We start from the raw sequence: 450113 nt of genomic DNA on the forward strand, positions 1-450113 counted from the left end.
GGCGGCATCGAGCGTCAGCTGAAGCTCCTTGTCGCCGTGGGCAATGGAGGTAAAGCCGGCTTCGTACGCGCTAGGTGCGAGATACACGCCACCTTCGAGCATCAGATGGAAGAATCGCTTGAAGCGCTCGGCATCGCTGGCCATCACGTCTTCGAAGGTGACGATGTTTTCCGCGTCGCTGAAATACAGGCCAAACATGCCGCCGACCTGCGTGGTGACGAAAGGAATACCGGCTGCCGCCGCGCGCTCTTTCAAGCCCTGCAGCATGGAGGTGGTGTAGTAGGTGAGTTCCGCATGGAAACCGGGACGGCTGATCAGCTGCAGCGTGGTCAGGCCGGCAGCCATCGCCAATGGGTTGCCGGACAGGGTACCAGCTTGGTAGACCGGGCCCAGCGGGGCGATACGCTCCATGATTTCGCGCTTGCCGCCGAAGCAGCCAACCGGCATGCCGCCACCGATGATCTTGCCGAAAGTGGTGAGGTCCGGGGTGACGCCATAGTGGGACTGGGCGCCGCCGAGCGCGACGCGGAAGCCGGTCATCACTTCATCGAAAATCAACACCACGCCGTGCTTGTCGCACTGCTCGCGCAGCCCCTGCAGATAACCAGGTGCTGGCGGGACGCAGTTCATGTTGCCGGCGACCGGTTCGACGATGATGCACGCGACTTCTTTGCCAACCTCTGCGAGCATCTGCTCGACTGCGGCCAGATCGTTGAACGGCAGGGTCAGCGTGTGCTTGGCGAACGCCGCCGGCACGCCTGCGGAGCTGGGCACACCCTGAGTCAATGCGCCAGAGCCAGCTTTGACCAGCAGGCTGTCGGAATGGCCGTGGTAGCAGCCCTCGAACTTGATGATGCTGTCGCGGCCGGTATAACCACGGGCCAGGCGAATGGCACTCATGGTCGCCTCCGTCCCCGAGCTGACCATGCGCATCATTTCCATCGACGGGACCAGGCTGCAGACCCGTTCGGCCATTTCGGTTTCCATCGCGGTCGGCGCGCCGTATGACAACCCATGCTCCAGTTGACGGCGTACCGCGTCGAGCACCTCGGGATGGCTATGGCCGAGAATCATCGGTCCCCAAGAGCCGACATAATCCACATAGCGCTTGTCATCCTCGTCCGTCACGTAGGCGCCTTCGGCGTGCTTGAGGAATATCGGCGTGCCGCCAACGCTCCGGAACGCGCGCACGGGGGAGTTGACGCCACCCGGAATGTGATTCTGGGCGCTGGCAAAAAGGGTTTCGGAACGGGACATGCTGGGCCTCTCCAGGGAAACAAAAATACAGCTTGGACAGGAGCGACACCTCCTGCCATGACACTGGTCAGTCGGCGGCGAACAACTCGCTGAACGCATGTGCGCGACGCTCGACTTCGCTAGCTGACTCGGCCGCGAACAGCGCATGCACCACGGCGACCAGGCTGGCGCCACGGGCGATCAGGTCTGGAGCATTGTCCAGCGTCACGCCGCCTATCACGGTGATCGGCAGGGTGAAACGCTGACGTGCCAGCTCGAGCATCTCCAGGGTGGCGGCAGGAGCGCCGGGTTTGGTGTTGGAATCGAAGAATCGGCCGAAGGCGACATAGCTGGCTCCTTCGGCAATGGCCTGTTCAGCCAGATCCAGGCGTGCATGGCAGGTCGCACCGATGATGGCCTTACGGCCCAGAAGGGCACGCGCCACCGAGAGCGAGCCGTCTTGCTGGCCCAAGTGCAGCCCGACGCCGAGGCGCGCCGCCAGTTCCGCGTCGTCATTGATGATCAATCGTGCTGCATGACGCTCGCAGAGTTCGCGCAGAGCCTCGGCTTCGCGCAAGCGGCGCCGGTCATCGTCGGATTTATCGCGGTATTGCAGCAGCCTTGCCCCGCCCCTCAGCGCCGCTTCGGCGTAGGGCAGCAGGCGCCCGTCGGCCAGCAACTTGCTGTCAGTAATGGCGTAGAGGCCGCGCAGATGATTGTCTTTCATGTGCAGCGCTCCTGTCAGGCCAGATCGAGCGGCAGGCGACGGGGGATGTATTGTCCGCGGCCCGGCGCTTCGGCATCTCGCAGCGTGCGCCAGGTGTAATCGAGAGCGGACTTCACGGCACTGGCGAGCCCTTCGCCGAGCGCCAGGCGACCGGCCAGGGCGCTGGCCAGGGTGCAGCCTGAGCCATGGTAGCTGCCGGGCAGACGCTGGCAGCTGAAATCGTGCCGACCACCGTCGCGCGAATAGAGACGGTTGTGCACCTCGGTTTCGTCGCCATGCCCGCCGGTGATCAACAGGTGACGAATGTAGGGCAACAGCCTTTCGGCGCACTGGTCGGCGCTGCCCTCCGGCAGCTCGGCAAGTATCCGCGCTTCGGGCAGGTTCGGCGTGGCGAGGGTCGCTACCGGAAACAGGCGCTCGCGCATGGCGTAGCCGACTTCGTCCTTGCCCAATGCGCCACCACCCCCGGCGCGCAGCACCGGATCGCAAACCAGCGGCACGCCGGGCAGTTTCTGCATGATTTCCAGTACGGTCTCGACCATTTCTACCGAACCGAGCATGCCCAGCTTAACCGCGGCAATCGGCATGTCGGCGATGACGGCATGGGCCTGGGCCAGTACCCAATCGCGATCGAGCACACGGAAATCGCTAACGTCGACGGTATCCTGCACGGTCAGCGCAGTGACGGTCGGGGCGGCGTGGCAGCCCTGAGCGACCAGCGCCTCTATGTCGGCTTGCAGCCCGGCGCCGCCACTCGGGTCGTGGCCGGAAAGGCATAGAACGACAGGGCGAGAGCAAGGGCCGGTCATCGATGAGTTCCCCGAATGCGTGGCTGAATGGAGTGGCCGGGGCTAGTACAGCCCGATTTAAAGGCGTGCGAGCTTACCATCAATCGCCCCGAGCGGCTTGCGCAGAGGACGGTTGAGCGCATTGGTCGGGATATCGGACAGAAGCTGCCGTTTGGGTTGGCCGGAGCATGCTAAAGTGCCATCAATTTGTGGGTCGCGAATCTTCAGGGTTCCGAATTCTCTGACGCGACCCGGCAGGTCTTACTTCGCCATGCGCTATTTTTTCATCGTCATGCTCGGTCTGCTGCCATCGTTGGCCAGCGCCATAGAATTCGACCAGAACACCCGACGGCTACCGCTTGGGCATGCCATGGCGGTGCTGGACGACCCCGATCGGGACGTCACCATCGAGGAGGTCATCGCGCTCGATGCGGCCGGGCGCTTCGTCGATCATCAAGATGACGTACTCAACGCCGGCTATTCGCGCTCGGCCTTCTGGTTACGCGTCGACCTGCTGTACCGCGCCAACCACTCCGACGAGCACAGCCGTTGGTGGCTCGAACTGGCGTATCCACCTCTAGATCTGCTGGAGCTGTACCTGCCGGATGCGCAGGGTGGTTACCATTTGGCCCAGCGGAGCGGCGACGCGCTGCCGTTCAGTCAGCGGCAAATCAAGCAGCGCAATCATCTGTTCGAACTGCAACTGGCACCGAACCAGCCCAAGCGCATCTATCTGAGGCTGGAAAGCCAGGGGTCTATCCAGGTGCCGCTGACGTTATGGGAGCCGGTGGCCTATCTGGAGGAGCAGTCGGCCCATATCTACGTACTGGCGATCATCTACGGCGTGCTGTTGGTGATGCTGATTTACAACCTGTTCATCTACCTCAGCGTGCGTGATCGCAGCTACCTCTACTACATCCTCTATATCGGCTCGTTCGGTCTTTATCAGGTCTCGGTCAATGGTCTGGGGGTGCAATATCTCTGGCCCGAGTCACCGTGGTGGGCCAATGCCTCAACGCCGCTGCTGATCGGCGCGGCGGGTCTTTTTGGTTGTCAGTTCGCCCGCAGCTTCCTGCATACCCGCGAGCACAGTCCCTGGATCGACCGAACCTTGCTGGCCTTGATGGCGCTCGGGGTGGTCACCATGGTGCTGGCGTTCACCTCCAGCTACGCCTTGGCGCTGCGTCTGGCCACGTTCCTGGCGCTCTGGTTCATCCTGGTGGTTTTCATGGCCGGCAGCATCGCCTGGTACCGCGGGATGCGTGTGGCGCGTTATTTCATGATCGCCTGGACGACCTTTTTGATCGGTGCGCAGATCAACACGCTGATGGTTCTCGGCTACCTGCCGCATAACTTCTTCACCATGTACGCCGGGCAGATCGGGTCTGCCGTCGAGGTGGCCCTGTTGTCGCTGGCGCTGGCCGATCGCATCAACGCAATGCGGGAAGAGCGGGCCATGATGCTGCAGGAAACCGGCCGCAAATTGGAAAAGCTGAACCGCGAGCTGGCCGAGAGCAACCGTCTGAAGGACCAGTTCCTGGCCAACGTAACCCACGAATTGCGCACACCGATGCATGGCGTGTTGGGCAGTCTCGAGCTCATGCAGACTTTGGAGCTGAGCGGTGAGCTGGAGCAGTACCAGCGCATCGCGACCGGCTCGGCGCGCGAGATGATGCGCCTGGTCAACGACATTCTCGCGCTGACTGAACTGCAGGCGGGTAAGCTTCAGGTGCGCAGCAAGCCGTTCAGGCTGCGGACAATCATCGACGAGCTATACGTAATCTATGGCGCCCGGGCTGCGGTGCGTGGGTTGAGCTTCGAGCTCGAAGTCGCCAGTCATCTACCTGAGATGCTGGAGGGCGATGCCGACAAGCTCTCACAGAGTCTCGGTTATCTGCTCGACAACGCCATCAAATTCACCGTGCAGGGGCGGGTGGTTCTAGCGCTGAGCGGTCATGAGGAGGCTCAGTCCGGCTTCGTCCTGGAGGCGGACGTGATCGATACCGGTTCCGGCTTCGAGGCGCCTGTCGATGATTCGCTGTACCAACATTTTCGCCAGTTGGACGGCAGCATGACCCGGCAGCACGGCGGTCTGGGTATCGGCCTCTCGCTGTGTCGCCAGCTGATCAAGCTGCAAGGCGGGGATATCTCGCACCACTCCGACCCTGGTCGCGGTAGTCGCTTCTCCGTGCGCTTGCCGTTCCGTCTCCCCTGAGCTCCCGTTCGGCTCTGCGCTAGGCAGCGCCGGTTGGGGCGTCCCGTCCTGCCTCAGTGGCAAGCGGGACGCGCAGGTTTTGGCCGAAACCCCACTTTTTCAACGCATTCATGCGTGCTTCACTTTCTCTCGCGGTTCGTCGCGAGAGGCGGTCCGCGTCGCCCCGGCGAAGTTCAGACGGCGAGGGGAGCAATCCTGGAAGCACCGCAGCGCGTCTTCAGCCGGGTCGAATATCGCTTTCGCCTGCCGAGGAGACCGCCATGAGCTTGCATCAATACGCCGAAACCCATGAGGTGTTGAACCAGGTCCCGCCGCTGGACGGTGCGAACCTGTATCGCCTCGACCTGCCGCTGCAGGACTGGGTGCGGCGTTACAAAGGCGGCTGGGCCGACCCTCGGCTGGATGAATACGGTGCCTTGGCGGGCGGTCCGTTGATGGCGGCGGGCTTTCTCGCCAATGAAAACAAGCCGGTGTTCAAAAGCCACGACCGCTACGGGCATCGCATCGATCTGGTGGATTTCCACCCGGCCTATCACGAGTTGATGCGCACCGCGATCGCCCATGGCATACCGTCGCTGCCCTGGACCGACCCGCAGCCCGGCGCCCAGGTCGCCCGGGCGGCGTTGATGTACCTACACAACCAGGCCGAGTCCGGCACCAGTTGCCCGCTGACCATGACCTACGCCAGCGTTCCCGCCTTGCGCTTGCAGCCGGGCGTCAGCGATATCTGGCTGCCGAAGATCCTCAGCCTCGAATACGATCCACGTAACCTGCCCATGGAGCAGAAGAACGGCGTCACCATCGGCATGGCGATGACCGAGAAGCAGGGCGGCACCGATGTGCGTGCCAACACCACCCGCGCCTTTGCCGTCGGCGCGAGCGGTCCGGGCCAGCTGTACGAGCTGGTGGGGCACAAGTGGTTTTGTTCGGCCCCCATGTGCGACGCCTTCCTGACCTTGGCACAGACCGACAAGGGCCTGTCCTGCTTCCTGCTACCACGGCATCGGCCGGATGGCAGTCGCAACCAGTTCTACATCCAGCGGCTGAAGAACAAGCTGGGCAACTGGTCGAATGCCTCCAGCGAAGTCGAGTACCGCGGGGCCCTGGCCTGGATGATCGGCGAAGAAGGGCGTGGTGTACCAACCATTATCGAAATGGTCTCCTCGACCCGCTTCGACTGCATGATCGGCTCCAGTTCGCTGATGCGTCAGGCGCTGACCCAGGCCATGCACCACTGCACGCATCGACAGGTCGGCGGCCGCGTCCTGGCCGAGCAGCCGCTGATGCAGAACGTGCTGGCCGATCTGGCGCTGGAAAGCGAGGCCGCGCTGGCGTTGACTCTGCGCATGGGGCGCGCGCTCGATCGTCCCTTCGACGAGCGGGAAGAAAAATTCGCCCGGCTGGTCACCGCCGTCGGCAAATACTGGATCTGCAAGCGCGCGCCCGCGACGGTAGCCGAGGCCAGCGAATGCCTGGGCGGCGCCGGCTATGTCGAGGAAACCATCATGCCTCGGCTGTACCGCGAGGCGCCGGTCAACTCGATCTGGGAGGGCTCGGGCAACGTGCAGTGCCTCGACGTGCTGCGCGCTTTGTCGAAAGAGCCCGGCGTGATCGATGTACTGTTCGCCGAGCTCGGCGATGGCCACGGCGACGCCCGTCTGCAGGCACATATCGGTCGGTTGCAGACCGCCTTCACCGATACGGACGATATCCAATACCGCGCCCGTCAACTCACCGAGGATGTGGCCGTCGCGTTGCAGGCCAAACTGCTGCTCGAGGCGGGCAATAGCGCCGTGTCGGATGCCTTCATTGCCAGCCGTCTGGACGGGCACGGACGGGTCTTCGGTACCCTGCCGCGCGGGCTCGATATCAGCGCCCTGCTGGCCCGCAGCGCACCCTTCATCGAGTAGCCGGGGCGTCGCGCCGCTCAGGCGGCAGCGTCGGCTTGCTCGGCCAGGATGCCAGCCAGGACCTGCCGATCGATATTGCCGCCGCTGAGCACCACTGCGATGCGCTCTTCACGGTTGTGCTCGCGTTCCTGCATGGCGGCAGCCAGGGCGGCGGCGCCGGCGCCTTCTGCGAGGTTGTGGGTGTCTTCGTGGAAGGCGACGATGGCCTGGTGGATCTCGCGGTCGTCCACGCGCACGATTCGCGTCGCTCCTCGCCGGATGATCTCCAGTGCTTCGGGTGCCGGCATTCGGCAGGCCATGCCGTCCGCGAAGGTATTGGCCGTTTCGGTACAAACGATGCGACCCTGCTCGAAACTCTGGGCGTAGGCATCGGCAGCGCTGGAGACCACGCCGATGATTTCCGTATCCAGCCCCAGCAAGTCGCGGGTGCGGATCATGCCGCAGATACCCGAGCCGAGCCCGATGGGAACATACACGCGGCGCAGATCGAGCACCGCCTCGAGCAACTCCAGGGCGTAGGTGGCGACGCCGCGGATCAGGTCCGGATGCAGCGACGGGACGAAGTGCCAGCCGTTCACCTCGGCCAGTTCCGCGGCGCGCTGGCGGGCGGTATCGAAGTCGCGACCGTACGCGATGACCTCAGCGCCGCATGCGTGCATGGCGGCATTCTTCTCCGTGGAGTTGCCCTCGGGCACTAGGATCTGCAGGCGCAGGCCCGCCTTGTGTGCAGCCATCGCCAGGCTGATTCCGTGGTTACCGCGGGTCGCGGTGATGAGGCCCGGCATACGCGGTTCACGCTTGAGCAGCTCGTGCACGTAGAGTACGCCGCCACGAACTTTGAAGGCGCCGGCAGGGGTGTGATTTTCATGTTTGACCCATATCTCGCAGCCAAGCCGCTCGACGAGTAGTGGCCATGCGTATTGCGGCGTCGGCGGCACGCTCTGGTGTATCAGCTGGGCTGCCTGACGCAGTGCGTTTAAATCGAACATCGAAAGCTCCTCGGCGGGTTTGACGTCGATCCTAGGTGGCGGGCATTGTATGGGTAAATATTTATATTGCATGGCAAACAATGTGGTTACCCAAGCTCGAAACCAGTGATCAACCGCGTTATCTGGCGCTGGTCGATGCCATTGCGTCGGCCATCGCACGGGGCGAACTGAAGCCTGGCGATCGATTGCCGCCACAGCGGCGGCTGGCCTGGGCGCTCGGACTCAACCCGAGTACTGCGATGCAGGCTTATCGTGAAGCGGCGCGGCGCCATCTGGTGGGTGGCGAGGTAGGGCGCGGCACCTATGTGCTGGCCAGCAGCCGCGAAGCCAGCCTGTTCCGCCTGAAAATGCCGGAGGCGCACCCGGAACTTGTCGACCTTTCGACCAACCTGCCGGCGCTCGCCCCCGACGATGACGACATGCAGCGCAGCGTGGCCGCACTGTGCGCGACGGGGGAGTTGGCGAGCCTGCAAGGCTACCCCTCGGCGCGCAGCCTCCAGCGCGCCCAGCTCGCGGTGAGTAGCTGGTTGCGCGGTCGGGCGCTTGAAATTCCGCCGAGGCAGGTGCTGCTTTGTGCCGGGGCGCAGCAGGGCGTGTTCGCCGCGCTGATCGGACTCTGCGAGCCCGGCGAGCCGGTGCTGGTCGAGGCGCTGACCTCGCCAGGCATCAAGGCCGCCGGGCGCCAATTGCGCCTGCCGTTGCACGGAGTTGCGATGGACGATTGCGGCATCCTGCCGGACGATCTCGACCGCCTGGCTCGTGCCACCTCGGCGCGTGTGGTCGTATTGACGCCCTGCATACAGAACCCGACCGCCGTCAGCATGAATGCACAGCGGCGCGAGGCCATCGCCGCCGTGGCGCGACGGCGTGGCTTGCTGGTCATCGAAGACGACATCTACGGCGCGCTGGGCGACGAGCCGCCGCTGGCGGCGGTATTGCCTGAGCGGACGTTGCTGATCAGCAGCCTGTCGAAGACGGTCGCGCCTGGGTTGCGCCTGGGCTTCGTCGTCGGGCCGGACGCTTGGCTGTCGCGTATCGACCCGGAACGGCAGGCGACTAGCTGGGCCTTGTCGACGCTGTGTCTGCGAATCGGCTGCGAGTGGCTTGAAGACGGGACCGCGGCGCGTCGACTGGCCTGGCAGCGCGAACAGATGACGCTGCGCTGGCGGCTGGCGCAGAAACTGCTTGGCCCGACACGCCGCACGCCGTCGCCGCACCTGTGGCTCGAGTTTCCCAGGGACATGGATCTGCCCGCGTTGTGTCGCGTGGCGGGTATCGAAGCGGCCGCGGCGGAAATCTTCGCGGTCGGCCATGGCGCGCCCAATGCGCTGCGCCTGAGTCTGACCGCCGCCCCCAGCCTGGCGGTGCTGAAGGCAAGGCTGGAAGCACTGGCGCTGGCTGTTGGCTGATCGTGGCCACCTGGTGCTACCGCTGTCATCGATCAGCAGGCAAGATGTTTCCAACGACTGAACAAGGAAATCCAGCATGAATGAAGCAGGCGAGACCTTTCGCATTGCCACCAGCGCCGAAGCTGCCGTGGACTACCTTGCTGAACTCCACCAACGCGCCACCGTGGCGCTCAATCAAGCCCTCAAACGCTACGTTTCAAGCCGCACCGAGCCGGGTGCCGAGGAGCGCAGCCTGTTCCGCTATCCGCAACTGCGCCTGACGTACGAATGCCACGGCGAGGTGCCGGCGTCCACCCGCGCCTATGCCAAGGTGCAGGCGCCGGGCGTGTACAGCGTTACCGTGACCCATCCGGCGGCGTTCCGCAGCTATCTGCTCGACCAGTTGCGACCGCTGATGCTGGATTTCGGCGTCAAGGTCGAAGTCGGTATCAGCGAACGCAACATCCCTTACCCCTATGTGATCGAACAGGGCGACGAGCTGGCGGGCACCGGCGTGACCGCTGCCGAGCTGGCGCGCGTGTTCCCCAGCACCGACCTTTCCGCGGCCACTGACGACATCGCCGATGGCCTCTACGACTGGGAGCATGCTGACCCCTATCCGCTGGCGCTCTTCGACGGCGCGCGGGTGGATTTCTCCCTGCGCCGGCTGGTGCATTACACCGGTAGCGATTGGCGGCATGTGCAACCCTGGATCCTGCTGACCAACTATCACCGCTACGTCGACCAGTTCATCCGCCATGGTCTCGACATGCTGCGCGACGACACCCGCTTCGTGCGCATGGTGCTGCCTGGCAACATCATCATCGAGCGCGGCATGGACGAGGGCGAGGCGCAGGCGATCATCGGCGGCGTGCTCTGGCACCGCTACCAGATGCCGGCCTATCACCTGCAGGCCAAGGATGGCGACGGCGTCACCTTGGTGAACATCGGCGTCGGGCCGTCGAACGCCAAGAACATCACCGATCACCTGGCCGTGCTGCGCCCGCATTGCTGGCTGATGATCGGCCACTGCGGCGGCTTGCGGCAGTCGCAGTCGATCGGTGACTACGTGCTGGCCCACGCCTATATGCGTCGCGATGGGATTCTCGATCGGGTGCTGCCACCGCATATTCCGCTGCCAGCGCTGGCCGAGGTCCAGCAGGCACTGCAAGAAGCCGCGGCGCAGGTCACGGGCGACAAGGGCGAAGCGCTGAAGAAGCGGCTGCGCACCGGCACCGTGCTGACCTACGACGACCGCAACTGGGAATTGCGCTGGGCGCAGGAACGGCCGTTGATCAACCTGTCGCGGGCCGTGGCCGTGGACATGGAGAGCGGCACGATCGCCGCCCAGGGCTATCGTCTACGTGTGCCTTACGGGACGCTGCTATGCGTCTCGGACAAGCCGCTGCACAGCGAGATCAAGCTGCCGGGCTCAGCCAATGCGTTCTACGAACGGGCCGTCACACAACATCTGAAAATCGGTATTGCGGCGCTCGACCTGCTGCGCAGCCAGCTCAACTCGCTGCATTCGCGCAAGTTGCGCAGTTTCGACGAGCCACCGTTCCGCTAGCACGCGGCAAGCTAGCAGGTTCAGCCAAGCCCGAGCTGACTCGGGCTTTTGCGTTTTTACCTGCTAGTGCTCTTGTCGACTACTCACGCCGCCAAAAGCCAGGCTCCGCTCAGTGCCGAGGCGAGGCCGGCGAGGCGGACCAATGGCGCGGCGGCTCGGGGCAGGTTGCGCGCCACGGCGTAACCGGTGCCATGCAGCGCTGCGGTGGTGGCGACGAAACCTGCGGCGTAGCTCCAGGGGCTGGTTAACTCGGGCAACTCCAGACCATGGGCGACGCCGTGGCTGAGGGCAAATAGCGCGGTCAGCCCCATGGCTACCGGCAGTGCCGGGCGCACCGCCAGGGCAACCAGCAGTCCAAGCGCCAGTACCGAGCCGGCGATGCTGGTCTCCATCAACGGCAGATCAATGCCGGTAAAGCCGAACAGGCCACCGAAGAGCATCGTGATGACGAAGGTCAGCGGCAGCACCCAGCGGGCCTCGCCCTGCTGCTGGGCGGCCCAGAGCCCAACTGCGAGCATCGCCAGCAGGTGGTCGAGCCCGAACAGCGGATGGGCGAAGCCGGACAGCAGGCCTGAGTGATCGTGTCCGGGGTGAGCGAAGGCCAGCGCCGGGCTGAGCAGCAGGGCGGCGGCAAGCAACGATTTATGCAGATCCATGTGATGGCTCCTTTCTGGGGTTCGGTGGGTTCAGGCCGCGCTGAGCATTCCCTGTTTCTCGATAAAGGCGATGATCTCGTCGAGACCCTGGCCCACCTTCTGGTTGCTGAAGACGAATGGCTTGTCGCCGCGCATCTTGCGGGTGTCGCGGTCCATGACTTCGAGCGAGGCGCCGACCATCGGCGCCAGATCTATCTTGTTGATCACCAGTAGGTCGGACTTGCAGATGCCCGGCCCGCCCTTGCGCGGCAGCTTGTCGCCGGCCGATACGTCGATCACATAGATGGTCAGGTCGGACAGTTCCGGGCTGAAGGTCGCCGAGAGGTTGTCACCGCCGGATTCGACGATGATCAGGTCGAGCCTTGGAAAGCGGCGGTTGAGCTGCTCCACTGCCTCGAGGTTGATCGAGGCATCCTCGCGGATCGCTGTGTGCGGGCAGCCGCCGGTTTCGACGCCAATGATGCGCTCAGGCGCCAAGGCTTCGTTACGCACCAGAAACTGTGCGTCTTCCTGGGTGTAGATATCGTTGGTCACCACCGCCAGGTTGTAACGCTCACGCAGGGCCAGGCAGAGCGCTAAGGTCAGGGCCGTCTTGCCGGAACCGACCGGCCCGCCGATGCCGATGCGAAGGGGTTGGGTATTCATGGGTTTTTTCCTCTAAAAGGCAGCGTGCTGCCTCGGGGTTGATGCGAAAGGGGGCGTCTCTGCCGTTGGGCAGTGCTGATGAGATTCTTGGGGTTGGGCTTGTTTGCTCGTGCGCAGAAGTTCTGGGGTACCGGCGCTGGCATATGTAGCTTTGTAGGACGCCGCGCTTTCCTCGGCTGGAACCACAGGTTGCGCCTTGCACGGCGCGTCACTTTTTCTTGTGTGGCCAAGAAAAAGTAACCAAAAAGAAGGCCACCCCGGCATCCGGCCCTTCGCTACGCGAAGGGTCCCCTCGCTCCATCGCCATTCCAGGGGCACGCTGCGAAGGGCCATCCCTGGCCCATCGCAGCTCTCGCGGCATCCATGCCGCTCAACCCCGTCCACGGCGATTACGCTCGGCCTCCTGACGGGGATTTGGGACCGAATCGTTTGGAAGTTCTGAAGGGGCGGGCGCAAAGCGCTTTGCTTGTTTCTGTGCGAGCGGACCAACAGGAAACGCGAAACGTCCCTTTTAGTAGGCCGAATGAAGTTAGCAGGCCGAATGGGATCCGCGTGGTTCGGCAAGAGCTCTGCTGTAGCCAGTGGCGGAAAATGCTGCGCAGTTTTCCACCCTACATTGCGGAAGAGGGATCGAGTCCGAATTTTACGAATGTTCGCGAATAGCGAAACAAAAGCGCTTTGCTTGTTTACTGACGTACAAACTATCAGGCGACGCCGAGCGCCCCTTTCAGAAGGCCGAATGGAATCCGCGCGGAGGGGAGCGAGCGGCATGGATGCTGCGAGAGGACTGGGCGTCCCCGCGATAAAGGGCCATGGATGGCCCTTGTACGCCGGCCCCCGGAGCGTGGATGGAATGAGGGAAGTCGAGCGAAGCGAGACCCGGATGCAGGGGCAAGCGTTTTTGGTTACTTTTTCGGCGTTTGGAAAAAGTGACTCGCCCAGCAGGGCGAAACCAATGCATCGGCCAACTCGCTTACCCACCCGAGATTCCCAACCCAAAGCCAACAAAGCGTTGTCAGAGGGGCGACCCATATCAAGGGCGAACGAGGATGCGGCGGTCTGGGACCAACCGAACCCATCATCACATGCATCACGTGCGTGCGATCCATTCGCGAGCAAGCTCGCTCCTACAGACTCGCACGACAAAGCGAAACTCGCCCTGCTCATGACCTAAACAACCGACTGTACTGCCGCTCATGCCCCATGCTCATCAGCGCCAGCCCAAAGGCGGCGCTGCCCCAGCGCTCCGGCTCGATAACCGTTGCGTCGTACTGGGCCTGCTGCAGGCTAGGGAGCAGCTGCGAGGTCAACCGCTGCGCCGCCTGCTGCCCCAGCGGCAGAGTCTTCATCAAGACCGCCAGCTGGTTCTCCAGCCAGCCCCACAGCCATGCGGTCAGCGCATCTCCGGGCGAGATCTGCCAGGCGCGAGCCGCCAACGCCCAGCCAAGGGCGAGTCCGGGTTCGTCAATGCGTTGGAACAGGGCGCGGGCCGGAGCGTCGAGCTCCGGTAGATTGTCCAGCAGCTGCTTCAACGAATAGCCCATCTGCCGGCTTTCCAGTCGCAGCTCGCGGGTCTCGCGGCTAGCGCGATGGCGGTCGGCGAGTCGCTCGAGTTTCGTCCAGTCTTCGGCGGCTGCGGCCTCGCAGTGCGACAGAAGCAGTGGGGCTTCGAAGCGTGCCAGGTTGAGCAACAGCTGATCGCTCAGCCAACGCCGCGCGCTGTTTTCGTCGTGCACCTGCTCACGTTCGACGGCCATTTCCAGACCCTGCGAGTAGCTGTAGCCGCCAATCGGCAGTTGGGGGCTGGCCAGCCGCAACAAGGCAAAGGCGGCCGGATTCACGTGCGCACGCCGAACTGGTGCAGACGTGGTGCGTAGCTGAACTCGGCCTCGCCCGCGTGGGAGTGATGATGGCCGCCACCGTAGGCGCCGTGCTCCGGCTGGAAGGGCGCCTCAATGGCTTCGACGCGGGCGCCGAGCTGCAGCAGCATGTCCTTGAGCACATAGTCGTCGAGTAGACGCAGCCAGCCATCGCCGATCTGCAGCGCGACGTGGCGATTGCCCAAGTGATAGGCGGCGCGCGTCAGCTCGAAGGCGCTGGAGCAAGTCACGTGGAGCAGCTGTTCGGCACGGGCGCGGACGATGACGATGCGGCCGTCGTTGGCGCGCAGGCACTCACCGTCGTGCAGCGGCGGCTGGCCGCGTTCGAGAAACAGGCCGACTTCCTCGCCCTGGGTGGTGAAGCAGCGCAGCCGCGATTTGCTGCGGGCCTCGTAGGTCAGCGCCAGCTCGGCATCGGCCTGTGGCTGCGCAGGGGAGCGTTGATGAATGACCAACATGGGCAGGGCGGTTCCGGTTCGTGCGATAGGCACAAACAGAGCAAGCCGCTTGCCAACCCTGCGCAGCTGGCATGACGCGCCGGCTGCGAGCGCGGCGTGCCAGAAAATGGCGCGTCAGGGTGATCCGTTATGGTGCGCCGCGTTCCGCCAGGCACCATGGGTGTGCAGATCAGTGCAGTGCTCGAACCATGTAGACGGCTGGGATTTGATAGCTGGCCAGATTGTCGACCTGCGGCGGCTCCAGCTCGGAGTGCGCGGTATAGCCCAGGCGCGACCAGAAGTTCTCGGATTTCTGTACCGAAACCAGCGCGGAGTAGCGCAGTTTATGGGTACGGGCCTGCTCCAGATTCTTACGCACCAGTGCCGGGCCGATACCGCGGCCGCCGGCGCGAGCGGATACGGCGAGATCATGAAGGTACAGGCAGTCGGCTTCAGCGTGAGGCTGGAACTCGCCGTCCAGCGGGGTCACCGTGCCGACACGCGAATGGTAGGCGAAAAGGTAGGCGCAGACGCCGAGGACATCTTCGGCAACCCAGGCCAACTGAGGACAGGCGGCGAGGCGGGCGCGGATCACCGCTTCGTCTTCCAAGACTTCGGCGGCATAGGACTCTTGCTGAATCGACATCACGGCAGGAATATCGCGCTCCTGCATCGCTCTCAACTTGAACATCTGAACTACTCGGACGGGCTCGGGCCGGCTGGCGGCCCGCAACGGGCCGGCGATCATACGCGATCGGCGGAACAAGCGTGAGCGCGCCGACGGAGGGTCTGCAATGCCCTCGCGGTACGTCCTCGCTCGAATGGAGCGGCAACGATGCGGATGAGAGGGCCTGCTGACGGAGCGGGTCGCGCTCTTACGGACAACTGGCTTGACCCGGGCGCGCTTGCTCCCCGTACGATTGGTCGGCGAAGGATATATGACGACTGACGGCGGCGATTTTTGCGGGCATAATTCTTAGTTAGCTACCTATCGTCGCGGTTGACCTCCTTGAACAATTCACATCACCCATTACTTGGTGTTCTGCTCATCCTTTTTTCGTGCCTGATCCTGGCTTCGCACGATGGGCTTTCCAAACACCTGACGCAGCTTTATCCGGTCTTTCTAGTGATCTGGGCACGGTATCTGGCGCAGACGGTGTTGATGTTCACGCTGTTCACGCCACGCATGGGGCGGCGCGTGTTCCATACGTTGCGACCCTGGCTGCAACTGTGCCGTGGCGCGAGCCTGGTCTGCGTGAGCATGCTGTTCATCAGTGGCCTGGGTTATATCCCGCTGGCCGAGGCCACGGCAGTGATCTTTCTGACACCGCTGCTGGTGACCATCGCATCGGCGCTACTGGGCGAGCGGGTCAGCCATAGCCAGTGGATGGCGGTGGGCTGCGGTCTGCTTGGCGTGCTGATCATCGTGCGTCCGGGCGGTGCGCTGTTCACCCCAGCGATTCTGCTGCCCTTCGGCGCGGCGATCAGTTTCACGGTCTATCAGCTGATTACCCGTCGCCTCAGTACTACCGACCACCCGGTGACCAGCAATTTTCTCACCAGCCTGGTTGGCAGTCTGGTGATGAGTGTGCTGGTGATCTTCAACTGGCAGACACCGACCTTGCATGATGCGCTGATGATGGCCGCGCTCGGCGCGATGGCGATGAGCGGTCACCTACTGTTGACCAACGCGTTCCGCTTTGCCAGTGCCGCCACTCTGGCACCGTTCACCTATGCACAGATCATCTTTGCCGGGATGGTTGGCTTTTTCGCCTTCGGGCATGTGCCCGACGTCGGCGCAATTGTGGGCATGGCGATCATCATTGCCAGCGGCCTGTGCATGGTCTACGTACAGGGACGCCAACCGCGTCCCCGGCTTTGAAATATCGCGGGCGTGCCGTCGGGCCATCCGCTCAGCTTCCAACACTTGACCCAACAGGGGCGACTCGACCCTTGCGTGCGCTTTATCAGGAAAAACACATGCAACGAATTTCTCATCATTCTCTGCGTAACGAATTCCGCCGGCTGCTGGCATCGGATCGCTGTTATCACACCGCCTCGGTATTCGATCCGATGTCGGCGCGTATCGCCGCCGACCTCGAATTCGAAGTTGGCATTCTCGGTGGCTCGGTCGCCTCGCTGCAGGTGCTGGCCGCACCGGATTTCGCGCTGATTACGCTCAGCGAGTTCGTCGAACAGGCGACCCGCATCGGGCGCGTGTCGCGCCTGCCGATCATCGCTGACGCCGATCATGGCTATGGTAACGCGCTCAACGTGATGCGCACCGTAGTCGAGCTGGAGCGTGCCGGAATCGCCGCGCTGACCATCGAAGACACCTCGCTGCCAGCCAAATTCGGGCGCAAATCCACAGACCTGATCGGCATGTTCGAGGCGGTCGGCAAGATCCGCGCGGCGCTGGAGGCGCGCATCGATCCGGAGCTCGCCATCATTGCGCGCACCAACGCCGGTGTGATCGGCCTGGAAGAGGTCATCGCCCGCGTGCAGGCCTACGAAGCGGCGGGAGCCGATGCGATCTGCCTGGTGGGAATCGAGGACTTCGAGCAGCTCGAGCGCGTCGCCGAGAAGCTCAGCGTGCCCCTGATGCTGGTGACCTATGGCAACCCGCGCCTGCGCGACAACGCGCGCTTGGCGGCGCTCGGCGTCCGCATCGTGGTCAACGGCCATGCCGCTTATTTCGCGGCGATCAAGGCGACCTACGACTGTCTGCGCGAGCAGCGCCAGATCGACGCCTCGGACCTCAACGCCTCGCAGCTGTCGGTCAAGTATTCGACCGCCGACGAGTACATGGTCTGGGCTGAAGAATACATGCAGGTCAAGGAATAACCGCCACCTGCCGCGCCGTCGTCATCCGCGCTCTGGAGATCCGATGAGTCCACGCTTGCTGACCTTCATGGTGGCCTTTGCCGCATTCCTCGGGCCTTTTACCCAGACGGTCTATGCGCCGATCCTGCCCGAGTTGGGTGAGGCGCTGGCGACCACGCCGCTGCTGATCAACCTCAGCATCTCGATCTTCACCTTCGTGCTGGCGTTCATGCAGATCGTTTACGGCCCGCTGGTGGATCGCAGCGGTCGTCGACGCATTCTGCTGATGGGCCTGGTGATCTACGTCGGTGCGTCTCTGGGATGCTTTCTGGCCCGCAATATCGAGCTGCTGTTGGTGTTTCGTGCGCTGCAGGCGGTGGGTATCGCCGCTGGCGCAGTGGTCGCGGTCACGGTCATCGGCGATCGTTTCGAGGGCGCGGAGCGCGGCCGGGCGATGGGCTCGTTCCAGATGATGGTGGCGCTAGGGCCGGTGGTCGGTCCGGTGGTGGGCGGCTTCATCGGCGAGCATCTGGATTTCCACTACGTGTTTCTGCTGCTGGCGGCGGTGGGTGCCCTCGTCTTGCTGGCTAACGCACTCTGGTTGCAGGAGACGCGTCCTGCCGGAGGCATGCCGAGAGCCTTCCATCCGGTCGAATACGTGGATGTACTGCGCAATCGTCAGGGGTTGGCGATCATGCTGCTGAGCTTCGTGCAGTACTACGCCTTCTATAACTATCTGGTGTTCATGCCGCGCGTGCTGGACAGCACCTACGGGCTCAGTGCCAGCGAAAAGGGCCTGGTATTCCTGCCGCTGTCGATTGCGGTGGTGATCGGTAGCTTCGTCGGCGGTCGGTTACCGGGACGCTGGCGGCCACGGCCAACGCTGTTGGTGACGGCCGGGTTGAATGCGCTCAGCGTGTTGCTGTTCCTCGGTGTTGCGCAGTGGTCGCTCGCCTGGCTGGTCGTGGCTGCCAGCGCGTTCGGCCTGTTCCTCGGATTGTCGCTGCCGGTGCAGACCAGCTTGCTGATGGATCTCTACCCGCACAACCGTGCCACTGCCGTGGGCAGTTACAACTTTTTTCGCTTCATGGGGATGGCTACCGGGCCGGTGCTGGGATCCTGGCTGTATCGGGACGGGAATCTGGAGCTGCTCTACGGCTTCGCGACGGCGGCGTTCCTACTGGCCGTGCTGCACGCGCGGATGCGGTTTCGCTAGTGGCGTCAGTTCAGAACAAAAGACGCTGCGCCCTGAACATGAAGAAGCTCTCGCAATGGGCGTTCTGCCCGGAATAGACGCCGCACTCTCGCCCGCTCAGGTTGGAGTCGGTATAGGAGAGGTCCAGGTTCACGCCGAGCAGCGGGCGGGACAGATTCAGCGACCAGTCGTTGAATACCCGCACACTGCCGCCAGTGTAGTGCCGCGGGTTGTCCAGCGAGTGGCTCGCGTACTTCAGGCGCACCCCGAAATCCAATGGTCGAAACGAGTCAAATTCCAGGAACAGCGTACTGTCGGTACGCCCTGGAGCGCTGCGCAGGGCGCCACCTAGGCGGTTACCGGCCAGATTGATGCCGCCGTAGTACTCATGGCGGTCGCGGTTTTCCAGTTCGGGAAAGCTGTAGCGGATCACCCCCAGCTCGAAACCTAAGGCGTTGTCGAGCGGCTGCTGGGCGTAACCTATGTAGGTGTCCAACTCCAGGGGGTTGCCCTCAAGGATGCCCATGCTGGGTGCCCACTGCCCCACGTACATGCCATTGGCGTGGGTCAGATCCAAGCCTCCGCGGAAAGTGCTTCCGACGGTCGGGCTGACGAGCCCCTGGGCCATGCTGCGAGTGGGCGCCATGCCGAGCTTGAGATCGAATTGTCCGACTTCGCGTTCGACGACCTGCGGTTGACTGGCGCATCCGCTAAGCCCGAGCATCAAGGCCGTCGCGATGAATTTTTTGTTCATACACCGATTCACGGGTGGATTAGTCATACAAGCCGCCCGCTGGCGACCGCAAAGGGCAAGGCCTATACAGAGCGGCTGAAGACTGTTTAATGGCCACTCTTGCCTGATCAATCGTCGGGAAGAGTAGTCGATGCGGACGTAGTGCAATCCCCGTTCGTCGTTTTGACGCCAAGCGAACGACGGGCGGTGCCGATTCATTGGCGACCCATAATGGTGCCGGGGATTTGACTAGTTGAACGGCCGCGGCACTCGCCGTTCGAATGTTGAAATAGCCAATGACTGTTTTTCAGACAGGCGGGAGGTTTTTATGGCCACGGGGTGGGCAAACGAAGGCGCAGTGCAGGAACAGATCGACAGCACCATCGAGGACGCGGTGCAGCGAGCGCGCAGCCGATTGGGGCGAGGCGAAAGCCTGACGCACTGCGAGGAGTGCGACGCGGAGATTCCCGAGGCAAGGCGTCAGGCCGTTCCGGGCGTGCGCCTGTGCGTAAAGTGCCAGACCGAACAGGACAAGCAGGAAGCCAAATTCAGCGGCTACAACCGCAGGGGCAGCAAGGACAGCCAGCTACGCTGAGGCGATAAATCGCACGCCCGGATCGCACTCGACGCGCGCGCATGGGTCACACATCGCGTCCCCCCACCCTTCCATGGAAGAGGAATGCCCCATGATGATTTTCGAAGCGCTGCGCCTGAGCCATGACATCCAGCGCGACCTGTCCGAACGCCTGACGCAGACAAGTGGCGATTCCGCCGAACGCCAGGAGCTGTTCGCCCAGCTCAAGCATGAACTCTGGGTACATTCGGTGGCCGAAGAGCGTCACTTCTATATTCCGCTGATGCGCGATGACAGCGGCGTCGACCTGTCCCGTCATGCCATCGCCGAGCATCATGAAATGGACGAAATGGTCGAGGCCCTGGAGGAGACGGATCCCAGCAGCCCTAGCTGGCTCGCTCAGGCCCGCAAGCTGTCGGACAAGGTTCACCATCACCTGCAGGAAGAGGAGCACAAATTCTTCCAGATGGCCGGCAAGCTGCTCAGCGAACAGCAGAAGAACCAGCTGGCCGGTGCATACCTTGGCGCCTACGACATGATGAAGGCCGAGCACGCCTAAGACGTGAGCGTCCCGGTCGGCATGCTGAAAGTAAAGGTGGTGCCGGCCTCGGCGGTAGACGAGACCTGCATCCTGCCTCCGTGCTACACGGCAATCTCATTGGCGATATAGCCGCGCGCCGGACATGATCGACGAGAGGGGATTGCGCAGGTCGTGGCCGAGCAAGGCAATGAACTGCTCGCGCAGCTCGGTCGTCTGCTGTGCATCGAGCAGTGCTGCCTCGGTCGCCTCGAAACGTTCCTCGGCTTCGAGCTGAATGGCCAGCAGCTTGGCGAACGACTCCATCATGGCCAGGATCGACCCTTCCGACAGATTGGCGGGCAGCGGATCGAGCGCACAAACAGTGCCGAAGAAGCTGCCGTCGGTACGAAACACCGGGGCCGAGATGTAGCTTTCGAAACCATACATCTTTGGGGTGTGGTGATTGCAGTAGCGTTCGTCCTCGCTCACCTTGCTGATGATGATGGTTTGGTGGGACGCGTGAATTTCGTGGCAGAGGGTCGTCGTTACGTCCAGTTCGCCACCGACCTGCAGGCCGAAGTTGATCCGGTCGAGCACCGCACAGGCCGTCCAGGAGTCCGCGGTGACACGCGCTACGGCGGCGAAACGTAATCCGGTGGTCTCGGAGATGACCTGAAGAATGGCGGGTACTGCGCTGATGCGGCTGATAGCCGAAATATCGTCGCTAACCGATCGGTTCATGCGGGTGTCAAGGCTGCGCGTGGTGATGGCCCGGCACTCTATCACGGGCCGTTCGTCGCGCTGAATCGAGCCGACGGTCAGCCGGCCCGATCCAAGGGGGCATCAGGCTTGCGTCGTCAAAGGAGGCTGCGCATTTGCCGGAACGATCTGCTTGCGCATCAGCAGGTAATGCACCACGGCACCGAACAGCGCGCCGAGCAGCCAGGCGAAGCCCGACAGGCTTTCCAGCCCAGGCGTCCAGACGGAGGCGACCGAGAACACCGAGCTGATCCCGAACGCGATGATCGCCTTGCGGTTCCAGCCGGCGTTGAAATAGTAGGCTGAGCCCGGTGCTGCGGAGAACAGCTGTTGCACATCCAGCCGCTGCCGGCGGACCAGGTAGTAGTCGGCCACGATGATGCCGTACAGCGGTGCCAGCACGGCGCCCAGTGTGTCGACGAAGGCGGCGATGCCGACTGCGCTGATGAACGACACCCACAGCGCACCGATGAAGAAAGCGATGGCCGCGGTGATGTAGCCGCCGGTGCGTGCACTGATATGCGCTGGAGCCAGATTGGCGATGTCATAGGCCGGCGGGATGAAGTTGGCGACCAGATTGATGCCCACCGTGGCGGCGAAGAAGGTGATTGCAGCGATCAGGGTCAGGCCGACGTTGTCGATGCGCGAAACGATATCGGTGGGGTTGGTCAGGGTTTCGCCAAACACCACCACGGTGCCGGCGGTGATCACCAGGGCGATCAGCGAAAAGATCGCCAGGCTGACCGGCAGGCCGAGGAAGTTGCCGATGCGCATCTGCCGCTCATTTTTCACGAAACGGGCGAAATCGCCGTAGTTGATCACCACCGCGGCGAAGTAGGCGACCATGGTGCCGACCACGGCGGCAAACGCGGCGACGGGCCCGCCGGCATAGCTGCCGGTGCCGCTGAATATGCTGCCCAGCGCGCCGGCCAGGCTTGGCCCGGCCTGGTAACAGATGGCGATCATCATCGCGATCATCACCAGATAGACCAGCGGCCCGGCCCAGTTGAGGAAGCGCGTCACCCAGTCCACGCCACGCACGAACAACGCGACCTGAAAGACGCAAACGATCACATAAGCGACCCAGTCCACTGCGGTCAGGCCCAGCAGGGTAGTTTCCGAGCCGGGGCCCGCCAAGGTACGAATCAGCAAGGCGACCGCGGTCGAGGCGAAATAGGTCTGCACGCCGTACCAAAAGATCGCCACGATGCCGCGCACGACCGCTGGAAAATTCGCACCGCGCACGCCCATGCTGGCGCGAGCCATGACCGGGAATGGGATGCCGTATTTGACGCTGGGTTTACCTGTCAGCTGCACCAGGCCCATGACGATAAAGCCGGCCAGTACGATTCCGGCAAGCACCGCCCAGCCGTTCAGACCGTAACTGATGAACAGGGTGGCGGCCAGGGTGTAGCCGAACAAGCTCTGAATATCGTTAGACCAGACGTTGAAGACCTCGAACCAGCCCCACTTGCGTTTGGCTGGGGCGAGCGGGGCGAGGTCGGCGTTATACAGGCTGGGATCGATCTGCTTGATCTGAAAGTCGTCGTGGTTCATCTCTGGGCGCTCTGTGCAAGACTGTTAATGGTTTTTGTATGCAGTTCTTGTTCCGCGTATGGCAGAGTCCGCGAAGTCAGGCCTTGTGGCATTCGTCAGATACGCCGAGACCTGAGCAAAGCCTAGAAGATGAAATCCAAACTCGCTTCGACTTTGTATACATAAATAATCATTTTGTTATGCAGTTTCGCGAGAGGCCGTCTAGGACGATGCTTATAAAGGGCCCGCCTGCAATCAACCACCGCAAAAAAGTTTCCCGCCCGGATCATTTGTGGGCTTTTTTTGACCCGCACTTGCCTCAATCCCTTCAAGCGTCCGTTTATGCACTCTGGGCGTGCACACAGGCTGGTGCGCGCACAAAAAAGGGTGGCCAGGCCGCCCCTGTGAAAAACGCAATGGGATCTGAACGGCGATCGCTGTCAGAACAAGAAATAGCGCTGCGCCATCGGCAGCACCTCGGCGGGCTCGCACCAGAGCAACTGGCCGTCGGCCCTGACCTGATAGTTCTGCGGGTCGACCTGGATATCCGGTGTGTAGTCGTTATGGATCAGGTCCTTCTTCTGCACCGAGCGGCAGCCTTTCACCACCCCGATCTTCTTTTTCAGCCCCAGCTGCTCGGGCACACCGGCCTCGAACGCGGCCTGGCTGATGAAGGTGAAACTCGAGGCATGCAGCGAGCCGCCAAAGCTCGCGAACATCGGCCGGTAGTGCACCGGTTGCGGTGTCGGGATCGAGGCATTGGCGTCGCCCATCAGGCTGGCCGCGATGGCGCCGCCCTTGAGGATCAGCGTCGGCTTCACTCCGAAGAACGCCGGACGCCAGAGCACCAGATCCGCCCATTTGCCCACTTCGATCGAGCCCACCTCATGGCTGACGCCGTGGGTGATGGCCGGGTTGATAGTGTATTTGGCGATGTAGCGCTTGGCGCGGAAGTTGTCGTTGCCCGCGCCATCGCCGGGCAGGGCGCCGCGCTGCTTCTTCATCTTGTCGGCGGTCTGCCAGGTGCGGGTGATCACCTCGCCGACGCGGCCCATGGCCTGGCTGTCGGAGCTGATCATGGAGAAGGCACCGAGGTCATGCAGGATGTCCTCAGCGGCGATGGTTTCGCGACGAATACGGCTTTCGGCGAAGGCCACGTCCTCGGCGATGCTCGGGTCCAGGTGATGGCAGACCATGAGCATGTCCAGGTGCTCGTCGATGGTATTGCGCGTGAACGGCCGCGTCGGGTTGGTCGAGCTCGGCAGGACGTTGGGGAAGCTGCAGGCCTTGATGATGTCCGGGGCATGGCCACCACCGGCGCCCTCGGTGTGGTAGGTGTGGATGGTGCGGCCCTTGAAGGCCCCCAGGGTGGTCTCAACGAAGCCGGACTCATTGAGGGTGTCGGTGTGGATCGCCACCTGCACGTCGTACTGGTCCGCCACGTTCAGGCAGTTGTCGATGGCCGCAGGCGTGGTCCCCCAGTCTTCGTGCAGCTTGAGACCGATGGCGCCGGCCTTGACCTGCTCGATTAAGGGCTCGGCCAGCGAGGCGTTACCCTTGCCCGTGAAGCCGATGTTCATCGGGAAGGCGTCAGCCGCCTTGAGCATCATCGCCATGTGCCATGGGCCAGGTGTGACGGTGGTGGCGTTGGTGCCGGTGGCTGGCCCGGTGCCACCGCCGATCATTGTGGTGACGCCGCTCATCAACGCTTCTTCGATCTGCTGCGGGCAGATGAAATGAATGTGCGAGTCGATGCCGCCGGCAGTGAGGATCATGCCCTCGCCAGCGATGACTTCGGTAGCGGCGCCGATGGCGATGGTCACATCCGGCTGGATATCCGGATTGCCAGCCTTGCCGATGGCGGCGATGCGGCCGTCCTTGAGGCCCACATCTGCTTTGACGATGCCCCAGTGGTCCATGATCAGCGCATTGGTAATCAGCGTATCGACGACATCCTCGGTGCACAGCTGACTCTGGCCCATGCCATCGCGGATCACCTTGCCGCCGCCGAACTTCACTTCCTCGCCGTAGGTAGTGAAGTCCCTTTCGACCTCGATCCACAGGTCGGTGTCGGCCAGGCGCACCTTGTCGCCGACAGTGGGGCCGAACATGTCGGCATAGGCTTGGCGGGAAATCTTCATCGGTATCGTCTCGCGTAGGGTGGATGACCGAAGTCATCCACCGATCCTGGTCACGGTGGAAAAGCCTGCGGCGTTTTCCACCCTACGAAGCTTGCTTGTCGCTTGCGGCTGCGTTCTAGAGCGCGCCCATCACCCGCCCGGCAAAACCGAACACCCGACGGTCACCGGCCAGCTCGACCAGCTCCACCTCGCGGCTCTGTCCGGGCTCGAAGCGCACCGCGGTACCGGCCGGGATGTTCAGGCGCATGCCGCGCGCGGCGGCACGGTCGAAGGCCAGAGCATCGTTGGTTTCGAAGAAGTGATAGTGCGAGCCGACCTGGATCGGCCGGTCGCCGCTGTTGGCCACGTTCAGGGTCAGCGTGCGGCGGCCGGCGTTGAGCTCGATGTCGCCATCCTGGATTTGGTATTCGCCGGGAATCATGGGTTGGACGTCCTGTTGAGGGTCAGTTGCATCATGGTCAGGTCCAGCCAGCGGCCGAACTTGCAGCCCACCTGGCGCATCTGCCCGACATGAATGAAGCCGAGCTGCTGATGCATATGGATCGATGCACGGTTCTCGCTCTCGATGAAGGCGATCATCACGTGCTTCTCCAGCTGGCGAGCGCGTTGGATCAGCGCCTGCATCAGGCTGCGGCCGATGCCGCTGCCGCGATGGTCGGGGCTGACGTAGACCGAGTTCTCCACGGTATGGCGATAGCCGTCGTGAGGGCGCCAGGGGCCGAAGGAGGCATAGCCGGCTACCTGTCCCTGATCGTCTATCGCCACCAGAACGGGGTAATTTTGCGTGTGGCGTTCGGCCAGCCAGCCACGGCGGTTGTCGAGATCGACCGGCTGGTCGTTCCAGATCGCCGTGCTGTTCTGCACCGCGTCGTTGTAAATCTGCAGGATGCCGTCGAGGTCTGCATCCAGGGCGTCACGTATCTGCACGGTGAAATCCTTCAAGCGGTTCGGGGTCATCACGGCATGGCCGCAACAGACATTGACCTCTCTTTCAGGGGATTGGTTGATGCACGGTGACCAGCTTGGTGCCGTCGGGGAAAGTCGCTTCCACCTGAATCTCCGGGATCATTTCCGGCACGCCCTCCATGACCTGGCCGCGACTGAGCAGCGTCGTGCCGAAATGCATCAGCTCGGCCACCGTCTGGCCGTCGCGGGCGCCTTCGAGCAGCGCGGCCGAGATGTAGGCCATGGCTTCCGGGTAGTTGAGTTTCACCCCACGTGCCAGGCGCCGCTCGGCGACCAGGCCGGCGGTGAAAATCAGTAGCTTGTCTTTTTCTCTTGGCGACAAATCCATAATGGCTCCAGTCGTAGGGTGGATGTCGCTTTCACATCCACCGGCTCGTGGCGACAAACCACGCAGCGAATTTCGGGGCGGCCATGCACCTGCTGGCCGGCGTAGGGTGGGTAACGGCGGAGCCTTACCCACCGTTGTTCATGTACTCCAGATCCTCGGTGGCATTGCCTCGCGCCCCAGCAGTGCTGGACGCAACAGGCGCCACAGGTCAATCAGCCAGGCGCGGGCATGCAGGGCTTCGCTGGCCAGACAACGGCCAATGACCAGGCCCGGCAACTGTGTCAGGTCGCCCCGAACCCGGCTCGAAAGTTCTCGGCAGCGTTCCATCAGCTCGGCGTCGATCTCGCCGGTCACGATCAGGGTGGCGAAAACCGGGTTGCCATCGAGGCCGATCGGCGAGTCGAGCAGGCCGTCGTCACCGGTCACACGTTGGCGTTCGTGCCAGAGCCATTCGCCGTCGCGGGTGATATTCAGCTGTGCCTGGAAATGACCTGCGTCGAAACGCTCGCCGCTGGCCGGTCGGCCCAGCGCAATGATGTCCCAATAGAACAAGCGGGCGTTGCCTTCCAATTCGATGGTCGTGGTGAGCTCGGCCTGCGCCGCGGAATAAACGATGGTTTCCTGTGGCAACCATTCAAGCGTGGCGCCAGGTGCGACCCGCAGCTGCAGGTTTTGAAAAGCAGGGCCAGCGGCGCGATACCATTTGGCTGCGCCGGGGCTGGTCAACTGCGCCCAGGCACCGGGGCCCACCGTGGCGCTGATGTCCAGTCGGTCGCCACCCGCAATCCCGCCCGGCGGGTGCACGATGATGTGTTGGCAGACTTCTGGCCCTTCTGGATAGAGGTGCTTCTGCACCCTCAGCGGTCCGCTGTGCCGTCGAAGCACCGGGCGCGTCACGTGATCGAAACGGGCATAGCCCAGCTCGAGTTCGGCATTCCAGTGTGGCGTGAACAGAGGTGTCAGTGCGGTCATGGGCCGTGCGAAGTCAGGAGTCTTGCTCCAGTCGGAGCAATAGTCGTGCCTCTCGCGCCACAGCGGTGCGCTGCCTGGGCGCACGAGCCTGTGACGGTATAAATGAACCAGGCGATTGGTCTGGCCGTTGGCTTTCGATGCCCTTCAATGGTGCGCATGAAGGATTCGGAGGTGCGAATGATCCAGTTTGGTGCGTCCTGAGTAGGCTCGCTGCGGTGTGTTCGGTTTGATCCAACCACCGAACAGCCGAGGCCTAATCGGATCGACTGGCCGGTCACTGAAACAGATTGTTGCGAGCATCACGCTGCTTTATGGGGCTTCATCTCTTCCGGGCCGCTGGTTTGACGAGGGTGCAAGCGAGTGCCAATGTCAGTCAGGCGACGAGTTCCGATGTGCCGGCGGCTGGCGAAGTTCGACCGGCTTGTTTGCGATCAGCACTCGCTCGGTGGCACACATAACAACAAGATCCACGGAGGCGCTGCATTGAATCTATTGTTTCAGCAAGTGCTCAACGGCCTGACCCTGGGCAGCATCTATGGTCTGGTCGCTCTCGGCCTGACGCTCGTCTACGGCATCCTGCACATTCCCAACTTCGCCCATGGCGCGCTGTATATGGTCGGTGCGTTCGCTTCCTACTTCTTCATGACAGACATTGGCTTGCATTACTGGATCGCCATGGTGCTGTCCGGAGTCGTGGTGGCGGCGCTGGCGGTGCTGTCCGAGCGGCTGGTCTTCCACCCGCTGCGCAATGCGCCGCCGATCCATGACAAGATCGCGGCGATCGGCATCCTGCTGTTTCTCGAAGCGGTGGTGCAGATGCTCTGGGGCTCGGACTTCCGTCGCATGGCTTCGCCCTACGGTGGCATTCTCAACTTCGACGGGCTGATCATTCCCGAGCAGCGCCTCTTGATCATTGTCGGCGCCTTTACCCTGATGCTGGCGCTGCACCTGTTCTTGCGCAAGACAATGCTCGGCTCGACGATCATCGCCATGGCCCAGAGTCGTGAAGGCGCCTTCCTGGTCGGCATCGACGCCAACCGCGTGGCCATGCTGACCTTCGCTATCTCCGGCATGCTCGCCGCCTTCGCCGCCACCCTGTATGCGCCGATCAACCTGGTGTATCCAGCGATGGGGCATCTGGTGATCATGAAAGCCTTCGTGATCATCGTACTCGGCGGCATGGGCAGCATCCCGGGCGCCATTCTAGGCGCGATGATTCTCGGTTTCGCCGAAAGCTTTGGAGGCTTCTACCTGTCCTCGGACTACAAGGACATCATCGCCTTCTCGCTGCTGGTGGTGATCCTGTCGTTGCGCCCAACCGGGCTGTTCGCCAAGGGGGCTCACTGATGCATCGTTTCGCCTCTTTGCTGACCGGTCGCGGCTGCAAGCTGTTTCTGCTGGCCTTGGCCCTAACGTTCCCGCTGTTCGCCAAGAGCGAATACCAGGTCTACGTGATGGCCAGCGCCTTCATCTGGGCCATCGCGGTCTACGGCCTGAACATCATCACCGGTTACTGCGGCCAGCTGAACCTGGCCCACGGCGGCTTTTTTGCCATCGGCGCCTATACCTTGGCGATTCTTACTGCTGATCATGGCTGGAATTTCTGGCCGGCCTTCGTGGCGGCGGCGCTGGTTTCGGCGGCCATCGGTGCGCTGGTCGGCATTGTCTCGCTGCGTCTGAAGGAGCACTTCTTCGCCATCTTCACGCTCTGCGTCGGCTTCATCATCTATCTGTTGATCGATAAGTGGGAGGAGCTGACGCACGGCGCCATCGGCATTCGCGGCATCGCGGCGCCGGATGGATTCGGGCTAGTCGATTTCAGCCAGACGGTGCCGTTCTACTACCTGGCGCTGCTGTTCCTGGTTCTGGCGATCTGGTTCGCCGGGCGCTTGGCGTCCTCGCTGCTGGGGCGCACCTTCATGGCGATCCGCAACGGTGACGCGCTGGCCCAGTCGCTGGGCATCGACCTGATGCGCAACAAGCTGCTGGCATTCGTCCTGTCGACCACTTACGCCGGCATCGCCGGCGGGCTTTACGCCTCGATGATTCGCTTCATCGGCCCGGAGGAAGCCAACCCCAACCATACCTTCGACATGATCACCTACCTGCTGGTGGGCGGCTTCGGCACGCTGTTCGGGCCGCTGGCCGGCACTGTGGGGATCGTCTGGATCACCCAGTCGCTGCAGTTCCTCGAGGACTATCGGATGATCATCTTCGGCCCGCTGATCGTGGTGCTGGTGATCTTCATGCCGCGCGGGCTGATCGGCACCTTCCTTGGCTGGAAGCTGCGCAAAGACACCGAAGTGGCGCGGGCGCAGGATCCACGAGCCGGTAACAAAGTCACCCCAGGCAGCGAGGTGAACACAAATGCTTAAGGTCGAAAACCTGACCAAGATGTTCGGCGGCCTCGCGGCGGTACATGACGTCAGCGTCGAGTTCGAGGCGCGCAAGATCAACGCCATCATCGGCCCCAACGGCGCCGGCAAGAGCACCTTCTTCAACCTGATATCCGGTGTGCACAAGCCCAGTTCCGGCCGCATCCTCATCGACGGTCACGACGTGTCGCGGATGCGCTGCGATCGTGTGGCCCGGCTAGGCGTCGGGCGTACCTTCCAGACCACGCACCTATTCGAGCAGGCCACCGTGCTGGACAACCTGATTGTCGGCCACCGTTTACGTACCCGATCCGGCCTGTGGGACGTGCTGATCAATTCCAAACGTCTGCAGCAGGAGGAACGTGAGTGCCGCGAGAAGGCCCGCGCCGCGCTGGACTTCGTCGGGCTCGCACACTTGGAGAACCGCGTGGTGTTGGATATCTCCCAAGAGGAACGCAAGCGCGTGGCCTTTGCCCTGGCGTTGGCCACCGAACCGAAACTGGTGCTGCTCGACGAGCCGGCGGCGGGCGTCAATCCGGAGGAGACCGAAGGCCTGGCGCAGTTGATCCGCAAGATGCCCGAACACGGCCTGACCGTGTGCCTGATCGAGCACAAGATGGACATGATCATGGGGCTGGCGGACAAAATCATGGTGCTCAACTACGGCGAGAAGATCGCCGAGGGCACACCCGCCGAGATCAAGGCGAACCCGGCTGTGATCGAAGCCTACCTGGGGAGCGACTACGATGCTGCAGCTTGATCGGGTCGATGTCTGCTACGGCAGTTTCAAGGCGCTCACGCAGGTTTCCATGACGGTTGGCGCCGGCGAACTGGTGGTGCTGCTCGGGGCCAACGGTGCGGGCAAGACCACCTTGTTCAACTCCATCAGCGGGCTGCTCAAGCCAACAGCTGGCAGCATCACGCTGGAGGGCAAGCGCATCGACGGGCTCAAGCCTTCAGCATTGGTCGCCGCCGGTGTGGTGCACTGCCCTGAAGGGCGCAAGCTGTTCCCGCAGATGTCGGTCTCGCAGAACCTTGCGCTCGGTGCGTACCTGCATCGGCGTGATGGCGAGGGCAACAAGCGCAACCTGCAGGAGGTGCTCGAACTGTTTCCCATCCTGCACGACAAACGCAACCAGCCGGCCGGCTCGCTGAGCGGTGGCCAGCAACAGATGGTCGCCATTGGCCGGGCGCTGATGAGTCGACCCCGCCTGCTGATGCTCGACGAGCCCTCGCTCGGGCTTGCGCCGCTGGTGGTCAACCAGATGTTCGAGGTGATTTCGCGCATCAATAAATCCGGCACTAGCGTTTTGCTGGCCGAACAGAACGCCTTTGCGGCGTTGAAAATCGCCCACCGCGCCTATGTGATCGAGGGTGGCAGCCTGGTGATGGAAGGTGACCAGCAGGCCATGCTGGGTAACGAAGCCGTGCGCAAGGCCTATATCGGCGCCTGATCAGTCATGACCAAGGAGACAACAATGAAAACGCTCAAAGCGCTTGGGTTGGCGATTGCCACCCTGACCATGGCCCAGGCTGGCGGCGTGCATGCCGAACAGACTCTGACCATCGGTTTCACCGGCCCGCTCAGCGGCGGCGCTGCGCTCTACGGCGAGAACACACTGTCCGGCCTGCGCATGGCGGTCGATGATGCCAACGAGGCCGGCGGCCTGAAGATCGGCGACGAAACCTATAAGGTCAATCTCATCAGCCTGGATGACAAATACTCGCCGAGCCAGGCCGCCACCAACGCCAAGCGTTTGGTGAAGGAATCCAACGCCGCCGCTGTGTTCGTTCCGCATACCGGTGGGGTGTTCGCGCTGCAGGACTTCAACGTCGCCGACGATTTCCTGATCATGGCCTACACCAGCGTGCCTTCGGTCACCCAGCAGGGCAATCCGCTGACCGTGCGCGTTCCGCCGGAATTCACCGGCTATGTCGATGCGTTCTCCGACTACGCCCTCAAGCACTACGGCAAGAAACTCGGCATCGCGGGCGCTACCCACGAGTACGCCAAGATCTGGACTGACATGATGACCAAGGCCTGGGAGCAGAAGGGCGGCGAGATCGTTGCCAGCAACCCCATGGACTACAACAAGTCGACCGATTTCTACACCGGTATCAGCCGGGTAATCGCCTCGAACCCGGACGTGATGTTCGTCGGTGGCGCTTCCGAGCCCACCGGCCTAGTCATGCAACAGGCGCGTCAGCTGGGCTTCCAGGGCGGCTTTATCGTCATGGACCAGGCCAAGCTCGACGAGATCGCGATAGTGACCGGCGGCTTGGAACTGCTGGACGGCTCCGTGGGTGTCGTGCCGCTTTCCGAGTACGACAGCGAGGTGGCCAAGGTCTTCATCGATCGCTATCAGAAGGCGCACGGCAAAGTGCCGGGCTCGGAGGCTGCCTACAACTATCTGGCCTTCCATGCGCTGGCCAAGGCCATGGAACTGGCGGGTAGCACCGAGCCGCAACAGGTACGGGCAAAGATGGGCGAGGCGCTGACGACCATGGATCCGAAGTACAACCTCTACTCGGTTCAAGGCATGACCGAAAACGGCGGCTTCATCACGCCGACCACCATGGCCGTGGTGGAGGGCGGCAAGATCGTCCGCAAGGAGATCGGAGAGTGATGCCTCGCTAATGCGTTCCAGGCGTGGCCCTTCGCCTTGCCTGGGAAGGGCACTGATGCGGTCGGTTTTGCCGCCGCGTCTGGCACCAGGCTGCCGACACCGAGGTGCCTGCTTTCATTCGTGATGTGCGATTTGCCGAACAAGTCCGTTGCTGGATGAACCGCTGGTCGCATCCCAGGCTTTTCCGCTCAATGCAATTGGAAAGCGGCCGTAACGCTCCACTACGAAGTTCTGTTGTGGAGTTGTCGCATGTCCTTTCTTCCTACCCGGATCGCCTCGCGGATGACGTTGGGCGTTCTCGTCCTGTTGATGTTCACCGCGCTGGCGATCTTTGCGGTTATGACGCTGGGTGGCAAACCCCGGCTCGTTGCCACCGGCACTGCCGCCGCCGAACAATCGGCCAGCGCCCTGGCCCGACAGTTGGCCTTGCAGCTCAGCCGCATCGAAGGGACCACTGCGGCCATGGCGCACCTGGCTGAAACCATGCCCAATGACGAGTCACTGGCGATGTCGGTGCTACCCAACCTGATCGACAGCCAGGGCGATGTAGCCATCGCCGGCGGTGGGCTGTGGCCGGAGCCGAGCGCCTTCGCGCCGGGTGTCGAGCGACGCAGCTTCTTCTGGGCACGCAGCGGCAGCGGCGGGCTCGATTATTCGGGCGACTACAACGCGGCGCAGACGCCGGCCTACCACGGCGAGTCCTGGTACAGCGGTGCCCGCGCGGCGACGCCTGGGCGTTGTGTCTGGTCGGACGGCTACCTGGATGCGGTCAGCGGTGTGGCCATGACCACCTGCAGCGTGACCTATAAGCGCAGCGGCTCGTTCGCGGGCGTGGCCACCCTCGATCTCAAACTCGACGGTTTGGCCAGTTTCCTAGATGCCAACGGGGGCGTGACCGGCGGTTACGCCTTCGCGGTCGACCAGGCCGGCAACCTGCTGTTTTTCCCGGGCGCCAAGGCCAATGGTGGCTTACCCACGCTGACCGATCGGGTGCGCGAGCAACCTTGGCTCAAGCCCGTTGCCGACGCGGTCGCCGCTCAGGGTGGGGGTGATACGACGCTGCATCTCGAGCACGACGGCCGGGTGGGCGGCCCGGCGTATGTGACGCTGGAAACCATGGAGGGCACTGGCTGGCGTGTCGGGCTGGTGACCCCGGAGGCGAACGTCACCGGGCTCGCCAATGAGCTGACCACGCAAATTCTGCTGCTCCTGCTTCCGCTTCTGGCCGTGTTGCTCGGCCTCGCTTGGCTCGCGGGCAAGCGCCTGCTGGCGCAACTGGAAGAAACCACCGGGCAGATCGAGCGACTCGGGCAGGGCGGCGGGCGTGACGACGCGCAACTGGAGGTTCGTCGTGCCGACGAGATCGGCGCTCTGCGTGGCGCGGTCAACCGCTATGCCGGTTCGTTGCGCGACATGCTGCGGCGCATTGGCGACGAGTCGGCGAGTCTCGAGCGCCAGGCCGATGAACTGGCGCGGCTGTCCGTGGGCCTGGCCGATCGAGCTGAAGCTCAGCGCCAGGACAACACCCTGCTGGCGACGGCCATCACCGAAATGTCGGCCAGCGCGGCCGAGGTCGCTCACAACACTACAGATTGTTCTGATACGGCCCGTCAGTCGTTGTCTGCCGCCGAGCAGGGGCAGGGCCAGGTACAGCGCAACAGTGAAGTGATCGGCGGCCTGGCCGGGGACATCAACCATGCCGCTGCGGCGATTACACAACTGGGAGAGGATATCGAGCGGGTCGGTGGCGTACTGGATGTCATCAAATCGATCTCCGAGCAGACCAATCTGCTGGCGCTGAATGCTGCCATCGAGGCCGCGCGCGCAGGCGAGCAAGGACGGGGCTTCGCGGTGGTGGCCGACGAGGTGCGCACCCTGGCGGGGCGCACCCAGAGTTCGGCCAACGAAATCCAGCAGATGATCACCCAGCTACGCCTGGCCTCGACCCAGGCCGTGTCGACCATGCAGGCCGGTGCTCAGCGTACCCACGAGGCCGTGCAACAGGCCGATGGCGTGGCCGGCACACTCGGCAGTACGGTGGCCAGCTTCGACGACATCGTCCAGCGGGCGCAGCAGATCGCGGTGGCCGCACAAGAGCAAAGCCATGTGACCCAGGAGATCAACGAACTGGCGGTGCGTATTCACACCGCCAGCGAGGAGGGCGCGCGTGATGCGGCCACGCTGCGTGAGCTGGGCCAAGGCATGCAAGCCATCTCGCAACGGCTGGCCGGCATGAGCCGCTGATCGGACGCGGCACGCGTGTCATCTGATGACGCTACGAAACTTCTACAAGCCCCGCCGTGTGCGGGGGCTTTTTTATGTTTATGGCCGCGAGGGGGGGCAACCGGCGCCTTAAATCGCCACCAGCCCGCGTACCCCTTCGGCTTCCATGGTGTCGCCACGGCCTTGCTGGATGATTTCGCCGCGGCTCATCACCAGGTACTGGTCGGCCAGTTCGGCGGCGAAATCGTAGAACTGCTCCACCAGCAGGATCGCCATGTCGCCGCGGGCGGCGAGTTTCTTGATCACCACGCCGATTTCCTTGATCACCGAAGGCTGAATGCCTTCGGTGGGTTCGTCGAGGATCAGCAGGCGCGGTTTGCTTGCCAGCGCACGACCGATGGCCAGTTGCTGTTGCTGGCCGCCGGAGAGGTCACCGCCGCGGCGGTGCTTCATCTCTTTCAGCACCGGGAACAGCTCGTAGATGAATTCGGGCACTTCCTTGGCTTCCTTGGCGCTGAAGCGGGACAGGCCCATCAGTAGATTCTCTTCGACGGTGAGCCGACCGAAAATTTCGCGCCCCTGCGGCACGTAAGCGATGCCGGCGTGCACGCGCTGGTGCGGTTTGAAACCGGTGATCGGCTTGCCTTCCCAGTTCACCGCGCCTTCCTTGGCCGGGATCAGGCCCATCAGGCACTTGAGCAGGGTGGTCTTGCCGACACCGTTGCGGCCGAGCAGGCAAGTCACTTCGCCAATTTTGGCGTCAAATGAAAGGCCGCGCAGGATATGGCTGCCGCCGTAGTATTGGTGCAGTTGCTGGACTTGCAGCATGTGCGACTCCTTCACTTTGGTGGATAAGCCTCTGGCGTTATCCACCCTACGATTAGGTTTGCGTTGATGCGGGCGTGGACGTTCGGCGGCCGTAGGGTGGATGACGCTTCACCCATCCACCATGGATGTCCTGGGTGATGCGAAGGGCGCCATCCAACCTCCGAATCAATCACCGCCCCAGATACACCTCGATCACCCGCTCATCGTTCTGCACGGTTTCGAGCGAGCCTTCGGCCAGCACCTGGCCTTGATGCAGCACGGTGACGTGGTCAGCGATGGTGTCGACGAAACCCATGTCGTGCTCGACCACCATCAGCGAGTGCTTGCGCGCCAGGCTCTTGAACAGCTCGGCGGTGAACTCGGTTTCGGCATCGGTCATGCCGGCGACCGGCTCGTCGAGCAGCAGCAGTTGCGGGTCCTGCATCAGCAGCATGCCGATTTCGAGAAACTGCTTCTGGCCATGGGACAGCAGCCCGGCCGGGCGGTGGCGCGAGGTCTCCAGGCGGATGGTCGCCAGCACCTCGTCGATCCGGTCCTTCTGTTCGCCCTTGAGCTTGGCCTTCAAGCTGGCCCACACCGACTTATCGGTCTTCTGCGCCAGCTCGAGGTTCTCGAACACGTTGAGCGCCTCGAACACCGTGGGTTTCTGGAACTTGCGGCCAATGCCGGATTGGGCGATTTCCACCTCGCTCATGCGCGTCAGGTCGAGGGTGTCGCCGAAGTACGCCGTGCCGCTGTCCGGGCGGGTCTTGCCGGTGATGACATCCATCATGGTGGTCTTGCCGGCGCCGTTGGGGCCGATGATGCAGCGCAGCTCGCCGACGCCGATGTAGAGGCTGAGATTGGTCAGCGCCTTGAAGCCGTCGAAGCTGACGTTGATGTCTTCCAGGCTGAGGATGGTCCCGTGACGGGCATCGAGGCCGGCGCTCTTCACACGGCCGAGGCCAATGGCATCGCGGCCGCTACCGCCATCGGCAGCGGTGTCAACCGGTTCGATCAGTTCGGGTACGGGTGCGGTTTTCATGGTTCGCCCCTCCGGCGCAGTAATCCGATCACGCCTTTCGGCAGGTACAGGGTGACGACGATGAACAGCGCGCCCAGGGCGAACAGCCAATACTCGGGGAAGGCCACGGTGAACCAGCTCTTCATGCCGTTGACGATGCCGGCGCCCAGCAACGGCCCGATCAAGGTGCCGCGCCCGCCCAGGGCGACCCAGACGGCGGCTTCGATCGATTGCGTCGGCGCCATTTCGCTGGGATTGATGATGCCGACCTGGGGCACGTAGAGCGCACCGGCCAGGCCGCAGAGCACGGCGGACAGCGTCCAAATGAACAGCTTGTAGCCGCGCGGATCGTAGCCGCAGAACATCAGGCGGTTTTCTGCATCGCGCAGCGCGGTCAGCACACGGCCGAACTTGCTGCGCGCCAGCCGCCAGCCGAGGAATAGGCTGCCCGCGAGCAGGGCAACGGTGGCCAGGAACAGCGTGGCGCGGGTGGCCGGGGCCGAGATCGAGAAGCCGAGAATGGTCTTGAAGTCGGTGAAGCCGTTGTTGCCGCCGAAACCGGTTTCGTTGCGGAAGAATAAGAGCATGCCGGCGAAGGTCAGCGCCTGGGTCATGATCGAGAAGTACACACCCTTGATCCTCGAACGAAAGGCGAAGAAGCCGAAGACGAACGCCAGCAGCCCCGGCGCCAGCACCACCAGGCACATCGCCCAGAGAAAGCTCGACGTGCCGTACCAGTACCAGGGCAGCTCGGTCCAGGCGAGAAAGCTCATGAAGGCGGGCAGCCCGTCGCCTGCGCTTTCACGCATCAGGTACATGCCCATGGCGTAGCCGCCGAGCGCGAAGAACAGTCCGTGGCCGAGCGACAGCAGGCCTGCATAGCCCCAGACCAGATCCAACGCCAGGGCGACGATGGCATAGCAGAGGATCTTGCCGACCAGCGTCAGGGTGTAGGCCGAGACGTGAAAGGCGTTGTCCGCAGGCAGCAGGTGCAGCAACGGCATGGCCAGCAGGATGACGAGCACCACGCCCAGCGCGGCGGCGGTCAGCGTCGGGCCGGCTTTTTGCGCGGCGGTGATGGCGAGTGGCTGGTTCAATCGATGACCCTCCCCTTGAGGGCGAACAGCCCCTGCGGGCGCTTCTGGATGAACAGGATGATCAACGCGAGGATCAGGATCTTGCCCAGCACGGCGCCGATCTGTGGCTCGAGGATCTTGTTGGCGATGCCGAGACCAAAGGCGGCGAAGATGCTGCCGGCCAACTGGCCGACGCCGCCGAGAACGACGACGAGAAAGGAGTCGATGATGTAGCCCTGGCCGAGGTCCGGGCCGACGTTGCCGATCTGGCTCAGGGCCACGCCGCCGAGCCCGGCGATGCCGGAACCGAGACCAAAGGCCATCATGTCGATGCGGCCGATGGGCACGCCGCAGCAGGCGGCCATGTTGCGATTCTGGGTCACGGCGCGCACGTTCAGGCCCAGTCGAGTCTTGTTCAGCAGCAGCCAGGTCAGCAGCACCACAAACAGTGCGAAGCCGATGATCACCATGCGGTTGTAGGGCAGCACCAGGTTCGGCAGCACCTGCAGACCGCCTGACAGCCAGCCAGGGTTGGCGACCTCGACGTTCTGCGCGCCGAACAATACGCGCACCAGCTGGATAAGAATCAGGCTGATACCCCACGTCGCCAGCAGGGTTTCCAGTGGTCGGCCATAGAGGTGGCGAATCACCGTGCGTTCCAGTGCCATGCCGATGGCCGCGGTGACGAAGAAGGCCACGGGCAACGCCACCAGCGGGTAGAAGGCCAGGGCTTCCGGCATGAGCCGAGCCATCAACACTTGCACCATGTAGGTGGTGTAGGCGCCGAGCATCAGCATCTCGCCATGGGCCATGTTGATCACGCCCAATAGGCCGAAAGTAATGGCCAGACCCAGCGCGGCGAGCAGAAGAATCGAACCCAATGACAAGCCGCTGAATGCCTGGCCGAGCAGTTCGCCGATCAGCAGCTTGCGCTTGACCTGCGCCAGGCTGGTCTCCGCCGCCTTGCGCACGCTGGCGTCGGTTTCCGCCTCATCGACGAGCAGGTTTTCCAGCCGCACCCGGGCCAGTGGCGCACCGGTCTCACCGAGCAGACGCACGGCGGCCAGGCGCACGGCCGGGTCGCCCGCGGTCAGCTGCAGGTTGGCCAGGGTGAGCGTGAGCGCTTCGCGCACGGCCGGGTCGTCTTCGGCTTGCAGGCGCTGTTCGAGCAAGGGCAGCTGCTCGGGTTTGCCGCTGCGCTGCAGACGCTTGGCCGCCGTGAGGCGCTGCGCCGGATCGTCAGCGAACAGCTGATGGCTGGCCAGTGCCGTGTTGAGCAGGCCGCGCAAGCGGTTGTTCAAACGTAGCTTCTTAGGCGTCCCGACGGGTTGGGCGTCGCCTTCGAGGGCGCGGAAATCACCGTTCTCCTCGATAAAGGGCGTCTTGTTCCTATCGATCACCACGCGGCTGGCGCGTAGGGCTTCGATCAGCGGCAGCCGCTCCGGAGCGGGCGCGATGGCCCAGGCTTCAAGCAGCTTGGCCTGTTTGGCCGGGCTCGCCTTGGCGTAGTCGGCCGCGTCACCGGCGTGGGCTGCCCAGGGCAGGGCCAGCAGGAGCAGCAGAAAAATTCGGTACAGGGCAGTGTTCATTTAGGCATTCCCCAGGGACCCCGGTGCTCTCTTGGTGGAGCTGGCGGTGGTCGACAGGTGGATGAAAAAAGGCCCATCCACCCTACGAAAGCGAGCGAACGTAGGGTGGATCGGGACGCGGAGTCGGCGCTTCATCCATCCACCAAAACGTCCATCCTCAGTTCGACTTCACCGCATAGTCCGGCTTCTTGTCGTTGCCTGGGATGTAGGGGCTCCACGGCTGGGCGCGGACCGGGCTTTCGGTTTCCCAGACCACCGAGAACTGACCGTCATCCTGGACTTCACCGATCATCACCGGCTTGTGCAGGTGGTGGTTCTTTTCGTCCATGGTCAGGGTGTAGCCGCTCGGCGCTTCGAAGGTCTGGCCAGCAAGGGCATCGCGTACCTTGCCAACCTCGGTGGTGCCGGCTTTCTCGACCGCCTGCGCCCACATGTGAATGCCAACGTAGGTGGCTTCCATCGGGTCGTTGGTTACGGCCTTGTCAGCGCCCGGCAGGCCCTTTTCCTTGGCGTAGGCCTTCCACTTGCTGACAAACGCTTCGTTGACCGGGTTTTCTACCGACTGGAAGTAGTTCCAGGCCGCCAGGTGACCGACCAGCGGTTTGGTGTCGATGCCGCGCAGCTCTTCTTCGCCGACCGAGAAGGCGACGACCGGAACGTCAGTGGCGTCCAGGCCCTGGTTGGCCAGCTCCTTGTAGAACGGCACGTTGGAGTCGCCGTTGATGGTCGAGACCACCGCCGTCTTGCCGCCGGCGGAGAACTTCTTGATGTTGGCGACGATGGTCTGGTAATCGCTGTGGCCGAACGGGGTATACACCTCTTCGATGTTCGATTCCGGCACGCCTTTGCTGATCAGGAAGGCACGCAGGATCTTGTTGGTGGTGCGTGGGTAGACGTAATCGGTACCGAGCAGGAAGAAGCGCTCGGCGCTGCCGCCGTCTTCGCTCATCAGGTACTCGACGGCCGGGATGGCCTGCTGGTTCGGCGCCGCGCCGGTATAGAAGACGTTGGGTGACAGCTCTTCGCCTTCGTACTGGACGGGGTAGAACAGCAGGCCGTCGAGCTCTTCATAGACCGGCAGTACGGATTTGCGCGAAACCGAGGTCCAGCAACCGAAGGTCACCGCGACCTTGTCCTGAGTCAGCAGCTGACGGCCTTTCTCGGCGAACAGCGGCCAGTTGGAGGCCGGGTCGACCACCACTGGCTCGAGCTGCTTGCCGAGCACGCCGCCCTTGGCGTTGATCTCGTCGATGGTCATCAGTGCCATGTCTTTCAGAGATGTTTCCGAAATAGCCATGGTGCCGGACAGCGAATGCAGAATGCCGACCTTGATGGTCTCGGCTGCCTGCACGGTGAACGGGAACAGGCCGCTGAGCATCAGGGCACTGGCGGCGAGGGTGGACTTCAGTAGGGGACGGCGTTTCATTGTATGTGGCTCCTTGGCTGTCCATGCGCAACTGTGGGTTGGTTCTCTGGGACAGGGAGCGCTATCGCAGCATCCATGCCAATTTCTTCGAAGCGCTCTGGCACGAGGCCTCGCTGTCGTTCGCTCTGTAATACGTAAATGCGGACTGGGCTCTGTGGGTACGAAAATGGGGCGACCGACGCGATGTGGGGCAGCGTGTTGCACGCATGTGGTGCGAAATGGCTCCGAAGTTGCCGGTGGCTGAGCCGGCGAAGCCGAGCGCGGCTGCTTGCGGGGATCGCCCCGTCGCCCTAGCATGACCGGCCTGCACAGGAAGCCTTCATGTCGCGTCGTCCCCGCCCACCGCGCACCGCTGCAGCGCGTAGCCAGCCCCGTCGAGTCGCCAAGCCGCCGCCTGCCGAGTCGTGTCTGCTGCTGTTGAACAAGCCATTCGACGTGCTCACGCAGTTCAACGATGCCGATGGCCGTACCACCCTCAAGGACTTCGTGCCGGTGCCGGGCGTGTACCCGGCCGGGCGTCTGGACCGCGACAGTGAGGGGTTGCTGCTGCTGACCAACGATGGCCAGCTGCAGGCGCGCATCGCCGATCCCAAACACAAGCTGGCAAAGACTTACTGGGTGCAGGTGGAGGGCGAGGTGAGCGCCGAGCAGTTGCGCCGTCTGCGCGACGGTGTCGAACTCAACGACGGCATGACGCTGCCCGCGGAGGCTCGGGCATTGGAAGAGCCCGTGTTATGGCCACGAAATCCGCCGGTGCGCTTTCGCAAGAGCGTGCCGACCTCTTGGCTGGAGCTGGTAATCAGGGAGGGGCGTAACCGTCAGGTACGAAGGATGACGGCGGCGGTCGGGCTGCCAACGCTGCGGCTGGTGCGGGTCAGGATCGGACCCTGGTCGCTGGACGGCCTGCAACCAGGGGAATGGCGGGAAGTGCCGGCGCGCTTGTGAGGCGCCGGCCGCCTCACCGCATCAGTGCGGGATGCCCTGCGAAACCTCGATGATGTAGCCGATGATCGGCTTGGCGAGAAAAGCGAACAAGCAAAGGCCAAGGCCCAGGAACAGAATCGCCGTGCCGAGGCGTCCAGCTTTGGACTTCTTGGCCAGGTCCCAGATGATGAACGCCATGAAGGCCATCAGGCCGCCGACCAGGACGATCATCATCCACTTTTCGAATACTTCGGGTTCCATCGAGCGCTCCGCGTGGCTAGTAACGACAACGGCTATGACAACGGGCGGGCTATTGTTGGCTGAGCAGGGCTCGTTTTTATGACGCGCGGGGCATAGCAAGGCGGCGCCGAGTATACGCCAACCAGGCCGCCACGCGGCCTGTCAGCGGCATCCGGTCTCAGCTGCGCAGGTGCTCCAGCGGCAGCTCCGTGCTTGACGACACTTGCCTCAGGACGAAGCTCGACCGCACGCTCGACACACCCTCGATGCGGGTCAGGGTGCCGAGCAGGAAGGCCTGATAGTGCTCCATATCCGGCACCACGACCTTGAGCTGGTAGTCGGCGTCCATCCCTGTCACCAGGCTGCACTCCAACACTTCCGGGCACTTGCCGATGACTCCTTCGAAGTGCTCGAAGCGCTCCGGCGTGTGACGATCCATGCCGATGAGCACATAGGCGGTCAGGGTCAGGCCGAGTTTCTTGCGATCCAGCAATGCGACCTGGCGGGCGATGTAGCCGTCGTCCTCGAGTTGCTTCACCCGCCGCGAGCAGGGTGAGGGCGACAGGCCGATGCGCTCGGCCAGATCCTGGTTGGATATACGCGCATCGTGCTGCAGTTCGCCAAGAATCCGCAGGTCGTAGCGGTCGAGTTTGCTCATTTCGAAAAGCTCTCGTGGTCTTGTTGCGCTAAAATTTGTTTGGTTGCGTATGAATTGCGCAAGAGTGGCTTATATGAGCAATATTCGCAAACATCTATCGCCGCGCGGGGCGTAAGCTTTATCTAACTTCAGCCCCCGGCAGAAAGGCCACGGCACGCGATCCCCGCCGTGACCCCCGAACGCCTTACCCAGGCCGACGGTCCGGGCCCCCGACGCTCACGAGGCGCCGAGAGAAGAAGCCGTTACCATCGGCCCAACGAATCGAAAAGACCACGCCCAGGCGTGGTCTTTTTCGTTTTGGCGTTTTGTTTGGGGGCCAAGAGCTGAGGCGATTCCTAGCCGCTGTGTATGCGCTGTTGTGGGAGCGGCCTTGGCCGCGAAGTTGTTGGGCTTTGGGTTCACGTGGCTACGCCCGTTGGCCGGGTTGGCTGAGGCATTGGTTTCGCCCTGCTGGGCGAGTCACTTTTTCCAGACGCGGAAAAAGTAACCAAAAACGCTTGCCCCTGCATCCGGCCCCGGCTGCGCCGGGGTTCCCTCGCTCCGGTGACGTTCCAGGGGCCCGCCGCGAAGGGCCATCCCTGGCCCATCGCGGCTCTCGCGGCATCCATGCCGCTCAACCCCTTCCACGCCACCTGCGCTCGGCCCCCTGAAAGGGGCGATTCGGTGGCGTCTGATGGGCCGTGCAGCGAAGCGGTTGTGCGAGTTTCGGGCGATCGTAGGGTGGATAACGCGAAGCTTACCCACCGATTTTTGCCGGCATAGTTCGATACCGATTGCAGCGTCGATTGCGGTGGAAACTGCTTCGCAGTTTTCCACCCTACGGGCTTTTCACGGCCATGGGTTAAGTGGTCCTGGCTCGACACAGCTTCCTGCTTTCCATTGCACGACCTGTCAGACGACGCCGAATCGCCCCTTTCAGGAGGCCGAATGGAATCCGCGCGGAGGGGAGCGAGCGGCATGGATGCCGCGAGAGGCGTAAAGGGCCAGGGATGGCCCTTGTACGCCGGCCCCCGGAGCGCGGATGGAATGAGGGAAGTTTCGCGCAGCGAGACCCGGATGCAGGGGGCAAGCGTTTTTGGTTACTTTTTCGGCGTTTGGAAAAAGTGACTCGCCCAGCAGGGCGAAACCATCGCTAGCGGTGTCCGCGGTAACCGGTATAGCGCCTTTGCCAGACGCCGCACCCGCACGCTCACGCTGCGCTACCCCTTCGCCCTAACCACCTCAAGCGGATCAGCATGCACCAACACTTCGGCCCGCGGGTACTTGGCGTGAATCGCCGCCTCGACCCGATCGCACAGCCCATGCGCCTCGATCAACGGCAGCTGCCCCGGCAACTCCAGATGCATCTGCACGAACCAGCGAGTACCAGAGACACGGGTGCGCAGGTCGTGGCAACCGACCACACCGGGCACTGCGCAGGCCAACTGGTGCATATCCTCGCTGATCTCCGGCGGCAGCTCGGTATCCATCAACACCGCGCCGGCCTCGCGCACGATGCTCAGCGCGCTCCAGAAGATGTAGAGAGCTATGGCGATGCCGAAGACGGCGTCCAGGCGCTCCCAGCCGTAGCCGGCCAGCACCAGCGCGACGAGGATACTGGTATTGAGCAGCAAGTCCGAACGGTAGTGCAGGGCGTCGGCGCGGATCGCCGTGGATCCGGTTTCACGCACCACGTGGCGCTGATACATCAATAGCGCCACGGTCAGCGCCAGCGACAACAGCATCACCGCGATGCCCAGCGCCGGCGCGCCCAATGGTTCGGGGTGCAACATGCGGTCGACGCCTTGCACGCAGACGAGGATCGCACTGACCGAGATGAACGCGCCCTGGCCGAGCCCAGCAAGGGCCTCGGCCTTGCCGTGGCCGTAGCGATGATCCTCGTCGGCCGGGCGCAGCGAGTATTGCACGGCCAGCAGGTTGAGCAGCGAGGCGGCGCCGTCCAACAAGGAGTCGGTGAGGCCCGCCAGTAGGCTGACCGAACCGCTCAGCCACCACGCCAGCGCCTTGCTGGCCGCCAGCGTCAGCGCCACGGCCAACGCCAGCCGCGTGGCGCGGCGCATCAGCCTCGCGTGTTCGGCGCTGACGCCCTTGCGCTCGCGGGTGTGCTGCATCAGGCGGCGGGCCGCAATCCAAACGCCGCCAACTGCTCGACGCTGCCGTTGTGCTGGATCAGGCGCGGATCGTCCAGCGGCAGGCTGCGGCCGGTTTCCGCTTCGATGATGGCTTTGAGCTTAGCCTGGTCAATCACGCCGTCGGCACCGATGGCTTCTTGGAGTTTTTCCGGGGCCATGGAGTAGCTGTTGTCGGGCAGGTAGATGGCGCCAGTGGCGAAATCGATGCCGAATGCGATCAGGCCGGGAATTACGTAAAACAACAGGCCCACCGCATTGAGGACCGCGACGGCCGGGTCGATACGGCCGTCTATCTGACCGCGGCGATCCGGGTAGAACAGCGTGCCGCAGGCCGCCAGTTGGGTGAATAGGGAGACGGCCAGCACGCCGCCGATGACACGGGAACGAGTACGCATAAGACCTCCGAAAAAAGTGGCGCAACTATACAAGGGCCGCGCAAGGGCTGCGTGATGTTTTCTCGACATCAGACCGCCTTCTGCGCCTAGGTGTTCAGGGGCCCACGCAGAGCCAGCGCAGTGTAAACGCGCAAGGTTTACACCCGTTATGGGCTGACGAAACCTGCCGGGTGGGGAGTGGATCATCGGCGTCGTCGTTCTACGATGCCGTCGTTCAGCCGCCAGCGCTTTTATCGTCCCCTATAATGCCGCGCTCAAATCCGGAGTCCCCATGCTGCTCCTACCCATCGATGAAGCCCTGCCGGCGCTGCGCCAGGCCCTGCTAACCCGTGACGAGGCGGTGCTCGAGGCACCCCCCGGTGCCGGCAAGACCACTCGCGTGCCGCTGGCGCTGCTGGGCGAGCCCTGGCTGGAGGGGCTATCGATTCTGATGCTCGAACCACGGCGTCTGGCTGCCCGTGCAGCGGCCGAGCGGCTGGCCAGCGAGCTGGGCGAGAAGGTCGGCGAAACCGTCGGCTATCGCATCCGGCTCGAAAGCAAGGTCGGGCCGAATACCCGTATCGAAGTGGTCACCGAAGGCATTCTTGCGCGTCGCTTGCAGGACGACCCGGCGCTCGAGGGCGTCGGACTGGTGATCTTCGATGAATTTCACGAGCGCAGTCTGGACGCCGATCTGGCGTTGGCACTGACGCTTAATGCACGTGTGCTGTTGCGCGATGAACCGCTCAAGTTGTTGTTGATGTCCGCCACCCTCGAAGGTACGCGGCTGTCCAGCCTGCTGAATGAGGCGCCGGTGGTGCGCAGCGAAGGACGCATGTACCCGGTTGTGCAACGCTGGGGACGGGCGTTCCAGGCTGGCGAGCGTATCGAGCCGCGAGTGGTGCAGACGGTTTTGCAAGCGCTGGATGAGGAGTCCGGCAGTGTGCTGGTGTTCCTTCCCGGGCAGGCCGAAATCCGCCGAGTGAACGATACCTTGGCCGAGCAGTTGGCGGATCGAAGCGAGGTGATGCTCTGCCCCTTGCATGGTGAACTCGAGCTGGCCGCCCAGCGGGCCGCCATCGAGCCGGCACCTGCCGGCAAGCGCAAGGTTGTATTGGCGACCAACATCGCTGAGACCAGCCTGACCATCGAAGGCGTACGGGTGGTGGTCGATGCCGGATTGGCGCGGGTGCCGCGGTTCGATCCGGGTAGCGGTATGACGCGTCTGGAAACTCGCCGTATTTCGCGTGCGTCGGCGACGCAGCGCGCCGGTCGAGCGGGGCGTCTGGAGCCTGGTGCCTGCTACCGCCTATGGTCCGAAGACCAGCACGCACAGCTGGCCGCTTATGGCGACGCGGAGATTCTTCAGGCCGATCTGGCCGGCGTCGCGTTGCAACTGGCGCGCTGGGGCGTCGAGTCGGATGAGCTGGCCTGGCTGGATATGCCGCCGGCTGCTGCGTACGCCCAAGCGCAGGATCTGCTCCAGCGCCTCGGCGCGCTCAGTCGTAATGCCCGTGGCGGTTGGCAATTGACCGCTCACGGCCAGGCCATGGCCGAGCTGCCTGCGCATCCGCGGATCGCTCACCTACTGTTGCGCGGGCAGTCGCTGGGCCTCGCGTCGCTGGCGGCGGATCTCGCTGCCTTGCTGGTCGAGCGTGATATCCAGCGCGGCGGTGGCGTGGATATCGCTACGCGTCTCGGGCTGCTCGACGGCAGCGCGGGGCGGCATGCTGGTGCCCAGCGGGTGCGCCAGCTGGCTAGGCAGTTTCGCAGCCTGCTGCGTGGCCCGGTGGTGCCCGCGCCGGCGAATGCGTCGGATCATCGTTGGCACGGCGCGCTGCTGGCGTTCGCCTATCCCGACCGGATCGCCCGACAGCGTCGTGAGGGCGGCGGCGAGTACCGCTTGGCCAACGGTCGGGCGGCGGTATTCGGCGAGCCGGACGCCTTGATGAAGGAGCCTTGGCTGGTGATCGCCGAACTGGGCAGCCGTCAGGGCCAGCGCGAAGAGCGCATCTACCGCGCCGCCGCGCTGGATCCAACGTTGTTCGACGAGGTGCTGGCCGAGCAGGTCAGCGTGCGTGACGAGCTGGAATGGGACGAGCGCGAAGGCGTATTGCGGGCCGAGCGGCAGCGACGCGTTGGCGAGCTGATCCTGAGTCGTGAGCCATTGCCTGGGCTGGATGACGAGGCGCGCGGCCGTGCCCTGCTCGGGCTGGTCCGGCGCAAGGGTCTGGAGCTGCTGCCTTGGACGCCGGAACTGCGCCAGTGGCAGGCGCGCATCGCGTTGCTCAGGCGGATCGATCTGGATGCCGGCGTCGTCAGTGAATGGCCGACTGTCAGCGACGATGCGCTGCTCGAGCGGCTGGAGGACTGGTTGCTGCCGTACCTGGGCAAAGTCTCCCGTTTGGCGCATTTCGCCCAGCTGGACCTCAAGGCCATGCTCTCGACCCTGTTGCCTTGGCCATTGCCGCAGCGCCTTGACGAACTGGCGCCGATGGCCATCGTCGTGCCGTCGGGCTCGCGGGTGCGGCTCGACTACAGCGAGTCGCCACCGGTGCTAGCGGTGCGCCTGCAGGAGCTGTTCGGCCTGGCCGATACGCCACGCATCGCCGGAGGGCGCCAGGTCGTCAAGCTGCACCTGCTTTCCCCGGCACGGCGACCGGTGCAAGTGACCCAGGATCTGGCCAGCTTCTGGGCCAACACCTACGCCGAGGTGAAGAAAGACCTCAAGGGCCGCTATCCCAAGCATTACTGGCCGGATAACCCGCCGATCGCCGAACCCACCGCACGCGCCAAGCCACGAGGCACCTGAGGCGGTTTCGCGCGCCGCGCCTTATTCAGGCAGCCTCATGTCTTCACCGGCTGCCGCCAGCTCGGCATAGGAGCGATCCAGTGCATCGACGATGTTTCGGCTGTCATCGACATGGCGCGAAACGATGAAGCGAATCGGCATCTCGTGGATGGTCTCGTAGGGCAGCGCCGGCATGCCGAGGCGTTGCAGCGCTTGATGCACTGGAATTTCGTAATCGAGCAGATAGTCGGCGCGCCGGTGCTGCAGCATCTCCAGCGCCGAGGCGTGGTTGCTGGCGCGGTGTAGGCGAATGTTCAGCTGCGGGTTGTGCAGCATCTTATTCACCGCGGGCCAGTAGTTATAGCCACCGATCACGATGACACCGCGCCCAGCGAGACCTTCCGGGATCTGGGGTGGTGGTGTGTCGGCCCTGTAGTAGAGATTGAGACTGATCTGCGCGAGGGTTTCACGCCCTTCTAGCGTATCGGCCAGCAGCTCCGGTTTGCCTGGCGCGCCGGGCCAGATATCGATGGTGCCGTCCTTCAGGGCCGCATACAGGCGTGCGCTGGGCAGCCCGCGAAATCTAGGCTGATAGCCGGCGTGCTCGAGCACCTTGCGCGCCAGGCTCACCACTGGCCCCTGCGGCCGACCCTGCGCATCGGTGTAGATGGCCGGCGGAAAGTCGTAGTAGCCAACGGTCAGGGTTCGTGACGATTCAGGCCCGGACTCGGCGAAGCAAGGACCTGTCAGAGCTGCCGCAAAAGAGATCCAGAGTAAAGGCTTCAAGGTAATTCACTGCCCCTTGTGGTTGCACCGTCCAAGCATGGCGGCCAGTGGCTTCACTGTCCAGAATGGCACGGCGGCGCGAGTCGCCCGGTGTCGCTCATTCGCGCAGCCGCGGTTCGGCGACGGGCCGACTATGCTCAAAACATGAATGGCGCCATGGCCGACAGGTTCTGGTGCTCGATCAGGCTCAGGTGGAGTGGTTCATGTATCGCAAGGTTTTCGCCAGCAAGGTATTCGATCGCAAGGTGGTGCTGATCACCGGGGGCTGCGCGGGGATAGGTCGCGCTCTGACCGAACGGATGGCACAGGCCGGTGCGCGGGTGGTGATCTTCGATCTCGATCAGAATGCGATCGATGGTCTGGTTCAGCATCTGGTCGATCACCACAACGCCGATGCCCTTGGCCTGCGCTGTGATGTTTCGGATGCGAAGGCGGTGCAGCAGGCCGTTACGCTGGTTGTGGAACGCTTCGGCGGCATCGACGTGCTGATCAACAATGCGGGTATTACTCACCGCAGCCGCGTCGCCGAAACCAGCCTGGCGGTGTTCGAGCGGATCATGGCGGTCAATTTCTATGGTGCGCTGCATTGCACCCAGGCCGCGCTGCCGAGCCTGATCGCGCGCGATGGTCAGATCATCGTGCTCAGCTCGCTTTCGCAGTACGCGCCGGTACCCGATCGAGGCGCCTACAACGCCAGCAAGCACGCACTGCATGGGCTGTTCGAAACGCTGCGCAGTGAGTTGAGCGAGACCGGCGTCAACGTGATGCTGGTGTGCCCCGGTTACACCGCGACCGATCTGCGCAAGAACGTGCTGGTCGGCGACGGATCCACCGCACCGCAGCCGGTACTGACCGTGGGGCGCGTGGCATCGCCGCAGGATGTCGCCGAGTCAATCTATCAAGGAGCGCTGAGACGGCGCCGGCTGCTGGTGTTGTCCAATCTGGACTGGCGCGCGCGGCTGGTGGCGCGCTGCTTCCCGCGGTTGTTCGAGCACTTGCTGCTGCCGCGGCTGGCCGGTGCCCGGGCGTCAACCGGCACCGGCTAGGCGACCAAGGTGTTGCCGTGCAGTCACTGCATCAACGCCGTGTCCCAGAAGGCGGCCTCGACCTTGTGGCCGTCGAGGTCGCGCACGAAGCAGCCGTAGTAGGGCTCGCCATACTCTTCCCGTGGCCCCGGTGCGCCTTCGTCCGTTGCACCGGCGTCCAGGGCGGCGCGATGAAAGGCATCGACCGACGCCTTGCTTGCGGCGAAGAAGCCGATATGCGTGCCGTTGCCAACGGTGGCCGCTTGGCCGTTTATCGGCGTTTGCAGCCAGAACTCCGGATATTCGCGGCCCCAGGCGATCGCGCCTGGATGGGCCATGATGCGCTTGCAGCCCAGGGTCGCGAGGACCTGGTCATAGAAGTTTGCAGCTTGCTCGAATCGATTGCTGCCGAGGGAGACGTGGGACAGGATGCTGGGGTTTTGGTCGGCCATGGCGAAGCGCTCGGTATGGATGGAGCCACCAAGCCTAGCCCGGCGGATCGCCATGCGCCGCCCTGATGGTCAATTTCTTTCATCAAGGCCGATGGCCGGCTCGCTGCAGAGCATGAAACAGCGGAACAGCACCACGGTCGCCAGCAGTTGCACCAGCCCGACGGCGCTGTCGACCAGCACGGCCAGCAGGCTGGGTGACGTCTCGCTGGCCCAAAACTGTGCGGCGAGCCAGGCTTCCAGCAGCCACAGCGGCAGCAGCACGGCGAGGATGCAGCCGAGCACCAGGAAAAAGTGATCGCGGGTCTGCCGGAAGCTCTCCTTCAGTGCCGCGAGCGGGCTCAGGCCACGCAGCACCAGCAAGTATTCGGCAAAGGCGATCTTGACCATCACCCAGATCCCGGGCAGGACGAATAGCGACGCGCCGAGCATGATCAGCAGGGTGCCCAGCCCGGCCAGCACCGCCATCGGCGGCCATAACGGCAGCGCTCGCGCTACCACCTCGCGTAGCGGCGGGTGATGACCCCGGCTGCGGGCATCGAGAAACAGGATCAGCGCGCCGATATAAAGCGGGTAGAAAACCATGCCGACCAGCAATTCCTGCGCTGGAAGGACATTCTTGCCGAGCAGATGTTCGACGGTCAGGCGGGTGCAACTTTCCAGCACGATCAGCGGCAGGCAGAGCCGCGCGATGGACGCCAGGTTACGGGAGTAGAAGAACCAGGCATCACGGAGGATGGACAGGACATTCATCGCGGTCGGGATACTCTCGGAGAAACAGGCGCGCACTTTAGCCCAAGGAGGCGGGCGGCGACATGCGCGACATTGCCGTCCATACTGATCAACCCTTTCACCGTTCGGGTCGCCGCGTGAAGAAGATCGCCCTGTTTGCCGATGTACAGAACCTCTACTACACGGTGCGCCAGGCCCACGGCTGCCACTTCAACTACGCCGCGCTGTGGGCGGAGATCAGCGCCCGTGGCGAGATCGTCGAGGCCTACGCCTATGCCATCGATCGAGGCGATTCCAAGCAACAGCAGTTCCAGCAAATCCTGCGCAACCTGGGTTTCACAGTGAGGCTCAAACCCTATATCCAGCGCAGCGATGGCTCCGCCAAGGGCGACTGGGACGTCGGAATCACTATCGATGTGCTGGACACCGCCGGGCATGTCGACGAGGTGGTGCTGGCCTCCGGCGATGGTGACTTCGACCTGCTGCTCGATCGCGTGCGCGCCGGTGGCGCCGAGGCAACGGTCTATGGTGCGCCCGGTCTGACGGCCAACTCGCTGATTCGTGCCGCCAGCCGTTACGTGCCTATCGAAGGCAAGCTGCTGTTGCGTTAGAGGTGGCGGTTAGCGGTATGGAACCGAAAGCGACACTGTCTCCGGTGCTACATTCGCCGGTCTTACCCGAAGCGGCTCTCGGTCAGTCACGCTTTGCCGACCCGGCGAGCAGTGTTGCGGTGGATGTAGGAAGCGACATCCACCCTACGCTTGGCTTCCAGCTTCCAGCTTCCAGCTTCCATTCCGAGTAAACTGCGCACCTCGTTTCCGTACTCCCGGTTTTCGCCATGACCTTCGCCTCCCTGGGCCTGATCGATCCGCTGCTGCGCACTCTCGAATCCCTCGACTACACCCAGCCGACGCCGATTCAGGCCAAGGCCATTCCGGCCGTGCTCAAAGGCCGTGACCTGATGGCCGCGGCGCAGACCGGCACCGGCAAGACCGCCGGTTTCGCCCTGCCGCTGCTGCAACGGTTGCTGCATGAAGGACCGCAAGTGGCGAGCAACTCGATTCGCGCCTTGGTTCTGGTGCCCACCCGTGAGCTGGCTGAGCAGGTGCATGAGAGCTTCCGCGCCTACGGCCAGAACTTGCCGCTGCGCAGCTATGCGGTTTACGGCGGGGTCAGCCTCAACCCGCAGATGATGGCTCTGCGCAAAGGCATCGACGTGCTGGTGGCGACGCCGGGCCGGTTGCTCGACCTTTATCGCCAGAACGCGGTTAAGTTCGGCCAGGTGCAGACCCTGGTGCTGGACGAGGCCGACCGTATGCTCGACCTCGGCTTCTCGGAGGAATTGGACGCGCTGTTCAGCGCGCTGCCGAAGAAGCGCCAGACCTTGATGTTCTCCGCGACCTTCTCCGACGCGATTCGGCAGATGGCGCAGAAGCTGCTGCGCGACCCCCTGTCGATCGAGGTCAACCCACGCAACGCCGCCGCCAAGACAGTCAAGCAATGGCTGGTGCCGGTGGACAAGAAACGCAAGTCCGAGCTGTTCCTGCATCTGCTGGCGGACCGGCGATGGGGCCAGGCGCTGGTCTTCGTCAAGACGCGCAAAGGCGTCGATCAGCTGGTCGACGAACTTCAGGCCGCCGGCATATCCAGCGACGCGATTCACGGCGACAAGCCACAGGCCTCGCGACTGCGCGCACTGGAGCGCTTCAAGGCGGGCGAGGTGCAGGTGCTGGTAGCCACCGACGTGGCCGCGCGTGGACTGGATATCCATGACCTGCCGCAGGTGGTGAACTACGACCTGCCGATCATCGCCGAAGACTATGTGCACCGTATCGGCCGTACCGGACGCGCTGGTGCCACCGGCGAGGCGGTCTCGCTGGTGGCTGCGGATGAAGTCGACCAACTGGCAGCCATCGAGACGCTGATCGGCCAGGTACTGCCGCGCCATGACGAGCCGGGCTTCGTTCCCGATCACCGCGTGCCGACCACCCAACCCGGTGGCCAGATCATCAAGAAGCCGAAGAAACCGAAGAAGCCCAAGACCGCCACCGGCAAAGGCCGCATTCATCTGGGCAACTGGTTCGACGAAAGCGAGAAGCCCAACGTCAAGCCGATCCGCAAGGTGCCGACCCTGGGCGGGGCGAAGCCGGCAAAGAAGCGCTAGCCTTCGTGCGATTCACTGGCGGCATGCGCGGGCTTTGCTGCCGCGGCGTCTGCGATTCGGTCATTCGCTCGATGACGCGCTAGCGGGAAGCTCCAGTCATCGAGCCGCCTGCAATGCCGCAATGAAACGGACAAGAGAGGTGCGTTTTGACAAATACCGATGCAGAACTTCAAGAGCTCAGTCGTCATGACGTGTGGGCCGGGTTCAAGCAGCTGACGCCAATTTCACTGTTTGTCATCGTATTCGGGTTGGCCTTCGGTCTGGCTGCAACGCAGGCGGGGCTCGATGATTATTCCATCATCATCATGAGCAGCCTGGTGTTTGCCGGCGCTTCGCAGTTCGCGTCGCTGGAACTCTGGGGAACCCATGTTCCGATCGTCCCGCTGATGGTGACCGTCTTCGCCGTCAACGCTCGGCATCTGTTGATGGGAGCGACCCTGTACCCCTGGCTGCGCCATCTGCCGCCACTGAAGCGTTACGCCGTGATGTTCGTGGTTTCGGATGCCAACTGGGCCATGTCCATGCAAGCCTTCAGTCGAGGGAAGCCGGGCTTGGGTATTCTGTTCGGCGGCGGTCTTGCGCTCTGGACGTTCTGGGTACTGGGTACCTGGCTGGGACTGTATTTCGGCAGCGCCATCCACGATCCGGTCAGTTGGGGGCTGGACATGGTCATGGGGTGTTTTCTTCTGGCGATGGTCGTCGGCGGGAAGAAAAACCTGCGCATGACCGTTATCTGGATAGTGGCTGGATGCGCATCGATGTTGGCGTACTGGTACCTGCCCGCCAATAGCCACGTGGTTGCTGGCGCGCTGGCTGGCGGGATATTGGGCGCGCTGTGGATGGAAAAGAAATGATGATAGAGACGGCGGAGTCCGGCGCGTTGATCATCATCCTGATCATGGCCGCGGTGACCTTGGTGACTCGCTGGGGCGGTGTGTTTGTCATGTCGTTCGTGCCCATCAGCCACAGAACCGAACAATTCATCAGCGCCATGTCTGGCTCGGTGCTGGTGGCGTTGCTGACACCCATGGCCGTCAATGGGGACAACGGCGCGCGGCTGGCTTTTCTGGTCACAGCGGTGACGATGCTGTTGGTCAAGAAACCGTTGCCTGCGATCGCGGCCGGGGTGATCAGCGTGGCGCTGTTCAGGCATCTATGAATATCGGCTCGATCGCTGAACGTTGCGGCTTGCGGTTCTGTATCAGGCGGATGTCAGCCCTGTAGCCAGCGAAGCATGCCTGCTGCCGCCGCACGGCCGCTGGCAAAGCAGGCTGTCAGCAGATAACCCCCGGTCGGAGCCTCCCAGTCGACCATTTCGCCGGCGCAGAACACGCCGGGCAACTGGCGCAGCATCAGGCCATCGTCCAGCACTTCGAACGGAACGCCACCGGCGCTGCTGATGGCTTCGTCCAATGGTCGCGGCCGCAGCAGCGTGATCGGTAACGATTTTATCGCCGCGGCGAGCGCACGGGTGTCCTGAAAGGTCTCGGCGCGGGTCAGCTCACGCAGCAGGCCGGCCTTGACGCCATCGAGGCCCAGCTGACGTTTGAGATGCTTGGCCATGGATTGCGAGCCTCGGGGCTTGGCCAGCGCCTGAGCAATTCTTTCCAGCTGATGATCGGGCAGCAGGTCCAGCAATACGGTGGCCTGGCCATTCCGCTCGATGGCCTGACGGATCTCGGCAGACAGCGCATAGACCAGGCTGCCTTCGATACCCGTGGCGGTGAGAACGAACTCGCCCTTGCGCCGCACGCCATCGGGCAGGCCGAGGCTGACCGTCTTCAGCGGCGCGCCGGCGAATTTTTCCTGCAGGTGCTGGCTCCAGCCGGCCACCTCGAAACCGCAGTTGGCCGGACGCAGGGGCGCGACGTCGATACCACGATCGTGCAGCAGCGGCACCCAGGCACCATCGGAGCCCAGTCGCGCCCAACTGCCACCGCCCAGAGCCAGCAAGACCGCATCGGCGCTGACGCTCAGGTCACCCTCCGGGCCGTGCAGCCGGAGGCTGCCGTCGGCGTGCCAGCCCAGCCAGCGGTGACGTGTATGGATTCGCACGCCGGCGTCGCGTAGACGCCGCAGCCAGGCGCGCAGCAGCGGGGCGGCCTTCATGTCCGATGGAAATACGCGCCCCGAACTGCCGATGAAGGTGTCGATCCCCAGCCCGTGAATCCATTCGCGCAGCGCATCGGGGGGAAAGGCCTCAAGCAGGACGCGCAGCTCCGGCGCGCGTTCGCGGTAGCGAGCGACGAAAGGCTCTAAGGCTTCGGAATGGGTAATGTTCATCCCGCCGACGCCGGCTAGCAGAAACTTGCGGCCGACCGAGGGCATGGCGTCGTACAGGTCGACCGCGACGCCGGCCTGACTCAACACTTCGGCGGCCATCAGTCCGGCGGGACCGCCGCCGATGATGGCAACGCGAGGTTCAAGAGGCATGGTTGCAGCCGGCAGTTGCGGGGCGGGCATTGTAGCGGCTGACCTGGCCGCGGGCCATTTCTGTGCCGGATTCACGCCACGCTCTCAACTCAGTCCGTGACGCCGCCAGGCCTCGGCGGCGCTGAAATGCAGCTGCGCATGACGACGGGCTAACAGCGCCCGGTCCTTGTCGTAGCCGCCACCGATCACTCCAACCACCGGAATGTCCCGGCCCAGGCAATGCTCTATCACCGCGCTGTCTCGCATCGCCAGCCCTTCATCAGTGAGGTTGAGCAAGCCCAGCGCATCGTCGCGATGAACATCGACGCCGGCATCGTAGATCACCAGATCTGGCTGATACAGCGGTAACAGATAGTTGAGCGCGTCGTCGACCGCTTTGAGATATTGCGTGTCGCCAAGACCTGGCGGCAGCCCGATATCCCAGTCGCTGCGGGCCTTGCGTGTCGGAAAGTTCTTCTCGCAATGCAGCGATACTGTCACCGCGTCGGCGGTATGCTCGAGTATCCGCGCGGTGCCGTCGCCCTGGTGGACGTCGCAGTCGAAGATCAGCACGCGGCCGACGCGGCCGCGCTCCAGTAGCGAAAGGGCGATCACCGCCAGATCGTTGAATATGCAGAAGCCGGAGGCATGATCGTGATGGGCATGGTGGGTGCCGCCCGCCAGATGACAGGCCAGCCCGTGTTGCAAAGCCAGCTCTGCGGCAAGCAGCGATCCGCCGACCGCGCGAAGGGTACGCTGCGCCAACGGTGGGCTCCAGGGCAGGCCCAGGCGGCGCAATTCATCACGGCTCATGTCGCCGCTGCAGTAGCGCGCGACGTAAGCTCGATCGTGAGCCAGTGTGAGCAGATCGGTCGGGCAGAGTTCGGGACGCAATAGCGCCTCGTCTGTGGTTAGACCGCTGGCGACCAGGTGATCGCGCAGCAGTCGGAATTTCTCCATGGGGAAGCGATGCCCTGGTGGCAGCGGCGGGCTGTAATCCTCATGAAATATCAGCGGTAGGAACATCGATCGACGCTCGAATGGTCAGCCGAAAGTATGCCGATTCGGCAGCCGGCCCCTCAAGGAACAGCACGGAAGAAGCGATGACGCGTATTGAACTGGACTCCCCACGCCTGCGGCTGCGTCGCTGGCATGACGACGATCTCGAATCACTCGCGGCGATGTGCGCCGACCCGCTGGTGATGCGCTATTTCCCGGCGTTGCTTTCGCGTGATGACTGCGCCGCGGCGCTGGCGCGCTGGCGGATGCACTTCGCCCGGCACGGTTTCGGCGTCTGGGCGCTGGAACGCAAGGACGACGGATGCTTCATCGGCTTGACCGGGCTGGCCTGGAGCCGCCTAAAGCTGCCATTTTGCCCGGCCGTGGAAATAGCTTGGCGACTCGTCCCCGACCAATGGCGACAAGGGCTGGCCCGGGAGGCGGCGCAAGCGGCCCTGACCTGCGCCTTCGACCGCCTGCAACTGTCGGACGTGGTGGCATACACCGCCGCGATCAATGAACCGTCCAGGCAGTTGATGAGCGTACTGGGCATGCAGCACGAAGCGCAGCATGACTTCGAGCATCCAGACATCCCCGAAGGCCATCCGCTGCGTGATCACGTGTTGTATCGAATCACGCGGGAAAATTGGGCCGATGCCCGACGATAAGCCCAATTGCTGGAGCGAATCCGGTGAAATACGTAACATTGCGCGCTTGCCCCGTGCCCGCATATCCATAGGAACACCGCCATGACCGACACCCTAGACACGCTCGTCAGCCTGCTGTCGCTGGAACGAATCGAGGAAAACCTGTTCCGCGGCGCCAGTCAGGACCTGGGATTTCCGCAGTTGTTCGGCGGCCAGGTGGTCGGTCAGGCGTTGTCCGCAGCCAGCCAGACCGTGGCATCGGAGCGCCATGTGCATTCCATGCACGGCTACTTCCTACGCCCCGGTGATTCCCATCAGCCGGTGGTCTATGACGTCGATCGGGTGCGTGATGGCGGTAGCTTCAGCACCCGGCGCGTCAGTGCGATCCAGAAAGGCCAGACCATCTTCACCTGCAGCGCTTCGTTCCAGGCGGACGAGACCGGTTACGAACATCAACTGAAGATGCCCGATGTGGTCGGGCCGGAAAATCTCGCCAGCGAGTGGGAGCTGATGCACAAACTGACGCCGTTGGTTCCGGAGCGGGTCGCGGAGAAGTTGCGCCGACCCAAGCCGATCGAGATTCGCCCGGTGACCCTGCAGGACCCGATCAACCCACAGCCGATCGAACCGATCCGGCATATCTGGTTCCGTGCCGACGGTTCGCTACCGGATAACCCGGCGTTGCACAAATATCTGGTCGCCTATGCCTCGGACTTCAGCTTCATCGGCACCGCCCTGCAACCCCATGGTGTCAGCTCCTGGAGCAAATTCATCCAATTGGCGAGCCTGGATCACGCCATCTGGTTCCATCGCGAGGTACGCGCGGACGAATGGCTGCTGTACTCCATGGATAGCCCCTGGGCTGGAAATGCCCGCGGTTTCGCCCGCGGCAGCATCTTCAATCGCGCCGGCGAGCTGGTCGCTTCGGTGGCGCAGGAAGGGCTGGTGCGGGTGCGTGAGGACTGGAAGTGAGGCTGGCCGACGCACGCCACTGGGTATTCGACATGGACGGTACGCTGACGATCGCCGTGCATGACTTCCCGGCGATCAAGCGTGCGCTGGACATTCCGGAGGACGACGACATCCTTCACCACCTCGCCGCGCTGCCGGCCGACGAAGCCGCCAACAAGCGCGCCTGGCTGTTGGAGCACGAACGTGAGTTAGCCTACGCGGCCACGCCGGCGACGGGCGCTCGCGAGCTGTTGCGTGCACTCAGTAACAGGGGTTGCCGGCTCGGCGTGCTGACCCGCAATGCCCACGAACTGGCACTGGTGACCTTACAGGCGGTGGGACTGGGCGAGTATTTCGCCAGCGAAGATATCCTCGGCCGCGATGAAGCGCCGCCCAAGCCCGATCCCGGCGGCCTGCTGCACCTGGCGAACAAGTGGGGCGTCGACCCGCGGGAACTGGTGATGGTGGGCGACTATCGCTTCGACCTGGAATGCGCCAAGGCGGCTGGCGCGCATGGCGTGCTGGTCAATGTGCCGGTCAATCCATGGCCGGAACTGACCGATCTGTATGTGCGCGATTGTCTACGGTTGCACGAGATGCTGGCGAGCTGATGATGATGGTCCGGCGAGACGAAAAGTTGCTCCAAAAGGCCTCCGATCGGAGGCCTTTTTCGGCTCAGTACAGCGCTTGGTACAGCTTGCGCCGATAGGTGGTAACCAGCGGATGGTCGCTGCCCAGCAGGTCGAATACCTGCAGCAGCGTCTTGTGTGGCAGGCCTTCGGCGTAGCCGCGGTTGCGCACGAACAGCCTCAGCAGACCATCCAGTGCCGCGTCGTGTTGCTGCCGCGCCAGTTGTTGAATGGCCAATTGATAAGCCGCTTCATCGTCGTCGGCGTTTTGTGCCAGACGGCTCTTGAGATCGGCGACTTCTGGCAGGTCATTGGCCTGACGCAAGAAGGTCAGCTGCGCGCGGGCGCCAGCCAGCGCTTGCTTGTGGGAGTCACCTTTGACGGCGCCGAGCGCCGTTTCGGCCTCGGCCAGTTCGCCGCGTTCGGCCAGGCAGCGGGCATAAAGGATCAGGCCTGCGGCGTTCTCGTTGTCTTCGACCAGCAACTGCTTGAGCAGGTTTTCCGCCTCGCCAATGCGCCCTTCGGCGAACAGCGCCTGGGCGGTTTCCAGCAGGTCGGTCTCAGGAGCGGCGGGTGCGGGTACGTGCGGTTCGAGCATGGCGCGAATTGCCGATTCCGGTTGGGCTCCGGCGAAACCATCGACCGGCTGGCCGTCCTTGAACAGCACCACGGTAGGCAGGCTGCGCACGCCGAAACGGGCCACGACGTCCTGTTCGATGTCGCAGTTGACCTTCGCCAGCAACAGCTCTCCCTGGTATTCCTCGGTGATCTTCGCCAACAGCGGCATCAGCGCCTTGCATGGCGCGCACCACTCGGCCCAGAAGTCCACCAGCACCGGCTTGTGGAAGGAGTTTTCCAGCACCAGCTGCTCGAAGTTGGCGTTGCTGACGTCGAAGATGTAGGGAGTCTGGCTCATCGGAGTTCTCGAAATGGGCGCATGCGAAATGAGGCGTGCATGTTAAGTGGGGGCGCGCCGAAGCGGAAGCAAGTGGCGCACGCGTCACGGTTCAGCCGCTTGGCGCCTTCAACGGCCAGTTCTCCAGCTCGCGGTAGCGCACACCGTTCCCGGTGTTTTCCGACAGGAAGAGGCCGAAGCGCTCCACCTGCCATTTGAATGTGGGCGGTGCGCCGTCTGGCTGCGCCTGGGCTTCGCGCGACAGTGTCATGTGCGGCAGAAACGGCCGCGAGTCGAGAGCGAAGCCGTGGGTGGACAGGCCGGCATGCAACTGTTCGACCAGTTGGCTCAATGGTGGCGGGACCTGGCTGGGAATCAGGCAGGCGAAGCCGTGGCCGATCGTCTGCAGCTGATCCAGCCGCAGCGTGAAGGCGTCAGCGCGCAGGTGGTCTCCGAGCTGCTTCAGCCCCTCCAGCTTCGCCGTCGGCTGGCCACCCAGAAACGCCAGCGTGAGGTGCAGGTTGGCCTGCGCCACGGGGCGACCGCCTAGGTTCTGGCTGTCGCGCCAGCTACAGATGGCTTCCGCCAACGGAGGCGGGCAGGACAGGGCGAAAAACAGACGCAGGGGTTTCTCGGTGGACATGATGGCCTCCTCTGGGGCTCGGCTCATGCTGCAGCGACGCTACGCCAGCTATCTGCGATAGACCTCAGCCGGCACCCAGGGATTCAGCCTCGACGTGGCGACTGGCGTGGTAGAGACTGACCCGACGGAACTCCGCCGGCTCGGCCAGATCCGGCCAGGTGCAGGCATCCAGAATGGCCAGACGACCATACAACGCATGCTGAAAATCGCGCACCCGCGAATCGGCGACCAGCGCCTGGCGGCCACGGCTGAGGAATTGATCGAGCAGCGGCAGATTGGCGCGGTCGTAGAGCACATCGGCGACGATGATCAGGTCGTAGCGATCGGTCTCGGCGAAGAAGTCTTCCGAATAACCGAGCTGCACACCGTTGAGCTCCGCGTTGGCGCGGCAGGCGGTCAATGCGATCGGGTCGAGGTCGCAGGCCACCACTTCCAATGCGCCGGCTTTGGCCGCGGCGATCGCGGCGACGCCCGAACCCGAGCCGAAATCCAGTACCCGCTTTCCGCGCACCCATTCCGGATGCGTGGCGAGCCAGCGTGCCAACACCAAGCCGCTGGCCCAGCAGAAGCACCAATAGGGCGGTTCTTCGAGAATCCGTCGGGTTTCCTCCGGGCTGAAGGCACGGTCCATGTTTGCCGCATCGATCAGCCACAAGCGAATGTCGGTATCGGGCAGCGTCTCGATGCTCAGGCGAGCGTCGCCAAGCAGGTCGGCCAGCGCCGCCTGTAGTGCAGCTGGCGGTCTCAAGGCGCCGGAACCAATCGCAGCGGGCCCAGCGATTGGCTGGCCGGGCTGCTGATGCGCACCGCCGGAAGGCGCATGATCAGTTGCCCGGAGCGGGTCGCCCGGCCGCGCAGCTCGACTTGCTGATCCAGAGGAAACTTTTCGGCGTTGAATTTGAGGATGAACGGCAGTTCATTGCCACGGCCTTTGAGTTGCACGCTACTCAACAAACGATCGGGCTGGTCGCGACGGTTGACTTCCAACAGCGCCAGCTCGACTTCGCTGTCAGCTGGGACGCCGATCAGACTGCCATGCAGTTCGTGCAACGGTGTCACGGCCGCGGGCGGATCCTCGAAGGTGACGGGTGCCGAGGGGCGCTGGGATTGCTGGCTCGAACAACCCACCAACACCAGCAGTAAAACGGGCAGAACAAAAGGACGTAACGGCACGGACGGCTCCGAAGTCTGGCGATAAATGCGCGCCTGTATAGCAACAATCCGCTCGATTTGTCTTGCCGACGGGATGCGCTACCATGGCTCTCCCGACGTCTGACAGCTCTAAACCATGCATTGTCCCTTCTGTGGTGCACATGACACCAAAGTCATCGATTCGCGCCTTGTGGCCGAGGGCGATCAGGTGCGCCGCCGCCGCGAGTGCCTCGCCTGCGGCGAACGTTTCACCACCTTCGAAACCGCCGAGCTGGTCATGCCGCGGCTGATCAAGCAGGACGGCAGCCGCCAGCCGTTCGACGAGGAAAAGCTGCGTGCCGGCATGCAGCGCGCGCTGGAAAAGCGCCCGGTGAGTGTCGAACGCCTGGAAGAGGCCATCGCCCATATCAAGCATCGCCTGCGGGCCACTGGCGAGCGGGAAATCAAGTCGCGGGTGCTCGGTGAGCTGGTGATGGTCGAGCTGCAGAAGCTCGACGAGGTTGCCTATATCCGCTTCGCTTCGGTCTACCGCCGCTTCCAGGACCTCAACGAATTCCGCGAGGAAATCGAACGCCTGTCTCGCGAACCCGCGAAAGAATGACTGCCGCCGATCACGCCTGGATGGCCCGCGCCCTGCAGTTGGCGCGCAAAGGGTTGTATTCGACGCATCCCAATCCGCGTGTCGGCTGCGTAATCGTCAAGAACAATGAACTGATCGGCGAGGGCTGGCATGTGCGAGCCGGCGAGCCGCATGCCGAGGTGCATGCCTTGCGCCAGGCTGGCGAGCGCGCCCGCGGCGCCACCGCCTACGTTACGCTCGAACCCTGCAGCCATCACGGGCGGACGCCCCCTTGCGCCGAGGCCCTGGTCAAGGCCGGTGTCAGCCGTGTCGTGGCGGCGATGCAGGACCCTAATCCCCAGGTCGCCGGGCGTGGGCTCGAGCGTCTGCGCAGCGTCGGTATCGAGGTCACCAGCGGAGTGCTGGAGAGCGAGGCGCGGGCCCTCAACGTCGGCTTCATCAAGCGTATGGAAACCGGCCTGCCCTATCTGCGCGCGAAACTGGCGATGAGCCTGGATGGCCGCACGGCCATGGCCAGTGGCGAAAGCCAGTGGATCACCGGCCCTGCGGCCCGTGCCGAGGTGCAGCGGCTGCGTGGGCAGTCCAGCGTGGTACTGACCGGCGCCGATACCGTGCTGATGGACAATGCACGGCTGACGGTGCGTACCGCCGAGCTTGGGCTGGATGACGAACTGAGCGCGCTGGCCATGCAGCGCCCGCCGCTGCGGGTGCTGATCGATGGTCAGCTGCGGGTGCCGCTGGATGCGCCTTTCTTTCAGGCTGGGCCGGCATTGGTGGCTACGGCGGCGATCGGACGCGCCGTGCTGCACCGCGCCGCTGGCCATGAGGTAGTGGAACTGACGAATGGCGACGGGCGGGTCGATCTGCACGGCCTGTTGCGCGAACTCGCCAGCCGCGGCGCCAACGAAGTGTTGCTCGAAGCCGGTCCTCGGCTCGTCGGAGCCTTTGCCACGCGAAGCTTGATCGACGAATACCAGATCTTCGTTGCCGCCAAATTTCTCGGTTCCTCGGCCCGTCCGCTGCTGGAGCTGCCGTTGGATCGCATGAGCGAAGCGCGCGAACTCAGGATCATCGATATCCGCGCGATCGGCGATGACTGGCGGATCATTGCCCGTCCGTCTGGCTGATCCTGCATCGGGGCTAGGACCGGCCCTGGCGGCATGTTCCTTAACTCACCGGCTTCAAGCCATTGTGGTCCAGGCTTGCGCGGCGCTTGTTGGAGCCCAATAACCGCCGTGCGAGCCGGCTGTCGTGATGTGGATTGCCGAAGTGGAACAGCGCAGTGGCGCGCAGCATGGTGGGGTCGCATCGATCGTTGGCGTGCAGGCTGCGGTATCCCCAGAACAGGTAGAGGTTGCCCGGCACCAGCTTTAGTCGGATCGGCCGCAACCAACCGCGCCTGACCGCGAACGCCACCAGCTTCTTGCTGACCGAGTTATGCAGCAGCGCCTTTTCGATCACGTTGCGCAGGGCATTGAAGCGCACCGGCCGAAGGTTGGGAAAGATGATCAGATCGCCACAATGCTCGCCCTCGGTCGGGATGAACAGGGGGAGCAGGGCCGTAACCGCCGTGGCATCGAAATGGTAGAAATGCGACTGCTTGAGACCGCTGCGGCCTTGCAGGCAGCGGACCACCGGGAAGATCTGTTCCATTGCGGCTGGATCCCGGCCGGTCTGGAGTCGGTACAGGCCTGTCAGCATCTCCTTGAATGGCGCGGAAAGCGCCAGCGCCGCGACGATACTGCCGCCCAACGCTTCAATGCCATGGATGGCGAAGTATTCGCCACCATGGCTCGCCGCCTGTTGCTCAATGAAGTCGCGGCCTTGCTCGAGCAGTTCGGGCGAAAGGTAATTTTGCAGCACCGTGAAGCCGTTGGAATCGATCTCGGCCGCCCATTGCGCAGTCGACTCTTCCAAAGAGGTAAGCCCTGATATATCCATCTCTCGGCACCTGAATAAAGGGACCGGAGCGTGTTCCTTATCGCGACCTGATCTGCCGGGGCCGTCAAGTACGAACTGACCCTGGCTCGGCGTATCGGTACGCGTAATGCTGGAGCGACGTTCCATCCTGATCGTCTTTTCTGCCATCTCCTTGGACGGTGTTCTGCCGTAGAGGCGCAGCGATGCCTATGGACAAACAAGCGAAACGGGAGTTTCACCTTGCGGTTGAAAAGGTGTCAGGGCACGCCGCTGCGATGGCTCGCTCGGAGACTACTTTTCGTTGCGCCGCAGTCGTTTGCCGGCTGCAGAGCGGGCGCATCTGTGGTAAAAACTGCGCCGGGCCATAAAACGGCCCACGTTCTCAGGGCGGGGTGCGATTCCCCACCGGCGGTAATGTGATGCGGTTGGTTCGGCCAACGATCGCTAGCCCGCGAGCGCTTGTCTTTGGCAAGGTCAGCAGACCCGGTGCGATTCCGGGGCCGACGGTATAGTCCGGATGAAGAGAGAGCGGGATGCCTCGACGGGCGCCTTCCGTGCGTGCGTCTACTCCCTATCGATCTGCAGCCCTGTTTTTTCCAAAACAGGAGTTGGTCATATGCATCGTTTCAACAGCCTTCCGCGGGAGGCCGCATGTTCACTGGAATAATCGAATCCATCGGCACCATCCGCGCCATGACGCCAAAAGGCGGTGACGTTCGGGTGTTGGTCGAAACCGGCAAGTTGGACCTGTCGGACGTCAAGCTCGGCGACAGTATCGCGGTCAATGGCGTCTGCCTGACTGCCGTCGAGCTGCCGGGCTATGGCTTCTGGGCCGATGTCAGCCGCGAAACGTTGGCCCGCACGGCCTTCGTCGATCTCAAGGCCGGCAGCCGAGTCAATCTCGAGAAAGCACTGACACCGACCAGCCGTCTCGGCGGGCATCTGGTCAGCGGTCACGTCGACGGTGTCGGCGAGGTGGTGGCACGCGAGGAAAATGCTCGCGCTGTGCAGTTTCGCATCCGCGCGCCGCGTGAGCTGGCTAAGTACATCGCGCTCAAGGGCTCGATCACGGTCGACGGGACCAGCCTTACGGTCAATGCCGTGAGCGGCGCGGAATTCGAACTCACCATCGTCCCGCATACCCTGACTGAAACCATCATGGTCGACTATCGCCCCGGGCGGCAGGTGAACCTGGAAGTGGATCTGCTAGCCCGTTACCTGGAACGCTTGCTGCTGGGCGACAAGGCGGCCGAGCCCAATGCGTCGGGCCTGACGGAAAGCTTTCTGGCCGAACACGGCTACCTGCATAAATAAGGATCGGCCCCATGGCTCTGAATACCGCTGAAGAACTGATCGAAGACATCCGCGCCGGCAAGATGGTCATCCTTATGGATGACGAGGACCGCGAGAACGAGGGCGACATCATCGTCGCCTCCGAATGCGTGACCGCCGAGCACATCAACTTCATGGCCCGTTTCGCCCGCGGCCTGATTTGCATGCCGATGACCCGTGAGCGCTGCGAGACCCTGCAACTGCCGCTGATGGCGCCGCGCAATGGTTCAGGCTTCGGCACCAAATTCACCGTGTCGATCGAGGCGGCCGAGGGCGTCACCACCGGTATCTCCGCCGCCGACCGCGCGCGCACCGTACAGGCCGCTGTGGCGAAGAACGCAGTAGCCGAAGATATCGTCAGCCCCGGCCATATCTTCCCGTTGATGGCGCAACCGGGCGGTGTCCTGGCGCGCGCGGGACACACCGAAGCAGCCTGCGATCTGGCGCGCATGGCCGGTTTCGAGCCTTCGGGGGTGATTTGCGAAATCATGAATGACGACGGCACCATGGCGCGTCGTCCGGAACTGGAACTGTTCGCCGAGCAGCATGGCCTGAAGATCGGCACCATCGCCGACCTGATCCATTACCGGATGATCCACGAGCGCACCGTCGAGCGCGTCTCCGAACAGCCGCTGGAAACCGAGCTGGGCCAGTTCACCCTGGTGACCTACCGCGACGGTGTCGAAGACACCGTGCACATGGCGCTGACCCGTGGTGAGATATCGCCGGAAAACCCCACGCTGGTGCGCGTGCACAACATGGAGCCGCTGCGCGACCTACTACTGGTGACCGTGCCGGGGCGCTGGAGCCTGCGCGCCGCGATGAGCGAAGTGGCCAAGGCCGGTAGTGGGGTGGTGCTGCTGCTGGGCAACCCGCTGACCGGGCCGCATCTGCTGGCTCAGCTGAGCCGCCAGCAGTTGCCGACGCCGGCGACATACAGCACGGTCGGCGCGGGCTCGCAGATCCTTCGCGACCTGGGGGTGCGCAAGATGCGCCTGATGAGTTCGCCGATGAAATTCAATGCGATATCCGGGTTCGACCTGGAAGTTGTAGAATACCTGCCCGCTGAGTGAGGGCTGCCGCGCTACTGCGCTTGGACATACTGCGTTGAAAACAGGCTCGGCTTGCTCATTTACAACAGTGCTACAGAGATAAAAAGCATCGCCGCCTCGCCTGTTTTCGCCTTGTCTGCTCTGCGCTCGCTACGCGCTGCCCCGCCGGGCTGCCTGAAAGCCCACAAGCTCTTTAACGCTATATGAGATTGTTTCCATGACACTGAAGACCATCGAAGGTACCTTCATCGCCCCGCAGGGCAAGTTCGCCCTGGTCGTTGGCCGCTTCAACAGCTTCGTTGTCGAGAGCCTGGTGAGCGGCGCCGTCGATGCGCTGGTGCGCCACGGCATCGCAGAAGACGCCATCACCATCATCCGTGCACCGGGCGCCTTCGAGATTCCCCTGGTCGCGCAGAAAGTTGCCCAGCAGGGCGAGTACGACGCGATCATCGCCCTCGGCGCGGTCATTCGCGGCGGCACCCCACATTTCGAATACGTCGCTGGTGAGTGCACCAAAGGCCTGTCGCAGGTCTCCATGGAGTTCGGCGTGCCGGTCGCCTTCGGCGTACTGACCGTCGATTCTATCGAACAGGCTATCGAGCGCTCCGGCACCAAGGCTGGCAACAAGGGTGCCGAAGCCGCACTTTCCGCTCTGGAAATGGTGAGTCTGCTGGCGCAGCTGGAGGCCAAGTGAGCCTTAATCACGACGACAGCCAGGACGCCCCGCAGCCCAAGGCCAAGGGCAAGATCGCAACGCGCCGTGTGGCGCGCAGCCTGGCGATGCAGGCGCTTTATCAGTGGCACATGGCGGGTCAGAGCCTCAACGAAATCGAGGCGCAGTTTCGCGTCGACAACGATTTCTCCGGCGTCGACGGCAACTACTTCCATGAGCTGCTGACCGGCGTGGCGCGCGCCAAGACCGAAGTCGACGGCGCCATCGTGCCTCACCTCGATCGTCCGCTCGAAGAACTCGACCCGGTGGAACTGGCCGTTCTGCGCCTGTCCACCTACGAGCTGATGCATCGCATCGATGTGCCGTATCGGGTGGTGATCAACGAAGGCATCGAGCTGGCCAAGGTGTTCGGTGCCACCGACGGGCACAAGTTCGTCAACGGCGTGCTGGACAAGCTGGCACCCAGCCTGCGCAGTGCCGAGGTTGGCGCTCACAAGCGCTGAGTTTGCGTCTTGATGGGTGAGTTCGAGCTGATCCGCCATTACTTCGCCGCTGCCGCTTGTGCCAGGGCCGGCGGTGATGTCGTGTTGGGCATCGGCGATGACTGCGCCTTGCTAGCATTGCCGGCAGGCGAACAGTTAGCGGTATCCAGCGACACGCTGGTCGCCGGCATCCATTTCCCCGATCCTTGTGATCCTTACCTGCTCGGCCAGCGTGCACTGGCGGTTTCCACCAGTGATCTGGCGGGAATGGGTGCGACACCGATCGGTTTCACGCTGGCGCTGACCCTTCCCGATGCTGATTCCAACTGGCTAGCCGAATTCGCCCGTGGCCTCGACACGATGGCGGCGGGCTGCGCGATGCGTCTGATTGGTGGCGACACCACGCGCGGCCCGCTGAGCATGACGCTGACGGTGTTCGGTCGGGTGCCGGCGGGTCAGGGATTGCTGCGCAGTGGCGCGCAGCCGGGCGATCTGCTGTGCGTCGGCGGCGCGCTTGGCAATGCGGCCGGTGCGCTGCCTATCGTGCTGGGTGAGCGCGAGCAGGGGACGGCTGACGCGGCGGCGTTGCTTAGACATTACTGGTTGCCACAACCGCAGCTGGCGCTGGGACAGGCGCTACGCGGCAAGGCGAGCGCGGCGCTGGATATCTCCGATGGACTGCTGGCCGACTGTGGGCACATCGCCGCTGCGTCCGGCGTCCTGTTGTGCATCGAACAGATGAAGCTACCCTTGACGGACGCGCTGGTGCGCTTCGCAGGCTCTGACCAGGCCCTGCAATACGGCCTGAGCGGTGGCGACGATTACGTGCTGGCGTTTACCTTGCCAGCCGACGAGTTGGCGGCCTTGCAGGACGATGGCTGGCCGGTTCATGTGATCGGCCATGTGGCAGTCGGGGCGGGCGTGCGGTTGCTGAACGCCCGCGGCCAGGCGATCACGCTGGTCAGTCAGGGCTACAACCATTTCAGTGGCTGAGCGGGCTGGATAGCGCCGCCAGAATAAGAGAGGACAGCCGTTTGACCGATTCCCTGCAGCCTGCCGTCGAAGCGGTGCCCGTATCAGTATGGAGCAACCCTTGGCACAACCTGGCCTTCGGTTTCGGCTCCGGGACGTTGCCGAAAGCTCCCGGGACCTGGGGATCGCTCCTCGCGCTGGCGTTCGTGCCGCTGTGGCAGGCCCTGCCGGGCTGGGGCTACGGGCTGGTGATCGTCGCCAGCATGCTGTTCGGGATCTGGCTGTGCGGCAAGGTCGCCGAGGATCTGGGCGTACATGACCATGAAGGCATCGTCTGGGACGAGTTCGCCGGCATCTGGATCACCTTCTGGCTGGTGCCTGCGGGCTGGTACTGGCTGCTGCTCGGGTTCGTGGTGTTCCGGGTGCTCGACATCTTCAAACCATGGCCGATCAGTTGGGTGGACCGCCATGTGCACGGTGGGCTGGGGATCATGCTCGACGATATCCTTGCCGGCTTTGCCGCCTGCGCTCTGATGCACCTGGCGGTGCTGGGGCTGGGTTGAAGTCCGGGCTGTGCGGCTGATCGCTGTATCGACCCTGATACTCATGGAAGAATGTCGAGCTATCCCGTTTCAAGGAAGCCGCTACTGATGCGCTCCGTAATCCTGCTATTCGCGGCCTCTCTGTCGTTTGTATCCTTTGTCATCGCAGCGGCGCCGCTGGTGCAGGTGGTCGGTCTGTTTCCCGGTGCCGCGGTGGTGAATGTCGATGGCCAGCGCAAACTGGTGCGCGTCGGTCAGGTGGGGCCGGGCGGTGTCGAGGTGATTAGTGCTGATTCCAAAGGCGCGGTGCTGCGGGTCGATGGCATCGAGCGGCGCTATACGCTGAGTCGCGAACTGAGCGTCGGGTTCGCTGAGCCTGATCGCCGGCAACTGAGCATCGCACGGGGGCAGGGCGGTCACTACTGGGTGGCCGGTTCCATCAATGGCCAGTCGGTGCAGTTTCTCGTCGATACGGGGGCTACCTCGGTCGCGATAAACGAGATCCAGGCGCGACGTCTGGGAATCGATTATCGCGTCGACGGCAAGCCGATCGTGGTCAGCACCGCTGGCGGCACGGCCAAGGCTTGGCGAGTGCATCTCAACAGCGTCAAGGTGGGTGCCATCGATGTGCTCGGTGTAGAGGCCGTAGTGGTGGAGGGCGGGTCACCTTCGGATGCCCTGTTGGGCATGAGTTTTCTCAGCCGCGTCAGCTGGCGGGAAGATCAGGGTGTCCTGAAGCTCGAATCAAAAATCTGAGCCGGCGCCTTCTTCCCAAACCCAAGCCGTATCGGTCCGCGCCCGCGGCATCTTCCGATACAGCTTGTCGCAGGACTGCTGTTACAATATCCGCTTTTCTGCCTTCTGGAGTTTCTCCGGTGTCTGTCGTGTTCGTCGCCGCTTCCAAACTGCCGACGCCGTTCGGTGTGTTCACCATGCATGGTTTTCTCGATCAGGACACTGGCAAGGAACATGTCGTACTGACGCTGGGCGATGTTGCAGATGGCAGGCCCGTATTGGGTCGTCTGCATTCCGAATGCCTGACGGGCGATGCCCTTTTCAGTTTGCGCTGCGATTGTGGTTTCCAGCTGGAAGCCGCACTGCGCGCGATTTCCGAAGAGGGTCGCGGCGCGCTGCTCTACCTTCGTCAAGAAGGTCGCGGCATCGGGCTGCTGAACAAGATCCGCGCCTACGAACTGCAGGATGGCGGCGCCGATACCGTCGAGGCCAATGAGCGCCTCGGCTTTGCTCCCGACATGCGCGACTATGCGATCTGCCTGCCCATGCTCGAGCACTTGGGCATCGCCGAGATCAAGCTGATGACCAACAACCCGCGCAAGGTCAAAGCGCTACAGGGCTTCGGTATTCGCATCGCCGAACGCATGCCGCTGCAGATCGCGCACAATCCGCACAACCGCAAGTACCTCGCCACCAAGGCCGGTAAGCTTGGCCACATGCTCGGCGAAATTCACCAGGGCGAAGCCGAGCAGTCGTGAACCGCACGGCGACCCGCCGTCAGTTGGCGCTCGAAGGCTGGCGGTATCTGCTTTTCATGGTCGTACCCGTGCTCATCAGCAGCCAGCTTCCCCAACTGGCGGGCCGCTTCGGCGAGCCGCTGGCCCTGCCGTTGTTCCTCGTCGGCCTCGCCACGCTGTTTCTCAATCTGCCCCGTTTTACGGCCTACAAGCACGCCCTGATTGCTACTGAAAAAGATCTGGGTAGTGATGCCGAAGCATCCGCGTGGGCGGCGTTACGCGCCGTTCGGCTGCGGGCGTTGCGGACCGCCGCGCTACCGGCGTGGCTCGCCGCCATCGGTGCGCCGCTCGGCCTCGAGCCCGTCGCACAAGGGCTGCTGGTCTCGGGCAGTCTGGTGCTGCTGTTGCTCTACCGCATTCCGCGTCAGCTGCAATGATGCGTGCGCTACTGCTGGCCGTTGCGCTGTCGACCTCGCCTTTGCTTGCAGCAACGGAGCGGGTGGTCAGCCTGGCGCCTTCGCTGAGCGAAATCATGCTGGAGCTGAATGCGGACGATCTGCTGGTCGGTGTGCTCGACGGCGGCGAGCGGCCAGCTGCACTGGCCGGTTTGCCATCCGTGGGGCGGCTCGGTCAGTTGGAAATGGAAAGCCTGCTGGCGCTGCAACCGACACTGGTGCTGCTCAGGCCGGACAGCATCAGCCAGGCACAACGTGAGCAGCTGACGCAATTCGGCATCCCAGTGCTGGTTGCACAGCCGACCTCGCTGGCTGAGTTGTCCGAACAGTTCGCGCTGATTGGCGAGCGGATTGGTCGAGACGTGCAGGGTCGGGAGCTCGAGCGAGCGTTCAAGCAGGGCCTGGATCGATTACATCGACGTTACCATCGCGAGCGTCCGCTGACGGTGTTCTATCAGATCTGGAACCGCCCGCTGTACACCCTCGGTGGCCGACAGATCATCAGCGATGCCATTGAGGTCTGCGGCGGTCGCAACGTGTTCGCTGATCTGCAACTGCCTGCCCCTCAGGTCAGCATCGAGTCCGTGCTATCGCGCAATCCCGAGGTGATCCTCGCCGGCAGCGGCGCTCAGCTTTCCGAGTGGAAAGCCTGGCCCCGACTCATCGCGGTGCGCAAGGGCCAGCTGTGGGAAGTGCCGGACAAGGGTCTTGAGCGGCCGAGCTTCCAGATGCTGGGTGCGATCGGGAAGCTCTGTGAGGTGATGGCTGGAGCGGCGCGCTGAGCCGGAAGGTCTCCCGGTCCGGTTCCTTATAGAGAAGGTGACCAGGTGACGGCGAATAGGACGGTGCGGCCAGCTTCGCGATAACTGTAGTTTTGCACCGGGTCCGTCCAGGACGGGCCGGTGGGGCGGTCGTAGGTCGCCAGGGCGTAGTCGCGATCGAACAAGTTAGTAAGCTTTGCTTCCCAGCGCAGCTCGGCATGGCTTTGCCAGCCAGCCCGCACGTCGACAACGCCGTAGCCGGACAGCTGCCTGGAGTTGGCTGCGTCATCGTAACGGCTGCTCGAAACATGCCAGCTGGCGCCAGCCGAAAGCGTGTTGAACGTACGATCCAGATCGAGACTAAGGCTACGTTTCGCCCGGCGGGCCAGGGTACGGCCGCTAGCTTGGTCGCGTGGATCGATCAGACTGAGGGCCAGGCTGGCCTGCCAGCCAAACAGTTCGCGTGCCACGCTTGCCTCGAAGCCGTTGATACGCGCTTGGGCGATGTTCTCTGGGCGATTGATAGAGCCATCCCAGGCGATCATGTCTTCCACTTCAGTTCGATAGAGCGCGATTTCTAGCTGGGTCGGCGCGAAGTCACCGCGCCATTGTAATTCGTATGTTTTCGAGGTCTCGGGTGCCAGGTCGGGATTGCCTGATCCGGGATAGTAGAGATCTGAAAACGTCGGTGCACGGAAGCCTGCGCCGTAGCTGAGAATCCAGCGCTGCGACTCGCTGACTGGCAAGCTGAAAGCCGCATTCCAGCTGTTCTGGCTGCCGAACTGCTGGTTGTCGTCATGGCGCAAACCTAATTCAGTACCGAAACGATCACCTTGATAGCTGTGCTGGGCGAAAAAGGCCAAGTTGTCGCGGCTGTCTTCTTTGTAGGCAGTGGTTGCGTCGAGGCGGTCTTCGTACCAGTCGCTACCGAGGCTCAGTTGGTGGCTTTCGTTCAGTCGCAGGCGATTAATCCAGGCGGCGGAATGGCGCGTGGTTTCCAGTAGCCCGTCGTTGAAGGCTGAGCCCACTGCGCGGTTGCGGTCAAAACTGCGCCCCAGCTCCAGACGGCTGTTCCAGACCTCGCTCAACTGCCCGTCCAGGTAGCCGCTGTAGCTGCTGACGCGGAATTCGTCCTGAGGTGCGCCGGGGGCGAACTCGTAGGCGTCGTCGTATTCGTTCTCGCCGCGTTGGTCGTTGAGGCTCAGGCCGGCTTTCCAGTTGGCATCGATCTGATGGTCGAGCTTCAGGTGCAGGGCTTTGGTGCGCTGACCGTCATCATCGCGGTCGGCGCCACGCTCGTCCCGGGTGATATCGAAGTCCTCACGCTCATCGAGGCTGACCCCGAGATTGACGCGGGTCTGCTGGGTGCCGCCAGACAGATTCAGGCTGCGCTGGAACGTGTGGTCGCTTCCGGCCGCTAGCCGCACCTCTGGGTGCAGGCCTGGTCTTCCGCTTCGGGTGAATATCTGAATTACCCCGCCGACGGCGTCTGCGCCGTAGAGTGCCGAGCGCGGGCCGCGAACAACCTCTACACGGTCGATATTGTCTATCGCCAGATAATCGAGCCGGGCAATGCCGCTGGTTGAAGACGCGATGCGCTGCCCATCCAGCAGAACAAGGGTCTGAGCCGTTCCGGTGCCGCGCACGGATAGTGACGGCAGCCCGCCAGCGGTAGAAACGCTAACGCCAGGTACGCGCCGAAGGAGCTCTGGGACGCTTCTTGCCTGCAAGCGCTTGATGTCATCACGAGTGAATACCGTGTTGGCGGCGGTGGCCTGCGCGCGAGGTTCGGCTTGGCGCGCCGAGGTAACGAGCATGTTTGGCAACTGATAGCTGTCACTCACGTTCGTATCGGCAAATGCCTGGGAAGCCGGCAGCAGTGCCACAGCCAACGCAAGACGGGTCAGTTTCATCAGAATCATCCTCAAAAGATCAGCGCTTTTGAGGAGGGCAGGAACAAGCGCAAGGATAGACAGCCGCGCTTGACGGTGCTGCCCTCCGCAACACCAGTCGAATCCGCCAGGCCGGTCTCCGGGCTTTCGACACGCACCCGGCTCGCCTTCCCATGCGATGCACAGTGGCGGTTGAGCGGGCGGTGATCCAGCGGATCACGGTCGATTACCGTTGCGGGGGCAGCGCCGGCCTTGCACATGTGAGCGCACCGGCTTCCCGTTTAATGCGGACCTTGCGGTCACGCACACCTGGGCGGATTAGAAATCGCGGGAACCATAAGGGCTGTCCCCGAGAAATACAAGCAAAGCACTCGTAGCCGAGCGCGTCCTGTGCAACGAGAAGGCGGCTGCCGTGGTTCGATCAGGTATTTGCAGGGGCTGGGCAGGCGCGACGGCGAGTTCGTGCGCACCTCGCCATATTGCCGAGACGTCCTCTACGCCGCAGATGGCCTCAGGCGGCGTCTGATGACGAACTCAACGCCGCTTCAAGCAGCCTCAGAGCTGGGCCAGTCGCGCGCGGATAGCGGCTTCGATGCCGACGGCATCGAGGCCGCATTCCTTGAGCATCTCGGCGGGCTTGGCGTGCTCGACGTAGTAATCGGGCAGGCCCATATGGAGGATCGGTTTCTGCAGGTTTTCGGCGGCGAGGAATTCGCCGACGGCACTGCCAGCCCCGCCCATGATGGAGTTTTCCTCGATCGTCACCAGCAGGTCGTGGCTGTCGGCCATCTGCCGCACCAGCGCCTGGTCCAGTGGTTTGACGAAACGCATGTCGACGACGCTGGCGTCGAGCGCTTCCGCAACCTGCAGCGCTTCAGTCAGCTGTACACCGAAGACCAGCAAGGCGACCCGGCGACCTTCGCCGTTGCCACCTTGGCGACGCACCACACCCTTGCCGATTTCCAGCGGCTCGAGTCCGGGCTCGATCGCTGCATTCGGGCCCGTGCCGCGCGGGTAACGTACCGCCGCGGGACCTTCGAAGTGATAGCCGGTGGTAAGCATGCGGCGCATCTCGTTCTCGTCGCTGGGGGTCATTACCAACATGCCGGGGATGCAGCGCAGATAGGACAGATCGAAACTGCCCGCATGGGTCGGACCGTCTTCGCCGACCAGGCCGGCGCGGTCGATGGCGAACAGTACGTCGAGGTTCTGTACCGCGACGTCATGGATCAGTTGGTCGTAGGCGCGCTGGAGGAAGGTCGAGTAAATCGCCACCACCGGCTTGGCACCCTCGCAGGCCATGCCGGCGGCTAGGGTGACCGCGTGCTGCTCGGCGATGGCGACGTCAAAGTACCGATCCGGGTAGCGTTCACTGAACTCGATCAGATCGGAGCCTTCCTTCATCGCCGGGGTGATCCCGGTCAGACGCGGATCGGCGGCGGCCATGTCGCACAGCCATTGGCCGAAGACGTTGGAATACTTCGGGCCGCTGGGCTTCTTCGGGGCTGAAGGTGCGCCGACCGGTTCCAGTTTGCTGATCGCATGCCAGGTGATGGGGTCGACTTCCGCCGGGGCGAAGCCTTTGCCTTTCTTGGTCACCACATGCAGGAATTGGGGGCCGGCCAGGTCGCGCATATTGCGCAGGGTCGCGATCAAGGTCGGCAGGTCGTGGCCGTCAATGGGGCCGATGTAATTCCAGCCCAGCTCTTCGAACAGCGTCCCGGGAACCAGCATGCCCTTAGCGTATTCCTCGGTGCGGCGGGCGATTTCCCAGGCGCCCGGCAGGCGCGAGAGGACCTTCTTGCTGCCCTCGCGCATGCTCGAGTAGGTACGGCTGGAGAGGATCTTGGCCAGGTAGTTGGACAGGCCGCCGACGTTGCGCGAAATCGACATGTCGTTGTCGTTGAGCACCACCAGCATGTCGGCGCCGACTTCCGGCGCGTGGTTCAACGCTTCGAACGCCATGCCCGCGGTGAGCGCGCCGTCGCCGATTACCGCGATGGACTTGCGCTTCTTGCCCTGCAGGCGCGCGGCGATGGCCATGCCCAGGGCGGCGCTGATGGAGGTGCTGGAATGGCCGACGCCGAAGGTGTCGTATTCGCTCTCGCTACGGCGTGGGAAGGCGGCGAGGCCATCCTTTTGGCGCAGGCTGGCCATGCGCTCGCGGCGCCCGGTGAGAATCTTGTGCGGGTAGGCCTGATGGCCGACGTCCCACACCAGACGGTCGTCCGGCGTGTCGTAGACGTAGTGCAGCGCGATGGTCAGCTCGATTACACCGAGCCCGGCACCGAAGTGTCCGCCGGTCCGGCCCACGCTGTACAGCAGCTCCTGCCGCAGTTCGTTGGCGAGTTCTTCGAGTTCCGCTTCGCCCAGGCGGCGCAGCTGCTCGGGAGTGGCCGCGCGGTCAAGAACGGGCGTCGTAGGGCGAACCCGAGGAATCTCATGGAACGTCTTGGGCATCGGGCGAATCGTTTTGGCTGAAAAAAGAGCCGCAGTTTACCTGATGGTTACTACGAGAAGAATGATCCAGGCATCAACGGTCATCGCCGCTCGGGTAAGCAGCCTGGCCTGGCAGCTGCGGATTCAGCTTCGACGTTCAACAATGAAACGGGCCAACTGGCGCAAAGGCTCCGCGGCGGTGCCGAAGGCGACGACGGCCTCGAGCGCCATATCTCGCAGCTCCAACGCGTAGGCCTTGGCCTCATCCATCCCTAGCAGTGCCGGATAGGTGGGCTTGTCACGCGCGATATCGGCACCCTGATGCTTGCCGAGCGTGGCGGTGTCGCTTTCCACGTCGAGGATGTCGTCCTGCACCTGGAAGGCCAGGCCGATCGCCTGTGCATACCGTTGCAGAGCGGCCAGCCTTTCGGCATCTGCTCGCCCGCTGGCCAAGGCGCCGAGACGCACGCTGGCTTCGATCAGGGCGCCGGTCTTGTGCCGGTGCATCAGCTCCAACGCTTCGCGGTCGAGTTTGACGCCAACCGAGCCGAGGTCGATGGCCTGTCCGCCAACCATGCCGCCCGGGCCTGCGGCGCGCGCGAGATTGACGAGCATTTCCAGGCGAAGCGCCGGATCCGCAGGGTTGCGCGCTTCGGTGGCCAGTGCTTCGAAGGCCAGGCTTTGCAGGCCGTCGCCGGCGAGGATCGCGCAGGCTTCGTCGAAAGCCTTGTGCGTAGTCGGTTGGCCGCGACGCAGGTCATCATCGTCCATGGCCGGCAGGTCGTCGTGGACCAGCGAATAGGCATGGATCAGTTCGACGGCGCAGGCGGCGCCATCGGCTTGCGCGCTGTCCCCTTCGAGCGCCTCGCAGGCGGCATAGACCAGCAGCGGGCGCACGCGCTTACCGCCGTTCATGACGCTGTAGCGCATGGCCTGGTAGAGGCGTTCGAGTTCGTGGCGGGGCGGGGTGAAAAGCGTATCGAGGCAGCTGTCGACGCGCTTCTGGCAGCGTTGCTGATAGTCGCCGATCATGCGTCGGGATCCACCTCGAAGGGGGCTTCCTGCAGTTTGCCGTCACGCTCGAGCAGGATCTGTACCTTCTGCTCAGCTTGGCTTAGCGCCGCCTGGCAGTCACGGGTCAGGCCGATGCCTTGCTCGAAGCAGGTCAGCGAATCCTCCAGCGACAGCTCGCCGCTTTCCAGGCGCTCGACCAACTGCTGGAGCTCGGCGAGGGATTGTTCGAAATCGAGGGCGACTTTCTTGCGGGCCATGGCGGAACCTGTCTGTGCGGCTGCTCTGAAACGGGCGCGACACTAGCAGAGCTGGGCGGCATTAGCCATAAGCCGCCCGGGCTATGCGCCGCTCAACGCCAATATGTGGCCTGGAAATAATACAGCGTCATGGCACTGCCGACCCCAATGACGAAGGCGCGTAGCCAGGTGGCTGGCAGCTTCTTGCTCAGCGCACCGCCGGTATAGCCGCCAAGCGTGGTACCGATCAGCAGGATTGCCAGTTCGTAACCGCTCACCCGTCCAGCAATGATGAAGGTGGCCGTGGCGACGCTGTAGATGATCGCCGAGATCAGATTCTTCAGCGCGTTGGCGCGAACCAATTGGTGGCCTTCGATGGAAAAGGCCGCCAACTGCAGAATGCCCATGCCCGCGCCGAAATAGCCGCCGTAGATGGACACCAATCCATGTGCCGCCAATGATGCAGGCGCATGCGGCGGTATTGCACTGTCGTCCTTGCGGCGTGCCGCCAGCCAGCGGCTCAGCCAGGGACTAGCGGCGAAGAGGGCGGTAGCGACGAGCAATAACCAAGGGATCAGCAGGCTGAACACGTCGTCGCCGCTGGCGAGCAGCAACAGACCACCGAGTAAGCCGCCGATCAGTCCCGCCAGCAGCAGCGGGATCAGGTAACGACCCAGCGGTCGTAATGCCGAGCGTGCCGCCCAGGCACCGGCGAGACTGGCCGGCCACAGCGCCACGGCATTGGTCGCATTGGCTGTTACCGGCGGCAAGCCGGTGGCCAGTAGCGCCGGGAACGAGAAGAAGGTGCCGCCGCCGGCGAGGGCGTTCATTCCGCCGGCGGCGAAACCGGCGGCAATCAGCAGCAACAGGTCGAACAAGGGCATCGGGCGAGCTCGCGACAAAAGGGCGCAGGTTATCTCTGCCGCTTCGCCTCGCCAAGCGGATCCACGCAGGACCCACGACGGAGGGGACCCATGCGATATCGCGCCGGCGGCAAGGGCGAGTGATCGACGGCAGAGAGGGTTCTAGCGGTCGGACGGGTGTTGGCCTTCATCCATCCGGGCGCTGGCCAGCTCGTTGAGGATCCCGCAGTCGCCCGCCGGTTGATTACCGCTGCAGCAGCTGCGCAATTGCTGCAACTGGCGCTCCAGTCCGCGAAGGCTATCCAGACGCGCACGGACACGTTCGAGTTGTTCGTCGATCAGCAGGTTGATGTCGCCGCAGTCAGCCTCGGGGTGGTCGGAGAATGCAAGCAGTCGACGAATGTCGGCGAGGCCGATGTCCAGCGCTCGGCAATGGCGAATGAACACCAGCTGCGTCAGCTGTTTTGTCGTGTAGGCGCGATAGCCGTTGGCGCCCCGTTTCGGAGCGGGCATCACTCCGATTTTTTCGTAATAGCGGATCGTCTCGACATCCACCCCCGCGGCTGCGCTCAATTGGCCTATACGCATGATCGCTCCCGTATTCAGACTTGACCCTGGAGCTGCTCCAGGGTGTGCAATAGGTTTCGAATATAAACGAGGAGGGCAAACCATGTCGTCGAAATGCTGTGATTCCGGCTGCGGCACGAGCCCGGCGGTGAGCCCCGGTTTCCGCAAAGCACTATGGATAGCGCTGGCAATCAATCTGGCGATGTTCGTCGTGGAGATCGTCAGCGGTCTACGGGCGGGCTCGGTCTCGCTGCTGGCCGACGCCATCGACTTCGCCGGCGACGCCGCCAACTACGGCATCACCCTGGTGGTGTTGTCCATGGGGCTCGTCTGGCGCTCGCGTGCAGCCATGGTCAAAGGCCTGTCGATGCTGGCATTCGGTGTGTTCGTGTTGGGTCGCGCTGGCTGGTCCGCCTACGCCGGCGTGGTGCCGGAACCGCTGACCATGGGCGTCATCGGCGCGCTGGCGCTGGTTGCCAACGTTGTTGTGGCGCTAATGCTCTATGCGTTTCGCGAGGGCGATTCGAACATGCGCTCGGTCTGGCTGTGCAGCCGCAATGATGCGCTGGGCAACATCGCGGTGATGATCGCCGCGGCAGGCGTTTTCGGTACGGGTTCGGGTTGGCCCGACCTCGTCGTGGCGTTGATCATGGCTGGGTTGGCACTGTCGGCGGGCTTCTCGGTGGTACGCCAGGCGCGGCAGGAACTGGGCACGCCGCAGCATCAGGGCTGAAATGGGTCAACCGGCAATGGCCGCCACGACCGCGATGAAGATCATGCCCGTCACCGCCAGTCCGGCCGCGGCCAGCTTGCCGACCGTCTCGGAACTCAGGCCCAGAGCTTTGTGTTTGGCCTGAGCGCCGAAGCGGCCTTCGGTGCGGTGCAAGCCTTCCACCGGCTGGAATAGATTGTCCGGCTGCTCGTCGCTGGCCGGTTCGTCGGTCATCTGTCCGCTCCAGGCTTGCTTGGCCATCATCCGGTCGAGCAGGCCGGGCATGAACATGTTACCGATGATCGCCTGGAACGAGGCGCGGCCGAGCCATAGCTCGCGCGGCGCATCGGTTGCCGCGCGGACGATCGCGCGTGCGGCGACCTCTGGCGTATGGATCGGCGGGACCGGCTGTGGCCGCTTCTGCATCTTGTTGCGCGACCAGTCGAACTGCGGTGTGTTGTGTGCCGGCAACTGAACCATGGTCAACCGCACCCGGCTGTTGGTATGGATCAGTTCGCAACGCAGCGAATCGGTGAAACCGCGAATCGCGAATTTAGCGGCGCAATAGGCCGACTGCAATGGAATCGCCCGGTAGGACAATGCCGAGCCCACCTGAACGATGGTGCCGCGGTTGCGCGACTCCATGTAGCGCAGCGCCGCCAGCGTGCCGTGGACGAAGCCCAGGTAGGTCACCTCGGTCACACGCTTGAATTCCGCCGCGCTGATCTTGTTCACCGGGCCGAACACCGTCGCCATCGCCGCGTTGACCCAGATCTCGATCGGACCCAGCTCTTTTTCGATCCGCTCGGCCGCACGATCGATCGCTTCTGCGTCAGCCACATCCGCGGCGATCGCCAGAACCTTTGCGCCGGACGCTTCCAGCTCGCTGCGGGTATCGGCCAAGCCCTGCTCGCCGCGTGCGATCACGGCGACTCGGTAACCCGCCTGGGCCAGCGCGTGCGCCGTTGCCCGCCCCACGCCAGCGGTGCCGCCACAAATCACGGCGGTCTGTTCGCGGTCGGTCATCTCCGGACTCCTTTTCTAAGAGGCTGGCTGGCACTATCGCAACAGTGCGTTCCAGCCGGCATAGCGATGATTGATCGGGCCACGCGGCAGGCTCAGGCTGATCACCAGCGCGCCGGCGATCAGGCTGCCCAGGGTGGCGGCGAACCCGGCGCCGTCGAGCAAGGCGGGGGAGGCCAGTAGCCAGGCACCGATCGGCAGGTTGAGAAAGCGCAGCGGCCGCGCCACCTCGGCGAACGCCAGCACCGAGACGGTGATCAGCAGCGAGCCCATCAGGTGGTCGCTGTTGGCCATCGCCCCTTCGGTGCCGAAGATCAGGCGAGTGCACATCAGCCAGACACCGAGGACACAGAGCAGCGCCAGGCCCCATGGCAGATTCACGCCGCGGAGCCCCTTGAGCATCATGGCTGAAAGGGCGCCCTCGAATTCTGGCGTATTGTCTTCACGCGCGCCCTCCATGGCGTCGCCTTGGAAGAAGGTCTTCCAGAAAGGCTTGCCGCGGCGCCGCGCGTCTTTGAGGAACTGCCCCATGGCAACCAGTTCGTCCAGCGCGTAGGGCATCATCACCAACATGGCCAGCGCCTGGATCAGGCACAGGGTGCACCATGTATTGATGAAAATCGGCTGGGCAATGATGAAGAAGATGCTCACCGCGCCAAGCGGCACCACCACAATGCCGAATGCCGCGACCATCCAGGGCATGGTGCGCCAGCGACGAGCGTCGCCCATCACCGCCATCAGCAGCTCGATCATGTAGGCCATGACGCCGACTCCCGCGTCGGAGACAGGCCAGGCGCGGGACATGTCGGAGGTTATGATGGTTTCCGTGCCGTTGGGCTGAGTGCCAAAAAAGGGATCCCAGGCATTCGCCGTATGGCCGAGTTGGTAGGCCGCCAGATAGCGCGCCAACAGAATGCCGATGACCGCGAGGATCGCGATGGGCAACCGCTGCAGCCAGGTCGAGGGATTGTAATCCCAGCCCGGCGGGACCGCGGCCTTCTGCATCATTCCGGACATGCTCATTCCGGGCATCATCGGCACTAGCGTCGAGAAGGCAATCACCAGTCCTCCGACCAACAGGGCATTGCCGTAGCTGGCTGGCGACGGGGTCCAGAACAGCAGCGGCGCGAACATCAACCAGAGGCCCATTGCCGTGTTGGCCCATTGCGCCCAGGCGATTCGCTTGAGCGAAAGGACCGAGAACAGAATGATCAGGACGCCGCTGATCACATCATTCCAAGTCATCAACAGCGCGCGGGTCGCTACCTCGGGCACGTCGCGCTCGGCGGCCAGGCGGGCGAGATCCAGATCCGTGCTGGCAATGTTCGAATAGCCGAAGATGAAGGGCGCGCTGAGGATCCAGAAGCCCAGCAGGGCGTTAGCGAAGTGGCACCACAGCGTGGCGAGGCGGCGGCGCTCCATCATTTGCATGTGGTCTTCCATGCCCATGTCCGAAGGCATGGCCGATTGCCGCAAATATTCGCCTTGATGCTCCATGTACCTCTCCTCTTGTCGAAGCGATGGCTGCATGTCGCGTTCGGGCCGGCGCGGGTATTCACGGCCGGCTGTCGATCAACCGCTGGTCAGTGGACCGGAGGAGGCGGGGAGGAGTTGCAGAAAAATAAATGCTGACCGAGCTGTTAAACGGGCCATGCCACGGAGGTTGTCCTGCAGCTCCGTCGGCAGGCGCTACGTACGAAATCTTCGCGCCGCGGCTTTTATGCCGAGCAGTCCGGCTCGACAGTGAAAGTCTTGGACGAATCCACCAACCCGATGTCTTCCAGCGCGCGGCGGCCGATGAGTACCGGATAATTCATTTTGTCGCGATCGTTCAGCGAGAACTGTTCTTCGTAGGTCCGATTGCCCAGGCACACTTTCATCAGCACCACAGGCCGCTTTTCGGCGCCGCCAGCCCCGCGCACCTTGATGTCCCGTACCACCTCGCGCTCTATGCGTTTCTCGATTTTCTTGTCGGTATCGACGTCTTCAAGCTCAAGGGTGAAACGCACCCAGTCATCGCCGTCCTTTTTGAATCGATCGATGTTCTCGGCGTGCATCGAGGAGGTCAGCGCACCGCTGTCCAGCTTGAATTTCACGGCAATTTCTTCCGGAAGGATCAGACCTTTCTCGATCCAACCGAGCACCTGAGGTGAATCTGCCAGAGCCTGTGCGGTACAAGCGGATAGCAACCCGGCCAATGCGAGCGCTTTGGCCTGTCTGGGACGTTTCCAGCGGAGCATTTTTCACCTCGAAGTCAGTGGGGCAACGGAAACGATAGAGTCGATGGCCCTGGATACGTTCAACAAACAGGCAAGCACACCTTTGCGGGCGGACAGCATCGGCGGCGCATCGCTCCATTGACTCGCTGCATAGCCTTCATTGGAAAAAACAATCGGACGGCTGTCGCAGCTTGTACTCCACCCATAAGGTCGCCTGCGATCGCTGTTGCATTCGAATCGCGGTGATCCATTAACGGAGCGAAGGAGGCAGTCACTAGGAAAGTCCAAAATTAAGAGGTGAACCATGTTCGTCCACAACAAACGACTTCAGTACACCGTGCGAGTGGCCGGCCCGAATCCCGGGCTAGCCAACCTGATGCTTGAGCAGTTCGGCGGGCCGCAAGGCGAGCTCGCTGCCGCCATGCGCTATTTCACCCAAGGCGTATCCGAGGACGACCCAGGTCGCAAGGACATGCTGATGGATATCGCCACCGAGGAGTTGAGCCACCTCGAAGTGATCGGCTCCATCGTCGGCATGCTCAACAAGGGCGCCAAAGGTGAGCTCGCCGAAGGCGTCGAGAAAGAGGCGGATCTGTATCGCTCACTGACGGGCGGCGGCAACGATTCGCACATCACCTCGTTGCTGTACGGCGGCGGGCCGGCGCTGACCAACTCCGGTGGCATACCCTGGACGGCGGCTTACATCGATACCATCGGCGAGCCGACGGCGGACCTGCGCTCCAACATCGCGGCCGAGGCGCGAGCCAAGATCGTTTACGAGCGTTTGATCAACGTGACCGACGATCCTGGGATCAAGGATGCGCTGAAGTTCCTCATGACCCGGGAAATCGCGCACCAGAAATCGTTCGAGAAGGCGCTACACGCCATTCAACCCAACTTCCCTCAGGGCAAGCTGCCGGGCGAGCCACAATTTGCCAACGTCTACTACAACCTGTCTCAAGGCGAAGGCGACCTGCGCGGGCCTTGGAATCAGGGGCCGGAGTGGGAGTTCGTCGAGAGCCCGCAGCCGGCGGTGGACGGTGGTGATGGCAAGCCTTCGGTCGATCTGAGCAAGGCTCAGCAGAAGGTGGTGCAACAGATGGCGGTACGGACCCAGTCCGATGTTTCCGTCGACCCCATGACCGGAGCTGACCTGGGCTCGGGCCAAGCGGTAACGAAAGGCAAGGCCTGACGGCGCGGGCGGCCGGTGCGGCTGATATCAATCGCACCGGCTGCTTTTTCGCTGTCGTGTCTTGGGGGCATTGAGGCCGTGCTTCGACTTCTTTCGTCCCGCCGAGGCGGGCTCGGGCCTCGGGTCGGTTCTCGACCATGACGAAGAAATGTTCTAGATCGATGCATAGCCTTAGTCTGATTGGACGATCTGCAGCATTGTTTCGACGATGAGCAGCCGAAGCGGCAGCGCGTCGGTACATCCTGTCTCCACGGTCTGACACAGACCGATCACTAACCAAGGAGACAGCCATGACTCGCATTAACGCACTGACTATCGAACAAACCGCCGAATCCGTACGTCCCGCACTGGAGGGCATCGGCAAAGCACTGGGCTTCGTTCCCAACGCATTTCTCACCCTGGCCCACGCACCGGCTGCCTTGGGTGGTTACTTGGCGTTGTCGCAAGCGCTCGGGCGCGGCAGCTTGACCGCCCGGGAGCGTGAAACCGTCGCGCTGGCTACCTCGCAGGTGAACAGCTGCGATTACTGCCTCGCCGCGCACAGCCTGTTCGCCAGCAAGGCCGGGCTCGACGACAATGCCATCGGCCAGGCGCGAGAGGGTCGGCTCGATGCCGTGGCAGTCCTGGCCCGCGAGATCACCGAAAGCCGGGGCCTGGTGAGCGACGAACAGCTCGCCGCCGCCCGAGCAGCCGGGTTGGATGATCGCCGTATCGTCGAGGTCGTCGCCCATGTCAGCCTGCTGACGCTGACCAACTACCTCAACAACCTGGCCGACACCGAAGTGGACTTTCCGGCCGTCGCATCCTGAGTGGCTGCAGGCTTTGTGCCGCAGCCAGCTGGGTTTGCCGAACCTCGGCAGGCCCAGCTTCGGTGACGCTCGGTGTGCCGGGGTTGAATCGCCACGCTCGATCATGCTTCTTCGAGCGGTTGAGTGGGGCCCTGTTAGCCTACGCCGCAGACGTCTGAAACGGCGCTCCGAAAATGAAAAAAGCCGGCTTGTGGCCGGCTTTCCGTTAGCGGTATTGGCTTATTTTTGGTAAGCCGCCACAGCCTTGGTGATTGCTGCACGGGCGGCGTCGGCGCCTTCCCAGCCTTCGACCTTGACCCACTTGCCCTTCTCCAGATCCTTATAGTTCTCGAAGAAGTGCTTGATCTGCTCGATCAGTAGTGGCGGCAGGTCGGTGTATTCCTTCACGTCCACGTACAGCTGGCTCAGCTTGTCGTGCGGGACGGCGATCAGCTTGGCGTCGCCGCCGGCTTCGTCGGTCATGTTCAGCACGCCTACCGGACGGCAGCGGATGACCGAGCCTGGGGCAACCGGGTAGGGGGTCACGACCAGTACGTCGAGCGGGTCGCCGTCATCGGCGAGGGTGTGCGGGATGAAGCCGTAGTTCGCCGGGTAGAACATCGGCGTAGCCATGAAGCGGTCAACGAACAGGCAGTCGGTGTCGTGATCGATTTCGTATTTGATCGGCGCGTGGTTGGCCGGGATTTCGATGGCGACGTAGATGTCGTTTGGCAGGTCTTTGCCGGCCGGGACTTTGCTGTAGCTCATGAACATTGCTCCGTGGTCGGCCGAGGCGGCCTGGGGCGAAAAAAGTGGGCGCGATTATAGGCGCACTGTCGGGCGTTTTGCCATGCCGGTCGAGGTGGACCTTTGCAAGCACGGTGATGCGCGCATTCGACGATGCCAAGTCAATGAGGTTCCGCATACGCCGGGTGCCCATGCTGAAGCTTCTGCAGGCGCGTCAGTGGATCCTGGCGGTAGAACGCGGCGAGCTGTTGGTAGACCTCGGGAAAGGTCTCGTGCAGCACGTCTGGTGCGCTGAAGAAATACTCACTGGTGACGGCAAAAAACTCGGCCGGGTTCTCCGCGGCGTACGGATCGATTGCCGTGTGGGCATGAGGATCGGCGTCCAGCGTGGCGTTGAGCGAGTCGTAGGCGCTTTGCATCACTGCTGCCCAAGTGTCGATGCGCATGTTGCGGTGCAGCGGGGGGAGGCCATTGGCGTCGCCGTTGAGCATGTCGAGCTTGTGCGTCAGTTCGTGGATCACCAGGTTGTAGCCTTCCCAGCCGCCGCTTTGCTGCACGCCCGGCGAGGCCAGGATCACCGGACCCTGCAGCCAGGCTTCACCGCTGTGCTCGCCGTCCCACTCGTGCACGACACCGGCCGAATCGCGGTGTTTTTGTGGGCTGTGGAAGTCGTCGGGGTAGATGACGATTTCATGGAAGCCCTGATACCAGTCCAGATCGGCCAAATGCAGCAAAGGCAGCTCCGCTTGTGCGGCCAGGCGCAGGCGATCAACCAGCTGCAGTTCGACCCCGGGCAGCGCGGTCAGGCGCTTGGCATGCAGAAACAGCAGGCTGCGCTCACGCAGGCGCTCGGTTTCCTCGGCGCTGAGACCATCGAGAATCGGCAGGCTGTCGAGCACGCTTTGCCAGAGCGCCGGTTCGATGGCGAGACGGGCGAGGATGCGCTTGCGGCGCCAGTCGCGAAAAGACCACATGAGCAGGTTCCAGCCGGGAGGGCACAAACCTTAAGCCTGGCGAGGGCTGGCGGCAAGCCATCAAGCGGGAAGCTGCTGCGCTGGCTCGCGCGCCAGCCGCCCGAGCTTGTTGGGGTTGACCACGGAATAGATAGTCACGACCTGCTGGCCGTCGCTGACCAGCGTCATGGCGGCCTGGATCCGCTCGCCGCTGCGGATCACCACACCGGGTTCGCCATTGATGGTTTCGACGCTGGCACGCCACTGCCCGGCGGCGCGGCGCGCAATGCCGATGGCCAGACGATGCGCTGCCCGTATGCCGTGCACGACCTTCGAGGCCGCCGCGGCCTGACCGCCGCCGTCCGCCAACCAGCTGACCTCGTCGGCCAGCAGATTGACGAAAGCATCACCGCCCGGCGCCAGCAAGGCCTCGGCGAAACGCTCGACCAATTGCCGGTGTGCCTGCGGGTCCACGACGAAGCGCGGCTGGGCCTCACGTATCCGTTTGCGCGCACGGCTGACGATCTGCCGGCTGGCGGCCGCTTGTTTGCCCAGCACTTCTGCGATCTCGTCATAGCTGCAATCGAACACTTCGCGCAACAGCAGCGCCGCGCGCTCTTCGGGTGCCAGCCGCTCCAGCGCCACCATGAAGGCCATGGACAGGTCGGCTCGCAGATCGATGGCCTGCTCGGCTCGGTTGCCGGTAAACCCCAGCAGCGGTTCCGGCAGCCACGGACCGTAATAGTCCTCCTGACGAGCACGGCGCTGGCGCAACTGATCGATGCCCAGCCGCGTCACCACCGTGACCAGCCAGGCTTCGGCATCGCGAATCGTTGTGCAGTCGGCCTCGCTCCACTTGAACCAGGCGTCCTGCAGCAGGTCCTCGGCGTCCACGCGGCTGCCCAGTAGCCGATAGGCGAGACCGAAGAGCTTCGGCCGCAGCCCCTGATAGAAATCGATCTTGTCGTTCACGTTCGCTCCGCAGGCATTCCTCTCCAGCATGGACGAATGAGCCCGGTCGATTGTGACAGCGCCTCCGCTGGAGGCTGGGCTGTCACACATCGACAAAGGCATGCGTCCTGGCAGTGTCATTTTCGACACTGCCTATGGAGCGATCTTGCCATGACCCCACGACTGGATTTTCTGAAACATGTCGATGCGTTGCCGATGCAGGCACTGACTGCCGTCAGCGCCTATGTGCATGAGAGCGACATCGATCCGCAGCTGCGCATGCTCATCGATCTGCGCGCCTCGCAGCTCAACGGCTGCGCCTATTGTCTCGACATGCACACCAAGGACCTGCTGGCGATGGATACGCCGCTGCCACGCATCTACCTGCTGCCCGCCTGGCGCGAGACGGCTGTCTACAACCCTGCCGAGCGAGCGGCTCTGGCCTGGACCGAGGCTGTGACCGAACTGCCTGATGGCGCCTCGCTGGATCGCTGCTACCGCGACCTGGCCGAGCACTATTCGCCACGCGCCATTACCCAGCTGACCTTTGCCATCATTGCGATCAACGGCTGGAACCGCCTCAATGTAGCCTTCGGTCGCGAGCCCGACGACTATCGCACCGGCGATCTGCAGCCTCGCTTCACTCAGGCGTTGCAACGCTTCGAGGATCTACGGCCGGCGCCACGTACCTGAACCTGTATGGAGACGAACATGAGCGAACCCCGAAATACCCTGACGTTGCTCAATCCGCCCGGCCTGTACGACCCGGCACCGAATGGCTACTCGCATGTCGGCATCGTGCCGGCTGGCACGCGGTTGGCCTTCATCGCTGGCCAGGGCGGCGAAACCGCGGACGGTCGGCTGCCGAGCGATTTCCAGCAGCAGGTGCGGCAAGCCATGGACAATCTTTCGATCGCCATCGAGGCCGCCGGAGGGCGACCATCGCAGGTGGTCAAGCTGACGGTACTGATCGTCGATCACAACGAGCAGCGCCTGGGCATCCTCGGCGAGGAGTTGGCGCGGCTGTTTGGCGAGCAGCTGAAACCGACCTGTACGCTGATTCCGGTGCCGCGGCTGGCACTGGACGGGATGCTGTTCGAAATCGATGCGGTGGTGGCGTTGACGGAAACCTGATCGTTGACTTGGGGGCGACACTGGTCCGACGCTGTTGTGGGTGAGGCAGCTTTGCCGCCTCGCCCCACGTGCAGCCGCAGCTTCGGCGAATGCGTTTGGCTTAACCGAGCAGGAAGTTGCCCGCTTTCGGCGTGCCGTCATCCAAGCTGAGCACGTCCGCTTCGTCCTTGAGCGTCACGCCCGAGAGCTGGCGGCGGCAGGCTTCGCGCATCAGATGGATCAGCCTGTGGGCGGCGAGGTTGTAGCTCAGGCCTTCCAGGCGGATGTTGGAAATGCAGTTGCGGTCGGCATCGGTGCGGCCGACTTTCGGCGCGAAAGTGAAGTACAGGCCGAGGCTGTCCGGCGAGCTCAGGCCGGGGCGTTCGCCCACGAGCATCACCACCATTTTCGCCTTGAGCCGCTCGCCGACTTCGTCACCGAGCGCGACGCGGCCTTGTTGTACCAGGCAGATCGGCGCGAGGCTCCAGCCGTCCTTTTCGATCTGCTCCTCGATGCGCTGGAGCAAGGGCAGGGCGTGACGCTGCACGGCCAGCGCCGACAGGCCATCGGCGATGACGATGGCCAGGTCGTAGCCCGTCGCGTGTTGCTGCGCGTGATCGTTCACCCGCTCGGTCGAGTCGTCACTCAATCGCCGCCCCAGATCTGGCCGCTGCAGATAGGTGTCGCGGTCCGGTGCGGCGCTGTGCAGCTGTAGGACGCGATGGCCGCGCCGTTCCAGCTGCGTCGCCAGCTCTTCGGTGTCCAGGGCGAGGTGCACGGCGTCCCGCGCCTGGGCATGGGCGAACTGGAAATCCAGCTGGGCGTCGGTGGGCAGACTGACGCCCGCACGCCCCAGGGCGATCCGCGCGGGCGTGAGCTGACGCAGGTGAGCCCAGGGATTGGTGATGGCGGTGGGCGTTGGCGATTGCCGGCTCATGGGGCATTCCTTGGTTCAGGTCGACGGGCGGGGGCGGGGGCGGGGACGCGCCGCGTCGGGGGCTTCATGTCATGCGCTCCAGCGCCTGTCGGAAGGCCGGTGGAAGCTCGCTGCCCATCTGCAGGCGGCCGCCGTCCTGGCGCAGGATGTCCATTTTCGCCAGCCATTCTTCGAATTCTGGCGCCGGCCTGAGCCCTAGGCTCTGGCGCAGGTAGAGGGCATCGTGAAAGGAGGTGGTCTGGTAGTTGAGCATTACGTCGTCCGAGCCGGGGATGCCCATGATGAAGTTGATGCCGGCAGTGCCGAGCAGGGTCAGCAGCACGTCCATATCGTCCTGATCGGCTTCGGCGTGGTTGGTGTAGCAAATGTCGCAGCCCATGGGCACGCCGAGCAGCTTGGCGCAGAAGTGATCTTCCAGCCCGGCGCGGATGATCTGCTTGCCGTTATAGAGATATTCCGGGCCGATGAACCCGACCACGGTATTGACCAGCAGCGGCTTGAATTTGCGCGCCACGGCATAGGCACGCGCCTCGCACGTCTGCTGGTCGACGCCATGGTGCGCGTTGGCCGACAAGGCGCTGCCCTGGCCGGTTTCGAAGTACATCAGGTTGTCGCCCACAGTGCCGCGCTTCTGCGACAGGCCGGCCTCGTAGCCTTCCCGTAGTACCGCCAGATTGATGCCGAAACTGCTGTTAGCCGCCTCGGTGCCGGCGATGGACTGGAACACCAGATCCAGCGGCGCACCGCGGTTGATCGCTTCGATGGAGGTGGTGACGTGGGTGAGGATGCAGCCCTGAGTCGGGATTTCGTAGCGCTGGATGATGGCGTCGAGCATCTTCAACAGTTCGCAGATGCCGCTGGTGCTGTCGGTGGCGGGGTTGATGCCGATCACCGCGTCGCCGTTGCCGTAGAGCAGGCCGTCGACGATGCTCGCGGCGATGCCGGCGGCCTCGTCGGTCGGGTGGTTGGGCTGCAGGCGGGTAGACATGCGCCCGCGCAGGCCGATGGTGTTGCGGAATCGGCTGACGACCCGGACCTTCTGCGCCACCAGAATCAAGTCCTGCACGCGCATGATCTTCGACACCGCGGCGACCATTTCTGGCGTCAGCCCCGGCGACAGCGCCTTCAGCGAGGCTTCATCTGCGTCGTTACCCAGCAACCAGTTGCGGAAATCGCCCACGGTCAGGTGGCTGACCGGGGCGAAGGCGTTGGCGTCGTGACTGTCGATGATCAGGCGGGTGACTTCATCGGTTTCGTAAGGGATCAGCGCTTCGTCGAGGAAGCGCTTGAGCGGGATCTGCGCCAGGCACATCTGTGCGGCGACGCGCTCGGCGTCGCTGCCCGCCGCGACTTCGGCGAGGAAGTCGCCGGAGCGCGCCGGGCTGGCTTTGGCCATCACCTCGCGCAAGCTGTCGAAGCGCCAGTTGGTGCCGCCTACGCTATGCGCATATCCCGCCATGTCGCCCCCTTGTGTGTGCGATGCCTTATTTGTGCAGTGCCGCTTCGGCGTTCTCGATCGCTGCGAACTCTTCTTCCGGCGTGCCAGCCACCAGATGGTGCCGGCTGTAGAAGGCGAAGTAGGCGATGAAGATCCCGTAGATCACCACGGCGGCGATCACCACCCGCGGGTCGACCAGGAAGCCCGCCACCACCGCGATGCAGGCCAGCACCAGCGCGACGCCCGAGGTCAGCACACCGCCGGGCGTCTTGTACGGGCGATGCATATCCGGGCGACGCATGCGTAGGACGATATGCGAGGCCATCATCAGCACGTAGGAGATGGTCGCACCGAACACCGCGACGAGAATCAGCAGGTCGCCCTGGCCGGTCAGCGAGAGCAGGAAGCCGATGATGCCCGGAATAACCAGTGCCATGACCGGCGCCTTGTTCTTGTTGGTCAGCGACAGTTTGCGCGGCAGGTAGCCGGCCCGCGACAGCGCGAAGATCTGCCGCGAGTAGGCGTAGATGATCGAGAAGAAGCTGGCGATCAGCCCGGCCAGCCCGACCAGATTGACGAAGCCGCTCATCCAGGTGGACGAGCCATAGGCGGTGGTAAGCGCTTCGACCAGCGGGTTGCCGGACTCGACCAGTGTGCTGGAACCCGCACCACCGGGGCCGACCAGCAGGATCAGCCCGGCAAAGGCCACCAGAATCAGCATGGCGCCGATCAGCCCGCGCGGCATATCGCGCTGTGGATCCTTGGTTTCCTCGGCGGCCAGCGGCACGCCTTCGACCGCGAGGAAGAACCAGATCGCGTAGGGAATCGCCGCCCAGATACCCACGTAGCCATAGGGCAGGAAGTTACTGGCGCCAGCGGCGCTGGTCGGCGCGATGTCGAGCAGCTTGTCCACCGAGAAGTGCGGCACCATCGCGACGATGAACACGCCCAGTGCCAGCGCCGCGATCGCGGTAATGATGAACATCAGCTTCAACGCCTCGCCGACACCAAATATGTGGATGCCGATGAAGATAATGTAGAACGCGAGGTAAATCGCCCAGCCACCAATACCGAACAGTGACTCGCAGTAAGCGCCGATAAACACGGCGATGGCCGCCGGCGCGATGGCGTATTCGATGAGGATCGCCGTGCCAGTGAGAAACCCGCCTAATGGGCCGAAGGCGCTACGGGCGAAGCCATAGCCGCCGCCCGCAGTGGGGATCATCGAAGACAGCTCGGCCAGCGAAAAGCACATGCACAGGTACATGGTCGCCATCAGCAGCGTGGCGATGAACAGCCCGCCCCAGCCACCCTGGGCGAGCCCGAAGTTCCAGCCGGCATAGTCGCCGGAAATGACGTAAGCAACGCCCAGGCCCACCAGCAGCACCCAACCGGCGGCGCCTTTCTTCAGTTCGCGTTCCTTGAAATAGGTGCTGCCAACTGTTTCGAAATCGATGGCGTGATTTGGAGGTGTCGCACTGCTGTGTTCGAGAGCCATGGGAATCATCCTCTGATGGGGTCGGGTACGGCAGGATCGTTAAAGCAAGCGCTGTGCCTGCAGCATACTTTCGCTCTGCTGCGCCTTATCGCAGGCACCGCCGCACCAGCCCGGCGCGCATGGCGTCGGGCTGGCACCTTGTCGGAGCGTTACAGCGAACGGGCTAGAAGAACCCCAGAGGATTGATGTCGTAGCTGATCAGCAGATTCTTCGTTTGCTGGTAGCTGTCGAGGATCATCTTGTGCGTCTCGCGACCGACGCCGGACTTCTTGTAGCCACCGAAGGCCGCATGGGCCGGGTAAAGGTGGTAGCAGTTGGTCCAGACACGGCCGGCCTTGATCGCCCGGCCCATGCGGTAGGCGCGATTGATGTCGCGTGTCCATACGCCTGCACCCAGGCCGTACTCGGTGTCGTTGGCGATGGCCAGGGCTTCGGCTTCGTCCTTGAAGGTGGTCACGCCGATCACCGGGCCGAAGATTTCCTCTTGGAACACACGCATCTTGTTCGTGCCCTTGAGCAGCGTCGGCTGGATGTAATAACCGGTGGCGAGCGAGCCTTCGAGCTTCTCCACACCGCCGCCAGTGAGTACTTCGGCCCCTTCTTGCTTGGCGATTTCCAGGTAGGACATGATCTTGTCGAACTGCTGCTGGCTGGCCTGTGCGCCGACCATGGTGTCGGTGTCCAGCGGATCGCCGCGCTTGATCTGCGAAACCTTCTTCATCACCGCTTCCATGAACGGCCCGTAGATCGACTCCTGCACCAGCGCCCGCGACGGACAGGTGCAGACTTCGCCCTGGTTGAAGAAGCCCAGCACCAGGCCTTCGGCGGCCTTCTCGATAAAGGTCGGCTCGGCCTGCATGATGTCTTCGAAGTAGATGTTCGGGCTTTTGCCACCCAGCTCGACGGTGCTCGGGATGATGCTCTCGGCGGCGCGCTTCATGATGTGCGAGCCCACCGGGGTCGAGCCGGTGAAAGCGATCTTGGCGATGCGCTTGCTGCTGGCCAAGGCCTCGCCGGCTTCACGGCCGTAGCCTTGCACGACGTTGAGCACGCCCGGCGGTAGCAGGTCACCGATCACCTCCATCAAAACGGCGATCCCCAGCGGCGTCTGCTCAGCGGGTTTCAGCACCACGCAATTGCCCGCCGCCAGAGCCGGCGCAAGCTTCCAGGCGGCCATCAGGATCGGGAAGTTCCACGGGATGATCTGTCCGACTACGCCCAGTGGCTCGTGGAAATGATAGGACGCGGTGTTTTCATCGATCTCGGCGCTGGTGCCTTCCTGGGCGCGGATGCACCCGGCGAAGTAACGGAAGTGGTCGGCGGCCAGCGGGATGTCAGCGTTCAACGTCTCGCGCACGGCTTTGCCGTTGTCCCAGGTTTCGGTGATGGCGAGCATCTCGAGGTTCTGCTCGATGCGATCGGCAATCTGCAGCAGGACCAGCGAGCGCGCCTGCGCGCTGGTTTTGCCCCAGGCATCGGCAGCGGCATGGGCGGCGTCCAGGGCCTTTTCGATATCCGCCGCGTCGGAACGGGGGAATTCGGCGATGGGTTGACCGTTGACCGGGGAAAGGTTGGTGAAATACTGGCCGTTGACCGGCTCGACGAACTCGCCGCCGATGAAGTTGCCGTAGCGGGACTTGAAGGAAACGACAGCGCCTTCGCTGCCGGGATGGGCGTAACGCATGGTGAGTCTCCGGGACTTGTAATTTTGTGGGACTACTGTGATTCAGCGTAGAACAAAGCCCGTTCGTCGGTTGGCGAGGCGACGTGCGGTGCGGGGTTTCGCGGGCGGGTGCTGTGCTAATCTGCGCCGCAGTTTTCGGCGCCGATACAGCGCGGCTGTGCCGCCTGGCCCCATGGGTTTGGCGTAGCGCTTTTCAGAGGTCATTCATGCATATTCATATTCTCGGCATCTGCGGCACCTTCATGGGTTCGCTGGCGGTGCTGGCCAAGGAACTGGGCCACCGCGTCACTGGCTCCGACGCCAACGTCTATCCCCCGATGAGCACCCAGCTGGAAGCCCAGGGTATCGAGCTGACCCAAGGCTACGAGCCCAGCCAGCTCGAACCGGCACCGGATCTGGTAGTGATCGGCAATGCGTTGTCGCGTGGCAACCCAGCGGTGGAGTACGTGCTGAACAAGGGGCTGCCCTACGTGTCCGGTCCGCAGTGGTTGGCCGATCACGTGTTGCAGGGGCGTTGGGTATTGGCCGCTGCCGGCACCCATGGCAAGACCACCACCAGCAGCATGCTCGCCTGGGTGCTGGAGCATGCCGGCATGAGCCCGGGCTTTCTCATCGGCGGTGTGCCGCAGAACTTCGGTATCTCGGCGCGGCTGGGCGGCACCCCGTTCTTCGTGGTCGAGGCGGATGAATACGACAGTGCCTTCTTCGACAAGCGCAGCAAGTTCGTCCATTACCGTCCGCGCACGGCGATCCTCAACAATCTGGAATTCGACCACGCCGATATTTTCCCGGACCTCGCCGCGATCGAAAGGCAGTTCCACCATCTGGTGCGAACCGTGCCGGGCGAAGGGCTGGTCATTCATCCCGAGTCAGAAGCAGCGCTAAAACGGGTGGTCGGCATGGGGTGCTGGACGCCAGTGCAGACAACCGGCGAAGGTGGGCAATGGCAGGCCAAGCTGCTCAGCGCCGACGGCTCGCGTTTCGAGGTCATCTTCGACGGTGCCGTGCAGGGCGTGGTGGACTGGGAGCTGACCGGCCAGCACAACGTCAACAATGCCTTGGCCACACTTGCGGCAGCCCGGCATGTCGGCGTATTGCCCAAGCAGGGCGCCGAGGCGCTGAGCGAGTTCTTGAGCGTCAAGCGGCGCATGGAAAAGGTCGCCGAGGTCAATGGCGTCACCATCTACGATGACTTCGCCCATCACCCGACCGCTATCGCCACGACCCTCGATGGCCTGCGCAAGCGGGTGGGCGATACGCCGATCATTGCCGTGATCGAGCCGCGTTCCAACTCCATGAAGCTTGGTGCTCACCGCGAAGGCCTGGCCGATTCGGTGGTATTGGCCGATCGGGCGATCTGGTACGCGCCGCCGAACCTCGGCTGGGATCTGGCCGCTACCGTGGCCGGCTCGCCGGTCGAGACGACCGTCTGCGATTCGCTGGACGCGATCATCGCCAAGGTGAAAGCCGACGCCAAACCGGGTACGCAGGTGGTGGTGATGAGCAATGGCGGTTTTGGTGGGCTGCACGTCAAGCTGGCCGCCGCTTTGAGCTGATCGCTCAAGGTGGAAAACGCTTCGCGGTTTTCCACCCTACGGTGACCGTGGGTAGGGTGGAAATCGCCGAAGGCATTTCCACGCGCAGGACAGGTAGGGTGGGCTTCAGCCCACCGGAACACGACCAGGCGGCAAAGGGAACAGATATATGAACGGACCGGAACGCATCACACTGGCCATGACCGGCGCCTCCGGCGCGCAGTACGGCCTGCGCCTGCTCGACTGCCTGATTCAGGAAGACCGCGAGGTGCACTTCCTGATCTCCAAGGCCGCGCAGCTGGTGATGGCCACTGAGACCGATGTTGTGCTGCCGGCCAAGCCGCAGGCCATGCAGTCGTTCCTGTCCGAATACACCGGCGCGGCGGCGGGGCAGATCCGTGTGTTCGCCAAGGAAGACTGGATGGCACCCCCGGCTTCGGGCTCCGGCGCGCCGACCGCGATGGTGGTAGTGCCCTGTTCCACTGGCACCCTGTCGGCCATCGCCACCGGCGCCTGCAACAATCTGATCGAGCGCGCGGCAGACGTTGCGTTGAAAGAGCGTCGCCAACTGATCCTGGTCCCGCGTGAAGCGCCGTATTCGAGCATCCATCTGGAGAACATGCTCAAGCTGTCCAATCTCGGCGCAGTCATCCTGCCGGCCTCGCCGGGCTTCTATCATCAACCGCAAACCCTCGATGATCTGGTCGATTTCGTCGTCGCGCGTATCCTCAACCTGCTCAACATCCCGCAGGACATGTTGCCGCGCTGGGGCGAACACCATATCGTCAGCGACGACTGATCCTAGCCGCGCCTGCGTTCGACAATCACCGAGGAGGCGCACATGAAGGGATCGGCCATACGACTCGGCGCCACACTGGCGCTCGTCCTGCTGCTCTCCGGTTGCGCCACGGTGCGCACCCTCGACGCCGCCAAGCCCGGCGCGCCCATCGTCTATTCGGGCACTCGGCTGGACTGGTACAGCCTCAACGGCGGTTGCTGCCCGCTGGACCGCTTCGGGGCCAAAGCGCCGAAATATGCGGCCCTCGACCTGCCTGCCAGCGTTTTGCTGGACACCCTGCTACTGCCGCTCTCGCTCTCGCTCGCGGCCGCGCTTGGGCTGGGGATCAACGTACAAGGCGGTCTCTAACCCCTCGGTTCAATGCGCTTGCCCTCGTGACGAGGCTCGTTTGCCGATAAGTATTGGTTATCGCGCGATCAGCAGCTGTCACTAGGCAGCGCTCGCGGTGCTTCTTAGAGTGGCCGGCACCCAGAACAATAAAAGCGAGGAAAGACGATGAGGCGTTGCCTGATCGCGAATCCCGAGCGTGGCGCGCAGACGCCCGACATTCTCTATTCATATGATCAGAAGGCTGGCCTGCTGGGTCATCCGACGGTTGGCGGAATCAACAACCGCCGTTCGGCACGACAGGGTGCCTTTCCTGTAACCGCCCATGAAAGCTGTAGTCGCTTCGTCAGGTTGACTCCGTGGCGTGGCGCCGGCCGCTTGCCCGCTCAATCGTTCGGGCGATTTCGATGTGAGAGTTGCCAACTTCATTTGACAGCCAATCATATGATGATAGGGTTCAGTAGACCCAAGGGCAGTCGCACAGAGGCTCGCATGTCGAACAACTATCACAGCGCAACGGTGGAATGGCTGGGTTCCTGGATCGCGTCGGGTAAGGTTCAACCTGGCGAGACACTCAAGGTCGAAGCCGGTCTCTGCGAAGAGCTGGGCGTCAGCCGCACCGTGATCCGCGAGGCGATCAAGACGCTGGTGGCCAAGGGCATGCTCGACGTCGGGCCGAAGGTGGGCACACGAGTGACGCCGGTGCGTTCTTGGAATCTGTTCGACGTCCAGGTCGTAGGCTGGTTGGCTGAGAACGGCCTGCCGGAAAGTTTCGTGATGGACCTGATCGATCTGCGCCGAACCATCGAACCGACCGCCGTGCGCTGGGCATGTGAACGCGCGACGCCGAAGCAGATTGCTGAAATCCAGGCTGCCTATCAGGCGCTTGCCGCGTCCCTGGGCGACAAGGACGACTACAACCGCGCCGACAAGCTCTTCCACGAGGCGGTGCTTGCTGCCAGCCACAATCAATTCATCGAACGCATGGTGCCCGCGTTGGGCGCCTTGCTGGCGGTGTCCTTCGAAGTGTCATCGACGGTGCCTGACGAACTCGGCCTGACCCTGCCGCTGCACAAGGAAATTGCCGACGCCATCGCCAGCCGCGATGGCGCGCGCGGGGTCTGGGCGTGCATGACGCTGATCGAGCGTGCGGCCCTGACCATTTCACGTCATTACCCCGAGCTGGTCGTATTACGCGGCGAGCAGACTGCGCCATAAAAACAATGAAAGCGGAGTGCGACCATGCAATGGCTGCCCATCTCGCAACAACGTTACCTGCTGGCCGAGGGCCCTTTCTGGGATGTCCGGCAGCAGACGCTCTATTGGGTCGATATCATCGGCCGACTGGCCTGCCGGCTGGGCCCGGACGGCTACCGCCAGTGGCAGCTGGCCGAGCCGGTCTCGACGTTCATTCCCTGCCGGCGTGGCGACGCGCTGGTGACGCTGGCCAGCGGTGTCTACCGCCTCGACCTCCACGCCGCTGACGACGAGTCTGCGCTCAATCGCTTCTGCATCGCCGACGGTACGCCCGGCAACCGCGCCAACGAAGCGCGCTGCGATGCCCAGGGGCGGCTCTGGCTCGGCACCATGCAGAACAACATCGATGAGGATGGCGGCGACCTGCCTATCACCCGGCGTTCCGGTGGTCTGTTTCGAGTCGATCCGGATGGTTCGGTCACGCAGCTGCTCAGCGATCTGGGCATCGTCAATACGCTGCTGTGGAACGAGGTGGGTGATCGCGTCATCTGCGGCGACACGCTGGACGAATCGCTGTACAGCCACCGCGTCGCTGACGACGGGCAGCTGATCGACCGAGACACCTGGGCCGGCCCGCATCCGCGTGGAGTTCCCGACGGCTCGGCCATGGATGCCGAGGGCTACGTCTGGAATGCACGCTGGGGTGGTCATTGCCTGCTGCGTTTCGCGCCGGATGGCTGCCTGGATCGCATCGTCGAATTGCCCGTCAGTCACCCCACTAGCTGCGTATTCGGCGGGCCCGACCTGACCCATTTGTATGTCACCTCCGCCAGGACGGGCGAGGCGTCGACTGAACTGGACGGCGCCGTGCTGATGGCTGATGTCGGTATCACCGGCACGCCTTGTACACGTTTCGCCGGTTGATCTGTTTATCCGGCCGCACTGTGGCCACTTAACTGCTTAGGAGTTGTTCACATGGCCTCACCGCTTTCATTGCCACCGACACCCGAACCCCAACGCGGCGAGCGCCTGAAAGGCAAGGTCGTGGTCGTCACCGGCGGTGCCCAGGGCATCGGCGAGGCGATCGTGGCCTGCTTCCAGGCGCAGCAGGCCAAGGTCGTGATCGGTGATATCCAGGGTGAGAAGGCCGAGCGGGTCGCCGCCGGCTGGCGCGAGCGGGGCGGCGACGTGCGCGCCTTGAAAACCGACGTCACCCAGCCGGCGGAGCTGGAGGCGCTGGTTGGTCTGGCGCTCGAGCACTACGGCCAGGTCGATGTGCTGGTCAATTGCGCAGGCGTCAACGTATTTCGCGATCCGCTGGAAATGACCGAAGAGGACTGGCGGCGTTGCTTCGCCATCGATCTGGACGGCGTCTGGTTCGGTTGCAAGGCGGCGTTGCCACATATGGTGCAACGCGGCATCGGCAACATCATCAATATCGCCTCGGTTCACTCGACCAACATCATTCCCGGCTGCTTTCCATACCCCGTCGCCAAGCACGGCCTGCTCGGGCTGACTCGCGCACTGGGCATCGAATATGCGCCCAAGGGCATCCGCGTCAACGCCATCGCGCCGGGCTACATCGAGACGCAGCTCAACGTCGATTACTGGAACGATTTCGCTGACCCCCACGCCGAGCGCCAGCGCGCCTTCGACATGCATCCGCCGCGGCGCATCGGCCAGCCGATCGAGGTGGCGATGACCGCGCTGTTCCTCGCCACCGACGAGGCGCCTTTCATCAACGCCGCCTGCATCACCATCGATGGTGGACGCTCGGTGCTCTACCACGATTGACAAGGGTTCGTTTCAAAGGGGCCGGCAGTGCCCCCAGCGGCAAGCCGCCAGCAAGGCATCCGGTGGTGACGTGTCAGGGGGATGAGCTCTGACGAATCAACAAAAAGCTATTCAATAAGAACAATGGAGGTAGCTATGTTCCGGTCTTTCGGAATCCGTTCGCTTTGCTGTGCCGCGCTGACTGTTGGCGCGATGAGTTTCGCCGGTGCGACTCTGGCCGAAGACGAGGTCAAGATCGGCTTTCTGGTCAAGCAACCTGAAGAGCCCTGGTTTCAGACCGAGTGGGCCTTCGCCGAGAAGGCCGCCAAGGAGCATGGGTTCACCCTGCTGAAAATCGCCGTGCCGGATGGCGAGAAAACGCTGGCCGCCATCGACAGCCTGGCGGCCAATGGCGCTAAGGGCTTTGTCATCTGCACCCCCGACGTTGCGCTCGGCCCGGCCATCGTTGCCAAATCCAAGTTCAACGACCTCAAGGTCATGGCTGTCGACGATCGCTTCGTCGATGCCAAGGGCCAGCCCATGGAAGAGGTGCCGTATCTTGGTATGGCCGCTTTTGAAGTGGGCCAGAAGCAGGGCGCGGCCATGGCTGAAGAAGCCAAGAAGCGCGGCTGGGACTGGAACGACACTTATGCGGTGATCAACACCTACAACGAACTCGACACCGGCAAGAAGCGTACTGACGGTTCCGTCGATGCGTTGAAGAAGGCTGGCTTCCCCGAAGACCACATCTTCTACACCCCGCAGAAAACCCTCGACGTGCCGGGCAGCATGAACGCCACGACCTCGGCGCTGGTGAAGCTGCCGCGTGGTGCGAAGCACCTGATCATCGGTGGCATGAACGATAACACCGTGCTGGGCGGCGTAAGGGCTACCGAAAGCGCGGGGTTCAGCGCCGAGAACGTGATCGGCATCGGCATCAACGGCACCGACGCCATCGGTGAGCTGAAGAAGGACAACAGTGGCTTCTACGGCTCGATGCTGCCCAGCCCGCACATCGAAGGCTATGAAACCGCGCGGATGATGTACGAGTGGGTCACCACCGGCAAAGAACCACCCAAGTACACCGCGATGGACGAAGTCACCCTGATTACCCGCGAGAACTTCCAGGAAGAGCTGGAAAAGATCGGTCTCTGGAAATAAGCCGGTCCATTCGCGGGCGGCCTGATCTCAGGTCGATTTCAGTATCGAACTCGTCCAGTCGAACGGGCGAGGGTGGAGACGCTCCATGCTTCAACAAGTCAATTCGGGCGACAGCCTGCGTTTCAACGGCATCGGTAAGAACTTCCCCGGCGTGCGTGCGCTGTCGGAAATCAGCTTCGAAGCCCGGCCCGGCACCGTTCACGCCCTGATGGGTGAGAACGGCGCCGGGAAGTCGACGCTGCTGAAAATTCTCGGCGGCGCCTATCAGCCGAGCAGCGGTGATCTGCAGATCGGGGCGCGCACACTGGCATTTCGATCCGCCGGGGAAAGCATCGCCAGCGGTGTCGCGGTGATCCACCAGGAGCTGCATCTGGTGCCGGAAATGAGCGTGGCCGAAAACCTGATGCTCGGGCACATGCCTTCGCGCTTCGGGCTGGTGAATCGGAGGGCGATGCTGCGTCAGGCGCATGAACTGCTCAAGGGACTGGCCGACGAGATCGATCCGTCTGCACGCCTGGGCAGCCTGTCGCTGGGGCAGCGTCAGCTGGTGGAAATCGCCAAGGCGATGTCGCGCAACGCCCACGTGATCGCCTTCGACGAGCCAACCAGCAGCCTCTCGGCGCGGGAAATCGAGCGGCTGATGACGATCATCGGCCGGCTGCGGGACGAGGGGCGAGTGGTGCTTTACGTCTCGCACCGGATGGAAGAGATCTTCCGTATCTGCGACGCGGTCACGGTGTTCAAGGACGGCCGCTTCGTCTGCACCTTCGACGATATGAGCGAGCTGACCCATGACGCGCTGGTGACCTGCATGGTCGGGCGCGATATCCAGGACATCTACAACTACCGCCCGCGCGAGCAGCAAGGCGAGGCCTTGCGCGTCGAAGGGCTGCTCGGCCACGGTTTGCAGGAGCCGGTGAGTTTCTCGGTCAGCCGTGGCGAGGTACTCGGCTTCTTCGGTCTGGTCGGTGCCGGGCGTACCGAACTGCTGCGCCTTCTCGCCGGGTTAGCCCCGCACAAGGCCGGTACGGTGCAGCTCGATGGCCAGCCCTTGCAACTGAAGTCGGCACGCGACGCCATCGCTTCGGGGATTCTGCTCTGTCCCGAAGATCGCAAGAAGGAAGGCATCGTGCCGCTGGGCAGCGTGGCGGAGAACATCAACATCGGTGCGCGTGGCCGCAATGCCCGTCTCGGTTGCCTGGTGCAGGGCCGCTGGGAGCGCGAGAACGCCGACCGGCAGATCCGCGCCCTGAATATCAAGACCCCGTCGGCGGACCAGCAGATCGTTTTTCTCTCTGGCGGCAACCAGCAGAAGGTGATTCTCGGGCGCTGGCTGTCGATGCCAATGAAGGTGCTGCTGCTCGACGAGCCCACCCGCGGCATCGACATCGGCGCCAAAGCCGAGATCTACCAGATCATCCATGACCTCGCGGCGAGCGGTATCGCGGTGATCGTCGTCTCCAGCGACCTGATGGAAGTCATCGGCATATCCGATCGCATCCTGGTGATGAGCGAGGGCGCGATCACCGGTGAAGTCACCCGCGACCAGGCTGAAGAATCCCGCCTGCTGCAACTGGCACTTCCGCGCTCGCGCGGCTGAACAACCATGAAGAGGTGCTCTATGTCTGCTCAACAAAACGCTCTGGCCGCGCCGCGGCAGGGTCTCAACATGCGCCGCTTCCTCGACGACTGGGTCATGGTGTTGGCGGCGCTCGGCATCTTCGCGTTGTCGGCGATCTTCATCGATAACTTTCTCTCGCCGTTGAACATGCGCGGCCTGGGGCTGGCGATCTCGACCGTGGGCATCGCCGCCTGCACCATGCTGTTCTGCCTGGCGTCCGGGCACTTCGACCTCTCGGTCGGCTCGGTGATTGCCTGCGCCGGAGTTGTGGCGGCTGTGGTGATGCGCGATACCGAGAGTGTGTTCCTCGGTGTCTCGGCGGCGCTGGCGATGGGGTTGGCGGTCGGGCTGATCAACGGCATCGTGATCGCCAAGCTGCGCATCAATGCCTTGATCGCCACGCTGGCGACGATGCAGATCGTGCGCGGGCTGGCCTATATCTTCTCCAACGGCAAGGCCGTGGGGGTGATGCAGGAGGACTTTTTCCTGTTCGGCAATGGCAGTCTGTTCGGCGTACCGGTGCCCATCCTGATCACTGTCGTCTGCTTCGCCTTCTTCGGTTGGCTGCTCAACTACACCACCTATGGTCGCAACACCATGGCCATCGGCGGCAATCAGGAAGCGGCGCTGCTGGCTGGGGTCCATGTCGATCGTACCAAGATCATCATCTTTGCCGTGCATGGCCTGATCGGCGCGCTGGCCGGTGTGGTATTGGCGTCGCGGATGACCTCGGGGCAACCGATGATCGGCCAGGGCTTCGAGCTGACGGTGATTTCAGCCTGTGTACTCGGGGGCGTCTCGCTCAGCGGCGGCATCGGCATGATCCGCCACGTGATCGCCGGGGTGCTGATTCTGGCGATTATCGAGAACGCGATGAATCTGAAGAATATCGACACCTTCTACCAGTACGTCATCCGCGGCACGATTCTGTTGCTGGCGGTGATCATCGATCGGCTGAAGCAGCGCTGATCCCAATCGCGCCGCGTGTCGGCGCGCTGGAGAAATCCCGTGGATACACACCTGATCGCCCTGGATTGGGGCACCAGTTCGCTGCGCGCTTATCGGCTCGGTGCGGCCGGCGAAACGCTGGAAGTGCGCGGCTTGCCACTGGGTGTCATGCAGCTCGATGGCTGCGAGGCCGACTTCGAGCGCGCACTGGAGCAGGCGTGTGGTGACTGGCAGAGCGCCGCGCCCCAAGCCCCGATGATTGCCTGCGGCATGGTTGGCAGCGCCCAGGGCTGGCGTGAAGCCCGCTATATCGAAGCGCCGCTGCGTGCTGATGAACTGACATTGCTGCCCATCGAGCGCTCGCACGGAATGCCGCTATGGTTGGTGCCCGGCGTGATTCAGCGCGGCGGCGTGCCTAACGTGATGCGTGGCGAAGAAACCCAGGTGTTCGGCCTGCTCGATGGCGATGACAGTCAGCTTGCGCCATTGCTGATCGGCCTACCGGGTAGCCACAGCAAATGGGTCACGGTGGAAGGTGGGCAGCTCAGCCGATTCCAGACCTTCATGACCGGCGAGGTCTATCAGGCGTTGCTCGGCCATACGATTCTCGGGCGCACCGCGGTGACCAGCGACAGCTTCAATGCCGCGGCTTTCGAGCGTGGCCTTCGCGTCGCAAGGTCGAGCGAAGGGCAGGCCGGCCCGCTTTCGACGATTTTCAGCAGCCGCACGCTGGTGCTGACCGGCGAGCTCAGCGGCGCAGCCCAGGCCGATTACCTGTCCGGGCTGTTGATAGGGCACGAGCTGGCCGCCATGAGCGCGATGCTGCAGGTGCCGCCATCGCAGTCCATCGTCCTGATCGGCAATTCGACCCTGTGTGCTCGCTACCTTTGGGCGCTCGAGCATTGCGGCTTCGAGTCGTTGCGCTTCGCGCCCGAGGCCACGGCCGCCGGGCTCTGGAAGATTGCCGCAGGCGCCGGCCTGGTCGCCACCGATACTGCAGGAGAGTCAGATGTTCCACCGCACGCTTGCCATTAACGGGCTGGTCGCGATCCTCCGAGGCCTGCGCCCCGAGGAGGCCGAGTCGGTCGGCAGCGCGCTCTATGCCGTCGGTATAAGGATCATCGAGGTACCGCTCAATTCGCCGCAGCCGCTGCGCAGCATCGAAATCCTGCGCCGGACCTTGCCCGACGATTGCCTGGTTGGCGCCGGTACGGTGCTTTCAACGCAGCAGGTGCAAGCGGTGAAGGAAGCCGGCGGGCAGCTGATCGTCATGCCGCATTGCGACGCCCAGGTGCTGCATGCTGCTAAGACCGCGGGTCTTTATCTCGCACCTGGCGTCGCCACGCCCAGCGAAGCCTTCGCGGCACTGGCGGCGGGTGCCGACGCGCTCAAATTGTTCCCCGCCGAGCAGGTCGGTATCGGCGCGATGAGAGCCTGGCTGGCCGTGCTGCCGACCGGTACGGCGCTGCTGCCGGTGGGCGGCATCACGCCGGAGAACATGGCGCCTTACCTGCGGGCCGGGGCGGCCGGCTTCGGTCTTGGCTCGGCACTTTATTCGCCGGGATTGTCCGCCGACGAGGTGGGTCGCCGGGCGCACGCCTTCATTCTGGCCCGCCACGCGGCGATGGCCTGACCACTTTCTGCGAGAGAGCTGCGATGAAAATTACCCGCCTTACCACGCTGGTTGTGCCGCCACGCTGGCTGTTCCTCAAGATCGAAACCGATGAAGGCGTCACCGGCTGGGGCGAGCCTGTCGTCGAAGGCCGCGCGCACAGCGTCGCCGCGGCAGTGGATGAGCTGGCCGACTACCTGGTGGGGCGCGATCCGCGCAACGTCGAAGACCTCTGGACGGTGATGTACCGTGGCGGCTTCTACCGGGGCGGGCCCATTCTGATGAGCGCCATTGCCGGTATCGATCAGGCGCTGTGGGACATCAAGGGCAAGGCGTTGGGTGTCTCGGTCAGCGACTTGCTCGGTGGGCGGGTGCGCGAGCGTATCCGGGTGTACTCCTGGATTGGCGGGGATCGCCCGGCGGATACCGCCAACGCCGCCCGCGCTGCAGTGGCGCGTGGCTTCAGTGCAGTGAAGATGAACGCCAGCGAGGAGCTGCAGTTCGTCGACAGCCATGCCAAGGTCGATGCGGTGTTGGCGAACATGGCTGCCGTACGGGATGCGGTGGGCAGGAATATCGGTATTGGCGTGGATTTTCACGGCCGCGTGCACAAGCCCATGGCGAAGATCCTGATCAAGGAGCTCGAGGCGTATCGGCCGATGTTCATCGAGGAGCCGGTGCTCAGCGATAACTATGAGGCGCTCAAAGAGCTGGCGCCGCTGTCCTGTGCGCCCATCGCGCTGGGAGAACGGTTGTATTCGCGCTGGGATTTCAAACGCATCCTCGCCGACGGTTACGTCGACATCATTCAGCCGGACACCTCTCATGCCGGCGGCATCACCGAGACGCGCAAGATCGCCAGCATGGCCGAGGCCTACGACGTCGCGCTGGCGCTGCATTGCCCGCTCGGACCGATTGCGCTGGCGGCGTGCCTGCAGTTGGACGGCGTCTGCTACAACGCCTTCATTCAGGAGCAGAGCCTGGGCATCCATTACAACCAGGGCAACGACCTGCTCGACTACATCAGCAACCGGGAGGTGTTCGAGTACGAGGATGGCTTCGTCGCGATACCGAATGGGCCGGGGCTGGGCATCGAGATCAATGAGGATTACGTGCGGGAACAGGCGCGTATCGGCCATCGTTGGCGCAACCCGATCTGGCGTCACGCCGATGGCAGTGTGGCCGAGTGGTAGGGCGGCGACATGGTTGTAGTCAGGCGCACGGCAGGCCTCACGGCCCGTAGCTGCAGCAAGAGCCAAAAGCTTCGCCCCGAGGCGGGCCTCCCACAAAAGCGGCCAGCGCGCACCGAACCGCTGTAGGAGGCGCGCCCCGCGGCGAACGCTGGTTCGGATCCGCAGCGGTCTATGAAACCAACCGTGCTGCAAGCAAAGCGGCTGCTAAAAACGACCTCGCCAACGGCGAGGCTCGTTACAGCCTGAAGGCCCCTTGCGGGGCCTTCTGCATCAGGGCTTGGGAAATTTGTAGATCGTGGTCTGGGTGTAGGTCTCGCCCGGGTCGAGGCGAGTGCTCGGGAAGTCTGGTTGATTGGGCGAGTCCGGGTAGTGCTGCGTTTCCAGTGTGAAAGCGCTCCAGTGCGAGTAGGTCTTGCCGCCTTTGCCCTTGATGCTGCCGTCGAGGAAATTGCCGGTATAGAGCTGCACACCGGGCTCGGTGGTGTACATCAACAGCCGCCGTCCGGACTCGGGGTCGTGCACTTCGGTAGCCAGCTTGCTGAGGTCGCCATCGGTATCCAGCACCCAGTTGAAATCGAAGCCGCCGGCCTTGGCCTCGGCGAACTTCAATTGCTCGTGATCATCCTTTATGTGTTCGCCAAAGCGGGTCGGCTGGAGGAAATCCATCGGTGTGCCCTTCACCTCGGCCAGCTCGCCGGTGGGGATGAGTTTCTCGGTGACCGGTGTATAGCGCGAGGCGTGCAGCGTCGCGACCTGATCCAGCACGCTCGGGCTGCCAGCGCCGGCGAGGTTGAAGTAGCTGTGGTTGGTCAGGTTGAGCACGGTGGGTTTGTCGGTGGTGGCGCGGTACTGAATGCGCAGCTCGTTGTCTTCGTTGAGGCTGTAGGTCACATGGGTGGTCATGGTGCCTGGAAAGCCCATCTCGCCATCGGGCGACACGTAGCTCAGCTCGACACCGACCCAGCCGTCCTCGTCGGCGGGCCTGGCCTTCCAGACCCGTTTGTCGAAACCCTCCGGCCCGCCATGCAGGGCGTTGCTGCCGTCGTTCTGCGGGATCTGGTAGGTCTTGCCGTCGAGTTCGAAGCGGCCATCCGCGATGCGGTTGCCAAAGCGCCCGATAGTCGCGCCGAAGTAAACGTTGCCGTTCTTGATGTAGTCATCGACATCATCGAAGCCGAGCACGATGTCGTCGGTCTTGCCGTTCTTGTCCGGTATCAGCAATGACTGCAGCACGCCGCCGTAGGTGATCACCACCGCTTCCACCCCTTGGCTGTTTTTCAGGGTGTATTTTTCGATGGGCGTGCCGTCCGGCATCTTGCCGAAGCTGCCGTGCTGGTTGGACAGACCTGCCGCTTGGGCGCCGAATGTACTGATCATGAGTGACAGGGCAATTCCGTTGAGTAGCAATCTGGGTTGCATGGCTTCACCTGACATTGTTGTTGTTTTTTGCGTGAGCGCACGCCGCCAGGGCTGTTTGGATGTTGGGCGACGTTGCGTCGGCTAAAGCCTAGACAGTGGAGTTATTCCCTCCCAATACCAATTACGGTGTCTTCGATATGCAAACCGATATATCTTCAAGTTCTGAGACATGATCTGATCAGCTGTGCTGGCGGGCTCCGTGTTGCGCCAGTGCCCACTCGACGTGTTCGCGCACCAGTTCAGATGGGTCCTCGCGGCGAGCCTGCAGCGCTTCAAGCACGGGAATGCTCGAGGGTGCGTTGCCCAACCCGACGGCCAGATTGCGCAACCAGTTCTGGTAACCCGTCCGCCGCAGCGGCGAGCCTTCGGTACGGCTGAGAAATTCCGCTTCGGTCCAGCGAAACAGCGCCGCCAGTTCGGCATTGTCGAGGCTGTGGCGGGGCTGGAAGTCGGTCTGCTCAGTTGGTTTGGCGAAGCGATTCCAGGGGCAGACGATCTGGCAGTCGTCGCAGCCGAACACCCGGTTGCCGATCTTCGGCCGCAGCTCGACCGGTATGGGGCCTTTCAGCTCGATGGTGAGGTAGGAAATGCAGCGTCGCGCGTCCAGCATACGTTCACCGACGAAGGCCTCGGTCGGGCAAATGTCCAAGCAGGCGTGGCAGCTGCCGCAGTGGTCGCGCGCACTGGGCTCGTCAACCGGCAAATCGATGTCTACGAAGAGTTCGCCGAGGAAGAACCAGCTTCCAGCCTTGCGGTTGAGCACCAGGGTGTTCTTGCCGATCCAGCCGAGGCCGGCCTGCTGCGCCACGGCTTTTTCCAGCACTGGCGCGCTGTCGACGAAGGCGCGGAAGCCGAAGGGACCTATGACTTGCTGAATGCGCTCGGCCAGCTGCTGCAGGCGCTTGCGGATCAGCTTGTGGTAGTCGCGCCCCAATGCGTAACGCGAGACGTAGGCCTTCTCGGGATGCGCCAGTTGCGCGGCCATGCGCGTGTCGCCCGGCAGGTAATCCATGCGTAACGACACGACTCGCAGCGTGCCCGGCACCAGCTGCTCCGGGTGGGAACGTTTGCTGCCGTGGGCAGCCATATAATCCATCTCGCCGTGGTAGCCGGCTGCCAGCCAGCGCTCCAGGTGCGCTTCATGCTCGCCCAGGTCGACACCGGTGATGCCAACCTGCTGAAAGCCGAGCTCGCGTCCCCACTCCTTGATGGAGTCGGCAAGTGCGACGGGGTCGAGAGTGGTGCTGGACATGGCTTCGGTTGTCGGGCGTTACGGCGTGTGATGGGCAACTGATGTTCGTTTCGGTGCGGTGGCTGTTACAGCTGCCGCGCTGTGCGCCCTGAGGTGGTGACATCCATTGTTGTCCGCCGTCGACGCGCTGCGGGCGGCCAGGCAGGCGCATGCGTATAATTCTGCCAGATATTCGCTCGGGTGATTCATGTCCCAGACCACCGATACACTCCCCAACCGTCTTTACTCGGTCGCGCAGGTACGCGAACTCGACGCTCGGCTGATCGCCGCCGGGACGCCCGGTTTCGAACTGATGCAGCGCGCCGCCCACGCAGCCTGGCGTGCCTTGCGCCGGCGTTGGCCGGATAGCGCCGAAATCACCGTGCTGGCTGGGCGCGGCAATAACGCTGGAGACGGGTACCTGATCGCAGCGCTGGCGCAGCGCGCCGGTCGTGAGGTTCAGGTCATCGCAGTGGGTGATCCCCTCCAGCTGCAGGGCGATGCTGCCAGCGCCTTCAATGAAGCACAGGCAGCCGGCGTGCGGGTGACCCCCTGGTCGTCTGGCGCCGAGCTGCGCGGTGTGCTGGTCGATGCGCTGCTCGGCACAGGGATTACCGGCGAGGTGCGCGAACCGTACGCCAGCGCCATTCGCGCCATGAACGAAAGTGAGCTAGCGATCCTTGCAGTCGATTTGCCATCGGGGCTGTGTGCCGACACCGGGCGCCTGCTCGGCGAGGTGGTGCGTGCCGAGCTGACCGTGACATTCATCGGGCTCAAGCTCGGGCTGTTCACTGGAGAGGGGCCGGATCGGATCGGCGCGCTGGTCTTCGATGACCTACAAGGCGACGCGCAGGAGGTCGAGCAGAGTGCGTACGCCGCCGTGCGTTTGTCCGAAGCGGTCCTGCCCAAGCTCGCGCCCCGTTCCCCGACCGCTCATAAAGGGAGCTTCGGTCAGGTACTGGTCATTGGCGGTGACCTTGGCACGGGCGGTGCTGCCTTGCTGACAGCCGAAGCGGCACTGCGCTGCGGGGCCGGCATGGTGACCCTGGCAACGCGGCCGGAGCATGTCACCGCCTCGCTGGTGCGGCGCCCGGAGATCATGTGCAGTGGTGTCGAATCCACCTATGCGCTGACGGGGCTGACCGGACGCGCCGATGTGCTGGTCATCGGACCAGGCCTGGGGCAAGCGCCGTGGGGGCGCAGTTTGCTGTCGCTGGCTCCGCAGTGCCGCATGCCTCAAGTGTGGGACGCCGATGCGCTGAACCTGCTGGCGACCGGCGCGGTCGAGTTGCCGAGTGATTGCCTGCTGACGCCGCACCCAGGCGAGGCCGCACGGTTGTTGGGCATGACGGTCGCACAGGTCCAGGCCGATCGTCCCGCGGCAACCCAAGCACTGGCAAAGCGCTACAGTTGTAGCGTACTGCTCAAAGGCGCAGGTACGCTGATCGCAGGACCTGATGGACGTTTGGCGCTATGTGATCGCGGCCATCCGGCCATGGCCAGTGCGGGGCTGGGCGACGTTCTGGCGGGCGTCGCGGGCGCCCTACTGGCGCAAGGCCTTAGGCCGTTCGATGCAGCCTGTCTGGCCGTGTGGCTGCATGCCGTGGCCGGTGAGCGCGCCGGCGAGCAAGGCCGTGGATTGGCCGCCGTCGATATGATCCCAGCCATTCGCCAGCTGCTCGAGGAACAATCGCCATGCCGGATGTGACGCTATTTGCAGCCGACGAAGCGGAGATGCTGGCGCTGGGTGCGACCATCGCCCGGGCGACCGATGGTCGGGGCGTGATCTATCTGCATGGTGATCTCGGCGCAGGCAAGACGACGTTGTCGCGCGGGCTGATTCGCGGTTTCGGACATGAGGGCAAGGTCAAAAGCCCGACCTTTACCTTGGTCGAACCTTACGAAACGCCGGCCGCACGCGTCTTTCACTTCGACCTGTACCGGCTCGTCGATCCGGAAGAACTGGAGTTTCTGGGCATTCGCGACTATTTCGAAGGGGACGCATTGTGCCTGGTAGAGTGGCCAGAACGTGGCGCCGGCATTTTGCCAAAGGCCGACCTGGACATTACCATTACGCCCCAAGGCGCTGGCCGCTCGCTGCGTCTGACGCCGCGAGGCGAACGTGGAGTTGGCTGGTGTTCTGTCCTGACCATCGGTAATCAATGAATAACATGGGGTTGGGTATGCGCATGCGCGCGCTGGTAAGTGGTTTGGCATTGATGCTCGCGGCCGTGCAGGCCCTGGCTGCTTCCGACGTGCAGAGCGTGCGTTTGTGGCGGGCGCCGGATAATACGCGTCTGGTATTCGATCTCTCCGGTCCGGTAAAGCACAGCGTGTTCACCCTGACGGCGCCGGATCGCATTGTGATCGACGTCGATGGCGGTAATCTGCCCAAGCCGTTCGAGCAGTTGCCACTGGAAAAAACGCCCATCTCCGGGCTGCGTGCGGCCAAGTACGATGCCGATACGTTGCGGGTGGTTATCGACCTCTCTGCTCAGGTGACGCCCAAGAGTTTTACCCTGACCCCGAATCAGCAGTACGGTCATCGGCTCGTAGTCGATCTGTACGATGAGGGCGCCGACCCGTCCGCAACCGCAGACGTGCCGGCGACGACCACGCCGAGCACACCCGCCGCGCCCGTATCACCAACCTTGCCGTCGCTCAGTTTGCCGTCGCTGCCAAGCAGCAAGCGTGACATCGTGATCGCTATCGATGCCGGCCATGGCGGCGAGGATCCAGGGGCGATCGGCCCGGGTAAGATCTACGAGAAGAACGTGGTGCTGCAGATTTCCAAGGAGTTGCAACGCCAGATCAACGCCGAAAAGGGCTTCCGCGCCGAACTGGTACGCACGGGGGACTACTTCATTCCGCTGCGCAAACGCACCGAGATTGCCCGCAAGAAGGGCGCGGATCTGTTCGTCTCGATACACGCCGACGCGGCGCCTCGTTCGTCCGCCTATGGTGCCTCGGTGTTCGCCCTGTCGGATCGAGGCGCTACCTCGGAAACCGCACGTTGGCTAGCTGACAGCGAAAACCGTTCGGATCTGATTGGCGGCGCCGGCAATGTCAGCTTGGGAGACAAGGATCAGATGCTCGCTGGCGTGCTGCTGGATCTATCGATGACGGCCTCGCTCTCATCCAGCCTCAACATTGGGCAAAAGGTCTTGAGCAATATGGGACGTATCACGCCGTTGCACAAAAGCCGAGTGGAGCAGGCTGGATTCATGGTGCTGAAATCTCCGGACATTCCTTCAATCCTGGTGGAAACCGGCTTCATCTCCAACCCGTCCGAAGCGCGCAAACTGCAAACCTCCGCCCATCAACAATCGCTGGCACGCTCGATTCGCAGTGGTGTGCGGCAGTTCTTCCAGGAAAACCCGCCCCCCGGAACCTACATCGCCTGGATGCGGGACTCAGGCAAGATCGCCAGTGCGCCTCGCGAACACGTGGTTCGCTCCGGTGAAAGCCTGGCGCTGCTTGCCGAGCGCTATCAGATCAGCCTGTCGGCGCTGCGCAGTGCCAACAGCCTGAAGAGCGACGTGATCAAAATCGGTCAGACTCTGACGATTCCAGCCACCACCCTGGCGGCCCAGCCATGACCGAGGCGGCGCGTATCCAGCTGCTCAATCCACGGCTGGCGAATCAGATTGCGGCGGGGGAAGTGGTTGAGCGACCCGCTTCGGTTATCAAGGAGCTGCTGGAAAACAGCCTCGATTCGGGTGCCTCACGTATCGAGGTGGATGTCGAACAAGGCGGGGTGAAATTGCTTCGCGTGCGTGACGATGGCTGTGGGATTCCCGCCGACGACTTGCCGCTGGCGCTGGCCCGGCATGCGACCAGCAAGATTCGCGATCTTGAAGACTTGGAGCGGGTGATGAGCCTGGGCTTCCGGGGCGAGGCGCTGGCGTCGATCAGTTCGGTGTCGCGTTTGACGCTCACGTCTCGTACCGCTGACGCCGCCGAGGCCTGGCAGGTCGAAACCGAAGGTCGCGACATGGAAGCTCGTGTCCAGCCAGCGGCGCATCCGGTTGGTACGTCCGTCGAAGTGCGCGACCTGTTCTTCAATACGCCGGCCCGCCGCAAGTTCCTGCGCACCGAGAAGACCGAGTTCGACCATTTGCAGGAAGTGATCAAGCGACTGGCTTTGGCGCGCTTCGACGTGGCCTTCCATTTGCGCCACAACGGCAAGGTGGTGCTTGCGCTGCATCAGGCCTGCGATACCGCATCGCGGGCACGGCGTGTGGCGTCGGTGTGCGGTCCAGCCTTTCTCGAGCAGGCGCTGCCCGTGGAAATCGAGCGCAACGGCTTGCATCTTTGGGGCTGGGTCGGTTTGCCGACATTTTCGCGCAGCCAGGCGGATCTGCAGTATTTCTACGTCAACGGACGCATGGTCCGTGACAAGCTGGTCGCCCATGCCGTGCGGCAGGCGTACCGCGACGTGTTGTTCAATGGTCGTCATCCAACCTTCGTGCTGTTTCTCGATGTCGATCCGGCAGTGGTGGATGTCAATGTCCACCCGACTAAACACGAGGTGCGTTTCCGCGATAACCGCATGGTGCACGACTTCCTGTACGGCACTTTGCACCGCGCGCTCGGTGATGTGCGTCCGGAAGATCAGCTCGCTGCGCCGACCAGCGCTGCGCCGGTCGCCCAGGTCAGCGGTCTGGCCGCCGGGGAATTCGCCGGGCAGAACGAAATGAGTCTCGCCGCCAGCGTGCTCGAGCAGCCGCAGGGCGAACAGCCAGCTTGGCGAGGGGCCGGTGCCGGCTATCAGGCACCCCGGCCAATGCCGGTGGGGAATGTTGCCGAAGCTCAGGGCGCCTATCGGGAGTTCTTTTCGCCACTGGCCGAAGTCGGTCCGGCGGCGTTGCCGGAGAGTCAGCACGATATTCCGCCGTTGGGCTATGCGCTGGCCCAGCTCAAGGGCATCTACATTCTGGCAGAGAATGCGCAGGGGCTGGTGCTGGTGGATATGCACGCCGCTCACGAGCGGATCATGTATGAGCGGCTGAAAACCGCGATGGCCAGTGAGGGTTTGCGAGGGCAACCATTATTGGTGCCCGAGTCGATCGCAGTTGCCCAGCGAGAGGCTGACTGTGCCGAGGAGCACGCTCACTGGTTTAAGATGCTCGGTTTCGAGCTGCAGCGACTGGGGCCGGAAAGCCTGGCGATTCGCCAGATTCCTTCGTTGCTCAAGCAAGCCGAAGCGACGCGACTGGTTCAGGATGTGCTCGCTGATCTGCTGGAATACGGCACCAGTGACCGCATTCAGGCGCATCTCAACGAGTTGCTGGGCACCATGGCCTGCCACGGGGCGGTTCGAGCCAACCGGCGCCTTACCCTGCCGGAGATGAATGGTCTGTTGCGCGATATGGAGCAGACCGAGCGCAGCGGTCAGTGCAATCATGGTCGCCCGACTTGGACCCAGATGGGTATGAGTGAGCTGGACAAGCTGTTCCTCAGGGGGCGGTAAGTTCTATTCGCCAGCCTCGCGGTTACATCGGTTGCGCGTTGCGTAGCCAAATCACCTTCCTCTCGAGCTCTCGATGTCCCAACTGCCTCCCGCCATTTTCCTCATGGGTCCCACTGCCGCAGGCAAGACCGATCTCGCAATGGAGCTTGCTAGACAGTTGCCCTGTGATCTGATCAGTGTGGATTCGGCGCTGGTATATAGGGGCATGGATATCGGCACCGCCAAGCCCTCGACAGAGCTGCTGCAGGCGTTTCCCCACCGGTTGATCGACATTCGTGATCCGGCGCAGAGCTACTCGGCGGCCGATTTTGTCGGTGACGCACTGGCCGCGATGGCGGAAAGTACCGCGGCAGGGCGTATCCCGCTGCTGGTTGGCGGCACCATGCTGTATTTCAAGGCGTTGAGCGAAGGCCTCGCCGATATGCCCGCTGCCGACGCATCGGTGCGCGCCGAGCTGGAAGCGCAGGCGGAGGCCGAGGGGCTGGCGGCGCTTCATCGGCAGTTGGCAGAAGTCGACCCGGAGTCTGCGGCGCGGATTCATCCCAACGACCCTCAGCGTCTGATCAGGGCGCTTGAGGTCTACCGAGTCAGCGGTATCAACATGAGTGAGCACCGTGCCCGACAAAGGTTGCAAAAAGCTGGAGCAGGCACGCCAGACGGCTGCGTCTTGCCTTATACTGTCGCGCAGTTGTCCGTTGCGCCCGCGCAGCGACAGGTCTTGCACGAGCGTATCGAACAACGCTTCGTGGCGATGGTTGAACAGGGCTTTGTCGAGGAGGTCGAAACCCTTCGTAGGCGTGGCGATCTGCATCCCGAACTGCCTTCCATGCGCGCCGTAGGCTATCGTCAGGTCTGGAGTTATCTGGACGGTGCCTATTCGCGAGAGGAAATGGTTCAGCGCGGCGTCATCGCCACCCGGCAACTGGCTAAGCGTCAATTGACTTGGTTGCGGGGGTGGGAGGGGGTTCACTGGTTGGAAAGTTCGGCCTGCGACAATCTGCCGCGAGCATTGAAATACTTGAAGACGCTCACCATATTGAGCTGACACTGCAATTCGACCGGCTATTCTCAAATCACTGATCGGCCGTGTTTGATTCTAAAAATTAATGAAAAGATCCTTTAAGGAGTGCGGCACATGTCAAAAGGGCATTCGCTACAAGACCCTTACCTGAACACTTTGCGTAAGGAACGCGTTCCGGTTTCCATCTACCTGGTCAACGGCATCAAGCTCCAGGGTCAGATCGAGTCATTCGACCAATTCGTTATCCTCTTGAAGAACACCGTTAGTCAGATGGTCTACAAGCACGCTATCTCGACCGTCGTTCCTGGCCGTCCGGTGCGCCTGCCTGCAGCCGGCGATGCGGAGCAGTCAGAGTCGGGTAACGACTAAAGGGGGCCTTCATTGTTCTTCGAACGTCCCGATGGTGGTGAGCGGGCTATCCTGGTTCATCTGGATGGTCAGGATCCAGCGGCGCGTGAAGACCCTCAGGAGTTTCGGGAGCTGGCACGCTCAGCGGGCGCCGAAACTGTCGGTTTCGTCAATGTGGCCAGGCATCAACCTTCCGCCAAGTTTTTGATCGGTAGCGGCAAGGTCGAGGAGTTGCACGATCTCGTCAAGGATGGCGAGGTCGAGTTGGTCATCTTTAATCACATTCTGACACCCAGTCAGGAGCGCAATCTCGAACGTGCGCTCGAGTGCCGCGTGCTCGATCGAACCGGTTTGATTCTGGATATCTTTGCCCAGCGTGCACGGACGCACGAAGGTAAGCTGCAGGTCGAGTTGGCTCAGCTGGAACATATGAGCACGCGCCTGGTACGTGGCTGGACTCACCTTGAACGGCAGAAGGGTGGTATCGGTCTGCGTGGCCCGGGCGAGACCCAGTTGGAAACAGACCGTCGCCTGTTGCGCGTGCGTATCCGTCAGATCAAACAGCGCCTGGAAAAGGTACGTGGCCAGCGTGAGCAGGCTCGCCGGGGGCGCCGCCGTGCGGATATTCCGCTGATATCCCTGGTGGGCTATACCAACGCCGGCAAGTCTACGTTGTTCAATGCGTTGACCGAATCCGACGTCTACGCTGCCAACCAGTTGTTCGCCACGCTCGATCCGACCTTGCGTCGTCTGGAGCTGGGCGACCTGGGGCCGGTAGTGCTTGCCGATACGGTGGGCTTCATTCGCCACCTGCCGCACAAACTGGTCGAATCCTTCCGGGCCACACTCGAAGAGTCGAGCAATGCTGATCTGCTGCTGCATGTCATCGATGCGCATGAGCCCGAGCGCGATCAGCAGATCGAGCAGGTGCTGGCGGTGCTGACCGAGATCGGCGCAAATGAGCTGCCGATTTTGGAGGTCTACAACAAGGTGGATCTGCTGGAAGGTATCGAGCCGCAGATCCAACGCAACGCTGACGGTGTGCCGCAGCGGGTCTGGGTGTCGGCACAGAAGGGGCTGGGCCTCGATCTGCTGAAGCAAGCCGTCGCCGAATTGCTCGGCAATGATTTATTCGTGGGCACGCTTCGACTTCCGCAGCGCCTTGGGCGGCTGCGAGCGCAATTGTTCGACTTGGGAGCGGTGCAGTCCGAGTCCCATGACGACGAGGGTGGCAGCCTGCTTGACGTACGACTACAGCGAGTCGAGCTGCACCGCCTGATAAGCCGAGCAGGCCTCGAGGTGGAGCAGTTCTTCGAACAACACACTTTGCAATAAAGCTCGGGGGGCTTTTGAGCCGTTCGTTCCGGGCTTTCGGTAGCATTGGCGGGCGTGCCGTTTGGCGCGTCTTTAGCTTTATTTGAATGGAGAGCGCTATGGCTTGGAATGAGCCGGGTGGCAACTCGAACAACCAGGATCCCTGGGGTAGCGGTGGCGGTGGTCGTCGCGGCGGTGGCGATCAGAAAGGTCCGCCGGACCTGGATGAAGCTTTCCGTAAATTACAGGACAGCCTCAATGGCATGTTCGGTGGCAAGAAGCGTAGCGGCGGTTCCTCAGGTGGCGGTGCCGGGCGGCGTGGCGGGTTCGGGCTGGTCTGGGTCGGTCTGGTGCTGCTGCTCGCCGTCTGGCTGTTCAACGCGATCTATATCGTCGATGAGCAGGAGCAAGCTGTGGTATTGCGCTTCGGTAAGTATCACGAAACCGTAGGGCCGGGTTTGAACATCTATTTCCCGCCGTTCGATCGTAAGTTCCAGGCCAATGTCACCCGTGAGCGCTCCTACAGCAAGCAGGGGCAGATGCTCACCGAAGATGAGAACATCATCGAAGTGCCACTGACCGTGCAGTACAAGATCAGCGACCTGCAGGCCTTTGTGCTCAACGTTGAAGATCCGGAGGCCTCTTTGCAGCATGCGACCGACAGTGCCGTGCGCCACGTGGTGGGCTCGACGGCCATGGATCAGGTGCTGACCGAGGGTCGTGAGGCCATGGCGGGTGAGGTGAAGGAACGCCTGCAGCGCTTCCTCGATAACTACGGCACCGGCATCATCGTCACGCAGGTCAACCTCCAAAGCGCGGCGGCACCGCGTGAAGTGCAGGAAGCATTCGATGATGTGATCCGTGCGCGTGAAGACGAGCAGCGCGAGAAGAATCAGGCCGAGTCCTATGCCAACGGCGTCATCCCTGAAGCGCGCGGCCAGGCTCAGCGCATGCTGGAAGAGGCCAGTGGCTACCGCGATGCGGTGATCTCACGTGCTCAGGGTGAGGCGGATCGCTTCTCCAAACTGGTTGCCGAATACCGCAAGGCCCCGGACGTCACGCGTGAACGCCTCTACTTGGAAACCATGCAAGAGCTCATGAGCAATACCAGCAAGGTTCTCGTAACTGGTGAGGAGGGCCAGAACAATCTGCTCTATCTGCCGCTGGATAAGATGATCAACAGCCGTGGCGCTTCTTCCGAGCGTTCTGCTGCGACATCCTCTTCGGGCGCTTCGACTCAAACCACACGACTGCCTCCGGAGCTGGATCCGCGTGAAGTGCGTACAAGGGAGGTCCGCTAATGAGCAATAAATCCCTGACCGCCCTGATTGTGGGTGTGGTGCTGGCGATCGTGCTGTGGAACAGCTTTTACATCGTCTCCCAAACTGAGCGTGCGGTGATGTTGCGCTTCGGTCGTATCGTCGAGCCCGATGTTAAGCCAGGGCTGCACTTGAAGATCCCGTACGTGAACAGCGTGCGCAAGTTCGACGCGCGCCTGATGACGCTCGATACCAGTACGGCGCGCTTCCTGACGCTGGAAAAGAAAGCGTTGATGGTCGACTCCTACGCCAAGTGGCGTGTGGATGATGCCGAGCGCTTCTATACCGCAACGTCCGGTATGAAGCAGATCGCCGATGAGCGACTGGCGCGGCGACTAGAGGCTGCGTTGCGAGACCAGTTCGGTAAGCGAACCCTGCACGAGTCGGTGTCGGGGCAGCGCGATGAGCTGATGAGTCTGGTGACCAACAGCTTGAATCGTGCGGCTCAGCAAGAGCTTGGTATCGAAGTGGTGGATGTTCGCGTCAAGGGCATCGATCTTCCTCGCGAAGTGAATCGCAGCGTGTTCGAGCGCATGAGCTCCGAGCGTGAGCGTGAAGCGCGCGAGCATCGGGCCAAAGGTAAGGAGCTGGCTGAAGGCATTCGCGCTGATGCTGATCGTCAGCGTCGCGTTCTGCTGGCCGAGGCGTTCCGCGAGGCCGAGGAGCTGCGCGGTGATGGTGATGCGCAGGCGGCAGCCATTTATGCCGCGGCGTATGGCCAGGATCGGGAGTTCTACTCCTTCCATCGCAGTCTGCAGGCCTATCGCGAAAGCTTCGCCAACAAGGAAGACGTGCTGGTACTGGATCCACAGAGTGATTTTTTCCGCTACCTGGAATCCTCGACGGCCCAGTGATCCTGAGGCCCCCGGTAGGACGATATCGTCCACCGGGTGACCCGTTGGCGAAACATTGTTATGATCCGCGAGCCGGGGAGAACCCGGCTTTTTTGCGTCTGCGCCCCAGTGGAAAGCAGACGGACCCTTGCATGGTTAGCCATGCTAATCCCCTTGCGGGGCGTGGCGCTGTCGCCATGGTTCGAACACAATCGCACGCGACCGATGGGCGGCTCAGGCTGTAGCCCCGGTGTTCGTCTGCTTGACTAGGCTTGCCGTATCGAGAGGTGATTGGCGAAATGGCAACGGTAGACCGCTGGCTCCTGCCAGATGGCATCGAAGAGGTGCTGCCGCCCGAGGCGGCGCGTATCGAAACCGCGCGACGTCGCGTGCTGGATCTGTTCCAGCGCTGGGGCTACGAGTTGGTCATCACTCCACATGTGGAGTTTCTCGAGTCACTGCTTACCGGCGCGGGGCAGGATCTTGATCTCAAGACGTTCAAGGTCATCGATCCGTTGTCGGGCCGACAAATGGGTTTGCGCGCCGACATCACACCGCAGGTGGCGCGTGTGGATGCGCACACTTTGCGCCGCGAAGGTCCCAGCCGCCTGTGCTACGCCGGCAGCGTGCTGCATGCCAAGCCGCAAGCGCTCGCTACTTCCCGTAGCCCGATCCAGCTGGGCGCCGAGCTTTACGGTGACAGCAGCACCTCCAGTGATCTCGAGGTGATCAGCTTGATGCTGGAAACCCTTGGGCTCGCCGATGTGCCTGATGTGCATATGGACCTGGGGCACGTAGGCATCTATCGCGGGCTGGCGCGTGCGGCGGGCTTGTCTGGGGATGTCGAGCAGCGCCTGTTCGATGCGCTACAGCGCAAGGCGATGGACGAGATCGCGGCGCTGACGGCCGATGTAGAGCCGGCGCTCGCGAGCATGCTGCGCGCGCTTGCGCGACTCTGTGGCGGGCGTGAGACATTGGATGCTGCGCGTGCTGCTCTGGCTGGTGCGCCAGCCGTGGTGCGCGAAGCGCTCGAGGGTCTCGTTCAGATCGCCGACCAGCTTGCGTTGCGGTATCCGGCTCTCCCGCTGTATTTCGATCTGGGTGAGCTTCGGGGCTATCACTATCACACCGGAGTGGTGTTTGCGGTGTTCGTACCGGGTGTCGGACAGTCGATCGCTCAGGGCGGTCGTTATGATGATATTGGCGCGGACTTCGGGCGGGCACGTCCTGCGACTGGCTTTTCGACCGATTTGAAGACCTTGGTCAGTCTAGGTAACGCCGAGCTCATGACTCCCGTCGTGGGTATATGGGCACCCCGCAGCGCCGACCCTGCGTTATGGCAGACGATCTGCCGTCTGCGCGAGCAGGGTGAGCGCGTGGTGCAGGCCCTCGACGGTCAGCAGGGTGACGCGGCCATAAGCGTTGGTTGCGACCGGCAGCTACTGTTGCAAGAAGGTTCCTGGACGATAACGCCGCTGGCTCGCTGATGTGGGCTGCGCAAATGCGCCAGGCAGGTTTCCAGATTTTTTCGCCGGTCGTAACCGGCATGCTTCGCCAAGAGGACAAGGTTTATGGGTAAGAATGTCGTGGTCCTGGGCACCCAGTGGGGTGATGAGGGCAAGGGCAAGATCGTCGATCTGCTGACCGACCAGGCAGCAGCCGTGGTTCGTTTCCAGGGCGGCCACAATGCCGGTCATACCCTGGTCATCGATGGTGAAAAAACCGTTTTGCATCTTATTCCTTCGGGCATCTTGCGTGAAAACGTTCAATGTCTGATCGGCAACGGTGTGGTCGTCGCGCCGGATGCGTTGATGCGTGAGATTACCAAGCTGGAAGAAAAGGGCGTACCGGTGCGTGAGCGTCTGCGTATCAGTCCTGCCTGTACGCTGATCCTGCCGTATCACGTGGCGCTGGATCAGGCGCGCGAAGCCTCGCGTTCCGAAGGCAAGATCGGCACCACGGGCCGTGGCATCGGTCCTGCGTACGAGGACAAGGTGGCTCGTCGCGGGTTGCGTATCGGTGATCTATTCAACCCCGAGCGCTTTGCCGTGAAGCTGCGTGAGCTGCTCGAATATCACAACTTCATCCTGCAGAACTTCTACAAGGTCGAGCCCGTCGATTTCCAGAAGACGCTGGATGAGGCACTGGGCTACGCCGAAATACTCAAGCCGATGATGACCGACGTGTCGGCTCGTCTGCATGAGCTGCGCAAGCAGGGCGCGCGTATCATGTTCGAGGGCGCCCAGGGTTCGTTGCTCGACATCGACCACGGTACCTATCCGTACGTGACCAGCTCCAGCACCACGGCCGGTGGAACCTCGACAGGCTCTGGCTTCGGTCCGCTGTACCTGGACTACGTGCTCGGCATTACCAAGGCCTACACGACCCGTGTCGGCTCCGGTCCGTTTCCGACTGAGCTGTTCGATGACGTGGGAGCGCGTCTGGCGGAGCGTGGTCACGAGTTCGGCTCTACGACCGGGCGTGCACGGCGTTGCGGCTGGTTTGACGCGGTGATTCTGCGTCGTGCCATCGAGATCAACAGTGTGTCGGGCATCTGCTTGACCAAGCTAGATGTGCTCGATGGGTTGGAAACCATTCGGATCTGCGTCGCATACAAGGATCGCAACGGTGAACTGCTGGTGGATGCGCCGACTGATGCGGATAGCTACCAAGGCCTGCAGCCAGTCTATGAAGAGCTGCCGGGCTGGTCTGAATCCACGGTTGGCTTGAAGTCGCTGGAAGAGCTGCCGGCCAATGCTCGTGCTTATATCAAACGTATAGAAGAGCTGGTCGAGGCGCCGATCGATATCATTTCGACCGGTCCGGATCGTAACGAGACGATTGTGCTGCGCCACCCATACGCCTGATCGACTACAGCAGAGGAGGCCGCCTTCGGGCGGCCTTTTTCGTTAGGTTGGCGCCCGGCCTGAGGCTCGCTATGGAAGGTTGAGCGATTGACAGGCAGAAACGAAAAAACCGAGCCAGTGGCTCGGTTTTTCTGAAGAGTGGTGCCCAGGAGAAGACTCGAACTTCCACGATGTTGCCATCGCTAGGACCTGAACCTAGTGCGTCTACCAATTCCGCCACCTGGGCACATTGCGACAATTGCTCATCGACTTTGTTTGTCGGTTGCTGGTCGAGGTCGACAGCCTCGTGTCTATGAGATGCTTGCGAAACGCAAGAATTTCATCAAATAAATGGTGCCCAGGAGAAGACTCGAACTTCCACGGTGTTGCCACCGCTAGGACCTGAACCTAGTGCGTCTACCAATTCCGCCACCTGGGCACTGCAAACGATGATACTTCATCGTTTCCGTGTTACAACGTCTACCAGACATTGTGGGCGCGAACTATACGGGCGAGGTTATGCCTTGTAAAGCCCCGCACAGGAAAAATAATTCGCTCGAAACGTGCCGCCGGCATGCGTTTCGCGCTTCAATAGATATAGGGCGTTCTGCCTCTATAAATGAATGAAAGGTGACATCTCTTAATGTCCGATTGGCAATCCCTCGACCCCGAGGCCGCACGTGAAGCGGAAAAGTACGAAAACCCCATTCCAAGTCGCGAGCTGATTCTCCAGCATCTGAGTGAGCGCGGCTCGCCAGCGGCGCGTGAGGAACTGGTGGAAGAGTTCGGATTATCCTCCGAAGATGATATCGAGGCTCTACGCCGCCGTTTGCGTGCGATGGAGCGAGACGGTCAGCTGATCTATACCCGGCGTGGCACCTATGCCCCGGTGGATAAGCTGGACCTGGTTTGTGGCCGCGTCAGCGGTCATCGTGACGGCTTCGGTTTTTTGATTCCCGACGATGGCAGTGATGATCTGTTTCTGAGTCCAGCGCAGATGCGTCTGGTCTTCGATGGCGATCGCTGCCTGGCGCGAGTTGCCGGGCTCGATCGTCGTGGCCGCCGCGAAGGCGCCATCGTCGAGGTCATCAGCCGTGCTCACGAGACGATCGTAGGTCGTTATCAGGAAGAGAGCGGCATCGGCTTCGTCATGGCTGATAACCCCAAGATTCAGCAGGAAGTTCTGGTGACGCCTGGCCGCTCCATGGAAGCCAAGCCGGGTCAGTTCGTCGAAATCAAGATCACGCATTGGCCAACTCAGCGCTTCCAGCCGCAGGGCGATGTGGTCGAAGTGATCGGCAACTACATGGCGCCGGGCATGGAAATCGACGTCGCCTTGCGTAGCTTCGACATTCCGCATATCTGGCCGGACGCCGTAAAGCGCGAAGCGGCCAAACTCAAGCCGGAAGTCGAGGAAAAGGACAAGCAGAAACGCGTGGACCTGCGCCACCTGCCGTTCGTCACCATTGACGGCGAGGATGCGCGTGACTTCGACGACGCCGTCTACTGCGAAAAACTCAGCGGCTGGAAACTGTTTTCCGGTGGGTTCCGCCTGTATGTCGCCATCGCCGACGTGTCGCACTATGTGAAGGTGGGCTCCGCGCTCGATCAGGAAGCCGAAGTGCGTGGCACCTCTGTGTACTTCCCCGAGCGGGTGGTGCCGATGCTGCCCGAAGAGCTGTCCAACGGGCTCTGCTCGCTGAATCCTCACGTCGATCGGTTGGCCATGGTCTGCGAAATCACCCTGAGCAAATCGGGGAAGATGACCGACTATCAGTTTTACGAAGCGGTCATCCACTCCCACGCCCGACTGACCTACAACAAGGTCAGCAGCATGCTGGAACAGCCGACTTCGGCGGAGGGCAAGCGTCTGATCGGTGAGTACGGCGAAGTACTGCCGCACCTCAAGCAACTGTATGCGCTGTACAAGGTATTGCTCAAGGCGCGTCACACACGCGGTGCGATCGACTTCGAAACCCAGGAAACGCGGATCGTGTTCGGTGCCGAACGTAAGATTGCGGCGATCAAACCTACCGAACGCAACGATGCTCACAAGCTGATCGAGGAATGCATGCTATGCGCCAACGTGGCCACAGCACGCTTCCTTCAGGATCACGATATTCCAGGCTTATATCGCGTTCATGATGGCCCGCCACTGGAGCGCCAGGAGAAACTACGGGCCTTCCTAGGTGAACTGGGACTGAGCTTGCACAAGGGTAAGGAAGGGCCGACGCCCAAAGACTATCAGGCGTTGTTGGAGCGCATTCAGGGGCGTCCCGATTTCCATGTGATCCAGACGGTGATGCTGCGGTCGCTCAGCCAGGCTGTCTACAGTCCGGACAACAATGGTCATTTCGGTCTGAACTACGACGCCTATGCGCATTTCACTTCGCCGATCCGCCGCTATCCGGATCTGCTGATCCATCGCGCGATCCGCAGTGTGATTCGGTCACGCCGCGACACCTCACATGTGCGGCGCGAGGGGGCGACCAGCATGCCCAAGGCCCGCATCTATCCGTACGACGAGGCGGCGCTGGAACAGTTGGGTGAGCAGTGCTCGATGACCGAGCGCCGCGCCGACGAGGCAACTCGTGACGTGGTGAACTGGCTCAAGTGCGAGTTCATGAAGGATCGGGTTGGCGAAAGCTTTCCTGGTGTGATCACGGCGGTAACCGGGTTCGGCCTGTTCGTCGAGTTGACCGATATCTATGTCGAAGGCCTGGTGCACGTAACTGCCATGCCTGGCGATTACTATCACTTCGATCCGCTGCACCATCGTCTCTCCGGTGAGCGCAGTGGCCGAAGCTTCCGTCTCGGCGATAGCGTCGAGGTGCGGGTAATGCGCGTCGATCTAGACGAGCGCAAGATCGACTTCGAGTTGATCAGTGGTGGCAGCAAGACCGGGAGTCGCGAATCCGGCTCGGCGGATAACCGCGGCGCCCGTAAAGATACTCGCAGCAAAAAAAGCGCCGAAACTTCGAAAGGGCGTGAGCCGGTCAGTGCCGATGTACGCAAAAGTCGCGAAGTGAAGAAGGCATTATTGTTAGATGCCAAGAGTGGTACGGCGAAGAGCAAGCCCAAGCGCAGTTCAGCGAAGCCCAAGACGTCGGGCAAGCCCTCCTCCAAGCCGGATGGCGGCGCACCGCGCAAGCGTAAGGCCAAGTCATGAGCGATCTGGAAAAAATCTACGGCCTGCATGCCGTAGAGGCCTTGCTGCGTCATCATCCGAAGCGGGTCAAGCAGATCTGGCTGGCTGAGGGGCGTGACGATCCGCGAGTGCAGGCGTTAGTCCAATTGGCCGCACAGTTCAAGGTGCGTGTCGGTCAATGTGAGCGTCGCGAGATGGATGCCTGGGTCGAAGGTGTGCACCAGGGGGTGATCGCCGACGTCAGCCCCAGTCAGGTGTGGGGCGATGCGATGCTTGAAGAGTTGCTGGATCGGACGGAGCGCGCGCCGCTGCTGCTCGTGCTCGATGGTGTCACCGATCCCCACAATCTGGGGGCCTGCCTGCGGACGGCCGATGCGGCCGGTGCGCTGGCTGTAATCGTTCCCAAGGACAAGTCCGCCACCTTGAACGCCACGGTGCGCAAAGTTGCCTGCGGAGCGGCGGAGGTTATTCCACTGGTTGCAGTCACCAACCTCGCCCGAACGCTGGAGAAACTGCAGCAGCGCGGCTTGTGGGTCGTGGGTACGGCCGGCGAAGCCGAGCAGGAAGTCTACGATCAGGATCTCAGTGGCCCCATCGTTCTGGTGATGGGTGCCGAAGGAAAGGGCATGCGGCGCCTGACCCGTGAACACTGTGATTTCCTGGTCCGGCTGCCAATGGCTGGGAGCGTCAGTAGCCTCAATGTCTCTGTCGCCACTGGCGTCTGCTTGTTCGAAGCGCTGCGCCAGCGTCGTTCGGCGACTCGCTGAGGACCAGTGACGGCGCCCTTCCTGCGCCGATCCGCTCTTGAAAGCCGCTCCTCTCGAAACGGATTGTTCCTTGTGCGGTCAATTACCTGTTCTGAGGCTGACTGGCGGTCTCTGAGTTAATGTTTGGTTGGGGCCTGGGTCACGGGCACCAGCGTTTGATCGCGGCCGGCGACAGGCTCGCATCATGGAGGTTGTATGCCGCAACGCCCGCCTTTCGAGGCATTGTTCAGGTCTTCTCCGAACGCCTATCTGCTGCTTGATCGGGAGCTCGTCATCCTGGATGCCAACGAGGCATACCTGAGGCTTACGGCGCGGACGCTCGAAGACATCGTCGGGCGGCGCATACACGACGCGTTCGCCGCTGATCCGCAGGCGCCTGAAACCACTCACGTCGAACAACTACTGGACTCCTTTGCCCGGGTGCTGCGCAACAAGGCTCTGGATACGCTGCCGGTCATCCGCTACTCGATCGCGATGAGCTCCGATCGCGGGGCGTCCTACGAGGACCGTTACTGGAGCGCGACTCATACACCGCTGTTCGATGAACAGGGCGAAGTGAGCGCTATTCTGCAGCACACCGTGGATATCACTGAGTTGCAGTCGCTGAAGGCATCGCTGCGTTCGACTGAACTAAGAGGCCAGCCCTTGCAGCAGATCGAGGCCGCAATCATGTCGCGCGCCAAGTCGATACAGGCTGAAGGCACACAGCTGCGCCAGTTGTTCGCTCAGGCGCCGGGTTTCGTCTGTTTTCTGCGCGGTCCGGGGCACGTGTTCGAGTTGGTCAACGAGGCTTATCAACAGCTGACAGGTCACCGCGAGCTCATTGGGAAAAGGGTGGTCGATGCCTTGCCCGAGCTCCGAGGGCAGGCGTTCATCGATCTGCTGGATCAGGTTTATCGGTCCGGCGAGCCCTTCATCGGCAGAAGTATGCGGGCGCTGCTACAGCGCCAACCCGACACGGCACCTGAAGAGGTATTCGTCGATTTCGTCTTCCAGCCGATCATCGAGCGTGATGGGCAGGTCTCGGGCATTTTTGTCCAGGGCAGCGACGTGACCGAGCAGCAGCGCAGTCAGCGGGAACTGCAGGAGCATCGCGAACATCTCGAGGAGCTGGTTCGCGACCGGACGCGCGAGCTGATGCATAGCGAATCCGAGCGGCGAGTGGCGGAGGCTGCGCTGATCCAATCGCAGAAGCTCGAGGCGGTGGGTAAGCTGACCGGTGGCATTGCCCACGACTTCAATAACATGCTGCAGATCATTGGTGGCAACCTCCAATTGCTGCGCCGGAACCTAGGTGCCGACGAGACCGCGCAGCGACGTCTGGAGTCGGCGGTCGGTGGCGTGGAAAAAGGTGCACGACTGGCATCACAGTTGCTTGCGTTCGCCAGCCGGCAACCGCTTCAGCCGCAGTCGGTCGATCTGGGAGATCTGCTGGGGCAGATGAGCGAGTTGCTGGACGGCGCGCTGGGGCGGGCTGTCCGGGTGAATGTCGACGTCCAGCCGGATCTGTGGCCGGTTTTTGTCGACGTGGGCAACCTGCAGGCCGCGATTCTCAACCTTGCGGTCAATTCGCGCGACGCGATGGCAGATGGCGGTGCGTTGCATGTGCGTCTGTGCAACCGCTCGCTAAACACTGAGCAGTTGGCGGCGCAACCGGATGCCGCTGCGGGTCCCTACGTGGAGCTAAGCGTCATCGACGAGGGTGAAGGGATGCGTCCGGAGGTCCTGGAGCGGGCATTCGAGCCGTTTTTCACGACCCGCAAGGATGCCAATGGTTCTGGTCTCGGCTTGAGCATGGTTTATGGCTTTGTCAGACAGAGCGGTGGCTTCGTCGTGTTGGAGAGCGAAGAAGGCCGTGGCACGTCCGTCCGGGTTTATCTGCCGGCCACCGCTGCTGAGGGTGCACAAGAGACTCCCGGGCCGTCGATTGCCGGCAATCCGGAGCCAGCGATCGCGACAAGTGTCAGTGCGGTCGAGGTGACGCCGAAGGCGTCCGATGGCTTGAGTATTCTCTTCGTAGAAGACGATCCGACGTTGCGGATGTTGACCGGCGAAGTGATCGAGGAGCTCGGACACGAAGTCAGCCTCTGCGAGTCGGCGGAGGCTGCACTGGAGATGCTGGGGCAGCGTCGTTTCGATGTTCTCCTGACGGATGTCGGGCTGGCGGGTATGAGTGGCATTGAACTGGTGCGTCAGGCCAAGTCGCAGGATGCGGCGCTGAGCGTGGTCATCGCTTCCGGTTATGCCATCAATGCCCGAGACGAAGGTCTGGAAGATCTGCGCACCATGCTCAAGCCTTACGACATTCATCAGGTCAGGACCTTGCTCGAAAGCATTCGGGCCGAGCGGTCCGCCGCGGGGCACGGCTGAGGAGGGCTGGTTAAATAATCACCAAAGCGCCTTGCGTGGTGGGCCGGGCTTCTCTAGAATTGCGCCCCTTGCCCGGATGGCAGGTGTTTGCGCGCCTCTCTGGCAGGCAAGACAACATACTCATTCACTCCTTGCCTGACCCGTGTTGTGCGGCAGGCTGCAACCCGTAAGGAGCAACAATGCGTCATTACGAAATCATCTTTCTGGTCCACCCCGACCAGAGCGAGCAGGTTGGCGGCATGGTGGAGCGTTACACCAAGCTGATCGAAGAGGACGGTGGCAAGATCCATCGGCTGGAAGACTGGGGTCGTCGTCAGCTGGCTTACGCCATCAACAACGTGCACAAGGCTCATTACGTGATGCTGAACGTTGAGTGCAGCGGCAAAGCACTGGCTGAGCTGGAAGACAACTTCCGCTACAACGACGCCGTCATCCGTAACCTGGTCATTCGTCGCGATGAAGCCGAGACTGAACAGTCCGAGATGCTGAAGGCCGAGGAAAACCGTAGCGAGCGCCGTGAGCGTCGTGATCGCCCTGAATCTGACTCTGTCAACGATAACGACAGTGACAGCGACAGCAGCGACAACAACGCTGACGAGTAATCCACGGACCTATTGAGGAGCCTATTTCATGGCACGTTTTTTCCGTCGTCGTAAGTTCTGCCGTTTCACTGCAGAAAACGTGAAAGAGATCGACTACAAGGATCTCAACACGCTGAAGGCCTACATTTCCGAAACCGGCAAGATCGTTCCTAGCCGTATCACCGGAACCAAAGCACGCTATCAGCGCCAGCTGGCTACCGCTATCAAGCGCGCCCGCTTCCTGGCCCTGCTGCCCTACACCGACAGCCACGGCCGTTGATCGAACTGTTCGGCAGACGTAAAGGATAGATCGCATGCGCGCCCTGGCTGACTTCATCATGCGCGGCCGCATGCAGGCGATTGTTGTAGTGGCTGGCTCTGCGGCGCTGCCGATGTTGTTCTGGCTGTGTGCTGCTGCAGGAAGCCTGGTGTTGTTGCGCCGCGGGCTGAATGACGCGCTGGGCGTATTGGTCTGGGCTGTATTGCCCGCACTGGTCTGGTGGTACTTCGGCGATCCGCGCACGTTGCTGGTATTGCTGGGATCGTTCGGGTTAGCGCTGCTGTTGCGCAGCCAGCGCTCCTGGCCCCGTGTGATGCTGTGTAGCGTAGGGCTCGGGTTGTTGTATGCCTGGGCGCTTGGAGTGGTTTTTGGCGAGCCGATCGCGGCGCTCGCTGCCGAGTTGCAGAAAATGTTGCCCGACATGCTGTCGGACGCCTATCAGCAACTTTCGGTGGAAGAGCAGGCGCGTTTGGGGGCTTTGCTGACACCGGTTCTAACCGGCTTGTTGGCGGCGCTGCTGCAGATCACTACGCTGCTCAGTTTGATGCTGGGACGGTATTGGCAGGCGCTGCTGTACAACCCAGGTGGCTTCGGTCTCGAGTTTCGGACGCTGCGTTTTTCGCCAGCGCCGGCAATGGTGCTCCTCGCGGGCATGTTGCTTGGACCGAGTCTCGGTGTGCAGATGGCGATGCTGGCCCCGCTGTGCAGTGTTCCGCTGGTGTTTGCCGGTATTGCGCTGGTGCACGGGCTGGTGGCGAAGAGCCGGATGTCACGGTTCTGGCTGGTGGGGCTTTACGTCACGCTGGTGCTGTTCATGCAATTGATTTATCCGTTACTGGCCATCTTGGCCATTGTCGACAGCTTGTTTGATTTTCGCGGTCGGGCATCTCGTGATGACGATGCGGGACCTGCGAACGGTGAAGGTTAAGTTAAAGAGGTAAGACTCAAATGGAAGTCATCCTGCTGGAAAAAGTCGCAAACCTGGGCAACCTGGGCGACAAGGTAAACGTCAAGTCTGGTTACGGTCGCAACTACCTGCTGCCGCAGCGCAAGGCTACTGCCGCTACCGCGGCTAACATCGCCGAGTTCGAAGCTCGTCGTGCCGAGCTGGAAAAAGCGGCTGCCGAGCGTAAGGCCTCTGCCGAAACTCGCGCTGCTCAGCTGTCCGAGTTGGAAGTCACCATCACCGCTACCGCGGGCGATGAGGGCAAGCTGTTCGGGTCCATCGGTACTCACGACATCGCCGATGCGCTGACCGCTTCTGGCGTTGAAGTGGCCAAGAGCGAAATCCGCTTGCCAAACGGCACCATCCGTCAGGTTGGTGAGTACGACGTAGCCGTGCATCTGCACACCGACGTCGAAGCGACCGTGAAGCTGATCGTGGTTGCTGGCTGAGACCGGCCTGCGTCTGGCACCCCTGGTGCCTGACGCGTAACATCGGGCACGTTTCCACGCGAGTGGAACGTGCCCTTTGTCTTTTCTGAACATAAGAAGTCTGTTGCCGTTTCGTCGAGCCGCACTGAGACGATGACAGGCCCCGAGAATACCGAGTGCCATGAACGACATCAGCGTCCCCCAACAGTACGATCTGGAAACCGCCGCACTCAAGGTGCCGCCGCATTCCATCGAGGCCGAACAGGCCGTTCTTGGCGGCCTGATGCTGGACAATAATGCCTGGGAGCGTGTGCTCGACCAGGTCTCCGATGGCGATTTCTATCGCCATGACCATCGGCTCATCTTTCGCGCCATTTTCACCCTGGCCGAGCGCAACTCGCCATTCGATGTGGTAACGCTGTCCGAACAGCTGGACAAGGAAGGTCATCTGCCTCAGGTGGGCGGGCTCGCCTATCTCGGTGAGCTGGCGAAAAACACCCCGTCCGTGGCGAACATCAAGGCGTACGCGCAGATCATCCGCGAACGCGCAACGCTGCGCCAACTGATCGGCATCAGCAACGAGATCGCCGACAGCGCCTATGCGCCGCAGGGCCGTACCGGTGAAGAGATCCTCGACGAAGCCGAGCGACTGATCTTTCAGATCGCCGAAGCGCGCCCCAAGACGGGTGGGCCGATGGGCATCAACGACATCCTGGTCAAGGCGATCGACCGGATCGACTCGCTGTTCAATGCCGGTGAGGCGATTACCGGCCTATCGACCGGCTTCACCGACCTGGACGAGGCCACCAGTGGCTTGCAAGCAGCTGACCTGATCATCGTTGCTGGTCGCCCCTCGATGGGTAAGACGACCTTCGCGATGAACCTGGTGGAAAACGCCGTGCTGCGTTCCGATAAGGCGATTCTGGTGTTTTCGCTGGAAATGCCAGCCGATTCCATTGTGATTCGTATGCTGGCCTCGCTGGGCCGTATCGACCAGACCAAGGTGCGGACCGGCAAACTCAGCGACGACGACTGGCCGCGGTTGACCTCGGCGGTCAACCTGCTCAACGACCGCAAGTTGTTCATCGACGATACCGCCGGCATCAGCCCGTCGGAAATGCGCGCCCGAACGCGGCGTCTGGCACGCGAGCACGGGGAAATCGGCATGATCATGGTCGACTACCTGCAGCTGATGCAGATCCCTGGTTCCAGCGGCGATAACCGGACCAACGAGATTTCCGAGATTTCTCGCTCGCTGAAAGGTCTGGCGAAGGAGTTCAATTGCCCGGTGATCGCGCTGTCGCAGCTCAACCGCTCGCTTGAGCAGCGACCCAACAAGCGTCCGGTCAACTCCGACCTCCGTGAATCCGGAGCCATCGAGCAGGACGCCGACATCATCATGTTCGTCTATCGGGATGAGGTCTATCACCCGGAAACCGAATACAAGGGCGTCGCCGAAATCATCATCGGCAAACAGCGGAACGGTCCAATCGGCACGACACGCCTGGCATTCCTCGGCAAGTACTCGCGCTTCGAGAACCTGGCACCTGGCAGTTATCAGTTCGACGACGAATGATTCAGGATCTGTAGACCGGTGTCATGGCCTCGCCACACAGATACGGGGCGAGATAGTCCTCCAGTCGCTGCCCAGGGGCCGGATGGTAGGTCTCGTCGAGGTCGTCCAGGCTGTCCACCCGGTCTATGCGGAAGTTGCGAAAGTCATTGCGCAACTCGCACCAGCTACACAGCGTCCAGGTCTGCCCCCAGAAGAACAGGCCCAGCGGCCAGATACGCCGCAGGCTGGCTTGCCCGCTTTCGTCGCGGTAGCTCAGTTGCAGCTTGCGTCGTTGACGGATCGCCTGGCGCAGCTGACCGAGCCAATGCACCGGATAGACGTTCACCTCCGGGGCGAATAGGCGGTTGCCATTGAGCTCTTCACGCAGGGCAGCGGGCAGCACACCGTGGATTTTCGCCAGTGCCGACTCAGCGGCCCGCTGCAGGTCGGGGTCAGCCCAGGCGTTGACCATGCGCGCACCGACCACTAGCGCTTCGATCTCTTCACGTTCGAACATCAGCGGCGGCAGATCCATGGGCTGGCGCAGCACATAACCGACCCCAGCTTCGCCCTCCAGCGGCACTCCGGAGAGTGACAGATCCTGAATGTCGCGGTAGATGGTGCGCACCGAGACCTGCAGGCGCTCGGCCAGCCACTGCGCCGTGGTCAGGCGACGGCTGCGCAGGAACTGGACGATCTGGAACAGGCGGTCGGCGCGTCTCATGCTCTTCCTTGGCGGTCGCGATGATCGGGCGAGCGATTGCTCGCCCGGGTGGCGGGTCAGGACATGCTGTGCAGGCCTACTTCATTGCCTTCGCTGTCTTTTATCACAGCGATGTAACCATGGGGAGCGATGGACATCTTGCCCTGAATGATCACGCCCCCGGCCGCCGGTACCCGGTTCACCACGTCAGCCAGTTGCCCTTCGACATTCAGATAGATCCGAGTGCCGCCGATACCGCTTTGCTGTTCAGGCGCGTGGCTCAGGCATCCACCGACGCCGTTGTCCGGGCCGTGGGGAAACAGGGCCATGCGTCCGCCCATGCCCTCCATTGTCTCCAGCGAGGTTGCCAGGGCCTGCTCATAGAACCGACGGGCGCGCTCGAAGTCACTGACGAACAGTTCGAACCAGTTGATTGCATTCATCTCTCTCTCCTTGGAATGGCAATGTCAGCAGGCGAGTGCCGTGGATGGCGTGCTTTGGCCTGCGTAGACCACTCTAAGTCAGGGCTACTGACAGCTTACTGTCAGTAGCCTCAGCGGGCTTCGTCTGGCGGCTGGTGCGTGCTGGAAGGTTGGTGCGCTTAGGTCGGCTTAACAGCACACACTGCTGAGTGAGCAGTTTCGTGGCGCCCGGTAAGTGTTGTTGATCGCCAGACGTTTGCAGCTTGAGGGGCGAGAGTTAAGATGATTGGCTCCAGTACCCCCGCAGAGCCCGCTCCATGCGCCCCCTAGTTGCAACCATAGATCTGTTCGCGCTTCGTCACAATTATCTCTTGGCCAAACGTTGCGCTCCCGGTCGCCAGGCATTTGCGGTGGTCAAGGCCAACGCCTATGGGCATGGCGCGCGCGAGACGGTGACAGCGTTGCGTGAGATTGCCGACGGTTTTGCCGTGGCTTGCCTGGAAGAGGCCGAAGATATTCGCGCCAGCGCGCCGGGCGCGCGGATTCTGCTGCTCGAAGGCTGTTTCGAGCCCGCCGAGTATTTGCGAGCCGCCGAGTTGGGGCTGGATGTCGCCATACAGGACCAGCGCCAGGCCGAATGGTTGCTAGCCGCTGATCTGTCCCGTCCTCTGAACGTCTGGCTGAAGCTCGACTCGGGCATGCACAGGCTGGGCTTCACCCTGGAAGGCCTGCGCCTGTGCCATGCGCAGCTCAAAGGATTGGGACAGGTTGCCGAGCTGAATCTGATCAGCCACTTTGCCTGCGCCGACGAGCGCGGCCATCCGCTGACCGGGCTTCAGTTGGAGCGCTGTGGCGAGCTGCTGGAATTGGCGTTCGACAATTGTTCGCTGGCCAACTCAGCCGCTGTGCTGACGCTGCCCCAGGCGCACATGGCCTGGATTCGTCCCGGTATCATGCTGTACGGCGCCACGCCTTTCTCAGAGCTGAGCGCGCAGACGCTAGGGCTCAAGCCCGCGATGACGCTGACAGGCGCGCTGATCGCGATTCGTGAGCTGCAGCCTGGTGAAAGTGTGGGCTACGGTGCCGGTTGGGTGGCACAGCGCGCCTCGCGGATTGGCACCGTCAGCTGTGGGTACGCCGATGGCTATCCGCGCACCGCCCCTTCCGGCACCTCGGTGGTGATCCATGGCCAGCGCGTGCCGCTGACCGGTCGGGTGTCGATGGATATGCTGGCCGTCGATCTAACCGACGTGCCGCAGGCGCAGCTCGGTGATGCGGTGGAGTTGTGGGGTGCGCAAATGCCGATCGACGAACTGGCGCAGGCCTGCGGGACTATCGGCTACGAGCTGCTGACCAAAGTCACCGGCCGGGTGCCGCGCCGCTACGTTGGCTGATTCTCCGACGCTCGTTGCCCATCCTGCTGCATCCACTTCCCGCGGCCTTGATGCTTGGCGCGGTAGAGCGCCTGGTCCGCTGCCTTGTAGAGCTGAGCGAAGTCCTCCGCGTGATGGGGAAAGAACGCAGCGCCAACGCTGATCGTGACCGCCAGGCTAATCTCGCCATGGGGTACGGGTTGCGACAGCTCCTGCAGCAATCGCTCGGCGATGCGTCCGGCTACCTGCTCTACATTTGGACCAGTCAACAGCACGGCGAACTCATCGCCGCCGAGGCGGGCTGCCATGTCGTTGTCGCGAAGCTGGCTGGCAAGGCGCTGGCCTAACGTGCGCAGCAGCAGGTCGCCGGCATCGTGGCCGTGCTTGTCGTTGATAGGTTTGAAATGGTCCAGGTCGATCAGCAGCAGGGCGACGGATTCGTGGCGGCGTCGAGCGTCGCTCAACGCCATCTCGACACGCTCGATGAGATAGCGGCGGTTGGGCAGCTCGGTCAGCGGGTCGTGGAAGGCGACCTGCTTCAATTCGACCTCCCGTTCGCTGAGATGTCGGTTGGCTTCGGCGAGCTCGGCGGTGCGGGTTTCCACGGCGAGGCTGAGCTGCTCGGCGCTGGCTTGAACCTGTTTCAGTCGTGCGGTCTTTTCCTTATCGGCATGTTCCAGAGCTGCTGCCCGCTCCTGCTTGAGGATCTGGATGCGGTAGGCCAGCGCGAAGGAGAACAGGATGGATTCCGCGGTCACCGCCAGTGGGAAGAGGTAGGCGTTCCAGGCCGCGGGCTGAACCACACCGGTGGCACGTAGCAAAAGCAGATTGACGCTACCTAGGATCACGCCGAAACCGAGCAGATAAAGCAATGCTGGGAAGTAACCCTGACGCCAGCGACGGAACGACGCCCACAGCGAGGCAGGGATGGCGGTGAGCGCCAGCGCCACGAATACCCAGGCGCCGAACGCGCGCCAGCCAAAGGCATTGAGCAGCACGGCGGTGACATAAAGGGTCAAGGCAAAGGTCAGTAGGCGGTGCGCCCAGGGCACGAACTGGCGCGTCTGCAAAAGCGTCTGGGTGAAGCGGCAGGCACTGAAACCCCATAGCGCCGGGATGCTGATGCGGTCGAGCCAGAAGGGTACCGGGCCGTCCGGCCAGAGGTACTGAAAGCCATGGCCGGTCATCGCCAGGATCATCAGTAACGCGCCGCTGGTCGTTACCACATACCAGAAGTAGGCGTTGTCGTGCAGGCTGAGAAAGATGAACAGGTTGTACAACAGCATCGCCAGGATGACGCCATAAATCAGGCCGAGAAACAGGTTCTCGCCTACCGCCTGTTCCTGCAACGCGTCGAGCTGCCAGACCTTGAGTGGAAAGGAATTGCCGGCCGGGTCGTAGCTGCGCAGATAGAAGGTTGATGGCTGTTGGTCGCTGAGCTGCGGAAGGCGAACAGCATGCGCCGATAGGCATGGTCACGTCCTTCGTCAAAACTCACCAGCTCTCCGGATTGCCGCTCAATCCAGCCGCCGTTGCCGTCCGGCAAATAGATGCGGAGGTCCTTAAGGGTGACCGATCCGACCTCCAGCCACCACTGCGATGGCGCGTCGCTATTTCGTTGCAGGCTGACGCGGATCCACCAGGGGTGCGGGCTTTGCCCGACACTGGCTTTGCCCTCGGCTGGCTGAAAGCGCGCCTGAACCTCTGGGCGGTGCAGGTCGGCCACGCTCAGTTGCGCACCTGGGTCCGCCAGCAACGCAACCTGCTCGTTCAAGCTGCGACCACTGTCGCTGGCGTCGAGGACGGCGGTTTCGGCATGGGCTGAGCCCTGGTTGCAAAGGCTCAGAAGCAAGGCGAAAAGGACGGTGCGCACCGAATACTCCCGGGCTTGAGGCAATATTGTCGCGCGATTATAGCGGGCGAAAGTGACAAGGCGCGCGCCCGTCGCGAAGGCCGATAAGACCCCGCGTAGCAGTCGGATTTGGTCATTTTTTGTGCTATATTCCGCGCCCGTTTTCGTTGCCCCGGTTCCTCGCCATGCACGCAGCCAAGCCCCTTTTCGACTATCCCAAGTCGGGGAAAGGTCTTGACGTTTCGCTGAAACCCGCACAGTAAGCAGACCCCATTCCCACGGGGTGCCGACATTCTGTATCACCTTTCGGTGTATGTCAGCTCAGGCTTGGATAGAAGTGGTCATGCATCTGGACGTTCGGACCGGCCAATCGACTAGGTGTCTGCACCGTAGCTCCGATGTCGACGTGCTTAAGCTCGTATGTTTGCCCCCTGGGAAAGCACCAAACCATTGCTTTGGCGGACTGTGCCATGCATAGGCGTCCTCTTTCAGCGCGTCCGGGTATCTTCGATACCGGTCGAGCGTTCCGAGGACAAGCGCTTGCTGGTAGTTTTGGGTGACAAATGTTCAGCTGTACCTATAGTGTTTAGTCCATAGCCTGCCGAAAATCAAACGGCCCCGGTTGACAAGTTTGTCCGGTGGAGAGGCCCGCACCGACTGTATCTGAAAGACTTCGGAAGGTATCATCGCGACATTTCGGCGCTTTGTGATTCGTCGTGATTTGTCGGTGCTTTTTGAGAATTTCCGGTGTAATTTCGTTCGTAAATTTTCACCGTGAGATTTAGCAGTTTCGGGTTTTCAACGATTTACATAATGCAGAACCCGTCATGGAAGCTAATTAAATAGTCTGCCACTAATAAGGATAAGGCAGTGATTGAGATACCATACACTGCAAAAGCTCTTACAGAATGCATTGGCTTTCAGGATGTCATAAAGAATCCTCACCTTCAGGACCGTTCAAGACGTGCTGATGAAGCAACCGCAGCCCTGGCAGAATTAAGAGCTGGCTCGGTCTTTAATGGTTCACTTCGAGAGATTTCGCTTGGTAGCGCTAAGGGCTATGTTTTTACTACCCTAGCAGCAAAAATGGTATCTCGCTTGATATCAAGAAATATCAAGGCAAACTACCATATAAAGCAGTCAGACAGGCAAACGATAATTTCTAACGTGTTATCTTTTTTTAAAGAGGGCACGCCTTATGCAGTCTACCGATTCGACTTAGTGAGCTTTTACGAGTCCATTGACCGTAAAGTATTATTTGACCGGCTCATGGCTGATAGTAAATGCTCGTGGCGTACGTTAGTGCTGCTTGACCACCTATTTGCAGTGATTGATATTTGTGGGGTTGCTGGCCTGCCACGAGGGTTAGGGGTTAGTGCTACCCTCTCTGAATTTTATCTATCAAGTTTTGATCAGGCGATTAAAAGTGATGTTGACGTGTTCTACTATGCTCGGTTCGTTGATGACATCATCGTCATCACGTCTGGTCGAGAATCGAAGAATGATTTCGAGAAGAAACTTTTAGAGTTTTTGCCAGCCGGGCTAGACTTCCACAAAGTCGGAGACAAACGCAGTTATCACACTATCCCGAAGGCTAAAGAGCCTCATCTAGGCTTAGAGCAAAAAAAGTTCCAGATAAAGTATCTGGGATATCAAATGAAAATATTTGAGTGTTACTCGGAAGAGGCGGTTCTGGGTAGCCTTCGGCGTAAGGTGGTCTGCGATATATCGCAAGACAAAGTTCTTAGGATTAAGAAAAAGTTTATCGCTGCGATTTCAAGTTTTTTATCCAGCGCGCAGCTGCCGCCTGACTATTTGTTGTTGAAAAATAGAGTGCGTGCCTTAACCGGAAATTACAACATCAACGACCCGATGTCTGGTATAGAAATAAAAACCGGCATTTACTTTAACTATATCCAGAAAAATTATATCGGCCACTGCTCCCTTGATGAGCTCGATGTTTTTATGAGGGGAGTGTTGTTTTCATCTAAGCATCAATTATCTAGACGAATTGCTTCTGCGCTCACCTTGCAGCAACGCAAGCTTTTGGCCGGATATAGCTTCAAAACTGGCTTCAAGAAAATAAGATTTCATTCCTTTAAATACGAAACACTGCGTAAAATAAAAGAGTGTTGGCGAAAATGAAGTCAGGAAATCGCAGGGTTAAAAAAGAAGATTCCGCACGGGTGCTTCTAACCGAGACATGCCCGTATGAGGTGCCCATAATATTTAGCAACACTGGCTTCTATTGGCATGTTAAGAAGTACGAGTCTGGTACTAGTTTGTTCCCTCGCGTTATGGATTACCTATTTCATGGTAGCTTGACTGAAGAATATACCCTTCCGCTAACTTACAAGGTCCGCAAGGATGAGGACTCGTTTAGGGTCGTATCATTGTTGCATCCAAGAGTTCAGATAGGTTTCGTCGAGTTTTACAAAGAATTCAGCGATCAGATACTATTGGCTTGTTCAAAAAGCCAATTTAGTATCCGTCGGCCAAGCAAAATTGCGGGAAAGTATTTCGCTAAAAATCAGAGCGAAAACATAAGAAAATACCGGGCGGAATCATTGTCTCTTGCTTCAAGTGAAGTTAAATACAAGCATTTGACTTCTTACTTTTCTTACTCAGATTACACTCGGTTATATCGGTTTTTTGACTCGTCTGACTTCCTCAGCCTAGAAAGACAATATTCCTCATTCTGGTCGCTAGATATCTCAAAGTTTTTTGATAGTATTTATACACATTCCATTGACTGGGCGTTGAAAACTAAACCTTTCTCGAAGACAAATACCGGCACAAAGAATACATTCGGTGCTGTCTTCGATAGATTGATGCAGGTTTCGAATTATAATGAAACTGCTGGAATAATAATTGGTCCGGAAATTTGTCGAATATTTTCTGAAGTGATATTCCAACAAATTGATTTGAATGTCGAGACGGAGCTGGGAAGGGTAGGCTTTGAGTGTGGGCGTGATTATGTGATTCGTCGTTATGTCGATGATATATTTATTTTTGCTACGAATGATTCCGTTGCTTCGGTTGTAGCAAAGTGCGTTGAAGTTCACGCTAAAGAATATAAGCTAAACCTCAATAAATCAAAAACGACGAAGGCCAGCCGGCCATTTGTTACGAGTAAGACAAAATCGCTTCGCTTGATCAAAAATGCGCTGTCCAACTTTGAATTAAAGCTGGTGTCCAAAGGCGAGGACGGGGAAGGCGAGTTTGAGCCCCGCCGTGTTTTTAATCGCAAAAAGCTATGTATAGCGTTTCTTAATGAAGTGAAATCGGCTTGTATCGATGACGCTGCGGCTTACGGACTGGTTTGCGGCTATCTCATGTCCGCCCTCAAAAATCTACTAGTAAGAGTGGCTGAGAAAAATATAACCCGAACTTTCGAAGACAAGGCTGGGCTTAAAAAATACTCAGATTTCTTTCATGTTATTCTAGAGGTAATATTTCATTTATATACGGTTAGCCCTGGGCACAAAGGCTCCGTTAATTTGTTCGTGTCATCCACGGTGGCATGTTCCTTTTTTAGTAGACATCTGCCTGACGAAATAGACTCTATCAAAAGTAAAATCTACACGTCTTGTCGATCCTTTTTTGAAAGCAGCGAATACGCAAAGATGGCGGCCGAGAATGGTGATTATGCTTTGCTTGAAGCGTTAAATTTGCTTGTGTTGCTTAAAGAGATTGGTGAGGACTATCTGGTTCCTCGTCAATTGTTGGAGTCACTTGTAAAGATTTCAGAACGGCGAAGGTTTTCGTACTTCGAGATAGTTGTGCTCTTGTACTACATCGGTAACAATGCGAGCTATGCTTCTATAAAAAGAAGTATAATAAAAGATATAAAGTCGATTTTAGAGTCTGTTTCGGATTTGCGGTTTAGCTCTGAGAAGCTATACTTATTTTTGGATTCAATGACCTGCCCGTATCTGGATGAGGCGTTCAAGTCAAAGCTTGCTGCTAAGTTGCTCAAGCAAATTTATTCAGCCGAGGCTACACCTCAGGAAATATCTGAACTGACGCTAAAGCTCGGTAAGTATCCTTGGTTTGTTTCTTGGGCTAATGTGGACTTTGTGACAGCCTTAGAAAAGAAGGAGTTGCTGAGGGGCTATTAGAGTCGTATGATCCAATTGCAGGGTGTACCAGCCAGCTTTACGGCCTAGTGTCATAGGGCTGGCTAACCGAAACCTGATTGTCGTTTTGCTCAGGATGAATAATTCGACAGGAAGGGGAAGGGATCATTTGCTTCAAGGATGGCGGTCTACCGCACACACTATACTGGCTGGACATCCTGCACTGTTTATCGCTTGGGCGTAGAACTAATTACGTTCGCTCTTGATAGGTTTATTATGAGTTTTTCCGAAAACCTCTGATTTCCATATGCGCGTTCAGCGTTGACATAGATGTTGACGCTGGATCAAGGCGATGAGCGCCACGTGTTCTATGATCGCCAAACCGAGCGATTGCCTTGCTGCTTCGTACTGTTCCCCGGTGTATCAATTTCTCGGCATAACATTTCGTGGGCGACCGCCAAATATGAATACGGGCGTCGTACAGACGTGTTACGCCTCAGGCATACACGAAGGGACATGAAAAAACGTTGCCTCTAGAACGGTTCAGCGTTGCCCTTGGGGGCTGTGTGAGGGATTGGGGCAGCAGAAAACTGCCAAGTGAAACAGTGGCTATGCAGGTTAACTGCGAGTTACCTAGCTGGGTTCCATAGACGTTTGATTGTCGAGAGGCTAACCGATAGCTCCTTAGCGACTGCCGATTGGCTTAAGCCCTCAGCCTTCAATTTCTGCACATTAGATTCGTTTGTCGCAGCGGGGCGACCAAGTGCCCTGCCTTCCTTCTTGGCCCGCTCAAGGCCCGCCTGGGTACGTTCCCGAATTCGGTTGCGTTCGAACTCAGCGAAAGCAGAGAAAATCTGCAGCATTAGCTTACCTTCCGAGCTAGTCAGGTCGTGCTTGCCAAGGTCAAGACTCACCAGATTGATACCGCGATTAGTCAACATGGTGATGGTCTGTTGCACGTCGATATTGTCCCTACCCAGACGATCTAGTTTGAGTACGACAAGGGTGTCTCCGGCTTCTAGCTTGTGATCGACCAAAGCTTTGAAGGCAGGACGTTTCATTGCCTCGATGCTACCGCTGATTGTCTCGGAAATTACACGTTGAGGATTTGTCTCATATCCCGCCTGTTCAACTTTCAGCATTTGGTTTTCTGTCGTTTGTTCGACTGTTGAAACACGACAGTAAACGAAGGTTCGGGACATCGTGCAAGCCTCTAGTGTCAAAAACGTAGGGTCACAATACCTTATGGTGTCAGAAAAAGAAATGCTATTTTCTGACACCAGAAGACGAGCCGATGAGCATAGGTTCATAAACGGTCGTTTCTGACCCCAGATAGATACGTTCCATTAATGCGATGTTGATAGGTATAGATGGGATCGATTATTGGGAATTGTGGGAAACGGGTGTTTTACCATCCATGTATCTCGTTGAAAATCGTGGCATGGAGAGAACAATGCCCTCAGTGGCTAACCGAAGGGGAACACAACCACTATGACGATACCGACTTGGTTCATGCCACTCAGTGCTACGCTAAGTGCTGCACTAGCTCGCGGTGCCCCCCTTGATCCAGCTCGGATAACTCGTTACGAGGCGGCGGCAATTCTCTATGCGCTACAACTATCCAAAGCGCTCAACGTGGCAGTCCATCATCCGATCGAAATGGAACGGAAATTTGCGCGATTTCTAGACCTTCCAACAGATCAGCTCAAGTCAGCCTTAGCTGACGCATTCGATCAGAAAGCTTTTATCGCTGGCATTGCGCGAGCTAGCGACTTAGGTATTGGTTTGGTAGACAAAGACACGATCGTCAGTCACCCATTCATACGACCGGAGGGCACGTGGGACTTCGACTTCGCCAAACGTTACCAATCTGTTTATGGTGCCGCTAAGTACGAATATGTTCGCCCTGGCGGGGTGATCGTCAGGTTGAGTGATCACCAACTTCGCCTCATCCATAACATCAAGGCGAACCAAGAAGACTCGATTGAAGCACAGGCGCATGCCGGCACCGGCAAGACCTTTGTCCTAGACGAAATCATGTCTCTGATGCCTGATCGTCGATTCATTTTTTTAGCTGACGTTGACCCCAAGCTAAGAGCAGTTCGGGCGCGGTTCCACAAGGAGAAAGTACAAACCTCCACATTCAAACGTTTGGCCGAGTCACTTCTATCGAAGGGTAACAAATCCCTCGAGCAAAAATTAATCGCTGATTCTAAGCTGTCCCTGTCGTACTCCCAACTTGCAGAAAGAACCGGACTTGGCCCCGTAGGCAACCGAGGCGCCGCACAAGTCGCAGCGTTATGCTGGTCAATAATATTCAAGTTCTGTATGTCCAAGGATTTTTCTATTTCGTCTCGCCATATCCCTAATGATCAAGTCCGATGGCTTTCTACAACAGAGCAGGAGATTGTTTCATCCGCCGCTGCGAAGCTATGGCACCACATGACTCAGCTAGACGTGGATGCTCCCTCTTTGCCAGTTCGCGGATACCATCGAATCAAACAGATGTCGTTGGCGGGGCTTTACATCCCGGAACAAATTGACACCGTATTGATAGATGAGAGCCATGATCTCACGGCACCGATGATTGAGCTTCTCGATAGATCACCGCAAACCGTAATTTCTCTTGGCGACCAGTTCCAGAATCTAGAAGGCCAATATGTGCCACACAAGGCGATGATTCGACATCGGGAAATGGCTACTTCGCTACGGGCGGGGCTTGCTCTGGTTGGATACATCAATCCGCTTATAGAAATCTACCCTGGAAGATCAGCCCCTCCTTTTTCGGCCGATAGAGCCAAAGAGATGGTCGTTAGGGAATATGATGCCAACTCGTTCCCCCCAGAGCCGGCTGTAATTCTCGTGGCGGATGAATGGGGGGTTTTCGACTGGCTTGTACGAAGTCGTGAATTAGGAAAAGGGGCAGCGGTAATTGATTGGTTAAAAGAATTCGAGCTTTTTCTCGACGACTGCTTGAGCTTGTTTATAGATAACAAAAAACCAAGCCATGGAGCCATCGCGCGTTATCGGAACTGGGACCAGCTTCATGATGATATGAAATGGAGCCCAGCCTTTCTTAGAATTGAAAAGTGGCTTGGTACAGTTGGCGTTAAATTTGGCGTCTCCGGGCTCTATAAATGCGCCGACCTCAATGAATTGAAAAATATTACCCTGGCGCGGCCATTACTAGCGACTGTATTCACAGCAAAAAACTTTGAACTTCCGAGAATGGGTATTTCCGAAGACCTGTACTATGCCAGCGACTTGCAAAGCAAACGCCTTCTGTCCAAGAAAGTAGCTCAGCTTTATACAGCAATCACGCGAGCGTCAGGGATAATATACTTTCCCGACACCCATCGCGAATGGATGGATTATATTACCAACACTGCTAGAACTCTGAAATAAAAAGTATCTCTTGATTCTGGTTCTGGAGATACGAGTCGAAGTGTCACGGATGAATGTTCATTGCGCCTCTGATGGGTGTTCATCTCTGCCGATCTTGTTTTCCACATCCGAAATCAAAGACGACGGTGAGCAGCGTAGTGCAGCGGCGAGCTTGAAAAGCATTCCTACCGTGGGCTGGTTAATGCCTCGTTCAATCAGGCTGACGTAGTTGCGCTGAATTCCAGCTTCGCCTGCTAGCTGCTCCTGTGTAAGGCCTGCCTCCTGCCGTCTCAGCCGAAGCACCTTCCCAAACGTTAAACCGATATCCACCACAGCATCCCCCGATTTTGCATCAGGGGAACTGTCTTGGATGGCCACGTTGCGGTCTTCACAATATACTGTGAATTACGGTGTGCATGGCCGCCGTAAAGGTCTTACCAACAACATCCAAAGGAATCATCAATGAAGCTATACATTTCGCTGTTTTTGGCTGCTGCGAGCATGCCGCTGGGCTTTCTGGCCGGGGCCTTCGGTTTCCATCATCGAGTCGCCCGATCATTTCCAGACACTGTGATGTTAGGGGCCTTTATGACGGCCTTGGTTTTGATCATCGCGCTGGTGCTTTTCCTATGGTCGATACCATCCACAAAGAAACGCATCAAGGCCATAACGAACGCTGGCAACTGACAGAACAAGGGAAAGAGATGACCACAATAAAGGAAAAAATCTGCCACTAGGAATCTGCCTGAACCTACTTCTTCCCGGTTTGGGATACATATACATGGCGCGCTGGTTTTTGGGGGTGATTGCTGGGGCTCTAATACTCGCGATAATTTTCTCTGCCCCAGCGCAAAACGTGATGATGGTATGGCTGGTCATGAACCTGATCATGCTAATTGACATGATTTTGTTGCAGGGCAAAAACCGTAAAAAATTCCAGTCGGCAAAGATGACGCAATGCAGCTTTTGCGCGGAACTGATTCAAAAGCAAGCGAAAATCTGCAAGCACTGCAAGGAGGCAGTTGCACAATGAAGAAATCATTAACAAATCTATGCGCTATCTGTCTTGGCTTGCTTTTTTCCTCCCTTTCTCAAGCGGAATACCAGAATCCCACGGAAACGGATTTCTATAAGTACGCCACCGGACAAGATTCCGATTTTGAAACGCGTGAAGCTGAACGCCAAAAACAGCAATCGCTTGCAACATTTGCACGCGCGTTTCAAATCTTGAGTGAGAAAGCCGATAAAACAAAACCAATTGCCGTCAGCGATTATTCTGAGGAATGGAAACTCAATGAGGCTAGAGCAAAAATAAAATTCGATAAACCACATTATTTCATTGGCGAACTGGAACGAGTGAAAGTAGCCGGACGTGAAGTTCGAATGATATTTAAATCCAGCGATGGAAAAGGAGTGACCGTTTACCCATATTTCATACAGGCGGTATTTGCAGAGGTCAACGGAACGAAACAAATGGTTTCTACGATTAGAGACGTAGACTATGCCGCGAAATTTGATGCTGGTGAAAATTTCATGATGTTATGTGATCGAGCGTACCCCAAGAATATAGAAGGATGCTTAATGTTTACTGAAGAAGACATGCGATAAAAGAAAAAGGCCCTGCGGGGCCTTTTTTTTTTTGCTTGCGTGCGTGGGTACGCCTGTTCATAAATTTGAAGATAATTGGTTGGTATCGAATATCAACTGATGGATCAGCTATTACAAGCTCTAACCGTTAATGCCGCTGAACGCAGTGAAGCGTCAGCCCGAAGGGCAGACAACACGGTTCGTACTGAATATCAACTGATGGACCAGCTGTTACAAGCTCTAACCGTTAATGCCGCTGAACGCAGTGAAGCGTCAGCCCGAAGGGCAGACAACACGGTTCGTACCGAATATCAACTGATGGACCAGCTGTTACAAGCTCTAACCGTTAATGCCGCTGAGCGCAGTGAAGCGTCAGCCCGAAGGGCAGACAGTACGGTTTTGTATCGAGTACAAGCTTGACGCAGACCAACCCGATTTACTGTTTGAAACTGTTTACGAGTCGTATGGGCTCATCGAGATTTAGATGTTCGTTCGTCACGTTGTGACTCTCGAACGCGCCTTGCAAGGCGCTTTTATTTTTGGTATCAAGTTTTTCTAAAAAGTGATTTTTCGGTTTTATATTCTTTTTGTTTTTCCGAGAATCCTTATAGACCCTTTAAGGTTTATAGAATTTCAAGCAACAGCAGGCTCGGAATTTTCAGCCAGCAATCGGCAAATCAGATTGATTCTTTGATAGGCTGTTGACTGGGCCATGCCGAGCCTTTTCAGACCTTGAACAATGTCTTTTTTCTTGAGACTGTTTTTCAGGGAATTCTCAATAAACCAATCGAAATTAGATAGCTGCGGTGCACCGCTTTTCTTTATTGGCACTTCAAGCATCAAGGATTTGTCAATTCTGGCGTTCGCCATCCCGTTGGCAATTAGGTACTCGCATACCTCGATATCCTGCACATATAAGCGTATATTTTCTTTATTGTTTCTTCTTCTCACAGCGGTCCTGGTGACATCCTGTGCAGAGCGTTCCAGCTTATTCGACACGTGCCAAGCGTCTACAAGCTCACGCCCTGAAAGACCAAGCCTTTCCGCAAAGGCCTTCAGAGCAGGTACGTGGTTGGGGTTGGCTTTGCCGCTATAAACCAGTATGGCCGAGGTATATTCGCTATACTCATTCTTTCCGCGAGTATCTGCCGGGCATATGCATATCTCACTGTAGTCCGCTACAGCGTTTGAATTGAACCAATTGTTTTTAAATAACAGTATTCTCTGCTTTTTGTTGTGCTCATATGCTCGTGCAATTGCTTGGTCTATAAATTGCTTCTCTTTAATTCCCATATGGTCAGGGCAGTATTCACCGTCCTCTGTGCGTAATGCGCGACCTTTGGACCAAGTAAAGTCCATTAATGGAAGTAGCGTAATGTTACCCGTGTAACTGAAGTCGCTTGGCTCAAAATGGGACCTGGCAAATTTGAAGCCTTTAGCTAGCGAAATAACTTCAAAAATGCTGCCAGCGATATTTGCTGCCAATAAATGCACCTCTTTTGCTTTGCTGAGCTTCTGAAAGATGGGGCCTGCTTTAATCGTAGTTATTGAGTAAGCGTTTTTTAATGGGAGCGCTTTCCAACTCACAACTCCGTCCTCAATTAGAGCGTCGAAGATGGTGTGCTTGAATTCAGACGAGGTAGTGCCCGCTTGCCCATTTACAGCAGCCTGTTTATAAGCCTTAATTAAAGCTTTTACCGTCGCGATATGTTCCGGAAGGATGTTTAATTCGCCATTTTTGTTATCTAAATGAGACAGCAAAACGTCCATATCTTGTTGTGTCAAGGTTTTGGAATCCATTTCCAAGGCAGACGGAACTTCATCAATCACAACTGTATAACCTTCAATATACGTATCGTCTACCAGCTGCAGTGCTGAATGGGTCGTCAGGATAAGTGGTTCTTTCCGCTCCAGCACGCCTTGTAAGGATTTCACTCTCTTTTTGTCACTTTCTTTGTCATTTATTGATCTGCAAGGTAAATCTAGCGCTTGGCATCGATCTTGGATTTCTTTAATAAGGTCAAGCGTAGGTAGAGCCATTAAAAATAACTTTCCTCTGGAAATGTGTTGTTTTGCTTTTCGCAGAAACGCGTCTGTTTTTCCTGAACCAGGAATGCCCCGTGAATGATTGATTATTGTTGCCATTATTCGTCTCGTGTGTTGAATGATGCTTACAGTTCTAACACGAAATATTCCTGGTCTAAACAGAGAATGGCTTTTTTTAGCACTTAATTTCTATATCAAATGTCAAGTTTGATATAAATCGATAGCGCTTCCGAAAACAGGCATGGATGCTGCTGTCGGCTAACCTCGAATGAGGTTTTATACAATTCTATGCGTTTTTATAAAAATGATTGGTGCGTGGTGGTATAAGCAGTTCGCCCATACCAATGGTTCTTGATGCTCTCTTGATATTTTTTATATATGTGCTCTGAGCTGACTACCAATCGAGTCGATACTCTAAGACCGCAGCAGCGTGAACGCTATGAAGCCACTCACTTGCTGGATATTGCCTAGAAAACTGTTGTTTCTTCCGGGCGCTTCTTGGGGGCTGGGATTGGCGATGAGATCAATCCGGCGGCTTTGGCTATGCTCGGTATTTTCTTCATTTCTTCCGTCATTCTTGCAATTGGGTTTATTCCATAGCCGTCTCCAGTGCCCCCGATTGCATGGCCAGTGATCCAATCGCTGACATCCCTTGGAATACCATGCGCTCTAGCAAGCGTTTTGAACGAATGCCTGAATGCATGAAGTGGGTGACGTCCAAGCCGGTAAACCCCGCAGCGTTGGGTTAACAAACGCCAGTGCTTTGCCACGATTCCTGAGTACCTGCCCGATACCTTATCTAGTTGTGCAAACACTTTCGTGTCCGGTTCGTGCCCATGCACCAACTCCAAAAAGCCCAAGGCTAGAAGGTCTTCATGAATAGGAATGTCGCGGCGACTGCTGTGGGTTTTGACAGATTTGTCGGGCCGGTCATCAATGATCCGGATAAACCATTGGCCGCTTTCGTGCTGGCGGACATCACTCACGTAGAGCTGCGCTATTTCCTCACGTCTTGCACCTGTGTAGGCGGCTACAAGCGGCAGCCAGAACACAGCGTTACCTGGTCGGCCGGTGGCATATTGTTGGCTTTGAAAATCTGAGTGACTGAATAGTCTTACGAGCTCTTCCCATTTGTAGCCTTTGTCATCATCCAGATGCCGTTTCGGTTTAGCTGCATCCAATTTACGAAGCACGCGTGATGCGGTCACTGGATTGGATGAAATATGTCCGCTTTCCACGGCGAATGACATCAAGGACGACAGCCGTGCAACGGTTAACCGAACGGTTGCAGATGAGAGGGTAGGGGTATCCGGCTTGGCCAGCTTTTTCAGTTGTCCGATATCGACATTCTTGGTTCTGCCTCCCCTGATAACAGGAATCGTTGCTAGCTCAACAGCAAAGGTTTGGATGTGAGACGGCGTGATGCGGTTAATGGCAAGGTCGCCGATTAATTCTATGAATCGGTCAATCACTATGCGCAGCTGGGACTCATGATTGGCTCGTACGTGTTCCGGCCGATTGATTAGCGCCATCGACTCGATATGCCTGTCAAGGACCTGGGAGAGCTTTGGAAGCGAACTGGACTTTTGCCCTGGGAATGCGACCGCTGAAGGCGAATCACGCGCACATGCACTGCTAGGGGCTTTACCGTGGACGTTGCCGGGAAGAGCGTCGATGGTTTGTCTTGAAACCTCGCCGTGTAGCCGTGCTTCGTTGATCAGTCGTTCCGTTGCCGCGTAAGCGTCGGCAAAGAGAGCTTTGGCCTGCCGAAAATCTGTTGTCCCTAATGAGCGTCGAATTTCGACCCGGCCGATGATGGGGCGCAAAGCTTGTGGAACGAAGCGGCGTATGTAGTACACCCCGCTGACCGGGTGACGCCATGGTTGGGCGATAAGAGCCATGTTGCTGTACCTACCTTCTGTATCAGTTGGTAGGAAACGAGGTCTGCTTTAGGTTGGAAGCCAACGTACGGCTGGCATGGGAACAAAAGGCCGCACGGAAACCGCTGAAATCCGTTGATGCCTTAGAACGTCCCGAAACACAGCAAAACCGAGTAAAAGCCGACTAACATGGTCGGCCTTCCTGGTCATTTTTTGTGCTATATTCCGCGCCCGTTTTCGTTGCCCCGGTTTCTAGCCATGCACGCAGCCAAGCCCCTTTTCGACTATCCCAAGTACTGGGCCGAGTGTTTCGGCCCGGCACCGTTCCTGCCGATGAGCAGGGAGGAGATGGATCAGCTCGGCTGGGATTCGTGCGACATCATCGTCGTCACCGGGGACGCCTACGTCGACCATCCATCGTTTGGCATGGCCATTATCGGTCGTCTGCTGGAAGCGCAGGGATTTCGCGTTGGCATCATCAGTCAGCCCGACTGGCAGAGCAAAGATGACTTCATGAAGCTCGGCGAGCCGAATCTGTTCTTCGGGGTTGCTGCCGGCAACATGGATTCGATGATCAATCGCTACACTGCCGATCGCAAGGTGCGCTCTGACGACGCTTATACCGCGGGCGGCTTGGCAGGCAAGCGACCGGACCGCGCCAGCTTGGTCTACAGCCAACGCTGCAAGGAGGCCTACAAACATGTGCCTGTGATACTCGGCGGTATCGAGGCCTCGCTGCGCCGCATCGCCCATTACGATTACTGGTCGGACAAGGTACGTCGTTCGATCCTGATGGACGCCACGGCCGACATCCTGCTCTACGGCAACGCCGAGCGCGCCATCGTCGAAGTGGCGCAGCGCCTGGCCCGGGGTGAGTCGATCGAAGCCATCACCGACGTGCGCGGCACCGCGTTCATCCGCAAGGATTCGCCGGACGGCTGGTTCGAGATCGACTCGACCCGTATCGACCGGCCGGGCAAGATCGACAAGATCATCAACCCCTACGTCAATACCCAGGACCTTTCTGCCTGCGCCATCGAGAAGGACAAGGGCCCGCAGGACGATCCCAACGAGGCCAAGCCGGTCGAGCTGCTGCCGCACCCGAAACTCGAGCGTGACCGCACGGTGATCCGCCTGCCGTCGTTCGAGAAGGTGCGCAACGACCCGGCGCTATACGCCCACGCAAACCGTGTGCTGCACCTGGAGACCAACCCCGGCAACGCCCGCGCACTGGTGCAGCGTCACGATGATCACGAGCTGTGGCTCAACCCACCGCCGATTCCGCTGACCACCGAGGAGATGGACTACGTGTTCGCCGCGCCCTATGCGCGCGTTCCGCACCCGGCTTATAACGGGGCGAAGATCCCGGCCTACGAAATGATCCGTTTCTCGGTGAATATCATGCGTGGCTGCTTCGGTGGCTGCACCTTCTGCTCGATCACCGAGCACGAGGGCCGAATCATCCAGAGCCGTTCCCACGAGTCGATCCTGCATGAGATCGAGGAGATGAAGAACGTGCCGGGCTTTACGGGCGTGGTCTCCGACCTCGGCGGCCCGACCGCCAACATGTATCGTCTGGCCTGCAAGAGCCACGAAATCGAGAAGCACTGCCGCAAACCGTCCTGCGTATTCCCCGGTATCTGCGAGAATCTCGATACCGACCATAGTTCGCTGATCGAGCTGTACCGCAAGGCGCGGGCGCTGCCTGGCGTGAAGAAGATCCTGATCGCCTCCGGGCTGCGCTACGATCTCGCCGTCGAGTCGCCAGAGTACGTCAAGGAGCTGGTCACCCATCATGTTGGTGGCTATCTGAAGATCGCGCCGGAGCACACCGAGCGGGGCCCGCTGGACAAGATGATGAAGCCGGGGATCGGCAGCTACGACAAGTTCAAGCGGATGTTCGAGAAGTATTCGAAGGAGGCGGGCAAGGAGCAGTACCTGATCCCGTACTTCATCGCCGCGCACCCCGGCACCACCGACGAGGATATGATGAATCTCGCGCTGTGGCTGAAGGGTAACGGCTTCCGCGCTGACCAGGTGCAGGCGTTCTATCCGTCGCCGATGGCCTCGGCTACTGCGATGTACCACACCGGCAAGAATCCGCTGCGCAAGGTGACCTACAAGAGCGAAGGCGTCACCGTGGTCAAGAGCGAGGAGCAGCGCCGTCTGCACAAGGCATTTCTGCGTTATCACGATCCCAAAGGTTGGCCGATGCTGCGTGAGGCGCTGATCCGCATGGGCCGCGCCGACCTGATCGGCAATGGCAAGCATCAGCTGATCCCGGCGCACCAGCCAGCCACCGAGGGTTACCAGAGCGCGCGACGCAAGAACTCCACCCCGGTCGGTAGCAAGAAGGCCGGGCAGGGCGGCAAGATCCTCACCCAGCACAATGGCCTGCCACCGCGCAGCCATGATGGTAATGCTTGGGACAAGCGCGAGCAGGCCAAGGCCGCGGCCGAGGCCCGGCGCAAGGCAGCTGCCGGTGGCGGCAAGCCATCCGGCAAGGGGCGCAAGCCTTCCCAGCGTCCCGTCGCGCCACGTTGATAGCCGCTATCAGCGGCTCTGGCCACTTCACGACTGGGCAGGGCGCGCTTAGTCCTTGAAGGCAAGCGTCGCCTGGTTCAGTTCGCTGGCCAGGTGCATCATCCGTTCGCTCTGCTCGCGGCCGCGATTGATGTGCGCCAGATTGCTGTCACCGAGCTGATGGATGCGTTCGCTGTGATCGCGGATCTCGCTTACCGCCTCGCTCTGCTGTGCGGTGGCATCGGCAATCTGCACGGCCATATGTTCGATTGAGCCGATAGTGACGACGATCTGATTGAGTGCGGAGTCGGCGGTTTCGGCCAGCTGGGCGGTCGCTTCGGCATGATTGACCTGCGTTCGCATGGCCTCGACGGATTGGTGGGCGGCCAGCTGCAGGTTGCCGATCAACTGCTGAATTTCATCGGTGGCGCCACTGGTACGCTGCGCCAGTGTGCGCACCTCGTCGGCGACTACGGCGAAACCGCGACCTTGCTCGCCAGCTCTGGCGGCCTCGATCGCGGCATTCAACGCCAGCAGATTGGTCTGCTCGGCGATCGAGCGAATCACGGTCAGCACTTTGCCGATGGTGCCGGTTTCGTCGGCCAGATGCTCAATCGCGCGTGCGTTGTTTTGCACTTCGCTAACCAGACTATGCAACCCCGTCAGACTTTTGCTGATGACGGTCTGGCCGTGGTTGACCGCCTGGCTTGCGGCGCGACCGGCTTCGGCCGTCTGCCCGGCACCGTTGGCCACGGCCTGGATGGTTGCTTCCAGTTCCTCCAGAGAGTCTCGAATCTGAGCGGTATCGCTGTTCTGGCGGCTGGCGCTCTGATGCAGATCACCGCTCAGTTCCGCGAGGCTGCGGCTATTGCCGGTTACCGCCTGGGCATGCTGGCGCAGCGTGCCGACGAGGGTGAGTAAATAGCTGCGCAGCTGGTTGAGCGAGGCACCGATCTCGTTCATTTCCGGCGTTCGGAAACGAAGCCCGATGGGCTTCTCGAAATTACCTCCCGCCCAGGCTGAAAGGACGGGTACAAGCTGCCCCAGTGCGCGCGTCAGCTGGCGCTGCAAGCGATCGATCGCAAGGGCAATCAGCAATATCAGGGCGATGATCGTGCCCTGAATAATGCGTACTTCCGATTGGATCCGTCCATGCTCGGCGCGTATCACCGGCTCCAGCTCGGCAAGCGCACGTTGCAGGGCGGCGATTTTCTGTTCGCTGCTGGCCAACAGTTCGCTGCGCTGGAGGATCAGTTCGCGAGTCCGCTGAAGCTCGCCGGGATAGCGTTTGATCAGAGCGAGCAAGTCGCGCTTGAGCGAGATGCCCTGGTCTTCGCTGGTCGGCCCCTGTGGTTGGTCATCCAGATCAAGCAATGCGGCGAAAGCGCTGGCGCCGGAGCGTTGTTCGGTTGCGATGCCAAGCAGGGGCAGCGAATCAAGTTTGCTGGCTTCTTCGCCCAGCGCCTGCAGAGCCTGCTCCACTTCCGTCGCCAATTCGTCCCGCCCGCTGCTCACCAGCTTGCCGCGTGCATGGCTGAGGCGCAGCAGCTGGCGGACGGACTCGAACAGGGGCATCTGGTATCGGCTTGCAGTCGGCTGAGTGCTTTGCGTCGTGTAACGCTGCAACTGCGCCAGCGCGCCGGCCATCTCCCGTTCGGCCTGCAAGAGCAGACCCTGTGGATCTCCGGCGAGTTTGCCAGCAGCCAGAAGCTCAGTGGCAGTGAACTGATTGAGCTGCGCAAGGCTAGGCCGTAGACGGTCGGCGAACTGGCTCGGCAAGACCGCTACATCGTCTGCCAGACTGTCCAGCGCCTGCATCGCGGCGTTGTGGCGTACCGCGTTGCCGTCAGCTAGATAACCGTGGATGTTACTGGCAACTTCATGTTCGAAGCGTTGCGAAAGGCCCAGGTAGCGATCCATCAGCTGATAGGGACGCTGTAGCGCCCGCTCCGACCACCAGAGCGTGATGCCTAATGCGAGGCAGATTGCAACGAGCAGGCATGTGTTGAGGGTGGTGATCGACTTCAGACGCATCCTGACCTCCGGTCGTTGGGGAGGTCAGCAATGTATGGCTATTTGATGTCACTCGCGTGACAGGAGGAACCGCTCTACTCGGTTACGACCAGCGTTTTTCGCACGATAAAGCGCTTCATCTGCTTGTTGGGTCAGCGACTTGATGTCGGCGTCTGGCGTCAGTTCGGCGATACCACAACTGAAGGTGCAGCAGAGATCCGCCTGTTGCGCCGGATAGCGTATCTCGGCAAAACGCTGACGGATATCGTCGAGCACTTTCACCGCGTCTTCCGCCTGGGTATCTGGCAGCACCACAGCGAACTCCTCGCCGCCATAGCGACCGATATGGTCGGTCTTGCGCAGACGCTGCTTGAGGAACAGGGCCAGGCTCTTGATGACCCGGTCGCCCATGGGGTGTCCATAGGTGTCGTTGACCTTCTTGAAATGGTCGATATCGATCATGGCGAAGCACAGTGGCTGGCCGTCGCGGCGTGCGCGTGAGCTGGCATCCTCGAGCAATTGCAGGCTGTGTGTATGGTTGTAGAGCCCGGTGAGGCTATCACGAACGATTCTGGCCTTAAGGTTGCGTGCTCGCTCGGCACGGGTGCGCACTGTGGCGATCAGATGGCTGGGCTTGATCGGTTTGGTCAGGAAATCATCGCCCCCTTCATTCATCGCATCGAGCTGTTTTTCGAGGTCGTCTTCTGCCGACAGGTAGATGATCGGTACGCTCACGTAGCGTTCGTGCTGACGAATCACCTTGGCCAACTCGGTACCCATGCATTCAGGCATGTACATGTCGAGGATGATCAGGTCGGGTTGAAACTCGGCCAAATAATTGATGGCCTGAATCGGCTCGTTGAGCGTCTGGGTGATTATCCCGGCATTGTTCAGAACCCGCTCGGTGTGCGTCGCCTGTGCACGTGAATCATCGATGATGAGCACCCGGAAAGGCTCGTAGTGGGCGGTACGGGTGAAAATTTCGATCTTTTCCAGCAGGTTCGAAGCGTCAATGGTGCCGGTAAAGAATTCCAGCCCACCGGCACGTACGGCGGCCAGCCGCATCGGGGTATCCGTTTCCTGATGGCTGAAGAAGATCAATGGCAGCTTCTCCTCCAGACCTTGCTGCACGCGTTCGGCGAGCTTCAGGCCTTCACCGGAGCCGTTGAAGTCGACATCCATGACCAGCGCCGCGGGATGGCGCTCATGCATGGCGGCCAGAAATTCGCTGTCGCTGGTGAAAGCCCGAGCGGCCATGCTGAAGAATTCGAGTTGCCGGACCACATGCTTGGCGCGCTCATGGTCGTCCAGCGCGATGTAGACGGGCTTGCTCAACGGCGGAACGTAGCCCGATTGCCCACGCGGGTCGCCGTGACGAAGACCGGTACGCGCGAGGCGATAGACCAATTGACTGAGCGTGGCGATGGTGTCGCTCGATAAACGTCCGCGGTTGTCCTTGATATCAGCCAGGCAGCTATCGATGCCGAGTGCCAGTTGGCGATGCTCGGTCTGCTCGAAGCGCTCGGCAAATCGACGCAAGCGCTGATTTGCGTCAGCGAGCGCGGTCCGGTAGTTGTCGTTCCATTCGCCGCGCTGCAGCTGTTGCCAAACTTCGAGCACCTCGCGTGCCTGATGGATGACTCGTTGCGCGAAGTGCTGTTTTAGTTCTTCCTGGTCCGACATGTCCGGTTCCCTGGCCCGCTGCCGCAGTGCTTTCAGAGGTCGCTATGGTGGCGTGATGCTACCACTGTATGGGCGTTGCAAAGGCGCTGTATAAGCGGTCTGGTTCTCATTATGGGGCTTGCTGTGGATGAGCTGCGTTATAGTGGTTCACACGCCGTAACGCTCCCCGTTACCGGTGGTCGAATCTTGAACTCCGAAAGAAGGACAGACGCCCATGTTGGACTGGAAGAACCGCTTTGGCCGCCTCGGCTCATCGGGAAATACCGCCAGAGCGGAAGGGGCGACACGTAACCCGCTAGTGCTGGCTCTCGCCGTGGCGATCGGACTCTACTTGCTGGTTGCGCTGCTGGTGGGCTGGTACTGGAGCTCTGAGCCCGACCGTTTCCCAGTGCAACAGCATGTGCGGCAAGCAGCCGAAACGTCACAACGGCAGATCGTCAACGGCTACACCACGGTCGAAACGCTCAGGCAGGTTGCCAGCACCCTGCTGGACAAGCCGGGTGGCTACCTGACCAACGACATCGCGCCTCCCGGCCTGTGGCTGGATAACATGCCCAGCTGGGAATACGGCGTGCTGGTTCAGGTTCGTGACCTCAGCCGTGCGCTACGCAAGGATTTCGCGCGTTCCCAGTCCCAGTCTACTGAGGATGCCGACCTGTCCAAGGCCGAACCCTTGTTCAATTTCGACAATCGCAGCTGGGCGCTGCCGGCTAGCGAATCGGAATACCGTAACGGCATCCGCTTCCTGGATCGCTATTTGGCACGCCTGAGCGATCCCGCGCCCAAGGCGCAATTCTATTCGCGCGCCGACAATCTCAATAACTGGCTGGGGGATGTAGGGACCCGGCTGGGGTCGCTGTCGCAGCGACTGTCGGCCAGCGTCGGCCGGGTACGCCTGGATGCCCGCGTGGCACCTGAGTTGGAACGTGAAGGGGTACAGCAGGTGGTCGAGGAGCAACGCGTCGAGACGTCCTGGCTGCAGATCGACAACGTGTTTTACGAAGCGCGAGGGCAAGCTTGGGCCTTGTCGCATCTTCTGCGTGCCATCGAAGTGGACTTCGCTGACGTGTTGGCCAAGAAGAACGCGGCGATCAGCGTCAGGCAGATCATTCGTGAACTCGAGGCGGCACAGGAGCCGCTCTGGAGTCCGATGGTGCTCAACGGCAGCGGTTATGGTGTGCTGGCCAACCATTCGCTGGTGATGGCGAACTATATCTCGCGGGCCAATGCGGCGATCATCGATCTGCGCAATCTGCTGTCGCAGGGGTAAAGCTCAGGCGGCTCTTAGGGGCCGCCGCCGCTTGCGGTTCAATCCAGTCCGAGCTTCTTCAAACGGTAGCGCATGGAGCGGAACGACAGGCCCAGACGCTGGGCCGCCGCGGTGCGATTCCAGCGGGTTTCCTCCAGTGCCTGCATGATCAGCTTGCGCTCGATTTCCTCGAGGTGGTCTTCGAGATTGTCGATCTGCGCAAGGCTTGCCTCGCCGTTTTCGGCTATGCCCGGCGCGTCGGACAGGCGCAGATCGCTGGGTTTGATTTCCTCACCTTCACAGAGTGTGTAGGCGCGCTCCAGCATGTTTTCCAGCTCGCGTACGTTGCCCGGGAATCGATAGCTCTGCAGTTTCGCCAGCGCATCGGGATGCAGGCGGGCGGCCGTATCGCCACATTCCTGGGCGAGGCGACGGAGCATGACCTCGGCCAACTGGGCAATGTCTTCGCGGCGCTCGCGCAGCGGCGGCACACGTAGCTCGATGACATTCAGGCGATAGTACAAATCCTGGCGAAAACGCCCAGCGGTGACTTCGTTGGCCAGATCCTTATGCGTAGCGCAGAGAATCCGTACATCGACCACGACTTCCTTGGACCCGCCAACCGAACGCACGGCTTTTTCCTGAATGGCGCGCAGCAGCTTCACTTGCATTGGCAAGGGAAGGTCGGCCACCTCATCGAGAAACAGCGTGCCACCATTGGCTGCCTGGAACAGACCCGGTTTGTCTTCCATGGCACCGGTGAAACTGCCTTTCTTATGCCCGAAGAACTCGCTTTCCATCAATTCCGACGGGATCGCACCACAGTTGACCGGAACGAATGGACGTTCATGACGTGGGCCCTGCTCATGGATCAGCCGTGCCACCAGTTCCTTGCCGCTGCCCGACTCACCGCTGATATAGACCGGCGCCTGGCTGCGCGCCAGTTTGCCGATCTGCTTGCGCAGCACGTTCATAGGGGGCGAGGCGCCGAGCAAGCGACTATCGACCGTCAGCTCGTTGGGGTTCGGATTACGCAGCCGCAGCGCGGTGTTGACCAGTTCGCGTAGCCGCCCGAGATCCACCGGCTTGGTCAGAAAATCGAAAGCTCCGGCCTTGAGCGCGCCGATGGCGGTGTCGAGGCTGCCATAGGCAGTGATCATTGCCACGGGCAGGTGCGGATACTGCTGCTGAATGAACTGCACCAACTCCAGTCCGCAGCCGTCCGGCAGACGCATGTCAGTCAGGCATAAATCATAGTGCTCGCGCGCCAGGCACTCGCGAGCTTCCTTGAGATTGCGGGCGCTGCGGGTGTCCAGCTTCATGCGTCCAAGGGTGATCTCCAGGAGTTCCCGGATATCGGGTTCGTCATCGATGATCAGCGCTTTCTGGCGGGCGGTCATGGTCTCGGTCTTTTAGCTGACGGGTGGCGCGGGGCCGCAATGTTAACGCTACAGTGCGTGCTTTGTACCGCGACCGTGGCTGATTGTGACCTGTGCCTGCTTGGCACGCCTCAGCTCAGCTTACGCGGATGCGCGAAAACGATGCGAAAACAGCTGCCACCCTCATCTCGTTCACGATAGTCCAGGCGTGCTTGATTGCTTTCACAGAGTTCTCGTGAAATATAGAGCCCCAGGCCCGTGCCCTTGTTCTCTGTCGTGAAGAAGGGCTCGAAGATATTCTGCAGTTGCTCGGACGGCACACCGGGCCCGTCGTCGAGGACTTCGAGCACCGGCAAATCGCTGGTCTCATCGCGGAATACCTGCAGCCATACCTGCGCCTGGCCATTTTTCTGAGCGCTGTAGCGCAGGCCGTTCTGCACCAGGTTGGTCAGCACCTGGATCAGCTGGTTCGGATCCATGCGAGTCTGCAGCGAGCTGCCGCGGGTTTCCACGTGTATGCGCTGGTCAGGCGGCAGCGACTCGCGAAATTCGCTGGCGAACCGGTGTACCCAATACTTTAGGTCCAGCAACTGCGGTTCGGCTTGCCGGCGGCGTGACAGCTGAAGCACGTTCTCGATGACCAGATTCATGCGTCGAGAATGATCCTGAATGATTTGCGTCAGACGCAAATCGCCTGCATCCAGCGCGTCGGATTCCTGTAGCAGCTGCGCCGCATGACTGATTGCGCCGAGCGGATTGCGGATCTCGTGGGCGATGCTGGCGGTTAGTCGGCCGAGCGAGGCGAGCTTGAGCTGCTGGGCCTTCTGCGCGATTTGCGAGGTGTCTTCAAGAAAAATCAGGGTGTCCTGCTTTACCCCATGCTGCAGCGCGGCGAAGCTTGGTTGCAGCGTGGCGCCGTCCGGCGTTGCCTTGAAGTTGCGCGGGCGCAGGGTTGGATTGTCGCGCCATTGCTGAAGCGCTCTGATCAGCTCGGGGCAGCGAGGGGCCAGGCGCTCGCCGGTCAATGATTGCTGGCCGAGCAGCTCAAGTGCGCCTTGGTTGGCCAGCAGCACGCGCTCCTGCGGGTCGAGCACGATGATCCCTGTGCGCATACGCTGCAGGATCTGGGCATTCAGCGCTTCGAGATTGGCGACTTCCTCGGCACGTTGGCGGGCGAGTGTTTCGCTGACCTGCAGCCGTCGAGTCAGGCCTTGCACCAGCAGCGCGGCGGCAAAGCATAGCGTGCCCAGCGCCGCGGCCTGGACGTACTGACTGCTGGCCGCGGTGTCGCTGAGGCTGAGGTAGAAGGTCAGGTAGATGAGGCCGGTCGCGGCCACCGCGGCGATGAAAAAGCCGATGCGCCCGTGCAGCAGAATGTTGGCGATGGCGACTGCGACAATCAGCAGGTTGCCGATCCCGCTGGGTGTGCCGCCGGCGAAATAGAACAGTGCCGCGAGCAGGGTGACGTCCAGCAGCGCGAGCGCCAGCACCGGCAGCTCCCGCTTCGGGTTCTGCAGCAGCACGGCGATGAGGATGTTGAGAATCAGATAGAGCCAGGCGCCGTGGTAAAACGCCGCCGGGTTGATCATGCGCATCAGGTCGTTGTGCAGGTCGCTACTGATGAGCAGGACCAGCACGAGGCCGATCGCGACGCGATAAAGATGGTAGAGCCGAAGGATTCGCCGGCCCTGGAGGCCGAGAAACGTCAGGCGCTCAGTTCCCACCCGATTGACGGTCCTGTTCCAGATGGGCCTGACTGCAATACCAGCGCTCTTGGCTCTGCAGCGCCTGTTCACGCGGCAGGTGCACGCCGCACTGCGCGCAGCGAACCGTCATCACGGTGGTTTCTTGCGGTTTACGGGCCGTAGTGGGCTTGCTCGTCAGTCGACGCCAGAGCCAGAACGCTGCGGCAATCAGAACGATCCAGAACAACAGGCGAAACAGACCCATATTTCTACTTCCTGGCTAAGCCATGCGGGCCTGCCGATCTGGCAGGCTCCGTGCGTGGTGGTGCACTCTGGTCGATGTTGCCGGTATCGTGGGCGTCTCAGTCGAACAGGCCGAAGGTCAGATAGCTCCACCAAGAGCGGCCTTCGTCTTGTTGTTCATTTTCCGCTCCAGCATCCCTCAATACCGGACGCAGCTCATCCGGAAGATCCTGGGCGGCGTTCTCATACTGACGTACCACGTCGCGGTTGGATTGCGAACTGTCCGGGGCCTTATTTTCCGTTTCGATCAGGCCGAGGGTGGCGCGGGACAACCAGCTCCGATTGTCGGCTTCCTGCTGGCGAGGCACGAACTTGCCGTCTTCCAGGCTTGGATGTTCCGGGTAGTTGAGCTTGAGCGTTTCCAGGCTGGTGTTCGCGAGGTCGTCCAGCCCCAGGCGCTGGTAGGCTTCGGTCATGACCGCCAGGCCATCGCCAACGGCGGGGGTACCCTGGAAGTTTTCTACGATGTAACGCCCGCGATTGGCAGCGGCGACATAAGCCTGGCGGCGCAGATAATAGTCGGCGACATGGATCTCGTTTGCCGCCAGCAGGTTGCGCAGGTAGACCATCCGCGCCTTGGCGTCCGGCGCGTAGCGACTGTTCGGAAAACGTGTGGTCAGTTGAGCGAATTCATTGAACGAGTCGCGCGCGGCGCCCGGGTCACGCTTGGTCATGTCCAGCGGCAGAAAGCGTGCAAGCAGGCCGCGATCCTGGTCGAAGGAGGCCAACCCTTTGAGGTAATAGGCATAGTCGACACTAGGGTGCTGCGGGTGCAGGCGGATAAAACGGTCTGCGGAAGAGCGAGCGGCTTCTGGCTCTGTGTTGCGATAGTAGGCGTAGATCAGTTCCAGCTGCGCCTGTTCGGCGAAACGGCCGAAGGGGTAGCGGGATTCCAAAGCCTTCAGTTTGTTGATAGCGCTGGTGTAGCTCTTGCTGTCCAGGTCGGCCTGCGCCTGACGGTAGAGTTCCGCTTCGCCGAGGTTTTCGCTAATAGTTTCGTTGGACGAACAGGCAGCGGTAAGGGCGAAAATGGCGATCAGCAGCAGGTGTTTCACTCGCATGGCGGCTTGCGTCCCTGTGACGGCTGGCTGTCTCGCGCGGAGCCGTCCTGTTATGATGGGCGCCCCGGCTGGCCGGGACAAAGACGCCGTATTTAAACACAAGCGTGTTGTCGAAACCAAAGCCCCACCTGTGTCTCCGTCGAAGAGGTTCCTTGGCGGGTTGCCCAACCATGCGGCATGCCAGTCGACCCGAACATCGCGACCATTGTCGCGCGCAGTTGCCGATCGCCTGTCTCGTCGAACCGCATTATTGCCTCTCCCTATTTATGAAGCGCCCTTAATTATGTCCACGATCTCCACCCAGGCCATTCATCTCCGCGCCGAGGTGCCGTTCGCCCTCGGTGGACAGCGCCTCGATCAGGTCGCGGCTCAGCTGTTTTCTGAGCATTCCCGGTCACGCCTCGCCGCATGGATCAAGGATGGGCTACTTACGGTCGATGGCGCCGCGCTGCGCCCGCGTGACACGGTGCATGCCGGCGCGGTTCTGGAATTGTCTGCCGAACAGCAGGCACAGGGTGAATGGGTGGCCCAGGACATTCCGCTGGATATCGTCTTCGAGGACGAGCACATCCTCGTATTGAACAAGCCGTCTGGCTTGGTGGTGCATCCCGCCGCCGGTCATGCCGATGGCACCCTGCTCAATGCCCTGCTACATCATGTGCCGGACATTATCAATGTGCCGCGCGCCGGTATTGTGCATCGCCTGGACAAGGACACTACCGGGCTGATGGTCGTGGCCAAGACGCTGCAGGCGCAGACGCGTCTGGTCGAGCAGCTGCAGGCGCGCAGCGTCAGTCGCATCTACGAGGCCATCGTCATTGGCGTGATCATCACTGGTGGCACGGTCGATGCGCCGATCGGGCGCCACGGTCAGCAGCGTCAACGCATGGCTGTGGTCGAAGGCGGCAAGCCCGCCGTCAGCCATTACCGCGTGCTCGAACGCTTCCGTTCGCATACGCATGTCAGGGTCAAGCTGGAGACCGGCCGCACGCACCAGATCCGTGTGCACATGACGCATATCGGCTATCCGCTGGTGGGCGATCCGCTGTACAGCGGGCGCTTCCGCATTCCGCCGGCGGCAAATCCGACCATGGTGCAAACGCTGCGCGATTTCCCGCGCCAGGCCCTGCACGCGCGCTTCCTCGAACTCGATCACCCGGTCACGGGGAAACGGCTGAAATGGGAGTCGCCATTGCCGGACGATTTCGTCTGGTTACTCACCCTGCTGCAGCAGGACCGTGAGGCGTTCGTCGGGTGAGCGACTGGCCAGCGGACTGGATCCGTCCCGAGTGGCCGGCGCCTGCCCGCGTGCGGGCGTGCGTCACGACCCGTGGCGGTGGGATGAGCCCGGCGCCTTTCGATAGTTTCAATCTGGGCGACCATGTTGGCGACGCCGCGGATGCAGTGGCTGCCAATCGTCTGAATTTGCGCCGCGTGCTCGGTTGCGAGCCGGCCTGGATGAGTCAGGTTCATTCGAATATCGCAGTCGAAGCCGATCCGCGCGGCTGTCCTACCGCCGATGCCAGCTGGACGGGCGCGCCGGGCATCGCCTGCGCCGTATTGACCGCCGACTGTCTGCCGGTGCTGTTCTGTGACCTCGTCGGGACCCGGGTCGCGGCCGCGCATGCGGGTTGGCGCGGGCTGGCCGCGGGCATACTCGAGGCTACCGTTGCATCCATGAGCACTCCTGGCACACAGCTGATAGCCTGGCTCGGCCCAGCGATCGGACCCGAGGCCTTCGAGGTCGGTGCGGAGGTGCGCGAGGCGTTCGTGTCACAGCATGCCGTCACAGCCGAAGCCTTTTCCCTCAGCCGCAACGCCGGCCGCTACATGGCTGACATCTACCAGCTCGCCCGCATCCGTCTGGCCGCTTGCGGCGTCACGGCGGTGTTCGGTGGCGGCTTCTGTACGGTCAACGACCCGCGTTTTTATTCCTATCGCCGTTCTGCCCGCACCGGTCGCTTCGCCAGCCTGATCTGGCTCGACTGAGCGCCGGTTCTGTTTCGGTGCCTCCGCTGAGGCGGCCAGGTCGCGCGGTGCGTCGCCGAGATGACCTGCGTCAATGCCATTCGGCTTGAATCTCCAACAATCAACCTCATCTAAGTTCCATCTCGCAGGCTTTTGTCGAGGTGCGATTGAGTGCGCCGGCCTGCCAAACCAGAAAGGGTGATTACATGCGTATCGATCGATTGACCAGCAAGCTGCAGCTTGCGCTCTCCGATGCCCAATCCATCGCCGTCGGCCTCGACCATCCGTCTATCGAACCGTTGCACTTGATGCAGGCGCTGCTCGATCAGCAGGGTGGTTCGATCCGGCCGCTGTTGATGCAGGTGGGCTTCGATATCAACGGCTTGCGCCAGGCGCTGACTAAGGAGCTGGATCAGTTACCCAAGCTCCAGAACCCTACGGGCGACATGAACATGTCGCAGGATCTGGCGCGCCTGTTGAACCAGGCTGACCGACTGGCGCAGCAGAAGGGTGACCAGTACATCTCCAGCGAACTGGTGCTGCTCGCCGCGCTGGATAGCAATACCCGACTGGGCAAGCTCTTGCTGGCCCAGGGAGTGAGTAAGAAAGCACTGGAAAACGCCATCAGCAATCTGCGCGGTGGCGATGCGGTCAACGATCCCAACGCCGAGGAGTCGCGTCAGGCGCTGGACAAATACACCGTCGATATGACCAAGCGCGCCGAGGACGGCAAGCTCGATCCGGTGATCGGTCGCGATGATGAGATCCGCCGAACCATTCAGGTGCTGCAACGGCGTACCAAGAACAACCCCGTGCTCATTGGCGAGCCTGGCGTCGGCAAGACCGCGATCGTCGAAGGTCTGGCCCAGCGCATCGTCAACGGCGAGGTGCCGGACGGGCTCAAGGACAAGCGTCTGCTGGCACTGGACATGGGCTCTTTGATCGCTGGCGCCAAGTTCCGCGGTGAGTTTGAGGAGCGTCTGAAGGCGGTGCTCAACGAGCTGAGCAAGCAGGAAGGGCGGGTCATCCTGTTCATCGACGAGCTGCACACCATGGTCGGTGCCGGCAAGGCCGAGGGCGCCATGGATGCGGGCAACATGCTCAAGCCGGCGCTGGCCAGAGGCGAGCTGCATTGTGTTGGTGCGACCACGCTCGATGAGTATCGCCAGTACATCGAAAAGGATGCGGCGCTGGAGCGGCGTTTCCAGCGCGTGCAGGTCGATGAGCCGAGCGAGGAGGACACCATTGCCATTCTGCGAGGCCTGAAAGAGCGCTACGAAGTGCACCACGGCGTTTCCATCACCGACGGCGCGATCATCGCTGCGGCGAAACTGTCGCATCGCTACATCACCGACCGGCAGCTGCCTGACAAGGCCATCGATTTGATCGACGAGGCGGCCAGCCGCATTCGCATGGAAATCGACTCCAAACCGGAGGAGCTGGATCGCCTCGATCGCCGCTTGATCCAATTGAAGATCGAGCGTGAGGCGCTGAAGAACGAGGACGACGAAGCAACCAAGAAGCGTCTGGCCAAGCTCGATGATGAAATCGTCAAGCTGGAGCGTGAATACGCCGACCTGGAGGAAATCTGGAAGTCGGAAAAGGCTGAAGTGCAGGGCTCGGCTCAGATGCAGCAGAAGATCGAGCAGGCCAAGGCCGATCTGGAGGCTGCGCGGCGCAAGGGCGACCTGTCGCGTATGGCCGAACTGCAGTACGGCATCATTCCCGATCTGGAGCGCAGCCTGCAAATGGTCGACCAGCACGGTAAGACCGAGAATCAGTTGTTGCGCAACAAGGTCACCGACGAGGAAATCGCCGAAGTGGTTTCCAAGTGGACAGGCATTCCAGTGTCGAAGATGCTCGAAGGCGAGCGCGAGAAGTTGCTCAAGATGGAAGACCTGCTGCATCAGCGCGTAATCGGGCAGCACGAGGCAGTTGTCTCGGTCGCCAACGCGGTGCGTCGTTCGCGCGCCGGACTGGCAGATCCGAATCGTCCCAGCGGTTCCTTCCTATTCCTTGGCCCGACCGGCGTGGGCAAGACCGAGTTGTGCAAGGCGCTGGCCGAATTCCTCTTCGATACCGAGGAGGCGATGATCCGCATCGACATGTCGGAGTTCATGGAAAAGCATTCGGTCGCACGTCTGATCGGCGCGCCGCCGGGGTACGTCGGCTACGAGGAAGGCGGTTACCTGACCGAGGCAGTGCGCCGTAAGCCTTATTCGGTAGTGCTGCTCGATGAGGTCGAGAAGGCGCATCCCGATGTGTTCAATATCCTGCTGCAAGTGCTTGAGGACGGCCGCCTGACGGATAGCCATGGGCGTACGGTGGACTTCCGCAACACCGTGATCGTGATGACGTCGAATCTGGGATCGACCCAGATTCAGGAGTTGGTGGGTGATCCTGATGCTCAACGCGCAGCCGTGATGGATGCGGTAAGCAGTCACTTCCGCCCCGAGTTCATCAATCGTATCGACGAGGTGGTGGTGTTCGACCCGCTGGCCCGCGAGCAGATCGCAGGTATCGCGCAGATCCAGCTCGGTCGTCTGCGGCAACGCCTGGCAGAGCGCGAGCTCAGCCTGGAACTCAGCAACGAGGCCATGGACAAGCTGGTTGCCGTTGGCTACGACCCGGTCTATGGTGCGCGACCCCTGAAACGCGCCATCCAGCGCTGGATCGAGAACCCGCTCGCGCAGAACATACTGTCTGGCGCGTTCGAGCAGGGTTCTTCCATCGTCGGCAAAGTGGAGGGCGACGAGATCCGCTTCGCCAAAGCGTGAGCCTGGCAAAGAGCCGCCCATGCGGGCGGCGCTGAGGTCATTGCGACGGGCTCGTTGCCGTCGCTCGACGGGAGGGCTGAGGTAACTCGCAAAGCATTGTAGTAAATCGCATTTTTTCTGTTGACAGGCGCGTCGAGAACCGTAAAATGGCGCGCCTCTGAGGGGGGTTTGCAAGGCGGCACAGCAAATCATCCAACGAGCTGGAAGTGATAGTTCCGCGATAGCTCAGTCGGTAGAGCAAATGACTGTTAATCATTGGGTCCCAGGTTCGAGTCCTGGTCGCGGAGCCAATTTCCAATCGGGGTATAGCGCAGTCCGGTAGCGCGCCTGCTTTGGGAGCAGGATGTCGGGAGTTCGAATCCCCCTACCCCGACCAATTTTGGGTCGTTAGCTCAGTTGGTAGAGCAGTTGGCTTTTAACCAATTGGTCGTAGGTTCGAATCCTACACGACCCACCAAACTGCCTTGCAGAAAGGCATGAGAACCGGAAGATTCCGAGCGAATCTTCCGGTTTTTTATTGCCTGCCAATTATTTCGCGGTCACCCGGTCATGGTTGCGCCATGTTCTGCCGGCACCGTCCTCGTGTAGGGCGGTGCTGGCTCTGTGCGTTCGGTCAGTGCAGCTTGAGGCGGGGTACCGTGCTGGTCGTGAGCTTGTCACCGATCATCATCAGCCCCGTGCGCGCGACTCCGTACAGCGCGATCTGGTGCATTCGGTACAACGAAACATAGAACATCCGGGCCAGCCAGCCCTCGAGCATGACATTGCCGGTGAGGTTGCCCATCAAATTGCCGACGGCGGAAAAGCTCGACAGGGAAATCAGGGAGCCATAATCGCGGTAGCGATAACTGGGCAGGCTCTGCCCTTGGAGTCGTCGGGCGAGCGATTTAGCGAGCATGGAGGCCTGCTGATGTGCGGCCTGTGCACGCGGTGGTACGTTGCGGTCGCTGTCCGGTTGCGGGCAGGCCGCGCAGTCGCCGAAGGCGAATATGTTTTCGTCTCGCGTGGTCTGCAGGGTTGGCAGTACCTGCAATTGATTGATTCGATTGGTTTCCAGGCCATCTATTTCGCGCAGGAAGTGCGGCGCTCTGATGCCGGCCGCCCAGACCTTCAGCGTAGCTGGTACGAAGTCGCCATTCTTGGTGTGCAATCCTTCATCCGTCACTTCACTGACTGCGGCGTCGGTGAGCACGCTCACGCCCAGGTCGCGAAGAGTCTGGTGTACCGGTTGGCTGATGCGCTCCGGTAACGCTGGCAGAACCCGCGGGCCAGCTTCTATAAGCGTGATATGGACGTTTTCCGGCTTGATGCCGTCCAACCCGTAGGCGGCGAGTTCGCGCGCGGCGTGGTGCAGTTCCGCGGCCAGCTCGACACCGGTAGCGCCAGCACCGACGATGGCCATGTCGATGGTGCTGTGGTGACCTTCGCTGGCGTGGGCGCGCATGTAACGGCTGAGCAGTTGGCGGTGGAAGCGTTCGGCCTGCTCGCGGGTGTCGAGGAAAATGCAGTGCTCGGCCGCGCCCTTGGTGCCGAAGTCGTTGGTAGTACTGCCGACTGCGATCACCAGGGTGTCGTAGCTGAGCGTGCGAGCCGGCACCAGTTCGACGCCATGCTCGTCGAACGAGGCGGCGAGATGTACGCACTTGCGTTCCCGGTCCAGGCCACTCATACGGCCCATCTGAAACTCGAAGTGGTTCCACTTCGCCTGGGCGACGTAATTGAGCTCATCGGCGGATGAGTTCAGCGAGCCGGCGGCCACCTCATGCAGTAAAGGTTTCCAGATATGCGTCAGGTTGGCGTCGATCAGCGTGATGCGGGCCTTGCCGCGCTTGCCCAACGTTCTACCCAGGCGGGTGGCAAGCTCCAGGCCGCCGGCGCCGCCGCCGACGATTACGATGCGATGTGTCATGAAATGAACTCATAAGGCTTTGCGGAATTCGGTCGTCATCTGGGCGAGGAACGGCTTGCTCATAACACCAGATGGCTCAGGAAGCGGCTCAGCAGGCCTAGGCCGGCGACCACGACCAGTACCAGCACAAGAAGCAGCCAGGGCCGAAAGGGCCGGCGCTCGACTTGATGCTGCGGCGCGCTGAGGTACTGATCAACGCGTTTCTGGTCTTCGGGATTCAGGCGGCTGGGCATACGCACCTCGAAAGGGAATGCAGGCATTCTAGCGGTGCGACGGTAAAAGCCAAGCGCGATGGCAGAACGCCTGAGGCTTCGGTGGAATGGCGGGACGGTGTGGGGCGGTGCTGCGGTTTCAAAAATTGCACGGCATGCAGGCTTTTTCCTGCATGCCGTGTGGGGGCTATCGACCGTTGTTTTTCAGGTTTCGAAGGTTGCCGATCACGGATTCCAGTGCGCGGTCGAAGAGCAAGGCATCGTTGAGCAGGCGTATGGCGTTGCGACGGAACTCGATGGCGAGCCCCATCCGGGTCTTTTCCAGGACCTTCATGCCGGTGCGATTGACGAAAATGTATTTGCCCGTGGGTTTGATCACGGCGGCCAGCTTGCAACGAAGCTTGTGGTCCTCGTCTTCCTGAAATTCGACCCAGCTGCCGACGCGCAGATTGTCAACCTGGATCAGCGCTTCGTCATTATCAGCCAGGTTGATTTCGGGCTCCTGCTCACGACTTTCGCCGGGAGCCAGCAGGACGATCTCCTCGTTTACCTCGACCATTGCGGGAACAACGGTCTCATCGGCGTGATCTTCACGCGGAGGTAGCTCCAGCTTGTCTCCGGTGAGGATCTTGTCGCGAGCGAGCGGATTTGATTGAGCCTGCTGCGCCGGCGGGTTGAGTTGCTGCAGTGTCTGTACGTGCAGCGCTTCGAGTCGGGTGAAGAAGTCGCTGGTGGAGAAGGGGTCGAACGCCGCGCTGACCAGTCCTTCACGAAGGTTCTTTAGCAGGCTTGGAACCAGCTCAAGCAGCTGTTCCCGGGACTCGGGATCATCATGCGGTGTAACGCTCCAGATTAGATCGTCCATGGTGGCAAGAGCGGCCTGCCACTGCTCGGATTGGGTGCCATGTTTCAGGCAGGTCAGCAGCAACACTTTGCTCCAGGCTTCCTGCAGCAGGCGGACGACCACCTCGGGGAGGGTTTTGCCAAGCAAGCGCTGGTTGAGCGCTTGCTCCACTTCCTGACGGGCCATTTCGGCCTTGGCGCGTCCTTCCTCAGCGTCGCGTGTGCGCTGTTCGAGAAGCTCGCTGCGTCGGCGCTCGTCACCTGTGAAGGCAAGGAAATCGGCAAGCAGCTCGGAAAAGATGGCAGGGTCGTCGACGAAATCGTTCAGCAAGCGAGACACGACCTGCTCGATCTTCTGGTACAGGCTGTCGCGTTGGGCTGCGTCCTGATCGACCCAACCCATGGCGGCTGAGGCGATCTCGTTGAGCAGACGGCGTGCCGGATGACTGCCACGGCTGAAGAAGGTCTTGTCGAGAACGGCAACCTTCAGTACAGGGATCTGCAGGCGTCCGATCAGGGCCTTGAGTGAGTCGGGCAGGGTGCGGTCGTCGAGAATGAATTCGAACAGCATCGACACCAGATTTATGACGTCTTCGTCGACCTCGCCGACCACGCGTGATTTGCCGCTCTTGGCGCTGACACGATGCAGGAGCTGCTCGAGCTGGCTCTGCAGATCGTATTCATCGATCTGCTGAGGTGCGCGTGACTGAAGATGCGACAGCAGGCGCATCAGGTCATTGCTGGAAATCGGTACGGCGTCGCTGGGCATGTTGCGAGCTGGCAGCGCGCTTCCACGCAGCTCTGAAAGCAGCGCCTGCAGGGTGCCGAATGCTTCCTGGGCGCCTTCATCGGCGAATGCCGGGGCCTCGCTGAATCCTGTGCCTGAGCGCGGTGCGCTGCCGCTCGAGGCACCGGGGCGGCCATGCGAGCGGCGCGGCTGGGCGGATTGCAACTCTGGAAGGATGCCGGCTGCGACCAGTGTCTGGTTCGATTCAGCGTAGAGCTGGTCAAGGTCCGTCAGCACGTAGCGCTCGAACAACTTGAGAATGATCAGCTTGACCTTGATCTCAACGCCCAGGCTGCGGCAGGCCTCGAGGAAGTATTCACAGAGTTGCTGGGGGCCGAGCGGGTTGTTCTTGTCGTCCAGCTTTCTGCTGACCAGCACATTCATGCGAGTGGTGAGGTGGCTGAGTGACTGGCTGGCGCGGCTCATGACCTTGGCGACCATGGTGTCGATCGCGACCGACTCTTCCAGCTCGTCGTTCTGCACCAGTGCCAGGCTTTCAAAGGATGTTTCCGGCTGTGCCGGTTTGCCGATTTCGTACTGGTTGAGCTTGGCGAACGACTCGAAAACCTGCTGCAGGAAGCCGCGCTCGATACCGCGGCGCTTCATGCGCAGGTCGCGCATGGCCTCGAAGAACGCATTCTGTTCGGCATTGCTGGTGGCGCGATCGGCGATTTCAAAAAGTGAGTCGTCGGCGTTATCGAACAGGGTTTGCAAGGCCAGGCGCAGCTGCTGTGCCGCTTTGTCGCGCACGCTGATGAGCGCGACAGGTAGTCTACCTGCCGGCGAGGTCGGCTTTTGCTCAGGGGCGGCCTTGAGGTGCACCACTTTCGCATCGGTTCGCATCGAGACTCTCCGGTCGCCTGTGATTCAGGCGCTCAACACCGCGTAGCATGCCGCTGATCACGGGCAGGGGCAACGGCTTGTCAATTCGGCAAGGGTTCGCCATTTCCGTGGCGCCAATTTACGGGTCCATTATATGCACCTTGTTAATAAGCCTAGCGCGGATTTGTTATGGACATGATGCAGCTCACACATACTCGCCAAATTCCTGCAGGCGGTCGGAAAAGGCATGAGACGGTGGCATTGGCCTGACGTCATTCATCCCCGTCTCCAGTCCCATGCTGCATGATCGGCCGAAGCTTTATACTCTCGCCGAATTATATGGGAGCCCGTCGTGACCAATATCACCCTTGCGGACTTGTCCGCGGAAATCGAAACCAATGTACGCAAGGCGCTGGCCGAGGATGTCGGCAACGGCGATATCACCGCGCAGCTGATTCCGGCAGAGCGACTCGCTCATGCCTCGGTCATTACCCGTGAACCGGCCGTGATCAGCGGTACGGCCTGGGTCGACGCGGTGTTTCGGCAGTTGGACCCGCGGGTTGCGGTGCATTGGCAGGTGACGGATGGCGAGCAGGTGGCGGCCGACCGTGTGCTGTTTCACCTTGAGGGTCCTGCGCGTGCGTTGCTCAGTGGTGAGCGCGCGGCGCTGAATTTCCTGCAGATGCTGTCAGGCGTCGCAACCCGTTGTCGACACTATGCCGATCTCGTCGCAGGCACTGGTGTGCAGTTGCTCGACACCCGAAAAACCATTCCCGGCTTGCGTCTGGCGCAGAAGTACGCGGTTACCTGTGGGGGCTGTCATAACCATCGAATAGGTCTTTACGACGCCTTCCTGATCAAGGAAAACCATATCGCCGCCTGCGGCGGAATCGCCGAGGCCGTTGCGACGGCTCATCGTATCGCGCCCGGCAAGCCGGTCGAAGTCGAGGTGGAGAATCTTGATGAGCTGGAGCAGGCGCTCGGGGCCGGTGTCGATGTCGTGATGCTCGATGAGTTGAGTCTGGTCGACATGCGTGCCGCGGTTGGCATTGCGGCGGGGAGGGCGAAGCTGGAGGCGTCGGGGGGGATCGATGATGAATCGCTGCGCACGATTGCCGAAACCGGCGTGGATTACATTTCGATCGGTGCTCTGACCAAGCATGTCAGAGCAATCGACCTGTCCATGCGTCTGACCCAATAAGGAATGCACGAAAGCGGCACCAACGTGCCGCCGATTCGACTCAATGCTTGCTTTTCAGTCCGAAGTTCTCGTGTAGCGTGCCGGGAACATCGGTGTCCTTGGGCGCGTAATCCTTCGGTGGCTCGGTGAACGTCGGTGAGGTAAGACGCTCCCGGTGGCTGTGGCTTTCCTCGCTGTGCAATGCGGCGAGCAGGCGCTGCCGGGTCTGTTCGTCCAACGCGAGCTTATCGGCGCCCTCGGACAGATGATCCTGCATGTCCTGATAGCTGTTGGTCAGCTTGCGCAGCAGGCTTGCGGTCGTGTTGAAATGAGTCACCACTTCGCTTTGATAGGTGTCGAAGCGCTCCTGCAGCTCATCTACCTGACGCTGTGTGCTGGTCGGCGCGCTGTTGCGCGCGATCAAAAAACCAATAGCGATGCCGACAATCACGCCGACAATTGGGAGCAACCAGGTCGCGAGGGTCTGTTCCACGAGTACTTCCTCTATATAAACGGCTTGCCTTCAGGCCGCGAAAAACCGTGTGGCGGCGCTCAAATGGGGCGGCTATCAGGCCAGGACACAACTGATAGCCGGGTTCTGCAGCGCCTTGTGCAGTGGTTTTCCCACGGCCTGATACGTTAACGTCTCGTACCTGCCCTGTATACCGCGATGCGATGCGAGCGGCCACAGGCGACGTCTATGCAAGACGAGTCGACTTGCCCCAAGGTCACGGAGTTACTTTCTTGAAACGTGAAAACCCTATATCGATCGACGGTCCGGCCGGCGTGCTCGAAGGCTTGTATTTCGATCAGCCGGATGCACGTGGGCTGGCATTGATCTGTCACCCCAATCCCGTCAAGGGCGGGACCATGCTGAACAAAGTGGTGTCGACGCTGCAGCGCACGGCCCGCGATGCGGGCTATGTCACGCTTCGCTTCAACTTTCGCGGGGTCGGCGGCAGCGCGGGCAGCCATGACATGGACACGGGAGAAATCGACGATGCAGAAGCGGCGCTGCAGTGGTTGCGGGCGCAGCACCCCGAGTTGCCTCTGACATTGCTCGGGTTTTCATTCGGAGGGTTCGTTGCGGCGGCGCTGGCCGGGAGAGTCGAAGCGAGAGCCGAGCCGCTGGAAAAACTGTTCATGGTCGCGCCGGCGGTGTCGCGACTTGCAGATCAGCCGCTGGCCGAGCGCTGTGCGCTCACCATTATCCAGCCGGACGATGACGAAGTGATCGACCCGACCTCGGTGCATGCCTTCTCCGCCGAGCTTCAACGTCCCCACGAGCTGCTGAAAGTGGCAGAATGCGGCCACTTTTTCCACGGCAAGCTGGTGGACCTGAAAGAGCTGGTGGCACCGCGGATGGCGTAGCGCGCTGACGGTGTGCGGGCGATCTCGCCTAGCCCCGCGTGCACGCCCGCTCAACGGTCCACTGGCCGTTTGCGCTGACTGAATCGAGATGATCGTATGAAAACCCGAATCCTTACCGGTATCACCACCACCGGCACGCCCCACCTGGGCAACTACGCCGGTGCCATCCGACCGGCTATCGTGGCCAGCCGGGAGGCTGATGCCGACTCCTTCTATTTCCTCGCTGATTACCACGCATTGATCAAATGCGACGATCCGTTGCGTATCCAACAGTCGCGCCTGGAAATCGCCGCCACGTGGCTGGCCTGTGGATTGGATGCGGATCGGGTGACCTTCTATCGCCAATCCGACATTCCGGAGATTCCAGAGCTGACCTGGCTTCTGACCTGCGTTGCTGGCAAAGGGCTACTGAACCGCGCGCACGCCTACAAGGCCTCGGTGGACAAGAACCTCGAACTGGGCGAAGACCCGGATGCCGGGGTCACCATGGGATTGTTCAGCTACCCGGTATTGATGGCCGCGGACATTCTGATGTTCAACGCACACAAGGTGCCGGTCGGTCGCGACCAGATTCAGCACGTGGAAATGGCTCGTGACATCGGTCAGCGCTTCAATCACCTGTTCGGCAAAGGCAAGGAGCTGTTTACCCTGCCAGCCGCCGTGATCGAAGAGGGCGTGGCGACACTGCCGGGGCTCGACGGGCGCAAGATGTCCAAGAGCTACGACAACACCATCCCGCTGTTCTCCAGCGCCAAGGCACTCAAAGGCACTATCGCCCGCATCGTCACCGACTCGAAGTTGCCCGGGGAGCCGAAAGATCCGGACGATTCCCACCTGTTCACGATCTACCAAGCGTTCGCAACACCGGCGCAACTGACCGAGTTCCGCGCTGATCTGGTCGGCGGCTTGGCGTGGGGCGAGGCCAAGGAACGTCTTTTCCAGTTGCTCGACAATGAGCTGGGCGAGGCGCGCGAACGCTATCACGGGCTGATGCAGCGCCCCGGCGAGCTGGAAGACATCCTGCAAGCGGGCGCCGCCAAGGCGCGGAAGATCGCTAAGCCGTTCCTCGGCGAGTTGCGTGAGGCGGTCGGGTTGCGCAGTTTCCGTAGCGAAGTGACGAGCGCCGCGCCGGTCAAGAAGAAGGGCGGCAAGGCCGCTCGATTCGCCAGCTTCCGCGAGAGCGACGGCAGCTTTCGCTTTCGCTTTTTCGCCGCTGACGGTGAAGAGCTGTTGCTGTCGCTCCCATTCAGCGATCCCAAGGCGACAGGCGTGATCAGTCAGCGCCTGATTGCCCAGGGCGTGGACGCGTTGGAACTCCGTGCCGACGAAGACAATCAATTCACCGTGTGGCTGGATCACGAATGCATCGCGAAAAGCCCGGTCTACGGCGATGAACAGGCACTGGATGCCGCCATGCAGCGCCTGCGCCAGGCGTTGGCCACGCTTTCCGTGTAATCCCACACGGGTTTGCCGGTCGCGGCTTGGCCGGCGCATTTCTGCCGAAATCCTGTTACCACTCGAGGCTCGAGCGCTTGAACGACCTGCGTAAATTGCCAACCACCGAGGGCACGGCTAAAGTGTCGGCCCCGTTTCACTACCCAGACCCCGCCATGACCCCTCTTGAGCGCTATCAGGAAGACCTGAAACGTCCCGATTTCTTTCACGATGCCGCCCAGGAAACTGCTGTGCGACATCTGCAGCGTCTGTACGACGACCTGATTGCCGATGACCGCAACAAGTCCGGGCTGTTCGGCAAGCTATTCGGCAAGAAACAGCAGGAACCGGTCAAGGGCCTGTATTTCTGGGGCGGCGTCGGTCGCGGCAAAACCTATCTGGTCGATACGTTTTTCGACGCTCTGCCGTTCGAGCAGAAGACGCGCACCCACTTCCACCGCTTCATGAAGCGCGTGCACGAGGAAATGCGTACCCTCAAGGGCGAGAAGAATCCGCTGACCATCATCGGCAAGCGCTTCGCCGACGAATCGCGGGTGATCTGTTTCGATGAGTTCTTCGTATCCGACATCACCGACGCGATGATCCTCGCCACTCTGCTCGAAGAACTGTTCAAGAACGGTGTGAGTCTGGTGGCGACCTCCAACATCGTTCCGGATGGCCTGTACAAGGATGGACTGCAGCGCGCTCGCTTCCTGCCGGCGATCGAACTGCTGAAGAAGCACACAGAGATCGTCAACGTCGACAGCGGCATCGACTATCGTCTGCGCGCACTCGAACAAGCCGAGCTCTACCACTTCCCGTTGGATGCCGAGGCGGAGCAGAGTCTGGAAAAGAGCTTTCGTAGCCTGCTGTCGGAACAGTGCCGCGTTCAGGAGAACGAAGCGCTGATGATCGAGAACCGCGAAATCGTCGCGCGCAAGACGGCCGGCGGCGTCGCCTGGTTCGAGTTCCGCGAGCTCTGCGACGGTCCGCGCAGTCAGAACGACTATATCGAGCTGGGCAAGATCTTCGATGCGGTGCTGGTTTCCAATATCGAGCGGATGGACGTTTCCAAGGACGACATGGCGCGGCGCTTCATCAACATGGTCGACGAGTTCTACGACCGCAACGTGAAGCTGATCCTCTCCGCCGAGGTCGAACTCAAGGACCTATATGCTGGCGGCCGCTTGGAGTTCGAATTCCAGCGCACGCTGAGCCGCCTGCTGGAAATGCAATCGCACGAATATCTGGCGCGTCCACATAAGCCGTAGAGAACCAGCGGTAAGCCTGAAGCTATAGGCTTGAAGTAAGCGCGAAAAGGTTGACAGCGTTGCGGCTGCGACCTTCTTTCCAGCTCCCAGCTCTTAACTGCTCTTATACCGATACTGCTGCCGGTACTGATTCGGCGATAGCTCGGTATGCTGGCGGAACAGCCGTGCGAAGAAACTCGCATCGTCATAGCCGACTTCATAGCTGATGGTTTTGATGCTCTTGCGGGTGGTGGAGAGCAAGGTCTTGGCCGTCTCGATGCGCAGTCGCTGCAAGTAGTGCAGCGGCTTGTCGCCGGTCGCCGTCTGAAACCGCCGCATGAAGTTGCGAATGCTCATGCCATGATCGCGCGCGACGTCCTCGAAGCGGAACTTCTCCGCGAAATGCTCTTCGAGCCACTCCTGAATCTGCAGGACCCGGGTATCCAGGTGGAGCTTTTGACCACCAAAACCGATGCGGCCAGGACTGTAGTTGCGTCTTACCTCGAACAGGATGTCGCGCGCCATGCCCTGCGCAATATGCGCACCGCAGAAGCGCTCGACCAGATGCATGTAGAGATCGCACGCCGAGGTGGTGCCGCCTGCACAGTACAGATTGTCGCTGTCGGTCAGATGCTTTTCCTGCGTAAAGAGCACGCGCGGAAAGCGCTCGGCAAACTCGCGGGCGAAGCGCCAGTGTGTAGTGCCTTCGCGGTCGTCGAGCAGTCCTGCGGCAGCCATCCAGAATGCTCCCGAGGCTTCACCGCAGATGGCGCTGCCGGCCAGGTGCCGCGCCTGTAGCCAGGGTGCTACCTGCGGATATTGGCGGCTGAGTGCGTCGAAATCGCCCCAGAACGCTGGCAGGATCACCGCATCGGCGTCGTCCAGCATTCCGTCGACTTCGATGCGGGGGCCGCTGAAGGTACTGACAGGCAGCCCATCGGGGCTGACCAGCACCGTTTCGAAGGCGGGTGTGAGATCCAGGCCCAGTTGCTTGCCATATCGCAGGCTGGCCATGTGAAAGAAATCCTTGGCATGCAGCAGGGTCGATGCAAATACCCCGTCGGTGGCCAGAATACTGATACGTTTCAATGGTGGGGCTGTGTGCATGCCGTGTCTTCTGACTATTCGGATTATTTTTTTGTACGGGCAAAGCAGGGTGTAACTGCCGCAGTTCGGCGGGAGCGTCTTATTTTTTTGCGTGACTGTCCAGTCGCTCTTCAGTCTAAGTCGGGGAACCGCTCTGGGGTGCTGCTGATCTGACAGGCAGGAGGGCTTTTCATGACAGTCAACATACCGTTGGTTCGCCCCGATGCATTCGACGGCTGGGACGGCAGCCCTGCCGCCGCCCGGGAGATGCAGAAGCAGCTGGCCGGCAAGGTCGTATTGGAAGATGATTTTGGTTTGCTGCGGCTGATTGCGGGCGTCGACGTCGGCTTCGAGGAGGGTGGCAACATGACCCGCGCCGCGGTGGTTCTGCTCGATGCAGAGTCCCTCGCGCCGGTGGCGCAGGCATTGGAGCGAATTCCGACCCGCATGCCTTACATCCCTGGTTTGCTTTCCTTTCGCGAGCTGCCGGCGGTGCTGCAGGCACTCGAATCGCTCGGGCAGACGCCCGATCTGATCTTTTCCGATGGGCACGGCATTGCCCATCCTCGTGGCCTCGGCATTGCCGCCCATCTTGGCGTAATCACGGGTTTACCAACCATTGGCGTGGCGAAGAAGATTCTCACGGGCCACCATGCGCCGCTTGGCGAGCGGCGCGGCGATCAGGTCGATCTGCTGGACAAGGGCGGCAAGGCGATCGGCACCGTGTTGCGGAGCAAGGACAAAGTACGCCCGCTGATCATCTCGCCGGGCAACCGCGTCAGTCTCGCCACCGCGCCGGAACTGGTGATGCGCTATGTCACCCGCTATCGATTGCCGGAACCGACACGACTGGCCGACCGCTTGGCCTCGCGTCGCGATGAGAAGCGTGTCGGCCCTCAGCAGGCCATGGATATCGAATAGCCTAGGCCGCTTGCAGGCTGACACTCGCAGGCGCTAGCCTGCAGACCCGCAGGTTACCCAGGTCTCGCCACGATGCAGCTGGATCACGCGACAGGCTGGTGCCGAGGCATTCACCATTGCCCCTCGCCCAATTTCAACCAGCGCCCCGATGGTGAGATTTCGCTGCTAGTCATCCATAACATCAGCTTGCCACCGGGGTGCTTTGGTACCGGTAAGGTCCAGCAGTTCTTTCAGAACTGTCTGGCCCGCGACGAGCATCCCTTCTTCGAGGAGATCGCTAGCCTGCAGGTCTCGGCGCATTTTCTGATCGAACGTGATGGCGCGATCACCCAGTTCGTCTCCTGTCTGGATCGTGCCTGGCACGCTGGCGTGTCGCGCTTCGGCGGGCGTGAAAGCTGCAACGACTTCTCCCTCGGCATCGAACTGGAAGGCACTGATGAAGCGCCATTCAGCGAGGCCCAGTACGACAGCCTGATCCGCCTCTGCCAGTTGTTGCAGCAAGCGTACCCGGCCATCAGCCCGGAGCGAGTCTGCGGCCATAGCGACATCGCACCTGGGCGCAAGACCGACCCGGGCCCGGCATTCGACTGGCAGCGCCTGCGCGCGGCCTCGATCGTTGCCTGAGAAGGCCTTCATAGGATACGAACATGATTTTTCTGGTGCTGCTGCTGGTTCTGCTCATCGACAAACTCACCGATTGGCGGCGTGATGTGCAGCACGACGGCCCCTGGCTGAGCCTGCTGCGGCGAGTCGAAGGCCATTCGGAAGTGGCGTCCAGGCCATGGCTGGGCCTATCGCTGTCGGTGCTCCTGCCCGTGCTGTTATTGGGGCTGCTGCTGATGGCACTCAAGCCGCTGGCGTACGGTTGGCTCAGCCTGCCATTGCATCTGCTGGTGTTGCTCTACAGCTTGGGTCGTGGGCAAGGGAAGCTCGAGTTCGGGGCCTTTCGCGACGCCTGGCGTCGAGGCGATGACGAGGCCGCCGTGCTGGTGGCCGAGCGCGACCTGGGGCTTACTGCGTCGGATGCTCCGAGCCTGCTGCACGCCGTCGAAGCGCAACTGCTCTGGCGCAGTCACCAGGGCTTTTTTGCGGTGATCTTCTGGTACGTGCTGCTGGGTCCGATAGCTGCGCTGGCCTACCGGCTGCTTGCATTGACGATCGAGCACGCCAGCAGCGAGGCCATGCGCGAACGCGCCGGGCAAATCCGGCACGCCTTCGATTGGTTGCCGGTGCGCGTCCTGCTTGCCAGCTTCGGCCTGGTCGGAAACTTCGTCGCGGTCAATCGCGCCTTGCTGCACGACCTGCTGCACTGGGAGATTCCCGCTCAGCGGCTGCTGGCCGAGGTTGGCCCGGTTGCGGCCGACCTGGGCGAGCGCTGTGAAGGCGAGGCGGGCATCGCCCGGCTCGACAGTCTCGCCGCGCTGCTGGTGCGTGCCCGCATGCTCTGGTACGCCGCCATCGCGCTTTGGGTTCTTCTTCTATAGCCCTGTTCAGAGCCCCGCTGCAGAACGCATCTGGCTTCATCTGGCGCGGCTACCGGACGTCGGATAAGCCGGGTGGATATGCCGGAATCGGCGCGCTTTCTGCCAGTTGCTGGGCCATCATCCTGCCATTACCTTAAGTTACATAAACCGCGACCGATATCCCGTATAAGTTTCTCGCGCCACTTCTCTGACGAGCCCTGCTGCGGCCTCGATGCTGCCAGCAATACAACAATAATTGGGAGACGTCTTTTGAAACGTTTGTTGTATCCCGCGATCGCGTTCATGAATCGCTTGAGCTTCGGGATGAAGTTCAGCCTGATCAGTGTCCTCTTCTTCGTCCCCATGCTGTTAACCAATTTCTATCTGGTGCGCGACTCGTACCGGGAGTTCGTTGGTACCCGCACCGAATTGCAAAGCCTGGAACTGCTGGGGACGGCGTTGCAGATGCGTCGCGAGATGGAAAGCTGGAAAGACCTGGTGGAAATCGAAAGCATCATCGGTCAGGCCGGCGAAGTACAAGCGCTGGTGACCCGGCTGACCAATGCCGAAGGTGAGCTCTCGACGCTGATGCAGAGCCTGGCGCCAGTCAGCGAAAACCCTGAGCAGGTCGCCGAGTTCAGCACGCGCCGAGATGAGCTCGATGCGGCGTTGCGCGAGGCAAAGGCGCAGCAGTCGTTGCAGGCCAAGGTAGCGATGGCGCGCGCACTGCTGGGCAAGGCTCAAGTGATGATCAAGCTGATCGCCAGCCAATCGGGCCTGAGCCAGGACGGCCAGCGCGATGTGCGAATGCTCGCCGAATTGCTGACTTCGGTCACGCCCACCATTACTGCGGCGCTCGGCGAAGGCAGGGCCGTGGGCTCCTACACGTTCGGCCAGGGCTACCTGAACTCCGACGCGAGCAACAAGCTGGACAACCTGCTCCTTGAGCTTGAGAAGCAGCAGGCGCAGTACAATGCCCAATTGCAGGACGTGCTTGGCAGCAGCGCCGCGGCATTGCGCCAGCTCGAACGCTATACCGAAGCCAGCCGCGCCTCCCTGCAGAACAGCAGTGATATCTTTCAAGATCAGGTGATCATGGCCGAGGCCATGGATCGCCCCTGGGAGAGCTTTTACGACCAGATCAGCACCGAAATGGCGAAGACCTACGCGCTCAATGACGCCATTCTCGCTTTTCTCGATGATGAGCTCGAACAGCGACTGGAGCAAAAGCGTCGGCTGATGACCCTCCTGCTTGTCGCCCTGGCAATGGTGTTCCTCCTCGTGGTTTATCTCTACAGCGCTTTTTACATGTCCACTCGCGCGTCGCTGCGTAGCCTCGGCGCGACCATGGACCGTGTGGCTGCCGGGGACATGACCGCCCGCTTCAAGGTGCAGAGCCGCGACGAGCTGGGCGAGCTGGGTCAGGTATTCAACGAGACTGTGGCGCGGATCCGCGAACTGATCGAGCGTGTCGGTCAGACGGTGGGCGAGGTGGAGCGCCAGGCGTCGCGGGTCGAGACCGTTTCCGGCGAGAGCAACCAGACCGTTTCCGAACAGCGCGGGCAGATCGAGCAAGTCGCCACCGCGATGAACGAAATGTCGGCGACCGCGCAGGAGGTGGCGACCAGCGCCGAAGCCGCGGTTGGCAGTGCGCAAAGCGTCAATGACGAAACCGTCAGCGGTCGCGGTCTGGTGGCGGCCCAGGTCGATGGGATCGGGCGATTGGCCGCGGAGATCGATCAGTCGGTCAAGGTCATCAATCAGTTGGCCAGCGACAGCAAGGCCATCAGCCAGGTGCTGGACGTCATCAAGGGCGTGGCCGAACAGACCAACTTGCTGGCGCTCAACGCGGCCATCGAGGCGGCGCGTGCTGGTGAGCAAGGGCGCGGATTCGCTGTGGTAGCCGACGAGGTGCGCAGTCTGGCCAAGCGCACCCAGCAGTCCACCGAGGAAATCGAGCAGATGATCGGGCGGCTGCAAGGCGGCGTCGGCGCTGCGGTCAAGACGATGCATTCCAGCCATTCGATGGCCGAGGAAACCGTCAGTCAGTCGGCTCAGGTCCAGCAGGCTTTGGAGAACATTCTCGGTGCCGTCGGCGTGATCGTCGATCAGAACCAGCAGATCGCCGCGGCAGCTGAAGAACAAACCGCCGTCGCGCATGACATCGATCGCAACATCGTCGCCATCAACGAGGCGGGTCAACGCACTGCCGAAGGCGCAGGCCATACCGAACAGGCCAGCCGTGAACTCACCGAACTGGTTGGGCGCTTGCAACAGCTGATAGGGGCGTTCCGGGTCTAGGACCGCTTTAAGAAGGTCAGCGCCAGCCAAACAACTCGCAGCTGTTTCGGTAGCTCGCCTCGGCCAGTTGCTCAGGGCTGATGCGTTTGATGTCGGCCAGCTCGCGGCAGATGTCCGGCAGAAACTCCGGGCTGTTGCGCTGGCCGGCGTGGCTGTAGGGCGCGATGTCGGGCGCGTCGGTTTCCAGCACGATGCTGTCCAGCGGTAGCTGCTGAAGCACCCGGTGCATGCGATGCGCCTGCGGCCAGGTGCCCGCGCCACCCAGGCCGAGCTTGTATCCCAGCTTGATGTACTCCCGCGCCTCCTCCCAACTGCCGCTAAAGGCATGGGCGATACCGGCGCGCTTGAGCTTGCGCTGTTTCAGGGTGGCAATCATCTGCGCGTGGGCGCGGCGCACATGTAGTAAAACTGGTAGTTCGAACTCCTCAGCCAGTTCCAGCTGGGCTTCGAGCAATTGTTGCTGACGGGCTTTGTCGGGCGCCTCGATGTAGTAATCCAGACCGATCTCGCCGATGGCGCAGAGCTTGTCCTGTCCGCGAAGACGGCCCAGCCAATCGCGCAGATCATCGATGTGTTCCGCTTGATGGTCCTGGAGAAACACCGGATGCATGCCCAGTGCGGCGTAGACGGCTGGTTCGTCCATCGCCAACTGCCAGACGCGCGCCCAGTTCGCCTGGTGTACGCCGAGCACGAGTAGCCGTTCCACACCTGCCTCGCGGCAACGCGTGAGCACCTCACTGCGGTCTGCGTCGAACGGGTCGAAGTCGAGATGGGTGTGGGTGTCGATCAGGCGCACGGGTTCTCCTGGTCTGGTGCGGATACGGGCGGCGTTCAGCGATTCGGTTCTTCCTCGATCTGGATGTCGCTGACACCGAGTTCGGCCATACGGCTGTCCTCGCTGGGGCGCACCGGAATTTCCCAGGGGGCATCGATCGCCGCGCGTGGCTCACGGACATGATGCAGCAGAATCTCCAGTTCGGCTTGCTCCATGTCCGGTTCTTCAAAGGAGCTGAGCGTCAGCGACGACGGTTTGCCATTGATCAGGTAGTGGATGCGATAGCGTTTCAGTTCGGTCATGGCGGCTCTCGACTCCAGTGTGTGGAGTATCGGACCGCCAAATTGCCTTCAGGCTCCCGAATCCTCGCGCTCCGATTCGAGTAGCGCGGCCTTGCGTTCGAGTCCCCAGCGATAGCCGGTCAGCGATTGATTGGCGCCGACGACTCGATGACAGGGCACCAACAGCCCGACCGGATTGCTGGCGCAGGCCCTGGCGACGGCCCGGGCGTGGCTGCCAAGATGTTCGGCCAGCTCGCCGTAGCGCCGAGTCTGGCCCCTGGGGATGTCTTGCAGCGCTTGCCAGACCCGTTGCTGAAACGCGCTGCCACGCAGGTCGAGTGGCAGTCGGGCGGCGCGCGAGGGCTCTTCCAGCTGGGCCAGGATCGAGCGTAGCCACTCACCCAGTCCTTCCTGATCCCGGAGCAACTCGGCCGCGGCAAAGCGCGACTGCAATTCGTTCAGCAGCGCCTGTTCGTCGTCGCCAAACAGCAGCGCACAGATTCCTTGGCCGCTGGCGGCGATCAGTAACAGCCCCAACGGACAGGCGCTGACGGCATAGCGCAGCGACTCGCCGGCGCCTTTGCGGCGACGCTGCGCCGGGCTCAATGCCGTGACGTTCTGATAGGCGCCGCGCGTACTGCCATAGCCTGCATCCAGGGCGGCGCCCAGCACCGAGTCGGCTGCGGGCAGGCGCGTCTCCAGCCGTTCGCGGCGTCGGGCGGCGGCCCAGGCGCGTGGCGTGAGGCCGGTGCGGGTTTTGAACGCACGAGCTAGGTGCGACGAGGACAGACCGATACGCGCGGCCAGTTGCTCCAGTGTCATCGGCTCGGGGCTTTCATCCAGCAAGCGACAGGCGGCGATGACCAGCGCGTCCAGTTGCTCGGCCGGGCTCTGCCCCTGCGGGGAGCAGCGCCTGCATGCGCGGTAACCGGCGGCTTCGGCATCCGTGGCCGTGCTGAAGAAGCTGACGCCGTCACGCCGCGGACGACGTGCCGGACAGCTGGGGCGGCAGAAGATTCGGGTCGAGCGAACGGCGAACACGAAGCGATCGTCGTAACCGGCGTCGCGTTCGCAGAGTGCTTGCCAGCAGCGGTCGAAATCGAGCATTGCGGTGCTCCCTGAGTGGTTGATTGCGATTGTCCGTCCAGCTCGCCCTGGATGCCAATCCACAACGCGCTTTTAAACTTGCTAGCGAGCATGGAAGCCCGCTGACGATTACCGTAACCTGCAGACCTGCATAGTCGAAAAGGGTCTGTAAGCTGCTGATGAAAACGCCAAAACGACTCGAGCCGCTGGTCGAGGATGGGCTGATCGACGAAGTGCTGCGGCCGCTGATGAGCGGCAAGGAAGCAGCGGTCTATGTGGTGCGCTGCGGTGATGAGCTGCGTTGCGCGAAGGTATACAAGGAAGCCAATAACCGCAGTTTCCGTCAGGCCGTGAAGTATCAGGAAGGCCGCAAGGTCCGTAGCAGCCGAGATGCCAGGGCCATGGCCAAGGGCTCCAAGCACGGGCGTAAGGAAAAGGAAGAGAACTGGCAGAACGCCGAAGTGGCCGCCTTGTTCCGACTGGCGGACGCCGGTGTCCGCGTCCCCAAGCCTTACGACTTCCTCGACGGCGTGCTGCTGATGGAGATGATTTCAGGCGAGGACGGCGATGCCGCACCTCGTCTCAATGACGTCGACTTGCATCCTGACGATGCGCGCGAATTTCACGCGTTCATGATTGGCGAAGTGGTGAAGATGCTCTGTGCCGGTCTGGTGCACGGCGATCTGTCCGAATTCAATGTGCTGCTCGACGAACACGGTCCGGTCATCATCGACCTGCCGCAGGCGGTGGACGCGGCAGGCAACAACCATGCGTTCGAAATGCTTGAACGGGATGTTGGCAACATGTCGGCCTACTTCGGGCAGTTTGCGCCGGAGCTAAAATTCACCCGTTACGCCAAGGAGATGTGGGCGCTCTACGAAGACGGCAAGCTGACACCGGATTCCGAGCTGACCGGGGAATTCGCCGAGCCGGAAGACGCGGCGGATCTGGATGCCGTGATGCGGGAGATCAAGGCGACCCTGGCCGATCAGGCGCGCAAGGAAGCCCTGCGCAACGCAACGGACGAACCCAGCGACGAGCCGCCCACGCCGCCCTGGATGCGTAACTGACCCTGAACCCCGAAAGGGCTCGCTCGTTGTCGTGCCACGCTTGCGTATGGGACGGGCTGCTGCACGGGTAGGCTGTTTCGCTCGGCGAAATTTCGCGTTTCCGCTCTGGTCCGGGAGTTCGCCTATGCTCAAGTGAACGGCCACTGATCCGTCTGCGGCAATGCACAGCAGCTCGCCGGCCGCCGATGGGCGTATCATGGCCGGCGTTCCAATTTCGAGCGGGAGAGTCGTGATGCAAGGTAAGCCACAGGTCGTTGAATACCTGAAAGAACTGTTGCGTGGAGAGCTGGCCGCGCGCGATCAGTATTTCCTGCATTCTCGGATGTATGCCGACTGGGGCTTCAGCAAACTCTACGAGCGCATCAACCACGAGATGGAAGAAGAAACCCAGCACGCCGATGCGCTGCTCAAACGCATCCTGTTCCTCGAAGGAACGCCTGATATGACGCCGGAGACGATGCATCCAGGCCACACTGTGCCGGAGATGCTACGCGCCGATCTGGCATTGGAGTACAAAGTGCGCGAAGCGCTGGCCAAGGGCATCGAGCTGGCTGAACAGCACGGCGACTACCCTACGCGCGACATCCTCGCGGCGCAGCTGATGGATACCGAAGAAGATCATGCCTACTGGCTTGAGCAGCAGCTCGGGCTGATCGATCGGATCGGCCTGCAGAACTATTTGCAGTCGCAGGCTTAGAACGGCCGCTCACCGTTCAGCAGCATCCTCCCGATTCCAGATCCTCGAGGATCGGACAATCCGGGCGGTCGTCACCGTGGCAATGCTCGATCAGCTGTTGCAGCGTATCGCGCAGGCCCACCAGTTCGGCAATCTTCTGGTTCAGCGCGTCGATATGCGCGCCGGCCAAGGCCTTTACATCGGCACTGGCGCGCTGACGGTCCTGCCATAACGTCAACAGCTTGCCCACTTCCTCCAGGGAAAACCCAAGATCGCGCGAGCGCTTGATGAATGCGAGGCGGTGCAGGTCTTCATGACCGTAATAGCGATAGCCGTTGGCGCTCCGTCCCGCAGGACTGATCAGGTCGATGGATTCGTAATAGCGAATCATCTTCGCTGAGAGTCCGGTCTTCTTTGCGGCTTGGCCAATGTTCATGATGATATCCCCAGGCGTGTCAGGGTTGTGCTGGAAAGGCGTCGCTGCGCCGGAACGCATACTGCGGGCCTGCTGGTGAGCCAGTGGCCAAGCACAGCGTCATCGTTCTATTCTTCGGGCTTCCAACGCTTGAGCAGCAGCGCATTGCTGACCACGCTGACGCTGGACAACGCCATCGCAGCCCCGGCGACCACCGGGCTGAGAAAGCCCAAGGCCGCCAGCGGGATGCCCACCAGGTTGTAGATAAAGGCCCAGAAGAGGTTCTGCTGGATCTTGCGATAGGTGCGACGGCTGATCTCCAGCGCCGCCGGTACCAGCCGGGGATCACCGCGCATCAGGGTAATGCCCGCGGCGTGCATGGCCACATCGGTGCCGCCGCCCATAGCGATGCCCACATCGGCGGCTGCCAGTGCCGGCGCATCATTGATACCGTCACCAACCATGGCCACCACCGCGCCGCCTTGTTTCAGCTCGGAAACCGTAGCGGCTTTATCTGCCGGTAATACCTCGGCGTGCACACTGTCGATGTGCAATGCGTCGGCCACCACCCGCGCGCTGCCGCGGTTGTCCCCGGTGATCAGATGGCTGCGGATATGCCGCGCGTTGAGGCTGGCGATGGCCTCGGCTGCTCCCGCTTTGAGGCTGTCACCAAAGGCGAACAGACCGAGTATCTGCGGCTGCGGGGCCGTCTCGATCAGCCAGGACAGTGTACGTCCTTCGGCTTCCCAGGCCTCGGCCTGGGTAGCCAGCTCGCCTGGTTGCAGACCGCTGTCGTCCAGCAGCCGTCGGTTGCCCAACGCCAGTGATCGCCCGTCGAGCTTGCCAGCGATGCCACGACCGGTTAGCGACTGGCTCCTGTCCACGTCAGCGATGGTCAAACCCTGTTCCGCACAGCGGTCGAGCACCGCCTGTGCCAGCGGATGTTCGCTGCCGCGTTGCAGCGCACCCGCTTGTTGCAGCAGGGCGGCCTCGTTGCCATCTATTGCGTGCAGATGAACGATGCGCGGCTTGCCGGATGTCAGGGTGCCGGTCTTGTCGAAGGCCACGGCACTAACCGCATGTGCGACCTCTAATGCCTCGGCGTCCTTGATCAGAATGCCGTGGCGTGCCGCCACACCCGTGCCCGCCATGATCGCCGCCGGGGTGGCCAGGCCAAGGGCGCAGGGGCAGGCGATTACCAGGACGGCAACGGCATTGATCAGCGCGACCTCCGCCGGCGCGCCAGCGAGTATCCAGCCGATCAGCGTGAATAGGGCAATGACCAGCACCGCCGGGACGAACACCTGGCTGACCTTGTCCACCAGCTTCTGGATCGGCGCCTTTGCCGCCTGGGCATCCTCGACCAGGCGAATGATGCGCGCCAGCACCGTCTCGCCGCCTAATGCAGTGGTGCGGACCAGCAATCGGCCTTCGCCGTTGATCGCCCCGCCGGTAATGCGATCGCCGGGCACCTTGGCCACGGGCAGACTTTCGCCGCTGATCAGCGCCTCGTCGGCCTGGCTCTCGCCTTCTACCACCTCGCCATCGACAGGGAAGCGCTCCCCGGGCTTGACCAGCACCAGATCGTCCAGCCGCAGCGCGGCGATGGCGACGTCCTCCTCGCGGCCATCAACGACGCGCACCGCGCGATCCGGACGCAACGCTTCTAGAGCGCGGATGGCGGCGCTGGTCTGACGTTTGGCGCGGCTCTCCAGGTATTTGCCCAGCAAGACCAGGGCGATGACCACCGCCGAGGCCTCGAAATACAGGTGCGGCATCTGCCCGGCCGACGCCGCCCACCATTGATAGAGGCTCAGACCGTAGCCGGCGCTGGTGCCGATGGCGACCAGCAGATCCATGTTGCCGGCACCGGCGCGTACGGCCTTCCAGCCAGCGATATAAAAACGCGCACCGAGAATGAACTGCACCGGGGTGGCGAGCGCGAACTGCACCCAGGGTGGCAGCATCCAGTGCAGACCCAGCAGGTCGCCAAACATTGGAATTACCAGCGGTGCAGCCAGTGCCAAGGCAATGATTACGGCCCAGCGCTCTTGGCGTAGGCGGCTTTCGCTGCGGTCCGCACCGGGTGGGATATCGGCGCTCGCCTGTGCCTGATAGCCGGCCGCTTCGACGGCCTGGATCAGGACCGCGGCATCGACCGCGCCAAGTACCTCGACCCGTGCGCGTTCGTTCGCAAGGTTTACCGACGCACTGCGCACGCCTGGGACCTTAAGCAGGGCGCGTTCAACGCGGCCGACGCAGCTGGCGCAGGTCATGCCCTCGATGGTCAGTTCCAAGGTCTGCACCGGCACGCCATAGCCGGCCTTTTCCACCGCCTGCACCAGTCCGGCGAGATCGGCGTCCTTGGCTTCCACTCGCACCTGCTCGGCGGCGAGGTTCACTGCGGCGGTAGCAACGCCTGGCACTTTCAGTAGAGCGCGCTCGACCCGTCCGGCACAGCTGGCGCAGGTCATGCCTGCGATCGGCAAGGTGTAGGTTGCGCTGGTCATTTTTCGCTCCCGGGGGTGATCTGATGCATCGATGGTCAACCTTCACCTAATGGCAAGGTCAAGTCGAGGGTCGGGGTGTCGCAGGCAAGTGTTTGACCTTCCCGGTATGGCAAGGTTGAGCATGCTGATCTCGTCAATAAGCGAAAGGAGCATCCGATGCAGACGTTCAATGTGAGAGGCATGACCTGCGCACACTGCCAGCGCGCAGTGGCCCAGGCGATCCAGTCCCGTGATGCCGCTGCCAAGGTCGACGTCGATCTTGAGGCGGGCATCGTGCGAGTGGATGGAAAACTGGAGGAAGCCAGCATCCGTGAGGCAATCGAGGAAGAAGGCTATGAGGTTCAATGACGGACGGAGCGGGCGGCAGCAGGAGGCTGCCGCGTCTGTGTCAGTGAGCGGCGAAACTGTCCCAGTCCCTGACCAGGCCACGGAACACGGGGTCGATCAGGGCGGCGCAGTCCCTTTCCGGATCGAACAAGGTCGGGTCACGGGTCCAGTCGCTGAACAACCCGACGATCAGTGCATGCAGGGTACGAGCGGCCAGGCGTGGTGAGATGCCCGGGTACAGACTGTCGGCGGCGCGCTCGAGCAGCTTTTCACAAAGGTCGATGAACATATTGATGAACGCATGATGGCGCTCTTCGGCTTCGCGTAGCTCCTCGGTGAACTCGCAGCGGTGCAGCAGAATGGTCATTACGCGGCGCTTCTGTTCATCACGGCCCAGCGCGCTGATCCCTTCGATGCAGAGGTCGCGCAAGGTCCGCAAGGGCTGCTGCTGGGTGCAGCTGCAAAGTCGTTCGGTCATCTGCTCCGGCGGTAGCCGTACCTGATTGAGCATCTCGTGAAACAGGTGAGCCTTGTTTTGAAAGTGCCAATAGACGGCGCCGCGGGTCACCCCGGCATCACGGGCGATCTGATCGAGGCTGGTGTGCGCCACACCCTTGTCCAGAAACAACCGCTCGGCTGATGCGAGCAGAGCAATACGGGTCTTTTCGGCGTCTTCTTTGGTTCTTCGCATGTCTGAGCTACGGCAGCATCGGGCTGCGTTGGGGCCCTTGAAGGGCGGATGATGCGGAGTTGTCCTTCAGACTCTGCAACTTTGGCTGTTTACAATCGTCTTTGTATGTAACAGCATCTCACCATCTCTGTAAATGTTCGATATCAGCCACGACCCGGTCGTGCGCTGGCGAGACGCTTTTTCTTCCTGCGAGTTGCCAATGCCCCTTCCTATTCTGCTCATTCTGGGCGCGCTTAGCGCCTTTGGCCCGTTGGCCATCGATTTCTATCTGCCCGCATTCCCAGCGATGGCGCGGGCTTTCGCCACTGACGTGGAGCATGTTCAGCTGTCGCTGGCGGCGTACTTCATCGGCCTGGCCATTGGTCAGCTGATTTATGGACCTCTGGCGGATCGGTATGGCCGTCGCTGGCCACTGTTGGTTGGTGTCGCATTGTTCACCCTGGCCTCGCTCGCCTGTGCTTTCGCGCCCTCGTTGGACTGGCTGATAGCGGCCCGTTTCGTCCAGGCGCTGGGCGGCTGTGCGGGCATTGTGGTAACACGTGCCGTGGTGCGTGACAGCTGCGATCCGGTACAGAGCGCCAAGGTCTTTTCGCAGCTGATGCTGGTGATGGGGCTGGCGCCGATCCTTGCGCCGTTGGCAGGTGGGGTTTTGATGAATGCCTTTGGCTGGCAGGCGATCTTCGTTTCGCTGACGCTCTTCAGTGCACTCTGCGGTGTTGCGGTCGCGCTGCGGCTGCCGGAAACGCTGCCAGCCGATGCCCCGAAGCATCCGTTGCGCGGCACCTTCGGCCGTTATATCGCCCTGTTCGGCGACCGCGAGTTCATCGCTTTCGCGCTCGCCGGGGGCGTCGCGATGGCGGGTATGTTCGCCTATATCGCCGGTTCGCCGTTCGTCTTCATCGAACTGTACGGCGTTCCGGCTGAGCACTACGGCTGGCTGTTCGGCAGCAACGCCGCGGGTTTCATCCTCGTCTCACAGATCAACGCTCGGCTGTTGCGTCTGCGGGGGCCGGGCTTATGGCTGCGGCGTTTCGTCTGGTTCTACTTCGCTTGTGGGGTGGCACTGCTCGCCGTCGCATTGAGCAGACCGGATGTGCTCTGGCCGCTGCTGATTCCGTTATTCGCGGGCATGGCGAGCCTCGGCAGTATCCTGCCGAACGCCACGGCCTGCGCCATGGCGAAGCAGGGCCAGCAGGCCGGATTGGCGTCGGCGCTGATGGGTAGCCTGCAATTCTGCATCGCCGCCGTTTCGTCGGCTGCGGTCGGTTGGCTGCACAACGGCACGGCCGTACCGATGGCGCTGGTGATCACGGTGTGCGCACTACTGGCGGCGTGTCTGGCCTGGTACACAGGGCAAATCGCCGCTGCGTCGCGCAGTCAGGATGCCGCCTCGTCCTGAGGCGGCACTCGCTGAGTGGTCAGAATCCCTCGAGGACAATCTTCCCCTTGGCCTTGCCGCTTTCGATGAAGGCATGGGCGCGGCGCAGATTCTGTGCGTTGATCGTCCCGTAATGCTCGCCCAGAGTGGTTTTGAGCACGCCGCTGTCGATCAGCTCGGCGACGCGGTTGAGCAGTTCGTGTTGCGCGATCATGTCCGGCGTCTGGTACAGCGAACGGGTGTACATGAACTCCCAGTGCAGCGACAGGCTCTTGCGCTTGAGCAGGCTGATGTCGAGGCTCGCCGGATCGTCGATCAACGCCAGACGGCCCTGAGGCTGCAAGGCCTCGACGATTTGCGGCAGATGCAGGTCGGTGTGGGTCAGGCTGGCGACATGGGTGACGCCAGCGATGCCCAGGCGTTGCAGTTCGGCGGCGAGCGGCTGGCTGTGATCGATCACTTCTTGGGCGCCGAGCTCACGCACCCAGGCCTGGGTATCGCCGCGTGAGGCGCTGCCGATCACCTGGAGTCCGGTCAGCTGCCGTGCCAGTTGGGTGAGGATGGAGCCTACGCCACCGGCCGCGCCGACAATCAGCAGGCGCTGATCGCGATTTTCCTTCCCTTCGCTGATCTGCAGGCGTTCGAACAGCAATTCCCAGGCAGTGATCGAGGTCAGCGGCAGCGCCGCAGCGGCGGCGAAATCGAGACGGGCCGGCTTGCGGCCAACGATGCGTTCGTCCACCAGGTGCAGCTCGCTGTTCGCGCCGGGGCGGTCCAACGCGCCGGCGTAGAACACCTCGTCGCCGGGCTGGAACAGGCTGACATCGCTGCCAACCGCACGCACCACACCCGCCACGTCCCAGCCGAGTACCTGATGCTGGCCCTGGTCCGGCTGCACGCGCATACGGATTTTGGTATCGACCGGGTTCACCGAGATGGCGCGCACCTCGACCAGCAGGTCTCGGGGGCCGGGTGTCGGCTCGGGTAGGTCGATATCGAGCAGTGAGCGTGGGTCATCAATGGGCAGCGATTGCTGGTAGCCGATGGCTTTCATGGCAGTTCCTCAAGTTGGAAGGGGATACGTGCCATGTTCGGATTTCGCGCTGGGAAGAAAAACAGCATATTCCGCAGAGGCTCTTTCAACGGAATATTGAAAATGCTGCGCAGTAATGACTTGCAAGTGTTCGTATTGACCGCTGAGTTGGGGAGCCTTTCTGCTGCCGCTCGCCGGTTGGAATTGTCACCCGCCGTTGCAAGCGCGGCTCTCAAGCGGCTTGAGGCTGAGCTGGGTTGCCGTTTGCTGATGCGCTCGACTCGCAGCCTGAGGCTGACGGGCGAAGGCGAGCTGTATCTGCCTCATGCGCGCTCGGCCTTGCAGAGTCTGGTGGACGGTCAGCAACTGCTGGCCGGGGGAAAAGCGGTCATCAGCGGCACGCTGCAGTTATCGGCGCCGTCGGACTTCGGGCGCAATGTGCTTTTGCCCTGGATGGACGAATTCCAGTTGCGTCATCCGCTGCTGACGCTTCGATTGTTGTTGGCTGATCGCAATGCGGATCTGTTTCGACAGCCGGTCGATATCGCGCTGCGCTACGGCCAGCCGGAGGATTCCAGTCTAGTGGCGCTGCCCGTGGCGGCGGCTAATCGGCGAGTGCTCTGCGCCGCGCCGAGCTATCTCGCGAACCATGGATCGCCGCGCTCGCTGGCTGCACTCTCCGACCATAATTGCCTGCGCTTCATGCTGGCGGGGCGGGCGCATGAGCGCTGGTGCTTTTACGACGGTCGGCATGAGCTGGAGCAGGTCGTGAGCGGTGATCGAGTCAGTGACGACGCCGATGTGGTGCGACGCTGGGCGTTGGCGGGGCAGGGGCTGGTGTACAAGTCCTGGTTGGACGTTGCCCAGGATGTGCAGGCGGGGCGTTTGGTTGTGCTGTTGCCGGAATTGCTGGGCGAGCCGGCGCCGCTGAATCTGATCTGCGCCCACCGCGCGCATCTGGGCGAAATGGTGCGGTTGCTGCGTGAGCATCTGGTCGAACGGTGCCAGGTGCTGCTTGAGCACGCACCGTTCACCAGTTGATGCAGGTCGCGCCTGGCTACCCGCTGTTGACTACTTGGCCAGGCGGGCGTCCAGGCTGTTCTGCGCCAGGCGCCGCGCCTGGCTCTCGGTCATGCCCAGGCTATCGTGCAGGGCCATGAAATTCTCGGTGACGTAACCGCCGAAATAGGCCGGGTCGTCCGAATTCACCGTGACTTTCACGCCCTGTTCCAGGAGATTCAGGATGTTGTGCTGGCTCATGTCGTCGAACACGCAGAGCTTGGTGTTCGATAGCGGGCACACCGTGAGCGGAATCTGCTCGTCGATTAGCCGTGCAATCAGCTTCGGATCCTCGGCGGCACGCACGCCATGGTCGATGCGGCTGACCTTGAGCAGGTCCAGTGCCTGCCAGATATAGTCGGGTGGGCCTTCCTCGCCGGCGTGTGCAACCGCGAGAAAACCTTCGGCGCGCGCCTTGGCGAAGACCCGCTCGAATTTGCTGGGTGGATGCCCCATTTCCGAACTGTCGAGGCCGACCGCGAAGAAGGCATCGCGAAACGGCATCGCCTGTTCCAGCGTCTTGAAGGCCTCTTCCTCGGGCAGGTGACGCAGAAAACTCAGGATCAGACCGCTGCTGATGCCCAATATCTCGCGCCCATCGGCGAGGGCGCCGCTGATGCCGCTCATGGCGACTTCGAACGGAATGCCGCGATCGGTGTGCGTCTGCGGATCGAAGAAAGGCTCGGTGTGCACCACGTTCTGCTCTTCGCACTTCTGCAGGTAGGCCCAGGTCAGGTCGTAGAAATCCTGTTCGGTGCGCAACACGTCGGCGCCGGCATAGTAGAGGTCGAGGAACTCTTGCAGGTTGCCAAAGTTGTAAGCGCTGCGTAGCGCCTCGACGTCGTTCCAGGGGAGGGCGATCTTGTTGCGTTCGGCCAGGCGGAACAGCAGTTCAGGTTCCAGCGAGCCTTCCAGGTGAAGGTGCAATTCGGCTTTGGGCAAGGCATTGAGCCAGTCGTACATGGTCGGGTTCTCGTCATCTGGTTTGCGAGGCATTCTAGTCATGAGTGCCTGCAACCGATATGCCGGTGTGCGGCCTGCTTCGATAGTTGAGCAGGGCAAGATTGCCGGGGCATGGCGGCAAGATGAATAAGCGATGACATTGGCGGAATTTTGATCAGTATCGCCAAGCGCAGCAACCATCAGGGCTCGGCGGGTTACTACCAGGGTTATCCACAGAGTTCTCCACCTCTTTCGGGCATAACTATCGAACCGTTTTGCCATGATTGATAGCAAAACGATTGCGCGGTCGAAAAAGTCAAAAAAAGCTTGATATTCATGCGGTTGAGAGTTGCGGCTCAGGCGATAAGGCAGCTTTGTTCAATAAGTGAGCAAGTTTCCGTAAGCCGCGCCGTTTCGGTGATGCAGCCACTCATCAAAAGGTTATCCACAGCGCGCTCCACAAGAAATGTGGGCAATAAACGCGGCGTGTCAGCATTCAGCATCCGACAGACGGCTCCGTCCGCGGCTGATATCGGCGAGCAGTTGCTGCAGCCCATCGCGTTGTGCACTCGGTAGTGCGAGGACCAGCTCAGCGCCTTGGGCATCGAAGGTTTCGCTTTCGATCAGTGCCTCGTGATCGCCCAGGCGGGCTTTGAGCAGCGCCAGTTCAGCAAAGCGGCAATGGCAGCGGCAGCGAACCCTCACCACCAACGCCAATCGCTCGCCTGCTTGCAGGCATTTCGCCGCGGAGCCGCCATAGGCGCGTGCCAGCCCGCCGGTGCCGAGCTGAATCCCGCCGAACCAGCGCGTCACCACGACGACTACCTGATCGCAGCCCTGGCCTTCGATGGCCGTCAGCATGGGCCTGCCGGCCGTGCCGCCGGGTTCGCCATCGTCACTGAAACGGTACTGATTGCCGATTTTCCAGGCCCAGCAATTGTGCGTGGCGGTGCTGTCGCTGACTGTCTGGATGAACGCCTGCGCGTCCTCCGGTTGAGCGATCGGGGCAGCCCTGGCAAGGAAGCGACTCTTGCGAATCACTTCCTGGTAGTCGCAGGGCATGGCGAGGGTAAAAGGCATAGGCGCTAGGACAGCAGCAAAAGCGTGCATTGTAACGGGTCACCCGGCCCGGTGTGCCGCTCCCGATACCGCCCAGCCACTGACGTGAACTTCCGCGGATGATGCGACACACAACTGTATGCGTCTGACTGTCGGTTCGAGACCAGACGCGACGGATTTCGTGGCTCGGTAGCGTGCGTCAGGCCCATCCGCCCGGTCAAGTGGCCAACCTTCTATCAGCGGAGGCGGCCGCAGATGGTCGGCGTTGCGCATTCCTGCTAACGAAAAAAGATCGGATACCAGAGGCGATCAAGGCCTGCGTTATCTGCCACTTACGGGAGGATCATTTCATGCTCAATTCCACCTACCAATCCTGCATCCAGGCCTGCTCCAATTGCGCCGTTGCCTGCGAGATATGCGCCGCATCCTGTCTGCGCGAGGACGACGTGAAGATGATGGCGCGCTGCATCCAGCTGGACCGCGACTGTGCCGATCTCTGCGCGCTCGCCGCGGTGCTGATGACCCGTGACAGCGGCCTGGCCAAGGAAATGTGCCGCATCTGCGCACAAGCCTGTCGTGAGTGCGCCGAGGAGTGCGGCAAACATCAGATGGATCATTGCCAGGCCTGCGCCGAGGCGTGTCGCAAGTGCGCTGGTGAATGTGAAAAGATGGCCGCCTGATCGAAACCACGCTGTACCGTGGGGCCGTGCAGCTATGGCTGCCGGCCCTTTTATTTCAGGCTAGCCAGTCAAGTGTCAGGATCAGCCTGCGCTCCCCGGATCCAACCTGCGGTGAACGGTGAATGATTCCGGCGCCCTCGTTACCCTGCCATTTCTCGCCTTTGAACAATGCGACCTCACCCGCCTGCAGTCGCTCGATGTCCCCTATGTCGGCGGGCTCGGCGCTCGGTTCGCCCAAGCGCTGGCGGAGCATGGCCTCTTCGCGGAGCCACTCGCTGCCGATCCCCGCATAGGTCGTGATCAGACGTAGCGGTACGTGATCCACGTGAAAACGCGGACACATCGCCTTATCCAGCACGCGTAGGCGCAGCCCGACGCGGCGTGCATCTATCAGGCAGGCGAACGCGCTCGTCAGCCAGGCGACATCGGCGACAAACCCGGCGTGTCCGGCGATGTCCCGATAGGCCTCCGCCAGGGGAAGAGTCTGCAGGTTGTCTGCATCGGGTTCGAGCGTCAGTGATTCGGCCAGTGGCTGGCCCTGCGCCAACAGGGCCTGGGCGAAGTCGGCGATGGGCTGCGGCAACGGGCGCTGCCACACCGCCAGGTTGACGCCATCGCGCAACGCGTCGCCCAGCACCGCAGGCGTGCTGCCGAACACTTGCTGCGGGTACGGCCGGGCGAGAGAGGGCGCTAGCATCAGGCGACTTCCTGCTGCCACGGGCCGAACGGATCCGGCATGCGCATCCAGCGCTCCGGGCCGAGGTTCCATTCGAGTTCGCTTAGCAGGCACCCATCGAGCTCGGCGCGCAGCCGGTCGAAGTCGATGTTCTGGCCTATGAAGACCAGTTCCTGGCGGCAGTCCCCGCTGTCCTCGTCCCATTTCAGGCGAATGGCGGCGCGCGCATCATTGTCGGTGGGCCACTGCGCTTCTGGTGTGAAGCGCCACCAGCGTCCGGCATATTCGTAACGCATCAGCCCGCCAGCCTGAGACCAGGCACCGGCGTCCTGCGGACGACTGGCCAGCCAGAAGTAGCCCTTGGAGCGCAGCAGGCGGCCATTGGTCCATTCGCGATTGAGGAAGTCGTGAAACCGCTGCGGATGGAAGGGCCGCCGCGCGAGGTAGGCGGTCGACGCGATGCCGTACTCCTCGGTTTCCGGCACGTGCTCGCCGCGCATTTCCTTGAGCCAGCCGGGAGCAAGGGCGGCACGCTCGAAGTCGAAACGGCCGGTATCGAGGATGTGCGCCAGCGGTACGCGGCCCATGCTCATCGGCAGAATCTCGGCGTGGGTATTGAGACGACTGAGGATCGCCGTCAGCTCTGCGCGCTCGGCGCTGGATATCAGGTCGATCTTGCTGATGAGGATGACGTCGGCGAATTCGACCTGTTCGATCAGCAGGTCGGTAATCGAACGTTCGTCCTCTTCGCCGAGGGTTTCGCCACGGCTTGCCAGGCTCTCGGCTGCATGAAAGTCCTGTAGGAAATTCACGCCGTCGACTACCGTCACCATGGTGTCCAACCGCGCCAGATCCGCGAGACTCTGTCCCTCGTCGTCCCGGAAGGTGAAGGTTTCAGCCACCGGCAAGGGTTCGGATATGCCGGTGGACTCGATCAGCAGATAGTCGAAACGGCCTTCGCGAGCCAGCTTGCCGACTTCCTCGAGCAGGTCTTCGCGCAACGTGCAGCAGATGCAGCCGTTGCTCATCTCCACGAGTTTTTCCTCGGCGCGGTTGAGGCTGACGTCGCGCTGGACCTCGCTGCCGTCAATGTTGATTTCGCTCATGTCATTGACGATGACCGCCACCCGGCGGCCTTCGCGATTCTTCAGGATGTGGTTGAGCAGGGTGCTCTTGCCGGCACCCAGAAAACCGGATAGCACGGTGACAGGGAGGCGATTCATGGTGATTTCTCAGGCGGTTCGTTGGTGTTTTTCGCGCTGTTCCTGGCGCTCTTTCGCTTCAATGCAGAGCGTGGTGGTGGGGCGTAGCAACAGCCGTTTCAGCCCGATGGGCTCGCCGGTTTCGGCGCACCAGCCGTATTCGCCGCGGGCGAGGCTGTCGAGCGAGTCGTCGATCTTGTCGAGCAGCTTCTTCTCCCGTTCCAGCAAGCGCAGCTGCCATTGGCGCTGCTCTTCGGCGGTGCCGATATCGGACGGATCGCTGCTCGGCTCCTGCTCGCGTAGCGCCTGGAACTCCTCGGCGATACGCGCCTGCAGCTCGGCACGCTGGTGCAGCAGTAAGGAGCGGAAAAAGGCTTGCTGGGCCTCGTTCATATAGGCGTCGGCGGGTTGGGCGAGGAGTTCGGCTTCGGTCATGGGTGGCACGTGAATATCAAGATTTGATAAAAGTTATAACATAACATTTACGGCGTTAGCCAATACGATCATCGAATGGCCGATGAACAGCTTTCAACAGACGCTGTGCCTGACGAGGCGTAGGGAATCGAGGAGGGAGTTAGATGACGAGCAAAGAGCGGATCATCCAGCTTCTACAATGAATCGCGGCAGCGCCTGCGCTTACTGATAGCAAACAGGATTCAGCTGTGCCGAAGGCATACGCTGCGGATACGATCTACTGATTAGATGAAAGGAACGGTGATGTTCGAAGTAAAGGCAACCCAACATGTCCTAGCGGTCAATGATCTGGAGCGTACAGAGCAATATTTCCTCAACGAACTTGGCTTTTCACTTCGCTTTCGGGTGGAGGGCTGGTCGTTCATCAGCCTGGGTGGTTTTCACGTGATGTTGGGGCGCTGTGTTGATGAAATGCCAGCACGTGATACGCATGAGCATGCCTACTTCGCCTATGTGAATTGTGAAGGCATCGACGATCTTTACCGCGACTACCGGCAGCGCGACGTCATCGTTTTCCAACCCATATCCGACAAGCCGTGGGGGATGCGTGAGTTTGGCGTGGCCACACCAGAGGGGCACCGGATCGTGTTTGGCCAGGATATGCAAAGCGGTGGTTCTGCCCTGTAGACGAGACGCCATGAACGAGATGACTCGAATCCGCTTCTCCGAAATCGAACAGTTCGTGCCCGCGCGACCGGGTATCTATGAGATCCACAGCGTGGACGGGATACCTTTGAAAGTGGGTATTGGCGTCAATTTGCGAAAGCGGCTTATTCAGCATCAGAGGTCGCGGCAGAGCCGCCTGATTCTCAAGGCCGGCGGCGACTGGAGCAATCCGGCCGATGCTCGGAGCAGTCAGTCGATTCTGGCGAAGCATCTGTTTTCTGCCGGGAAGTAGATGGATTCGATCTCACCTGTGAGGCCGGCCGGCAGGCGTTCCTCGAGCAGCGCTGCTACATCCTTTTTTGTCCCACTACGACGCGTGAGGAGGCGCACGAATTAGAACGGTTGAAAGAGGTGAGCGGTGCTTTTCTGTTTACAGGACCGGTATACCCCAGCGATCTGGTGACGCTGCCCAACTGGGCTGCAGGCCTCCTTCAGGCCACCTGCCGCTTCCGATAAGCCTCGCCGATCTGCACCAGCACAACCAAGGTCACGATCGGCAGAAGCCCGACGTTAACAGCGGACCAGCCCGCTCCTGCGATAAGCGCGCCAGAGGCGAAGGACATCACGGCCGCCACGCTGCCGTTGCTCAACTCCATCAGGCCCTGCGCCCGGGCCCGCTCTTCCGGCCTGTGGCCCTGGCCCAGTTGGGTGGTACCGGCGACCAGCATGAGGTTCCAGCCGATACCGAGCAGGCAGCTGCTGATCATGAAGTGCCAGTGGCTGAGGCCGAGCAGGGCGACGACTGCACTGGATATCAGCAAACCGCCACCGACGCACGCCACCAGCCGACTGCCCAGTCTGTCTACCAGCGGACCGGCGATGAATGCGGGCAGGAACATCCCGAGCATGTGCCACTGGATTACCTGGCTGCTGGCCTGAAGATCCATGCCTTCAGCGTGCATCGCCAATGGGGTGGCGTTCATGACCAGGATCATCAGACCATGGCCGGCTGCGGTAGTCAGTACGGCAGCTCTGACGGTGGGCCGTGTGAGCAACTCGCGCCATGAGACGGCCGCCGAGGCGACGGGCGAAGCAGTCGTTCCGCTACCAGGCTTCAAGCCAGCCAGGATGACGAATCCAATTGCGGCCAATGCGGCGATCAGCAAGTAGGCGCCGACGAAGGGCGTCGTGACCAGCCCGCGTGCCGCAGTACCAAGTGTCGGCGCAATCAGGGCGGCAACCACGCCACCGCCGATTACGCAGGCGGTGGCCCGACCCTTGAACGCTTCCGCCACCGATTCCAGGGCGGCAAAGCGGTAATACATGGCCGAGGCCTGATAGGCCCCGATGGGCAGCGCACCGAGGCAGAGCAGGGTGAAGCTGTCGAGCCAGAGCGAAAGTGCGCTCAGCAGACCACCCAGTACGCCGGCCAGCGCGCCGAACAGGAAGCCGACCCTGCGACCACGGTGCTGCATGAGCCCGGCGATGGGTTGCAAGGCGAGCAGGCCGCCCAGCATCAGCAGGGCGAGTGGCAGAGTCGCCAGACCGGCAAAAGGGGCAAGTCGCAGGCCGACGATGGACGTGAGGATGATGCCAATCATCGAGCAGGACCAGTACAGCGCCTGGGCGACGAACAAGCGAAAAATCTGGGCGTTGCTGAATAAGAGGGGCACGGGGTTCGTCCTTTGTCTGGAGATAAGCGGGCACAGCCACGCCTGGCTTGGCGCCGCGTGCGTGAGCAAACATGTGTTCGAAGCGGGTGATGCTCGGCTGGGGTTGCCGATCAGCCGAAACGCTGGAAAATGTCTCGAGGGCTCACCGACAAATGTTTCTGGAAGGTGCGCCTGAGGTTTTCCGGATGGCCGAAGCCGGTCAGCCGCGACACCGTCGCGATCGATGTTTCCGCGCTCAGCAACAGGCTCCGCGCGGCCTCCAGCCGTACGCGCTCGATATATTGTCCTGGCCCCATGCCCACTTCCTGACTGAACAGGCGGCACAGGGTGCGCGGGCTCATGTGCGCCTGTTCGGCCAAGGCTTCGATGGAAAGATCGTCACCCAGGTGACCAGGAATCCATTCGAGCAGCGCGGCGAGCCGTGCCACGGCGCCGGTTGGCGTGGCCAGCATGGGGCTGAACTGCGTCTGCCCGCCTGGCCTTCGCAAAAACATCACCAGCCGCTGAGCGACCGAGAGGGCCAAGGCGCGCCCCAGATCGGCCTCGACCAGGGCCAGCGCGAGGTCGATACCCGCGGTGACCCCGGCCGAACTGAACAGGTGGGCGGTCGCCGGATCCTTCGGGTCATAGGTGTGCAGACGGTCGCCTTGTACGTCCACGGCTGAGTATTCGCCGAGCGCCTGCAAGTCGGCCAGTGGGTGGTCGCCTTGCGCCCATCGAAAAGCCCGGCTTCGGCCAGGACCAAGGCCCCGGAGCACACCGATCCCAGTCGTCGCACATGCGGTTCGGCGCGTCGCAGCCAGTCGAGCAATGGGCGATTGCGCAGCTGCGCTTTCACGCCATTGCCTCCCGGAATCAGCAGCGTGTCCAGCGTGGCCGGATCTATGCTGGACCAATCCATGTCGGCGACCAGCTTCAATCCTGCAGAGGTCGGGAAGGGGCCGGGCTGCTCGCCGATCAGCAGCAATTGGTAATGAGCCGGCAAGCCCTGGCGCTGGCGCTCGACATTGGCCGAGGCGAACACCTGCATCGGGCCGGTGACATCGAGGCTCATCACATCCGGGTAAACCAGGCAGGCAACGGTGCGAGTGGTGTCCATCGCGGCACCTCTACAGGGAAGGTGCTGGCAGTCTGCGATGGCGGCGTGTATGTCGCAATGACAAGGTTCACACGGATCTTGCCATTGCAATAATTTCAATGGCCTGGATTGTGAAGGCGAGCCGGCTCGGCATGCTCTATACGCGGCGCTATTACGTCTCGGTGGGCTGCGCGCGGAGACGGTACTGGCCGGGTGTCATGCCGACCACGGCTTTGAAATCGTGGATGAAGTGGGCCTGGTCGGCGTAGCCGCAGGCCAGTGCCGTCTCCAGTAGCGACTCACCGGCCCGAAGTTCGCGGCGGACCAGCGCCACGCGCTGGATGCGGCTGAACTGTTTCGGCGTCAGCCCGACCTGATGACGGAACAGGCGCTCCAGTTGTCGCTGGCCGAGCGGTACCGCCTGCATCAACTCGTTCAGGCGCGCGCGGCCCTGGCTGTCGGCGATCCGGGTGAGCAGCTGTTGTACCGGCGCTCGTGGGTCCTGCGCATCGTTCAGGCGCGCAAGCAGCTCGCGTTCGACCAATGCCTGCTGGGCGTCCAGATCCAGCTCGGCCAACGCATCGACCAGGCTGCTCAGCCGCAGATCGGGCCAGTCATCGCCATGAAAGCCGGAGAGTTCGTCTAGTCCCACGCCGAAGAAAGCGGTGCCCATCCCGGGACGAAAACGCACGCCCATCAGGTTTACCCGAGCGGCCAACTGCAATCGGCTGCTGGCCAGCTGCGGACCGGCGATCAATGCGGCAGGCAAGTGAGCGACGCCGTTGACGCTCAGCGGCTCGGCGAAGTTGAAGATCACGCCGCTGCCGCCATCCGGATGCAGCAACTGTGCGTCGTGAACGGTTGCGGCATTGTCCTTCAGCCACCAGAAACGCTGCACATACGCGGCCAACGCCGGGCTCGGCGGTCGGGTGATGAAGCCCTGGATGCGTGGCAGGCGCTCGTGCAGTGAGGACATGGCAATCCCGCATTCGAAGATGTCGAAATTCTACAATAGCGCGCCTCAGCGGCTGCGTAGGCTACGCCCATATTCAATCCGAGGAGAAACATCATGCGTATGAACTACCAAGCAGCCGCTCCCGAAGCCGTCAAGGCGATGATCGGGCTGGAAACCTACCTGGCACGCCAGAGCCGCAGCGAAGACGGCGTCGACAAACCATTGATGGAACTGGTGAAGATCCGCGTTTCGCAGATCAACCGCTGCGCCTTTTGCATCGATATGCATACCAAGGATGCCCGCGCCCACGGCGAAACCGAGCAGCGCATCTATGCACTGAGCGCCTGGCGCGAAACGCCCTTCTTCACTGATCGCGAGCGCGCCGCGCTGGCTTGGGCCGAGGCCAATACGCTGTTGCCAAACGGTGTCGAGCAATCCTTGTTCGATGAAGTGCGCCAACACTTCTCCGAAGCGCAGCTGACCAATCTCACACTGGCCATCGCGACCATCAACGCGTGGAATCGATTCGGAGTTTCCTTCGCGCCGGTGCCGGGCAGTTACCAGCCGGCGTAAGCGCGATTCGGTTGACCTCGTGCGACGCCCCTGGCTTGGCTCCCGGGGCGTTCGCCGCTCAAGACTTGAGGTCCTGATTGCTCATGGCGCATAAGCTCTGCGCCTGCCTGGCCAGGGAAAGCGCGCGCAGTTGTGCCATGCATTGGGCCTGGCTAGGGATTCGCGACACACTGAGCACTGCCTTGTCGTCGACGCTGATCAGGTACGCCCGGTTGTAGCGCGGGCCGTCCCCCCAACTGCTGAACCGTTGCTCGCTGAAGGCACAGCGGTACTGCATATGGCCGGAAAAACCTTTGAACCGGTCGCTCCGAAAGATGTGCCGGTATTTTTGCCAGTCGCGTGAGCGCTGGCCCTCACGGACCGCTTCGAGACAGCCTTCCAGCTCGGTAATGTCCGGCTCATGCAGGAATATGGTCTGAGCCAGGGTGGACCCATCCAGCTGCATCGTCGCCACTAGATAGATGCGTTGCTCGTCTGCCTGAGCCGATAACGCCATCAGTAGGCCAAGCGCCAACATCCCTGTTTTGATCATCTGTAGTACTCCGGAGTGAACCCTGCTGTCGAGGGCGGCACCCTAGCCGACGAGCGCGGCCGGAACAAGCGGGTAATGGATCAAACTCGGCCGTTCCAACCCGCGCAGCAAAATCGGTCAGCAGCACGAGCTGACGATGAAATCTTCAGGCCATCCGATCTGCAATCAGGAAATGAAATGTTGCATGCGCTTCCAGCCATGTGTGGGTCTTTGCGGTAATTTACGCTGCCTTTGGCAACGAAATTCCTCTACATGACCCTCCTGATAGCATTCGCTGTCTTATCCATCCTCGTTTCATTCATCTGTTCCATCCTTGAAGCCGCGCTGCTATCGCTTACGCCTAGAGCGAACCCGGGAGGACTAAGCTCGATTGCCCCTCGCCCGCCCAGGAAGGGTGGGCGAGGGGCTTGATCTACCTTAGCGTTCGACCATCCCCAACCGCATGAAACGCGTCTCGCCGCTGGCGTCCTCCACGCCGTCGTTGTCGGTTACCACGAACAACCGGCCCTGCTTATCGACCGCAGCGCCTTCGACCTTATCCAGCACCCAGCCGCCGGTGCTCTTCAGGTCGGGCAGAAGGTCACGTTCCAGACGTTTGTTCACCACCGGGAAACCCTGGCCTTCCGCGGCGGGCTGCATGCCGCTCAGATCGATGCGGTACAGCCGTTTGACTTCGGCGGCAGGGCCTTGCTGGTTGTCGCGTTCGATAACCAAAAACTGGCCATTGCCGATCGAGGTGAGCTCGGACAATCCGACCCAGCCGCCTTCGACAGCCGGGTCGAGCGGGTAGTGGTAGAAGCCCCATTCGCCGCTGTTCGGATTGAACACGCCGATGCGCACCTTGCCGGCTGGGTCGTTCTTCCATTCGCGCTGGAAGGCGACATACACGCGGGTGCTGGCGCCTTCCCCCACCACCGCAACGCCCTCGAAACCGTTGCTGGTCTGCTGAGCCGCCACGTTCGCCGGCAGCGCATTCTCCTCGAGTACTTCGCCCTTTGCGTTTGTGCGGATCAGCAGGTTCGGCTTGGCTTTGCCGTTGCCTTCGGAAGCCAGCCAGAAATCGCCATTGCTGGCCTGGGCGATGCCTTCCAGATCGTAGTCGACCGTTTTGCCAGCCTTGCGCAATTCGATCTGCCCGTCGATGACGGCGGGCGTCTTGCTCGTATCGATGCTGAAGATGCGCGAGGCCTTGTAGTAGCTGTCCGGGACGGCGTAGAGGCGGTCGTTCTGCGTGCGGTCGGCGGCCAGGCCGCTCAGTGCGCCCCAGGGGATCAACTGGCTCTCGGTCGAGCGGATCTCCGGATACGAGGCCGTTTTCGCGCCGTACTGGTAGATCGAGATCGTCGAACGATAGCCATCCTCGGCCGAATCCTCTTCGCTACTGACCACCAGCAGATTGCGCGACGGGATCGGCAGAATGCCTTCCGGTCCCATGCCTGCCGGTAGCAGTTGATGCATCACCGGCGCCCATGGGCGTGCGACGTCATACACGGCTACCGCATTGCCGCGCTCGCTGCCCACAAATAGAAGGTCATGCTTGCGGTAGCTCGCCGCGGCGATGCCTTCTGGCTCGATGCCCTTGTTCTCCGAGCGGCTTTCCGGGTAGTGACCGGCACGGATGAAGGCGTGCTCCATCGAGGTGCCGGCTTCGTGCCAGACGCGTCCGTTGTAATCAAACAGGGTGAAGCTTCGGCTGCCGCCTTCTTCGCCATTGGCGTTTTCGTAATCACCTTCGTTCGCCGTCGCTATCAGCGGGCCGACCCAGGCGATTGCATCCGGTTCGCGGCGCTTGCCTTTGAGCACGCCGACCGGCTCGATGCGGTCGTTCTCTTTAACGTCGACACCTTCCAGGTCGACCTGGCCCGCGCTGAAATGGCGCATGATGCGGCCGCGACGTAGATCGACCAGCACGATGTGATTGTTTTCCTGCAGCGTGACGGCTGCGACGTCCTGATCGTTGATGCTGACGTATTCGGGCTCCGGATCGCCCGGTGCGACGTCCGCCAGGCCGGTCAGATCGACGTCCCGTGTCCGCCAGCGCGAGGGCTGGCCCTTGAGGTCGACGATGCGCAGAAAGCCGGCCGGCAGTTGTGGAAGCAACCCGTCGTTCAGATCCTCATCCCGCTCGTTTTCGATCGCCACCGCGGCATAACGGCCCTTCGGGCTGATGGCGATGGAGTCCGGTTGACCGCCCATTGGCAGCGTGGCGACACGCTTGGGCTGGGCGGGATTGCGGATGTCGAACACCGCCAGCACACCGTCGGGCTGGGCGAAGCTGAGGGACGTATTGATGGCGACCAGAGCGAAGTGCTGATGCACGGCGACCGAGGTCGGCTCGCCTTCGAGCTGCACGAAGCCAGCAGGTTTCGGCAATTTCGGGTCGCCAATGTCCACCAGGCCAATCCGCTCGCCAGGACTGTCGGTGTAGATCAGCGTGCGGCCGTCGCGGCTCACAGCGGTGATCTCGGCGACGGTCTGGCGCGCGACGTCCTCATCCGAGCCGAGGTTGCGGTACACCGGAAAGGTCGCGATCCGCTCGAAGTATTCCGCGGCCCGCGAAACGGCGGCCTGCGAGGTCAGCGGCAGCAAGGCCGCTATGAGCGCGGTCGAAAGCGCAGTGCGGGTCAGGCAGGTCGGTCTGTTCATGCGGGCCTCGGCGTTCGGTGATTGGGGTTAGCCAAAACACGCTAGGCCGGGTTTGTTACCGGACGGTGACGAGGTTGTGCTTGTTTCGCCTCAATAGGTCAGGGCACACCGAGACGGCAGGAGCGTCCCGCAAAGCCCCGGCCAAAAGAGCCAGCGGTGCCATCGGCCGAAGTCGCCAGTCATTCAAACGCAGTACCTCAACCGCGAGGCTTTGGCGCGTCGGCTGCCGCCCCCGGTTGCGCCGCCGCTGCGCCGGCCTCTTCGAATATGCGGTTCAGTTCGGAGAAGGGGGCTGCGTCTGCAAGCCCGCTAAAGCTGCCTTCTTCAGCGATCGCCCGCGCCGCGCGGATGAAGCTGCCCCACGCCGTTCGCGCGAGGGCAGATCCGACACTGATGCGGCGGACGCCAAGCGCTGCCAGATCCGCTACCGTCATGCCCATATCACCCATCACGATCGCGTTTACCGGTTTCGGCGAAACGGCGTCCACGATCGCGCGAATCTCTTCCGATGTCTGTGGACCGGGAGCGAACAGAACGTCTGCACCCGCCTCCGCATAGGCGGTCAGCCGCCGCAGTACGTCGTCGAGTGGTTCGGGGCGGCCCACCAGATAGCTTTCGGCCCGCGCCGTCAGAAGCACCTGCACGCCCTTTGCATCGATAGCCTCGCGGGCGGCTCTGATGCGCTCGACCGCAAGCGGCAGTTCGTACAACTCGCCAGGCTCCCCGGTTGCATCTTCAATGGACAGGCCGGCAACGCCCGTATCGACGCATAGCGAGACATTGGTCGCGACACTATCGGGCTCATGAGCGTAGCCAGACTGAAAATCCGCGTTGATGGGCAGCTCCGTCGCCTCGACGAGGCCGGCGATGTGCTCCAGGACCGTCGTCAGGGGCAACCCCCATACCGTGTCCGGTTGACCCAGTGTGAACTGGAACCCCGCGCTGGTGGTCGCCAGCGCTCGAAAGCCGCAGTGCGCCAGAAAGCGCGCCGAGCCGACATCCCAGGGATTGGGGATGACAAAACAACCTGATTCGTGGAGTTGCGCAAATGTCGCGCGGCGGCTCGCGAACCTGTCCATAAAGAGCTCCTTGATATTTTCTTTAGGCGTATGGCTTTAAACGTATGGCACTGGCAGGCGCAGCGTTCGCCTGATCAATCGAGAAGACCCTTCGATGAAAAGCAGGCGCGCAAGCGGCGAATTCTCTCAGGTGTGAATGAGGCGACCGCCCCCGAACGACCAGTTTTCCCAGGTAGTTTCCTTGAAACAGACCATCACGTTTTCGGGGTTCAGCCCCTGCTCGGAGAGCCTGGGCATAAGGTCATCAAGGAGCTTCTTCTTGACCTTTACGCTGCGGCCGGCGGACCACAGAACTTCAATAAGAACGAAGTCAGCGGTCCTTTCCGAGGTGAGATCGGGGTAGCTGGCGTCGAAGCGGAAGTCTTCTTCGGACAGCTCCAATACGCGCTGGAATTTATCGGTCGGTGGCACCCCTGACGAGACCAGCGCAGCGTGGACTGCGTCGAGCACGCCGGATTTGAAGGCGCTGGACTTGGGCTTACGAACGGTGAGCGTGACGAGTGGCATGTGATCTCCCGGTGCGGCTGATCATGACAAGGGCTGCGGCTGACGTGAGCGAAGCGGGGTGAACAGCGCCCGCCCGATGGGAATGGCTAGGTGCTGCTGCTCACGCTGAGCCGCGTACGGACAAATGCACAAAGACGAGTCGTCCGTTCTCGGGGCTTTCGAACAGCTTGTCGCAAGGCGTTTTCTCGGTCAGGCAGCGAGCGACTCGCTTGAATATAGACGCCACTTGCGCGTTGGCTTGAGGAAATGACGAACAACTGTTGTGCAAGGTCGAAGTGCTCATACGCGACCACTGCGCAGTGCCGGTTCGGCAGAATCGCGGACCGATGTCGCTCTGATCAGCGCAAAGATCCATTTGAGCGCGCCGGCAGGCTCGGCACTGTTTCTCGTTCTGAGGTTTTTTCAGCCCGGAGCCGAGTGGCATGCGACGCACAGCTTGTTGCCTTCGGTGTCCCGAAGGTACGCCCCGTAGTAGTTGGCGTGATATTCGGGCCGCAGCCCCGGCGCGCCTTCGGATATGCCTCCGTTCGCCAGTGCGACGGTAAAGGCTTGATCGACGACGGCTCTGCTGCTGGCCAGAAAGGCAACCATCTGCCCGTTACCGACATCATGCGGCTGTTTGTCGTAGGGCTTGCCGATTACGAATAGCGGCCGGGGTTCCGGATGGGACTGCCAGCCAGCCCAGGGTTTGCCTTTGTCGCAGAAGCGCTCCTGGACGCCTAGCACTGGCATAAAGGCCCGGTAGAAGGCCAATGCGCGATCGAAATCCGAGACGCCAACGAAGATATGGGAGAACAAGCTGAGTACCTCGCGTGAAGCGTTGTAGCCGACGCCAGGGCGTAAGCGAAGAAGCCGGGCGGGCCAAGCCGTAGCCTTGGAGCGTTTTCTACCTTACTCAAACACCGGCCGGAAGAAGCTGCGCTCGTAACTAAGAATGCAGCGCGTTTCTTCGGCGTACCTGAAGGCTGCTTGGCACTCCGGATCGTGCAAGGACTTCTCTCGGTATTCCTCATAGCGCGCGAGACTCGGGAAGGTAAACAGAGCCAGAGCCACGTTATTGGCACCCTCCGATGGCATGAAATAGCCATGGTGGCTACCTCCGAATTTCTCCACCAGAGGAATCCACAGCCTCCCATAGTGCTCAAATTCCTTCGACTTGAACGGATCAATAACGTATCGGAGATAGCAGGTGATCATGTTCTGCCTCGGTCTTGTTTGCTGTCTAGGCTGGACTTAAGCCGCGCCGCGAAGCGGCGTCAGCTTAGACGCCCTGTACTGGTCCTGCATTTATTAGTGGGTGATTAGAACCAAAAGCAAGCCTATTGCGCCTGGCAGCGCCTGCACAAACAGAATTTTTCGGCTGGCTGTAACTGCGCCATAAATACCGGCCACCACGACGCATGCCAAGAAATACAACTTGAAGTCATAGCCAGCCGCTCCTTGTATCAGGCCTACCAGAAGACCCGCCGCAATAAAGCCGTTGTAGAGGCCTTGGTTGGCTGCCAATACCTTTGTATTAGCGGCTTTCTCCCTGGAATTACCGAAGACTTTAAGGCCTATCGGCTTTTCCCAAAGGAACATTTCCAAAACCATGAAATACCCATGGAGCAAGGCGACTAATAAAACTACTAAATCGGCGATCAGTGTCATCTCTATTGCCTGTTTTGCTAATCAAAGTTCGGTTTTTATTTTTTATGGTAGAAACTTTCGATATGTGTTAAGCCATGCTCATCCTTTTGATCTCAATCCATATGTTGTTAGCTCCCGCAATGACCTAACGCCTCGCTTTGACCGATCGCATGGAGTGGAAAAACGCCGGTGCTGGGCTGTCCGACCAAGCCAGCCAGTGAACGAGCCTCATAGCCGAGCGACCGCAAGCCTTACAAGCTTCAAAATGTTCTCTATGTCATCAGCATTGCTGTACCGCAATTCAATCCATGGTGAGCTAGGCGACCTGTTGGGGTGATGAACAGAGCCGGGCGGGTGTGACAAGCCAAGCGCCTGGATGACTTTCTTGGTAAGCCTCAGGTCCAGCTCATTCTCGTCATGGAAGTGCGCAAACTCCCTCCCGTGAAAAAAAATCGCTGAGCCGCCTGATACCGGGGATGGCCTGTCTTCGACGCCGTCTATATTTCGCAGTCCTGCAATTAGCGCTGCCTTCAATGCGACCATGGGGCTCTGGTTCCTTTGGGCCCAACGTGAACGGACTGACGCTCGGGTTGATCCTCAGCGCCTAGCGCTTGAATCTAGCTGCGACACGAAGCGACGTCGATATGAATGAACGGCCGGGCGGTAACTTGCTCCACAACCAGGCAAACGCAAGCCCGTACAGAAGCCACTGCAGCACCATTGCCGCCACTACCAGCGCTGCCGTTGGGGCCTGCCCGCCAAATGCACCGAGTGCAAAAAGCATGGTTGGCAAGTTCGCAGCCGATGCGAGATTCGTAGGCAGCGGGCGGCTGAGCACCCAATCGGCCGCTGGTGAATTTTCGCCAAGGACAAGCCAGCTAAGGAGCAAGCCAAGCGATGCTATCGCGACGCTGTGGACGATGAGTCTCGGCATCTATGCCTCGGAGCCTTGCGTTCGGTTGAGGGGAGGGCTTTAGCCCGGTCTCGGTGATATGCGTTTTATGCCGGACGACGTAAGTGCTTTTGCGCAGGACGTTTACGGTTTTGAACCTTTTCCATCGTGCTCGTTTTTCAACGACAGCACGGCTTGCGCGAACTCATGTGGAGCTTCTTGTGGGAGATTGTGGCCAACGCCGGGAATCGCCCGATGTTCGTAGTGACCGGTGAAGAAATGAAGGTGGCTGGCCGAGCCACCTAAAGGGGCAACGCCATCGTCGAGTCCATCCAAAGTGATGGATGGCACCGAGATTCTGGGTAGTGTCGTAAGGCGTCGCTCGGTTTCTTCGACTGTAGGATCGCCAGGTACCAGACCATAGCGATGTCGGTACGAATGAATGACCACGTCTGCAAAGTCGGGGTTTTCAAAGGAATCAGCCGTCTGGTTGAAATCCTCGTCGGTAAATGTCCAGGTCGGCGACCACTGCCGCCAAAGCAACCTGCAAAGCTCGCGGCGATTGTCGATGAGCCCTGCCCGGCCCCGTTCGGAGTGGAAATAGTACTGATACCAGTACCGGCACTCGTTCTCTGGAATCTGCGGTTTCACCGAGCCCGGAATGTCCTGAATGTTATAGCCACCTGCCGACACGAGGGCACGTACACGCTCAGGCCAGAGGGCAGCCACGATGCAAGCCGCACGGCCTCCCCAGTCATATCCGGCAAGCACAGCTGTGGAAATCTTCAGCGAGTCCAGGAAGGCAAGCAGATCATGCGCAAGCACTGCCTGCTGGCCGGAGCGTGGCGTGTCTGGATAGAGAAACTGCGTAGGTCCATACCCACGCAGATAGGGGACGAGTACTCGGCAGCCTTGCGAGACCAGGATAGGCGTCACCTGGTCATAAGCGTGCACATCGTAGGGGAAGCCGTGGAGGAGCAGTACGGGCGTGCCGTCCGACGGGCCGCTATCGAAATAGGCAACCCGCAAAACGCCTGCCTCGATCTGTCTCAACATGATCGGTGCTCCCCTTTGGCCACCAAGGTCAACGCCTGACTAAACCGCTTGAACACTACTCCAGCAGAATCGAGCCTGTCTATGCGGCCTCAGGCGCTGCACTTGGCACATGACCAGGTCCGTTGACTGCATCGCCTATCGTTCAGGTCACCCAGGATGGTCCCAGGTCGGGCGTGCGGGCAGCGGCTGGGCTATCTGCTTCGACGTATTGCAAGCGCTGGCGTTCAGCTGCCCGTCGCTGACGGGCCTGTCGAAGTGTGCGGGCTGGAATGGGGACGCATGGAGAGGGCGAACGCGCCGGTTTGGCGGCACGTTCGCCACAATCGCCGTTACAGCTCGATGGAAATACCCGCCTGCAGGGTGCGCGGCGCACCCGGATAGGCCCAGATGTTGCCCCAGGCGCGCTCGTCGTACTCCTCGTCGAAGACGTTGTCGAGGTTGAGGTTGAGGCGAACGCGGTCGGTGAGCGGGTAGTAGGCCAACAGGTCGACCACGGTGTAGGCGCCCATATCGAAAGCGGTGTCCGAAGTGCTGCCCTTGCGCGAACTGACGTACTTCACGCCAACCCCGAGCCCCAGTCCATCCAGCGCGCCGTTGTCGAACTCATAGGTGTCGAGCAGGTTGAAGCTGTGCTCTGGCACGTTGGCCAGGCGGCTGCCCACCGGCATGGTGGCGCTGTTGCTTTCGGTCACTTCAGCGTCAACGTAGGCATAACCGCCGATTACGCGCCATTGCGGCGTGATGTTGCCGGCAACGCTGAGGTCGAAGCCACGGCTGCGGACTTCACCGGCAGCGACTTGGAAGTTGCTGTCCACCGGATCAGCAGTCAGCACGTTTTCCTTGGTGATATGGAAAACGGCAGCGGTCACGCTCAGGTTGTGTTCGGGCAAGTCGTATTTGATGCCGGTTTCGTAAGCGACGCCTTCCTCCGGGTCGAACGCTTGGCTGCTGCGGTCCGCTCCGCGGTTGGGCTTGAACGAGCGGGCCGCATTGGCGTACACCGCCAGCGATTCGGTGAGGTCGTAGATGACGCCGAGTCGGGGCGATACCGCGTTATGCGCCTGGTCCCAGCTGCCTGCCTCTGTCAGCTTGTTGGTGTAGCTCTGCTCGAAGCGCTCCAGTCGGGCGCCCAGCTGAAGCGTGAGACGCTCGGTGAGTTCGACTTGATCCTGTACGTACAGCGCATAGGATTTCAGGTCTTCGTCGTCAAAGGTGGTGGTGCGGGTCAGGGCGGGCAGAGGCTGGCCGTAGACCGGCTCGTAGATGTCGATCGGAAAATCGTTGACGCCTCCGGCGGAGCGGTCGATGCGCGACTGGTAGTTGAAGTCGTCGTACTCGACGCCGGTCAGCAGGGTGTGGGCGAAGCCCAGCGCCTGGAATCGGCCCTCGAGGTTGAACTGGGTGGCGACGTCGTTCCACTCCAGCCATCGCTCGCTGTAGTTGCGGCCGACAGTACGGCCGTCAGCGGCCAGGCCGTTGTTCTCCACGGCGCCACCTTCCAGAGAACCGTCGAGGTATTGCACACCACCGCGCAGGGTCCATTGGTCATCCAGCAGATGCTCGATGCGCAGCTGGGTCGTGGCGTTCTCGTTCGCGAACTTGCCGGCGCTTTCCTCGCCCAGAAAGCGGTCACGTGGAAGCTGGCCTTGCTGGCCGGCGTAGCGCGTCACGCCCCGGTCGAGCGGGTGGCGGTTATGCAGATAATCACCTTCGAGGATGATGGCGGTGGCGTCGCTCAGGTCCCAGCGCAGCACCGGAGCGACGTTGTAGCGCTCACTTTCGACATGGTCGCGGAAACTGTCGCTGCCCTCGGCCACCAGATTCAGGCGATAGGTGAACTCGGCCTGCTCGTCGACCGCGCCGGTTGTATCCAGCGTGCCGCGGCGCAGCCCCTCGCTGTTGAACTGGGTGCCCAGCACGGTGCGTCGCTCGACCTGAGGCTGTTTGCTGACGATGTTGAAGGTGCCGCCTGGGTCGCCACGGCCGTAAAGCATCGAAGCCGGTCCGCGCAGCACCTCGATGCGCTCCAGCGTGGCGGCGTCCGGCATGTTGGGATAGCCGCGATTGATGGCAAAGCCATTGCGGTAGAACTCTTGGGAGCTGAAGCCTCGCACTAGAAACTCGGTCAGCCCCTGACCGCCGAAGTTATTGCCCCGCTCGACACCACCCGCATAGTCCAGCGCATCCTCGAGCCGCGTCGCGCCGATATCCTGCGCCACCTGTGCAGGCACAACACTAATCGACTGCGGAATTTCATGGATGGGCGTGTCGGTCCGCGTGGCACTGACCGAGCGGGTGGCGCGATAGCCCTCTACCGGCCCGTCGGCGCGCTCGACTTTCGAGGCGGTGATATCCATTTGGCCGAGCGCGATGGGGTCGCTGGAGGGAGCTGGCTGTTCAGCCGCGTGGGCCGTGCAAACAAGGGCCTGGAGCGACAAGACCGGTACGATAAAGCGACGCATTGCTGACTTCCCTACAAGAAGAGGCTTCGGGCGGAAAAGCGGCAAATGCTATAGATGTTGATAATTATTATCAATAATGATCGAGGCCGGTGAGCTTTGCTCAGATGGCACCGGCTGGGTGATCCTCATCGTCCGAAAAACAAAATGAAGTGAACGGTTTCTGGTGGTTCTGGTGAGAAGCGAGACTGTCGGAATGAGCGAGTCCTGCAGCAGAGCAAGGTCATCTAACAAAGATGATCTCGGTGATCGTTTGAATGCTTAGCCCCTGCTGCGCGAACTACAGAATGGCGAGGACAGCACCAGGAACAGGCCGGGATTTGACCGCATCGGTTGGGTACGGCATCCGCGGCGGCGACATCGAGCTCGACGCTCAATCCTCCAACCTATAGCTCCAATGCCAACAGATACCGCCGACTATCCTCACGTTACGCCGCAAGCGGCTCGGCGAGCCGCTTGCGGGCGTAATGATTGCAAAAGCGATCAAGGCCGAACCTCGGTCGGGCATATCAGCTGGCGCGGTTGGTTTTGTCGTATTACTGCGCTCGGGTCACGCGCCACAGGGTATTAGCCAGATCGTCAGCGACGATCAGTGCTCCGCTCGGGTCAACCGTCACGCCGACTGGCCGGCCGCGCGTTTTCCCATCGGCGGTCTGAAAACCGGTGACAAAATCCACTGCCTCACCCGCTGGACGGCCGTTGCTGAACGGCACGAAAACGACCTTGTAGCCGGACGGGACCTCTCGGTTCCAACTGCCGTGCATGCCTACGAACGCACCCTCAGCGAACTTTTCGCCCATCACCGCAGAGGAGAAGTCCACGCCGAGGGCGGCGACATGAGGGCCTAGCGCATAGTCCGGTTTGATGGCAGAAGCGACCAGATCGGGCTTCTGCGGCCGAACACGATCGTCGACATTCTGGCCCCAGTAGCTATACGGCCAGCCGTAGAAGCCACCTTCGCGTACCGATGTGAGATAGTCCGGAACCAGGTTCGGTCCGAGCTCGTCACGCTCGTTAACCACCGCCCAAAGCTGGTCGGAACCAGGCTGTATCGTCAGCGCCGTCGGGTTACGTAGACCGGTTGCGTAAGGTTTGTGGGCTCCCGTCTCGGCGTTTATCTGCCAGATCATGGCTCGGTCGACCTCGGCCTCCATGCCGCGCTCGGTAATGTTGCTGTTCGACCCGATGCCTACGTACAGAAAACGACCGTCGGGGCTGACCGTCAGTGCCTTGGTCCAGTGGTGATTGATCTCTGAAGGCAGGTCGGTGACCTTGACCGGTTCGCCACTGGCTTGGGTCTGGCCTTCCTGGTAATCGAATCGCACAAGCGCATCCTGGTTCGCCACGTATAGATTGCCGTCGTAAAAGGCCAGCCCGTAGGGGGCGTTGAGGTTGTCGGCGAACACGTTCTGCGTTTCGTACGTACCGTCACCATCGCCATCGCGCAGTAACGTCAGGCGATCGCCGCCTTTGACCGACGTCGTACCTTTCGACTTGATATAGCCGGCAATCACATCTTTCGGTTTGAGCTTCGGTGCATTGCCGCCTTTGCCTTCTGCAACAAGAATGTCCCCATTGGGCAGCACCAGGGTCTGACGTGGCACTTTCAAGTCGGTCGCGATGGCGGTGATGGTGTAACCCTGCGGCACAGTCGGCTTCTCTTCGCCCCAGTTGACCGGGTCGGCAATCGTCATGCTGGGCAGCAGGCCGCGCTGGGGCTCCCCGAGCTTGGGATCGGGACCGGTAACCTGGGCGATGTCATCATCCTGGCCACCGCAAGCACTCAGCAACAGTGCGACAGTCAGGGCGCTTAATGGGCTTACATGTTTCATGCTTCACCTCCATCACGCAGGTTGGTGAAACCGATCCATGTCGCAACGCAGGCCAGCAGGGTCACGATGACCGATAGGACCAGGCCTGCGGGCATCGTTGCCCAGGCGTCCTTGGCATGCTCGAGTGCATTGATGAAGCCCAGCACCCAGGTCACTAGCAGGAGAGCGAAATAAACCAGCGGCCGGCCTTTTTTGTGCTGCGCTCGAACTAGATTGACCAGCGCGAACAGGATCGCCAGCCCACAGAAAACCAAGCCTCCGACGATCAGCCACGAAGAGAAGTTGCTCCACTGAATCTCGTACGTGCGGTAGTAGGCGATATCACTCAGCATGCCGCCAAGAAACAGGGGAATGGTCCCGGCTAGCAGCGTTGCGTGCAACGGATTGGGTAGGTGGTGGGAGATGCTGTGTGTCGTGTGGTGAGTGCTATGGGTAACAACGGTCACGAAGGCGTCCTCATCGCTGGGCGACTTGGCGGGCTGTCGTAGATGCGCTGGCCCGCCATGTTCGCTCGGAATGTGCATAAGAGAGGATCGTGCCGCTGGGGCGTTAGTTCACTGCGATCGCGCTTCGGCGAATAGTGGGCCGTCACTCTTGATTAAAGTTATGGTTGTTAACGTAACCCGCTGGAATAATTAGACTTCTGCAGTCAGCGATGGGAGCTTTTAGCACTGTTATAGCAGCATCTGTTGGGTTGGCTACGTTTCACGAAAGCTGTTTTTTGAAAATATAGTTAATTGACATAACTATATTTGCACGCTAGCTTTGCCTCACGAGCTGACAACCCCAACAAGAGGTGCGTGATGAGTAACTACGAGAATCGCTGGCAGACCGTGAAAGTCGAGGTCGAGGAGGGCATCGGCTGGGTGGTCCTCAACCGGCCGGAAAAGCGCAATGCCATGAGCCCGACGCTGAACCGTGAGATGGTCGAAGTGCTGGAGACCTTGGAGCAGGATGCAGACGTCGGCGTGCTGGTGCTGACCGGTGCCGGCGAGTCCTGGACTGCCGGCATGGACCTGAAGGAATACTTTCGCGAAGTTGACGCCGGCCCGGAGATTCTTCAAGAGAAGATTCGTCGCGAAGCCTCGCAATGGCAGTGGCGGCTGCTGCGCATGTACAGCAAGCCGACCATCGCCATGGTCAACGGCTGGTGCTTCGGTGGTGGCTTCAGCCCGCTGGTGGCTTGCGACCTGGCGATCTGCGCGGATGAGGCGACTTTCGGCCTGTCGGAAATCAACTGGGGTATCCCGCCAGGCAACCTGGTGAGCAAGGCCATGGCCGATACCGTGGGCCATCGCCAGTCGCTGTACTACATCATGACCGGCAAGACCTTCGGTGGACCGAAAGCCGCCGAGATGGGGCTGGTCAACGAGAGCGTGCCATTGGCGCAGCTGCGCGAAACCACCATCGAGCTGGCGCGCAACCTGCTGGAGAAGAACCCGGTAGTGATGCGCGCGGCGAAGATCGGCTTCAAGCGCTGTCGCGAGCTGACCTGGGAGCAGAACGAGGATTACCTCTATGCCAAGCTCGACCAGTCACGCCTGCTCGACAAAGAAGGTGGTCGCGAGCAGGGCATGAAGCAGTTCCTCGACGAGAAGAGCATCAAGCCGGGGTTGCAGGCCTACAAGCGCTAATGCGCCTGTTGCGACCGCTTTCAGGCCGCTGCTGCTGACGTGGCGCTACGCAAAAGACGGGGTCATTAGCTCTCTCAACTCCATTTTTGCCTTGGCGCGCCTTGCCGGGAACGCTTGGAAACGCTCTCGCTACGGCGATCGATTTGAACAACCACAATAAGAGGAATTTCCCCATGTTCGAGGTGCCCCTGCTGATTGGTGGTCAGTCGCGACCGGCTGCCGATGGTCGTATGTTCGAGCGCTGCAATCCTGTGACCGGTGAAGTGGTCTCTCGGGTCGCCGCCGCCACTCTGGAAGATGCCGATGCGGCGGTGGCCGCGGCGCAGGCGGCGTTTCCAGCCTGGGCCGCGCTGGCACCCAATGAACGGCGCGCACGCCTGTCCAGAGCTGCCGAGCTGCTCGAGGAGCGTGCGGCGGAATTCCTTGCGGTGGCAGGTGAGACCGGGGCCATGGCCAACTGGTACGGCTTCAACGTGCATTTGGCCGCGGGCATGCTGCGGGAGGCGGCGGCAATGACCACGCAAATTAACGGCGAGGTGATCCCCTCCGACGTGCCCGGCAGTTTCGCCATGGCCCTGCGCCAGCCTTGCGGTGTGGTGCTCGGCATCGCGCCGTGGAACGCGCCGGTAATTCTCGGTACGCGCGCATTGGCGATGCCCTTGGCCTGCGGCAATACCGTGGTGCTCAAGGCTTCCGAGCTGAGCCCGGCGGTTCATCTGCTGATCGGGCAGGTGCTGCAGGATGCCGGGCTCGGCGATGGCGTGGTCAATGTGATCAGCAACGCACCAGAAGATGCGCCGGCGATCGTCGCCCGGCTGATCGCCAACCCGCTGGTACGCCGCGTGAATTTCACCGGCTCCACCCATGTCGGGCGCATTGTTGGTGAGCAGGCCGCGCGGCATCTGAAGCCGGCGCTGCTGGAGCTGGGCGGCAAGGCGCCCTTGCTGGTGCTGGACGATGCCGATCTGGATGCGGCGGTGGAGGCCGCGGCTTTCGGTGCCTACTTCAACCAGGGACAGATCTGCATGTCCACCGAACGGTTGGTCGTCGACGCCAAGGTCGCCGATGCTTTCGTCGAGAAACTGGCGAACAAGATCGCTAGCCTGCATGCCGGCGATCCGCAGGATGCGACTTCTGTGCTCGGCTCGTTGATCGACGCTTCGGCCGGGCAGCGGATCAAGGCCTTGGTCGACGATGCCCTGTCCAAGGGGGCGCGCCTGGTAGCGGGTGGTCAGCTGGAGGGCAGCATCATGCAGGCGACGCTGCTCGACGGCGTCACGACTGAAATGCGCCTATACCATGAAGAATCCTTCGGTCCGGTGGCGGTGGTGCTGCGCGGCGACGGCGACGAGGAGTTGTTGCGCCTGGCAAACGATTCCGAGTTCGGCCTGTCGGCGGCGATCTTCAGTCGCGACGTGTCTCGGGCGCTGACCTTGGCGCAACGGGTCGAGTCGGGTATCTGCCATATCAACGGGCCGACGGTGCACGACGAGGCGCAAATGCCGTTCGGCGGGGTCAAGGCCAGCGGCTACGGCAGCTTCGGCAGCAAGGCGTCGATCGATTTCTTTACCCAGTTGCGTTGGGTCACCGTTCAGAACGGGCCGCGCCACTACCCGATTTAAGGGCGTTCGATCTGAAGCATCTGATCTCAGGAGCATTCGATGCGAGCTTCCATGCGGGATCAGCAGCGCGATCCAGAAGCAGCACCATAAGAACAATCGACCCGGCAACCCGGGGGCGCTTTGCGGAGGAGTTTCATTGGTGAACAGTCAATCCAGCACCTCAGGTGCTGCGGCCTACCGTCAGGTATCGATCGGCATGCCGGCCGTGCAGCTGCGTCAGGCCGGGCAGACGCTTTATATGCAGTCTTCCGAACCGTTGCAGGACCATCCGCCGCGCCTGCTTGACCGTCTGTTGCAGTGGGCCGATGAGCGTCCTGAGCAGACGTTTGTCGCCCGCCGCGGTGCGGATGGCGAATGGCAGCGTATCGGTTATGCCGAAATGCTCGGGCGAGTACGCAGCATCGCCCAGTGGCTGTTGGGCTTCGAGCTGTCGGTCGAGCGGCCGCTGATGATTCTCTCAGGTAACGATCTGGAGCATCTGCAACTGGCCTGCGCCGCCTTGTACGCCGGCGTGCCCTATTGCCCGGTGTCGCCGGCCTATTCGCTGGTGGCCCAGGATTACGCCAAGCTGCAGCACATCTGCTCGCTGCTGCAGCCGGGGCTGGTGTTTGCCGCTGACGGGCGAGCCTTCGCTCGCGCCATTGAGGCGGTGGTGCCGGCCGACACGCCGCTGGTGCTGACCGCGGGCGAACTGGCGGGGCGCGACTGTCGGTCGTTCGCCAGTCTGCTGAACGCACCGGACTGCAATGAGGCTGATGCGGCCTTTGCGGCAACCGGCCCCGATAGCATCGCCAAGTTCCTCTTTACCAGCGGTTCGACCAAGCTGCCCAAGGCGGTGATCACCACCCAACGCATGCTCTGCGCCAACCAGCAGATGCTCCTGCAGACCTTCCCGGTGTTCGGCGAGGCGCCACCGGTACTGGTCGACTGGTTGCCGTGGAATCACACCTTTGGTGGCAGCCACAACGTCGGCATCGTCCTGTACAACGGCGGCACCCTGTATATCGATGATGGCAAGCCGACTCCGCAGCATTTCGCCGAGACCTTGCGCAACTTGCGCGAGATCTCCCCGACCGCCTACCTCACCGTGCCCAAGGGCTGGGAAGAGCTGGTTGCCGCCCTGGAGATGGATGCCGAGCTGCGCGAGATGTTTTTTGCGCAGATGAAACTGTTCTTCTTCGCCGGCGCCGGGCTGTCGCAGGCAGTCTGGGATCGCCTCGACGAAGTGGCCGAGGCGCATTGCGGCGAACGGATCCGCATGATGGCCGGGATCGGCATGACCGAGACCTCGCCATCCTGCACTTTTACCACCGGGCCGCTGTCCATGGCCGGCTATGTTGGCCTGCCGGCGCCGGGCTGCGAGGTCAAACTGGTGCCGGTCGACGGCAAGCTCGAAGGGCGTTTCCGCGGTCCGCACGTGATGCCCGGCTACTGGCGTTCGCCTGAGCAGAGTGCAGCGGTCTTCGATGAGGAGGGCTTCTACTGCTCTGGCGATGCCTTGAAGCTGGCCGATCCCAGGCGCCCGGAGTTGGGCTTGATGTTCGACGGCCGCATCGCTGAAGACTTCAAGCTCAACACCGGGGTGTTCGTCAGTGTCGGCCCGTTGCGTACGCGGGTGATCATGGCCGGCGCGCCCTATATCCAGGATGTGGTGGTGACCGCACCGGACCGCGAGTGCATCGGTTTGCTGGTATTCCCGCACCTGCCGGCCTGTCGCGAGCTGGCCGGTTTGTCGTCCGAGGCCACGGTTGAGCAGGTATTGGCCGCGCCGCGGGTCCGGGACTGGATGGCCGAACTGCTCGCGCGCCTCAATCAGCATGCCACCGGCAGCGCCTCGCACTTGGCCTGGGCCTGTCTGATGAGCGAGCCGCCGTCGCTGGACAAGGGTGAAGTCACCGACAAGGGATCGCTCAATCAGCGGGTGATCCTCGACTGCCGCGCTGCGCATATCGAGGCGTTGTACCGTGGCGACGATCCACAGCGGGTCACGGCGGAGCGGGGTGCATAAGCGCTGGGCGAGCCAGCGGGTGGGGTTGTCGGGTTCGCCGACATGAGTAGCGACCGTAGACGCACACCCCCGGATTGCCTTCGGGCTACAAGCGCGCTCCCATTGTAAGCGTGGCTTGGCCGCGATCGGTGGTAGGTCGTGCTCGCACCCCACGCGCTCAGACGGCGGCTGGCTCGTCTTACCGATAGATCTTGTGCAGTAGCTGCAACAGTTGCTGGCGTTCGGCGTCGTCGAGGGCGGCGGTTGCCTCGCGGTCGCTTTGTGCGGCTACCTCCTTGAGTTGCTTGAGCAGGGTTTCTCCGGCCTTGCTCAGGAAAATGCCATAAGAGCGTTTATCCGGTTTGCATCGCACTCGTAACGCCAGGCCAAGCTTTTCCAGTTTGTTCAGCAGGGTGACTACCTGCGGCGGCTCGATGGCAAGAATCCCCGCCAGGTCGGTCTGCATCAGTCCTGGGTTGGTCTCAATGATCAGCAGGGCGGAAAACTGCGCGGGACGCAGGTCGAAGGGGGCCAGTTGCTCGACCAGCTCCTGCGCGACTTTCAGCTGGGCGCGCCGCAGGGCATAGCCGATCAGTTGATCCAGCAGCGGCGCATTTTGCACCGGAGTCGTACTGCTCTGTTCCTGAGCGGGAGGGGCTTTCTTGGCCATTGGCTGGGACCGGATACTCGCTAGAAATGGAATATAGGGTACTGATTAATAAACCTAATCAGTTTCGCACCGACAGGCCGGTTCTGGCCAGTTTCCGATTTCCGTAATGCGGCATATGGCGCTTGGAGTTTTCAGGTCGTAATTTGCCGTTCGCCGGGCGCGCTGCAGGTGGCTGTTTTTAGCTCATCCGTAAAAAGCTATAAGAAAGGAAGTTCCTCGCCTTTGCCGTACGGCACTGTAGAGCCGCTGGGGCTGCGTGCTCATCTAGCTATTTAGTGCTGACTGATAACGATCCCGAACCTAGCAGGCCAAAGGAACAAGGTCGATGCTTTCTGTTGCACGGGCCTGTAACTCACTTGGTGGGTTGCAGGCCGTGCAGCAAATTCGATGGGTGTCGCCTGATTCCAGTAAAAGGGCTTCGTACGGCGGGCGCTTTAGGCCTGCACGGCTGCGGAAGACTGCTGTGCAGCCTTTTCCCGATCGCGCAGCAGGAAGCGCTGGATCTTGCCGCTCGGGGTTTTCGGAAGCTCGGGGACGAACTCTATCTCGCGCGGGTAAGCGTGGGCGGACAGCCGCTGCCGCACATGTTGCTGCAGCTGTTCAGCCAGCACGGCGTCGCCCTGGTGGCTGGCATGCAGCACGACGAAGGCCTTTACCAGTTCGGTGCGTTCCGGGTCGGGCTTGCCGATGACCGCCGCTTCGATCACGGCTGGGTGCTCGACCAGTGCGCTCTCGACATCGAATGGACCGACGCGGTATCCAGAGGTGGTGATCACATCGTCGGCGCGGCCGACGAAGCTGATGCTGCCATTGGCATTCAACTCGACGGTGTCGCCGCTCAGGTAGTAGTCGCCGACGAATGCTTTGGTCGGAGTGCCCGCATAGCCTGAGAACCAGAGCAGCGGCGAACGGCGGCGGTCCAGCGCCAGTATTCCCGGCGTGCCAGGTTCCAACTCACGCTGTTGGTCGTCCAACACCACGACGCGATGCCCGGGCATGGCATATCCGGCGGTGCCGATGCTGACCGCGTGGCTCAGGGCGTGGTGATTGCACAGCACCATGCCCAGCTCGGTCTGGCCGTAGTGATCGTGGATGGTGCAGCCGAGGCCGCTGCTGAACCAGCGGATCACCTCGGGCGTGAGCGGTTCACCGGCGCTGCTTACGGCACGCAGGCGGCCCTTGATCCTGCCTTCCACTTCGTCGCGGGCCGCCAGCAACAAGCGGAATGCGGTAGGTGAGCCCGCCATGTTGGTGATGCCGTATTCGCTTACCACACGGCAGGTGCTATCGACCGTGAAGCCGCCTTCGTAGAACAGTGTGGCGTGCCCCATGGCGAGCGGTCCGGTGACGGCGTAGTACAGGCCATAGGCCCAGCCTGGATCAGCGATGTTCCAGAAGTTGTCATCGGGACGCAGATCGACCGCATCGCGCATGTAGGTGACGAAGGCGACGATGGCCTTGAGCGGCACATACAGTTGCTTCGCCGGCCCGGTGGTGCCGGAGGTGAACATCGCCAGAAAGGGCGCCTCGCCACTCAGCAGTACCGGCTCGAATTCGGGCGACTGGCGATTCACCTGGGTCCAGAAGTCTTCGGCACCGTGGCCGACCACCAGCCGGCGCGGTGCCGCCGCGATGGCGTCCAGCTTCTCGTTGTTACCGGCATCGGTGACGACCATCTTCGTGCCGGATTCCGTGATCCGATGCTCGACCGCTTTAGGGCCGAAGGCAGTAAACAGCGGCTGATAAATGGCGCCTACACGCCAGGTGCCGAGGATGGTGATCAGCAGCTCAGGTGTACGTGGCAGCAGACCGGCAACCGTATCGCCCGGCCCGATGCCATGGCTGTGCAGGAGATTGGCGAAGCGCGCGGCCGCTTCCTTGAGTTGTGCGAAGGTCCAAATGGCTCGCTGGCCGTCGCGCCCCTCCCAGATGAGCGCGATTTTGTCCGAATCGGCGTGGCGGTCGCAGCACTCGACGCAGGCATTCATGGCCGATAGATCGCCGGACAGGATCGCCGAGACGGTCTGGTGATAATCGAACTCGCTGGCCGCGGTGGCGTAGTCGCGCATGGCTGGCTCCTGGCTTCTTGTTATTGGGGTGCCTCGGATATTGGCTCCGCGTCCCGCACGCAACAATGGCAAAAGCCACCAACCTGGATGAGCGGTTTGGACAAGCGTCGCTGACAGAAACGAGGGGTCGGGTTCCGGGCTCGGGTCTCAGCGTAGCAGCCGGGTGACATGGCGATTCCGTTGTCGGCTTTGGCTTGCGAAGCCGGCGTGCCGCCTTCAGGTCATGTCGCGGTCAGCTGATCCGATCCGTTCGTCAAGCGCACCTCAAGGCGCCCTGGATACAGCCGATAGCTGTGTTACGGGCTCAACCCGCAGTTGGTGCGGTTTTACGTCCGGAAAGCCCGATCTGACAGACCTCCTTGCAGGTGCGTTGAATGAACATAAAACAAAAATTGACATGGGCCTTCGCAGCAATTGCCTGCGTGCCCATGGTTCTGGTTGCGGCGGTGGTGATCACGCATCTTCGCAGCCAGGCGATGGTGGGATTCACCGATAACAGCACGCGCGAGATTCGACAGATCGAAACGGCGATGAAGCTGTTCTTTGAAGGAATTTCACAAAACGTCGACTACTTGGCGAAGCATCCTGAGATCGTCCAGGCTCAAGGCCTGAAGAGTTATATCGCGGCAGACGCGGCCAGTCTTCCGTTGCCAGAGATCAACCAGCGCGTGCTGGATATATTCACGCACTTCGCCGAGACGCATCCCACAACGGCTTACCTTTCGCTTGGGCTCGTTGACGGGGGCTATGCGATCTGGCCGGACGATTCGAAGCTGCACAGCTACGACCCGCGCGTTCGCCCTTGGTACAAGGCGGCGATGGCCGAGCCAGGCAAGACGGTTCGTTCGAGTGCGTATTACTGGGCTCCGGACGACGCCGTGCTCATCGGCACGGTGCGGACCGTTCAACGTAGCGGCCAGCCGGTCGGTGTGGTGGGGCTTGACGTTTCCCTTAAGCAGCTGACTGACTTGATCAAGCAAATCAAGCTTGGCAAAAGCGGTTATCTCATGCTCGTGGAGAAAGGCGGCAACGTGCTCGTCGACCCGAGCAACGCGGAGCACAACTTCAAGCAACTCTCCGAGCTCGGTGCCGGCTACGCTGAGCTCGCCAAGGCAAACGGCACCGCCGAGGTAGAACTCAACGGTAGCGTCTACATGGCTAACGTGTGGTCGTCCGAGACGCTGGGTTGGCAGTTCATCGGCCTCATTCAACGCGATGAAGTTATGTCCACCGCGAACCGGCTGACCTGGCTGACCGCGGGCGTGGCGATTGTACTGGCCGTCGTGTTCGCATTGCTCGGCGCGGCGTTTGCCGGCCTGATCGCGCGGCCGATCCGCAGCGTCGCCGGTGGGCTCGAAGGTATCGCCCAGGGTGAGGGTGACCTCACGCGTACCCTGGAGGTGCGAGGGAAGGATGAAACAGCCCTGCTTGCCCGCTGGTTCAACCAATTCCTCGGCGCGATCCGAGAGCTGGTACAGCGCATCGGCAGTGCCTCGGCGTCGCTGCAAACCGCTTCCGAGACTGCCACGCGTGTCGCCGACGATATGAACGACGCAGCAGGTCGGCAACGCGAGGCCGTGGAGCTTGTTTCGACGGCATTCAACGAAATGGTCGCCACGTCGAACGAAGTGGCGCGCTCTTGCAGCCAGGCGGCAACGTCTGCGGATGAGGGGCAACATCAGGTCTACGAAGGTCAGCTGCAGATCGACGATGCGAGCGGAAGCGTTACCCAACTGAGCGAAAGCCTTCTGCGGTCAATGCATGCGATGAAAGAGCTGGAGCAGGACAGCCAGAACATCAACGCCATCCTGGATACCATTCGGTCGATTGCTGATCAGACCAACCTGCTGGCACTCAATGCGGCTATCGAAGCCGCGCGCGCAGGCGAGCAGGGTCGAGGATTTGCCGTCGTGGCGGACGAGGTGCGTGCGCTGGCTAAACGCACGGCGGATTCCACCGGCGAAATCGACTCGCTGCTCGGCGGACTTGCTCGCCGGACGCAAGGCGTGAGCAGCGAAATGCAAAGCAGCGTTGAAATATCCAAGTCCAGCGTCGAGCGAATCCATAAGGCACGGGAAAGCTTTGAGCGCATTCGTGGATCGGTCGACCATATCCGGGACCAGAACACCCAGATCGCGACCGCAGCGGAAGAACAGCATCATGTCGCCGAGGAAATTAACCGCCATATCGTCCAGATTCACGAAGACGCTCTGCTGGTGGAGCAACTGGCCGGGTCTTCCATGAGCGACTCGCAACGCCTCGCCCATCTTTCCGGTGAGCTGCAAGGGCTGGTTGGACGTTTCCGGACCTAAGCCCGACGATGTGCGGAATGCTTGGCGCGCTGCCAAGCAAACCCAGCTGCCGCGTGACTGGCCACGCGGCAGGCCATCCAGCGGTTGCGTGCCGGGCGTTAAGGCCCCTGTTTCGAGGTCCATGCGCGGCAAATAATGCGGAACAGCCGCCACCGCATCGCAGGTGATCCCGTAGCGTGCGACGGGGTTATGGCTGCTTCAAGTCGCTGCTAACGCCGACTGAGCGACGTCGGTCACGGGGTTTTCCGATAGAGAGGGTCCATCCGTCGATCCAGCCTGATTTCCTTCGAAGGTCGGTGCCCGAAGTACTCGGTGTAGCATTTGCTGAAGTGGCTCGATGTCACGAAGCCGCATGCCAGGCCTACCTCAATGACTGAAAGCGAAGAGTGCTGCAGCAACCGTCGAGCCTCCGTTATACGAAGCTCGAGATAGTGGCGCTGAGGCGTGGTGCCGAGCTGCTCGCTGAAGAGCCGCTCGATCTGCCGACGAGACTTACCTGCGTAGTGGGCAAGCTGATCAACCTGCAACGGGTCTTCCAGATTGGCTTCCATCAGGCTGATCACTTCCTGGAGGGAGGGCGAAAGGTTTCGGTAGCGCGCACCGGTGACCGCACGCACACGGGTCATGTCGAACGCCAGGATATCGACGACTCCGTTCACCAGCCCGCAGCCGTACAGCCCCCTGATCCACTCCAAAAGCATGTAGAAGGCGCCGTTGGGGCTGGCGGCCGTCAACCGGTCTCGATCAACCATGTGGGTGACATTGGTGACCTGGGTAGTGGGCGCTATTTCAGTCAGCGCCAGACGCTGTTCCGGATGGATTGCGCAGCGGTATCCGTCAAGTAGGCCGGCTTCGGCGAGGAACCAGGCGCCGTTCCATAGTCCTCCCAGCGCCACGCCCTGGGCCGCAGTCTTCTTCAGGATTTCGCCCAGCTGCCGCGTCATGTTGCATGGGGTTCGCAGGCCGCCGCAGACGATCAGCGCATCGAGCTGCGCCGTGTTGGCAGCATCTATGACTTGGTTGACACCAATCGGTATCCCCAGATCACTCAGGACATCCTCCTCCGTCAGGCCGAAGATGACGAACTCGAAAGCGTGGGCTTGGATAAGGTTGGCGGTGACCAGCGTGTCGAGCGATTGGGTGAAGGAGGGTAGCGAGAAGTTGCTGAGCAGCAGGAAACCGACTCTCGACGTGGTGCCTTCGAGACCTTCGTCGTGTCGTGCAGGCTTAATGTTTCGGCCCTGCAAACTGTCACTGAACGTGCGCGCGGACGTCATGGTGAACCTTTACCCTAAGAACCCAGGGGCTGACCGCTGGCATGGCCCGAGCCAGGCTGCATACGGATTGGGCGGCTTCGCTCGAAAGTGATCCGATGGTGCAGGGGCGCAGTGCCGAAGAACTTGCGGAATCGACGATCGAATGCGGATAGCTTTTGAATCCAGTAGCCAGGGGCAACCTCAGTCAGCGACCTGTTGCTTTTTGTAGTACCAGCTGACGGGCTCGTGTCAGCCTTTGCTCAAGATAGTAGCGCGTCGGGGGCGCACAGATGAAACGGAAGAGCCGACGTTTCAGCTGCCGTCGCCAGACACCTATGCAGGTTGTGGTCTCGTCGACGCCAGTAGCTCCTCGATGTTTTGCCACAGTTCGAGGTCGACTTCTCGCGATTGTGGCGGAGTCGGGGCCGAATAGAAAAGACGTCGACACGCCAGCGGGGCCAATTCGTTGCGGCGGGGCTTCCGCTGCCGATTGGCAGCGGACGTTCCGGTAAATGAATCGCAGAAGGGGGGAGGACCTGTGATCAACCGAGCGCTACGGCGGGCCGGGCGCTAGGCAGCCGGAACATCAGGACGACGCAGGCAGCCGCAACGAATACCACGGCGTAAGCCATATATAGCTGGTTCGGGGTCCAGTTGGCGTCGATCAAATGGCCAGCGACTAGCGGCGAAAGGATTGCACCGATACGACCGATACCGATGCCCCAGCCCACACCGGTAGCTCTCACGGACGCGTCATAAACCAGCGGCGAGGTGGCATACAACCCGGCAACACAACCGTTCGCGAACAGGCCAATCAATGCGCCAATGACGAAAGCGGCGGTCAGATGAGATGTCGTGCCCACGAAGACGGCCAGCAGAATCGCGGTCACGATCATGAACAGCGCAAGAATGTGGTGCAGCCTGAAGCGAGCCGAGGCGAGGCCGAGCAGGGTTGACCCGAATATGCCGCCTACGCTCAACAGCACACCGCCGGTCACGCCCTGTTCTGCGGAGAGACCTGCCGAGACAAGCAGTTTCGGCGTCCAGCTCATGACGAAGTAGAAACCGAACATCACCAGAAAAAAAGCGACCCACAGCAGCAACGTGCTGCTCAGCAGATCTGGTGCGAACAACCGCTTGAAGGTGCCGCCGGCGGTGGTAGGGGGTTCGCTGGCTACCGGCATCGAGCCGAGTGGCGCCTGCCCGAGGCGCACGGCCAGCTTATTCAGGCGCTCCAGTGCGCCGGCGGGGCGACGGGAGATCAGGTAATCGATGGACTCCGGCAGGCAGAGGATGGTCAGCGGAATGGCCACCAGCGTCGCCGCGCCTCCGAACATGAACACCGACCGCCAGCCGAACTGGCCGAGCAGATAGATCGCGATCATGCCGCCACAGGTTGCGCCCAGTGCGTAACCAGTCGACTGCAGGCTCACTGCCAGACCGCGCCAACGCTTGTTCGAGTATTCGCTGGCGATGACGTTGCTGCTGGCTAGGATCCCGCCGATCCCCAGGCCGGTGATCATCCGCAGCAGGCCCAGCTGAGTTGGGCTCTGGCTGTACGCGGCCAGGATCATGCTGACGCCGGAGATGGCCAGACACAGCAGGATCAACGGGCGGCGTCCGAAGCGGTCGGCCCAGGGAGCGATGAACAGCGAGCCACCTGCCATGCCGAACAGTCCGGCACTGAGCAGCATGCCAATCTCAGAGCCGCTCAGGCCCCACTCGGCGGATACCGATGCCGCGGTAAAGGCCATCACCAGTACATCGAAGCCGTCAATCATATTCAGTACGATGCAGATGCCAATGGCAGTCCACTGGAAGCGGTTCATCGCACCGGCATCCACGGCTTGACGCAGTTGGTTGTTCATAGGGGGTTCTCCGTCAAAGGGCCGAGCCGAAACGGCGATGCGAAGAAACAACCTGCAAAGGCGGGTAGGTGAAGCAAAGCGCAAGACGCAGCATGACGGTCAGTCCTCGTAATTATTTTTGTAGTGCGAGGCTAACTTTCCACTAATGGATCCATTGAGCAATAACCGAAGACGACATCTGTTCGGTAAACGAACGGATCATTCTCCTGAGGATGATTGCGCGAGCCTTGCTCGGCGTCGCTGAGGATTCTGATAGAGGGAGTGACGCTGGCGACATGGTGTAATGCTGCAGGCCAAGCAGAAGCCGTTGGTCTTCGAGGTTCTCGCTAACGCAATGATCGATGCGAATGGCGGCTCTGATCTTCATCCAGCTTTACGGCAATGGTTTTCTTTTGTTGGATCCAATAGCCGGAAAGCATAGAAGGCCTCCGATGGCTTCTGGAGCGCTTGGTATGAGTGAGTTGCTGCGCGCAGGCGGACATTTCTCTTAGATACGGCAGGCTCGGACAGCACAAAGCCCTGGGTACGGGCTCTATGCGCCGGGGGATTTGAACCCCATAATTTGCTCCGCTTTACGTCGCAGAGTCCGGCGTTATGGGCGTTTGCGCCTCGTGTTCCCAGCATTGCTTAGCGATGATCGGCAATGATCTCGACACTTTTTTGACACATAGGGGCTGTGCCTCTAGAGATATCCTGATTTAAGCTACTCGCCACCGCCCTTCCTTCGAAGAAGGCACCAGACCGCGCCGAGCAAAATACAGCGATCTATATTTAAAAGGAGTTATTAATGAAAAAGGAATTTTGGGCTACCTCTAAGTCCGCAAAGATAATGCAAATAGCTGGTTGGGTGTTTATCCTGGTCCTGCCCGTTTATGGTGTAACGAAAGTTGGTTTGAGCATGCCGGCGCTAATGTTCATAGCTGTTGTGTCAGGGCTGCCAGGTCTCTATTTTTTACACGCAAGCAGAAAACTAAAAACCGAGGCAATCATCCTTCTAACTGATTCAGATATAACTATACGGACGCCTTTAAATAAAACAGTCACGGTGCCGTTTTCTGAGATTTGCACGATAAAAGAAGACATGAATCAGGGTGTTGTTCTAAAAGGGAGTGGAAGGTTCAAGGTCACAAGAATTCCTGCAAAGATGCTTTCGTCTTCGGATAGGGCGGATTTGATTTACTGCTTGAATTCTTCTGTCTCGCCCACCTAAGCGTCTATAAATTTTATTTTCAATAATCAGGGTCAAAAGGATTTCACCTTGGAAACAACGAAGAAAGACAAATACATTTCCGCGACTACTCCTCTCCTAATTTTTTTATCAGGCTTGATTGACGTTTGGGTGATGCTGATAGCTCCTGTTATCCTCTATTTCGTTTACAGAAGATTCGCTCTCAGTTACGCGCAATTAACAGCGCTAAAGATCTTTGACTTATCCATTTCTCTGTTGGCGCTGGCCTTTGCCTTGGGGTTGGTAAATTCATCTCTTTTAATTGTCGCGCGTGATTTTCAAGTAGAAATTCCGCTAGTTTCGAGCGGGTTTTCAAAATACCTAATCGGAATTAGTGTGCTTGGCTACTATTTTATCTACCTAATAGTTTTCATGGTGTTTTCTTTCCGTCAAAAGATCGCGTCACCTTACTTCTCTTTTAAGATTTTTGAAGCCCTTAGGGGTAAGCGCGTCGTTGCCGGCTAGGGAATGCGATTGGCAGATGGTAGAGAGAGTCGAACTCCTTTTTTTGCCTTTCAGTGACTGGCAATCTTCGGCTTTGCTGAGCCTGCGGCGTGTGCATGCAGGCTTTGTTCCGCTCTAGACTGCAGTGTTTTCGACACTTTATCGACACAGTAAGGGAACAAAGGAGGGGCTTGTGACGCCACGCGGTGCAATCTATGGATTGGGATCAATTTCAAGCTTCTCGAAGCTGGTGTATAAACATGCTGACTGAGGATGGCGAAGCTAGGCTCGGAAGAAGTGAACGCAATTAAGCGCCGAGGCCGGTCCGCATATTATTTACAATTATTGACTAATTATAGCTATGTGATCTGGAGGAACCGCTCGTATGCCATGGAGTAGCGCACAAATCTTGCATTCCAAACAATATACTTGTGGGCATTGTGGGAACATCATAGCCACAGGAAAAGGATTTGTTTCCGATAACAGTCAGGTAATTTATATTTGCAGTCATTGTGACAGGCCAACACACTTTGATAGGTATGGACGTCAATATCCAGATGTTGCTCCCGGCAATGATGTAAATCATCTACCGGAGAATTTGGCCGCGCTCTATAAAGAGGCTAGGAACTGTGTGGCTGCGTCCTCATACACAGGCGCTGTTCTTCTATGTCGAAAATTGTTAATGAATATCGGGGTCCAGCAAGGCGCCGACGTAGGTAAACCATTTATACATTATGTTGGCTACTTAGCTGACCAAGGATATATCCCTCCGAATGGTCGGGGCTGGGTAGACCATATCCGCCGAAAAGGAAACGAGGCAACACACGAAATTGCTCTAATGGCTAAGCAAGATTGTGAGGATCTTATAGCGTTTTCTGAAATGCTCATGAAATTCATTTATGAATTTCCAAATAAAATTCCACCTGCAAAGTAGTCACATAACAAAACGAACAAGTTTTTCATTTCGCCAACTGGGATGGGCTACGGCCAACCCCAGTTCAGCGTAAGCATTGAAAAATTATCATTGTATGACTGCAAAAGGAGGCTGTTAAGTGGCTACCACTATGTACTTTGAAGAAACGATAAAAGATCAAGGTGGAAGGACAGAAATGGATTTGGAAATTGGCCGTTCTTCTTTTTATCCAGAGGACAGTATTTACATAACTGTTGATGGAAAGACTGTAATAATGGATCGAAAAACGGCTAAAAAGTTTGTAGAAGCCGTCAACTCTGTCGGCTTCTACCACGGCTTCGTAGACTAAAATTTTCTCACAGTGCGCAAGTCGCTCATTCCGTTTAAAGGGACGGGCTAAAGCAGCGCTTGTATTCCGTCTCATCGACCAGGGAATCGACCGGCAGACCGACCTGCCCATCGTCGCGCATCAGTGTCCAGATCTGTTCCTGGGAAACCTCGTAAGCCTGCTGGCAAGGGAGCGAGTGGGCGCTAAGAAAGCATTCGAGACCCTGAAGCTATGGGATTGCTGCCCGGTCATCCGCGATCACTACGCCGCCAAGGACATGACCGAGCGCCACCTTTACAAGCACATCAAGGATCTGCTGCAGGAACGCCATGTGAGGTGGGGCAGGGCGATATGATGGCGACTCAGCAAACCGACGATGGGTGCTGGAAAGTCGATGTAGAGCCGATCAAGGGCAAGCGCTTCCGCAAGACGTTCAAGACCAAAGGCGAAGCCCTGCGGTTCGAGGCGACGTGTCGAGCAAAGGTAATCGAGAACCGGGAGTGGTCGCCCAGCACGGCAGATACGCGACGGCTAACGGGGCTAATCGAATCCTGGTATGACCTACACGGCCAATCGCTAAGGGATGGATTGCGGCGTCGTAAGAAACTCGATGCTTTGGCTAAGCGGTTACAAGATCCCATCGCCTCGCGGATCGACCCGCAAGCCTATGCGCATGATCGTCGTGTTCGCCTGGAAGCAGGTGCTTCGCCGAAGACACTCAACAATGAGTTGGGCTATCTGCGCTCGGTATACAACGAGCTAAGGGGACTCGGGGTCATCAAGTACGAGAATCCGCTCGCGCTGGTGAAGCCATTGAAGATCCAGGAACGAGAGCTTTCCTGGCTGACGAACCCTCAGATTGCTGAGCTACTCGATTCGATCCGTAGTGGCTGCGAAAACGCTCACGTCGAACCGGTTGTGTTGATCTGCTTGGCTACCGGTGCTCGATGGTCTGAGGCGGAAAAGCTGAAGGCAACCAGTGTTCGGAATGGCGTCATCACGTTCAGCGGGACGAAAAGCGGAAAGGTGCGGTCGGTGCCGATCTCGGCCGAGCTAGAGAAGCGACTTGCGAAACATTGGAAACAGCACGGTCCCTTCATGCACACGATCACTTCGTTCCGCCGTGCTCTGGCCCGAACGACCATCAGGCTACCGAAAGGGCAAGCCGCCCATGCGCTCCGGCATACCTTCGCCAGTTACTTCATCCAGAACGGCGGAAACATCCTCACGCTACAGAAGATCCTGGGCCATTCGAGCTTGGCCATGACGATGCGGTATGCGCATCTGGCGCCGGATCATTTGCAGGATGCGGTACGGTTGGGACCGGCCTTGTCTTTGGTGGCATAATTCCATTGAAGGAATATTCCATAGGAGCTATATTTCGCATGACTTGGGATGTGGAGTACACCGACGAATTCGGTGACTGGTGGGAGTCGCTCTCGGCTGACGAGCAGGAATCCATCGCGGTTTCCGTGCAGCTGCTGGAAGAACGTGGACCTTCCCTTGGCTTTCCGCATAGCAGCGCTATCAACGGGTCACGCCATGGGCATATGCGTGAGCTAAGAACCCAGCATAACGGACGCCCGATGCGGACACTGTATGCGTTCGATCCCAGGCGTTCGGCGATCTTGCTGATAGGTGGTGACAAGACGGGCGACAACCGTTGGTACGAAATCAACGTTCCGTTGGCGGATCATCTCTACGATGAACACCTGGAACAGATTAAAAAGGAGGGCTAATAGATGGCCAGGAAATTTGCAGACTTGCGCGCGAAGATGTCGCCAGAGGCTCAGGCTCGCGTAGAAGCCAAGGCCCAGAAACTGCTTGCTGAAATGCCGCTGAACGAGTTGCGTCAGGCACGTGGGTTGTCACAGAAAATGCTGGCCGAGCTCTTACACGTACAGCAGCCGTCGATCGCGAAAATGGAAAAGCGCACCGACATGTACATCTCCACACTGCGTAGCCATATCGAAGCAATGGGCGGACAGCTCGAGGTCGTTGCGCGATTTCCGGATGGATCCGTAAAGATCAGCAACTTTGCCGAGATTGAAGTTGCCGCTCAGCAGGCATAAGTCTTCGACACTCTTTCGACAGTCGCTACGCCTGGAAGCAAAAACCCCTGAAATTCACTAGGAAAATCAGGGGTTTAGGTGTTTCGAATTGGTGGAGCCGGGGGGATTTGAACCCCCGTCCGCCAGCTCTCCACTGTCGGTACTACATGCTTAGCCAAATCTACTGAGTTAACTCCGCGCCGCCCGATTGGCAGGGTGCTTGGAGCGAGCTGCATGAGTTTTAGCCGTTACGTCTGCAGCGAACTTGGCGGCGATCCTGTTCTATCTGACAGTCATTTCGGGTTTACAGGCATCCCCTAGTGACCGCTGGCGCCGAAGCGACCAGATGAAGGTTAGGCGGCTAGCGCGTACCCTTCGTAGTTGTCGTCGTTGGCAACTATAAGTTTGCAACAGTGGATTTACGAGTTCTGTTACCAACTCGGCATGCACCTAGAGTTTTGTTACCGGCGTCGAATCCTAATCGGCCCCATGAAGCGTGTCGCAGCCTCATGTGCTGCGCAGTGTACGCCAGAAAGCCTGGTCACGTCGAACGCTTGATCCCTTAGATGGGGGGCCTTTTGTCGGTATTCAAGGGAAGGGGGAAATTGGCAAGGCCAACCGCGGGTGGCCCTGCCGAGGGTGGTGTCAGTTACTGGAACCCGAGCCGGTGCCGCTGCTGCCGGTACTGCCTGAGCTGCCGGGGCCTTCTAGCTCTTGCAGGGCTTTGGTCGAATGCGCGATGCAGGTTTCGGTATCGCCGGATTGCTGGGCTTGACGGGCCTGCTTGATGAGGTCCTCGACTTCGCTGCGTGCCGGCTCGCCGAGCGTCGCCTGGCTGGTGGCCATGTTGTCGTCGATTTCCTGCATGTTCAGCTGGCAGAGATCTTTGTCGGCGGCAAATGCAGCGGGACTGGCGATCAGAGCGGCTGCAGCAAGTAGGGCAAATTTTTTCATGAGATCCTCCAGGGAGTTAACTTCCCGGCGGGCCTGCCTGATTCTGCTATTGCGCGGCAGCGCCGAGGCGAGTCGAGCCTCTATGCAAAATGGGCTCATAACTTCGGACTGCGGCTGCGCTCGAGCGTTTCATCTTTCTGACAGGGACGCTGGCCGAGGACTATCAGGTCGGGGCGGCAACGACTCTGGCCCGGCTATTGCGATTCACGAGATAAACCAGTCCGTGATAATCGATGCCGCCGTGCTGCGACAGGCCGATTTCGCAAGTGCGGCTGGTGGAAATGCCTTCGTCGCAGATCTGTACGGCATCTTTCAGGCTGCGCAGCGCGTGCGCATTGAGCTCGGGCGTGGTGAAGCCTTTGTCGCCGGCGAAGCCGCAACAGTGGATGCCTTCGGGAATCACGACTTCCTTGGCGCAGCGTCGGGCGATGTCGATCAATGCCTGGGCTTCGCCGAGGTGCTGGGTGCTGCAGGTCACGTGCACGGCGATTGGGCCATCCTGTGGCTCGAAGTCCAGCCTGTCGAGCAGGTGGGTGCGGATGAAACGTACCGGATCGAAAACCTGCAGGCGCTCATCCGCCAGGTCCTGAACCAGGCGTAGGGTGCATGGACTGGTGTCGCAATAGATGGGGTCCAGTCCGCCGCGGCTGGCTTTGAGCAGCGCATCCAGGGTTTCCTGACGCTTGCGATCGGCTTGTTCGGCGTAGCCCTTGGAGGCGAATGGCTGGCCGCAGCAAAGACTGTTCAGGTTGTCTGGGAAGACCACTTGATAGCCGGCTTTCTCCAGCAAGACACGGGTGGTGTCTAGCAGCGGTTCCTGTTCCTGGTCACGGGCGGCAGGGCCCATGGCGCGAGACACGCAAGCGGCCAAGTAGACGACGCGTGGTCGTTCGTCTTGCGCCGTGGGTTGGGGCAGGTGCAAGCGTTGCAACGGTTGCGGCATGGCCGGCGTCCATTGCGGCACGCGCCCTTTACTGGCATTGCTGAACGTCGCAGAGGTTTTGCTCAACAGCCGCGTGCCCATCATCAGGTGCGCGCCGTTGGCCACATGCAGCATGAATCGGGTGCCTTGCACGGCGGTGCTGAAGTGATCGGCCAGCCAGCTGGCCGCGCGAGTTTTGTCGGCGTTACGACCCCGCAGTTTGCGCACCAGGTCGCCCGTGTTGATGCTCACCGGGCAGCGCTGGGCGCAAAGGCCCGTGGCGGCGCAGGTTTCGACGCCATGGTAGTCGTAGCGTCGTTCAAGTTCGGCGGTGTCGATGCCGGCGCGCTTTTTCGCCTGAATGTCGCGCCAGACCACGATGCGCTGGCGCGGTGTCAGGGTCAGTCCGTTGGACGGGCAGACCGGCTCGCAGAAGCCGCATTCGATGCATTTGTCGACGATCTCGTCGGCCGCCGGCATCGGCTTGAGGTGTTTGAGGTGGATCTGCGGATCCTCGCTGAGCACGACGTCTGGATTGAGGATGCCCTGCGGGTCGAGCAAACGCTTGATCTGCCACATCAGCTGATAGGCATCGTGGCCCCATTCCAGCTCCACAAAGGGCGCCATGTTGCGGCCGGTGCCGTGCTCGGCTTTCAGCGCACCACCGAACTCCACGGCGACCAGCTGGGTGACGTCCTGCATGAAGGCTTCGTAGCGCGCAACTTGCTGTGGATCTTCGAAGCCTTGGGTGAAGACGAAATGCAGGTTGCCTTCCAGGGCGTGGCCGAACAGGATCGCTTCGCGGTAGCCGTGCTTGTCGAACAGTTGGATCAGACGATTGACGCCTTCGGCAAGGCGCTCGAGGGGGAAGGTCACGTCCTCGATGATGACCGTGGTGCCGGTCTGGCGCACCGCGCCGACAGCGGGAAAGGTATCCTTGCGGATCTTCCAGAGCTGGTTGTAGACCACCGGGTCATCGCTGAAGTCGACCTGCTTTTCCATCGAGAAATGCGCGATCGAGGTCATGATCAGGTTGATCTGCTCATGCAGCAACGACTGGCTGGCCGCGCGTGATTCGATCAGGAGGGCGCAGGCGTTGGCCGACAATCCCTTGACCCACTCCGGCATGCCGACCTTGTTCTCCACCGAACGCAGGCTGCGACGGTCGAGCAGTTCGACTGCCGAGACCGGTTGCTGCTTGAGCACCGGCACGGCGAGGCAGCAGGTTTCGACGTCCGGGAAGACGACCAGGGCGCTGGCCTTGTGCGGGTGGTCCGGCACGGTGTCATAGGTAACCGCGCTGATGAAACCGAGCGTCCCTTCGGAGCCGACCATCAGGTGGTTGAGGATGTCGAGCGGCTCGTCGAAATCGACCAGTGCATTGAGCGAGAAACCGGTGGTGTTCTTCAGCCGGTACTTGTGGCGAATCTTCGCCGCCAGTTCGGCATTCGCACGGGTCGACTGGCCAAGCTCGGCGAGCTGATCGAGCAGCGCCGCGTGGCTTTGGCGGAAAGATTCGACGCTGGAGGGGTCTTCGCTGTCGACCACGGTGCCGTCGGCCAGTACCAGGCGCAGGCCGGCAAGCGTCTTGTAGCTGTTCTGCGCCGTGCCGCAGCACATGCCGCTGGAGTTGTTGGCGACGATGCCGCCGATCTTGGCCGCGTTGATCGAGGCTGGGTCAGGGCCGATCTTGCGCTGGAGGGGTGCCAGGACCGCGTTGGCGTTGGCGCCGATGACGCCCGGCTGCAGGCGGATCCGTTCGCCACCGTTGCGAATCTCGCGGCCGTTCCAGTTGTCGCCCAGGACGATCAGCACCGAATCGGAGATCGCTTGGCCGGAGAGGCTGGTGCCCGCGGCGCGAAAGGTCACCGGAACACGCTGTTCGTGGGCCAGTTTGAGCAAGCCCACCACTTCGGCTTCGGACTCCACGCGCACCACCAGTTTCGGAATCAACCGGTAGAAGCTGGCATCGGTGCCGAACGCCAGCGTGGACAGCGGGTCGTCGAAGCGCCGCTGTGCCGGTATCAACTGTTCGACGGCGACGAGGAAGTCGTTCGGCAGGGCGGCAGGCGCGTTCATGTAGGCTCCAGGAATTCAAGCGGGCCGCGCAAGGAGTCGCGCGGCCTCGTGAGGCTCATTCGACGTGTTTGGTGGTCTGGTACTGGCCCAGTTCACGAACCAGCGAATCGGTGGTTATCTCGCTGATCGACTTGGCGCCGGTCAACACCATGGCCACGCGCATTTCCTTTTCGATCAGGTCGAGCAGGTTGGTTACTCCGGCTTCGCCATCGGCCGCCAGTGCATAGGCGAAAGCGCGGCCGAGCATGACGGTATCGGCGCCCAGGGCGATCATGCGCACCACATCGAGGCCGCTGCGAATACCGGAGTCGGCGAGAATCTTCAGGTCACCCTTCACTGCGTCGGCGATGGCCGGCATCGCGCGGGCGCTGGAAAGTACGCCGTCGAGCTGACGGCCGCCGTGATTGGACACGATGATGCCGTCGGCGCCGAAGGTCACTGCGTCGCGGGCATCTTCGGCATCGAGGATGCCCTTGATCACCATTGGGCCGTCCCAGAACTCGCGAATCCACTCCAGGTCTTTCCAGGAAATCGAAGGATCGAAGTTGGCTGCCAGCCAGCCGATGTAGTCTTCCAGTCCGGTCGGGTTGCCCCGATAGGTGGAAATGTTGCCCAGGTCGTGTGGCTTTCCATGCAAGCCCACATCCCAGGCCCAAAAGGGATGGGTCATGGCTTGCAGTACGCGGCGGATGCTGGCATTTGGGCCGCTCATGCCGGAGTGCGCGTCGCGATAACGCGCGCCGGGGGTCGGCATGTCCACGGTAAACACGAGAGTGGTGACGCCCGCTGCCTTGGCGCGCTCCAGGGCGTTCTTCATGAAACCGCGGTCTTTCAGCACGTAGAGCTGGAACCACATTGGCCGCTGGATCGCCGGGGCAACTTCTTCGATCGGGCAGACCGATACGGTGGAAAGGGTGAAGGGGATACCCTTCTTGTCGGCGGCACGGGCAGCCTGGACTTCACCGCGACGCGCGAGCATGCCGGTCAGGCCGACCGGGGCCAGCACTACGGGCATGGACAGGGTTTCGCCGAACAGTTGGGTTTCCAGACTGAGCTCGGACATGTTGCGCAACACCCGCTGGCGCAAAGCGATGCTGGCCAGATCGTCGACGTTACGCCGCAGCGTGTACTCGGCGTAGGCGCCGCCGTCGACGTAGTGGAACAGGAACGGCGGCAGCTTGCGTTTCGCGGCAGCGCGGTAATCCGTGGAGGCAGAGATGATCATCGTTGTTCTCACCAGTTGAAACGAGGTATGTCTCGTGATGCTCCCCATGTCGACGAGGGGCATGGTTGTCGGGTCTGGCTTTTTGCCCTGATCGCGCTTTGCGCGAAGTGCGCGGTGACGTCGGGCGGGTTCGAAGCGCCGTTGCCCCGAATTTCGTCGGGGCAACGGTTGTACCGGGTTAGACGCCGACGAGCGGGTCCGTCACGCCCATCAGGTAGATCGCCACCAAGCCGATTACGCCTGTGGCCAGCACGTAGTACAGGGTAGGCCAAACGGTCTTGCGCAGGGTGACGCCCTCGCGGCCCAGTAAGCCGACGGTAGCCGAGGCCGCAACCACGTTGTGAATCGCAACCATGTTGCCTGCTGCGGCGCCGACCGCCTGAATGGCCACGACCATGGCGCCGGAAATGCCCAGCGATTGCGCCACGCCGAACTGGAACTGGCTGAACATCATGTTGCTGACGGTGTTCGAGCCGGCGAGGAAGGCGCCCAGCGCACCGACTGAAGGTGCCAGCAGTGGATAGATGCCGCCTACGCTGTCCGCGACGTAGCGAGCCATGGCGATCGGCATGCTTGGCAGATCGCTGGCGTTGACGCCGGAGTTGATCAGGATGCGAACCATCGGCACGGTGAACAGCAGCACGAACCCGGCGCTGAGCAGCACGCCGCTGGATTCTTTCACGGCGGCTTTGAGCTCGGCTGCTCGCATGCCATGCATGAAGAAAGTGATCAGCACGACCGCGACCAGAATGCCGCCAGGCAGATACAGCGGTTCGATGCTGGCGCTGACACCGGTCTCACCGAGGATGTTGGCGAAGGCGATGGACACCGACTTCAGCGCGGCGGACACCTGTGGGAAGACGCGGCTGATCACCAGGATCGCGCCGACCAGCACATAAGGCAGCCAGGCAAGGAATGCGCTCATCGGACGTGCGGCAAGGTCGTCGAGCTTCATCTCGATGGTGCCGATCCACTCTGCGGGCCAATCTTTCGCGTCGGCGAAATCCCAAGTGTTTTTCGGGACCAGGAAATTGAAGCGAGCAGCCGTCGTAACGATGGCCAGGCCGACCAGGCCACCGAGCAGCGATGGAAACTCAGGGCCGAGGAATACGCCGGTTGTCACATAAGGAAGCGTGAAGGCGAGGCCGGCAAAGATTGCGAAGGGCATCACCTCGAATCCGGCTTTCCAGCTTTTTTCCTTGCCGAAGAAACGCGTCAGCATCATCACCATGATCAGCGGCATGATCGTGCCGACGATGGCGTGGGTGATCGCGACGCTGCTGGTGATCTGTTGCAGAAAGATCGGCCAGCTGGAGCCCTGGGCGGTCAGTTGTGCGCCGAGAGTGGCGGTGTCCAGGCCACTGTTAACGCCGACGATGATGGGGGTACCCACGGCGCCGAACGAGACCGGCGTACTCTGCACCAACATGCCCATCAGCACCGCGGCCATAGCCGGGAAACCGACGGCGACCAGTAACGGCGCCGCGATGGCGGCAGGGGTGCCGAAGCCGGATGCGCCCTCGATGAAGCAGCCGAACAGCCAGGCGATGATAATGGCCTGGATACGACGATCGGGACTGATGGTGGTGAAGCCCGCGCGGATGGCGGTAATGCCGCCGGAGTGCTTCAGGGTATTGAGCAGCAGGATCGCACCGAAAATGATCCATAGCAGGCCGAGAGTAATGACCAGGCCTTGTAAGGTAGAAGCGATGATGCGGGTGAAGCTCATATTCCAGATGAACAGGCCGATCGCGGCCGTGAAGATAAATACAACAGGCATGGCGCGGCTGGCCGGCCAGCGCAGACCTATCAACAACACTGCAGCGAGCAGAATCGGGGTAAAGGCGAATAGGGCGAGCAGTCCGTTGGACATGTCAGGCTCCCATGGTCGAGTTGAACGAACGGAAGCCCGAGCGGACCGGTGATGAGCAGATGGCTGGAGACCGCATTCAGTAGTCCTCTTATTGTTGGATGCGCTTCGATGTAAAATGGTATTACCAATTTACAGCGAAGTTCGGCCAGCGTAAGAGCTCTGTCCTGTCTGCGTCAATTAGCAAGCTATAGACTTTGGTCGCAGCGATGCATGTTGCGGTGGTTCGGGCGGCTGGCTACGCTTGAATTCGTATAGTGGTCAAACCAATCGAGGTTGTCATGGAAGTGGGAGTGGTGCGTCAGCGGAGGCTGGCCGATAACATTGTCGAGCAACTCGAAGGCATGATTCTCGAAGGCACGCTCAAGGCTGGCGAGCGGCTGCCGGCGGAGCGATTGCTGGCTGAGCAGTTCGGTGTGTCCCGTCCTTCATTGCGCGAGGCGATCCAGAAGCTGGCAGCGAAGGGCCTGCTGGTCAGCCGTCACGGCGGTGGTAATTTCGTGGCCGAATCCTTGGGCTCGACGTTCAGCGACCCGCTGTTGCATCTCCTGGAAAATAATGCCGATGCACAACGCGATCTGCTCGAGTTTCGCCATACGTTGGAAGGCAGTTGCGCCTATTACGCAGCGCTGCGGGCGACAGATGTCGACCAACAGCGGCTCGGCGAGGCCTTCGCGGTGCTGCAGGACTGCTATGTGCGCGAGGGGACGGTTACTCGGGCTGAAGAAGGCGCTGCGGACGCGCGCTTTCATCTCGCCATTGCCGAGGCCAGCCATAACGCGGTGTTGCTGCATACCATCCGCGGCTTGTTCGATCTGCTCAAGCGCAATGTGGTGACCAATATCGGTGGCATGTATGCGCTGCGCAAGGAAACCCGCACCATGCTCATGCAGCAGCATCAGGAGCTCTACGACGCGATCATCGCCCGGCAGGCCAATGAGGCGCGCGAGGTGATCCATCGCCACATCAGTTATGTGCAGGAAGTGCTCGCCGAAGGGCAGCAGGAGGCGCAGCGGCTGGCGAGGGCGCAGCGACGGCAAGGCACGGCGGGGAAATCCGGGGGCGTGGAATGATCAAGGTAGGAAAGGTGTGAAGTCGTGAGCGTGGAACGGAGGGTTTTCCGCTCCACGCCAAGGGCAGCTCAGTCTTCCTTGCCCTTGGTGCGCATGGCGCGCTGAATCTCGCGGTCGGAGTCACGCTCCTTTTCGGTGTGGCGCTTATCGAACTCCTTCTTGCCCTTGCCCAAGGCGATCTCGCATTTGATCAGATGCTTTTTCCAGTAGATCGCCAGGGCAACGCACGCATACCCCTTTTGTTGCACGGCACCGAACAGCTTGCCTAGCTCACGCTTGTTCAGTAGCAGCTTGCGGGTGCGTGTCGGGTCTGCGATCACATGGGTGCTGGCCGTCGTCAGCGGTGTGATGTGGCAGCCCATCAACCAGGCTTCCCCATCCTTGAGCAGGACGTAACTGTCCACCAGTTGGGCTTTGCCTGCGCGCAGGCTTTTCACTTCCCAGCCGGCCAGAACGAGGCCGGCCTCGAATTTCTGTTCGATGAAGTAGTCGTGTAGCGCCTTCTTGTTCAGCGCGATGGTCCCGGGGGACTGTTTCTTCTGTTTGGCCATAGGCTGCGCATTATAGGGAGTCGCGTTGCGGCTGGCGATAAGCAGTGCGCTGCGACTGTGTGAAACTTGAGAGGGGTGCGCTTATCCTCGACAATATGCCAATCTTTACGTCTGTTCGGCCACTGGAGTCGCTCTGTGGCGGAGCTGCGTGATCACTTGCTCTCGGTAAGCGCTGTTGCCATTAGCGGCTTCGGTTGCCGATGTCGAAATGAACTAGAAGGACCGAATGACGACGCATATTCAACGCTCGGCGCTGCTGCCCTATCCGGCGCGCGCGCTGTTCGACATGGTCAATGATGTTGCCAGCTATCCACAGTTTCTCCCTTGGTGTTCGGCGACCGAAGTTCTGTCCAGCAGCGAAACTGAGATGCAGGCCAGCATGACGGTGGCGAAAGCCGGCATGAGTCAGCGTTTCCTCACGCACAACGAGCTGCAGGCGGGCAAGCGCATCGAGATGACGCTCAAAGAGGGCCCGTTCAGTCACCTGCACGGTGTGTGGGAGTTCAAGGCACTGGGCGAAAAGGCCTGCAAAATCAGCCTCGATCTGACCTTCGATTACGCCGGGCCCCTGGTCCGCGCCACCCTGGGGCCGTTGTTCAATCAGGCCGCCAACACCTTGGTCGATGCATTCTGTGACAGGGCGAAGCAGCTTTATGGATAAACCGGAGTCGGTCATAGCGGTCGAGGTGGTCTATGCCCTGGCCGACAAGCAGAAGTTGCTGCGTCTGACGGTTCCGCAGGGCACAACGGTGCGCCAGGCCGCGTTGCGCTCGAAGATGGATAGTTTTTTTCCCGGCCTGGATTTGGCGAACGCCCCGCTTGGCATCTTCGGCAAGGCGGTGCCCAAAGCCGAAGAGCGTGTGCTTGAAGAGGGCGAGCGAGTGGAAATTTACCGCCCGTTGATCGCCGATCCCAAGGAAGTGCGCAAGCAGCGTGCGGCAAAGGCGGCGCAGAGCAAGGCCGCCGGGTCGGCTGAATAACCATCGCGGATAGCAAAAAGCCCGGCACGCCGGGCTTTTTCATGTGTGGTCAATGTATTCGCTAGTCGGTTTCCAGTCGGCCCGGAGTCGGGACCGGGACAGGCTCGGCGGCATCGACGTCGCGCTGGATCTCTTCGAGCAGTGAGCCGGGTTCGGGCGTCTCTGGTTCGGTACGGACCGGCGTCTCGCTAGTTGGGCGATCGGTGCCGAGAATGGCTTCGTCGCGACTCACGCCTGGCTTGAAATCGCCAGCGAGGCCGGTCAGTTGGTCGTTGGCGTTGAAGACCAGGCTGACCCGCTCCTGCTGGCGCTGGCTGCCGCCTGGCTGGATGCTGTACAGGTAATCCCAGCGATTAGCGTGGAAGGTATCGGTGATCAACGGGTTGCCCATGATAAACCGTACTTGCGAACGGGTCATTCCCGGGCGTAACTGGTCTATCATGTCCTGCGTAACGACATTGCCCTGTTGAATATCGACCTTGTAAACCCCGGGGAATGAACAACCGGCGAGTGCGAACAGGCCCACGAGGGTGAGACTGGACAGCATGAGCTTGGTGTTTTGCATCGGTAGGTGACTTCCACTATCTTGGCTGGGCAAAGCCCGGATCATACCCGTATTGAAGGAGGCTGCGAAACAGCAGCAGCGAGAAAGCCAACCATGGTTGAAAATAGCGAACTACGCAAAGCTGGCCTCAAAGTAACCCTGCCGCGGGTCAAGATCCTGCAAATGCTGGATACCACTGATCAGCGCCACATGAGCGCCGAGGATGTCTATAAGGCCCTGATGGAGGCCGGCGAGGATGTCGGCCTGGCGACGGTCTACCGAGTGTTGACTCAATTCGAGGCGGCCGGTCTTGTGGTTCGGCACAATTTCGATGGCGGTCATGCGGTATTCGAGCTGGCTGATAGCGGCCATCACGATCACATGGTCTGCGTCGACAGTGGCGATGTGATCGAGTTTTTCGACTCCGAAATCGAAAAGCTTCAGAAAGAAATCGTCAAACGCCACGGTTATGAGCTGGTCGACCATAACTTGGTGCTCTACGTGCGCAAGAAGACCGACTGACTGTCGGCACCGAAACAAAAAGGCGACCCGTGGGTCGCCTTTTTTGTCTGCTTAAGAAGTCTGGGCCGAGCCTATCATCTGTCTAGCGTGGGCCAGGGCTTGCTCAGTCAGATCGACGCCGCCGAGCATCCGGGCGATTTCTTCTACCCGTTCGCCTCCTTCCAGTGCTGCCACTGCCGTGTGCGTCTCGTCACTGCCGCGTGCTTTGTGCACGAATAAATGGTGATGCCCCTGCGCGGCCACTTGGGGCAGGTGAGTCACGGTAAGCACCTGGCCCCGCTCACCGAGACGGCGCAGCAACTGTCCGACCACTTCGGCCGTCGGCCCGCCAATGCCAACATCCACCTCGTCGAATACCAGTGTCGGTGTTCGCGAGGTCTGCGCTGTGATGACCTGGATCGCCAGGCTGATACGCGACAATTCACCGCCGGACGCGACCTTCGCCAACGGGCGCAGTGGTTGCCCCGGGTTGGCGCTGACGAGAAACTCCACCTGTTCCAGCCCGTGCGGCATAAGATCGCCAGCCGATGAGGGTTTGAGTACCACGCTGAACTTGCCGCCAGGCATGCCCAGCCGCTGTATCTCTGCTTCGACTGCGGTGGCAAGGGATTCGGCCGCTTGCTGGCGAGCGCTGCTCAGCTCTCCAGCTTTTTCCTGATAGTGGCGCGTATAGGCTTCAAGCTCTTCACTCAGCTGCTCCAGAGCATCGTCGTCTGCATTCAAGCTTTCCAGTTCTTCGAACAGGCTCTGTTGCAGTGTTGGAAGCTCCTGTGGCTGCACTCGGTGTTTGCGCGCCAGGGTATAGATGCTGTCCAGGCGTTCTTCCAGCGCCTGCTGACGCTGCGGATCGGAGTCGAAGTGGTCGAGGAAACGGTTCAGTTCGCCAACCGCTTCTTCCACCTGGATCTGCGCGCTGGAAAGCAGGTTGACCGCTTCGCCAAGCGCTCCGGGCTGGTTCTGGAATCCGGTGAGGCGCTGCAGGCTCGAGGTCAGTGCCGATAACACGTTACCTGCATCGCTCTCGCTGCACAGGTCGATAACCTGGCGGCAAGCGCCGAGCAGGTGCTCAGCGTTGGCGAGATTCTTATGCTCGCTTTCCAGTTGCTCCAGCTCTTCTTCGCCAAGCGCCAGGGTTTCCAGCTCTTCGAGCTGATAGCTCAGGAGCTGATGGCGTGCGCGCTGCTCATCGCTGCTGTTGCTCAGTCGCTCAAGCGTCTGTCGGGTCTGGCGCCAGCGCTGCGCGGCCATTTGCACCTGGCGGGCCAGGTCCTGGCAGCCGCCGTATTCATCGAGCAGGCGTCGGTGGGTGTCGAGCTTGAGCAGCGACTGATGCTCATGCTGGCTATGGATATCGATCAGCAATTCACCCAGTGCCTTCAAGTCGCCTTGCGGGCAGGGTGTGCCATTGATATAGCCGCGCGAGCGGCCTTCGGCGGTGATTACGCGACGGAGAATGCAGGGACCATCGGAGTCGAGATCGCGCTCGGCCAGCCAGGCGCGTGCATCCGGGATGTCATCGAGATCGAAACTGGCGAGGATATCGGCCTTGTCAGCGCCAATACGCACAACACTGCTATCGGCGCGGTCGCCCAGCGTCAGCCCCAAGGCGTCGAGCATGATTGATTTTCCGGCCCCGGTTTCGCCACTGATCACGCTCATGCCTCGCTTCAGCTCGAGGTCGAGGTGTTCGACGATGGCATAGTTTTGAACGGACAGATGAACCAGCATGGCAAGAACTCCCACTCGATGACTGGGTATTTATACAGTTATTTTGATTGACCTCACAAGCGTCTCGACATGGCTGGTATGTAAACAAAGCGCACTGGCAGATCGATGGTATTCGTTCTGAGGGGCTGATCTCATTGTCGCCCTTGAAGCCTGCTTCGCCGCCCCCATATAGCCGCACAAGCGCGAGCTGACCGCTCGCTGAAGTGTTGATGAGGAGGACCGCATGGCCGACGAGCAGAACCTGGAAAACCAGACCCCCGAAGAGAATGAAAGCGCACAAACCGAAGTTGCCGAAGACCTGGCTGCTCGGGTGCAATCCCTTGAGGAGCAGCTCGCAGCGGCCCAGGACCAGTCTCTGCGTGTCGCCGCTGAGCTGCAGAACATTCGTCGCCGCGCCGAACAGGACGTGGAAAAGGCGCACAAGTTCGCCCTCGAGAAGTTCGCTGGTGACCTGCTGGCCGTCGCTGACAGCCTGGAGCGCGGGCTGGAACTGTCGAATCCGGATGACGAGGCCGTCAAGCCAATGCGCGAAGGCGTCGAGCTGACGCTCAAGCTGTTGCTCGACACCCTGGCGCGCCATCAGTTGGTGCCGGTCGATCCTCAGGGCGAACCCTTCAATCCCGAGCATCACCAGGCGATGGCAATGGAAGAAAGCACCCATGCCGAGCCGGGCAGCGTGCTCAAGGTGTTCCAGAAGGGGTATCTGCTCAACGGCCGCCTGTTGCGCCCCGCAATGGTCGTCGTCAGTAAGGCGCCGGCAGAAACACCGCCTTCGATCGACGAGAAGGCTTGAATTTCGGCGGCCGACCCCCATCTGGTAGCCAAGCGTTTTTGTGTTACCGCAGCCGGTAAGCAGGCGCGGATCAATCAAAGTTCGGAGAGAAGCATATGGGCAAAATTATCGGTATCGACCTGGGAACGACCAACTCCTGCGTCTCCATTCTGGAAAACGGCAAGGCCAAGGTGATCGAGAACGCCGAAGGCGGCCGCACCACCCCGTCGATCATCGCCTACGCCAATGATGGCGAAATTTTGGTTGGCCAGTCGGCCAAGCGTCAGGCCGTGACCAACCCGCACAACACTCTGTACGCGGTGAAGCGACTGATTGGCCGTCGTTTCGATGAAGACGTCGTGCAGAAAGACATCCAGATGGTCCCTTACAAGATCGTCAAGGCAGACAACAATGACGCCTGGGTAGAAGTCAGCGGCCAGAAAATGGCGCCACCGCAAATCTCTGCCGAGATCCTGAAGAAGATGAAGAAGACCGCCGAAGACTATCTCGGCGAGCCAGTGACCGAAGCGGTGATCACCGTTCCGGCCTACTTCAACGACAGCCAGCGTCAGGCCACCAAGGACGCCGGTCGTATCGCCGGTCTGGACGTCAAGCGCATCATCAACGAGCCAACTGCCGCTGCGCTGGCCTACGGCATGGACAAGGCCAAGGGCGACCATACCGTGATCGTCTATGACCTGGGCGGCGGTACCTTCGACGTATCGGTAATCGAAATTGCCGAAGTCGATGGCGAGCACCAGTTCGAAGTGTTAGCTACCAACGGCGACACCTTCCTCGGTGGTGAGGACTTCGATATCCGCCTGATCGACTACCTCGTCGACGAATTCAAAAAAGAAACCGGCATGAACCTCAAGGGCGATCCGCTGGCCATGCAGCGCCTGAAGGAAGCTGCCGAGAAGGCCAAGATCGAGCTGTCCTCGAGCCAGCAGACCGACGTCAACCTGCCGTATATCACTGCAGACTCGACCGGTCCGAAGCACCTGAACGTGAAGATCTCCCGTGCCAAGCTGGAAGCTCTGGTCGAGGATCTGGTGCAGCGCACCATCGAGCCGTGCCGCATGGCCATGAAGGACGCCGGTATCGACGTGTCCAAGATTGACGACGTGATCCTGGTCGGCGGTCAGACCCGCATGCCGCTGGTGCAGCAGAAGGTCGCCGAGTTCTTCGGCAAGGAAGCGCGCAAGGACGTGAACCCGGACGAGGCGGTTGCCATGGGTGCTGCTATCCAAGGCGCCGTTCTGGCCGGTGATGTGAAGGACGTACTGCTGCTTGACGTCTCCCCGCTGACGCTGGGTATCGAAACCATGGGCGGCGTGATGACTGCGCTGATCGAGAAGAACACCACCATTCCGACCAAGAAGTCGCAGGTGTTCTCCACTGCGGACGACAACCAGAGCGCGGTGACCATCCACGTACTGCAAGGTGAGCGCAAGCAGGCGGCGCAGAACAAGTCGCTGGGTCGCTTCGATCTGGCCGAGATCCCGCCTGCGCCACGCGGTGTGCCGCAGATCGAGGTCACCTTCGACATCGACGCCAACGGCATTCTGCACGTGTCGGCGAAGGACAAGGCCACCGGCAAGCATCAGTCCATCGTGATCAAGGCCAACTCGGGTCTGTCCGAGGAAGAAATCGAGCAGATGGTGCGTGACGCCGAGGCCAACGCCGAGGAAGACCGCAAGTTCGAAGAGCTGGTCACCGCGCGTAACCAGGGTGATCAGCTGGTCCATGCGACCCGCAAAATGCTGACCGAGGCTGGCGACAAGGCCACTGAGGAAGATAAGGCCAGCATCGAGAAGGCTATCGGCGAACTGGAAGTGGCCATCAAGGGCGACGACAAGGCTGAGATCGAAGCCAAGATCGCAGCGGTCTCTCAGGCCTCCACGCCGTTGGCGCAGAAGATGTACGCCGAGCAGCCTCAGGGTGGCGAAGGCGCCCAGACGGGCGACAACGCGCAGTCCGGTGACGACGTGGTCGACGCCGAGTTCGAAGAGGTCAAGGACAACAAGTAAGCTGCGGCTTATGACCTCCATGACCTGGGGCAAAGCAGCGACCGCGATTATGGCCGCTGCCTTTCGCTCCAACCCGATGCGGTGATGCCGCGACGGGGGTGATCGCCGCGCGGGGGCTTGCTCCCGCGTCGGCGTGTCTGGAGGGTACGAATTGAAGGTTCAGGATATTTATGGCCAAACGTGACTATTACGAAGTGCTGGGTGTCGAGCGTGGCGCCAGCGAGGCGGAGCTGAAAAAGGCTTATCGTCGCCTCGCGATGAAGCACCATCCGGACCGTAACCCCGGAGACAAAGCCGCCGAAGACGCGTTCAAGGAAGCCAACGAGGCTTACGAAGTGCTGTCCGACGCGAGCAAGCGTCAGGCCTACGATCAGTACGGCCATGCCGGCGTCGATCCGCAGATGGGGGCGGGTGCCGGTGGTGCAGGCTATGGCGGTGCTAACTTCTCCGACATCTTCGGTGATGTCTTTAGCGATTTCTTCACCGGCGCGCGCGGCAGTTCACGCGGCGGTGCTCAGCGCGGCAGCGATCTGCGTTACACGCTGGAGTTGGATCTGGAAGAGGCTGTGCGTGGCACCACGGTGACCATTCGCGTGCCGACGCTGGTCGAGTGCAAGACTTGCGATGGTTCGGGCGCGAAGAAAGGCACCAGTCCGGTCACCTGTACTACCTGTGGCGGGATCGGCCAGGTGCGCATGCAGCAGGGCTTCTTCTCCGTACAGCAGACCTGCCCGCGCTGTCATGGCAGCGGCAAGATGATCTCGGATCCCTGCGGCAGCTGTCATGGCCAGGGGCGCGTGGAAGAGCAGAAAACCTTGTCTGTAAAAGTGCCGCCAGGCGTCGACACGGGCGACCGTATTCGTTTGACCGGCGAAGGCGAGGCGGGCGCGCAGGGTGGCCCGGCAGGCGACCTCTATGTCGTGGTCAACGTGCGCGAGCATCCGATCTTCCAGCGCGACGGCAAGCACCTGTACTGCGAGGTACCGATCAGTTTTGCTGACGCGGCGCTCGGGGGTGAGTTGGAGGTGCCGACGCTGGATGGTCGGGTCAAGCTGAAGATTCCCGAAGGGACCCAGACCGGCAAACAGTTCCGCTTGCGTGGTAAGGGTGTCGCTCCGGTTCGTGGCGGTGCCGCCGGTGATCTGCTGTGTCGTGTCGCGGTGGAAACGCCGGTCAACCTGGGTAAGCGTCAGCGCGAGCTGCTCGATGAGTTCCGCAAGACGCTGCAGAGCGACAGCTCCCATTCACCCAAGGCCAGTGGCTGGTTCGAGGGCATGAAGCGCTTTTTCGGCGATCTTTAACTCAGCGGCAGGCTGCGGTCGGCGGGCTTGTCGAAAGCGGTCGCTGCAGCATGTGGCTGGCAGCTTGGAGCGGTTTCTATGCGACGTATAGCAGTGATGGGCGCCGCTGGGCGCATGGGCAAGACCCTGGTCGAGGCTGTTCAGCAGACCGGCGGAGCCGCGGGTCTTACCGCGGCGATCGATCGGCCCGACAGTACCTTGGTCGGCGCCGATGCGGGGGAGCTGGCAGGCATCGGCCGCCTGGGCGTCCCGCTGATCGGTGACGCGGCAAAGGTGGCGGAAGAGTTCGATGTGCTGATCGACTTCACTCATCCTTCGGTGACGCTGAAAAACCTAGACGTGTGTCGCCGGGCGGGCAAGGCGATGGTGATCGGCACGACCGGCTTCTCGGTTGAGGAGAAGGAGAAGCTGGCGGCGGCGGCGAAGGAAATTCCGATCGTGTTCGCTGCCAACTTCAGCGTCGGGGTCAACCTCTGTCTGAAGTTGCTGGACACGGCGGCGCGGGTGCTCGGCGATGAGGTGGATATCGAGATCATCGAGGCGCATCACCGGCACAAGGTCGACGCCCCGTCCGGCACGGCGCTGCGCATGGGCGAGGTGGTCGCCGAAGCACTCGGGCGTGATCTGCAGAAGGTGGCGGTATATGGTCGCGAGGGGCAAACCGGCGCGCGCGCGCGCGACACCATTGGCTTCGCTACCGTCCGTGCGGGGGATGTGGTCGGTGACCATACAGTGCTGTTCGCTGCCGAAGGTGAGCGCGTCGAGATCACGCACAAGGCGTCCAGTCGCATGACATTCGCCCGCGGCGCGGTGCGCGCCGCCCTGTGGCTGGAGCAACAGCCAGCCGGGCTGTATGACATGCAGGACGTGCTTGGGCTGCGTTGAAACAGCTGCCGCTTGGCGTTCGGGCTGATTTCGGCTAGACCTGAAAAGGCGTTTTCTGTAAGCTTCCCGTTTTAGTGTGTCCACTAAAAGTTGCGCAGAAATGACTCAAATAAAAAGCGGGATGACCTTCACACGTCATCCCGCTTTTTTACAATCTGCGCCTGCTTCAGCCTTGATCTTTGGGAGGTCTCTTGACTAAGCCAGCCCTTGCGCCAGCCATTTTGGCCCTTGCCGATGGCAGTATCTTTCGCGGCGAATCCATCGGCGCCGACGGCCAGACTATCGGTGAGGTGGTGTTCAACACCGCCATGACCGGCTATCAGGAAATCCTCACCGATCCTTCCTATGCCAAGCAAATCGTCACCCTGACCTACCCGCACGTCGGTAACACCGGTACGACGCCGGAGGATGCGGAGTCCTGGAAGGTATGGGCCGCGGGGCTCGTTATCCGCGACCTGCCACTGATCCCGAGCAACTGGCGCGACAAGCAGTCACTTCCCGACTATCTCAAGGCCAACGGTACCGTTGCCATAGCTGGCATCGATACTCGTCGCCTGACTCGTATCCTCCGCGAGAAGGGTGCCCAAGACGGCTGTATTCTGGCAGGTGCCGACGCTACCGAAGAAAAGGCGTTGGAACTGGCGCGCAGCTTCCCGGGGCTCAAGGGCATGGACCTGGCCAAGGAAGTCAGCGTCAAGGAGCGCTACGAATGGCGCTCAACGGTCTGGAACCTGAAAGATGACGGCCATGCCGAGATCCCGGCTAACGAGCTGCCCTACCACGTCGTTGCCTTCGACTATGGCGTGAAATACAACATTCTGCGCATGCTGGTCGCGCGTGGCTGCCGCGTTACCGTATTGCCGGCGCAGACGCCCGCTAGCGAGGCCTTGGCGCTGAACCCGGACGGTATCTTCTTGGCCAACGGCCCGGGTGACCCCGAGCCATGCGACTACGCGATCAAGGCGATACAGGAAGTGCTCGAAACCGACATTCCGGTGTTCGGCATTTGCCTCGGCCATCAGTTGCTGGCGCTCGCTTCCGGTGCCAAGACCGTGAAGATGCCCAACGGTCACCACGGTGCGAACCACCCGGTTCAGGATCTGAAGACCGGTGTGGTGATGATCACCAGTCAGAACCATGGCTTTGCCGTGGACGAAGCGAGCCTGCCGGCCAATGTGCGTGCTACGCATAAGTCGCTGTTCGATGGCACCTTGCAAGGCATCGAGCGGACCGACAAGGTCGCCTTCAGCTTCCAGGGTCACCCCGAGGCAAGTCCCGGCCCGCATGACGTGGCGCCGCTGTTCGACCGCTTCATCGATGCCATGGCCAAGCGCCGCTAAGCCCGCCGAGCACAGAATTCGAGAGAGACCATGCCAAAACGTACAGATATCAAAAGCATCCTGATCCTCGGCGCCGGGCCCATTGTCATCGGCCAGGCCTGCGAGTTCGACTACTCCGGTGCTCAGGCCTGCAAGGCACTGCGCGAGGAGGGATTCCGCGTCATTCTGGTGAACTCCAATCCGGCCACCATCATGACCGACCCGGCCATGGCTGACGCTACCTACATCGAGCCGATCAAGTGGGCCACCGTGGCCAAGATCATCGAGAAGGAGCGCCCCGATGCGCTGCTGCCGACCATGGGCGGCCAGACGGCGCTGAACTGCGCTCTGGACCTGGAAAAGCATGGCGTGCTCGAGAAGTTCGGTGTCGAGATGATCGGTGCCAACGCCGACACCATTGACAAGGCAGAGGACCGTTCGCGCTTCGACAAGGCGATGAAGAACATCGGTTTGGCGTGCCCGGTTTCAGGCATCGCGCACAACATGGACGAAGCCTACGGCGTATTGGAGAAGGTCGGTTTTCCCTGCATCATCCGCCCGTCTTTCACCATGGGTGGAACCGGTGGCGGTATCGCCTACAACCGTGAAGAGTTCGAGGAAATCTGCGCCCGCGGCCTCGACCTGTCGCCGACCAGCGAGCTGCTGATCGACGAGTCGCTGATCGGCTGGAAGGAATACGAGATGGAGGTGGTCCGCGACAAGAAGGACAACTGCATCATCGTCTGCGCCATCGAGAACTTCGACCCTATGGGTGTGCACACCGGTGACTCCATTACCGTTGCTCCTGCCCAGACTCTGACCGACAAGGAATACCAGATCCTGCGTAATGCGTCCCTGGCGGTGCTGCGCGAGATCGGCGTGGAAACCGGCGGCTCCAACGTGCAGTTCGGCATCTGCCCGAATACGGGGCGCATGGTAGTGATCGAGATGAACCCGCGTGTGTCGCGTTCCTCGGCGCTGGCCTCCAAGGCCACCGGTTTCCCGATCGCCAAGATCGCAGCCAAGCTAGCAGTCGGCTATACCCTCGACGAGCTGCAGAACGACATCACCGGCGGCCGTACGCCGGCGTCCTTCGAGCCGGCGATCGACTACGTGGTTACCAAGATCCCGCGTTTCGCCTTCGAGAAGTTTCCCAAGGCGGATGCCCGTCTGACCACTCAGATGAAGTCCGTTGGCGAAGTTATGGCCATCGGTCGCACTTTCCAGGAATCCGTACAGAAAGCGCTGCGCGGCCTGGAAGTAGGTGTTTCGGGCTTTGATCCGAAGCTGGATCTGGTCGATCCGGAGAGCGAAAGCACGCTCAAGCGTGAGCTAACCGTGCCGGGTGCGGACCGTATCTGGTATCTGGCCGATGCCTTCCGTGCTGGCAAAAGCGTCGCCGAAGTCTTCGACCTGACACGTATCGATGAGTGGTTCCTGGTGCAGATCGAGGATCTAATCAAGGACGAAGAGCGGATCAAGACCATGGGTCTGTCCAATATCGATCGCGACGTCATGTACAAACTCAAGCGCAAGGGCTTCTCCGATGCGCGCCTGGCCAAGTTGCTCGGCGTAACCGAGAAGAATCTGCGTAATCATCGTCACAAACTCAAGGTGTTGCCGGTCTACAAGCGCGTCGATACCTGTGCCGCCGAGTTCGCTACCGACACCGCCTACATGTATTCGACCTACGAGGAAGAATGCGAGGCCAACCCGTCGAGCCGCGACAAGATCATGATCCTCGGCGGTGGCCCGAACCGCATCGGCCAAGGCATCGAGTTCGACTACTGCTGCGTGCATGCGGCCCTGGCGATGCGTGACGACGGTTACGAGACCATCATGGTCAACTGCAACCCTGAAACCGTCTCCACCGACTATGACACCTCGGATCGCCTGTATTTCGAGCCGGTGACTCTGGAAGACGTGCTGGAAATCGTCCGGGTCGAGCAGCCCAAGGGCGTCATCGTGCAGTACGGCGGCCAGACTCCGCTGAAGCTGGCGCGAGCTCTGGAAGAGGCCGGCGTGCCGATCATCGGGACCAGTCCCGACGCTATCGACCGTGCCGAAGACCGCGAGCGCTTCCAGCAGATGGTCGAGCGCCTGAACCTGCGTCAGCCGCCGAACGCGACGGCGCGCAGCGAAGAGGAAGCCCTGGCCGCGTCCAAGGTCATCGGCTATCCGCTGGTGGTGCGCCCGTCCTACGTGCTGGGTGGCCGGGCGATGGAAATCGTCTATCAGGAAGAAGAGCTGCGCCGTTACATGCGCGAGGCGGTCAAGGTGTCCAACGACAGCCCGGTCTTGCTCGACCACTTTCTCAACTGCGCCATCGAAGTCGACATCGACGCGGTATGCGACGGCGAGCAGGTGGTGATCGGTGCGATCATGCAGCACATCGAGCAGGCGGGCGTGCACTCCGGTGATTCCGCGTGCTCCCTGCCGCCTTACTCGCTGCCGGCGCATATCCAGGACGAGATACGCGACCAGGTCAAGAAGATGGCGCTGGAGTTGGGCGTCGTTGGCCTGATGAACGTGCAGATGGCCGTGCAGGGGGAGGATATCTTCGTCATCGAAGTGAACCCCCGTGCCTCGCGTACCGTTCCCTTCGTGTCCAAGTGCATCGGCGTTTCGCTGGCGATGATCGCAGCGCGCGTCATGGCGGGCAAAACGCTGACCGAAGTTGGACTGACTGAAGAAATCATCCCCAACTTCTACAGTGTCAAGGAAGCGGTGTTTCCGTTCGCCAAGTTCCCAGGCGTCGACCCGATCCTCGGCCCGGAGATGAAATCGACCGGCGAGGTTATGGGCGTTGGCGACAGCTTCGCCGAGGCCTTCGCCAAGGCGCAGCTCGGTGCCAGCGAAATCCTGCCGAACAGCGGTTGCGCCTTCATCAGCGTACGTGACGACGACAAGCCGCATGTCGCCCAGGTGGCGAGAGACCTGATCGAGCTTGGTTTCGAGGTCGTCGGCACAGCCGGCACGGCCAAGATCATCGAGGCTGCCGGCCTCCCGGTGCGCCGCGTGAACAAGGTGACCGAAGGTCGTCCTCATGTTGTCGACATGATCAAGAATGACGAGGTCACCCTGATCATCAATACCACCGAGGGGCGTCAGTCCATCGCTGACTCCTACTCGATTCGTCGTAACGCCCTGCAGCACAAGATCTGCTGCACCACCACCCTGGCTGGTGGTCAGGCGATCTGTGAGGCGCTGAAGTTCGGTCCCGAGAAGTCCGTACGCCGGCTGCAGGATCTCCATGCAGGAATCCAGGCATGACTAAATACCCCATGACGGTCCAGGGCGCGCGCGCCCTGGAAGAAGAGCTCAAGCATCTCAAAACCGAACTGCGCCCGCAGATCACCCAGGCCATCGCCGAAGCGCGCGAGCTGGGTGATCTCAAGGAAAATGCCGAATACCATGCCGCCCGTGAGCAGCAAGGTATGGTGGAAGCGCGCATTCGCGACATCGAGGGGCGTCTGCAGAACGCCCAGGTCATCGATGTGGCGAGTATTCCGCATACCGGCAAGGTGATTTTCGGCACCACCGTGGATATCGCCAACGTCGAAACGGATGAAACCGTGACGTACCAGATCGTCGGTGACGACGAGTCGGACATCAAGCGCGGCAAACTGTCGGTCAGTTCCCCTATCGCTCGCGCGCTGGTGGGAAAGGAAGAGGGTGATGTGGTGACGGTCAGGACGCCCAGCGGCGTGGTCGAATATGAAATCGTCGAGGTTCGCCATATCTGACCGTCGACCGATGCGCGCAGGAATCATCAGTTGGCAGCTGGCCCAGACGTTCTGGGTCGGCGGCCTCTGGTTGCTACAGTTCGTGATGCTGCCGGCGCTGGCGAAAATTGGCCTGGCACCGCTGTTGATTGACGAGATCGCGTCCAGCCTGCGGCCATTGTTGGTAGGCTTTGCCGCGTTCTGCGTGGTTCTTCAGGCGGTCGTGTTGATCCAGTTGAGCGGCTTTCGCGCCCTCTGGCGGGACGTGCGTGGGCAGTTGCTGTTATCGGTGCTGCTGCTTGCGGCGAGTCATTTCGTGGTGCGGGCTGGTGTTGTCGAATCACCTTATTGGCTTGTATTCAGCTACTTGGTGATTGGATTGTGCGGGCTGATGCTGGTGCTGCAAGTCGCTCCCGGACGGGAGCGATAGCGGCAAGCCCGAGAGTGGCTCAGCCTTGAAAGCGATGCACGTTCGACAGCTGCTTGTTTACATTCGGGTTCTTGCGATAGACCAATGCCATCTTGCCGATGGACTGGACCAGTTCGCAGCGGCCGATCTTGCATAGTTCTTCTGTCACCGCACGACGATCATCGCGCTCGGTGATTCGCAGTTGTACTTTGATCAGTTCATGATCGCTCAAGGCGCGCTCCAGTTCGGCCTGGACCCCGTCGGTCAGGCCATTCTCGGACACGATCAAAACCGGCTTCAGATGATGGCCGATGGATTTGTATTGCTTCTTCTGCTCATTGGTGAGCGGCATAATTCGACCCTTGCGTCAGAACCCTTGAAAACGGCGGCTAGTGTAACTGACACACCCAGAGCCGCACAGATGAGGTATCAGCTTGGCACGTTCCAAGACCAGCCCGCGTTGGCTGAAAGAGCATTTCGACGATCCTTACGTGAAGATGGCGCAGCGCGACGGCTATCGGTCCCGGGCAAGCTACAAGCTGCTCGAGATTCAGGAGAAGGATCGTATCCTTCGGCCAGGCATGACCGTGGTCGACCTCGGCGCTGCGCCGGGCGGGTGGTCTCAGGTCACCAGCCGAGTGATCGGCGATCGTGGACGGCTGATCGCATCCGACATTCTGCCGATGGATAGCATCGCCGATGTGACCTTCGTGTTGGGTGACTTCACCGAGGACGAGGTGTTTGCTGAAATTCTTCAAGCCATCGGGGAAACGCAAGTCGACCTTGTGATTTCAGATATGGCCCCCAATATGAGTGGGGTGAAGGTAGCTGACCAAGCGCGAGCGATGTTTCTCTGCGAGCTGGCCTTGGATTTGGCCATGCGGGTATTGCGCCCGGGTGGCGATTTCCTGATCAAGATCTTCCAGGGCGAAGGCTTCGACGCCTACCTGAAGGAGGTCCGGCAGAATTTCGACAAGGTCCAGATGCGTAAACCCTTGTCTTCCCGGGATCGGTCGCGCGAACAGTACCTGTTGGCCCGCGGCTATCGTGGCGATGGCAACGAGATGGATACGCCGCGGTCCTAGTAGTAAGGATACCCAGGCAGGTACCTACCGCCGGAATTACGGGCTGGTTTCATATCGGGTTACAGACCAAGCTGCCCGTTCAGCGACGTTGTGTAGTAAGTTAGGCCGAGAGCGAGCATCGGCCGTCATGCAGGCTCCCGACAACAGGCCTGCTCTAGAGGGTAATGAATTGAACGACATGGCAAAAAACCTGATCCTGTGGTTGATCATTGCCGCTGTCCTGGTGACGGTGATGAACAACTTTTCCAGCCCGACCGAGCCGCAGACGCTCAATTACTCGGATTTCATCGAGCAGGTGAAAGAAGGTCGTGTGGAGCGCGTGACCGTCGATGGTTACGTCATTACCGGCAAACGCAGTGATGGTGAGACCTTCAAGACGATCCGTCCGGCGATTCAGGACAATGGCCTGATCGGCGACCTGATCAACAACGACGTGGTGATCGAAGGCAAGCAGCCGGAGCAGCAGAGCATCTGGACGCAGTTGCTGGTCGCCAGCTTCCCGATTCTGGTCATCATCGCGGTCTTCATGTTCTTCATGCGCCAGATGCAGGGTGGTGCGGGTGGCAAGGGTGGGCCTATGAGTTTCGGCAAGAGCAAGGCGCGCCTGCTTTCCGAAGACCAGGTCAAGACCACCTTCGCCGATGTGGCTGGTTGTGATGAGGCCAAGGAAGAAGTTACCGAGCTGGTCGAATTCCTGCGCGATCCGGGCAAGTTTCAGCGCCTCGGTGGTCGCATCCCGCGCGGTGTGCTGATGGTCGGTTCGCCGGGTACCGGTAAGACGCTGCTGGCCAAGGCGGTCGCTGGCGAAGCCAAGGTTCCTTTCTTCACCATTTCGGGCTCCGACTTCGTCGAGATGTTCGTTGGTGTGGGTGCCAGCCGTGTACGAGACATGTTCGAGCAGGCCAAGAAGCACGCGCCCTGCATCATCTTTATCGATGAGATCGATGCGGTCGGTCGTCACCGTGGCGCCGGTCTCGGCGGCGGACATGACGAGCGCGAGCAAACGCTCAACCAGCTGCTCGTGGAGATGGACGGTTTCGAAATGAACGACGGCATCATCGTCATCGCCGCAACCAACCGTCCGGACGTCCTCGACCCCGCATTGCTGCGCCCCGGCCGCTTTGATCGGCAGGTAGTGGTCGGGCTGCCGGATATCCGTGGCCGCGAACAGATTCTGAAAGTTCATATGCGCAAGGTTCCGCTTGGTGACAGCGTCGAGCCGGCGTTGATCGCTCGCGGCACGCCCGGTTTCTCCGGTGCTGATCTAGCCAATCTGGTAAACGAAGCCTCGCTGTTCGCCGCGCGTGCAGGCAAGCGTGTGGTCGAAATGAAAGAGTTCGAGCTGGCCAAGGACAAGATCATGATGGGCGCCGAGCGCAAGTCGATGGTCATGTCCGAGAAGGAGCGCCTTAACACGGCGTATCACGAAGCGGGCCACGCAATCGTCGGGCGCGTCGTGCCGGAGCATGATCCTGTCTACAAGGTTTCGATCATTCCGCGTGGCCGGGCGCTCGGTGTCACCATGTTCCTTCCCGAAGAAGATCGTTACAGCCTTTCCAAGCGCGCCTTGATCAGCCAGATCTGCTCGCTGTTCGGTGGTCGTATCGCCGAGGAGATGACTCTTGGTTTCGAGGGGGTTACGACAGGGGCGTCGAACGACATCATGCGTGCCACGCAACTGGCTCGTAACATGGTCACCAAGTGGGGTTTGTCTGAAAAGCTCGGCCCTTTGATGTACGCCGAAGAAGAAGGAGAAGTCTTTCTGGGGCGCAGTGCCGGCAGCCAGCACACCAACGTCTCCGGCGACACCGCCAAAATGATCGACCAGGAAGTCCGCAGTATCATTGATCACTGCTACGGTACGGCCAAGCAGATCCTGGCCGACAACCGTGACAAGCTCGATCTGATGGCGGAAACGCTGATGAAATACGAAACGATCGACTCCGATCAGATCGACGACATCATGGCGGGCCGTACACCCCGCGAGCCGCGCGACTGGCAAGACGGCTCGGGGCCTACCGGAACGCCGGTGCAGCCTGAGGGTGGTCGCCCGCAGACGCCGATTGGTGGTCCTGCTGGCGAGCACTGAGCTAAGGCTGTTTCGATGACTGAATCGTTGCACCCAACCCGGCTGTCTTGTGGCAGCCGGGTTCTCGATTTATCCCGCCCACATGTCATGGGTATTCTCAACGTTACTCCCGACTCGTTCTCCGATGGCGGTCAGCACAACGGGGTTGATGCGGCGCTGCGCCATGCAGAGGCGATGGCAGCTGCTGGCGCGTCGCTGATCGACATCGGTGGCGAGTCCACGCGGCCTGGTGCGCGCGTCGTCTCCCCTCTGGAGGAGCTTGAGCGAGTGGCGCCGGTGGTTGAGGCGATTGCGCGCGAGCTTGATGTAATCATCTCGGTGGACACCTCGACGCCTGCCGTGATCCGCGAGAGCGCGCGTCTCGGCGCGGGGCTGATCAATGACGTGCGTTCGCTCTCCCGTGATGGAGCACTGGACGCGGTGGCTGACAGTGGCCTTCCGGTGTGCTTGATGCATATGCGCGGTGAGCCGGCTGACATGCAGAACGATCCTCGCTATGAGGACGTCACCGCTGAAGTGCTGAGGTTTCTCCGCGAACGCATGGACATTTGTGTTGCTGCGGGGGTTCCGGTCGAGCGGATCGTACTCGATCCAGGGTTTGGGTTCGCAAAGACCCTTTCGCATAACCTCAGCTTGTTCAAGCATATGGAGCAGCTGCATGCGTTGGGGCGACCTTTGCTGGTCGGAGTGTCACGAAAGAGCATGATTGGGCAGGCGCTTGGGCGCGACGTCGAGCACCGCTTGCATGGCAGCCTCGCGCTTGCGGCGTTGGCGGTTGCCAAGGGTGCGCGCATTCTGCGTGTGCATGACGTGGCTGAAACGGTTGATGTGGTTCGAATGATCGCTGCAGTGCAGGCGGCAGAATAGGGAATTCTTCATGGCTAGAAAGTATTTTGGAACCGACGGCATTCGTGGTCATGTCGGGCAGTTTCCGATCACTCCGGACTTCATGCTCAAACTCGGATGGGCGGCCGGAATGGCGTTCCGCAAGCATGGGAAATGCCGCATTCTGATCGGCAAGGACACCCGTATCTCTGGCTATATGTTCGAGTCCGCTTTGCAGGCTGGGCTATCGGCCGCAGGCGCCGACGTGTTGCTGCTCGGGCCCATGCCAACTCCGGCTGTCGCTTATCTGACCCGTACCTTTCACGCGGATGCGGGCATCGTGATCAGCGCCTCGCATAATCCTCATCATGACAACGGCATCAAGTTCTTCTCTGGCCGGGGAACGAAACTTCCGGACGAAGTCGAGCTGATGATTGAGGAGCTGCTCGATACACCGATGTCTGTGGTGGAATCGGCGCAACTCGGTAAGGCATCGCGTATCAACGATGCAGCGGGCCGTTACATCGAATTCTGCAAGAGCAGCGTGCCGACCAGTACCGATTTCTCTGGTATGAAGATCGTGCTCGATTGCGCTCACGGCGCCACGTACAAAGTTGCGCCCAGTGTCTTCCGCGAGCTTGGGGCAGAGGTGGTGGTTATCGCCGCTCAGCCTGACGGCCTGAATATCAATGCTGATGTCGGATCGACCCATGTGGGGCAGCTGCAGAAGGCGGTGATCGAGCATGGTGCGGACCTCGGGATCGCCTTCGACGGGGACGGCGATCGCGTGATGATGGTCGATCATACCGGGGCTCAGGTGGACGGTGACGAGTTGCTCTACATCATCGCCACCGACCTGCAGGATCGTGATCGCCTGGCGGGAGGGGTGGTTGGCACTCTGATGAGTAATCTTGGCCTTGAGCTGGCGCTCAAAGCGCGTGATATCCCTTTCGTTCGCGCTAAGGTGGGTGATCGCTACGTGATGGCGGAAATGCTCGAGCGTGACTGGGTGCTCGGGGGGGAGAATTCAGGGCATATCGTCTGTGCACAGCATGTGACAACCGGGGATGCGATCATCGCGGCGCTACAGGTCGTACTCGCATTGAGACGTCGTGGGCAGAATCTTGCGCAGGAGCGACTGGCCTGGAATAAATGCCCACAGGTGTTGATCAATGTGCGCTTCGCCGGTGATCGAGATCCTATTTCTCACCCTCAGGTTCAAGCGGTCTGTGACAGCGTCACCGAGCGGATGGCGGGTCGTGGCCGGGTGCTGTTGCGCAAGTCGGGAACCGAGCCGTTGGTGCGTGTAATGGTCGAAGGGGATGATGAAAAGCAGGTTCGGTGTTATGCCGAAGAACTGGCGAATGCGGTTACCGAAGTTTGTGCGTGATTGTCGCTTGCCAGGTCTGTTTTCGTTGAGTACCATCTGCGCCCACTTTGACCGACGAGGTAAAGCATGCGTCGCCCCCTGGTAGCTGGTAACTGGAAAATGAACGGTACCCGCGCCAGCGTCGCAGAGCTGATCGAGGCGCTTCGTCAACAGGAAATTCCTGCCACGGTAGAAGTGGTCGTGTTTCCATCCTGTTTGCATCTGGTGCAGGTCGTGAGCGGTCTGGAAGACAAGGCGATCGCTGTTGGTGCTCAGGATTGCGCGGTACAGGCCGGCTTTGGCGCCTTGACCGGCGAAGAGTCTGTCTCTCAGCTGGCTGATGCGGGTTGCGGATGGGTGTTGGTCGGCCATTCCGAGCGGCGCCTGATTCTGGGCGAAAGTGATGAAGTGGTAAGTAAGAAGTTCTCTGCAGCATTGGAGTGTGGAATGACTCCGGTGTTGTGTCTGGGTGAGACGCTTGAGCAGCGTCAGTCTGGGCAGACTTTGGAAGTGGTGGGGCGTCAGCTGGCTCGCATAGTCGCTGATGCCGGAATTGCCGCTTTCGAGCGGGCGGTTGTGGCGTACGAGCCGGTCTGGGCGATAGGTACCGGGCTTACAGCTACGCCACAGCAAGCTCAGGAAGTGCATGCGGCTATTCGAGGGCAGTTGGCGCGTGAAGATCAACGTATCGCCGATGGTGTGCGTCTTCTCTATGGCGGCAGCGTAAAGGCGGATAATGCCGCCGAGCTTTTCGGGATGGCTGATATCGATGGGGGGCTCATCGGTGGGGCTTCTCTGAACGCGAATGATTTCGGTGCGATCTGTCGTGCCGCAGGGAACTGATCAGATGTTGCAGACTGTTGTGATTGTGGTGCATCTGCTGGTTGCCATTGGTGTGGTTGCGCTGGTGTTGCTGCAGCAAGGTAAAGGGGCGGATGCAGGGGCTTCTTTTGGTTCGGGTGCTTCGGCAACTGTTTTCGGAAGCCAAGGTTCCGCTACCTTTCTTAGTCGGTTTACTGCTATACTTGCCGGCGTTTTTTTCGTGACGAGTCTGGGGTTGGCGTTCTTCGCAACGCGGCAAGCCGATCAGATGTCGCAGGCGGGGCTACCGGATCCAGCGGTACTGGAAGTCCCGGTTAGCAAGCCGGCAGTTGAAGATGTGCCTGTTCTGGAAGCTACTCCGTCCGCACCTGGTGCAGACGATGTACCTCAAGTCCAAGAGCAGAAGTAAAAAGGTTTTTGCCGAGGTGGTGGAATTGGTAGACACGCTACCTTGAGGTGGTAGTGGCCATAGGCTGTAGGGGTTCGAGTCCCCTCCTCGGTACCAAACAAGCAGGCCCGCAGATGCGGGCTTTCTTGTTTTCAGTGTTTGGGTTGACCTATTTCAGGTGCGGTCGTATAATTCGTGCCCAGTTTGACGCGGGGTGGAGCAGTCTGGTAGCTCGTCGGGCTCATAACCCGAAGGTCGTTGGTTCAAATCCAGCCCCCGCAACCAGTTGATGAAAAGCCCCTGTCGAGGGGCTTTTTATTAGCTTCAAGCCAGGTCGCCGGCATCTACAGGCGATCATCAGGGATGGGCGTTTCGCCCATTTTTCATTTCTACGGCATGCACGAGGGACTTCGATGTCGAGCAAGCTAGAACAGTTGCAGGCCTTGTTGGCCCCGGTGGTCGAGGCGCTCGGCTATCAATGCTGGGGTATCGAATTCATTTCGCAGGGTCGGCATTCCTTGTTGAGGGTCTATATCGATCATTCAAACGGGATTCTTGTCGACGATTGTGAAAAGGTCAGCCGCCAACTCAGCGGTGTGCTCGACGTCGAAGATCCGATCAGCTCCGATTACACCCTTGAGGTGTCCTCGCCTGGTATGGATCGGCCGCTGTTCACGCTTGAACAGTATGCGGCGCACGTGGGTGAACAAGTCAAAATAAAGCTGCGCTCGCCCTTCGAGGGGCGGCGCAATTTCCAGGGTCTTCTGCGCGGGATCGAGGAGCAGGATGTGGTGGTGCTGGTCGATGATCACGAATATCTGTTGCCGATCGACATGATCGACAAGACCAACATAATTCCCCGTTTTGAGTGAATCGCGGATCCCGCGGACCCCAATGGATTGCGATAGGCGAGGCGTACGATGAGCAAAGAAGTACTGCTGGTTGTGGAGTCGGTATCCAACGAAAAAGGCGTACCGGCCGGTGTGATCTTCGAAGCATTGGAGCTGGCTTTGGCCACTGCTACCAAGAAGCGTTTCGAGGATGAGGTGGACCTGCGGGTTGAAATCAATCGGCAGAACGGTAGCTATGAGACCTTCCGCCGCTGGACGGTGGTCGAAGAGGAAGATTTCGACGATCCAGCGCATCAGCTGACCGTCGACATGAAGCAGGCTCAGGAAGCCAACGCCAAGGTCGGCGACGTTCTGGAAGAAAAGATCGAGTCGATCGAGTTCGGCCGTATCGCTGCGCAGACTGCCAAGCAGGTCATCGTGCAGAAGGTTCGGGAAGCCGAGCGTGCACAGGTGGTCGAGGCTTATCGTGATCGCCTGGGCGAGATCATCTCCGGCACCGTGAAGAAGGTGACACGCGACAGCGTCATCGTCGACCTGGGTAATAACGCCGAGGCATTGTTGGCGCGCGAAGATATCATTGCGCGTGAAACCTTCCGTGTCGGCGCCCGAGTACGTGCGCTGCTCAAGGAAATCCGCACCGAGAATCGCGGTCCGCAGCTGATTCTGTCGCGCACCGCGCCGCAGATGCTGATTGAGCTGTTCCGTATTGAAGTACCGGAAATTGCCGAAGGCCTGATCGAGGTGATGGGGGCTTCGCGAGATCCAGGTTCACGCGCCAAAATCGCAGTTCGCTCGAAGGACAAGCGCATCGATCCGCAGGGTGCCTGCATCGGCATGCGCGGTTCACGCGTTCAGGCCGTTTCCGGCGAAATCGGTGGCGAGCGTGTCGATATCGTGCTCTGGGACGAGAACCCGGCGCAGTTTGTCATTAACGCAATGGCGCCCGCAGAAGTGGCCGCCATCATCGTCGACGAAGATGCCCATGCCATGGATATCGCGGTTGGCGAAGACAATCTGGCCCAGGCCATCGGTCGTGGTGGCCAGAACGTGCGCCTTGCCAGTCAGTTGACCGGCTGGACGCTGAACGTGATGACCGAAGCGGACATCCAGACCAAGCAGCAAGAAGAAACCGGCGATATCCTGCGTAATTTCATCGAAGAGCTGGACGTCGATGAAGAGCTGGCACAAGTACTGGTCGAGGAAGGTTTCACTTCGCTCGAAGAGATCGCCTACGTCCCAATGGAGGAAATGCTCGGCATCGAAGGCTTCGACGAAGACATCGTCAATGAGCTGCGAACGCGCGCCAAGGATCGCCTGCTGACGAAAGCGATCGCAACGGAAGAAAAACTGGCAGACGCCCAACCGGCCGAGGATTTACTCGAGCTGGAAGGCATGGACAAGGAACTGGCGGTCGAGTTGGCAATGCGGGGTGTCATCACCCGCGAAGACCTGGCCGAGCAGTCGATTGACGACCTGCTCGACATAGACGGCATAGATCAAGAACGTGCCGGCAAGCTGATCATGGCCGCCCGAGCCCATTGGTTCGAGTAAGTATTTAGCGGCCTGAGGAGAGAGATGCATGACGCAAGTCACGGTGAAAGAACTGGCCCAGGTGGTCGACACACCGGTCGAGCGACTGCTGCAGCAGATGCGTGAGGCAGGACTGTCGCACACCAGCGCCGAGCAAGTAGTGACCGATAATGAAAAGCAGGCCCTGTTGGCGCACCTCAAGAGCAGCCATGGTGCCAAGGTGGACGAACCGCGCAAGATCACCTTGCAGCGTAAGACCACGACCAAGCTGAAGGTTGGCGGCAGCAAGACCATCAGCGTTGAAGTTCGCAAGAAGAAGACCTTCGTCAAGCGTAGTCCTGACGAGATCGAGGCTGAAAAGCAGCGCGAGCTGGAAGAGCAGCGTGCAGCCGAAGAAGCGGCTCGGCAGAAGGCTGCCGAGGAAGCGCGTCTGCGTGCCGAGGAAGAAGCACGTCGCGAAGCCGAAGCTAAAGCCTCGGCCAAGGTCGAGACGCCCGTCTCCGAGCCCCAGGAGCCGGTTGCGGCCGTTGCGCCTGAACCCGCCCCGGTCGTTCCTGCGGCTCCGGTCGAGGAACGCAAGAAGGACGAGGCACGTCGCCCTGACAAAGCTCGTAGCGATGATGACGAACGTCGTGATCGCAAGCAGGCTCAGCATCGTCCTTCGCTGAAAGCGAAAGCACCGCTTTCGCGTACCGTGCGCAGCGGCGAAGACGACGCTGATGGATTCCGTCGCGGTGGTCGTGGCAAATCGAAACTGAAAAAGCGCAATGCGCATGGTTTCCAGAGCCCGAGCGGCCCGATCGTTCGCGAAGTAGCGATCGGCGAGACCATCACCGTTGGCGACTTGGCGCAACAGATGTCGGTCAAGGCCGCTGAAGTCATTAAGTTCATGTTCAAGATGGGCAGCCCGGTGACCATCAACCAGGTACTGGATCAGGAAACTGCCCAGTTGATTGCCGAAGAGCTGGGCCACAAGGTCAAGCTGGTCAGCGACAACGCCTTGGAAGAGCAACTGGCCGAACTGCTGAAGTTCGAAGGCGAGGCCATTACGCGTGCGCCGGTCGTAACCGTCATGGGGCATGTCGATCATGGTAAGACGTCGCTGCTCGATTACATTCGACGCGCCAAGGTTGCAGCCGGCGAGGCGGGTGGTATCACCCAGCATATCGGTGCCTACCACGTCGAGACCGACCGCGGCATGGTTACCTTCCTCGATACGCCCGGTCACGCTGCGTTTACCGCGATGCGTGCACGGGGTGCGCAGGCGACCGACATCGTCATTCTGGTGGTGGCTGCCGATGACGGCGTGATGCCGCAAACCATCGAAGCGATCCAGCATGCCAAAGCCGCCGGTGTTCCGCTGGTCGTGGCGGTGAACAAAATCGACAAACCGGGCGCCGATCTCGATCGAATCCGCAGCGAACTGTCCGTTCACGAAGTGACGTCCGAAGAGTGGGGCGGTGATACGCCGTTCGTGCCGGTTTCCGCCAAGATGGGTACGGGCGTCGATGACCTGCTCGAGGCCGTGTTGCTGCAAGCCGAGATCCTTGAGCTGACGGCAACGCCTTCGGCTCCGGGCCGCGGCGTTGTGGTCGAATCGCGTCTGGATAAAGGGCGTGGACCGGTTGCTACCGTGCTGGTACAAGACGGTACCCTGCGTCAGGGTGACATGGCGCTGGTCGGCTCGAACTATGGCCGTATCCGCGCCATGCTCGACGAGAACGGCAAGCCGATCAAGGAAGCAGGCCCGTCGATTCCGGTCGAAATTCTCGGCCTCGATGGCACACCGGATGCGGGCGATGAGCTCAGCGTACTGGCTGACGAGAAGAAGGCGCGCGAAGTGGCCTTGTTCCGTCAGGGCAAGTTCCGCGAAGTCAAGCTGGCTCGTGCGCATGCCGGCAAGCTCGAAAACATCTTCGAGAATATGGGCCAAGAAGAGAAGAAGACGCTCAATATCGTCCTCAAGTCCGATGTCCGTGGTTCCCTCGAGGCGCTGCAAGGTTCGCTCAGCAGCCTGGGCAACGATGAAGTTCAGGTGCGCGTTATCGGCGGTGGTGTCGGTGGTATCACCGAAAGCGACGCCAACCTGGCATTGGCGTCCAACGCCGTACTGTTCGGCTTCAACGTCCGTGCCGATGCCGGTGCGCGCAAGATCGTCGAGCAGGAAGGTCTGGATCTGCGTTACTACAACGTGATCTACGACATCATCGAAGACGTCAAGAAAGCCCTGACCGGCATGCTTGGCAGCGACGTGCGGGAAAACATTCTCGGCATCGCAGAGGTTCGCGATGTGTTCCGCTCGCCGAAATTCGGCGCCGTGGCAGGCTGCATGGTCACCGAGGGTATGGTGCACCGCAACCGCCCGATCCGTGTGTTGCGCGATGACGTGGTCATCTTCGAAGGCGAGCTGGAGTCCTTGCGTCGCTTCAAGGATGACGTCGCTGAAGTGCGCGCCGGCATGGAATGCGGTATCGCAGTGAAGAGCTACAACGACGTCAAGGCTGGCGACAAGATCGAAGTGTTCGAGAAAGTCGAAGTGGCGCGTTCGCTCTAACCGCAGCTGTAAGGTAATAGGCGGCAAGCTTCCAGGGGCGACCCTGGAAGCTTGCCGTTTGCCTTTGCAGCATGATGATTTCCAGGTTTGCAGCTTGCTGCTCGAGGCAGATTTTATGGCCAAAGAATTCAGCCGTACCCAGCGTATCGGTGACCAGATGCAGCGCGAATTGGCGCTGTTGATTCAACGTGAAGTGAAAGACCCGCGTCTGGGTCTGATCACCATTACCGCCGTCGAGGTCAGTCGCGATCTGTCCCATGCCAAGGTGTTCATCACTGTTATGGGCAAGGATGACGATGAAGATGCGGTCAAGACCAATCTCAGGATTCTCAACGATGCCGGTGGCTTCTTGCGGATGCAGCTGGGCAAGGCGATGAAGCTACGCACCGTGCCCCAACTGCATTTCAACTATGACGCCAGCGTGCGCCGTGGTGTCGAGCTTACATCTCTAATCGAACGTGCAGTGGCAGAAGACCGCAAGCACAGCGATGATCTCGGAGAGTAAAGCGTGGCACAGGTAAAACGCGTACGCCGAGCAGTCAGCGGCATCATTCTGCTCGACAAACCCCGTGGGTTCACTTCCAACGCTGCCTTGCAGAAGGTTCGCTGGCTGCTCAATGCCGAGAAGGCTGGGCACACCGGCAGCCTGGATCCATTGGCAACCGGTGTGCTGCCCTTGTGTTTCGGTGAGGCGACCAAGTTTTCGCAGTATCTGCTCGATGCCGACAAGGGCTATGAGACTGTTGCCCAGCTTGGCATTACCACCACTACGGCCGATGCCGAGGGCGAGGTGCTCGAGCGTAGGTCCGTCGACGTCAATCAGGCGCAGCTTGAAGCGCTACTGCCCCGATTTCGCGGCGATCTCTTGCAAGTGCCACCGATGTATTCGGCGCTCAAGCGCGATGGTCAGCCGCTGTACAAACTCGCTCGTGCAGGTGAGGTAGTGGAGCGCGAGCCGCGTTCTGTTACCATTACCCGCTTGGATTTACTGTCGCTCGAAGCTGACCGGGCTCGCCTGGCTGTTGCTTGCAGTAAGGGCACCTACATTCGCACCTTGGTCGAGGATATCGGGCAGGCGCTGGGCTGTGGTGCCCATGTGGCCGAACTGCGGCGAACTCAGGCCGGTCCATTCGACCTGACCCAGACGGTCAGCCTCGAGGAACTTGAACGGGTTCATGCCGAAGGTGGAGCGGAGGCGGTAGATGCCTTCCTCAAACCGGTCGATAGCGGACTCGAGCACTGGCCGCTGTTGCAGCTTTCGGAGCACAGCGCCTTTTACTGGCTGCACGGTCAGCCGGTACGTGCACCGGAAGCGCCGAAGTTCGGCATGTTGCGGGTGCAGGATCACAACGGTCGCTTCATTGGTATTGGTGAGGTGAGCGAAGACGGGCGTATTGCGCCGCGTCGATTGATTCGGTCGGAATGACCGATACGTGGTGCGCCTCGAAGGTGTGCTGCGTGACGAGGGTGGCTGTCGGCAGGCACGGTCACTCCTCTTTTTAGAATACGGGACCCGTCCCGGCCTGTTCATTGAAGGAGCCCATCATGGCACTTAGCGTTGAAGAAAAAGTCCAGATCGTTAACGAGTACAAGCAAGCTGAAGGCGATACCGGTTCTCCGGAAGTGCAGGTTGCCCTGCTGACCGCCAACATCAACAAGCTGCAAGGTCACTTCAAGGCCAACGGCAAGGATCACCACTCGCGTCGTGGTCTGATCCGTATGGTCAACCAGCGTCGTAAGCTGCTGGATTACCTGAAGGGCAAGGACACCACTCGTTACAGCACCCTGATCGGTCGTCTGGGTCTGCGTCGCTAAGCGATGCTTGTGCGAAGCTGAATGCCAAAGCTGGAAGTGGGGCTCGTCCCTGCTTCCAGCTTTTGCCTTTCAGCGGAGCACATTCGGACAGCGTAGGGGTTCGATTCCCCGCACTGCCCAAGAATTCGCTACGAAGCGTCTCGCGCGAGGCATGGCCCGCGAGATGTGAAAACGTTTCCCCCAAGGCAACATAGAGAAGGAACCACCGTGAACCCGGTAATCAAGAAATTTCAGTTCGGTCAATCGACCGTAACCCTCGAGACTGGCCGTATCGCCCGTCAGGCTTCAGGCGCTGTTCTGGTCTCTGTTGATGATGACGTTACTGTCCTGGTGACGGTAACCGGCGCCAAGACCGCCGATCCGAGCAAGGGCTTTTTCCCGTTGTCAGTGCACTACCAGGAAAAAACCTACGCAGCCGGCAAGATCCCTGGCGGCTTCTTCAAGCGTGAAGCGCGCCCGTCGGAGAAAGAAACCCTGACCTCGCGCCTGATCGATCGCCCGATCCGTCCGCTGTTCCCAGAAGGCTTCCAGAACGAAGTGCAGGTCATCTGCACTGTCGTATCGACCAGCAAAAAGACCGATCCGGACATCGCTGCGATGATCGGTACCTCCGCTGCGCTGGCCATTTCCGGTATTCCGTTCAACGGCCCGATCGGTGCTGCACGCGTAGCTTTCCATCCCGAGACCGGCTATCTGCTGAACCCGACGTACGAGCAGCTCAAGGCTTCCAGCCTCGACATGGTCGTGGCCGGCACCAAAGACGCCGTGCTGATGGTCGAATCTGAAGCCAAAGAGCTGACCGAAGATCAGATGTTGGGTGCCGTACTGTTCGCCCACGATGAATTCCAGGCCGTAATCCAGGCGGTTACCGAGTTGGCAGCCGAAGCGGCCAAGCCGATCTGGGACTGGCAGCCCAAAGCGGAAAACACTCAGCTGCTCGATGCGATTCGTAGCGAGTTCGGTGATGCCATTTCCCAGGCCTACACCATCATTATCAAGCAGGATCGCTATGCCCGTCTGGGTGAGCTGCGTGACCAGGTCGTCGCGAAGTTCTCCGGTGAGGAAGGCCAGCCGTCCGCCAGTGAAGTCAAAGATGCCTTCGGCGAGATCGAGTACCGCACCGTTCGCGAGAACATCGTCAACGGCAAGCCGCGTATCGATGGCCGTGACACCCGTACCGTGCGTGGCCTGAACATCGAAGTCGGTGTACTGGACAAGACCCACGGCTCGGCGCTGTTCACCCGTGGCGAAACCCAGGCGTTGGTGGTTGCGACCCTCGGTACCGCGCGCGACGCGCAACTGCTCGATACCCTTGAAGGCGAGAAGAAAGATCCCTTCATGCTGCACTACAACTTCCCACCGTATTCGGTAGGCGAGTGTGGTCGTATGGGCGCTACTGGCCGCCGCGAAATCGGTCACGGCCGTCTGGCCCGTCGTTCCGTTGCCGCCATGCTGCCGAGCGCCGATGAGTTCCCGTACACCATTCGCGTGGTCTCGGAGATCACCGAGTCCAACGGTTCCAGCTCCATGGCTTCGGTTTGCGGTGCTTCCCTGGCCCTCATGGATGCCGGTGTGCCGATGAAGGCGCCGGTAGCCGGTATCGCGATGGGTCTGGTCAAGGAGGGCGAGAAGTTCGCCGTACTGACCGACATTCTGGGTGACGAAGATCACCTGGGTGACATGGACTTCAAAGTGGCCGGTACCGCCAAAGGCGTGACCGCGCTGCAGATGGATATCAAGATCCAGGGCATCACTGAAGAGATCATGGAAATCGCGCTGGGCCAGGCACTGGAAGCGCGTCTGAACATTCTCGGTCAGATGAACCAGGTCATCGGTCAGTCGCGTACCGAGCTGTCGGCCAATGCACCGACCATGATTGCGATGAAGATCGACCAGGACAAGATCCGTGACGTCATCGGCAAGGGCGGCGCCACCATCCGCAGTATTTGCGAAGAAACCAAGGCCTCGATCGACATCGAAGACGACGGCTCGATCAAGATCTTCGGCGAAACCAAGGAAGCCGCAGAGGCCGCCAAACAGCGTGTTCTGGGCATCACCGCTGAGGCGGAGATCGGCAAGATCTATGTCGGCAAGGTCGAGCGCATCGTCGACTTCGGCGCCTTCGTCAACATCCTCCCGGGCAAGGACGGTCTGGTGCACATCTCCATGCTGAGTGACCAGCGGGTGGAGAAGGTTACTGACGTGCTCAAGGAAGGTCAGGAAGTGAAAGTGCTGGTACTGGACGTGGACAACCGCGGCCGTATCAAGCTGTCCATCAAAGATGTGGCGGCTGCCGAGGCGTCTGGCGCCTAAACGCACCAGCGGTGACAGAAAGGGCCCTTCGGGGCCTTTTTTGTTTCGGGCCTTGGAGCTTAGCGTCGCCCAACACAATCGGCTCGGAGCACGCGAAATTGATTGCAACTTGCACGCTTCGCTAGGACAAAACATGCAGTGTGCTAGTGGCCTTCAGCTACTGTGATTTTGCAAACTATTGAAGTTAAAGGGTTATTTTTATAATAAAAAGTGGCATGTCACTTGCGACATTACCTGTGAACTGCGGTCGGAATAGATGCCGCAGACATCTGAAGAAAACAGGAGTGCCACTATGAACATGATCCAGAATTCTCTTACCGCTGCTGCCGTCGCCGCTGCGTTGAGCTTGCCCATGGCGGGCGCTGCCTTCGCCGACACAACTCCGGCGCTGGATAAGGCTGATACGGTCATGCTGGCTACCAACGACACCATGAAAGAGGCTGGCGACGCCACCTCAGATACCTGGATCACCACCAAGGTGAAATCCGTTCTATTGGTGGAAGACGCTACCCCAGGTATGGATATCGAAGTCGAAACCAAAGACGGCGTTGTTTCGCTGTCCGGCACTGTGGCCACCGAGGCTGAGCGCGAAATGGCGATCAACAAGGCCAAGGGTGTCGAAGGCGTTCGTGACGTGTCGGCTGACGGCCTGAAAGCCGCCGACTAAACAATAGCTGTCGCCGTAACAGTGATATACGAAACCCCACCTTCGAGTGGGGTTTCCTTTTTCAGCGACCGCGCTGGCTGTCGATCCGACGCAGACGGTTCCCTTCGAAGCGTAGGAAATGGTACATCCCGTTGGTTGGTCCATAGAGCCATTCTTCGACCTGCACTTCATGACGAAAGCCGTAGTCATCGAGGACTTCCTTGTATCCCACCAGCGAGGCACTGGAAGGCTCGCCGCATTTGCTTCTGACTTCGGCGGTGGACGCTTCAAGGCTGACCAGCGCACTGCCGCAGCGATGGGTGGAAGCGGCCTGGGCGCTACAGGCGAACACAAGCAGACTCAGCAAGATCACGACGAGTGTAGTGGGCACGAGGAATCCTTTTCCGTTCAATGATCTCGGCGAGACTCGATGCGTACAAGTCGATTGCCTTGGAAGGTCAGAATGCTGAACATGCCGTTATTGGGGCCGTAAAGCCACTCTTCGATAACCAGCTCCTGCCTGGCGTAAGGGCCCAGTGTGTGGCCGATCAAATCGCGCTGCACAGGCGTGCCGCATTTGCGTTCGACCTCGAATGTCCTGTCGCCGGTACTGATCAACTGGCTGCCGCAGCGTAGGGTTTCTGCCTGTGACAGCGGAGACGCAAGCACGAAAATAAATAGCCAGGCGAGACGAGCGTGGGTGGGCATGTCATTCGCTCCCCAAATGCAGTGAGGTCGGAATCCGTCCGGCTTCTTCGGTTTGCGTGATGCCAGTGTCCAGTAGGTAGACCCGTGAATCGTCAAGCCCGGTCTGATCGACCAGGTAGTCCTTGATCGAAGCGGCGCGAGCACGGCTCAGGCTGCGCAATAGCGCGGTGCTATCCGCTCGGCTGGCGAGCACGGCGTCGCGCATGCGCTTGCTGCGTTCCTGCTCGTCGAGTTCATCCCATTGAGCGGGTGGCTGTTTCCCGAGTCGGCTGCGATAGATGCCTTCGAGCATGGCGACCTTTTCCTCCTCACCGATTTCCAACTGTGCGGCGTCGGCAGGTACCTTGTCACCTCGGCGCTGCAGCACCTTGTACCAAGTCTCCTGAAACTCGCGCTGTAGCCATTGCTCGGCCATCAGCGGTCCATCCGCTTGCGGTGAGCTCTGCCCTTCGACTTCCAGGCGCAGCACCGGACGTTCCTGTAATGCACGTGCCAACGTGGTCAGGTTGCCGCGCGCCTGTTCATCCAATTCGTTACTGCCTGGTGCAAACAGGACTTGGCTGAGGTCGTTCTGCTCGCCGCCCGCCAGTCCCGCAAGAAACTTGAACGGCGCCTGGACAGCACGTGCCACAAGGTTGCGCAGCGTTTGCCAGACGATCGGCATGACGTTGAATTGAGGGTTGTTGAGGTTGCCCTGCACCGGCAGTTCAAGCGAGATGGTGCCATGGGTGTCCTTCAACAGTGCGACGGCCAGTCGGACAGGAAGGTCGACCGCCTCGGGGCTATCCACTTTCTCTCCGAGTTGTAACTGCTGCAGAACGACCTTGTTTTCGGCATTCAACTGGCCTTGCTGAATGCGGTAATGCAGATCGAGGTCCAGGCGGCCCTTGCGGATGCGATATCCGGCGAACTTGCCGGAGTAAGGCGAGAGTGTAGTGAGCTCGACCTGCCTGAATCGGGTGGCGATATCCAGACTCTGCAGCGGATCGAAGGGCGTGAGGCTTCCCTTGATGCTCACCGGCGCGTAGCGATCGACCTTACCTTTCACATCGACGGTGGCTGGTCGTTGGGCCCGGTTGTCAAGCGTCCCGATCTGGCCGTTGAGCTCTTGCACCGCAGTGATGAAGGGGGGGCGCAGACTGAGATCGGAGAAGTTGGCCGAGCCGTCATTGATCGCAATGCCACCGATGTGGATGCCCATCGGCTCCGCCTGCGTCGTTTCCGGCGAGGCGGCATCGGAGTCGTCCGGCGTCGATTTGTCCACCAACAGGTCATTGATATTGGTGGTGAGGTCGGGATTGATGATGAAGCGTGCGTAGGGCTGGCTCAGTTCGACGTGCTCGACCTGCAACTGCTGAGGGTGTTGGTATTTCAGCCCGTCGAGCTTCAGACGTTGCCATTTGACGAAGTCGCGATTCTTGATGGTATCCAGCGTATGCAGCTGGGTGATTTCCGCTGCCCCGCCTAGATTGAATGCCAGGGGTTCGGTGCCGGTCAGCTCGAACTCCAGCTGGCTGGCCAGCATCCCGCTGCGCAACTCGAGATGAACCAAAGGAGTCAGATAGGCTTGTGCGATGCGCAGGTCGATATCCTGCGTGCTGATCTTGAGCCGCCCCGTGGCCGGTTGCAGTTGCAGCTGCCCCGCGGCCTGCAGGACGCCTCGGTTGCCGACACCGGTGTTCAGGTCAAGGGTGAAAGGTGAGGTGCCCAGACTGTCGAAATCGGACACATCGAGGTTCAGTGGGCCTAACTCCAGGGCGACGTGTTCCTCCGGGACGCGATCGCTCAGATGAACTCTGTATTCACGCAGCTGTGCATCATGCAGCAGAACCTGCCAGGCGCTTTTATCCGCGGCCGTGCTGTCGTTTGCTGGCGGGGTTGGCTCTGCGCTTTGCGATTGGTCGGGGGTCTGGCCCGCCACAGCGGTAGCCGAAGGCGCCAGCAGTTTCAGCCAGTTCAGCTCGCCGTCCGGCTCTCGAGCCACCCAGGTTTCCAGCGCCCGGCTGCGCAACTCGCCGATCACCACTTGCTGCTTGGCCAGATCCAGCGCCGTTTTGCTGATTTCCAGGCTCTCCAGGCGAACCAGAGGCTGTCCATCCGGGGTGTCCAGTTTGAGGGGTGCCAGTTGTGCATTCAGATTGCTCAGCTGCAGCTCGGTGCTCTGCGCAAGGTCGAGCCGATAGTCACTGGCGAAACTCAGCCGGCCTTCCTGCAGGCGCAGCGGTACGGTGTCATGCGCATAGGCCCAGAAGTCTTTCAGCAACAGGTTGCTGATTTTCAGCTGGCCGGATGAGCTGATCGGCGACAGATTGATTTGCCCGGTCCAGTCCACACGGGCCCCGCTAGGGCCGGTTGCGACCAGTACCGCATCGGCGGCGTCATCCGAGCGGGTGGCGAAGTTCAACAGCTCGAAGTTGAGCGAATCGAGCAGGAAATCGATGGGCTCATCGGGCCGCTGATCGGCGAAGCGGACCGACCCCTCCACCAGTTGAAGCCGGCCAATGCGTAGCGCGAAAGGCTCTTGCCCCGCCGCTTCAGGCTGCTCTTCGCTTGCGGGCAAGTCGAACAGCTGCGTCAGGTTGAGTACGCCATCCTTGTCGAAGATCACCTCGGTGTGCAGCTGAACCAGCTCGACGTCCTCGATCTGCAAGGCGCGACGCCAGAGGCTGCTCCATTCCAGGTTGAGATAAAGGCGCTCGAAGCCCAGCTGCGGCTGATCCGTCTCGCCGAGGCGCAGATTGAATAGCGTGAGTTCGAGGCTCAACGGGTTGAACTCGATTCGCTCCAGGCGTGCTGGCACCGTGGCGTACTGGATCAGCTGCTGATTGACGACACGTTGGGCGACCCCGGGCAGTATCAGGAAGCCGAGGAGGCAATAGCAGACCAGTGCGGTCATCAGGCCGATGAGTGCGCGCTTCATTCCGTTGGGCATGCGAAATCTACATTCCGGGCAGTGACTGCCTTGGAGTATGGCACGACAGACGGGTTCCTCTAAGGTCTCAGTGTATTGCTGCGCTTCACAATTGCAGCGTCAGAACCTTCAGGGGAGGTTGCCCATCGGCGGACAGAAAGTCATGTGCTGGTGACAACACCTGGCAATCGCGCACCGGTCGTCCCGTCTTTATCGCGCAACGCAAAACCTGCTCCCGCCAGTCTTCGAGGCTGATTTTCGCCAGGTTATTACAGCAGACCAGCACCCCGTCTTCCGCCGTGGCAAGTAATGCGGGCTTGAGCAGGCTCTGATAGTCGCGCAGCAGATCGACCGTGCCGAACGCGCTTTTCGACCAAGCCGGAGGATCGAGCAGTATCAGGTCGAACTGTCTGGGCATCAGGCGCGGATAGTCGGGCAGCGCGCGTGCGCGTCGTTGGGGGATAGGCAAACCCGCCAGCTGTCGGATCGCCGGAAAATAATCCGACTGAACGAATTGCATCGGGGCCAGCTCGGGATTGAGTACGCCGTTCTCCCGCCCGACCGCGAGGTTGCTCTCGGCAAAGTCCAGGTTCCACACCTCGCGCGCGCCGCCGGCTGCAGCACAGAGGCCGACGCCACAGGTATACGCGAAGAGATTGAGCACCGACTTGCCGGCGCTGTTGGCTTTGACCCAGCCGCGAGCGTTGCGCAGATCGAGAAACAACAGTGGATCCTGCCCGCTATGGCGCGCGCGGATGCGGTAGTTGAGGCCCCACTCCTGGCCAACCTGATCGTCCAACGCCGCAGGGTCGGCGCGAAACACCGAGTCGTTGCGGTCGATGCGTGAGTTGCCCTGGGAGCGGTCGTTGTAAACCAGCGACAAGGATTTGCCGAGGCTGGTGCAGAGCTGCTCATGCAGCGCCAGCAGCGCGTTGCGTTCGAGGGGTTGATGAAAGCTTTGCACGAGTAACAACGGCCCATAGCGATCAGCTGTCAGGCCTGGAGCGCCTTCCTGGCTGCCATGGAACAGTCGGTAGCAGTCGGTGCCCTGTGGATGCAGCTGAGTCAGCAGCGTTTCGCGGCTGCGGTAAGCGGCGCGCAGCGCCTGTTCTAGAGAAGGCATGCGCGGCGACTCGGCGAGAAAGGCACGCAGTCTAGCGGAAAACACTAGCGGCTAGGCAGGCCCATGCGTCGACGGGCCCGGTGCACCGAGCCGCTGCGCACCGCCCAACGCAGTACGGGTGCGGTGCGTCTGACGCCCAGCTGTATCAGCTGGCGCTGGCGCGGGCTCTGCTGCAGTTCGAGCATGGCGCTCGCCCAATCCGGCAACAGCTCCACGCCAGCCTGCATCATGAGTGCGCCAAACGGCCGGGTCAGCGCGCTGGGAGCCGGGGCGTTGAACAACACACGAAGGATTTCCCGAGAGCGTTCATCGCACTGCAGCTGCGGGCGCACCATCTGCAGATAGTCGGCGATCTGCTGCCTCGAGCGCGGCACGTCGCGAGCGCCCAACGACTCGGCGATCAGCGCGACCTCCGTGTAATAGCGGTCCTGATCATTGCCAGACAGAGCAGGATTGAGATAGCGCAAGTGCGCCTTGAGAAAGCTGCTGACCTCGGCGACATGCACCCAGGTCAGTAGATCGGGGTCATAAGCGGCATAAGGTCGGCCATCGGCGGCGTGACCGGTGACGTTGAGGTGAATCGCCCGAACCCGCTCGATCAATCGTTGTGCGTCGGCCTGGCTGCCGAAGGTGGTCGCCGAGATGAACTGCCCGGTGCGACGCAGGCGTCCAAGTAAGTCTTCGCGGAAATTCGAATGATCCCAGACGCCGGCCAGCGCCAGCGGGTGCAACGCCTGGAGTAGCAGGGCGGAGATGCCGCCGACCAGCATCGAAGTGAAATCGCCGTGTACACGCCAGCAAACGGAATCCGGCCCGAACAATCCCGGGTCGCCCGGCGGGCTCTCGTAGTCGACACCGCCAATGGCCAGGCCGGTAAGGCTGAGCACCTGCGATTCGATATGACGGCGGATGAACTCCATGGGAACGTCTGGCTTGTCTGGGATAGGCGAATGTTACCCGATGCGCACATGTTACCCGGCCGGTCGATGGATATCGGCCGGGACTACGTCGAGTCGTAGAGAGAGCGATGGAAGAGGCGGGAGCCGGGCAGCGAGACGCCGCCCGGTTTGTATGGCGGATCAGCCGCGATGACGCCCGCGGAAGAAGTCGATCAGACCTTGCGTCGAGGCATCCTCGGCCGGTGGCGCATCGAAGCTGGTCATCTGGCCGTAGACGGCCTTGCCCAGGTCCTTGCCCAATTCCACACCCCACTGGTCGAAGGAGTTGATTCCCCAGATCACGCCCTGTACGAATACCTTGTGCTCGTACAGCGCGATCAGCGCACCCAGGCGACCGGGGTTGATGGTTTCCATCACCAGAGTGTTGCTCGGTCGGTTACCAGGAATGACTTTGTGCGGCGCCAGGCGTTGGATCTCGGCTTCGCTCATGCCCTTGGCACGCAGTTCGGCTTCTGCTTCTTCACGGGTTTTGCCAAGCATCAGTGCCTGGCTCTGCGACAGACAGTTGGCATAAAGCCACTCATGATGATCGGCCACCGGATTATGGCTGACCACCGGCACGATGAAGTCGGCTGGAATCAGTGGAGTGCCCTGATGCAACAATTGGTGGTAAGCGTGCTGGCCGTTGGCCCCGACGCCGCCCCAGATGACCGGGCCGGTGCTGCAAGAAACTGGCGAGCCATCCTGCCGGACGCTCTTGCCGTTGGATTCCATGTCCATCTGCTGCAGGTGTTTGACGAAGTTGCGCAGATAATGATCGTAAGGCAGAAAGGCGTAGCTCTGCGCCCCCCAGAAGTTGTGATACCAGATCCCGAGCATTGCCAGCAGCACTGGCATATTGCTTTCGAAGGGCTCGTTGAGGAAGTGGGTATCCATGCTGTAGGCGCCGGACAGCAGGTCCTTGAAGTTGGACATGCCAATAGCCAGGGCAATGGGCAGGCCGATCGCCGACCACAGTGAATAGCGCCCACCGACCCAATCCCACATCGGAAAGATGTTCTTCTCGCGAATACCGAAATCGATGGCGGCCTGCTTGTTGCTGGTCACCGCAATGAAGTGGCGGTAAAGCTTCTCCTCGGTGCCACCCTTGCCGAGATACCAGGTGCGCGCCGCCTGGGCGTTCTTGAGTGTTTCGAGGGTGCCGAAGGTCTTGCTGGAAATGATGAACAGGGTGGTTTCGACGTTCAGTTTGGCGGTCACTTCGCGGAATTCGCTGCCGTCGATATTCGCCAGATAATGAGTACGCACACCGTGCTGGGTGAACGGCAACAGCGCCTCGGATACCAGCTGCGGGCCGAGGAACGAGCCCCCAATGCCGATATTAACCACGTCGGTGATGGTCTTGTCGCTGAAGCCACGCCAAAGATTGTTGTGGATCCGGGTGACGATGTCGGTCATCTGCGCCAGCGCGGCGTGCACGTCGCGCATGATGTTGCGGCCGTCGACTTGTACGGAGTCGCCCATCGGCCGGCGCAGGGCGGTATGCAGTACCGGTCGGTTTTCCGACGCGTTGATCCGCTCGCCTTCGAACATCGCATGGGCAGCCTGTTCGACGCCGGCCTCGCGCGCTAGGTTCACCAGCAGACTGCGAGTCTCGCGAGTGATCAGGTTCTTTGAATAGTCGAGAAACAGGCCGCAGCAGGAAACCGACAGGTCATCGAAGCGAGTCGGGTCGGCCTTGAAGGCCTCGCGCATGCTGAAGTGCTGCATCGCCAGGCGATGTTCTTCCAAGGCCTTCCAGGACGACAGGCCGGTGGCATCGAGAGGGTGCTGGTAGTAGCTCATGGTTGTGCGGCTTCCTTTGCTTTGGCGGACTATCTGCGGTCCTGCAATGGGGACAAACAGTCATTCGAACATGCTGGCACGCTGGCATTCATCCTGAATGGAGCAGGCGCATACCGCTGCGGTTGAGGCCGCGGCGGCGACGGTGCTTCCTGCACCGTCGAGACTGGTCTGACTGGCAAAAACGCGCGGCGTTCCGAAGCGTCGCGTTTGCAGGGTCGTTGGGCATCGGAACACTGCGACCATTGCAGATTTACGCTGCCAGGGGAAACCCTTGACCACAAAAAAGCCCGCAGCGCGGCAGGCGTTGCGGGCTTGTTCAATCACCAGATCAATCAGGCGACCTGAACCGGAATGGCGTTGCTGGTGTGGCTGAGCTCTCCATCGGCGCCCATATAGAGGACATGGGGTTTGAAGCTGGCCAGTTCGGCTTCGCTGTAATGAGCATAGGCACAGATGATCAGACGATGGCCGACACCGGCCTTGTGCGCGGCCGCACCATTGACGGAGATGATCTTCGAGCCTTCTTCGCCGCGGATCGCGTAGGTGGTGAAACGCTCGCCGTTGTCGACGTTGTAGATCTGGATCTGCTCATATTCACGGATGCCGGCGAGGTCCAGCCAGTCGCCGTCGATGGCGCAGGAGCCTTCGTAATCCAGCACAGAGTGGGTTACCTGGGCGCGGTGCAGTTTGGCCTTGAGCATGATGGCGTGCATGGCGGGGTCCTCCGGGTGCGCAAGCGGCGCAGAGTGTGCCCGAACCCCGGGGTGCGATCAATACCGGGGCGGGCAGAGCGGGTGCCGATGATCGGCTCGGTCAGCTACGGATTAGCTGATGTGTACCTGCAGATTGTCGATCAGGCGGGTCTTGCCAAGGAATGCCGCCGCGAGGATCACCAGTTCATGGTGTTCGTCGGTGGCTGGCTGCAGATCCAGCGCATTGCGGATTTCCAGGTAATCCGGACGAAACCCCGCAGCCTGCAGCGCCTGTTTACCGGAGGCCAGCAGAGCGGGGTAGTCGCGTTCGCCGTGGCGGATGGCATCGGCCAGTTGCTGCAGCGTTCGATGCAGCGCCGGCGCAGTCGTGCGTTCGTCGGCGCTCAGGTAACCGTTACGCGAGGACAGCGCCAGCCCGTCCTCGGCGCGCACGATGGGCTCGCCAATGATCTGCACCGGCATGTTCAGGTCGCGGACCATGGTGCGGATAACCGCCAGCTGCTGATAATCCTTCTCGCCGAACACCGCGAGGTCCGGCAGCACCATGTTGAACAGCTTGCTGACCACGGTGGATACGCCGTCGAAATGGCCGGGGCGGCTACCGCCGCAAAGGCCTTCGGAGACGCCGGGCACACGGACGATGGTCTGCAACGCCTGGCCGTGGGGATACATCTCTTCGACGCTGGGAGCGAACAGCAGGTGGCAACCGGCATCGAACAGCTTGTCCTGGTCGGCGGTCAGCGTTCGCGGATAGCTGGCCAGGTCTTCGTTGGGGCCGAACTGCAGCGGATTGACGAAGATGCTGGCTACCACGAAGTCGGCGCGCTGGCCGGCCTTCTTAACCAGCGCGACATGGCCGGCGTGCAGGTTGCCCATGGTTGGCACGAAGCCGATGCGCTTGCCTTCACCACGCGCGCGGGTCACCGCGGCGCGCAGATCGGCGACAGTCCTAACCACGTTCATGCGGAGAATCCATGTTCGGCTGCGGGAAAATCCGTACTCTTCACCGCCTGGACGTAGGCGGCGATGGCGCTGGGGATGTCGTCATGCTCCTGCATGAAGTTCTTGACGAACTTCGGTGCGCGTCCGCTGAGTGACAGCCCGAGCAGGTCGTGCAGTACCAGAACCTGACCATCGGTGGCGTTGCCGGCACCGATGCCGATCACCGGCACCGTGACCGCCCGGGTGATGCGGGCGGCCAGGTCGCTGGGGACGCACTCGAGTAGCAGCATCGCGGCGCCGGCGGCTTCGAGGGCCTGGGCATCGGCAATCATCTGCTGCGCCTGAGCGTCCTGCCTGCCCTGCACCTTGTAACCGCCGAACAGGTTTACTGCCTGAGGGGTCAGGCCCATGTGCGCGCAGACTGGAATTCCCCGTTCGGCGAGCAGCCGAATGGACTCGGCCAGCCAGGCCGCGCCCTCGACCTTGATCATGTGTGCTCCGGCTTTCATCAGCGTGGCGGAGTTGTCCAGCGTCTGCTCGATGGTCGCGTTGGCCATGAAGGGCAAGTCGGCAAGAATCATCGCGCCACGGTTGCCGCGTTTGACGCAGGCAGTGTGATAGGCCATTTCTGCAACGGTTACCGGCAGGGTGCTGTCGTGTCCTTGCAGAACCATGCCAAGGGAGTCGCCGATCAGCAGCACCTCGACCCCGGCTTCGCAGGCGGTCTTGGCGAAGGTCGCGTCATAGCAGGTCAACATGACGATCTTCTCGCCTTTCTGCTTGAGGCCTTGCAGGGTGGTCAGGGTTACGTCTGGCATGAATGCCGTCCTCCTAGAGCCTCTGAGGGATCACGGTTGCACTCGGAGCGCGCTGGGGCGCCCCAAATCGATGCGTGCCGGTAGCGGGCGCTTATAGTCCCGATGGCGGCGTGCTAAGTCAATCGGGAGTGTTACCAGGACTGTTACAACTGTTACCGGCTGGTTACAAGGCCTCGTTCAGGCGTTCCAGGCCTTCGAAAGGGCAGGCGGCGAGCAGATCGGCGAGACGTCGCCCATCGGCTAATTTCAGGGTTTCAGGTGCTACTTCGGCCAGCGGATACAACACGAACGCCCTGGCGTGCAGGTGATAATGCGGCACCGTCAGGCGTGGCCCGTCGAGTTGGTAGTCGCCGAACAGCAGGATATCCAGATCCAGCGTTCGCGGACCCCAGCGCTCAGCCTTGCGTTCCCGGCCCTGGGCTCTTTCGATGGCTTGCAATGCATCGAGCAGCTCGAGCGGCACCAGTGCGGTGTCGAGTACAGCGACGGCGTTGTAGTAGCGCGGTTGGTCCGGTGGGCCCAGCGGGTCGCTGACGTACAGCGAAGACACGCCGGCGAATCGGGATGAGGGGATGGCTGCAAGTGCCTTGAGTGCGCCACGCAGCTGCTCGCGAGGCTCGGCCAGGTTGCTGCCAAGGCCAATGTAAACCCGTTCCATTTAATCGATGGACGCCGGTGCGTTTTCGTTCGGGCCGCGCTTGCGCCGTCCGCTGCGGCGCCGCTTGCGAGGTGCTCCGCTACCCTCGTCCTTGCTGCTGAGGCCGCGAATCATATTGCGGCGTTCGCTCTCGCTGGCTTCTTGGTAGTCGGTCCACCATTCGCCCAGGTTATCGGTCTGCTCCCCGGCGCTTTCGCGCAGTAGAAGGAAGTCGTAGCCGGCGCGGAAGCGCGGATTGTCCAGTAGCTGATCGGCGCGGCGGCCCTGACGGCGCGGCAGACGCTCCTGCATGTCCCATATTTCCCGCATCGGCATGGTGAAGCGCTTCGGGATGGCGGTGCGTTGGCACTGTTCCCATATCAGCTCATGGGCCGCTTCCTGCATCGCTGGTATCGGCGGCAAGCCTCTGGCCTGTGCTTCGGCGACGCGCGCCGGTAAGGCTGGCCATAGCAAGGCGGCAAACAGGAATGCCGGGGTCACCGGCTTGCCCTGGGCAATGCGCTGGTCGGTATTGGCTAAAGCGTTACGGATCAGGGTGCCGGCGTAGTCGGGATTGTCTTCCAAAGCATCGGCGCTGGCTGGGAACAGCGGGGCGAAGAGATCGTATTCCAGTAGCAACTCGAAGGTGCGTTCGGCCTTGCCACTGAGGAAGAGCTTGATGATCTCGTCGAACAAGCGAGCCGAAGGCACATCGTTCAGCAGGTCAGCCAGTTCGGCGATGGGCTCGGCGCTGTGCTGTTCGATTTCGAAGTCCAGTTTGGCCGCGAAGCGGACCGCTCGAAGCATGCGCACCGGATCTTCCAGATAGCGCTGCTCGGGATCGCCTATCAGGCGTATCAGCCGATTGCGAATGTCGCGAACGCCATGAGTGTGATCGAGAATGCGCTCGCTCGACGGGTCGTAGTACAGCGCGTTGATGGTGAAGTCGCGACGCTGGGCGTCGTCTTCCAGGGTGCCATAGACGTTGTCGCGCAGGATTCGTCCGCTCTCGTTGCGTGACGCAAGATTATTGTCCTCATCATCGTCCGCCTCGGGATGGTTGGCCCGGAAGGTGGCAACTTCAATGATTTCGCGGCCGAAATGCACATGAACCAGCTTGAAGCGACGGCCAATGACCCGGGCGTTGCGAAACTCGGCGCGTACCTGTTCGGGCGTGGCGCTGGTGGCGACGTCGTAGTCCTTCGGAGCCAGCTCCAGCAGCAGGTCGCGGACGCAACCACCTACGACATAGGCCTCGTACCCGGCATGCTGAAGCCGTTCGACGACGCTGACGGCGTGCCGGCTGAGATCGTTTCGGTGCAGCGAGTGCTGCCGGCTGGACAGTATTTCGGGTGTGCGACGGGGATGCGGGAAGCGGCGCAGGGGAGAACGAAAAGACTGGAACAGCTTTTTCAGCATGAGAGGCACTGTGTGGCGAAATGACAAAGTGGCGAAGGAAATAGCCACGAACGAGCGTGGATTCTAGCACCGGGAAAGGGGATGGTGAACGAAGCGCGGGGAGGTGTCAAAACAACGGCCAAAGCCAGAAAGCACTAGGGGGAGCCGAAGCTCCCCCTTTAAATGATGTCGCGTGCTTTGTTGTTATTAGTATTTCGGGCCTGTTGTTTTTGTTTGGTCACCCGTTCCCTTCGGCTATCGCGTCCGGGAATCGCTCCTACGTTGGGAGCAAAGAGCAAACGGATTTCTTTGGTCGCTGACTTGCCATCGATCATTGATCCAACCAGTTCAGGCACTGCTTAGGCAGTTTTTGTTGTTCTCGGCCTGGTCGTGGGGCAAAACCCCATTTGGCATTTCCTCTCCAAAAGAATCAGTTAGCTACGCCTCTGCCTTCTTGTATTTATTTTGCTAGAGCCGGTACGTCTTGTTCTTATTGTGGGTCTGCTTGTTATTGTTGTTGTGCCAGATAGAAAGCATTTGCCGTGCCAGTTTTTGAAAAGTCTTTGTAATCAACGACTTGTTTGTTTCGGCAGGTATGCCCGCTTACAAAAAACCGGGTTCCCGTTACCGATGAACCCGGTTTTTGTTACGTGTCGGTGGGGTGGGTAACAATCTGTTAGCCGGTGGCACTGGATTTGCGCCGGGGAATCCCCAGTCGCTGGCGCCGTTCCCACAGACACTTACGACTGATTCCCAGCTTGCGGGCCAGCTCGGTCTCGGTCATGTGGTCCTGGTGCTCGAGCACGAAATGCTGGAAGTAGTCTTCCAGCGAAAGATCCTCGGTCGGCTCGTTGCTGGTCGCGATGGAAGAACCAAGCGGGGCACAAGGCTCATCGTAATCGTCATCGAGGTTGTCGAGTTCGATGTCGATGCCCAGCAACTCCGCACTGATTTCCTCGCTCTCGCTGAGGATCGCTGCCCGCTCGATGGCATTCTCCAGTTCCCGGACGTTCCCGGGCCAGGCGTAATGCCGTACGGCCTGCTCAGCCTCCCGGGAGAAGTGCAACGCCTCGTTACCCATTCGTTCGCTCTGCCGTGCCAGGAAAGCCTTGGCGATTTCCAGCACGTCGGCACCACGCTCACGTAGAGGCGGCAGCTTCAGTGCGATGACATGCAGGCGGTAATAGAGGTCTTCGCGAAACTGCCCGTTCTTGGCCAGCGTCTTGAGGTCGCGGTGGGTAGCGGCAATCAGGCGTACGTCGACCTTCTGCGATTGGGTGGAGCCGACACGGCGAATTTCCCCTTCCTGTAACACCCGTAACAACCGCGCCTGCGCTTCCAAGGGCAGTTCGCCGATTTCGTCCAGGAACAAGGTGCCGCCATCGGCAGCCTCAACCAGCCCGGCGCGTCCGGCGCTGGCGCCGGTGAACGCGCCTTTCTCGTGGCCAAAGAGCTCGGATTCAATCAGTGTTTCAGGGATCGCAGCGCAGTTGACCGAGATCATCGGCGCCTTGGCGCGGCGGGAAAGATTGTGCAAGGCGCGGGCGACAAGCTCTTTGCCGGTACCCGACTCTCCTTGAATCAGCACATTGGAGTCGGTGGGTGCGACCTTGCGGATCTTGCCGAACAGATCCTGCATGGGACCACAGCGTCCAATGATGCCGATCCCGCTGTTGTCCGAGTCGGTCTCGACCGCCGCATCCGACGGCGTCGATGCGCTGCGTGAAGTTGCGGGGGCAGCGACGGCTGCCTGCTGCCGATCATGAAGGATGCGGGCTACGGTCTGCAGCATCTCGTCGTGGTCGAAGGGTTTGGCGATGTAATCCACCGCGCCCATTTTCATCGAGTCCACGGCCGAGCGCAGGCTCGCATAGCTGGTCATGATCAACACAGGAGTGCCTTCGGCGAGCTTGATCAGCTCGGTGCCGGGTGTTCCGGGCAGGCGCAGGTCGCTGACGATGAGATCGAAACCCGGAATGCTGAAGCGCTCTTGCGCTTCCTGCACCGAACCGGCTTCGCTGACCTCGTACTGATTGCGTTCGAGGAGTCGGCGCAAGGCGGAGCGGATAATGGTTTCGTCTTCGACGATCAGAATATGTGACATCAGTACTCTCTCGACGGTCTGAAGGCGGCTACAGGCAGGCGGGAAATAGCGCCCAGGAGCGCTCGTCCCATGACCTGGGCAAGCTGTCGCGATGCGGTGTGGGTCTGTCCGTGCAGGATTGCGGCGCCATCTCGCGCGGGCCTTTTTATGGCCGGTCGTTCGCTGAGTCGCTCATGGGCCGATACCGGACGAACAACGCCCATCGCTTCGTCAATCAATGGCATCTGTCGCCTCGACATACCGCGGCAGGGTAATGCGGAAACGGGTACCGCGTTGGGTCTCCGGGTCTGCCGGGCTGTCAATATTGATCTGGCCATAATGCTCTTCCACGATCGAATAGACCAGAGCGAGGCCCAGGCCTGTGCCTTCGCCGGGGTCCTTGGTGGTAAAGAACGGCTCGAACAGGCGGTCCTGAATGGACTGGGGAATACCGCTGCCTTCGTCTTCGACAATAAGGTAGACGGTCTGCTCGGATTCCTCGCTACGCACCCGAATCGCGCCGCCAGGCTCCGACGCATCGCGGGCGTTGGAGAGCAGATTGATCAGCACTTGGGCCAGACGTTGCGGATCGCCTTCGGCCAGGTGGCTTGGGTCGCAGAGGTTGAAGAAGCGTACCTCCGTCCCTCTTCGGTTGAGCGACAGCAGGGCGATTGCGTCCTGCGCCACCTCGGCCAGGCCCACCGGATAAAGATCCTGCTGCCTGCCACCGGCGTGAGCGAAGCTCATCAGCGATTGGACGATGCGCGAGACGCGCTTGGTCTGTTCGACGATCTGATTGCTGATCTCGTTGATCTCGTTATCGGCCTCTCGCTCCTCGCGCAGGTTCTGCGCCAGGCAGGCGATGCCGGTGATCGGGTTGCCGATTTCGTGCGCGACACCGGCCGCCAGCCGGCCGATGCTGGCCAGGCGTTCGGAATGTACCAGGCGGTCTTCCAGTTGCTGGGTCTCGGTGAGGTCTTCGATCAGCAGCACCAGGCCGCTGTTGCCGGGTGCCAGGGGTTCGGCAATCGCCGCCTTGTGCAGGTTCAGGCAGCGGCTGTGGCCGTCCAGTTGCAACCGCTGCTTGTGCAAATGCTCCTCGCTCTGCTGAATGAAGTCGCTCAGAAGACTCTGCCAAGGCTCGGCGATGGTCGACAGGCGTGAGCCCACCACTTGCAGCGCCGGAATCTCGGTGAGCTCCTCCAGCGCTCGGTTCCACATCAGAATTTCCTGATCCTTGGCCAGCGAGCAGACGCCCATCGGCAGTTCCTGCAACGTCTGGCGGTGATAGCGACGTAGCGCATCGAGCTCAGCGGCCAGGCCGGTCAGGCGCGAGTGATAGTCCTCCAGGCGACTTTCGATGAAATGGATATCTTCGGTGACGTAACCTTCCGCGCCGTTCTTGTAGGACAGGAAGTTCTCGACGATATCCTGGGCGACGCTCGGGCCCATCAGGCCGGACAGGTTGGCCTCGATGCGATCGCGCAGTCGGCGCAGCGCATAAGGCCGATGTTCATCGAAGGGCAGCTGGAGATCTCGCAGTGCCTGTTCCACCTCACGTTGCGCAGTCTTGGCCCCCAGCGGCTTGGCCAACTGGGTGGCGAATTCCTGTGGCGAGGCGGCTGCGAGTTCGCGTCGTTGTGGTCGGCGCACGTTTTCCACCGCGCAGGCCTCGGCGGCCGCCTGCTCCTCGGCGCTGGTCTCGGTGAACAGCGAGAACAGCGAGAAAGCCAGCACATTCACGGCCAGCGAAGCGATCGCCGCCAGGTGCCAGCTGGTGTCGTCGAGTACATAGACGACGTTGAGCAGCGGAATGTAGAAGCCGTCTAGATTGCCCACCAGTGGCAACAGCATGGTGACCACCCAGACGCTGATGCCTGCCAGCAGGCCGACGATGTAACCGCGGCGGTTTGCGGTCGGCCAGTAAAGCACCGAAAGCACGCCGGGCAGGAATTGCAGTGTGGCGACGAAGGCGACGATGCCCAGGTTGGACAGGTCCTGCTCGGCGCCCAGCAGCAGATAGAAACCGTATCCGGCCATGATGATGGCCAGGATCAGGCTGCGGCGGGTCCATTTCAGCCAGCGATAGATGTTGCCTTCGGTGGGTGGCTGATAGAGCGGCAGCACCAGATGGTTGAGGGCCATGCCCGACAGCGCCAGGGTGCTGACGATGATCAGTCCGCTGGAGGCGGACAGCCCGCCGATGAAGGCGACCAAGGTGAGTGCCTCGCTCTGTGCGGTCAGGCCCAGGCCCAGAGTGAAGTATTCCGGGTTGGTGCTGACGCCGAGCTTGAGACCGGCCCAGAGAATCAGCGGCACGGCCAGACTCATCAGTAGCAGATACAGCGGCAGCCCCCAGCTGGCACTTACCAGGGCGCGCGGGTTGAGGTTCTCGGTGAAGGTCATGTGATACATGTGCGGCATGACGATGGCCGACGCGAAGAACACTAGCAGCAGGGTGCGCCAGGGACCTTCCTGCAATGGCGTATGCAAGGCCTGCAACGCCGACTGGTTCTGCAGCAGCCAGATCTCCAGCTGATGGGGGCCACCGAATACGACATACAGCGCATACAGGCCGATGGCGCCGAAAGTCAGCAGCTTGACTACCGATTCGAAGGCGATGGCGAAGACCAATCCCTCGTGCTTCTCCCGCGTGGCGATATGCCGGGCACCGAAAAGAATGGTGAACAGCATGATCATTACGCAATAGCCCAACGCGACCCGCTCCTGCAGGGGCTCGAGGGTGAGAATGCCGATGGCGTCGGCCACCGCCTGAATCTGCAATGCCAGCAGCGGCAGCATCCCGATCAGCATGACGATGGTGGTCAGCGCGCCGCTCCAGGTGCTGCGGAAGCGGAACGCGAACAGATCGGCCAGCGAGGCCAGCTGATAGGTGCGGGTGATACGCAGGATCGGATAAAGCAAAACCGGCGCCAGTAGGAAGGCCCCGCAGACGCCCAGATAGGTGGCGAGGAATCCGTAACCGTACTGATAGGCCAGGCCAACGGTGCCATAGAACGCCCAGGCGCTGGCATACACACCCAGCGACAGGGTGTAGGTCAAGGGATGACGGATCACCCAGCGCGGGATTAGCCCGCGCTCGCTGACCCAGGCCACGCCGAACAGCACCAGCAGATAGGCGACGCTGATCAGGATCAGGTGGCTGAGGCTAAAGCTCGTCTGCATCGCGCTGACTCTGAAGGATGAAAGTCACCACGATGAGGATCAGCCACAACAGATAGGGCCGGTACCAGGCGCCGTTGGGGTCGATCCACCAGTCCATGATCGCGGGGGAAAACAGATAGATCCCCACCACCAGGAGCAGCACCAGTCGGTAGATGTACATGCTGGAACTCGTGTCGGAAGTAGCGGAATGGTAAAGCAGCGCCAAGCGGCAAGCCACAAAAGGCAGTTAAAGCGGCTGCATCGGCCGTTCCAACCACATGAAGCTTGCTTCCAGCTTCCAGCTTCCAGCTTCCAGCTTCCAGCCCTAGCGCAGCTGCGCTTCGGCCAGGGTGCGGCTGTGAGGGATGCGCTCGGCACCCCAGCGCGGAATTGCCCAGGCCAGTATCTCGCTGGGATGTGCGTCGTCGAGCTCGCTGACGGTGGGTTGGCCGAGGGCTCTCAGCGCTCTCAACAGCAGGGGCGTCGCTTCTTCCGGTTGCAGCGGTGGCGAGCGGTAACGCTTGCCGAGCTTATGGCCGTCCGGCTGGATGATCAGCGGTACGTGCAGGTAACGCGGCTGCGGCAGGCCGAGCAATTCTTGCAGATACAGCTGGCGCGGGGTGGAATCGAGTAGGTCGGCACCGCGGACGATATCGGTCACGCCCTGCCAGGCGTCGTCGAGCACCACGGCCAACTGATAGGCGATCAAGCCGTCTCGGCGGCGAATGACGAAGTCGCCGACCTCGCGACCGATGTGCTGGCGGAACTCGCCCTGCAAGCGATCGGTGAAGGCGTATTCGCGATCAGGAACGCGCAGACGTATGGCGGAATCCTTCAGGTCTCGACCGGCGTCTCGGCAGAATCCGGGATAAAGCCCGGCGAAGGGCTGCAGCTGTTTGCGCGAGCAAATACAGGCGTAGGCGTCGCCGTCCCGCCACAGGCGATCGATCACCGCGTTGTAGGTATCCAGCCGCTCGCTCTGGCGAACCATCCGCCCGTCCCACTCGAAACCGTAGGTTTCCAGCGCCTGTAGTATCGCCGACTGTGCCCCGGGCATTTCACGTGGTGGGTCGAGGTCTTCCATGCGTAACAGCCAGCGGCCACCGGCCGCGCGGGCGTCGAGATAGGAGGCCAATGCGGCGATCAGCGAGCCGAAGTGCAGATAGCCGCTAGGCGTTGGGGCGAAACGGCCCACGTAGGCGGATGGGCAGGAGGTGGTCGATGGCATGGCGGGGCCGGCTCGGGTGAAGCATCAGCGAGGCGGGGTGCGCAGTACGCGAGCCCTGAAATGAAGCGGGGCGCCGTAGCGCCCCGTTCGGGATCAGGAACCGATCTGCTTTTCCTTGATCTCCGCCAGCGTCTTGCAGTCGATGCACAGCGTGGCGGTGGGGCGGGCTTCAAGACGACGGATGCCGATCTCGACGCCGCAGGAGTCGCACCAGCCATATTCGTTGTCTTCGATCAGCTGCAGCGTCTCGTCGATTTTCTTGATCAGCTTGCGCTCACGATCGCGGGCGCGCAGTTCCAGGCTGAACTCTTCTTCCTGGCTGGCGCGGTCGGCTGGATCCGGGAAGTTCGCCGCTTCGTCCTGCATGTGATGCACGGTGCGATCGACTTCCTCCATCAGCTCCTGCTTCCACTTGTTGAGAATGCCGGTGAAGTGAGCGCGCATATTGTCGCTCATGTACTCCTCACCCTTGGATTCCTTGTAGGGCACGAAGGCGCGAATCAGTTGGTTGCTGGGTGTCGTTTTGGTAATGGGCATGGATGAACGCCTCTCGCTATGTCCATTGCGCAGGATAGTGAAATCCCTCTGCCGGCCCGTGCCGGCCCTGCGGCTGCAAGCGGGCGAACTTACCAGATCGTATCGGGGTGCGCTACTCCCGAATATCACGGTGGCTGCGGTGTCAGAGGGACCTTCGGTAGAATTCACGTTTTGTACTCATCAGGAAGGTCAGATGACCTCGTCATATAGCGCGCGTAGCCGTGCAATCGAACCCTTTCATGTCATGGCGCTGCTGGCGCGAGCCAACGAGCTGCAGGCGCTGGGCCGTGATGTCATCCACCTGGAAATCGGCGAGCCGGACTTCACCACCGCTGCCCCCATCGTCGCGGCCGGTCAGGCTGCCCTGGTGGCCGGCCATACGCGCTATACAGCCGCCCGGGGGCTGCCGCAGCTACGCGAGGCGATTGCCGGTTTCTATGCTCAGCGCTATCAACTGTCTATTGACCCCGAACGCGTGCTGATTACTCCCGGCGGTTCGGGCGCTTTGTTGCTCGCCAGCAGCCTGCTGGTCGATCCCGGTAAGCACTGGCTGCTGGCCGACCCTGGCTATCCCTGCAATCGGCATTTCCTGCGCCTGATCGAAGGCGCGGCACAGCTGGTGCCGGTGGGCGCCGACGTGCGCTACCAGCTGACGCCCGATCTGGTCGAGCGCCATTGGGACAGGGACAGCGTGGGTGCGCTGGTCGCCTCTCCGGCCAACCCTACCGGCACGCTGCTCGATCGCGACGAGCTGGCAGGGCTGTCCGCCGCCCTGAGAGCGCGCGGTGGGCATCTGGTGGTGGACGAGATCTACCACGGGCTTACCTACGGAACCGATGCGGCCAGCGTGCTGGAGGTGGATGACGAGGCCTTCGTGCTCAACAGCTTCTCCAAATATTTCGGCATGACCGGCTGGCGTCTCGGTTGGCTGGTGGCGCCGCCGGAGGCCGTGCCGGAGCTGGAGAAGCTGGCGCAGAACCTCTACATCAGCGCGCCGACCATGGCCCAGCACGCGGCGTTGGCCTGCTTCGATCCGGCCACGCTGGACATACTCGAGGCGCGCCGGGCCGAGTTCGGTCGTCGCCGCGATTTCCTCTTGCCGGCCCTGCGCGAACTGGGATTCGGCATCGCCGTGGAGCCTGAAGGCGCTTTCTATCTTTACGCCGATATCCGTGCGTTCGGCGGCGACGCCTACGCCTTCTGCCAGCACATGCTGGAGACCCAGTTCGTGGCCATCACGCCGGGGCTCGATTTCGGCCGCCATCAGGCCGGGCATCATGTGCGGTTCGCCTATACCCAGGATCTGCCGCAGTTGGAGCAAGCGGTCGAGCGCATCGCCCGTGGCCTGCAGAGCTGGGCTGGCTGATGCGCTTCGCAACGCCCTTGGAACAGGGCCGGCTGGTGCGACGTTACAAGCGCTTCTTGGCCGATATCGTCACCGATGCCGGCGAACACCTGTGCATTCATTGCCCCAATACCGGCTCGATGCTCAATTGCATGGGTGAAGGTGCACGGGTCTGGTTTCAGCGCAACAGCGATCCAAAACGCAAGCTGCCGGGAACCTGGGAGCTGGTGGAAACGCCACAGGGCCGGCTGGCCTGTGTCAATACCGCACGTGCCAATCGCCTGGTCGAGGAGGCGCTGCTAGGCGGTGTGATCGGCGAACTGGCCGGCTTCACGGCGCTGAAGCGCGAGGTGGCCTATGGCGTGGAAAACAGTCGAGTGGACTTTCGTCTGGATTTCGCCGGTGGCCCGGCATTTGTCGAAGTGAAAAGCGTGACCCTCGGCTTTGGCGACACGGCCGTGGCGGCCTTTCCCGATGCGGTGACGACGCGAGGCGCACGCCATCTGCGCGAACTGGCGGCACTGGCCCGCAACGGGGTCCGGGCGGTGCAGCTGTACTGCGTGAATTTGTCCGGGGTCGAGGCGGTGCGACCGGCCAGTGAAATCGATCCGCTGTATGCGGAGGCGCTGCGTGATGCCAAGGAGGCTGGTGTCGAGTTGCTGGCGTATGGGGTCGAGCTGTCGCCAGAGGAGATTCGCCTGGCGCACGGGTTACCTGTGATGCTGTGAGCCCCGTTAGCGTGAATCGATGCGGTCAGCCAGACCAGCCGACCGCACCCCTGCTCAATCGCCGCTGGGCGTCACTCGCCAGATACTGTCGCCGACGTCATCCGCTACCAGCACCGCGCCGGTCTTGTCGATGGCCACGCCCACCGGACGGCCCATGGCCTCTTCTTCGTCATTGACGAAGCCGGTCAGAATGTCTTCGGCTTCACCGTTCGGCTGGCCATTCTTGAACGGCACGAAGACCACCTTGTAGCCACTGCGGGGTTTGCGATTCCAGGAGCCGTGCTGGCCGATGAAGGCACCGTTGCGGTAACGCTCCGGCAGCAGCGAGCCTTCATAGAAGGCCAAACCCAGCGAGGCGGTATGGGCGCCGAGGGCGTAGTCCGGCACCAGGGCTTTGGCCACCAGATCCGGCCGCTGCGGTTTGACACGCTCGTCGACGTGCTGGCCGTAGTAGCTGTAAGGCCAGCCGTAGAACCCGCCATCTTTTACTGAAGTCATGTAATCGGGGACCAGATCGCTGCCGATCTCGTCGCGTTCGTTGACCGTTGTCCAGAGCTCACCGCTGTCCGGTTGCCAGGCCAGGCCGTTGGGGTTGCGCAGCCCCGAAGCGAACAGCCGCAGGGTCTTGTTCTGTGGATCGACCTCTAGGATCGCTGCACGATTTTCCTCGGCTTCCATGCCGTTTTCGGCGACGTTGCTGTTCGAGCCGCTGGTTACGTACAGGCGTGAGCCATCCTGGCTAGCGATCACGTTCTTGGTCCAGTGATGATTGATCGGCCCGGCTGGCAGGTCGACGACCTTTTCGCCGGCACCGTCGATGCGGGTGGTGTCCTGCTCATAAGGGAAGCGCACCAGGGCATCGGTATTGGCGACATACAGCTGGTCTCCGACCAGCGCCATGCCGAACGGGGAGTTCAGTTCTTCGAGGAAGACCGTGCGCTGTTCCGGTGTGCCGTCGCCATCCTTATCACGCAGCAGGGTGATGCGGTTGGCGCTCTGGCCGCCTGATCCGGCGCGGGCCATGACCTTCTCCGTGATCCAGCCACGAATGCCCTTGCCGTCCTCCGGCTTGGGCGGGGCGTCACTTTCGGCCACCAGTACGTCGCCATTGGGCAGCACATAAAGCCAGCGTGGATGGTCGAGGTCCTGCGCGAATGCTTCGACGCGCAGGCCAGCGGCGGCTTGCGGCTTTGCTTCGTCAGGCCAGCCGGTCGCCTTGGCGATGTTGACGGTTGGCAGCAGTGACTTGTTGGGTTCAGGGAGTGATGGGTCTGGCCCGTAACCCAACTCCACGGGCACTTTCGCGGTATCGCCGCACCCAACGAGGCTTAGCATCAGGGTAGTGCTGAACAGATAGGCATAGCGGCGCTGCATGTGCGACTCCTGCTGATGGCTGAACAATGATGCGTCGCGCCCAATCAGGGGGCCTGATCGCGATCGCGGCCTTTCTTTTCATCGTGCCGGGCTTTTCTGGCGGTGCGCTGTTCCAGTCGTGGCATTAGCAGAAAGATCATCATGGCGAGGCACGTTGTAAGCACGGCCGTGGCTTCATGGCCCAATCCGGCGGCCACCCCAATGGCGGCGGTCAGCCAGATTCCGGCCGCAGTGGTCAGGCCTTTGACGTCCCGCTGGGAGCTGCCCTTGAGAATAGTGCCCGCACCGAGAAAGCCAATCCCGGTAATGATGCCCTGCATCACGCGCGACAGATCTTCGAGCGGCATACCGCCCTCTAGCGGCACCAGCACGAACAGGGCCGCGCCCAGGGCGACCAGCATATGGGTCCGCAGGCCGGCGGCCTTACCCTTGGACTCCCGTTCGTAGCCGAGCACGCCACCCAGTATCGCGGCCAACAACAGTCTTATCGATACCCGAACCCCGTGCTCGAGGTCGGGAATGTCAGAGAATTCCGATGCAACGGTGCGGCTGAGTATTTCCCACCATTCCATGAACGCCCCCGGCTAGCTACACGATAACGGCTGTCTGAATTTCGAGTTGCGGCGCGCACGGCGGTTCACTCTGTGATCTCGAAGCGCAGCATGCCGATCATCTGTCCGGCTTCGGTCAGGACTCGCACGCGCCAGCGGCCTGCTGCCTTCGCAGGGAAGTTGCGCTTGTGAGTCCAGGCCCGGTAGCCCGCGTCACGGCCTCCGCTTATCTCCAGGGGAATGCGCTCGACCTGTCGACCGTCATGTTCCCATTCGTGGAAGATGCGCTCCTTCAGCCCACGCGGCGCATTGATCGCGGTAAAGGCGTACAGGCCATTTTCGTGCAGCTCACGGCTGGACAGCTGGCGAAGACGGTTACCCGGTTTGCGCGAGGCATCGTCCATGCTCATGGTTACCGCGACGTCGGTGAGCCACAGCGTCGCTGGCGGCACCCAGGTGCGCCCCATCCACCCGCCAAACCCGACGGCGAGCGCCAGTAGCGGTACCGCGACCAGGCTCTTCCAGTTCCAGTCGGGAAACAAATCCCTCAGGCTGGGCAGAGCCAACAGCACGGCAATGACCAGCGAACAGAGATAACTCTGCCGAGTGGACAGGTGAAAGATGATGGGCAGCGCCGTCAGCAGGACCGCGAACAGCGTCAGGGCATGGAATCCCAGGTAGATCCAGCGGCGCGGCGCCAGCCACTTGTAGTACAGCGGGTCGACCAGCGAAATCAGCGCCGCGAGCCCCAGGATCACCGTGAAAACGGACTGGCCGCTGTTCCAAGTAGTCGTGATGAAGAAGAACGGAATGATGAAGAACAGGCTTTCCTGATGCACCATCTGCGTGACGTAACGCAACAGCGGGCGCGGCACCTTCCAGCCGAATCGGCGTTCCAGGCCTTGACGCAAGCTGTTCTCCAGCATCAGCCAGAGCCAACTGACCAGCATCACCGCGGCGATGACCTTGGCCAAGCCGGCTTGGCGATCGACCAGCACGAAACTGGCGACGCCCGAGCAGAAGCCGAACAGTGCGATGGTGCCGGGGTACCGGCGGATCAGGCGCGAGGCCAGGTCGAAAAGGAAGTAAAGCCGGGATTTCAGCAGCATGTCGATTTCACGTTTAGGAGTGTCTCCGGTTCGTCGTTCACGGGCAGCCCCAGGCCTGGGTGCCTGGCTGGGTCGCGCCGTCCGTGTAGCCGGGAAAGTGCCAGAAATCCAAGGTCTGGCGGGCGTTCTGGTTGTTCGTACCTCGAACGGGCCGATCGAACGGTGAGGCGGCTTGGGGTAGTGATGCGGGCGTGTGACAAATGATCCGCCGCCGGATTCCATTCTGTCGAGTGAAAGCCGCTCGATACCGATGAGGGCTCCGATGCCGTCATGCAGGGGGGACGGTTGCCCGATCTATCGCGGTGCGCACTTCGCCATAGGAGCGTGCCGTTTCCGGCGTCAGGCGCACCAATGGCAGGCCGATCGTCTGACAAAGCTCATCGAGGAAGGCGTTGGTTTCGGATGCTTGTTCCATCTCGATGGCGCAGCGAGGCTCCAGCGTATCCCGGTCGCACAGAAGAAAGTCGAAGCACGCCGCCGAGATCCGGTTGACAGCCTGGTACCAGGGCGCGCGTCGGGGAATCGCTGTCACCTCGGCTACCTCGGCGAGCCGTACCTTGGCCAGGATGAGGTAATCCGCGCCTGCCGCTTGCTGCAGCAATGCCAGCAATTCCTGTTCGCTCGGTTGCAGGAAGGGGCGCTTCAGTTGGTAGGGCATCCGTAGCGCGGGGTGGTTGAATTGCCGCTGCTTGATATAGAAGACCAGCGCGAAGCAGACGAAAGCCACCAGCACCAGTCCAAGAAAAGCGGTCATCTCGCGGCTATCGACAGGGGGGCGGGCTGGACTGCCTGAACGGGTCGGACGCACATGGGTTGTTCCTCAACGTTTAAAAAAGAGTATCGAGCCTGCACGTTGGAGCGGGCAGAGCGAGGGGAGTTCGTTCAGGCATAGGCTGTACTTATCCCGAGTATCTGTGCAGCGTTCTGTGGATAACCTATGAGCTTACCGTCGGAGGCCATGTGGCACTAGCGCTTTGCGTGTCTGGTCATGCTTTGATCAGTTGTCGAGGAGCTTGCTTCAAGGCACAGTGTCGTCTCATGCACAAGCTCTTAAACATTGATATTCAAGAATTTTTATTCAGACCAGAGCACCACGCTTACAGTTATCCCCGTTTACTGTGGAGAGTGTTGTGGATAAGTGCAGGTAAAGGTCCCGGAGGCGCCACGCCCGTTGGGCTGGAAAAAACTGTTCGTTTTTCATACAGCCGCCGAGGGCGGTCCCGGCGGCGGAGACTCTTGGAATCAAACCGCCGAAACGTTGTGCCAACGGCTGTCGGCGCTGGGCTGCCAATCGCCCAACAGCTGCAACAGGGTTAGAGGTGATTCGCTGCGCTGCAGCATGTCGCGGTACCGCGGCTTCACGAAACCTTCTTCGACGAGGTGGTCCAGGAAGTGGCTGAGCTTGCTATAGAACTGGTTGATATCCAGCAGACCGAGGGGCTTGCTGTGATAGCCCAGTTGCCCCCAGGTCCATACTTCGAACAGTTCCTCCAGGGTGCCTAGGCCGCCCGGCAGCGCAATGAAGGCATCGGACAGTTCAGCCATGCGGGCCTTGCGCGCGTGCATGCCGTTAACGACTTCCAGTCGCGTCAGCCCGGTGTGGCCGATTTCAGAATCTTTCAGACTTTGCGGGATGATGCCGATCACTTCGCCGCCAGCAGCCATCGTGGCATCGGCTACCACGCCCATCAGACCAACCGCGCCGCCTCCGTAGATCAGCCGGATGCCGTTCGCCGCCAGCGTCTGGCCCATTGCGATGGCCGCTTCACGATAGATGGGGTTGGCGCCGGTGCTGGCGCCGCAGAATACGCAAATCGATTGCAGGGACATGATTCACTCCGTCAGTGGGACGGCTGGCAGCGTAACGCCGGCTTCCTCCAGGGCCAAGCGTCAGTAAGGCTCGCCGATGCAGGCGCCGCTGATTCCCAAGGCATAGTTGGCAAATAGGGTCTGGATCATCTCGAGGCTGGGCATGGGGACGCTCCTTGGTTGTTGAAAACAAGCCTAGTCGCTCCTTGGCGCCCAGCCTTGTAGCTTTTTCGCATCGCTCCGATAGCGTAACGGGCAAACTTATCCCCGAAGGCTGTGCAAACTTCTGTGGATAAGCTCTTCGTGTTTTGCTCAAGTAGGCGTGGGTGCTGGCATTGCTGGCGCTGATCAAGAAATGACCAACGGCTATGCGATGTCCTAAGTGCTTGTTAAGAAGGTTCTTTTGCGTTACTGCGGCTAGAAGCTCGCAGTCGGATTGCGCCGTTTTGTTATCCAGCGTTACTGTGGGGCGCTCTGTGGATAACGTGGGGAAACCAGGCGCTAGCCTGCTGCGTGTCTGGTTTGTAGTGGGGTGGTCGAAAATTGATCAATTAGCATCTTGCGAAGCGACCTCCTCAATTACCCATCGATCGGCTTCGCTGCATGCCTCGAGCAGGCAGGTCGAGCAGCGTGTCAGTCCTAAGTGCCCCCGCGCGGCGCTGGGCTGACAGCGGCGCTGACGCCGGACTCGACATCATCCCGACGCCTTATGCCGCGGCATTCATTCGTGGCGGTTTTGATTGTGGGCAGGTTTGGCCTGACTGACACTCGCCTGATCCCATACAACACATCCAATCAAAAACCGCTGGAGGATATCCGATGAGTGAAGCCATTCGCTTCGAAGACAAGGTGGTCGTGGTGACCGGCGCCGGTGGTGGTCTCGGCCGCGCCCATGCGCTGCTGTTCGCCCGTCACGGGGCCAAGGTGGTGGTCAATGATCTGGGTGGCAGCGCCCAAGGCGAGGGTGCCAACGCCTCGGCTGCCGATCGCGTCGTCGAGGAAATCCGTCAGGCCGGCGGCACCGCGGTGGCCAACCATGACTCGGTGACCGACGGCGGCAAGATCGTCCAACAGGCGCTGGACAGCTTCGGCCGCATCGATGTGGTGGTGAACAACGCTGGCATCCTGCGCGACAAGACCTTCCACAAGATGGAAGACGCCGACTGGGATCTGGTCTACCGCGTGCACGTCGAGGGCGCCTACAAGGTAACCCGCGCCGCCTGGCCGCACATGCGTGAGCAGGGTTATGGCCGGGTGATCTTCACCGCATCGACGTCAGGTATCTACGGCAACTTCGGCCAGTCCAACTACGGCATGGCCAAGCTCGGCCTCTACGGGCTGACCCGCACTCTGGCGCTGGAAGGACGCAAGAACAACATTCTGGTCAATGCCATCGCCCCCACTGGCGGCACGCGCATGACTGAAGGGCTGATCCCGCCGCAGGTCTTCGAGCAGCTCAAGCCCGAGCTGGTCAGCCCGTTGGTGGTCTTCCTCGCCAGCGAACAGTGCCAGGAAACCTCCGGGCTGTTCGAAGTGGGCGGCGGCTGGATGGGCAAGGTGCGCTGGGAGCGCAGCCTGGGGGCTGGTTTCGACCCGAAGGTCGGCTTCGATGCCGAAGACGTCGCAGCCAGCTGGCAGCAGATCTGCGATTTCGAGAATGCCGCGCACCCGGCTGACAACATGGAAGCGCTGAAGGAAATGATGGCCAACCTGCAGAAGCACGCCGGTTAAGGCCTCCGGGTCGGACTGCGCTTCGTGGGCGATAGCGCGCCCGCTCTGGTCCGGCCCGGGGCGAATCAGCTCGCGGCGGCGGTCGGTGCGCTTGCTAATAGCAGGCGCAAGGCCTTCGCCCGGGCCTGGGTGAGATCGCGCACGTAGTACAGCTGTCCTTCGAGCAGGTGGATGCCGGCGCGGCGCAGCTTGAGTCTTATCCGGGCATTGCTGCCACAGAGTATCAGCGCGATATCCTGTTTTCGGTAGTCCAGCAGAACGTTTTCCAGCGCTGCCAGAGCGGTCATGTCCAGCGTTGGCACGCCACTGATATCGACGATGACGATCTTCACTTCCGGGTTGAAGCGTCGCAGCACGCTCAACGCCTTCTCCGCAGCACCGAAGAACAACGGACCGCGAATCGCATAGGCGGCGACGTGCTCGGGCAGATCCTGCAGCAGCTGGTTCTGGGCGGATCGCAGGCTAGTGGTATCGGTCAGCTCGCTCATGCGCTTGATAAACAGACCCGCGGCCAGCAGCAGGCCGACGCCAACCGCCAGCACCATGTCGAACAGCACCGTCAGGATCAGGCACGTCAGCAGCACCAGTACGTCGCTACGAGGTGCGATGCGCAGGGTCTTGAGCACATGCGGTGCCTCGCTCATGTTCCAGGCCACCATGAGCAGCAACGCCGCCAGGGCCGCCATCGGCAGATAGCTGAACAAGGGCGCCAGCCAGAGGATGGCGACCAGCACCACGCCCGCATGAACGATCGCCGCCAGCGGTGAGAAGGCACCTGCGCGCACATTGGTGGCACTGCGGGCGATGGCTGCGGTGGCAGTGATGCCGCCGAACAGCGGCGCGATCAAATTACCGATGCCCTGACCCAGTAACTCGGCGTTCGGGTCATGGCTGCTGCCAGTCATACCGTCGGCCACTACGGCGCAGAGCAACGACTCGATAGCGCCCAGCATGGCAATGGCGAACGCAGGTGCCAGCAACTGACGGAACAACTCGAAACTCAGCATCAGCGGTTGCCCGTCCGGGCCCGGCAACAGCCAGGGCCAAGCGAAATCGGGAAGAAACGGCGGTATGCCGGGATGGGAGACGCCATCGCCCATGTAGCTGAAGCGTTCGCCCAGCGTGGCCACGGCCAGACCGGACGATTCCAGTGCCATGCCGGCCAGCGCGCCGACGACCAGTGCCACCAGGTGGCCGGGTACCTTCGGCACCAGACGCGGCCATATGATCAATACCGCCAGGCAGAGCACCGCCACCAGTGCATCACCCGGCTGTGCGCTGGGCAGCGCGCGAGCCAGTTGGGTCAGTTGCTCCACGTAGTGCTGAGGTGGTTCGGTAATGGTCAGCCCGAACACATCCTTGAGTTGCAACGTCGCGATGACGATGCCGATGCCCGCGGTGAAACCCAGGGTCACCGGATAGGGTACGAAGGCAATCAACTTGCCAGCGCGCAGCAATCCGAGCGCAATCAGGATCAGCCCGGCGAGCATGGTGCAGAGCAGCAGTCCGCCAAGGCCGAACTGCTGGGTGATCGGCAGCAGAATGACCACGAACGCGGCCGTTGGGCCGGACACGTTGAACCGGGAGCCTCCCGTCAGCGCAATCAACGGCGCGGCGATCAGCACGGTATACAGACCATGCTGCGGGGCAACACCCACCGCGATCGCCAGTGCCATCGCCAGCGGGATGGCGATGATGCCCACGGTCAGCCCGGCAATGATGTCACCGCGCAATGCGTTGGTGCCGTAGCCCGCGCGCAGGGCCTGACGCCAGGCAGCGAAGAGGGGCGGAAGGTTCATGCCAGACACTCCTTGTGGGCAAAGCGCGAGTATAAGCACAGCGCTCGAAGGTGCGTCTGCAGCGACGCAACAAGCTCGATAAATCGACGATATTCGAGTACGACCTTGGTCGCAACGCACGCTGGCGCGTTGAGTGCGACCGTTGCGCGGAGTAAACTGCCGCCCCCGTAAGGCTCGTCGAACCGGAGAAACCATGCGTAAAGACAAGAAACAGGTGATCGGCGAAGAGATCAGCGACGAATCGATCCGTTTGTTTCTGGAGCCGGAGCCGGCTGACGAAACACCGCCCTCGCTGCACAAGCTGATCAAGGCCTATCGAGGACTGCGCGTCGATGATTTCGAGCGTTTTCTCGGATTCTTTGTCGAAGCCGGATACGACCTGAATGCGAAAGATGCCAAAGGGCGTGATTTCGTTGCGCTGATTGCTGACCAGCGCCAGGCCGAGCCCTATATCGAGCTGATCGAGGCCGCTCGCGGCTGATTTCATTTCACTGGCGGAGCGCCTGTCGAGGCGCAATACCCGTCGGACTGGCTGCGCAACCGACAGCCGCAATCGATTTTCTCGCTGCATGCGTCCCGTAGAGCCCAGGCCTATCGCCCCGCTCCGGGAAGCCTCGGAGCGAGAGGGAGGAGGCCAAAAGCCGTTCTCCCGACAGCGGACAGGCACCCAGCGGTGACTGTCTTCGGGCACAAGCCCGAGCAGCGGTATGGAAACCTACTCCGTTTCTAGCCGCCTGGCTGGTGGTTCTACACGATCGCGTACTGCGGTCGTGACAGTTTAATGCTGTGATTCTGGAGAACGCGTTAATGACGCAACACGATAGCGAAGCCGTGGATTTGGTACTGGTGGGAGCCGGTATCATGAGTGCGACTCTGGCAGTACTGCTCAAGGAACTCGATCCCGACATCAAGCTGGAAATCGTCGAACTGCAGGAGTCCGGGGCCGTCGAAAGTTCGAATCCCTGGAACAACGCTGGCACTGGCCACGCCGGGCTGTGTGAGTTGAACTACACGCCGGACACTGGCGGCCCGATCGATATCAAGAAAGCTGTCACCATCAATACCCAGTTCGAGGTTTCCAAGCAGTTCTGGGCCTACCTGACGGGTCGTGAAGGCTTCGGCAGCCCCCGCGACTTCCTCAACGTCGTGCCGCATCTGAGCTTCGTTCGCGGCAGCAAGAACATCGATTTCCTGAAGCGTCGCTTCGACGCGTTGAAAACCCATCATGCCTTCGAAAACATGGTCTACACCGAAGACCGTGCCACTATGGAAGAGTGGATGCCGTTGATGATGCCGGGCCGCCCGGTCGACGAGCCGATTGCCGCCACCCGTGCGCTGAACGGCACTGACGTCAACTTCGGTGAACTGACTCGGCAGATGCTCGAATATCTCGCGGTCAAGCCGGGCGTGAAAATGTCCTATTTCCAGAAGGTCACCGGCCTCGAGCGCAACGGCAAGGGCTGGCGCGTGGAAATCAAGAACACGCGCGACGGCAGCAGCCGTGAACTCGATGCCGGCTTTGTCTTCCTGGGCGCGGGTGGCGGGGCGCTGCCGCTGCTGCAGATGTCCGATATCGAAGAAGGCAAAGGCTACGGCGGCTTTCCGGTCAGCGGCCAGTGGCTGCGCTGCGACAACCCGGAAATCGTCAAGCAACACCAGGCCAAGGTCTACAGCCTGGCGGCTGTGGGCGCACCGCCGATGTCCGTTCCGCATTTGGACACACGCGTCGTTGACGGCAAGACGTCCCTGCTGTTCGGGCCCTATGCCGGCTTCACCACCAAGTTCCTCAAGCATGGATCGCCGCTCGACCTGCCATTATCGATCCGTCCGAGCAACCTCAAGCCGATGCTGGCTGTCGCGCGCGACAACATGGACCTGACTCGCTACCTGATCAAAGAGGTCAGACAGTCCATGGAGGATCGTCTGGAAACGCTGCGTGGCTTCTACCCCGAAGCCAAAGCCGAAGACTGGCGTCTGGAGGTGGCGGGTCAGCGCGTGCAGATCATCAAGAAAGACCCGAAGAAGGGCGGCATTCTGCAATTTGGCACAGAGCTGGTGGCGGCGCGGGACGGCTCCATCGCCGCCCTGCTAGGGGCGTCCCCGGGTGCTTCGGTCACCGTATCGATCATGCTCGATCTGATCGAGCGATGCTTCCCGGAGCAGGCGAAAAGCGAAGCCTGGAGCCGCAAGCTTGGCGAAATCTTCCCGGCCCGCGAAAAGGTCCTGGAAACAGACGCGGTGGCGTATCGCGAAGTGGCCGCCGTGGTCGACAAGCGTCTGGGCCTGGCCGACTAAGCACGGCTTTCGGTTGTACCTGAAGCCGCGCCGCCCTTAACGGGCCGCGCGGCTTTTTTATGCGCCGTGCCGAAGCGCCACCTGCGGCAATGCCTGGCCGATCCATCCAAGGTGTATTTCCATGACTTCTATCCAGCGTTCGCCTTGGGGGCGCTGGGTGGACGTCAACAGCATGCGGCAGCGCTGCTCATCGTCGAGCAGGGCGTAATGGCGCCGTATCGGACGCCTGAATAGTGCGGTCAGCAAGGTCATGAAGCGGCTTCCTGGGGGCTTCGGCGCTTTATCGCACCCTGACGTTACCGTTCGATGACCGCAGCCTTATCGGGCCCGGGCGGGTCTTTAGCGCATCCGCTGTCAGGCGATTGCAAGGCTGGTTATACTTCGCGGCATTCATCCCTCATCTGGAGAAAGACAGCATGCTGAAACGCCTGTTGTTCAGTCTTGCCGCCGCGTCGGCCCTGGCTCTGGCAGGTTGCGCACATAGTCCGCAGCAGCTCGACCCGACCCCTAAGCTCACTGGCACCATCAATCCTGTCGGGCAGGGGCAGCCGGTATCGGTACGGGTCGTGGACGGTCGCCCCTCCGCGACGCTGGGCACCCGTGGCGGCCTGTATCCGGAAACCAGCGCTGTGATCGTGCCGAAGGAGAAGGTCATACCCAAGCTTCAGGCAGAGACCGAAGCGGCCGTACGCCTGCTCGGCTTCACACCGTCGCCCAATGCCTATAACGCCCCTCAGTTGACCCTGACGTTGGCCGAGCTGAAGTACCAGTCGCCGAAGGAAGGGCTCTATGTGACCGAGGCAACCATCGGCGCAACCTTCCGGGTCGAAGTGCAGAACGGTGGCCGTCGTTATACCGGCCGTTATGGCGCCTCGCTGAACCAGCGTTTCGGTATGGCCCCGAACGAGCAGACCAACACCAAGTTGGTCAGTGAAGTATTGAGCGATGCGTTGAGCCGCGCTTTCCGCGACCAGAGCATCGGCCAGGTATTGGCTCAGTAATCAGCAACGACTGGTCATGCCTCGGTAACGCAAACCCGCATCTCGATGCGGGTTTTTTGTTTCGACGCACTCTGTGAAAGGCTTCGAAGATGCAATGCTTGGGAGCCAAGCCTTGCCGTCACGGGTGCTCAGTTGCCATAGCGAGCCAAAGGTCGAGCGCAAAAAAAACGCCCCGACAGCGCACTGCTCGGGGCGTTTTTTTATGAGCGGGCAAGTGCTCGGGTCAGCGCACGCCGGAATTGCGCAGCGCAGCCGGGGTGTACTGATTGGAGTTGGCTTCGTAGTTGTAAACGTACGGATTCTTCTCCTCGTTCTTCATGCCCATCACCAGATAGCGACCGGAAACCAGGTCATACAGGGTTTCCATCGAATACAGCGGTACCTGCACATTGAAGAAATATTGTGCATGAGCCTCGGCGACGCGCCATAGGGTGTTACGGCCGTCGTAGTGGTCGATCACTGCGGCCTGCCAGGTATCCTCGTCGATGAAGAAGTGGCGCTTGGCGTAGATGTGCCGCTCGCCGTTCTTCAATGTCGCTTCGACTTCCCACACGCGGTGTAGCTCGTAGCGGGTCAGGTCCTGATTGATGTGGCCAGCCTGGATGATGTCGTCATATTTTAGCTTCGGTGAGTCCAGGCGGTAGGAGTTGTAGGGGATGTACATCTCCTTCTTGCCCACCAGTTTCCAGTCGTAGCGGTCCGGTGCACCGTTGAACATGTCCAGGTTGTCGGCGGTACGCAGGCCATCGGCCGCGGTGCCGGGACCGTCATAGGCAACCTGTGGGGCACGACGCACACGGCGCTGGCCGGCGTTATAGATCCAGGCCATGCGGGGTTCTTTCACCTGGTCCAGGGTCTCGTGCACCAGCAGGACGTTGCCGGCCAGTCGCGACGGCTCGGTGACTTGCTGCTTGAAGTAGAAGAGGACGTTGCCGTGCTTCTCTGGGTTGTAGTCGCGCAAGGTGTCGGTATAGACCACTTCGTCGACGAACTTGACCAGGTTGTAGCTGCCATTCACCTGAGGCGTAGCCTGCGCCACCACGCGACGGGCCGAGCCGCCACGGTAACGGGTGATATGGTTCCAGGCCACTTCCAGGCCATTCTGAGGGATCGGGAAGGCGATTGCGGTATCGAAGCCTTCCAGGCCGTTGCCGCCGCGGACCAGTTTGGTATGGGTCGCGTTCTTCTTCGCCGCGTCGTAGATTCGTTGCGGTACTGCAGCGCTACGGTGGGTTTCGAAAACAGGCAGGCGATAGGTGTCGGGGTAGCGCTTGAGCATGGCGATCTGGCCAGGGCTCAGGTTGTTTTTGTATTGCTCGACGTTTTGCGCCGTGATGGTGAACTTCGGCTTGTCGTTCGGGTACGGATCGCCGACGAAGCCATCGGCGCTGACGGCTGCGGCATCCTGTGGCAAACCTCCCGTCCAGGCCGGAATAGTGCCAGCGGCGTTGCCGGCTTTCTCTGCTCCGGTGGGCGTCAGGCTGTCACCCAGCTTGGCGGCCTCGGATTCGGATACCTCCGCCATGGCTCCACTTGCCAGCAGGGCGCTGGCCAGCAAAGAGACTGTGAGGGCCCCCGTCTTTAACATGTTCTTATTCATTGTTAGTCCTGTTGATCTTGGGTAACTGATTCCCTGCGAGGGGTACCGTAAGCGCGGCGTTCGCAGGTAGCGACCTCCACAACGTAGTGGCGGACCTTGTGGTCCGGTAAGTGGCGTCAGGGACGCAGCGACTTACAAGTTGCCGTTCGCTCGACTCCGTGGCAGTCCCGCCTGCTTGCTCAATTCAGGCGCACGCTCTATTCCGGTTGTCCGAGACGAGATGAGGGTGGAGCTGAGGAGGACTATAAGTCAACAATCGAGACGGGGCCTATCTGCATAAATGGCGCAAATACCCGGCAAATTGCCATCTGTCGGTTGCGTTTCGCTTTGTCGGAAATGGCTGAACCGGCGGTTGCGCTTCGGTAGACTCCGCAGCCGCATTGGCACTCGATACCGGGCCAGCATTTTTTGTGTTCGTGGAGGTTCGGTTGTTACTGAATATCGACTTTTCGGGGCTATCCAGCCTCGCCACCGTGCTCAATTCGATGGCGTTACTGATCGCGCTCAGCGGTGGCTGGTTGTTGCTGGCGACACGTTGGCGTCAGCAGCTCGCGGCCAATTCCGCGCCGCTCGCCAGCGTCAGCCCATCGACCGCCAGGCCGATCGGGGCAGCGCGAACCCAGCGCATCGATTCTTTTTTCTATGGCTTCGGCTTCAGCAGCCTGGCACTGGCCTGGCTGCTTTCTGAGCTCGCCCGGCTGACATAGTCACCCGCCGGGTCGCTCTTGGCGATCAGAGGCTCAAGCCTGCCTTCAGCCTGTGCTGATTACGTACCGGAGTGGCGTACTGCTGGATCAGGTAAGGCTGTTGCACGCTGGGACATGCGGCCAGGCGCTTGCTCCATTCAGCCTCGGCACGCGCGATTTCTTCGCGACTGAACAGTTCGCCGAGCTCGGGTATCGATAGCTCCGTATCGCGTCCGTCCCAGATCTGGTACGCCAGATAATTTACCGGGAACAGGCGGTAGTCGCAGAGAATCTGCTGGTCGATCGCGAGCGCCAGTTGCTTGGCATCGCTCGGGACGTCGGTGATCGGTGTGCCGAAGCTGACGTGCACGCGGCCTTTGTAGCCGGTGATACCCAAGGCAATGCTGGTGTCATCCTCTCCCGGTGCCTTGGTGTAGGTGCCGGTGGTGGCGCGGATGTAAAGCTCGCGAGCCTTGGCCTGATCGCAGGGGTCGTACTCGTAGCTGATCGAGACCGGGGTGGGACGCAGGGCGGCCATGGCTTCGGCAAAAGGTTCGTCCTTGCGGCTCATGTGCAGCATTTTCAGTATTGCCGAGTCGGTGCGATCGTCACCATCCTTGGCGCGACCTTCGGCTTGCGCAATCCAGATCGATTCGCCGTCGTTGAGGATCGAGTGGTTGATGTAGGCGGAGAGCACCTGGTAAGCCGCGAGCTTCTCGCGTCGACCTGTCACCGAGCGGCGCACGATGAAGCTCTTGTTCAGCCGCATCAGGTCGCTGACGAAGGGGCGTTGCAGCAGGTTATCGCCGATAGCGATGCGCGGTGTGCGCATCTTGGCTTGGAATACCGCGTAATTGACGAAGGCCGGATCCATCACGATGTCTCGGTGGTTGGCCAGAAATAGATAGGCGCAGCCGGGCTGGATTTTTTCAAGCCCGGAATAAGTGATGCCATCCGTGGCTCGTTCGATGGTGCGTTCGAGATACATCTCGATCCGCGCCTGCAGCGTGTCGACCGAATGGATGCTGGCGAACTCGCGCCGCAGGCGTTGCGCGATAAGGGGTTTCAGCAACCAGCCCATCGGGCCGGCCAGCCGCGGAAAGCGGAAGTGCGCCAGAATATCGAGGAACTCTCGGTCGGCGAACAGTCGCGCCATCACGGCAGGGACTTCAGCGTCGGCGTAGGGTCGGATGGCTTCGAATTCGTCCATCATGCTCTCTGTAAGGGAAACAACTGAATGACCCCACTCATGTTGGGGTCGAAATTAGGTCTGTTGGCGTTTCGGTGCGGTCTCGGCGCAAGCGCTGAGCAGGACGCGAGTCGTCCGGTTTGTTCATTCGCAACGGGCGGCGAGTTACACCGCTATGCTCCAAGCAGGGCCGCCCTTCGGGAGGCTACGCGACGGGCGCATTCTCAACAGACTGGACGGCGATTATAGCGGCAAGTCAGGCAGGAGACGCTGATGCTGGAATCACAGGACTACCAATGCCCCTATTGTGGCGAAGCAGTGGACGCGCTGCTTGACCTGAGTGGTGGGGACCAGCGTTACATCGAGGATTGTCCGGTCTGTTGCCGGCCGATCATTTTCGATCTACGGACCGACGGTACCGACTGGCAACTCGATGTGCTGCGGGAGGATGAATAGGTGCAGCGCGTTTACGAGCCGCGCGACCTGCTCGAGGCCGAGATGCTGCGCGGCATGTTGATCGCCGAGGGCATCGAGGTGTTTCTGAGCGGGCGGCACCTGATCGGTGCGATGGGCGAATTGCCGGCTGCCGGTCTGCTCGGGTTGATGGTCGACGATGAGCAGGCCGAGCGCGCGCGACGGCTGATCGCTGAGTACAATGGCGCCGAGCCGCTGCCGGGTGACGAGCCGGAAAGCTATCCGGGCGAGCTCATCTGCTGATACTGGCCGAATCAATGGCCACAGCCGTGCCCTGAGGCCGGCGCCGTCGATCTTTCTCCTACGAGTCCCGTTTCCATGTGTGGCCGCTATGCGCTGTTTCGCTGGAGCCCGGCCTTTGCCGCGCTGCCTGGTTTTCCCGCCGATCAACAACCGCACTGGAGCTTGTCGCCCGGTGCGTCGGTCTTGCTGCTGCGGCAGATCGACGACGTGCTGCAACTCGACAGTGTGCGGTGGGGGCTAACCCCGGCCTGGTTGACCGATTTCACCCGGACGCCAGCGCAGGCGCGGGCAGAAACCTTGGCCGAGCAGCCGATGTTTCGTGACGCCTATCGCCTGCGCCGGGGTGTGCTGCCCGCCAACGGCTTTTACGAATGGCGCGGCACCGCTCGCAAACGGCCCTACTGGATGACTGGAGAAGATTCGCTGCTGTATTTCGCAGCCATCTGGGAGGCCTATCCGGTGCACGGGCATACCTACCTCAGCGCGGCTGTGGTGACGCTGCCCGCAGCGAATCAGCGGCGGCCATTGATGCTGGATCAGGCTGCGATGGCTACCTGGCTCGATCCGCAGAGCTCGCCTGAGGCGCTGCAGTCCCTGCTGGCCGCACCGCAGCCGGCGCTACGCGAGCGCCCCCTGGCGACCTTAGTCAATGACCCCAAGCTGGATGCTCCAGAATGCCTGACACCGGTGAACTAGCCGCAAGCCAAGCAGGCCGGTTGCTCGGCCGCCGGGCTCGCTCTAGCATACGGCGCAGAATCAACGGGAGACGCGACATGCTCAAGCGGCATCCATTAGCTCTTTTTCTGGCGACCTCCGTGCTCGTCGGTTGTCAGGCCGTCAATACCACCAGTGGCGGTGCGGTCGGGGTCGATCGCAAACAGTACATGTTCAGCATGTTGTCGACCGAACAGGTCAATCAGATGTATGCCCAGTCCTACCAGCAGACCCTGAGCGAGGCGTCGAAGAAGGGCATGCTGGAAAAAAACAGCGCCATCAGCAAACGCGTCAATGCCATCGCTCAACGGCTGATCGCCGAAGTACCGGCCTTTCGCCCGGACGCGGCGCAATGGGACTGGGACGTCAACGTGATCGACAGTCCGGAACTGAACGCCAACTGCGGCCCGGGCGGCAAGATCATTTTCTACACGGGGCTGATCGAAAAACTGAAGCTGACCGACGACGAGATCGCTGCGGTGATGGGCCATGAAATCGCCCACGCGCTGCGCGAACACGGCCGCGAGGCGATGTCCAAGGCTTACGGCGTGCAGATGGCTACACAGATCGGTTCGGCGTTCGGGGTTGGCGATGGCAGTCTGCAGCTCGCCAACATGGGCGTTGAATACCTGATGACGTTGCCTAATAGCCGCAGTAACGAAAACGAGGCCGACCTGATTGGATTGGAGTTGGCGGCGCGCGCGGGCTATAACCCGAATGCGGCGGTCAGCCTGTGGCAGAAGATGGCCGCTGCCGGTGGCTCGGCCCCGCCGGAATTCCTCAGCACGCACCCGTCTTCGAGCAGCCGCACGCAGGCGCTGCAACAGAACATTCCGAAGGTCATGCCGCTGTACCAGCAGCGACGCTGAGGGCGGCAGCTGTCATCGCCCGGATCAGGTCGGTGGCAGCATTACCGGGATGGGGCTGTCCATGCCCAGTTGTTTACGCGCGCTTTCGAGGTCGAACAGCGTGTTGATTTCTTCAATGTCGCCTCCGGGGTTGAGCGTCCAGATCGACATGGCGGCGACGGTGAGAATCTTGCCGCTCGGCGCGAGGCCGAACACCGGTTTTTCCAGCGTACCGAATAGGGTGCTTGAGGTGACTACGCGATTGCCTTCGCTGAGGCATTCATCCACCACTACCTCGAGGTCCGGGAGCGCCTGGCGGATCTCGCGCACGATCAGACCGAAACCGGCACTGTTGACCGGTTGTGCGATGAACGAGCTCCTGTAACTGAAGTAACGACTCTGCAGTTGTTCGGCCAGTGCCAGACGACCTTTACTCCAGCTCAGGTCGATGTGCTGCTGCACCCTCCGTTTTCGTTCCTCCGGTGACATGCCGCTTGCTCCCCTCAAGTGCCGCCAGAATGCGGTGAAGACTCACTCTAACAGCACCGGCGACATGGCAATTTGCGCTGCGTATCAGACTGGAAGCGTGCCGCTCAAGGTCAGGGCCTGATAGACGGCATACAGCGCCAACGCGGCGAAGCCAGCGGCGGCAACACGGCGAATCAGGGTAAGCGGCATGCGATCGGCTGCGAAATTTCCAGCCAGTACCACCGGTACGTTGGCGATCAGCATGCCCAGGGTGGTGCCGATGATTACCAAGACGAAATTGGGGTATTGCGCAGCGAGCATGACGGTTGCGACCTGGGTTTTGTCACCCATCTCCGCCAGAAAGAACGCGATGAGGGTGGCAGCGAAGGGACCGAAGCGCCGACCGCGCGAGGCTTCGTCTTCCTCCAGTTTGTCCGGTACTAGCGTCCACAGCGCCACGGCGGCAAAGGAGGCGGCGAGAATCCAGCTGAGAATGGTCGGAGAGACCAGCGATGAAACCCAGTTGCCGACGGCTCCGGCTGCGGCATGGTTGGCCAGCGTGGCGACGACGATACCCCAGATGATCGGCAGCGGGCGCCGGTAGCGGGCCGCCAGCAGCAGGGCGAGCAGTTGCGTCTTGTCGCCGATCTCGGCCAGAGCAACGATCAGGGTTGGGATGTAGAACGATTCCAAGCGAACTTCCTTGCGGGGGCGGGTCGACGAAATCACCATGACACGCACCGCCTGCCCGCCCCGGGTCAGGTGTACGTGTCATGGGTCTTGTCAAACCAGGCGAGGCTGCGTGAACAGGCCGCGCGGGTCGCATGCGCCATGGTCTGTGGACCAAGTGTGTTGACGCATGCCAGGCGAGCAGGGCGCTCGCCGGAGACTACTCCCCCAGGACGGGCGCGAGTTTGCCCAAGCGCGGCGTGTAGTGCAAGTCGATCAGGCGCGCTGTGCACGGTAGATGCGGAAGCCCTCCGCATTGCTCAGCGTCTCGCAATGGCCCAGATGGGCCTCGATCAGTGGCGGATACTTGAGGAAGGCATTGGCTACCAGGCGCAACTCGCCGTTGGGTCGCAGATGACTGGCGGCACGTTGCAGCAGTGTTTCGCTGGCGGCGTAGTGGGTATGCACGCCCTGATGGAACGGCGGATTGCTGATGATCGCAGCGCAGTCGTCTGGCGCCGCGTCAATGCCATCGCCGGCAATGACCTGGGCCTGTAACTGGTTGGCTGCCAGCGTCATGCGGCTGCTCTGGACGGCGAACGCATCGACGTCCAGCAACACCACCTCGCTTTGCGGATAACGTCTCTTCAGCGACGCACCGATGACGCCTGCACCGCAGCCGAAATCCAGCAGCCGGCCGGTAGGCAGATCGTCGAGCCGTTCCAGCAGCAGAGCGGTGCCACGATCGAGTCGGCCATGGCTGAACACGCCGGGCAGGCTGACGACCTGCAGCGGGCCGTCAGCCAGGTCGAGTTCGAAGCGCTGTGCAAGGGTTTCCAACTCGGGCGCCGGCGGACTGTTCGCTATCTTGACCTGCCACAATTGGCAATGGCGGGCGCTGTCGAGCTTGCGAGCCTCGCCGAACGGCGACAGCTGTCTGGCGGCGCGCTCGACGCCTGCGCGCTTTTCTCCGACCAGATACAGCAAACGTCCCGGTAACCGCGCCGCCAACGCGTTCAGCAAGTAATCGGTCAGCTCACGTGACTTGGGCAGAAACAGCACGGCAGCGTCGAACGCGGCCGATGGGGGCTCGACACCGAATGTGCAGCGCCCGGCGAAGCGAGTCTGCAGCCACTGCTGTTCGCCTGCGTGCCAGCTCCAGCCGATGGCTCCGGGCAGCTGGCCGAGCAGGTCGTCGGCCGGCAGCCCGGCAAGCAACAGCTCGCCGCTGAAGAGTTCGGCCTGACGCAGCAGTACTTCGCTTCGGGGGTCCATGATGCCTCCGGACAAAAGCTGGCGAGCTTAGCAGCCTTGTCCCTGGCAGCAGAAGCGTCAGCCGATCTGACGCTTCGGCGAGCCGGCGAAAAACGCTTCGGCGTTCTCACACATTTGATCAACGATGCGCTGCCGTGCTTCACGGCTGCCCCAGGCGCTATGTGGCGTCACGATCAGGCGCGGCACGTCCGCAGCCAGCAGTGGGTTGTCGTTGCTGGGTGGCTCGCTGGTGAGCACATCGGTGGCGGCGCCGCCCAAATGTCCGCTGCGCAATGTGTCAGCCAGCGCCTGTTCATCAATTAAGCCGCCACGGGCGGTATTGATGATGAATGCCGTGGGCTTCATCAATCGCAGCTCGCGTGCTCCGATGAGGTCGCGTGTCTGCTCGGTCAGCGGGCAATGCAGCGTCAGGGCGTCGATCTGTGGCAGCAGTTCGTCGAGGTCCAGGCGGTCGGCGCGTGGCGGGCGGCCAGGCAGGTTGCCGGTCAGCACCCGCATGCCCAGCGCCTCGGCCAGTCTGGCGACGGCGCTGCCCAGCTCGCCGTGACCGAGCACGCCGAGGGTCTTGCCGGCGAGCTCGACGATGGGAAAATCCAGTAGGCAGAACTGCCCGCTTTCCTGCCAGCGACCTCGGGCGACGGCGCCTTGATAATCGGGTAGCCGTGTGGCCAGCGCGAGCAGTAGCATCAAGGTGTGCTGGGCCACGGTGGCGGTGCCATAGGCCTGGCAGTTGCAGACCGCGATGCCGCGCTGTTTGGCGGCGACCAAGTCGATGTTGTTGACGCCGGTCGCGGCTACTAGGATCAGCTTGAGCTCCGGACAGGCGGCGAGCGCTGCTTCGTTCAGTGGCACCTTGTTAACGATGGCGACTTGGGCGCCCTGCAGCCGTTCGACGATCTGCGAGTCGCTGGTCTGCGCATGGCAGCTCAGTTCATCGAAGGTCGACCGCAGCGCAGCCAGGTCCAGGTCGCCCTGGTCGAGTGGGGATAGATCGAGGAATACAGCGCGGCGATTGCTCATGGACTTTACTCGTATGAATCAGCGGGCGGATGTCCCGCCCCGGAAATAGCGGAGTCGCTAGATGTATTGGATGGAGTTTCTTACCGTGGCGCTGGTTCATCTGCTTGCTGTGGCCAGTCCCGGGCCGGACTTTGCGGTGGTCGTGCGTGAAAGTGTGACCCGTGGTCAGCGCAGCGGCAGCTGGACGGCTATCGGTGTGGGCAGCGGTATTTTGCTACACGTGGGTTATTCGTTGCTTGGTATTGGCCTGATCGTCTCGCAGTCGATCGTGCTGTTCAACCTATTCAAGTGGCTGGCAGCCGGTTATCTGTTCTATCTCGGTGTTCAAGCGCTACGCGCCAAGCCCGTTGCGGTCGGCGATCTGCCACCGCCCGGCACTGGCGGAGCACAATCCCGCAGACGTGCCTTTACGGTGGGTTTCGTTACCAACGGCTTGAATCCCAAGGCCACACTATTTTTTCTGTCGCTATTCACAGTGGTTATCGACCCCCATACCCCACTCGCCGTTCAGGCGGGCTATGGGGTATATCTGGCGTTCGCTACCGGCTTGTGGTTCTGCCTGGTGGCCTGGCTGTTCAGCCGCGAGCGCGTGCGGGCAGGCTTCGCGCGCATGGGGCACTGGTTCGATCGGGTCACCGGCGCGGTGCTGATCGGCCTTGGCGTCCGCCTGGCGGCAAGCGAGATTGCCTGATCGCCGGGTTATGCAATCGGCTGTTACACAGCGGGCCTCGACGCGTTGAACGACGGCCAGGTTGACTGTCGACTCGGGACGCCGCGCGACGGTTTGCGCGGCGAACATCCGACGCCGTGTCCAGCGTGCCTCTCATAACATCAATAACAGGAAGCCCTATGTTGCAGACCCGAGTGATCAAACCCGCCGCGAATGCCTACCAGTATCCCCTGTTGATCAAGAGCCTGCTGTTGTCGGGCCAGCGTTATGAGCGCACTCGTGAGATCGTCTACCGTGATCAGGTGCGTTTCGACTATCGCACCCTCAATCAGCGCATTGCCCGGCTCGCCAACGTACTGACCGCCGCCGGGGTCAAGGCGGGTGACACCGTGGCGGTCATGGACTGGGACAGTCATCGCTACCTCGAATGTATGTTCGCCATCCCGATGATTGGTGCGGTGGTTCATACCATCAACGTGCGCCTGTCTCCGGAGCAGATCCTCTACACCATGAATCATGCCGAAGATCGCTTCGTTCTGGTCAACAGCGAATTCGCGCCCCTGTATCAGGCGATCGCCGGGCAGCTCACCACGGTCGATAAAACGCTGCTGATTACCGATGCCGATGACAAGACCTGCGATCTGCCCAACTGCGTGGGCGAGTATGAAAGCCTGCTTGCCGAGGCGCAGCCGCACTACGATTTCCCGGACTTCGATGAGAACTCGGTGGCGACGACCTTCTACACCACCGGCACCACCGGAGATCCCAAGGGCGTTTATTTCACCCATCGCCAGTTAGTCCTGCATACCCTTGCCGGAGCGATAACGGTCGGCTGTCGCGAGAATCCCCAGCTGATGGCGGCGGGCGACGTCTACATGCCGATCACGCCGATGTTCCACGTGCATGCCTGGGGGCTGCCGTACGTGGCGACGATGATGGGCCTCAAGCAGGTCTATCCTGGGCGCTACGATCCAGAATTGCTGATCGAGCTGTGGCGCAAGGAGAAGGTCACTTTCTCGCATTGCGTGCCGACTATCGTTCAGATGCTGCTCAACGCCAAGGCGGCGAAGGGCACGGACTTCAACGGCTGGAAAATCACCATCGGCGGCAGTGCGCTGACCCGTGGTCTCTACGAATCAGCCCGTGCCTGCGGCATGCAGCTGGTGGCTGCCTATGGCATGTCGGAAACCTGCCCGCTGATTTCCGGTGCCCATATCAATGATGAGCTGCGTGAGGCCAGCGAGGACGAGCAGAGTAGCTACCGCCTCAAGGCTGGGGTGTCGGTGGTGCTGGTCGATGCCGCCATCCAGGCACCGGACGGCAGTTTTCTACCAGCCGACGGCGTATCCCAGGGCGAGTTGGTGCTTCGGGCGCCCTGGCTGACTCAGGGCTATGCCGGCAATCTTGAAAAGAGCGAAGAGCTATGGGCTGGCGGATGGCTGCATACCGGCGACGTCGCGACCGTCGACGAGATGGGTAACATCGACATTCGCGATCGCATCAAGGATGTCATCAAGACCGGCGGCGAGTGGGTTTCCTCGCTGGCGATTGAAGGCTTGATCAGTCGTCACGAGGCTGTACGCGACGTGGCGGTGGTGGGTGTGCCTGACGAGCGCTGGGGCGAACGCCCATTCGCCCTGGTTGTGCTGTGCGAGGGCAAACAGCTCGATGCGCGTACGCTGCAGCGCTTTCTCGAGCCTGCGGTGGAGCAGGGGCAGATCAATAAGTGGGCGATTCCGCAGCAGATCGCGGTGGTAGCTGACATTCCCAAGACCAGTGTCGGCAAGCTGGACAAGAAGCGTATCCGGGTCGACATCGCGCGCTGGCTGGAAGAGGGCAGTCACGCCATCTCCTCGATCTAGCAACGAGACGGGAAAGGAGCTAGGCGTCGTCTGGCTCCTGACCGGGCTCCAGCATGCTGCGGACTTTGTCTTCGAGGTTCGAGATGCTGAACGGCTTGGTCAGGACCTCGTAGTCGTACGAGGCGTTGCTGCGCTGTAGCACCGAGCTCTCGGCGTAGCCGGTGATGAATAGCACGCGCAAGGACGGCCGCTTTTCCCGGGCGGCATCGGCGAGTTGCCGCCCGTTCATGCCGCCGGGCAGCCCGATATCCGATATCAGCAGATCCAGATGTGCATCGCTCTCGAGAATGCGCAGGCCGCTGGGACCTTCCGCCGCTTCCAGGGTGTTCAGCCCCATTTCCTGCAGCACCTCCGTCACCAGCATACGGACGTTTGGTTCGTCATCCACCACCAGAACGGTACGCCCTTCGACCGAAGCGGGTGGCAGGTCCGTAGTGGACGGCGCATGCAGGCTGGTCGACTGGCCGTGGTGGCGGGGCAAGTAGATCCAGACACTGGTGCCTTCGCCCACCGTGCTCTCGATACGCACGCCTCCGCCCGATTGCTTGGCGAAGCCGTAGACCATGGATAAGCCGAGCCCCGTACCTTCGCCCAGAGGTTTGGTGGTGTAGAACGGATCGAAGACGTAGCCGAGCTTTTCCGGAGGAATGCCGACGCCCGTATCGCGGACGCCGAGTGCGACGTACTCACCGGATTGCAGGCCGATTTCCTGGGCGAGCGGCTCGTCCAGTCGCAGGTTTTCGCTGATCAGCGTCAACTGACCACCATCAGGCATCGCATCGCGGGCGTTGATGGTGAGGTTCAGCAAGGCGTTTTCCAGCTGGTTGGTGTCACAGAGGGTGAGCCAGAGTTCGTCCGACAACTGCGTCGAATAGCTCACCATTGGCCCGATGGTGCGTTGCAGCAGCTCCATCATGCCTTCTATCAGGGTGTTGAGATCGGTGGGGCTGGGGTCGAGCGTCTGGCGTCGTGAAAAAGCCAGCAGGCGGTGGGTGAGCGCGGTCGCGCGAGTGGCGGAGGTCAGCGCGCTGCGGATATAACGCTGCAGGTCGTCGGTGCGGCCCTGATCCAGGCGAACCGATAGCAGCTCCAGCGAGCCGATTACGCCCGCCAGGAGGTTGTTGAAATCGTGCGCCAGGCCGCCGGTCAGCTGGCCGACCGCTTCCATTTTCTGCGACTGCCGCAGCGCCGCCTCAGTCTTGGCGCGTGCTGCGACTTCAGCGTTGACGCGCTGCTCGAGGGTTTCGTTGAGGCGGTGCAGTGCTCGTTCGGTACGCTTGTGCTGAGTAATGTCGAGACAAGCACCGACCATGTATGAGGGTCTGCCGTTGGCGTCGGTGAAGGTCTGGCCCTTGTCGAATATCCAGCGCTCGTTGCCCTCCGGCAGTCTGACCCTGAATTGCATCTCGAAATCGTCCCCGTAGCGTGCACAGCGCTCGCACTGCTGGGCGATGCTGTCCCGATCATCAGGGTGGATCGTGTCGAGAAGGTCGTTGAGCCAGCCTGAGGTCAGGCCCTCCAGGCCGAACAGGCGCTGCATGGGCAGGTCCATGTCCAGGCGATTGTTGCGCAGATCCCAATAGAAAGTACCGGTGCCGGAGGCCAGCAGTGCCGCGTTCAGGCGCTCGTCGCTCTCGCGCAGGCGTAGCGCCGCAGACTCCTGCTCAAGAAGGCTTTCGGTGACGTCTTCGGCCTGGTGGATGATGTAGCTGACCTGGCCTTGTTCATCCAGCACCGGCACATTGACCACGTCCCAATAGCGATTTTCGTCACGGGTGCCTTCGCCGTGCGGACGCCGCAGTGGATAGCCGACCGTCTTGAGGTGTTGTAGGCGTCCGGTGCGCGCGACCTCCGCCAACGATGCGCGCAGCAGATCGTAGCCGGGGGACGTTGACACCGAGGCGTCGCCGCCGTGATAGGCCTCGAACAGCGGGCGGCCAATGATGTCTTCACGACGCGCCATGGTCGCTCGCAAGCGCTCCTGGCTGGCGGCGACCATGGTGTAGTCGGCATCGTTGGCAACCACGAGGACGATTCCAGGCAGGGCATCGAAGATGCGCTGCAGATCCGCTATGTCGATGGCTCGGCTCTCCGTCTGAATGACACGTCTGCGTGTGCCGTATAGGTTAGTAGTGGCTGTTTTGCGGAAAAAATTCGGTTACCTGAGGAGTCAAGGTGCTAGACAAAGGCCATACGTTGATCAGTGAAACCTTTCCCGTCGGTCCGCTGCAATGCAATTGCACGATCATTGGCGATTCGTTGACGGGCCGGGCCGTCGTCGTGGACCCGGGCGGCGATCCGGAGGTGATCCTTGCGCGAATCGATGCCCTGGGATTGAAGGTCGTCAATGTCATTCACACCCATGCGCATCTGGATCACTTCCTCGCGTCCGGGCAGATCAAGGAGCGAACCGGCGCCACCTTGCACCTGCACAAGGACGACCAGTTCCTCTGGGACAGTCTTGAGCAGCAGTGCCGGCTGTTCGGGGTACCCTATACGCCGGTGCCGGCCCCGGATTGCTGGTTGGCCGACGATCAGGCACTGGCCTGCGGCTGTGGCGTCGCGCTCCACACGCCGGGCCATACGCCGGGCTCGATGTGCTTCTGGTTCCCTGACGTGAAGTTGCTGGTTGCCGGGGATACGCTTTTTCGCCGTGGAATCGGCCGGACCGATCTCTGGGGTGGCGATTATGCCACCATCGAGCGGTCGATCAGACAGAGGCTGTACTGCCTGGACGAGGACGCGACTGTCATCACTGGGCACGGACCGCAAACGCGGTTGGGTGACGAGATGCGAGAGAACCCTTTTGTCCGTGCTTAATTCGTCGTGGGTTCGTCGGCACGTTCCGGTTCTACTGCTGGCTGAGTGTTAACCTAGCGGCGCATTTCAGCCTGCGGACGTGTAGTCCCGGCAGGCTGGCGTCCCGCAGATGAAGGAAGTCACCATGAAAAAACTCAGCAATCTGACCGCATTCGCCGCCACCATCGCACTGCTGGCCGGCTGTACCAACAACCCCTACACCGGCGAACGAGAAGCGGGCAAGGCGGGCATCTACGGTGGCATCGGCGCGGTCAGCGGCGCAGTGATCGGCGCCGCTACCTCCAGCAAGAAGGACCGTGCCAAAGGCGCCCTGATCGGCGCGGCGGTCGGCGGCGCCGCCGGTGGCGGCTATGGCTACTATGTCGATACCCAGGAAGCCAAGCTGCGCCAGACCCTGCAGGGCACCGGGGTTCAGGTCCAGCGCGAGGGCGACAACCTGACGCTGATCATGCCGGGTAACATCACTTTCCCGAGCAACTCGGCAGATATTTCCAGCAGCTTCTACCCGACCCTGAACTCCTTGGTTCAGGTGTTCAAGGAATTCAACAAGAACGGCATCGACATCGTTGGTCATACCGACAGCACGGGCTCGCTACAGCTCAATCAGGATCTGTCCAACCGTCGTGCGCGGAGCGTTGCCGCCTACCTGGAAGGCAACGGCGTGGCCGCGTCTCGAATCTCATCCTTCGGGGCCGGTCCGAGCCAGCCGATCGCCAGCAACGATACCGCTGCTGGGCGTGCACAGAATCGGCGTGTAGAGATCAATCTGCGCCCTCTGTAAGCGACCTTGATAGGCGAGCCGCAACGGCTCGTCTATGCCATTTAAGTGACGTCATTTTTCCCTCTTTTCTTCATCTGTCATTGAACCTCTCGGCAATCCACGACTCTGAAGCTGGTGACAAACGAGCCATGTGGTGGCATTGAGGAGGTCGAATGGATGATCGTTCTGCTCTCCATTCTCGTAAGCCTTGGCTGCCATTGGTCGTGACGTTGGCCTTGATGGCCGGGCTTGGAGGATGGGTCGTCTGGCAATGGCAGGTACAGGAAGCACGGATCCGCGCGGAGCAGGCGCAACGATTCAATCTGGCGGTCAATGACGTCGAAAGCAACCTGCGCGAGCGCATGCGCGCGTACGAGATGGTCATGCGTGGCCTAGCCGGTCTTTTCGTTGGCAGCGATACCGTCAGTCTGGACGATTGGAACCGGGCCTCCGATCAGCTTCAACTGCAAGATTTCTACCCCGGCATCCAGGCGATCGCCCTAGCTCGATACGTGCGTGCGGATAACCTGGCCTCACTGCTCACGGAGATGCGTAACGAGGGTCGCAGCAATTTTCGTATGTACCCGGCTGGCGATCGCGACGAGTACCTGATTACGGATTTCATTCACCCGCTCGATTGGCGCAATCGTCGCGTGCTGGGCTTCGACATGCTGAGCGAAGAGACTCGGCGAGAAGCCATCATGGCGGCGCGCAACATTGGCACGCCGATGCTCACCGGACCGTTGCGACTCAAGCAGGAAACCGAACAGAACGCCCAGGTGGGCATTCTGCTTTACCTTCCGCTGTACCGGGTCGGCGCTCCCGTCACGACCCTGGAAGAGCGCCAAGCAGCCTTTGCCGGCACGTTGCACGGGGCTTTTCGACTGACCGATCTGATGGAAGGTGTGCTGGGGTCGCGCAGCAAGCTGTTCCAGCTGCAGCTGTTCGACGCCGCCATACCAGACGAACCGCTGCTGGTGGGCCGAGCGGCGGTGAGCGATGATGCGCGCTTTCATCGCACCCGCAATATCTACATGTACGGTCGCAGCTGGCAGCTGCAGGTGGGCAGCACGCCCGAATACGAAGCCATCCTGAACAGAAGCAGCGGGGCCTTCAACCTGGCGGCCGCCATGACCGCCGCGATCTTATTCTCCCTGCTGATCGGTGGCTACCTGTATTTGCGCGAGCGCGCACTGCGCAGCAGTCAGGCGTTAGGTGCGCAGCTGCAGGAGCGCGAGGCTTGGTTTCGTCAGTTGATCGAGCAGTTGCCGGTGGCAACCTTGCTGTGTAACGACCAGGGCCGAATAGAGCTGGCGAACCAGAGCGCCGCGGCACTGCTGGGGAGCAGCGCCGGCCTGCTCGCGGGTGAGCGCCTCAATCGTTATGTTCCCGGTGCGCTGGTAGATTCCACCGGTGGACCGCGGTTGGAGGCCACTCATCAGGAGAGCCAGGCGCTACGCGAAGATGGCACGCCGATACCGGTTTCGCTGAGCCTGACCAGCTTCAGGCGCGATAACGCCATTTATCATTTGCTCAACCTGGTTGATCTTCAGCAGCGCAAGCGTGACGAAGAGCGGTTTCGCAATGTGGTCGAAGCGTCGCCGAACGCCTTCCTGCTGTTCGACCACGACGGTCGAATCGTCATGGTCAATCGGCAAACCGAGCTGCTGTTCGGCTATAGCCGGCAAGAGCTGCTGGGTCAGCCGGTAGAACTGCTGATCCCCGAGTCGATGCGCAAGATCTATCACGAGGTGCGCTACCGTTTCGGGCAGGATGCTGAATCACGCCGTCTGGGCGAAAACCGCGAACTGTTCGGTCGCCATCGGGATGGTCATCTGTTGCCCGTGGAGGTTGGCCTGTCACCGCTGCGCAGCGGTGAAGAACAATTGGTGCAGGCCGTGGTGATCGATATCGGCCATCGCAAGGCCGCCGAGCGGCGTTTGCGTGATCAGGCCAATGAGCTGGTCGTCGCCAACCGCTATAAATCCGAATTCCTCGCCAACATGTCCCACGAGCTGCGCACGCCGCTCAACAGCATCCTGATCCTCAGCGACCAGTTGCGGCAGAACGCCGCGAGCAACCTGACCGAAAAGCAGGTGCGGCATGCCGACATCATCCATCGTGCCGGTCATGACTTGCTGCAACTGATCAACGATGTACTTGATCTGGCCAAGATCGAGGCCGGTCATATGCAGATCAAGCCGGAGCCGGTCAACCTGGCCGAGCTGTTGGCTGAGTTGGTGGCCGGACTCGAGCCGATGGCCGAGCAGAACGGCCTGACCCTCGGCTCTCGAATCGACCCGGATGTGCCGGTCTCGATCATCAGTGATCGCGCCCGTCTGCAGCAGATCCTGCGTAACCTCATCACTAACGCCTTGAAGTTCACCGAGCAGGGCTCCGTGGACATCCATGTCTCGCAAAAACCTGCCGAAAATCCCGTCGGCGAAGATCTTTTGCAGATCTGCGTGACCGACACCGGCATCGGCATTGCCGAAGACCAACATGAACGGATCTTCCAGGCGTTCCAGCAGATCGATGGTTCGATCAGCCGACAGTACGGCGGCACAGGACTTGGCCTGGCCATCGCGCGGCAGCTGGCCGAAGTGCTCGGCGGCGGCATCCGGCTCAGGAGTGCGCCGGGCCAAGGCTCCAGTTTTACCGTCGAACTGCCCCTGAAACTGGCGACGACCACGGAGGTCCGGACGCTACGGCCGTCCCAGCGTCGCGGCCAGGGCGGCGGTTTATTGATTGTCGAGGACGACGCCGATTTCGCCTCCGTGGTAGCTGAGGTTGGGCAATCCCATGGTTTCCCCAGCGTGATTTGCGGTACCGGGCAAGAGGGGCTGGAGGCACTCGAGCAGGACCGCTTCGCGGCGGTCATTCTCGACATCCTGCTGCCGGACATCAGCGGTTGGCAGGTTCATCGTGTGCTGCGCTCCGACTCTCGGCACCAGGACACGCCGGTATACATCATCTCTTGCGTACCGCAGCCGCAAGGCTGGTCGGATGACGGCTCGCACTACCTGCTCAAACCTGTGGCTCAATCGGAGCTGGAGCGGCTGTTCATCGATCTGGCGCGTCAGGAAATCAGTTCGATGCGATTGCTGTTGGTCGAGACGGACCCTGAGCGGCGTCGGCAACTGCGTGAGCATTTCGAGCGTCTCGGCTACCGGGTCACCGAGTGCCGGCGCAGCGAGGAGGCCAGGCTGGCCTATGCCGAGCACAGCTTCACGGTGCTGATCATCGACTTCGATCTACCCGGCGAGGATGGCCTGGATCTGCTCGAAGCGCTGGATCGCCTGCGCTCGCTGAAAGATGTGCGTGTGATATTGAACAGCCGTGAACCGCTTTCGGAAAAGAATCTACAGCGACTTCGGCGCTATTCGTCGGTTGCGTTGTCAAAAACAGAGGAATTGGAGCATATGGAAGATGCATTGAAGCCCGCCGCAGCCGAGCCTGCGCCGCTGGGCATGGATGAAGTGGAACATCCTCTACTGGGTCAGCGGGTGCTGCTGGTGGATTCGGATGTGCGATCGATCTACTCCATCAGCGCCATGCTCGACGAGCAGGGGCTGCAGGTGGTGCCGGCCACCACGCGTTCCGAGGCACTTGAACGATTCGATGAAGATGCATTCGATTTGGCATTGGTGGACATGGCTATGCCGGACAATGGCGGTCCTGCACTGATCCGGCAGCTCAGAAACGACTATGGTTGTCAGGTGCCAATCGTGGCACTGGCGGTTGGTGACGATCCGACCGTCAGGGATCAAAGCATCGCCGCGGGTGCGGACGATGTGTTGTTCAAGCCGGTCGAAAATCCCAGGTTGGTCGACCTGCTGCGGCGTTGCCTCGAGCAGGCTGATGGCCCTGGCGAGAGCCCATGAAGGAGAAGTGTGTGACGCATTGTTCATGCCGGAGTGGCGCCTCTATCGACGCCATCGTGGTCGGAATCAACTGTGCATCGGGTAGGAGAGTCAGGTGATGGGCCGGGTACAAGCCAAATCACAGCCTCGTACCCGGACGTTGCTGGTCGTCGATGATCGCGAGGCGAATCTGGTTGCGATGGAGGCCTTGCTGGGCGACGGCGACTGGCAGGTGCACACGGTCAATTCCGGCGAAGCCGCGCTGCAGGCGCTGCTCGATCTGGATGTGGAGCTGGTACTGCTGGACGTGCAAATGCCAGGTATGGACGGCTTCGAAGTCGCTCGCCTGATGCGTGGCAGCCCGCACACGCGCTACACCCCGATCATTTTCGTCTCGGCCATCGCGCATACCCGTGAGTCGGTATTGCGGGGATATGCGACGGGGGCGGTTGATTTCATCCTGAAACCCTTCGATCCACAGGTGCTCAAGCACAAGATCAACACGCTGCTCAGCCACGAGCACAACCGGCGCGATCTGCAATTGCTGACCCAGCAGCTCGACAGCGCGCGGGCACTCAACGCCTCGGTGCTGAACAACGCCGCCGAAGGCATTCTGGTGGTGGGCGAGGATGGCTACATCAACTTCGCCAACCCGGCGATCGCACAGATGCTGCACACCAGCGTCGACGATCTACAGGGCACGGCATTGGTCGATCATCTCGCCGCGCCGCAAATGCCCGAAGCCTGGCGCGACACCGAGTTCTACAAGCAATGGCGTAGCGGCAATACCTTCCGTCTGCACGAGGCACAGCTGTATACCGCCAACGGCGGCACGCTGCCGGTGGCCTTGTCTGCGTCACCACTGCCTCGTCAACAGCGATCAATGGTGGTGATCGCCCTGGACATGTCGGTGGTGCGCAATCTGCACGTGCAGCTGGAAACCCAGGCGGTGACCGACTCGCTGACCGGCTTGCTGAATCGGCGTGGCTTCCACCAGGCGCTGGATTCGGCCTTGGCGAGGGTTGACCGGAACGGCAAGCGCATGGCCATCCTCTACATCGACCTGGACGGCTTCAAGCGTATCAACGATTCGCTGGGGCACGATGCGGGCGACGAGATTCTCTGCCGCGTGGCGCGGGTGCTGGAAACCTGCATGCGGCCCTACGACATTATTGCCCGCATGGGCGGCGACGAGTTCACCGCATTGCTGGATTCGCTCGATCATCCGGAAGACGCTGCCAAGGTGGCGGAAAAACTCATCGAGCTGATTTCGGTCCGGCATACCATCGGCGGTACCGACGTGACGCTCGGCGCCAGTATCGGTATCGCGCATTTTCCGGATTGCGGCCAGAGCGTCGAGGAGTTGCTGCGTTCAGCGGACATGGCCATGTATGAAGCCAAACGCAACGGACGGCAGCAGTATCGGTTTTTCTCCAACGAAATGAACGGCCGCGCCCATGCGCGCCTGATGATGGAGGAGAATCTGCGCAGCACCATCGACCGCAATGGCTTCGGCTTGGTCTACCAGCCCCAGATCGTGCTCGAAACAGGCGAGCTACGCGGCTTCGAGGCTCTGCTGCGCTGGGATTACAGCGGTCGCGGTGAAGTCGAACCCAACGTGTTCATTCCCTTGCTGGAAGAAACGCGGCTGATCGACCGGGTCGGTAAATGGGCTCTGCGCGAGGGCCTGGCTCAATGTCGTGACTGGCGTGAGCGATTCGGTGAAAAAATGATCCTGAGCTTCAATGTCAGCCCGGTTCAGTTCGGCCGGGTCGGCTTGATCGATGAATTGCGTCGCCTGCTCGACGAGTCCCAGCTTGATCCTCGCCAGCTGGAACTGGAGGTCACCGAAGGTGCGCTGATGCAGGATCTGGAGCAGAGCTGCGACAAGCTCCGGCAACTGCGGGAGCTGGGCGTAAGGGTGGCGGTGGATGACTTCGGCACGGGCTATTCGTCACTGGCCTACCTGCGGCACTTCGATCTGGATACGCTGAAGATCGACCGCCTGTTCATCGCCAATATGCTCGATTCGCCCCGCGATGCCGCGGTGGTCAGCACCATCATCGACCTGGGGCGCAACCTGGGGCTGGAAGTCATCGCCGAAGGCGTCGAAACAGCGGCTCAACGCGATTGGCTGATTGCCAATGGTTGCCAAGTGATGCAGGGCTTTCTGGTAGCGCCGGGATTGGCCGTCGAGGATGCATTGGCGTTTCCGCGGACGGTCGACTGGGCGAAGCTCGATCACCAGGTGCGCGATTAGGCCGTCAGCGACTCGGCGGGTATTGCCGATGTAGCGTTTCGAGCAGGGCGTCCTTGTCGCTCCAAAGCTCGTTGACCCATTCCTGGAAGTTCAGTCGATAGCGCTCGTCCTGATCGTAGCTGCGATGCAGGAACTCGGCCGGAATGGCCCGTGAGTCGATGCGCATCACTACCCGTCCGATGCGGCCGCAGAGCAGGTCCCAAAAGCTGGGATTGCCGTCCGGGTAGTGGATGGTGATGTTGATCAGTGCGGTCAGCTGCTCGCCCATGGCGTCGATCACGAAGGCGACGCCGCCGGCTCTGGGTTTGAGCAGATGGCGGTAGGGTGAAGCCTGCTCGTCATGCTTGTCCTGGGTAAAGCGTGTGCCTTCGAGAAAGTTGAATACCGACACCGGATTGGTCCGGTAGCGCTCGCAAGCCTTGCGGGTCGTGGCCAGATCCTGGCCACGTTTTTCCGGATACTTGGTCAGATACTCCTTGGTGAAGCGCTTCATGAAGGGGAACTCTAGCGCCCACCAGCACAGACCAATGACGGGTACCCATATCAGCTCCTGCTTGAGAAAAAACTTCAGAATCGGCATGCGTCGATTCAACTGGTATTGGAGCATCAGGATATCGGCCCAGCTTTGGTGGTTACTGGTGACGAGATAGGAGTGTTGCATGTCGACCTTTTCCAATCCTTGCACATCCCATTGCGTGCGCCGCACCTGATCCATCCAGAAGCCGTTGACCGCCATCCAGGACTCGGCGATCCAATGCATGCCGAAGCGCAGCGCACGCTGGACGCGAGGGATCGGCAGTGCCAGTTTCAGCAACGAAAGCGCGAAAAGGGGCCAGCACCAGAACAGCGTATTCAGCGCCAGCGTCAGGCCGGCAAGGACGCCGCGGAAGGGAGCAGGGAGGACATTCAGCATCGATTGGCTCGTATACCCGTCAATTAAGGCGGCAAGAGTACCGATTGCGCGCTGGACTGCAAGACGAATACGCCCAGCGAAAGGTGTTGCGACCTACCCAGCCGCGATGGGCCGGGCAGGTCGGATCAGCGGATCAGGCTTTCTGGCTGTCGGCCTGCAAGGCGGTGAGGGCGATGGTGAATACGATGTCATCCACCAATGCGCCGCGGGACAGGTCGTTAACCGGCTTGCGCAGGCCTTGCAGCATGGGCCCGACGCTGATCACGTTGGCGCTGCGCTGGACCGCCTTGTAGGTGGTATTGCCGGTGTTCAGATCGGGGAAGATGAATACCGTCGCCTGGCCCGCAACCAGACTGTTCGGCGCTTTCTGCTTGCCGACGCTGGCAACCGAAGCGGCGTCGTACTGCAGTGGACCGTCGATCGGCAGGTTGGGTGCACGCTCCTGGGCGATGCGCGTGGCTTCGGCAACTTTCTCCACCTCGGCGCCGCTGCCGGAGGTGCCGGTGGAATAACTGATCATCGCCACGCGTGGATTGACGCCCAGGGCGACGGCGGATTCGGCGCTTTGTAGCGCGATCTCCGCCAGTTCGGCAGCGCTCGGGTTGGGATTCACCGCGCAGTCGCCATAGACCAGCACCTGGTCCGGCAGCAGCATGAAGAATACCGACGACACCAGGCTGTAGCCCGGTGCGGTCTTGATCAACTGCAGCGCCGGGCGGATGGTGTTGGCCGTGGTATGCACGGCGCCTGAAACCAGGCCGTCCACTTCATCGAGCGCCAGCATCATGGTGCCCAGCACCACGGTGTCCTGAAGCTGTCCACGTGCGTCCTCGGCGGTCAGCCCCTTGGCCTTGCGCATCTCGCACATGGGCTCGACGTACCGGTTGATGATCAGCTCCGGATCGAGGATTTCCAGGCCGGACGGCAGCGTGATGCCTTGTTCGCGGGCGACCGCCTGGACTTCATCCGGCTTGGCCAGGAGCACGCAACGGGCGATTCCGCGCTCCTGACAGATCGCCGCAGCACGGATGGTGCGCGGCTCGTTACCTTCCGGCAGCACGATGCGCTTGTTCGCCTGTTGGGCGCGCTTGACCAACTGATAGCGGAACGCCGGAGGCGACAGTCGCAACTCGCTACGCGGTACGCTGAGGCGTGTATGCAGCAGTTCGGGCTGCAGGTGCTGGGAGATGAAATCGGTCACCTGGCTGGCGCGTTCGATATCGTCCGCCGGCGTTTCCTTGTTCAGCGCGAACAGGTTGGTGGCCGTGTCGTAGGAGCCAGTCTGCACGGTCATGACGGGCAGGCCGCCGTCGAGCGCAGCCTTGCACAGGTCGAGGATGCGCGGATCCGGGGCGAAGTCGCTGCACAGCAAGAGGCCCGCCAGTTCGACGCCATTGAGCGATGCCAGGCTCGCGGCCAAGATGATGTCGTCGCGATCGCCGGGGGTAACCACCAGCACACCCGGCTGGAGCAACTGCACGGTGTTGGGGACAGCACGGGCGCAGAGGACGATCTTGCTGATGCGACGCCGTTCGGCTTCGCCGGCATGGAGCACTTTGGCATCCAGCAGCTGGGCGATGTCCCGGGTACGCAGGGCGTTCAGTTGTTCGGCGTAGGGAACGGCGCCGAGCAACTGGAAGTCCGCGGTGCCGAGCAGTGGTAGCTGTTCCTTCAGGCGATCGATGAACGCAGGCACACCGTCGTCGCACTTGATCTTGTTGAGCACCAAGCCGAGCACCTTCGGATCCTTGGCACCACCAAACAGCTGCGCCTGGATCTCGATGCGCTCGGCCATGCGTTTGAGCGTGTCGCTACCTTGCGCAGCGATCAGAATGACTTCCGCGTCCAGGCTTTTGGCCAGATGGGTGTTGATCCGCGAGGTGTGGTTGAACTCCCGCGTCGGCACCATGCCCTCAACGATCACCACATCCTTGCCGGCGGCTACTTCCTGATAACGGCTGACCACGTCTTCTAGCAGGAGATCGAGCTCGCCATCGGCCAGTTGACGCTCCACCTGTTCCAGCGGCAGTGGCTCCGGTGAAGCGATATTCAGGGTGTTTTCCACCAGCACACAGGAACGTTCGCGGCCTTGGTCGAGCGGAAAGGGCTGGGCGATGGGCTTGAAGAAGCCGACCGTCAACCCGGCACGTTCGAGTGCCCGGATCAGACCGAGGCTGACGGAATTGAGGCCGCCACCAAAACCACAGGGGGCGAGGAAGAGCGTATGCATGGTGATCTCCTGTCGAGCGAAGGGCGATGGCGCTGTCGAATCGACTAAACCCGACGCCCCTTACGGTCGCCGGATTTTGCAATGCAATCCGTGTCGGCGCGTTGTCAGGCGTCAAGCAGAGCTAGGGTGTCCAGCGCGATCTGACGTTCCTCGTTGGTGGGCACCACCAGAACCCGCGGGCTGCCCACTGCCTGGATTTCGCCACCGACGCCGCGGGTGCAGCGTGCGTTAGCCGCTTCGTCCAGCTTGAAGTTGAACAGCTTGAGATGCTCGAGGGTACGGCTGCGCGCGGCTGCCGAGTTCTCGCCGATACCGCCGGTGAAGATCAGGCCGTCGAGCTTCGGCAAGGCGCAGGCCATGCTCGCCAGCGATTTGGCCAGGCGATAGCAGAACACCTCGAAGGCCAGCGTGGCGCCCGGATGGCCGGCAACGCGGGCTTCGTAGAGCGTGCGCATGTCGTTGGACAGGCCTGACAGGCCCTTGAGGCCGCTGTCATGGTTGAGTACGCGATCGATCTGCTCGAGGCTCCAGCCAAGGGTCCGGTTCAGGTAACTGTGCAGATTGGGGTCGACGTCGCCACTACGCGTGCCCATCACCAACCCTTCCAGCGGGGTCAGTCCCATGCTGGTGTCGCGGCTTTCGCCATTGACGATGGCGCAGGTCGAGCAGCCGTTACCCAGGTGTGCGGTCAGCCAGCAGCTGTCATCGACCGGCAGCCCGGTCATCTCGGCGGCGCGCTTGCTGACATAGTTGTGGCTGGTGCCATGGAAGCCGTAGCGGCGTACACCGTGCTCCTTGTAGAGAAATTCTGGCACGGCGTAGCGGAAGGCGTGCTCGGGCATGCTCTGGTGGAAGGCCGTGTCGAATACGCTTACCTGTGGCAGACCTGGGAAGAGCGCAATGGCCGCGTCGATGCCGACCAGGTTGGCCGGATTGTGCAGCGGGGCCAGCTGAGCGCTGTCGCGGATCGCCTGGAGCACGTCCTCGTCGATCAGGCTGGAGCCGGTGAAGTGCTCGCCGCCATGAACCACCCGATGGCCGATGCCGTCGAGCTTGCCGCCTGCAGCGTCCTGTGCCAGTGGCAGCAGCTGCTCCAACGCAGCACGATGGTCGGCTCCCGGGATATCTCGGCTCTGCTTGGCGTCTCCCAGCTGCCAATGAAGCACCGCTTCCGGACTGCCGAGGCGTTCGGCCAGGCCTTGCAAAGGGAAGGTCGCTTGCGTTTCGTTGACCAGTGCGAACTTGATCGACGAACTGCCGCAGTTAATCACCAGGATGTTTCGAGCCGACATCGGTGTTCCTCTGATGCGTATTAATTGTTGAAATACATCACTTAGCTTGCGGCGCGGATTCTGGCATAGGCCATGACGAACCGATGTTCTCCAAAGGTTGTATGCGGCACCGCCAGAGGCAGGGGCTACGGATGTTCGTCAAGTCTGCTGCTGGTCCCGTTTATCCGGGCTCGGTTCGCAATCGACGCTGCTCGCGGTTAAACTTTGGTATCACATTCCCCAGCAAAGGTTTCACCTCATGCAGATTGCCGCTAAGAAGGCTGTGTCAATCGACTACACACTCACCAACGACGCCGGTGAGGTGATCGACAGCTCTGCCGGCGGCGCGCCGCTGGTTTACCTGCATGGCGCAGGCAACATCATCTCCGGTCTGGAAAAGGCGCTGGAAGGTAAGCAGGGCGGCGACGAGGTAAAGGTCGCCATCGAGCCGCAGGATGCTTACGGCGAGTACAGCCCGGAGCTGGTCGCCACGCTCAACCGCGCTATGTTCGAAGGTGTCGACGAACTGGAAGTCGGTATGCAATTTCATGCATCCGGCCCGGACGGCGGCATGCAGATCGTCACTATCCGTGATGTCGAAGGTGACGACGTGATCGTCGACGGTAACCACCCGCTGGCCGGGCAGCGTCTGAATTTTGAAGTCAAGATCGTCGATGTGCGTGACGCCACCGAAGAAGAAATTGCCCATGGTCACGTCCATGGCGAAGGTGGTCACCAGCACTGACGGCTCGCCGCCAGGCGAGTGAGTGGCGGCAAGGTTCGATCCAGATCGATCGACCTATGGAAGCGCTTCGGTATGCCGAAGCGCTTTTTTACCCTCTGGAGAAGAGAGAATGAGCGCGTTCCACCAGTTGGTCCTACCCGGTATCGCTGGGCAGGAGTTGCCCCTAGCGCCGCTGAAAAATCAGGTGACGCTGGTGGTCAATGTGGCATCCGAGTGCGGGTTGACCCCGCAGTACGCTGGCCTGCAGGCGCTGCATGAGCGTTATCTGGATCGTGGTTTCGGCGTACTGGGTATTCCCTGCAATCAGTTCGCCGCTCAGGAGCCGGGCAGCGATGCGCAGATCCTGCAGTTCTGCAGCGGAACCTACGGCATCAGCTTTCCGTTGAGCAGCAAACTCGAGGTCAACGGGCCACAGCGGCATCCGCTGTACCGGATCCTGGCCGGCGAGGGTGCTGACTTCCCAGGAGACATCAGCTGGAACTTCGAGAAGTTCCTCGTCGATAAGGACGGTCGCGTGCTAGCGCGTTTTTCGCCCCGTACCGCCCCAGACGATCCTGCCTTGATTCAGGCGATCGAAAGCGCGCTCGCCTGACCGGATGCATCTTCTGCGCAGCGGCATCATCGCTGCGCTTATTCAGTTCATTTCCGTCACTCCATCGCTGCGATCATGGCGGCGCAATAAGCGCCATGGATGATGCTGTTTTCGCGAGACGACCGGTCATATGCTCAGGCCATGAGCAACCAAGCCCGAATCGACAAGCGTGAACTGATCCTTGCCAAGGGTGCCCAGGTGATGACCTTGCGTGGCTATCACGGCACCGGTGTCCTGGAAATCGTCCAGGCGGCCGGCATTCCCAAAGGCTCCTTCTATCACTACTTCGCCAGCAAGGAAGATTTTGCCCTGCAGGCGCTGGAGCACCTCTACCAGCCGCGCCTGGAGCGCTATCAGGTCGCGCTCGCCAATTCCGCGCTGAGTCCGCGTGAGCGAATCCTTGGCTACTACGCCGAACTGGTCGCTCATTTCGCCCGCCAGGAACGCCCGCAGTATCACTGCTTCATTGGCAGCCTGAGTTTCGAGATGGCCGAACTTTCCCAGCCCATAGGGCAAAAGGTCGAAGCGGTTCTGTCGCGTTCGGCCGCAATCCTAGCGAACTGCCTCGAGCAGGCTCGACAGGTCGGTGAAATCGATGCGCATACCGATTGCCAAGCATTGGCCGAGTTCGTCGGCAATGCGTGGGAGGGTGCGCTGCTACGCATGAAAGTAGGCGCGCGCGCCGCGCCGCTGGAGAATTTTCTGACGCAACTGGAACGTCTGCTGACGTTCCGCTGATTTTTGTAGCGAGCGGCAAGACGACCGGTCGCTTTATTGCTTCTGCGATGAATTAACGAGGAGATAACAATGACTGCTGCCTTGAATGCCCTGTTTCAGCCGTTCCAGCTCGGCGATCTGCAATTGCCGACTCGCGTGGTGATGGCGCCGATGACCCGGTCCTTCTCGCCGAACGGCGTGCCGACCACCGATGTCGTCGAGTACTACCGCCGCCGTGCCGCATCGGGCGTTGGGTTGATCATCACCGAGGGCACCACGGTCGGGCACAAGGCCGCCAATGGTTATCCGCATGTGCCGCGCTTCTATGGCGAGGACGCCCTGGAAGGCTGGAAGACGGTGGTTGAGGCCGTACACGCGGTCGGTGGCAAGATCGTTCCGCAGCTCTGGCATGTTGGCAACGTCCGCCGCAAAGGCACCGAACCGGAGGCGGAAGTGCCGGGCTACGGGCCGATGGAGAAGCTCAAGGATGGCCAGGTCGTCGTGCATGGTATGAGCAAGCAGGACATTCAGGAGGTGATCGCGGCGTTCGCTCAGGCTGCTGCAGATGCCAAGGCGATCGGCATGGATGGGGTCGAGATTCACGGTGCGCATGGCTACCTGATCGACCAGTTTTTCTGGGAAGGCAGCAATCAGCGCACCGACGAATACGGCGGCAGTCTGGCTAATCGCTCACGCTTCGCCGTCGAGCTGATCGAAGCCGTTCGGGCCGCAGTGGGTGCGGGTTTCCCGATCATCTTCCGCTTCTCGCAGTGGAAACAGCAGGACTACACCGCACGTCTGGTGACCACGTCAGAGGCGCTCGGCGAGTTCCTGGCGCCGTTGTCGGCCGCCGGCGTGGACATTTTCCATTGTTCGACACGGCGTTTTTGGGAGCCTGAATTCGAAGGTTCCGACCTCAACCTGGCGGGCTGGACTCGTCAACTGACCGGCAAGCCGACCATCACGGTAGGCAGCGTGGGACTTGACGGTGAATTCCTGCAATTCATGGTCAAGACCGACAAAGTGGCACAGCCGGCGAATATCGAAGGCTTGCTGGAGCGTCTGAACAAGCAGGAATTCGATCTGGTAGCGGTGGGACGTGCGTTGATCTGCGATCCGGACTGGGCACTGAAAGTCCGGGAAGGTCGCATGCAGGACATTCTGCCGTTCAGCCGTGAGGCGCTGAAGACCCTGGCCTGACCCCTGCGATCATTGAAGCGGTGATCGAGCCGCTTCGCAGGATCGCGTTGCACCGGCCCAAGGAGTGGCCGGTGCAACCGTATTAGCCCGACGCGCCTGGATAGTCCGCTTGCTTGAGCAGCTTGGCCAGATGAACAGCGTTGCGTGCAAGCATCGCGTTGGTCTTGGTGATCTTCTCACCGGGATGATCGAGGTCCTTGTAGTCAATTGAACCCATCGCCTGCCCGACCCAGTAGGTACAGCCATTGGCGGGAATGCTGAAGCCCACATCGTTCAGGCCTTGAAACAACTCGGCCACCACGTGGTGGGCGCCGTCCTCATTGCCCACCACGGCTACGCAGGCGACTCGACCGTAAGACACCATGCGCTGCTGCTCATCCACTTCGCCGAGAAAGGCATCGAGCCGCTCGAGTACTCGTTGGCATACGCTGGAAGGATGACCCAGCCAGATCGGTGTACCCAGCAGAAGGATATCGGCGGCAAGAATCTTTTCGCGGATCGCCGGCCAGGCGTCGTTCGGACCTTCGTCGGAGGTCACGCCCGGCTCGATGTTGAAATCCACCGCGCGTATCTGCTCACAGGCCACACCGAACTTTTCCAGTTCGCGCTCGGTCTGGCTTAGCAGCAGGCCGCAGGACGAGTCGTTGGGGGATCGCTTGAGCGTGCAATTTATCGCCAATGCGCGAAGTGCCATTTGCGAGTCTCCTGAATCCGAGGATGTCCGGATCTAGACAGCCCAGCGATTCGCAGTTCACTCCGGTGTAGCAGGCACCACATGCTTCTTTCCGCCCTCGCGCACCCAGAACAGCGTCGCACCGGCCACCGCCGCCGGCATGATCAGCAGGTTAAGCACAGGTACGAGCAACGCAGCATAGGTCACCGCGCCGAAGCTCAGGCTCTTCCAGCGCCGCTGACGCAGCCACGCCATCATCTCGATCCAGCTCATCTTGTTGTTGTCTGCCGGATAGTCGATGTACTGCACCGCCATCATCCAGACGCCGAACAGCAGCCACAGTGGGGCGGCAAAGAGATTGACCACAGGGATGAACGAAAGGATCAGCAGCGCAATCGCGCGAGGTGCGAAATAGGCCAGTTTGCGTGCTTCGCGACCGATGGTGCGCGGCAGCATCGCCAGCAGCTCGGCCCAGCTGAACGGCGGGGAGCTGTCCTCGCCGCGCGCGACCGTTTCGACTTTTTCGGCAAGAAACCCGTTGAATGGAGCGGCGATGATGTTGGCGAGCAGGGTGAAGGTAAAGAACACCATCACCAGCACCAGCACCACGAACAGGGGCCAGAGGATGTATTCCAGAAACATCAGCCACTCCGGCAGACTCGGCATGAAGGCATCGACCCAGCCGCTGAACTGGCGTAGAGCGAGATAAATGAGCCCACAGAACAGCAGCAGGTTGACCGTCAGTGGCAGGATGACGAACAGCCGTAGCCCCGGGCTCAAAATCAGTTTCAGACCTTCGCGCAGGTACTGCGGGCCGGAAAGGGCGGCGATGGGCATAGGGAACACTCCGGATGGGACGGTCCGGACCTTACCGGCTTTGTCCGGGCGGGAAAAGCCCGGCGGCGGCTTGGGCTGTCCAATAGCGGTTGCTTATGCTGGCAATGGAGATTGAACAATGGCCGGCGTTGCGCCTGGCGATCAGACTTGGCCTCGAAAACGCTTCGTTGTTTCAGGGCCGTCCGCTATCAAGCCTTCCCCGAGTGCCTGGCCGGCCCTTTTTTATTGCCTTATTTCTCGTCGAAGTGAATCGGTTTACGCCTCAGCGGCTGCTGATCGAAGCGCACCCCCGGGAGCCCGGTATCCATCAGAGCCCGGATATTGCGATGGTCAGTCCCGCTGGGGTTTTCCAGCACCGCTTGATAATGCTCACCGAACGCCAGCAGCGCCTCTTCGGTGGTGAAGCCTTCCAGTACGGCCAATCCAAGCGTCTTGCACGAGCCTTCGTTTTCTCCGGCGGCGTTTTTCACGTCGCCGTTGAAGAAGCGGCTTGGCTGGTAATCATAGGCATTGGCGATGAAGGCCAGCGTCTCGCTGAAGGGGTGGTTGCGATTGCGCAGGCTGGCGCGGAAGTCTCTGAGACTGGTCATGACTTCTGGCTCTTGTCGAAGGCGGCCTGCTGCTCGGGTGTCGCGTCCTTCTGGTAGCGCTTCTTCCATTCGGCGTAGGGCATGCCGTAGACCTCCTCGCGTGCTTCGTCGATGCTGACTTCGATGTCCAGGTCATCGGCGGCGGCCTTGTACCACTTCGACAGACAGTTGCGACAGAAACCGGCCAGGTTCATCAGGTCGATGTTCTGGGCATCCGGGCGGCTGCGTAGATGCTGGACCAGGCGGCGGAAGGCGGCGGCTTCGAGTTCGGTGCGTTCTTGATCGTTCATGTTCATGGGTCTCGGCATTGCAGACGTGTCTGGATCATAACCTCCCACGGAGGCCCTGAGCCAGATGCCGGCAGGGAACTTTAGCGTGCAGATCCGCCTCCGCTGAACAGGTTGGCCAGCCAACGATTCAGCAGAGGAGATCGGACGTGATCGGAAAAAGACATTGGGTAATTGCCGAGGGCTACTTGCCAGCGTTGGGACCGAAGCCCGACGAGCCGGCGCTGCGCAGTCATGAGACGGCCTGCATTCTCAATGCGGGTCCGCTGGAGGCGATGATCGAGTTGACGCTCTACTTCGCCGATCGCGAACCGGCCGGCCCATACCAGATAAGGGTGCCCGGGCGGCGCACGCTGCATCTTCGTTTCGATGATCTGCAGGTCCCGGAGAGGGTGCCCCGCGAGACCGATTACGCCAGCGTGTTTGTTTCGAGTGTGCCGGTGGTCGTCCAGCACACCCGGCTGGATGCCCGCAGCGGCGACCGTGCGCTGATGACCACCATCGCCTACGGCAGCGACTGATGCGGCGGTTCAGTCGCGATGGGAGGCCAGGGTGATCGATACCGATTCGGCGAAGCGCAATGCGTGTGGCTTGTCGACTTCGACCTCGGCGTAACGCACTTGTGGATGCGCCATCACCAGATCGAGGATCTCCTGGGTGAGCCGTTCGAGGAGGGCGAAGCGGTTGTCCTCGACGTGCTGGATGATGGCCTTGGTAATGGTGCGGTAGTTCAACGCGTGCTCGATGTCGTTGTCGCGTACGGCGTCGGCCGCCGGATAAAGCATCGTCAGGTTGATCAGAATGTCCTGCTTGTTGAGGATTTCCTCTTCCTTGATACCGATGAAGGTGCGTAGTCGCAGGTCTTTGACGCGGATGCGCGCCATGGCGGGTTCCAGTCTAGGCATGGGATTCCTTGGCAATCAGATCAGATGACGGCCACCGTTGACGGTCAGCGTGGTGCCGGTGACATAGGGATTATCCAGCAGATAGCGCAGGCTCTGGTAGATCACTTCGGCGCCGGGTTCGATACCTAGCGCGGATTTGGCCAGCGCCTTGCGCCGATACGCCTCGTCGTCGCCCTCGTTGAACTGTATCAGGGCCGGCGCGATGCCGTTGACCTTGATGGTTGGCGCCAGGCTGGCCGCAAACGAAAGGGTGAGGTTGTCCAGTCCGGCTTTGCTGGCCGCGTAGGCGATGTGCTTCTTGCTGCCTGCGCGGGTGACGTCGTCGCCAATGTGGATGATGTCCGCCGCGCCGCCGTGTCGCAGCAGCTCGGCGCAATGGAGGTTGATCAAGTAGGGCGCGAGCATGTGCACTTCGAACATGCGCTGGAATACCTCGGCTTCCTCTCCCGGTGTCTCGGGATGCCAGTCCGAGGCGTTGTGAACGATCGCGCGCAAGGCGCGGGTTTGCTGTTTCAGCGCCGCCACGAAAGCATGGATGCCTGCCGCGCCGGAAAAATCCGCCTGCAGCGTCACTGCGCCGCGATCGCGTAATCGTTCGAGGCTGAGACGGGGGGTGCGGTAGGTGACGATCACCGGCTGGCCATCATCAAGCAGTCGCTCTGCGCAATGCAGACCGATGCGCTGGCTGGCGCCGGTAATCAGGATCGGGGCCGTTGGTTGGGGCATGCTTTTCACTGAGGTTCGGCTGTCGAGGGGGTACGCATGGCCGTCAGCTTACCTTAGGGCGCGCTACCGTACCTTAGCCGACGTACTCGCAAACGGCACGCTGCGATGCCGCTAGGAGGGTTCGGGCGCGTCGGCGAGCGTTTCCGTCGGGAGTTCCGGCTGCAGCTCCGGATGCAGGCGCTGGTGCTGTTCGTAGAGATACGAGCGAATGCGCTCGGCGTCCCTGTCCCGTGGGTATTCGACTTCGTAGGCGGTCATGCCGCCCTCGGCTTCGCGAATCCGGTGTGCGTCGATCTCGAGCGAGCCCTCACCCGGAAGCGCCAGGTGCAGGTGAAGATGCTTGGGCGCCTTCCGTTTTGGTCCCGCGTCCACCAGCAGGCCATTAGGGGACAGTTCATGAACGCTCAGCGCGGTTTCGTTACCGTCGTTGGAAAGCAGCGGCAGGGGCTCATCCAGGTGCAAGCGCCAGGCGCGAAGCACCGGCCCGCGTTCGTAAATGGTCGGCGGTGCAAGCTGCAGCTGGATCGCCTGAAATTCGTCCTGGTTCAGTTGCAGGGGAAACGACATGCAATAGTCTTCGAGCTCGGCTTCAAGCGTCAGATTGGCTTTTGCTGCAAGCTGCAACAGTAGTCCGTTGGCCTTCTCGCCACCGTCCACGCGAAAGCCGGGCCGTGCTTCACCCGGCTCGACTGGCGAGCCGCTCACGAGTTCGTTGATGTACGCCAGCTCGGCGCTGGTGAGAACGGTTTTCTTTGCCATCCCGATTTCCCCCTCAAGGGCAGCAGGACAGGCCTACCCATGCCTTGAACGCTCCGGTGCCTCGGCGCCGCGAGATCCTCTACCAGGACGGCCTTGCGACAATGTTTTCGTCAATCAGTTCCTTGCAGCACGCCTTGATGGCGAGTGTAGATCGCGCGGTCGGGTACAGAGGCCGAATACGGCATAATGCTTCGCTTCAATTCGCAACGGAGCCCACCATGAAAGTCGCCATCCTCTCCGGCACGGTCTACGGCACCGCCGAAGACGTCGCTCGCCATGCCGCATCATTTCTGAAAGCGGCGGGTTTCGACACCTGGCACGACCCGCGTGCGCAACTGGCGCAGATCGTCGACTTCGCGCCGCAAGCGCTGCTGGTGGTGACGGCCACCACTGGGATGGGTGAATTGCCCGACAACTTTGTCCCGTTGTATTCGGCCATTCGCGATCAGTTCCCGGCGTGGCAGGGCTTGCCGGGCGGCGTCATCGCGCTGGGCGACGCCAGTTATGGCGATACCTTCTGCGGCGCCGGTGAGCTAGTCCGAGAACTGTATGCCGAGTTGGGCGTGCGCGAGGTGCAGGACATGCTGCGTCTCGATGCCAGCGAAACGGTAACACCTGAAAACGATGCGGAGCCTTGGCTGGAACGCTTCGCTGCAGCTCTACGGGGCTGAGTGCATTTCGCGGCGAGCGCCGATTATTTCAGCTGATCGACCGCGCTCCGGCTGGTGCCTTTGAGCCGCGCAAAATCCTGCAACTGCGGATAGAACTCGCGGAAATCCTGCTGGAGCGGCAGGTATAGCCGTTCCAGCTCGGCGACCCCGCCCGCCAACCCTTCCGGGCGCGACAGTCGTCGACTCATTCCGGCCACCACCTGCTCCATTACGGCGAAGTCCCGGTAACTGCCGAGCCAGTCCTGAGCCGCCATGCGGGGCGCGATAAATGCGAGCTTGCCGGGGAGCTCGGCCTCGTCATGTAGCACCTGATAGACCCGCGCGGTGAATCGCTGCAGGGGTTCTTCGGCATAGTCATGCCAGTGCGCGGCCAGACAGTGGTCAAAAAACAGGTCGATCAATATCCCCGCATAACGCCGCCGCTCACTGGGAAAGCGCTGCTTGGCTTGCAGCACCAAGGGATGGCTGTCGGTATAGACGTCGATCTGCCGGTGCAGGCGTATTCCAGCTTCGATGTCGGCAGGCCAGCGGCCTTGCAAGGGGCCTTTGACGAAGTCGCCGTAGAGACTGCCGAGCATCTCGCCGGGCTGCGAGCCGCCGAGATGCAGATGTGCGAGATAGTTCATGCGGCCAGTCTAGCAGCGCTTCCTTGCGCTCGGCTTACATCAGGCCGCCACGGATACCGGCGTGGCTGCGTCGTACAGCGCGTCGGAGATGGCCGTGTGGCAGGTGCGTGCCAGCCGGTTGCGCTCCATGCCGCAGCTGTCGATGGGTTGCAGCAGCTGTATTTCCACGACTGCAACCTCGACCGCCAGCAGCCGGAACAGGTGCGAAAGCAGATCGTCTTCACCGATGAACGGCGTGATGAGATCGGCCTCGCCACCGCGCAAATAGCGGATTGCCACGGGTTGGATCGGTGTGCCGGTTTCGATCGCGCACGCCAGCAATCGTGAATGAAAGGTGCGCAGAATCGTGCCGTCCGTGGTTGTGCCTTCGGGAAAAATCAGCAGATTGCGACCCTGCTCTAGCTCGGCGCTCAACAGCTGATTCAGCGTGCTGCTGTCGCCGCTTCCACGCCTAATGAACTGCGTGCCCGCCTCGGCAGCGAGCCAGCCGAGCAATGGCCATTGACGTACTTCGGATTTGGCCAGAAAAGTCATCGGCTGCAGCATCCCAAGCAGCGGAATGTCCGTCCAGGACAGGTGATTGGAGAGCCATAGCATTGGCTGAGCGGGGCGCTTGCCGGTCAGCCGAACCTCGTACGGCAGCGCTGCGGCCAGCCGTGCGAGAAACCAGCGGCACAGCCGATGGCGCATCCCTTGGGATGGCCTGAGTCGGAGCAAGGACAGCAACTTCAATCCGCTCGCCAGCGAGAGCCCGACTGCAATCACTCCACACAGCCGGGTCAGTCGCAGATACAAGCGCAGCCTGCCCATTCAGACGGCCGCCTTGAAGTGGCGTGCGTAGCGCGGGCACAGCTCGTCGCGTTTGAGCAGGATGAAAACGTCGGCGACCTGGAAGTCCGGGTCCCAGCACGGCTCGCCGCAGATTTTCGCCCCGAGTCGCAGATAGGCCTTGAGCAGCGGCGGGGTTTCTGCGATCACATTGTCCGGCAGCTCCAGCGTGGGCAATGGGTTCTTCGGGTTGGCGTGCAGCAGCTCGGTGCACAGATACCGCTCGCGCAGGCGCTGCATGATCGCTTGAGCCTGGACGCCGCCGTCGCGCATCGGAATGCTCGCGCAGCCCATCAGGTAGCGATAGCCGCCCTGGTTCAGCGCATCGGCCAGCGCGCTCCAGAGCACGGCGATGGTCGCCCCGTTGCGGTAGGCCGGATGCACGCAGGTACGACCGATCTCGAGTATCGGTGCGTCCAACTCCGCGAGACCCTGCAGGCTGAATTCCTCTTCGCTGTAGAAGCGCCCGAGTCCGCGTGCCGTCAGGTTATCGAGCAGGCGTGTGGTAGCGACCAGTTCGCCACTATCGAGATCGCGCACGCCGATGTGGCTGCAGTGCGCGTCGAAGTCGTCGCAGTCCAATCCAGCTTCGGCGCCTTGCAGCTGCGCGCCGAACTCGCTGCTAAACACCCGGTAGCGCAAGGCTTGGGCTTCGAGCAGCGCGGCCTGGCCGTGCAGCCGCTCTGCTTGCAGGCGTCGCGTGGTGCGAGGAAAAGCGATGGTGGTCATACCCTGTCTCCTGGTCAGCCTTGGCGTGGCAATGCATTCGGAGCGCTTGGTTGTTATGGTTGGCGTTCCGTCAATCAGTGATGCCGACTCAGGCTAGGCAGAGGCAGTGTCATGACTGTTACGGATCGATGATGCTTGGATGACGGTGATTGCCATTGGCTATCCCTTCGCTGAACCCATGGAGTGAGATTCGATGTCTTGGCATGACCTGCTCGTCCCGCTGCAACGCCTGCCGCCGCCTGCTGCGCTGGAGGATTGGTTCGCCGATCTGCGGTCGCGAAGCGCGGAGGATCCTTTCGCGCTGGCAGTGCTGGGTGGCCGACTGGCGGCCACGCCGGGCCTGGCCTTTCTGGCGGGCTATCAGGCGGCGTTGCGGCGACTTTGGCCGGCCGCGCCAGAGGGGCTCGGTGCGTTGTGCGCCACCGAGAACCGTTCATTGCGTCCGGCCGACATGCTGACTCGTCTGGACGGGCTGCTGCTGACGGGTTGCAAGGATTTCGTCACAGCCGGCTCTGCGGCGACCTGGCTATTGGTGCCTGCGCGCGATGAGGAGCCCGGCGAGCGTCCGCGGCTGAGCCTGTGCGTCGTCGGTTCCGGTGAGCACGGTGTGATCGTCGAGTCGAGGCCGCCGTTACCCTTACTGGTCGATATTCCGCATGGTCGCTTGCGGCTGGAAGGTGCGGCATGCCACCGGTTGTCCGGTGATGGCTGGGACGACTACGTCAAACCGTTCCGCACGCTGGAAGATCTGCATGTACTGGCGGCTCTGGTCAGTTGGCTTTACGGCGTCAGCTTGGAATGTGGCTGGCCGCAACGGTTGCAATTGCAGCTCTTGGGGCTGTTGGCCGGCGCGGCTGAGGTTTCGCGACTTTCGCCTGCAGCATCCGCAACACACCTGTTACTGGCTTCTCTGAATCTGCAGTTCGCGGTGCTTGCCGATGAGGTGGACGTCGCGCTGGCGCTAGGCCCGCAGCAGTGGTTGGATCTTTGGCGGCGCGACCGCGGCGTGCTGCAACTGGCGCGTGGTGCGCAGGCCAAGCGGCTCGCACAGGCTGCGGAGGTGTTTGGGCTGACACCCGAAGGTGACCAGGCGTAGAGCAGGTAATGGCGGCAACTCGGGAACTCCTCGTTACGGTACGAACCTATAACAGGCGTGCCGCGACAGCACGGTTCAATCTTCACAGGTTTCAGGGGCGCTCGTGGTTGGCGTCCAGTGTTCACCAGACAAGGATTTCAATGTCTTTCAGCTGTATCGCCATCCCTGCTCAGCGCGCGGCGTTATTGTGGAGCGTCCTGTCATGATACTGGCCGGGGACGTTTTCCCCTGGCGAGAGGGCAATCGTTTCCAGCTGTTGATCGATGGACCGGCTTTCTTCCCACGCATATTGGCGAGTATCGATGCCGCCGAGCGTCGGGTGGATGTCGAGCTCTATCTCGTCGAAGACGGGCAATGCGCGGATCGGCTGATCGATAGCCTGGTGACGGCCGCCGAGCGTGGAGTACGGGTGCGCTGTCTGTTCGATGGTTTCGGTTGCCTCAAGCTGGGGCAGAAGACCCGACAGCGGCTGACTGATGCCGGAGTCGATCTGCGTCAGTACAACCCGCTGAAACTTCATTTGAAGTTTCGCAACCTGCATCGAGATCATCGCAAGCTGATTCTGATCGATGACGAGCACTGTTTCGTTGGTGGCACCGGAGCCACTGACGAGTTCTGGAACCCCTCAAATCCCGAAGAGCACTGGCACGAAGCAATGGTCGAGATTTCCGGTCCGTTACTGGAGGACTGGCGGCGGCTGTTCGACGTGCAGTGGGCGTTGTGTCTGAAAAGGCGGATATGGCAGCTGCCATTGCCGCAACGAATGCCCAAAGTTCCGGCCAACCCGCCATCGGACGACGGCATGGGGCGAGTCGCCTATTCGGCGGCGCGACAGCATCGCGACATCCTCCACAGCCTGCTGCGCAACATGCGGCACGCGGAGCGTCGGATCTGGCTGGCGACACCTTATTTCCTGCCCACCGGCCGTGTTCGTCGTGAGTTGATGCGCGCCGCGAGACGCGGGGTCGACGTACAACTGTTGCTCACCAGCCGCAACACCGACCATCCCTCGGTTCGCTACGCGGGGCAGCGCTATTACCCACGATTGCTACGTGCCGGCGTGCGGATCCACGAATATCAGCCACACTTCCTTCATCTGAAAATGGTGCTGGTCGACGATTGGGTCAGTGTCGGCTCCTGCAACTTCGATCACTGGAATCTGCGCTGGAACCTGGAAGCCAATCTGGAAGCGGTCGACACTCAGTTCAGCGCTTCAGTGGAGAAGAGCTTCGAGCACGATTTCGCCCGCAGCCTGGAAATCGATATGCAGCAATGGCATTCGCGTCCGCTGAGCCAGCGCCTCTATCAGCGCATGTGGGGTCTGCTCGATAGGCTCATGATCAATATATTCAATCGAAGTGGCTGACGGCGTGGCCGAACCGCCGCAATGTTCTATGACTGGGAGAGTGTTTCGATGGCTGCGAAAAAAATTCTGATGCTGGTTGGCGATTACGTCGAAGACTACGAAACCATGGTGCCGTTCCAGGCGCTGCAGATGGTCGGTCATACGGTGCACGCCGTCTGCCCGGACAAAAAGGCCGGTGACACGGTGCGTACGGCGATTCACGACTTCGAAGGCGATCAGACCTACAGCGAAAAGCCTGGCCATAATTTCGCGCTGAACTTCGATTTCGACGCGGTGCGCGCCGAAGACTACGATGCGCTGGTGGTGCCGGGCGGGCGTTCGCCGGAGTATTTGCGGCTCAACGATCAGGTGCTAAGCCTGGTCAGGGCGTTCAGCGAGGCGCAAAAGCCAATCGCTGCGGTGTGCCATGGCCCGCAGCTGTTGGCGGCTGCCGGGATCCTCGAAGGCCGTGCCTGCAGCGCCTATCCGGCCTGCGCACCGGAAGTGAAGCTGGCTGGGGGCGAGTTCGTCGATATTGGTGTCGACAAGGCGCATACCGACGGCAACCTGGTTACCGCACCGGCATGGCCGGCGCATCCCGAGTGGCTAGCCGCCTTCCTCGATGTGCTCGGCACACGCATCAGCCTGTAATATGGCGTGCTGTTTACAAGGTCCGCCTCGGCGGGCCTTTTTCGTTGAAGCGTTCTTTCAGGCTCGATAACACCATGACCCAGGCAAAAGATCCTCTCCACGGCGTAACGCTGGAATCCATTCTGGTGGAGCTTCAGGCACATTTCGGGTGGGAGGGGCTGGCCGAGCGGGTCGACATTCGCTGCTTCAAAAGCGGCCCCAGCATCAAATCGAGCCTGACCTTCTTGCGCAAGACGCCCTGGGCCAGGGCGAAGGTCGAGGCGTTGTTCGTTCAGCTACGTCGATCTACCGCCTGATTTTTCGTAATGCAGAGTCCTGTAATTCGTCCGATACCGTTTTATTAATCGAAGTCCGGCTCAAGTTAGCCTCCATCCGACCGATTCCTTGTAACAGTTTGATTCGTCATGACTGACGAGTCTGTTTTGTTATCGAATCGGCATCATGGAGATTGGGACGATGAGAAATAACGGGCCGGTAAGCAACACCGAGCGGAGTTTTCCGGCGCATCAGCGACTAATCTCGGCAACCGATACACAGGGCAAGATTCTTTACTGCAACGATGAATTCGTTGCAGTAAGTGGCTATTCCAGGGCCGAGCTGATCGGGAGTGACCATAATTTGGTTCGCCACCCAGACATGCCGCCCGCTGTGTTCGCCGCCATGTGGGGCTATCTGAAGGCAGGCAAGAGCTGGATGGGGGTGGTCAAGAACCGTTGCAAGAATGGCGATTTCTACTGGGTCAGCGCCTATGTCACGCCGATCCTCGACGATGGCAAGCTGACCGGTTTCGAGTCGGTTCGGGTCAAACCTACCGCCGAGCAGGTCGCGCAAGCCACTGGGCTATACGAGCGTCTGCGTAACGGCCAAGCGGCGGTTTCCTTCGGGCGTCGACTTCAGGGCTGGGCCCGTACCTTGGCGATGCCAATGTGCGCGGCATCGCTTGCAGCGGCAGGAATCTTCTGGCTACCGCCGGCAGTTGAAGTGGTAACCGTGCTGGGTTTGTTCTTCGCGCTTGGGCTCAGTTCTCATTTCGTCGCAGAGCGGAAGCTGCATTCGATACTCCAAAGCGTTCCGCAGGCATTCACCGATCCGGTCGTTGCGCTCACCTACACACAGCAACACGGCAATGCCGCCCGCCTCGAGATGGCGCTGATCAGCGAGGATGCTCGCCTGCGCACCGCACTGACGCGGCTTTCCGATTTGGCTGGGCAGGTCGAACGTGCCTCTGCGGAAACGTCCATGCTGGCCAGCCAGACCGAGAACGACCTTCGCCAGCAGCGTAGTGAAACGGACATGACTGCCACTGCAGTCACCGAGATGACCGCGTCGATCACCGAAGTGGCCGGCCATGTGCAGCAGACAGCCGAGGAGGCCATTACCGCGAATGCGCTCGCGAACGACGGTGATCGAGTCGCTGCCCAGTCGCGCCAGGCGATCGAATCGCTGGCCGGCACCGTTACCAACATCGGCAGCGCGGTGAATGAGCTGGCAGGGGAAACCCAGCAGATCATGTCGGCTGCGGGGATGATCCAGAGCATTGCCGAGCAGACCAACTTGCTGGCGCTGAACGCTGCGATCGAGGCTGCCCGCGCCGGTGAGCAGGGCAGGGGCTTTGCTGTCGTCGCAGACGAGGTGCGGGCGCTGGCGAGCAAGACCCGTGACTCGACGCAGCAGATCCAGGCCATCATTCAGTCGCTGACCAGCAAGGCTGACGGGGCGGTCGCCATCGCCCAGGTCGGCGACCGGGAGGCGGCTCAGGGGCTGGCGCAGGTGGTCAAGGCGCAACAGGCACTGCAAGGAATTCGCGAGGCGGTTAGTCGCATTACCGGCATGAGTCAGCAAATGGCCACCGCCGCCGATGAACAGGCACACGTGGCCGAAGACATCGCGCGGCAGGTCACCAGTATTGCCGTCAGCACCGACGGCAACGTGAACAAGGCTGACCAGACCATGCAGCGCGGTCGCGAGCTGGAAGACGCTGCTCGAGGGCTGCGCGCCCTGGTCGAGCGGTTCAATCGCTGATCCGGCACGCAGAAACAAAAAAGCCCGGCACTGAGCCGGGCTTTTTTGTGGGTGTTGCTTACTGCACTTCGACGGCCAGGCTGTCCGAAATCTTCTTCTGCCAGATCGCCGGCCCGGTGATATGGACCGACTCGCCATTGGTATCGACGGCGACGGTGACCGGCATGTCCTTCACTTCGAACTCGTAGATGGCTTCCATGCCCAGTTCGGCGAAGGCCAGCACCTTGGACTTCTTGATCGCCTGGGCGACCAGATAAGCCGCGCCACCGACGGCCATCAGGTAGACGGCCTTGTTGTCCTTGATCGCGTCGATGGCGATCGGGCCGCGCTCGGACTTGCCGATCATGCCCAGTAGGCCAGTACTTTCGAGGATCTGACGGGTGAACTTGTCCATCCGCGTCGCGGTGGTCGGGCCAGCCGGGCCCACCACTTCGTCACCGACCGGATCCACCGGGCCGACGTAGTAGATGAAGCGGCCTTTGAGGTCCACCGGCAGCTCTTCACCCTTGTTCAGCATGTCGACCATGCGCTTGTGCGCGGCGTCGCGGCCGGTGAGCATCTTGCCGTTGAGCAGCACGGTTTCGCCCGGCTTCCAGCTCTGCACTTCTTCCGGGGTGATGGTGTCGAGGTTGACGCGGCGGGCGCTCGGGCCGGCTTCCCAGACGATCTCGGGGTAGGCATCCAGCGGCGGAGGGGTCAGCTCGGCCGGGCCGGAACCATCGAGCACGAAGTGTGCGTGGCGAGTGGCGGCGCAGTTGGGGATCATGCACACCGGCAGCGAGGCGGCGTGGGTCGGGTAGTCCATGATCTTCACGTCGAGCACGGTGGTCAGGCCGCCCAGGCCCTGGGCGCCGATGCCCAGCTGATTGACCTTCTCGAACAGCTCCAGACGCAGCTCTTCAATGCGGTTCTGCGGGCCACGAGCCTTTAGCTCATGGATGTCGATGGACTCCATCAACACTTCCTTGGCCATCACCGCGGCTTTCTCGGCGGTGCCGCCGATGCCGATGCCGAGCATGCCGGGCGGGCACCAGCCTGCGCCCATGGTTGGAACGGTTTTCAGGACCCAGTCGACGATCGAATCGGACGGGTTGAGCATGGCCATCTTCGACTTGTTCTCTGAGCCGCCACCCTTGGCCGCGACGTCCACTTCCACCTTGTCACCCGGAACGATGGAGTAGTGGATAACGGCGGGTGTGTTGTCTTTGGTGTTCTTGCGGGAACCAGCCGGGTCGGCGAGGATCGAAGCACGCAGGACGTTTTCCGGCAGGTTGTAGGCGCGGCGAACGCCTTCGTTGATCATGTCGTCCAGACTCATGGTGGCGCCATCCCAGCGTACGTCCATGCCCACGCGCACGAACACGGTGACGATGCCGGTATCCTGACAGATCGGCCGGTGGCCGGTTGCGCACATCCGCGAATTGATCAGAATCTGCGCCATGGAGTCGCGCGCTGCCGGCGACTCCTCCCGCAAGTAGGCCTCGTGCATCGCCTGGATGAAATCGACGGGGTGGTAATAGGAAATGAACTGCAAAGCGTCGGCAACGCTTTGTATCAGGTCGTCTTGCTTGATCACGGTCATGCAGCGCGTCCTCTTGGCGGGGCGGAGACAAGGCGCGCGGGGAATTTGGCCAACGCGCTCAGGTTAAAAAATGCGCGGCAGTATAACTCGCTGCGCCGCAGGGTACACAGACGAGCTAAAGGTGAAGGGATGCACATCGAAGCGGGTGTCGGTGAGGCTGTGGGTCAACTGCACACTGACAATAATGCGCCTGTGGTGCTCGGGCAGAAAGCAGTTGGAATGATCGAGCAGAAGGTGGCAGAACTGCCGCACATCGGACGATCGGTAGCTCGTCCTGTCAGAAGAACCGGGGCTTGTAGGCTTTTGCAAGTGGCCAGCGTAAAGTATGTCTAATTGCCATTATGGGAAGGATTCCATGCGCGTGACTCGTGACGAAAGCGAACAGCAGGCGCTGCAGCAGCTGGTCATCAAGCGCTTCGGTATGGCAGCAGGCACCTACGGCCTCGCCTTGCTGCTGACATGGATTACCGTCGCCGGGGGCTTCTATCAAGCGCCGTTAGACACTGCTATTGCGGGCTCTTTGATGATCCTGGTCAGCCAGTTGGGGTTCTTCTGGGTGTTTTCCCGAGGCTACAACCTGCGCTTTCGCGACCCCAGTCTGACCGAGCCGCAGGTGTTGGTTGCGCTGGTGTGGCTGACCTTCTTTCTGTTCAATCTCGGCGATAGTCGCGGCTCTTTGCTGGTGCTCTATGTGCTGGTGCTGATGTTCGCCGTGTTTCTGCCGCCGAAAGTATTCATCCGCTACGCCGTACTGGCGCTCGTCAGTTTCGTCGGCATGTCGCTGTACGATGCATATCTCGATCGTCTCGGCGACTCGCAGGTAGCGCTGCTGGAGGCTGGCGTATTGCTGGTAACGCTCATCTGGATGTGCCTGTTCGTCGGTTACGTCTACAAGCTGCGTCAGCGCATGCGTCAGCGCCGTTTCGCCTTGCAGGCGCACCAGGAAACGCTGCGCGGCATGATGCGGCAACTGGAGGATCTGGCCTCCACGGACGAGCTCACCGGGTTGTACAACCGCCGTCATTTCATTCGCCGGGCCGAGGCGGAGCTGAGTCGATTACGGGCGGGCCATCAGTCCGGCCTCGCATTGATCGACCTCGATCATTTCAAGCGGGTAAACGATCTGCACGGGCACGCCACGGGCGATCGTGTGCTGCAGATGTTCGCCTCGGTAGCGCGTTCGTGCTTGCGCGACGGCGATATCCTGGCCCGCTACGGTGGCGAGGAGTTCGTCCTGCTGTTGCCGCACACCGATGCCGAGCAGTTCAGCGCTTGTTGTGAGCGCCTGCGCGAGGCGTTTGCCAATGCCCAGCCGCTGGACGTGGAGTTACAGGCGGGGCATCTCAGTCTGTCGGTCGGGCTGACGCTGCTCAATGCTGGCGACGATCTGGACGAGTCATTGCAGCGCGCCGACATGGCGCTCTATCGGGCCAAGGCCAACGGGCGTAATCGCTGCGAGGCAAGCTGGGCGGCCGTCGATGCCTGAAATTACCCATGGGGCGCGGTCCTGGACGGTGAGCGAGGGGAAGAACCTGCTCGATGCGCTCAATGATGCTGGCCTGAACGTGCCCTACAGCTGTCGTGCGGGCAGTTGCCACGCCTGTCTGGTGCGCTGCCTGCGGGGTGAGCCAAAGGATGCCCAGCCGGACGCGCTCGATGTCGGTCGGCGTTTACAGGGGTGGAGACTCGCCTGCCAATGCGCCGTCACCGAAGATCTCAGTGTCGCCGTGTACGACCCGGTGCGCGAGGGGCTGGCGGCACGAGTGGAAGGGCTCGATTGGCTCGATGGACAGGTCCTGCGCCTGCGGCTGCAGGCCGAGCGTCCGCTGCGTTACCGCGCCGGCCAGCACGTGCTGCTGTGGACTGACCGTGGCGTTGCCAGGCCTTATTCATTGGCGAGCGTGCCCGGGGAGGATCCCTGGCTTGAGTTTCACCTCGATTGCCACAATCCGGGTGCCTTCTGCGATTCGGCGCGCGCCCTGAAGATGGGAGACAGCCTGCGCCTTGGTCAGCTGCACGCCGGCGCGCTGCGCTACGAGCCCGAATGGCAGACGCGTCCCCTGTTGATGCTGGCGGCCGGTACCGGGCTCGCACCTCTTTGGGCCCTGTTGCGCGAGGCGCTGCGTCAGGATCATCTAGGGCCGATACGGCTGCTGCATTTCTGTCGAGGTGCGTCCTACCTGCGAGCGTCGTTGGAGCGTCTCGCACAGGGGCATGACAACCTGAGTATCGAGTGGGTCGATTCCGAACAGACGCATGACAGTCTGCAATCCGTACGCGCTACGTCGCGCCAGGAAATCGCACTGCTCTGCGGGGGAAGCGGATTCGTCGAGGACTGCGCCAAGCGCCTGTTTCTCGCGGGACTGCCGCGGGGGCAGGTGCTGAGCGACGCTTTTCTGGTGCGCCACGTCGAGCCTTGAGCAACGACGGCGCATCGCCCCCAAGAGATGGCTAGGGGCGCGTGATCGAAGCACGCCAAGGTATCAGGCCCCCATTGGCCGTCACCTGGCGTGCTTCGAGACCATCAACTCAATGAATCGCCTACACGCAGGATCTTCATGGTGTTGGTGCCGCCGGTGCCGTGATAGGTATCGCCCTTGGTCAGGATCACCCAGTCGCCAACGTTGACGATGTTGCGTTTGAGCAACTCATCCACCGCCGCCTGGCTGACCTTGTCCGCTGGCAGTGCGGCCGGATCGAACGGAATGGTCTGCACACCGCGGAACATGGCGACCCGTGCCTGGGTCTCGCGATGGGGCGAGTATGCAAAGATCGGTACCGACGAGCGGATGCGCGACATGATCAGCGGGGTATAGCCGCTTTCGGTCAGGCTGATGATCGCCTTAACGCCGGGGAAGTGGTTGGCGGTGTACATCGCCGCCAGCGCGGTGCTTTCATCACTGCGCTCGAAGCGCTGGCCGAGACGGTGGCTGGACTTGATGCTGGTCGGATGCTTCTCGGCTCCGACGCAGACGCGTGCCATCGCCTTGATCGCCTCGATCGGGTATTCGCCGGCAGCGCTTTCGGCCGACAGCATGACCGCGTCGGTGTAGTCCAGCACCGCGTTGGCTACATCGGAAACCTCGGCGCGGGTCGGCATCGGGTTCTGGATCATCGACTCCATCATCTGGGTCGCGGTGATGACGACCTTGTTGTTGCGGCGTGCGTGAAGAATGATCTTCTTCTGAATGCCCACCAGTTCGGCGTCGCCGATCTCGACGCCCAGGTCGCCTCGCGCGACCATCACGCCATCGCTGGCGCGGATCAAGCCGTCCAGCGCCTCATCATCGGCGACCGCTTCGGCGCGCTCGATCTTGGCGATCAGCCAGGCGCTGGAGCCGGCCTCGTCGCGCAGGCGGCGGGCCAGTTCCATATCGGCGGCATCGCGAGGGAAGGACACGGCGAGGTAGTCCAGATCCATCTCGGCGGCCAGCTTGATGTCGGCTTTGTCCTTGGCGGTCAGCGCCGGCGCAGTCAGCCCGCCTCCCCGACGATTGATGCCTTTGTTGTCCGACAGCGGCCCGCCAATTAGTACAGTGCAATGCAGTTCGTCGGCCGTGGCGTTGTCAACGCGCATGACCACGCGACCATCATCGAGGAGCAATTCATCGCCAACGCTGCAATCTTTGACCAGATCCGGGTAGTCGATGCCCACCACGTCCTGGGTGCCTGCATCGCGAGGGTGGGTGACGGAGAAGCGGAAGTTGTCGCCCTCTGCTAATTCGATACGCTTGCCGGCGAACTTGGCGATGCGGATTTTCGGCCCTTGCAGGTCGCCCAATAGGGCGACGAAGCGACCGTGTTTCGCGGCGATGTCCCGTACCAGCTGCGCCCGGGCGCGGTGCTCATCTGGAGCACCATGAGAGAAATTCAAGCGGGCGACATCGAGGCCCGCCAGGATCATCTTTTCCAGTACATTCGGTGAGCTGCTGGCAGGACCCAGCGTGGCGACGATTTTGGTACGGCGCGAGATCATTCAATGCTCCTTTTTCAGAATGGCCGGGAGGCTACTATGCCGTGCGGCTGTAGTCATTGTTGGCTTGCACTACTCTTTGGCGGCTGCATGCGAGCTGCCGCGACGTGTTCTGGTGCGCCGAGCGGGGCTGTAGTTTTTCTCGCCGCGGTCGATAAGTCGGCAACGGAGGATTCATCCATGCGCACCCTTGTCATACTGTCTCTGATCACTCTCAGCGTAGGCTGCAGCAGCCGAAGTGCACTCGATCGCCATCTGGACAGTGCTTACCAGCACTATCAATCAGGCGATTGCGAGCAGGTAATGCTCGCCCTATCGCAGGCCGAGCGCAGCAGTCGGCCACGCGACAACGTTCAGCCGGAAATATCGCTGCTACGCGGGCAGTGCCTGGAGCGCCAGGGGTTGTTCGTCGATGCGGCGCAAACCTATCGCTTCATTCAGACCCGCTATCCGGCCAGCGAATATGCCTTCCGTGGTCGCGCCAGACTGGAGACGTTGCGTCAGTTGGGGCACTATCAGCCGGAGGAGCGGGTGGTAACTCACGCCGCCAAACCCTGAGCGAAGCCGGTTAGTCGAGACCGGCTGGGAAGGAACCCATGCACATCGCACCGATACTGCTTATAGCGCTGTTGTCATCGCCGTTGGCGGCTGCCGAGATCTACCGCTGGGTCGATTCGCAGGGAAATGTGCATTTCGATGCACGACCGCGTCCCGGTGCCGAACCAGTCGAGGTCAGACCGCAGGTCATCGAGCGCGACGAGGCGACTCGCGAGCGCGAAGCGCGTACCGAGCGCTTCTTCGAGGCTCGTCGGCAAGAGCAGCAGGCTGCTGATCAGGCGGCCAGTGAACAGCATGCCCGGCGCGAGCAGGAATGCCGTCAGCTGCGTCAGCAGCTGTCGCGTCTGTCCCATGGCGGACGCTACTTTCGTGCCGATGCAAAGGAGGGGCGGGTCTACTACAGTGATGAGGAAATAGAGACGGCGCGGCGGCAGTTGGCCAGTCGTATCAGTCGAAATTGCAGCTGAGCGGCCCGAACGGCCGCTGCGATCAAGTTGGCGGCAGGGCCGGAACCGATGAACATGCTTAATCAGCGCAGCATCCAGCGGCACCAGTTGCCGTACTATCTCAACGTTTTCAACCGCTTTACCGATAAGCCATTGGGCTTCATCGGCAACCTGTCGGAGACTGGACTGATGCTCATCAGTCCATATCCGATGATGACCGATGCGTGCTTCGAGATGCGCCTGAAGATCCCCGGCCAGCACGGCCAGCTGCGTTACATCGATTTCAGCGCGATCTGCCGCTGGTCCCGCGAGGATGTCACTCCCGGCAGCTTCGATTCGGGTTTCGTACTGATTACGCCGCCCAGCGAAATTCGCCACATGATCGACGCGCTACATCACTATTTCAGTTTCCGGCCGATGCTGAGCATTCCGCCAGCTCGTCTGCCGCTCAGCGATGTCCCACCCAGCCGGGCCATCGACCAGGATCACTGTCACGGGATCTGAGTGATTCGGCTTGGTTGGGTGATGTTCACGTTTCCCCTGCGAAGTCGAATGATGTTCTACAGAACGCCGCCTTTTTTCCACGCCAGGTAGCGGCTGATCAACGCCGGCCCCAGCTCGTGCGGACGCGCATCGAGCACCGGGACGCCGTGCGCCAGCAGCCGTTCATGCAACTGATCTCGGGCGTTCAGGTAGTTCAGCGTGCCGCAGTAGCCCAGCGCATCCTGGGCGCTGCTCACTGGTTGATGACGTAGTCCGTCGAGCACCGGCTCGCGCAAGCTCACCACCAGAACCCGGTGCCGGCGCGAGAGCCGGCGGACCGCGCCGAGCAAATCCTCATCATCTTCGTCGCGCAGATTGCTCAGGATCACCACCAGCGCCCGTCGTTTCTGTCGCGTCAGAACCTCCCCGGCGGCTCGCATGAAATCGGCTGGCTGTCTCGTGTTGGTCAAATCGTAGACGCCGTTCAGCAAGGCGTTCAGCTGCAACTGGCCCTTGGCCGGCGCGAGGAAGCGGCGTTGCTCGGTGGCGAAGCTGTAGAGTCCCAGCGCGTCGCCTTGGCGCAAGGCGACATAAGCCAACAGCAGGCTTGCATTGAGCGCGTGGTCGAAATGCGAGAGTGCATCATCCTGGCTGCGCATCCGCCGGCCGCAATCGAGCATCAACAGGATCTGCTGGTCGCGGTCGTCCTGATATTCCCGGGCGATCGGCGTGCGCTTGCGTGCGGTGGCCTTCCAGTCGATCTGCCGCAGAGTATCGCCTTCGCGGAATTCGCGGAGCTGATGGAAATCCATACCCAGCCCGCGGCGCGGCTGCTGCCGCACACCCAGGCGACTCAACCAGCTGTCTACGGCCATCAGCGGTGCGCCGTGCAGTCGAGTGAAGTCGGGGTAGACGCGCGACTGTGACTCCAGCTTCAGCAGCCGGCGTTCGCGCCATAATCCCAGTGGACCGTGCAGGCGGATCTCACACTGATCGAAGTGTACGGGGCCACGGCGTTCCGGGCAGATTCGGTACGCGACCTCGCAATGTTGCCCCGGTACGAGGGTTAGATGTTGTGGCAGGTGCTGAAACGCCATCCCGGCTGGCGGATGGTCGAAGATATCCAGGCGCAAGGGACGAGTCAGCGAGGCGTGAAGCTGTAGCTGCACATCATGCCAACGACCCAGCGCCAGGTGGCCGGGTAGGGTGCGTTGCAACGTGGGCGAAGGCAGCCGGTGCAAGGAAACCGCGTCTAGGGCCGAAAGCAGGCCCAGGCACAGCAGCAGTCCCCACCAGGCCGTATTCACCGCGGCGGGCAGGGGATGGCCTAGCGCAGCCAGCACGCCCAGCGGCAGGGCAAGGACAAGCAGCAACACCAGCAGAAAGGTTTGTCGCCGTGATGGGCTCATCGCAACATCCGCGAGCTGGGCTGGATCACAGGCGCGGCGCCGTGACCTGGTCGAGCAATTGCAGCAGCAACTGATCCACCGAAGTCCCCTCGATATCCAGTTCGGGCGAGAGTCTGACACGATGCCGCAGCACCGCGAGTGCGCAGCCCTTGATGTCGTCCGGGGTGACGAACTCCCCGCCGCGTAACAGCGCGCGTGCTCGCGCGCAGCGAACCAGTGCGATCGAGGCGCGTGGTCCCGCGCCCAGCGCCAGACCGGGCCAGTTGCGCGTGGCGCGGGCCAGGCGCACCGCGTAGTCGAGTACTTGCTCGTCGAGTGGCACTTCGCTGGCGATCTTCTGCAAGGCCTGGACATCCTTTGCCTGCAATAGCACGCGCAAGCCGCTGACGTCGAGGATATCGGTACGCGCCGAGCGGGTGACTTGACGGACCAGTTCCAGCTCCTCGTCGGCCATCGGATAGTCCATGCGCAGCATCAGCATGAAGCGGTCCAGCTCGGCTTCAGGCAGTGGGTAGGTGCCTTCCTGCTCGATGGGGTTCTGCGTGGCCATCACCAGGAAGGGTTGCGGCGCCGCCAGCGCGCGACCTTCGAGCGTGACCTGGCGTTCTTGCATGACCTCCAGCAGCGCCGCCTGGGTTTTTGCCGGGGCGCGGTTGATTTCATCGGCGAGCAGCAGGTTGGTGAAGACCGGCCCTTTGCGTAGCTTGAACTGTTCGCTGGCCAAGTCATAGACGGCGTGGCCGGTGATATCGCTTGGCATCAGGTCGGGCGTGAATTGGATACGCGAAAACTCGCCACCGAAGCAACGAGCCAGCGCGCGGACCAGCAAGGTTTTACCGAGCCCCGGCACTCCCTCGACCAGCACGTGGCCGCCGGCTATCAAGGCGGTGAGAACGCCATCGACGATATCCTGCTGACCGATTACGGCCTTGTGCAATTCCTGACGCAGCGCCTGTGCCAGTTGGCTGGCGCGCTGACGCTGGCTGCTTGCGCCAGCAGCGGGGGCATTGTTCTGTTCGCTTGGGATTTCGCTCATAGGGCATTCCTGAGGCTTTGCAGGCGGGCGACCTGGCTGGTGAATTCGGCGGCGCTGACAGGCTTTTCCGCTGGCAGGCGCAAGGCCTGATCGATGGAGTCGGGGGGCAGCTGGCTGAGTTTCGCCAGCACCAGACACTGCTCGGTATAGGGCAGCGCTTCGAATCCCGGATGGCGTCGGCGCGCCTGCCGTTGTATGTCGCGCTGCAAGCCGATCAGCAGATGGCGCTGGCCGGCATGGCGGTAGAGGAAGTCGGCACTGGCGCGCAGATGTTCATGCAGTTGCCGGCGGCTACGGTCGGCCGTCTCGATGATGGGACCCTGTCGTTGGCCCAGATGCCAGGCGGCGAAGATCAGTATCAGCAGCAGGGCGGTCAGCGCTTCGGGGAAATAGCGCAGCAGCTGTCGCAACAAGCCGACGTGCTCGGTGCGATAGGCGAGGGCCACGTCACGATCCTGGGTGAGATACCAGAGCAGCCAAGCATGGTCATACTGCCCGATGCGATCGTTCTGCCAGATCCAGCTGTCGGTGAGCGCGGTGATCAGACCGTTACCGTGCTGCAGCTGCAGCATGTGCGTGGCACCGTCGCTGTTGGCCCAGGCATGAGCCCTCTTGTCGGCATCGTAGAGGTGATAGTCGGTGTCGAAGGCGAAATAGGCCGGTGCGCCTTCGTTCTCCAGATACAGTCGGGTCAGCGTGGAGCGCTTCTCCGTGCTGGCGATCTGTTTGGTGGCTTCGTTGGTCTCGTCATCTGTGGTTTCGTACTGTTGCAAGCCCAGCGTATCGAGAAGCAGATCACCACTTTTACCGGTGTGCTCGTCCCACAGGCGTTCGGCCACGAACACCAGGTGGCCGCCGTCAGAGACCCACTCAAGCAAGCGTGCGGACTGACTCGGTTTCATATCTGCACGGTCGCCCAGCAGTAGCAGGATCCGGTTGTCCGGTTGCAGCTCGAGCAGCCCGCCAAGGCCTTCGGTGTGGGTGACCGCTCTGCCTTGGTCGATGAGAAAACGTTCAGCTGCCAGGTAGGGATTGGCGCGCACCTGCGGCGCAGGACCTCGCTCAATGACCTCCTGGTAGCGTGTCGCCTTGCTCGCGACGAATAGCAGCAGGGTGACTAGCAGTACGCCCGCGACGGTCAGGCCAATTGTGCGAGCGCGGCTCATGTGGACATCCTTGTGTCGAACAATTCGCGCCAGCGATCGCAGAGCTCGTTTCTGGCGGCGCCTGGCGGGGCCTGGTGACCATAGGCGAGATTCTGCCAGTGGCGGGTCAAGGTCTCGGCATAGCGGACCAGTTCCGGTCGACCGTCCTGGCGCAGCAGATCGAGGATTTCGCCCTCCGTATGAGCGGACTTCAATGGCAGCTTGCGTTCATGCAGCAGTCGGCTGAGAAACGCCCGGTAGAGCAACCCGAGCGCTTCGCGCGGCTGCTGGTCCCAGAGTCGGCTGACTTCACCGGCGACATCTGCAGGAATGTTCTCGGGCTGGACATCGAAACCGAACAGCACGGCCGGCGTATCCTGACGCTGCCTTGCAGCGGGAGGGCGAAGTCGCCCGACATGGACTCTCAGCCACTCGCGATAGCGCCAGAGGCAAAGCGCGATCAAACCGAACAGTGCCGCCCAGAGCAGGATTTCGACACCCGTGGCGATGTGTTCCAGGCTGCGCTGCAGGCTGCCGCCGCGCAGTAGTTTGTTGAGTAGGCGTTCCAACCAGCCCGGTTCTGCAAGCGTCTGGGGCTCGCCAAAGCGCCAGCGAGTCACGGTCTCGCGGTTTTTGAACGGCGGCTGGTTCAGCAGCTCGCTGATCCGCTCGTTGGCGGCCTGACTGGTCAGTGGCTGGTTGAGCAAGCGTTCGTGATCGGGGCTCGGCTCGGTCGGTGTCGTTTGTTCACGCTGCGGGGGCGCCGGGGTATCGGCCCGAGCGTCCTCTAGGGGCAAACCCAGCGACAGGCCGATGCTCAGCAGCAGGGCCGGCAATAAGGGCTGCAGACGCTCCTGCAATCGGCGAAAGCTCAGCTCGATATCCCAGGCCTCGAGCATGGTGCGTCGGTTGAGGTAGAGGCTGAAGCCACTGGCAACGTAAATCGGTTCCCAGATGATCAGGATCAGCACGTATAGCAGGTTGGACAGATGCTCAAGCCAGAGCCAGTCGCCTTCCACCTTCAGCAGGTCCTGCCAGGTCCAGTCAGCGAGTAACTGCGGCGGGATCAACATGTAGAGTAAGGCCAGCGCGCCCATCCACAAGCCGCTTTCCAGGTGGATGCCGACAATGGTCAACCAGCGTGCCGCGCCGGTGTCGCGTCGCTTCAAGACGGCCAGGCGATTCCGTCTGGTCGAGCCTGATAACCCTTCGAGCTGCAGCACTGGCAGATCGAAACTGCGGGTCAGGCTGAATCGGCGCCAGGTCAGGCTGGAAAACCATTGCGAGCGTAGCAGGCCAGGCAAGGCTCTGAAGCTGCGGCGCAGGGTCGGGGTATCGCCAAATAGTGACCGAGAAAGAATGAACAGCGGCAGGCGTTCATAGAGCGGTTTAAACCACCAGAGCAGCAACAGTGACAGCGTTGGATGTTGCCAGAGCATCAGGCTGAGCAGGGCGAACACCGGCAGGGTCAGCAGCGCCCAGCTGGTCATCAGTAGGCGCGCTTGCCGGCGTGCCAGCAGGATGCCGAGATCCAGCGATTCCCAGGCACTGCGCGGGCGGATCTCCATGGTCGCGTCACTCAGGCGCATGACTGTTCCTGCCGCTCAGCAAGAGATACAGGCCGACCAACAGCCACAGCAGCGCGCCCACGGCATATTTGACCGACGCGGAAGGATAGGTCATCGATGACCAATAGGCTTCGACGAATGCGGCGATCAGCAACAGCAAGGTGGCGCCGGCGACCAGCCGTACCGCCTTGCTGGCGGCCAGCCGCAAGGCTTCCCCGCGGGTAAGGTTGCCGGGGGCGATGAGCGCGCCGCCGAGTTTCAGCCCGGCGCCTCCGGCCAGGGTGATGGCTGTCAGCTCGAAGGCACCGTGACCGATGACGAATGACCAGAACGGCTGGTGATAACCAACTCCGGTCAGGTGGCCCGCGATCGCGCCGATGGTCAGCCCGTTGAACAACAGGTAGAACAAGCTTCCCAACCCGAACAGAAGCCCTCCGGCAAACGTCTGGAAGGCGATGCCGATATTGTGCATGACGTAGTAGCCGAACATCACCCAGTCTTCGCTGGATCCACGCTCGCCAAAGCGACCGAGGCGGCTGGCATCGGGATCGTACATCGCCTCCATCTGTGCGATCTGCTCAGGACTGATCAGGCTGTAAACCATTTCCGGAAACGCCAGGACCAGTGCCGCCATGCCTAGCAGGCTGATATAGAACAACAGGCTGGCGGCTGCCACGTAGCGCCATTGCTCGCGAACCAGCCGGCCGAACCCGCCAAGGATGAAACCGAGCAGACGACCTGCCAGGGGACTTCGGTGACGGTAGAGCTGCTGATGTCCGCGCTGCACCAGCACCTGCAGATTATCGATCGCATGGGTGCTGTAGCCGCGTGCTTGAGCCAGCGCCAGCTGTTGGCAGATGCGTCGATAGGCGGCTGGAAATGCCACGATCGAAACGGATGAAGGCTTCTTGCGGCGCTCGAGGGCATCGAGTGTTTCGCTGAACCCTTGCCATTCGGCTCGGTGAAGGCGCTCGAACTGGCTCTGTTTCATGCTGGCCCCACCAGACCGCGAGCGATGCCGTTTAGGCGCGCCTCGGCCTGCTCGGGGGCTACCTGCAGGGGCGTCGCCAGAATTGCAGCCAGTTCCTGCCGGCGTTCCGGCGACAGATTCGACTGTCGCTCGGCGAAGCCGATCAGCGCGCGCTGTTCGGCCAGTTCCAGCGGGAAGGGTGGTGCAATGGCGTTGACGATCGGAAGCGTCGCTGCGGCTGCGCCGTGCTCGTGGTACACCACCAGCGTTCCGGCGGCCAGATCGCCAAGGCGTTTGAAGGAGGGGTGCCAGAGGCAACTGATCGCCCCCACAAAGTAGCCGAATGGCAGCATGTCGACGAAACGCAGCAGGTTGCGTGTCAGAGACGACGCCCAGCCGATCGGCGTACCGTCATCATGGATTACCTTCAGGCCCAGCCAGCGCTTGCCAGGCGTGCTGCCTTCATTGAGCACCTCGAACAACACCATGTACCACCATTGCACGACGAACAGCAGCAGGGCGCCAGCGCCTATGCCAAACGTGCCTAACGAGCCGAGACCCAGCGCCAGGGTCAGAAATAGCGCGACCCGAATCAGCAGGTCCAGGGCGAACGCCAGAGCGCGAGGCACGAGGCCGGCCGGACGAAGCACGAGATCAATACCCTCCGGCGTTTCGACCCTGTGCGTATTGTCCAGCGGTGCTGTTAGAGCGGAAGGCAATGGTTGTGCTCGACGATCGATCTGGTGGGCTGGTGCGAGGCTGCTGCTCATGGCCGATCAACCGATCGGGCGCGTTGGCCAGGCGATATCGCGGCTATGTAATCATCGAACGTGGTTTTCGGCCAGAACCTGCTCGGCATTTTCAATCGAAATGCCATCATTCATACGCTGTGATCGCCCCGTTGCGCGGACCTGTCGCACAAGGAGTCGGGCGATGCGGCCGGCGGTCGTTCAAGCGCGTTAGACTGGTGTGCAAAGGCCGAGAGGGAGGCTCCCGTGACATCCAGCATCTTCTGGTACGACTTTGAAACCACTGGCATCTCGCCGCGTTGCGACCGACCGCTGCAGGTCGCCGGGATCCGCACCAACGAGGCGTTGGAGGAAATTGGCGAGCCGCTGAATATTTACTGCCGGCTCAGCGACGACATCCTGCCGCACCCGGCCGCTTGCCTGGTGACTGGCATTACTCCGGCCACCCTGACTGAAAAGGGGTTATGCGAAGCGGAGTTCATCGCTCGGCTGCATCAGGAACTGTCACAACCGGGCACCTGTAGCGCTGGCTATAACACCTTGCGTTTCGATGATGAGGTGCTGCGCTACAGCCTGTACCGCAATTTCTTCGATCCCTATGCGCGCGAGTGGCAGGGTGGCAATAGTCGCTGGGATCTCATCGATCTGGTCCGCACCGCTTATGCGTTGCGTCCCGAGGGGCTGGTTTGGCCTGAGGAAGACGGCCGCGTGACGCTCAAGCTGGAGCGTCTCAGTGTCGCCAACGGGCTCGAGCATTTGCAGGCGCACGACGCCCTGTCGGACGTGCGGGCGACCATTGCGCTGGCTCGATTGATACGGGAACGCCAGCCGAGGCTGTATGACTACCTGTACAAACTGCGGCGTAAGAACGCGGTAGTCGAACAGGTCGAGATTTTGAAACCAATGGTGCATGTCTCCGGGCGCTTCTCCGCTGCGCGGCACTATTTGTCCGTGGTGCTGCCACTGGCCTGGCATCCGCGCAATCGCAACGCACTGATCGTCTGCGACCTCAATGCCGAATGCTCGCCGCTATGGGAGGACACGGCCGAAGATCTCCGCGAGCGGCTGTATACCCGCCGTGAGGATCTCGGTGAGAAGCTGCCGACTCCGTTGAAACTGGTGCACGTCAATCGCTGCCCGGTACTTGTACCGATGAATGTCTTACGCAAGTCGGATATCGAGCGATTGAATCTGGATTTGCAATGTTGCGAGTCCAGGGCAAGCGATCTACGCGGTCGACAAGCAGAATGGAGCGCGAAACTTGCTGACGTCTATCAGGAGCAGGCGTTCACCGGCTTGTCGGATCCGGAACAGCAACTCTATGAAGGCTTTCTGGGTGAGCGAGATCGCCGGTTATGCGAGCAAGTCAGAAGCTTTGTACCCTCATCTGGTTCGAGTGGAGTGCCGTCGTTTGATGATGCCCGTCTACCGGAACTGCATTTTCGTTACCGTGCTCGGAATTTTCCCGAATGCCTTTCGGCTGCGGAACAACTGCAGTGGCAGGAGTTTTGTCGGCAGCGTTTAACCGCGCCCGAGTTTGGCGCGCCAAACACCTTGGATCAGTTCGAGAGTTCGCTGCAGGCATTACTGGCTTCAGCCAGTTCGAACCAGATGCAGCTACTGCAGCAATGGGCCGTGCATGCCCGTGGTCTGCGTGAGCGCTACATTCGCTGAGCTTCCCATCAAACGCCCGCAAAAAAGCCATCTGACGCGACATGCTCGGCATGCAGCGTCGGATGGCTTTAGGTCCCGCGCCGAACTTTAACCGAGCAAGGTGGCCCAGCTTTCAACTTCGTCGGAACCCCACTGGGCTTTCCATTCTTTCAGAGTCTTGTGATTGCCACCTTTGGTTTCAATCACTTCGCCGTTATGTGGGTTCTTGTACTGCTTTACGCGGCGCGCGCGCTTGGTAGCTGCCGGCGTCTTTGCGGTGCGTTGTGTTTTGCTATTTCTAGCGTCCGGATCGAGCAGGGCGATGATATCGCGAAGCGATTTTTGATATTCACCCATCAGTTCGCGCAGTTTGCCTTCGAACTCAAGCTCTTTTTTTAGCTTGTCATCTGCAGAAAGAGACTTCAGGCGTTCCTGGAGCTCCTTGATAGCTTCTTCTGTGGCGCGGTATTCATTGATTAGCGACATGTCACTTCCTTGGTATAGGTTGAACGCAAGTGTTAGCAATCATAGACAGCCACCATGCACAAGTAAATATGGCTTTGATAAAGATTAGCTACGGTTTTCTTCCGCTTTTGCGTTGATGGCTAATGTCGCTCAGTTAGTTTCATGAAGGAAAATCGAGACTCTCTTGGAAAATAGCGTCTGGAACGAATGCTTGGCTGATATATCGGTACGAAACCCCGCGGTGTTAATCATCCGCCTTGGTTGCGGGGCGGTCTAATTGGCATGTGTACGGTTGCCTCGAGTCGATAACCTTATTGTTACTGCGCGATGACGGCGTTATCGGTTGCTTGAGCCAGCCTGTAGCAGCGGGCTAAGGCTTGGCCCGACCCAATACTCTGGCTGCAGAATTATTCGCTGCGCTAGAATGCGGCACCTTTTTAAGCTGGAGTTATTTTAATGCGCACGTTCAGGCTGGTTATTGCCTGCCCCGATGGCGTTGGCATTGTCGCCAAGGTCAGCAATTTCCTGGCCACGTACAACGGCTGGATCACCGAAGCGAATCATCACTCGGATCACCAGAGCGGCTGGTTTTTCATGCGCCATGAAATTCGTGCCGACTCGCTGCCGTTTGATCTCGCTGGCTTCCGGCAGGCGTTTGCGCCTATAGCGCGTGAGTTTTCGATGGAGTGGCGGATTACCGATTCGGAACAGCGCAAGCGCGTCGTGCTGATGGCCAGTCGGGAATCGCACTGCCTGGCGGACCTGCTGCACAGGTGGCACAGCGGCGAACTGGATTGCGATATTCCCTGCGTCATTTCCAACCACAACGACTTGCGCAGTATGGTCGAGTGGCACGGCATTCCTTATTTCCACGTTCCGGTCGAGCCGGGGCGCAAGGAAGAGGCGTTTGCCGAGGTATCGCGTCTGGTGCGTGAGCAGCAGGCCGATGTGATTGTGCTTGCCCGTTATATGCAGATTCTTCCACCCGAACTGTGTGAAGAATATGCGCAGCGGGTGATTAACATTCATCACAGCTTTCTACCTTCGTTTGCAGGCGCCAAGCCCTACCATCAGGCTTCGCTACGCGGGGTCAAGCTGATCGGCGCGACCTGCCATTACGTGACCGAGGAGCTGGACGCCGGCCCGATCATCGAGCAGGACGTCGTGCGCGTCAGCCATCGCGATAGCATCGAAGACATGGTTCGGCTGGGCAAGGACGTGGAAAAGATGGTGCTATCGCGCGGTCTGCGCTATCACTTGCAAGAGCGTGTGCTGGTCCATAGCAACAAGACGCTGGTATTCAATTAATCGTCGCCGGTGGCGCGGGAGGAATGCATGGTCGATCCGTTGGAGAAGGCTGTCGCGAACGCGCCGCCAATTATTGGGAATGGTTGTACGCAGCGTTACGATCCGGAGCACCTCGGGCCGGAGCTCGGCACCGATTTCCCAGATGCCGAAGCGCTGTGGAAGCATCACCAATCCGCTGCCGAGTTGACGGTCGAATGCACTGTTTCGACGGTTCCGGATGGCGATTGAACAAACATGAACGGGGCACCGGGTGCTGCTCGTTCGCCCTCTGCTTCCCGCTCTGGAGATCGCCAGATGACAGATAATGATCGCTTCGTGCTTGGCGCCGATGCTACCGGTGAACCCAATACTCACCCGCTTCGGCTGATCAATCGTCACGGTTTGGTTGCTGGCGCGACCGGGACTGGCAAGACGGTTACTCTGCAGCGACTCGCAGAACAGTTCAGCGAAGCTGGTATCGCTGTCTTTGCCGCCGACATCAAGGGCGACCTGTGTGGGCTGGGGGCCGTGGGGGCGCCTCATGGGAAAATCGCCGAGCGCATCGCCAGCATGCCTTGGCTCGAGCATCAACCGCAGGCATATCCCGTCACCCTATGGGACGTATTCGGTGTTAGCGGTCATCCATTGCGGACCACCCTCACCGAAATGGGGCCACTCCTTTTGAGTAGCCTGCTCGAACTGACCGATAGCCAGCGGGCTGCGCTCTACGCGGCGTTCAAGGTGGCCGATCGCGAAGGTTTGCTGCTGCTGGATCTGAAGGATCTGAAGTCACTGCTCGGCTACCTCAAAAAGAGTCCCGAGGTGCTCGGCGATGACGCTGCGCTGTTGACCAGTGCGTCTTCCCAGGCACTGTTGCGACGGCTGGCCACCCTCGAGCAGCAGGGTGCCGATGCGCTGTTCGGCGAACCGGCGCTGGCGCTTGAAGACATCCTGGAGCCCGGGCGCGATGGGCGAGGCAGGATCCATCTGCTCGACGCCAGCCAGCTCGTACACCAGGCCCCTAAAGTCTACGCGACATTCCTGCTGTGGTTGTTGGCCGAGCTGTTCGAGCAGTTGCCCGAACGAGGCGATGCGGATCGTCCGCTGCTGGCGTTGTTCTTCGACGAGGCGCATCTGCTGTTCAACGACACCCCGAAGGCACTGCAGGATCGGCTGGTGCAGGTCGTTCGGCTGATTCGTTCGAAAGGGGTAGGTGTCTATTTCGTCACCCAGTCGCCGTCCGATCTGCCCAATGAGGTTTTAGCTCAGCTGGGCCTGCGCATTCAGCACGGATTGCGGGCGTATACGATCAAGGAGCAGAAGTCGCTGCGTGCGGTGGCGGAAGGCTTTCGAGCCAATCCTGCGTTTTCTGCGCTGGACTCGCTGGTTGACTTGGGTATCGGAGAAGCGCTGGTCGGAGGGTTGGAAGACAAGGGAACGCCAGCCATGGTGCAGCGTGTGTCCATTGCTCCGCCCCGATCACGCATAGGGCCGCTGGACCAGGATGAAAGGCGCGCCCTGATCGCGAACTCACCATTGCGGGCGCGCTACGATAAGGCCGTGGATCGTGAGTCCGCGTATGAGATTCTGCTCGATCGAGCGCATCGAGCAATAGAGGTCGAGCCGCAGGGGAAAGCTGCAACGGCCAAGAATGACGTAGGGGGCGCCTTCGGCGATCTCGCCGAACGAGTGTTCAAGAGCGCTGTGCGCCAGGCGGCCTCTCAGCTGGGGCGGCAACTGGTAAGGGGCCTGATGGGCTCCCTATTAGGCGGGAAACGTTGACCTGAAATCGAGTAGCTGGCCATTCGATCGCTCGTTGTATTGAGCGTTCGCCCAAGAAAGTCTTCGCTCCCGATTTATTGGCTGTCGGAAGACTGTTTCGCCATCTCTTTCTCGATCTTTTCCAATTCTTTCTTGAAAACCTGATCGTGGACGGTCTGCTTCTTGCGCCAAGGCTTTCGTTCAGGATCGGGTTGTGCGGCGTAAGTGGTTATTTCGCCCCCGTATACGGTCTTGAACCTGTTGGCCTGTCTTTCCAGTTCGGCACGTAGTTCTTCTTTCGTCACTCTTGAGCTTTTCCTTTTCTTGAAAAATTGACGCCAGCGGCTGGCAAACGGAATGCCGATTGCAGCGCAGTTAGAGAATGTCTGGCGGTTGCTTATTTAATGGTTTGGCTCATGCCATTGCAAGCAGGTCGTGAAAACAAGTGTGTGCATAAGTTAAATCGGCGAATGGCAGGCTGGTGCGCCTGTTGGCAACCTGAAGCAAATAAGAGGCACGGTGCAGCTTGCGCTCGTCGAAAGACACTGAAATTGGAATCGCACCTGTCACGTCAGTTTTCGCTGTCACAACTATTCTTGCTTGAAGCTTTCCAGTTCAACGCTATTGCGTTCTGACCTGTTCTCAAAAAAAACCGCGCCGGAGGGCGCGGTTTTTGTCATTGCACGGTCGATTCAGCGCGCCGATTGGCTCGCGACTGTGTCATGGGCGCGACCATAAACGTCGTCCAGCCGTTCGATGTCGTCTTCACCGAGATAGCTACCCGACTGGACCTCGATAATCTCCAACGGAATCTTGCCCGGGTTGGCGAGCCGGTGAATAGAGGTCACCGGGATATAGGTCGATTGATTTTCGGTCAGCAGGAAGGTCTTGTCATTGCAGGTGACCTGGGCGGTGCCAGAGACGACAATCCAATGCTCGGCACGATGGTGGTGCATCTGCAGTGACAGCTGTGCGCCTGGGTTGACGCAGATTCGCTTGACCTGGAAGCGGCCGCCCATGTCGACCGAGTCGTACCAGCCCCAGGGGCGATAAACCGCGCAGTGGTTCTGCGTTTCGGAGCGCTTCATGGCGTCGAGCTTGTTCACGAGCTTCTTGACGTCCTGAACCTTGTCCTTGTGCGCGATCATGGTCGCGTCTTTGGTTTCGACCACAACGATGTTATCCAGCCCCACGACGGTGACCAGCTTGCCGTTGCCGTGGACCAGGCAGTTGCGGCTGTCTTCGACGATCACGTCGCCTCTGGTCACGTTGCCGTTTTCGTCCTTTTCAAGTACATCCCATAGCGAGGACCAGGAGCCCACGTCGCTCCAGCCGGCGGACATCGGCACCACGCAGGCCAGTTCGGTCTTTTCCATGACCGCGTAGTCGATTGAATTGTCGGGGCAGCAGGCGAAGGTCGCCGGGTCGATCAGTACTTCGTCACCGTTCTTGGCGCTGCGCTCCAACGCAACCCAGCAAGTGTCGTAAATATCCGGGTCGTGCTTCTTCAATTCTTCCAGGAATACGCTGGCGCGGAACAGGAACATGCCACTGTTCCAGTAATAGTCGCCTGACTCGACGTATTGCTGGGCACGCGCTTCGTCTGGCTTCTCGACGAAGTTGGTGACACGGTTGACGCCTTCGGGCAGGCCGTTACGCTCGGTATGGTCGCACTTGATATAGCCGTAACCGGTCTCAGGACTGGTGGCAGGAATGCCGAACAGCACCATCTCACCGTTTTCCGCGGCGTTGGTGGCAAGAGCTAGGGAACGCTGGAACGCCTTATGATCTTCGATTACATGATCCGCGGGCAGTACCAGCAGCAGTTCGTCACGGCCATCCTCGATCAATTTCATCGCGGCAATCGCGATGGCTGGGGCAGTGTTGCGGCCGAAGGGCTCGAGCATCAGGCCCTGAATACCCAGCTTGCGTGCCGCCAGTTGCTCCTTGACGATGAAGCGATGCTCCTGGTTGCAAACCAGCAGAGGCGGCTGCATACCTTCAAAAGCGAGTCGTTCAATGGTTTGCTGGAACAGCGTCTGTTCAGCCGTCAACGCGAGGAATTGTTTGGGGAATGCTTTGCGAGAAAGAGGCCAGAGTCGGGAACCGCTGCCGCCTGAGAGGATGACCGGAATCATATTGTTTCTCCTGAATCGTTGAGAAGGGGATTTCTTCTTGTCCATTTGGGCGGCCAGAGGTCTGGTGCTCGCCGTACGCTTCTGAGTCGAGCCTTCAGGCGGCGTGCGCCGTCAAGCTCCGTTCTCCAGCAGGGAAACTGCTTTCGGGGCGAACTGCTTGCTCCGAGCCTGAACGGGGAAATTCTGTCGACTGGCCGATAACCGCCGAAGGTGAAGCTGCGGCACTGATTGCCGCTTTGAAATGGAATGGCTGCAGGCCCCCTATCGATCTGGCGCAGGTGGATGCGCGCTGACTTCGATGGCGTTCCGTCTGACTGGGTTGGTGCGGTTGGCAAAGTGCGATGAGCGTCGACCCTGCTTTGATTCGGCCTGTCTGGCCTCGACTGGTCACACCCGACGATCTCCGAGGATTGTCTTGGCTGACACATTGAAAACTCTGTTGTGAATTCCACTGCACGTTCATGTGCGACGTCCCTTTCCGCCTGGAAATGCCGGTACGCGCTTATGATTGCTGACGCCTTCGGATAGTTCCCTGGGCAATTGCCGCTGATCGGAGAGTTTTTGCGGGTAGGGTCAGCGCACACGCTAGCCCGCATTGCAGACGACACGGGAAATTTCAGGCGTGTGGCCAGTCAGCGATGAATGGTGCTGTGAAATGAATCAGGATCAGAAAAGCTGGAACGGGGAAGAGCAGGAGAGCCCCCTCGGCTTTTTTTAACGAGGGGGCGAAAGTGATCCAGTCGACGTGGTTTCAGGCATGCGGGTCGCGCAGAAATACCAGATGATCAGCCGAGGAATCATCAGGGCTGTAGCGATAGCCATCGTAGTTGAAATGCTTTAGCTGCTCGGGCTGGTGGATGCGCTCCTTGATCACGTACCGGCTCATCAAACCTCGCGCTTTCTTGGCATAGAAGCTGATGATTTTGTACTGGCCGTTCTTCATGTCCTTGAAATCAACGTCGATTATCCGCGCGTTCAAGGCGTTACGTTTTACGGCCCCGAAATATTCATTCGAAGCCAGGTTGAGCAGTACGTCATCGCCCTGTATCGCCAACGCCTCGTTTAGCCAGCCGCTGATACGCTCGCCCCAGAAGGCATACAGATCCTTGCCACGAGCGTTGGGCAGCTTGGTTCCCATTTCCAGCCGATAGGGCTGCATCAGGTCGAGCGGACGCAGAACGCCGTAGAGCCCTGACAGCATTCGCAGATGCTTCTGGGCGAAATCGAAATCCTGCTCGGAAAAATCAATGGCATTCAATCCGGTATAGACGTCGCCCTTGAAGGCAAGGAGCGCCTGCTTAGCGTTGGTCGGGGTGAATTCGGCCGTCCAGCTTCCGTAGCGGGCGACGTTGAGTGCGGCGAGCTTGTCCGAAAGGTGCATGAGTTCGCTGATCTGCTGCGGTGACAGGTCGCGCAGTTGATCGATCAATTGCTGAGCGTGGTCGAGATGTTCGGGTTGGGTGAAGCGTTTGGTCGTCGGTGGGGTGTCGTAATCCAGAGTCTTGGCCGGCGAAATCACCATCAGCATGCATCGGTCTCCTTTAATGTGCGCTGATTTTAGGCGTTAAGCCTGGCCGGGCTCTACCTATGGATTCGATTGAGAAGAAAGGTTGACCTTGCCGAGGCGCAGGGGGCCAAACTTGCTGGTGGAAAAGGAGCAATTATGACCGACTGCAATCATTCTCATTGGGAGCAATGCCATGACTACCGCCCCCTCGAGCAAGGCGCCGAGCGGCAGACCTGGGCCGTAGTGGGACTGACGGGGTTGACCATGGCGGCCGAGATTTTCGCCGGCTACTTGTTCAACTCCATGGCGTTGCTTGCCGATGGATGGCATATGGCTTCGCACATGGTGGCTATCGGCATGGCAGCGATCGCCTATCTCTTGGCCCGTCGCTATGCTCATGATCGGCGCTTCACCTTCGGGACCTGGAAGATCGAGGTCCTGGCGGGCTTCTCCAGTGCGGTGCTGCTGGTGGTGGTGGCGCTGATGATGATCATCGAGTCGCTGTCGCGCTTCTGGTCGCCAGCGCTGATCGGCTTCGATGAAGCGTTATGGGTGGCCGTGATCGGGCTACTGGTCAATCTGCTGTCGGCCTGGTTGTTGCGAGATCAGCACGACCACCATGCTCATCACGACCACCATGCTCATCACGATCACGATCACGATCACGATCACTCGGAGGCGCCAGGACGTGACCTTAATCGCCATGCTGCATTCATTCACGTGCTGACTGACGCGATGACCTCGGTAGCCGCAATTGTCGCCTTGCTGGGAGGCAAGTATCTGGGCTGGAACTGGCTGGACCCGCTGATGGGTATCATCGGGGCGATCGTCATTCTGGTTTGGGCCAAGGGCCTGTTGCGCGACACCGGAAAGGCGTTGCTGGATCGGGAAATGGACGATCCGCTGGTGCGGCGTGTGCAGAGGCAACTGGAGGCGGTGCCCGATACCGAAGTGACCGACCTGCATCTGTGGCGAGTAGGGCGAGCGCAATACAGCTGCATTGTCACCATCGTTACTCACCAAGAGTACTCAGCGGATCGCTACAAGGCCGAACTGGCAGGCTTCTCAGAGTTGGTTCACGTGACCGCGGAAGTGAATCGGTGTGGCAAAAACGCACAGGTTGATTACTCAGCCTAGCGATCCATTAGAGCTGCGCCAAGGGCAATTCGTCATTTAGATAAAAAAACCTCACTGGGTAGAAAAAGACTTTTTACTGTCATCTGTTTTGCGGTATTACCTCATCAAGACCGCCGAAACCTGCACTCACAGGTGGCGGCCTCTGGGTGGCCCCAAGCCCCTGCCTCCCAAGTCCGCTCACCTTGCGCACGGTGGTTTTCTCTTCGGCGGAGAGCTTTTGGCCCTCCGTCGTCCCGGCTCCGAAAAGGTGATCGCGTATGGATGATTACGGCAGACCCCGCGCAACGCAGCCCACGCTCTACGTTCTTGATACCAACGTTCTGATTCACGATCCCAACGCGTTATTGAATTTCCAGGAACACCAGGTCGCGATTCCAATGACCGTGCTGGAAGAGCTGGACCAGCTCAAGACTGGCAAGCACTCTGTGGCTGCCGAGTGCCGGCAGGCGATCCGTCTGATCGACAAGGTGCTAGGCGACGCCACCCCCGAAGAGGTCGAGCTCGGCGTGCCGATTCAGCGCGAGAAAAGTGGGCCGTGCGGCAGCCTTTCCATCCTCATGAGCAAGGGCGCTGACTCCAGTGCGCTTCCTGAGGATCTCAACGACAACAAGATCATCAACCAGGTTGTGGACCTGCAGCGGCGTAGGGCTGGCGTTCCGGTGGTGCTGGTGACCAATGACATCAACATGCGACTGAAGGCGCGTGCTTGTGGTGTTGCTTCGGAGGATTACCACACCGATAAGCTGGTAGATGATGTAGGGCAGCTGTCACGTGGCTATCACAGCCTGAGCGGGTCGTTCTGGGATCGCGTCAGCAAGGTCGATACGCATCAGGGGCACGGGCGGACCTGGCATCGTGTGCAGTTGATCGACAACCTGCCAGCGGTGCATGTCAACGAGTTCATCCTCGATGAGCAGGGCTTCGTCGGCTGGATCAAGGGCATCAAGGCTGACGAGCTGCTGCTGCTCGACATGCACCAGGAACCGCTGCTGCACCAAGAAGCCTGGGGCCTGCGGCCGCGTGATATCCATCAGGCCCTGGCGCTGTTCGCCTTGCTCGATCCGGACATTCACCTGGTCAACCTGTCAGGTGCGGCAGGGTCCGGCAAGACCATCCTGGCACTGGCTGCGGCTATCGAGCAGACCGTGGTGAGCAAGCGTTACCGTCGAATCATCGCAACGCGTAGCGTGCAGGGGCTGGACGAGGACATCGGCTTCCTGCCGGGCACCGAAGCGGAAAAAATGGAACCCTGGCTCGGCGCAATCACCGATAACCTCGAAGCGCTGCACATAGACGACGAAAGCACCCACGGCAGCGTGGACTACATCCTGCAGAAGGTGCCCTTGCAGTTCAAATCGCTGAATTACATCCGTGGCCGCAGCTTCCAGCAGAGTTTGATACTGATCGACGAATGCCAGAACCTCACGCCGCACCAGATGAAAACCATCATCACGCGGGCTGGCAGTGGGTCTAAAGTCGTCTGTCTGGGGAATCTGGCGCAGATCGATACGCCCTATCTATCGGCCACAAGTTCCGGGCTGACCTATCTCACGGAGCGCTTCAAGGACTTTCCGCACGGCATGCACATTACCCTGCAGGGTGTCCCCCGCTCGATATTGGCGGAATACGCCGAGGCTCATATGTAGCGGCTTCTGGAAGTTGGAAGCCAACCGCGTGCTAAGGCGGTATCGAGCACACTGGCTTCCAGCTTCCAGCTTCCAGCTTCCAGCTGAGCTAAACTCGGGGACCCGACAGTTTCAGCAGGATTGCAAATGCTCACCCACCTCGATTCCCAGGGCAGGGCCAACATGGTCGACGTCACCGCCAAAGCCGTTACGGCACGTGAAGCGGTGGCGGAGGCGAAGGTCCGTATGCGCCCCGAAACCTTGCAGATGATCCAACAGGGTGGACATCCCAAGGGCGACGTTTTTGCGGTCGCCCGTATCGCCGGCATCCAGGCCGCGAAGAAAACCCATGAACTGATTCCTCTGTGTCATCCGTTGCTGCTCACCAGCATCAAGGTCGAGCTGCAACCGCTGGGCGACGACTGCGTACGGATCGAGGCTCGCTGCAAACTGGCTGGCCAGACCGGCGTGGAAATGGAGGCGTTGACCGCCGCAAGCATCGCTGCGCTGACGATCTATGACATGTGCAAGGCTGTCGACAAAGGCATGATCGTCGAGGGCATTCGGCTGTTGGAAAAACTCGGTGGAAAGAGCGGCCATTGGCAGGTGCCGGCATGATTCAGGTGCAGTATTTCGCCCGCTATCGTGAGGCGCTTGGGCTCGATGTGGAGCAATTGGAGTGGGATGCCTCTTTGCAACACGTAGACGACCTACGCTTGCTGCTATTGGCGCGGGGCAACGAATGGGCGGTGCTAGGCGAGCAAAACCTGATGTGCGCTCGCAATCAGGAGCTATGCGACCTGGACGAGCCGCTGGCAGACGGCGATGAAGTCGCATTTTTCCCCACTGTGACCGGAGGCTGACCATGGGCGTGCGTGTACAGCAGACCCCTTTCGACCCAGGCGCCGAACTCAACGCGTTACATGCGTCGAACCTCGGTATCGGTGCAGTGACTGGATTTGTCGGTTACGTCCGCGATTTCAACGATGGCCAGGACGTAGCAGGGATGTTTCTCGAGCACGCGCCCGGAATGACGGAGAAGGCATTGCTGAAGATCATTGAGGAGGCAGCCGCACGTTGGCCTTTGCTCAAGCTGGAGATTCTGCACCGGGTCGGACGACTCGAGCCGGGGGAGCCAATCGTCTTCGTCGGCGCCGCCAGCGCCCATCGTGAGGCGGCGTTCGATGGCTGCCGATTCGTGATGGATTACTTGAAAACCCGCGCGCCGTTCTGGAAGAAAGAAGACACCCCGTCAGGCCCGCGTTGGGTCGAAGGCCGCTGCAGCGATCAGGCTGCGGCGCAGCGGTGGGATCAGTCGTAGTGGGTCAGCCAAGCTAATGAAGTACACGACTTATTTCAGCTAAGGCATTCGCCGGACAGCACTGATTGGGTTCAGAAACATGTGGCGGGTTTGAACGGCGATTGCGCAAGGCAATAAAAAAGGCGAAGCCATCAGTGGCTTCGCCTTTTTTACTGCCATAGTTAGGGCTATTGGCGTCTAACGCTTGGGCGGGACGGGAGCCAGAAGTTCGGCTGGAGGCATCTCACAGCTGATCTTGCGTCCTAGCAATGTTTCGATCGCCGGCAAGGCAAAGGCGTCATCCTCGCCGGCGAAGCTGATCGAGGTTCCGGTGGCGCCGGCCCGACCGGTGCGGCCGATGCGGTGCACGTAATCGTCAGGCACTTCCGGCAGGGTGAAATTGATTACGTGGCTGATGCCATCGACGTGAATGCCACGGCCCGCGACATCGGTCGCGACCATGACGCGAATCTTGCCCTCGCGAAAGCCTTCCAATGCGCGGATACGTTTGTGCTGGGGGACGTCGCCAGACATCTGTACGGCGCTGATTCCGTCGCGGGTCAGGCGTTCCTCGATACGGCGAACCTCGTCCTTGCGGTTGGCGAATACCATCACGCGGGTCCAGTCGTTCTGAGTGATCAGGTTGTAGAGCAGTTTGTATTTATCGCTGCCCGCTACGGCGTAAACGTGTTGCTCGACGGTGTCGCTGGCCACATGTTCCGCTTCGATTTCGACGATCGCCGGGTCAGTGGTCCACTGTTTGGCCAGATTCATCACGTCTTCAGTGAAGGTGGCGGAGAACAGCAGCGTCTGGCGTTCGCTCTTCGGCGGGGTTTGGCGGATGATCTGGCGAACCTGTGGAATGAAGCCCATGTCGAGCATGCGGTCGGCTTCATCAAGGACCAGTACCTCGACCATGTCCAGGTGCACTTCGCCGCGCTGGTTGAAATCCAGTAGCCGCCCCGGTGTGGCAACCAGAATGTCGCAATAGCGACTTTCCAGCGCTTTGAGTTGCTTGTCGAAGTCCATTCCGCCGACGAAGCTCATCACGTTCAAACCGGTGTATTTGGTCAGGTTCAGCGCGTCGTTGGCAATCTGCACCACCAGTTCGCGTGTCGGCGCGATGATCAGCGCGCGAGGCTCACCCATGTAGCGGTCGCTGGGTGGTGGGGTTTGCAACAACTGGGTGATCGTCGAGATTAGGAACGCAGCGGTTTTGCCGGTGCCCGTCTGGGCGCGACCGATCGCATCACTGCCTTTGAGCGTGAAGCCCAGAACCTGCGCCTGGATTGGTGTGCAGTAAGGGAACCCGAGATCGTGGATGGCGTGCATCAGCTCGGGGGCGAGCTTGAAGTCGTGAAAACGGGTCTTGCCCTCGGCTGGCTCGACTTGGAAGTCTTCCAGTTTCCAAGCTGGCGCGGGTGGTGCGGCGGGTTTGCGTGAACGCTCCCGGCGGGGCTTGGTTTCCGTTGCTGCAGGTGCGTCCGCTCTCGCTTCGAGTTGCGCAGGCGTATCGGTAGGCTTCGAGGTGTCGCTGGCGGGCTGGGCGGTAGGTAGCTCTGCCGGGCCTTTGCCAAAGATTTTCTTAAGTGCTTTGAGCACGGTTTCTTCTCTGTCTATAAAGGTTCGCCCGCCAGTGTAATGCAAGAAGCAGATACGGCGAAGACTTGCTCAGGCCGGCACTGCGGTTGCCCGGGGCGCGCTGCACATGCTGCGCCTGCTTAGCCGCACACGCGGTTTCGTCCTTGCGCCTTGGCTTGGTAAAGCGCTTGGTCGGCAACCTGGATCAGCGCTTTCAAATCGTCGTTGGGCTGCATCGGTGCAACACCGATGGAAATCGTCACGCCAGGCAAGATGCCTATCGGCGAACGGAAGGAGGTGATCTCATCGAGGCTCTGGCGCAGGCGCTCGCCGACCCCGCGCGCATCCCACAGCGCCATATCGGGAAGCAGAATCACGAACTCCTCTCCACCGTAGCGCACCAGGCTGTCCGTTGGACGGAGCAATTTCCCCAAGGTGTCGACAACCAAGCACAAGGCATGGTCACCGGCTAGGTGGCCATGCTTGTCGTTATAGTCCTTGAATCGATCGACATCGAGCATTAGGAGGGAGAGGGGTTGGTTATTGAAAACGCAGCGGGCGCTCTCGCGGTTATAGATGTGTTCGAGCCAGCGCCTATTGAAGGATCCGGTGAGGGTGTCGACGTTGGCGTTCTGCTCGCTATTGATGATCAGCCGGTCACTCAGGCGAACCCGCTGGCAAAGCAGTTCGGCAAGGTTCTGCATCAGCTTGGGCGAGCGGGTGAGCAGTTGCATCGAACGTCGATGCAGCCGCAGCAGCACCGAGGGTTCGAGGGCAACGACATAGGCTGACGGCGGCAGGTTGTCCATGAAGCTGATCTCACCCGCACAATCCCCAGGCCCGATGGCTCGTACTGGTTGACCGTCGAGTGAATCGAGATGGACGGCAAGCTCGCCATCGAGCACTAGGTAGAGGTAATGGTTGTGCTCGAGCGGCGAAAGCAGGATATCGCCGGTTGCGATCAGGCATGGCTCGAAGGCCTCCTGGAGCAAGCGCAGGCAGGGCTCGTCAACATGGTCCAGCAAGCGCGCTCGTTTGAGGTGCTGCATTTCAGCCCGCCATTCGGCAAGCCTCATGACCGCAACATCCAGTTGGATGACCTCTTCGTCATGACTATCGCTGCGCCCCGTGACTACTGGCTGGGTCGGCCCCGTCTGGCCGCGATGGGCGCTGCAACAGCAGGCGCATCGAGATAGTGTCCACCCATGCAAAGCGTAGCCTTATTTGACCGTACGGACAGGCGTGCGGCGTCACATTTCTTCGATGACCCGCCCGCCGTAATGCCGATCAATCGAGACGTGCAGCGAGCCAGTCGCCTATGTCGCGAATCTCGTCCGGCACCACTTCGTGAGCCATTGGATATTCGCGCCACTCGGCTGCGATCTGATTTTGTACCAGGCAATCGTAAGCGGTACGTCCCATCGCGGACGGAACGACATTGTCGTCCGAACCATGCAGGCAGAGGACCGGCAGGCTTTGCTGCAGTGGCGACAGGCCAAGATCGGCGCCGAAAGTGGGTGCATAGGTAGACAAGGCCAGGACGCCACCGAGCGGGCCGGCCCAGCGCAGGAACGCGGTGTGATAGACCACGGCGCCGCCTTGAGAGAAGCCAGCTAAAAAGATGCGTCGAGGATCGATGCCGCTATCACGCTGCGCCTCGATCAGCGCTATCACAGTCTGTGCCGACTGTTCGAGCTGTGCCTGATCGATCGCCCGCGCCGGGCTCATGGCGAGGATGTCGTACCAGCTTGGCATCGCCCAGCCGCCATTGATGGACACCGCTCGGGTCGGCGCCTGGGGCAACACGAAGCGTGTCCTCAGTAGCCGCTGCTGCAGAGCCTCGGCTACAGGTAGAAAGTCATAACGATCAGCGCCGAGGCCATGTAGCCAGATGACGCATGAGTCGGCGGTTGTTTCCGGTTCGATGATCAGGGGGGCACTCATGTCAGGCTCCGTCTGGGGCGATCGCCTCATATTGGGGCGGTCGCGAAGGGTAGATGCAGCAATATGCGGCGAGAGTACCTTTACGAGGGCTCTCAATGAAGCGGGCAGGCCCGCCGAGTGCGCGCTGAAGGATTGGTATGCCGCTTGCTTTGCTCCGATGCGTCATATGTGCCGGTGTCGTCTGCGTCCTTGCAGACAAGCGCATCGGGAGGAGTTGCCGATAATCAATCGGCGGCTAGACTCAGGTCAGGTTCTTCTGCCGCAGCGGTTGACGCGTGTCACTGGCCCGCGGCAACGCTGTAGAAGACCCCGACCCCGCAGAATAAAAGCAAACTGGAGGTTTCGATGATAAGGGTTAAATCCACACTGGCCGTGCTTGGTGCCGCGACACTTTTGGGCACCAGCGGCTTGGCGCAGGCAGGGGCGACTCTGGATGCAGTAAAGAGCAAGGGCTTCGTGCAGTGCGGCGTCAGCGACGGGCTGCCGGGCTTTTCCTACACTGACGCCAAGGGCGAGTACAAAGGAATCGATGTGGATGTCTGCCGTGCGGTAGCGGCTGCGGTATTCGGCGATGCAGAAAAGGTCAAGTTCAGTCCGTTGACCGCCAAGGAACGCTTTACCGCTCTGCAATCGGGCGAAGTCGATGTGCTTTCGCGGAACACGACCTGGACCAGTTCGCGGGACGCGGCCATGGGGCTTAACTTTACCGGGGTTACCTACTATGACGGGCAGGGCTTTCTGGTAAACAAGGAGCTCGGCGTATCCAGCGCTAAGGAGCTCGACGGTGCCACAGTCTGCATTCAGGCGGGGACCACCACCGAACTGAACCTCTCCGACTATTTCCGCGCCAACAACCTCAAGTACACCCCAATCACTTACGACACCTCCGACGAAAGCGCCAAGTCGCTGGAATCCGGTCGCTGCGATGTGCTCACCTCCGACCAATCGCAGTTGTACGCGCAGCGCATCAAGCTGGCCAAGCCGGACGCCTATGTCGTGCTACCCGAAGTCATCTCCAAGGAACCGCTCGGCCCGGCCGTGCGTCAGGGGGACGAGGAGTGGTTCGATATCGTGCGCTGGTCGTTGCTGGCGATGGTCAATGCCGAGGAGTTGGGCGTGACTGCTGCTAACGTCGAGGAAACCGCCAAGAGCACCAAGAACCCTGACGTGGCGCGTCTGCTCGGAGCGGAAGGCGAATACGGTAAGGACCTGAAGCTGCCCAAGGATTGGGCAGTGCAAATCGTTAAACAGGTCGGCAATTATGGCGAGGTGTTCGATCGCAACGTTGGTTCCGGTAGCGAGCTGAAGATCGAGCGCGGACTGAACGCGCTTTGGACCAATGGAGGTCTGCAGTACGCACCTCCGGTGCGCTGACCACGCCGGGCCAGCGGGAAGCTGGCCTTGTTTCAAGGATGAGTGTTGCCGGTGCGCCCGCATCGGCAGCGCCGTATGAGGTTTCTTGATGCGAACCATCGCCAAAACGGGGGCAGCGCGCGGCTCGCTGCTCACGGATCCGCAGGCACGTGCCTGGGTGTTCCAGGTCATCGCCGTCATCACAGTAGTAGGGATCGGCTGGTTTTTGTTCGACAATACCCAGACCAATCTTGCCCACCGGGGCATTACTTCAGGCTTCGGTTTTCTCGACAACGCTGCCGGTTTCGGCATCTCCCAACATCTAATCGACTACAGCGAAAGCGATTCTTATGGACGCGTATTTTGGGTCGGCTTGCTCAACACGCTTCTGGTCAGCGTCATCGGGATTATCCTGGCGACTATCATCGGATTCATTCTTGGCGTCGCCCGATTGTCGCCGAACTGGTTGATCCGCCAGATCGCCACTGTCTATATCGAGACATTCCGCAATATCCCGCCGCTGCTGCAGATCTTTTTCGTCTACTTCGCCGTGCTCAGCCCGTTGCCGGGACCGCGTGACAGCCTGAGCTTGTGGGACATCATTTTTGTCAACAACCGTGGCGTGCAAATGCCTTCACCGAGTGCGGGGGAGGGCTTCTGGCCGTTCTGGATTGCGATGTTCCTGGCGCTGGTGGCGATCGTCATGCTCAACCGCTGGGCTCGGGCCCGACGCCATGCCACGGGACAGATTTTCCCGGTGTTCTGGAGCAGCCTGGCACTGTTCATCGCGGTGCCGGGGCTGTCCTCGTTGCTCTTCGGCGGGCCGTTCCTATGGGAAATCCCCGAACTGCAGCGGTTCAACATCCGTGGCGGTTGGGTGGTAATCCCTGAGCTGGTGTCGATCGTGCTGGCGCTGTCGATTTATACCGCCGCATTCATTGGTGAAACCGTAAGAGCGGGCATCCAGTCGGTCAGCCATGGACAGACCGAAGCGGCGGCGTCGCTCGGGCTCCGGCCCGGCCGTGTGCTGCGCCTGGTCATCATTCCCCAGGCACTTCGGGTGATCATTCCGCCGCTGACGAGCCAGTACCTCAACCTGGCGAAGAATTCGTCGCTAGCGGCTGCGATCGGCTATCCGGACATGGTCTCGCTGTTTGCCGGCACGGTGCTCAACCAGACCGGACAGGCGATCGAAACCATGGCCATTACCATGAGCGTGTACCTCGCCATCAGCATCAGCATTTCGCTGTTGATGAACTGGTACAACAAGCGCATCGCGCTGATCGAGCGGTAAGGACGAGCGCATGACGACCCATACTTTCAAACCGGACCTGCCGGCGCCTTCCACCAATATCGGTGCAGTGGCCTGGATGCGGGCCAATCTGTTCTCCAGCTGGATCAACACACTGCTGACGCTTGTCGGGTTGTACCTGATCTGGTTAGTCGTTCCGCCCATCATTGAATGGGCAATCATCAAGGCCGATTGGAGTGGCGAGTCACGAGCCGATTGCACTCGAGAAGGGGCGTGCTGGGTGTTCGTGCAGACACGCTTCAGCCAGTTCATGTACGGCTTCTACCCGGCAGAGCTGCGCTGGCGGGTGGACCTGACGGGCTGGCTCGCAATCATTGGCGCTGCGCCTCTGTTCCTTAGGCAAATGCGACACAAGGCGCGCTACGGTATTGCCTATCTAGTGATCTATCCGCTGCTTGCCTACTGGCTGTTGCACGGTGGTTTCCTCGGTCTGGAAACGGTGCCGACCAGCCGTTGGGGCGGGTTGATGCTGACTATCGTCATCGCTGCCGTGGGCATTGCTGGCGCTTTGCCGCTGGGTATTCTGCTGGCGCTCGGTCGGCGTTCCAACATGCCGGCGATCCGTGTGCTCTGCGTGACGTTCATCGAGTTCTGGCGTGGTGTACCCCTTATCACCGTGCTTTTCATGTCCTCGGTGATGCTGCCGCTGTTTCTGCCAGAGGGGATGAATCTCGACAAGCTGATGCGGGCCATGGTGATGGTGGTGTTCTTCGAGGCGGCATACATCGCTGAAGTGGTGCGTGGCGGCCTGCAGGCGATCCCCAAAGGGCAGTACGAGGCGGCCGCGGCGATGGGGCTGGGCTATTGGCGCAGCATGGTGCTGGTAATCCTGCCGCAGGCACTGAAGATGGTCATCCCCGGGATAGTCAATACCTTCATCGCGCTGTTCAAGGACACCAGTCTGGTGATCATCATCGGCCTGTTCGACTTCCTCAACAGCATCAAGCGTGCGACGTCGGACCCTGCCTGGCTCGGTATGTCGACCGAGGGATACGTCTTCGCGGCGCTGGTCTACTGGATGTTCTGCTTTGGGATGTCGCGCTATTCCATGCACCTGGAGCGCAAGCTCGACACCGGCCACCGGAATTAAGGAAAAGCATCATGAACGAAACATCTCTGCGATCCGATCAGCCCGAGCAAGCTGGTGAGCCTGTCATCCAGATGCAGGGCGTGCACAAGTGGTTCGGCCAGTTCCATGTGCTCAAGGACATCAATCTCAACGTTACCCAGGGCGAGCGCATCGTTCTATGCGGGCCTTCGGGCTCGGGCAAGTCCACCACCATCCGCTGTCTCAATCGTCTCGAGGAGCATCAGCAGGGCCGGATCGTGATCAACGACGTGGAGCTGACCAACGATCTGAAGCAGATCGAGGCGATCCGCAGCGAAGTCGGCATGGTGTTCCAGCACTTCAACCTGTTCCCGCACCTCACGGTGCTACAGAACTGTACCCTGGCCCCAATGTGGGTGCGCAAGCTACCGCGGCGTCAGGCCGAAGAAATCGCCATGCATTATTTGGAGCGTGTGCGGATTCCGGAGCAGGCCGACAAGTTTCCGGGACAGCTGTCGGGCGGCCAGCAGCAACGGGTCGCGATCGCTCGGGCACTGTGCATGAAGCCGAAGATCATGCTGTTCGACGAACCCACCTCGGCGCTGGACCCGGAAATGGTCAAGGAAGTACTGGATACCATGGTCGGCCTCGCCGAAAGCGGGATGACCATGCTGTGCGTGACCCATGAAATGGGCTTCGCTCGCACCGTAGCCGACCGGGTGATCTTCATGGATAAGGGCGAGATCGTCGAAGAAGCCGATCCCGAAACCTTCTTCACCAATCCGAGGAACGAGCGCACCAAGCTGTTCCTGAGTCAGATACTGCACTAAGCGCGCAGCGGCACATTCCAGACGAGCGTGAATGGCGTCTTTCGCATCCACCGTGTGAGCGGTGGATTGCAGACCCGTGATCCACCCTGCGTGCGTGGAGCTTGCAGCAGGCTTAGCCTCGGACGCTGTCATGGGCTAGAATACGCGGCCCGACTGCTCCCCCCTCCGAGGCTGTTCCGACGATGTTGATCCTGCGCGGCGCTCCCGCTCTTTCCGCCTTCCGTCACGGCAAGCTCCTGGCACAATTGACCGCGAAGGTCCCCGCCGTGAGCGGGTTGTACGCCGAGTTCGCTCATTTCGCCGAAGTATCCGGCACGCTTGGCGCGGATGAGGAACTCGTGCTCTCCCGGCTGCTAAAGTACGGTCCAAGCGTTCCCGTTCAGGAGCCCGCGGGTCGGTTGTTCCTCGTTATTCCGCGATTCGGAACGATTTCCCCCTGGTCGAGCAAGGCCAGCGATATCGCCCGCAATTGTGGACTCGCCAAGGTTCAGCGCCTCGAGCGTGGCATCGCTTACTACGTGGCAGGGGACTTCTCCGACGCTGAGGCCCAACAGATCGCCGCCGCCCTGCATGACCGCATGACCCAATTGGTGCTCGCGCGTTTCGAGGAAGCCGCGAACCTGTTCAGCCATGCCGAGCCGAAGCCACTGACCGCGATTGATGTGCTGGGCGGCGGGCGCGCTGCGCTGGAGCAGGCCAACGTGGATCTGGGCCTAGCGCTGGCTGAAGACGAGATCGACTATCTGGTGACGAGTTTCACCGGGTTGGGGCGCAACCCCCATGACATCGAACTGATGATGTTCGCCCAGGCCAATTCCGAGCATTGCCGTCACAAGATCTTCAACGCCAGTTGGGACATCGATGGCGAGAATCAGGACAAGTCCCTGTTCGGCATGATCAAGAACACGTTCCAGCTGCATGGCGAAGGGGTGCTGTCCGCCTACAAGGACAACGCCGCGGTGATCGTCGGCAACGTGGCGGGGCGTTTCTATCCGAATCCCGACACCGGCGAATACGCGGCCAGCCAGGAGCCGGTGCATATCCTGATGAAGGTGGAAACCCACAACCACCCGACGGCGATCGCCCCCTTTCCTGGTGCTGCCACTGGCTCCGGCGGCGAAATCCGCGATGAGGGTGCCACCGGCCGTGGTGCCAAGCCCAAAGCGGGCCTTACCGGCTTCACCGTTTCCAACTTGAACATCCCTGGCTTCGAGCAACCTTGGGAAGTCCCGTACGGCAAACCCGAGCGTATCGTCACACCGCTGGACATCATGATCGAAGGCCCGTTGGGTGGCGCGGCGTTCAACAATGAGTTCGGCCGGCCGGCGTTGAACGGTTACTTCCGCACGTTCGAGCAATCGATCAGCACCCCGCGCGGCGATGAGGTTCGCGGCTACCATAAGCCGATCATGCTCGCTGGCGGCATGGGCAATATTCGTGAAGGTCACGTGCAAAAGGCCGAGATTTCGGTTGGTGGCAAGCTGATCGTGCTCGGTGGTCCGGCAATGCTGATCGGCCTCGGCGGCGGTGCTGCCTCGTCGATGGCAACCGGCAGCAGCTCGGCGGATCTCGATTTCGCATCGGTGCAGCGTGACAACCCTGAAATGGAGCGCCGCTGCCAGGAGGTCATCGACCGTTGTTGGCAGCTGGGCGACAAGAACCCCATCAAGTTCATTCACGATGTCGGCGCCGGTGGCCTCTCCAACGCCTTCCCGGAGCTGGTCAACGACGGTGGTCGTGGCGGGCGCTTCGAGCTGCGCAAGGTCCCCAACGACGAGCCGGGCATGGCGCCACATGAAATCTGGTGCAACGAATCCCAAGAGCGCTACGTGCTGTCGGTCGATGCCGCCGATCTCGAGCGTTTCGAAGCTATCTGCAAGCGCGAGCGCTGCCCCTTCGCCGTCGTAGGCGAAGCCACAGCCGAACCGCATCTGACCGTTTCTGACAGCCACTTCGGCAACGATCCGGTCGATATGCCGCTCAACGTGTTGCTCGGCAAGGCGCCGCGCATGCACCGCAGCGCTGTCCGTGAGGCCGAGCTTGGCGATGATTTCGCAGCTGACCAAGTTGAACTGTCCGAGGCGATCGACCGTGTGTTGCATCATCCGGCAGTGGCCAGCAAGAGCTTCCTGATCACCATTGGTGACCGCAGCATCACTGGCATGGTGGCACGCGATCAGATGGTCGGCCCTTGGCAGGTCCCGGTGGCGGACTGTGCGGTGACCGCCACCAGTTACGATGTTTATACCGGTGAAGCCATGGCCATGGGCGAGCGGACGCCGCTGGCCCTGCTCGACGCGCCTGCATCAGGACGCATGGCGATTGGCGAAACCCTGACGAACCTGGCCGCCGCCCGGATCGAGAAGCTTTCCGATATCAAGCTGTCCGCCAACTGGATGGCCGCAGCCGGCCATCCAGGTGAAGACGCGCGTCTGTACGACACGGTCAAGGCGGTGGGCATGGAGTTGTGTCCGGAGCTGGGGATCACCATCCCGGTCGGCAAGGACTCGATGTCGATGAAGACCCGCTGGACTGACGAGGGCGCCGAGAAAAGTGTGACCTCGCCGTTGTCGCTGATCGTGTCCGGTTTCGCGCCGGTAGTGGACATACGTCATACCCTGACCCCCCAGCTGCGACTGGACAAGGGCGAAACAGATCTGGTGCTGATCGACCTCGGCCGCGGCCAGAATCGTATGGGGGCGTCGATCTTGGCGCAGGTCTACGGCAAGATGGCACGTCAGGCGCCGGACGTGGATGACGCCGAAGATCTGCAGGCGTTTTTCGCAGTAATCCAGGGGCTCAATGTCGATGGGCTGTTGTTGGCCTACCACGATCGCTCGGACGGTGGCTTGCTGACCACGGCGTTGGAAATGGCCTTTGCTGGACACTGTGGTCTTAACCTCAACCTCGATGGTCTGGTAGAGAGCGCGGCGCAAATCCCGGCTGCACTGTTCAACGAGGAATTGGGTGCGCTGATTCAGGTGCGCCAGGGCGATACCGAGGTCGTGCTCGCGCAGTTCAGCGCGGCGGGCCTCGCCGACTGCGTTTCGGTTATCGGGCAGCCAGTCAACAATGGCCACGTGGCGATCAGGTTCGATGGCGCGGATGTGTTCGCCGGTGATCGTCGCCTGCTGCAGCGCCAGTGGTCCGAAACCAGTTATCAGATCCAGCGTCTGCGCGACAACGCCGACTGTGCCGATCAGGAATTCGACGCGCTGTTGGAAGAAGATAATCCTGGTTTGAGCGTCACGCTGGGCTTCGACGTCAATGAAAATATCGCCGCACCTTACATCAAGCGTGGCGCGCGACCCGAGGTGGCGATTCTGCGCGAGCAGGGCGTCAACGGCCAAACCGAGATGGCGGCCGCTTTCGACCGTTCCGGTTTCGCCGCGGTCGATGTGCACATGAGCGATATCCTGTCCGGGCGTATCAGCCTCGAGCGCTTCAAGGGGCTGGTCGCGTGTGGCGGCTTCTCCTATGGCGACGTCCTCGGCGCCGGCGAAGGCTGGGCCAAATCAATCTTGTTCAACAGCCGTGCCCGTGAAGACTTTAGCGCCTTCTTCGAGCGCAGGGACAGCTTCGCACTTGGTGTCTGCAACGGCTGTCAGATGCTGTCCAACCTGCATGAGCTGGTGCCTGGCAGCGAGTCCTGGCCACACTTCGTGCGTAACCGCTCCGAGCAATTCGAAGCGCGTGTGGCCATGGTCCAGGTCCAGGACTCTCCGTCGATCTTCCTCCAGGGCATGGCCGGTTCACGCTTGCCTATCGCTATCGCGCACGGCGAAGGTCACGCGGAATTCGAAAGCGAAGAAGCGCTACTCGAAGCCGATCTCTCTGGCACCGTCGCGCTGCGCTACATCGACAATCACGGCAAGGTCACCGAACGCTATCCGGCCAACCCGGGCGGGTCACCGCGCGGGATCACTGGGCTGACCACCCGCGATGGCCGGGTGACCATCATGATGCCGCACCCCGAGCGGGTGTTCCGCGCCGTGACCAACTCCTGGCGCCCGGACGAGTGGCAGGACGATGGTGGCTGGATGCGCATGTTCCGTAATGCGCGAGTCTGGGTCGACTGACCTGACCCTGGACGGAACGGAAAGCTCGGAGGCGTACAGGCGCCCCGGGCTTTTTTGTTAACTGTGATTCGGTCGACGATGCCTGCTGAACCAAGCATCAGTGGCAACGTCTGATATCGGCAATGCAGAGATGCCGAGTCGGTCGGCGAATCGGTTGTCTCGGCGGAGAGGTGCTCCGCCGTCTGTTCTTGCGGAGACGTTGATGTACAAGCTGTGTTTCTATGTTCCGGAAAGCCACCTGGACGCAGTCAAGAAGGCAGTCTTCGCTGCCGGTGCCGGGCGCATCGGTGCATACGACAGTTGCTGCTGGCAGGTGCTCGGGCACGGTCAGTACCGCCCGCTGGAGGGCAGCAAGCCATTCCTTGGGCAACTTGGCCAGGTGCACTCGTTGTCGGAATGGAAGGTTGAATTGGTGGTGGCTGACGAGCTGATTCATGACAGCGTCAAGGCACTCAAGCGTACCCACCCGTACGAGACGCCCGCATTCGAGGTGTGGCGGCTGTCCGATTTGCAGTTCTGATTGGTGCGTTACGAACAAACCCGAGTCGCCACTGGCCACTCGGGTTTTTTGTGCGCGTCAGACGTGAACCGGCTTAGACAGCGACATTCAGGCGAACCTCGATATTTCCGCGGGTGGCGTTGGAGTAGGGGCATACCTGGTGAGCGGCTTCGGTCAGTTGCTCGGCAGCTGATCGCTCAAGACCTGGCAGGCTGACGTTCAACTGGACTTCGAGCCCGAATCCGCCGGGAATCTGACCGATGCCCACCTGGCCGGTGACCGCTGTATCGATCGGCAGTTGCTGTTTCAACTGGCTAGCGGCGAACTTCAGCGCGCCAATAAAGCAGGCTGAGTAGCCAGCGGCAAACAGTTGCTCCGGGTTGGTGCCTTCGCCGCCTTGCCCGCCGAGTTCTTTGGGAGTGGAGAGCTTTAGATCGAGCAGGCCGTCGGACGATGCTGCACGGCCATCGCGACCTCCGGTGGCAGTGGCGGTTGCGGTATAGAGGGCCTTGATGGTTTGCATGTTTCGTTTCCTCGGGAGTGGCGTTCAGTTGCGGTTTAACTTATCGCGATAATATTTATCGCACAAGATAAATCCGATCGCGACTGCTTGAGCAGCGTCTGCGGAGTCACTGGCGAGGGTAGCGCCGCGCCCGGCGGCGCTTAGTTACCTTTCAGCAATGCGCTGCGAAGGGCGACAAGTTGATTGCGTAGCACCAACAGCGCATCGCGTGACTGCCCGGTACATTCGAGCATGCAGTCGGGGAAGTGCAGGGCGCGTTGCTTCATGGCACGCCCCGCGTCAGTGAGATGCAGTTCGACTACTCGTTCATCGCTGCTGCTGCGGGTCCGGCTGATCAAGCCTTCGGCTTCCAGGCGTTTGAGCAATGGCGTCAGCGAACCGGGCTCGGTCAGCAACCGAGCGCTGATTTCCCCGACGGTGAGCCCGTCGCGCTCCCAAAGCACGAGCATCGCCAGATATTGCGGGTAGGTCAGACCGATGCTTTGCAACAAGGGCTTATAAGCTTTGGTCATCTGCAGCGAGGCGGAATACAGGGCAAAACACAGCTGATTATCCAGCTGCAGCTGCTCGTCTGAAGGCGTCTTCGTCATGGGTGGCCGAATGGCAGGAGAAATGGCTTTCACGTTAACGTGCGGCCTCGCCTGGTGCCAAGCTCGGCGCGTATTTGTCAGGGGCGGATCTCGATCAGCGTACCGTTCTTCACCAGATTCCAGATCTCGCGCATATCATCGTTTTTCAGCGCGATGCACCCCTCGGTCCAGTCGAGAGTATGGAAAAACCACTCCGGATATTCTTCATCGAGCGGTGTGCCGTGAAGCATGATCATGCTTCCCGGGCGCTCGCCTTCGCGGCTGGCCCGTGCCAGGTCCTTGGCGTTCGGATAGGAGATGTGCATCGCCAGGTTGTATTTGTCGGAGGTCTTGCGCCAGTCGATCCAGTAAAACCCCTCGGGTGTCCGCTGGTCGCCTTCACGCTCCTTGGGACCTGGTTGCTTGCCCAGGGACACGCGGTAGCTCTTCATGGTAACGCCGCGGCTGATGAGGTGAAGCTGGCGCTCGGACTTGACCACCAGCACCTTGTCGATGAAAGCATCATCGAATACTGGCGCGGCGGTAGCATGTGAGAGGGCAGCAAATGTGAAGCAGAAGATCGCTAACAGCCAGCGCATTGGAGCTTTCCTGAATCCTTACGGCATCAGACCTGTTTGCGCGCCACTCGCATTGCTTCGATGGCTTCGTTGCGCACCGGGAAGGTCTGCTGCACCCGGTCGGCGAAAAAGTATTCTAGGGTACGGCCAATCGTCGGAAAAGCCAGCTCTGACCAAGGGATGTCAGCCTGTCGGAAAAGCCTGACTTCGAGGCTCTCGTCTCCCGCGCAGAATCGTTCGTCCACCAATTCTGCGCGAAAGAACATGTAGACCTGGTTGATATGTGGCAGGTCGAACAGCGTGTAGAGCTGCAAGTCCGTGACTCGAGCGCACGCTTCCTCCAGAGTCTCCCGCTCCGCCGCCTGCTGTACGGTCTCACCGTTCTCCATAAAGCCGGCCGGCAGTGTCCAATAACCGCGTCGCGGTTCTATCGCCCGGCGGCAGAGCAATACGTGGTCTTCCCATATAGGCAGACAACCGGCGACGATGCGTGGGTTCTGATAGTGAACCGTATCGCAGGATGTGCAGACAAATCGGGTCCGATTATCCCCATCAGGGACCCGCTCGGTGATCGAACCGCCGCACTGGCTGCAGAATTTCATCGCGCTTCCTTCGGTATACGGATCATTCCCACAGCCCGGGGCGACGGGCTGCGTTATTGCTGAAATCTAGTTTGCCGCGAAAAGCTTGCCAGCGACAGTTGGGTCTCTTTGGTTGTGTTCGTTGTCGTCGAGTCAGAGCTGCCGGATTTTGCCCTTGCCCGTCTTGGGCGCCTCGGTGATTCATGCCATGATGCCTGTCAAAGACTGAAAGAGATGTTTCATGCTGGACAAGATTCTCCAACGGGTGCGTGACTATTCCCCGCATCTCCTGGAGCCGGAAGGCCGGATGCCCGAGGCGGCGGTATTGATGCCGATTACTCGTAGTGATTCGCCGGAGCTGGTGTTGACCCTTCGCGCCAGCGGCCTATCCACCCACGGCGGTGAGGTAGCGTTCCCCGGTGGACGCCGCGATCCAGAGGATCGAAATCTGATCCATACCGCACTGCGCGAAGCCGAAGAAGAAGTGGGGTTGGCGCCGGGGATGGTAGAAGTCGTCGGGCCGCTCAGTAGCCTGGTTTCGCTCCATGGCATTCATGTCACGCCTTATGTCGGCGTCGTGCCTGACTATGTCGAATATCGCGCCAACGATGCCGAGATCGCTTCGGTCTTTTCCGTGCCGCTGGACTTCTTTTGCCAGGACACGCGAGAGGTTACCCACCGTATCGATTACCAAGGTGACGCCTGGTATGTCCCGTCGTACCGGTACGGCGAATACAAGATCTGGGGCCTGACGGCCATCATGATCGTCGAGCTGGTGAACCTGGTGTACGACGCCGGGATCGAAATGCGCCGTCCCCCCATTTCCTACGTCGATCTGAGCCAGAAGAGGTCATGACCGTGAAATATCGCCTGGGTGATTCCCGTGTTGAAGCCGATCCACAAAGCTGGGTCGCGCCAAATGCCACGCTGGTCGGCAAGATCCGCCTGGATGCTGGTGCAAGCGTTTGGTTCGGTGCGGTGCTGCGCGGGGATAACGAGCTGATCCATCTTGGCGAAAACAGCAACGTGCAGGATGGCAGCGTGATGCACACCGATATGGGGTATCCACTGACATTGGGTACCGGAGTCACTGTTGGACACAATGCCATGCTGCATGGCTGCACCGTCGGTGATTACAGCCTGGTCGGTATCAACGCGGTAATCCTCAATGGCGCAAAGATTGGCAAGTACTGCATCATCGGCGCCAACACCTTGATTGCCGAAGGAAAGGAGATTCCAGACGGTTCACTGGTGGTGGGCTCACCCGGCAAGGTGGTGCGTGAATTGACTGAACAACAGAAGAAAATGCTCGAAGCGAGCGCGGCGCACTACGTGCACAACGCCCAGCGTTACGCCCGTGATCTGGCGGAGCAGGACGATTGAGCGACGAGGAAAAGCCGGTCGCTTCTCCCTGCGTCAGCATCTGCGCACTGGATGAGGACGATTTATGCACGGGCTGCCAGCGCAGCATCGATGAGATTCGTCGCTGGAGCCGTATGGACAATCAGGAGCGGCGTCAGGTGCTGCTGCGTTGCCACGACCGGGCACGCGCCAGCGGACTGCTGCTCTAATTCGAGGTGCGGTGCGCCTCGGCCCGCTCATCACAATCCGTATAACGAGGAATCCCATGCCCCGAATAGGCACGCCGCTGTCCGCCAGCGCGACCCGTGTACTGCTTTGCGGTTCCGGCGAGCTCGGCAAGGAACTGGTTATCGAGCTTCAACGCCTGGGCGTCGAGGTCATAGCGGTTGATCGTTATGCCAATGCGCCGGCCATGCAGGTGGCGCATCGTCACCATGTCATCGATATGCTCGATGGCGCTGCGTTGCGAGCGGTTATCGAGCAGGAAAAGCCGCATTTCATCGTGCCGGAAATCGAAGCGATTGCCACCGCGACGTTGGTCGAGCTGGAAGGCGAGGGCTATAACGTCATCCCGACTGCACGGGCCGCGCAGCTCACCATGAATCGTGAGGGTATTCGCCGCCTGGCGGCTGAAGAGCTGGGGCTGCCGACCTCGCCCTATCGCTTCGCCGATTCGCTGGAAGAATGTCGCGCGGCTATTTCGGCGCTCGGGTTTCCGTGTCTGATCAAGCCCGTCATGAGCTCGTCCGGTAAAGGCCAGTCGGTTCTGCGGGACGAGTCAGAGATTCTCGCGGCTTGGGAATACGCCCAGGCAGGCGGGCGTGCCGGCAAGGGACGAGTGATCGTTGAAGGCTTCGTCGATTTCGACTACGAGATCACGCTGCTGACCGTCCGCCATTCGGGCGGGACGACGTTTTGCCAGCCGGTCGGGCATCGGCAGGAAAAGGGCGATTATCAAGAGTCGTGGCAGCCCCAGCCAATGACGCCGGGCGCGATGGCGGAGGCCGAACGCATCGCCCTGGCCGTCACCGATGCGCTGGGTGGTCGCGGCATCTTCGGTGTCGAGTTGTTCGTCAAAGGCGACAAGGTCTGGTTCTGTGAGGTCTCACCGCGGCCACACGATACCGGTCTGGTGACCTTGATCTCTCAGGATCTCTCCGAATTCGCCCTGCATGCGCGAGCGATTCTGGGACTGCCGATTCCGGCAATTCGCCAGTTCGGTCCGTCCGCTTCGGCGGTGGTGCTGGTTGAGGGCGAGTCCGATCAGGTGAGCTTCGGCAATCTGGCGGCCGCTATGGCCGAGCCGGATACGGCGCTGCGTTTGTTTGGCAAGCCGGGCGTCAGCGGGCAGCGGCGTATGGGTGTCGCGCTGGCTCGCGACGTCTCGATCGATGCTTCACGCGCCAAGGCGTTACGGGCAGCTGCGGCAATCGATACAGCGTTCTGATGATCCAGGGGCGCGTGACGCCCATCAGGGCGTGTCGCCCGTTGCGTCCGGAACGTCTTCGATCACCCAGGCGCGTACGCTTTTGACGCGGTTGTCCGCCGCCTGCAGGATCTCGAGCCGGTACTGGTTGATCTGCAGGCAGATACCGCTATCGGGAATATGCTCCAGCGCCTCGGTAATCAACCCGTTAAGGGTCTTGGGGCCGTCGCAGGGCAGCTGCCAGCCCAGCGCCCGGTTGACTTCGCGCAGGTAGGCCGCGCCATCGATCACCAGGGTGCCGTCGTCCTGCGGGTGGATGTCCGGGCTGCGTAATGCGTCCTGGTTGCTGAATTCACCGACGATCTCTTCGAGAATGTCTTCCAGCGTCACGATGCCCAGCACATCTCCGTATTCGTCGACGACGATGCCGATGCGCCGTTTCTGCTTCTGGAAATTGACCAGCTGAGTGGACAGTGGGGTGTTCTCGGGAATGAAGTAGGGCTCGTTGCAAGCGTCCAGCAGGCTTTCTCGGGTCAGTTGGTCGTGGCTGAGCAGTCGCGCGATCTGGCGCATGTGCACGATGCCTTCTATCTGATTGATGTCCTTGCGAAATACCGGGAGGCGCGTGTGGGGTGTGGTGCGCAGTTGGGTCACGATGGTTTCAAGGTCGTCCTCGAGGTCGATACCGGCGACCTCGTTACGGGGGATCATGATGTCGTCGACCGTGACCTTTTCCAGGTCCAGGATGCCGAGCAGCATGCTTTGCCGATTCATCGGCATGTCGCTGCCCGATTCACGGACCACGCTGCGTAGTTCCTCTGTGGATAGGCTGTCGTTGCCCTTGTTGGACAGGTCGACACCGAGCAGTTTGAGCAGGCCATTGCTGATCCAATTGAGCGACGCCACCAGCGGATACAGCACTTTCTGCAGCAACAGCAGCGGAAGGCTGACCGGGTACGCAACGGTTTCCGGTCGCAGGGCGGCGAGCGTCTTCGGCGTTATCTCTCCGAATATGAGCAGGAGGATGGTCAGGCCGATGGTCGCAATCGCGATTCCGGCTTCGCCCCATAGCTTGATTGCCAGCACCGTGGCGATCGACGAGGCGAGGATATTGACGAAGTTGTTGCCGACCAGAATTGTCCCGAGCAGCCGGTCCGGCCGCTCGAGCAACGCGCTTGCCCGCTTTGCCCCGCGGTGCCCGTCTTTGGCCTTGTGGCGCAGGCGGTAGCGGTTGAGGCTGAGCATCCCGGTTTCGGAACTGGAAAAGAACGCCGAGCACAAAAGCAGGAAAACCAGCATGCCGACCAGGAAGCCGGGGTGTAGATGTTCCACTTGGTGGTCCTAGAGTCTGTTGATGTTTCGTCGTGCGCTGCTAGACGTGCAGGATGAATTCGCGGACCAGCTTGCTGCCGAAATAGGCCAGCATCAGCAGGCAGAAGCCGGCCAATGTCCAGCGAATGGCCTTGTAGCCGCGCCAGCCAAGCTGGTGCCGTCCCCACAGCAACAGGCCGAAAACCACCCAGGCGACCACCGACAACAGTGTCTTGTGCACCAGATGTTGGGCGAACAGGTTCTCCAGAAACAGCCAGCCGGAGATCAAGGATGCCGACAGCAGCAGCCAACCGGCGAGCAGAAAGCCGAACAGCAGACTCTCCATGGTCTGTAGCGGTGGGAAGTTCTTGATCAGCCCGGATGGGTGTTTGTGCTTCAGGTGGTGGTCCTGCAAAAGCAGCAGCAACGACTGGAAGACCGCAATGGTGAGCATCCCGTAAGCCAGTATGGAGAACAGGATGTGAGCCAGGATGCCCGGCTCTTCGGCAATGGCCGGTACCGTTCCGGAGGGCGCGAACTGGGCGAACAGTACCGTCAGACAGCCGAGTGGAAAGAGCAACAGCAGAAGGTTTTCGACCGGCATGCGGTAGAGGGCAAGCAGGATCAGCAGGATGACGGCGGCAGCGATCAGGCTCGAAGCCGTGAAGAAATCCAGATGCAATCCGCTGGGCGACAGCAGCTGAATGAACAGGCTCACCCCGTGCGCGACGAGCGCCAAGGCGCCCAGGACGAGAAGAAGACGTTTGTCCGGCACGGTGCGTTGCACTAGGCGCAGGCCTTGGTATCCGGTGACGCCGGCGTAAAGGCAGGCGGCAGCTAGGCTCGGTAGCAGAGGGTGCATAGGTCTGTTAGCAGGCTCGAAAGGCGCTGAGTGTGGCACAAACGCTGGTCGCACAAAAGCGTGCGTATGGCGGTGGGTACTGCCCCGGCGGGCGGCCTGCAGTGTGTTGCCCAATGTAGCGCCGATAGTCTTCGGGGTTGGCTCACCTGTGCGATGAAAAGGCTCGACGGCGGGGTACCGGCCTGGGCCTCACAGCTTCTATAATCGGTGCCTTAACCACACCCAGCGTGGAAACGGCACATGTTTGAAAACCTAACCGACCGCCTCTCCCAGACACTTCGCCATGTTACCGGCAAGGCCAAGCTGACCGAGGACAACATCAAGGACACCCTGCGCGAAGTGCGAATGGCGCTGCTAGAAGCTGACGTCGCACTGCCGGTGGTCAAGGAGTTCGTGGCCAAGGTCAAGGACAGGGCCGTCGGCACCGAGGTCTCCAAGAGCCTGACACCTGGTCAAGCGTTCGTGAAGATCGTTCGCGCCGAGCTGGAAGAGCTGATGGGCGCGGCCAATGAAGATCTTGCCCTGAGCGTGGTGCCCCCGGCCGTTGTGCTGATGGCCGGCCTGCAGGGGGCGGGAAAGACCACTACGGTTGGCAAGCTGGCGAGGTTCCTAAAGGAGCGCAAGAAGAAGTCGGTGTTGGTTGTTTCCGCGGACGTCTACCGCCCTGCGGCGATCAAGCAGCTCGAAACCTTGGCTGCGGAAGTGGGCGTGACCTTCTTTCCCTCCGATACCAGCCAGAAGCCTGTCGAAATCGCTCAGGCAGCGATTCGCGAGGCCAAGCTCAAGTTCATTGATGTGGTACTGGTCGATACCGCCGGCCGTCTGGCCATCGATGCCGAGATGATGGCCGAGATCCAGGCCGTCCATGCGGCGATCAATCCGGCCGAGACGCTGTTCGTCGTCGATGCCATGACGGGTCAGGATGCGGCCAACACCGCCAAGGCATTCGGCGAAGCGCTGCCATTGACCGGTGTCGTGTTGACCAAGGTCGACGGGGATGCGCGAGGCGGTGCCGCATTGTCGGTCCGTCACATCACCGGTAAGCCGATCAAATTCCTCGGCATGGGAGAAAAAAGCGACGCGCTCGAACCGTTCCACCCGGACCGAATTGCCTCGCGCATCCTCGGTATGGGTGATGTGCTCAGCTTGATCGAACAAGCCGAGCAGACGCTGGACCGAGAAAAGGCCGAGAAACTCACCAAGAAGCTGAAGAAGGGCAAGGGCTTCGATCTAGAAGATTTCCGCGACCAGCTTCAGCAGATGAAAAACATGGGTGGCCTCGGTGGTCTGATGGATAAGCTGCCGTCAATCGGCGGTGTAAATCTATCGCAGATGGGTAATGCCCAGGGCGCAGCCGAGAAGCAGTTCAAGCAGATGGAAGCCATCATCAATTCGATGACGCCTGTCGAGCGGCGCAACCCTGACATCATCAGTGGTTCACGCAAGCGCCGCATCGCCATGGGTTCTGGTACGCAGGTGCAGGATATCGGTCGCCTGATCAAGCAGCACAAGCAGATGCAGAAAATGATGAAGAAGGTCAGTGGCAAGGGGGGGATGGCCAAAATGATGCGCGGTATGGGTGGGATGCTTCCGGGCGGCGGGATGCCTAAGTTCTAACCCAGAGCTCTCGGCGTGCCATTTTGTTGGGCACCGCTGAAGCTGGGCAGGCCCGCTGCCGAGGCCTGTAGCTGTTTTTAAAAAAGCCATTTGCAAAAGTCCGGATAATCCTTAGAATATGCGGCCTTTCGGGCCTTGGGCCCTGCATTCAGATTTGCTGTACCGACTACAGGAACGATGTTCACATGGTAACTATTCGTCTCGCCCGTGGCGGCTCCAAGAAGCGCCCTTTCTACCACCTGACCGTGACCAACAGCCGCAATCCGCGTGATGGTCGCTTCGTTGAGCGTATCGGCTTCTTTAATCCGATCGCCTCGGGTGCAGAAGTGAAGCTTTCTGTAAACCAGGAGCGCGCTACTTACTGGCTGAGCCAGGGCGCACAGCCGTCTGAGCGCGTTGCTCAGCTGCTGAAGGAAGCTGCCAAGGCCGCTGCCTAAATACATGAACGCAACGTCTGCTCCGGCCGAAGACCTGATCGTTATCGGCAAAATCGTTTCGGTGCATGGCGTGCGTGGTGACGTAAAGATCTATTCCTTTACCGATCCGATCGACAATCTGCTGGGTTATCGCCGCTGGACGCTCAGGCGAGGCGACGAGGTCAAGCAGGTCGAGTTGGTCAAGGGGCGCCTCCAGGGCAAGGTTCTGGTGGCTACGCTGGGCGGACTGACTGATCGTGAAGTGGCGCGTACATACGCCGACTTCGAGATCTGCATACCCCGCAGTGAACTGCCTGACTTGGCTGGCGAAGAGTACTACTGGTTCCAGCTTCAGGGCCTGACGGTCATTAATCAGCTCGGGCAAGTGCTTGGGCGGGTGGATCATCTGCTGGAAACCGGAGCTAATGATGTCCTGGTGGTCAAGCCGTTTGACGGCAGCCTGGATGATCGTGAGCGCTTGCTGCCCTATACCGACCCCTGCGTGTTGAAGGTCGATCTGGATGCAGCCGAAATGCACGTCGAATGGGATGCGGATTTCTGACTGACATGTCCGGCTTTCGTGTCGAAGTGATCAGTCTGTTTCCGGACATGTTCGCTGCCGTCCGCGACTATGGTATTACCAGTCGCGCGGTGAAGCAGGGGCTGCTCCAGCTGCGCTGCTGGAATCCCCGGAACTACACCGAAGATCGTCACCAGACCGTGGATGATCGTCCCTTTGGCGGCGGCCCCGGCATGGTGATGAAGATCAAGCCGCTGGAGCTTGCACTGGCAGACGCCAGACAGGCCGCTGGCGAGAAGGCGAAGGTGATTTACCTGTCGCCTCAGGGGCGGCAGTTGAAACAGGCTGACGTCCGCGACTTGGCGAAGGAAGAGGCGCTTATTCTCATCGCCGGTCGCTACGAAGGTATCGACGAGCGCTTCATCGAGGCGCATGTCGATGAGGAATGGTCGATTGGCGATTACGTGTTGTCCGGCGGTGAATTGCCGGCCATGGTGCTGATTGATGCTGTGACCCGCTTGCTCCCCGGAGCGCTGGGTCATGCTGATTCCGCCGAGGAGGATTCGTTTACCGACGGCCTGCTCGATTGCCCGCACTACACGCGACCGGAAGTGTATGCGGATAAACGTGTTCCTGAAGTGCTGCTTAGCGGCAATCATGAGCACATCCGGCGCTGGCGTTTGCAGCAATCCCTCGGAAGAACCTGGGAACGCCGCGCTGATCTTCTGGATAGCCGCTCGCTTTCTGGAGAAGAACAAAAGCTGCTGACGGAGTATATCCGTCAGCGGGACGATAGTTAACGTATCGATGGCACGCCACGAAGGCCTGTCTTAGGAGCACAGCATGACCAACAAGATTATCCAGGCGCTCGAAGCTGAGCAGATGACCAAAGAACTGCCTCCGTTTGCCCCGGGCGACACCGTTGTCGTCCAGGTGAAAGTGAAGGAAGGCGAGCGTGAGCGTCTGCAGGCGTTCGAAGGCGTTGTGATCGGCAAGCGTAACCGCGGTCTGAACAGTGCATTCACCGTTCGCAAGATTTCCAACGGTGTGGGTGTCGAGCGTACTTTCCAGTACTACAGCCCGATGGTTGACAGCCTCAGCGTCAAGCGCCGTGGCGATGTTCGCAAGGCCAAGCTGTATTACCTCCGCGCGCTGTCCGGCAAGGCAGCCCGCATCAAGGAAAAGCTTTCCTGAGGAAAGCGTCCTTCAAAAAAAGCAGCCTTCGGGCTGCTTTTTTTTCGCCGGTCAGTTGCTTTCAGTATCATCGCTGCGATTCGGCTGTCCTGGCTTTTGGGTTCTGGTGTTCCTTCGTACACTTTCAGCCTAATAAGCGCCCATGGCATTGTGATTGAGCGCTTCGGGCATCCAATGATGCGTGCAGGATAAGCTGCTCATGTTCACCGCTACAGAGCGGGCCGATCTGACGCGTCTGGTGCTCTATGGAACAAACATGCGTTTACCTGCCGATGAGTTTTCATGCCCGCACTCGATGATCCAATGATCGACCGTTTCCTCGATGCCCTCTGGCTCGAGAAAGGGCTATCGGATAATACCCGTGAGGCTTATCGGAGCGATCTGGCCCTGTTCAATGGCTGGCTCAACGCGCGAGGCGCTCGACTGATGGACGCCGGCCGGGAGGCGATTCTCGATCATCTTGCTTGGCGATTGGCCAATAACTACAAGGCGCGTTCCACCGCACGGCTGCTTTCCGGGCTTCGCGGTTTTTATCGGTTTCTGCTTCGCGAAGGGGAGATCTCGGTAGATCCCACGCTGCGCGTCGAGCTGCCGCAGCTTGGGCGACCGCTACCCAAGGCGTTGTCCGAAGCCGACGTGGAAGCATTGCTGGCCGTACCTGATTTTAGCGATCCGCTGGGGTTGCGCGACCGGGCGATGCTTGAAGTCCTTTATGCGACCGGCCTGCGTGTGACGGAGCTGGTGAGTCTCAGTCTGGAGCAAGTCAATCTTCGCCAGGGCGTGCTGCGCACGTTCGGCAAGGGCAACAAGGAGCGTCTGGTGCCGCTCGGAGAGGAGGCCATGCACTGGTTGACGCGTTATCTGCGTGACGCTCGGGATACCCTACTGGCGGGCAAGGCGAGTGACGTGGTGTTTCTCAGTCGGCGTGGTGATCTGATGACGCGGCAGACGTTCTGGCATCGAATCAAGCTGCACGCTCGGCAGGCTGGGATTGCGGCATCGATTTCACCTCACACGTTGCGTCATGCGTTCGCCACGCATCTGCTCAACCATGGCGCGGATCTTCGGACCGTGCAGATGCTGCTCGGTCATAGCGACTTGTCTACTACACAGATCTACACGCACATCGCGCGCGCGAGGCTGCAGGAGCTCCATGCGCAGCATCATCCGCGTGGCTGACCACAGGTCCCGTGAGCCTGCGCAGCAGGCCACAAAATCCGCGACCAAACGCCCAATGCCATGCGCTGGGGCGAAGTGGCTATGTTAATCTGCGGCCTTCCCTCGATCGAAGTCGCCAGGAGATTCCATGCGCGTGATTCGTTTATTTGCTGCGGCGACCCTCGGTCTTGCCAGCACCGTCGTCCTGGCCGCCGATGCCGACAAGGCAATTCGTGAATCGCTGCAATCCGTGCAGCCCGGCATGCCGATCGAAGCGATTGCCGAAAGCCCCATGGACGGTGTCTATCAGGTCCAGCTCAAGGGCGGGCGCCAGCTGTACGCCAGCGCCGATGGGCAATTCGTGATCCAGGGGTACATGTTCCAGTTCAAGGACGGACAGGCCGTCAACTTGACCGAGCAGGCCCAGAGTCGCTCGGTTGCCAAGATGATCGACGCCATTCCCGCTAATGAGATGGTGGTCTTCTCGCCAGAGAAGCCGAAGACTCATATCACGGTTTTCACAGATACCGATTGTGGCTATTGCCAGAAACTGCACAGCGAAGTGCCGGAGCTTAATCGCTTGGGTGTCGAGGTTCGCTATATGGCATTTCCGCGGCAGGGTATGGGCAGCCATGGCGCCAATACCCTGGCCAACGTCTGGTGCGCCAAGGATCGTCAGGCGGCGATGAATAAAGCCAAGGCGCGTGAGGAAGTACCCGATGCCAGCTGCGACGACCCCGTTGCGAAACAGTACGAGCTGGGTCAGCTGATCGGTGTTCAGGGGACTCCGGCGATCATTCTGGCTGATGGGCAGGTCATCCCTGGCTACCAGCCTGCACCCCAGCTTGCTGAGCTCGCTCTGAAAGCCCATTAAGGCCCTGGCAGCATCCTGAGGGTGCTGCCCCGTGCGCTACTGAACTGTTCCGCTCCTCGCGTTCAAAAGCTGAAGGCATTCCGAGGAGATGTGAACATGAAGCTTGAAGGTTCCTGTCATTGCAAGGCTGTGCGGTTCTCGCTCGAATCGGCTGAACCCTATCCGTTCATGCGTTGCTACTGCTCCATCTGTCGCAAGACCGCCGGGGCGGGTGGCTATGCAATCAACCTGGGCGGCGATCAGCGGACATTGGCTGTCGAAGGCCGCGAGAATCTAAGCATCTACCAAGCCAAAATGGTCGATCCGGCAACGGGCGCGATCCGCGTCAGCGACGGTCAGCGTCATTTCTGCAAGCTATGCGGCAGCGCGCTCTGGTTGTGGGACCCCAACTGGCCGGATCTGGTCCACCCGCATGCATCGGCTATCGATACCGATCTGCCGGTGCCCCCGGAGTCTACGCATTTGATGCTGGCTTCGAAGGCGTCATGGGTTGAGCCGCAGATTGGACCGGACGACCGCTGCTTCGACCAATATCCAGACGAGTCGCTCGCCCAGTGGCATCAGCGCCTGGGATTGCAGAGCGAACCCGGTTAACGGAGATTTTCGGCGCCTCTGTCGATTTGACTAAATCTCGTGCGCTTCGTAATGTGCGACTCTTTTGTTCGGCCGCTGTGCGGGGCCGTTCGCTGGTAATGGGGAGTGCAGCTTGAAACCGGTGAAAGTTGGCATCTGTGGGCTGGGGACCGTCGGTGGCGGTACCTTCAATGTGCTCGAGCGCAACGCTGCGGAAATTGCCCGCCGTGCCGGGCGAGGAATCGAAGTCGCACAGATTGCGGCTCGTCATGCGAACCCTAGATGCAACACCGGCGACACCCCAATCACCGCCGATATTTTCGAGGTGGCGAACAACCCCGAGATCGACATCGTCGTCGAACTCATCGGCGGTTATACCCTGGCCCGTGAATTGGTCCTCAAGGCTATCGAGAATGGCAAGCATGTGGTCACGGCGAACAAGGCGCTGATCGCCGTGCACGGCAATGAGATCTTCGCCAAGGCCCGTGAAAAAGGCGTCATTGTGGCATTCGAAGCCTCGGTCGCTGGTGGCATTCCGGTAATCAAGGCGATCCGCGAAGGCCTGGCGGGCAACCAGATCAATTGGCTGGCCGGCATAATCAATGGCACCGGTAACTTCATCCTCACTGAGATGCGTGAGAAGGGCCGTACTTTCGAGGACGTGCTCAAGGAAGCGCAGGAACTGGGTTATGCCGAAGCCGATCCGACCTTTGATGTCGAAGGCATTGATGCCGCTCACAAGCTGACCATCCTCGCGTCCATCGCTTTCGGGGTGCCGCTGCAGTTCGACAAGGCTTACACCGAGGGCATTTCCCGTCTGACCACTGCCGACGTCAACTATGCCGAGGCGCTGGGTTATCGCATCAAGCACCTGGGTGTCGCGCGGAGCACCGATTCGGGTATCGAGTTGCGCGTCCATCCGACGCTGATTCCGGCCGATCGGCTGATCGCCAACGTCAACGGCGTGATGAATGCGGTCATGGTCAACGGTGATGCGGTCGGCTCGACCCTGTATTACGGTGCCGGCGCCGGCATGGAGCCGACGGCTTCTGCGGTAGTGGCAGACCTGGTCGATGTGGCGCGAGCGCTCACCACCGACCCGAACAACCGCGTCCCACATCTGGCGTTCCAGCCCGACTCGCTATCGGCCCATCCGATCCTGCCTATTGGCGCCTGCGAAAGCGCCTATTACTTGCGTATCCAGGCCAAGGATCATCCAGGTGTGCTGGCTCAGGTCGCGACCATCCTGTCCGAGCGCGGGATCAACATCGAGTCGATCATGCAGAAGGAAGCCGAGGTGCATGATGGCCTGGTTCCGGTCATTCTCGTCACCCACCGGGTGGTAGAGCAGCGTATCGATGATGCGATCACGGCGCTGGAATCGCTGACTGACGTGGTTGGCAGCGTCGTGAGAATCCGAGTGGAACAGCTGAATTAATCTGAGCTGAATCCGGAGCTGGAAGCTGGAGCGGATTGCTCTGCTTCAGTCTAAGGCCAACGGCTCAAAACGAAGGTTTGAAAACATGCGCTATATCAGTACCCGTGGCCAAGCGCCGGCCCTGAATTTCGAGGATGTTCTGCTCGCCGGTCTCGCCAGCGATGGCGGTCTCTACGTTCCGGAAAACCTGCCGCGCTTCACCGTCGAGGAAATCGCGTCCTGGTCGGGCCTGCCGTACCATGAGCTGGCTTTCAAGGTGATGCGACCGTTCGTTGCCGGCAGCATTCCCGATGCCGATTTCAAACAGATTCTTGAAGAGACCTACGGTGTTTTCGCCCACAGCGCCGTCGCGCCGCTGCGTCAGCTGAACGGCAACGAGTGGGTGCTGGAGCTGTTCCACGGTCCGACTCTGGCGTTCAAGGATTTCGCCCTGCAACTGCTGGGGCGCCTGCTCGACTACGTGCTGGCCAAGCGTGGTGAACGTGTGGTGATCATCGGCGCGACGTCCGGTGATACCGGGTCGGCGGCGATCGAAGGCTGCCGTCGCTGCGATAATGTCGATATCTTCATTCTTCACCCGCACAACCGTGTATCGGAAGTGCAGCGTCGGCAAATGACTACGATCTTTGGCGACAACATCCACAATATCGCAATCGAAGGCAACTTCGACGATTGCCAGGAAATGGTCAAGGACAGCTTCGCTGACCAAGGCTTCCTCAAGGGCACTCGCCTGGTCGCCGTCAACTCGATCAACTGGGCGCGGATCATGGCCCAGATCGTCTATTACTTCCATGCGGCGCTGCAGCTGGGCGGACCGGCGCGTTCGGTGGCGTTCTCCGTGCCGACTGGTAACTTCGGCGACATTTTCGCCGGCTACCTGGCGCGCAATATGGGCTTACCGATCAGCCAGCTGGTGGTGGCGACCAACCGCAACGACATCCTGCACCGCTTCATGAGCGGCAACCGTTACGACAAAGATACGCTGCACCCGTCGCTGTCGCCTTCGATGGACATCATGGTGTCGTCGAACTTCGAGCGTCTTCTGTTCGATTTGCACGGACGTAACGGTGCCGCCGTGGCCGAGCTGATGAGCGCTTTCAAATCCAGTGGCAAGCTGTCAGTGGAAGAAGAGCGCTGGACTGAGGCACGCAAACTGTTCGACTCGCTGGCCGTGGATGACGAGCAGACCTGCAAGACCATTGCCGAAATTTTTGAGACCACTGGCGAGTTGCTCGATCCCCACACGGCCATCGGTGTGCATGCCGCGCGTGAGTGTCGTCGCAGCTTGTCGATACCGATGGTGACGCTCGCAACTGCGCATCCGGTAAAGTTCCCCGAGGCGGTTGAGAAGGCGGGCGTCGGCAAGGCGCTGGAGCTGCCAGCCCATCTCGCCGATCTGTTCGAGCGGCCGGAGCGTTGCACGGTGCTGGCCAACGATCTGAAGGCCATGCAGACTTTTGTCGGTGAGCACGGCAATCGCGGCAAGCCGCTATGATCCAGCGCCGCTGATCGACTCGATGGCATGCGCTTGGTTTATCGCAACCAAGCGCAATCCGCTTCACTGTTCCCGCTCGTGACAGGCTTTACCTGGGCTGACGAGGTACGATATCTCTCGGCAAATCCCTGATTGGCTACCGGGGCCCTGCGCTACGCTCGCTCATATGGGCTGTCTGGCCGTACCGCCATATCAGTCGGCGACGATCACACCGTCGAGATTGACCGCTTCCAGTTTGTGGCTGAGATGGCCTCTAAGAATGTTGCCCAAGCGCTTACCATCACGATCCCGCAGCGCCTCGATCATTTCCACGTGGTCATTCACCGCTTTGCGCCAGAAGTCCTCATTCATCTCCATCGTGTAGCGGACTCTTTTCACTCGCTGGCTGAGGTTGTTATACATCTCCAGCAGTATCGGGTTGCCAGACGCCAGCAGAATTCGTTCATGGATCTGCTGGTTGACTTGGAAATAAGCCTGCAAGTCTTTGCGTTCGTAGTGGTCGATCATCCTCTGATGAAGCTCGCAGATGCGTGCCAACGCCTCGTCGTCCAGGTGCAGACAGGCGGCTTCACCGGCCAACCCCTCCAGCGCTGCCATTACGTCGTACGTATGCTCTACGTCACTGAGGGACAGACGGCTCACGCGCGCGCCCCGATTCGGCAGAATTTCCACCAACCCTTCTGACGTCAAAACTTTCAGCGCTTCGCGAAGCGGCGTCCGGGAAATACCGAACGTCTCGCAAAGCTGCTTCTCGGAAATCTTTTCGCCTGCAACCAGCGAACCGTGTTCGATCAGCTCACGGATTCGATTGGCAGCTTCCTGATAAAGAATCTTGTGCTGGATTTTTTCCAAGGCTGTTTTTCCTGGTTGAGGCGGCCAGACCGACACGCAAAATCTTGCCTGTAATTGATATCAGCGAGAGGTCTGCTAGCGTTTTGAATTAAGAATACAAAATAGGTCAGTAATGCGACATAAGCTAAACATGCAAGAGCAAAAAGTGGTTGGCGCAACGTCGTCTCGCCAGCCTCCAACACCGTCCCGTCGTTTTGCAACGGTGCCCTGATCAGTTTCGCCTGGTCTAGCACCCGGCTATCGGAGAAAAATCATGGCTGGCAAGGTCTATCGTTCGAGCGTAGTCATAACACGAGTACAAGCCCGGCAAATTATCGATGCAGCGTTCGCCGAGGCAAGAGTGCAAAACATGGAACCGCTGACCCTCTTCGTCATGGACGCGGGCGGCAACCTTATCGCAGCCGAGCGCGAAGATGGTTGTGCCCCGTTGCGCTTTTCGGTTGCCAGGGGCAAGGCCTTCGCAGCGCTGGGCAACGGCGTATCCAGCCGCACGGTGGGCGAGCGAAACGAATCGCGCCCCGCTTTTCTGGCCTCGGTGGCGGCGGCTTCCGACGGGCATTTCGTTCCCGTGCCGGGCGGCGTTTTGATTCTCTCGAATGATGACGAGGTAATCGGCGCCGTGGGCGCTAGCGGCGCGTCTTCCGATGAAGACGAACAAGCCGCGGTTGTGGGAATAGAAGCGGCTGGCTTGCGCGCCGGTATCGTTCCACCCTGACTTCGTACATTTGGCGGTCGGCGCAGCCACCAACTGCTTCGTGCGGGCAGGGTCGCGTTCGGCCATCGGCATCGCTCTGATGCAGCATTTAGGCGTTCATTTCATCGTGGCCTCCCGTTCAGCCTGCTTGGGCTGACAGATCCCCGGCGGGGGCTTCTTGAGCTCCCCTGGCCAGATGGCGATAGAGCGCTGGCCCCACCTTCTTTTTTCGCCTGGATCCGCCCGCCCGTTTGGGCGGAGCGGACGGACGGTGGCAGTTTTTCTTGGCTCGTTTCTGGCGTACCGCAAAAAGCTGGTCTAAGGTCTGGATCGGGTTATGAATAATGAATTCATTTTTGTTGTTCACGTCCCGTTAGCCGGTTCCCGCCGCTGCCGGCGCTGTCGTTGGAGCAATGGGTCAGCCCGATTGTGAAAGAAGGTTTTGCGGTACGCCTCAATAAAAACAAGAGTGGAGGTCAGCATGAAAGTCTTGAAGACAGCCTTGATCGCATCCCTGTTAGGTCTCGCCACCTCTGCAGTGCAGGCGGCCGAACTACAGATCAAATTCGGCCACGTGGGTGGGCCGGGTTCCCTGTTCGAAATCACCGCCAATAAATTCGCCGAGACCGTTAATGAGAAGCTCAAGGGTAAAGCCAAGGTGGTGACCTATGGCTCCAGCCAGTTGGGTAGCGACTCGCAGATGCTCAACAAGCTCAAACTGGGTTCGCTCGATCTGGCTTTGCCCTCGACGGTGATGAGCAGCGTGGCGCCGGAGTTTTCCTTGTTCGAAATGCCTTACCTGATCACCGATCGCGAGCACATGCAGCGCGTTCGCGACGAGCTGGTTCGCGACGTGATGTACAAGGCCGCCGAAGGCAAGGGTTACCGGATCATCGGCGTATGGGAAAACGGAGTTCGGCAGATCACCAACAACTCCCGGCCGATCGTCGTACCGGCCGATCTGAAAGGCTTGAAGTTGCGTACGCCCAACGGGATATGGCGGGTCGAAATGTTCAAGAGCTACGGCGCCAACCCGGCTCCGATGGCGCTCTCCGAAGCCTTCGTGGCGCTGCAGACCGGCGCCATGGATGGTCAGGAAAACCCTCTGGTGCAGATCTATTCCCAGCGCTTTCACGAAGTCCAGAAGTACCTCTCCCTGTCCAACCATGTCTACACCCCGGCTTTCGTTCTCGCGGGCGCCAGTTGGCAGCGCTTTCCTGAGGACGTCAGGAAGGTTCTGAGCGAGGCGGCGCTGGAAGCCGAAGCTTTCGCGCTGGAGCAGGGCGCAGCGCTGGATGAAAGCCTCGTCAAGAAAATGAAGGAGGCAGGCATGGAGGTGAACGAGGTGGACCAGCAGGCCTTCATCGACGGCTCCAAGGATATCTACGCGAAGTTCGCCGAAGAGGTCGAAGGTGGCCAGGCAATGCTCGACGAGGTCGAACAGCTTCGCCAGATGTAGCCACCTGCCTGTCGCAGAGATCGCATCCTGACTAACGCCTGAGCGCTGCGGTGCTACAGGCCGACCGGAGAGAGCCGATGGGGTTTTTCACCGCTTTCAGAAAGGGCTTTTCCAAGTTTTTGGAAATCATCGTGGTTGCCAATGTGATCGCATTGACGTTGGTCGTTACGGTTGGCTTTGCGTCGCGACTGGCTGGCTCGCCGTTCAGCTGGTACGACGAGGTGGCATCGGTCGGCCTTGCCTGGCTCACCTACTACGGTGCCGCCCTGGCGGCGGCCAAGGGCGCCCACATCGGTTGCCCCACCGTGGTCAATTACTTCCCGCCGAAGCTGCGCGTGCCGATCGCTCTGCTCGCCGAGGCGATCACCATCGGGTTCTTCGTGCTGCTGGCCTACACCGGCACGCAGGTGGTGCTCATCCTGGAGGGGTCTTCACTGGTCAGCCTCACGCACGTTTCGCTGCAACTGACGCAATCGGTGCTGCCCATTGGCTCGGTGCTTTTCATCATTGCCGAGATCCTGCGCCTGCCTGAGGTGATCGAAAGCGCGAAAGGCGATGGTTTCGTCGATCACGAGCTGGAAGAAGCGGGGGTCAGGCCCGCGAAGGCATGACCGGGACAATCCAGAGCGAGTGCCTGCTGCGGCGCTCGGGAGAATAACGATGACCATCTTTTACATGTTCGCAGGGTTGATACTGCTCATCCTGATCAATGTCCCGGTCGCCATTTCGCTGGGCATCGTCGGTGCGGTGGCGATCTTCTCCAGCTACGGCGCACTGGCCCTTCCGAATATCGGCATGGTGATGTTCGACGGCACGACCAGCTTCCCGCTGATCGCCATTCCTCTGTTCATCCTGGCCGGCGCGATCATGAACGCCTCGAGCATCTCGCGGCGCCTGATCGACCTGGCCTCGGCGATGCTCGGCTTCATCAAGGGCGGCTTGTCGATGGTGACCATCGGTGCCTCGATCTTCTTCGCGGAGATTTCCGGCTCGGCGGTCGCGGGCGTATCGGCTATCGGCAGCATCATGATCCCGGCGATGACCAGCAAGGGCTATTCAAAGGAATTCTCCGCCGCGTTGTCGTCCTCGGCCGCCAGTCTCGCGATCATTCTGCCGCCGTCGATTCCGATGATTCTCTACGCCGTAATGTCGGGAGAGTCGGTAGTGAAGATGTTCGTTGCCGGCATCTTCCCTGGATTGCTTGGTGCGATGGGGTTGGCAGGCATGTGCTACTACCTGGCTAGGAAGAACGACTTTCCGTCCGAGGGAGCGTTCCAGACCAAGCGGTTGTGGGAAGCGTTCAAAGGAGCGATCTGGGCGCTGTCGATTCCGGTGATCATCCTCGGAGGCATCTTTGGCGGGATCGTCACGGCCACCGAAGGAGCTGCGCTGGCGGTGGTGGTGGCGATCTTCATCAGCGCCTTCGTCTATCGCGAGTTCACGCTGCGCACCTTTTACAAGGCGTGCCTGGACGCCGGCGTGCAAACCGCGGTGGTCATGTTGCTGGTAGCGAGCTCCGCGGTGGTGGGACTCTACCTGACCGAAACGCAACTGCCACAGCAGTTGGCCAGTTCCATCAGCGAGTGGACCAGCAACAAGTATGTGATTCTGGCGCTACTCAACATCATCTTTCTGATTCTCGGTGTTTTTCTGCACTCAGCGGCGGCGATCATTCTGGTCGTCCCTATCGTGCTGCCGCTGGTGCTGGCTGTCGGCATCGACCCGATCCACTTCGGGCTGATCGTCACGCTCAACCTGGCGATCGGGCAACAGACACCACCGGTTGCCAGCGTGCTGATCGCGTCCTGCTCGATCGCAAAGTCCGATATCTGGGCCACCTCCCGGACCAACCTGTGGTTCCTCGGTGTGCTCTTCGTGATCCTGCTGATCAATACCTATGTGCCTGCGTTTGCCTTGGCGCTGGTGAACCTGATCTACGGCGCCTGACCGCTATTTGATGCCCCACTGCCAAGCAGGCGGCGGGCAGGAGGAGACAAAGATGAGTGACGTGTCTCAAGGACAAGTCGACTGTCGTGTCGACCAAGGCGTCGCCTGGGTCGGCTTCAACCGGCCGGAGAGCCGTAACGCGATGACCTGGCAAATGTACGACGCGCTGGAGCGCTTGTGTCGGGAGTTGGAGGCGGACTCGAACGTCGTCGCCGTGGTGTTTCATGGCTGCGGTGGGAAGGCGTTCGTGGCCGGCACCGATATCAAGCAATTCGCTGAGTTCGAAGGCGGCGAGGCGGGCGTGAATTACGAGCGCCGCATCGATAGCGTAATCGCGGGGCTGGAGAACCTGCGCAAGCCGACCATTGCCTTGCTCGAAGGCTTCTGTGTCGGCGGCGGCGCGGCCATCGCGCTGGCCTGCGATTTTCGATATTGCACACCGTCGCTGAAGTTTGGTGTTCCGATCGCCGAGACCCTGGGCAACTGCCTCTCGGTGACCAACGTATCACGTCTCATGGATCTGCTCGGCGTACCTCGCACGAAGGAGGTGCTGATGGCGGCCGAACTTATCGAAGCACCAGAGGCGTTAACGGCCGGACTGGTCAGCGCTGTATTCGAGCCCGACGTTATCAGCGCGGAGGTTGCTCGCAAAGCGCAGGCGTTTGCCGGTCGCGCACCGCTGACCGTGCAGGCGACCAAGGAGACCATCAACCGAGTACTGGCGCACCGGCGTACGCCGGCGGACGCCAGCGATGACTGGATACGCGCCTGTTACGGCAGCCGTGACTTCAAGGCTGCGGTCGACAAATTCGTCAGCAAGACCCCGTTCGAATGGACCGGTGAGTAGCTTTTGCCGATCCCCGTGTTGGAGAACCAAGCATGCTTCCGCTGAGCAACGTGAAAATCCTGGATATCTCGCAAATCATGGCGGGCCCTTACTGCACCATGGTGCTGGGTGACCTCGGAGCCGAGGTCATCAAGGTCGAGAAAGCCAATGGTGGTGACGACAGCCGACAAATGGGGCCCTACGTCAACGGCGAGTCCACCTGCTTTTTTCAGATCAACCGGAACAAGAAAAGCATCTCGCTGAATCTCAAGGACGAGCGGGCCCGGGACGTTTTCTATCGGCTGGCCTTGGATGCGGACGTCATCGTCGAGAACTACCGGCCGGGAGTGACGCAGTCGCTTCAAATCGATTACGAGACGATCCGTGCCCTGAATCCCGGGATCATCTATTGCTCGATTTCAGGCTATGGCCAGACCGGTCCCTCCCGCAACAAAGGCGGGTTCGATCTTGTAGCGCAAGGAATGAGCGGCCTGATGTCTATGACTGGCGAGCCTGGCAAGCGCCCCTTGAAAACCGGCATTGCGGTTTATGACATCGGCGCTGGCCTCACCGCTATCTATTCGATTCTTGCTGCTTATATTCACAAGCAGGGCACCGGTGAAGGACAGCACATTGACATCGCTATTACCGAATGCGGGCTGCCTTGGTTCGCCTGGGAAGCGGCCGCCTACTTCGCCGAGGGTACCGTGCCGCAGCCCACGGGATCGCGTCATCGCATCTCCGCGCCTTATCAGGCAGTCAAGGCTCGAGACGGCTACCTGATGCTTGGCTGCGCCAATCAGCGGACCTGGGAACGCCTGTGTCGCGACGTGATTGCGCGCGAGGACCTGCTTGGCGACGAGCGCTTCGTCACCAACAGCGACCGCGCGCGCAACGTCGAGGCGCTCGAAGAGATCCTCGAAGCGATCCTGTCCCAGCAGTCCATGGCGCATTGGCTCGGCCTGTGCGAGACGGCAGGGGTGCCGGCAGGGCCGATCAATGATTTCGCGCAGGCCATGCACGACGAACACTACCTGGAGCGCGGCATGGTTCAGGAGGTCAGCCACCCTGTGATCGGCAATATGAAAACCATTGGCTTTCCCGCGAAGTTTTCCCGCACGCCTTCACGGATTCGCCGACCTGCTCCGCTGTTTGCCGAGCACACCGACGAGGTACTGCATGAAATCGGTATGACCGGCGAAGACATCAGCCGGCTACGTAGTGAGGGCTGCATCCGCTGAACTGTTTAGTTCTATGTGGTATTGAATTCAAAACTCAAAATACAAGATCAAGCGTCCTGGAGAACCGTCATGCTGAAGCTCGATTTCCACCCGTCCGGTCGCCATTTCCTACAGATCCCGGGGCCTTCTCCAGTACCGGATCGTATTTTGCGCGCCATGAGCTTGCCGACCATCGATCACCGTGGTCCTGAATTCGGCGCCCTGGGTCGCGAACTGCTGAGCAAGGTTCGGCAAGTGTTCAAGACCCAGCAGCCAGTGGTGATCTACCCCGCGTCCGGTACCGGCGCGTGGGAGGCGGCGCTGGTCAATACGCTGTCGGCAGGTGACCGGGTACTGATGTTCGAAACCGGCCACTTTGCCACCCTATGGGAAAAAATGGCGCGACGGTTGGGGCTCGAGCCTGAATTCATCGGGTTGCCGGGTTATGAAGGCTGGCGCCGTGGCGTGCAGGCGGAAATGATCGAGCGGCGCTTGAAGGAAGACAGCGGCAACACGATCAAGGCCGTCTGCGTGGTGCACAACGAGACGTCCACCGGTGTGACCAGCGATATCGCGGCGGTGCGCCGCGCCATCGATGCGGCCAAGCATCCGGCACTGCTGCTGGTCGATACCATTTCCGGCCTGGCCTGCGCTGATTATCAGCACGACGCCTGGGGCGTGGACGTGACCATTTCCGGTTCGCAGAAGGGCTTGATGCTGCCCCCGGGTATCAGCTTCAACGCGGTCTCGGAAAAAGCGATCGCAGCCAGCCGCAGCGCGAAATTGCCGAAAAGCTTCTGGGCCTGGGACGAAATACTCGAGCTCAACCGCAGCGGCTATTGGCCCTACACGCCCAACACCAATTTGCTGTACGGGCTGAACGAAGCGCTCGACATGTTGCTGGGAGAGGGCCTCGATCATGTCTTTGCGCGGCATCAGCGCTGGGCGGCCGGGGTTCGCAAGGCCGTCGAGACCTGGGGCCTGGAGGTGCAGTGTCAGGAGCCAAGCGTCTATTCGCCGGTGCTGACCGGTGTGGTGATGCCGGAGGGGGTGGATGCCGACGAGGTGCGCAGCCTGATCTATCGCCGTTTCGACCTTTCGCTAGGGACCGGGCTGGGTAAGGCGAAGGGCAAGATGTTCCGCATCGGTCATCTCGGTGACTGCAACGACCTCACCCTGATCGCCACGCTCGGTGGTTGCGAGGCTGGCCTGAAGATGTCCGGCGTGTCGCTCACGGGCAGCGGGGTGCTCGCCGCACTGGACTACTTCGCAGCGAACCCGCTAGACGAGTCGCACTGACATTTCCCCTTTGATGGCAGACATGGGAGGTCGTGATGACTTCGTTTACCGAACCCAGAATAACGGCGAGCAAGGTGTCATCGGAGCGCTCGTCGGCCTTGGCTGAGCGCTTGCGGCGCGAGATCGCCGGCGACGTACTGTTCGATCCGGCGTCACGTGGTCGCTACGCGACGGACGCTTCGATCTACCAGATTACGCCGGTCGGCGTGGTGATTCCGCGCCATCAGCATGATTTGCTGGTCGCATTGGATATCGCCCGAGATGCCAAGGTGCCGCTGCTGGCGCGCGGTGGCGGCACCAGTCAGTGCGGGCAGACGGTGGGTGATGCCCTGGTGGTCGATACCAGCCGTTGGCTGAACCAGATCGTCGAATTCGATGCGGATGCCCTGACCGTGGTGGTAGAGCCAGGGGTCGTGCTCGACGACCTGAATCGCTGGCTCAAGCCACATGGTTTGTGGTTTCCGGTGGACGTGTCGACCTCGGCCCAATGCACCCTGGGCGGCATGGCCGGCAACAACTCCTGCGGCTCGCGCTCCATTCGCTACGGCAACATGGTGCACAACGTTCTAGGCATCGATGCGTTGCTGGCGGATGGCAGCGAGGCGCGCTTCGGTCTGCTCCATGAGCTGGCGCAGGGCGATCGGGTACGCCAGATCGCCCGCGAGGTGCAGCAAATCGCCGAGCGCGAGCAGAGCAATATTCGAGAGTATTACCCGAAGGTGCTGCGCCGCGTGGGCGGGTACAACCTTGATCTGTTCGACTGCCAAAACCCGCTTCCTTACGATTCGAATGGGCAGGTCAACCTGGCCCATTTGCTGATCGGCTCAGAAGGTACGCTCGCGATCACCCGGCGGATCAAGCTCAAACTGGTGCCGCTACCCCAGCACAAAGTACTGGCCGTGGTGAACTTCCCGACCTTCTATCAGGCCATGGACCTGACCCAGCACATCGTGACGCTCGACCCAACAGCGGTCGAGCTGGTCGATCGCACGATGATCGACCTGTCGATGGAAAACCCGTCCTTCAAGCCGGTGATCGAGAAGGCATTGATCGGCCAGCCGGAGGCATTGTTGCTGGTTGAATTCGCGGGCGAGGAGGTCGCCGGTCTGCAGGAACAGCTCGGCCGACTGAGCGAGCTGATGGCTGACCTCGGTCTGCCCGGCAGCGTGGTCAAAATGACCGAAGCGGTGGAGCAGACAGCCCTGTGGAACGTACGTAAGGCCGGCCTGAACATCATGATGAGCATGAAGGGAGACGGCAAGCCGGTGTCCTTCATCGAAGACTGTGCCGTGCCGCTGGAGCACCTGGCTGAATACACCGCCAAGCTCACCGAGGTGTTCCACAAACATGGCACCGAGGGCACCTGGTACGCCCACGCCAGTGTTGGCACCTTGCACGTGCGACCGATTCTCGACATGCGCCGCGACGGTGCGCAAAAGATGCGCGCCATCGCCGAAGAAGCATCGGCGCTGGTGCGTGCCTACAAGGGGGCCTTTTCCGGCGAGCATGGGGACGGCTTGTGCCGCGGGGAGTGGGTGGCATGGCAGTTCGGCCCGCAGCTCAATGCCGCGTTCAAAGAGGTTAAGCAGCTGTTCGATCCGGACAACCTGTTGAACCCGGGCAAGATCGTCGATACCCCGCGCATGGACGATCACAGCTACTTCCGTTTCCCCAAAACCTATCAGCCGATTCCGGTGACGCCGGTGCTCGACTGGTCGGACTGGAATGTGTTGCGCGATCCACTTACCGGCGAGCAGAGTGCGCCCGGCAGCGGCGCCGATCCGACCGGTGGGCTGATCGGCGCCGTGGAGATGTGCAATAACAACGGTCATTGCCGCAAGTTCGATGCGGGCACAATGTGCCCCAGCTACCGAGCGACACGCGATGAGCAGCATCTGACCCGCGGCCGTGCCAACACATTGCGATTGGCGCTATCCGGCCAACTGGGTCCCGATGGGTTGGCCAGCGAGGACGTCAAGGCTGCGCTCGATCTGTGTGTCTCCTGCAAGGGCTGCAAGCGTGAATGCCCGACGGGCGTCGACATGGCGAAGATGAAAATCGAAGCCCGCGCAGCCTGGGCGAAAGCCCATCCGATGCCGCTGCGTGAGCGCCTGGTGGCGCAAATGCCGCGCTATGCACCGTACGCCAGGCATTTGGCTGGCCTGACGGACATCGTCGAGCGCATGCCGCTGCTGTCGCAATGGCTCAAGCGCTCCTTGGGATTGGCTGGCCAGCGTGCGCTGCCACGCTTCGCGGGCAACTTCCTGGCGACCGCTCCGACAAGCCGTTCGACGCATACGCGGGAGGCCCTGCTATTCGTTGATACCTTCAACAACTACATGGAACCGGAGAACGCGCGGGCCGCCTGTCGTGTCCTCGAGGCGGCTGGCTATCGGGTCCACTTCAACCAGGCGCCACGAGAGCGGCCGTTGTGCTGCGGACGCACCTACCTGGCGTCGGGGCAGATCGGCAAAGCAAAGGCGGAGGCCCGGCGCACGCTCGACTATTTGCTGCCGTTCGTCGAACGTGGCGTGAGCATCGTCGGGCTTGAACCTTCGTGCCTGTTGACCATGCGCGACGAATTCCTCCGCTACGGTTACGGCGAGCAGGCCAAGATGCTGTCCAAGGCATCCTTCCTGTTCGAGGAGTTTCTAGTCAGGGAGCAGGCGGCCGGTAATCTGCAGCTCCAACTCAAGAGGCTGGACGCATCGCGCGCGCTGCTGCACGGTCATTGCCATCAGAAGGCGTTCGATGCGCTACGGCCGGTGGAGCAGGTGTTGCGCTGGATACCGGATCTGGAGGTTAGAACCGTCGAAACCTCCTGCTGCGGGATGGCCGGTAGTTTCGGCTACGAGCGCGAGCACTACGATGCTTCGGTGCAGATGGCCGAACTAGCGTTGTTGCCGGCGGTGCGCAAGGCGCAAGCGGAGGATCTGATAGTGGCCGACGGGACCAGCTGTCGTCACCAGATTCATGACGGGGCCCAGCGTGAAGCCTTGCATGTGGCTAGGGTGCTGGAGCGGGCGTTGGCGTGATGTATCAACGCGGGCGATCTCCCGCGCGATATCAACGCCGGATCGCCCTGGATTTAGCGCGAGGGCCGGCCAATGCCCGGCTGGGCGAGCAGGGGTAGTGTCCGCTTCACTCGTCGAACTCTTCCCAGCCGCCCATTTCTCTCCAGCGATTGACGATGCCGCAGAACAGCTCGGCGGTCTTTTCGGTGTCGTAGCGAGCCGAGTGAGCTTCCCGTCCATCGAAATCGATTCCAGCCGCCTGACAGGCCTTGGCCAGCACGGTCTGGCCATAGGCGAGGCCGGCGAGGGTGGCGGTGTCGAAGCTGGAAAACGGGTGGAACGGGTTGCGCTTGATGTCGCAGCGCGCAATGGCCGCGTTGAGGAAGCCCAGATCGAAGCTGCTGTTGTGACCAACCAGAATGGCGCGCTTGCAGCCGGCTGACTTCACCGCCTTGCGTACACTGCGGATGATTTCGTTCAGCGCCTGAGATTCAGGAACCGCCATCCGTAGCGGATGGTCCAGCTTGATGCCGGTGAATTCCAGCGCTGCGGCCTCGATGTTGGCCCCAGCGAAGGGCTCTACCCGGAAAAACAGCGTTTCCTGTGGGTAGAGCAGGCCCTGCTCATCCATGCCGATGGTCACCGCGGCGATTTCCAGCAGCGCATCGGTGGCGCAATTGAAGCCGCCGCACTCGACGTCCACCACAACCGGAAGGAAGCCACGAAAGCGCCTTGCCATGGGCGAGCGCGGCTTGCCAGGGACATTGCCTTCGAGTTCGTCGTCGAACTGCTCGTCACTCATGCGCTTGTCTCCAACCGCCACTGCAGGGTTTCGCCGGCGCGCAGGGGCACCACGTTGTGCTCGCCGAATGGCAGGTTGGCCGGCACGCTCCAGGATTCACGGACCAGGGTGATCTGCTCGGTGTTGCGCGGCAGGCCATAGAAGTCCGCACCGAAATGGCTGGCGAAGGCCTCCAGCTTGTCCAGCGCCTGGCGTTGCTCGAACGCCTCGGCATACAGCTCGATCGCCGCAAAGGCGGTGTAGCAGCCGGCACAGCCGCAGGCATTTTCCTTGGCATGCTGGGCATGGGGGGCTGAGTCGGTACCGAGGAAGAACTTCGGATTGCCGCTGGTGGCCGCGTCGAGCAGGGCTTCCTGATGGATGTTGCGCTTGAGGATCGGCAGACAGAAGAAGTGCGGACGGATGCCGCCGACCAACATGTGGTTGCGATTGTAGAGCAGATGGTGGGCGGTGATCGTCGCGCCGACATTGGCGCTGGCCGCCTCGACGAACTGCACCGCGTCGCGGGTGGTGATGTGTTCGAACACCACCTTGAGGCTGGGGAAACGCTCGGTAATCCGACTCAGCTGTTCGTCGATGAAATATTTCTCACGATCGAAGATGTCGATCTCGGAGCGCGTGACCTCGCCATGCACCAGCAGCGGCAGGCCGACTTCGGCCATGGTCTCCAGCACCGGGAAGATGTTGTCGATGCGGGTTACGCCCGACGCCGAATTGGTGGTCGCGCCGGCGGGGTAAAGCTTGGCCGCATAAACGAAGCCGCTGGCCTTGGCGGCGCGGATGTCGTCGGGCTGCGTGCCATCGGTGAGATAGAGCACCATCAGCGGCTCGAATACGCTTCCGGCTGGGCGGGCGGCTAGGATCCGCTGGCGGTAGGTCTGCGCTTCCGCGGCATTGCGAACCGGCGGAACCAGGTTCGGCATGATGATCGCGCGCGCGAACTGGTGTGCGGCGTCCGCCACGGTGTGCGGCAACGCTGCGCCGTCGCGCAGATGAATGTGCCAATCGTCGGGGCGCAGTAGTGTCAGTCGGTCAGACATGCAGGGTTCCAGGCGGGTAAAACGTGCGCAAATGCTACCGGAAAATTCGGTGGCTCGCTTCAGCCCCTGAAACGATAAGCGCCGATCGGGCGGAACAGTGAAGTTGCCAGGGCGCCGCGAAGAACCGCAATGGTGGGCGCATGGCCGGCATCAGGGCCGCGGGCAATCGCCATTGGGATTCGTTGCCCAATGCCGAGCCGTCCGGGCAATGCTGTCGGCCAGCCCGGCGATGGCGCGCTGGTGGGCCAGCACAAGGCTGTCCAGCTCGACGCCCGCCTGCTGGTGGATCACGCTGGCGCAGGTCAGTGTCCGGCTGCTCCCGCCGCGTTCGCTCAGCTCCAGACTCCATACAACGTCCAGTGCGGCATGCACGCCGGGCAGCGAGTCGAAACGACGAACATCGGTACGCAGGCTCATCACCGGTGCTCCCGCCCGTCCCGGCAGACCCGCCAGGTCGCGTACGCCGAGGCGGTGTTCCAGCTCGATCGCCAATGCATCATGGAACTCATCGGCAGGCGGCGAGGCCCAGAGCGCGTTCTCGAGAATCGCTAGGCGGCCATCGCTTTCGCGCACCACCAGGCTCGGCTGGTCGACTTGCACGGGAATTCGCACGGGCAGCACCTGCAACTGGAACGCGACCGGCTCGACGGTGCCGGTCGTCTGCGGCTGGGTGGCAATGAGCGTGTGGTAGCGCGTCGGCACCGAGCTGCAGGCGCCCAGGATCAATGCGCCGACGAGCATGAGGAGAGAGGGACGCGGGGTCATGGCTGGTGCTCCGAATTCAGTTCGCGGGAAGTGGCTTGGCCCTTGTAGTTGGCCGGTGTTTCGTCACTGCTGCGACCGCGGATCAGCGATTCCGGGTGGCGTCCGAGATAGTCGGAAAGTGCCCGTACGGAGCGTACCGCACGCTGGACTTCTTCGAGCGTGTCGCCCAGTTGCTGACGCTGCGGCGAACCCTCGGCCAGCGTTTGGTTGGCGTTCTGCAGGGTTTGTTCCGATCGCTCCAATGTTCGCTGGAGCTGGGGAAGGACATCACCGTTGACCTGCTTCAGGGTCTGTCGCAACTCACCGAGACTGCCATTCAGGTTATCGGCCAGGGACTCGATGGGCAGCTTGCTGAGTTTGTCGACCATGGCCTGCAGTTGTTCCTGCAGCTTGTCGAAGCTGCCGGCGATGGTGGGAATGACCATTGGGCGGGCATTCTGGTCGAAGGCGACCTTCGGCGCCCGCTGGTCGAAGTCCAGCGAGATGTACAGCTGGCCGGTAAGCAGATTGCCTGTTCGTGCCTGCGCCCTCAGCCCGCGCTCGACGAATATCTGCATGAGACGAGCGGTGTGCTCTTCGGTATTGCCGCCCAGGGTCTTGGTCAGCTTGTCGTGCGCAGCGCCCAAGCGATTGGGGAAGATCACCGCACCGACTACTACGGGAAAGGTTTTGCTCTTTTCGTCGTAGTCGAGCTTGACCGATACCACGCGACCGACCGGCACGCCGAGAAACTCCACCGGCGCATCGACTTTCAGGCCGCGTAGGGGCTGACCGAAACGCATCTGAATGTAGCGCGGCTGACCGTCAGCGGGTGCCATCGCCTGGCGAACATTGGCAAACAGCGAGAACTCGCTGTCTTGCGTGGCTGGCTTCGCGTCCGGGCTGTAGTTGGGCGCGCGAAAAGCGATGCCGCCGGCGAGTATGGCCGACAGTGACTCGGTATTGACTCGAAGGCCATCCGCAGCGATGGACACGTCGACGCCGCTGGCATTCCAGAAGCGGGTGTCGTCGGTGACGAACTGATCGTAGGGGGCATTGACGAAGACCTGAACCTGAACGCCCTTGCCGTCGTCGGCAAGCTTGAACGAGATCACTTGGCCGACCTGAATGCGACGGTAATACAGCGGCGAGCCGATGCCGAGCGAACCCAGGTCATCGGTGTGCAGCGTGAACTGCTTGCCTTTAGCGCCGAAGGTCACCGGCGGCGGGGCTTCCAGGCCGATGAATTCGCGCCGGGTTTCTTCCGCGCGACCGGCATCGGCCCCGATGAAGGCGCCGGAAAGCAGGGTATCGACGCCGGACACGCCGCTGGCCCCGATGCGCGGACGCACGACCCAGAACTTGGTGTCTTCGCGGGTGAATGGCTCGGCGTTCTGATCCAGCTGCACGGTGGCGATGACGCGGGTTTGATCCTCACTGAGCGCGATCGCGGTGACCTGACCTATGACCACGTTCTTGTACTTGACCTGTGTCTTGTTGGCCTCGAGCCCTTCCGCCGTCTCGAAACTCACGCTTATCTGCGGTCCGGCTGAAAGCCAGTTCTGCATGACCATGGAAAATCCCACCAGCGCGGCGACGATGGGAACCAGCCAGACCAGCGAGACACGGACACGCCGGTGCCTGATCTCGGGGGAGCCGGCTGATAATTCAGGAGAGTGAGGGTTATCTGACATCGTTTTTCTCTGCGTCCCAGATCAATCGCGGATCGAAGCTCATCGAGGCCATCATCGTCAGCACCACGACCAGCCCGAAGAACAGAATACCCAGGCGCGGCTCGATGGTGCCCAGGGCGCGGAACTGCACCAATGCCGCCACCAGCGCGACCACCAGCACGTCCAGCATCGACCAGTAGCCGATGGTTTCGATGAAACGGTACAGCCGTGCGCGTTCGCGCATGGCCCAGCGGCTACGGCGTTGGGTGCTGATCAACAACATGCCGAGGACGAAGAATTTCATGCAAGGCACCCCGACGCTGGCGATGAAAATCAGCAGGGCTATATCCCACGAGCCGTCTTTCCAGAATTCCACCACGCCGCTGAGAATGGTGTTTTCGCTGCCGCTGCCGAACATGTCGGTGTACATCACCGGCAGCATGTTGGCCGGGACATACAGAACCAATGCTGCAATGAGCAATGCCCAGGTGCGCGCCAGGCTATTCGGTTTGCGCCGATGCAGCGGGGCCTCGCAGCGCGGACACTCGAGATCTTCCAGGCGACATGCCAGGCCGCAGTCGTGGCAAAGCTGCAGGCCCAGCTCACAAGCGTAGGGCGGCCGTATCATCGTCCCGGTACGCCCAGTTCGTCCCACAGACCGTCGCGCACATCGCGGCCCGCGATCAGCAGGATCAGAATGGTCAGGACGGCCGTGGCCCAGAGTCCGATCCCCGGATGCACGTCGGCCATGTCGCCGAGCTTGATGATGGCGACCAGAATGCCGAGCAAACACACTTCGAGCATGCTCCAGGGGCGAAGATGTTCCAGCGCCCGCATGCAGGCGCTAAAACCCGGCGCGATTTGGCCGCTGCGCGCATACACCAGGACCCAGGTCAGCAGAATGATCTGCAAAGCCGGCGCGAAGATGATGCTCAGGCCAGCGACCAGCGCGATGGGCGTGATCCGCCCTTGCGCCAATGCCTCGACGGTCCCCCATAACGTCGCCTCGTTGCTGAGGCCCTGCAGGCCTATCTGCATGATGGGAAACGTGTTGGCGAATAGAAACAGGATGGCGGCAGCCAATGTCAGCGCCAGCAACTGATCGGCGTTCAGGAATCTGGCCCGCTCCAGCAGTGCGCCACAGCGCACGCAGTGGGCCGTCTGGCGGCGCGCCAATGCAGGGCGCTGATACACCGAATCGCAGTGCTCGCAGATGATCAGCGGCGTTCCGCCCAGGATGTCCAGATGTGACACCGGAAGCGGGTCGGGCGATTCGGCTGTTTGTCGGGGTGGCAGGCTGTCTTGCTTCAAGGCATCCACTCGATGGGAAGAATCGACAGAAAACGACACGCAGGCTTTGCCCAGACGCTCGTTTGCGGCTCGGTATCATGGCGCGGCTGCTGGCTGCGCCGTTGCTCCAGCCAATGGAGTTTGCCTGATTTGGTCAGCAACACTTCCTAAGCGCTGGCGGGAATAGTGTCACCGAACGTTGGTTCTATCGCCAGCGCCAAACGCAGGCTTCGCCTCGTCTACTTCAAGTTTCCGTGAGTACGACCGATACCCAAGAGACTAAGACACTACTTTCGCTCCTGGAGCCCATCGTGCGCTTGCGCCTTCTAATTCTTGCCTGCCTGCTGGCCCAACCGGCCGATGCTCTCACGTTCCAGACACGTCTGGAGCGGGCGCAGTGGCAGGTGGAAGGCGATCAGTTCGAGTGCCGTCTGACGCAGCCGGTGGCCGGTTTCGGCGCAGGGGAATTCGTGCGGCGAGCGGGAGAGCAACCAACGTTCCGTTTGCAGTCACCTGAGCGCTGGTTGGGCAACGGCTCGGCGACGCTGCTCGCGGCCGCTGCCCCCTGGCAGCCAGAACGGAGCGATATCAATCTGGGCGTTGTTGCTGTAGCGGGTGGCGAAATCCCATTCAACAGTTCGCAGCTACAGGCCGGCCGTCTGCTCAGCGGGCTGCTCGAAGGGCGGAGTCCAGTGGTGCGTCACTACACACGGCAGGGCGGTGAAGCGCTGGAGGTGCGGTTGCTGCCCGCACGTTTCGGCAAGGCCTACGAGGATTTCCGCGCCTGTACGGCGAAGCTGTTGCCGGTCAATTTCGAACAGATCCGCCATTCGCAGGTCGGGTTTCCCACCGGTGACGTCGCGCTCGATGCCTTGGGGCAGGCCAAGCTCGACATCATCCTGCAGTTTCTCAAGGCCGATCCGAGCGTCAATCGAGTCCAGCTCGACGGTCACTCTGACAACAGCGGTAATCGCCTGACCAACCGCGACCTGTCCCGTCGCCGGGCGTTGGCGGTCGAGGAATATCTGATCGCCAATGGTGTGCCAAAGGAACAGATCACGCTACGTTTTCATGGTGAGCGCTATCCGTTGGTTTCCAATAGCAGCGCGGCTAACCGAGCCAAGAACCGGCGGGTGACCCTGCGCTTGGAGCGTGGTCCTGCGACCACCACAGCCGCTGCCGAAGGCAACGCTCCGTCGTCCTGATGCCGAGCGACGCTCACGCCCCTGTAAAACAAACGTCGCGACCAGTAGAATCCCCGCTTTCCTTACAATCCCGGGAGTGGATGGCAATGGCCGACGTAAAGAAGGTAGTCCTGGCGTATTCCGGTGGCCTGGACACCTCGGTGATCCTCAAGTGGCTGCAAGACACCTATAACTGCGAAGTGGTGACCTTTACCGCTGACCTCGGCCAGGGCGAGGAAGTCGAGCCAGCGCGTGCCAAGGCCAAGGCCATGGGTGTCGAGGAAATCTACATCGACGACCTGCGCGAAGAATTCGTTCGCGATTTCGTCTTCCCGATGTTCCGCGCCAACACCGTTTACGAAGGCGAGTACCTGCTGGGTACGTCCATTGCCCGCCCACTGATCGCCAAGCGTCTGATCGAGATCGCCAACGAAACCGGCGCCGATGCCATCTCCCATGGTGCCACCGGCAAGGGTAACGATCAGGTGCGCTTCGAGCTGGGCGCCTACGCGCTCAAACCGGGTGTCAAGGTCATTGCACCCTGGCGTGAATGGGATCTGCTCTCGCGCGAGAAGCTGATGGACTACGCCGCCACGCACGAGATTCCGATCGAGCGCCACGGCAAGAAGAAGTCACCGTACTCCATGGATGCCAACCTGCTGCACATCTCCTATGAAGGTGGCGTGCTGGAAGACACCTGGACCGAGCACGAAGAAGACATGTGGCGCTGGACCCGCTCCCCGGAAACCGCGCCGGACACCCCGACCTATATCGAGCTGACCTATCGCAAGGGCGACATCGTCGCTATCGACGGCAAGGACATGACCCCGGCCGAGGTACTGACCTACCTGAACAAGGTCGGTGGCGAGAACGGCATCGGGCGCCTGGACATCGTCGAGAACCGCTACGTCGGCATGAAGTCGCGTGGCTGTTACGAGACTCCCGGTGGCACCATCATGCTCAAGGGGCACCGCGCTATCGAGTCGATCACCCTCGACCGTGAAGTCGCTCACCTGAAAGACGAGCTGATGCCCAAGTACGCCAGCCTGATCTACAACGGCTACTGGTGGAGCCCGGAGCGCAGCATGCTGCAGCAGATGATCGACGCCTCCCAGATCAATGTGAACGGTGTGGTGCGTCTGAAGCTCTATAAGGGCAACGTCATCGTCACCGGCCGCAAATCGGACGATTCGCTGTTCGACGCCAACATCGCCACCTTCGAGGACGACGCTGGCGCCTATGACCAGGCCGATGCCGGTGGCTTTATCAAGCTCAACGCGCTGCGCATGCGCATCGCTGCGAACAAGGGCCGGACGCAGTTCTAACGACTGCCCATGCCTGACCATGACCCCGGCCACGAGCCGGGGTTATGCTTTCTGCACCTTTAGACGCCTTGCTGAGGAGACAAGACCATGAGACTGCTGCATACCATGCTGCGAGTCGGTGACATGGAGCGATCCATCGCCTTCTACACCGAAGTGCTGGGCATGACACTGCTACGCCGCAAGGATTACCCAGAAGGGAAGTTCACGCTCGCTTTCGTCGGCTACGGCGATGAAGCGCATAACAGTGTGCTGGAGCTGACCCATAACTGGGGCGTCGACCAGTACGATCTAGGCAATGGTTACGGCCATATCGCGTTGGAAGTGGAAGACGTCTACAAGGCTTGCGAGGATATCCGCAGCCGCGGCGGCAAGGTCACCCGCGAACCTGGACCGATGCTGCACGGCAGCAGCATCCTCGCGTTTATCGAGGACCCGGACGGCTATAAGGTCGAACTGTTGTCCCCATCGCGCCGCGATTGATCTGGCCGGCAAAAGAAAAGCCCCGAATCGCGGGGCTTTTTCACTTCAGAGATCGAAGTCGAAGTCATTGAGTTGCTTCTGCAGACGGCGCTCTTCAAGCAGGTTGTCGATAATCCGGCGCTTGGTCAGGTTGGTCTTGGCCACTTCGACCGGAGCCTCTGCAGTATCGTCTTCGTCATCAGCGACGAAGTCATCTTCAATCTGGATCTCTTCTTTCTCGGACACTTGGCTTACTCCACGGCTAAGGCGCGCTGTTGGCGCACCTTATAGCGGCAAAAGAGAAGGCCGTAAAAAAGATTTTTTCAATCAGGCGATAGCTTTTCTACCTGACTGATCAATCGTCCGAGGTCTTATGCTTGTACTCGCAAAGATCTTCGATGCGGCAACTGCCACATTGCGGCTTGCGGGCCTTGCAGACGTAGCGCCCGTGCAGGATAAGCCAGTGATGGGCATCGAGCAGATACTCTTTCGGGACGAACTTGACCAACCGGCGCTCGACCTCCAGCACGTTCTTACCTGGGGCGATGTTGGTGCGGTTGGCGACGCGGAAGATATGTGTGTCCACTGCCATGGTGAACTGGCGAAAGGCGGTGTTGAGCACGACATTAGCCGTCTTGCGGCCTACGCCAGGCAGGGCTTCGAGGTCCTCGCGATTGTCCGGCACCTGGCTGCCATGTTTCTCGATGAGGATGCGACAGGTCTCGAGCACGTTCTTCGCCTTGCTCGGATACAGGCCGATGGTCTTGATATAGCTACACAGACCGTCGTAACCCAGCGCGTATATGGCTTCCGGTGTATTGGCAACAGGGTAGAGCTTGGCCGTTGCCTTGTTGACGCCGACGTCCGTGGCTTGAGCCGACAGGATCACTGCGATCAGCAGTTCGAAGGGCGTGCTGTAGGCCAACTCGGTTTTCGGCTCGGGGTTGTCTTCGTGGAAGCGACGAAAGATTTCCCGGCGTTTCGTGGCATTCATCGGGCAAAGCCTACGGTCTTCATTCGATCGCCCCTGTGACGCGAACGCGACGGCTCTGTACTGGTTCTGCCGGCTGCTGGGCCTTGGCCCGCTCGGCCAGTTGCAGGTCGATGCGGTTCTTCAGAGCGATCAGCAGGCCGAGCACGATGAACGCGCCGGGCGGCAGGATCGCCAGTAGAAAGCCCTTGTAGTCACTGAAAAGGGTGAGCTGCCAGTCGGCGGCGATCGGGCCGAACAGCAGATGCATGTTGGCGAATAACGCGCCCGTCCCGAACAGTTCGCGCAAGCCACCCAGCACCACCAGCACCAGGGCGAAACCCAGACCCATGACGAGCCCATCGAAGGCTGCGATGAGTGGATTGTGTTTGGCCGCGAAACCATCGGCGCGGCCAAGGATCACGCAATTGGTGGTGATCAGCGGGATAAAGATACCGAGAATCTGATACAGCTCGTAGGTGTAGGCCTGCATCAGTAGCTCGATGCAAGTCGTCAGCGCCGCGATGATCATCACGAACGCCGGCAGGCGAACGGCTGTGTTGACCACACCGCGCACCAGCGACACGCCGATGTTCGAGCAGATCAGTACGAGTGCGGTGGCAAGGCCCAGCCCCAGGGCATTGACCACTGAATTGCTCACCCCGAGCAATGGACAGAGGCCTAGCAGTTGGACTAGCGCGGGGTTGTTTTTCCACAGGCCGTTGATGCTCAGTTCGCGATAGCTGGGATTGCTCATGGTGTCTGGCCCTTCTGTTCGGGCTGCGGACTCTCGGTCGGCAACGCGTCACGGGTTGCGGCGGCGCCGGCGCGCGAATGGGTGGTGACATCGGCGGGTTCTGCCATGTCCTCCAAGGCCTGCTCCGGTGTAATTGGGTTACCGCTGGCATTGAGCAGCTCGGCCTTGTGCGCGTCGAAGTACTGCAAGGCCCGATGCACTGCGCCGACCACTGCGCGCGGCGTGATGGTAGCGCCGGCGAACTGGTCGAACGCGCCACGGTCCTTCTTCACGGCCCAACCGGACTCGTCTGGGTCGGTCAGTGAACGGCCGTCGAAGCTGCGGATCCAGGAACTCTTGGCCAGTTCGATCTTGTCGCCTAGGCCGGGTGTTTCGCGATGACCGACCACCCGTACGCCGGCCACTCGTCCATCCGCGCGTACGCCGACGAGCAGCTGTATCGCACCGCTGTAGCCATCAGGCGCGATGGCTTGGAGAATCACCGCACTGGGCTTGCCGTCCTTGCGGGCGATATAGGCCGCCAGCGGCTTGCGGGTGCCGAGCAGTGGATCGTGCACCTCGATGCTGCTGTCGAGCAGCTGGTTATCGTAGCTGTCGCGGGGCAGAATTTCGTTCAAGGCACTTAGCTGCGCGGCACGTTCGGACGCCTGGATGCGCTCGGCAGTGAATTGCTGCAGCAAGGTCACGGCACCTACCGTCACCACGGCGAACAGGCCCAGAACCAGGCTGTTCTTGAACATTGAGCGGCTGAGTTCAGGAACAATCATATCATTCGCCCACCTTGAAACCGCGCTCGGCCTTGCGGTGGCCGTAGGTGCGCGGGCGGGTGTAATAGTCGATGGTGGGGGCGGCCAGGTTCATCAGCAGCACGGCGAATGCCACGGCATCCGGATAACCGCCCCAGGCGCGGATGACATAGACCAGAATGCCTACCCCGGCACCGAAGATCAGCCTGCCTTGATTGCTGGTGGCGCCGCTCACCGGATCCGTCACGATGAAGAATGCGCCAAGCATGGTGGCGCCGCTGAGCAGATGAAACAGCGGCGAGCCGTGGCTGTCGGAGCCCGAACCGTTCCAGAACAGCAGGCTCATCAGCGTGAGCGCGGCGAGCATGCCCACCGGCGCATGCCAGCTGAACAGGCGCTTGTGCAGAAGGAACAGGCCGCCAGCCAGGAATGCCAGATTGACCACTTCCGAACCGATTCCGCCGAAATGGCCGAAGGCCGGGTTCGCCCAGAGTTCCTCGACCGTCAGGCTCTTGTTGACCTTGAGCACGTCGAGGGCAGTGGCCTGGGACCAGCCATCGGGTAGCGAAGCGATGCCGAGGATCTGCTGTAGTCCGGCACCCAGGCCGACGCTGTGCGGCACTGGCCAGGTGGTCATTTCCACGGGGAAGGAAACCAGCACCACTACGTAGCCAATCATCGCCGGGTTGAAAGGATTCTGCCCCAGTCCGCCGTAGAGCTGTTTGCCAAAAGCGATGGCGCTACCCGTGGCAATCAGGGTCAGCCACCAGGGCGAATAGGGGGGGAGCGCCAGAGCCAGCAGCACGGCGGTGACCAGCGCGCTACCGTCGCGCAGGAAGAATGGCACCGGGCGTTGCCGAAGCTTGAGGATCAGCGCCTCACAACCAAGCGCGACGGCGCTGGCCCAGACCAGGTTGATCAATGTGCCGGCGCCATACAGCCAGGTCAGTACAATTGCGCCGGGCAGCGTGGCGGCCAGCACCAGCAACATGACCCGTTGGGTGCGGTTGTTACCCTTGGTGTGCGGTGAAGTGATGCGGGGCAGGGCCATTGGCTCTCCGGTCGAATGCTGATTAGGGCGGTTGATGTCGCGCCACCCAGGATGGTCACGCCAGGGGCGTGTCCACTCCTATAGAATCGGTGTATTCCTGCAGCTTGCGTTCCGCTTCGCTCAGCCGAAGCTTGGCGGCCTCGATTGCGCTGGCTTCGCTGGCCTCGTCACGCTCCAGCTTACGTAGGTCGGCACGGGCGAAGGCAACGTCGGTCTTTAGCGCGCGAGCCTGCTCGTCCACCGGACGTTTTTCGGTACGAACCAATTCTGGTGCGGGCTTTCCTGAATTTTCTTCGGCGTCATGCAGCGCTTGCTCGGCGCTGGCCAAGCCATCACGGAGCTTGCTCAGTTCGGCCTCTTCGGTGCCTTGCTTTTCGGCCTTTTTCAGCTCGGCTCGCTTCATCGCCAGTTCGATCTTGGCTTTCTTCAGGGCCTCGTCGCCAGCAGGCTTGGCCGGGGCGGCAACACCTGCGCTCTGCTGCGCGGAGGCGAGCGTCCGTTCGGCGTCGGTCAGTTGGCCCTGGAGTTTGCTCAGTTCCGCCTGCTGGTCCGTATCCAGCGTTTCGAGTTTTTCCAGCTTGCGAATCTGTGCCCGCAGCATGGCCGCTTCGATCTTGGCCTTCTTCAGCGCCTCGTCGTCGGCCGGTTTGGCCGGGGCGGCGGCAGGTGCGCTCTGCTGCGCGGCGGCAATGGCCTGCTCGGCCGTGGCCAGTTGGCTCTGAAGCTTGCTCAGTTCGCTTTGTTGGTCTGTGTCCAGCGTTTCGAGTTTCTCCAGCTTGCGAATCTGCGCGCGGAGCATGGCTGCTTCGATCTTGGCTTTTTTTGCGGCCTCATCGGCAGGTGGCGCTACCGGTAACGGCGCGGCGGTGGCGATTGCGTCGTCCAGTGCCTTTTGCGCGGCAGCTGCGGCCTGGCGCAATTCGGTGACCTGGGATTCAAGCTCCGGCGTTGCGTGAGCGGCGAACTGCTTCTCGGCCTTCTTCAGAGCAACCTGGGCCATGCTCGCTTCGATTTTGAGCTTCTTCTGCTCATCGGACAGCCCGGCTTTGGTCGCCTGAACGCGGGCCACTGGATCGTCTTGACTGGCGGTCGCGCTGGCGTCGGCCTGAGCGGCCTTGGCTCGGGCGGCCCGCTCAGCGCGTGCCTTGCGGTCGGCTTCCTTCTGCTCTTCGGCGCGTCGTAAGCGGTCCTGGCGCAGTTCGAAGCGCTGTTTGGAATGCTCGGCCTTTTGCTGTTTCTGCTCCAGTGTGCGAATTTCGCCCTTGGCGGCGCGGTAGTACTGCACCAGCGGGATGCTCGACGGGCAGACATAGGCGCAGGCGCCGCACTCAATGCAGTCGAACAGGTTATACGCCTTGAGCTGTTCATGCTCCTGGCCCAGCGCGAAGAAATGCAGCTGTTGCGGCAACAGGCTGGCTGGGCAAGCCTCCGCACACTCGCCGCAGCGAATGCACGGCAGCGCCGGAGGCGGGGGCGGCAACTCCTCCAATGTACTGGCAAGCAGACAGTTGGTGGTCTTGATCAGCGGGACATCCATCGAGGGCAGGGTGAAGCCCATCATCGGCCCACCCATGATCAAACGGTTGAGCCTGTTCTGTTCGAGACCTGCGAAGGCCAGCAGCTCCGCGACCGGTGTTCCGATCAACACCTCGACGTTCATCGGCCGTGCCAGCGCCTCACCGGTCAGCGTGGTGATACGCGAAATGAGTGGCTTGCCCAGCAGCACCGCATCATGAACGGCCACACAGGTCCCGACGTTCTGGCAAAGCATGCCGATGTCCGCCGGCAGGCCGCCGCTGGGGACCTCTTCGCCAGTCAGAATCTGAATTAACTGCTTCTCGCCACCGGAGGGGTATTTGGTCGGAAACACCTTTACGACATAGTTGCGCTCACCGACCGCCGTGCGCACGGCTTCGATGGCTTCGGGCTTGTTGTCTTCAATGCCGATCAGTACCTGCTCCGGCCGGATCAGGTGCGCAAGGATCTCGATGCCAGCGACCAGTTGCGCGGCTTTCTCGCGCATCAGCAGGTCGTCGGCGGTGATATAGGGCTCGCATTCGGTCCCGTTGATGATCAGCGTGCGGATCTGCTGACCGGGAGGGGTTGTCAGCTTGACGCCAGTGGGAAAGCCCGCGCCACCGAGGCCGCTGATGCCTGCCTGTCGAATCAGCTCCAGCAGGTCGCGAGGTTGCATGGCCTGGTAGGCCGTTTTCGGCTCCAGTTCGATCCACTCGTCCTGCCCGTCACTGTCGATGACGATGGCAGCGCTGGGCATGCCCGACACGTGCGGGTAGGGCTGAGGGCCGATGAAGCTGATGGTGCCTGAGGTGGGTGCATGTACCGGCGCGCTGACGAAGCCCGTGGCCTCGGCAATTTTCTGTCCCTTGAGCACTCGTTCGCCCAGAATGACGCAAGGCTCGGCCGGTGCGCCAAGATGCTGGGCAAGCGGCACCACCAATCGAGTGGGCAGCGGCGCTTGCTGGATCGGCGTCCGGTTGGACAGGTCTTTACGCTCCGGCGGGTGAATGCCGCCATGGATATCCCAGACGTTCAGCGAAGTCATGCGGCCTGCCCCCGGTCACTGGCGATCAGTTGGCCCGGCATCAGCGGTTGATCCCACTTCCAGCTCTGCAGGTTGCTGCCAACTTCGATCATGTCGATACAGTCCACGGGACAGGGCTCAACGCACAGATCGCAGCCGGTGCACTCGGAAACGATGACCGTGTGCATCTGCTTCGCCGCGCCGACAATGGCGTCGACCGGGCAGGCCTGGATGCACTTTGTGCAGCCGATGCACTCGGCTTCGCGGATATAGGCGACGCGGGGCGGGACTTCACCCTCGACGGCGTCCAGCGGTTCTGGCTCGACATCGAGCAGATCGGCCAGGGCCTGGATGGTCGATTCGCCGCCCGGCGGGCACTTGTTGATTTTGTCGCCGCCGGCAATCGCCTCGGCGTAGGGTTTGCAGCCTGGGTAGCCGCATTGGCCGCACTGCGTCTGTGGCAGTAGCGCATTGATCTGTTCGGCGATCGGGTCGCCTTCCACGCGAAAACGCACCGCGGCAAAACCGAGGATCGCGCCGCACACCAGACACAGCGCCAGGAGCGAGAGAACGGCAATCACAACCAGACTCATAGCTTGATCAACCCACTGAAGCCCATGAACGCCAGCGACATCAATCCGGCGGTGATCATGCCGATGGCAGCGCCCTGGAAAGACCTTGGAACGTCGGCAATGGCGATGCGCTCACGCATGGCGGCAAACAGCACCAATACCAGCGAGAAGCCCAGACCGGCGGCAAAACCGTTAGCCGTGGCGGTAATGAAGGTGAACTCGGTTTTGTTGGCGTTGAGCAGGGCGACACCGAGCACGATGCAGTTGGTGGTGATCAACGGCAGGAAAATCCCCAGAACTCGGTACAGCAGTGGACTAGTCTTGTTCACCACCATTTCGGTGAACTGCACTACGACGGCGATCACCAGGATAAAACTGATGGTGCGTAAGAATTCGAGGTCCAGCGGTTTCAACACGTACTGCTGAATGATGTAGCTGCACATTGCTGCCAGGGTCAGGACGAAGGTCGTAGCCAGCGAGAGGCCGATGGCGGTTTCGATTTTCTTCGAAACACCCATAAACGGGCACAGACCGAGGAACTGCACCAGCACGAAATTGTTGACCAGGATGGCGCTAACCATGATCAGGGCGAGTTCGGTCATCGCGGGGTTCCTGTGGCGCTCTGCATGAGCCGAGGCTAAAAGGCCGCCATTATCGGGGAACCGGTGGTAGCCATACAAGGCCGCGACGGTCAGCGGCTTCTGCTCATGCTGCGGCTCGGTGACACATATGGAAATGCACCAGCCGTCCGCTCGGATATCAGCCTGCCATTTGCTGTGGTCTGATAGGGTGAGGTCGCAGCTTTCAGATGGAGCGGCTGCTGGAGGTGTTCAATGAATATTCGAATGGCGGTCCTATTGCTCGGACTGGGATTCGGCACCCATGTGTGTGCTGATTCGCGGGGTGGCGTGTGGTTCTACCAGCCGGACGGCGGCAGCTATCGAGTCGAAAGCCGTTCGTACCAGTACGATCCTCGCAGTCCATACTCTCACTACCGGCAATATCCGCAGAATCTGCCGCCGCGCTATCAAGGGCAGCTTCCTCCGCAGTATTACGATAGGCACCGTGGGTCTGATCGGCACCGCTGGAACCATGGGCGCCGGGGTGAGATTCGCCAGTTTCAGCGTTGGGACAATGGACGCAGGTCAGGATTTGACCATCCCCACCGCTTACGCCAGGACCGTCCGCAGAATTTTGGTCGACCGCCCCTGGTCCGCGATGGACGCGATTATCGGCACCAGCGGCGTGGCTTCAACGATCGCCATTACCGCTGAGTGTTTCCGGGGTCAGCACACCGGGCATGGGGCGAGCAAGGGCAGACTGGATAGCGTCGGTCTGCGGCGCTCGGCCCCACCTTCGGCCCTTGGCAATCGCCTCTACGCTTCAGTCTTCAGCGATTTCTCCAGCGCGGATCGCGCTTCTCCAGGAAGGCGTTGACGCCTTCAAGGGTATCCTCGGCGTCGAACAGATCGACGAAGGCCTCCCGCTCGGCGGCCGCGAGGCTCACGGGCCCGCGGCTACGCATCGAATCGATCAGCGGTTTGATCGTGCGTACTGCAACTGGGCTCTGACGCCCAACACGAGTGGCCAGCAGCAATGCATGACCGCGCGCTTCGCCAGGTTCTACGACTTGTTCCACCAGACCGATACGCAGAGCCGTATCCGCCGTTACCCGCTCACCACAGAGGATCATTCGCTTGGCCCAGCCTTCGCCCACTAGCCAGGCGAGCGCTTGTGTGCCGCCGGCGCAGGGCAGCAAGCCGACCGAAGCTTCCGGCAAGCCGAGCTGAGCCTGTTGTTCGGCAATGCGGATATCGCAGGCCAGTGCACATTCGAGGCCGCCGCCGAGCGCGAAGCCATTGATGGCCGCTATCGATACCCCGCGAAACTCGCGTAGGGCCTCGAAGGCATCGCCGAAGCGCTTCGCCATCTCGCGCGCCCGGGTGCGGTCGCCGTCGGCGAAGAGCTTGAGATCTGCACCGGCGCTGAAGAACTTTTCACCCTGACCGCTGATGACCAGTGCGTAAACTTCGTCGTCATGGTTCAGATGTTCGACCACCTGCTTGAGGCCGATCAGTGAGTCGCGATCCCAGGTGTTGGCCGGCGGATGGTTGATGGTGATCAGTGCGGTATGGCCATGCTTTTCCACGGTCAGCTTGTGGGTCAGGTCGAAGACTCCGGACTTGTAAGGTTCAACTGCGGTCGTGCTCATGATGATGGTCATCCTCGTCGGGATTCGTTGCGTGCGCCTCGTCTGCATCAGATGCGCGAATAGCCCGTGTGTTGCAGGACGGTCGTCGTGACAGAACAGGCTGCCTGTAAGACAAGTCTAGGCGCGATCACTCCCGCCAGGGCGGGGCGTCGTATGGGAGGGCGGGATGCTATCGCGGGGGCGGACGATGCTTCCGGGGCCGGGTGTTGATTCGATGCGTCTGGAGCGGCCTGGGTCGACCCGTGCCGCTCCTCCCGCGTTTATTGCAGTGCCAGCGCTTGGCCACCGGCGCGGCGCTCGGCCTGCCATTCGGCGAGGGATGGCGCAGCCTGCTCTCCGGTCAGGCGGTGGACAATCTCGAAGTAATCCTGCTTGAAGCGGTCTTTGAGTACCTCCTCGCGGGGCTTGACCTTCACTGCGTACACCGTCTGCACATTCTGATGATCGAAGGCACGCCATTGCTGCTCGCCCTTGAGCAGGCTGTAACGATGGCCTTCGAGTGCTGCGATGATCCGCTCGCTGTCGAGACTGCGCGCGCGCGTCGCCGCATCGGCCCATTGATAGACGATGCTGTAGGCCGAAGCGGCCGAGCTGGAAGGGTGGGTCTGGTAACGCTCATCGTATCGTTCGACGAACTGCTGGCCCGCTACCGAGCCTTCCAGCTCCGGTACGCGCCAGGTCCACGGCTCGGTGCCCAGGACGCCGCGCATAATGTCGGGACCTGCGGTTTCGACCATGCTCAGCGTCAGGTTGGGGACGGCGACCTGCATCCTTTTGTTCAGGCCGAGTTCGTCGGCAATTCGCATTGCTCGAACCAGATCTTCGCCGAATAGCACCAGCACAAGCACTTCAGCGTCGCTCTTGGCAACCTGGGTTAGGGCCTCACGGTAGTCAGAGAGGCGCGCGCCGGGAAACGCAGTTTTAATACCGGGGTGCTGGTTGCTGTTCTGAGTGTTGGTCGCCTGGCGCAGAGAGCTTTCGCTGGTATGGCCCCAGGTGTAGTCGGAAGTGATGTAGAAGTAGCGCTTGTTCGGCAGGTTTTTGTTCAGATACTGCCCCAGCACCTGCGCGCTCATCCAGGCGCTGTTGCATTCACGGAACAGGTAACGATGGGCATCCTTGCCTGTCGTGTCGTTGGAATAGGTGAGTGTGCCGAAGTAGAGCAGACCGCGCTCCTTGGCGCGCTTGCCAGCGGCAATCGCGACCGCGCTCGAGGCGCCGCCGAACAGCATGGCAGCGCCTTCGTCGGCCAGTTTGTCGACGTTTGCCACGGCCTTCTCCGGTCGCGACGCCGAGTTGCGGCTGGAAAGCTTCAGTGGCCGACCCAGCACGCCTCCCTTGGCGTTGATCTCGTCGATCGCCAGCAGAGCGCCGCGCATTTGCGAGAGGCCTTCTTCTTTATAACTGCCGGTTCGCGGGTAATTGAGGCCGAGGGTGATCGGCTCGGCAGCTTCGGCAGTCAGGCAGAAACCCAACCCCAAGGCTAGGAGGGTCGTCCGTTTCATTGCAGGATCCTTATTGTAGTTGTTGTTGGCGAGAGCCTTTTTTACTGCGCATCACCAGGGGCCGTCACGCTTTCATTGGTCGTATACCTGCGGTCGGTTAGCCAATTGTGCGGTGAGCGGCATTTCCACGGCGTGGCTGGCCGCAACCTTGCAAAATATGCGCTGCCAGGGGTGCGGCGGAGTGCGGGCATTGACTCTCCGGATCCCTTTCCTTAGGGTTCAGCGCCTCGGCAGATAGGGCAGCGCCATGACTCAGGGTGATCGCGTCAAACTCGAAGACAGCTGGAAGGCGGCTTTACAGAGTGAATTCGAACAGCCGTACATGAAGGAGTTGGGCGCGTTTCTGCGTCGCGAGAAGGCGGCAGGGAAAATCATCTACCCGCCGGGCCCATTGATCTTCAATGCCTTGAACTCGACCCCGCTGGAACAGGTGCGGGTCGTCATTTTGGGGCAGGATCCTTATCACGGTCCCGGCCAGGCGCATGGCTTGTGCTTCTCGGTACAGCCCGGAGTGGCGCCACCCCCATCGTTGCAGAACATCTTCAAGGAACTCAAGCGCGACTTGAATCTGGACATTCCCCGCCATGGCCATCTGCAGCACTGGGCGGATCAAGGCGTGCTGATGCTCAACACCTCGCTGACGGTGGAGCAGGGCATGGCGGGGTCACACGCGAAGATGGGTTGGCAACGTCTGACCGATAGAATCATCGAAGTCGTCAGCGAGTGCCGTTCAAGTGTGGTCTTCATGCTCTGGGGCGCACATGCCCAAAGCAAGGCGAAACTGATCGACCCGACCAAGCACCTACTGCTCAAATCGGTTCATCCTTCGCCGCTGTCGGCTCACCGGGGATTCATTGGCAACGGTCACTTCAGCCGGGCCAACCAATTTCTCCAGCAGCAGGGGTTGTCGCCGATCGACTGGAAGCTCCCGGCCGACCTGTAAGATTGGCGCCGCGACCGCGGCGCCAAAGATAGCTGTAGCCTATTCTTTGCTGCCGTGCGCGGATGCCAGTTCCTGCGCATGCTGCAGATGCTGCTCCAGTTCTTTCAGCGTCGACTCGGCGTATTGTTTCAGCTCGGCGTTCTCACCACTCTTCACGTATTCGCGATACAGCTCAATGGTCTGCTCGTGGGCCGCTACTTGGTTATTGGCATAGGCCTTGTCGAAGTTCTCGCCATCACGCAGTTTCAGGATCATCGCCTTGGCCTTGTCCATGAGCGTCGCTTCGTCGGAAATCTCGAGATCATCATGCTGGCCGGCAAGCTCTGCGAGCTTCTGATTCGACTTTGTATGGTCGTCGATCATTTTCTGCGCAAAGGTCTTGACGTCTTCGGCCGTGCCTTTATCGAGTGCCAATTTGGCAGTTTCGATTTCCGCTAACCCTTTCGCGGACGCTTCATCGACGAAATTCTCGCCCTCCGCTGCCAAGGCGAAATTGGCTGCTACACCGAACAGCATGGCTGCGGTTCCCGAAAAGAAAGCTTTGGTCGTGCGGGTCATCGTTGTTCTCCTTCCTCTACCTGACAAGCGGGTGGACCGCGGCGTGGCCGCGGGCACCTGCGAGATGCGGCAAGAGCGCCGTCTATTTTGTGACCTGAGGCTAGAAGGAGCGGTTCCTCGCACTCCGGCGAGCGGTCATAGGAGATCGAGCAGGGTCAGGAGGCGGGTGCCGAGTGGCACCCGAAGACAGCTATTGCAGCATGCTCATCGCAGCGTCCATCGCGGCGGATAGATCTTCGTCTTCCTGCAGCAGGGTGTTGGGATCAAGTCCCAGCTTGGCGAACGCAGGAATCTGGTTCCAGTCGAGCTGCGTGAAGGGGTGCGAGGTGCCGATGTAGCTTTGCAGGGTCGCCACTTGAACGATGTCGACGTAATCCACCTTGTCGGACACACGAGAGAAATTCAGATGTTGGCCCGGAACCGCCGCGATCGCATCAGGAAACTCCCATGCGCGCAAAATCCTCTCGCCGACGACGGGATGGATCCGGTCGATGACGTGGTTGAGGCTTATTGAGTCGCTGAGCAGGGCGCTGTGCTCCTCCGCATAGGTGAGGATGGGCAGAATTCCTATCAGGTGTACCAGGCCTGCCAATGTCGCCTGATCAGCCGGCAGACGTGTGAAGTTGCGGCATAGCACGTGACTGATGGCAGCGATCTCGGTGCTTTTGTTCCATACCTCGCGCATCTTGCGGTCCACCACGTCGGTGGTGGCCTGGAACATCTGCTCCATGGCCAGGCCGGTCGCCAGGTTGGACGTGTAATTGATGCCGAGCCGGCTGATCGCCATCTGCAGGTCGTTGATTTCCCTGTTGGTGCGCAGCAGGGGGCTGTTGACCACCTTGATGATGCGCGCGGTGAGGGCAGTGTCGTTGCCGATCACCTTGGCCAGCGTCGGGATACTCACATCCGGATCTTCCGCGGCCTCGCGGACTCGCAGGGCTACTTCCGGGAGGGTCGGCAGGACCAGCTCGTCGTTTTCGATCGCCTGCATCAGTTCCTGCTGGACCTTATCGGCAAGAGTACTCATGTCGTTCCTTATTGATGATTCTGTGTTGGCGTGACGGGCTAGCGCTGGATTTCTCGGTCTGCGTCTAGCGTATATGGCAAATCGAGCAGGGTCAGCGGAAGACCGTCCGGCGAGCCAAGGAATACCCGGCCGTCAGCCGCCGCGTCTTCCTGCAAGACCGCGAGCAACTCCAGCGTACCTTCTGCGGCTGCTGCCAGGACCACCTCGCCCACGCTGGAACCATGCACCGGAGAATACAGTTCGAGCCCCGGAGCCGGCACTTCGGCTTCGGCACTTTCAGCGGCAAGCCGGTACAGACGACGCTTTAGTTTGCCGAGGTACTGCATCCGCGCCACGATCTCCTGACCGGTATAGCAACCCTTCTTGAAGCTGACTCCGCCTAGCGCCTGCAGATTGATCATTTGCGGAATGAACAGCTCGCGGGTCCCGGCTACGACCTGGCCGACACCGGCGCGGATCTGCGCCAGCAGCCAGCGCTCGATCGATGCTTCGGGGAGCTGAGCGGTCAACCTTAGGCGTGTGGTTTCGGCATCTACCGCGCGGGTCCAGAGTTCGGCGCGCCCATCGGAGAGGCGGACGGCGATCAGCCCGTGCTCGGCAATCACCTGATTAGCTGTTTGCGAGAGATCCAGGCCAAGACTGAACAGCGCACCGTCGCCCCCGCTAAGCCCGAAGCGAACCCATTCAGTGCTTTCGTCATACAGCTTGGATTTTGAAAACGCGGCGTATTTGGCCAGATCGGCGCGCTGAGTTGGAACCAACTCGCGGTCCATCGCCAGCAGGTAGCCGTCTCCTTCCGGCAAGATGCGGAAGCTCGACTGCATCCGGCCTTTGGGCGTGCAGCGCGCACCGAGGCTCGAGTGATGGGCGTCAAGGTAATTCAAGTTGCAGGTCAGTTGCCCCTGCAGGAACTTGCTCGCGTCCGGGCCGCGTACAGCCAGGACGCCTTCGTGCGACAGGACGCAAAAAAAAGCAGTGTCGGTCATGACGAGTCGCCGTGAAGAAATCCGGACCGGCATCATAGCAGGACGTCGGCAAAACACAGCGTGCGCCAGTTGCCGCTCCGTGCCGTGATTGCTAATGATGTGCCGACCCGTTGCGCCAGTCGCTATAATGCCGGGCTTCAACTCAGGAGCATTTGCATGGTCGAACAATCCGAACTCAATCGCCTGTTTTGGCAGAGCCGCCGCGGCATGCTCGAACTGGACGTCCTGCTGGTGCCGTTCGTCAAAGAGGTCTATCCGCAGTTGAATGAGGAGGATCAGCGGCGCTACCGCAAGTTGTTGAGCTGTGAGGATCAGGACATGTTTGGCTGGTTCATGGAGCGCGCGGAGCCGGACGACGAAGATCTGCGTTACATGGTTCGCATGATCCTCGATCGTGTCCAACCCAAGTAATCAAATCTTCGAGTGTCGCTGGCAGGCGTCTGGCCTGTTGCTGACGCTCTATGTGGCGATACTTTTGCTGGCGGCCGCCGTCCTGCTGGTGCTGCCCGTTCCGCTTTGGCTCCAGGTGCTCGGTCTGCTGATCTGCCTGTTGCACGCCGTCTGGGCCATACCGTCGCATATCACGCTTTCCCGCAGCTCGTCCTGGCTCGGTTTACGGCATGATCAGCTGGGCTGGTCGCTCTGGAATCGACGTGACGGTTGGCAGTCCATTCAGTTACGACCCGACAGCCTTGCGCTGCCGTCGGCGGTGATCTTGCGCTTCAAGCTGCCGGGCGACAGGTTCGCTCGTGGCCTCTGCATTCCCCGCGGGGCGATGTCGGCCGATCTGCACAGACGTCTGCGGCTCAGGCTGAAGTTCAGTCGTCGAAGGTGGGCGGCGCCAGGATAGTGTCCTTCGCTTGCGGAAGCTGCTCGGGATAGTCCAGGGTGAAGTGCAGGCCGCGGCTCTCCTTGCGCTGCATCGCCGAGCGGATCATCAGTTCCGCCACCATTGCCAGGTTGCGCAACTCAATCAGGTCACGGCTGACCTTGTAATTGCTATAGAACTCGTCGATTTCCCCCAGCAGCAGGCGCACTCGGTGCTGTGCCCGTACCAGGCGCTTGTTGGTCCGGACGATGCCGACGTAATCCCACATGAAACGCCGCAGCTCGTCCCAGTTGTGCGCGATGATGACGTCTTCGTCCGAATCGGTGACCTGACTCGCATCCCAGGTAGGAAGGACGTGCGGCGTCTCGATCGTTGGCAGCTCGCGGAGCATGTCCTGTGCGGCGGACTGTGCATAGACGAAACACTCAAGCAGCGAGTTGCTGGCCATGCGGTTGGCACCGTGCAAGCCGGTAAAGCTGGTTTCGCCAATGGCGTAAAGGCCGGGAACGTCGGTTCGGCCAGCCTGATTGACTACAACGCCACCGCAGGTGTAATGCGCTGCCGGGACCACCGGAATCGGCTCGCGAGTAATGTCGATGCCAAATTCCAGGCAGCGCTCGTAGACGGTCGGGAAGTGTGCCTTGATGAATTCCGTAGGCTTGTGGCTGATGTCAAGATAGACGCAATCGACGCCTAGCCGCTTCATCTCGTGGTCGATTGCGCGGGCTACGATGTCACGCGGTGCCAGCTCGGCGCGCTCATCGAAGCGCGGCATGAAGCGTTCGCCGTTGGGCAGCTTGAGTACTGCGCCTTCGCCGCGCAAGGCTTCGGTGATCAGGAAGCTCTTGGCCTTTGGATGGTATAGGCAAGTTGGGTGAAACTGATTGAACTCCAGGTTGCCGACTCGGCATCCAGCACGCCAGGCCATCGCGATGCCGTCACCGCATGCGCCGTCAGGGTTGCTGGTATAGAGGTATACCTTCGCCGCACCGCCCGTAGCCAGAACGACGAATTTTGCCTGAAAGGTATCCACTTCACCGGTTGCACGGTCCAGCACGTAGGCGCCTAAGCAACGTTTGCCGCTCAGGCCTAGCTTGCGCTCGGTAATCAGGTCGACGGCGACGCGCTGGTGCAGCAGGTCGATGTTGTCCCTGTCCTGGGTACGCATAAGCAGAGTATTGAAAATCGCGGCCCCGGTGGCGTCCGCGGCGTGAATGATGCGCCGATGGCTATGGCCGCCCTCGCGCGTGAGGTGGTATTCGAAGCTACCGTCTTCCCGGTCGGCTTCGTCTCTAGTGAAGGGCACGCCTTGCTCGATCAGCCAGTGGATGGCTTCGCGGCTGTGTTCAACGGTAAAGCGTACGGCGTCCTCTTTGCACAGTCCGCCACCTGCAACGAGTGTGTCGGCGACATGGGACTCGACCGTGTCGGTCGTGTCGAGCACTGCCGCGACGCCACCTTGAGCCCAATAGGTAGAGCCATTGGCCAGATCGCCTTTGCTCAATACCGCGACGCGTAGCGTGGCGGGCAGATTGAGCGCCAGGGTCAAGCCTGCGGCGCCGCTGCCTATGACTAGAACGTCGTATTGATAATGTCGGCTCATTTTGGATCTCACGTTGAGGCGGCCCCTAGTATATAGGCGCATCCCCCGGCAATATAGCGGCCCGCGTTTAGGTGGTTGAAGCCTTGGAACTTTTCTTGCAGGCCCGTCTCTATAGACAGTTGTGGATGCAGGCCGGCTGGCCATCGATCGGTGGGCGGTTGGGCCTTGCTGTGGATATCAGGAGAGCGTCATCGAAGCGATCCGCTTCGAGGCGTTGCTCGCCAATGCCGACAGGTGTGTTGCAGGACAGCTTGCTTGAAGGGGGAGAACTTTTGTGTAAAGCCCGGGTCTATTCTGGCAGGTCAGCTCACAGGCGAGCGCAGCACCCCTTCCAGGTCATGGAGGAGTGTTTATGCTAACCCAGGAGCAGGACCAGCAGTTGGTCGAGCGAGTGCAACGGGGAGATAAGCGGGCTTTTGACCTACTGGTACTCAAGTACCAGCACAAGATTCTTGGGTTGATCGTTCGCTTCGTACATGATTCTCATGAAGCTCAGGATGTTGCGCAGGAAGCCTTCATTAAAGCCTATCGCGCGCTTGCGAACTTTCGCGGAGATAGCGCCTTTTATACATGGCTATACCGCATTGCCATCAATACGGCAAAAAACCATTTGGTGGCCCGTGGAAGAAGGCCGCCCGACAGCGATGTCAGTTCCGAAGATGCAGAATTCTATGAGGGCGATCACGCGCTCAAGGATATTGAATCGCCGGAACGAGCGCTTCTCAGGGATGAAATAGAAGACACGGTTCATAGAACCATTCAACAACTTCCAGAAGATTTGCGTACGGCTCTAACACTGCGTGAATTTGATGGTCTTAGTTATGAAGACATTGCAAACGTCATGCAGTGTCCGGTGGGTACTGTTCGCTCGCGGATATTCCGGGCGCGGGAAGCCATCGATAAAGCATTGCAACCCTTGTTGCATGAATCCTGAGACAGCGGCGACAGCCAAGAGAGGAACCGCCATGAGTCGTGAAGCCCTGCATGAATCGCTGTCCGCGGTGATGGATAACGAAGCGGACGAGTTGGAATTACGTCGAGTGCTCGCCGCAGACGGCGATGCCGAAATGCGATCGACGTGGTCGCGTTATCAGATCGCTCGTGCCGCGATGCACAAGGAGTTGATCGAGCCTCGTCTGGACATCGCTTCGGCGGTTTCAGCTGCGCTGGCCGACGAGCCGGTTATCACTGCGGTCAAGCCGCAGCGTTTCGCCTGGCGCAACGTTGGTCGCCTCGCCGTTGCGGCATCGGTTACAGTCGCTGTACTGGCAGGTGTGCGTCTGTACAATCAGAGCGAAGTAGCGGGTCCGCAAATCGCACAGCAGGCTGCACAGCCTAGCATCGCGGTACCGCAGGCCAATCAGGGGCCGGCCGTGTTGGCAGGCTACAGTGAAGATGCGGGGGCGCCGGAAGCTCAGGTGGCGGGTGCACAGGCATCGGCTGAAGGCTGGCATGAAAAGCGGCTACCGGCGTATGTCCGTCAGCATGCTCAACAGGCCGCTTTCGGTAGTGGTTCTGAAAGTGCACTGCCCTATGCGCGTGCTGCCAGCATGGAAGATCGTTAAGGAACAACATGCGTGTAATACCGCTGTGTGTGGTGCTCGGAGGCTGGCTATCGATGCCGGCCTTTGCTGCTGATGCCGATGCCTGGATGCAAAGGCTCGCGGCAGCCGAAAAGAAACAAAGTTACCAAGGCACTTTTGTTTATGAGCGCAACGGTAGCTTTTCCAGTCATGCTGTCTGGCAGCTTGTAGAAGGCCAGCAACTACACGAGCGACTCTTGCAACTGGACGGTCCACCTGCTGAGGTTTCGCTGGTGGATGGCCAGATTCAATGCGCAAGCGAAGATCTGGCGTCTCAGGTCAGGGATACGAAACCCTGGCGTCAACAGCCGCTTGAGCCTGATTCGTTGTCCAAATGGTATAACGTGCAGGTCATCGGCGAATCCCGCGTGGCGGGGCGTCCGACCGTTGCACTGTCGATACGGCCGCAGGATCAGCACCGTTACGGTTTCGAATTGCATCTTGATCGGGAAACAGCGCTGCCGCTCAAGTCCCTGTTGCTTGATGAAAACGGGCAGTTGCTCGAGCGTTTTCAGTTCACTCATTTTTCGCCAGATTCGATCGGACCGTCCGATGTCGAAACCGGATCGGCGTGCAAGCCCGTTTCATTGGCTGCGGAAAAAGCGTCGACTACACCGAAGTGGCGCTCTGACTGGCTGCCGGACGGGTTCCAACTTCTCGATTCGGACGTGCGACCCAGTCCTGCTTCCGATGAGTCCGTAACCTGGCTCTCGTATGGCGATGGGCTTGCCCGCTTTTCAGTATTTCTCGAGCCTTTGCACGGCGCGGTCGTCGAGGACGCACGTAATCAGATGGGGCCGACCGTGGCGGTATCCAAGCGCATTTCCACGGCTGGTGGCGATGTCATGGTGACGGTTGTCGGCGAGATTCCGCTGGGTACTGCCGAGCGAATCGCGTTGTCGATGCGCTCCGGGGCCGATCAGGCAGCGCGATGATCGAGGAGTCGGGGCGCGTGATTGCCGTTGAGCCCGGCGCTGTCTGGGTCGAAACGCAACGCAGTAGTACCTGTTCCGGTTGCTCCGCCAAGAACGGTTGTGGCCAGGGGCTGATGGATAGGCTTGGCGTTCGCGAGCGGCGCGGGTTGATACGAGCCTTGTCCGATCTGCAATTGAATGTGGGTGACTCGGTTGTAATCGGCGTTCGAGAGAGCGCGTTGCTGCGTGGCGCGGTTCTCGTTTATCTTTTTCCCCTGATCATATTGTTTGTCTCGGCGTTCCTCGCTTCCAAGCTTTCGGTTGACGAGCCGTACGTGATTCTTGCCGGCATTGCCGGTTTTTTTGTTTCTTGGCTGTTCGTGCGTAAGCGCAGTCAGCAAACAGCAGACGACTCGGGGCTTCAGCCGATCGTATTGCGCGCGATGCTGGTGGGCGCGGCAGGAAAGGGTCAGACTGGTTTGTTTTCGTCAAGGGAGAATGATCTTAATGGCTTCACGGAATAGCTGCTTTGCCTTCTTCGCTGCGTTGTTTTGCCTGGGGCAGGTCGCGGCGGCCAATGCGCAGCTACCCGACTTTACCCCCTTGGTAGAAGACGCCTCACCTGCAGTAGTCAATATCAGCACCAAGCAGAACGCTCCTGTTCATGGTGCGAACGCGCGCATGCCAGACCTGGAAGGACTTCCCCCCATCATTCGAGAGTTCTTCGAGCATGGCATGCCGGGCATCCCGGAGGGCGGCCAGCAGCGCGAGGCGCAGTCGCTGGGTTCGGGCTTCATCATCACAGCTGACGGCTATGTACTGACCAATAATCACGTGGTCGCCGATGCCGACGAGATAATCGTCCGTTTGCCGGATCGCAGTGAATTGAAAGCAGAGCTTGTCGGCGCGGATCCTCGTACCGATGTCGCTTTGCTGAAAATCGAGGGGACCGGGTTGCCTACGGTCAAGTTGGGCAAATCGGACTCATTGAAGGCGGGGGAATGGGTGTTGGCGATCGGCTCGCCGTTTGGTTTTGATCACACCGTAACGGCCGGAATTGTCAGTGCGACGGGACGTAATCTACCCAGCGAAAGCTACGTGCCCTTTATACAAACCGATGTTGCGATCAATCCTGGGAATTCCGGCGGGCCGCTGTTCAATCTGCAGGGCGAAGTGATAGGTATCAACTCGCAGATATTCACTCGATCGGGCGGTTTTATGGGATTGTCGTTTGCCATTCCTATCGACGTCGCCATGGGCGTTGCCAATCAATTGCGCACGGAGGGCAAGGTCAGCCGTGGTTGGCTTGGGGTGGCGATACAGGAGGTCAACCGGGATCTGGCGGAATCTTTCGGCCTGGAGCGTCCAGCGGGTGCGCTGGTTGCTCAAGTGATGGACGGCGGCCCTGCAGCCAAAGGTGGGTTGCGAGTGGGTGATGTAATTCTCAGCGTCAACGGCAGCGCCATCGATATGTCGGCTGACCTGCCGCATTTGATCGGAGCCATCAAACCAGGCACCAAGGCGACGCTGGGCATCGTCCGTGATGGGGAGCGCGAAACTCTGACCATCCAGATCGGCGCCTTGCCGGACGAAGGAGAAGAGGTAGCAGAAGCCAGCGGCCGCGCCGAGAAAAGCAGCAACAGGCTCGGCGTCAAGGTGTCCGAACTAAGCGCCGAGCAGAAGCGCAGTCTCGATCTGCCAGGGGGAGTGGTGATTACCGAGGTCTTGAACGGACCCGCTGCAATGATCGGTTTGCGTCCAGGTGACGTGATCACCCATCTGAACAATCAGGCCATCGATTCTGCCTCGACGTTTGGCCGCGTTGCGGAGCAGTTACCGAAGAACCGGTCGGTTTCAATGCGCGTGTTGCGCCAGGGCCGGGCGAGCTTTATTACCTTCAAGCTCGCCGAGTAGTGATCCAGTAAGGAAAGCGGCCTCCGGGCCGCTTTTTTTTGTGCTCGGGTTCCGGTCTGGATGTTCAACTGGCCCTCTGCGGCGAGTACAAATGGGGCTGGGGTCCGGCGTGGCGCTGAATAGACCTATCAGGTACACTTTGCGGCTATTTTCAGCGGGCAATCGGCCCGCGCATATTCGAGTGTTTAGCTGTGAGTGACCTGAGTCATATCCGCAATTTCTCCATCATCGCGCACATCGATCATGGCAAGTCGACCCTGGCTGACCGCTTCATCCAGATGTGTGGTGGCCTGACCGAGCGTGAGATGAACGCTCAAGTCCTCGACTCGATGGACCTCGAGCGCGAACGAGGGATTACCATCAAGGCGCACAGCGTTACGCTGTACTACAAGGCGCGGGACGGCAAGACCTACCAGTTGAACTTCATCGACACCCCCGGACACGTCGATTTCACCTATGAGGTGAGTCGTTCGTTGGCCGCATGCGAGGGTGCACTTCTGGTCGTAGATGCGGGCCAGGGAGTTGAAGCTCAATCCGTCGCCAATTGCTATACAGCGATCGAGCAAGGCCTTGAGGTCATGCCGGTGCTGAACAAGATGGATCTGCCGCAGGCGGACCCCGACAAGGTCAAGGACGAAATCGAGCACATCATTGGCATCGATGCGACCGATGCTGTCGCATGCAGCGCCAAGAGCGGTATGGGTGTGGACGACGTGCTCGAGCGCCTGGTGCAGGTGATCCCTCCGCCAACCGGCGACATCGACGCGCCGCTGCAAGCGCTGATCATCGACTCCTGGTTCGATAATTACCTGGGCGTCGTCTCGCTCGTGCGGGTACGCCATGGCCGAATCAAGAAAGGCGACAAGGTCCTGGTCAAGTCCACCGGCAAGGTCCATCAGGTCGACAGCGTCGGCGTGTTCAATCCAAAACACACCAGCACAGCTGATCTGAAGGCTGGCGAAGTGGGCTTCATCATTGCCGGCATCAAGGACATCCATGGCGCCCCTGTGGGTGACACGCTGACTTTGTCCAATACACCTGACGTCGAAATGCTGCCCGGCTTCAAGCGGGTCAAGCCGCAGGTCTATGCCGGTCTGTTTCCGGTCAGCTCGGACGACTTCGAAGATTTCCGCGAAGCGTTGCAGAAACTCACCCTGAACGATGCCGCTCTGCAGTACGAGCCGGAGAGTTCTGACGCGTTGGGCTTTGGTTTCCGCATCGGCTTCCTCGGCATGCTGCACATGGAGATCATCCAGGAGCGGCTCGAGCGCGAGTACGACTTGGACCTGATTACCACTGCGCCTACTGTGGTTTACGAACTGGCGCTGAAAAATGGCGATCTTCTCTACGTCGACAGCCCGTCAAAACTGCCGGATCTGTCATCGATCGAAGACATGCGCGAACCCATCGTCAGGGCCAATATCCTGGTGCCTCAGGAGCATCTGGGTAGCGTCATAACGCTGTGTATCGAAAAACGTGGCGTGCAGCGGGATCTCCAGTTTCTCGGATCGCAGGTGCAGGTACGTTATGACCTGCCGATGAGTGAGGTGGTCCTCGATTTCTTCGACCGATTGAAGTCGGTGAGCCGTGGCTACGCTTCGCTGGATTACAGCTTCGAATGCTTCCAATCGGCCAACTTGACCCGTCTGGACATTCTGATTAACGGCGACAAGGTCGATGCATTGGCGCTCATCGTGCATCGCGACAATGCTCATTACAAAGGCCGCATGCTAGTCGAGAAAATGAAGGAGCTCATTCCTCGACAGATGTTCGACGTGGCGATTCAGGCGGCCATCGGCGGTCAGATTGTTGCGCGGAGCACTGTCAAGGCCTTGCGCAAGAACGTCTTGGCGAAGTGCTACGGTGGTGACGTGAGCCGCAAGCGCAAGCTTCTTGAAAAGCAGAAAGCCGGCAAGAAACGCATGAAACAGGTCGGCAATGTTGAAATCCCGCAAGAAGCTTTCCTCGCGGTGTTGAAGGTAGATAGCTGATTATGTCGATCAATTTCCCGCTGTTATTGGTGATAGCCGTTGCGGTATGCGGTTTTCTGACGCTTATCGATTTGGTGTTCTTTGCGCCACGCCGGCGGGCAGCGATAGCGAATTATGAAGGGCGTACCGGTGGCGAGCCTGATCAGTCGACGTTGGAGGCCTTGAACAAAGAGCCGGTGCTGATCGAATACGGCAAATCATTCTTCCCAGTGCTTGCAATCGTTCTGGTCTTGCGTTCTTTTCTTATCGAGCCGTTTCAGATCCCTTCAGGCTCTATGATCCCGACGCTCGAGGTGGGTGATTTCATTCTGGTCAACAAGTTCGCTTATGGCATTCGCCTACCAGTCGTCGACACCAAAGTCATTGATGTCAGCGATCCAGAACGCGGCGATGTCATGGTGTTCCGCTATCCCAGCGACCCGAATATCAATTACATCAAGCGGGTCATTGGCCTGCCGGGAGATGTGATTCGATACAGCAGCAACAAGCAGCTAAGCATCAACGGCAAGCCGGTGCCCCAAATGCTGATCGGCGAGGAGCCGGGAAGTCTGGGGAGTGCCAAGCTTTACCGGGAAAAGTTGGGTGAGGTCGAACATATCATTCGCAAGGAGATGGGCCGCTACCGAGTAGAGCCCGACCGCGAGTGGCGCGTTCCCGCAGGCCATTATTTCATGATGGGCGACAACCGCGACAACTCCAACGACAGTCGCTACTGGCATGACCCGGCGATTCCCACCGAGCTGGCCGGCATGGTTCCGGATCGCAACATCGTCGGTAAGGCCTTTGCCGTATGGATGAGCTGGCCGGATCCGAAATTCAGCAATCTGCCTAATTTTTCACGGGTCGGGCTGATTCACTGAGTCTGTGAATCAGGGCCTGGTTCCCGGGCCCTGGCTCGCTATATTGAGTAGCCCCGATAGGTGGGTATCGTACGACAGAGGTCGACATGAGTTTCGCTCGTTCGCAAAAAGGGCTGTCCATGCTGAGCTGGATCATGGTGCTCGCACTGGTGGCGTTCTTTGCCAGTACTGCATTCAAGATGCTTCCGCATTACTTCGACTATATGTCCATGGACAAGATCATCTCAGGGGTTGAAAGTGACCCGGCTTTGGAAGTCCGCACCGTTCGCGATTTCTATAGCCACGTCCGTAAAGGAATGGATGTCAATGGCATCCGCGACCTGAACCTCGAAGAGGCATTGAAGGTCGTGATTGAAAACAACGAATTCAAGGTTCACCTTGACTACGAAAAACGCGAGCCCCTGATCCGTAATCTCGATCTGGTGGCGAACTTCGATAAAGAATATCGCCTAAGGATGCCGTGAGCACTTCGTTAGCCCGACTCGAGCGCAGGCTCGGTTATCAATTCAAGGACCAGGAGCTGATGCTTCTGGCCCTGACGCACCGCAGCTATGCCGGACGCAACAATGAGCGTCTGGAGTTTCTTGGCGATGCCATTCTCAACTTCATTGCCGGTGAGGCACTGTTCAGTCATTTTCCCCAGGCCAAGGAAGGTCAGCTGTCACGTTTGCGCGCGCGCCTTGTCAAGGGAGAGACCCTTGCGGTGCTTGCTCGAGGTTTCGAGCTCGGCGAATACCTGCGCCTCGGCTCAGGTGAGCTGAAGAGTGGCGGTTTCCGGCGCGAATCCATTCTGGCCGACACGCTCGAAGCCCTGATCGGCGCCATCTACCTGGACGCCGGTATGGAGGCCGCTCGCGATCGTGTACTCGCCTGGCTCGCCAACGAACTGGAGGGGCTGACGCTGGTCGACACCAACAAGGACCCGAAAACCCGCTTGCAGGAGTTCCTGCAATCGCGTGCTTGCGATCTTCCAAAGTACGAGGTGGTGGCAATTCAGGGCGAACCGCATTGCCGAACCTTCTTCGTCGAGTGCCAGGTGTCGCTGCTCAATGAGAAGACGCAAGGACAAGGTGCCAGCCGGCGTATTGCCGAACAGGTTGCCGCTGCCTCGGCATTGATCGCCTTGGGCGTGGAGAATGGTAATGAGTGATGAACAGCTGCAGGACGATGCGGTAAGCCGCTGTGGTTACGTTGCGATCGTTGGGCGTCCCAATGTCGGCAAGTCGACGCTGCTCAATCACGTGCTCGGGCAGAAACTAGCGATCACTTCGCGCAAGCCACAGACCACGCGCCATAACATGCTCGGAATCAAGACCGAAGGCGCCGTCCAGGCTGTCTACGTCGATACCCCCGGCTTGCACAAGAATGGCGAGACCGCTCTTAATCGCTATATGAATCGCACGGCGTCGTCGGCCCTGAAGGATGTCGATGTCGTGGTGTTCGTCGTCGACCGCACACGCTGGACCGATGAAGATCAATTGGTGCTCGAACGCGTTCAGTATGTCGAAGGACCAGTGATCGTCGCCGTGAACAAAACCGATCGTGTCGAGGACAAGGGTGAACTGCTGCCCCATTTCGAATGGCTGGCGCAGCAGTTGCCGAAAGCCGAGATCGTGCCGATTTCCGCCCAGCACGGGCAGAATCTGGATGTGTTCGAGAAACTGGTGGCTTCGCATCTGCCTGAAGGCGACCATTTCTTTCCAGAAGATCAGATCACCGATCGCAGCAGCCGTTTCCTCGCAGCCGAACTGGTTCGGGAAAAGATCATGCGTCAGCTGGGTGCCGAAGTCCCTTACCAGATCACGGTTGAGATCGAGGATTTCAAGCAGCAAGGGCACGTGCTGCATATCCATGCGCTGATACTGGTCGAGCGCGACGGGCAGAAGAAAATCATCATCGGAGACAAGGGCGAACGCATCAAACGCATCGGCCAGGAAGCGCGCAAGGACATGGAAGTGCTGTTTGACTCCAAAGTCATGCTCAATCTCTGGGTGAAGGTGAAGAGCGGCTGGTCCGATGATGAGCGGGCGCTGCATTCGCTTGGCTATAGCTGAGGGGCTGAGCGCTTCCGGTTGCAGTCTTACCTGATTGCCTGCCGCAGCCAGTCGCTGCGATTGGCTCATCGTTGATCACCCGCCTGCGGCGCTTTCCAATGACCGCTCAATCCGCCTTCGTTCTGCACAGTCGACCCTACCGCGAGAGCAGCGCGCTGGTGGATTTTTTCACGCCCGAAGGAAGGCTGCGCGCAGTGCTTCGCGGCGCGCGCGGCCGGGCTGGCACATTGGCGAGGCCTTTCGTGCCGCTCGAAGTCGAGTTTCGTGGCCGTGGCGAACTGAAAGCCGTGGCGCGTCTGGAAAGCGCTGGCCTGGCGTACTGGTTGGATGGCAATGCGTTGTTCAGCGGTATGTATCTCAACGAGTTGCTGATTCGCTTGCTCCCGGCCGAAGACGCGCATCCCGTCATGTTCGAGCACTACGTTGCGACCCTGCCTGCATTGGCGGCCAAGCGCCCGCTGGAGCCTATTCTGCGCGCATTCGAATGGCGGTTGCTGACCGAGCTGGGTTACGGGTTCGATCTTGATCAGGACATCTCTGGGCATCCCGTGAGTAGCGCAGGGCTTTATCGGTTGCTGCCGGATACCGGTCTGGAACCGGTTGGCGAGTTTCAGCCCGGTCTATTCAATGGCGCGGCACTCTTGGCTATGGCCGAAGCCGACTGGGAGGTGCCGGGTGCGCTGGCGGCAGCGAAAAGATTGATGCGGCAGGCGTTGGCACCGCATCTCGGCGGTCGACCTCTAGTCAGCCGCGAACTGTTCATGAACATGAAGGAGGTCCCGCGTGACTGAAGCCAATCGAATTCTGCTCGGTGTCAATGTCGATCACGTCGCCACCCTGCGCCAGGCGCGTGGTACGCGTTACCCAGACCCGGTCAAGGCCGCGCTGGATGCCGAGGAGGCGGGAGCCGACGGAATCACGGTGCATTTGCGCGAGGACCGTCGGCACATCCAGGAGCGCGACGTGCTGATGATGAAGGACGCGCTGCAGACCCGGATGAATTTCGAGATGGGTGTTACCGATGCGATGCTGGTCTTCGCCGAGCAATTGCGTCCGGAACACGTTTGCCTGGTGCCGGAAACACGCCAAGAGCTGACCACAGAGGGCGGCCTGGATGTGGCGGGGCAGGAAGCACGCATCCGGGAGGCGGTCAATCGCCTGGCTGCCTGCGGAGCGGAGGTGTCGCTGTTCATCGATGCCGATCCACGTCAGATAGAGGCTGCCGCTCGCGTTGGGGCGCCGGCTATCGAGTTGCATACCGGGCGTTATGCCGATGCGCACGGCGTCGCCGAGCGGGCCTGCGAGTTGGCGAGAATCCGTGACGCCGTCGAGTCCGGCCTGAGCCACGGGCTGATCGTCAACGCCGGCCATGGTCTGCACTACCACAACGCCGAGGCCATCGCGGCAATTCGGGGCGTCAATGAGCTGAACATCGGCCACGCCATCGTCGCCCACGCGCTGTTCGTTGGTTTCAAACAGGCCGTCAAGGAAATGAAGCACCTAATCCTTGCTGCGGCCGCTCGCGGCTGATCAGCGTGGCGACTTGCTGGCTGCTGGTCGCCTTAGCGTTTGAACAGGTTCAGTAGAATTGTCAGCAACACGCTCAGGATTATCATCGACGTGATCGGAATGAATGTCTTGCTGCGTTCTGACTCGATGCGAATGTCACCGGGTAGCTTGCCGAACCAGCTCAGCAACCCTGGCGCGTAGTGCAGGAGCGCCCCGAGAAGGAGCAGCAGCAACCCAGCGGCCATCAACCATTTCGCCATCGCCGTCTGCTCTCTTTGCTGTTGCTTGCCCGTTGCGTCGCCTATCGGTGATAGGCGGCAAACGCTGCGATGACATGCCGGGACAGCACCTCCACCGCCTCGCTGCGGCCAGCGGCGCAAAGCAACTTGATCTGAT

Annotated in this window: 423 protein-coding genes, 7 tRNA genes, 1 other RNA gene, 7 pseudogenes and 3 riboswitches (2 of these 441 running past the window's edge); of the genes and pseudogenes, 237 read left to right on the plus strand and 201 right to left on the minus strand. The window is 60.8% G+C overall.

The window, feature by feature from the left end:
- The 3 genes from hemL to ACL0K2_RS16585 form a co-directional block, all read right to left on the minus strand.
- On the minus strand, window positions 1-1257 hold the 5' portion of the coding sequence (gene hemL, locus ACL0K2_RS16575) for a glutamate-1-semialdehyde 2,1-aminomutase (RefSeq protein ID WP_045163804.1). The gene continues 27 nt to the left of window position 1, outside the view; the window shows 1257 of its 1284 coding nt (coding positions 1-1257); it begins with the start codon at window positions 1255-1257; its stop codon lies off the left edge, out of view.
- A gap of 67 nt (window positions 1258-1324) precedes the next feature.
- Entirely contained in the window at window positions 1325-1963 is a 639-nt protein-coding gene (gene thiE, locus ACL0K2_RS16580; RefSeq protein ID WP_413043058.1) for a thiamine phosphate synthase, read from the minus strand.
- A gap of 14 nt (window positions 1964-1977) precedes the next feature.
- Window positions 1978-2772 (minus strand): hydroxymethylpyrimidine/phosphomethylpyrimidine kinase, encoded by a 795-nt coding sequence (locus ACL0K2_RS16585; protein ID WP_413043059.1) that lies wholly within the window; start codon window positions 2770-2772, stop codon window positions 1978-1980.
- Between the two features lie 250 nt (window positions 2773-3022).
- On the opposite strand from ACL0K2_RS16585, the gene ACL0K2_RS16590 reads away from it, so the two are divergent.
- Together ACL0K2_RS16590 and ACL0K2_RS16595 are read left to right on the plus strand one after the other, a co-directional pair.
- On the plus strand, window positions 3023-4966 hold the full coding sequence (locus tag ACL0K2_RS16590; protein WP_413043060.1) for a sensor histidine kinase: 1944 nt from the start codon (window positions 3023-3025) through the stop codon (window positions 4964-4966).
- 260 nt (window positions 4967-5226) lie between these two features.
- On the plus strand, window positions 5227-6876 hold the full coding sequence (locus ACL0K2_RS16595; protein ID WP_413043061.1) for an acyl-CoA dehydrogenase family protein: 1650 nt from the start codon (window positions 5227-5229) through the stop codon (window positions 6874-6876).
- A 17-nt stretch (window positions 6877-6893) separates the two neighbouring features.
- On the opposite strand, the gene ACL0K2_RS16600 is transcribed toward ACL0K2_RS16595, so the two are convergent.
- Complete coding sequence (locus ACL0K2_RS16600) at window positions 6894-7865, minus strand: threonine dehydratase (protein ID WP_413043062.1); 972 nt, start codon at window positions 7863-7865, stop codon at window positions 6894-6896.
- 80 nt (window positions 7866-7945) lie between these two features.
- Between ACL0K2_RS16600 and ACL0K2_RS16605 the strand changes: the two genes are divergently transcribed.
- Together ACL0K2_RS16605 and amn are read left to right on the plus strand one after the other, a co-directional pair.
- Window positions 7946-9274, plus strand: a complete 1329-nt coding sequence (locus tag ACL0K2_RS16605) for a PLP-dependent aminotransferase family protein (RefSeq protein ID WP_239611122.1) — start codon at window positions 7946-7948, stop codon at window positions 9272-9274.
- 76 nt (window positions 9275-9350) lie between these two features.
- Window positions 9351-10823 (plus strand): AMP nucleosidase, encoded by a 1473-nt coding sequence (gene amn, locus ACL0K2_RS16610; protein WP_045163797.1) that lies wholly within the window; start codon window positions 9351-9353, stop codon window positions 10821-10823.
- Window positions 10824-10906: 83 nt separating this feature from the next.
- Here the strand turns inward: amn and ACL0K2_RS16615 are convergent, their stop codons facing one another.
- The 5 genes from ACL0K2_RS16615 to ACL0K2_RS16635 form a co-directional block, all read right to left on the minus strand.
- Window positions 10907-11479: a HupE/UreJ family protein gene (locus tag ACL0K2_RS16615; RefSeq protein ID WP_413043063.1), complete on the minus strand. Its 573-nt coding sequence runs from the start codon at window positions 11477-11479 to the stop codon at window positions 10907-10909.
- Window positions 11480-11509: 30 nt separating this feature from the next.
- Window positions 11510-12124 carry an urease accessory protein UreG gene (ureG, locus tag ACL0K2_RS16620; RefSeq protein ID WP_413043064.1) on the minus strand — a complete coding sequence of 205 codons (615 nt, stop codon included), beginning with the start codon at window positions 12122-12124 and terminating at the stop codon, window positions 11510-11512.
- Between the two features lie 1163 nt (window positions 12125-13287).
- Window positions 13288-13965: an urease accessory protein UreF gene (locus tag ACL0K2_RS16625; RefSeq protein ID WP_239611119.1), complete on the minus strand. Its 678-nt coding sequence runs from the start codon at window positions 13963-13965 to the stop codon at window positions 13288-13290.
- A complete protein-coding gene (gene ureE, locus ACL0K2_RS16630; protein WP_239611118.1) occupies window positions 13962-14462 on the minus strand; it encodes an urease accessory protein UreE in 501 nt (166 codons plus the stop codon). The genes ACL0K2_RS16625 and ureE overlap by 4 nt, the downstream gene beginning before the upstream one ends.
- A 169-nt stretch (window positions 14463-14631) precedes the next feature.
- Complete coding sequence (locus ACL0K2_RS16635) at window positions 14632-15114, minus strand: GNAT family N-acetyltransferase (RefSeq protein WP_239611586.1); 483 nt, start codon at window positions 15112-15114, stop codon at window positions 14632-14634.
- A 336-nt stretch (window positions 15115-15450) separates the two neighbouring features.
- Here ACL0K2_RS16635 and ACL0K2_RS16640 point away from each other — a divergent pair, with 336 nt between their 5' ends.
- From ACL0K2_RS16640 to ACL0K2_RS16650, 3 genes are all read left to right on the plus strand, one after another.
- Entirely contained in the window at window positions 15451-16323 is an 873-nt protein-coding gene (locus ACL0K2_RS16640) for a DMT family transporter (protein ID WP_045163792.1), read from the plus strand.
- A 98-nt stretch (window positions 16324-16421) separates the two neighbouring features.
- Complete coding sequence (locus ACL0K2_RS16645; protein ID WP_239611117.1) at window positions 16422-17285, plus strand: isocitrate lyase/PEP mutase family protein; 864 nt, start codon at window positions 16422-16424, stop codon at window positions 17283-17285.
- Between the two features lie 43 nt (window positions 17286-17328).
- Window positions 17329-18480 (plus strand): MFS transporter, encoded by a 1152-nt coding sequence (locus tag ACL0K2_RS16650; RefSeq protein ID WP_413043065.1) that lies wholly within the window; start codon window positions 17329-17331, stop codon window positions 18478-18480.
- Window positions 18481-18490: 10 nt separating this feature from the next.
- On the opposite strand, the gene ACL0K2_RS16655 is transcribed toward ACL0K2_RS16650, so the two are convergent.
- Window positions 18491-19213 (minus strand): TorF family putative porin, encoded by a 723-nt coding sequence (locus tag ACL0K2_RS16655; protein ID WP_045163789.1) that lies wholly within the window; start codon window positions 19211-19213, stop codon window positions 18491-18493.
- A gap of 307 nt (window positions 19214-19520) precedes the next feature.
- Here ACL0K2_RS16655 and ACL0K2_RS16660 point away from each other — a divergent pair, with 307 nt between their 5' ends.
- Together ACL0K2_RS16660 and ACL0K2_RS16665 are read left to right on the plus strand one after the other, a co-directional pair.
- Window positions 19521-19787 (plus strand): DksA/TraR family C4-type zinc finger protein, encoded by a 267-nt coding sequence (locus ACL0K2_RS16660; RefSeq protein WP_045163788.1) that lies wholly within the window; start codon window positions 19521-19523, stop codon window positions 19785-19787.
- A 91-nt stretch (window positions 19788-19878) separates the two neighbouring features.
- Window positions 19879-20325 (plus strand): hemerythrin domain-containing protein, encoded by a 447-nt coding sequence (locus tag ACL0K2_RS16665; RefSeq protein WP_045163787.1) that lies wholly within the window; start codon window positions 19879-19881, stop codon window positions 20323-20325.
- A 108-nt stretch (window positions 20326-20433) separates the two neighbouring features.
- On the opposite strand, the pseudogene ACL0K2_RS16670 reads toward ACL0K2_RS16665, so the two are convergent.
- The 7 genes and pseudogenes from ACL0K2_RS16670 to ACL0K2_RS16700 form a co-directional block, all read right to left on the minus strand.
- Window positions 20434-21027 (minus strand): annotated as a pseudogene (locus tag ACL0K2_RS16670) (GAF domain-containing protein); the annotation flags it as partial.
- 102 nt (window positions 21028-21129) lie between these two features.
- Window positions 21130-22602 (minus strand): NCS1 family nucleobase:cation symporter-1, encoded by a 1473-nt coding sequence (locus ACL0K2_RS16675; protein WP_413043066.1) that lies wholly within the window; start codon window positions 22600-22602, stop codon window positions 21130-21132.
- A gap of 419 nt (window positions 22603-23021) precedes the next feature.
- The gene (ureC, locus tag ACL0K2_RS16680) at window positions 23022-24722 is read right to left on the minus strand and encodes an urease subunit alpha (protein ID WP_413043067.1); all 1701 of its coding nucleotides are present in this window, start codon (window positions 24720-24722) and stop codon (window positions 23022-23024) included.
- Window positions 24723-24837: 115 nt separating this feature from the next.
- Window positions 24838-25143, minus strand: a complete 306-nt coding sequence (locus tag ACL0K2_RS16685; RefSeq protein ID WP_045163784.1) for an urease subunit beta — start codon at window positions 25141-25143, stop codon at window positions 24838-24840.
- Window positions 25140-25679: an N-acetyltransferase family protein gene (locus tag ACL0K2_RS16690; RefSeq protein ID WP_413043068.1), complete on the minus strand. Its 540-nt coding sequence runs from the start codon at window positions 25677-25679 to the stop codon at window positions 25140-25142. The genes ACL0K2_RS16685 and ACL0K2_RS16690 overlap by 4 nt, the downstream gene beginning before the upstream one ends.
- A gap of 34 nt (window positions 25680-25713) precedes the next feature.
- Window positions 25714-26016 carry an urease subunit gamma gene (gene ureA, locus ACL0K2_RS16695; protein ID WP_045163783.1) on the minus strand — a complete coding sequence of 101 codons (303 nt, stop codon included), beginning with the start codon at window positions 26014-26016 and terminating at the stop codon, window positions 25714-25716.
- A gap of 138 nt (window positions 26017-26154) precedes the next feature.
- Window positions 26155-26988 carry an urease accessory protein UreD gene (locus ACL0K2_RS16700; protein ID WP_413043069.1) on the minus strand — a complete coding sequence of 278 codons (834 nt, stop codon included), beginning with the start codon at window positions 26986-26988 and terminating at the stop codon, window positions 26155-26157.
- Window positions 26989-27471: 483 nt separating this feature from the next.
- On the opposite strand from ACL0K2_RS16700, the gene ACL0K2_RS16705 reads away from it, so the two are divergent.
- The 7 genes and pseudogenes from ACL0K2_RS16705 to ACL0K2_RS16735 all read left to right on the plus strand — a co-directional run bounded on the left by ACL0K2_RS16705 (window position 27472) and on the right by ACL0K2_RS16735 (window position 34234).
- Entirely contained in the window at window positions 27472-28335 is an 864-nt protein-coding gene (locus ACL0K2_RS16705) for a branched-chain amino acid ABC transporter permease (protein WP_413043070.1), read from the plus strand.
- On the plus strand, window positions 28335-29363 hold the full coding sequence (locus ACL0K2_RS16710) for a branched-chain amino acid ABC transporter permease (protein ID WP_413043071.1): 1029 nt from the start codon (window positions 28335-28337) through the stop codon (window positions 29361-29363). The genes ACL0K2_RS16705 and ACL0K2_RS16710 overlap by 1 nt, the downstream gene beginning before the upstream one ends.
- On the plus strand, window positions 29356-30123 hold the full coding sequence (locus tag ACL0K2_RS16715; RefSeq protein WP_045163780.1) for an ABC transporter ATP-binding protein: 768 nt from the start codon (window positions 29356-29358) through the stop codon (window positions 30121-30123). Before ACL0K2_RS16710 ends, ACL0K2_RS16715 begins: the two co-directional genes overlap by 8 nt.
- Entirely contained in the window at window positions 30110-30817 is a 708-nt protein-coding gene (locus ACL0K2_RS16720) for an ABC transporter ATP-binding protein (RefSeq protein ID WP_413043072.1), read from the plus strand. The genes ACL0K2_RS16715 and ACL0K2_RS16720 overlap by 14 nt, the downstream gene beginning before the upstream one ends.
- A 24-nt stretch (window positions 30818-30841) precedes the next feature.
- Window positions 30842-31990, plus strand: a complete 1149-nt coding sequence (locus ACL0K2_RS16725; RefSeq protein ID WP_045163778.1) for an ABC transporter substrate-binding protein — start codon at window positions 30842-30844, stop codon at window positions 31988-31990.
- A 507-nt stretch (window positions 31991-32497) separates the two neighbouring features.
- Window positions 32498-32845, plus strand: a pseudogene (locus ACL0K2_RS16730) (cache domain-containing protein); the annotation flags it as partial.
- A gap of 135 nt (window positions 32846-32980) precedes the next feature.
- Window positions 32981-34234, plus strand: a complete 1254-nt coding sequence (locus ACL0K2_RS16735; RefSeq protein ID WP_413044486.1) for a methyl-accepting chemotaxis protein — start codon at window positions 32981-32983, stop codon at window positions 34232-34234.
- Window positions 34235-34342: 108 nt separating this feature from the next.
- Here ACL0K2_RS16735 and urtE read toward each other — a convergent pair whose 3' ends face one another.
- From urtE to urtA, 5 genes are all read right to left on the minus strand, one after another.
- Window positions 34343-35041 (minus strand): urea ABC transporter ATP-binding subunit UrtE, encoded by a 699-nt coding sequence (urtE, locus tag ACL0K2_RS16740; RefSeq protein WP_025243170.1) that lies wholly within the window; start codon window positions 35039-35041, stop codon window positions 34343-34345.
- A gap of 169 nt (window positions 35042-35210) precedes the next feature.
- Complete coding sequence (gene urtD, locus ACL0K2_RS16745; RefSeq protein WP_413043073.1) at window positions 35211-36065, minus strand: urea ABC transporter ATP-binding protein UrtD; 855 nt, start codon at window positions 36063-36065, stop codon at window positions 35211-35213.
- Window positions 36062-37141 (minus strand): urea ABC transporter permease subunit UrtC, encoded by a 1080-nt coding sequence (gene urtC / locus ACL0K2_RS16750; protein ID WP_045163774.1) that lies wholly within the window; start codon window positions 37139-37141, stop codon window positions 36062-36064. The genes urtD and urtC overlap by 4 nt, the downstream gene beginning before the upstream one ends.
- The gene (gene urtB, locus ACL0K2_RS16755; RefSeq protein ID WP_413043074.1) at window positions 37138-38709 is read right to left on the minus strand and encodes an urea ABC transporter permease subunit UrtB; all 1572 of its coding nucleotides are present in this window, start codon (window positions 38707-38709) and stop codon (window positions 37138-37140) included. Before urtB ends, urtC begins: the two co-directional genes overlap by 4 nt.
- A 157-nt stretch (window positions 38710-38866) precedes the next feature.
- Window positions 38867-40135 carry an urea ABC transporter substrate-binding protein gene (gene urtA / locus ACL0K2_RS16760; RefSeq protein WP_045163772.1) on the minus strand — a complete coding sequence of 423 codons (1269 nt, stop codon included), beginning with the start codon at window positions 40133-40135 and terminating at the stop codon, window positions 38867-38869.
- 321 nt (window positions 40136-40456) lie between these two features.
- Here urtA and ACL0K2_RS16765 point away from each other — a divergent pair, with 321 nt between their 5' ends.
- On the plus strand, window positions 40457-41080 hold the full coding sequence (locus ACL0K2_RS16765) for a pseudouridine synthase (protein ID WP_413043075.1): 624 nt from the start codon (window positions 40457-40459) through the stop codon (window positions 41078-41080).
- Window positions 41081-41101: 21 nt separating this feature from the next.
- Here the strand turns inward: ACL0K2_RS16765 and ACL0K2_RS16770 are convergent, their stop codons facing one another.
- The 4 genes from ACL0K2_RS16770 to ACL0K2_RS16785 form a co-directional block, all read right to left on the minus strand.
- The gene (locus tag ACL0K2_RS16770) at window positions 41102-41320 is read right to left on the minus strand and encodes a DUF2788 domain-containing protein (protein ID WP_021210252.1); all 219 of its coding nucleotides are present in this window, start codon (window positions 41318-41320) and stop codon (window positions 41102-41104) included.
- A gap of 157 nt (window positions 41321-41477) precedes the next feature.
- Window positions 41478-41957, minus strand: coding sequence for an Lrp/AsnC family transcriptional regulator (locus ACL0K2_RS16775; RefSeq protein ID WP_045163770.1), 480 nt, complete (start codon window positions 41955-41957; stop codon window positions 41478-41480).
- A 1199-nt stretch (window positions 41958-43156) separates the two neighbouring features.
- Window positions 43157-44068, minus strand: a complete 912-nt coding sequence (locus tag ACL0K2_RS16780; RefSeq protein ID WP_239611106.1) for a cation diffusion facilitator family transporter — start codon at window positions 44066-44068, stop codon at window positions 43157-43159.
- Window positions 44068-44484, minus strand: coding sequence for a hypothetical protein (locus tag ACL0K2_RS16785; RefSeq protein WP_045163767.1), 417 nt, complete (start codon window positions 44482-44484; stop codon window positions 44068-44070). The genes ACL0K2_RS16780 and ACL0K2_RS16785 overlap by 1 nt, the downstream gene beginning before the upstream one ends.
- Before the next feature lie 271 nt (window positions 44485-44755).
- On the opposite strand from ACL0K2_RS16785, the gene hrpB reads away from it, so the two are divergent.
- Window positions 44756-47275 (plus strand): ATP-dependent helicase HrpB, encoded by a 2520-nt coding sequence (gene hrpB, locus ACL0K2_RS16790; protein ID WP_413043076.1) that lies wholly within the window; start codon window positions 44756-44758, stop codon window positions 47273-47275.
- Between the two features lie 21 nt (window positions 47276-47296).
- On the opposite strand, the gene ACL0K2_RS16795 is transcribed toward hrpB, so the two are convergent.
- Window positions 47297-48040: a substrate-binding periplasmic protein gene (locus ACL0K2_RS16795; RefSeq protein ID WP_413043077.1), complete on the minus strand. Its 744-nt coding sequence runs from the start codon at window positions 48038-48040 to the stop codon at window positions 47297-47299.
- Window positions 48041-48243: 203 nt separating this feature from the next.
- Between ACL0K2_RS16795 and ACL0K2_RS16800 the strand changes: the two genes are divergently transcribed.
- Window positions 48244-49086, plus strand: coding sequence for an SDR family oxidoreductase (locus ACL0K2_RS16800; RefSeq protein ID WP_413043078.1), 843 nt, complete (start codon window positions 48244-48246; stop codon window positions 49084-49086).
- A 23-nt stretch (window positions 49087-49109) separates the two neighbouring features.
- On the opposite strand, the gene ACL0K2_RS16805 is transcribed toward ACL0K2_RS16800, so the two are convergent.
- Window positions 49110-49517 (minus strand): VOC family protein, encoded by a 408-nt coding sequence (locus tag ACL0K2_RS16805; RefSeq protein ID WP_045163763.1) that lies wholly within the window; start codon window positions 49515-49517, stop codon window positions 49110-49112.
- 69 nt (window positions 49518-49586) lie between these two features.
- Window positions 49587-50267 carry a YciC family protein gene (locus tag ACL0K2_RS16810; RefSeq protein ID WP_045163762.1) on the minus strand — a complete coding sequence of 227 codons (681 nt, stop codon included), beginning with the start codon at window positions 50265-50267 and terminating at the stop codon, window positions 49587-49589.
- A 62-nt stretch (window positions 50268-50329) separates the two neighbouring features.
- Here ACL0K2_RS16810 and ACL0K2_RS16815 point away from each other — a divergent pair, with 62 nt between their 5' ends.
- The 4 genes from ACL0K2_RS16815 (at window position 50330) to ACL0K2_RS16830 (ending at window position 53569) form a co-directional block, all read left to right on the plus strand.
- Window positions 50330-50857 carry an NYN domain-containing protein gene (locus tag ACL0K2_RS16815; protein WP_413043079.1) on the plus strand — a complete coding sequence of 176 codons (528 nt, stop codon included), beginning with the start codon at window positions 50330-50332 and terminating at the stop codon, window positions 50855-50857.
- A 227-nt stretch (window positions 50858-51084) separates the two neighbouring features.
- Complete coding sequence (locus ACL0K2_RS16820) at window positions 51085-52410, plus strand: DEAD/DEAH box helicase (RefSeq protein WP_045163761.1); 1326 nt, start codon at window positions 51085-51087, stop codon at window positions 52408-52410.
- A 146-nt stretch (window positions 52411-52556) separates the two neighbouring features.
- Complete coding sequence (locus tag ACL0K2_RS16825; RefSeq protein ID WP_045163760.1) at window positions 52557-53264, plus strand: AzlC family ABC transporter permease; 708 nt, start codon at window positions 52557-52559, stop codon at window positions 53262-53264.
- Window positions 53261-53569: an AzlD family protein gene (locus ACL0K2_RS16830; RefSeq protein WP_413043080.1), complete on the plus strand. Its 309-nt coding sequence runs from the start codon at window positions 53261-53263 to the stop codon at window positions 53567-53569. Before ACL0K2_RS16825 ends, ACL0K2_RS16830 begins: the two co-directional genes overlap by 4 nt.
- Before the next feature lie 53 nt (window positions 53570-53622).
- Here the strand turns inward: ACL0K2_RS16830 and ACL0K2_RS16835 are convergent, their stop codons facing one another.
- Together ACL0K2_RS16835 and ACL0K2_RS16840 are read right to left on the minus strand one after the other, a co-directional pair.
- A complete protein-coding gene (locus ACL0K2_RS16835) occupies window positions 53623-54873 on the minus strand; it encodes a TIGR03862 family flavoprotein (RefSeq protein ID WP_045163758.1) in 1251 nt (416 codons plus the stop codon).
- 54 nt (window positions 54874-54927) lie between these two features.
- The gene (locus ACL0K2_RS16840; RefSeq protein WP_045163757.1) at window positions 54928-55848 is read right to left on the minus strand and encodes a histone deacetylase; all 921 of its coding nucleotides are present in this window, start codon (window positions 55846-55848) and stop codon (window positions 54928-54930) included.
- Between the two features lie 77 nt (window positions 55849-55925).
- Between ACL0K2_RS16840 and ACL0K2_RS16845 the strand changes: the two genes are divergently transcribed.
- The 3 genes from ACL0K2_RS16845 (at window position 55926) to ACL0K2_RS16855 (ending at window position 58030) form a co-directional block, all read left to right on the plus strand.
- Window positions 55926-56489 (plus strand): GNAT family N-acetyltransferase, encoded by a 564-nt coding sequence (locus tag ACL0K2_RS16845; protein WP_413043081.1) that lies wholly within the window; start codon window positions 55926-55928, stop codon window positions 56487-56489.
- Between the two features lie 81 nt (window positions 56490-56570).
- Window positions 56571-57440, plus strand: a complete 870-nt coding sequence (gene tesB / locus ACL0K2_RS16850; protein ID WP_045163755.1) for an acyl-CoA thioesterase II — start codon at window positions 56571-56573, stop codon at window positions 57438-57440.
- Entirely contained in the window at window positions 57437-58030 is a 594-nt protein-coding gene (locus ACL0K2_RS16855) for an HAD family hydrolase (protein ID WP_045163754.1), read from the plus strand. The genes tesB and ACL0K2_RS16855 overlap by 4 nt, the downstream gene beginning before the upstream one ends.
- A 64-nt stretch (window positions 58031-58094) precedes the next feature.
- Here ACL0K2_RS16855 and trxA read toward each other — a convergent pair whose 3' ends face one another.
- The 4 genes from trxA to ACL0K2_RS16875 all read right to left on the minus strand — a co-directional run bounded on the left by trxA (window position 58095) and on the right by ACL0K2_RS16875 (window position 60759).
- Complete coding sequence (gene trxA / locus ACL0K2_RS16860) at window positions 58095-58964, minus strand: thioredoxin (protein ID WP_413043082.1); 870 nt, start codon at window positions 58962-58964, stop codon at window positions 58095-58097.
- A gap of 91 nt (window positions 58965-59055) precedes the next feature.
- Window positions 59056-59586 carry an RNA 2',3'-cyclic phosphodiesterase gene (gene thpR, locus ACL0K2_RS16865; RefSeq protein ID WP_045163752.1) on the minus strand — a complete coding sequence of 177 codons (531 nt, stop codon included), beginning with the start codon at window positions 59584-59586 and terminating at the stop codon, window positions 59056-59058.
- A gap of 64 nt (window positions 59587-59650) precedes the next feature.
- Window positions 59651-60334, minus strand: a complete 684-nt coding sequence (locus ACL0K2_RS16870; RefSeq protein ID WP_045163751.1) for a class I SAM-dependent methyltransferase — start codon at window positions 60332-60334, stop codon at window positions 59651-59653.
- Entirely contained in the window at window positions 60331-60759 is a 429-nt protein-coding gene (locus ACL0K2_RS16875; RefSeq protein WP_045163750.1) for a YbaY family lipoprotein, read from the minus strand. The genes ACL0K2_RS16870 and ACL0K2_RS16875 overlap by 4 nt, the downstream gene beginning before the upstream one ends.
- A 115-nt stretch (window positions 60760-60874) precedes the next feature.
- On the opposite strand from ACL0K2_RS16875, the gene nrdR reads away from it, so the two are divergent.
- Both nrdR and ribD read left to right on the plus strand, forming a co-directional pair.
- On the plus strand, window positions 60875-61339 hold the full coding sequence (nrdR, locus tag ACL0K2_RS16880; RefSeq protein WP_025243143.1) for a transcriptional regulator NrdR: 465 nt from the start codon (window positions 60875-60877) through the stop codon (window positions 61337-61339).
- Complete coding sequence (gene ribD, locus ACL0K2_RS16885) at window positions 61336-62445, plus strand: bifunctional diaminohydroxyphosphoribosylaminopyrimidine deaminase/5-amino-6-(5-phosphoribosylamino)uracil reductase RibD (RefSeq protein ID WP_413043083.1); 1110 nt, start codon at window positions 61336-61338, stop codon at window positions 62443-62445. The genes nrdR and ribD overlap by 4 nt, the downstream gene beginning before the upstream one ends.
- A gap of 40 nt (window positions 62446-62485) precedes the next feature.
- Here the strand turns inward: ribD and ACL0K2_RS16890 are convergent, their stop codons facing one another.
- On the minus strand, window positions 62486-63259 hold the full coding sequence (locus ACL0K2_RS16890; RefSeq protein WP_413043084.1) for a hypothetical protein: 774 nt from the start codon (window positions 63257-63259) through the stop codon (window positions 62486-62488).
- 353 nt (window positions 63260-63612) lie between these two features.
- Window positions 63613-63772, plus strand: a riboswitch (FMN riboswitch).
- Window positions 63773-63889: 117 nt separating this feature from the next.
- Here ACL0K2_RS16890 and ACL0K2_RS16895 point away from each other — a divergent pair.
- From ACL0K2_RS16895 to ACL0K2_RS16940, 10 genes are all read left to right on the plus strand, one after another.
- On the plus strand, window positions 63890-64552 hold the full coding sequence (locus ACL0K2_RS16895) for a riboflavin synthase (RefSeq protein WP_413043085.1): 663 nt from the start codon (window positions 63890-63892) through the stop codon (window positions 64550-64552).
- An 11-nt stretch (window positions 64553-64563) separates the two neighbouring features.
- Window positions 64564-65643 carry a bifunctional 3,4-dihydroxy-2-butanone-4-phosphate synthase/GTP cyclohydrolase II gene (gene ribBA / locus ACL0K2_RS16900; RefSeq protein WP_045163746.1) on the plus strand — a complete coding sequence of 360 codons (1080 nt, stop codon included), beginning with the start codon at window positions 64564-64566 and terminating at the stop codon, window positions 65641-65643.
- Between the two features lie 196 nt (window positions 65644-65839).
- Window positions 65840-66316, plus strand: coding sequence for a 6,7-dimethyl-8-ribityllumazine synthase (gene ribE, locus ACL0K2_RS16905; RefSeq protein WP_019340068.1), 477 nt, complete (start codon window positions 65840-65842; stop codon window positions 66314-66316).
- Entirely contained in the window at window positions 66313-66798 is a 486-nt protein-coding gene (gene nusB / locus ACL0K2_RS16910; RefSeq protein WP_122163749.1) for a transcription antitermination factor NusB, read from the plus strand. The genes ribE and nusB overlap by 4 nt, the downstream gene beginning before the upstream one ends.
- A gap of 12 nt (window positions 66799-66810) precedes the next feature.
- Window positions 66811-67770, plus strand: coding sequence for a thiamine-phosphate kinase (gene thiL / locus ACL0K2_RS16915; protein ID WP_413043086.1), 960 nt, complete (start codon window positions 66811-66813; stop codon window positions 67768-67770).
- 41 nt (window positions 67771-67811) lie between these two features.
- A complete protein-coding gene (locus ACL0K2_RS16920; protein WP_413043087.1) occupies window positions 67812-68312 on the plus strand; it encodes a phosphatidylglycerophosphatase A in 501 nt (166 codons plus the stop codon).
- An 87-nt stretch (window positions 68313-68399) separates the two neighbouring features.
- A complete protein-coding gene (locus ACL0K2_RS16925; protein ID WP_045163743.1) occupies window positions 68400-69047 on the plus strand; it encodes a TIGR02281 family clan AA aspartic protease in 648 nt (215 codons plus the stop codon).
- Between the two features lie 119 nt (window positions 69048-69166).
- Window positions 69167-69784, plus strand: a complete 618-nt coding sequence (gene ribA / locus ACL0K2_RS16930; protein ID WP_045163742.1) for a GTP cyclohydrolase II — start codon at window positions 69167-69169, stop codon at window positions 69782-69784.
- Window positions 69781-70200, plus strand: coding sequence for a hypothetical protein (locus ACL0K2_RS16935; RefSeq protein ID WP_413043088.1), 420 nt, complete (start codon window positions 69781-69783; stop codon window positions 70198-70200). Before ribA ends, ACL0K2_RS16935 begins: the two co-directional genes overlap by 4 nt.
- Window positions 70200-71000 carry a cobalamin-binding protein gene (locus ACL0K2_RS16940; protein WP_413043089.1) on the plus strand — a complete coding sequence of 267 codons (801 nt, stop codon included), beginning with the start codon at window positions 70200-70202 and terminating at the stop codon, window positions 70998-71000. The genes ACL0K2_RS16935 and ACL0K2_RS16940 overlap by 1 nt, the downstream gene beginning before the upstream one ends.
- 26 nt (window positions 71001-71026) lie before the next feature.
- Here ACL0K2_RS16940 and ACL0K2_RS16945 read toward each other — a convergent pair whose 3' ends face one another.
- From ACL0K2_RS16945 to ACL0K2_RS16970, 6 genes are all read right to left on the minus strand, one after another.
- Entirely contained in the window at window positions 71027-72892 is a 1866-nt protein-coding gene (locus ACL0K2_RS16945; RefSeq protein ID WP_413043090.1) for a TonB-dependent receptor domain-containing protein, read from the minus strand.
- Between the two features lie 91 nt (window positions 72893-72983).
- Window positions 72984-73199, minus strand: a riboswitch (cobalamin riboswitch).
- A 227-nt stretch (window positions 73200-73426) separates the two neighbouring features.
- The gene (gene dxs / locus ACL0K2_RS16950) at window positions 73427-75331 is read right to left on the minus strand and encodes a 1-deoxy-D-xylulose-5-phosphate synthase (RefSeq protein WP_413043091.1); all 1905 of its coding nucleotides are present in this window, start codon (window positions 75329-75331) and stop codon (window positions 73427-73429) included.
- 123 nt (window positions 75332-75454) lie between these two features.
- Window positions 75455-76342 (minus strand): polyprenyl synthetase family protein, encoded by an 888-nt coding sequence (locus ACL0K2_RS16955; protein WP_045163737.1) that lies wholly within the window; start codon window positions 76340-76342, stop codon window positions 75455-75457.
- Window positions 76339-76581, minus strand: a complete 243-nt coding sequence (locus ACL0K2_RS16960; protein ID WP_021206714.1) for an exodeoxyribonuclease VII small subunit — start codon at window positions 76579-76581, stop codon at window positions 76339-76341. Before ACL0K2_RS16960 ends, ACL0K2_RS16955 begins: the two co-directional genes overlap by 4 nt.
- 92 nt (window positions 76582-76673) lie before the next feature.
- Window positions 76674-77444 carry a sulfite exporter TauE/SafE family protein gene (locus ACL0K2_RS16965; RefSeq protein ID WP_413043092.1) on the minus strand — a complete coding sequence of 257 codons (771 nt, stop codon included), beginning with the start codon at window positions 77442-77444 and terminating at the stop codon, window positions 76674-76676.
- Between the two features lie 141 nt (window positions 77445-77585).
- Window positions 77586-78011, minus strand: coding sequence for a Cd(II)/Pb(II)-responsive transcriptional regulator (locus tag ACL0K2_RS16970; RefSeq protein WP_413043093.1), 426 nt, complete (start codon window positions 78009-78011; stop codon window positions 77586-77588).
- Between the two features lie 82 nt (window positions 78012-78093).
- Between ACL0K2_RS16970 and ACL0K2_RS16975 the strand changes: the two genes are divergently transcribed.
- On the plus strand, window positions 78094-78723 hold the full coding sequence (locus tag ACL0K2_RS16975) for a cation transporter (RefSeq protein WP_413043094.1): 630 nt from the start codon (window positions 78094-78096) through the stop codon (window positions 78721-78723).
- Window positions 78724-78729: 6 nt separating this feature from the next.
- Here ACL0K2_RS16975 and ACL0K2_RS16980 read toward each other — a convergent pair whose 3' ends face one another.
- The 3 genes from ACL0K2_RS16980 to ACL0K2_RS16990 all read right to left on the minus strand — a co-directional run bounded on the left by ACL0K2_RS16980 (window position 78730) and on the right by ACL0K2_RS16990 (window position 81965).
- Window positions 78730-79728 carry an SDR family oxidoreductase gene (locus ACL0K2_RS16980; protein WP_413043095.1) on the minus strand — a complete coding sequence of 333 codons (999 nt, stop codon included), beginning with the start codon at window positions 79726-79728 and terminating at the stop codon, window positions 78730-78732.
- A gap of 33 nt (window positions 79729-79761) precedes the next feature.
- Window positions 79762-81222 (minus strand): vitamin K epoxide reductase family protein, encoded by a 1461-nt coding sequence (locus ACL0K2_RS16985; protein ID WP_239611090.1) that lies wholly within the window; start codon window positions 81220-81222, stop codon window positions 79762-79764.
- A 221-nt stretch (window positions 81223-81443) separates the two neighbouring features.
- Window positions 81444-81965, minus strand: coding sequence for an ATP-dependent zinc protease (locus ACL0K2_RS16990; RefSeq protein WP_052679344.1), 522 nt, complete (start codon window positions 81963-81965; stop codon window positions 81444-81446).
- A gap of 283 nt (window positions 81966-82248) precedes the next feature.
- Between ACL0K2_RS16990 and ACL0K2_RS16995 the strand changes: the two genes are divergently transcribed.
- Together ACL0K2_RS16995 and ACL0K2_RS17000 are read left to right on the plus strand one after the other, a co-directional pair.
- A complete protein-coding gene (locus tag ACL0K2_RS16995; protein ID WP_045163732.1) occupies window positions 82249-83136 on the plus strand; it encodes a manganese catalase family protein in 888 nt (295 codons plus the stop codon).
- Window positions 83137-83426: 290 nt separating this feature from the next.
- Window positions 83427-83945 (plus strand): carboxymuconolactone decarboxylase family protein, encoded by a 519-nt coding sequence (locus ACL0K2_RS17000; RefSeq protein ID WP_045163731.1) that lies wholly within the window; start codon window positions 83427-83429, stop codon window positions 83943-83945.
- A 219-nt stretch (window positions 83946-84164) separates the two neighbouring features.
- Here ACL0K2_RS17000 and ppa read toward each other — a convergent pair whose 3' ends face one another.
- The 3 genes from ppa to sigJ form a co-directional block, all read right to left on the minus strand.
- Complete coding sequence (ppa, locus tag ACL0K2_RS17005; protein ID WP_045163730.1) at window positions 84165-84692, minus strand: inorganic diphosphatase; 528 nt, start codon at window positions 84690-84692, stop codon at window positions 84165-84167.
- A gap of 140 nt (window positions 84693-84832) precedes the next feature.
- Complete coding sequence (locus tag ACL0K2_RS17010; RefSeq protein ID WP_045163729.1) at window positions 84833-85645, minus strand: zinc-dependent peptidase; 813 nt, start codon at window positions 85643-85645, stop codon at window positions 84833-84835.
- Window positions 85646-85705: 60 nt separating this feature from the next.
- Entirely contained in the window at window positions 85706-86596 is an 891-nt protein-coding gene (gene sigJ, locus ACL0K2_RS17015) for an RNA polymerase sigma factor SigJ (RefSeq protein ID WP_413043096.1), read from the minus strand.
- Window positions 86597-86746: 150 nt separating this feature from the next.
- Here sigJ and ACL0K2_RS17020 point away from each other — a divergent pair, with 150 nt between their 5' ends.
- Both ACL0K2_RS17020 and ACL0K2_RS17025 read left to right on the plus strand, forming a co-directional pair.
- Window positions 86747-87268, plus strand: a complete 522-nt coding sequence (locus ACL0K2_RS17020) for a carboxymuconolactone decarboxylase family protein (protein ID WP_045163727.1) — start codon at window positions 86747-86749, stop codon at window positions 87266-87268.
- Between the two features lie 18 nt (window positions 87269-87286).
- Window positions 87287-87709 (plus strand): RidA family protein, encoded by a 423-nt coding sequence (locus ACL0K2_RS17025; protein ID WP_045163726.1) that lies wholly within the window; start codon window positions 87287-87289, stop codon window positions 87707-87709.
- Window positions 87710-87809: 100 nt separating this feature from the next.
- On the opposite strand, the gene eutC is transcribed toward ACL0K2_RS17025, so the two are convergent.
- The 4 genes from eutC to ACL0K2_RS17045 all read right to left on the minus strand — a co-directional run bounded on the left by eutC (window position 87810) and on the right by ACL0K2_RS17045 (window position 93245).
- Complete coding sequence (eutC, locus tag ACL0K2_RS17030; protein WP_413043097.1) at window positions 87810-88625, minus strand: ethanolamine ammonia-lyase subunit EutC; 816 nt, start codon at window positions 88623-88625, stop codon at window positions 87810-87812.
- Window positions 88626-88689: 64 nt separating this feature from the next.
- Window positions 88690-90084, minus strand: a complete 1395-nt coding sequence (locus ACL0K2_RS17035; RefSeq protein ID WP_413043098.1) for an ethanolamine ammonia-lyase subunit EutB — start codon at window positions 90082-90084, stop codon at window positions 88690-88692.
- A 25-nt stretch (window positions 90085-90109) separates the two neighbouring features.
- Window positions 90110-91561: an ethanolamine permease gene (eat, locus tag ACL0K2_RS17040; RefSeq protein WP_413043099.1), complete on the minus strand. Its 1452-nt coding sequence runs from the start codon at window positions 91559-91561 to the stop codon at window positions 90110-90112.
- Between the two features lie 163 nt (window positions 91562-91724).
- Entirely contained in the window at window positions 91725-93245 is a 1521-nt protein-coding gene (locus ACL0K2_RS17045) for an aldehyde dehydrogenase family protein (protein ID WP_045160722.1), read from the minus strand.
- Window positions 93246-93451: 206 nt separating this feature from the next.
- Between ACL0K2_RS17045 and mpl the strand changes: the two genes are divergently transcribed.
- The 12 genes from mpl to dgoD all read left to right on the plus strand — a co-directional run bounded on the left by mpl (window position 93452) and on the right by dgoD (window position 105411).
- On the plus strand, window positions 93452-94801 hold the full coding sequence (mpl, locus tag ACL0K2_RS17050) for a UDP-N-acetylmuramate:L-alanyl-gamma-D-glutamyl-meso-diaminopimelate ligase (protein WP_413043100.1): 1350 nt from the start codon (window positions 93452-93454) through the stop codon (window positions 94799-94801).
- Window positions 94802-94949: 148 nt separating this feature from the next.
- Window positions 94950-95579: a flavin prenyltransferase UbiX gene (ubiX, locus tag ACL0K2_RS17055; protein WP_413043101.1), complete on the plus strand. Its 630-nt coding sequence runs from the start codon at window positions 94950-94952 to the stop codon at window positions 95577-95579.
- A gap of 42 nt (window positions 95580-95621) precedes the next feature.
- Window positions 95622-95927, plus strand: coding sequence for a YceK/YidQ family lipoprotein (locus tag ACL0K2_RS17060; RefSeq protein WP_413043102.1), 306 nt, complete (start codon window positions 95622-95624; stop codon window positions 95925-95927).
- Between the two features lie 471 nt (window positions 95928-96398).
- A complete protein-coding gene (locus ACL0K2_RS17065) occupies window positions 96399-97124 on the plus strand; it encodes a FadR/GntR family transcriptional regulator (protein WP_045160726.1) in 726 nt (241 codons plus the stop codon).
- Between the two features lie 24 nt (window positions 97125-97148).
- Window positions 97149-98027, plus strand: coding sequence for an SMP-30/gluconolactonase/LRE family protein (locus tag ACL0K2_RS17070; protein ID WP_413043103.1), 879 nt, complete (start codon window positions 97149-97151; stop codon window positions 98025-98027).
- Between the two features lie 51 nt (window positions 98028-98078).
- Window positions 98079-98897 (plus strand): SDR family oxidoreductase, encoded by an 819-nt coding sequence (locus ACL0K2_RS17075; protein ID WP_413043104.1) that lies wholly within the window; start codon window positions 98079-98081, stop codon window positions 98895-98897.
- 135 nt (window positions 98898-99032) lie between these two features.
- Window positions 99033-100037, plus strand: coding sequence for a substrate-binding domain-containing protein (locus ACL0K2_RS17080; protein WP_045160729.1), 1005 nt, complete (start codon window positions 99033-99035; stop codon window positions 100035-100037).
- A gap of 85 nt (window positions 100038-100122) precedes the next feature.
- Complete coding sequence (gene araG / locus ACL0K2_RS17085; RefSeq protein ID WP_413043105.1) at window positions 100123-101637, plus strand: L-arabinose ABC transporter ATP-binding protein AraG; 1515 nt, start codon at window positions 100123-100125, stop codon at window positions 101635-101637.
- Between the two features lie 21 nt (window positions 101638-101658).
- Complete coding sequence (gene araH, locus ACL0K2_RS17090) at window positions 101659-102627, plus strand: L-arabinose ABC transporter permease AraH (protein ID WP_045160731.1); 969 nt, start codon at window positions 101659-101661, stop codon at window positions 102625-102627.
- Between the two features lie 39 nt (window positions 102628-102666).
- Complete coding sequence (locus ACL0K2_RS17095; RefSeq protein ID WP_239611080.1) at window positions 102667-103641, plus strand: 2-dehydro-3-deoxygalactonokinase; 975 nt, start codon at window positions 102667-102669, stop codon at window positions 103639-103641.
- Window positions 103616-104239, plus strand: a complete 624-nt coding sequence (locus ACL0K2_RS17100; protein WP_413043106.1) for a 2-dehydro-3-deoxy-6-phosphogalactonate aldolase — start codon at window positions 103616-103618, stop codon at window positions 104237-104239. Before ACL0K2_RS17095 ends, ACL0K2_RS17100 begins: the two co-directional genes overlap by 26 nt.
- Window positions 104240-104262: 23 nt before the next feature.
- Window positions 104263-105411 (plus strand): galactonate dehydratase, encoded by a 1149-nt coding sequence (dgoD, locus tag ACL0K2_RS17105; protein WP_045160734.1) that lies wholly within the window; start codon window positions 104263-104265, stop codon window positions 105409-105411.
- Window positions 105412-105681: 270 nt separating this feature from the next.
- Here dgoD and ACL0K2_RS17110 read toward each other — a convergent pair whose 3' ends face one another.
- Together ACL0K2_RS17110 and queG are read right to left on the minus strand one after the other, a co-directional pair.
- The gene (locus ACL0K2_RS17110; RefSeq protein ID WP_413043107.1) at window positions 105682-106830 is read right to left on the minus strand and encodes an aldose epimerase family protein; all 1149 of its coding nucleotides are present in this window, start codon (window positions 106828-106830) and stop codon (window positions 105682-105684) included.
- 178 nt (window positions 106831-107008) lie between these two features.
- On the minus strand, window positions 107009-108082 hold the full coding sequence (queG, locus tag ACL0K2_RS17115; protein ID WP_239611077.1) for a tRNA epoxyqueuosine(34) reductase QueG: 1074 nt from the start codon (window positions 108080-108082) through the stop codon (window positions 107009-107011).
- 187 nt (window positions 108083-108269) lie between these two features.
- Here queG and ACL0K2_RS17120 point away from each other — a divergent pair, with 187 nt between their 5' ends.
- The 11 genes from ACL0K2_RS17120 (at window position 108270) to ACL0K2_RS17170 (ending at window position 121236) form a co-directional block, all read left to right on the plus strand.
- A complete protein-coding gene (locus ACL0K2_RS17120) occupies window positions 108270-109769 on the plus strand; it encodes an NAD(P)H-hydrate dehydratase (protein WP_413043108.1) in 1500 nt (499 codons plus the stop codon).
- Window positions 109757-110227: a tRNA (adenosine(37)-N6)-threonylcarbamoyltransferase complex ATPase subunit type 1 TsaE gene (tsaE, locus tag ACL0K2_RS17125; RefSeq protein WP_045160739.1), complete on the plus strand. Its 471-nt coding sequence runs from the start codon at window positions 109757-109759 to the stop codon at window positions 110225-110227. The genes ACL0K2_RS17120 and tsaE overlap by 13 nt, the downstream gene beginning before the upstream one ends.
- Window positions 110228-110232: 5 nt before the next feature.
- Window positions 110233-111660, plus strand: a complete 1428-nt coding sequence (locus tag ACL0K2_RS17130) for an N-acetylmuramoyl-L-alanine amidase (protein WP_230623571.1) — start codon at window positions 110233-110235, stop codon at window positions 111658-111660.
- Window positions 111657-113534 carry a DNA mismatch repair endonuclease MutL gene (gene mutL / locus ACL0K2_RS17135; protein ID WP_413043109.1) on the plus strand — a complete coding sequence of 626 codons (1878 nt, stop codon included), beginning with the start codon at window positions 111657-111659 and terminating at the stop codon, window positions 113532-113534. The genes ACL0K2_RS17130 and mutL overlap by 4 nt, the downstream gene beginning before the upstream one ends.
- A 73-nt stretch (window positions 113535-113607) precedes the next feature.
- Entirely contained in the window at window positions 113608-114579 is a 972-nt protein-coding gene (miaA, locus tag ACL0K2_RS17140) for a tRNA (adenosine(37)-N6)-dimethylallyltransferase MiaA (RefSeq protein WP_045160741.1), read from the plus strand.
- A 90-nt stretch (window positions 114580-114669) separates the two neighbouring features.
- A complete protein-coding gene (gene hfq, locus ACL0K2_RS17145) occupies window positions 114670-114924 on the plus strand; it encodes an RNA chaperone Hfq (protein ID WP_021206763.1) in 255 nt (84 codons plus the stop codon).
- Between the two features lie 12 nt (window positions 114925-114936).
- Window positions 114937-116238 carry a ribosome rescue GTPase HflX gene (hflX, locus tag ACL0K2_RS17150; RefSeq protein ID WP_413043110.1) on the plus strand — a complete coding sequence of 434 codons (1302 nt, stop codon included), beginning with the start codon at window positions 114937-114939 and terminating at the stop codon, window positions 116236-116238.
- A gap of 98 nt (window positions 116239-116336) precedes the next feature.
- Complete coding sequence (gene hflK / locus ACL0K2_RS17155) at window positions 116337-117518, plus strand: FtsH protease activity modulator HflK (protein ID WP_413043111.1); 1182 nt, start codon at window positions 116337-116339, stop codon at window positions 117516-117518.
- Complete coding sequence (gene hflC / locus ACL0K2_RS17160; RefSeq protein WP_045160745.1) at window positions 117518-118390, plus strand: protease modulator HflC; 873 nt, start codon at window positions 117518-117520, stop codon at window positions 118388-118390. Before hflK ends, hflC begins: the two co-directional genes overlap by 1 nt.
- 278 nt (window positions 118391-118668) lie before the next feature.
- Window positions 118669-119856: an ATP phosphoribosyltransferase regulatory subunit gene (locus ACL0K2_RS17165; protein ID WP_413043112.1), complete on the plus strand. Its 1188-nt coding sequence runs from the start codon at window positions 118669-118671 to the stop codon at window positions 119854-119856.
- 84 nt (window positions 119857-119940) lie between these two features.
- Window positions 119941-121236 carry an adenylosuccinate synthase gene (locus ACL0K2_RS17170; RefSeq protein WP_045160747.1) on the plus strand — a complete coding sequence of 432 codons (1296 nt, stop codon included), beginning with the start codon at window positions 119941-119943 and terminating at the stop codon, window positions 121234-121236.
- A gap of 139 nt (window positions 121237-121375) precedes the next feature.
- Here ACL0K2_RS17170 and ACL0K2_RS17175 read toward each other — a convergent pair.
- A tRNA-Leu gene (locus ACL0K2_RS17175) sits at window positions 121376-121462 on the minus strand.
- A gap of 105 nt (window positions 121463-121567) precedes the next feature.
- Window positions 121568-121654: transfer RNA gene (locus tag ACL0K2_RS17180), tRNA-Leu, on the minus strand.
- A gap of 204 nt (window positions 121655-121858) precedes the next feature.
- Between ACL0K2_RS17180 and rnr the strand changes: the two genes are divergently transcribed.
- The 8 genes from rnr to dnaB all read left to right on the plus strand — a co-directional run bounded on the left by rnr (window position 121859) and on the right by dnaB (window position 131311).
- On the plus strand, window positions 121859-124384 hold the full coding sequence (gene rnr, locus ACL0K2_RS17185; protein ID WP_413043113.1) for a ribonuclease R: 2526 nt from the start codon (window positions 121859-121861) through the stop codon (window positions 124382-124384).
- Window positions 124381-125130: a 23S rRNA (guanosine(2251)-2'-O)-methyltransferase RlmB gene (gene rlmB, locus ACL0K2_RS17190; protein WP_045160749.1), complete on the plus strand. Its 750-nt coding sequence runs from the start codon at window positions 124381-124383 to the stop codon at window positions 125128-125130. The genes rnr and rlmB overlap by 4 nt, the downstream gene beginning before the upstream one ends.
- A gap of 195 nt (window positions 125131-125325) precedes the next feature.
- A complete protein-coding gene (locus ACL0K2_RS17195) occupies window positions 125326-127500 on the plus strand; it encodes a PAS domain-containing protein (RefSeq protein ID WP_413043114.1) in 2175 nt (724 codons plus the stop codon).
- A 179-nt stretch (window positions 127501-127679) separates the two neighbouring features.
- Window positions 127680-128102, plus strand: a complete 423-nt coding sequence (gene rpsF / locus ACL0K2_RS17200; RefSeq protein ID WP_045160751.1) for a 30S ribosomal protein S6 — start codon at window positions 127680-127682, stop codon at window positions 128100-128102.
- A 28-nt stretch (window positions 128103-128130) separates the two neighbouring features.
- Entirely contained in the window at window positions 128131-128361 is a 231-nt protein-coding gene (gene rpsR / locus ACL0K2_RS17205) for a 30S ribosomal protein S18 (RefSeq protein WP_019340128.1), read from the plus strand.
- A 34-nt stretch (window positions 128362-128395) separates the two neighbouring features.
- A complete protein-coding gene (locus ACL0K2_RS17210) occupies window positions 128396-129289 on the plus strand; it encodes a hypothetical protein (protein ID WP_045160752.1) in 894 nt (297 codons plus the stop codon).
- A gap of 20 nt (window positions 129290-129309) precedes the next feature.
- Window positions 129310-129756, plus strand: a complete 447-nt coding sequence (rplI, locus tag ACL0K2_RS17215; protein WP_045160753.1) for a 50S ribosomal protein L9 — start codon at window positions 129310-129312, stop codon at window positions 129754-129756.
- 160 nt (window positions 129757-129916) lie between these two features.
- A complete protein-coding gene (dnaB, locus tag ACL0K2_RS17220; protein ID WP_045160754.1) occupies window positions 129917-131311 on the plus strand; it encodes a replicative DNA helicase in 1395 nt (464 codons plus the stop codon).
- 1 nt (window position 131312) lies between these two features.
- Here the strand turns inward: dnaB and ACL0K2_RS17225 are convergent, their stop codons facing one another.
- Both ACL0K2_RS17225 and ACL0K2_RS17230 read right to left on the minus strand, forming a co-directional pair.
- Entirely contained in the window at window positions 131313-132014 is a 702-nt protein-coding gene (locus tag ACL0K2_RS17225) for a helix-turn-helix transcriptional regulator (RefSeq protein ID WP_045160755.1), read from the minus strand.
- 56 nt (window positions 132015-132070) lie between these two features.
- Window positions 132071-132436, minus strand: coding sequence for a VOC family protein (locus tag ACL0K2_RS17230; RefSeq protein WP_239611067.1), 366 nt, complete (start codon window positions 132434-132436; stop codon window positions 132071-132073).
- Between the two features lie 296 nt (window positions 132437-132732).
- Between ACL0K2_RS17230 and alr the strand changes: the two genes are divergently transcribed.
- Window positions 132733-133809, plus strand: coding sequence for an alanine racemase (alr, locus tag ACL0K2_RS17235; RefSeq protein WP_413043115.1), 1077 nt, complete (start codon window positions 132733-132735; stop codon window positions 133807-133809).
- Here alr and ACL0K2_RS17240 read toward each other — a convergent pair.
- A pseudogene (locus ACL0K2_RS17240) lies at window positions 133797-135661 on the minus strand (diguanylate cyclase domain-containing protein). The gene alr and the pseudogene ACL0K2_RS17240 overlap by 13 nt on opposite strands.
- 849 nt (window positions 135662-136510) lie before the next feature.
- Here ACL0K2_RS17240 and drt3a point away from each other — a divergent pair.
- Both drt3a and drt3b read left to right on the plus strand, forming a co-directional pair.
- The gene (drt3a, locus tag ACL0K2_RS17245) at window positions 136511-137785 is read left to right on the plus strand and encodes an antiviral reverse transcriptase Drt3a (RefSeq protein WP_413043116.1); all 1275 of its coding nucleotides are present in this window, start codon (window positions 136511-136513) and stop codon (window positions 137783-137785) included.
- Window positions 137782-139761, plus strand: a complete 1980-nt coding sequence (gene drt3b / locus ACL0K2_RS17250) for an antiviral reverse transcriptase Drt3b (RefSeq protein WP_413043117.1) — start codon at window positions 137782-137784, stop codon at window positions 139759-139761. The genes drt3a and drt3b overlap by 4 nt, the downstream gene beginning before the upstream one ends.
- 587 nt (window positions 139762-140348) lie before the next feature.
- Here drt3b and ACL0K2_RS17255 read toward each other — a convergent pair.
- Window positions 140349-140921 carry a recombinase family protein gene (locus ACL0K2_RS17255; RefSeq protein WP_025243072.1) on the minus strand — a complete coding sequence of 191 codons (573 nt, stop codon included), beginning with the start codon at window positions 140919-140921 and terminating at the stop codon, window positions 140349-140351.
- Window positions 140922-141210: 289 nt separating this feature from the next.
- Between ACL0K2_RS17255 and ACL0K2_RS17260 the strand changes: the two genes are divergently transcribed.
- On the plus strand, window positions 141211-143124 hold the full coding sequence (locus ACL0K2_RS17260) for a hypothetical protein (RefSeq protein ID WP_413043118.1): 1914 nt from the start codon (window positions 141211-141213) through the stop codon (window positions 143122-143124).
- Between the two features lie 57 nt (window positions 143125-143181).
- Here the strand turns inward: ACL0K2_RS17260 and ACL0K2_RS17265 are convergent, their stop codons facing one another.
- Entirely contained in the window at window positions 143182-143481 is a 300-nt protein-coding gene (locus ACL0K2_RS17265) for a helix-turn-helix domain-containing protein (protein WP_413043119.1), read from the minus strand.
- Window positions 143482-143565: 84 nt separating this feature from the next.
- Between ACL0K2_RS17265 and ACL0K2_RS17270 the strand changes: the two genes are divergently transcribed.
- The 4 genes from ACL0K2_RS17270 (at window position 143566) to ACL0K2_RS17285 (ending at window position 145110) form a co-directional block, all read left to right on the plus strand.
- Window positions 143566-143790: a hypothetical protein gene (locus tag ACL0K2_RS17270; protein WP_413043120.1), complete on the plus strand. Its 225-nt coding sequence runs from the start codon at window positions 143566-143568 to the stop codon at window positions 143788-143790.
- Window positions 143791-143884: 94 nt separating this feature from the next.
- A complete protein-coding gene (locus ACL0K2_RS17275) occupies window positions 143885-144136 on the plus strand; it encodes a hypothetical protein (protein WP_413043121.1) in 252 nt (83 codons plus the stop codon).
- Complete coding sequence (locus ACL0K2_RS17280; protein ID WP_413043122.1) at window positions 144133-144711, plus strand: hypothetical protein; 579 nt, start codon at window positions 144133-144135, stop codon at window positions 144709-144711. The genes ACL0K2_RS17275 and ACL0K2_RS17280 overlap by 4 nt, the downstream gene beginning before the upstream one ends.
- Window positions 144712-144810: 99 nt before the next feature.
- Window positions 144811-145110, plus strand: a complete 300-nt coding sequence (locus ACL0K2_RS17285) for a hypothetical protein (RefSeq protein ID WP_413043123.1) — start codon at window positions 144811-144813, stop codon at window positions 145108-145110.
- Between the two features lie 213 nt (window positions 145111-145323).
- On the opposite strand, the gene ACL0K2_RS17290 is transcribed toward ACL0K2_RS17285, so the two are convergent.
- Both ACL0K2_RS17290 and ACL0K2_RS17295 read right to left on the minus strand, forming a co-directional pair.
- On the minus strand, window positions 145324-146835 hold the full coding sequence (locus ACL0K2_RS17290) for a DEAD/DEAH box helicase (protein WP_413043124.1): 1512 nt from the start codon (window positions 146833-146835) through the stop codon (window positions 145324-145326).
- Between the two features lie 368 nt (window positions 146836-147203).
- A complete protein-coding gene (locus ACL0K2_RS17295) occupies window positions 147204-148637 on the minus strand; it encodes a DUF6538 domain-containing protein (protein WP_413043125.1) in 1434 nt (477 codons plus the stop codon).
- A 237-nt stretch (window positions 148638-148874) separates the two neighbouring features.
- On the opposite strand from ACL0K2_RS17295, the gene ACL0K2_RS17300 reads away from it, so the two are divergent.
- A complete protein-coding gene (locus tag ACL0K2_RS17300) occupies window positions 148875-151160 on the plus strand; it encodes a YgiQ family radical SAM protein (protein ID WP_045160759.1) in 2286 nt (761 codons plus the stop codon).
- 48 nt (window positions 151161-151208) lie between these two features.
- On the opposite strand, the gene ACL0K2_RS17305 is transcribed toward ACL0K2_RS17300, so the two are convergent.
- Together ACL0K2_RS17305 and ACL0K2_RS17310 are read right to left on the minus strand one after the other, a co-directional pair.
- Window positions 151209-153173, minus strand: a complete 1965-nt coding sequence (locus tag ACL0K2_RS17305) for a methyl-accepting chemotaxis protein (RefSeq protein WP_413043126.1) — start codon at window positions 153171-153173, stop codon at window positions 151209-151211.
- 48 nt (window positions 153174-153221) lie between these two features.
- Window positions 153222-154835, minus strand: coding sequence for a response regulator (locus ACL0K2_RS17310; RefSeq protein ID WP_045160762.1), 1614 nt, complete (start codon window positions 154833-154835; stop codon window positions 153222-153224).
- 214 nt (window positions 154836-155049) lie between these two features.
- On the opposite strand from ACL0K2_RS17310, the gene ACL0K2_RS17315 reads away from it, so the two are divergent.
- A complete protein-coding gene (locus ACL0K2_RS17315) occupies window positions 155050-156105 on the plus strand; it encodes a DUF2333 family protein (RefSeq protein ID WP_045160763.1) in 1056 nt (351 codons plus the stop codon).
- 38 nt (window positions 156106-156143) lie between these two features.
- On the opposite strand, the gene ACL0K2_RS17320 is transcribed toward ACL0K2_RS17315, so the two are convergent.
- From ACL0K2_RS17320 to ACL0K2_RS17335, 4 genes are all read right to left on the minus strand, one after another.
- The gene (locus ACL0K2_RS17320) at window positions 156144-157484 is read right to left on the minus strand and encodes a sigma-54-dependent transcriptional regulator (RefSeq protein WP_045160764.1); all 1341 of its coding nucleotides are present in this window, start codon (window positions 157482-157484) and stop codon (window positions 156144-156146) included.
- A gap of 110 nt (window positions 157485-157594) precedes the next feature.
- Window positions 157595-159187 (minus strand): sensor histidine kinase, encoded by a 1593-nt coding sequence (locus tag ACL0K2_RS17325; protein ID WP_045160765.1) that lies wholly within the window; start codon window positions 159185-159187, stop codon window positions 157595-157597.
- Window positions 159177-159413 carry a PP0621 family protein gene (locus ACL0K2_RS17330; protein WP_045160766.1) on the minus strand — a complete coding sequence of 79 codons (237 nt, stop codon included), beginning with the start codon at window positions 159411-159413 and terminating at the stop codon, window positions 159177-159179. The genes ACL0K2_RS17325 and ACL0K2_RS17330 overlap by 11 nt, the downstream gene beginning before the upstream one ends.
- 97 nt (window positions 159414-159510) lie before the next feature.
- Window positions 159511-160512, minus strand: coding sequence for an outer membrane protein assembly factor BamD (locus tag ACL0K2_RS17335; RefSeq protein WP_045160767.1), 1002 nt, complete (start codon window positions 160510-160512; stop codon window positions 159511-159513).
- 283 nt (window positions 160513-160795) lie between these two features.
- Between ACL0K2_RS17335 and rluD the strand changes: the two genes are divergently transcribed.
- The 6 genes from rluD (at window position 160796) to ACL0K2_RS17365 (ending at window position 165714) form a co-directional block, all read left to right on the plus strand.
- Window positions 160796-161770 (plus strand): 23S rRNA pseudouridine(1911/1915/1917) synthase RluD, encoded by a 975-nt coding sequence (gene rluD, locus ACL0K2_RS17340; protein WP_045160768.1) that lies wholly within the window; start codon window positions 160796-160798, stop codon window positions 161768-161770.
- Complete coding sequence (gene pgeF / locus ACL0K2_RS17345; RefSeq protein ID WP_045160769.1) at window positions 161767-162501, plus strand: peptidoglycan editing factor PgeF; 735 nt, start codon at window positions 161767-161769, stop codon at window positions 162499-162501. The genes rluD and pgeF overlap by 4 nt, the downstream gene beginning before the upstream one ends.
- A 185-nt stretch (window positions 162502-162686) precedes the next feature.
- Window positions 162687-165257 carry an ATP-dependent chaperone ClpB gene (clpB, locus tag ACL0K2_RS17350; RefSeq protein ID WP_413043127.1) on the plus strand — a complete coding sequence of 857 codons (2571 nt, stop codon included), beginning with the start codon at window positions 162687-162689 and terminating at the stop codon, window positions 165255-165257.
- 214 nt (window positions 165258-165471) lie between these two features.
- Window positions 165472-165547: transfer RNA gene (locus tag ACL0K2_RS17355), tRNA-Asn, on the plus strand.
- Window positions 165548-165556: 9 nt separating this feature from the next.
- Window positions 165557-165633: transfer RNA gene (locus ACL0K2_RS17360), tRNA-Pro, on the plus strand.
- A gap of 5 nt (window positions 165634-165638) precedes the next feature.
- Window positions 165639-165714, plus strand: a tRNA-Lys gene (locus ACL0K2_RS17365).
- Between the two features lie 156 nt (window positions 165715-165870).
- On the opposite strand, the gene ACL0K2_RS17370 is transcribed toward ACL0K2_RS17365, so the two are convergent.
- The 3 genes from ACL0K2_RS17370 to ACL0K2_RS17380 all read right to left on the minus strand — a co-directional run bounded on the left by ACL0K2_RS17370 (window position 165871) and on the right by ACL0K2_RS17380 (window position 169851).
- The gene (locus ACL0K2_RS17370) at window positions 165871-167166 is read right to left on the minus strand and encodes an NAD(P)/FAD-dependent oxidoreductase (protein WP_045160771.1); all 1296 of its coding nucleotides are present in this window, start codon (window positions 167164-167166) and stop codon (window positions 165871-165873) included.
- A 59-nt stretch (window positions 167167-167225) separates the two neighbouring features.
- Complete coding sequence (locus ACL0K2_RS17375; protein WP_045160772.1) at window positions 167226-167399, minus strand: DUF3094 family protein; 174 nt, start codon at window positions 167397-167399, stop codon at window positions 167226-167228.
- A 166-nt stretch (window positions 167400-167565) separates the two neighbouring features.
- A complete protein-coding gene (locus ACL0K2_RS17380; RefSeq protein ID WP_413043128.1) occupies window positions 167566-169851 on the minus strand; it encodes a DUF1631 domain-containing protein in 2286 nt (761 codons plus the stop codon).
- Between the two features lie 331 nt (window positions 169852-170182).
- On the opposite strand from ACL0K2_RS17380, the gene nadC reads away from it, so the two are divergent.
- The gene (gene nadC, locus ACL0K2_RS17385; protein WP_045160774.1) at window positions 170183-171031 is read left to right on the plus strand and encodes a carboxylating nicotinate-nucleotide diphosphorylase; all 849 of its coding nucleotides are present in this window, start codon (window positions 170183-170185) and stop codon (window positions 171029-171031) included.
- A gap of 40 nt (window positions 171032-171071) precedes the next feature.
- On the opposite strand, the gene ACL0K2_RS17390 is transcribed toward nadC, so the two are convergent.
- A complete protein-coding gene (locus ACL0K2_RS17390) occupies window positions 171072-171503 on the minus strand; it encodes a YhcB family protein (protein WP_045160775.1) in 432 nt (143 codons plus the stop codon).
- Between the two features lie 251 nt (window positions 171504-171754).
- Here ACL0K2_RS17390 and ACL0K2_RS17395 point away from each other — a divergent pair, with 251 nt between their 5' ends.
- The 3 genes from ACL0K2_RS17395 (at window position 171755) to zapE (ending at window position 175086) form a co-directional block, all read left to right on the plus strand.
- Complete coding sequence (locus tag ACL0K2_RS17395) at window positions 171755-172381, plus strand: alpha/beta hydrolase (protein WP_413043129.1); 627 nt, start codon at window positions 171755-171757, stop codon at window positions 172379-172381.
- Window positions 172382-172477: 96 nt separating this feature from the next.
- Window positions 172478-173836 (plus strand): tryptophan--tRNA ligase, encoded by a 1359-nt coding sequence (locus ACL0K2_RS17400; protein ID WP_239611048.1) that lies wholly within the window; start codon window positions 172478-172480, stop codon window positions 173834-173836.
- Window positions 173837-173991: 155 nt separating this feature from the next.
- The gene (gene zapE, locus ACL0K2_RS17405) at window positions 173992-175086 is read left to right on the plus strand and encodes a cell division protein ZapE (protein ID WP_045161090.1); all 1095 of its coding nucleotides are present in this window, start codon (window positions 173992-173994) and stop codon (window positions 175084-175086) included.
- 93 nt (window positions 175087-175179) lie between these two features.
- On the opposite strand, the gene ACL0K2_RS17410 is transcribed toward zapE, so the two are convergent.
- Window positions 175180-176172 (minus strand): GlxA family transcriptional regulator, encoded by a 993-nt coding sequence (locus tag ACL0K2_RS17410; RefSeq protein WP_045160778.1) that lies wholly within the window; start codon window positions 176170-176172, stop codon window positions 175180-175182.
- A 171-nt stretch (window positions 176173-176343) separates the two neighbouring features.
- Here ACL0K2_RS17410 and nfi point away from each other — a divergent pair, with 171 nt between their 5' ends.
- The 5 genes and pseudogenes from nfi (at window position 176344) to ACL0K2_RS17435 (ending at window position 180836) form a co-directional block, all read left to right on the plus strand.
- On the plus strand, window positions 176344-177072 hold the full coding sequence (gene nfi, locus ACL0K2_RS17415; protein ID WP_413043130.1) for a deoxyribonuclease V: 729 nt from the start codon (window positions 176344-176346) through the stop codon (window positions 177070-177072).
- Between the two features lie 72 nt (window positions 177073-177144).
- Complete coding sequence (gene ampD / locus ACL0K2_RS17420) at window positions 177145-177696, plus strand: 1,6-anhydro-N-acetylmuramyl-L-alanine amidase AmpD (RefSeq protein WP_045160780.1); 552 nt, start codon at window positions 177145-177147, stop codon at window positions 177694-177696.
- Between the two features lie 23 nt (window positions 177697-177719).
- Window positions 177720-178556 (plus strand): regulatory signaling modulator protein AmpE, encoded by an 837-nt coding sequence (ampE, locus tag ACL0K2_RS17425; protein WP_239611041.1) that lies wholly within the window; start codon window positions 177720-177722, stop codon window positions 178554-178556.
- 1287 nt (window positions 178557-179843) lie between these two features.
- Window positions 179844-179981, plus strand: a pseudogene (locus ACL0K2_RS17430) (HAMP domain-containing protein); the annotation flags it as partial.
- Window positions 179982-180122: 141 nt separating this feature from the next.
- Window positions 180123-180836 carry a methyl-accepting chemotaxis protein gene (locus tag ACL0K2_RS17435; protein ID WP_413044487.1) on the plus strand — a complete coding sequence of 238 codons (714 nt, stop codon included), beginning with the start codon at window positions 180123-180125 and terminating at the stop codon, window positions 180834-180836.
- A gap of 16 nt (window positions 180837-180852) precedes the next feature.
- On the opposite strand, the gene ACL0K2_RS17440 is transcribed toward ACL0K2_RS17435, so the two are convergent.
- The 3 genes from ACL0K2_RS17440 to ada are packed head-to-tail and all read right to left on the minus strand — an operon-like array spanning window position 180853 to window position 182999.
- On the minus strand, window positions 180853-181632 hold the full coding sequence (locus ACL0K2_RS17440) for a TatD family hydrolase (RefSeq protein ID WP_045160783.1): 780 nt from the start codon (window positions 181630-181632) through the stop codon (window positions 180853-180855).
- Window positions 181633-181667: 35 nt separating this feature from the next.
- Window positions 181668-181913 carry a hypothetical protein gene (locus ACL0K2_RS17445; protein WP_045160784.1) on the minus strand — a complete coding sequence of 82 codons (246 nt, stop codon included), beginning with the start codon at window positions 181911-181913 and terminating at the stop codon, window positions 181668-181670.
- Window positions 181914-181961: 48 nt separating this feature from the next.
- The gene (gene ada, locus ACL0K2_RS17450) at window positions 181962-182999 is read right to left on the minus strand and encodes a bifunctional DNA-binding transcriptional regulator/O6-methylguanine-DNA methyltransferase Ada (protein ID WP_413043131.1); all 1038 of its coding nucleotides are present in this window, start codon (window positions 182997-182999) and stop codon (window positions 181962-181964) included.
- Between the two features lie 158 nt (window positions 183000-183157).
- On the opposite strand from ada, the gene ACL0K2_RS17455 reads away from it, so the two are divergent.
- Both ACL0K2_RS17455 and bfr read left to right on the plus strand, forming a co-directional pair.
- On the plus strand, window positions 183158-184048 hold the full coding sequence (locus ACL0K2_RS17455) for a PA4780 family RIO1-like protein kinase (RefSeq protein ID WP_045160786.1): 891 nt from the start codon (window positions 183158-183160) through the stop codon (window positions 184046-184048).
- 232 nt (window positions 184049-184280) lie between these two features.
- Complete coding sequence (gene bfr / locus ACL0K2_RS17460; protein WP_045160787.1) at window positions 184281-184745, plus strand: bacterioferritin; 465 nt, start codon at window positions 184281-184283, stop codon at window positions 184743-184745.
- Window positions 184746-184761: 16 nt separating this feature from the next.
- On the opposite strand, the gene cueR is transcribed toward bfr, so the two are convergent.
- The gene (cueR, locus tag ACL0K2_RS17465) at window positions 184762-185160 is read right to left on the minus strand and encodes a Cu(I)-responsive transcriptional regulator (RefSeq protein WP_413043132.1); all 399 of its coding nucleotides are present in this window, start codon (window positions 185158-185160) and stop codon (window positions 184762-184764) included.
- A gap of 107 nt (window positions 185161-185267) precedes the next feature.
- Window positions 185268-187649, minus strand: coding sequence for a heavy metal translocating P-type ATPase (locus tag ACL0K2_RS17470; protein ID WP_413043133.1), 2382 nt, complete (start codon window positions 187647-187649; stop codon window positions 185268-185270).
- 156 nt (window positions 187650-187805) lie between these two features.
- Here ACL0K2_RS17470 and ACL0K2_RS17475 point away from each other — a divergent pair, with 156 nt between their 5' ends.
- On the plus strand, window positions 187806-187997 hold the full coding sequence (locus ACL0K2_RS17475) for a heavy-metal-associated domain-containing protein (protein WP_045160790.1): 192 nt from the start codon (window positions 187806-187808) through the stop codon (window positions 187995-187997).
- A 40-nt stretch (window positions 187998-188037) separates the two neighbouring features.
- Here ACL0K2_RS17475 and ACL0K2_RS17480 read toward each other — a convergent pair whose 3' ends face one another.
- Complete coding sequence (locus ACL0K2_RS17480; RefSeq protein ID WP_045160791.1) at window positions 188038-188667, minus strand: TetR family transcriptional regulator; 630 nt, start codon at window positions 188665-188667, stop codon at window positions 188038-188040.
- Window positions 188668-188866: 199 nt separating this feature from the next.
- On the opposite strand from ACL0K2_RS17480, the gene ACL0K2_RS17485 reads away from it, so the two are divergent.
- Window positions 188867-190066, plus strand: a complete 1200-nt coding sequence (locus tag ACL0K2_RS17485; protein ID WP_045160792.1) for a Bcr/CflA family multidrug efflux MFS transporter — start codon at window positions 188867-188869, stop codon at window positions 190064-190066.
- 19 nt (window positions 190067-190085) lie between these two features.
- Here ACL0K2_RS17485 and ACL0K2_RS17490 read toward each other — a convergent pair whose 3' ends face one another.
- Entirely contained in the window at window positions 190086-191099 is a 1014-nt protein-coding gene (locus ACL0K2_RS17490; protein ID WP_413043134.1) for a zinc-binding alcohol dehydrogenase family protein, read from the minus strand.
- A gap of 102 nt (window positions 191100-191201) precedes the next feature.
- Here ACL0K2_RS17490 and ACL0K2_RS17495 point away from each other — a divergent pair, with 102 nt between their 5' ends.
- Window positions 191202-192119: a LysR family transcriptional regulator gene (locus ACL0K2_RS17495; protein WP_413043135.1), complete on the plus strand. Its 918-nt coding sequence runs from the start codon at window positions 191202-191204 to the stop codon at window positions 192117-192119.
- Window positions 192120-192149: 30 nt separating this feature from the next.
- On the opposite strand, the gene ACL0K2_RS17500 is transcribed toward ACL0K2_RS17495, so the two are convergent.
- Window positions 192150-193100, minus strand: a complete 951-nt coding sequence (locus tag ACL0K2_RS17500; protein WP_045160795.1) for an adenosine deaminase — start codon at window positions 193098-193100, stop codon at window positions 192150-192152.
- Between the two features lie 468 nt (window positions 193101-193568).
- A complete protein-coding gene (locus ACL0K2_RS17505; RefSeq protein WP_045160796.1) occupies window positions 193569-194159 on the minus strand; it encodes an IMPACT family protein in 591 nt (196 codons plus the stop codon).
- A gap of 329 nt (window positions 194160-194488) precedes the next feature.
- Between ACL0K2_RS17505 and ACL0K2_RS17510 the strand changes: the two genes are divergently transcribed.
- Complete coding sequence (locus ACL0K2_RS17510; RefSeq protein WP_239611032.1) at window positions 194489-194818, plus strand: four-helix bundle copper-binding protein; 330 nt, start codon at window positions 194489-194491, stop codon at window positions 194816-194818.
- Window positions 194819-194873: 55 nt separating this feature from the next.
- Here the strand turns inward: ACL0K2_RS17510 and ACL0K2_RS17515 are convergent, their stop codons facing one another.
- From ACL0K2_RS17515 to dksA (ACL0K2_RS17525), 3 genes are read right to left on the minus strand one after another with little or no spacing between them, the layout of a single operon-like run.
- Complete coding sequence (locus tag ACL0K2_RS17515) at window positions 194874-195515, minus strand: DUF1826 domain-containing protein (RefSeq protein ID WP_239611030.1); 642 nt, start codon at window positions 195513-195515, stop codon at window positions 194874-194876.
- Entirely contained in the window at window positions 195515-196717 is a 1203-nt protein-coding gene (zigA, locus tag ACL0K2_RS17520; protein WP_045160799.1) for a zinc metallochaperone GTPase ZigA, read from the minus strand. Before zigA ends, ACL0K2_RS17515 begins: the two co-directional genes overlap by 1 nt.
- Window positions 196718-196726: 9 nt before the next feature.
- Window positions 196727-197131, minus strand: a complete 405-nt coding sequence (gene dksA, locus ACL0K2_RS17525) for an RNA polymerase-binding protein DksA (RefSeq protein ID WP_045160800.1) — start codon at window positions 197129-197131, stop codon at window positions 196727-196729.
- A 282-nt stretch (window positions 197132-197413) separates the two neighbouring features.
- Here dksA (ACL0K2_RS17525) and ACL0K2_RS17530 point away from each other — a divergent pair, with 282 nt between their 5' ends.
- Together ACL0K2_RS17530 and ACL0K2_RS17535 are read left to right on the plus strand one after the other, a co-directional pair.
- Window positions 197414-197797 (plus strand): VOC family protein, encoded by a 384-nt coding sequence (locus ACL0K2_RS17530; RefSeq protein WP_413043136.1) that lies wholly within the window; start codon window positions 197414-197416, stop codon window positions 197795-197797.
- A 10-nt stretch (window positions 197798-197807) separates the two neighbouring features.
- Window positions 197808-198068 carry a hypothetical protein gene (locus ACL0K2_RS17535; RefSeq protein ID WP_413043137.1) on the plus strand — a complete coding sequence of 87 codons (261 nt, stop codon included), beginning with the start codon at window positions 197808-197810 and terminating at the stop codon, window positions 198066-198068.
- A gap of 199 nt (window positions 198069-198267) precedes the next feature.
- On the opposite strand, the gene ACL0K2_RS17540 is transcribed toward ACL0K2_RS17535, so the two are convergent.
- The 3 genes and pseudogenes from ACL0K2_RS17540 to ACL0K2_RS17550 all read right to left on the minus strand — a co-directional run bounded on the left by ACL0K2_RS17540 (window position 198268) and on the right by ACL0K2_RS17550 (window position 201503).
- On the minus strand, window positions 198268-199449 hold the full coding sequence (locus tag ACL0K2_RS17540) for an MFS transporter (protein ID WP_413043138.1): 1182 nt from the start codon (window positions 199447-199449) through the stop codon (window positions 198268-198270).
- Between the two features lie 110 nt (window positions 199450-199559).
- A pseudogene (locus tag ACL0K2_RS17545) lies at window positions 199560-200548 on the minus strand (GlxA family transcriptional regulator).
- A 151-nt stretch (window positions 200549-200699) separates the two neighbouring features.
- Complete coding sequence (locus ACL0K2_RS17550) at window positions 200700-201503, minus strand: helix-turn-helix domain-containing protein (RefSeq protein WP_413043139.1); 804 nt, start codon at window positions 201501-201503, stop codon at window positions 200700-200702.
- 93 nt (window positions 201504-201596) lie between these two features.
- Between ACL0K2_RS17550 and ACL0K2_RS17555 the strand changes: the two genes are divergently transcribed.
- Complete coding sequence (locus tag ACL0K2_RS17555) at window positions 201597-202055, plus strand: carboxymuconolactone decarboxylase family protein (RefSeq protein ID WP_045160805.1); 459 nt, start codon at window positions 201597-201599, stop codon at window positions 202053-202055.
- A gap of 58 nt (window positions 202056-202113) precedes the next feature.
- On the opposite strand, the gene ACL0K2_RS17560 is transcribed toward ACL0K2_RS17555, so the two are convergent.
- The 12 genes from ACL0K2_RS17560 to ACL0K2_RS17615 form a co-directional block, all read right to left on the minus strand.
- A complete protein-coding gene (locus ACL0K2_RS17560) occupies window positions 202114-202572 on the minus strand; it encodes a hypothetical protein (RefSeq protein ID WP_045161091.1) in 459 nt (152 codons plus the stop codon).
- 432 nt (window positions 202573-203004) lie between these two features.
- Window positions 203005-205233 carry an esterase-like activity of phytase family protein gene (locus tag ACL0K2_RS17565; RefSeq protein ID WP_413043140.1) on the minus strand — a complete coding sequence of 743 codons (2229 nt, stop codon included), beginning with the start codon at window positions 205231-205233 and terminating at the stop codon, window positions 203005-203007.
- Between the two features lie 197 nt (window positions 205234-205430).
- On the minus strand, window positions 205431-206312 hold the full coding sequence (locus tag ACL0K2_RS17570; protein WP_413043141.1) for an isocitrate lyase/PEP mutase family protein: 882 nt from the start codon (window positions 206310-206312) through the stop codon (window positions 205431-205433).
- Window positions 206313-206438: 126 nt separating this feature from the next.
- The gene (locus ACL0K2_RS17575) at window positions 206439-206819 is read right to left on the minus strand and encodes a tautomerase family protein (RefSeq protein ID WP_239611013.1); all 381 of its coding nucleotides are present in this window, start codon (window positions 206817-206819) and stop codon (window positions 206439-206441) included.
- A 402-nt stretch (window positions 206820-207221) separates the two neighbouring features.
- A complete protein-coding gene (locus tag ACL0K2_RS17580) occupies window positions 207222-207617 on the minus strand; it encodes a VOC family protein (protein ID WP_045160810.1) in 396 nt (131 codons plus the stop codon).
- Window positions 207618-207710: 93 nt separating this feature from the next.
- Complete coding sequence (locus ACL0K2_RS17585; RefSeq protein WP_045160811.1) at window positions 207711-208016, minus strand: NIPSNAP family protein; 306 nt, start codon at window positions 208014-208016, stop codon at window positions 207711-207713.
- Window positions 208017-208109: 93 nt separating this feature from the next.
- Complete coding sequence (locus ACL0K2_RS17590; RefSeq protein ID WP_045160812.1) at window positions 208110-208469, minus strand: DUF1304 domain-containing protein; 360 nt, start codon at window positions 208467-208469, stop codon at window positions 208110-208112.
- A gap of 207 nt (window positions 208470-208676) precedes the next feature.
- Window positions 208677-208991: a luciferase family protein gene (locus ACL0K2_RS17595; RefSeq protein ID WP_045160813.1), complete on the minus strand. Its 315-nt coding sequence runs from the start codon at window positions 208989-208991 to the stop codon at window positions 208677-208679.
- A 493-nt stretch (window positions 208992-209484) separates the two neighbouring features.
- A complete protein-coding gene (locus ACL0K2_RS17600; RefSeq protein ID WP_045160815.1) occupies window positions 209485-210396 on the minus strand; it encodes an alpha/beta fold hydrolase in 912 nt (303 codons plus the stop codon).
- A 329-nt stretch (window positions 210397-210725) separates the two neighbouring features.
- Window positions 210726-212858: a TonB-dependent siderophore receptor gene (locus tag ACL0K2_RS17605; RefSeq protein ID WP_413043142.1), complete on the minus strand. Its 2133-nt coding sequence runs from the start codon at window positions 212856-212858 to the stop codon at window positions 210726-210728.
- Between the two features lie 533 nt (window positions 212859-213391).
- Window positions 213392-214687 (minus strand): PQQ-dependent sugar dehydrogenase, encoded by a 1296-nt coding sequence (locus tag ACL0K2_RS17610; protein WP_045160817.1) that lies wholly within the window; start codon window positions 214685-214687, stop codon window positions 213392-213394.
- Entirely contained in the window at window positions 214684-215133 is a 450-nt protein-coding gene (locus tag ACL0K2_RS17615; protein WP_413044488.1) for a DUF2231 domain-containing protein, read from the minus strand. Before ACL0K2_RS17615 ends, ACL0K2_RS17610 begins: the two co-directional genes overlap by 4 nt.
- Window positions 215134-215490: 357 nt before the next feature.
- On the opposite strand from ACL0K2_RS17615, the gene ACL0K2_RS17620 reads away from it, so the two are divergent.
- The 3 genes from ACL0K2_RS17620 (at window position 215491) to ACL0K2_RS17630 (ending at window position 219951) form a co-directional block, all read left to right on the plus strand.
- Window positions 215491-216321 carry a p-hydroxycinnamoyl CoA hydratase/lyase gene (locus ACL0K2_RS17620; RefSeq protein WP_045160818.1) on the plus strand — a complete coding sequence of 277 codons (831 nt, stop codon included), beginning with the start codon at window positions 215491-215493 and terminating at the stop codon, window positions 216319-216321.
- A gap of 173 nt (window positions 216322-216494) precedes the next feature.
- Window positions 216495-217943, plus strand: coding sequence for an aldehyde dehydrogenase (locus ACL0K2_RS17625; RefSeq protein ID WP_413043143.1), 1449 nt, complete (start codon window positions 216495-216497; stop codon window positions 217941-217943).
- A gap of 196 nt (window positions 217944-218139) precedes the next feature.
- Window positions 218140-219951 (plus strand): feruloyl-CoA synthase, encoded by a 1812-nt coding sequence (locus ACL0K2_RS17630; protein ID WP_080890555.1) that lies wholly within the window; start codon window positions 218140-218142, stop codon window positions 219949-219951.
- 178 nt (window positions 219952-220129) lie between these two features.
- Here ACL0K2_RS17630 and ACL0K2_RS17635 read toward each other — a convergent pair whose 3' ends face one another.
- Together ACL0K2_RS17635 and ACL0K2_RS17640 are read right to left on the minus strand one after the other, a co-directional pair.
- Window positions 220130-220600, minus strand: coding sequence for a MarR family winged helix-turn-helix transcriptional regulator (locus ACL0K2_RS17635; protein ID WP_239611001.1), 471 nt, complete (start codon window positions 220598-220600; stop codon window positions 220130-220132).
- Between the two features lie 434 nt (window positions 220601-221034).
- Window positions 221035-222669, minus strand: a complete 1635-nt coding sequence (locus ACL0K2_RS17640; protein ID WP_413043144.1) for an AMP-binding protein — start codon at window positions 222667-222669, stop codon at window positions 221035-221037.
- 530 nt (window positions 222670-223199) lie between these two features.
- Here ACL0K2_RS17640 and ACL0K2_RS17645 point away from each other — a divergent pair.
- Together ACL0K2_RS17645 and ACL0K2_RS17650 are read left to right on the plus strand one after the other, a co-directional pair.
- A pseudogene (locus ACL0K2_RS17645) lies at window positions 223200-224126 on the plus strand (cache domain-containing protein); the annotation flags it as partial.
- Between the two features lie 87 nt (window positions 224127-224213).
- Window positions 224214-224981: a methyl-accepting chemotaxis protein gene (locus tag ACL0K2_RS17650; RefSeq protein WP_413044489.1), complete on the plus strand. Its 768-nt coding sequence runs from the start codon at window positions 224214-224216 to the stop codon at window positions 224979-224981.
- 233 nt (window positions 224982-225214) lie between these two features.
- Here the strand turns inward: ACL0K2_RS17650 and ACL0K2_RS17655 are convergent, their stop codons facing one another.
- Together ACL0K2_RS17655 and ACL0K2_RS17660 are read right to left on the minus strand one after the other, a co-directional pair.
- On the minus strand, window positions 225215-226258 hold the full coding sequence (locus ACL0K2_RS17655; protein ID WP_413043145.1) for a GlxA family transcriptional regulator: 1044 nt from the start codon (window positions 226256-226258) through the stop codon (window positions 225215-225217).
- 521 nt (window positions 226259-226779) lie between these two features.
- Window positions 226780-228105, minus strand: coding sequence for an MFS transporter (locus ACL0K2_RS17660; RefSeq protein ID WP_045160825.1), 1326 nt, complete (start codon window positions 228103-228105; stop codon window positions 226780-226782).
- A gap of 787 nt (window positions 228106-228892) precedes the next feature.
- Between ACL0K2_RS17660 and ACL0K2_RS17665 the strand changes: the two genes are divergently transcribed.
- From ACL0K2_RS17665 to ACL0K2_RS17700, 8 genes and pseudogenes are all read left to right on the plus strand, one after another.
- Complete coding sequence (locus tag ACL0K2_RS17665) at window positions 228893-229315, plus strand: hypothetical protein (RefSeq protein WP_413043146.1); 423 nt, start codon at window positions 228893-228895, stop codon at window positions 229313-229315.
- 48 nt (window positions 229316-229363) lie between these two features.
- The gene (locus ACL0K2_RS17670) at window positions 229364-229798 is read left to right on the plus strand and encodes a hypothetical protein (RefSeq protein WP_413043147.1); all 435 of its coding nucleotides are present in this window, start codon (window positions 229364-229366) and stop codon (window positions 229796-229798) included.
- Between the two features lie 364 nt (window positions 229799-230162).
- On the plus strand, window positions 230163-230711 hold the full coding sequence (locus tag ACL0K2_RS17675; protein ID WP_230623568.1) for a DUF4145 domain-containing protein: 549 nt from the start codon (window positions 230163-230165) through the stop codon (window positions 230709-230711).
- Window positions 230712-230829: 118 nt separating this feature from the next.
- Window positions 230830-231039, plus strand: coding sequence for a hypothetical protein (locus ACL0K2_RS17680; protein WP_155397599.1), 210 nt, complete (start codon window positions 230830-230832; stop codon window positions 231037-231039).
- 130 nt (window positions 231040-231169) lie between these two features.
- A pseudogene (locus tag ACL0K2_RS17685) lies at window positions 231170-231373 on the plus strand (hypothetical protein); the annotation flags it as partial.
- Window positions 231373-232365 carry a tyrosine-type recombinase/integrase gene (locus ACL0K2_RS17690; protein WP_045161094.1) on the plus strand — a complete coding sequence of 331 codons (993 nt, stop codon included), beginning with the start codon at window positions 231373-231375 and terminating at the stop codon, window positions 232363-232365. The pseudogene ACL0K2_RS17685 and the gene ACL0K2_RS17690, both read left to right, overlap by 1 nt.
- 38 nt (window positions 232366-232403) lie before the next feature.
- Window positions 232404-232757 (plus strand): type II toxin-antitoxin system RelE/ParE family toxin, encoded by a 354-nt coding sequence (locus tag ACL0K2_RS17695; RefSeq protein ID WP_045160830.1) that lies wholly within the window; start codon window positions 232404-232406, stop codon window positions 232755-232757.
- 3 nt (window positions 232758-232760) lie between these two features.
- Window positions 232761-233090: an XRE family transcriptional regulator gene (locus tag ACL0K2_RS17700; RefSeq protein WP_045160831.1), complete on the plus strand. Its 330-nt coding sequence runs from the start codon at window positions 232761-232763 to the stop codon at window positions 233088-233090.
- Window positions 233091-233179: 89 nt separating this feature from the next.
- Here ACL0K2_RS17700 and ssrA read toward each other — a convergent pair.
- From ssrA to ACL0K2_RS17725, 5 genes are all read right to left on the minus strand, one after another.
- Window positions 233180-233558: a transfer-messenger RNA gene (ssrA, locus tag ACL0K2_RS17705) on the minus strand.
- Window positions 233559-233714: 156 nt separating this feature from the next.
- Window positions 233715-234023: a hypothetical protein gene (locus ACL0K2_RS17710; protein ID WP_045160832.1), complete on the minus strand. Its 309-nt coding sequence runs from the start codon at window positions 234021-234023 to the stop codon at window positions 233715-233717.
- A 163-nt stretch (window positions 234024-234186) separates the two neighbouring features.
- Window positions 234187-237024 carry an FAD-binding and (Fe-S)-binding domain-containing protein gene (locus tag ACL0K2_RS17715; protein ID WP_413043148.1) on the minus strand — a complete coding sequence of 946 codons (2838 nt, stop codon included), beginning with the start codon at window positions 237022-237024 and terminating at the stop codon, window positions 234187-234189.
- A gap of 55 nt (window positions 237025-237079) precedes the next feature.
- Window positions 237080-238249, minus strand: a complete 1170-nt coding sequence (gene lldD / locus ACL0K2_RS17720; protein ID WP_045160834.1) for an FMN-dependent L-lactate dehydrogenase LldD — start codon at window positions 238247-238249, stop codon at window positions 237080-237082.
- 178 nt (window positions 238250-238427) lie between these two features.
- A complete protein-coding gene (locus ACL0K2_RS17725) occupies window positions 238428-240122 on the minus strand; it encodes an L-lactate permease (RefSeq protein WP_239610926.1) in 1695 nt (564 codons plus the stop codon).
- Window positions 240123-240400: 278 nt separating this feature from the next.
- On the opposite strand from ACL0K2_RS17725, the gene ACL0K2_RS17730 reads away from it, so the two are divergent.
- Window positions 240401-241192: an FCD domain-containing protein gene (locus ACL0K2_RS17730; protein ID WP_045160836.1), complete on the plus strand. Its 792-nt coding sequence runs from the start codon at window positions 240401-240403 to the stop codon at window positions 241190-241192.
- Window positions 241193-241260: 68 nt separating this feature from the next.
- On the opposite strand, the gene smpB is transcribed toward ACL0K2_RS17730, so the two are convergent.
- Window positions 241261-241743 (minus strand): SsrA-binding protein SmpB, encoded by a 483-nt coding sequence (smpB, locus tag ACL0K2_RS17735; RefSeq protein WP_045160837.1) that lies wholly within the window; start codon window positions 241741-241743, stop codon window positions 241261-241263.
- 226 nt (window positions 241744-241969) lie between these two features.
- On the opposite strand from smpB, the gene ACL0K2_RS17740 reads away from it, so the two are divergent.
- Both ACL0K2_RS17740 and ACL0K2_RS17745 read left to right on the plus strand, forming a co-directional pair.
- Window positions 241970-242404 (plus strand): type II toxin-antitoxin system RatA family toxin, encoded by a 435-nt coding sequence (locus ACL0K2_RS17740; RefSeq protein WP_045160838.1) that lies wholly within the window; start codon window positions 241970-241972, stop codon window positions 242402-242404.
- Window positions 242397-242723: an RnfH family protein gene (locus tag ACL0K2_RS17745; RefSeq protein WP_045160839.1), complete on the plus strand. Its 327-nt coding sequence runs from the start codon at window positions 242397-242399 to the stop codon at window positions 242721-242723. Before ACL0K2_RS17740 ends, ACL0K2_RS17745 begins: the two co-directional genes overlap by 8 nt.
- 61 nt (window positions 242724-242784) lie before the next feature.
- Here ACL0K2_RS17745 and ACL0K2_RS17750 read toward each other — a convergent pair whose 3' ends face one another.
- Complete coding sequence (locus tag ACL0K2_RS17750; RefSeq protein ID WP_413043149.1) at window positions 242785-243288, minus strand: outer membrane protein assembly factor BamE; 504 nt, start codon at window positions 243286-243288, stop codon at window positions 242785-242787.
- A gap of 93 nt (window positions 243289-243381) precedes the next feature.
- Between ACL0K2_RS17750 and fur the strand changes: the two genes are divergently transcribed.
- Window positions 243382-243789, plus strand: a complete 408-nt coding sequence (fur, locus tag ACL0K2_RS17755) for a ferric iron uptake transcriptional regulator (protein ID WP_045160841.1) — start codon at window positions 243382-243384, stop codon at window positions 243787-243789.
- Between the two features lie 51 nt (window positions 243790-243840).
- Here fur and recN read toward each other — a convergent pair whose 3' ends face one another.
- Window positions 243841-245517 carry a DNA repair protein RecN gene (recN, locus tag ACL0K2_RS17760; protein ID WP_239610924.1) on the minus strand — a complete coding sequence of 559 codons (1677 nt, stop codon included), beginning with the start codon at window positions 245515-245517 and terminating at the stop codon, window positions 243841-243843.
- 223 nt (window positions 245518-245740) lie between these two features.
- Here recN and grpE point away from each other — a divergent pair, with 223 nt between their 5' ends.
- The 8 genes from grpE (at window position 245741) to ACL0K2_RS17800 (ending at window position 255979) form a co-directional block, all read left to right on the plus strand.
- Window positions 245741-246310 carry a nucleotide exchange factor GrpE gene (gene grpE / locus ACL0K2_RS17765; RefSeq protein ID WP_045160843.1) on the plus strand — a complete coding sequence of 190 codons (570 nt, stop codon included), beginning with the start codon at window positions 245741-245743 and terminating at the stop codon, window positions 246308-246310.
- A 95-nt stretch (window positions 246311-246405) separates the two neighbouring features.
- Window positions 246406-248319 carry a molecular chaperone DnaK gene (dnaK, locus tag ACL0K2_RS17770; protein ID WP_045160844.1) on the plus strand — a complete coding sequence of 638 codons (1914 nt, stop codon included), beginning with the start codon at window positions 246406-246408 and terminating at the stop codon, window positions 248317-248319.
- A gap of 170 nt (window positions 248320-248489) precedes the next feature.
- Window positions 248490-249620 carry a molecular chaperone DnaJ gene (gene dnaJ, locus ACL0K2_RS17775; protein ID WP_045160845.1) on the plus strand — a complete coding sequence of 377 codons (1131 nt, stop codon included), beginning with the start codon at window positions 248490-248492 and terminating at the stop codon, window positions 249618-249620.
- Window positions 249621-249698: 78 nt separating this feature from the next.
- Entirely contained in the window at window positions 249699-250505 is an 807-nt protein-coding gene (gene dapB / locus ACL0K2_RS17780) for a 4-hydroxy-tetrahydrodipicolinate reductase (protein ID WP_045160846.1), read from the plus strand.
- 191 nt (window positions 250506-250696) lie between these two features.
- A complete protein-coding gene (carA, locus tag ACL0K2_RS17785) occupies window positions 250697-251845 on the plus strand; it encodes a glutamine-hydrolyzing carbamoyl-phosphate synthase small subunit (protein WP_045160847.1) in 1149 nt (382 codons plus the stop codon).
- 30 nt (window positions 251846-251875) lie between these two features.
- On the plus strand, window positions 251876-255097 hold the full coding sequence (gene carB, locus ACL0K2_RS17790) for a carbamoyl-phosphate synthase large subunit (protein ID WP_413043150.1): 3222 nt from the start codon (window positions 251876-251878) through the stop codon (window positions 255095-255097).
- Window positions 255094-255570, plus strand: coding sequence for a transcription elongation factor GreA (gene greA / locus ACL0K2_RS17795; protein ID WP_045160849.1), 477 nt, complete (start codon window positions 255094-255096; stop codon window positions 255568-255570). The genes carB and greA overlap by 4 nt, the downstream gene beginning before the upstream one ends.
- A gap of 10 nt (window positions 255571-255580) precedes the next feature.
- The gene (locus ACL0K2_RS17800; protein WP_045160850.1) at window positions 255581-255979 is read left to right on the plus strand and encodes a hypothetical protein; all 399 of its coding nucleotides are present in this window, start codon (window positions 255581-255583) and stop codon (window positions 255977-255979) included.
- A 19-nt stretch (window positions 255980-255998) separates the two neighbouring features.
- Here the strand turns inward: ACL0K2_RS17800 and ACL0K2_RS17805 are convergent, their stop codons facing one another.
- Window positions 255999-256310, minus strand: a complete 312-nt coding sequence (locus ACL0K2_RS17805) for a YhbY family RNA-binding protein (protein WP_045160851.1) — start codon at window positions 256308-256310, stop codon at window positions 255999-256001.
- A gap of 82 nt (window positions 256311-256392) precedes the next feature.
- Between ACL0K2_RS17805 and rlmE the strand changes: the two genes are divergently transcribed.
- The 16 genes from rlmE (at window position 256393) to ACL0K2_RS17885 (ending at window position 272266) form a co-directional block, all read left to right on the plus strand.
- Window positions 256393-257043 (plus strand): 23S rRNA (uridine(2552)-2'-O)-methyltransferase RlmE, encoded by a 651-nt coding sequence (gene rlmE, locus ACL0K2_RS17810; protein WP_045160852.1) that lies wholly within the window; start codon window positions 256393-256395, stop codon window positions 257041-257043.
- 178 nt (window positions 257044-257221) lie between these two features.
- Window positions 257222-259132 carry an ATP-dependent zinc metalloprotease FtsH gene (gene ftsH, locus ACL0K2_RS17815; RefSeq protein WP_413043151.1) on the plus strand — a complete coding sequence of 637 codons (1911 nt, stop codon included), beginning with the start codon at window positions 257222-257224 and terminating at the stop codon, window positions 259130-259132.
- 15 nt (window positions 259133-259147) lie between these two features.
- The gene (gene folP / locus ACL0K2_RS17820; protein ID WP_413043152.1) at window positions 259148-259999 is read left to right on the plus strand and encodes a dihydropteroate synthase; all 852 of its coding nucleotides are present in this window, start codon (window positions 259148-259150) and stop codon (window positions 259997-259999) included.
- Window positions 260000-260009: 10 nt separating this feature from the next.
- The gene (glmM, locus tag ACL0K2_RS17825) at window positions 260010-261347 is read left to right on the plus strand and encodes a phosphoglucosamine mutase (RefSeq protein WP_045160855.1); all 1338 of its coding nucleotides are present in this window, start codon (window positions 260010-260012) and stop codon (window positions 261345-261347) included.
- 66 nt (window positions 261348-261413) lie between these two features.
- Entirely contained in the window at window positions 261414-262169 is a 756-nt protein-coding gene (gene tpiA, locus ACL0K2_RS17830; protein WP_045160856.1) for a triose-phosphate isomerase, read from the plus strand.
- 4 nt (window positions 262170-262173) lie between these two features.
- On the plus strand, window positions 262174-262557 hold the full coding sequence (secG, locus tag ACL0K2_RS17835; RefSeq protein WP_045160857.1) for a preprotein translocase subunit SecG: 384 nt from the start codon (window positions 262174-262176) through the stop codon (window positions 262555-262557).
- A gap of 10 nt (window positions 262558-262567) precedes the next feature.
- Window positions 262568-262653, plus strand: a tRNA-Leu gene (locus ACL0K2_RS17840).
- Window positions 262654-262744: 91 nt separating this feature from the next.
- A tRNA-Met gene (locus tag ACL0K2_RS17845) sits at window positions 262745-262821 on the plus strand.
- Between the two features lie 128 nt (window positions 262822-262949).
- Window positions 262950-263408: a ribosome maturation factor RimP gene (rimP, locus tag ACL0K2_RS17850; protein ID WP_025240595.1), complete on the plus strand. Its 459-nt coding sequence runs from the start codon at window positions 262950-262952 to the stop codon at window positions 263406-263408.
- Between the two features lie 48 nt (window positions 263409-263456).
- Window positions 263457-264938 carry a transcription termination factor NusA gene (nusA, locus tag ACL0K2_RS17855; RefSeq protein WP_045160858.1) on the plus strand — a complete coding sequence of 494 codons (1482 nt, stop codon included), beginning with the start codon at window positions 263457-263459 and terminating at the stop codon, window positions 264936-264938.
- Between the two features lie 28 nt (window positions 264939-264966).
- Window positions 264967-267471 carry a translation initiation factor IF-2 gene (gene infB / locus ACL0K2_RS17860; RefSeq protein WP_045160859.1) on the plus strand — a complete coding sequence of 835 codons (2505 nt, stop codon included), beginning with the start codon at window positions 264967-264969 and terminating at the stop codon, window positions 267469-267471.
- A gap of 115 nt (window positions 267472-267586) precedes the next feature.
- Window positions 267587-267976: a 30S ribosome-binding factor RbfA gene (rbfA, locus tag ACL0K2_RS17865; RefSeq protein ID WP_045161096.1), complete on the plus strand. Its 390-nt coding sequence runs from the start codon at window positions 267587-267589 to the stop codon at window positions 267974-267976.
- Window positions 267977-267979: 3 nt separating this feature from the next.
- Window positions 267980-268897: a tRNA pseudouridine(55) synthase TruB gene (gene truB, locus ACL0K2_RS17870; RefSeq protein ID WP_239610903.1), complete on the plus strand. Its 918-nt coding sequence runs from the start codon at window positions 267980-267982 to the stop codon at window positions 268895-268897.
- A 119-nt stretch (window positions 268898-269016) separates the two neighbouring features.
- Window positions 269017-269286 (plus strand): 30S ribosomal protein S15, encoded by a 270-nt coding sequence (rpsO, locus tag ACL0K2_RS17875; RefSeq protein ID WP_025240600.1) that lies wholly within the window; start codon window positions 269017-269019, stop codon window positions 269284-269286.
- Between the two features lie 207 nt (window positions 269287-269493).
- Window positions 269494-271599, plus strand: a complete 2106-nt coding sequence (gene pnp, locus ACL0K2_RS17880) for a polyribonucleotide nucleotidyltransferase (protein WP_045160861.1) — start codon at window positions 269494-269496, stop codon at window positions 271597-271599.
- A gap of 292 nt (window positions 271600-271891) precedes the next feature.
- On the plus strand, window positions 271892-272266 hold the full coding sequence (locus ACL0K2_RS17885) for a BON domain-containing protein (protein ID WP_045160862.1): 375 nt from the start codon (window positions 271892-271894) through the stop codon (window positions 272264-272266).
- A gap of 61 nt (window positions 272267-272327) precedes the next feature.
- Here the strand turns inward: ACL0K2_RS17885 and ACL0K2_RS17890 are convergent, their stop codons facing one another.
- The 16 genes from ACL0K2_RS17890 to dksA (ACL0K2_RS17965) form a co-directional block, all read right to left on the minus strand.
- The gene (locus ACL0K2_RS17890) at window positions 272328-272636 is read right to left on the minus strand and encodes a DUF2845 domain-containing protein (protein WP_045160863.1); all 309 of its coding nucleotides are present in this window, start codon (window positions 272634-272636) and stop codon (window positions 272328-272330) included.
- A 17-nt stretch (window positions 272637-272653) separates the two neighbouring features.
- The gene (locus tag ACL0K2_RS17895; protein WP_045160864.1) at window positions 272654-272953 is read right to left on the minus strand and encodes a DUF2845 domain-containing protein; all 300 of its coding nucleotides are present in this window, start codon (window positions 272951-272953) and stop codon (window positions 272654-272656) included.
- A 1-nt stretch (window position 272954) separates the two neighbouring features.
- Window positions 272955-275885 carry a DUF748 domain-containing protein gene (locus tag ACL0K2_RS17900; RefSeq protein ID WP_413043153.1) on the minus strand — a complete coding sequence of 977 codons (2931 nt, stop codon included), beginning with the start codon at window positions 275883-275885 and terminating at the stop codon, window positions 272955-272957.
- Between the two features lie 85 nt (window positions 275886-275970).
- Complete coding sequence (locus ACL0K2_RS17905) at window positions 275971-276987, minus strand: class I SAM-dependent rRNA methyltransferase (protein ID WP_413043154.1); 1017 nt, start codon at window positions 276985-276987, stop codon at window positions 275971-275973.
- A 44-nt stretch (window positions 276988-277031) separates the two neighbouring features.
- The gene (locus ACL0K2_RS17910) at window positions 277032-277907 is read right to left on the minus strand and encodes an oxygenase MpaB family protein (RefSeq protein ID WP_045160867.1); all 876 of its coding nucleotides are present in this window, start codon (window positions 277905-277907) and stop codon (window positions 277032-277034) included.
- Between the two features lie 159 nt (window positions 277908-278066).
- Window positions 278067-279731: a glucose-6-phosphate isomerase gene (gene pgi, locus ACL0K2_RS17915; protein WP_413043155.1), complete on the minus strand. Its 1665-nt coding sequence runs from the start codon at window positions 279729-279731 to the stop codon at window positions 278067-278069.
- A gap of 332 nt (window positions 279732-280063) precedes the next feature.
- The gene (gene panD / locus ACL0K2_RS17920; protein WP_003298244.1) at window positions 280064-280444 is read right to left on the minus strand and encodes an aspartate 1-decarboxylase; all 381 of its coding nucleotides are present in this window, start codon (window positions 280442-280444) and stop codon (window positions 280064-280066) included.
- 111 nt (window positions 280445-280555) lie between these two features.
- Window positions 280556-281407, minus strand: a complete 852-nt coding sequence (gene panC / locus ACL0K2_RS17925; protein WP_045160869.1) for a pantoate--beta-alanine ligase — start codon at window positions 281405-281407, stop codon at window positions 280556-280558.
- Complete coding sequence (panB, locus tag ACL0K2_RS17930; RefSeq protein WP_045160870.1) at window positions 281404-282204, minus strand: 3-methyl-2-oxobutanoate hydroxymethyltransferase; 801 nt, start codon at window positions 282202-282204, stop codon at window positions 281404-281406. The genes panC and panB overlap by 4 nt, the downstream gene beginning before the upstream one ends.
- A 163-nt stretch (window positions 282205-282367) precedes the next feature.
- Window positions 282368-282862 (minus strand): 2-amino-4-hydroxy-6-hydroxymethyldihydropteridine diphosphokinase, encoded by a 495-nt coding sequence (gene folK, locus ACL0K2_RS17935; RefSeq protein WP_045160871.1) that lies wholly within the window; start codon window positions 282860-282862, stop codon window positions 282368-282370.
- On the minus strand, window positions 282863-284260 hold the full coding sequence (locus tag ACL0K2_RS17940) for a polynucleotide adenylyltransferase PcnB (RefSeq protein WP_413043156.1): 1398 nt from the start codon (window positions 284258-284260) through the stop codon (window positions 282863-282865). It lies immediately after the preceding gene.
- A 655-nt stretch (window positions 284261-284915) separates the two neighbouring features.
- Entirely contained in the window at window positions 284916-286343 is a 1428-nt protein-coding gene (locus tag ACL0K2_RS17945) for a sigma-54-dependent transcriptional regulator (protein ID WP_045160873.1), read from the minus strand.
- 210 nt (window positions 286344-286553) lie between these two features.
- Window positions 286554-289508, minus strand: coding sequence for a sensor histidine kinase (locus tag ACL0K2_RS17950; RefSeq protein ID WP_413043157.1), 2955 nt, complete (start codon window positions 289506-289508; stop codon window positions 286554-286556).
- Entirely contained in the window at window positions 289492-289668 is a 177-nt protein-coding gene (locus ACL0K2_RS17955; RefSeq protein ID WP_003095129.1) for a hypothetical protein, read from the minus strand. Before ACL0K2_RS17955 ends, ACL0K2_RS17950 begins: the two co-directional genes overlap by 17 nt.
- 144 nt (window positions 289669-289812) lie before the next feature.
- Window positions 289813-290715 carry a tRNA glutamyl-Q(34) synthetase GluQRS gene (gluQRS, locus tag ACL0K2_RS17960; RefSeq protein ID WP_413043158.1) on the minus strand — a complete coding sequence of 301 codons (903 nt, stop codon included), beginning with the start codon at window positions 290713-290715 and terminating at the stop codon, window positions 289813-289815.
- 93 nt (window positions 290716-290808) lie between these two features.
- On the minus strand, window positions 290809-291252 hold the full coding sequence (gene dksA, locus ACL0K2_RS17965) for an RNA polymerase-binding protein DksA (RefSeq protein WP_021205864.1): 444 nt from the start codon (window positions 291250-291252) through the stop codon (window positions 290809-290811).
- A 193-nt stretch (window positions 291253-291445) separates the two neighbouring features.
- Between dksA (ACL0K2_RS17965) and ACL0K2_RS17970 the strand changes: the two genes are divergently transcribed.
- Window positions 291446-292618 (plus strand): pyridoxal phosphate-dependent aminotransferase, encoded by a 1173-nt coding sequence (locus ACL0K2_RS17970; protein ID WP_413043159.1) that lies wholly within the window; start codon window positions 291446-291448, stop codon window positions 292616-292618.
- A complete protein-coding gene (gene sfsA / locus ACL0K2_RS17975; RefSeq protein WP_045160877.1) occupies window positions 292618-293325 on the plus strand; it encodes a DNA/RNA nuclease SfsA in 708 nt (235 codons plus the stop codon). The genes ACL0K2_RS17970 and sfsA overlap by 1 nt, the downstream gene beginning before the upstream one ends.
- 54 nt (window positions 293326-293379) lie before the next feature.
- Here the strand turns inward: sfsA and ACL0K2_RS17980 are convergent, their stop codons facing one another.
- The 5 genes from ACL0K2_RS17980 to ACL0K2_RS18000 all read right to left on the minus strand — a co-directional run bounded on the left by ACL0K2_RS17980 (window position 293380) and on the right by ACL0K2_RS18000 (window position 298189).
- Window positions 293380-294699 (minus strand): PQQ-dependent sugar dehydrogenase, encoded by a 1320-nt coding sequence (locus tag ACL0K2_RS17980; protein WP_239610888.1) that lies wholly within the window; start codon window positions 294697-294699, stop codon window positions 293380-293382.
- 44 nt (window positions 294700-294743) lie between these two features.
- On the minus strand, window positions 294744-295271 hold the full coding sequence (locus ACL0K2_RS17985) for an MgtC/SapB family protein (RefSeq protein WP_045160879.1): 528 nt from the start codon (window positions 295269-295271) through the stop codon (window positions 294744-294746).
- Between the two features lie 65 nt (window positions 295272-295336).
- Entirely contained in the window at window positions 295337-296359 is a 1023-nt protein-coding gene (locus ACL0K2_RS17990; protein ID WP_413043160.1) for a DUF5924 family protein, read from the minus strand.
- A 268-nt stretch (window positions 296360-296627) separates the two neighbouring features.
- Window positions 296628-297113, minus strand: a complete 486-nt coding sequence (locus ACL0K2_RS17995; RefSeq protein WP_239610884.1) for a DUF2726 domain-containing protein — start codon at window positions 297111-297113, stop codon at window positions 296628-296630.
- A 488-nt stretch (window positions 297114-297601) separates the two neighbouring features.
- Window positions 297602-298189, minus strand: coding sequence for a TIGR00730 family Rossman fold protein (locus tag ACL0K2_RS18000; protein ID WP_413043161.1), 588 nt, complete (start codon window positions 298187-298189; stop codon window positions 297602-297604).
- A gap of 798 nt (window positions 298190-298987) precedes the next feature.
- On the opposite strand from ACL0K2_RS18000, the gene ACL0K2_RS18005 reads away from it, so the two are divergent.
- On the plus strand, window positions 298988-299899 hold the full coding sequence (locus ACL0K2_RS18005; protein WP_045160883.1) for an SDR family oxidoreductase: 912 nt from the start codon (window positions 298988-298990) through the stop codon (window positions 299897-299899).
- A gap of 65 nt (window positions 299900-299964) precedes the next feature.
- Here the strand turns inward: ACL0K2_RS18005 and dauA are convergent, their stop codons facing one another.
- Window positions 299965-301698 carry a C4-dicarboxylic acid transporter DauA gene (gene dauA, locus ACL0K2_RS18010; RefSeq protein ID WP_239610880.1) on the minus strand — a complete coding sequence of 578 codons (1734 nt, stop codon included), beginning with the start codon at window positions 301696-301698 and terminating at the stop codon, window positions 299965-299967.
- Window positions 301699-301891: 193 nt separating this feature from the next.
- On the opposite strand from dauA, the gene ACL0K2_RS18015 reads away from it, so the two are divergent.
- Both ACL0K2_RS18015 and mqo read left to right on the plus strand, forming a co-directional pair.
- Complete coding sequence (locus ACL0K2_RS18015; protein WP_045160885.1) at window positions 301892-302179, plus strand: PA4642 family protein; 288 nt, start codon at window positions 301892-301894, stop codon at window positions 302177-302179.
- A 326-nt stretch (window positions 302180-302505) separates the two neighbouring features.
- The gene (gene mqo / locus ACL0K2_RS18020) at window positions 302506-303993 is read left to right on the plus strand and encodes a malate dehydrogenase (quinone) (protein ID WP_045160886.1); all 1488 of its coding nucleotides are present in this window, start codon (window positions 302506-302508) and stop codon (window positions 303991-303993) included.
- A 57-nt stretch (window positions 303994-304050) separates the two neighbouring features.
- On the opposite strand, the gene ACL0K2_RS18025 is transcribed toward mqo, so the two are convergent.
- Complete coding sequence (locus tag ACL0K2_RS18025) at window positions 304051-304245, minus strand: hypothetical protein (protein ID WP_239610878.1); 195 nt, start codon at window positions 304243-304245, stop codon at window positions 304051-304053.
- 164 nt (window positions 304246-304409) lie between these two features.
- Here ACL0K2_RS18025 and ACL0K2_RS18030 point away from each other — a divergent pair, with 164 nt between their 5' ends.
- Window positions 304410-304994, plus strand: a complete 585-nt coding sequence (locus tag ACL0K2_RS18030) for a YajG family lipoprotein (protein WP_045160888.1) — start codon at window positions 304410-304412, stop codon at window positions 304992-304994.
- 223 nt (window positions 304995-305217) lie between these two features.
- Here ACL0K2_RS18030 and ACL0K2_RS18035 read toward each other — a convergent pair whose 3' ends face one another.
- On the minus strand, window positions 305218-306582 hold the full coding sequence (locus tag ACL0K2_RS18035; protein WP_413044490.1) for a DUF1329 domain-containing protein: 1365 nt from the start codon (window positions 306580-306582) through the stop codon (window positions 305218-305220).
- A 440-nt stretch (window positions 306583-307022) separates the two neighbouring features.
- Here ACL0K2_RS18035 and ACL0K2_RS18040 point away from each other — a divergent pair, with 440 nt between their 5' ends.
- Window positions 307023-307301, plus strand: coding sequence for a hypothetical protein (locus ACL0K2_RS18040; RefSeq protein ID WP_230623569.1), 279 nt, complete (start codon window positions 307023-307025; stop codon window positions 307299-307301).
- A gap of 25 nt (window positions 307302-307326) precedes the next feature.
- On the opposite strand, the gene ACL0K2_RS18045 is transcribed toward ACL0K2_RS18040, so the two are convergent.
- Complete coding sequence (locus ACL0K2_RS18045) at window positions 307327-308490, minus strand: 1-acyl-sn-glycerol-3-phosphate acyltransferase (protein ID WP_196298636.1); 1164 nt, start codon at window positions 308488-308490, stop codon at window positions 307327-307329.
- A gap of 252 nt (window positions 308491-308742) precedes the next feature.
- Here ACL0K2_RS18045 and ACL0K2_RS18050 point away from each other — a divergent pair, with 252 nt between their 5' ends.
- The 4 genes from ACL0K2_RS18050 (at window position 308743) to ACL0K2_RS18065 (ending at window position 310769) form a co-directional block, all read left to right on the plus strand.
- Complete coding sequence (locus ACL0K2_RS18050) at window positions 308743-308925, plus strand: CPXCG motif-containing cysteine-rich protein (protein WP_045160891.1); 183 nt, start codon at window positions 308743-308745, stop codon at window positions 308923-308925.
- The gene (locus ACL0K2_RS18055; protein ID WP_045160892.1) at window positions 308926-309186 is read left to right on the plus strand and encodes a DUF2007 domain-containing protein; all 261 of its coding nucleotides are present in this window, start codon (window positions 308926-308928) and stop codon (window positions 309184-309186) included. It begins immediately after the preceding gene.
- Window positions 309187-309261: 75 nt separating this feature from the next.
- Window positions 309262-309882, plus strand: a complete 621-nt coding sequence (locus ACL0K2_RS18060) for an SOS response-associated peptidase (protein ID WP_413043162.1) — start codon at window positions 309262-309264, stop codon at window positions 309880-309882.
- Between the two features lie 77 nt (window positions 309883-309959).
- A complete protein-coding gene (locus ACL0K2_RS18065) occupies window positions 309960-310769 on the plus strand; it encodes a M48 family metallopeptidase (RefSeq protein ID WP_045160894.1) in 810 nt (269 codons plus the stop codon).
- 24 nt (window positions 310770-310793) lie between these two features.
- Here ACL0K2_RS18065 and ACL0K2_RS18070 read toward each other — a convergent pair whose 3' ends face one another.
- The 4 genes from ACL0K2_RS18070 to ACL0K2_RS18085 form a co-directional block, all read right to left on the minus strand.
- Complete coding sequence (locus tag ACL0K2_RS18070; RefSeq protein WP_413043163.1) at window positions 310794-311237, minus strand: ester cyclase; 444 nt, start codon at window positions 311235-311237, stop codon at window positions 310794-310796.
- Window positions 311238-311321: 84 nt separating this feature from the next.
- Window positions 311322-311909, minus strand: coding sequence for a TMEM165/GDT1 family protein (locus tag ACL0K2_RS18075; protein ID WP_239611581.1), 588 nt, complete (start codon window positions 311907-311909; stop codon window positions 311322-311324).
- Window positions 311910-311928: 19 nt separating this feature from the next.
- Window positions 311929-312133, minus strand: a riboswitch (yybP-ykoY riboswitch).
- A 28-nt stretch (window positions 312134-312161) separates the two neighbouring features.
- Window positions 312162-313160: a class I SAM-dependent methyltransferase gene (locus ACL0K2_RS18080; RefSeq protein ID WP_045160896.1), complete on the minus strand. Its 999-nt coding sequence runs from the start codon at window positions 313158-313160 to the stop codon at window positions 312162-312164.
- A 57-nt stretch (window positions 313161-313217) separates the two neighbouring features.
- Window positions 313218-314180 (minus strand): 2-hydroxyacid dehydrogenase, encoded by a 963-nt coding sequence (locus ACL0K2_RS18085; protein WP_413043164.1) that lies wholly within the window; start codon window positions 314178-314180, stop codon window positions 313218-313220.
- 61 nt (window positions 314181-314241) lie between these two features.
- Between ACL0K2_RS18085 and ACL0K2_RS18090 the strand changes: the two genes are divergently transcribed.
- Both ACL0K2_RS18090 and ACL0K2_RS18095 read left to right on the plus strand, forming a co-directional pair.
- A complete protein-coding gene (locus ACL0K2_RS18090; RefSeq protein ID WP_413043165.1) occupies window positions 314242-314871 on the plus strand; it encodes a LysE family translocator in 630 nt (209 codons plus the stop codon).
- 158 nt (window positions 314872-315029) lie between these two features.
- Window positions 315030-316712 (plus strand): fatty acid--CoA ligase, encoded by a 1683-nt coding sequence (locus tag ACL0K2_RS18095; RefSeq protein WP_413043166.1) that lies wholly within the window; start codon window positions 315030-315032, stop codon window positions 316710-316712.
- Window positions 316713-316731: 19 nt separating this feature from the next.
- On the opposite strand, the gene ACL0K2_RS18100 is transcribed toward ACL0K2_RS18095, so the two are convergent.
- A complete protein-coding gene (locus ACL0K2_RS18100; protein ID WP_336434153.1) occupies window positions 316732-318813 on the minus strand; it encodes an ATP-binding protein in 2082 nt (693 codons plus the stop codon).
- A gap of 74 nt (window positions 318814-318887) precedes the next feature.
- On the opposite strand from ACL0K2_RS18100, the gene ACL0K2_RS18105 reads away from it, so the two are divergent.
- From ACL0K2_RS18105 to ACL0K2_RS18120, 4 genes are all read left to right on the plus strand, one after another.
- Window positions 318888-319532 carry an MBL fold metallo-hydrolase gene (locus tag ACL0K2_RS18105; RefSeq protein ID WP_045160901.1) on the plus strand — a complete coding sequence of 215 codons (645 nt, stop codon included), beginning with the start codon at window positions 318888-318890 and terminating at the stop codon, window positions 319530-319532.
- Window positions 319533-319656: 124 nt separating this feature from the next.
- Window positions 319657-320313 (plus strand): OmpA family protein, encoded by a 657-nt coding sequence (locus tag ACL0K2_RS18110; protein WP_239610871.1) that lies wholly within the window; start codon window positions 319657-319659, stop codon window positions 320311-320313.
- A 152-nt stretch (window positions 320314-320465) separates the two neighbouring features.
- A complete protein-coding gene (locus ACL0K2_RS18115) occupies window positions 320466-324176 on the plus strand; it encodes a CHASE domain-containing protein (protein WP_239610869.1) in 3711 nt (1236 codons plus the stop codon).
- Window positions 324177-324273: 97 nt separating this feature from the next.
- On the plus strand, window positions 324274-326415 hold the full coding sequence (locus ACL0K2_RS18120; RefSeq protein WP_413043167.1) for a putative bifunctional diguanylate cyclase/phosphodiesterase: 2142 nt from the start codon (window positions 324274-324276) through the stop codon (window positions 326413-326415).
- Window positions 326416-326419: 4 nt separating this feature from the next.
- Here the strand turns inward: ACL0K2_RS18120 and ACL0K2_RS18125 are convergent, their stop codons facing one another.
- From ACL0K2_RS18125 to ACL0K2_RS18135, 3 genes are all read right to left on the minus strand, one after another.
- The gene (locus tag ACL0K2_RS18125) at window positions 326420-327328 is read right to left on the minus strand and encodes an acyltransferase (protein ID WP_239610867.1); all 909 of its coding nucleotides are present in this window, start codon (window positions 327326-327328) and stop codon (window positions 326420-326422) included.
- 133 nt (window positions 327329-327461) lie between these two features.
- On the minus strand, window positions 327462-329558 hold the full coding sequence (pta, locus tag ACL0K2_RS18130) for a phosphate acetyltransferase (protein ID WP_045160906.1): 2097 nt from the start codon (window positions 329556-329558) through the stop codon (window positions 327462-327464).
- A gap of 104 nt (window positions 329559-329662) precedes the next feature.
- Window positions 329663-330850, minus strand: a complete 1188-nt coding sequence (locus ACL0K2_RS18135; protein WP_239610866.1) for an acetate kinase — start codon at window positions 330848-330850, stop codon at window positions 329663-329665.
- A 238-nt stretch (window positions 330851-331088) separates the two neighbouring features.
- Here ACL0K2_RS18135 and ACL0K2_RS18140 point away from each other — a divergent pair, with 238 nt between their 5' ends.
- From ACL0K2_RS18140 to ACL0K2_RS18155, 4 genes are all read left to right on the plus strand, one after another.
- Window positions 331089-331574 carry an FKBP-type peptidyl-prolyl cis-trans isomerase gene (locus tag ACL0K2_RS18140; protein WP_045160908.1) on the plus strand — a complete coding sequence of 162 codons (486 nt, stop codon included), beginning with the start codon at window positions 331089-331091 and terminating at the stop codon, window positions 331572-331574.
- 109 nt (window positions 331575-331683) lie between these two features.
- Complete coding sequence (locus ACL0K2_RS18145) at window positions 331684-332166, plus strand: glutathione peroxidase (protein WP_239610863.1); 483 nt, start codon at window positions 331684-331686, stop codon at window positions 332164-332166.
- Window positions 332167-332307: 141 nt separating this feature from the next.
- Window positions 332308-332904: a TetR/AcrR family transcriptional regulator gene (locus tag ACL0K2_RS18150; RefSeq protein ID WP_045161100.1), complete on the plus strand. Its 597-nt coding sequence runs from the start codon at window positions 332308-332310 to the stop codon at window positions 332902-332904.
- Between the two features lie 69 nt (window positions 332905-332973).
- Window positions 332974-334083 (plus strand): NADH:flavin oxidoreductase, encoded by a 1110-nt coding sequence (locus tag ACL0K2_RS18155; RefSeq protein ID WP_413043168.1) that lies wholly within the window; start codon window positions 332974-332976, stop codon window positions 334081-334083.
- Between the two features lie 82 nt (window positions 334084-334165).
- Here ACL0K2_RS18155 and ACL0K2_RS18160 read toward each other — a convergent pair whose 3' ends face one another.
- From ACL0K2_RS18160 to ACL0K2_RS18175, 4 genes are all read right to left on the minus strand, one after another.
- Complete coding sequence (locus ACL0K2_RS18160) at window positions 334166-334777, minus strand: flavodoxin family protein (RefSeq protein WP_413043169.1); 612 nt, start codon at window positions 334775-334777, stop codon at window positions 334166-334168.
- Window positions 334778-334834: 57 nt separating this feature from the next.
- Complete coding sequence (gene cysZ, locus ACL0K2_RS18165; RefSeq protein ID WP_413043170.1) at window positions 334835-335593, minus strand: sulfate transporter CysZ; 759 nt, start codon at window positions 335591-335593, stop codon at window positions 334835-334837.
- Window positions 335594-335823: 230 nt separating this feature from the next.
- Entirely contained in the window at window positions 335824-336183 is a 360-nt protein-coding gene (locus tag ACL0K2_RS18170; protein ID WP_413043171.1) for a HopJ type III effector protein, read from the minus strand.
- A complete protein-coding gene (locus ACL0K2_RS18175; RefSeq protein WP_045161101.1) occupies window positions 336180-336473 on the minus strand; it encodes a DUF1244 domain-containing protein in 294 nt (97 codons plus the stop codon). The genes ACL0K2_RS18170 and ACL0K2_RS18175 overlap by 4 nt, the downstream gene beginning before the upstream one ends.
- 146 nt (window positions 336474-336619) lie before the next feature.
- Between ACL0K2_RS18175 and ACL0K2_RS18180 the strand changes: the two genes are divergently transcribed.
- Window positions 336620-336991, plus strand: a complete 372-nt coding sequence (locus ACL0K2_RS18180; protein WP_045160914.1) for a sensory rhodopsin transducer — start codon at window positions 336620-336622, stop codon at window positions 336989-336991.
- 9 nt (window positions 336992-337000) lie between these two features.
- Here ACL0K2_RS18180 and folX read toward each other — a convergent pair whose 3' ends face one another.
- From folX to ACL0K2_RS18195, 3 genes are all read right to left on the minus strand, one after another.
- Entirely contained in the window at window positions 337001-337375 is a 375-nt protein-coding gene (folX, locus tag ACL0K2_RS18185; RefSeq protein ID WP_239610857.1) for a dihydroneopterin triphosphate 2'-epimerase, read from the minus strand.
- Window positions 337376-337390: 15 nt separating this feature from the next.
- Window positions 337391-338101, minus strand: a complete 711-nt coding sequence (gene folM, locus ACL0K2_RS18190; protein ID WP_413043172.1) for a dihydromonapterin reductase — start codon at window positions 338099-338101, stop codon at window positions 337391-337393.
- 111 nt (window positions 338102-338212) lie between these two features.
- Window positions 338213-338860 carry a PilZ domain-containing protein gene (locus tag ACL0K2_RS18195; RefSeq protein ID WP_045160917.1) on the minus strand — a complete coding sequence of 216 codons (648 nt, stop codon included), beginning with the start codon at window positions 338858-338860 and terminating at the stop codon, window positions 338213-338215.
- Between the two features lie 218 nt (window positions 338861-339078).
- On the opposite strand from ACL0K2_RS18195, the gene ACL0K2_RS18200 reads away from it, so the two are divergent.
- Window positions 339079-339531 (plus strand): flavodoxin, encoded by a 453-nt coding sequence (locus tag ACL0K2_RS18200; RefSeq protein ID WP_045160918.1) that lies wholly within the window; start codon window positions 339079-339081, stop codon window positions 339529-339531.
- Window positions 339532-339554: 23 nt separating this feature from the next.
- On the opposite strand, the gene ACL0K2_RS18205 is transcribed toward ACL0K2_RS18200, so the two are convergent.
- The 3 genes from ACL0K2_RS18205 to olsB are packed head-to-tail and all read right to left on the minus strand — an operon-like array spanning window position 339555 to window position 341714.
- Complete coding sequence (locus ACL0K2_RS18205; RefSeq protein WP_239610853.1) at window positions 339555-340157, minus strand: ACP phosphodiesterase; 603 nt, start codon at window positions 340155-340157, stop codon at window positions 339555-339557.
- 39 nt (window positions 340158-340196) lie between these two features.
- Window positions 340197-340967 (minus strand): lysophospholipid acyltransferase family protein, encoded by a 771-nt coding sequence (locus ACL0K2_RS18210; RefSeq protein WP_045160920.1) that lies wholly within the window; start codon window positions 340965-340967, stop codon window positions 340197-340199.
- A complete protein-coding gene (olsB, locus tag ACL0K2_RS18215; protein WP_045160921.1) occupies window positions 340968-341714 on the minus strand; it encodes an L-ornithine N(alpha)-acyltransferase in 747 nt (248 codons plus the stop codon).
- A 193-nt stretch (window positions 341715-341907) separates the two neighbouring features.
- On the opposite strand from olsB, the gene ACL0K2_RS18220 reads away from it, so the two are divergent.
- The 5 genes from ACL0K2_RS18220 (at window position 341908) to ACL0K2_RS18240 (ending at window position 346828) form a co-directional block, all read left to right on the plus strand.
- Window positions 341908-342810, plus strand: a complete 903-nt coding sequence (locus tag ACL0K2_RS18220) for an acyl-CoA dehydrogenase (protein ID WP_413043173.1) — start codon at window positions 341908-341910, stop codon at window positions 342808-342810.
- A 202-nt stretch (window positions 342811-343012) separates the two neighbouring features.
- Entirely contained in the window at window positions 343013-344176 is a 1164-nt protein-coding gene (locus ACL0K2_RS18225) for a phospholipase D-like domain-containing protein (RefSeq protein ID WP_045160923.1), read from the plus strand.
- Window positions 344177-344224: 48 nt separating this feature from the next.
- Window positions 344225-344806: a DJ-1/PfpI family protein gene (locus ACL0K2_RS18230; protein ID WP_413043174.1), complete on the plus strand. Its 582-nt coding sequence runs from the start codon at window positions 344225-344227 to the stop codon at window positions 344804-344806.
- 74 nt (window positions 344807-344880) lie between these two features.
- Window positions 344881-345102, plus strand: coding sequence for a VF530 family DNA-binding protein (locus ACL0K2_RS18235; RefSeq protein WP_413043175.1), 222 nt, complete (start codon window positions 344881-344883; stop codon window positions 345100-345102).
- 160 nt (window positions 345103-345262) lie between these two features.
- Window positions 345263-346828 carry a PAS domain-containing methyl-accepting chemotaxis protein gene (locus ACL0K2_RS18240; RefSeq protein ID WP_413043176.1) on the plus strand — a complete coding sequence of 522 codons (1566 nt, stop codon included), beginning with the start codon at window positions 345263-345265 and terminating at the stop codon, window positions 346826-346828.
- 58 nt (window positions 346829-346886) lie between these two features.
- Here ACL0K2_RS18240 and ACL0K2_RS18245 read toward each other — a convergent pair whose 3' ends face one another.
- Window positions 346887-348410 (minus strand): fumarate hydratase, encoded by a 1524-nt coding sequence (locus tag ACL0K2_RS18245; protein ID WP_045160926.1) that lies wholly within the window; start codon window positions 348408-348410, stop codon window positions 346887-346889.
- A 355-nt stretch (window positions 348411-348765) separates the two neighbouring features.
- Here ACL0K2_RS18245 and ACL0K2_RS18250 point away from each other — a divergent pair, with 355 nt between their 5' ends.
- Both ACL0K2_RS18250 and ACL0K2_RS18255 read left to right on the plus strand, forming a co-directional pair.
- Window positions 348766-349896, plus strand: a complete 1131-nt coding sequence (locus tag ACL0K2_RS18250) for a diguanylate cyclase domain-containing protein (protein ID WP_413043177.1) — start codon at window positions 348766-348768, stop codon at window positions 349894-349896.
- Window positions 349889-350830: an iron-sulfur-binding ferredoxin reductase gene (locus ACL0K2_RS18255; protein ID WP_045160928.1), complete on the plus strand. Its 942-nt coding sequence runs from the start codon at window positions 349889-349891 to the stop codon at window positions 350828-350830. Before ACL0K2_RS18250 ends, ACL0K2_RS18255 begins: the two co-directional genes overlap by 8 nt.
- 104 nt (window positions 350831-350934) lie before the next feature.
- Here ACL0K2_RS18255 and pyk read toward each other — a convergent pair whose 3' ends face one another.
- The gene (gene pyk / locus ACL0K2_RS18260) at window positions 350935-352386 is read right to left on the minus strand and encodes a pyruvate kinase (RefSeq protein ID WP_413043178.1); all 1452 of its coding nucleotides are present in this window, start codon (window positions 352384-352386) and stop codon (window positions 350935-350937) included.
- Window positions 352387-352563: 177 nt separating this feature from the next.
- On the opposite strand from pyk, the gene ACL0K2_RS18265 reads away from it, so the two are divergent.
- Genes ACL0K2_RS18265 through ACL0K2_RS18275 form a run of 3 tightly spaced genes read left to right on the plus strand, consistent with a single transcriptional unit; the run spans window position 352564 to window position 353891 of the window.
- Window positions 352564-352941, plus strand: coding sequence for a tetratricopeptide repeat protein (locus ACL0K2_RS18265; RefSeq protein ID WP_045160930.1), 378 nt, complete (start codon window positions 352564-352566; stop codon window positions 352939-352941).
- 38 nt (window positions 352942-352979) lie between these two features.
- Window positions 352980-353408, plus strand: coding sequence for a DUF4124 domain-containing protein (locus ACL0K2_RS18270; protein WP_045160931.1), 429 nt, complete (start codon window positions 352980-352982; stop codon window positions 353406-353408).
- Between the two features lie 48 nt (window positions 353409-353456).
- Window positions 353457-353891 (plus strand): PilZ domain-containing protein, encoded by a 435-nt coding sequence (locus ACL0K2_RS18275; RefSeq protein ID WP_239610843.1) that lies wholly within the window; start codon window positions 353457-353459, stop codon window positions 353889-353891.
- A gap of 56 nt (window positions 353892-353947) precedes the next feature.
- Here ACL0K2_RS18275 and ACL0K2_RS18280 read toward each other — a convergent pair whose 3' ends face one another.
- From ACL0K2_RS18280 to ACL0K2_RS18305, 6 genes are read right to left on the minus strand one after another with little or no spacing between them, the layout of a single operon-like run.
- Window positions 353948-355279 carry a DUF58 domain-containing protein gene (locus tag ACL0K2_RS18280; protein ID WP_413043179.1) on the minus strand — a complete coding sequence of 444 codons (1332 nt, stop codon included), beginning with the start codon at window positions 355277-355279 and terminating at the stop codon, window positions 353948-353950.
- Between the two features lie 25 nt (window positions 355280-355304).
- Window positions 355305-356315, minus strand: coding sequence for an AAA family ATPase (locus tag ACL0K2_RS18285; protein ID WP_045160934.1), 1011 nt, complete (start codon window positions 356313-356315; stop codon window positions 355305-355307).
- On the minus strand, window positions 356312-357481 hold the full coding sequence (locus ACL0K2_RS18290; protein WP_413043180.1) for a DUF4350 domain-containing protein: 1170 nt from the start codon (window positions 357479-357481) through the stop codon (window positions 356312-356314). Before ACL0K2_RS18290 ends, ACL0K2_RS18285 begins: the two co-directional genes overlap by 4 nt.
- Window positions 357478-359049 (minus strand): DUF4129 domain-containing protein, encoded by a 1572-nt coding sequence (locus ACL0K2_RS18295; protein ID WP_413043181.1) that lies wholly within the window; start codon window positions 359047-359049, stop codon window positions 357478-357480. The genes ACL0K2_RS18290 and ACL0K2_RS18295 overlap by 4 nt, the downstream gene beginning before the upstream one ends.
- Window positions 359036-360019 (minus strand): stage II sporulation protein M, encoded by a 984-nt coding sequence (locus ACL0K2_RS18300; protein ID WP_045160937.1) that lies wholly within the window; start codon window positions 360017-360019, stop codon window positions 359036-359038. The genes ACL0K2_RS18295 and ACL0K2_RS18300 overlap by 14 nt, the downstream gene beginning before the upstream one ends.
- Window positions 360016-360768 carry an RDD family protein gene (locus ACL0K2_RS18305; protein ID WP_413043182.1) on the minus strand — a complete coding sequence of 251 codons (753 nt, stop codon included), beginning with the start codon at window positions 360766-360768 and terminating at the stop codon, window positions 360016-360018. The genes ACL0K2_RS18300 and ACL0K2_RS18305 overlap by 4 nt, the downstream gene beginning before the upstream one ends.
- Window positions 360769-360993: 225 nt before the next feature.
- Between ACL0K2_RS18305 and sbcB the strand changes: the two genes are divergently transcribed.
- A complete protein-coding gene (gene sbcB / locus ACL0K2_RS18310) occupies window positions 360994-362421 on the plus strand; it encodes an exodeoxyribonuclease I (protein WP_045160938.1) in 1428 nt (475 codons plus the stop codon).
- Window positions 362422-362508: 87 nt separating this feature from the next.
- Here sbcB and mvaT read toward each other — a convergent pair whose 3' ends face one another.
- Entirely contained in the window at window positions 362509-362886 is a 378-nt protein-coding gene (gene mvaT / locus ACL0K2_RS18315) for a histone-like nucleoid-structuring protein MvaT (RefSeq protein WP_045160939.1), read from the minus strand.
- A gap of 435 nt (window positions 362887-363321) precedes the next feature.
- Between mvaT and purU the strand changes: the two genes are divergently transcribed.
- The 3 genes from purU (at window position 363322) to ACL0K2_RS18330 (ending at window position 365934) form a co-directional block, all read left to right on the plus strand.
- Window positions 363322-364173: a formyltetrahydrofolate deformylase gene (gene purU / locus ACL0K2_RS18320; protein ID WP_045160940.1), complete on the plus strand. Its 852-nt coding sequence runs from the start codon at window positions 363322-363324 to the stop codon at window positions 364171-364173.
- Window positions 364174-364200: 27 nt separating this feature from the next.
- Window positions 364201-364401, plus strand: coding sequence for a hypothetical protein (locus ACL0K2_RS18325; RefSeq protein WP_413043183.1), 201 nt, complete (start codon window positions 364201-364203; stop codon window positions 364399-364401).
- A gap of 66 nt (window positions 364402-364467) precedes the next feature.
- Window positions 364468-365934 carry a helicase HerA-like domain-containing protein gene (locus ACL0K2_RS18330; RefSeq protein ID WP_413043184.1) on the plus strand — a complete coding sequence of 489 codons (1467 nt, stop codon included), beginning with the start codon at window positions 364468-364470 and terminating at the stop codon, window positions 365932-365934.
- A 74-nt stretch (window positions 365935-366008) separates the two neighbouring features.
- On the opposite strand, the gene ACL0K2_RS18335 is transcribed toward ACL0K2_RS18330, so the two are convergent.
- The 3 genes from ACL0K2_RS18335 to yaaA form a co-directional block, all read right to left on the minus strand.
- Window positions 366009-366218, minus strand: a complete 210-nt coding sequence (locus tag ACL0K2_RS18335) for a hypothetical protein (protein ID WP_045160943.1) — start codon at window positions 366216-366218, stop codon at window positions 366009-366011.
- Between the two features lie 387 nt (window positions 366219-366605).
- On the minus strand, window positions 366606-368051 hold the full coding sequence (locus tag ACL0K2_RS18340; protein ID WP_045160944.1) for a mannose-1-phosphate guanylyltransferase/mannose-6-phosphate isomerase: 1446 nt from the start codon (window positions 368049-368051) through the stop codon (window positions 366606-366608).
- 751 nt (window positions 368052-368802) lie between these two features.
- Window positions 368803-369579, minus strand: coding sequence for a peroxide stress protein YaaA (gene yaaA / locus ACL0K2_RS18345; RefSeq protein WP_045160945.1), 777 nt, complete (start codon window positions 369577-369579; stop codon window positions 368803-368805).
- Window positions 369580-369714: 135 nt separating this feature from the next.
- Here yaaA and dmeF point away from each other — a divergent pair, with 135 nt between their 5' ends.
- The 5 genes from dmeF to moaE all read left to right on the plus strand — a co-directional run bounded on the left by dmeF (window position 369715) and on the right by moaE (window position 373641).
- Window positions 369715-370695 (plus strand): CDF family Co(II)/Ni(II) efflux transporter DmeF, encoded by a 981-nt coding sequence (gene dmeF / locus ACL0K2_RS18350; RefSeq protein ID WP_413043185.1) that lies wholly within the window; start codon window positions 369715-369717, stop codon window positions 370693-370695.
- A gap of 257 nt (window positions 370696-370952) precedes the next feature.
- Window positions 370953-372341: a PhoH family protein gene (locus ACL0K2_RS18355; RefSeq protein ID WP_045160947.1), complete on the plus strand. Its 1389-nt coding sequence runs from the start codon at window positions 370953-370955 to the stop codon at window positions 372339-372341.
- A gap of 126 nt (window positions 372342-372467) precedes the next feature.
- On the plus strand, window positions 372468-372938 hold the full coding sequence (moaC, locus tag ACL0K2_RS18360) for a cyclic pyranopterin monophosphate synthase MoaC (protein WP_045160948.1): 471 nt from the start codon (window positions 372468-372470) through the stop codon (window positions 372936-372938).
- Complete coding sequence (locus ACL0K2_RS18365; protein WP_045161104.1) at window positions 372935-373183, plus strand: MoaD/ThiS family protein; 249 nt, start codon at window positions 372935-372937, stop codon at window positions 373181-373183. Before moaC ends, ACL0K2_RS18365 begins: the two co-directional genes overlap by 4 nt.
- A 2-nt stretch (window positions 373184-373185) precedes the next feature.
- Window positions 373186-373641 (plus strand): molybdopterin synthase catalytic subunit MoaE, encoded by a 456-nt coding sequence (moaE, locus tag ACL0K2_RS18370; protein WP_045160949.1) that lies wholly within the window; start codon window positions 373186-373188, stop codon window positions 373639-373641.
- Window positions 373642-373818: 177 nt separating this feature from the next.
- On the opposite strand, the gene rhlB is transcribed toward moaE, so the two are convergent.
- The 3 genes from rhlB to ACL0K2_RS18385 all read right to left on the minus strand — a co-directional run bounded on the left by rhlB (window position 373819) and on the right by ACL0K2_RS18385 (window position 377145).
- Window positions 373819-375222: an ATP-dependent RNA helicase RhlB gene (gene rhlB / locus ACL0K2_RS18375; protein ID WP_045160950.1), complete on the minus strand. Its 1404-nt coding sequence runs from the start codon at window positions 375220-375222 to the stop codon at window positions 373819-373821.
- A gap of 119 nt (window positions 375223-375341) precedes the next feature.
- Window positions 375342-376277 (minus strand): GGDEF domain-containing protein, encoded by a 936-nt coding sequence (locus tag ACL0K2_RS18380; RefSeq protein ID WP_045160951.1) that lies wholly within the window; start codon window positions 376275-376277, stop codon window positions 375342-375344.
- Between the two features lie 211 nt (window positions 376278-376488).
- Window positions 376489-377145, minus strand: coding sequence for an alpha/beta hydrolase (locus tag ACL0K2_RS18385; protein ID WP_045160952.1), 657 nt, complete (start codon window positions 377143-377145; stop codon window positions 376489-376491).
- A gap of 345 nt (window positions 377146-377490) precedes the next feature.
- Here ACL0K2_RS18385 and ACL0K2_RS18390 point away from each other — a divergent pair, with 345 nt between their 5' ends.
- The 6 genes from ACL0K2_RS18390 to ACL0K2_RS18415 all read left to right on the plus strand — a co-directional run bounded on the left by ACL0K2_RS18390 (window position 377491) and on the right by ACL0K2_RS18415 (window position 386287).
- A complete protein-coding gene (locus ACL0K2_RS18390; protein ID WP_045160953.1) occupies window positions 377491-378519 on the plus strand; it encodes an amino acid ABC transporter substrate-binding protein in 1029 nt (342 codons plus the stop codon).
- A gap of 88 nt (window positions 378520-378607) precedes the next feature.
- Window positions 378608-379792 carry an amino acid ABC transporter permease gene (locus tag ACL0K2_RS18395; protein ID WP_239610825.1) on the plus strand — a complete coding sequence of 395 codons (1185 nt, stop codon included), beginning with the start codon at window positions 378608-378610 and terminating at the stop codon, window positions 379790-379792.
- A gap of 10 nt (window positions 379793-379802) precedes the next feature.
- Complete coding sequence (locus ACL0K2_RS18400) at window positions 379803-380900, plus strand: amino acid ABC transporter permease (RefSeq protein ID WP_413043186.1); 1098 nt, start codon at window positions 379803-379805, stop codon at window positions 380898-380900.
- A gap of 11 nt (window positions 380901-380911) precedes the next feature.
- Window positions 380912-381688: an amino acid ABC transporter ATP-binding protein gene (locus tag ACL0K2_RS18405; RefSeq protein ID WP_045160956.1), complete on the plus strand. Its 777-nt coding sequence runs from the start codon at window positions 380912-380914 to the stop codon at window positions 381686-381688.
- A 182-nt stretch (window positions 381689-381870) separates the two neighbouring features.
- Window positions 381871-385767, plus strand: a complete 3897-nt coding sequence (purL, locus tag ACL0K2_RS18410; RefSeq protein ID WP_239610823.1) for a phosphoribosylformylglycinamidine synthase — start codon at window positions 381871-381873, stop codon at window positions 385765-385767.
- A gap of 202 nt (window positions 385768-385969) precedes the next feature.
- Complete coding sequence (locus tag ACL0K2_RS18415) at window positions 385970-386287, plus strand: YqfO family protein (protein WP_045160958.1); 318 nt, start codon at window positions 385970-385972, stop codon at window positions 386285-386287.
- Window positions 386288-386360: 73 nt separating this feature from the next.
- On the opposite strand, the gene ACL0K2_RS18420 is transcribed toward ACL0K2_RS18415, so the two are convergent.
- The 4 genes from ACL0K2_RS18420 to ACL0K2_RS18435 form a co-directional block, all read right to left on the minus strand.
- Window positions 386361-386789 carry an organic hydroperoxide resistance protein gene (locus tag ACL0K2_RS18420; protein WP_045160959.1) on the minus strand — a complete coding sequence of 143 codons (429 nt, stop codon included), beginning with the start codon at window positions 386787-386789 and terminating at the stop codon, window positions 386361-386363.
- 140 nt (window positions 386790-386929) lie between these two features.
- Entirely contained in the window at window positions 386930-387379 is a 450-nt protein-coding gene (locus ACL0K2_RS18425; protein ID WP_045160960.1) for a MarR family winged helix-turn-helix transcriptional regulator, read from the minus strand.
- Between the two features lie 77 nt (window positions 387380-387456).
- Window positions 387457-387957 (minus strand): L,D-transpeptidase family protein, encoded by a 501-nt coding sequence (locus tag ACL0K2_RS18430; RefSeq protein ID WP_045160961.1) that lies wholly within the window; start codon window positions 387955-387957, stop codon window positions 387457-387459.
- 26 nt (window positions 387958-387983) lie between these two features.
- Window positions 387984-388538 carry an NUDIX hydrolase gene (locus ACL0K2_RS18435; RefSeq protein WP_045160962.1) on the minus strand — a complete coding sequence of 185 codons (555 nt, stop codon included), beginning with the start codon at window positions 388536-388538 and terminating at the stop codon, window positions 387984-387986.
- 220 nt (window positions 388539-388758) lie between these two features.
- Between ACL0K2_RS18435 and ACL0K2_RS18440 the strand changes: the two genes are divergently transcribed.
- From ACL0K2_RS18440 to purT, 4 genes are read left to right on the plus strand one after another with little or no spacing between them, the layout of a single operon-like run.
- On the plus strand, window positions 388759-389373 hold the full coding sequence (locus tag ACL0K2_RS18440; protein ID WP_239610821.1) for a CoA pyrophosphatase: 615 nt from the start codon (window positions 388759-388761) through the stop codon (window positions 389371-389373).
- Between the two features lie 2 nt (window positions 389374-389375).
- The gene (locus tag ACL0K2_RS18445; protein ID WP_045161105.1) at window positions 389376-389900 is read left to right on the plus strand and encodes a gamma carbonic anhydrase family protein; all 525 of its coding nucleotides are present in this window, start codon (window positions 389376-389378) and stop codon (window positions 389898-389900) included.
- Window positions 389897-390088: a DUF1289 domain-containing protein gene (locus ACL0K2_RS18450; protein ID WP_045160964.1), complete on the plus strand. Its 192-nt coding sequence runs from the start codon at window positions 389897-389899 to the stop codon at window positions 390086-390088. The genes ACL0K2_RS18445 and ACL0K2_RS18450 overlap by 4 nt, the downstream gene beginning before the upstream one ends.
- A 56-nt stretch (window positions 390089-390144) precedes the next feature.
- Complete coding sequence (purT, locus tag ACL0K2_RS18455) at window positions 390145-391326, plus strand: formate-dependent phosphoribosylglycinamide formyltransferase (RefSeq protein ID WP_045160965.1); 1182 nt, start codon at window positions 390145-390147, stop codon at window positions 391324-391326.
- 24 nt (window positions 391327-391350) lie between these two features.
- On the opposite strand, the gene ACL0K2_RS18460 is transcribed toward purT, so the two are convergent.
- Both ACL0K2_RS18460 and ACL0K2_RS18465 read right to left on the minus strand, forming a co-directional pair.
- Window positions 391351-392637: an HlyC/CorC family transporter gene (locus ACL0K2_RS18460; protein ID WP_239610820.1), complete on the minus strand. Its 1287-nt coding sequence runs from the start codon at window positions 392635-392637 to the stop codon at window positions 391351-391353.
- Between the two features lie 40 nt (window positions 392638-392677).
- Window positions 392678-393478, minus strand: coding sequence for an inner membrane protein YpjD (locus tag ACL0K2_RS18465; RefSeq protein ID WP_045160967.1), 801 nt, complete (start codon window positions 393476-393478; stop codon window positions 392678-392680).
- A gap of 240 nt (window positions 393479-393718) precedes the next feature.
- On the opposite strand from ACL0K2_RS18465, the gene ffh reads away from it, so the two are divergent.
- The 10 genes from ffh to thrC all read left to right on the plus strand — a co-directional run bounded on the left by ffh (window position 393719) and on the right by thrC (window position 402763).
- On the plus strand, window positions 393719-395095 hold the full coding sequence (gene ffh / locus ACL0K2_RS18470) for a signal recognition particle protein (protein WP_239610819.1): 1377 nt from the start codon (window positions 393719-393721) through the stop codon (window positions 395093-395095).
- 185 nt (window positions 395096-395280) lie between these two features.
- Window positions 395281-395532: a 30S ribosomal protein S16 gene (gene rpsP / locus ACL0K2_RS18475; RefSeq protein ID WP_003282953.1), complete on the plus strand. Its 252-nt coding sequence runs from the start codon at window positions 395281-395283 to the stop codon at window positions 395530-395532.
- Window positions 395533-395536: 4 nt separating this feature from the next.
- Window positions 395537-396073 (plus strand): ribosome maturation factor RimM, encoded by a 537-nt coding sequence (gene rimM, locus ACL0K2_RS18480; protein WP_413043188.1) that lies wholly within the window; start codon window positions 395537-395539, stop codon window positions 396071-396073.
- 5 nt (window positions 396074-396078) lie between these two features.
- A complete protein-coding gene (gene trmD / locus ACL0K2_RS18485; protein ID WP_045160970.1) occupies window positions 396079-396831 on the plus strand; it encodes a tRNA (guanosine(37)-N1)-methyltransferase TrmD in 753 nt (250 codons plus the stop codon).
- 43 nt (window positions 396832-396874) lie between these two features.
- Window positions 396875-397225 carry a 50S ribosomal protein L19 gene (gene rplS, locus ACL0K2_RS18490; protein ID WP_021208319.1) on the plus strand — a complete coding sequence of 117 codons (351 nt, stop codon included), beginning with the start codon at window positions 396875-396877 and terminating at the stop codon, window positions 397223-397225.
- A 282-nt stretch (window positions 397226-397507) separates the two neighbouring features.
- On the plus strand, window positions 397508-398404 hold the full coding sequence (xerD, locus tag ACL0K2_RS18495) for a site-specific tyrosine recombinase XerD (protein WP_239610818.1): 897 nt from the start codon (window positions 397508-397510) through the stop codon (window positions 398402-398404).
- A gap of 127 nt (window positions 398405-398531) precedes the next feature.
- The gene (locus ACL0K2_RS18500; protein ID WP_045160972.1) at window positions 398532-399257 is read left to right on the plus strand and encodes a thioredoxin fold domain-containing protein; all 726 of its coding nucleotides are present in this window, start codon (window positions 398532-398534) and stop codon (window positions 399255-399257) included.
- 96 nt (window positions 399258-399353) lie between these two features.
- A complete protein-coding gene (locus ACL0K2_RS18505; protein ID WP_045160973.1) occupies window positions 399354-399851 on the plus strand; it encodes a GFA family protein in 498 nt (165 codons plus the stop codon).
- A 112-nt stretch (window positions 399852-399963) separates the two neighbouring features.
- Window positions 399964-401268, plus strand: a complete 1305-nt coding sequence (locus ACL0K2_RS18510) for a homoserine dehydrogenase (RefSeq protein WP_045160974.1) — start codon at window positions 399964-399966, stop codon at window positions 401266-401268.
- Window positions 401269-401353: 85 nt separating this feature from the next.
- Window positions 401354-402763 carry a threonine synthase gene (thrC, locus tag ACL0K2_RS18515; RefSeq protein ID WP_413043189.1) on the plus strand — a complete coding sequence of 470 codons (1410 nt, stop codon included), beginning with the start codon at window positions 401354-401356 and terminating at the stop codon, window positions 402761-402763.
- Window positions 402764-402955: 192 nt separating this feature from the next.
- Here thrC and ACL0K2_RS18520 read toward each other — a convergent pair whose 3' ends face one another.
- Window positions 402956-403615 carry a GntR family transcriptional regulator gene (locus tag ACL0K2_RS18520; RefSeq protein ID WP_045160976.1) on the minus strand — a complete coding sequence of 220 codons (660 nt, stop codon included), beginning with the start codon at window positions 403613-403615 and terminating at the stop codon, window positions 402956-402958.
- A gap of 253 nt (window positions 403616-403868) precedes the next feature.
- On the opposite strand from ACL0K2_RS18520, the gene ACL0K2_RS18525 reads away from it, so the two are divergent.
- The 8 genes from ACL0K2_RS18525 to ACL0K2_RS18560 all read left to right on the plus strand — a co-directional run bounded on the left by ACL0K2_RS18525 (window position 403869) and on the right by ACL0K2_RS18560 (window position 414095).
- Window positions 403869-404330, plus strand: coding sequence for a GlcG/HbpS family heme-binding protein (locus ACL0K2_RS18525; RefSeq protein ID WP_413043190.1), 462 nt, complete (start codon window positions 403869-403871; stop codon window positions 404328-404330).
- A 460-nt stretch (window positions 404331-404790) separates the two neighbouring features.
- Window positions 404791-405768 carry a TRAP transporter substrate-binding protein gene (locus ACL0K2_RS18530; RefSeq protein ID WP_045160978.1) on the plus strand — a complete coding sequence of 326 codons (978 nt, stop codon included), beginning with the start codon at window positions 404791-404793 and terminating at the stop codon, window positions 405766-405768.
- Between the two features lie 77 nt (window positions 405769-405845).
- A complete protein-coding gene (locus ACL0K2_RS18535) occupies window positions 405846-406379 on the plus strand; it encodes a TRAP transporter small permease (RefSeq protein WP_045160979.1) in 534 nt (177 codons plus the stop codon).
- A 49-nt stretch (window positions 406380-406428) separates the two neighbouring features.
- Window positions 406429-407715, plus strand: coding sequence for a TRAP transporter large permease (locus ACL0K2_RS18540; RefSeq protein ID WP_045160980.1), 1287 nt, complete (start codon window positions 406429-406431; stop codon window positions 407713-407715).
- 52 nt (window positions 407716-407767) lie between these two features.
- Window positions 407768-408562 carry an enoyl-CoA hydratase/isomerase family protein gene (locus ACL0K2_RS18545; RefSeq protein WP_045160981.1) on the plus strand — a complete coding sequence of 265 codons (795 nt, stop codon included), beginning with the start codon at window positions 407768-407770 and terminating at the stop codon, window positions 408560-408562.
- Between the two features lie 32 nt (window positions 408563-408594).
- The gene (locus ACL0K2_RS18550) at window positions 408595-409782 is read left to right on the plus strand and encodes a CaiB/BaiF CoA transferase family protein (RefSeq protein WP_239610815.1); all 1188 of its coding nucleotides are present in this window, start codon (window positions 408595-408597) and stop codon (window positions 409780-409782) included.
- Window positions 409783-409851: 69 nt separating this feature from the next.
- Window positions 409852-411060, plus strand: a complete 1209-nt coding sequence (locus tag ACL0K2_RS18555; protein ID WP_045160983.1) for a pyridoxal-phosphate-dependent aminotransferase family protein — start codon at window positions 409852-409854, stop codon at window positions 411058-411060.
- Window positions 411061-411095: 35 nt separating this feature from the next.
- A complete protein-coding gene (locus tag ACL0K2_RS18560) occupies window positions 411096-414095 on the plus strand; it encodes an FAD-binding and (Fe-S)-binding domain-containing protein (protein WP_413043191.1) in 3000 nt (999 codons plus the stop codon).
- Window positions 414096-414201: 106 nt separating this feature from the next.
- Here ACL0K2_RS18560 and rnt read toward each other — a convergent pair whose 3' ends face one another.
- The 6 genes from rnt to ACL0K2_RS18590 form a co-directional block, all read right to left on the minus strand.
- Entirely contained in the window at window positions 414202-414876 is a 675-nt protein-coding gene (rnt, locus tag ACL0K2_RS18565; protein WP_045160985.1) for a ribonuclease T, read from the minus strand.
- On the minus strand, window positions 414873-415916 hold the full coding sequence (gene pyrC, locus ACL0K2_RS18570; RefSeq protein WP_045160986.1) for a dihydroorotase: 1044 nt from the start codon (window positions 415914-415916) through the stop codon (window positions 414873-414875). Before pyrC ends, rnt begins: the two co-directional genes overlap by 4 nt.
- A gap of 150 nt (window positions 415917-416066) precedes the next feature.
- Window positions 416067-416681 carry a membrane integrity-associated transporter subunit PqiC gene (locus tag ACL0K2_RS18575; protein ID WP_045160987.1) on the minus strand — a complete coding sequence of 205 codons (615 nt, stop codon included), beginning with the start codon at window positions 416679-416681 and terminating at the stop codon, window positions 416067-416069.
- Window positions 416678-418354, minus strand: a complete 1677-nt coding sequence (locus ACL0K2_RS18580) for an intermembrane transport protein PqiB (RefSeq protein WP_413043192.1) — start codon at window positions 418352-418354, stop codon at window positions 416678-416680. The genes ACL0K2_RS18575 and ACL0K2_RS18580 overlap by 4 nt, the downstream gene beginning before the upstream one ends.
- Window positions 418344-418961, minus strand: coding sequence for a paraquat-inducible protein A (locus ACL0K2_RS18585; protein WP_045160989.1), 618 nt, complete (start codon window positions 418959-418961; stop codon window positions 418344-418346). The genes ACL0K2_RS18580 and ACL0K2_RS18585 overlap by 11 nt, the downstream gene beginning before the upstream one ends.
- On the minus strand, window positions 418958-419572 hold the full coding sequence (locus tag ACL0K2_RS18590; RefSeq protein WP_080890557.1) for a paraquat-inducible protein A: 615 nt from the start codon (window positions 419570-419572) through the stop codon (window positions 418958-418960). Before ACL0K2_RS18590 ends, ACL0K2_RS18585 begins: the two co-directional genes overlap by 4 nt.
- A 362-nt stretch (window positions 419573-419934) precedes the next feature.
- On the opposite strand from ACL0K2_RS18590, the gene ACL0K2_RS18595 reads away from it, so the two are divergent.
- The 3 genes from ACL0K2_RS18595 (at window position 419935) to gloA (ending at window position 422612) form a co-directional block, all read left to right on the plus strand.
- A complete protein-coding gene (locus tag ACL0K2_RS18595; RefSeq protein WP_045160990.1) occupies window positions 419935-420828 on the plus strand; it encodes a flagellar protein MotY in 894 nt (297 codons plus the stop codon).
- Window positions 420829-420914: 86 nt separating this feature from the next.
- Entirely contained in the window at window positions 420915-422132 is a 1218-nt protein-coding gene (locus ACL0K2_RS18600) for an argininosuccinate synthase (protein ID WP_045160991.1), read from the plus strand.
- An 87-nt stretch (window positions 422133-422219) separates the two neighbouring features.
- Window positions 422220-422612, plus strand: a complete 393-nt coding sequence (gloA, locus tag ACL0K2_RS18605; protein ID WP_045160992.1) for a lactoylglutathione lyase — start codon at window positions 422220-422222, stop codon at window positions 422610-422612.
- Between the two features lie 45 nt (window positions 422613-422657).
- On the opposite strand, the gene ACL0K2_RS18610 is transcribed toward gloA, so the two are convergent.
- The 10 genes from ACL0K2_RS18610 to ACL0K2_RS18655 all read right to left on the minus strand — a co-directional run bounded on the left by ACL0K2_RS18610 (window position 422658) and on the right by ACL0K2_RS18655 (window position 432946).
- Window positions 422658-422837: a PA3496 family putative envelope integrity protein gene (locus ACL0K2_RS18610; RefSeq protein WP_045160993.1), complete on the minus strand. Its 180-nt coding sequence runs from the start codon at window positions 422835-422837 to the stop codon at window positions 422658-422660.
- Window positions 422838-422946: 109 nt separating this feature from the next.
- A complete protein-coding gene (nth, locus tag ACL0K2_RS18615; RefSeq protein ID WP_045160994.1) occupies window positions 422947-423585 on the minus strand; it encodes an endonuclease III in 639 nt (212 codons plus the stop codon).
- Between the two features lie 19 nt (window positions 423586-423604).
- Window positions 423605-424318 carry an electron transport complex subunit E gene (locus ACL0K2_RS18620; RefSeq protein WP_045160995.1) on the minus strand — a complete coding sequence of 238 codons (714 nt, stop codon included), beginning with the start codon at window positions 424316-424318 and terminating at the stop codon, window positions 423605-423607.
- Window positions 424315-425085 carry an electron transport complex subunit RsxG gene (rsxG, locus tag ACL0K2_RS18625; protein WP_045160996.1) on the minus strand — a complete coding sequence of 257 codons (771 nt, stop codon included), beginning with the start codon at window positions 425083-425085 and terminating at the stop codon, window positions 424315-424317. The genes ACL0K2_RS18620 and rsxG overlap by 4 nt, the downstream gene beginning before the upstream one ends.
- A gap of 1 nt (window position 425086) precedes the next feature.
- On the minus strand, window positions 425087-426115 hold the full coding sequence (locus ACL0K2_RS18630) for an RnfABCDGE type electron transport complex subunit D (RefSeq protein WP_045160997.1): 1029 nt from the start codon (window positions 426113-426115) through the stop codon (window positions 425087-425089).
- A gap of 55 nt (window positions 426116-426170) precedes the next feature.
- Window positions 426171-428678 carry an electron transport complex subunit RsxC gene (gene rsxC / locus ACL0K2_RS18635; RefSeq protein ID WP_413043193.1) on the minus strand — a complete coding sequence of 836 codons (2508 nt, stop codon included), beginning with the start codon at window positions 428676-428678 and terminating at the stop codon, window positions 426171-426173.
- Complete coding sequence (gene rsxB / locus ACL0K2_RS18640; protein WP_045160999.1) at window positions 428675-429250, minus strand: electron transport complex subunit RsxB; 576 nt, start codon at window positions 429248-429250, stop codon at window positions 428675-428677. Before rsxB ends, rsxC begins: the two co-directional genes overlap by 4 nt.
- Window positions 429247-429831, minus strand: a complete 585-nt coding sequence (gene rsxA, locus ACL0K2_RS18645) for an electron transport complex subunit RsxA (protein ID WP_045161000.1) — start codon at window positions 429829-429831, stop codon at window positions 429247-429249. Before rsxA ends, rsxB begins: the two co-directional genes overlap by 4 nt.
- Window positions 429832-430619: 788 nt before the next feature.
- On the minus strand, window positions 430620-431441 hold the full coding sequence (locus ACL0K2_RS18650) for an enoyl-CoA hydratase (protein ID WP_413043194.1): 822 nt from the start codon (window positions 431439-431441) through the stop codon (window positions 430620-430622).
- Window positions 431442-431701: 260 nt separating this feature from the next.
- A complete protein-coding gene (locus tag ACL0K2_RS18655; protein ID WP_045161002.1) occupies window positions 431702-432946 on the minus strand; it encodes an ABC transporter substrate-binding protein in 1245 nt (414 codons plus the stop codon).
- Window positions 432947-433193: 247 nt separating this feature from the next.
- Between ACL0K2_RS18655 and ung the strand changes: the two genes are divergently transcribed.
- Entirely contained in the window at window positions 433194-433889 is a 696-nt protein-coding gene (gene ung, locus ACL0K2_RS18660) for a uracil-DNA glycosylase (RefSeq protein WP_045161003.1), read from the plus strand.
- 39 nt (window positions 433890-433928) lie between these two features.
- Here the strand turns inward: ung and ACL0K2_RS18665 are convergent, their stop codons facing one another.
- From ACL0K2_RS18665 to ACL0K2_RS18675, 3 genes are all read right to left on the minus strand, one after another.
- Window positions 433929-434447 carry a DUF4142 domain-containing protein gene (locus tag ACL0K2_RS18665; RefSeq protein ID WP_045161004.1) on the minus strand — a complete coding sequence of 173 codons (519 nt, stop codon included), beginning with the start codon at window positions 434445-434447 and terminating at the stop codon, window positions 433929-433931.
- 190 nt (window positions 434448-434637) lie between these two features.
- Window positions 434638-435474, minus strand: a complete 837-nt coding sequence (locus ACL0K2_RS18670; RefSeq protein ID WP_045161005.1) for an HDOD domain-containing protein — start codon at window positions 435472-435474, stop codon at window positions 434638-434640.
- A 38-nt stretch (window positions 435475-435512) separates the two neighbouring features.
- Window positions 435513-436460: a YgfZ/GcvT domain-containing protein gene (locus tag ACL0K2_RS18675; protein WP_239610806.1), complete on the minus strand. Its 948-nt coding sequence runs from the start codon at window positions 436458-436460 to the stop codon at window positions 435513-435515.
- A 156-nt stretch (window positions 436461-436616) separates the two neighbouring features.
- Here ACL0K2_RS18675 and ACL0K2_RS18680 point away from each other — a divergent pair, with 156 nt between their 5' ends.
- The gene (locus ACL0K2_RS18680) at window positions 436617-436871 is read left to right on the plus strand and encodes a succinate dehydrogenase assembly factor 2 (RefSeq protein ID WP_045161007.1); all 255 of its coding nucleotides are present in this window, start codon (window positions 436617-436619) and stop codon (window positions 436869-436871) included.
- Window positions 436855-437310, plus strand: a complete 456-nt coding sequence (locus ACL0K2_RS18685; RefSeq protein ID WP_045161008.1) for a protein YgfX — start codon at window positions 436855-436857, stop codon at window positions 437308-437310. The genes ACL0K2_RS18680 and ACL0K2_RS18685 overlap by 17 nt, the downstream gene beginning before the upstream one ends.
- Here ACL0K2_RS18685 and nadB read toward each other — a convergent pair.
- The gene (gene nadB, locus ACL0K2_RS18690) at window positions 437279-438892 is read right to left on the minus strand and encodes an L-aspartate oxidase (protein WP_045161009.1); all 1614 of its coding nucleotides are present in this window, start codon (window positions 438890-438892) and stop codon (window positions 437279-437281) included. The two genes, ACL0K2_RS18685 and nadB, sit on opposite strands and share 32 nt — an antisense overlap.
- Before the next feature lie 352 nt (window positions 438893-439244).
- Between nadB and rpoE the strand changes: the two genes are divergently transcribed.
- The 12 genes from rpoE (at window position 439245) to pdxJ (ending at window position 449738) form a co-directional block, all read left to right on the plus strand.
- Window positions 439245-439826: an RNA polymerase sigma factor RpoE gene (rpoE, locus tag ACL0K2_RS18695; RefSeq protein ID WP_019342233.1), complete on the plus strand. Its 582-nt coding sequence runs from the start codon at window positions 439245-439247 to the stop codon at window positions 439824-439826.
- A gap of 31 nt (window positions 439827-439857) precedes the next feature.
- Window positions 439858-440457 carry a sigma-E factor negative regulatory protein gene (locus ACL0K2_RS18700; protein ID WP_239610805.1) on the plus strand — a complete coding sequence of 200 codons (600 nt, stop codon included), beginning with the start codon at window positions 439858-439860 and terminating at the stop codon, window positions 440455-440457.
- Between the two features lie 8 nt (window positions 440458-440465).
- Window positions 440466-441410, plus strand: a complete 945-nt coding sequence (locus ACL0K2_RS18705) for a MucB/RseB C-terminal domain-containing protein (RefSeq protein ID WP_045161011.1) — start codon at window positions 440466-440468, stop codon at window positions 441408-441410.
- Entirely contained in the window at window positions 441407-441913 is a 507-nt protein-coding gene (locus tag ACL0K2_RS18710; RefSeq protein ID WP_045161012.1) for a SoxR reducing system RseC family protein, read from the plus strand. The genes ACL0K2_RS18705 and ACL0K2_RS18710 overlap by 4 nt, the downstream gene beginning before the upstream one ends.
- Window positions 441897-443303: a DegQ family serine endoprotease gene (locus tag ACL0K2_RS18715; RefSeq protein ID WP_413044491.1), complete on the plus strand. Its 1407-nt coding sequence runs from the start codon at window positions 441897-441899 to the stop codon at window positions 443301-443303. Before ACL0K2_RS18710 ends, ACL0K2_RS18715 begins: the two co-directional genes overlap by 17 nt.
- A gap of 191 nt (window positions 443304-443494) precedes the next feature.
- Window positions 443495-445294, plus strand: coding sequence for a translation elongation factor 4 (gene lepA, locus ACL0K2_RS18720; protein WP_239610803.1), 1800 nt, complete (start codon window positions 443495-443497; stop codon window positions 445292-445294).
- A gap of 2 nt (window positions 445295-445296) precedes the next feature.
- A complete protein-coding gene (lepB, locus tag ACL0K2_RS18725; protein ID WP_045161015.1) occupies window positions 445297-446154 on the plus strand; it encodes a signal peptidase I in 858 nt (285 codons plus the stop codon).
- Window positions 446155-446240: 86 nt separating this feature from the next.
- Window positions 446241-446618 (plus strand): DUF4845 domain-containing protein, encoded by a 378-nt coding sequence (locus ACL0K2_RS18730; protein ID WP_045161016.1) that lies wholly within the window; start codon window positions 446241-446243, stop codon window positions 446616-446618.
- Window positions 446615-447304 (plus strand): ribonuclease III, encoded by a 690-nt coding sequence (gene rnc, locus ACL0K2_RS18735; protein WP_045161017.1) that lies wholly within the window; start codon window positions 446615-446617, stop codon window positions 447302-447304. Before ACL0K2_RS18730 ends, rnc begins: the two co-directional genes overlap by 4 nt.
- Window positions 447297-448208 carry a GTPase Era gene (gene era / locus ACL0K2_RS18740; RefSeq protein WP_045161018.1) on the plus strand — a complete coding sequence of 304 codons (912 nt, stop codon included), beginning with the start codon at window positions 447297-447299 and terminating at the stop codon, window positions 448206-448208. The genes rnc and era overlap by 8 nt, the downstream gene beginning before the upstream one ends.
- Window positions 448209-448306: 98 nt before the next feature.
- Window positions 448307-448999 carry a DNA repair protein RecO gene (recO, locus tag ACL0K2_RS18745; protein ID WP_413043195.1) on the plus strand — a complete coding sequence of 231 codons (693 nt, stop codon included), beginning with the start codon at window positions 448307-448309 and terminating at the stop codon, window positions 448997-448999.
- Entirely contained in the window at window positions 448992-449738 is a 747-nt protein-coding gene (gene pdxJ, locus ACL0K2_RS18750) for a pyridoxine 5'-phosphate synthase (protein WP_045161020.1), read from the plus strand. The genes recO and pdxJ overlap by 8 nt, the downstream gene beginning before the upstream one ends.
- Before the next feature lie 32 nt (window positions 449739-449770).
- Here the strand turns inward: pdxJ and ACL0K2_RS18755 are convergent, their stop codons facing one another.
- A complete protein-coding gene (locus ACL0K2_RS18755) occupies window positions 449771-449977 on the minus strand; it encodes a DUF2905 domain-containing protein (RefSeq protein ID WP_239610802.1) in 207 nt (68 codons plus the stop codon).
- A 41-nt stretch (window positions 449978-450018) separates the two neighbouring features.
- Window positions 450019-450113: the end of a LysR substrate-binding domain-containing protein gene (locus ACL0K2_RS18760; RefSeq protein ID WP_239611580.1), read on the minus strand. 799 nt of this gene lie beyond the right edge of the window; only the last 95 of its 894 coding nucleotides appear in the window; the start codon falls outside the window, past its right edge — the gene reads right to left on this strand; it ends in the stop codon at window positions 450019-450021.

Source organism: Pseudomonas sp. YJ42 (assembly GCF_047225135.1).
GTDB classification, from domain to species: domain Bacteria; phylum Pseudomonadota; class Gammaproteobacteria; order Pseudomonadales; family Pseudomonadaceae; genus Stutzerimonas; species Stutzerimonas stutzeri_E.

Excerpts from the sequence above, each read along its gene's own strand:
- thiE (WP_413043058.1), bottom strand. The coding sequence starts at position 1,963 with ATGAAAGACAATCATCTGCGCGGCCTCTACGCCATTACTGACAGCAAG.
- ACL0K2_RS16585 (WP_413043059.1), bottom strand. The coding sequence starts at position 2,772 with ATGACCGGCCCTTGCTCTCGCCCTGTCGTTCTATGCCTTTCCGGCCAC.
- ACL0K2_RS16590 (WP_413043060.1), top strand. The coding sequence starts at position 3,023 with ATGCGCTATTTTTTCATCGTCATGCTCGGTCTGCTGCCATCGTTGGCC.
- ACL0K2_RS16595 (WP_413043061.1), top strand. The coding sequence starts at position 5,227 with ATGAGCTTGCATCAATACGCCGAAACCCATGAGGTGTTGAACCAGGTC.
- ACL0K2_RS16600 (WP_413043062.1), bottom strand. The coding sequence starts at position 7,865 with ATGTTCGATTTAAACGCACTGCGTCAGGCAGCCCAGCTGATACACCAG.
- ACL0K2_RS16605 (WP_239611122.1), top strand. The coding sequence starts at position 7,946 with ATGTGGTTACCCAAGCTCGAAACCAGTGATCAACCGCGTTATCTGGCG.
- amn (WP_045163797.1), top strand. The coding sequence starts at position 9,351 with ATGAATGAAGCAGGCGAGACCTTTCGCATTGCCACCAGCGCCGAAGCT.
- ACL0K2_RS16615 (WP_413043063.1), bottom strand. The coding sequence starts at position 11,479 with ATGGATCTGCATAAATCGTTGCTTGCCGCCGCCCTGCTGCTCAGCCCG.
- ureG (WP_413043064.1), bottom strand. The coding sequence starts at position 12,124 with ATGAATACCCAACCCCTTCGCATCGGCATCGGCGGGCCGGTCGGTTCC.
- ureE (WP_239611118.1), bottom strand. The coding sequence starts at position 14,462 with ATGTTGGTCATTCATCAACGCTCCCCTGCGCAGCCACAGGCCGATGCC.
- ACL0K2_RS16635 (WP_239611586.1), bottom strand. The coding sequence starts at position 15,114 with ATGCAGGAGCGCGATATTCCTGCCGTGATGTCGATTCAGCAAGAGTCC.
- ACL0K2_RS16645 (WP_239611117.1), top strand. The coding sequence starts at position 16,422 with ATGCAACGAATTTCTCATCATTCTCTGCGTAACGAATTCCGCCGGCTG.
- ACL0K2_RS16650 (WP_413043065.1), top strand. The coding sequence starts at position 17,329 with ATGAGTCCACGCTTGCTGACCTTCATGGTGGCCTTTGCCGCATTCCTC.
- ACL0K2_RS16655 (WP_045163789.1), bottom strand. The coding sequence starts at position 19,213 with ATGAACAAAAAATTCATCGCGACGGCCTTGATGCTCGGGCTTAGCGGA.
- ACL0K2_RS16660 (WP_045163788.1), top strand. The coding sequence starts at position 19,521 with ATGGCCACGGGGTGGGCAAACGAAGGCGCAGTGCAGGAACAGATCGAC.
- ACL0K2_RS16665 (WP_045163787.1), top strand. The coding sequence starts at position 19,879 with ATGATGATTTTCGAAGCGCTGCGCCTGAGCCATGACATCCAGCGCGAC.
- ACL0K2_RS16675 (WP_413043066.1), bottom strand. The coding sequence starts at position 22,602 with ATGAACCACGACGACTTTCAGATCAAGCAGATCGATCCCAGCCTGTAT.
- ureC (WP_413043067.1), bottom strand. The coding sequence starts at position 24,722 with ATGAAGATTTCCCGCCAAGCCTATGCCGACATGTTCGGCCCCACTGTC.
- ACL0K2_RS16685 (WP_045163784.1), bottom strand. The coding sequence starts at position 25,143 with ATGATTCCCGGCGAATACCAAATCCAGGATGGCGACATCGAGCTCAAC.
- ACL0K2_RS16690 (WP_413043068.1), bottom strand. The coding sequence starts at position 25,679 with ATGACCCCGAACCGCTTGAAGGATTTCACCGTGCAGATACGTGACGCC.
- ureA (WP_045163783.1), bottom strand. The coding sequence starts at position 26,016 with ATGGATTTGTCGCCAAGAGAAAAAGACAAGCTACTGATTTTCACCGCC.
- ACL0K2_RS16700 (WP_413043069.1), bottom strand. The coding sequence starts at position 26,988 with ATGACCGCACTGACACCTCTGTTCACGCCACACTGGAATGCCGAACTC.
- ACL0K2_RS16710 (WP_413043071.1), top strand. The coding sequence starts at position 28,335 with ATGCATCGTTTCGCCTCTTTGCTGACCGGTCGCGGCTGCAAGCTGTTT.
- ACL0K2_RS16715 (WP_045163780.1), top strand. The coding sequence starts at position 29,356 with ATGCTTAAGGTCGAAAACCTGACCAAGATGTTCGGCGGCCTCGCGGCG.
- ACL0K2_RS16720 (WP_413043072.1), top strand. The coding sequence starts at position 30,110 with ATGCTGCAGCTTGATCGGGTCGATGTCTGCTACGGCAGTTTCAAGGCG.
- ACL0K2_RS16725 (WP_045163778.1), top strand. The coding sequence starts at position 30,842 with ATGAAAACGCTCAAAGCGCTTGGGTTGGCGATTGCCACCCTGACCATG.
- urtE (WP_025243170.1), bottom strand. The coding sequence starts at position 35,041 with ATGCTGCAAGTCCAGCAACTGCACCAATACTACGGCGGCAGCCATATC.
- urtD (WP_413043073.1), bottom strand. The coding sequence starts at position 36,065 with ATGAAAACCGCACCCGTACCCGAACTGATCGAACCGGTTGACACCGCT.
- urtB (WP_413043074.1), bottom strand. The coding sequence starts at position 38,709 with ATGAACACTGCCCTGTACCGAATTTTTCTGCTGCTCCTGCTGGCCCTG.
- urtA (WP_045163772.1), bottom strand. The coding sequence starts at position 40,135 with ATGAAACGCCGTCCCCTACTGAAGTCCACCCTCGCCGCCAGTGCCCTG.
- ACL0K2_RS16765 (WP_413043075.1), top strand. The coding sequence starts at position 40,457 with ATGTCGCGTCGTCCCCGCCCACCGCGCACCGCTGCAGCGCGTAGCCAG.
- ACL0K2_RS16770 (WP_021210252.1), bottom strand. The coding sequence starts at position 41,320 with ATGGAACCCGAAGTATTCGAAAAGTGGATGATGATCGTCCTGGTCGGC.
- ACL0K2_RS16775 (WP_045163770.1), bottom strand. The coding sequence starts at position 41,957 with ATGAGCAAACTCGACCGCTACGACCTGCGGATTCTTGGCGAACTGCAG.
- ACL0K2_RS16780 (WP_239611106.1), bottom strand. The coding sequence starts at position 44,068 with ATGCAGCACACCCGCGAGCGCAAGGGCGTCAGCGCCGAACACGCGAGG.
- ACL0K2_RS16785 (WP_045163767.1), bottom strand. The coding sequence starts at position 44,484 with ATGCGTACTCGTTCCCGTGTCATCGGCGGCGTGCTGGCCGTCTCCCTA.
- hrpB (WP_413043076.1), top strand. The coding sequence starts at position 44,756 with ATGCTGCTCCTACCCATCGATGAAGCCCTGCCGGCGCTGCGCCAGGCC.
- ACL0K2_RS16800 (WP_413043078.1), top strand. The coding sequence starts at position 48,244 with ATGTATCGCAAGGTTTTCGCCAGCAAGGTATTCGATCGCAAGGTGGTG.
- ACL0K2_RS16805 (WP_045163763.1), bottom strand. The coding sequence starts at position 49,517 with ATGGCCGACCAAAACCCCAGCATCCTGTCCCACGTCTCCCTCGGCAGC.
- ACL0K2_RS16810 (WP_045163762.1), bottom strand. The coding sequence starts at position 50,267 with ATGAATGTCCTGTCCATCCTCCGTGATGCCTGGTTCTTCTACTCCCGT.
- ACL0K2_RS16815 (WP_413043079.1), top strand. The coding sequence starts at position 50,330 with ATGCGCGACATTGCCGTCCATACTGATCAACCCTTTCACCGTTCGGGT.
- ACL0K2_RS16820 (WP_045163761.1), top strand. The coding sequence starts at position 51,085 with ATGACCTTCGCCTCCCTGGGCCTGATCGATCCGCTGCTGCGCACTCTC.
- ACL0K2_RS16830 (WP_413043080.1), top strand. The coding sequence starts at position 53,261 with ATGATGATAGAGACGGCGGAGTCCGGCGCGTTGATCATCATCCTGATC.
- ACL0K2_RS16835 (WP_045163758.1), bottom strand. The coding sequence starts at position 54,873 with ATGCCCGCCCCGCAACTGCCGGCTGCAACCATGCCTCTTGAACCTCGC.
- ACL0K2_RS16840 (WP_045163757.1), bottom strand. The coding sequence starts at position 55,848 with ATGTTCCTACCGCTGATATTTCATGAGGATTACAGCCCGCCGCTGCCA.
- ACL0K2_RS16845 (WP_413043081.1), top strand. The coding sequence starts at position 55,926 with ATGACGCGTATTGAACTGGACTCCCCACGCCTGCGGCTGCGTCGCTGG.
- tesB (WP_045163755.1), top strand. The coding sequence starts at position 56,571 with ATGACCGACACCCTAGACACGCTCGTCAGCCTGCTGTCGCTGGAACGA.
- trxA (WP_413043082.1), bottom strand. The coding sequence starts at position 58,964 with ATGAGCCAGACTCCCTACATCTTCGACGTCAGCAACGCCAACTTCGAG.
- thpR (WP_045163752.1), bottom strand. The coding sequence starts at position 59,586 with ATGTCCACCGAGAAACCCCTGCGTCTGTTTTTCGCCCTGTCCTGCCCG.
- nrdR (WP_025243143.1), top strand. The coding sequence starts at position 60,875 with ATGCATTGTCCCTTCTGTGGTGCACATGACACCAAAGTCATCGATTCG.
- ribD (WP_413043083.1), top strand. The coding sequence starts at position 61,336 with ATGACTGCCGCCGATCACGCCTGGATGGCCCGCGCCCTGCAGTTGGCG.
- ACL0K2_RS16890 (WP_413043084.1), bottom strand. The coding sequence starts at position 63,259 with ATGGATATATCAGGGCTTACCTCTTTGGAAGAGTCGACTGCGCAATGG.
- ACL0K2_RS16895 (WP_413043085.1), top strand. The coding sequence starts at position 63,890 with ATGTTCACTGGAATAATCGAATCCATCGGCACCATCCGCGCCATGACG.
- ribBA (WP_045163746.1), top strand. The coding sequence starts at position 64,564 with ATGGCTCTGAATACCGCTGAAGAACTGATCGAAGACATCCGCGCCGGC.
- ribE (WP_019340068.1), top strand. The coding sequence starts at position 65,840 with ATGACACTGAAGACCATCGAAGGTACCTTCATCGCCCCGCAGGGCAAG.
- thiL (WP_413043086.1), top strand. The coding sequence starts at position 66,811 with ATGGGTGAGTTCGAGCTGATCCGCCATTACTTCGCCGCTGCCGCTTGT.
- ACL0K2_RS16925 (WP_045163743.1), top strand. The coding sequence starts at position 68,400 with ATGCGCTCCGTAATCCTGCTATTCGCGGCCTCTCTGTCGTTTGTATCC.
- ACL0K2_RS16940 (WP_413043089.1), top strand. The coding sequence starts at position 70,200 with ATGCGTGCGCTACTGCTGGCCGTTGCGCTGTCGACCTCGCCTTTGCTT.
- ACL0K2_RS16945 (WP_413043090.1), bottom strand. The coding sequence starts at position 72,892 with ATGAAACTGACCCGTCTTGCGTTGGCTGTGGCACTGCTGCCGGCTTCC.
- dxs (WP_413043091.1), bottom strand. The coding sequence starts at position 75,331 with ATGCCCAAGACGTTCCATGAGATTCCTCGGGTTCGCCCTACGACGCCC.
- ACL0K2_RS16955 (WP_045163737.1), bottom strand. The coding sequence starts at position 76,342 with ATGATCGGCGACTATCAGCAACGCTGCCAGAAGCGCGTCGACAGCTGC.
- ACL0K2_RS16960 (WP_021206714.1), bottom strand. The coding sequence starts at position 76,581 with ATGGCCCGCAAGAAAGTCGCCCTCGATTTCGAACAATCCCTCGCCGAG.
- ACL0K2_RS16965 (WP_413043092.1), bottom strand. The coding sequence starts at position 77,444 with ATGCCCTTGTTCGACCTGTTGCTGCTGATTGCCGCCGGTTTCGCCGCC.
- ACL0K2_RS16970 (WP_413043093.1), bottom strand. The coding sequence starts at position 78,011 with ATGCGTATAGGCCAATTGAGCGCAGCCGCGGGGGTGGATGTCGAGACG.
- ACL0K2_RS16975 (WP_413043094.1), top strand. The coding sequence starts at position 78,094 with ATGTCGTCGAAATGCTGTGATTCCGGCTGCGGCACGAGCCCGGCGGTG.
- ACL0K2_RS16980 (WP_413043095.1), bottom strand. The coding sequence starts at position 79,728 with ATGACCGACCGCGAACAGACCGCCGTGATTTGTGGCGGCACCGCTGGC.
- ACL0K2_RS16985 (WP_239611090.1), bottom strand. The coding sequence starts at position 81,222 with ATGGAGCATCAAGGCGAATATTTGCGGCAATCGGCCATGCCTTCGGAC.
- ACL0K2_RS16990 (WP_052679344.1), bottom strand. The coding sequence starts at position 81,965 with ATGCTCCGCTGGAAACGTCCCAGACAGGCCAAAGCGCTCGCATTGGCC.
- ACL0K2_RS16995 (WP_045163732.1), top strand. The coding sequence starts at position 82,249 with ATGTTCGTCCACAACAAACGACTTCAGTACACCGTGCGAGTGGCCGGC.
- ACL0K2_RS17000 (WP_045163731.1), top strand. The coding sequence starts at position 83,427 with ATGACTCGCATTAACGCACTGACTATCGAACAAACCGCCGAATCCGTA.
- ppa (WP_045163730.1), bottom strand. The coding sequence starts at position 84,692 with ATGAGCTACAGCAAAGTCCCGGCCGGCAAAGACCTGCCAAACGACATC.
- ACL0K2_RS17010 (WP_045163729.1), bottom strand. The coding sequence starts at position 85,645 with ATGTGGTCTTTTCGCGACTGGCGCCGCAAGCGCATCCTCGCCCGTCTC.
- ACL0K2_RS17020 (WP_045163727.1), top strand. The coding sequence starts at position 86,747 with ATGACCCCACGACTGGATTTTCTGAAACATGTCGATGCGTTGCCGATG.
- ACL0K2_RS17025 (WP_045163726.1), top strand. The coding sequence starts at position 87,287 with ATGAGCGAACCCCGAAATACCCTGACGTTGCTCAATCCGCCCGGCCTG.
- eutC (WP_413043097.1), bottom strand. The coding sequence starts at position 88,625 with ATGAGCCGGCAATCGCCAACGCCCACCGCCATCACCAATCCCTGGGCT.
- ACL0K2_RS17035 (WP_413043098.1), bottom strand. The coding sequence starts at position 90,084 with ATGGCGGGATATGCGCATAGCGTAGGCGGCACCAACTGGCGCTTCGAC.
- eat (WP_413043099.1), bottom strand. The coding sequence starts at position 91,561 with ATGGCTCTCGAACACAGCAGTGCGACACCTCCAAATCACGCCATCGAT.
- ACL0K2_RS17045 (WP_045160722.1), bottom strand. The coding sequence starts at position 93,245 with ATGCGTTACGCCCATCCCGGCAGCGAAGGCGCTGTCGTTTCCTTCAAG.
- mpl (WP_413043100.1), top strand. The coding sequence starts at position 93,452 with ATGCATATTCATATTCTCGGCATCTGCGGCACCTTCATGGGTTCGCTG.
- ubiX (WP_413043101.1), top strand. The coding sequence starts at position 94,950 with ATGAACGGACCGGAACGCATCACACTGGCCATGACCGGCGCCTCCGGC.
- ACL0K2_RS17060 (WP_413043102.1), top strand. The coding sequence starts at position 95,622 with ATGAAGGGATCGGCCATACGACTCGGCGCCACACTGGCGCTCGTCCTG.
- ACL0K2_RS17065 (WP_045160726.1), top strand. The coding sequence starts at position 96,399 with ATGTCGAACAACTATCACAGCGCAACGGTGGAATGGCTGGGTTCCTGG.
- ACL0K2_RS17070 (WP_413043103.1), top strand. The coding sequence starts at position 97,149 with ATGCAATGGCTGCCCATCTCGCAACAACGTTACCTGCTGGCCGAGGGC.
- ACL0K2_RS17075 (WP_413043104.1), top strand. The coding sequence starts at position 98,079 with ATGGCCTCACCGCTTTCATTGCCACCGACACCCGAACCCCAACGCGGC.
- ACL0K2_RS17080 (WP_045160729.1), top strand. The coding sequence starts at position 99,033 with ATGTTCCGGTCTTTCGGAATCCGTTCGCTTTGCTGTGCCGCGCTGACT.
- araG (WP_413043105.1), top strand. The coding sequence starts at position 100,123 with ATGCTTCAACAAGTCAATTCGGGCGACAGCCTGCGTTTCAACGGCATC.
- araH (WP_045160731.1), top strand. The coding sequence starts at position 101,659 with ATGTCTGCTCAACAAAACGCTCTGGCCGCGCCGCGGCAGGGTCTCAAC.
- ACL0K2_RS17100 (WP_413043106.1), top strand. The coding sequence starts at position 103,616 with ATGTTCCACCGCACGCTTGCCATTAACGGGCTGGTCGCGATCCTCCGA.
- dgoD (WP_045160734.1), top strand. The coding sequence starts at position 104,263 with ATGAAAATTACCCGCCTTACCACGCTGGTTGTGCCGCCACGCTGGCTG.
- ACL0K2_RS17110 (WP_413043107.1), bottom strand. The coding sequence starts at position 106,830 with ATGCAACCCAGATTGCTACTCAACGGAATTGCCCTGTCACTCATGATC.
- queG (WP_239611077.1), bottom strand. The coding sequence starts at position 108,082 with ATGTCCAGCACCACTCTCGACCCCGTCGCACTTGCCGACTCCATCAAG.
- ACL0K2_RS17120 (WP_413043108.1), top strand. The coding sequence starts at position 108,270 with ATGTCCCAGACCACCGATACACTCCCCAACCGTCTTTACTCGGTCGCG.
- tsaE (WP_045160739.1), top strand. The coding sequence starts at position 109,757 with ATGCCGGATGTGACGCTATTTGCAGCCGACGAAGCGGAGATGCTGGCG.
- ACL0K2_RS17130 (WP_230623571.1), top strand. The coding sequence starts at position 110,233 with ATGGGGTTGGGTATGCGCATGCGCGCGCTGGTAAGTGGTTTGGCATTG.
- mutL (WP_413043109.1), top strand. The coding sequence starts at position 111,657 with ATGACCGAGGCGGCGCGTATCCAGCTGCTCAATCCACGGCTGGCGAAT.
- miaA (WP_045160741.1), top strand. The coding sequence starts at position 113,608 with ATGTCCCAACTGCCTCCCGCCATTTTCCTCATGGGTCCCACTGCCGCA.
- hfq (WP_021206763.1), top strand. The coding sequence starts at position 114,670 with ATGTCAAAAGGGCATTCGCTACAAGACCCTTACCTGAACACTTTGCGT.
- hflK (WP_413043111.1), top strand. The coding sequence starts at position 116,337 with ATGGCTTGGAATGAGCCGGGTGGCAACTCGAACAACCAGGATCCCTGG.
- hflC (WP_045160745.1), top strand. The coding sequence starts at position 117,518 with ATGAGCAATAAATCCCTGACCGCCCTGATTGTGGGTGTGGTGCTGGCG.
- ACL0K2_RS17165 (WP_413043112.1), top strand. The coding sequence starts at position 118,669 with ATGGCAACGGTAGACCGCTGGCTCCTGCCAGATGGCATCGAAGAGGTG.
- ACL0K2_RS17170 (WP_045160747.1), top strand. The coding sequence starts at position 119,941 with ATGGGTAAGAATGTCGTGGTCCTGGGCACCCAGTGGGGTGATGAGGGC.
- rnr (WP_413043113.1), top strand. The coding sequence starts at position 121,859 with ATGTCCGATTGGCAATCCCTCGACCCCGAGGCCGCACGTGAAGCGGAA.
- rlmB (WP_045160749.1), top strand. The coding sequence starts at position 124,381 with ATGAGCGATCTGGAAAAAATCTACGGCCTGCATGCCGTAGAGGCCTTG.
- ACL0K2_RS17195 (WP_413043114.1), top strand. The coding sequence starts at position 125,326 with ATGCCGCAACGCCCGCCTTTCGAGGCATTGTTCAGGTCTTCTCCGAAC.
- rpsF (WP_045160751.1), top strand. The coding sequence starts at position 127,680 with ATGCGTCATTACGAAATCATCTTTCTGGTCCACCCCGACCAGAGCGAG.
- rpsR (WP_019340128.1), top strand. The coding sequence starts at position 128,131 with ATGGCACGTTTTTTCCGTCGTCGTAAGTTCTGCCGTTTCACTGCAGAA.
- ACL0K2_RS17210 (WP_045160752.1), top strand. The coding sequence starts at position 128,396 with ATGCGCGCCCTGGCTGACTTCATCATGCGCGGCCGCATGCAGGCGATT.
- rplI (WP_045160753.1), top strand. The coding sequence starts at position 129,310 with ATGGAAGTCATCCTGCTGGAAAAAGTCGCAAACCTGGGCAACCTGGGC.
- dnaB (WP_045160754.1), top strand. The coding sequence starts at position 129,917 with ATGAACGACATCAGCGTCCCCCAACAGTACGATCTGGAAACCGCCGCA.
- ACL0K2_RS17225 (WP_045160755.1), bottom strand. The coding sequence starts at position 132,014 with ATGAGACGCGCCGACCGCCTGTTCCAGATCGTCCAGTTCCTGCGCAGC.
- ACL0K2_RS17230 (WP_239611067.1), bottom strand. The coding sequence starts at position 132,436 with ATGAATGCAATCAACTGGTTCGAACTGTTCGTCAGTGACTTCGAGCGC.
- alr (WP_413043115.1), top strand. The coding sequence starts at position 132,733 with ATGCGCCCCCTAGTTGCAACCATAGATCTGTTCGCGCTTCGTCACAAT.
- drt3b (WP_413043117.1), top strand. The coding sequence starts at position 137,782 with ATGAAGTCAGGAAATCGCAGGGTTAAAAAAGAAGATTCCGCACGGGTG.
- ACL0K2_RS17255 (WP_025243072.1), bottom strand. The coding sequence starts at position 140,921 with ATGTCCCGAACCTTCGTTTACTGTCGTGTTTCAACAGTCGAACAAACG.
- ACL0K2_RS17260 (WP_413043118.1), top strand. The coding sequence starts at position 141,211 with ATGACGATACCGACTTGGTTCATGCCACTCAGTGCTACGCTAAGTGCT.
- ACL0K2_RS17270 (WP_413043120.1), top strand. The coding sequence starts at position 143,566 with ATGAAGCTATACATTTCGCTGTTTTTGGCTGCTGCGAGCATGCCGCTG.
- ACL0K2_RS17275 (WP_413043121.1), top strand. The coding sequence starts at position 143,885 with ATGGCGCGCTGGTTTTTGGGGGTGATTGCTGGGGCTCTAATACTCGCG.
- ACL0K2_RS17280 (WP_413043122.1), top strand. The coding sequence starts at position 144,133 with ATGAAGAAATCATTAACAAATCTATGCGCTATCTGTCTTGGCTTGCTT.
- ACL0K2_RS17285 (WP_413043123.1), top strand. The coding sequence starts at position 144,811 with ATGGATCAGCTATTACAAGCTCTAACCGTTAATGCCGCTGAACGCAGT.
- ACL0K2_RS17290 (WP_413043124.1), bottom strand. The coding sequence starts at position 146,835 with ATGGCAACAATAATCAATCATTCACGGGGCATTCCTGGTTCAGGAAAA.
- ACL0K2_RS17295 (WP_413043125.1), bottom strand. The coding sequence starts at position 148,637 with ATGGCTCTTATCGCCCAACCATGGCGTCACCCGGTCAGCGGGGTGTAC.
- ACL0K2_RS17300 (WP_045160759.1), top strand. The coding sequence starts at position 148,875 with ATGCACGCAGCCAAGCCCCTTTTCGACTATCCCAAGTACTGGGCCGAG.
- ACL0K2_RS17305 (WP_413043126.1), bottom strand. The coding sequence starts at position 153,173 with ATGCGTCTGAAGTCGATCACCACCCTCAACACATGCCTGCTCGTTGCA.
- ACL0K2_RS17310 (WP_045160762.1), bottom strand. The coding sequence starts at position 154,835 with ATGTCGGACCAGGAAGAACTAAAACAGCACTTCGCGCAACGAGTCATC.
- ACL0K2_RS17315 (WP_045160763.1), top strand. The coding sequence starts at position 155,050 with ATGTTGGACTGGAAGAACCGCTTTGGCCGCCTCGGCTCATCGGGAAAT.
- ACL0K2_RS17320 (WP_045160764.1), bottom strand. The coding sequence starts at position 157,484 with ATGACCGCCCGCCAGAAAGCGCTGATCATCGATGACGAACCCGATATC.
- ACL0K2_RS17330 (WP_045160766.1), bottom strand. The coding sequence starts at position 159,413 with ATGGGTCTGTTTCGCCTGTTGTTCTGGATCGTTCTGATTGCCGCAGCG.
- ACL0K2_RS17335 (WP_045160767.1), bottom strand. The coding sequence starts at position 160,512 with ATGCGAGTGAAACACCTGCTGCTGATCGCCATTTTCGCCCTTACCGCT.
- rluD (WP_045160768.1), top strand. The coding sequence starts at position 160,796 with ATGTCCACGATCTCCACCCAGGCCATTCATCTCCGCGCCGAGGTGCCG.
- clpB (WP_413043127.1), top strand. The coding sequence starts at position 162,687 with ATGCGTATCGATCGATTGACCAGCAAGCTGCAGCTTGCGCTCTCCGAT.
- ACL0K2_RS17370 (WP_045160771.1), bottom strand. The coding sequence starts at position 167,166 with ATGACACATCGCATCGTAATCGTCGGCGGCGGCGCCGGCGGCCTGGAG.
- ACL0K2_RS17375 (WP_045160772.1), bottom strand. The coding sequence starts at position 167,399 with ATGCCCAGCCGCCTGAATCCCGAAGACCAGAAACGCGTTGATCAGTAC.
- ACL0K2_RS17380 (WP_413043128.1), bottom strand. The coding sequence starts at position 169,851 with ATGCGAACCGATGCGAAAGTGGTGCACCTCAAGGCCGCCCCTGAGCAA.
- ACL0K2_RS17400 (WP_239611048.1), top strand. The coding sequence starts at position 172,478 with ATGAAAACCCGAATCCTTACCGGTATCACCACCACCGGCACGCCCCAC.
- zapE (WP_045161090.1), top strand. The coding sequence starts at position 173,992 with ATGACCCCTCTTGAGCGCTATCAGGAAGACCTGAAACGTCCCGATTTC.
- ACL0K2_RS17410 (WP_045160778.1), bottom strand. The coding sequence starts at position 176,172 with ATGCACACAGCCCCACCATTGAAACGTATCAGTATTCTGGCCACCGAC.
- nfi (WP_413043130.1), top strand. The coding sequence starts at position 176,344 with ATGACAGTCAACATACCGTTGGTTCGCCCCGATGCATTCGACGGCTGG.
- ampD (WP_045160780.1), top strand. The coding sequence starts at position 177,145 with ATGCAGCTGGATCACGCGACAGGCTGGTGCCGAGGCATTCACCATTGC.
- ampE (WP_239611041.1), top strand. The coding sequence starts at position 177,720 with ATGATTTTTCTGGTGCTGCTGCTGGTTCTGCTCATCGACAAACTCACC.
- ACL0K2_RS17435 (WP_413044487.1), top strand. The coding sequence starts at position 180,123 with ATGAACGAAATGTCGGCGACCGCGCAGGAGGTGGCGACCAGCGCCGAA.
- ACL0K2_RS17445 (WP_045160784.1), bottom strand. The coding sequence starts at position 181,913 with ATGACCGAACTGAAACGCTATCGCATCCACTACCTGATCAATGGCAAA.
- ada (WP_413043131.1), bottom strand. The coding sequence starts at position 182,999 with ATGCTCGATTTCGACCGCTGCTGGCAAGCACTCTGCGAACGCGACGCC.
- ACL0K2_RS17455 (WP_045160786.1), top strand. The coding sequence starts at position 183,158 with ATGAAAACGCCAAAACGACTCGAGCCGCTGGTCGAGGATGGGCTGATC.
- bfr (WP_045160787.1), top strand. The coding sequence starts at position 184,281 with ATGCAAGGTAAGCCACAGGTCGTTGAATACCTGAAAGAACTGTTGCGT.
- cueR (WP_413043132.1), bottom strand. The coding sequence starts at position 185,160 with ATGAACATTGGCCAAGCCGCAAAGAAGACCGGACTCTCAGCGAAGATG.
- ACL0K2_RS17470 (WP_413043133.1), bottom strand. The coding sequence starts at position 187,649 with ATGACCAGCGCAACCTACACCTTGCCGATCGCAGGCATGACCTGCGCC.
- ACL0K2_RS17475 (WP_045160790.1), top strand. The coding sequence starts at position 187,806 with ATGCAGACGTTCAATGTGAGAGGCATGACCTGCGCACACTGCCAGCGC.
- ACL0K2_RS17480 (WP_045160791.1), bottom strand. The coding sequence starts at position 188,667 with ATGCGAAGAACCAAAGAAGACGCCGAAAAGACCCGTATTGCTCTGCTC.
- ACL0K2_RS17485 (WP_045160792.1), top strand. The coding sequence starts at position 188,867 with ATGCCCCTTCCTATTCTGCTCATTCTGGGCGCGCTTAGCGCCTTTGGC.
- ACL0K2_RS17490 (WP_413043134.1), bottom strand. The coding sequence starts at position 191,099 with ATGAAAGCCATCGGCTACCAGCAATCGCTGCCCATTGATGACCCACGC.
- ACL0K2_RS17495 (WP_413043135.1), top strand. The coding sequence starts at position 191,202 with ATGCTGCGCAGTAATGACTTGCAAGTGTTCGTATTGACCGCTGAGTTG.
- ACL0K2_RS17500 (WP_045160795.1), bottom strand. The coding sequence starts at position 193,100 with ATGTACGACTGGCTCAATGCCTTGCCCAAAGCCGAATTGCACCTTCAC.
- ACL0K2_RS17505 (WP_045160796.1), bottom strand. The coding sequence starts at position 194,159 with ATGCCTTTTACCCTCGCCATGCCCTGCGACTACCAGGAAGTGATTCGC.
- ACL0K2_RS17510 (WP_239611032.1), top strand. The coding sequence starts at position 194,489 with ATGCTCAATTCCACCTACCAATCCTGCATCCAGGCCTGCTCCAATTGC.
- ACL0K2_RS17515 (WP_239611030.1), bottom strand. The coding sequence starts at position 195,515 with ATGCTAGCGCCCTCTCTCGCCCGGCCGTACCCGCAGCAAGTGTTCGGC.
- zigA (WP_045160799.1), bottom strand. The coding sequence starts at position 196,717 with ATGAATCGCCTCCCTGTCACCGTGCTATCCGGTTTTCTGGGTGCCGGC.
- dksA (WP_045160800.1), bottom strand. The coding sequence starts at position 197,131 with ATGACCGAAGCCGAACTCCTCGCCCAACCCGCCGACGCCTATATGAAC.
- ACL0K2_RS17530 (WP_413043136.1), top strand. The coding sequence starts at position 197,414 with ATGTTCGAAGTAAAGGCAACCCAACATGTCCTAGCGGTCAATGATCTG.
- ACL0K2_RS17535 (WP_413043137.1), top strand. The coding sequence starts at position 197,808 with ATGAACGAGATGACTCGAATCCGCTTCTCCGAAATCGAACAGTTCGTG.
- ACL0K2_RS17550 (WP_413043139.1), bottom strand. The coding sequence starts at position 201,503 with ATGTCCTCACTGCACGAGCGCCTGCCACGCATCCAGGGCTTCATCACC.
- ACL0K2_RS17555 (WP_045160805.1), top strand. The coding sequence starts at position 201,597 with ATGCGTATGAACTACCAAGCAGCCGCTCCCGAAGCCGTCAAGGCGATG.
- ACL0K2_RS17560 (WP_045161091.1), bottom strand. The coding sequence starts at position 202,572 with ATGTTGGCGCTTGGCCTACTGATGGCGTTATCGGCTCAGGCAGACGAG.
- ACL0K2_RS17565 (WP_413043140.1), bottom strand. The coding sequence starts at position 205,233 with ATGAACAGACCGACCTGCCTGACCCGCACTGCGCTTTCGACCGCGCTC.
- ACL0K2_RS17570 (WP_413043141.1), bottom strand. The coding sequence starts at position 206,312 with ATGGACAGGTTCGCGAGCCGCCGCGCGACATTTGCGCAACTCCACGAA.
- ACL0K2_RS17575 (WP_239611013.1), bottom strand. The coding sequence starts at position 206,819 with ATGCCACTCGTCACGCTCACCGTTCGTAAGCCCAAGTCCAGCGCCTTC.
- ACL0K2_RS17585 (WP_045160811.1), bottom strand. The coding sequence starts at position 208,016 with ATGATCACCTGCTATCTCCGATACGTTATTGATCCGTTCAAGTCGAAG.
- ACL0K2_RS17590 (WP_045160812.1), bottom strand. The coding sequence starts at position 208,469 with ATGACACTGATCGCCGATTTAGTAGTTTTATTAGTCGCCTTGCTCCAT.
- ACL0K2_RS17595 (WP_045160813.1), bottom strand. The coding sequence starts at position 208,991 with ATGGTCGCATTGAAGGCAGCGCTAATTGCAGGACTGCGAAATATAGAC.
- ACL0K2_RS17600 (WP_045160815.1), bottom strand. The coding sequence starts at position 210,396 with ATGTTGAGACAGATCGAGGCAGGCGTTTTGCGGGTTGCCTATTTCGAT.
- ACL0K2_RS17605 (WP_413043142.1), bottom strand. The coding sequence starts at position 212,858 with ATGCGTCGCTTTATCGTACCGGTCTTGTCGCTCCAGGCCCTTGTTTGC.
- ACL0K2_RS17610 (WP_045160817.1), bottom strand. The coding sequence starts at position 214,687 with ATGAAACATGTAAGCCCATTAAGCGCCCTGACTGTCGCACTGTTGCTG.
- ACL0K2_RS17620 (WP_045160818.1), top strand. The coding sequence starts at position 215,491 with ATGAGTAACTACGAGAATCGCTGGCAGACCGTGAAAGTCGAGGTCGAG.
- ACL0K2_RS17625 (WP_413043143.1), top strand. The coding sequence starts at position 216,495 with ATGTTCGAGGTGCCCCTGCTGATTGGTGGTCAGTCGCGACCGGCTGCC.
- ACL0K2_RS17630 (WP_080890555.1), top strand. The coding sequence starts at position 218,140 with ATGCCGGCCGTGCAGCTGCGTCAGGCCGGGCAGACGCTTTATATGCAG.
- ACL0K2_RS17635 (WP_239611001.1), bottom strand. The coding sequence starts at position 220,600 with ATGGCCAAGAAAGCCCCTCCCGCTCAGGAACAGAGCAGTACGACTCCG.
- ACL0K2_RS17640 (WP_413043144.1), bottom strand. The coding sequence starts at position 222,669 with ATGCGCGACTACGCCACCGCGGCCAGCGAGTTCGATTATCACCAGACC.
- ACL0K2_RS17650 (WP_413044489.1), top strand. The coding sequence starts at position 224,214 with ATGAACGACGCAGCAGGTCGGCAACGCGAGGCCGTGGAGCTTGTTTCG.
- ACL0K2_RS17655 (WP_413043145.1), bottom strand. The coding sequence starts at position 226,258 with ATGACGTCCGCGCGCACGTTCAGTGACAGTTTGCAGGGCCGAAACATT.
- ACL0K2_RS17660 (WP_045160825.1), bottom strand. The coding sequence starts at position 228,105 with ATGAACAACCAACTGCGTCAAGCCGTGGATGCCGGTGCGATGAACCGC.
- ACL0K2_RS17665 (WP_413043146.1), top strand. The coding sequence starts at position 228,893 with ATGAAAAAGGAATTTTGGGCTACCTCTAAGTCCGCAAAGATAATGCAA.
- ACL0K2_RS17675 (WP_230623568.1), top strand. The coding sequence starts at position 230,163 with ATGCCATGGAGTAGCGCACAAATCTTGCATTCCAAACAATATACTTGT.
- ACL0K2_RS17690 (WP_045161094.1), top strand. The coding sequence starts at position 231,373 with ATGGCGACTCAGCAAACCGACGATGGGTGCTGGAAAGTCGATGTAGAG.
- ACL0K2_RS17695 (WP_045160830.1), top strand. The coding sequence starts at position 232,404 with ATGACTTGGGATGTGGAGTACACCGACGAATTCGGTGACTGGTGGGAG.
- ACL0K2_RS17700 (WP_045160831.1), top strand. The coding sequence starts at position 232,761 with ATGGCCAGGAAATTTGCAGACTTGCGCGCGAAGATGTCGCCAGAGGCT.
- ACL0K2_RS17710 (WP_045160832.1), bottom strand. The coding sequence starts at position 234,023 with ATGAAAAAATTTGCCCTACTTGCTGCAGCCGCTCTGATCGCCAGTCCC.
- ACL0K2_RS17715 (WP_413043148.1), bottom strand. The coding sequence starts at position 237,024 with ATGAACGCGCCTGCCGCCCTGCCGAACGACTTCCTCGTCGCCGTCGAA.
- lldD (WP_045160834.1), bottom strand. The coding sequence starts at position 238,249 with ATGATCATCTCTGCCTCCACGGATTACCGCGCTGCCGCGAAACGCAAG.
- ACL0K2_RS17725 (WP_239610926.1), bottom strand. The coding sequence starts at position 240,122 with ATGTCCAACGGACTGCTCGCCCTATTCGCCTTTACCCCGATTCTGCTC.
- ACL0K2_RS17730 (WP_045160836.1), top strand. The coding sequence starts at position 240,401 with ATGGAAGTGGGAGTGGTGCGTCAGCGGAGGCTGGCCGATAACATTGTC.
- smpB (WP_045160837.1), bottom strand. The coding sequence starts at position 241,743 with ATGGCCAAACAGAAGAAACAGTCCCCCGGGACCATCGCGCTGAACAAG.
- ACL0K2_RS17740 (WP_045160838.1), top strand. The coding sequence starts at position 241,970 with ATGACGACGCATATTCAACGCTCGGCGCTGCTGCCCTATCCGGCGCGC.
- ACL0K2_RS17745 (WP_045160839.1), top strand. The coding sequence starts at position 242,397 with ATGGATAAACCGGAGTCGGTCATAGCGGTCGAGGTGGTCTATGCCCTG.
- ACL0K2_RS17750 (WP_413043149.1), bottom strand. The coding sequence starts at position 243,288 with ATGCAAAACACCAAGCTCATGCTGTCCAGTCTCACCCTCGTGGGCCTG.
- fur (WP_045160841.1), top strand. The coding sequence starts at position 243,382 with ATGGTTGAAAATAGCGAACTACGCAAAGCTGGCCTCAAAGTAACCCTG.
- recN (WP_239610924.1), bottom strand. The coding sequence starts at position 245,517 with ATGCTGGTTCATCTGTCCGTTCAAAACTATGCCATCGTCGAACACCTC.
- grpE (WP_045160843.1), top strand. The coding sequence starts at position 245,741 with ATGGCCGACGAGCAGAACCTGGAAAACCAGACCCCCGAAGAGAATGAA.
- dnaK (WP_045160844.1), top strand. The coding sequence starts at position 246,406 with ATGGGCAAAATTATCGGTATCGACCTGGGAACGACCAACTCCTGCGTC.
- dnaJ (WP_045160845.1), top strand. The coding sequence starts at position 248,490 with ATGGCCAAACGTGACTATTACGAAGTGCTGGGTGTCGAGCGTGGCGCC.
- dapB (WP_045160846.1), top strand. The coding sequence starts at position 249,699 with ATGCGACGTATAGCAGTGATGGGCGCCGCTGGGCGCATGGGCAAGACC.
- carB (WP_413043150.1), top strand. The coding sequence starts at position 251,876 with ATGCCAAAACGTACAGATATCAAAAGCATCCTGATCCTCGGCGCCGGG.
- greA (WP_045160849.1), top strand. The coding sequence starts at position 255,094 with ATGACTAAATACCCCATGACGGTCCAGGGCGCGCGCGCCCTGGAAGAA.
- ACL0K2_RS17800 (WP_045160850.1), top strand. The coding sequence starts at position 255,581 with ATGCGCGCAGGAATCATCAGTTGGCAGCTGGCCCAGACGTTCTGGGTC.
- ACL0K2_RS17805 (WP_045160851.1), bottom strand. The coding sequence starts at position 256,310 with ATGCCGCTCACCAATGAGCAGAAGAAGCAATACAAATCCATCGGCCAT.
- ftsH (WP_413043151.1), top strand. The coding sequence starts at position 257,222 with ATGGCAAAAAACCTGATCCTGTGGTTGATCATTGCCGCTGTCCTGGTG.
- folP (WP_413043152.1), top strand. The coding sequence starts at position 259,148 with ATGACTGAATCGTTGCACCCAACCCGGCTGTCTTGTGGCAGCCGGGTT.
- glmM (WP_045160855.1), top strand. The coding sequence starts at position 260,010 with ATGGCTAGAAAGTATTTTGGAACCGACGGCATTCGTGGTCATGTCGGG.
- tpiA (WP_045160856.1), top strand. The coding sequence starts at position 261,414 with ATGCGTCGCCCCCTGGTAGCTGGTAACTGGAAAATGAACGGTACCCGC.
- secG (WP_045160857.1), top strand. The coding sequence starts at position 262,174 with ATGTTGCAGACTGTTGTGATTGTGGTGCATCTGCTGGTTGCCATTGGT.
- rimP (WP_025240595.1), top strand. The coding sequence starts at position 262,950 with ATGTCGAGCAAGCTAGAACAGTTGCAGGCCTTGTTGGCCCCGGTGGTC.
- nusA (WP_045160858.1), top strand. The coding sequence starts at position 263,457 with ATGAGCAAAGAAGTACTGCTGGTTGTGGAGTCGGTATCCAACGAAAAA.
- infB (WP_045160859.1), top strand. The coding sequence starts at position 264,967 with ATGACGCAAGTCACGGTGAAAGAACTGGCCCAGGTGGTCGACACACCG.
- rbfA (WP_045161096.1), top strand. The coding sequence starts at position 267,587 with ATGGCCAAAGAATTCAGCCGTACCCAGCGTATCGGTGACCAGATGCAG.
- rpsO (WP_025240600.1), top strand. The coding sequence starts at position 269,017 with ATGGCACTTAGCGTTGAAGAAAAAGTCCAGATCGTTAACGAGTACAAG.
- ACL0K2_RS17885 (WP_045160862.1), top strand. The coding sequence starts at position 271,892 with ATGAACATGATCCAGAATTCTCTTACCGCTGCTGCCGTCGCCGCTGCG.
- ACL0K2_RS17895 (WP_045160864.1), bottom strand. The coding sequence starts at position 272,953 with ATGCCCACCCACGCTCGTCTCGCCTGGCTATTTATTTTCGTGCTTGCG.
- ACL0K2_RS17900 (WP_413043153.1), bottom strand. The coding sequence starts at position 275,885 with ATGCCCAACGGAATGAAGCGCGCACTCATCGGCCTGATGACCGCACTG.
- ACL0K2_RS17905 (WP_413043154.1), bottom strand. The coding sequence starts at position 276,987 with ATGCCTTCTCTAGAACAGGCGCTGCGCGCCGCTTACCGCAGCCGCGAA.
- ACL0K2_RS17910 (WP_045160867.1), bottom strand. The coding sequence starts at position 277,907 with ATGGAGTTCATCCGCCGTCATATCGAATCGCAGGTGCTCAGCCTTACC.
- pgi (WP_413043155.1), bottom strand. The coding sequence starts at position 279,731 with ATGAGCTACTACCAGCACCCTCTCGATGCCACCGGCCTGTCGTCCTGG.
- panD (WP_003298244.1), bottom strand. The coding sequence starts at position 280,444 with ATGCACGCCATCATGCTCAAGGCCAAACTGCACCGCGCCCAGGTAACC.
- panC (WP_045160869.1), bottom strand. The coding sequence starts at position 281,407 with ATGAACGTGGTTAGGACTGTCGCCGATCTGCGCGCCGCGGTGACCCGC.
- panB (WP_045160870.1), bottom strand. The coding sequence starts at position 282,204 with ATGCCAGACGTAACCCTGACCACCCTGCAAGGCCTCAAGCAGAAAGGC.
- folK (WP_045160871.1), bottom strand. The coding sequence starts at position 282,862 with ATGGAACGGGTTTACATTGGCCTTGGCAGCAACCTGGCCGAGCCTCGC.
- ACL0K2_RS17940 (WP_413043156.1), bottom strand. The coding sequence starts at position 284,260 with ATGCTGAAAAAGCTGTTCCAGTCTTTTCGTTCTCCCCTGCGCCGCTTC.
- ACL0K2_RS17945 (WP_045160873.1), bottom strand. The coding sequence starts at position 286,343 with ATGTCACATATTCTGATCGTCGAAGACGAAACCATTATCCGCTCCGCC.
- ACL0K2_RS17950 (WP_413043157.1), bottom strand. The coding sequence starts at position 289,508 with ATGCAGACGAGCTTTAGCCTCAGCCACCTGATCCTGATCAGCGTCGCC.
- ACL0K2_RS17955 (WP_003095129.1), bottom strand. The coding sequence starts at position 289,668 with ATGTACATCTACCGACTGGTGCTGCTCCTGGTGGTGGGGATCTATCTG.
- gluQRS (WP_413043158.1), bottom strand. The coding sequence starts at position 290,715 with ATGCCATCGACCACCTCCTGCCCATCCGCCTACGTGGGCCGTTTCGCC.
- dksA (WP_021205864.1), bottom strand. The coding sequence starts at position 291,252 with ATGCCCATTACCAAAACGACACCCAGCAACCAACTGATTCGCGCCTTC.
- ACL0K2_RS17970 (WP_413043159.1), top strand. The coding sequence starts at position 291,446 with ATGACCTCGTCATATAGCGCGCGTAGCCGTGCAATCGAACCCTTTCAT.
- sfsA (WP_045160877.1), top strand. The coding sequence starts at position 292,618 with ATGCGCTTCGCAACGCCCTTGGAACAGGGCCGGCTGGTGCGACGTTAC.
- ACL0K2_RS17980 (WP_239610888.1), bottom strand. The coding sequence starts at position 294,699 with ATGCAGCGCCGCTATGCCTATCTGTTCAGCACTACCCTGATGCTAAGC.
- ACL0K2_RS17985 (WP_045160879.1), bottom strand. The coding sequence starts at position 295,271 with ATGGAATGGTGGGAAATACTCAGCCGCACCGTTGCATCGGAATTCTCT.
- ACL0K2_RS17990 (WP_413043160.1), bottom strand. The coding sequence starts at position 296,359 with ATGCTGCTGAAATCCCGGCTTTACTTCCTTTTCGACCTGGCCTCGCGC.
- ACL0K2_RS17995 (WP_239610884.1), bottom strand. The coding sequence starts at position 297,113 with ATGACCGCTTTTCTTGGACTGGTGCTGGTGGCTTTCGTCTGCTTCGCG.
- ACL0K2_RS18000 (WP_413043161.1), bottom strand. The coding sequence starts at position 298,189 with ATGTCCCTGCAATCGATTTGCGTATTCTGCGGCGCCAGCACCGGCGCC.
- ACL0K2_RS18005 (WP_045160883.1), top strand. The coding sequence starts at position 298,988 with ATGAGTGAAGCCATTCGCTTCGAAGACAAGGTGGTCGTGGTGACCGGC.
- dauA (WP_239610880.1), bottom strand. The coding sequence starts at position 301,698 with ATGAACCTTCCGCCCCTCTTCGCTGCCTGGCGTCAGGCCCTGCGCGCG.
- ACL0K2_RS18015 (WP_045160885.1), top strand. The coding sequence starts at position 301,892 with ATGCGTAAAGACAAGAAACAGGTGATCGGCGAAGAGATCAGCGACGAA.
- mqo (WP_045160886.1), top strand. The coding sequence starts at position 302,506 with ATGACGCAACACGATAGCGAAGCCGTGGATTTGGTACTGGTGGGAGCC.
- ACL0K2_RS18025 (WP_239610878.1), bottom strand. The coding sequence starts at position 304,245 with ATGACCTTGCTGACCGCACTATTCAGGCGTCCGATACGGCGCCATTAC.
- ACL0K2_RS18030 (WP_045160888.1), top strand. The coding sequence starts at position 304,410 with ATGCTGAAACGCCTGTTGTTCAGTCTTGCCGCCGCGTCGGCCCTGGCT.
- ACL0K2_RS18035 (WP_413044490.1), bottom strand. The coding sequence starts at position 306,582 with ATGTTAAAGACGGGGGCCCTCACAGTCTCTTTGCTGGCCAGCGCCCTG.
- ACL0K2_RS18045 (WP_196298636.1), bottom strand. The coding sequence starts at position 308,490 with ATGGACGAATTCGAAGCCATCCGACCCTACGCCGACGCTGAAGTCCCT.
- ACL0K2_RS18050 (WP_045160891.1), top strand. The coding sequence starts at position 308,743 with ATGCTGGAATCACAGGACTACCAATGCCCCTATTGTGGCGAAGCAGTG.
- ACL0K2_RS18060 (WP_413043162.1), top strand. The coding sequence starts at position 309,262 with ATGTGTGGCCGCTATGCGCTGTTTCGCTGGAGCCCGGCCTTTGCCGCG.
- ACL0K2_RS18065 (WP_045160894.1), top strand. The coding sequence starts at position 309,960 with ATGCTCAAGCGGCATCCATTAGCTCTTTTTCTGGCGACCTCCGTGCTC.
- ACL0K2_RS18070 (WP_413043163.1), bottom strand. The coding sequence starts at position 311,237 with ATGTCACCGGAGGAACGAAAACGGAGGGTGCAGCAGCACATCGACCTG.
- ACL0K2_RS18080 (WP_045160896.1), bottom strand. The coding sequence starts at position 313,160 with ATGGACCCCCGAAGCGAAGTACTGCTGCGTCAGGCCGAACTCTTCAGC.
- ACL0K2_RS18085 (WP_413043164.1), bottom strand. The coding sequence starts at position 314,180 with ATGAGCAATCGCCGCGCTGTATTCCTCGATCTATCCCCACTCGACCAG.
- ACL0K2_RS18090 (WP_413043165.1), top strand. The coding sequence starts at position 314,242 with ATGTATTGGATGGAGTTTCTTACCGTGGCGCTGGTTCATCTGCTTGCT.
- ACL0K2_RS18095 (WP_413043166.1), top strand. The coding sequence starts at position 315,030 with ATGTTGCAGACCCGAGTGATCAAACCCGCCGCGAATGCCTACCAGTAT.
- ACL0K2_RS18110 (WP_239610871.1), top strand. The coding sequence starts at position 319,657 with ATGAAAAAACTCAGCAATCTGACCGCATTCGCCGCCACCATCGCACTG.
- ACL0K2_RS18115 (WP_239610869.1), top strand. The coding sequence starts at position 320,466 with ATGGATGATCGTTCTGCTCTCCATTCTCGTAAGCCTTGGCTGCCATTG.
- ACL0K2_RS18120 (WP_413043167.1), top strand. The coding sequence starts at position 324,274 with ATGGGCCGGGTACAAGCCAAATCACAGCCTCGTACCCGGACGTTGCTG.
- ACL0K2_RS18125 (WP_239610867.1), bottom strand. The coding sequence starts at position 327,328 with ATGCTGAATGTCCTCCCTGCTCCCTTCCGCGGCGTCCTTGCCGGCCTG.
- pta (WP_045160906.1), bottom strand. The coding sequence starts at position 329,558 with ATGCATACGCTCTTCCTCGCCCCCTGTGGTTTTGGTGGCGGCCTCAAT.
- ACL0K2_RS18135 (WP_239610866.1), bottom strand. The coding sequence starts at position 330,850 with ATGTCGGCTCGAAACATCCTGGTGATTAACTGCGGCAGTTCGTCGATC.
- ACL0K2_RS18140 (WP_045160908.1), top strand. The coding sequence starts at position 331,089 with ATGCAGATTGCCGCTAAGAAGGCTGTGTCAATCGACTACACACTCACC.
- ACL0K2_RS18145 (WP_239610863.1), top strand. The coding sequence starts at position 331,684 with ATGAGCGCGTTCCACCAGTTGGTCCTACCCGGTATCGCTGGGCAGGAG.
- ACL0K2_RS18150 (WP_045161100.1), top strand. The coding sequence starts at position 332,308 with ATGAGCAACCAAGCCCGAATCGACAAGCGTGAACTGATCCTTGCCAAG.
- ACL0K2_RS18155 (WP_413043168.1), top strand. The coding sequence starts at position 332,974 with ATGACTGCTGCCTTGAATGCCCTGTTTCAGCCGTTCCAGCTCGGCGAT.
- ACL0K2_RS18160 (WP_413043169.1), bottom strand. The coding sequence starts at position 334,777 with ATGGCACTTCGCGCATTGGCGATAAATTGCACGCTCAAGCGATCCCCC.
- cysZ (WP_413043170.1), bottom strand. The coding sequence starts at position 335,593 with ATGCCCATCGCCGCCCTTTCCGGCCCGCAGTACCTGCGCGAAGGTCTG.
- ACL0K2_RS18170 (WP_413043171.1), bottom strand. The coding sequence starts at position 336,183 with ATGACCAGTCTCAGAGACTTCCGCGCCAGCCTGCGCAATCGCAACCAC.
- ACL0K2_RS18175 (WP_045161101.1), bottom strand. The coding sequence starts at position 336,473 with ATGAACGATCAAGAACGCACCGAACTCGAAGCCGCCGCCTTCCGCCGC.
- folX (WP_239610857.1), bottom strand. The coding sequence starts at position 337,375 with ATGCCTAGACTGGAACCCGCCATGGCGCGCATCCGCGTCAAAGACCTG.
- folM (WP_413043172.1), bottom strand. The coding sequence starts at position 338,101 with ATGCCCCAACCAACGGCCCCGATCCTGATTACCGGCGCCAGCCAGCGC.
- ACL0K2_RS18195 (WP_045160917.1), bottom strand. The coding sequence starts at position 338,860 with ATGGCAAAGAAAACCGTTCTCACCAGCGCCGAGCTGGCGTACATCAAC.
- ACL0K2_RS18200 (WP_045160918.1), top strand. The coding sequence starts at position 339,079 with ATGAAAGTCGCCATCCTCTCCGGCACGGTCTACGGCACCGCCGAAGAC.
- ACL0K2_RS18205 (WP_239610853.1), bottom strand. The coding sequence starts at position 340,157 with ATGAACTATCTCGCACATCTGCATCTCGGCGGCTCGCAGCCCGGCGAG.
- ACL0K2_RS18210 (WP_045160920.1), bottom strand. The coding sequence starts at position 340,967 with ATGGGCAGGCTGCGCTTGTATCTGCGACTGACCCGGCTGTGTGGAGTG.
- olsB (WP_045160921.1), bottom strand. The coding sequence starts at position 341,714 with ATGACCACCATCGCTTTTCCTCGCACCACGCGACGCCTGCAAGCAGAG.
- ACL0K2_RS18220 (WP_413043173.1), top strand. The coding sequence starts at position 341,908 with ATGTCTTGGCATGACCTGCTCGTCCCGCTGCAACGCCTGCCGCCGCCT.
- ACL0K2_RS18225 (WP_045160923.1), top strand. The coding sequence starts at position 343,013 with ATGATACTGGCCGGGGACGTTTTCCCCTGGCGAGAGGGCAATCGTTTC.
- ACL0K2_RS18230 (WP_413043174.1), top strand. The coding sequence starts at position 344,225 with ATGGCTGCGAAAAAAATTCTGATGCTGGTTGGCGATTACGTCGAAGAC.
- ACL0K2_RS18235 (WP_413043175.1), top strand. The coding sequence starts at position 344,881 with ATGACCCAGGCAAAAGATCCTCTCCACGGCGTAACGCTGGAATCCATT.
- ACL0K2_RS18240 (WP_413043176.1), top strand. The coding sequence starts at position 345,263 with ATGAGAAATAACGGGCCGGTAAGCAACACCGAGCGGAGTTTTCCGGCG.
- ACL0K2_RS18245 (WP_045160926.1), bottom strand. The coding sequence starts at position 348,410 with ATGACCGTGATCAAGCAAGACGACCTGATACAAAGCGTTGCCGACGCT.
- ACL0K2_RS18250 (WP_413043177.1), top strand. The coding sequence starts at position 348,766 with ATGCGCGTGACTCGTGACGAAAGCGAACAGCAGGCGCTGCAGCAGCTG.
- ACL0K2_RS18255 (WP_045160928.1), top strand. The coding sequence starts at position 349,889 with ATGCCTGAAATTACCCATGGGGCGCGGTCCTGGACGGTGAGCGAGGGG.
- pyk (WP_413043178.1), bottom strand. The coding sequence starts at position 352,386 with ATGATCTCGCGCCGTACCAAAATCGTCGCCACGCTGGGTCCTGCCAGC.
- ACL0K2_RS18265 (WP_045160930.1), top strand. The coding sequence starts at position 352,564 with ATGCGCACCCTTGTCATACTGTCTCTGATCACTCTCAGCGTAGGCTGC.
- ACL0K2_RS18270 (WP_045160931.1), top strand. The coding sequence starts at position 352,980 with ATGCACATCGCACCGATACTGCTTATAGCGCTGTTGTCATCGCCGTTG.
- ACL0K2_RS18275 (WP_239610843.1), top strand. The coding sequence starts at position 353,457 with ATGAACATGCTTAATCAGCGCAGCATCCAGCGGCACCAGTTGCCGTAC.
- ACL0K2_RS18280 (WP_413043179.1), bottom strand. The coding sequence starts at position 355,279 with ATGAGCCCATCACGGCGACAAACCTTTCTGCTGGTGTTGCTGCTTGTC.
- ACL0K2_RS18285 (WP_045160934.1), bottom strand. The coding sequence starts at position 356,315 with ATGAGCGAAATCCCAAGCGAACAGAACAATGCCCCCGCTGCTGGCGCA.
- ACL0K2_RS18290 (WP_413043180.1), bottom strand. The coding sequence starts at position 357,481 with ATGAGCCGCGCTCGCACAATTGGCCTGACCGTCGCGGGCGTACTGCTA.
- ACL0K2_RS18295 (WP_413043181.1), bottom strand. The coding sequence starts at position 359,049 with ATGCGCCTGAGTGACGCGACCATGGAGATCCGCCCGCGCAGTGCCTGG.
- ACL0K2_RS18300 (WP_045160937.1), bottom strand. The coding sequence starts at position 360,019 with ATGAAACAGAGCCAGTTCGAGCGCCTTCACCGAGCCGAATGGCAAGGG.
- ACL0K2_RS18305 (WP_413043182.1), bottom strand. The coding sequence starts at position 360,768 with ATGAGCAGCAGCCTCGCACCAGCCCACCAGATCGATCGTCGAGCACAA.
- mvaT (WP_045160939.1), bottom strand. The coding sequence starts at position 362,886 with ATGTCGCTAATCAATGAATACCGCGCCACAGAAGAAGCTATCAAGGAG.
- purU (WP_045160940.1), top strand. The coding sequence starts at position 363,322 with ATGCGCACGTTCAGGCTGGTTATTGCCTGCCCCGATGGCGTTGGCATT.
- ACL0K2_RS18325 (WP_413043183.1), top strand. The coding sequence starts at position 364,201 with ATGGTCGATCCGTTGGAGAAGGCTGTCGCGAACGCGCCGCCAATTATT.
- ACL0K2_RS18330 (WP_413043184.1), top strand. The coding sequence starts at position 364,468 with ATGACAGATAATGATCGCTTCGTGCTTGGCGCCGATGCTACCGGTGAA.
- ACL0K2_RS18340 (WP_045160944.1), bottom strand. The coding sequence starts at position 368,051 with ATGATTCCGGTCATCCTCTCAGGCGGCAGCGGTTCCCGACTCTGGCCT.
- yaaA (WP_045160945.1), bottom strand. The coding sequence starts at position 369,579 with ATGCTGATGGTGATTTCGCCGGCCAAGACTCTGGATTACGACACCCCA.
- dmeF (WP_413043185.1), top strand. The coding sequence starts at position 369,715 with ATGACCGACTGCAATCATTCTCATTGGGAGCAATGCCATGACTACCGC.
- ACL0K2_RS18355 (WP_045160947.1), top strand. The coding sequence starts at position 370,953 with ATGGATGATTACGGCAGACCCCGCGCAACGCAGCCCACGCTCTACGTT.
- moaC (WP_045160948.1), top strand. The coding sequence starts at position 372,468 with ATGCTCACCCACCTCGATTCCCAGGGCAGGGCCAACATGGTCGACGTC.
- ACL0K2_RS18365 (WP_045161104.1), top strand. The coding sequence starts at position 372,935 with ATGATTCAGGTGCAGTATTTCGCCCGCTATCGTGAGGCGCTTGGGCTC.
- moaE (WP_045160949.1), top strand. The coding sequence starts at position 373,186 with ATGGGCGTGCGTGTACAGCAGACCCCTTTCGACCCAGGCGCCGAACTC.
- ACL0K2_RS18380 (WP_045160951.1), bottom strand. The coding sequence starts at position 376,277 with ATGAGGCTTGCCGAATGGCGGGCTGAAATGCAGCACCTCAAACGAGCG.
- ACL0K2_RS18385 (WP_045160952.1), bottom strand. The coding sequence starts at position 377,145 with ATGAGTGCCCCCCTGATCATCGAACCGGAAACAACCGCCGACTCATGC.
- ACL0K2_RS18390 (WP_045160953.1), top strand. The coding sequence starts at position 377,491 with ATGATAAGGGTTAAATCCACACTGGCCGTGCTTGGTGCCGCGACACTT.
- ACL0K2_RS18395 (WP_239610825.1), top strand. The coding sequence starts at position 378,608 with ATGCGAACCATCGCCAAAACGGGGGCAGCGCGCGGCTCGCTGCTCACG.
- ACL0K2_RS18400 (WP_413043186.1), top strand. The coding sequence starts at position 379,803 with ATGACGACCCATACTTTCAAACCGGACCTGCCGGCGCCTTCCACCAAT.
- ACL0K2_RS18405 (WP_045160956.1), top strand. The coding sequence starts at position 380,912 with ATGAACGAAACATCTCTGCGATCCGATCAGCCCGAGCAAGCTGGTGAG.
- purL (WP_239610823.1), top strand. The coding sequence starts at position 381,871 with ATGTTGATCCTGCGCGGCGCTCCCGCTCTTTCCGCCTTCCGTCACGGC.
- ACL0K2_RS18415 (WP_045160958.1), top strand. The coding sequence starts at position 385,970 with ATGTACAAGCTGTGTTTCTATGTTCCGGAAAGCCACCTGGACGCAGTC.
- ACL0K2_RS18420 (WP_045160959.1), bottom strand. The coding sequence starts at position 386,789 with ATGCAAACCATCAAGGCCCTCTATACCGCAACCGCCACTGCCACCGGA.
- ACL0K2_RS18425 (WP_045160960.1), bottom strand. The coding sequence starts at position 387,379 with ATGACGAAGACGCCTTCAGACGAGCAGCTGCAGCTGGATAATCAGCTG.
- ACL0K2_RS18430 (WP_045160961.1), bottom strand. The coding sequence starts at position 387,957 with ATGCGCTGGCTGTTAGCGATCTTCTGCTTCACATTTGCTGCCCTCTCA.
- ACL0K2_RS18435 (WP_045160962.1), bottom strand. The coding sequence starts at position 388,538 with ATGAAATTCTGCAGCCAGTGCGGCGGTTCGATCACCGAGCGGGTCCCT.
- ACL0K2_RS18440 (WP_239610821.1), top strand. The coding sequence starts at position 388,759 with ATGCTGGACAAGATTCTCCAACGGGTGCGTGACTATTCCCCGCATCTC.
- purT (WP_045160965.1), top strand. The coding sequence starts at position 390,145 with ATGCCCCGAATAGGCACGCCGCTGTCCGCCAGCGCGACCCGTGTACTG.
- ACL0K2_RS18465 (WP_045160967.1), bottom strand. The coding sequence starts at position 393,478 with ATGCACCCTCTGCTACCGAGCCTAGCTGCCGCCTGCCTTTACGCCGGC.
- ffh (WP_239610819.1), top strand. The coding sequence starts at position 393,719 with ATGTTTGAAAACCTAACCGACCGCCTCTCCCAGACACTTCGCCATGTT.
- rpsP (WP_003282953.1), top strand. The coding sequence starts at position 395,281 with ATGGTAACTATTCGTCTCGCCCGTGGCGGCTCCAAGAAGCGCCCTTTC.
- rimM (WP_413043188.1), top strand. The coding sequence starts at position 395,537 with ATGAACGCAACGTCTGCTCCGGCCGAAGACCTGATCGTTATCGGCAAA.
- trmD (WP_045160970.1), top strand. The coding sequence starts at position 396,079 with ATGTCCGGCTTTCGTGTCGAAGTGATCAGTCTGTTTCCGGACATGTTC.
- rplS (WP_021208319.1), top strand. The coding sequence starts at position 396,875 with ATGACCAACAAGATTATCCAGGCGCTCGAAGCTGAGCAGATGACCAAA.
- xerD (WP_239610818.1), top strand. The coding sequence starts at position 397,508 with ATGCCCGCACTCGATGATCCAATGATCGACCGTTTCCTCGATGCCCTC.
- ACL0K2_RS18500 (WP_045160972.1), top strand. The coding sequence starts at position 398,532 with ATGCGCGTGATTCGTTTATTTGCTGCGGCGACCCTCGGTCTTGCCAGC.
- ACL0K2_RS18505 (WP_045160973.1), top strand. The coding sequence starts at position 399,354 with ATGAAGCTTGAAGGTTCCTGTCATTGCAAGGCTGTGCGGTTCTCGCTC.
- thrC (WP_413043189.1), top strand. The coding sequence starts at position 401,354 with ATGCGCTATATCAGTACCCGTGGCCAAGCGCCGGCCCTGAATTTCGAG.
- ACL0K2_RS18525 (WP_413043190.1), top strand. The coding sequence starts at position 403,869 with ATGGCTGGCAAGGTCTATCGTTCGAGCGTAGTCATAACACGAGTACAA.
- ACL0K2_RS18530 (WP_045160978.1), top strand. The coding sequence starts at position 404,791 with ATGAAAGTCTTGAAGACAGCCTTGATCGCATCCCTGTTAGGTCTCGCC.
- ACL0K2_RS18535 (WP_045160979.1), top strand. The coding sequence starts at position 405,846 with ATGGGGTTTTTCACCGCTTTCAGAAAGGGCTTTTCCAAGTTTTTGGAA.
- ACL0K2_RS18540 (WP_045160980.1), top strand. The coding sequence starts at position 406,429 with ATGACCATCTTTTACATGTTCGCAGGGTTGATACTGCTCATCCTGATC.
- ACL0K2_RS18545 (WP_045160981.1), top strand. The coding sequence starts at position 407,768 with ATGAGTGACGTGTCTCAAGGACAAGTCGACTGTCGTGTCGACCAAGGC.
- ACL0K2_RS18550 (WP_239610815.1), top strand. The coding sequence starts at position 408,595 with ATGCTTCCGCTGAGCAACGTGAAAATCCTGGATATCTCGCAAATCATG.
- ACL0K2_RS18555 (WP_045160983.1), top strand. The coding sequence starts at position 409,852 with ATGCTGAAGCTCGATTTCCACCCGTCCGGTCGCCATTTCCTACAGATC.
- ACL0K2_RS18560 (WP_413043191.1), top strand. The coding sequence starts at position 411,096 with ATGACTTCGTTTACCGAACCCAGAATAACGGCGAGCAAGGTGTCATCG.
- rnt (WP_045160985.1), bottom strand. The coding sequence starts at position 414,876 with ATGAGTGACGAGCAGTTCGACGACGAACTCGAAGGCAATGTCCCTGGC.
- pyrC (WP_045160986.1), bottom strand. The coding sequence starts at position 415,916 with ATGTCTGACCGACTGACACTACTGCGCCCCGACGATTGGCACATTCAT.
- ACL0K2_RS18575 (WP_045160987.1), bottom strand. The coding sequence starts at position 416,681 with ATGACCCCGCGTCCCTCTCTCCTCATGCTCGTCGGCGCATTGATCCTG.
- ACL0K2_RS18580 (WP_413043192.1), bottom strand. The coding sequence starts at position 418,354 with ATGTCAGATAACCCTCACTCTCCTGAATTATCAGCCGGCTCCCCCGAG.
- ACL0K2_RS18585 (WP_045160989.1), bottom strand. The coding sequence starts at position 418,961 with ATGATACGGCCGCCCTACGCTTGTGAGCTGGGCCTGCAGCTTTGCCAC.
- ACL0K2_RS18600 (WP_045160991.1), top strand. The coding sequence starts at position 420,915 with ATGGCCGACGTAAAGAAGGTAGTCCTGGCGTATTCCGGTGGCCTGGAC.
- gloA (WP_045160992.1), top strand. The coding sequence starts at position 422,220 with ATGAGACTGCTGCATACCATGCTGCGAGTCGGTGACATGGAGCGATCC.
- nth (WP_045160994.1), bottom strand. The coding sequence starts at position 423,585 with ATGAATGCCACGAAACGCCGGGAAATCTTTCGTCGCTTCCACGAAGAC.
- ACL0K2_RS18620 (WP_045160995.1), bottom strand. The coding sequence starts at position 424,318 with ATGAGCAATCCCAGCTATCGCGAACTGAGCATCAACGGCCTGTGGAAA.
- rsxG (WP_045160996.1), bottom strand. The coding sequence starts at position 425,085 with ATGATTGTTCCTGAACTCAGCCGCTCAATGTTCAAGAACAGCCTGGTT.
- ACL0K2_RS18630 (WP_045160997.1), bottom strand. The coding sequence starts at position 426,115 with ATGGCCCTGCCCCGCATCACTTCACCGCACACCAAGGGTAACAACCGC.
- rsxC (WP_413043193.1), bottom strand. The coding sequence starts at position 428,678 with ATGACTTCGCTGAACGTCTGGGATATCCATGGCGGCATTCACCCGCCG.
- rsxB (WP_045160999.1), bottom strand. The coding sequence starts at position 429,250 with ATGAGTCTGGTTGTGATTGCCGTTCTCTCGCTCCTGGCGCTGTGTCTG.
- rsxA (WP_045161000.1), bottom strand. The coding sequence starts at position 429,831 with ATGACCGAACTCGCCCTGATCATGGTTAGCGCCATCCTGGTCAACAAT.
- ACL0K2_RS18650 (WP_413043194.1), bottom strand. The coding sequence starts at position 431,441 with ATGAGCACGACCGCAGTTGAACCTTACAAGTCCGGAGTCTTCGACCTG.
- ACL0K2_RS18655 (WP_045161002.1), bottom strand. The coding sequence starts at position 432,946 with ATGAAACGGACGACCCTCCTAGCCTTGGGGTTGGGTTTCTGCCTGACT.
- ung (WP_045161003.1), top strand. The coding sequence starts at position 433,194 with ATGACTCAGGGTGATCGCGTCAAACTCGAAGACAGCTGGAAGGCGGCT.
- ACL0K2_RS18665 (WP_045161004.1), bottom strand. The coding sequence starts at position 434,447 with ATGACCCGCACGACCAAAGCTTTCTTTTCGGGAACCGCAGCCATGCTG.
- ACL0K2_RS18670 (WP_045161005.1), bottom strand. The coding sequence starts at position 435,474 with ATGAGTACTCTTGCCGATAAGGTCCAGCAGGAACTGATGCAGGCGATC.
- ACL0K2_RS18675 (WP_239610806.1), bottom strand. The coding sequence starts at position 436,460 with ATGACCGACACTGCTTTTTTTTGCGTCCTGTCGCACGAAGGCGTCCTG.
- ACL0K2_RS18680 (WP_045161007.1), top strand. The coding sequence starts at position 436,617 with ATGGTCGAACAATCCGAACTCAATCGCCTGTTTTGGCAGAGCCGCCGC.
- nadB (WP_045161009.1), bottom strand. The coding sequence starts at position 438,892 with ATGAGCCGACATTATCAATACGACGTTCTAGTCATAGGCAGCGGCGCC.
- rpoE (WP_019342233.1), top strand. The coding sequence starts at position 439,245 with ATGCTAACCCAGGAGCAGGACCAGCAGTTGGTCGAGCGAGTGCAACGG.
- ACL0K2_RS18700 (WP_239610805.1), top strand. The coding sequence starts at position 439,858 with ATGAGTCGTGAAGCCCTGCATGAATCGCTGTCCGCGGTGATGGATAAC.
- ACL0K2_RS18705 (WP_045161011.1), top strand. The coding sequence starts at position 440,466 with ATGCGTGTAATACCGCTGTGTGTGGTGCTCGGAGGCTGGCTATCGATG.
- ACL0K2_RS18710 (WP_045161012.1), top strand. The coding sequence starts at position 441,407 with ATGATCGAGGAGTCGGGGCGCGTGATTGCCGTTGAGCCCGGCGCTGTC.
- ACL0K2_RS18715 (WP_413044491.1), top strand. The coding sequence starts at position 441,897 with ATGGCTTCACGGAATAGCTGCTTTGCCTTCTTCGCTGCGTTGTTTTGC.
- lepB (WP_045161015.1), top strand. The coding sequence starts at position 445,297 with ATGTCGATCAATTTCCCGCTGTTATTGGTGATAGCCGTTGCGGTATGC.
- ACL0K2_RS18730 (WP_045161016.1), top strand. The coding sequence starts at position 446,241 with ATGAGTTTCGCTCGTTCGCAAAAAGGGCTGTCCATGCTGAGCTGGATC.
- era (WP_045161018.1), top strand. The coding sequence starts at position 447,297 with ATGAGTGATGAACAGCTGCAGGACGATGCGGTAAGCCGCTGTGGTTAC.
- recO (WP_413043195.1), top strand. The coding sequence starts at position 448,307 with ATGACCGCTCAATCCGCCTTCGTTCTGCACAGTCGACCCTACCGCGAG.
- ACL0K2_RS18755 (WP_239610802.1), bottom strand. The coding sequence starts at position 449,977 with ATGGCGAAATGGTTGATGGCCGCTGGGTTGCTGCTGCTCCTTCTCGGG.